This window comes from Bacillus luti, assembly GCF_009739945.1.
Classification (GTDB): domain Bacteria; phylum Bacillota; class Bacilli; order Bacillales; family Bacillaceae_G; genus Bacillus_A; species Bacillus_A luti.
Window position 1 is genome coordinate 2966453 of sequence record NZ_CP040336.1, and the last position, 461373, is coordinate 3427825.

At 34.7% G+C, this 461373-nt stretch carries 429 protein-coding genes, 16 pseudogenes, 2 riboswitches and 8 other annotated features (2 of these 455 only partly in view); of the genes and pseudogenes, 110 read left to right on the forward strand and 335 right to left on the reverse strand.

The window, feature by feature from the left end; genetic code table 11:
- From gntK to EUC40_RS15140, 6 genes are all read right to left on the reverse strand, one after another.
- On the reverse strand, positions 1 to 415 hold the beginning of the coding sequence (gene gntK, locus EUC40_RS15115; RefSeq protein WP_156575852.1) for a gluconokinase. The gene continues 1124 nt to the left of window position 1, outside the view; only the first 415 of its 1539 coding nucleotides appear in the window; the start codon lies at positions 413 to 415; its stop codon lies off the left edge, out of view.
- A gap of 341 nt (positions 416 to 756) precedes the next feature.
- Positions 757 to 1794 carry an alcohol dehydrogenase AdhP gene (adhP, locus tag EUC40_RS15120; RefSeq protein ID WP_000649108.1) on the reverse strand — a complete coding sequence of 346 codons (1038 nt, stop codon included), beginning with the start codon at positions 1792 to 1794 and terminating at the stop codon, positions 757 to 759.
- Between the two features lie 333 nt (positions 1795 to 2127).
- Positions 2128 to 2982, reverse strand: a complete 855-nt coding sequence (locus EUC40_RS15125; RefSeq protein ID WP_001141275.1) for a MurR/RpiR family transcriptional regulator — start codon at positions 2980 to 2982, stop codon at positions 2128 to 2130.
- A gap of 210 nt (positions 2983 to 3192) precedes the next feature.
- Positions 3193 to 3828 carry a response regulator gene (locus EUC40_RS15130; RefSeq protein ID WP_071709512.1) on the reverse strand — a complete coding sequence of 212 codons (636 nt, stop codon included), beginning with the start codon at positions 3826 to 3828 and terminating at the stop codon, positions 3193 to 3195.
- A 14-nt stretch (positions 3829 to 3842) separates the two neighbouring features.
- Complete coding sequence (locus tag EUC40_RS15135) at positions 3843 to 4961, reverse strand: GAF domain-containing sensor histidine kinase (protein ID WP_156575853.1); 1119 nt, start codon at positions 4959 to 4961, stop codon at positions 3843 to 3845.
- Positions 4962 to 5147: 186 nt separating this feature from the next.
- Positions 5148 to 6041 carry a mechanosensitive ion channel family protein gene (locus EUC40_RS15140; protein WP_156575854.1) on the reverse strand — a complete coding sequence of 298 codons (894 nt, stop codon included), beginning with the start codon at positions 6039 to 6041 and terminating at the stop codon, positions 5148 to 5150.
- 358 nt (positions 6042 to 6399) lie between these two features.
- On the opposite strand from EUC40_RS15140, the gene EUC40_RS15145 reads away from it, so the two are divergent.
- Positions 6400 to 6849 (forward strand): NUDIX hydrolase, encoded by a 450-nt coding sequence (locus EUC40_RS15145; protein WP_156575855.1) that lies wholly within the window; start codon positions 6400 to 6402, stop codon positions 6847 to 6849.
- A gap of 36 nt (positions 6850 to 6885) precedes the next feature.
- Here EUC40_RS15145 and EUC40_RS15150 read toward each other — a convergent pair whose 3' ends face one another.
- The 11 genes and pseudogenes from EUC40_RS15150 to asnB all read right to left on the reverse strand — a co-directional run bounded on the left by EUC40_RS15150 (position 6886) and on the right by asnB (position 15309).
- Positions 6886 to 7434 (reverse strand): cysteine hydrolase family protein, encoded by a 549-nt coding sequence (locus EUC40_RS15150; RefSeq protein WP_156575856.1) that lies wholly within the window; start codon positions 7432 to 7434, stop codon positions 6886 to 6888.
- A gap of 218 nt (positions 7435 to 7652) precedes the next feature.
- Positions 7653 to 7898, reverse strand: coding sequence for a hypothetical protein (locus tag EUC40_RS27295; RefSeq protein ID WP_167520166.1), 246 nt, complete (start codon positions 7896 to 7898; stop codon positions 7653 to 7655).
- A 124-nt stretch (positions 7899 to 8022) separates the two neighbouring features.
- A complete protein-coding gene (locus tag EUC40_RS15155) occupies positions 8023 to 8511 on the reverse strand; it encodes a putative periplasmic lipoprotein (RefSeq protein WP_000713452.1) in 489 nt (162 codons plus the stop codon).
- A gap of 260 nt (positions 8512 to 8771) precedes the next feature.
- Positions 8772 to 9419: a nitroreductase family protein gene (locus EUC40_RS15160; RefSeq protein WP_001105347.1), complete on the reverse strand. Its 648-nt coding sequence runs from the start codon at positions 9417 to 9419 to the stop codon at positions 8772 to 8774.
- Between the two features lie 98 nt (positions 9420 to 9517).
- Positions 9518 to 10393 carry a D-amino-acid transaminase gene (dat, locus tag EUC40_RS15165; RefSeq protein ID WP_151627909.1) on the reverse strand — a complete coding sequence of 292 codons (876 nt, stop codon included), beginning with the start codon at positions 10391 to 10393 and terminating at the stop codon, positions 9518 to 9520.
- A gap of 133 nt (positions 10394 to 10526) precedes the next feature.
- Positions 10527 to 11489 carry an ABC transporter substrate-binding protein gene (locus EUC40_RS15170; RefSeq protein WP_156575857.1) on the reverse strand — a complete coding sequence of 321 codons (963 nt, stop codon included), beginning with the start codon at positions 11487 to 11489 and terminating at the stop codon, positions 10527 to 10529.
- A 241-nt stretch (positions 11490 to 11730) separates the two neighbouring features.
- Positions 11731 to 12090 (reverse strand): phosphatase PAP2 family protein, encoded by a 360-nt coding sequence (locus EUC40_RS15175; RefSeq protein WP_425278193.1) that lies wholly within the window; start codon positions 12088 to 12090, stop codon positions 11731 to 11733.
- Positions 12091 to 12242: 152 nt separating this feature from the next.
- Positions 12243 to 12539: pseudogene (locus EUC40_RS15180) on the reverse strand (phosphatase PAP2 family protein); the annotation flags it as partial.
- A gap of 34 nt (positions 12540 to 12573) precedes the next feature.
- Positions 12574 to 12903: a hypothetical protein gene (locus EUC40_RS15185; RefSeq protein WP_156576950.1), complete on the reverse strand. Its 330-nt coding sequence runs from the start codon at positions 12901 to 12903 to the stop codon at positions 12574 to 12576.
- A 51-nt stretch (positions 12904 to 12954) separates the two neighbouring features.
- Positions 12955 to 13314 (reverse strand): GNAT family N-acetyltransferase, encoded by a 360-nt coding sequence (locus tag EUC40_RS15190; protein ID WP_156575858.1) that lies wholly within the window; start codon positions 13312 to 13314, stop codon positions 12955 to 12957.
- 93 nt (positions 13315 to 13407) lie between these two features.
- Positions 13408 to 15309 carry an asparagine synthase (glutamine-hydrolyzing) gene (asnB, locus tag EUC40_RS15195; protein WP_071709504.1) on the reverse strand — a complete coding sequence of 634 codons (1902 nt, stop codon included), beginning with the start codon at positions 15307 to 15309 and terminating at the stop codon, positions 13408 to 13410.
- A 217-nt stretch (positions 15310 to 15526) separates the two neighbouring features.
- Between asnB and EUC40_RS15200 the strand changes: the two genes are divergently transcribed.
- Positions 15527 to 15991 carry an Hsp20/alpha crystallin family protein gene (locus tag EUC40_RS15200; RefSeq protein ID WP_001288092.1) on the forward strand — a complete coding sequence of 155 codons (465 nt, stop codon included), beginning with the start codon at positions 15527 to 15529 and terminating at the stop codon, positions 15989 to 15991.
- Positions 15992 to 16025: 34 nt separating this feature from the next.
- Here the strand turns inward: EUC40_RS15200 and EUC40_RS15205 are convergent, their stop codons facing one another.
- Positions 16026 to 16613, reverse strand: a complete 588-nt coding sequence (locus EUC40_RS15205; protein ID WP_000833344.1) for an SCO family protein — start codon at positions 16611 to 16613, stop codon at positions 16026 to 16028.
- Between the two features lie 335 nt (positions 16614 to 16948).
- On the opposite strand from EUC40_RS15205, the gene EUC40_RS15210 reads away from it, so the two are divergent.
- The gene (locus tag EUC40_RS15210; protein ID WP_156575859.1) at positions 16949 to 17923 is read left to right on the forward strand and encodes an MBL fold metallo-hydrolase; all 975 of its coding nucleotides are present in this window, start codon (positions 16949 to 16951) and stop codon (positions 17921 to 17923) included.
- Positions 17924 to 18104: 181 nt separating this feature from the next.
- On the opposite strand, the gene EUC40_RS15215 is transcribed toward EUC40_RS15210, so the two are convergent.
- From EUC40_RS15215 to EUC40_RS15230, 4 genes are all read right to left on the reverse strand, one after another.
- Complete coding sequence (locus EUC40_RS15215) at positions 18105 to 18947, reverse strand: DegV family protein (protein WP_156575860.1); 843 nt, start codon at positions 18945 to 18947, stop codon at positions 18105 to 18107.
- A gap of 152 nt (positions 18948 to 19099) precedes the next feature.
- Positions 19100 to 19351 carry a DUF2535 family protein gene (locus tag EUC40_RS15220; protein ID WP_000629012.1) on the reverse strand — a complete coding sequence of 84 codons (252 nt, stop codon included), beginning with the start codon at positions 19349 to 19351 and terminating at the stop codon, positions 19100 to 19102.
- Between the two features lie 341 nt (positions 19352 to 19692).
- Positions 19693 to 20433, reverse strand: coding sequence for a twin-arginine translocase subunit TatC (gene tatC, locus EUC40_RS15225; protein WP_071709501.1), 741 nt, complete (start codon positions 20431 to 20433; stop codon positions 19693 to 19695).
- Positions 20434 to 20475: 42 nt separating this feature from the next.
- A complete protein-coding gene (locus EUC40_RS15230) occupies positions 20476 to 20661 on the reverse strand; it encodes a twin-arginine translocase TatA/TatE family subunit (protein ID WP_000492443.1) in 186 nt (61 codons plus the stop codon).
- A gap of 213 nt (positions 20662 to 20874) precedes the next feature.
- Between EUC40_RS15230 and trhA the strand changes: the two genes are divergently transcribed.
- Positions 20875 to 21531 (forward strand): PAQR family membrane homeostasis protein TrhA, encoded by a 657-nt coding sequence (gene trhA / locus EUC40_RS15235; RefSeq protein WP_071709500.1) that lies wholly within the window; start codon positions 20875 to 20877, stop codon positions 21529 to 21531.
- Between the two features lie 41 nt (positions 21532 to 21572).
- Here trhA and EUC40_RS15240 read toward each other — a convergent pair whose 3' ends face one another.
- From EUC40_RS15240 to EUC40_RS15260, 5 genes are all read right to left on the reverse strand, one after another.
- Positions 21573 to 22292, reverse strand: coding sequence for a lysophospholipid acyltransferase family protein (locus EUC40_RS15240; RefSeq protein WP_156575861.1), 720 nt, complete (start codon positions 22290 to 22292; stop codon positions 21573 to 21575).
- 112 nt (positions 22293 to 22404) lie between these two features.
- Positions 22405 to 23040: an FMN-dependent NADH-azoreductase gene (locus EUC40_RS15245; RefSeq protein ID WP_156575862.1), complete on the reverse strand. Its 636-nt coding sequence runs from the start codon at positions 23038 to 23040 to the stop codon at positions 22405 to 22407.
- 241 nt (positions 23041 to 23281) lie between these two features.
- A complete protein-coding gene (pbpC, locus tag EUC40_RS15250; protein WP_156575863.1) occupies positions 23282 to 25267 on the reverse strand; it encodes a penicillin-binding protein 3 in 1986 nt (661 codons plus the stop codon).
- A gap of 156 nt (positions 25268 to 25423) precedes the next feature.
- Complete coding sequence (locus EUC40_RS15255; protein WP_156575864.1) at positions 25424 to 25912, reverse strand: dihydrofolate reductase; 489 nt, start codon at positions 25910 to 25912, stop codon at positions 25424 to 25426.
- A gap of 19 nt (positions 25913 to 25931) precedes the next feature.
- Complete coding sequence (locus EUC40_RS15260; protein WP_071709496.1) at positions 25932 to 26888, reverse strand: thymidylate synthase; 957 nt, start codon at positions 26886 to 26888, stop codon at positions 25932 to 25934.
- 198 nt (positions 26889 to 27086) lie between these two features.
- Here EUC40_RS15260 and EUC40_RS15265 point away from each other — a divergent pair, with 198 nt between their 5' ends.
- Complete coding sequence (locus EUC40_RS15265; RefSeq protein ID WP_156575865.1) at positions 27087 to 28544, forward strand: serine hydrolase; 1458 nt, start codon at positions 27087 to 27089, stop codon at positions 28542 to 28544.
- A gap of 52 nt (positions 28545 to 28596) precedes the next feature.
- Here the strand turns inward: EUC40_RS15265 and EUC40_RS15270 are convergent, their stop codons facing one another.
- The 6 genes from EUC40_RS15270 to EUC40_RS15295 all read right to left on the reverse strand — a co-directional run bounded on the left by EUC40_RS15270 (position 28597) and on the right by EUC40_RS15295 (position 33415).
- On the reverse strand, positions 28597 to 29529 hold the full coding sequence (locus EUC40_RS15270; protein WP_156575866.1) for an aminoglycoside phosphotransferase family protein: 933 nt from the start codon (positions 29527 to 29529) through the stop codon (positions 28597 to 28599).
- Between the two features lie 11 nt (positions 29530 to 29540).
- Positions 29541 to 29906 carry a VOC family protein gene (locus tag EUC40_RS15275; protein ID WP_156575867.1) on the reverse strand — a complete coding sequence of 122 codons (366 nt, stop codon included), beginning with the start codon at positions 29904 to 29906 and terminating at the stop codon, positions 29541 to 29543.
- A complete protein-coding gene (locus tag EUC40_RS15280; RefSeq protein ID WP_208814610.1) occupies positions 29893 to 30534 on the reverse strand; it encodes an HAD family hydrolase in 642 nt (213 codons plus the stop codon). The genes EUC40_RS15275 and EUC40_RS15280 overlap by 14 nt, the downstream gene beginning before the upstream one ends.
- 109 nt (positions 30535 to 30643) lie before the next feature.
- Positions 30644 to 31231 carry a YpjP family protein gene (locus tag EUC40_RS15285; protein ID WP_071709491.1) on the reverse strand — a complete coding sequence of 196 codons (588 nt, stop codon included), beginning with the start codon at positions 31229 to 31231 and terminating at the stop codon, positions 30644 to 30646.
- 281 nt (positions 31232 to 31512) lie between these two features.
- The gene (locus tag EUC40_RS15290; protein WP_156575869.1) at positions 31513 to 32712 is read right to left on the reverse strand and encodes an ABC transporter permease; all 1200 of its coding nucleotides are present in this window, start codon (positions 32710 to 32712) and stop codon (positions 31513 to 31515) included.
- Complete coding sequence (locus EUC40_RS15295; RefSeq protein WP_156575870.1) at positions 32705 to 33415, reverse strand: ABC transporter ATP-binding protein; 711 nt, start codon at positions 33413 to 33415, stop codon at positions 32705 to 32707. The genes EUC40_RS15290 and EUC40_RS15295 overlap by 8 nt, the downstream gene beginning before the upstream one ends.
- A 153-nt stretch (positions 33416 to 33568) precedes the next feature.
- Between EUC40_RS15295 and EUC40_RS15300 the strand changes: the two are divergent.
- Both EUC40_RS15300 and EUC40_RS15305 read left to right on the forward strand, forming a co-directional pair.
- Positions 33569 to 33999, forward strand: a pseudogene (locus tag EUC40_RS15300) (GNAT family N-acetyltransferase).
- Positions 34000 to 34028: 29 nt separating this feature from the next.
- Positions 34029 to 34556: an HAD-IIIA family hydrolase gene (locus EUC40_RS15305; protein WP_156575871.1), complete on the forward strand. Its 528-nt coding sequence runs from the start codon at positions 34029 to 34031 to the stop codon at positions 34554 to 34556.
- Positions 34557 to 34799: 243 nt separating this feature from the next.
- Here EUC40_RS15305 and EUC40_RS15310 read toward each other — a convergent pair whose 3' ends face one another.
- The 7 genes from EUC40_RS15310 to EUC40_RS15340 form a co-directional block, all read right to left on the reverse strand.
- Positions 34800 to 35285, reverse strand: a complete 486-nt coding sequence (locus tag EUC40_RS15310; RefSeq protein ID WP_071709486.1) for a DUF2975 domain-containing protein — start codon at positions 35283 to 35285, stop codon at positions 34800 to 34802.
- 185 nt (positions 35286 to 35470) lie between these two features.
- Positions 35471 to 35911 (reverse strand): GNAT family N-acetyltransferase, encoded by a 441-nt coding sequence (locus EUC40_RS15315; RefSeq protein ID WP_156575872.1) that lies wholly within the window; start codon positions 35909 to 35911, stop codon positions 35471 to 35473.
- Positions 35908 to 36381, reverse strand: coding sequence for an SAM-dependent methyltransferase (locus tag EUC40_RS15320; protein ID WP_156575873.1), 474 nt, complete (start codon positions 36379 to 36381; stop codon positions 35908 to 35910). The genes EUC40_RS15315 and EUC40_RS15320 overlap by 4 nt, the downstream gene beginning before the upstream one ends.
- Before the next feature lie 95 nt (positions 36382 to 36476).
- Complete coding sequence (locus EUC40_RS15325) at positions 36477 to 37169, reverse strand: aspartate/glutamate racemase family protein (protein ID WP_156575874.1); 693 nt, start codon at positions 37167 to 37169, stop codon at positions 36477 to 36479.
- Positions 37170 to 37352: 183 nt separating this feature from the next.
- The gene (locus tag EUC40_RS15330) at positions 37353 to 38555 is read right to left on the reverse strand and encodes an iron-containing alcohol dehydrogenase (RefSeq protein WP_071709482.1); all 1203 of its coding nucleotides are present in this window, start codon (positions 38553 to 38555) and stop codon (positions 37353 to 37355) included.
- Between the two features lie 87 nt (positions 38556 to 38642).
- Positions 38643 to 40082: a GntP family permease gene (locus EUC40_RS15335; RefSeq protein WP_156575875.1), complete on the reverse strand. Its 1440-nt coding sequence runs from the start codon at positions 40080 to 40082 to the stop codon at positions 38643 to 38645.
- Positions 40083 to 40298: 216 nt separating this feature from the next.
- Complete coding sequence (locus EUC40_RS15340) at positions 40299 to 40964, reverse strand: HAD family hydrolase (RefSeq protein ID WP_156575876.1); 666 nt, start codon at positions 40962 to 40964, stop codon at positions 40299 to 40301.
- A gap of 194 nt (positions 40965 to 41158) precedes the next feature.
- Here EUC40_RS15340 and EUC40_RS15345 point away from each other — a divergent pair, with 194 nt between their 5' ends.
- Together EUC40_RS15345 and EUC40_RS15350 are read left to right on the forward strand one after the other, a co-directional pair.
- Positions 41159 to 41956, forward strand: a complete 798-nt coding sequence (locus EUC40_RS15345) for a lipid II flippase Amj family protein (RefSeq protein ID WP_151627934.1) — start codon at positions 41159 to 41161, stop codon at positions 41954 to 41956.
- Positions 41957 to 41980: 24 nt separating this feature from the next.
- Entirely contained in the window at positions 41981 to 42556 is a 576-nt protein-coding gene (locus tag EUC40_RS15350) for a nucleotidyltransferase family protein (RefSeq protein ID WP_156575877.1), read from the forward strand.
- 36 nt (positions 42557 to 42592) lie between these two features.
- Here the strand turns inward: EUC40_RS15350 and EUC40_RS15355 are convergent, their stop codons facing one another.
- Both EUC40_RS15355 and EUC40_RS15360 read right to left on the reverse strand, forming a co-directional pair.
- Positions 42593 to 43513: an alpha/beta fold hydrolase gene (locus EUC40_RS15355; RefSeq protein ID WP_156575878.1), complete on the reverse strand. Its 921-nt coding sequence runs from the start codon at positions 43511 to 43513 to the stop codon at positions 42593 to 42595.
- A 35-nt stretch (positions 43514 to 43548) separates the two neighbouring features.
- On the reverse strand, positions 43549 to 44889 hold the full coding sequence (locus EUC40_RS15360) for a sodium-dependent transporter (RefSeq protein ID WP_071709476.1): 1341 nt from the start codon (positions 44887 to 44889) through the stop codon (positions 43549 to 43551).
- 115 nt (positions 44890 to 45004) lie between these two features.
- Positions 45005 to 45253 (reverse strand) — a binding site (T-box leader).
- Positions 45254 to 45474: 221 nt separating this feature from the next.
- Between EUC40_RS15360 and EUC40_RS15365 the strand changes: the two genes are divergently transcribed.
- A complete protein-coding gene (locus EUC40_RS15365; protein ID WP_071712898.1) occupies positions 45475 to 46401 on the forward strand; it encodes an ABC transporter permease subunit in 927 nt (308 codons plus the stop codon).
- Complete coding sequence (locus EUC40_RS15370) at positions 46394 to 47359, forward strand: peptide ABC transporter permease (RefSeq protein ID WP_156575879.1); 966 nt, start codon at positions 46394 to 46396, stop codon at positions 47357 to 47359. Before EUC40_RS15365 ends, EUC40_RS15370 begins: the two co-directional genes overlap by 8 nt.
- Before the next feature lie 44 nt (positions 47360 to 47403).
- Here the strand turns inward: EUC40_RS15370 and EUC40_RS15375 are convergent, their stop codons facing one another.
- The 6 genes from EUC40_RS15375 to aspS all read right to left on the reverse strand — a co-directional run bounded on the left by EUC40_RS15375 (position 47404) and on the right by aspS (position 54663).
- Complete coding sequence (locus EUC40_RS15375; RefSeq protein ID WP_156575880.1) at positions 47404 to 48366, reverse strand: PepSY domain-containing protein; 963 nt, start codon at positions 48364 to 48366, stop codon at positions 47404 to 47406.
- An 18-nt stretch (positions 48367 to 48384) separates the two neighbouring features.
- Complete coding sequence (locus EUC40_RS15380) at positions 48385 to 49743, reverse strand: sensor histidine kinase (protein ID WP_156575881.1); 1359 nt, start codon at positions 49741 to 49743, stop codon at positions 48385 to 48387.
- 3 nt (positions 49744 to 49746) lie between these two features.
- Complete coding sequence (locus EUC40_RS15385) at positions 49747 to 50430, reverse strand: response regulator transcription factor (RefSeq protein WP_156575882.1); 684 nt, start codon at positions 50428 to 50430, stop codon at positions 49747 to 49749.
- A 129-nt stretch (positions 50431 to 50559) separates the two neighbouring features.
- Entirely contained in the window at positions 50560 to 51990 is a 1431-nt protein-coding gene (locus EUC40_RS15390) for an SLC13 family permease (protein ID WP_156575883.1), read from the reverse strand.
- The gene (locus tag EUC40_RS15395; protein WP_156575884.1) at positions 51987 to 53171 is read right to left on the reverse strand and encodes a glycerate kinase family protein; all 1185 of its coding nucleotides are present in this window, start codon (positions 53169 to 53171) and stop codon (positions 51987 to 51989) included. The genes EUC40_RS15390 and EUC40_RS15395 overlap by 4 nt, the downstream gene beginning before the upstream one ends.
- A 193-nt stretch (positions 53172 to 53364) precedes the next feature.
- Positions 53365 to 54663 carry an aspartate--tRNA(Asn) ligase gene (aspS, locus tag EUC40_RS15400; RefSeq protein ID WP_156575885.1) on the reverse strand — a complete coding sequence of 433 codons (1299 nt, stop codon included), beginning with the start codon at positions 54661 to 54663 and terminating at the stop codon, positions 53365 to 53367.
- Between the two features lie 105 nt (positions 54664 to 54768).
- Positions 54769 to 54980 (reverse strand) — a binding site (T-box leader).
- A gap of 215 nt (positions 54981 to 55195) precedes the next feature.
- Between aspS and EUC40_RS15405 the strand changes: the two genes are divergently transcribed.
- Complete coding sequence (locus EUC40_RS15405) at positions 55196 to 55675, forward strand: cupin domain-containing protein (protein ID WP_000709328.1); 480 nt, start codon at positions 55196 to 55198, stop codon at positions 55673 to 55675.
- Positions 55676 to 55782: 107 nt separating this feature from the next.
- Here the strand turns inward: EUC40_RS15405 and EUC40_RS15410 are convergent, their stop codons facing one another.
- Positions 55783 to 57294 carry a M36 family metallopeptidase gene (locus EUC40_RS15410; RefSeq protein ID WP_156575886.1) on the reverse strand — a complete coding sequence of 504 codons (1512 nt, stop codon included), beginning with the start codon at positions 57292 to 57294 and terminating at the stop codon, positions 55783 to 55785.
- A 329-nt stretch (positions 57295 to 57623) separates the two neighbouring features.
- Here EUC40_RS15410 and EUC40_RS15415 point away from each other — a divergent pair, with 329 nt between their 5' ends.
- Both EUC40_RS15415 and EUC40_RS15420 read left to right on the forward strand, forming a co-directional pair.
- Complete coding sequence (locus tag EUC40_RS15415; protein ID WP_156575887.1) at positions 57624 to 58208, forward strand: TetR/AcrR family transcriptional regulator; 585 nt, start codon at positions 57624 to 57626, stop codon at positions 58206 to 58208.
- Between the two features lies 1 nt (position 58209).
- A complete protein-coding gene (locus EUC40_RS15420) occupies positions 58210 to 59295 on the forward strand; it encodes a DUF418 domain-containing protein (protein ID WP_156575888.1) in 1086 nt (361 codons plus the stop codon).
- A 49-nt stretch (positions 59296 to 59344) separates the two neighbouring features.
- On the opposite strand, the gene ileS is transcribed toward EUC40_RS15420, so the two are convergent.
- The 8 genes from ileS to EUC40_RS15460 form a co-directional block, all read right to left on the reverse strand.
- The gene (gene ileS / locus EUC40_RS15425) at positions 59345 to 62446 is read right to left on the reverse strand and encodes an isoleucine--tRNA ligase (protein WP_156575889.1); all 3102 of its coding nucleotides are present in this window, start codon (positions 62444 to 62446) and stop codon (positions 59345 to 59347) included.
- 54 nt (positions 62447 to 62500) lie between these two features.
- Positions 62501 to 62740, reverse strand: a binding site (T-box leader).
- A gap of 99 nt (positions 62741 to 62839) precedes the next feature.
- On the reverse strand, positions 62840 to 67042 hold the full coding sequence (locus tag EUC40_RS15430; RefSeq protein WP_156575890.1) for a bacteriocin-processing peptidase family protein: 4203 nt from the start codon (positions 67040 to 67042) through the stop codon (positions 62840 to 62842).
- Between the two features lie 337 nt (positions 67043 to 67379).
- Positions 67380 to 68258: a class I SAM-dependent methyltransferase gene (locus tag EUC40_RS15435; protein WP_156575891.1), complete on the reverse strand. Its 879-nt coding sequence runs from the start codon at positions 68256 to 68258 to the stop codon at positions 67380 to 67382.
- A 175-nt stretch (positions 68259 to 68433) separates the two neighbouring features.
- Positions 68434 to 70122: an arginine--tRNA ligase gene (gene argS / locus EUC40_RS15440; RefSeq protein WP_156575892.1), complete on the reverse strand. Its 1689-nt coding sequence runs from the start codon at positions 70120 to 70122 to the stop codon at positions 68434 to 68436.
- Between the two features lie 44 nt (positions 70123 to 70166).
- Positions 70167 to 70381: a binding site (T-box leader), on the reverse strand.
- Positions 70382 to 70421: 40 nt separating this feature from the next.
- Entirely contained in the window at positions 70422 to 71198 is a 777-nt protein-coding gene (locus EUC40_RS15445; protein ID WP_156575893.1) for a class I SAM-dependent methyltransferase, read from the reverse strand.
- A gap of 49 nt (positions 71199 to 71247) precedes the next feature.
- On the reverse strand, positions 71248 to 71682 hold the full coding sequence (locus EUC40_RS15450; RefSeq protein ID WP_000063706.1) for a BrxA/BrxB family bacilliredoxin: 435 nt from the start codon (positions 71680 to 71682) through the stop codon (positions 71248 to 71250).
- Between the two features lie 83 nt (positions 71683 to 71765).
- Positions 71766 to 72149 carry a thiol-disulfide oxidoreductase DCC family protein gene (locus EUC40_RS15455; protein ID WP_071712889.1) on the reverse strand — a complete coding sequence of 128 codons (384 nt, stop codon included), beginning with the start codon at positions 72147 to 72149 and terminating at the stop codon, positions 71766 to 71768.
- A gap of 3 nt (positions 72150 to 72152) precedes the next feature.
- A complete protein-coding gene (locus tag EUC40_RS15460) occupies positions 72153 to 73280 on the reverse strand; it encodes a conserved virulence factor C family protein (RefSeq protein ID WP_156575894.1) in 1128 nt (375 codons plus the stop codon).
- A 258-nt stretch (positions 73281 to 73538) separates the two neighbouring features.
- Here EUC40_RS15460 and EUC40_RS15465 point away from each other — a divergent pair, with 258 nt between their 5' ends.
- On the forward strand, positions 73539 to 74672 hold the full coding sequence (locus EUC40_RS15465) for an FAD-dependent oxidoreductase (RefSeq protein WP_156575895.1): 1134 nt from the start codon (positions 73539 to 73541) through the stop codon (positions 74670 to 74672).
- 156 nt (positions 74673 to 74828) lie between these two features.
- Entirely contained in the window at positions 74829 to 75419 is a 591-nt protein-coding gene (locus tag EUC40_RS15470) for a TetR/AcrR family transcriptional regulator (protein ID WP_156575896.1), read from the forward strand.
- 53 nt (positions 75420 to 75472) lie between these two features.
- Here EUC40_RS15470 and EUC40_RS15475 read toward each other — a convergent pair whose 3' ends face one another.
- The 5 genes from EUC40_RS15475 to EUC40_RS15495 form a co-directional block, all read right to left on the reverse strand.
- Positions 75473 to 75808, reverse strand: coding sequence for a single-stranded DNA-binding protein (locus EUC40_RS15475; RefSeq protein ID WP_071712886.1), 336 nt, complete (start codon positions 75806 to 75808; stop codon positions 75473 to 75475).
- A 368-nt stretch (positions 75809 to 76176) separates the two neighbouring features.
- A complete protein-coding gene (locus tag EUC40_RS15480) occupies positions 76177 to 77061 on the reverse strand; it encodes a S1 family peptidase (protein WP_167520156.1) in 885 nt (294 codons plus the stop codon).
- 318 nt (positions 77062 to 77379) lie between these two features.
- A complete protein-coding gene (locus tag EUC40_RS15485) occupies positions 77380 to 78111 on the reverse strand; it encodes a Bax inhibitor-1/YccA family protein (RefSeq protein WP_156575898.1) in 732 nt (243 codons plus the stop codon).
- A gap of 75 nt (positions 78112 to 78186) precedes the next feature.
- Entirely contained in the window at positions 78187 to 80082 is a 1896-nt protein-coding gene (locus EUC40_RS15490) for an ABC-F family ATP-binding cassette domain-containing protein (RefSeq protein ID WP_071712884.1), read from the reverse strand.
- Positions 80079 to 80726 (reverse strand): HD domain-containing protein, encoded by a 648-nt coding sequence (locus EUC40_RS15495; protein WP_156575899.1) that lies wholly within the window; start codon positions 80724 to 80726, stop codon positions 80079 to 80081. The genes EUC40_RS15490 and EUC40_RS15495 overlap by 4 nt, the downstream gene beginning before the upstream one ends.
- A 109-nt stretch (positions 80727 to 80835) precedes the next feature.
- On the opposite strand from EUC40_RS15495, the gene EUC40_RS15500 reads away from it, so the two are divergent.
- From EUC40_RS15500 to EUC40_RS15510, 3 genes and pseudogenes are all read left to right on the forward strand, one after another.
- Positions 80836 to 81648 carry a hypothetical protein gene (locus EUC40_RS15500; protein WP_156575900.1) on the forward strand — a complete coding sequence of 271 codons (813 nt, stop codon included), beginning with the start codon at positions 80836 to 80838 and terminating at the stop codon, positions 81646 to 81648.
- Positions 81649 to 82286: 638 nt separating this feature from the next.
- Positions 82287 to 82628: pseudogene (locus tag EUC40_RS15505) on the forward strand (T7SS effector LXG polymorphic toxin); the annotation flags it as partial.
- Between the two features lie 20 nt (positions 82629 to 82648).
- On the forward strand, positions 82649 to 82867 hold the full coding sequence (locus EUC40_RS15510; RefSeq protein WP_003193833.1) for a bacteriocin immunity protein: 219 nt from the start codon (positions 82649 to 82651) through the stop codon (positions 82865 to 82867).
- A 47-nt stretch (positions 82868 to 82914) separates the two neighbouring features.
- Here the strand turns inward: EUC40_RS15510 and EUC40_RS15515 are convergent.
- Positions 82915 to 83253: pseudogene (locus EUC40_RS15515) on the reverse strand (thioredoxin domain-containing protein); the annotation flags it as partial.
- Positions 83254 to 83497: 244 nt separating this feature from the next.
- Here EUC40_RS15515 and EUC40_RS15520 point away from each other — a divergent pair.
- From EUC40_RS15520 to EUC40_RS15530, 3 genes are all read left to right on the forward strand, one after another.
- Positions 83498 to 83950: an SMI1/KNR4 family protein gene (locus tag EUC40_RS15520; protein ID WP_156575901.1), complete on the forward strand. Its 453-nt coding sequence runs from the start codon at positions 83498 to 83500 to the stop codon at positions 83948 to 83950.
- A gap of 857 nt (positions 83951 to 84807) precedes the next feature.
- On the forward strand, positions 84808 to 85149 hold the full coding sequence (locus EUC40_RS15525) for a YolD-like family protein (protein WP_156575902.1): 342 nt from the start codon (positions 84808 to 84810) through the stop codon (positions 85147 to 85149).
- A 594-nt stretch (positions 85150 to 85743) separates the two neighbouring features.
- Positions 85744 to 87678, forward strand: coding sequence for a YVTN family beta-propeller repeat protein (locus tag EUC40_RS15530; protein WP_156575903.1), 1935 nt, complete (start codon positions 85744 to 85746; stop codon positions 87676 to 87678).
- Positions 87679 to 88142: 464 nt separating this feature from the next.
- Here EUC40_RS15530 and EUC40_RS15535 read toward each other — a convergent pair whose 3' ends face one another.
- Positions 88143 to 88418, reverse strand: a complete 276-nt coding sequence (locus EUC40_RS15535; protein ID WP_000427793.1) for a stage V sporulation protein S — start codon at positions 88416 to 88418, stop codon at positions 88143 to 88145.
- Between the two features lie 434 nt (positions 88419 to 88852).
- Between EUC40_RS15535 and EUC40_RS15540 the strand changes: the two genes are divergently transcribed.
- Positions 88853 to 89473, forward strand: coding sequence for a preprotein translocase (locus tag EUC40_RS15540; protein WP_156576951.1), 621 nt, complete (start codon positions 88853 to 88855; stop codon positions 89471 to 89473).
- Positions 89474 to 89664: 191 nt separating this feature from the next.
- On the opposite strand, the gene EUC40_RS15545 is transcribed toward EUC40_RS15540, so the two are convergent.
- From EUC40_RS15545 to exsG, 3 genes are all read right to left on the reverse strand, one after another.
- The gene (locus tag EUC40_RS15545; protein ID WP_395592174.1) at positions 89665 to 91221 is read right to left on the reverse strand and encodes an esterase/lipase family protein; all 1557 of its coding nucleotides are present in this window, start codon (positions 91219 to 91221) and stop codon (positions 89665 to 89667) included.
- Between the two features lie 280 nt (positions 91222 to 91501).
- Positions 91502 to 91711 (reverse strand): hypothetical protein, encoded by a 210-nt coding sequence (locus EUC40_RS15550; RefSeq protein WP_156575905.1) that lies wholly within the window; start codon positions 91709 to 91711, stop codon positions 91502 to 91504.
- A 215-nt stretch (positions 91712 to 91926) separates the two neighbouring features.
- Complete coding sequence (gene exsG / locus EUC40_RS15555; protein ID WP_000395675.1) at positions 91927 to 92079, reverse strand: exosporium protein ExsG; 153 nt, start codon at positions 92077 to 92079, stop codon at positions 91927 to 91929.
- Between the two features lie 208 nt (positions 92080 to 92287).
- Here exsG and EUC40_RS15560 point away from each other — a divergent pair, with 208 nt between their 5' ends.
- The 7 genes from EUC40_RS15560 (at position 92288) to EUC40_RS15590 (ending at position 99736) form a co-directional block, all read left to right on the forward strand.
- Positions 92288 to 93241, forward strand: coding sequence for an excalibur calcium-binding domain-containing protein (locus EUC40_RS15560; protein ID WP_156575906.1), 954 nt, complete (start codon positions 92288 to 92290; stop codon positions 93239 to 93241).
- A gap of 182 nt (positions 93242 to 93423) precedes the next feature.
- Positions 93424 to 94131 (forward strand): iron-sulfur cluster repair di-iron protein, encoded by a 708-nt coding sequence (ric, locus tag EUC40_RS15565; protein WP_156575907.1) that lies wholly within the window; start codon positions 93424 to 93426, stop codon positions 94129 to 94131.
- Between the two features lie 209 nt (positions 94132 to 94340).
- Complete coding sequence (nirB, locus tag EUC40_RS15570; protein ID WP_156575908.1) at positions 94341 to 96746, forward strand: NADPH-nitrite reductase large subunit; 2406 nt, start codon at positions 94341 to 94343, stop codon at positions 96744 to 96746.
- A gap of 15 nt (positions 96747 to 96761) precedes the next feature.
- Complete coding sequence (nirD, locus tag EUC40_RS15575) at positions 96762 to 97079, forward strand: nitrite reductase small subunit NirD (protein WP_156575909.1); 318 nt, start codon at positions 96762 to 96764, stop codon at positions 97077 to 97079.
- 59 nt (positions 97080 to 97138) lie between these two features.
- Positions 97139 to 98563 carry a uroporphyrin-III C-methyltransferase gene (locus EUC40_RS15580; protein WP_156575910.1) on the forward strand — a complete coding sequence of 475 codons (1425 nt, stop codon included), beginning with the start codon at positions 97139 to 97141 and terminating at the stop codon, positions 98561 to 98563.
- Positions 98560 to 99270: a sirohydrochlorin chelatase gene (locus EUC40_RS15585; protein ID WP_156575911.1), complete on the forward strand. Its 711-nt coding sequence runs from the start codon at positions 98560 to 98562 to the stop codon at positions 99268 to 99270. The genes EUC40_RS15580 and EUC40_RS15585 overlap by 4 nt, the downstream gene beginning before the upstream one ends.
- A complete protein-coding gene (locus EUC40_RS15590; protein ID WP_156575912.1) occupies positions 99263 to 99736 on the forward strand; it encodes a precorrin-2 dehydrogenase in 474 nt (157 codons plus the stop codon). The genes EUC40_RS15585 and EUC40_RS15590 overlap by 8 nt, the downstream gene beginning before the upstream one ends.
- A 191-nt stretch (positions 99737 to 99927) precedes the next feature.
- Here the strand turns inward: EUC40_RS15590 and EUC40_RS15595 are convergent, their stop codons facing one another.
- From EUC40_RS15595 to moaA, 8 genes are all read right to left on the reverse strand, one after another.
- Complete coding sequence (locus EUC40_RS15595; protein ID WP_242660489.1) at positions 99928 to 100350, reverse strand: STAS/SEC14 domain-containing protein; 423 nt, start codon at positions 100348 to 100350, stop codon at positions 99928 to 99930.
- A gap of 304 nt (positions 100351 to 100654) precedes the next feature.
- Positions 100655 to 101572 carry an AEC family transporter gene (locus EUC40_RS15605; RefSeq protein WP_156576952.1) on the reverse strand — a complete coding sequence of 306 codons (918 nt, stop codon included), beginning with the start codon at positions 101570 to 101572 and terminating at the stop codon, positions 100655 to 100657.
- A 416-nt stretch (positions 101573 to 101988) separates the two neighbouring features.
- Positions 101989 to 103158, reverse strand: a complete 1170-nt coding sequence (narK, locus tag EUC40_RS15610; protein WP_156575913.1) for a nitrate transporter NarK — start codon at positions 103156 to 103158, stop codon at positions 101989 to 101991.
- Between the two features lie 80 nt (positions 103159 to 103238).
- Complete coding sequence (moaD, locus tag EUC40_RS15615; protein ID WP_156575914.1) at positions 103239 to 103472, reverse strand: molybdopterin converting factor subunit 1; 234 nt, start codon at positions 103470 to 103472, stop codon at positions 103239 to 103241.
- A complete protein-coding gene (locus tag EUC40_RS15620) occupies positions 103469 to 103939 on the reverse strand; it encodes a molybdenum cofactor biosynthesis protein MoaE (RefSeq protein WP_156575915.1) in 471 nt (156 codons plus the stop codon). The genes moaD and EUC40_RS15620 overlap by 4 nt, the downstream gene beginning before the upstream one ends.
- Before the next feature lie 43 nt (positions 103940 to 103982).
- Positions 103983 to 105272, reverse strand: a complete 1290-nt coding sequence (locus tag EUC40_RS15625) for a molybdopterin molybdotransferase MoeA (protein WP_156576953.1) — start codon at positions 105270 to 105272, stop codon at positions 103983 to 103985.
- 41 nt (positions 105273 to 105313) lie between these two features.
- Positions 105314 to 106327: a molybdopterin-synthase adenylyltransferase MoeB gene (locus EUC40_RS15630; protein WP_156575916.1), complete on the reverse strand. Its 1014-nt coding sequence runs from the start codon at positions 106325 to 106327 to the stop codon at positions 105314 to 105316.
- A 17-nt stretch (positions 106328 to 106344) separates the two neighbouring features.
- A complete protein-coding gene (gene moaA, locus EUC40_RS15635) occupies positions 106345 to 107358 on the reverse strand; it encodes a GTP 3',8-cyclase MoaA (RefSeq protein WP_156575917.1) in 1014 nt (337 codons plus the stop codon).
- Between the two features lie 276 nt (positions 107359 to 107634).
- Between moaA and EUC40_RS15640 the strand changes: the two genes are divergently transcribed.
- Positions 107635 to 108327 (forward strand): Crp/Fnr family transcriptional regulator, encoded by a 693-nt coding sequence (locus EUC40_RS15640; RefSeq protein ID WP_000013863.1) that lies wholly within the window; start codon positions 107635 to 107637, stop codon positions 108325 to 108327.
- 93 nt (positions 108328 to 108420) lie between these two features.
- Here the strand turns inward: EUC40_RS15640 and narI are convergent, their stop codons facing one another.
- Genes narI through EUC40_RS15660 form a run of 4 tightly spaced genes read right to left on the reverse strand, consistent with a single transcriptional unit; the run spans position 108421 to position 114826 of the window.
- Positions 108421 to 109110 (reverse strand): respiratory nitrate reductase subunit gamma, encoded by a 690-nt coding sequence (gene narI, locus EUC40_RS15645; RefSeq protein ID WP_071712862.1) that lies wholly within the window; start codon positions 109108 to 109110, stop codon positions 108421 to 108423.
- A 17-nt stretch (positions 109111 to 109127) separates the two neighbouring features.
- Positions 109128 to 109658 carry a nitrate reductase molybdenum cofactor assembly chaperone gene (gene narJ / locus EUC40_RS15650; protein ID WP_071712861.1) on the reverse strand — a complete coding sequence of 177 codons (531 nt, stop codon included), beginning with the start codon at positions 109656 to 109658 and terminating at the stop codon, positions 109128 to 109130.
- A gap of 19 nt (positions 109659 to 109677) precedes the next feature.
- The gene (gene narH / locus EUC40_RS15655) at positions 109678 to 111153 is read right to left on the reverse strand and encodes a nitrate reductase subunit beta (RefSeq protein WP_156575918.1); all 1476 of its coding nucleotides are present in this window, start codon (positions 111151 to 111153) and stop codon (positions 109678 to 109680) included.
- Positions 111143 to 114826, reverse strand: coding sequence for a nitrate reductase subunit alpha (locus tag EUC40_RS15660; protein ID WP_156575919.1), 3684 nt, complete (start codon positions 114824 to 114826; stop codon positions 111143 to 111145). Before EUC40_RS15660 ends, narH begins: the two co-directional genes overlap by 11 nt.
- Before the next feature lie 479 nt (positions 114827 to 115305).
- Between EUC40_RS15660 and EUC40_RS15665 the strand changes: the two genes are divergently transcribed.
- The 5 genes from EUC40_RS15665 to EUC40_RS15685 all read left to right on the forward strand — a co-directional run bounded on the left by EUC40_RS15665 (position 115306) and on the right by EUC40_RS15685 (position 121064).
- Positions 115306 to 115806, forward strand: coding sequence for a hypothetical protein (locus tag EUC40_RS15665; protein ID WP_156575920.1), 501 nt, complete (start codon positions 115306 to 115308; stop codon positions 115804 to 115806).
- A 116-nt stretch (positions 115807 to 115922) separates the two neighbouring features.
- Positions 115923 to 116273: a hypothetical protein gene (locus EUC40_RS15670; RefSeq protein WP_098991983.1), complete on the forward strand. Its 351-nt coding sequence runs from the start codon at positions 115923 to 115925 to the stop codon at positions 116271 to 116273.
- Positions 116274 to 116662: 389 nt separating this feature from the next.
- Positions 116663 to 117625, forward strand: a complete 963-nt coding sequence (locus tag EUC40_RS15675; RefSeq protein ID WP_071712858.1) for an AAA family ATPase — start codon at positions 116663 to 116665, stop codon at positions 117623 to 117625.
- Complete coding sequence (locus tag EUC40_RS15680; RefSeq protein ID WP_156575921.1) at positions 117625 to 118839, forward strand: DUF58 domain-containing protein; 1215 nt, start codon at positions 117625 to 117627, stop codon at positions 118837 to 118839. The genes EUC40_RS15675 and EUC40_RS15680 overlap by 1 nt, the downstream gene beginning before the upstream one ends.
- Positions 118836 to 121064 carry a transglutaminase TgpA family protein gene (locus EUC40_RS15685; protein WP_156575922.1) on the forward strand — a complete coding sequence of 743 codons (2229 nt, stop codon included), beginning with the start codon at positions 118836 to 118838 and terminating at the stop codon, positions 121062 to 121064. Before EUC40_RS15680 ends, EUC40_RS15685 begins: the two co-directional genes overlap by 4 nt.
- 63 nt (positions 121065 to 121127) lie before the next feature.
- Here EUC40_RS15685 and bsaA read toward each other — a convergent pair whose 3' ends face one another.
- Positions 121128 to 121610 carry a glutathione peroxidase gene (gene bsaA / locus EUC40_RS15690; protein WP_156575923.1) on the reverse strand — a complete coding sequence of 161 codons (483 nt, stop codon included), beginning with the start codon at positions 121608 to 121610 and terminating at the stop codon, positions 121128 to 121130.
- 223 nt (positions 121611 to 121833) lie between these two features.
- Between bsaA and EUC40_RS15695 the strand changes: the two genes are divergently transcribed.
- The 4 genes from EUC40_RS15695 to EUC40_RS15710 all read left to right on the forward strand — a co-directional run bounded on the left by EUC40_RS15695 (position 121834) and on the right by EUC40_RS15710 (position 124116).
- The gene (locus EUC40_RS15695) at positions 121834 to 122043 is read left to right on the forward strand and encodes a DUF3925 domain-containing protein (RefSeq protein ID WP_000844994.1); all 210 of its coding nucleotides are present in this window, start codon (positions 121834 to 121836) and stop codon (positions 122041 to 122043) included.
- Positions 122044 to 122139: 96 nt separating this feature from the next.
- Positions 122140 to 123111 (forward strand): MBL fold metallo-hydrolase, encoded by a 972-nt coding sequence (locus EUC40_RS15700; protein ID WP_156575924.1) that lies wholly within the window; start codon positions 122140 to 122142, stop codon positions 123109 to 123111.
- A gap of 85 nt (positions 123112 to 123196) precedes the next feature.
- Complete coding sequence (locus tag EUC40_RS15705) at positions 123197 to 123631, forward strand: hypothetical protein (RefSeq protein WP_141552084.1); 435 nt, start codon at positions 123197 to 123199, stop codon at positions 123629 to 123631.
- A 239-nt stretch (positions 123632 to 123870) separates the two neighbouring features.
- Entirely contained in the window at positions 123871 to 124116 is a 246-nt protein-coding gene (locus EUC40_RS15710; RefSeq protein ID WP_156575925.1) for a hypothetical protein, read from the forward strand.
- Positions 124117 to 124170: 54 nt separating this feature from the next.
- Here the strand turns inward: EUC40_RS15710 and EUC40_RS15715 are convergent, their stop codons facing one another.
- Together EUC40_RS15715 and EUC40_RS15720 are read right to left on the reverse strand one after the other, a co-directional pair.
- Entirely contained in the window at positions 124171 to 124851 is a 681-nt protein-coding gene (locus tag EUC40_RS15715; RefSeq protein ID WP_156575926.1) for a DUF3600 domain-containing protein, read from the reverse strand.
- Complete coding sequence (locus EUC40_RS15720) at positions 124848 to 125426, reverse strand: sigma-70 family RNA polymerase sigma factor (RefSeq protein WP_156575927.1); 579 nt, start codon at positions 125424 to 125426, stop codon at positions 124848 to 124850. Before EUC40_RS15720 ends, EUC40_RS15715 begins: the two co-directional genes overlap by 4 nt.
- A gap of 207 nt (positions 125427 to 125633) precedes the next feature.
- Here EUC40_RS15720 and EUC40_RS15725 point away from each other — a divergent pair, with 207 nt between their 5' ends.
- Both EUC40_RS15725 and EUC40_RS15730 read left to right on the forward strand, forming a co-directional pair.
- Positions 125634 to 126620 carry a quinone oxidoreductase family protein gene (locus tag EUC40_RS15725; protein ID WP_156575928.1) on the forward strand — a complete coding sequence of 329 codons (987 nt, stop codon included), beginning with the start codon at positions 125634 to 125636 and terminating at the stop codon, positions 126618 to 126620.
- A 28-nt stretch (positions 126621 to 126648) separates the two neighbouring features.
- Entirely contained in the window at positions 126649 to 127287 is a 639-nt protein-coding gene (locus EUC40_RS15730; RefSeq protein WP_156575929.1) for a zinc dependent phospholipase C family protein, read from the forward strand.
- Positions 127288 to 127331: 44 nt separating this feature from the next.
- On the opposite strand, the gene EUC40_RS15735 is transcribed toward EUC40_RS15730, so the two are convergent.
- The 6 genes from EUC40_RS15735 to EUC40_RS15760 form a co-directional block, all read right to left on the reverse strand.
- Positions 127332 to 127715, reverse strand: a complete 384-nt coding sequence (locus EUC40_RS15735) for a VOC family protein (RefSeq protein WP_097903239.1) — start codon at positions 127713 to 127715, stop codon at positions 127332 to 127334.
- A 70-nt stretch (positions 127716 to 127785) separates the two neighbouring features.
- A complete protein-coding gene (locus tag EUC40_RS15740; protein ID WP_156575930.1) occupies positions 127786 to 128580 on the reverse strand; it encodes a sugar phosphate isomerase/epimerase family protein in 795 nt (264 codons plus the stop codon).
- Positions 128581 to 128805: 225 nt separating this feature from the next.
- Positions 128806 to 129975 (reverse strand): DEAD/DEAH box helicase, encoded by a 1170-nt coding sequence (locus EUC40_RS15745; protein ID WP_156575931.1) that lies wholly within the window; start codon positions 129973 to 129975, stop codon positions 128806 to 128808.
- 19 nt (positions 129976 to 129994) lie between these two features.
- The gene (locus EUC40_RS15750; RefSeq protein WP_156575932.1) at positions 129995 to 130522 is read right to left on the reverse strand and encodes a hypothetical protein; all 528 of its coding nucleotides are present in this window, start codon (positions 130520 to 130522) and stop codon (positions 129995 to 129997) included.
- 90 nt (positions 130523 to 130612) lie between these two features.
- Positions 130613 to 132301 carry a formate--tetrahydrofolate ligase gene (locus tag EUC40_RS15755; RefSeq protein WP_149176107.1) on the reverse strand — a complete coding sequence of 563 codons (1689 nt, stop codon included), beginning with the start codon at positions 132299 to 132301 and terminating at the stop codon, positions 130613 to 130615.
- Positions 132302 to 132394: 93 nt separating this feature from the next.
- Positions 132395 to 133075, reverse strand: coding sequence for a class I SAM-dependent methyltransferase (locus EUC40_RS15760; protein ID WP_156575933.1), 681 nt, complete (start codon positions 133073 to 133075; stop codon positions 132395 to 132397).
- Between the two features lie 204 nt (positions 133076 to 133279).
- Between EUC40_RS15760 and EUC40_RS15765 the strand changes: the two genes are divergently transcribed.
- Positions 133280 to 133618 carry a hypothetical protein gene (locus EUC40_RS15765; protein WP_001253194.1) on the forward strand — a complete coding sequence of 113 codons (339 nt, stop codon included), beginning with the start codon at positions 133280 to 133282 and terminating at the stop codon, positions 133616 to 133618.
- Between the two features lie 29 nt (positions 133619 to 133647).
- Here EUC40_RS15765 and EUC40_RS15770 read toward each other — a convergent pair whose 3' ends face one another.
- The 4 genes from EUC40_RS15770 to ytfJ form a co-directional block, all read right to left on the reverse strand.
- A complete protein-coding gene (locus EUC40_RS15770) occupies positions 133648 to 133860 on the reverse strand; it encodes a hypothetical protein (RefSeq protein WP_000711204.1) in 213 nt (70 codons plus the stop codon).
- Positions 133861 to 133929: 69 nt separating this feature from the next.
- Entirely contained in the window at positions 133930 to 134250 is a 321-nt protein-coding gene (locus tag EUC40_RS15775) for a hypothetical protein (RefSeq protein WP_156575934.1), read from the reverse strand.
- A gap of 51 nt (positions 134251 to 134301) precedes the next feature.
- Complete coding sequence (locus EUC40_RS15780) at positions 134302 to 135078, reverse strand: oxalate:formate antiporter (RefSeq protein ID WP_000014091.1); 777 nt, start codon at positions 135076 to 135078, stop codon at positions 134302 to 134304.
- A gap of 160 nt (positions 135079 to 135238) precedes the next feature.
- Positions 135239 to 135664, reverse strand: a complete 426-nt coding sequence (ytfJ, locus tag EUC40_RS15785; RefSeq protein ID WP_149176038.1) for a GerW family sporulation protein — start codon at positions 135662 to 135664, stop codon at positions 135239 to 135241.
- A 133-nt stretch (positions 135665 to 135797) separates the two neighbouring features.
- Between ytfJ and EUC40_RS15790 the strand changes: the two genes are divergently transcribed.
- Entirely contained in the window at positions 135798 to 136583 is a 786-nt protein-coding gene (locus EUC40_RS15790) for a GNAT family N-acetyltransferase (RefSeq protein WP_156575935.1), read from the forward strand.
- A gap of 295 nt (positions 136584 to 136878) precedes the next feature.
- Here the strand turns inward: EUC40_RS15790 and EUC40_RS15795 are convergent, their stop codons facing one another.
- The 27 genes and pseudogenes from EUC40_RS15795 to EUC40_RS15920 all read right to left on the reverse strand — a co-directional run bounded on the left by EUC40_RS15795 (position 136879) and on the right by EUC40_RS15920 (position 160132).
- Positions 136879 to 137673: a DUF3952 domain-containing protein gene (locus EUC40_RS15795; RefSeq protein WP_156576954.1), complete on the reverse strand. Its 795-nt coding sequence runs from the start codon at positions 137671 to 137673 to the stop codon at positions 136879 to 136881.
- Between the two features lie 176 nt (positions 137674 to 137849).
- Positions 137850 to 138626, reverse strand: a complete 777-nt coding sequence (locus EUC40_RS15800) for a hypothetical protein (RefSeq protein WP_156575936.1) — start codon at positions 138624 to 138626, stop codon at positions 137850 to 137852.
- 62 nt (positions 138627 to 138688) lie between these two features.
- Positions 138689 to 139450, reverse strand: a complete 762-nt coding sequence (locus tag EUC40_RS15805; RefSeq protein ID WP_156575937.1) for a hypothetical protein — start codon at positions 139448 to 139450, stop codon at positions 138689 to 138691.
- A 62-nt stretch (positions 139451 to 139512) separates the two neighbouring features.
- The gene (locus EUC40_RS15810; RefSeq protein ID WP_156575938.1) at positions 139513 to 140295 is read right to left on the reverse strand and encodes a hypothetical protein; all 783 of its coding nucleotides are present in this window, start codon (positions 140293 to 140295) and stop codon (positions 139513 to 139515) included.
- Between the two features lie 221 nt (positions 140296 to 140516).
- Positions 140517 to 140711, reverse strand: coding sequence for a DUF3952 domain-containing protein (locus EUC40_RS15815; RefSeq protein ID WP_000509662.1), 195 nt, complete (start codon positions 140709 to 140711; stop codon positions 140517 to 140519).
- A 119-nt stretch (positions 140712 to 140830) separates the two neighbouring features.
- On the reverse strand, positions 140831 to 141469 hold the full coding sequence (locus EUC40_RS15820; RefSeq protein ID WP_156575939.1) for a hypothetical protein: 639 nt from the start codon (positions 141467 to 141469) through the stop codon (positions 140831 to 140833).
- A 12-nt stretch (positions 141470 to 141481) separates the two neighbouring features.
- Positions 141482 to 141742, reverse strand: a complete 261-nt coding sequence (locus tag EUC40_RS15825; RefSeq protein ID WP_156575940.1) for a hypothetical protein — start codon at positions 141740 to 141742, stop codon at positions 141482 to 141484.
- A gap of 37 nt (positions 141743 to 141779) precedes the next feature.
- Positions 141780 to 141932: pseudogene (locus tag EUC40_RS15830) on the reverse strand (lipase); the annotation flags it as partial.
- Positions 141925 to 141996 (reverse strand): annotated as a pseudogene (locus tag EUC40_RS27620) (DUF3952 domain-containing protein); the annotation flags it as partial. The pseudogenes EUC40_RS15830 and EUC40_RS27620, both read right to left, overlap by 8 nt.
- A gap of 21 nt (positions 141997 to 142017) precedes the next feature.
- A complete protein-coding gene (locus EUC40_RS27300; protein ID WP_156575941.1) occupies positions 142018 to 142263 on the reverse strand; it encodes a hypothetical protein in 246 nt (81 codons plus the stop codon).
- 279 nt (positions 142264 to 142542) lie between these two features.
- A complete protein-coding gene (locus tag EUC40_RS15840; RefSeq protein ID WP_000582716.1) occupies positions 142543 to 142989 on the reverse strand; it encodes a DUF5085 family protein in 447 nt (148 codons plus the stop codon).
- The gene (locus EUC40_RS15845) at positions 142986 to 143447 is read right to left on the reverse strand and encodes a DUF5085 family protein (protein WP_000701784.1); all 462 of its coding nucleotides are present in this window, start codon (positions 143445 to 143447) and stop codon (positions 142986 to 142988) included. The genes EUC40_RS15840 and EUC40_RS15845 overlap by 4 nt, the downstream gene beginning before the upstream one ends.
- A gap of 135 nt (positions 143448 to 143582) precedes the next feature.
- Positions 143583 to 144359: a hypothetical protein gene (locus EUC40_RS15850; protein ID WP_017763066.1), complete on the reverse strand. Its 777-nt coding sequence runs from the start codon at positions 144357 to 144359 to the stop codon at positions 143583 to 143585.
- Positions 144360 to 144388: 29 nt separating this feature from the next.
- Positions 144389 to 145909, reverse strand: coding sequence for a T7SS effector LXG polymorphic toxin (locus EUC40_RS15855; protein ID WP_156575942.1), 1521 nt, complete (start codon positions 145907 to 145909; stop codon positions 144389 to 144391).
- 20 nt (positions 145910 to 145929) lie between these two features.
- On the reverse strand, positions 145930 to 146226 hold the full coding sequence (locus tag EUC40_RS15860; protein ID WP_098226391.1) for a TIGR04197 family type VII secretion effector: 297 nt from the start codon (positions 146224 to 146226) through the stop codon (positions 145930 to 145932).
- A 3-nt stretch (positions 146227 to 146229) separates the two neighbouring features.
- Complete coding sequence (locus EUC40_RS15865) at positions 146230 to 146652, reverse strand: YwqH-like family protein (protein ID WP_156575943.1); 423 nt, start codon at positions 146650 to 146652, stop codon at positions 146230 to 146232.
- A gap of 12 nt (positions 146653 to 146664) precedes the next feature.
- Complete coding sequence (gene essC / locus EUC40_RS15870; protein WP_156575944.1) at positions 146665 to 151176, reverse strand: type VII secretion protein EssC; 4512 nt, start codon at positions 151174 to 151176, stop codon at positions 146665 to 146667.
- A gap of 43 nt (positions 151177 to 151219) precedes the next feature.
- On the reverse strand, positions 151220 to 152419 hold the full coding sequence (essB, locus tag EUC40_RS15875) for a type VII secretion protein EssB (RefSeq protein ID WP_156575945.1): 1200 nt from the start codon (positions 152417 to 152419) through the stop codon (positions 151220 to 151222).
- A gap of 73 nt (positions 152420 to 152492) precedes the next feature.
- On the reverse strand, positions 152493 to 152744 hold the full coding sequence (locus tag EUC40_RS15880; protein WP_071712829.1) for an EsaB/YukD family protein: 252 nt from the start codon (positions 152742 to 152744) through the stop codon (positions 152493 to 152495).
- Positions 152745 to 152748: 4 nt separating this feature from the next.
- Positions 152749 to 153252, reverse strand: coding sequence for a type VII secretion protein EssA (gene essA, locus EUC40_RS15885; protein ID WP_156575946.1), 504 nt, complete (start codon positions 153250 to 153252; stop codon positions 152749 to 152751).
- On the reverse strand, positions 153224 to 157000 hold the full coding sequence (gene esaA, locus EUC40_RS15890; RefSeq protein ID WP_156575947.1) for a type VII secretion protein EsaA: 3777 nt from the start codon (positions 156998 to 157000) through the stop codon (positions 153224 to 153226). Before esaA ends, essA begins: the two co-directional genes overlap by 29 nt.
- A 125-nt stretch (positions 157001 to 157125) precedes the next feature.
- The gene (locus tag EUC40_RS15895) at positions 157126 to 157422 is read right to left on the reverse strand and encodes a WXG100 family type VII secretion target (protein ID WP_000918601.1); all 297 of its coding nucleotides are present in this window, start codon (positions 157420 to 157422) and stop codon (positions 157126 to 157128) included.
- A 284-nt stretch (positions 157423 to 157706) separates the two neighbouring features.
- Entirely contained in the window at positions 157707 to 158135 is a 429-nt protein-coding gene (locus tag EUC40_RS15900; RefSeq protein ID WP_156575948.1) for a GNAT family N-acetyltransferase, read from the reverse strand.
- Positions 158136 to 158138: 3 nt separating this feature from the next.
- The gene (locus EUC40_RS15905) at positions 158139 to 158504 is read right to left on the reverse strand and encodes a cupin (RefSeq protein ID WP_156575949.1); all 366 of its coding nucleotides are present in this window, start codon (positions 158502 to 158504) and stop codon (positions 158139 to 158141) included.
- Positions 158505 to 158516: 12 nt separating this feature from the next.
- Positions 158517 to 159002, reverse strand: coding sequence for a GNAT family N-acetyltransferase (locus EUC40_RS15910; protein WP_156575950.1), 486 nt, complete (start codon positions 159000 to 159002; stop codon positions 158517 to 158519).
- Complete coding sequence (locus EUC40_RS15915; RefSeq protein ID WP_071712606.1) at positions 158999 to 159559, reverse strand: 2'-5' RNA ligase family protein; 561 nt, start codon at positions 159557 to 159559, stop codon at positions 158999 to 159001. Before EUC40_RS15915 ends, EUC40_RS15910 begins: the two co-directional genes overlap by 4 nt.
- 6 nt (positions 159560 to 159565) lie before the next feature.
- Complete coding sequence (locus EUC40_RS15920) at positions 159566 to 160132, reverse strand: GNAT family N-acetyltransferase (RefSeq protein ID WP_156575951.1); 567 nt, start codon at positions 160130 to 160132, stop codon at positions 159566 to 159568.
- 136 nt (positions 160133 to 160268) lie between these two features.
- Between EUC40_RS15920 and EUC40_RS15925 the strand changes: the two genes are divergently transcribed.
- Entirely contained in the window at positions 160269 to 160895 is a 627-nt protein-coding gene (locus EUC40_RS15925; RefSeq protein WP_156575952.1) for a DUF1648 domain-containing protein, read from the forward strand.
- Between the two features lie 32 nt (positions 160896 to 160927).
- Here the strand turns inward: EUC40_RS15925 and EUC40_RS15930 are convergent, their stop codons facing one another.
- Both EUC40_RS15930 and EUC40_RS15935 read right to left on the reverse strand, forming a co-directional pair.
- Positions 160928 to 162055: a metallophosphoesterase gene (locus EUC40_RS15930; RefSeq protein WP_156575953.1), complete on the reverse strand. Its 1128-nt coding sequence runs from the start codon at positions 162053 to 162055 to the stop codon at positions 160928 to 160930.
- 253 nt (positions 162056 to 162308) lie between these two features.
- Positions 162309 to 162749, reverse strand: coding sequence for a GNAT family N-acetyltransferase (locus EUC40_RS15935; protein ID WP_156575954.1), 441 nt, complete (start codon positions 162747 to 162749; stop codon positions 162309 to 162311).
- 131 nt (positions 162750 to 162880) lie between these two features.
- On the opposite strand from EUC40_RS15935, the gene pdxR reads away from it, so the two are divergent.
- Positions 162881 to 164296 carry a MocR-like pyridoxine biosynthesis transcription factor PdxR gene (gene pdxR, locus EUC40_RS15940; protein ID WP_156575955.1) on the forward strand — a complete coding sequence of 472 codons (1416 nt, stop codon included), beginning with the start codon at positions 162881 to 162883 and terminating at the stop codon, positions 164294 to 164296.
- A gap of 241 nt (positions 164297 to 164537) precedes the next feature.
- On the opposite strand, the gene EUC40_RS15945 is transcribed toward pdxR, so the two are convergent.
- The gene (locus tag EUC40_RS15945) at positions 164538 to 165383 is read right to left on the reverse strand and encodes a YitT family protein (protein ID WP_000755136.1); all 846 of its coding nucleotides are present in this window, start codon (positions 165381 to 165383) and stop codon (positions 164538 to 164540) included.
- A gap of 233 nt (positions 165384 to 165616) precedes the next feature.
- Between EUC40_RS15945 and EUC40_RS15950 the strand changes: the two genes are divergently transcribed.
- Both EUC40_RS15950 and EUC40_RS15955 read left to right on the forward strand, forming a co-directional pair.
- The gene (locus EUC40_RS15950) at positions 165617 to 166495 is read left to right on the forward strand and encodes an aminoglycoside phosphotransferase family protein (protein WP_156575956.1); all 879 of its coding nucleotides are present in this window, start codon (positions 165617 to 165619) and stop codon (positions 166493 to 166495) included.
- A 23-nt stretch (positions 166496 to 166518) separates the two neighbouring features.
- A complete protein-coding gene (locus tag EUC40_RS15955; protein WP_156575957.1) occupies positions 166519 to 167409 on the forward strand; it encodes a GNAT family N-acetyltransferase in 891 nt (296 codons plus the stop codon).
- Between the two features lie 20 nt (positions 167410 to 167429).
- Here EUC40_RS15955 and alr read toward each other — a convergent pair whose 3' ends face one another.
- The gene (alr, locus tag EUC40_RS15960) at positions 167430 to 168605 is read right to left on the reverse strand and encodes an alanine racemase (protein ID WP_151628026.1); all 1176 of its coding nucleotides are present in this window, start codon (positions 168603 to 168605) and stop codon (positions 167430 to 167432) included.
- Positions 168606 to 168776: 171 nt separating this feature from the next.
- Here alr and EUC40_RS15965 point away from each other — a divergent pair, with 171 nt between their 5' ends.
- A complete protein-coding gene (locus tag EUC40_RS15965) occupies positions 168777 to 169238 on the forward strand; it encodes a DinB family protein (RefSeq protein WP_071712597.1) in 462 nt (153 codons plus the stop codon).
- Here EUC40_RS15965 and EUC40_RS15970 read toward each other — a convergent pair.
- The 8 genes from EUC40_RS15970 to EUC40_RS16005 all read right to left on the reverse strand — a co-directional run bounded on the left by EUC40_RS15970 (position 169207) and on the right by EUC40_RS16005 (position 176835).
- A complete protein-coding gene (locus EUC40_RS15970) occupies positions 169207 to 170403 on the reverse strand; it encodes an MFS transporter (protein ID WP_156576955.1) in 1197 nt (398 codons plus the stop codon). The genes EUC40_RS15965 and EUC40_RS15970 overlap by 32 nt on opposite strands.
- Positions 170404 to 170758: 355 nt before the next feature.
- Positions 170759 to 171304, reverse strand: a complete 546-nt coding sequence (locus EUC40_RS15975; protein WP_156575958.1) for a MarR family winged helix-turn-helix transcriptional regulator — start codon at positions 171302 to 171304, stop codon at positions 170759 to 170761.
- A gap of 148 nt (positions 171305 to 171452) precedes the next feature.
- Complete coding sequence (locus EUC40_RS15980; protein WP_156575959.1) at positions 171453 to 172229, reverse strand: Cof-type HAD-IIB family hydrolase; 777 nt, start codon at positions 172227 to 172229, stop codon at positions 171453 to 171455.
- A gap of 6 nt (positions 172230 to 172235) precedes the next feature.
- A complete protein-coding gene (locus EUC40_RS15985) occupies positions 172236 to 172826 on the reverse strand; it encodes a histidine phosphatase family protein (RefSeq protein WP_156575960.1) in 591 nt (196 codons plus the stop codon).
- 92 nt (positions 172827 to 172918) lie between these two features.
- The gene (spoIIP, locus tag EUC40_RS15990) at positions 172919 to 174163 is read right to left on the reverse strand and encodes a stage II sporulation protein P (RefSeq protein ID WP_306462719.1); all 1245 of its coding nucleotides are present in this window, start codon (positions 174161 to 174163) and stop codon (positions 172919 to 172921) included.
- Positions 174164 to 174197: 34 nt separating this feature from the next.
- Positions 174198 to 174623 carry a hypothetical protein gene (locus tag EUC40_RS15995; protein ID WP_156575962.1) on the reverse strand — a complete coding sequence of 142 codons (426 nt, stop codon included), beginning with the start codon at positions 174621 to 174623 and terminating at the stop codon, positions 174198 to 174200.
- An 812-nt stretch (positions 174624 to 175435) separates the two neighbouring features.
- Positions 175436 to 176404 carry an SPFH domain-containing protein gene (locus tag EUC40_RS16000; RefSeq protein WP_000226247.1) on the reverse strand — a complete coding sequence of 323 codons (969 nt, stop codon included), beginning with the start codon at positions 176402 to 176404 and terminating at the stop codon, positions 175436 to 175438.
- Positions 176405 to 176406: 2 nt separating this feature from the next.
- On the reverse strand, positions 176407 to 176835 hold the full coding sequence (locus EUC40_RS16005) for an NfeD family protein (protein ID WP_000929498.1): 429 nt from the start codon (positions 176833 to 176835) through the stop codon (positions 176407 to 176409).
- A gap of 269 nt (positions 176836 to 177104) precedes the next feature.
- Here EUC40_RS16005 and EUC40_RS16010 point away from each other — a divergent pair.
- Positions 177105 to 178320, forward strand: a pseudogene (locus EUC40_RS16010) (MFS transporter).
- Positions 178321 to 178369: 49 nt separating this feature from the next.
- On the opposite strand, the gene EUC40_RS16015 reads toward EUC40_RS16010, so the two are convergent.
- The 5 genes and pseudogenes from EUC40_RS16015 to spoIIP (EUC40_RS16035) all read right to left on the reverse strand — a co-directional run bounded on the left by EUC40_RS16015 (position 178370) and on the right by spoIIP (EUC40_RS16035) (position 183127).
- Positions 178370 to 179845 (reverse strand): amidase family protein, encoded by a 1476-nt coding sequence (locus EUC40_RS16015; RefSeq protein ID WP_156575963.1) that lies wholly within the window; start codon positions 179843 to 179845, stop codon positions 178370 to 178372.
- Between the two features lie 186 nt (positions 179846 to 180031).
- Entirely contained in the window at positions 180032 to 180478 is a 447-nt protein-coding gene (locus EUC40_RS16020) for an NUDIX hydrolase (protein WP_156575964.1), read from the reverse strand.
- 23 nt (positions 180479 to 180501) lie between these two features.
- A pseudogene (locus EUC40_RS16025) lies at positions 180502 to 181241 on the reverse strand (M15 family metallopeptidase).
- A gap of 11 nt (positions 181242 to 181252) precedes the next feature.
- Complete coding sequence (locus EUC40_RS16030) at positions 181253 to 181750, reverse strand: GNAT family N-acetyltransferase (protein WP_000617592.1); 498 nt, start codon at positions 181748 to 181750, stop codon at positions 181253 to 181255.
- A 222-nt stretch (positions 181751 to 181972) separates the two neighbouring features.
- Positions 181973 to 183127, reverse strand: a complete 1155-nt coding sequence (gene spoIIP, locus EUC40_RS16035; protein ID WP_156575965.1) for a stage II sporulation protein SpoIIP — start codon at positions 183125 to 183127, stop codon at positions 181973 to 181975.
- An 89-nt stretch (positions 183128 to 183216) separates the two neighbouring features.
- Here spoIIP (EUC40_RS16035) and EUC40_RS16040 point away from each other — a divergent pair, with 89 nt between their 5' ends.
- Complete coding sequence (locus EUC40_RS16040) at positions 183217 to 183513, forward strand: hypothetical protein (RefSeq protein WP_156575966.1); 297 nt, start codon at positions 183217 to 183219, stop codon at positions 183511 to 183513.
- Positions 183514 to 183517: 4 nt separating this feature from the next.
- Positions 183518 to 183823, forward strand: coding sequence for a permease (locus EUC40_RS16045; RefSeq protein WP_156575967.1), 306 nt, complete (start codon positions 183518 to 183520; stop codon positions 183821 to 183823).
- Here the strand turns inward: EUC40_RS16045 and EUC40_RS16050 are convergent.
- The 4 genes from EUC40_RS16050 to cbpA form a co-directional block, all read right to left on the reverse strand.
- A complete protein-coding gene (locus EUC40_RS16050) occupies positions 183796 to 184323 on the reverse strand; it encodes a DUF1572 domain-containing protein (RefSeq protein WP_156575968.1) in 528 nt (175 codons plus the stop codon). The genes EUC40_RS16045 and EUC40_RS16050 overlap by 28 nt on opposite strands.
- Before the next feature lie 17 nt (positions 184324 to 184340).
- Entirely contained in the window at positions 184341 to 184670 is a 330-nt protein-coding gene (csaA, locus tag EUC40_RS16055) for a chaperone CsaA (RefSeq protein WP_156575969.1), read from the reverse strand.
- Between the two features lie 66 nt (positions 184671 to 184736).
- A complete protein-coding gene (gene brnQ4, locus EUC40_RS16060) occupies positions 184737 to 186074 on the reverse strand; it encodes a branched-chain amino acid transport system II carrier protein BrnQ4 (RefSeq protein ID WP_395592176.1) in 1338 nt (445 codons plus the stop codon).
- Positions 186075 to 186522: 448 nt separating this feature from the next.
- A complete protein-coding gene (cbpA, locus tag EUC40_RS16065; RefSeq protein ID WP_156575971.1) occupies positions 186523 to 187170 on the reverse strand; it encodes a cyclic di-AMP binding protein CbpA in 648 nt (215 codons plus the stop codon).
- Positions 187171 to 187426: 256 nt separating this feature from the next.
- Here cbpA and EUC40_RS16070 point away from each other — a divergent pair, with 256 nt between their 5' ends.
- The 3 genes from EUC40_RS16070 (at position 187427) to EUC40_RS16080 (ending at position 190296) form a co-directional block, all read left to right on the forward strand.
- Positions 187427 to 188296, forward strand: a complete 870-nt coding sequence (locus EUC40_RS16070) for a hypothetical protein (protein WP_156575972.1) — start codon at positions 187427 to 187429, stop codon at positions 188294 to 188296.
- A 208-nt stretch (positions 188297 to 188504) separates the two neighbouring features.
- A complete protein-coding gene (locus EUC40_RS16075; protein ID WP_156575973.1) occupies positions 188505 to 189812 on the forward strand; it encodes a hemolysin family protein in 1308 nt (435 codons plus the stop codon).
- Between the two features lies 1 nt (position 189813).
- Positions 189814 to 190296 carry a DUF456 domain-containing protein gene (locus tag EUC40_RS16080; RefSeq protein ID WP_071712572.1) on the forward strand — a complete coding sequence of 161 codons (483 nt, stop codon included), beginning with the start codon at positions 189814 to 189816 and terminating at the stop codon, positions 190294 to 190296.
- Positions 190297 to 190320: 24 nt separating this feature from the next.
- On the opposite strand, the gene EUC40_RS16085 is transcribed toward EUC40_RS16080, so the two are convergent.
- From EUC40_RS16085 to cls (EUC40_RS16100), 4 genes are all read right to left on the reverse strand, one after another.
- Positions 190321 to 190941, reverse strand: coding sequence for an NAD(P)-dependent oxidoreductase (locus EUC40_RS16085; RefSeq protein WP_156575974.1), 621 nt, complete (start codon positions 190939 to 190941; stop codon positions 190321 to 190323).
- A 102-nt stretch (positions 190942 to 191043) separates the two neighbouring features.
- Complete coding sequence (locus EUC40_RS16090; RefSeq protein ID WP_001045957.1) at positions 191044 to 191223, reverse strand: hypothetical protein; 180 nt, start codon at positions 191221 to 191223, stop codon at positions 191044 to 191046.
- 145 nt (positions 191224 to 191368) lie between these two features.
- On the reverse strand, positions 191369 to 191827 hold the full coding sequence (locus EUC40_RS16095; protein ID WP_156575975.1) for a spore coat protein: 459 nt from the start codon (positions 191825 to 191827) through the stop codon (positions 191369 to 191371).
- 31 nt (positions 191828 to 191858) lie between these two features.
- Positions 191859 to 193043, reverse strand: a complete 1185-nt coding sequence (gene cls, locus EUC40_RS16100) for a cardiolipin synthase (RefSeq protein ID WP_071712569.1) — start codon at positions 193041 to 193043, stop codon at positions 191859 to 191861.
- 160 nt (positions 193044 to 193203) lie between these two features.
- On the opposite strand from cls (EUC40_RS16100), the gene EUC40_RS16105 reads away from it, so the two are divergent.
- Positions 193204 to 193290: a YjcZ family sporulation protein gene (locus EUC40_RS16105; RefSeq protein ID WP_000505094.1), complete on the forward strand. Its 87-nt coding sequence runs from the start codon at positions 193204 to 193206 to the stop codon at positions 193288 to 193290.
- Positions 193291 to 193415: 125 nt separating this feature from the next.
- Here EUC40_RS16105 and EUC40_RS16110 read toward each other — a convergent pair whose 3' ends face one another.
- From EUC40_RS16110 to cotH, 8 genes are all read right to left on the reverse strand, one after another.
- A complete protein-coding gene (locus EUC40_RS16110) occupies positions 193416 to 193922 on the reverse strand; it encodes an acyl-CoA thioesterase (RefSeq protein ID WP_000148200.1) in 507 nt (168 codons plus the stop codon).
- A gap of 108 nt (positions 193923 to 194030) precedes the next feature.
- Positions 194031 to 194900: a TIGR03943 family putative permease subunit gene (locus EUC40_RS16115; protein WP_071712568.1), complete on the reverse strand. Its 870-nt coding sequence runs from the start codon at positions 194898 to 194900 to the stop codon at positions 194031 to 194033.
- 3 nt (positions 194901 to 194903) lie between these two features.
- The gene (locus EUC40_RS16120) at positions 194904 to 195800 is read right to left on the reverse strand and encodes a permease (protein WP_000418729.1); all 897 of its coding nucleotides are present in this window, start codon (positions 195798 to 195800) and stop codon (positions 194904 to 194906) included.
- 198 nt (positions 195801 to 195998) lie between these two features.
- On the reverse strand, positions 195999 to 196940 hold the full coding sequence (locus EUC40_RS16125) for a magnesium transporter CorA family protein (RefSeq protein ID WP_000933701.1): 942 nt from the start codon (positions 196938 to 196940) through the stop codon (positions 195999 to 196001).
- A gap of 184 nt (positions 196941 to 197124) precedes the next feature.
- Positions 197125 to 198504, reverse strand: coding sequence for a putative polysaccharide biosynthesis protein (locus tag EUC40_RS16130; protein ID WP_156575976.1), 1380 nt, complete (start codon positions 198502 to 198504; stop codon positions 197125 to 197127).
- Positions 198505 to 198606: 102 nt separating this feature from the next.
- Positions 198607 to 199209, reverse strand: a complete 603-nt coding sequence (gene uptA / locus EUC40_RS16135) for an undecaprenyl phosphate transporter UptA (RefSeq protein ID WP_000881208.1) — start codon at positions 199207 to 199209, stop codon at positions 198607 to 198609.
- 105 nt (positions 199210 to 199314) lie between these two features.
- A complete protein-coding gene (locus EUC40_RS16140) occupies positions 199315 to 199932 on the reverse strand; it encodes an NUDIX hydrolase N-terminal domain-containing protein (RefSeq protein ID WP_000153593.1) in 618 nt (205 codons plus the stop codon).
- A 104-nt stretch (positions 199933 to 200036) separates the two neighbouring features.
- Positions 200037 to 201113, reverse strand: coding sequence for a spore coat protein CotH (gene cotH / locus EUC40_RS16145; RefSeq protein WP_156575977.1), 1077 nt, complete (start codon positions 201111 to 201113; stop codon positions 200037 to 200039).
- 181 nt (positions 201114 to 201294) lie between these two features.
- Between cotH and exsB the strand changes: the two genes are divergently transcribed.
- Complete coding sequence (gene exsB, locus EUC40_RS16150) at positions 201295 to 201873, forward strand: exosporium protein ExsB (protein ID WP_156575978.1); 579 nt, start codon at positions 201295 to 201297, stop codon at positions 201871 to 201873.
- Positions 201874 to 201917: 44 nt separating this feature from the next.
- Here exsB and EUC40_RS16155 read toward each other — a convergent pair whose 3' ends face one another.
- The 6 genes from EUC40_RS16155 to EUC40_RS16180 all read right to left on the reverse strand — a co-directional run bounded on the left by EUC40_RS16155 (position 201918) and on the right by EUC40_RS16180 (position 206788).
- The gene (locus EUC40_RS16155; protein WP_156575979.1) at positions 201918 to 202529 is read right to left on the reverse strand and encodes a phosphoserine phosphatase 1; all 612 of its coding nucleotides are present in this window, start codon (positions 202527 to 202529) and stop codon (positions 201918 to 201920) included.
- A 13-nt stretch (positions 202530 to 202542) separates the two neighbouring features.
- The gene (locus EUC40_RS16160) at positions 202543 to 203088 is read right to left on the reverse strand and encodes a short-chain dehydrogenase (protein WP_156575980.1); all 546 of its coding nucleotides are present in this window, start codon (positions 203086 to 203088) and stop codon (positions 202543 to 202545) included.
- A gap of 15 nt (positions 203089 to 203103) precedes the next feature.
- Complete coding sequence (gene fosB / locus EUC40_RS16165) at positions 203104 to 203520, reverse strand: FosBx1 family fosfomycin resistance bacillithiol transferase (protein ID WP_156575981.1); 417 nt, start codon at positions 203518 to 203520, stop codon at positions 203104 to 203106.
- A 58-nt stretch (positions 203521 to 203578) separates the two neighbouring features.
- Positions 203579 to 205240: a peptide ABC transporter substrate-binding protein gene (locus EUC40_RS16170; protein WP_156575982.1), complete on the reverse strand. Its 1662-nt coding sequence runs from the start codon at positions 205238 to 205240 to the stop codon at positions 203579 to 203581.
- 89 nt (positions 205241 to 205329) lie between these two features.
- On the reverse strand, positions 205330 to 206310 hold the full coding sequence (locus EUC40_RS16175; RefSeq protein WP_156575983.1) for a DUF2628 domain-containing protein: 981 nt from the start codon (positions 206308 to 206310) through the stop codon (positions 205330 to 205332).
- Between the two features lie 25 nt (positions 206311 to 206335).
- Positions 206336 to 206788, reverse strand: coding sequence for a methylated-DNA--[protein]-cysteine S-methyltransferase (locus EUC40_RS16180; RefSeq protein WP_071712558.1), 453 nt, complete (start codon positions 206786 to 206788; stop codon positions 206336 to 206338).
- 133 nt (positions 206789 to 206921) lie between these two features.
- Between EUC40_RS16180 and namA the strand changes: the two genes are divergently transcribed.
- The gene (gene namA / locus EUC40_RS16185) at positions 206922 to 207959 is read left to right on the forward strand and encodes an NADPH dehydrogenase NamA (protein WP_156575984.1); all 1038 of its coding nucleotides are present in this window, start codon (positions 206922 to 206924) and stop codon (positions 207957 to 207959) included.
- Positions 207960 to 207988: 29 nt separating this feature from the next.
- Here the strand turns inward: namA and EUC40_RS16190 are convergent, their stop codons facing one another.
- Entirely contained in the window at positions 207989 to 208648 is a 660-nt protein-coding gene (locus tag EUC40_RS16190) for an oxidoreductase (protein WP_001042755.1), read from the reverse strand.
- A gap of 116 nt (positions 208649 to 208764) precedes the next feature.
- Complete coding sequence (locus EUC40_RS27010; RefSeq protein WP_000540562.1) at positions 208765 to 208914, reverse strand: hypothetical protein; 150 nt, start codon at positions 208912 to 208914, stop codon at positions 208765 to 208767.
- Between the two features lie 267 nt (positions 208915 to 209181).
- On the opposite strand from EUC40_RS27010, the gene EUC40_RS16195 reads away from it, so the two are divergent.
- Together EUC40_RS16195 and EUC40_RS16200 are read left to right on the forward strand one after the other, a co-directional pair.
- A complete protein-coding gene (locus EUC40_RS16195; protein ID WP_156575985.1) occupies positions 209182 to 210132 on the forward strand; it encodes a metal ABC transporter substrate-binding protein in 951 nt (316 codons plus the stop codon).
- Positions 210133 to 210267: 135 nt separating this feature from the next.
- Positions 210268 to 210738, forward strand: a complete 471-nt coding sequence (locus EUC40_RS16200) for a GNAT family N-acetyltransferase (RefSeq protein ID WP_071712555.1) — start codon at positions 210268 to 210270, stop codon at positions 210736 to 210738.
- A gap of 14 nt (positions 210739 to 210752) precedes the next feature.
- Here EUC40_RS16200 and EUC40_RS16205 read toward each other — a convergent pair whose 3' ends face one another.
- The 3 genes from EUC40_RS16205 to EUC40_RS16215 all read right to left on the reverse strand — a co-directional run bounded on the left by EUC40_RS16205 (position 210753) and on the right by EUC40_RS16215 (position 213097).
- Positions 210753 to 211499, reverse strand: a complete 747-nt coding sequence (locus EUC40_RS16205) for a VOC family protein (RefSeq protein ID WP_156575986.1) — start codon at positions 211497 to 211499, stop codon at positions 210753 to 210755.
- Positions 211500 to 211517: 18 nt separating this feature from the next.
- On the reverse strand, positions 211518 to 212042 hold the full coding sequence (locus EUC40_RS16210; protein WP_151628074.1) for a PadR family transcriptional regulator: 525 nt from the start codon (positions 212040 to 212042) through the stop codon (positions 211518 to 211520).
- Between the two features lie 104 nt (positions 212043 to 212146).
- Positions 212147 to 213097: a CobW family GTP-binding protein gene (locus EUC40_RS16215; protein ID WP_063222785.1), complete on the reverse strand. Its 951-nt coding sequence runs from the start codon at positions 213095 to 213097 to the stop codon at positions 212147 to 212149.
- A 164-nt stretch (positions 213098 to 213261) separates the two neighbouring features.
- Here EUC40_RS16215 and EUC40_RS16220 point away from each other — a divergent pair, with 164 nt between their 5' ends.
- Positions 213262 to 214164: an aldo/keto reductase gene (locus tag EUC40_RS16220; protein WP_149175515.1), complete on the forward strand. Its 903-nt coding sequence runs from the start codon at positions 213262 to 213264 to the stop codon at positions 214162 to 214164.
- Between the two features lie 23 nt (positions 214165 to 214187).
- Here EUC40_RS16220 and EUC40_RS16225 read toward each other — a convergent pair whose 3' ends face one another.
- On the reverse strand, positions 214188 to 214772 hold the full coding sequence (locus EUC40_RS16225; protein ID WP_071712553.1) for a GNAT family N-acetyltransferase: 585 nt from the start codon (positions 214770 to 214772) through the stop codon (positions 214188 to 214190).
- 75 nt (positions 214773 to 214847) lie between these two features.
- Positions 214848 to 216320, reverse strand: a complete 1473-nt coding sequence (locus tag EUC40_RS16230) for a flavin monoamine oxidase family protein (RefSeq protein ID WP_156575987.1) — start codon at positions 216318 to 216320, stop codon at positions 214848 to 214850.
- A 177-nt stretch (positions 216321 to 216497) separates the two neighbouring features.
- Between EUC40_RS16230 and EUC40_RS16235 the strand changes: the two genes are divergently transcribed.
- A complete protein-coding gene (locus tag EUC40_RS16235; RefSeq protein ID WP_156575988.1) occupies positions 216498 to 216689 on the forward strand; it encodes a DUF3896 family protein in 192 nt (63 codons plus the stop codon).
- A gap of 104 nt (positions 216690 to 216793) precedes the next feature.
- Positions 216794 to 217795, forward strand: a complete 1002-nt coding sequence (locus EUC40_RS16240; RefSeq protein WP_156575989.1) for an LLM class flavin-dependent oxidoreductase — start codon at positions 216794 to 216796, stop codon at positions 217793 to 217795.
- 45 nt (positions 217796 to 217840) lie between these two features.
- Here EUC40_RS16240 and EUC40_RS16245 read toward each other — a convergent pair whose 3' ends face one another.
- The 3 genes from EUC40_RS16245 to EUC40_RS16255 all read right to left on the reverse strand — a co-directional run bounded on the left by EUC40_RS16245 (position 217841) and on the right by EUC40_RS16255 (position 220052).
- Positions 217841 to 218785 (reverse strand): alpha/beta hydrolase, encoded by a 945-nt coding sequence (locus EUC40_RS16245; RefSeq protein ID WP_156575990.1) that lies wholly within the window; start codon positions 218783 to 218785, stop codon positions 217841 to 217843.
- Between the two features lie 257 nt (positions 218786 to 219042).
- Positions 219043 to 219498, reverse strand: a complete 456-nt coding sequence (locus EUC40_RS16250) for a DUF3939 domain-containing protein (protein ID WP_071712548.1) — start codon at positions 219496 to 219498, stop codon at positions 219043 to 219045.
- Between the two features lie 110 nt (positions 219499 to 219608).
- Positions 219609 to 220052: a Dps family protein gene (locus tag EUC40_RS16255; protein ID WP_000105199.1), complete on the reverse strand. Its 444-nt coding sequence runs from the start codon at positions 220050 to 220052 to the stop codon at positions 219609 to 219611.
- 241 nt (positions 220053 to 220293) lie between these two features.
- Here EUC40_RS16255 and EUC40_RS16260 point away from each other — a divergent pair, with 241 nt between their 5' ends.
- Complete coding sequence (locus EUC40_RS16260; RefSeq protein ID WP_071712547.1) at positions 220294 to 221334, forward strand: YkvI family membrane protein; 1041 nt, start codon at positions 220294 to 220296, stop codon at positions 221332 to 221334.
- Positions 221335 to 221368: 34 nt separating this feature from the next.
- On the opposite strand, the gene EUC40_RS16265 is transcribed toward EUC40_RS16260, so the two are convergent.
- From EUC40_RS16265 to rsgA, 5 genes and pseudogenes are all read right to left on the reverse strand, one after another.
- Positions 221369 to 221737 (reverse strand): DUF3979 family protein, encoded by a 369-nt coding sequence (locus EUC40_RS16265; protein ID WP_156575991.1) that lies wholly within the window; start codon positions 221735 to 221737, stop codon positions 221369 to 221371.
- A gap of 318 nt (positions 221738 to 222055) precedes the next feature.
- Positions 222056 to 222361, reverse strand: coding sequence for a hypothetical protein (locus tag EUC40_RS16270; RefSeq protein WP_060630531.1), 306 nt, complete (start codon positions 222359 to 222361; stop codon positions 222056 to 222058).
- Between the two features lie 199 nt (positions 222362 to 222560).
- Positions 222561 to 223508, reverse strand: coding sequence for a methyl-accepting chemotaxis protein (locus EUC40_RS27625; protein ID WP_419466067.1), 948 nt, complete (start codon positions 223506 to 223508; stop codon positions 222561 to 222563).
- A gap of 42 nt (positions 223509 to 223550) precedes the next feature.
- A pseudogene (locus tag EUC40_RS27630) lies at positions 223551 to 224615 on the reverse strand (cache domain-containing protein); the annotation flags it as partial.
- 123 nt (positions 224616 to 224738) lie between these two features.
- A complete protein-coding gene (gene rsgA / locus EUC40_RS16280) occupies positions 224739 to 225788 on the reverse strand; it encodes a ribosome small subunit-dependent GTPase A (RefSeq protein ID WP_156575993.1) in 1050 nt (349 codons plus the stop codon).
- Between the two features lie 452 nt (positions 225789 to 226240).
- Between rsgA and EUC40_RS16290 the strand changes: the two genes are divergently transcribed.
- Together EUC40_RS16290 and EUC40_RS16295 are read left to right on the forward strand one after the other, a co-directional pair.
- On the forward strand, positions 226241 to 226588 hold the full coding sequence (locus EUC40_RS16290; RefSeq protein ID WP_002118502.1) for a DUF4257 domain-containing protein: 348 nt from the start codon (positions 226241 to 226243) through the stop codon (positions 226586 to 226588).
- A gap of 84 nt (positions 226589 to 226672) precedes the next feature.
- The gene (locus EUC40_RS16295; RefSeq protein ID WP_156575994.1) at positions 226673 to 226897 is read left to right on the forward strand and encodes a hypothetical protein; all 225 of its coding nucleotides are present in this window, start codon (positions 226673 to 226675) and stop codon (positions 226895 to 226897) included.
- Between the two features lie 329 nt (positions 226898 to 227226).
- Here the strand turns inward: EUC40_RS16295 and EUC40_RS16300 are convergent, their stop codons facing one another.
- A complete protein-coding gene (locus EUC40_RS16300; RefSeq protein WP_156575995.1) occupies positions 227227 to 228162 on the reverse strand; it encodes an aldo/keto reductase in 936 nt (311 codons plus the stop codon).
- A 108-nt stretch (positions 228163 to 228270) separates the two neighbouring features.
- Here EUC40_RS16300 and EUC40_RS16305 point away from each other — a divergent pair, with 108 nt between their 5' ends.
- Complete coding sequence (locus tag EUC40_RS16305) at positions 228271 to 228579, forward strand: ArsR/SmtB family transcription factor (protein WP_156575996.1); 309 nt, start codon at positions 228271 to 228273, stop codon at positions 228577 to 228579.
- A 39-nt stretch (positions 228580 to 228618) separates the two neighbouring features.
- Here EUC40_RS16305 and EUC40_RS16310 read toward each other — a convergent pair whose 3' ends face one another.
- The 3 genes from EUC40_RS16310 to EUC40_RS16320 all read right to left on the reverse strand — a co-directional run bounded on the left by EUC40_RS16310 (position 228619) and on the right by EUC40_RS16320 (position 232092).
- Positions 228619 to 229569, reverse strand: a complete 951-nt coding sequence (locus tag EUC40_RS16310; protein ID WP_156575997.1) for a serine protease — start codon at positions 229567 to 229569, stop codon at positions 228619 to 228621.
- A gap of 239 nt (positions 229570 to 229808) precedes the next feature.
- Positions 229809 to 230096, reverse strand: a complete 288-nt coding sequence (locus EUC40_RS16315; protein ID WP_064474212.1) for an AbrB/MazE/SpoVT family DNA-binding domain-containing protein — start codon at positions 230094 to 230096, stop codon at positions 229809 to 229811.
- 115 nt (positions 230097 to 230211) lie between these two features.
- A complete protein-coding gene (locus tag EUC40_RS16320) occupies positions 230212 to 232092 on the reverse strand; it encodes an FtsX-like permease family protein (RefSeq protein ID WP_156575998.1) in 1881 nt (626 codons plus the stop codon).
- A gap of 269 nt (positions 232093 to 232361) precedes the next feature.
- On the opposite strand from EUC40_RS16320, the gene nadE reads away from it, so the two are divergent.
- Complete coding sequence (nadE, locus tag EUC40_RS16325; protein WP_156575999.1) at positions 232362 to 233180, forward strand: NAD(+) synthase; 819 nt, start codon at positions 232362 to 232364, stop codon at positions 233178 to 233180.
- A gap of 44 nt (positions 233181 to 233224) precedes the next feature.
- Here the strand turns inward: nadE and EUC40_RS16330 are convergent, their stop codons facing one another.
- The 4 genes from EUC40_RS16330 to EUC40_RS16345 form a co-directional block, all read right to left on the reverse strand.
- Positions 233225 to 233686 carry an NUDIX hydrolase gene (locus EUC40_RS16330; RefSeq protein ID WP_156576000.1) on the reverse strand — a complete coding sequence of 154 codons (462 nt, stop codon included), beginning with the start codon at positions 233684 to 233686 and terminating at the stop codon, positions 233225 to 233227.
- A 30-nt stretch (positions 233687 to 233716) separates the two neighbouring features.
- Complete coding sequence (locus tag EUC40_RS16335) at positions 233717 to 233914, reverse strand: DUF4083 domain-containing protein (protein ID WP_071712537.1); 198 nt, start codon at positions 233912 to 233914, stop codon at positions 233717 to 233719.
- Between the two features lie 101 nt (positions 233915 to 234015).
- Complete coding sequence (locus EUC40_RS16340; protein ID WP_071712536.1) at positions 234016 to 235176, reverse strand: transglutaminase domain-containing protein; 1161 nt, start codon at positions 235174 to 235176, stop codon at positions 234016 to 234018.
- A gap of 145 nt (positions 235177 to 235321) precedes the next feature.
- Positions 235322 to 236074: a YwqG family protein gene (locus EUC40_RS16345; RefSeq protein WP_156576001.1), complete on the reverse strand. Its 753-nt coding sequence runs from the start codon at positions 236072 to 236074 to the stop codon at positions 235322 to 235324.
- 224 nt (positions 236075 to 236298) lie between these two features.
- Between EUC40_RS16345 and EUC40_RS16350 the strand changes: the two genes are divergently transcribed.
- Both EUC40_RS16350 and EUC40_RS16355 read left to right on the forward strand, forming a co-directional pair.
- Positions 236299 to 236442, forward strand: coding sequence for a YjcZ family sporulation protein (locus EUC40_RS16350; RefSeq protein WP_000540420.1), 144 nt, complete (start codon positions 236299 to 236301; stop codon positions 236440 to 236442).
- A gap of 87 nt (positions 236443 to 236529) precedes the next feature.
- Positions 236530 to 237495, forward strand: a complete 966-nt coding sequence (locus EUC40_RS16355; RefSeq protein ID WP_156576002.1) for a patatin-like phospholipase family protein — start codon at positions 236530 to 236532, stop codon at positions 237493 to 237495.
- Positions 237496 to 237603: 108 nt separating this feature from the next.
- On the opposite strand, the gene EUC40_RS16360 is transcribed toward EUC40_RS16355, so the two are convergent.
- Both EUC40_RS16360 and EUC40_RS16365 read right to left on the reverse strand, forming a co-directional pair.
- Positions 237604 to 237771, reverse strand: coding sequence for a DUF3933 family protein (locus tag EUC40_RS16360; protein ID WP_000816374.1), 168 nt, complete (start codon positions 237769 to 237771; stop codon positions 237604 to 237606).
- Between the two features lie 12 nt (positions 237772 to 237783).
- The gene (locus EUC40_RS16365) at positions 237784 to 239226 is read right to left on the reverse strand and encodes an aminotransferase-like domain-containing protein (RefSeq protein WP_156576003.1); all 1443 of its coding nucleotides are present in this window, start codon (positions 239224 to 239226) and stop codon (positions 237784 to 237786) included.
- 118 nt (positions 239227 to 239344) lie between these two features.
- Between EUC40_RS16365 and EUC40_RS16370 the strand changes: the two genes are divergently transcribed.
- Positions 239345 to 239959, forward strand: a complete 615-nt coding sequence (locus EUC40_RS16370) for a LysE/ArgO family amino acid transporter (RefSeq protein ID WP_156576004.1) — start codon at positions 239345 to 239347, stop codon at positions 239957 to 239959.
- Positions 239960 to 240012: 53 nt separating this feature from the next.
- On the opposite strand, the gene bcbE is transcribed toward EUC40_RS16370, so the two are convergent.
- The 20 genes and pseudogenes from bcbE to EUC40_RS16465 form a co-directional block, all read right to left on the reverse strand.
- Positions 240013 to 241242, reverse strand: a complete 1230-nt coding sequence (gene bcbE / locus EUC40_RS16375; protein WP_156576956.1) for a bacillibactin exporter BcbE — start codon at positions 241240 to 241242, stop codon at positions 240013 to 240015.
- 236 nt (positions 241243 to 241478) lie between these two features.
- Positions 241479 to 241685 (reverse strand): alpha/beta-type small acid-soluble spore protein, encoded by a 207-nt coding sequence (locus tag EUC40_RS16380; RefSeq protein ID WP_000113539.1) that lies wholly within the window; start codon positions 241683 to 241685, stop codon positions 241479 to 241481.
- A 126-nt stretch (positions 241686 to 241811) separates the two neighbouring features.
- Positions 241812 to 242652, reverse strand: a pseudogene (locus EUC40_RS16385) (sugar phosphate isomerase/epimerase family protein).
- Positions 242653 to 242689: 37 nt separating this feature from the next.
- Positions 242690 to 243673, reverse strand: coding sequence for a DUF6005 family protein (locus EUC40_RS16390; RefSeq protein ID WP_156576005.1), 984 nt, complete (start codon positions 243671 to 243673; stop codon positions 242690 to 242692).
- Between the two features lie 24 nt (positions 243674 to 243697).
- Entirely contained in the window at positions 243698 to 243973 is a 276-nt protein-coding gene (gene asbD / locus EUC40_RS16395; protein WP_156576006.1) for a petrobactin biosynthesis protein AsbD, read from the reverse strand.
- Entirely contained in the window at positions 243970 to 245208 is a 1239-nt protein-coding gene (locus EUC40_RS16400) for an AMP-binding protein (protein ID WP_156576007.1), read from the reverse strand. The genes asbD and EUC40_RS16400 overlap by 4 nt, the downstream gene beginning before the upstream one ends.
- A complete protein-coding gene (locus EUC40_RS16405; RefSeq protein WP_156576008.1) occupies positions 245195 to 247033 on the reverse strand; it encodes an IucA/IucC family protein in 1839 nt (612 codons plus the stop codon). The genes EUC40_RS16400 and EUC40_RS16405 overlap by 14 nt, the downstream gene beginning before the upstream one ends.
- A gap of 59 nt (positions 247034 to 247092) precedes the next feature.
- Positions 247093 to 248901, reverse strand: a complete 1809-nt coding sequence (locus EUC40_RS16410) for an IucA/IucC family protein (protein WP_156576009.1) — start codon at positions 248899 to 248901, stop codon at positions 247093 to 247095.
- 304 nt (positions 248902 to 249205) lie between these two features.
- Positions 249206 to 249745 carry a GNAT family N-acetyltransferase gene (locus EUC40_RS16415; RefSeq protein ID WP_156576010.1) on the reverse strand — a complete coding sequence of 180 codons (540 nt, stop codon included), beginning with the start codon at positions 249743 to 249745 and terminating at the stop codon, positions 249206 to 249208.
- 97 nt (positions 249746 to 249842) lie between these two features.
- Positions 249843 to 250523: an MgtC/SapB family protein gene (locus EUC40_RS16420; RefSeq protein ID WP_071712524.1), complete on the reverse strand. Its 681-nt coding sequence runs from the start codon at positions 250521 to 250523 to the stop codon at positions 249843 to 249845.
- Between the two features lie 157 nt (positions 250524 to 250680).
- Entirely contained in the window at positions 250681 to 251337 is a 657-nt protein-coding gene (locus EUC40_RS16425; RefSeq protein WP_156576011.1) for a YkyA family protein, read from the reverse strand.
- Between the two features lie 14 nt (positions 251338 to 251351).
- Positions 251352 to 252173, reverse strand: a complete 822-nt coding sequence (locus EUC40_RS16430; protein WP_071712522.1) for a peptidoglycan-N-acetylglucosamine deacetylase — start codon at positions 252171 to 252173, stop codon at positions 251352 to 251354.
- 155 nt (positions 252174 to 252328) lie between these two features.
- Positions 252329 to 252433: pseudogene (locus EUC40_RS27525) on the reverse strand (sensor histidine kinase); the annotation flags it as partial.
- Positions 252434 to 252527: 94 nt separating this feature from the next.
- Positions 252528 to 253529 carry an LCP family protein gene (locus EUC40_RS16435; RefSeq protein ID WP_156576012.1) on the reverse strand — a complete coding sequence of 334 codons (1002 nt, stop codon included), beginning with the start codon at positions 253527 to 253529 and terminating at the stop codon, positions 252528 to 252530.
- A 204-nt stretch (positions 253530 to 253733) separates the two neighbouring features.
- Positions 253734 to 256031, reverse strand: coding sequence for a glycoside hydrolase (locus EUC40_RS16440; protein WP_156576013.1), 2298 nt, complete (start codon positions 256029 to 256031; stop codon positions 253734 to 253736).
- Between the two features lie 375 nt (positions 256032 to 256406).
- A complete protein-coding gene (locus EUC40_RS16445; protein WP_156576014.1) occupies positions 256407 to 256616 on the reverse strand; it encodes a DUF6366 family protein in 210 nt (69 codons plus the stop codon).
- A 116-nt stretch (positions 256617 to 256732) separates the two neighbouring features.
- The gene (thrB, locus tag EUC40_RS16450) at positions 256733 to 257626 is read right to left on the reverse strand and encodes a homoserine kinase (protein WP_071712519.1); all 894 of its coding nucleotides are present in this window, start codon (positions 257624 to 257626) and stop codon (positions 256733 to 256735) included.
- Positions 257623 to 258681 carry a threonine synthase gene (gene thrC, locus EUC40_RS16455; protein WP_156576015.1) on the reverse strand — a complete coding sequence of 353 codons (1059 nt, stop codon included), beginning with the start codon at positions 258679 to 258681 and terminating at the stop codon, positions 257623 to 257625. Before thrC ends, thrB begins: the two co-directional genes overlap by 4 nt.
- Entirely contained in the window at positions 258674 to 259969 is a 1296-nt protein-coding gene (locus EUC40_RS16460) for a homoserine dehydrogenase (RefSeq protein ID WP_071712517.1), read from the reverse strand. Before EUC40_RS16460 ends, thrC begins: the two co-directional genes overlap by 8 nt.
- A gap of 154 nt (positions 259970 to 260123) precedes the next feature.
- Positions 260124 to 260357, reverse strand: a binding site (T-box leader).
- A gap of 116 nt (positions 260358 to 260473) precedes the next feature.
- Positions 260474 to 260705: a binding site (T-box leader), on the reverse strand.
- 235 nt (positions 260706 to 260940) lie between these two features.
- A pseudogene (locus tag EUC40_RS16465) lies at positions 260941 to 261578 on the reverse strand (pyridoxamine 5'-phosphate oxidase family protein).
- An 81-nt stretch (positions 261579 to 261659) separates the two neighbouring features.
- Here EUC40_RS16465 and EUC40_RS16470 point away from each other — a divergent pair.
- A complete protein-coding gene (locus EUC40_RS16470; RefSeq protein ID WP_156576016.1) occupies positions 261660 to 262268 on the forward strand; it encodes an NUDIX hydrolase in 609 nt (202 codons plus the stop codon).
- A 52-nt stretch (positions 262269 to 262320) separates the two neighbouring features.
- Here the strand turns inward: EUC40_RS16470 and EUC40_RS16475 are convergent, their stop codons facing one another.
- From EUC40_RS16475 to EUC40_RS16495, 5 genes are all read right to left on the reverse strand, one after another.
- Positions 262321 to 262659, reverse strand: a complete 339-nt coding sequence (locus EUC40_RS16475; protein WP_071712619.1) for an SdpI family protein — start codon at positions 262657 to 262659, stop codon at positions 262321 to 262323.
- A 70-nt stretch (positions 262660 to 262729) separates the two neighbouring features.
- Positions 262730 to 263557 carry a peptidoglycan-N-acetylglucosamine deacetylase gene (locus tag EUC40_RS16480; protein ID WP_156576017.1) on the reverse strand — a complete coding sequence of 276 codons (828 nt, stop codon included), beginning with the start codon at positions 263555 to 263557 and terminating at the stop codon, positions 262730 to 262732.
- A gap of 117 nt (positions 263558 to 263674) precedes the next feature.
- Positions 263675 to 264547: an aminoglycoside 6-adenylyltransferase gene (locus EUC40_RS16485; protein ID WP_156576018.1), complete on the reverse strand. Its 873-nt coding sequence runs from the start codon at positions 264545 to 264547 to the stop codon at positions 263675 to 263677.
- 132 nt (positions 264548 to 264679) lie between these two features.
- Positions 264680 to 265351, reverse strand: a complete 672-nt coding sequence (locus EUC40_RS16490; RefSeq protein ID WP_156576019.1) for an O-methyltransferase — start codon at positions 265349 to 265351, stop codon at positions 264680 to 264682.
- A gap of 147 nt (positions 265352 to 265498) precedes the next feature.
- Complete coding sequence (locus EUC40_RS16495) at positions 265499 to 266218, reverse strand: 3-ketoacyl-ACP reductase (RefSeq protein ID WP_156576020.1); 720 nt, start codon at positions 266216 to 266218, stop codon at positions 265499 to 265501.
- A 199-nt stretch (positions 266219 to 266417) separates the two neighbouring features.
- On the opposite strand from EUC40_RS16495, the gene EUC40_RS16500 reads away from it, so the two are divergent.
- Positions 266418 to 267002, forward strand: a complete 585-nt coding sequence (locus tag EUC40_RS16500) for a DUF3139 domain-containing protein (protein WP_156576021.1) — start codon at positions 266418 to 266420, stop codon at positions 267000 to 267002.
- A gap of 24 nt (positions 267003 to 267026) precedes the next feature.
- On the opposite strand, the gene hitS is transcribed toward EUC40_RS16500, so the two are convergent.
- The 3 genes from hitS to EUC40_RS16515 form a co-directional block, all read right to left on the reverse strand.
- Positions 267027 to 268100 (reverse strand): envelope stress sensor histidine kinase HitS, encoded by a 1074-nt coding sequence (hitS, locus tag EUC40_RS16505; RefSeq protein WP_156576022.1) that lies wholly within the window; start codon positions 268098 to 268100, stop codon positions 267027 to 267029.
- Positions 268097 to 268774, reverse strand: a complete 678-nt coding sequence (hitR, locus tag EUC40_RS16510) for an envelope stress response regulator transcription factor HitR (protein ID WP_217284141.1) — start codon at positions 268772 to 268774, stop codon at positions 268097 to 268099. Before hitR ends, hitS begins: the two co-directional genes overlap by 4 nt.
- Before the next feature lie 88 nt (positions 268775 to 268862).
- Positions 268863 to 270623 (reverse strand): ABC transporter ATP-binding protein, encoded by a 1761-nt coding sequence (locus EUC40_RS16515; protein WP_156576024.1) that lies wholly within the window; start codon positions 270621 to 270623, stop codon positions 268863 to 268865.
- Between the two features lie 239 nt (positions 270624 to 270862).
- Here EUC40_RS16515 and EUC40_RS16520 point away from each other — a divergent pair, with 239 nt between their 5' ends.
- Positions 270863 to 271627, forward strand: coding sequence for an alpha/beta fold hydrolase (locus tag EUC40_RS16520; protein WP_001194288.1), 765 nt, complete (start codon positions 270863 to 270865; stop codon positions 271625 to 271627).
- Between the two features lie 98 nt (positions 271628 to 271725).
- Here EUC40_RS16520 and entFM read toward each other — a convergent pair whose 3' ends face one another.
- Positions 271726 to 273024: an enterotoxin EntFM gene (gene entFM, locus EUC40_RS16525; RefSeq protein ID WP_156576025.1), complete on the reverse strand. Its 1299-nt coding sequence runs from the start codon at positions 273022 to 273024 to the stop codon at positions 271726 to 271728.
- A 626-nt stretch (positions 273025 to 273650) separates the two neighbouring features.
- Here entFM and EUC40_RS16530 point away from each other — a divergent pair.
- A complete protein-coding gene (locus EUC40_RS16530) occupies positions 273651 to 273842 on the forward strand; it encodes a DNA mismatch repair protein MutT (protein WP_079999558.1) in 192 nt (63 codons plus the stop codon).
- Between the two features lie 46 nt (positions 273843 to 273888).
- On the opposite strand, the gene EUC40_RS16535 is transcribed toward EUC40_RS16530, so the two are convergent.
- Both EUC40_RS16535 and EUC40_RS16540 read right to left on the reverse strand, forming a co-directional pair.
- The gene (locus EUC40_RS16535) at positions 273889 to 274491 is read right to left on the reverse strand and encodes a nitroreductase family protein (protein ID WP_098662520.1); all 603 of its coding nucleotides are present in this window, start codon (positions 274489 to 274491) and stop codon (positions 273889 to 273891) included.
- A 243-nt stretch (positions 274492 to 274734) separates the two neighbouring features.
- Positions 274735 to 275688 carry a D-alanyl-D-alanine carboxypeptidase family protein gene (locus tag EUC40_RS16540; RefSeq protein WP_156576026.1) on the reverse strand — a complete coding sequence of 318 codons (954 nt, stop codon included), beginning with the start codon at positions 275686 to 275688 and terminating at the stop codon, positions 274735 to 274737.
- Between the two features lie 221 nt (positions 275689 to 275909).
- Here EUC40_RS16540 and EUC40_RS16545 point away from each other — a divergent pair, with 221 nt between their 5' ends.
- Positions 275910 to 276911 carry a S66 family peptidase gene (locus tag EUC40_RS16545; RefSeq protein WP_156576027.1) on the forward strand — a complete coding sequence of 334 codons (1002 nt, stop codon included), beginning with the start codon at positions 275910 to 275912 and terminating at the stop codon, positions 276909 to 276911.
- A gap of 88 nt (positions 276912 to 276999) precedes the next feature.
- Here the strand turns inward: EUC40_RS16545 and EUC40_RS16550 are convergent, their stop codons facing one another.
- The 16 genes from EUC40_RS16550 to iolG form a co-directional block, all read right to left on the reverse strand.
- Positions 277000 to 277446: a DUF6376 family protein gene (locus EUC40_RS16550; RefSeq protein WP_000695188.1), complete on the reverse strand. Its 447-nt coding sequence runs from the start codon at positions 277444 to 277446 to the stop codon at positions 277000 to 277002.
- Between the two features lie 92 nt (positions 277447 to 277538).
- The gene (locus EUC40_RS16555) at positions 277539 to 277760 is read right to left on the reverse strand and encodes a hypothetical protein (RefSeq protein WP_000461290.1); all 222 of its coding nucleotides are present in this window, start codon (positions 277758 to 277760) and stop codon (positions 277539 to 277541) included.
- Positions 277761 to 277909: 149 nt separating this feature from the next.
- Positions 277910 to 279634, reverse strand: a complete 1725-nt coding sequence (gene cydC / locus EUC40_RS16560; protein WP_156576028.1) for a thiol reductant ABC exporter subunit CydC — start codon at positions 279632 to 279634, stop codon at positions 277910 to 277912.
- Positions 279627 to 281351, reverse strand: a complete 1725-nt coding sequence (gene cydD, locus EUC40_RS16565) for a thiol reductant ABC exporter subunit CydD (RefSeq protein WP_156576029.1) — start codon at positions 281349 to 281351, stop codon at positions 279627 to 279629. Before cydD ends, cydC begins: the two co-directional genes overlap by 8 nt.
- A complete protein-coding gene (gene cydB, locus EUC40_RS16570; RefSeq protein WP_000950081.1) occupies positions 281351 to 282367 on the reverse strand; it encodes a cytochrome d ubiquinol oxidase subunit II in 1017 nt (338 codons plus the stop codon). The genes cydD and cydB overlap by 1 nt, the downstream gene beginning before the upstream one ends.
- Positions 282354 to 283757 carry a cytochrome ubiquinol oxidase subunit I gene (gene cydA, locus EUC40_RS16575; RefSeq protein WP_000448865.1) on the reverse strand — a complete coding sequence of 468 codons (1404 nt, stop codon included), beginning with the start codon at positions 283755 to 283757 and terminating at the stop codon, positions 282354 to 282356. The genes cydB and cydA overlap by 14 nt, the downstream gene beginning before the upstream one ends.
- 605 nt (positions 283758 to 284362) lie before the next feature.
- Complete coding sequence (locus tag EUC40_RS16580) at positions 284363 to 285418, reverse strand: LLM class flavin-dependent oxidoreductase (protein WP_000417566.1); 1056 nt, start codon at positions 285416 to 285418, stop codon at positions 284363 to 284365.
- Positions 285419 to 285494: 76 nt separating this feature from the next.
- Positions 285495 to 285938 (reverse strand): MarR family winged helix-turn-helix transcriptional regulator, encoded by a 444-nt coding sequence (locus tag EUC40_RS16585; protein WP_001205512.1) that lies wholly within the window; start codon positions 285936 to 285938, stop codon positions 285495 to 285497.
- A gap of 205 nt (positions 285939 to 286143) precedes the next feature.
- Positions 286144 to 286935 (reverse strand): 5-deoxy-glucuronate isomerase, encoded by a 792-nt coding sequence (locus tag EUC40_RS16590; RefSeq protein ID WP_156576030.1) that lies wholly within the window; start codon positions 286933 to 286935, stop codon positions 286144 to 286146.
- Between the two features lie 105 nt (positions 286936 to 287040).
- Entirely contained in the window at positions 287041 to 287886 is an 846-nt protein-coding gene (locus tag EUC40_RS16595) for a class II fructose-bisphosphate aldolase (RefSeq protein WP_156576031.1), read from the reverse strand.
- Positions 287887 to 287951: 65 nt separating this feature from the next.
- The gene (locus tag EUC40_RS16600; RefSeq protein ID WP_071712497.1) at positions 287952 to 288950 is read right to left on the reverse strand and encodes a LacI family DNA-binding transcriptional regulator; all 999 of its coding nucleotides are present in this window, start codon (positions 288948 to 288950) and stop codon (positions 287952 to 287954) included.
- A 72-nt stretch (positions 288951 to 289022) separates the two neighbouring features.
- On the reverse strand, positions 289023 to 289919 hold the full coding sequence (gene iolE, locus EUC40_RS16605) for a myo-inosose-2 dehydratase (RefSeq protein WP_071712618.1): 897 nt from the start codon (positions 289917 to 289919) through the stop codon (positions 289023 to 289025).
- A 122-nt stretch (positions 289920 to 290041) separates the two neighbouring features.
- Positions 290042 to 291976 carry a 3D-(3,5/4)-trihydroxycyclohexane-1,2-dione acylhydrolase (decyclizing) gene (iolD, locus tag EUC40_RS16610; RefSeq protein ID WP_156576032.1) on the reverse strand — a complete coding sequence of 645 codons (1935 nt, stop codon included), beginning with the start codon at positions 291974 to 291976 and terminating at the stop codon, positions 290042 to 290044.
- Positions 291977 to 292130: 154 nt separating this feature from the next.
- A complete protein-coding gene (locus EUC40_RS16615) occupies positions 292131 to 293594 on the reverse strand; it encodes a CoA-acylating methylmalonate-semialdehyde dehydrogenase (protein WP_071712495.1) in 1464 nt (487 codons plus the stop codon).
- A 77-nt stretch (positions 293595 to 293671) separates the two neighbouring features.
- Positions 293672 to 294670 (reverse strand): 5-dehydro-2-deoxygluconokinase, encoded by a 999-nt coding sequence (gene iolC, locus EUC40_RS16620; RefSeq protein ID WP_156576033.1) that lies wholly within the window; start codon positions 294668 to 294670, stop codon positions 293672 to 293674.
- Positions 294671 to 294768: 98 nt separating this feature from the next.
- Entirely contained in the window at positions 294769 to 295794 is a 1026-nt protein-coding gene (gene iolG / locus EUC40_RS16625; protein ID WP_071712493.1) for an inositol 2-dehydrogenase, read from the reverse strand.
- A gap of 489 nt (positions 295795 to 296283) precedes the next feature.
- Here iolG and EUC40_RS16630 point away from each other — a divergent pair, with 489 nt between their 5' ends.
- A complete protein-coding gene (locus tag EUC40_RS16630) occupies positions 296284 to 297564 on the forward strand; it encodes an MFS transporter (RefSeq protein ID WP_071712492.1) in 1281 nt (426 codons plus the stop codon).
- Positions 297565 to 297650: 86 nt separating this feature from the next.
- Here EUC40_RS16630 and EUC40_RS16635 read toward each other — a convergent pair whose 3' ends face one another.
- Together EUC40_RS16635 and EUC40_RS16640 are read right to left on the reverse strand one after the other, a co-directional pair.
- A complete protein-coding gene (locus tag EUC40_RS16635; protein WP_071712491.1) occupies positions 297651 to 298652 on the reverse strand; it encodes a LacI family DNA-binding transcriptional regulator in 1002 nt (333 codons plus the stop codon).
- A gap of 526 nt (positions 298653 to 299178) precedes the next feature.
- Positions 299179 to 299727 (reverse strand): DUF4865 family protein, encoded by a 549-nt coding sequence (locus EUC40_RS16640; protein ID WP_156576034.1) that lies wholly within the window; start codon positions 299725 to 299727, stop codon positions 299179 to 299181.
- Positions 299728 to 299847: 120 nt separating this feature from the next.
- Here EUC40_RS16640 and EUC40_RS16645 point away from each other — a divergent pair, with 120 nt between their 5' ends.
- Positions 299848 to 300636, forward strand: coding sequence for a LysR family transcriptional regulator (locus EUC40_RS16645; protein WP_156576035.1), 789 nt, complete (start codon positions 299848 to 299850; stop codon positions 300634 to 300636).
- A gap of 102 nt (positions 300637 to 300738) precedes the next feature.
- Here the strand turns inward: EUC40_RS16645 and EUC40_RS16650 are convergent, their stop codons facing one another.
- From EUC40_RS16650 to EUC40_RS16680, 7 genes are all read right to left on the reverse strand, one after another.
- Entirely contained in the window at positions 300739 to 301740 is a 1002-nt protein-coding gene (locus EUC40_RS16650) for a branched-chain amino acid ABC transporter permease (protein ID WP_156576036.1), read from the reverse strand.
- A gap of 1 nt (position 301741) precedes the next feature.
- A complete protein-coding gene (locus EUC40_RS16655; RefSeq protein ID WP_000382808.1) occupies positions 301742 to 302602 on the reverse strand; it encodes a branched-chain amino acid ABC transporter permease in 861 nt (286 codons plus the stop codon).
- A 22-nt stretch (positions 302603 to 302624) separates the two neighbouring features.
- A complete protein-coding gene (locus EUC40_RS16660) occupies positions 302625 to 303326 on the reverse strand; it encodes a branched-chain amino acid ABC transporter ATP-binding protein (protein ID WP_151628137.1) in 702 nt (233 codons plus the stop codon).
- Entirely contained in the window at positions 303304 to 304077 is a 774-nt protein-coding gene (locus EUC40_RS16665; protein WP_071712487.1) for an ABC transporter ATP-binding protein, read from the reverse strand. Before EUC40_RS16665 ends, EUC40_RS16660 begins: the two co-directional genes overlap by 23 nt.
- Before the next feature lie 89 nt (positions 304078 to 304166).
- A complete protein-coding gene (locus tag EUC40_RS16670; protein ID WP_071712486.1) occupies positions 304167 to 305384 on the reverse strand; it encodes a substrate-binding domain-containing protein in 1218 nt (405 codons plus the stop codon).
- Positions 305385 to 305676: 292 nt separating this feature from the next.
- A complete protein-coding gene (locus tag EUC40_RS16675) occupies positions 305677 to 306594 on the reverse strand; it encodes a CobW family GTP-binding protein (protein ID WP_187130318.1) in 918 nt (305 codons plus the stop codon).
- Between the two features lie 110 nt (positions 306595 to 306704).
- Entirely contained in the window at positions 306705 to 308141 is a 1437-nt protein-coding gene (locus EUC40_RS16680; RefSeq protein ID WP_156576037.1) for a flavin monoamine oxidase family protein, read from the reverse strand.
- A 201-nt stretch (positions 308142 to 308342) separates the two neighbouring features.
- Between EUC40_RS16680 and EUC40_RS16685 the strand changes: the two genes are divergently transcribed.
- Positions 308343 to 309287, forward strand: coding sequence for an L-lactate dehydrogenase (locus EUC40_RS16685; RefSeq protein ID WP_000715324.1), 945 nt, complete (start codon positions 308343 to 308345; stop codon positions 309285 to 309287).
- Between the two features lie 102 nt (positions 309288 to 309389).
- Complete coding sequence (locus EUC40_RS16690) at positions 309390 to 309674, forward strand: YesK family protein (protein ID WP_071712483.1); 285 nt, start codon at positions 309390 to 309392, stop codon at positions 309672 to 309674.
- Between the two features lie 121 nt (positions 309675 to 309795).
- Here the strand turns inward: EUC40_RS16690 and EUC40_RS16695 are convergent, their stop codons facing one another.
- From EUC40_RS16695 to EUC40_RS16770, 18 genes are all read right to left on the reverse strand, one after another.
- On the reverse strand, positions 309796 to 310809 hold the full coding sequence (locus EUC40_RS16695) for an AI-2E family transporter (RefSeq protein WP_156576038.1): 1014 nt from the start codon (positions 310807 to 310809) through the stop codon (positions 309796 to 309798).
- A gap of 210 nt (positions 310810 to 311019) precedes the next feature.
- The gene (locus EUC40_RS16700) at positions 311020 to 312630 is read right to left on the reverse strand and encodes an amidase family protein (protein ID WP_156576039.1); all 1611 of its coding nucleotides are present in this window, start codon (positions 312628 to 312630) and stop codon (positions 311020 to 311022) included.
- A 105-nt stretch (positions 312631 to 312735) separates the two neighbouring features.
- Positions 312736 to 312870: a hypothetical protein gene (locus EUC40_RS27440; RefSeq protein WP_280115230.1), complete on the reverse strand. Its 135-nt coding sequence runs from the start codon at positions 312868 to 312870 to the stop codon at positions 312736 to 312738.
- 126 nt (positions 312871 to 312996) lie between these two features.
- Complete coding sequence (locus EUC40_RS16705; protein ID WP_156576040.1) at positions 312997 to 313599, reverse strand: nitroreductase family protein; 603 nt, start codon at positions 313597 to 313599, stop codon at positions 312997 to 312999.
- Between the two features lie 57 nt (positions 313600 to 313656).
- Complete coding sequence (locus tag EUC40_RS16710; protein WP_151628142.1) at positions 313657 to 314307, reverse strand: DsbA family oxidoreductase; 651 nt, start codon at positions 314305 to 314307, stop codon at positions 313657 to 313659.
- Between the two features lie 71 nt (positions 314308 to 314378).
- Complete coding sequence (locus EUC40_RS16715) at positions 314379 to 314810, reverse strand: Rrf2 family transcriptional regulator (RefSeq protein ID WP_156576041.1); 432 nt, start codon at positions 314808 to 314810, stop codon at positions 314379 to 314381.
- A 576-nt stretch (positions 314811 to 315386) separates the two neighbouring features.
- The gene (galT, locus tag EUC40_RS16720) at positions 315387 to 316871 is read right to left on the reverse strand and encodes a UDP-glucose--hexose-1-phosphate uridylyltransferase (RefSeq protein WP_156576042.1); all 1485 of its coding nucleotides are present in this window, start codon (positions 316869 to 316871) and stop codon (positions 315387 to 315389) included.
- A gap of 421 nt (positions 316872 to 317292) precedes the next feature.
- A complete protein-coding gene (locus tag EUC40_RS16725; RefSeq protein WP_156576043.1) occupies positions 317293 to 321666 on the reverse strand; it encodes an endo-alpha-N-acetylgalactosaminidase family protein in 4374 nt (1457 codons plus the stop codon).
- A 497-nt stretch (positions 321667 to 322163) separates the two neighbouring features.
- Complete coding sequence (gene lacD, locus EUC40_RS16730; protein WP_098224467.1) at positions 322164 to 323171, reverse strand: tagatose-bisphosphate aldolase; 1008 nt, start codon at positions 323169 to 323171, stop codon at positions 322164 to 322166.
- Positions 323172 to 323186: 15 nt separating this feature from the next.
- Positions 323187 to 324122: a tagatose-6-phosphate kinase gene (lacC, locus tag EUC40_RS16735; RefSeq protein ID WP_156576044.1), complete on the reverse strand. Its 936-nt coding sequence runs from the start codon at positions 324120 to 324122 to the stop codon at positions 323187 to 323189.
- 26 nt (positions 324123 to 324148) lie between these two features.
- Complete coding sequence (gene nagA / locus EUC40_RS16740; RefSeq protein ID WP_156576045.1) at positions 324149 to 325297, reverse strand: N-acetylglucosamine-6-phosphate deacetylase; 1149 nt, start codon at positions 325295 to 325297, stop codon at positions 324149 to 324151.
- A 20-nt stretch (positions 325298 to 325317) separates the two neighbouring features.
- Positions 325318 to 326484 (reverse strand): SIS domain-containing protein, encoded by a 1167-nt coding sequence (locus EUC40_RS16745; protein WP_156576046.1) that lies wholly within the window; start codon positions 326482 to 326484, stop codon positions 325318 to 325320.
- A 61-nt stretch (positions 326485 to 326545) separates the two neighbouring features.
- Positions 326546 to 327445: an ROK family protein gene (locus EUC40_RS16750; RefSeq protein WP_156576047.1), complete on the reverse strand. Its 900-nt coding sequence runs from the start codon at positions 327443 to 327445 to the stop codon at positions 326546 to 326548.
- A gap of 107 nt (positions 327446 to 327552) precedes the next feature.
- Positions 327553 to 327720 carry a DUF6903 family protein gene (locus EUC40_RS27015; protein ID WP_167520157.1) on the reverse strand — a complete coding sequence of 56 codons (168 nt, stop codon included), beginning with the start codon at positions 327718 to 327720 and terminating at the stop codon, positions 327553 to 327555.
- Entirely contained in the window at positions 327710 to 329881 is a 2172-nt protein-coding gene (gene gnpA / locus EUC40_RS16755) for a 1,3-beta-galactosyl-N-acetylhexosamine phosphorylase (protein ID WP_156576048.1), read from the reverse strand. The genes EUC40_RS27015 and gnpA overlap by 11 nt, the downstream gene beginning before the upstream one ends.
- A gap of 12 nt (positions 329882 to 329893) precedes the next feature.
- On the reverse strand, positions 329894 to 330883 hold the full coding sequence (locus EUC40_RS16760) for a carbohydrate ABC transporter permease (RefSeq protein WP_187130317.1): 990 nt from the start codon (positions 330881 to 330883) through the stop codon (positions 329894 to 329896).
- Between the two features lie 15 nt (positions 330884 to 330898).
- Positions 330899 to 331789 (reverse strand): carbohydrate ABC transporter permease, encoded by an 891-nt coding sequence (locus EUC40_RS16765; protein WP_001044590.1) that lies wholly within the window; start codon positions 331787 to 331789, stop codon positions 330899 to 330901.
- 77 nt (positions 331790 to 331866) lie between these two features.
- Positions 331867 to 333210: a carbohydrate ABC transporter substrate-binding protein gene (locus EUC40_RS16770; protein ID WP_156576049.1), complete on the reverse strand. Its 1344-nt coding sequence runs from the start codon at positions 333208 to 333210 to the stop codon at positions 331867 to 331869.
- Positions 333211 to 333381: 171 nt separating this feature from the next.
- On the opposite strand from EUC40_RS16770, the gene EUC40_RS16775 reads away from it, so the two are divergent.
- The 3 genes from EUC40_RS16775 to EUC40_RS16785 all read left to right on the forward strand — a co-directional run bounded on the left by EUC40_RS16775 (position 333382) and on the right by EUC40_RS16785 (position 336379).
- A complete protein-coding gene (locus EUC40_RS16775; RefSeq protein WP_128854967.1) occupies positions 333382 to 334242 on the forward strand; it encodes an AraC family transcriptional regulator in 861 nt (286 codons plus the stop codon).
- Between the two features lie 68 nt (positions 334243 to 334310).
- Complete coding sequence (locus EUC40_RS16780; protein WP_156576050.1) at positions 334311 to 335174, forward strand: PucR family transcriptional regulator; 864 nt, start codon at positions 334311 to 334313, stop codon at positions 335172 to 335174.
- A 101-nt stretch (positions 335175 to 335275) separates the two neighbouring features.
- Positions 335276 to 336379: an ABC transporter ATP-binding protein gene (locus EUC40_RS16785; protein WP_156576051.1), complete on the forward strand. Its 1104-nt coding sequence runs from the start codon at positions 335276 to 335278 to the stop codon at positions 336377 to 336379.
- A gap of 111 nt (positions 336380 to 336490) precedes the next feature.
- Here EUC40_RS16785 and EUC40_RS16790 read toward each other — a convergent pair whose 3' ends face one another.
- The 6 genes from EUC40_RS16790 to EUC40_RS16815 form a co-directional block, all read right to left on the reverse strand.
- A complete protein-coding gene (locus EUC40_RS16790) occupies positions 336491 to 337111 on the reverse strand; it encodes a YcnI family copper-binding membrane protein (RefSeq protein WP_156576052.1) in 621 nt (206 codons plus the stop codon).
- 35 nt (positions 337112 to 337146) lie between these two features.
- On the reverse strand, positions 337147 to 338796 hold the full coding sequence (locus EUC40_RS16795; RefSeq protein ID WP_156576053.1) for a copper resistance CopC/CopD family protein: 1650 nt from the start codon (positions 338794 to 338796) through the stop codon (positions 337147 to 337149).
- A gap of 418 nt (positions 338797 to 339214) precedes the next feature.
- Positions 339215 to 340216 (reverse strand): CgeB family protein, encoded by a 1002-nt coding sequence (locus tag EUC40_RS16800; protein WP_156576054.1) that lies wholly within the window; start codon positions 340214 to 340216, stop codon positions 339215 to 339217.
- Positions 340217 to 340587: 371 nt separating this feature from the next.
- Entirely contained in the window at positions 340588 to 341007 is a 420-nt protein-coding gene (locus EUC40_RS16805; protein ID WP_071712472.1) for a VOC family protein, read from the reverse strand.
- A gap of 86 nt (positions 341008 to 341093) precedes the next feature.
- A complete protein-coding gene (gene brnQ / locus EUC40_RS16810) occupies positions 341094 to 342452 on the reverse strand; it encodes a branched-chain amino acid transport system II carrier protein (RefSeq protein WP_156576055.1) in 1359 nt (452 codons plus the stop codon).
- A gap of 234 nt (positions 342453 to 342686) precedes the next feature.
- The gene (locus tag EUC40_RS16815; protein WP_156576056.1) at positions 342687 to 343379 is read right to left on the reverse strand and encodes an FMN-dependent NADH-azoreductase; all 693 of its coding nucleotides are present in this window, start codon (positions 343377 to 343379) and stop codon (positions 342687 to 342689) included.
- A 293-nt stretch (positions 343380 to 343672) separates the two neighbouring features.
- On the opposite strand from EUC40_RS16815, the gene EUC40_RS16820 reads away from it, so the two are divergent.
- Positions 343673 to 344638: an arsenic resistance protein gene (locus tag EUC40_RS16820; protein ID WP_156576057.1), complete on the forward strand. Its 966-nt coding sequence runs from the start codon at positions 343673 to 343675 to the stop codon at positions 344636 to 344638.
- 184 nt (positions 344639 to 344822) lie between these two features.
- Here EUC40_RS16820 and EUC40_RS16825 read toward each other — a convergent pair whose 3' ends face one another.
- Complete coding sequence (locus EUC40_RS16825) at positions 344823 to 346070, reverse strand: DUF4153 domain-containing protein (protein ID WP_156576058.1); 1248 nt, start codon at positions 346068 to 346070, stop codon at positions 344823 to 344825.
- 262 nt (positions 346071 to 346332) lie between these two features.
- Entirely contained in the window at positions 346333 to 348477 is a 2145-nt protein-coding gene (topB, locus tag EUC40_RS16830; RefSeq protein WP_156576059.1) for a DNA topoisomerase III, read from the reverse strand.
- Positions 348478 to 348769: 292 nt separating this feature from the next.
- On the opposite strand from topB, the gene EUC40_RS16835 reads away from it, so the two are divergent.
- The 3 genes from EUC40_RS16835 (at position 348770) to EUC40_RS16845 (ending at position 351032) form a co-directional block, all read left to right on the forward strand.
- Positions 348770 to 349339 carry a class I SAM-dependent methyltransferase gene (locus EUC40_RS16835; RefSeq protein ID WP_156576060.1) on the forward strand — a complete coding sequence of 190 codons (570 nt, stop codon included), beginning with the start codon at positions 348770 to 348772 and terminating at the stop codon, positions 349337 to 349339.
- Positions 349340 to 349671: 332 nt separating this feature from the next.
- Positions 349672 to 350217: a hypothetical protein gene (locus EUC40_RS16840; protein ID WP_156576061.1), complete on the forward strand. Its 546-nt coding sequence runs from the start codon at positions 349672 to 349674 to the stop codon at positions 350215 to 350217.
- Positions 350218 to 350396: 179 nt separating this feature from the next.
- Entirely contained in the window at positions 350397 to 351032 is a 636-nt protein-coding gene (locus EUC40_RS16845) for a pentapeptide repeat-containing protein (RefSeq protein WP_071712451.1), read from the forward strand.
- Between the two features lie 98 nt (positions 351033 to 351130).
- On the opposite strand, the gene EUC40_RS16850 is transcribed toward EUC40_RS16845, so the two are convergent.
- A complete protein-coding gene (locus EUC40_RS16850; RefSeq protein WP_156576062.1) occupies positions 351131 to 352414 on the reverse strand; it encodes an aminopeptidase P family protein in 1284 nt (427 codons plus the stop codon).
- A 189-nt stretch (positions 352415 to 352603) separates the two neighbouring features.
- Between EUC40_RS16850 and EUC40_RS16855 the strand changes: the two genes are divergently transcribed.
- Positions 352604 to 352834 carry a DUF896 domain-containing protein gene (locus tag EUC40_RS16855; protein ID WP_071712446.1) on the forward strand — a complete coding sequence of 77 codons (231 nt, stop codon included), beginning with the start codon at positions 352604 to 352606 and terminating at the stop codon, positions 352832 to 352834.
- A gap of 47 nt (positions 352835 to 352881) precedes the next feature.
- Here the strand turns inward: EUC40_RS16855 and EUC40_RS16860 are convergent, their stop codons facing one another.
- From EUC40_RS16860 to deoC, 6 genes and pseudogenes are all read right to left on the reverse strand, one after another.
- On the reverse strand, positions 352882 to 353364 hold the full coding sequence (locus tag EUC40_RS16860) for a CcdC family protein (protein ID WP_071712445.1): 483 nt from the start codon (positions 353362 to 353364) through the stop codon (positions 352882 to 352884).
- A gap of 15 nt (positions 353365 to 353379) precedes the next feature.
- On the reverse strand, positions 353380 to 353775 hold the full coding sequence (locus tag EUC40_RS16865; RefSeq protein WP_071712444.1) for a DUF2871 domain-containing protein: 396 nt from the start codon (positions 353773 to 353775) through the stop codon (positions 353380 to 353382).
- Between the two features lie 146 nt (positions 353776 to 353921).
- Positions 353922 to 354317 (reverse strand): cytidine deaminase, encoded by a 396-nt coding sequence (locus EUC40_RS16870; RefSeq protein WP_156576063.1) that lies wholly within the window; start codon positions 354315 to 354317, stop codon positions 353922 to 353924.
- Positions 354318 to 354350: 33 nt separating this feature from the next.
- Entirely contained in the window at positions 354351 to 355652 is a 1302-nt protein-coding gene (locus tag EUC40_RS16875) for a pyrimidine-nucleoside phosphorylase (protein ID WP_001983022.1), read from the reverse strand.
- Between the two features lie 36 nt (positions 355653 to 355688).
- A pseudogene (locus tag EUC40_RS16880) lies at positions 355689 to 356868 on the reverse strand (NupC/NupG family nucleoside CNT transporter).
- A gap of 102 nt (positions 356869 to 356970) precedes the next feature.
- A complete protein-coding gene (deoC, locus tag EUC40_RS16885; RefSeq protein WP_001017444.1) occupies positions 356971 to 357642 on the reverse strand; it encodes a deoxyribose-phosphate aldolase in 672 nt (223 codons plus the stop codon).
- Positions 357643 to 357799: 157 nt separating this feature from the next.
- On the opposite strand from deoC, the gene EUC40_RS16890 reads away from it, so the two are divergent.
- A complete protein-coding gene (locus tag EUC40_RS16890) occupies positions 357800 to 358162 on the forward strand; it encodes a hypothetical protein (protein ID WP_071712443.1) in 363 nt (120 codons plus the stop codon).
- Positions 358163 to 358210: 48 nt separating this feature from the next.
- Here EUC40_RS16890 and EUC40_RS16895 read toward each other — a convergent pair whose 3' ends face one another.
- Positions 358211 to 359158: a DNA-binding transcriptional repressor DeoR gene (locus tag EUC40_RS16895; protein ID WP_156576064.1), complete on the reverse strand. Its 948-nt coding sequence runs from the start codon at positions 359156 to 359158 to the stop codon at positions 358211 to 358213.
- 368 nt (positions 359159 to 359526) lie between these two features.
- Positions 359527 to 360117, reverse strand: coding sequence for a TetR/AcrR family transcriptional regulator (locus tag EUC40_RS16900; RefSeq protein ID WP_071712441.1), 591 nt, complete (start codon positions 360115 to 360117; stop codon positions 359527 to 359529).
- Between the two features lie 661 nt (positions 360118 to 360778).
- Here EUC40_RS16900 and EUC40_RS16905 point away from each other — a divergent pair.
- Complete coding sequence (locus tag EUC40_RS16905; RefSeq protein WP_156576065.1) at positions 360779 to 361435, forward strand: CPBP family intramembrane glutamic endopeptidase; 657 nt, start codon at positions 360779 to 360781, stop codon at positions 361433 to 361435.
- A 292-nt stretch (positions 361436 to 361727) separates the two neighbouring features.
- Here the strand turns inward: EUC40_RS16905 and EUC40_RS16910 are convergent, their stop codons facing one another.
- From EUC40_RS16910 to EUC40_RS16930, 5 genes are all read right to left on the reverse strand, one after another.
- Positions 361728 to 362354, reverse strand: coding sequence for a LysE family translocator (locus EUC40_RS16910; RefSeq protein ID WP_156576066.1), 627 nt, complete (start codon positions 362352 to 362354; stop codon positions 361728 to 361730).
- A gap of 386 nt (positions 362355 to 362740) precedes the next feature.
- Entirely contained in the window at positions 362741 to 363820 is a 1080-nt protein-coding gene (gene nheC / locus EUC40_RS16915) for a non-hemolytic enterotoxin NHE subunit C (protein ID WP_156576067.1), read from the reverse strand.
- Between the two features lie 134 nt (positions 363821 to 363954).
- A complete protein-coding gene (nheB, locus tag EUC40_RS16920; protein WP_156576068.1) occupies positions 363955 to 365163 on the reverse strand; it encodes a non-hemolytic enterotoxin NHE subunit B in 1209 nt (402 codons plus the stop codon).
- Positions 365164 to 365200: 37 nt separating this feature from the next.
- Complete coding sequence (gene nheA, locus EUC40_RS16925) at positions 365201 to 366361, reverse strand: non-hemolytic enterotoxin NHE subunit A (protein WP_156576069.1); 1161 nt, start codon at positions 366359 to 366361, stop codon at positions 365201 to 365203.
- Between the two features lie 592 nt (positions 366362 to 366953).
- A complete protein-coding gene (locus EUC40_RS16930) occupies positions 366954 to 368780 on the reverse strand; it encodes an APC family permease (protein WP_156576958.1) in 1827 nt (608 codons plus the stop codon).
- A gap of 144 nt (positions 368781 to 368924) precedes the next feature.
- A riboswitch (cyclic di-AMP (ydaO/yuaA leader) is annotated at positions 368925 to 369071 on the reverse strand.
- Positions 369072 to 369210: 139 nt separating this feature from the next.
- On the opposite strand from EUC40_RS16930, the gene EUC40_RS27445 reads away from it, so the two are divergent.
- Complete coding sequence (locus EUC40_RS27445) at positions 369211 to 369339, forward strand: hypothetical protein (RefSeq protein WP_000031869.1); 129 nt, start codon at positions 369211 to 369213, stop codon at positions 369337 to 369339.
- 55 nt (positions 369340 to 369394) lie between these two features.
- On the opposite strand, the gene panE is transcribed toward EUC40_RS27445, so the two are convergent.
- Entirely contained in the window at positions 369395 to 370339 is a 945-nt protein-coding gene (gene panE, locus EUC40_RS16935) for a 2-dehydropantoate 2-reductase (protein ID WP_156576070.1), read from the reverse strand.
- A 174-nt stretch (positions 370340 to 370513) separates the two neighbouring features.
- Here panE and EUC40_RS16940 point away from each other — a divergent pair, with 174 nt between their 5' ends.
- A complete protein-coding gene (locus EUC40_RS16940; RefSeq protein WP_156576071.1) occupies positions 370514 to 371989 on the forward strand; it encodes a hypothetical protein in 1476 nt (491 codons plus the stop codon).
- A 208-nt stretch (positions 371990 to 372197) separates the two neighbouring features.
- Here EUC40_RS16940 and trhO read toward each other — a convergent pair whose 3' ends face one another.
- A complete protein-coding gene (trhO, locus tag EUC40_RS16945) occupies positions 372198 to 373157 on the reverse strand; it encodes an oxygen-dependent tRNA uridine(34) hydroxylase TrhO (protein ID WP_016082065.1) in 960 nt (319 codons plus the stop codon).
- Positions 373158 to 373651: 494 nt separating this feature from the next.
- Between trhO and EUC40_RS16950 the strand changes: the two genes are divergently transcribed.
- Both EUC40_RS16950 and EUC40_RS16955 read left to right on the forward strand, forming a co-directional pair.
- Positions 373652 to 374947, forward strand: coding sequence for an Nramp family divalent metal transporter (locus tag EUC40_RS16950; RefSeq protein WP_071712432.1), 1296 nt, complete (start codon positions 373652 to 373654; stop codon positions 374945 to 374947).
- 228 nt (positions 374948 to 375175) lie between these two features.
- Complete coding sequence (locus EUC40_RS16955) at positions 375176 to 375706, forward strand: GNAT family N-acetyltransferase (protein ID WP_156576072.1); 531 nt, start codon at positions 375176 to 375178, stop codon at positions 375704 to 375706.
- A 54-nt stretch (positions 375707 to 375760) separates the two neighbouring features.
- On the opposite strand, the gene EUC40_RS16960 is transcribed toward EUC40_RS16955, so the two are convergent.
- Positions 375761 to 377386, reverse strand: a complete 1626-nt coding sequence (locus EUC40_RS16960; protein WP_156576073.1) for a peptide ABC transporter substrate-binding protein — start codon at positions 377384 to 377386, stop codon at positions 375761 to 375763.
- A gap of 592 nt (positions 377387 to 377978) precedes the next feature.
- Between EUC40_RS16960 and EUC40_RS16965 the strand changes: the two genes are divergently transcribed.
- Complete coding sequence (locus EUC40_RS16965) at positions 377979 to 379361, forward strand: alpha/beta hydrolase family protein (RefSeq protein WP_156576074.1); 1383 nt, start codon at positions 377979 to 377981, stop codon at positions 379359 to 379361.
- A gap of 153 nt (positions 379362 to 379514) precedes the next feature.
- Here the strand turns inward: EUC40_RS16965 and EUC40_RS16970 are convergent.
- The 7 genes and pseudogenes from EUC40_RS16970 to EUC40_RS17000 form a co-directional block, all read right to left on the reverse strand.
- Positions 379515 to 380838 (reverse strand): annotated as a pseudogene (locus EUC40_RS16970) (bifunctional S-methyl-5'-thioadenosine deaminase/S-adenosylhomocysteine deaminase).
- A gap of 53 nt (positions 380839 to 380891) precedes the next feature.
- The gene (locus EUC40_RS16975) at positions 380892 to 381251 is read right to left on the reverse strand and encodes a YunG family protein (protein ID WP_156576075.1); all 360 of its coding nucleotides are present in this window, start codon (positions 381249 to 381251) and stop codon (positions 380892 to 380894) included.
- A 27-nt stretch (positions 381252 to 381278) separates the two neighbouring features.
- Positions 381279 to 381722: a GNAT family N-acetyltransferase gene (locus EUC40_RS16980; RefSeq protein ID WP_156576076.1), complete on the reverse strand. Its 444-nt coding sequence runs from the start codon at positions 381720 to 381722 to the stop codon at positions 381279 to 381281.
- 170 nt (positions 381723 to 381892) lie between these two features.
- Entirely contained in the window at positions 381893 to 383407 is a 1515-nt protein-coding gene (locus EUC40_RS16985; RefSeq protein ID WP_156576077.1) for a succinyl-CoA:acetate CoA-transferase ScpC, read from the reverse strand.
- Positions 383408 to 383534: 127 nt separating this feature from the next.
- Positions 383535 to 384179: a LytTR family DNA-binding domain-containing protein gene (locus tag EUC40_RS16990; RefSeq protein ID WP_156576078.1), complete on the reverse strand. Its 645-nt coding sequence runs from the start codon at positions 384177 to 384179 to the stop codon at positions 383535 to 383537.
- Between the two features lie 93 nt (positions 384180 to 384272).
- A complete protein-coding gene (locus EUC40_RS16995; RefSeq protein ID WP_156576079.1) occupies positions 384273 to 384962 on the reverse strand; it encodes a 5'-methylthioadenosine/adenosylhomocysteine nucleosidase in 690 nt (229 codons plus the stop codon).
- 121 nt (positions 384963 to 385083) lie between these two features.
- Positions 385084 to 386007 carry an alpha/beta fold hydrolase gene (locus EUC40_RS17000; RefSeq protein WP_156576080.1) on the reverse strand — a complete coding sequence of 308 codons (924 nt, stop codon included), beginning with the start codon at positions 386005 to 386007 and terminating at the stop codon, positions 385084 to 385086.
- 205 nt (positions 386008 to 386212) lie between these two features.
- Between EUC40_RS17000 and EUC40_RS17005 the strand changes: the two genes are divergently transcribed.
- A complete protein-coding gene (locus EUC40_RS17005; protein WP_071712420.1) occupies positions 386213 to 386974 on the forward strand; it encodes a DODA-type extradiol aromatic ring-opening family dioxygenase in 762 nt (253 codons plus the stop codon).
- A 47-nt stretch (positions 386975 to 387021) separates the two neighbouring features.
- Here the strand turns inward: EUC40_RS17005 and EUC40_RS17010 are convergent, their stop codons facing one another.
- The 3 genes and pseudogenes from EUC40_RS17010 to EUC40_RS17020 all read right to left on the reverse strand — a co-directional run bounded on the left by EUC40_RS17010 (position 387022) and on the right by EUC40_RS17020 (position 389222).
- Positions 387022 to 388236, reverse strand: coding sequence for a multidrug efflux MFS transporter (locus EUC40_RS17010; protein WP_156576081.1), 1215 nt, complete (start codon positions 388234 to 388236; stop codon positions 387022 to 387024).
- Between the two features lie 168 nt (positions 388237 to 388404).
- Positions 388405 to 388497 (reverse strand): annotated as a pseudogene (locus tag EUC40_RS17015) (GNAT family N-acetyltransferase); the annotation flags it as partial.
- Between the two features lie 8 nt (positions 388498 to 388505).
- Entirely contained in the window at positions 388506 to 389222 is a 717-nt protein-coding gene (locus EUC40_RS17020) for a DUF554 domain-containing protein (protein ID WP_156576082.1), read from the reverse strand.
- Between the two features lie 215 nt (positions 389223 to 389437).
- Between EUC40_RS17020 and EUC40_RS17025 the strand changes: the two genes are divergently transcribed.
- Positions 389438 to 390541 (forward strand): CapA family protein, encoded by a 1104-nt coding sequence (locus tag EUC40_RS17025; RefSeq protein WP_156576083.1) that lies wholly within the window; start codon positions 389438 to 389440, stop codon positions 390539 to 390541.
- Positions 390542 to 390593: 52 nt separating this feature from the next.
- Positions 390594 to 390821: a hypothetical protein gene (locus tag EUC40_RS17030; RefSeq protein WP_156576084.1), complete on the forward strand. Its 228-nt coding sequence runs from the start codon at positions 390594 to 390596 to the stop codon at positions 390819 to 390821.
- Positions 390822 to 390912: 91 nt separating this feature from the next.
- Here the strand turns inward: EUC40_RS17030 and ilvA are convergent, their stop codons facing one another.
- Together ilvA and ilvD are read right to left on the reverse strand one after the other, a co-directional pair.
- A complete protein-coding gene (gene ilvA / locus EUC40_RS17035; RefSeq protein ID WP_071712414.1) occupies positions 390913 to 392175 on the reverse strand; it encodes a threonine ammonia-lyase IlvA in 1263 nt (420 codons plus the stop codon).
- Between the two features lie 31 nt (positions 392176 to 392206).
- The gene (ilvD, locus tag EUC40_RS17040) at positions 392207 to 393880 is read right to left on the reverse strand and encodes a dihydroxy-acid dehydratase (RefSeq protein WP_151626067.1); all 1674 of its coding nucleotides are present in this window, start codon (positions 393878 to 393880) and stop codon (positions 392207 to 392209) included.
- 597 nt (positions 393881 to 394477) lie between these two features.
- Between ilvD and EUC40_RS17045 the strand changes: the two genes are divergently transcribed.
- The gene (locus tag EUC40_RS17045; RefSeq protein ID WP_156576085.1) at positions 394478 to 395236 is read left to right on the forward strand and encodes an SDR family oxidoreductase; all 759 of its coding nucleotides are present in this window, start codon (positions 394478 to 394480) and stop codon (positions 395234 to 395236) included.
- Between the two features lie 48 nt (positions 395237 to 395284).
- On the opposite strand, the gene EUC40_RS17050 is transcribed toward EUC40_RS17045, so the two are convergent.
- Genes EUC40_RS17050 through EUC40_RS17065 form a run of 4 tightly spaced genes read right to left on the reverse strand, consistent with a single transcriptional unit; the run spans position 395285 to position 400391 of the window.
- Positions 395285 to 395974 carry a response regulator transcription factor gene (locus EUC40_RS17050; protein ID WP_156576086.1) on the reverse strand — a complete coding sequence of 230 codons (690 nt, stop codon included), beginning with the start codon at positions 395972 to 395974 and terminating at the stop codon, positions 395285 to 395287.
- 15 nt (positions 395975 to 395989) lie between these two features.
- Positions 395990 to 397480 (reverse strand): sensor histidine kinase, encoded by a 1491-nt coding sequence (locus EUC40_RS17055; RefSeq protein WP_156576087.1) that lies wholly within the window; start codon positions 397478 to 397480, stop codon positions 395990 to 395992.
- Between the two features lie 27 nt (positions 397481 to 397507).
- Positions 397508 to 398746 (reverse strand): copper resistance CopC/CopD family protein, encoded by a 1239-nt coding sequence (locus EUC40_RS17060; protein WP_156576088.1) that lies wholly within the window; start codon positions 398744 to 398746, stop codon positions 397508 to 397510.
- A gap of 16 nt (positions 398747 to 398762) precedes the next feature.
- Complete coding sequence (locus EUC40_RS17065; RefSeq protein WP_156576089.1) at positions 398763 to 400391, reverse strand: multicopper oxidase family protein; 1629 nt, start codon at positions 400389 to 400391, stop codon at positions 398763 to 398765.
- A 247-nt stretch (positions 400392 to 400638) separates the two neighbouring features.
- Here EUC40_RS17065 and msrA point away from each other — a divergent pair, with 247 nt between their 5' ends.
- Entirely contained in the window at positions 400639 to 401175 is a 537-nt protein-coding gene (gene msrA, locus EUC40_RS17070) for a peptide-methionine (S)-S-oxide reductase MsrA (protein WP_156576090.1), read from the forward strand.
- 167 nt (positions 401176 to 401342) lie between these two features.
- On the opposite strand, the gene EUC40_RS17075 is transcribed toward msrA, so the two are convergent.
- The 5 genes from EUC40_RS17075 to EUC40_RS17095 all read right to left on the reverse strand — a co-directional run bounded on the left by EUC40_RS17075 (position 401343) and on the right by EUC40_RS17095 (position 404691).
- Positions 401343 to 401543 carry a hypothetical protein gene (locus EUC40_RS17075; protein ID WP_156576091.1) on the reverse strand — a complete coding sequence of 67 codons (201 nt, stop codon included), beginning with the start codon at positions 401541 to 401543 and terminating at the stop codon, positions 401343 to 401345.
- A 229-nt stretch (positions 401544 to 401772) separates the two neighbouring features.
- Positions 401773 to 402669: an RCC1 domain-containing protein gene (locus tag EUC40_RS17080; protein WP_156576092.1), complete on the reverse strand. Its 897-nt coding sequence runs from the start codon at positions 402667 to 402669 to the stop codon at positions 401773 to 401775.
- A 163-nt stretch (positions 402670 to 402832) separates the two neighbouring features.
- Positions 402833 to 403474 (reverse strand): FusB/FusC family EF-G-binding protein, encoded by a 642-nt coding sequence (locus EUC40_RS17085; protein WP_151626052.1) that lies wholly within the window; start codon positions 403472 to 403474, stop codon positions 402833 to 402835.
- Positions 403475 to 403584: 110 nt separating this feature from the next.
- The gene (locus tag EUC40_RS17090) at positions 403585 to 404271 is read right to left on the reverse strand and encodes a DUF421 domain-containing protein (protein WP_071712403.1); all 687 of its coding nucleotides are present in this window, start codon (positions 404269 to 404271) and stop codon (positions 403585 to 403587) included.
- 156 nt (positions 404272 to 404427) lie between these two features.
- Positions 404428 to 404691 carry a CD3324 family protein gene (locus tag EUC40_RS17095; protein WP_000878308.1) on the reverse strand — a complete coding sequence of 88 codons (264 nt, stop codon included), beginning with the start codon at positions 404689 to 404691 and terminating at the stop codon, positions 404428 to 404430.
- Positions 404692 to 405016: 325 nt separating this feature from the next.
- On the opposite strand from EUC40_RS17095, the gene EUC40_RS17100 reads away from it, so the two are divergent.
- On the forward strand, positions 405017 to 405721 hold the full coding sequence (locus tag EUC40_RS17100; protein WP_156576093.1) for a polysaccharide deacetylase family protein: 705 nt from the start codon (positions 405017 to 405019) through the stop codon (positions 405719 to 405721).
- 39 nt (positions 405722 to 405760) lie between these two features.
- Here EUC40_RS17100 and EUC40_RS17105 read toward each other — a convergent pair whose 3' ends face one another.
- Entirely contained in the window at positions 405761 to 407098 is a 1338-nt protein-coding gene (locus tag EUC40_RS17105) for a sodium-dependent transporter (protein ID WP_156576094.1), read from the reverse strand.
- Between the two features lie 303 nt (positions 407099 to 407401).
- Positions 407402 to 407624 (reverse strand) — a binding site (T-box leader).
- Positions 407625 to 407844: 220 nt separating this feature from the next.
- On the opposite strand from EUC40_RS17105, the gene EUC40_RS17110 reads away from it, so the two are divergent.
- On the forward strand, positions 407845 to 409479 hold the full coding sequence (locus EUC40_RS17110; RefSeq protein ID WP_156576095.1) for a putative polysaccharide biosynthesis protein: 1635 nt from the start codon (positions 407845 to 407847) through the stop codon (positions 409477 to 409479).
- 37 nt (positions 409480 to 409516) lie between these two features.
- Here EUC40_RS17110 and EUC40_RS17115 read toward each other — a convergent pair whose 3' ends face one another.
- The 6 genes from EUC40_RS17115 to EUC40_RS17140 all read right to left on the reverse strand — a co-directional run bounded on the left by EUC40_RS17115 (position 409517) and on the right by EUC40_RS17140 (position 415717).
- Positions 409517 to 410341 (reverse strand): DUF4037 domain-containing protein, encoded by an 825-nt coding sequence (locus EUC40_RS17115; protein ID WP_156576096.1) that lies wholly within the window; start codon positions 410339 to 410341, stop codon positions 409517 to 409519.
- A gap of 81 nt (positions 410342 to 410422) precedes the next feature.
- On the reverse strand, positions 410423 to 410935 hold the full coding sequence (locus EUC40_RS17120; protein WP_156576097.1) for a GNAT family N-acetyltransferase: 513 nt from the start codon (positions 410933 to 410935) through the stop codon (positions 410423 to 410425).
- A 79-nt stretch (positions 410936 to 411014) separates the two neighbouring features.
- Positions 411015 to 411932, reverse strand: a complete 918-nt coding sequence (gene cysK / locus EUC40_RS17125; RefSeq protein ID WP_156576098.1) for a cysteine synthase A — start codon at positions 411930 to 411932, stop codon at positions 411015 to 411017.
- 10 nt (positions 411933 to 411942) lie between these two features.
- Positions 411943 to 413154: an MFS transporter gene (locus EUC40_RS17130; RefSeq protein ID WP_156576099.1), complete on the reverse strand. Its 1212-nt coding sequence runs from the start codon at positions 413152 to 413154 to the stop codon at positions 411943 to 411945.
- Between the two features lie 274 nt (positions 413155 to 413428).
- Complete coding sequence (gene hflX / locus EUC40_RS17135; RefSeq protein ID WP_071712395.1) at positions 413429 to 414688, reverse strand: GTPase HflX; 1260 nt, start codon at positions 414686 to 414688, stop codon at positions 413429 to 413431.
- Positions 414689 to 415171: 483 nt separating this feature from the next.
- A complete protein-coding gene (locus EUC40_RS17140) occupies positions 415172 to 415717 on the reverse strand; it encodes a cobalamin biosynthesis protein CbiN (RefSeq protein ID WP_156576100.1) in 546 nt (181 codons plus the stop codon).
- A 181-nt stretch (positions 415718 to 415898) separates the two neighbouring features.
- Here EUC40_RS17140 and EUC40_RS17145 point away from each other — a divergent pair, with 181 nt between their 5' ends.
- Complete coding sequence (locus tag EUC40_RS17145; protein WP_156576101.1) at positions 415899 to 416882, forward strand: ketoacyl-ACP synthase III; 984 nt, start codon at positions 415899 to 415901, stop codon at positions 416880 to 416882.
- A gap of 82 nt (positions 416883 to 416964) precedes the next feature.
- Here the strand turns inward: EUC40_RS17145 and EUC40_RS17150 are convergent, their stop codons facing one another.
- Complete coding sequence (locus EUC40_RS17150) at positions 416965 to 418701, reverse strand: DUF262 domain-containing protein (protein ID WP_156576102.1); 1737 nt, start codon at positions 418699 to 418701, stop codon at positions 416965 to 416967.
- A 215-nt stretch (positions 418702 to 418916) separates the two neighbouring features.
- On the reverse strand, positions 418917 to 420182 hold the full coding sequence (locus tag EUC40_RS17155; protein WP_156576103.1) for an MFS transporter: 1266 nt from the start codon (positions 420180 to 420182) through the stop codon (positions 418917 to 418919).
- Positions 420183 to 420356: 174 nt separating this feature from the next.
- Here EUC40_RS17155 and EUC40_RS17160 point away from each other — a divergent pair, with 174 nt between their 5' ends.
- Positions 420357 to 422222, forward strand: coding sequence for a leucine-rich repeat domain-containing protein (locus EUC40_RS17160; protein ID WP_156576104.1), 1866 nt, complete (start codon positions 420357 to 420359; stop codon positions 422220 to 422222).
- 34 nt (positions 422223 to 422256) lie between these two features.
- Here the strand turns inward: EUC40_RS17160 and EUC40_RS17165 are convergent, their stop codons facing one another.
- From EUC40_RS17165 to EUC40_RS17180, 4 genes and pseudogenes are all read right to left on the reverse strand, one after another.
- Positions 422257 to 424005 (reverse strand): MFS transporter, encoded by a 1749-nt coding sequence (locus EUC40_RS17165; RefSeq protein WP_156576105.1) that lies wholly within the window; start codon positions 424003 to 424005, stop codon positions 422257 to 422259.
- A gap of 32 nt (positions 424006 to 424037) precedes the next feature.
- Positions 424038 to 424577: a PadR family transcriptional regulator gene (locus tag EUC40_RS17170; protein WP_156576106.1), complete on the reverse strand. Its 540-nt coding sequence runs from the start codon at positions 424575 to 424577 to the stop codon at positions 424038 to 424040.
- Between the two features lie 176 nt (positions 424578 to 424753).
- Positions 424754 to 425566, reverse strand: coding sequence for a polyphosphate kinase 2 family protein (locus EUC40_RS17175; protein ID WP_156576107.1), 813 nt, complete (start codon positions 425564 to 425566; stop codon positions 424754 to 424756).
- Positions 425567 to 425655: 89 nt separating this feature from the next.
- Positions 425656 to 425904 (reverse strand): annotated as a pseudogene (locus EUC40_RS17180) (carbon starvation CstA family protein); the annotation flags it as partial.
- Positions 425905 to 426014: 110 nt separating this feature from the next.
- Between EUC40_RS17180 and EUC40_RS17185 the strand changes: the two are divergent.
- Entirely contained in the window at positions 426015 to 426467 is a 453-nt protein-coding gene (locus EUC40_RS17185; protein ID WP_156576108.1) for a hypothetical protein, read from the forward strand.
- Between the two features lie 9 nt (positions 426468 to 426476).
- On the opposite strand, the gene EUC40_RS17190 is transcribed toward EUC40_RS17185, so the two are convergent.
- Positions 426477 to 426755, reverse strand: a complete 279-nt coding sequence (locus EUC40_RS17190; RefSeq protein ID WP_156576109.1) for a hypothetical protein — start codon at positions 426753 to 426755, stop codon at positions 426477 to 426479.
- 27 nt (positions 426756 to 426782) lie between these two features.
- On the reverse strand, positions 426783 to 428045 hold the full coding sequence (locus EUC40_RS17195) for an MFS transporter (protein WP_156576110.1): 1263 nt from the start codon (positions 428043 to 428045) through the stop codon (positions 426783 to 426785).
- A 138-nt stretch (positions 428046 to 428183) separates the two neighbouring features.
- Here EUC40_RS17195 and EUC40_RS17200 point away from each other — a divergent pair, with 138 nt between their 5' ends.
- Positions 428184 to 428669, forward strand: coding sequence for an 8-oxo-dGTP diphosphatase (locus EUC40_RS17200; RefSeq protein ID WP_156576111.1), 486 nt, complete (start codon positions 428184 to 428186; stop codon positions 428667 to 428669).
- Between the two features lie 29 nt (positions 428670 to 428698).
- Here the strand turns inward: EUC40_RS17200 and EUC40_RS17205 are convergent, their stop codons facing one another.
- The 3 genes from EUC40_RS17205 to EUC40_RS17215 are packed head-to-tail and all read right to left on the reverse strand — an operon-like array spanning position 428699 to position 431853.
- Positions 428699 to 430324: a YndJ family protein gene (locus EUC40_RS17205; RefSeq protein ID WP_156576112.1), complete on the reverse strand. Its 1626-nt coding sequence runs from the start codon at positions 430322 to 430324 to the stop codon at positions 428699 to 428701.
- 5 nt (positions 430325 to 430329) lie between these two features.
- Positions 430330 to 430941, reverse strand: a complete 612-nt coding sequence (locus tag EUC40_RS17210; protein ID WP_156576113.1) for a DUF4166 domain-containing protein — start codon at positions 430939 to 430941, stop codon at positions 430330 to 430332.
- Positions 430942 to 430944: 3 nt separating this feature from the next.
- Entirely contained in the window at positions 430945 to 431853 is a 909-nt protein-coding gene (locus tag EUC40_RS17215; RefSeq protein WP_156576114.1) for a DoxX-like family protein, read from the reverse strand.
- Positions 431854 to 432045: 192 nt separating this feature from the next.
- A riboswitch (Lysine riboswitch) is annotated at positions 432046 to 432232 on the forward strand.
- A gap of 202 nt (positions 432233 to 432434) precedes the next feature.
- On the opposite strand from EUC40_RS17215, the gene EUC40_RS17220 reads away from it, so the two are divergent.
- Together EUC40_RS17220 and EUC40_RS17225 are read left to right on the forward strand one after the other, a co-directional pair.
- Positions 432435 to 433664 carry an aspartate kinase gene (locus EUC40_RS17220; protein ID WP_156576115.1) on the forward strand — a complete coding sequence of 410 codons (1230 nt, stop codon included), beginning with the start codon at positions 432435 to 432437 and terminating at the stop codon, positions 433662 to 433664.
- 367 nt (positions 433665 to 434031) lie between these two features.
- Positions 434032 to 434487, forward strand: a complete 456-nt coding sequence (locus EUC40_RS17225; RefSeq protein ID WP_071712380.1) for a VOC family protein — start codon at positions 434032 to 434034, stop codon at positions 434485 to 434487.
- Between the two features lie 409 nt (positions 434488 to 434896).
- On the opposite strand, the gene asnA is transcribed toward EUC40_RS17225, so the two are convergent.
- The gene (gene asnA, locus EUC40_RS17230) at positions 434897 to 435880 is read right to left on the reverse strand and encodes an aspartate--ammonia ligase (RefSeq protein WP_000284913.1); all 984 of its coding nucleotides are present in this window, start codon (positions 435878 to 435880) and stop codon (positions 434897 to 434899) included.
- Between the two features lie 70 nt (positions 435881 to 435950).
- Positions 435951 to 436209, reverse strand: a binding site (T-box leader).
- A gap of 405 nt (positions 436210 to 436614) precedes the next feature.
- Between asnA and EUC40_RS17235 the strand changes: the two genes are divergently transcribed.
- Positions 436615 to 436749 (forward strand): DUF3934 family protein, encoded by a 135-nt coding sequence (locus EUC40_RS17235; protein ID WP_000047587.1) that lies wholly within the window; start codon positions 436615 to 436617, stop codon positions 436747 to 436749.
- A gap of 95 nt (positions 436750 to 436844) precedes the next feature.
- On the opposite strand, the gene EUC40_RS17240 is transcribed toward EUC40_RS17235, so the two are convergent.
- The 8 genes from EUC40_RS17240 to EUC40_RS17275 form a co-directional block, all read right to left on the reverse strand.
- Positions 436845 to 440051 carry a DEAD/DEAH box helicase gene (locus tag EUC40_RS17240; protein WP_156576116.1) on the reverse strand — a complete coding sequence of 1069 codons (3207 nt, stop codon included), beginning with the start codon at positions 440049 to 440051 and terminating at the stop codon, positions 436845 to 436847.
- Positions 440052 to 440183: 132 nt separating this feature from the next.
- A complete protein-coding gene (locus tag EUC40_RS17245) occupies positions 440184 to 443810 on the reverse strand; it encodes an S-layer homology domain-containing protein (RefSeq protein WP_156576117.1) in 3627 nt (1208 codons plus the stop codon).
- 50 nt (positions 443811 to 443860) lie between these two features.
- Entirely contained in the window at positions 443861 to 447772 is a 3912-nt protein-coding gene (locus EUC40_RS17250; RefSeq protein ID WP_156576118.1) for a choice-of-anchor L domain-containing protein, read from the reverse strand.
- 223 nt (positions 447773 to 447995) lie between these two features.
- Complete coding sequence (locus EUC40_RS17255) at positions 447996 to 448928, reverse strand: response regulator (RefSeq protein ID WP_156576119.1); 933 nt, start codon at positions 448926 to 448928, stop codon at positions 447996 to 447998.
- A 2-nt stretch (positions 448929 to 448930) separates the two neighbouring features.
- The gene (locus tag EUC40_RS17260; RefSeq protein WP_208814612.1) at positions 448931 to 450229 is read right to left on the reverse strand and encodes a sensor histidine kinase; all 1299 of its coding nucleotides are present in this window, start codon (positions 450227 to 450229) and stop codon (positions 448931 to 448933) included.
- A 63-nt stretch (positions 450230 to 450292) separates the two neighbouring features.
- Entirely contained in the window at positions 450293 to 452005 is a 1713-nt protein-coding gene (gene malS / locus EUC40_RS17265; RefSeq protein WP_156576121.1) for an oxaloacetate-decarboxylating malate dehydrogenase, read from the reverse strand.
- A gap of 75 nt (positions 452006 to 452080) precedes the next feature.
- Complete coding sequence (gene aspA, locus EUC40_RS17270) at positions 452081 to 453520, reverse strand: aspartate ammonia-lyase (RefSeq protein ID WP_000224176.1); 1440 nt, start codon at positions 453518 to 453520, stop codon at positions 452081 to 452083.
- Between the two features lie 24 nt (positions 453521 to 453544).
- Positions 453545 to 454816 carry a cation:dicarboxylate symporter family transporter gene (locus tag EUC40_RS17275; RefSeq protein ID WP_000713280.1) on the reverse strand — a complete coding sequence of 424 codons (1272 nt, stop codon included), beginning with the start codon at positions 454814 to 454816 and terminating at the stop codon, positions 453545 to 453547.
- A gap of 377 nt (positions 454817 to 455193) precedes the next feature.
- Here EUC40_RS17275 and pyrH point away from each other — a divergent pair, with 377 nt between their 5' ends.
- On the forward strand, positions 455194 to 455937 hold the full coding sequence (pyrH, locus tag EUC40_RS17280) for a UMP kinase (protein ID WP_156576122.1): 744 nt from the start codon (positions 455194 to 455196) through the stop codon (positions 455935 to 455937).
- A 220-nt stretch (positions 455938 to 456157) separates the two neighbouring features.
- On the opposite strand, the gene EUC40_RS17285 is transcribed toward pyrH, so the two are convergent.
- The 5 genes from EUC40_RS17285 to EUC40_RS17305 form a co-directional block, all read right to left on the reverse strand.
- A complete protein-coding gene (locus tag EUC40_RS17285; protein WP_156576123.1) occupies positions 456158 to 456727 on the reverse strand; it encodes an imm11 family protein in 570 nt (189 codons plus the stop codon).
- 109 nt (positions 456728 to 456836) lie between these two features.
- A complete protein-coding gene (gene cls, locus EUC40_RS17290) occupies positions 456837 to 458048 on the reverse strand; it encodes a cardiolipin synthase (RefSeq protein ID WP_156576124.1) in 1212 nt (403 codons plus the stop codon).
- 110 nt (positions 458049 to 458158) lie between these two features.
- Positions 458159 to 459304, reverse strand: coding sequence for an ABC transporter permease (locus EUC40_RS17295; protein ID WP_156576125.1), 1146 nt, complete (start codon positions 459302 to 459304; stop codon positions 458159 to 458161).
- Between the two features lies 1 nt (position 459305).
- On the reverse strand, positions 459306 to 460415 hold the full coding sequence (locus tag EUC40_RS17300; RefSeq protein WP_156576126.1) for an ABC transporter permease: 1110 nt from the start codon (positions 460413 to 460415) through the stop codon (positions 459306 to 459308).
- A gap of 37 nt (positions 460416 to 460452) precedes the next feature.
- A protein-coding gene (locus EUC40_RS17305; protein ID WP_156576127.1) for an ABC transporter ATP-binding protein crosses the window boundary here: on the reverse strand, positions 460453 to 461373 show its 3' portion. Its footprint extends 18 nt past the window's final position; 921 of the gene's 939 nt are visible here — the last part of the coding sequence; its start codon lies off the right edge, out of view — the gene reads right to left on this strand; the stop codon is at positions 460453 to 460455.

Below are 461373 nucleotides of genomic sequence, written 5' to 3' on the forward strand. Positions count from 1 at the left end.
AAAGTGGTGACATAGGATGAATCGGTGTACCAGTTCTTCTATAAATGTCATGACCATTCATTTGTTGTAATAATTTTTCTGATTGCTTTGTGCTTCGATTATCTGCCCATATGATAGAGCGCGTTAACGGCGCACCGTTTTTATCTACTGCAATTAATGCATGCATTGCTGTACTAATACCAATTGAAGAAATATCCTCTGGTAACACATTACCCTTTTCGATGGCAACGCTTACAGTTTTATATACAGCGGCACATATTACATCAGGATCTTGCTCCGCCCATCCGACGTTCGGCTGAATAATAGGATAATCAATTGCATGTGATGCAACGACTTTTCCTTTTTCTGTGAATACAACCGTTTTCGTACTTGTGGTACCGATATCAATCCCGATTACTCTCCCCCTTGTTTCCATACGAATCTTCCCTTCGTTTCTAGCAAAATATAATCTAGTAAACCGTTTACATGAATTAGTATATAAAATATTTTTTCTTAAATCAAGTTTTAAAAAGAAAATTTTTTTCATAAATAAATATAAGTCCTTTCTTTCCACTTGCATACAATCATAATTTCTCTCATTAACATGAAAGGTTATATGGGATATGAAACGAAAATTGAAGAACTATATTCACTACTACAAACGAATTAAGGAAACATGAAAAGGCATGAATCCAGTTCAATACCGGACTCATGCCTCAAAACTATCGTTCTATTATTTAAAGAGATTCGCACTAACGATGATTTAAACAAAATGAATTATTTACAATTACAATCATGTTGTTTAAAATCGATGACCATACGTCCCTGAATTCTACCTTCTTCCATTTCTTTGAATACGTCTTGTACTTCATCTAGTGGACAAGTTTGGACAACCGGCACTACTTTTTCTTCTGCACCAAACATAAATGCTTCTTCTAGATCCTTACGAGTACCGACTAGAGAACCAACTACTTCAATCCCGTCTAGTACAAGTCGTGGAATATTTAAGTCCATCGTTTCTACTGGTAAACCTACCGCAACTACTTTACCACAAGCACGTACCGCATCAACTGCTGAGTTGAAGGCTACTTTAGAAACTGCTGTTACTACAGCAGCATAAGCGCCACCGAGTTCCTCTTGTACAATCTTATCAGCAGGCCCTTGCGTAATTGGATTGATAGTCATATCGGCACCAACTTCTTTTGCTAAGGCTAGTTTGTCATCATTAATATCTACTGCAATTACCTTTGCACCAAATACATGTTTAGCATATTGGATAGCTAGGTTACCTAATCCACCACAACCATAGATTACGATAGGTTGACCTGGTTTAATATCTGATACTTTAATAGCTTTATATGTAGTTACACCTGCACATGTAATTGATGATGCTTGAGCAGGATCTAATCCTTCTGGTACTTTAACCGCGTAATCAGCTGTTACGATACACTGTTCAGCCATACCGCCATCTACTGTATAACCAGCATTTTTAACTTCACGACAGAATGTTTCTCTACCAGTTACACAATATTCACAACGTCCACAAGATTGGAACATCCATGCAATACTTACACGATCACCAATCTTAAGTGAAGTTACATCATCAGCAAGTTTTGTAACAATACCTACACCTTCATGACCAAGGATACGGCCATCCGTGTTACCAAAATCATGATTCGCAACGTGTAAGTCAGTGTGGCAAACGCCACAATATTCTACATCTACTAACGCTTCGCCTGAACGTAACGGACGTAATTCTTTTTCAACAATTTCAATGTTTGCTTTACTATTTTTATTTACAACTACTGCTTTCATATGTGATCTCCCCTTTAGTGTTTTAGAATTTCAATGAGTTTACCTCACAACTTCTGTCTTCACTGTTTTGGTCAATTATTGCACCAAATTTAAGTGTTCAATCATCATTACATGTTCATCATAACATGTAATTTTGTAAGCATATTGTAAAATATTGAACAATATTTGAATTTTTAGCCAAATAGTTTTTTAAAGTATTTGAAAGGAAACCTGAAATTTTATTATATGTATATCGGTGTTTATTGGGGGAAATTGTGCACATAGAGTAGATTTAGTGACTATATCAACAAACTATTAACGAATATAAAAAAGCTCCTCATTTGAAGAGCTTTTTTATATTCGCTTCATCGAAATCGTTTCACGAATGCTTTGTAAATTTTGTAGTGTTACCTCTTGACGCTGTAACGATAATCCCACATACAAAGTATCCAACAAACTTAGCTGTGCTAATCGTGATGAACTTGCTTCCGTACGAAATTCTGTCTCACGAGTCGAAGTATATAGTGTTATGTCAGCAAGTTGACTAAGTGCTGATTTCTGATAGCTCGTAATCGCAATAATACGAGCTCCTCTCTTCTTTGCTACTTCTAATGCTTCAAGTAATCCTTTATTGCTACCAGAATGAGAAATTGCAATTACGACCGCTTCTTTTGTAAGTAAACCTGCACCCATAATTTGAAAATGAGAATCTGTATGAGCGATACAAGAAATACCCGTTCTCATAAATTTATGATATGCATCCATCGCAATAATACCAGAACCACCATTCCCATAAAACTCGATTCGGCTTGCTTCTTGCAAGGCCCGTATAGCCTGCTCGAGTGCCGTTTCATTTAATAAATGTAATGTATCTTGCAGTCCTGTAATATGCGAATGAAAAACTTTTTTAGCGACAGTTACCATACTATCTTCTGCTGATACTTCTTCATGAATATTTTGCATCGGTGTATGCACAATTTCACGAGCTAACGTAATCTTTAAATCTTGAAACCCTTGAAAACCAAGGTGTTTGCATAAACGGAATATCGTAGCTTCGGAACTATTCGTAACTTCAGCTAATTCCGTAATTGATTTATGTACAACATCTTGTGGATGTTTCAAAATATGTTCAGCAATACTTCGCAATTTCGGTGATAAACCATTTAACGAAGCCTGAATCTTTCCAATCCCACTTCTTGTACTAGGCATACCTATCTTCCCCTTCCATCGTAGCTGTATCCCGTAAAAACCCGATTGGTGCGGGCTAATAATCAGTGGGAATAGCCCCCATTGATTAAAGTTTCACTTTATTGTACCTAATTATTGAAAGAAGAAAAACCTTTATTCGGAATCACTATACATTTTAATGGTTCCTATGTATTCTGTCATAACATATAACACAATTATTCATACTTATTATTAGCTTCCCCTATGTTTCACTGCGTATAATGCAGCCTGTGTACGATCATCTACTTCCAATTTAGCTAAAACATTTGATACATGCGTTTTCACAGTTTGCTCTGTAATATGAAGTGCTGCTGCAATTTCCTTATTACTTCTTCCTTTCGCAATTTCACGAAGTACCTCTTGCTCCCTTTTCGTTAACATAGCAAAAGGATTCTCTTTTTCTTTTTTAACTGCTGGGCGCCCTAATAATGCAGGTGTTACTTTCGGATGGAAATTCGCATTTCCTTCATGTACTGCAATGATAGAAGCGACAAGTTGCTCAGGTTGTACTTCTTTTAATTGATAACCATCTGCTCCAGCTTCGAGTGCAGGCAAAACATAATCTTGCTCTGAAAAACTACTTAGCATAAGTACCTTTATCGTCTCATCGTATTCTTTAATGCGTTTTGTCGCCTCAATTCCATCCATCTTCGGCATAGATACATCCATTAATACGACATCCGGTTTTTCTTTTTTTACAAAACATAACGCCTCTTCACCATTTTCTGCTTCCCCGATAATTTCAAATTCATCTCTTGTTTTCAAAAAGAATACAAGTCCTCTTCGAACGATATGATGATCTTCTGCTAATAGCAATTTAATCTTCACCTAGCTTCTCCCCTTCAAACCGGTAATTGAATTTCTATTTTTGTACCTTTTTTCGGCTCTGTTGTTATTTGAAACGATCCCCTCATTAATTCAATTCGTTCCTTCATACTTTTCAAACCAAGTGCGGACTCTCTTACTTGCTCTTGTATAAATCCTATTCCGTCATCTTCTATGTAAAAATGCAACTGGTTATTTTCTATCTTTAAATGAACATACACCTTTTCACACGAAGCATGTTTTTTACAATTATGTATTGCTTCTTGACTAATACGCCATAATACTTCTTCTATTTCATCTCCAATTGAGACCATTCCATCAATTCGAACTTCCACATGAATCCCTAACAACTTTCCGTAATTTTGAACTGCTTCTGCTAATCCTTTTTCTAACCCTTCCGGCCTTAATTGCCAAATTAAAAGCGTCATCTCTTGCAAGGCTTCTTGCGATAAATCTCCAATATAACTTAACATCTCTTGCAAGGCTTTATCTTTCGTCATATTTAGAGTGCCTTTAGCTGTTAGCATAATAGAAAATAACAATTGTTTAACGGAATCGTGTAAATCACGTGCAAGTCGATTTCTTTCAGCTACCACTACGTATTTACGTTCTTTCTCAACTAACTGAATACGTTGTATTGTCGTTCCAATTTGAAACGCAATCGATTCTAATAACGCTAACTCTTCCTCTGCAAAATGTGATTTATGAGGCGCAGCCACATTTAATAGACCAAATTTATCCGATCCAGATCTTAACGGGATTGTTGCATGATGTGTAATATCTTCTGTTTCACCCCAATTACATTCAATCGCATCCTCTATTCGTTTACATTCAATAATATTTGTCGCTTTTTCCAATCTCCCGTTCACAAAACGCTCCACACACCAACAATCCCCCTCACACATTGGCTTCTTTTCTTGCCATGTAAGCGCTGGTGGTAAGTTTTGATCTACAAGCATTCGATGTTCTCCACCTTCATCAATAAAGAATATCCATCCTGTTTGTAAATTCATAACTTGTAATAATGTGTGTAATACTTTTTCTAACATATCCTGTAAATTTGTTGCTTCATTCAATAATTCAGCAATTTCTTTTAATGCTTCTAAACGATATATCTCTTGTTCATCAAAGTTCATTCTCATCACCAATTACCATTATAACATTAAGAAATTTCTAAATTCTACAAACAAAAAAGAACTGAATTCCTTCAGCTCTTTCTTCATATGAATGTTTCCTCTTCCAAACTTGGTAGTGTAATTCTTGTTACTATATACGCCAAGTATTAAAATCATTTTCTAGCAAAAGAAACTCCAGCTTATTTTTTAACTATCCGATGAAGTTTGTCCTCTATGAATAGGCTGTAAACTTTCAGTAGTAACGAACATATTTGCTGCTGGCATTTGCACTTGATTCTTATGAAACATAGACATTAATTCAAACCTTACTTGTCTAGAAGTTTCAAAATAATCTTCTGGCTTTATCAAACCTATAATACAAAATTCGTACCCAACATATTTAAGGTTAGGATTTAAGTCTGTAACACCAACATATTTAAATGGTTCAACAGCCTCGTCCTCTACTCTATAAAGACTTTGATCTAATTTTTCATTGCAATTCACACATACTTCTTCTAATAATTCCTTAATTCTTGTAGGATCTTCCTGATAACTTACCGTGATCCGCTCAATAACTCGCATCCATCCTTTATTAAAGTTTTGAATCGTTCTGATTTCTCCATGTGGTATAGTAAGAAGTTTTCCTGACCATTCACGAATTTGCATAAAACGAATACTAATTTCTTCAATCGTTCCTGAATTTGTTCCATTAAAAGTAACAAAATCACCAACACGAAACTCTTTGTCCGCTAATCTTGCGAATCCTAAAATAACATCTTTTAGCATCTGTTGTGCAGCAAAACCGATGACAACTCCAGCTATCCCTGCACCTGCAATAATACTTTTTATATCTACAAATTGGCTAATTAAATATATGATAAGACTGATGATAATGATATACCTAAAAATAGATCGAATTACACTTTGTATCGTCTGCTCTACCTCTTCATCAAAAAAGCTTGATTTTCTAAAAAACCAATCAATAATACGGTTTATGACAAAAGAAATAATTAGAAGAACTAAAGCAAATAGTAGAAACCTTAAAAGTAAAAACTCCCTTACAAAATTAAAAAATTCCTCCGTATACGTCAATACACCCATTCATCCACTTCCTTAACTAATGAAAATTTCATACAGAGCTGATTTATTATAAATACATATTTATCATCTCGACACTTGTTATCGGAACACCCTGTATCCTGATCTTAAATCGCACTTTCTTACTTATGTATTTGTATTCATTGTTCCTCTTCAACAATATAACCCTTCCGTCAATCTTTGCATTTTAGATGCCCTTTTCTATTTATTATAAATATACCCTTTTTAATAGTCTAAAGGGAGATTACAATAGAAATTTTTATAAACAAGTTTGCTGCAATACTTAACTCATTCAAAGGAATATTTTTACACAATACCGAATAGTTCATTTGATACTTTTTTCTCACGGAGGTTACAAACAATGGGATATATCGAAGAGCTAAGAGAAGTTGTTGGATCAAGGTCACTCAATTTAGCAGGTGTTGCTGTAGCTGTTTTCAATGAACAAGGACAAATACTATTGCAACAAAGACGAAATGGTATTTGGGGCGTTCCTGGAGGTTTTGTGGAGCTTGCTGAATCAACAGAAGAAGCCGGAAGACGAGAAGTACTTGAAGAAACAGGTATTGAAATAGGAACTTTACAGTTAATAAACGTATTTTCTGGAAAAGAATTTTTTGTAAAATTACCGAACGGCGATGAATTTTACCCCATAACGATCGCATATCTTTGCAAAGACATTACAGGTGGTACGTTAAAAGCCGATGGGTTTGAATCATTACATGTACAATTTTTTGATTTAAATGGTTTACCAGAAAAAATTAGTCCGTTCCTAAAAAAACTAATCGAGCAAAACGTCGTCTCAATTTAAAAGTAAAAAAGAGACCTTTTTTAAAGGCCTCTTTTTTCACTTCACTTCTGCGTCTAAACAAGATTTAAAATGTCCAAGTGCATATTCATGACCTTGTGCATTAAAAGATGCAACTGCCTTTTCAAAAACAACAATTTTAAATCCTTTATTATAAGCGTCTACTGCTGTGTGAAGAACACAAATATCAGTACATACCCCTACAAGGTGGACTTCTTCTATTCCTCTTTCTCTCAGCTTCATCTCTAAATCTGTTCCAGCAAATGCGCTGTATCTCGTTTTGTCCATATAATATACATTCTCTGCATTTTTATATGTTTCGTATACACCTTGTAATTCACCGTATAAGTCTCTACCATTTGTCCCTGCTATATTATGTGGCGGGAATAACTTCGCTTCTGGATGGTGTACATCATTTTCTTCATGTTTATCAATTGCAAATACAACATAATCTCCATTTTCTATGAATTGCTTCGTTATATGTATAAGTTCTTTCTCGATTTCTTGACCTGGTTTTCCACAAGTTAAGGCACCTTTTTCTGCTACAAAATCGTATGTATAATCAATATTTATTAGAGCTCTCTTCATTACTTCTATCTCTCCTTCTCCTGTTTCACAGTAAACAATAGAAAATTTGTTATTACGACATCGTATGTACTATTCGACATTTCGAATGAAATACCTACATTTTTCTTGCAAAACTTACCTTAGTCTGAGTTTATCATAAAACAAATAAAGTGAAACTTTAATCAGTGGGGGGTTTCTTCATCCCCCACTGATTATTAGTTGAACCAATCGGACTTTTATTATGGGTAGCCCGACCCCCACCTAACTTCTTTGCTTTCGCTGAATTTTGAGGTGGGGGTCTTACTGCCCATTAAAGCGGGATAAGCAAAGACAAAACATACTATTCCCATTATCATGTCATGGATTTGATAATTGAGCGTCACGTGAATAATCTCTTGTATAGTAAACCAAATTACTAACATCATCATACTAATCAAGACGATACGAGCAAACCGATTCACATCTTCAACCTCTTTCTCTGTCATAGTAGTAATAAGCGATTTCTTATTACCCATTACTACTAGAACGCAAAACAAATTATTCACTGTTAGATCATTCAATACAAACAAAAAAGCACACTACTTTTTAAGTAATGTACTTTTATTCATATTAAGACGCGGGCTTCGTTTCAAACGTCGCTTGATTAAAACTAATGACCTTTCCTTTCGGATCATTGTTTTCATACTGAACTGCAGTTATCGTATGACTACCTGTCTCAAGAGTCTTTTCTTTTAATTGTACTGTTGTCTGTGTTGTACTAGTTACTTGATGTTTATCTGCATACACTTTGTCTACAAAAACGAATGTTTCTATATCGTTTTGAAAATTAGACAGTTCTAATTCAACTTGCTGAATTAAAGTATCCTTTTTGATGAATACAGTCGGTATATTACCATTTTCAGAAGTACCATTTGGTGTAATAACTTTTACTTTTCCTTCTCCAACTGGCATTACTCCTTCAGGAAATACGACCATATTCTCATCACTTGCATTTACAACTTGTTCTTCCTGATTTGACTGTGCGTCCTCTTTTTCCTTTGGAGTACCACAGCCTACTAATAACAATACAGACAATCCAGCGATTATGAATTTCTTCAAAATTCATCCCCCCGGTAATTTCATTATAATTTATTATACAAAAATAATTTATAGGTCTTAAAACTAGTTTTCAACACTTTCATGAACAAACTTAAGCTTACTCACGATTACTGTATCATACTTTCCTTAATAGAACATTAATTTTTTGTATGCAATAAATAGAAATTCTTTCTTATTCATCATTTTAGCCCAAATTCGCAACAAAATATCCACAAAAATTAAAAAGACATTGTTATTTCCAATGTCTTTTAATCAAGTATTTAATAAACAAATGTCGTAATCTCATCTACTTCTTTTCTTGGAAGTTTCTTCGGCTTATCTTTTGGAAAACCAAGAGAAATAACCATATTTATTTGTTTTTCAGATTCAATCTGTAAATATTTTCGCAGTTCATCTTGCGCTAACAATACCGGTCCTGTCATTGGACAAGTGCCAAGCCCCTTCGCATGTGCCGCTAACATTAAGTTTTGTGCCGCTAAACAGCTACTCTTAATCCCTTCTTCTTCCCAAACTGAATCAGGAACGAAAGCAATTGGATCAAATATCTTTTCACGAAACTTTGATTCATATGGTGTTGCCAAACATACGATTAATACTGGCGCTTCAGAGAAAGCTGTCGCATACGGTCCGAAAGAACGTGTAAGTAATTTCCCCGCTTTTTCTTCTCCGTTTTCTGCCGCTTTTGCCGCAAGTTTATGTAATGCATCCCACGTCATTTGTTCAATTTCTTTAATTTTCTCTCGATTCATAATGACCACGAATTCCCACGTTTGTGAATTCGTATCGCTCGGTGCGTAACGAGCACAATCAATAATTTCTTTTATATCACTAGTGGATACTTCTTGTTCCGTGAATTTTCTAACACTTCGTCTACCGTGAATTATTTCTTTAAAACCTTCATAATTCATACATTAAATCCCCTTTTTACAGCGTTTTCAAAACTTGTCCTACGGTTGAATTATATCATGAAAAAAAGCTGGGGGAATACCAGCTTTTTTCTTCATCATTAATTTGTCACTTTAAACAAACTAATACTTTCCTCATATGCAGCTTGTAGTTTTTTCGTAATTGGCCCTCTTTCGCCGCTTCCAAACTGTTCATCACCAATTTGAACGACTGGGAATATTTCAAGTGGTGTCGCTGTGAAGAAGCACTCATCTGCCTCATATACTTCTTGTAGTGAAAATTCTCGTTCTTCTACTTCAATATGTAACTCTTTCGCTAATGTAATAACGTAGTGACGTGTAATGCCGTGTAGAATGAAATGATCAGCTGGATGTGTAATCAATTTATTATTTTTCACGATAAAGAAATTTGAATGACAGCCTTCAGTAACAATGCCATCTCGTACTAATATCGCTTCTTGGTATCCTTGTTCATTTATTTTATTTTTAATCATAATGTTAGGTAACAAGTTTAAAGATTTTATATGACAGAATTTCCATCTTATATCCTCTTCTACCGTTACTTTGATTCCTGATTCCATTGAAGAAATCGGCCTTGGGAACGAAACAATATTTGCAAAATATGTCGGTTGTAAATCTTTTTCATATACATGATTGCGTGGTTGTGCTCCTCTTGATATTTGCAAATACACATTCCCATCTTCTTGAAATTGATTTTTTCCAATCATTTGAAGCAACTCTTCCACTAACTCTTCCTTCGTAAACGGTGGAATTAGTTTTATTTCTTCCATTGAATTAAAGAAACGCTCCAAATGTAAATCTAATAAATGAGGCTTCCCATCGTATAGTCTAAATACTTCATAAATACCATCACCAAATTGGAAGCCTCGCTCTTCTAGCGCGACCATCGGCTGTTCTTCCTTCGTATTTATAATTCTTCCATTGAACAAGATCCAATCTTTATGAGTAGCCTTCATTCTTTCCACTCCTTTTATTTATACTTGATTTAATTGTACAACTTATAACAACTCAATTAAAGGAATTTTCTGTATTTTAAAGCGATAAAAAAGTACATCACTTCGTAAGCGATGTACTTCATCATTCATCTATTTAATTAAGAAAATATTTTTCAATATCATCTAACATAAGGTTTGCAGCTACAATACCGCCTGCTGTATTCCAAATCACTTCATCTACTTGGAATACTTTATTATTTTTAGAAGCTTGCAGTTGCTTGAAGAGTGGATCCTCTGTCCATTCTTTTGCTAATGTATTTCCCTCATTATTCTTATCTGCATCTTTATCAGATGTGAAGTAGAATATGTAGTCCCCGTCCATATTAGGAATTTGCTCTTTTGTAATTCCTTTAATTGCAAATTCATCTTTATCTTGTAACGGCGGTCGTTTAAATCCGATATCATTTAATACAGCGCCTGAGAATGAATTTTTTTGATAAATACGAACATCACCTGGAACGAAGCGAATAATGGAAACTTTAGAGTTAACTTTATCACCTAATTTTTCTTTTATTCCCGCAATACGCTTTTTATAATCATTAAGAGCATTTTGCCCTTCTTTTTCTTTATTTACAGCTTTTGTATAAAGCGTAAAGTTTTCTTTCCAATCCCCGCGTAATGTTTCAGCATAAACAGTTGGTGCAATTTCTTTTAACTGATCGTATATTTTTTCATGACGCATTTTGTTTCCGATAATTAAATCCGGTTTAAGCTTCATTACTGCCTCTAAATTAATATCACGCTCAGTTCCTACAACTTTCGTATCTTTTAACTCTTTCGCTAAATGAGGATACCATTCATCACCAGCACGTGGTTTTGTAGTTCCAACCGGTATTACTCCAACAGATAACAGTGCCTCAGCACCTTCATTTGTTAAAACAACAACTCTTTTTGGCGTGCCATTTACTGTCGTTTCACCCATAGCATGTTTTATCGTATATGAATCTTTTGCTTTCGCTGACGTATCATTTTCTTTTTTCTCTTCTTTACCACACCCTGCAATTATGATCATTAGTAACATAATGCAAAGTATTAACATATTTTTAGTGCGTGTCATAAGTCCTCCTAGATGAAATTGATTATCATTTACATTTTAAAGACTAATGTATATCTCATACATTGTCAATAGATATATCAGAAAACTTTTTCAATATATATAATTTGGGCCTCATTTTTATTCAAAATATTTTTTATTTGCTACTCACATTTTTTAAACTGTAACATGTGAAAAATACATGGACATAAGAACGTTATTGTAATTCCCGTGAATGTATAGCGTAAGTAATACATATCCGGCATTACTTTTTTAGTATGAGCTGAATCAGTAGCATAAAGCTGAGACCTAAAACTATTATTACGACTTGTATTTTAAAATTGTTAGTTTCATTCATTTTAATAAAATGATTTTCTAGCATTGTACCAATCGTAGAACCTGTTAAAACTCCCAATAGTTTAAAATGATCTATTTGCTCTGTCATAAAATATGTAATGATTGAAACTACCAATACAATTCGCTGTAACAAAATGAATTTCTTATCACTTAATTCCACTGTAACTTTCGTGTATAAATAAACAACTATAGCACTAAATAAAACGGCACCTAGTATATCACTGAGCCAATGTACACGCAAATATAGACGAGAAATAGTAACCAACATAATAAAGTGAAACTTTAATCAGTGGGGGTTTTCTTCATCCCCCACTGATTATTAGTTGAACCAATCGGACTTTTATGGGCAGCCCGACCCCCACCTAACTTCTTTGCTTCCGCTGAATTTTGAGGTGAGGGTCTTACTGCCCATTAAAGCGGGATAAAAATAATTCCCATAATCCAAATGATTCTCTTTTGGCATAAAGTCATAAATGCGCCCCAAAATGTTGTCGCTAGCTGTACGTGTGTACTTGGAAAAGAATAACCTGAAGCTGATTTTTCATATAAAGCCGAAATTCCATCATATGTATACGGACGCGGGATTTTCATGAAGTCTTTTACCGCTATCCCTATATATCCAGAGAGGCAAAGCATAACAATCATATGAAATGCTTTTCTCTTAGAAACAGACCAATATATAATCGAAATAATAACTAAATACAACGTTTCATTTTTATAATCATTAGTAATACACAAATAAAAAACCACCTTATGTAAGGCGGTTTCTATCATTTTGCTTTAACCAATTTAAAATAAATATATATGATTGATAGTGAATATAACGTATGCAAAATAACATAAATAAAAGAGCTATTCCAGCACCACTATACAGCAAACCAAACTTTAAAAAAATATTCAAAAGTGGTGGGAAGTTAGTTATATTTTGTAATGTAACAAGCATACAAAACAAAAATAAAAATACAGGGACGTATTGTATTTCATATGGCTTTCTTTTCTTATTCATTTTATTCCGAATGTATATATGGCTTAGTTCTGCTACTATAAAACATCCTCCAATTAATACAAGACCAGAAGTCATCGTCATACATCCACCTGCCTTATATTTATTTTACTGCATAACTAATCATCGTTATATTTTCTTCACATACATTTCATCTACCTCAATAAAGCCAAAGCTCTCTATGAACGATTTAGCTTGTTCTGTCAATTGCTCTTGTAATACTTGTATCTCTTTTACGCCCCTTTGTTTCATCATTTCTTCAAATGTGAAATACGTATTTGTACCATAACCGTAACCTTGATAATCAAAATGAATAATGAGCTGAGATAAGATAGCACTTTCCTCTTGAACACTATAATCTATTACACCAATATATGTATCATCAACTTTCACACAATACTGTACCTTTTTCTCACCTAAACTATGTGAGCTGAACATTTCTGTAACAACGCTTTTATTTTCTATAGTTACTTTCTCAAACGTAATCATATGTTGTCCATCCTTTTACTATTATTGTATCAATAACACGTTCTATTTATGAAAAAAACCTTAAGACCATTTGTGATCTTAAGGTTTTTCTTATTAAACTAAGCTATACGCACGTTTTGTTTCTTCGTGGAACTTATTCGTATCGTATTTATGCTCAACATAAATTTGGTGCCATACCATAAATGCAAGTACAGTCCAAATTTTACGGCTATAATCGCCTTTATCTGCACAATGTGCTTCCAGTAAGTTTAATACATACTGTTTGTCGATTAAATGATCTGTTTTACTTTCGTTAATAATATTTATAGCCCAATCATGCATTTCGTCTTTTAACCAGTGACGAATTGGTACTGGGAATCCAAGTTTTTTACGGTCTAACACGTGATCTGGAACGATTCCGCGTGCTGCTTCACGTAAAATAGCTTTCGTAGTTCCGTTAGCAATCTTAAATTCAGTTGGAATTTTAGATGCAACATCGAATACTTCTTTATCTAAGAACGGTACACGAAGTTCTAATGAGTTTGCCATTGTCATTTTATCAGCTTTTAATAAAATGTCACCGCGTAACCATGTGAACATGTCAATGTACTGCATTTTGCTTACATCATCATAATCTTTAATCTCGTTATACAATGGTTTCGTGATATCCATATAGTTAACACTTTCATCGTAATACTTCATTAATTCAGCTTTCTCTTCTTCACGGAAGATTTTCGCGTTTCCATAGTAACGCTCTTCAATTGGCGTACATCCACGCTCTAGGAAGCTCTTTCCTTTAAATCCTTCTTTAAGCGCTCCACTTAATGCTTTTAGAACGCTCTTACCTGGGCTAGGAATGTAAGAGAACATTTTTAGTGAGTTTGGCTCACGGTAAATGTTATAACCACCAAATAGCTCGTCTGCCCCTTCACCTGAAAGAACAACTGTTACATGCTTACGCGCTTCTTTTGCAACGAAGTATAATGGTACAGCTGCTGGATCTGCTAAAGGATCATCCATATGCCAAATGATTTTTGGGAACTCATCCATAAATTCTTTCGCTGAAATGAATACGTTATGGTTTTTAACGCCTAGTTTCTCAGCAGTTTCTTTGGCAACATCAACTTCACTGAAACCACGTTGTTCAAAACCAACAGAGAATGTTAATAGGTTCGGATTCATTTCTCTTGCAATAGAAGCGATGATAGATGAATCGATACCACCAGAAAGGAATGAACCTACTGGTACATCACTGCGCATATGCACTTTTACTGAATCATATAACACATCACGAATTGCTTGGATATGCTCCTCTTTCGTTGCGCTTGAAGCGTTGAAATAAGGTTTCCAGTAACGATGGATTTCCATCTCTTTTCCAATTTCTTTCACGAAGTAATGGCCAGGCTCGATTTTATTAACATCAACTGTTAATGTTTCTGGTTCTGGACCATATTGGTACGTAAAGTAATGTTGTAGTGACTTTGGATTAACTCCTTTGTCTTCCATTACATGCATAATACTTTTCTTCTCAGATGCGAAGAATGTAGTATCACCTTGTTGTGCGATATATAATGGTTTAATACCGAAGTGATCACGTGCACCGAATAGTTTCTTTTCTTCACGATCCCAAATCATAAATGCAAACATACCACGAAGGTAATCTACACATTTTTCTTTCATATGTGCATACAATGCAATGATAACTTCTGTATCAGATTGCGTTGCAAACGTTGCACCTTTTTCAAGTAACATTTCACGTAATTCTACATAGTTGTAAATTTCACCATTAAAAATAATTACATATCGATCATTTTCATAAGTTAGTGGCTGATGTCCTGCCTCTAAGTCAATGATACTTAAACGGCGGAAGCCAAATTGTACATGTTCATCACGAAAATATCCTTCGTCATCTGGACCGCGGTGGAAAATCATCGTGTTCATATTTTCAAATTGATGTTTTTCTGTTTCTGAAAACTCTCTAGGGTTTTCACATAAACATCCTACAAAACCACACATACTTCTTACCCTCTTTCAGTTTTCATTCTGTCTCTATACTACTATATCAACCCTATTTATACTAGCATAATCAACTGAATATGGCGACCAAAAACTATAAAAAAATCACTCCATTTCACATTTTTAACAATTTTTTATGAAAACATGAAAACTAGGCAATCACCTTTCTCCGCTTTTGTCATATGATATTGCAAATTGATTTCTAGGAGGGAATACCATGAGTGAAGAAAAAAAAGATTCTTCTCGCCCACCGGTTCGCAATTATTTAAAGCAAATTGATGATTTCTTCGAGCAAACACCACTTCGCAGCGTAATCGCTGATTTAAATCATTTTTTCCAAAAAGGAAACCGTTTATTAACATTCCCTGTAGATTTATATGAAGTTGGTGAGGAACTCGTTGTTACTGCTGAACTACCAGGTATACAAAAAGAACAAATTCAAATTGAAATACAAAGTGAATACTTAAAAGTCTCTGTGAAAGAAGAGATACTTGAAGAGACAGAAGAGCAAACATCTCATAACTATTATCGCCGAGAACGGTCCATTTCAGAAGCATCGAGAATGATTAAGTTACCTTATTTAATTAATAAAAAAGCAGCGAAAGCTTCTTATCAAAACGGTGTGTTAGAAATTCGTGCACCAAAACTTCCACAGCAACATGACATTTTATCCATAGACTAATGTAAAAAAAGAAGGGTGCTATGCACCCTTCTTTTTAATCCACTAATCGCTTCATATCACGTATAATGTCTTCGTATGGCGTATTGCTTATGCCACTATATTTTTTCATTACTTTTCCGTTTTGATCAATTAAATAAAATGATGTTCCATGTATAACTTGACCATTCTCAGGTTTATCTACAAGTGATTGGAAATTATCTTTTGAAAACTTTGTAATATCTTCTAACGAATAACCTGTTAACAAGTTCCAGTTACTTGTATCTTCTGTAAACTTTTGAATGAAAGCTTTCAAGTTTTCTGGCTTATCAAGGTCAGGATCTACGCTAAATGATACAAACTGAACGTCTAATTTCTCTTCCTTCGCCATTTTCTGTAATTTTGCCATATTAGCAGTCATTGGCGGACAAACTGTTTGACAGTTTGTGAACATGAAATCTGCAACCCAAACTTTCCCTTTTAAATCCTTTGTTCCAAATTGTTTTCCATCTTGATTTGTGAATTGGAAAGTTTCTAAATCCCAATTTAATGGTTTACGAAGCTTTGAACCCGATCCACTACATCCAGCAAGTACAAAGAGACAAAATACAACCATAAGACCAATTATTTTTTGATAACGCTTCATTTATAAACCTCTTTTCTCTATCCTAAATTTAAATAGGTTATGTTCATAATAACAAAAGTTAACACTACGAGAAAATTGTTTACTACATTTGTTCACGAAATCGTACGAATTTACGTATGTTACTTCTTTATTTCAAGCTAATTACTAGACAAAATATCTTTTTTCACTATTATTTCTCTAAATAGTATTTGCAAAACTAATTTTATTGTTAATTTTGTAAATACCTCCCCCTATTTTTTAACAATTCCTTTAACATTAATCCATGTTTTTCACTGTATTCCTTAACAACATTTCGGTACAATACAAATACAACGATTTTAAATGAGGTGATGTTCATGGCAAAGCGCTATGAAAATATGGATAATGTTAGCACAAAAAAATCAATTCGCTCTTTTTTACGCTGGCGTAAAGAACGAAAGCAAAACAAAAAAGATTTTTCTTTCTTAGTAGAACAATCACCCGTTAAACAAAGTCCATTTTTGCAAAGCAATATTGAAAAAACGACTGTCACATGGATTGGGCATTCCACTTTTCTTATCCAAACGAATGGACTTAATATATTAACAGACCCCGTGTGGGCCAATAAATTAAAGCTAGTTCCAAGACTTACAGAACCTGGACTTTCTATAGAAGAATTACCTAAAATTGATATTGTCCTTATTTCGCACGGTCATTATGATCATTTAGATTTTTCAACACTTCGCCAACTAAATGATGATGTTCTATACCTTGTACCTATCGGGCTAAAAAAATTATTTACTCGTAAAAAATTCACAAAGGTTAAAGAATACAACTGGTGGGAAAGCATAACCCTTAATGAAGTAGCTTTCCACTTTGTACCTGCACAACACTGGACGAGAAGATCATTATTTGATATAAACACTTCCCACTGGGGTGGATGGGTTATTGATAATACGAATACGACAGAAACCATTTATTATTGCGGTGACAGTGGTTATTTCCAAGGCTTTAAAGAAATTGGCAAGCGCTTTTCAATTGATGTTGCTCTTATGCCAATTGGCGCTTATGAACCAGAATGGTTTATGAAAGTATCTCACGTTTCACCTGAAGAGGCAGTGCAAGCTTATTTAGATTTAAACGCTACACATTTTATTCCCATGCACTACGGGGCTTTTGCACTCGCAGATGAAACACCTCGTGAGGCAATAACTAGACTTCGAAACAACTGGAATTTACGTATGTTACCATGGGAACAACTGCATGTTCTCTTTTTAGGCCAAACTTTCACTTACAATAATGTAACAAATGATAAACACGTAAATAAAAAAATTGAAACGTTACACGTATAACGTAACTACTTATTTCTTGCACCCATCATATACTATAGAAAATCATAAAGGGTGTTTTCTATGAATGAATATTTGCAAATTCGCTATATCATTAGCGGTAGCGCCTGTATAACTCTTCTGATTTCTTACTTGCTCTTCACATAAAAAAGCTACTTGAAATATATTTCAAGTAGCTTTTTTATTACTCTGCTAAATACATAAATCCAATTGCGCCTGGACCTGTATGAGTACTAATAATTGGAGTTGTATAGAATATTTCGGATTGTGCAAATCCACTCGCTTTTTCAATCGCTGCTTTCACACTTTCAGCTAAAGGAATTGCTTTTGCATGAGGAATCCCAACCGCTTTCACAACTTTTCCAGCTGTGTCTTGCTCAAATATTTTTGTTAACGTCTTTACAATCTGCCCTTGACTACGAACTTTTGTCACTGGATTGTATGCTCCACCTTCGAGGTTTGCAATTGGTTTGATATTCAGTAAAGAACCAATAAATGCTTTTCCTTTACCAATACGTCCACCCTTTACTAAGTTCTCCAACGTATCTACGACTACATATAAGCGAGTATTTTTTCTCACTTCATCAATTCGATTTAAAATATCTTCTAGTGAGCGCTCTTCTTTTGCCATTTTTGCTGCTTCAATCACTTGATATGCTAATGCATGGCTAATGAACTGAGAATCAACAACTGTTACTTTTGTATCGGTCATTGATGCAGCACTATTTGCTGTTGCAACAGTACCACTCATTCCACCTGTCATATGGATGGATAATACTTCGCTCCCATCTTCTCCAAGCTTTTCGTACATTTCTACAAATGTACCCATAGCTGGTTGTGATGTTTTTGGTAATTCTTCTGATTTTGCCATCTCTTCAATAAATTCATCTGGTTGTAGATCAACGCGATCTAAATATGTTTGTCCATTTACAGAGATTGATAACGGTAGAACATGAATGTCATACTTCTCAATTATCTCTTGTGATAAATCTGCTGTTGAATCTGTTACAATTTTAATTTTTTGCATATTATATTCTTCCCTTTCCAATACGCTCTCCTTGTTATTATACTAGTATTCCCATTGCTTTCAACAATTTGGAACGAAATTTCATCAAATTAATTATATTTTTATACCTAAAATGAAAAAGACAGAGTTTTTAACCCTGTCCCTACTCTGTATCATGCATTTTTTTCAAGCGTATTTGTTTTATATACATTTAAATAATCATTCCACTTCAAACAATTTTGTAAATATTCACGGAAAGAATATGAAAATCTTGGGTGCTTTTGTTTTTGAATTTTTGCGATAAATAATTGAAGACGGGACTGAATTAGAAACGATAATGGATGCTGCGCCTGTAGGACGGGGATTTCGAATATTTTAATACAATCCCCTGTTGAATGAGTGAAATAAAAACTTTTCGTAATCACAATATCAATCCTCTTTTTCACTGGATTTTTGAACTTCCTCTACTTTACGCTGTAACACGTTGTTTAAAGTGGAGACTCTCATGAATACAACAGTATCCTTAGACAATCCCTATAGTCCTTATGGTTAGAAGATTTATACACTACCCATCTCCACCTAATCCATCCCCTATCTAAATACACTTTGAGACGGGAATCTCATTATCCGTAAATTACTTAATAAATTCAGTATAAACGTATAAAAGCGCAAAGTTTGTCTAAATTTTGGAGATTCTATAATTTTTTTCTTCTTTATATTGTATACGTTTATAGCTATAGTATAACAACTAAATAAAAAAGTGCCTTTATAACGAGGCACTTTTCGAATGTATTTCTTCTCTTTTTTGTTTTCGTTTACTAACAATCTTTGATAAAGCGATACTAATTTCATAAATACAAATAAGCGGTACCGCTACTAAACTATGTGATAAAAAATCTGGTGGCGATATACACGATGCGATTATTATCAAGGCTACGTAAGCATATCTTCTTATTTTCACAAGAAATTCTGCTGTTAAAAGTCCAATACTCGTTAAAAACATCACCACTACAGGTAATTCAAAAATCACAGCGAATGGCACTGTTAAATTAAGTACAAAATGAAAATATTTTTCTGTAGTAAACATCGTATTAAACATTTCATTACCTATCGTAGTTAAAAAATGAAATAAAAACGGCATTACAACGAAATATCCAAAACATAAACCTAAAATAAATAATATAGACAATACCGGTATATACATCACTGTCATCTTTTGTTCATTTGGATGTAACCCCGGTTTTACAAATAACCAAATTTGTATAGCAGCAAAAGGAATTGTACAAACGATAGCAAATACTGTAGCAATCGAGAAAAAAATCCACAATACATCACTCGGTCCCAGAACTGTTAACTTCATCGGCAAATCTTTTACGAGCCAAAAATATATATCCTTCGTAAAAGTAAATCCAATAATTAAAAATAATACAAATGATAAGACTGTATATATTACTCGTTTACGAAGCTCAACAATATGTTCTACTACGCTCATTTCTTGATCTTCCATCTCGTTCACCACACTTTATTTATCCATTACAAGGAAAATTCATTACATTTTTTCTTTCTTTTCCTTCTCTTGAAATGCATCATCTGTCAATTCTTTCGTTGACTTTTTAAACTCTTTTAACGTTTCCCCTAAAGCCTTCCCGATTTCCGGCAATTTTTTAGGTCCAAATAAAATGAGTACAGCTACTAAAATTAAAATTAACCCTGGAAAGCCAATATTTGAAAACATTTCCCCATCCCCTTTATTAGTAGATTCCTTGTCCTACTATTACATAATTTTATTTTGTCAAAAAAGTTTGAAAACGTCAACAAATCCATTGGCTTTTGTCAAAAAAATTCAAAAATATAATCAATTATACAAATTTCATTTTCTATTGCCCTTGTGTATGATATGGTAAGGGAAACGACATATTATTTTATGATAGTAGAAAGGATTTTCATTATGACTGAAAAAATGACACGAATGACCCAATTTGTGAAAGAAGAAATTGCAAATGCAATTACACATGGTATCGGTGCCATTTTAAGCATCCCTGCCTTAATCATATTGATTATTCATGCCTCTAAGCATGGTACCGCATCTGCAGTAGTTGCATTTACGGTTTATGGTGTAAGCATGTTCTTACTGTACTTGTTTTCGACATTGTTACATAGCATTCACCATCCAAAGGTAGAAAAATTGTTCACTATTTTAGATCACTCAGCCATTTATTTATTAATCGCTGGCACGTATACTCCCTTTTTACTTATTACGCTTCGTGGACCATTAGGCTGGACGTTACTCGCTATTATATGGACACTAGCAATCGGAGGTATCATCTTCAAAATTTTCTTTGTACGTCGCTTTATTAAGGCATCAACGCTATGTTATATCATAATGGGCTGGCTCATAATCGTTGCTATTAAACCACTTTATGAAAATTTAACTGGCCATGGTTTTTCACTACTGTTAGCGGGCGGAATTTTATATTCTGTAGGAGCTATATTCTTCCTTTGGGAAAGGTTACCTTTCAATCATGCCATTTGGCATCTTTTCGTTTTAGGTGGTAGTGCGATGATGTTCTTCTGCGTACTCTTTTATGTCTTACCTACAGCGTAATAAAAAAGGTTTCAGCTTGATATAAGCTGAAACCTTTTTTACTACTTATGTAATTGAAATGCGATGACATCTTGAGTATGCTTCGTTAATTCTTTAATATCCATATCCGCATATTCTTCAGGTGTAATTGGCTTAGAAATCGTTACTGTTGCATGCGCTCGTTTCATGCGATTTCCATTCGCTTCAAACATTTTATATGTCCCATCTAATGTTACAGGTAAGATTGCTACACCAGATTTTACAGCAAGGTGAAAACTTCCAGCCTTAAACTCTCCAATTTCGCCACCTTTACTTCTCGTTCCTTCAGGGAAAATTACGATAGAATGTCCATTCTTTAACAGCTCAATTCCATCTTTAATCGCTTGAAGAGATTGACGACGATCATTACGATCCATAAATACACAATTCATAAGTTCCATCCAAGTTGGTACAACTGGGAACTTTTTAATCTCTGCCTTTGAAACGAAGCCAATTGGTTTATTTAAATAACCTAGTAAAACAGGGATATCCATATTACTTTGGTGATTACTTACAACTAGTACCGGCTTGTCTTTCGGAACATTTTCAAGTCCTTTAACTTCTACTGTTCCCCCAGCTACACGTACCATTTTCTTACCAAACCAATTTGTCGTTTTGTACACAGCATTATCTTTTTCTTGTGGCGACATCGTATTTACTTGTCTTTTAAGACGCCACATTCTCGGTGTAATCGTAATTACGATTAAAATTAAATAAAAGATTTTAAAAAACGTTTGAATCATACAGAACCCCCACCTATTATCATTCCGACCTTCATTATACTAGACAAACGAAGGAAAAAGAAGAAAAAATGTCCAAACAGCAAGTGTTTGGACATTTTTTAAGCATTCTATATTAGAAACGTTTTGCTAATTCACGAGCATTAGCAATTGCTGCTTCTTTAATTTCTTGTGCTTTTTCAGGGTTTGCATTCATACCTTCAACTGCAATATATTCAGTATCATTTACACCGACAAATCCTAATACAGTTTTTAAATGATTGCGTCCGAAGTCTACAGCTGCGTATGCTCCTTCAGAATATACGCCACCTGTTGCTTGAATGTGAAGTGCTTTTTTACCTTCTAATAAGCCAACTGGACCATTTTCAGTATATTTGAATGTTTTACCTGCGATTGCTACGTTATCTAAGTATGCTTTTACTACTGGTGGGTAGCTAAAGTTCCACATTGGAGTTACGAATACATAACGATCTGCATGCATAAATGTTTCTAAGTTTGTGTTCATTGCTGCAACTTTTTGTTGTTGAGCTTCAGTTAAAGTTTCAAAGCCTTCACCTGCTGCAAATTTACCCCAAGCAGCAAATACATCTGCATCGATTGCTGGTACTGTAGTGTTGAATAAATCAATTGTTACAACTTCGTGTTGTGGATGTTCGTTTTTATAAGCTTCGATGAAAGCTTCCCCTACTGCCATTCCGAAAGAACCTTCTGCTGAATTTGGATTTGCTGTAATAAATAGTACTTTTGTCATTGTATTCTCTCCCTTTTCACACTTTATCTTTAATTTGAGATTTATAATTTGAAAGTAAATAACTTACCTTATGTAAGTATAATACAAAAAGTTATGTTCGATGTCAATAAAAAATAGCTACTTTTTTTTCGTAAGTTAATGATTTATTTTATTTCCTTAAAATTTAGTATACAAATATTAAGAATTTTTTCATATAAAAAGGCTAGCTCTACAAATTATAGAGCTAGCCTTTTATTACATATTATTTTTGAAATACATGTTTTACTTTTTCAGCTGGAATATTACTTCCGCCTCTACCTTTTACATCTTCAATCATCATTGTAATGACCATATCTGGCGCATTTAAATCAAATGCAGCGAACCAACCTAGTTCTTTTCCTTCTGCCTCTTTTGATACTTTTAATTCTGCTGTGCCTGTTTTTCCAGCAAGAGTCATGCCATCAATTTTAGCAATTTTCCCTGTACCATCTGGATCATTAATTACTTTCGTCATAGCAGTTTTTAATATATCTTGATTTCCTTTTGAAATTACATTCTCTTTCCAAACTTTTGGTTGCTTATCTGTTTTAATAATATATGGAGAAGGTATGTTTCCGTCATTAACAATTGGTGCGTACGTTAATGCTAGATGAAGCGGCGTCATTAACACTTGCCCTTGTCCATAACCTGTGTCTGCCATTTGAATATCATTTTTAATACCATCATTTGCGATTTTCGAAGCTGGGAATCCATATTCAATTGGTAACTTCTCATCGAATCCGAATTTTTTCGCTTCACTCATAAATTTGTCTTTTCCGATTTTCAAAGCTTCTTGTGCGAAATAAATATTATCAGAATATTTCATCGCCTTATCAAAATCAATCGGATTTGCATCTTTTACACGCGTTACATAATAATTACCCCAAGAAGAATCTTTTGTCCATTTCAATCCTTCAATTTTCAACTCTTCTTTTGGATCAATCGTTTTCGTTTCAAGACCAATTGCAGCTGTAATTGGTTTAAATACAGAACCTGGTACTGATAATTGTGTAAAGCGATTTGTCATCGGTTTTTTCGGATCATTATTTACTGCATCGCGTTGTGCCTTTGACGCCCCTCTTGTAAGAGTATTTGGATTATAAGCTGGCGTGCTCACAAGTGCAAGTGTTTCTCCAGTCTTTGGATTAATTGCTGCACTTGATCCTACCTCATTTTTCATTTCAATATAAATTTCTTCTTGAACAGCACTATCAATCGTTAAAGTTACATTTTCTCCATCAACAGCTTCTGTTTTTGCTAAATTCTTTATTTCTTTTCCTTGTGCATCCTCTACAAAGACACGGCCACCTTTTTTACCGCGGAGCTTTTCTTCAAATACTTGCTCTAATCCAGCCTTACCAACTGGATCATCGGCTTGATAGCCTTTCTTTTGTAGCGTTTTTAAATCTTCAGCATTCACTTTTCCAATATAGCCCGTAAGATGTGCTGCCGCTTCTCCTAACGGATATGTACGAACATTTACAGGCTTTGTTGAAACACCAGGTAAATCAATATATGAATTTTGCGTTGCCCCTTCAGGTAATATTCCAATTGGTACGAGATAATTTGGTTTTACCCATTTAGCAGCTAGCTTTTGATCGATCTCTTCTACAGACATGTTTAACAACTTCGCTACAGTCTCTTTCGTTTGCGGAGCAGTATCGTCTAATTTTTCTGGAACTATTCCAATTTCAGAAGCTTTACCATTTACCGCAAGATATTTACCGTTACGGTCATATATTTCTCCACGTTTTGGCTCTGTCGTTTGCATACGAACTTTACTATCTTTCGTCATGCCTGGGAATATAAAATCAGGAGTCCAATCTATTTTCCAAGATTCTTTATCTCCATCTTTTTCTTTCACCATTTTCGCTTCATGCCCAAAAGTAATTTTGCCACCAACTGTATCCATACTTACTTTAAAAGGAACAGGACCTTCATCTTTTTTATCTTCTTTTATTTCTCCTGTTTCAACTTTTAAGTTCTTCACTTCAATGCCAGAATAAATTTTTTCATATTTCTCAGTGAACTCTTTCTTTGAAATATCTTTTCTTGCATTTTCTGATAATTGCTCATACATATCTGCAAATTTTTGTTTATTCCATGCTTTTGCATATGTATCAAACGCTTCTTGTGGTTTTTCTTCTTTACCGCATCCGACTAACATGAATGTTAAGCAAAGAAAAAGAATCCCCCATATCTTTTTCAATCGATTCTCCTCCTCTTTCTATACTAGTACTTTGAAAATTTTAGCATTTTTTTACATGCTATCTTTTATTATAGCACTATCGAATCTCATCTATAAACTTATATTGATGAATACAAATAAAAAGATTGATGTGAATTTTCACATCAATCTTTTTGATTATTGTTTCTTCTCATATACATGGTAGTAATACGTATACGGATTTTTTTCATCTGTTAAACCTTTTTCAACAAAAACTTCTTCCCAATTTGTCATATCCATTTCTGGGAAGAATGTATCTCCTTCAAATGCATAGTGGATTTTTGTTATATATAACTTGTCTACATAAGGTAAAAAGAGATCATAAATTTGTGCTCCGCCAAAAATAAAAATCTCTTCTTCATTTTTGCATAGTTCGAATACTTCTTCTACAGAATGAGCAACTTCACAACCTTCAACATGATACCCTTCATTACGAGTTACAATAATATTACGTCTTCCAGGCAGCGGTCTACCAATCGCTTCATAGTTCTTTCTTCCCATAATAAGTGGATGACCCATCGTTGTTTTCTTTACATACTGTAATTCACTTGGTAAACGCCAAGGTAAATTATTATCTTTACCAATTACTCTATTCTCGTCCATTGCGACCATAAATGAAACTATCATCTTTTCATCTCCTCTACAATTACACTGCAACTGGTGCTTTAATTGCTGGGTGTGGATCATATCCTTCAATTGTTAAATCTTCCATTTCAAAATCAAACACAGATTTCACATCTGGATTTAATGTAAGTTTCGGGAATGGACGTGGTTCACGTGCCAATTGCTTTTCTACTTGCTCAAAATGATTCGTATAAATGTGTGCATCTCCAATTGTATGAACAAATTCTCCCACTTCAAGTCCGCATTCATGTGCAATTAAATGTGTTAGTAGTGAGTAGCTTGCAATGTTAAAGGGAATTCCAAGGAATATATCTCCACTTCTTTGATATAACTGACAAGAAAGCTTTCCATCTGCTACATAAAACTGGAATAGCGTATGACAAGGCGGTAAGGCCATACTTGGTACATCTTCTGGATTCCAAGCAGAAACAATTAAGCGACGTGAATCAGGCGTTTTCTTAATCATATCAATTACATCTTTTAGCTGATCAAGTGTTTCACCAGCTGTCGTTTTCCAAGCACGCCATTGTTTTCCGTATACGTCTCCTAAATATCCAAACTTCTTGGAGAATGCATCGTCTTCTAAAACGTTCTTTTTAAACAATTCCATTTGCTCATCGTATTGCACTTTAAACTCTTCATCTTGTTGTGAACGAAGACCGAAATCTGTCATATCAGGACCAGTATACTCGTCACTTTCTACCCAGCTCTTAAACGCCCATTCATTCCAAATATTATTATTATGTTGCAATAAATAACGAATATTTGTATCACCTTTCATAAACCAAAGCAGTTCACTTGCTACAAGGCGAAATGGTACTCTCTTTGTCGTTAATAAAGGAAACCCTTTACTAAGATCAAAGCGCATTTGATATCCAAATACAGATACAGTTCCTGTCCCTGTACGATCTTCTTTTTTCGTACCGTTCTCCATTACGTGACGGCATAAATTTAAGTATTCATATTCAGCATGTTTCATATGTAGAAAAACCTTCTTTCAATCTTATATGCAATTTATCATAACATGAAAAACCATAAATTTAATAATCCTAATTAATAAAATTTCTTTCAGTAATTCTTACAAAATTATTAACTTTCCATATTTAAAAAGGTTTTCATTTTCTATTACCGAAAGTATAGTGCGGTAGGGAAAAATTTATATTTGGAGGTTAGAAATATGTCTAAAATTGAAACGCCTATTATGACTTCTTTACAAACAACGGTTGAAAAAATGATGAAGGATTTAAAAGTTCCTGGCGCTGCTATAGCTATTATAAAAGACGGCGAAGTTATTATTTCAGAAGGTTTTGGCTATCGAAATATAGAGACAAAAGAGCCCGTTACACCAAATACTTTATTCGCAATCGGTTCCTCAACGAAAGCTTTTGGTACACTCTCACTAAGCTTATTATCACAACAAAAAAAGTTTAATTGGGATACCCCTGTCCAGTCTTATATACCTAACTTCTCTTTATCTGACATATTAGCTAGTTCACAAGTTACAGGGCGTGATTTAGCTTCCCACCGCACTGGAGTAAGTCGTCACGATGCCCTCTGGTACAGTTCTTCTTTAACTCGTAAAGATTTAGTAGAAAAAATAAAACATTTATCACTTGATGCTCCGTTCCGCACAGCATTTCTTTATAACAACTTAATGTATGCGACAATTAGCTATATTGTGGAAAACATTACGAATCAAACGTGGGAACAATACGCTACAGAACATATTTTAGAGCCGTTACATATGAGGCATACAAACTTCTCTATTACAGATTCACAACATACAGATGATTACGCATTACCTTACGCTGAAGAAAATGGTGAAATAAAAGAAATACCATTCCGAAATATTGATACAGTTGGAGCTGCTGGATGTATTAACTCTACCATTGAAGATATGGCAAAATGGGTCCAGCTCCATTTAAACGAAGGGAAAATAGAAAATCATGATTTGATTTCTACTGAACTACTCCAAGAAATGTATACACCACATACACCAATCCCGGATCAGCCAATACTAGCAACAAGTGAATCACCATTAAACAGCTACGGATTAGGTTGGTTTATTAGCGCTTACCGCGGTTATAAACTTATTCATCATGGTGGTAATATTGATGGATTTTCTGCTCTTGCGTCATTTATGCCAAACGAAAAGATCGGTATTATTGTACTAACAAATTCCGGGCAAACTTTACTTCCTACTTACATTACAAAACATATATATGACGAACTTCTCGGACTAGAATTTATCGACTGGCATGAACGTGCTGTAGAAGATAGTGAAAAAATGAGAGAAATGATGAAGGAGACATTGGAATCCCTTCCTGAAGCAATAAACGGGACTACACCTTCTCACAAATTAGAGGACTACACCGGTACTTTTGAACATCCTGCTTATGGAACATTACAAGTATACAAACGAGATGAATCCCTATATGTACAATTTATGGAGATGGAGATTCCATTGCAGCATCATCACTACGACATTTTCTCGGCACCAATCGACTTATTCCAAATGAAAATGAGCCTATTATTTGCTTATGAAATGAATGTAAGTGGTGAATTCCCATCCCTTCAGTTACATGTACCTGCTATGTTAAGTACACAGCCGCTTGCATTTACGAAAGCTAAATAGTTCATTTAATAGTAATCAAAAAAGTAGGTGTGGAATTACACACCTACTTTTCCTATTTTTCATTTATTATTTCACTCTCAAACCAAATTGGCTTCGATAGTTCAAAGTTTTTATGATCTTCTAACACAATAGTAAGACGCTCTAACGTATCATCTAACATATGCGGTGCTGCTCGTAAAGACCAAACAACTGAAGAGAAAACCGTCATTCCAACGTATACTGCATATAACCTCCAAAACTCTTCTGGTATTTCTCCATTATAATAGCCTACTATTTGCCCGATGGAATACGGAATACTAATATCTCTTGCAAATAGTGCAATTTTTACGAAATCATGAAGCGGGTCGCCCCAATCGTAGCCATTAAAATCAACAATACCTACATATTTCCCGTCCCGTAAGATTATATTCTCTAAATGAAAATCATCGTGTTGAAATCGATTTGGGCGGTTCTTTAAATATTTTTCATTTTCATCTATAAACTTTATGATTTTATCATCATTTTTTATTTGTATGCCACATGTTTTATATGCATCTAAATATTTTCGATGTTTTTTCATTGCTCTTTCATACCATGGAAGTATATCATTAGGAGCTTCATATGTATGCATTTTTGCTAAATCTTTCCCTGCCTCTATACCGATCTCATATTGTTCTTTTGGTGAGTACGTAGGCAATAGCTTCTTCGCATCTTCCCCTTCTAAATATGAAAAAATGCCATAGCATAAACCTTCTTCTGCCAACAAACCCATTTCAATTGGTTTTTGTGCTTGCACTCTACGGTTTTGCATTTCATTTAAAATTTGAAACTCTATTTTCTTTCTTTCATACTCTTTTATATCGCCTGTCCGCAATAAATATTTTTCATTATTCGTATTCGTAATTATATATTTCTTATCAGGTGAGAAACCTTTAGAAATTTCTTTAATATCCACTGCATCTTTTACTATTTGTATATTGTTTTGCCCTACTGTAATTGTCTTCATGTATATTCCCCTTACATTTCTACATTTGGTGTATACGCTACTTCTATAATAAACCCATTCGGATCATAAAAATCAATCGTATAGTACCCTTCCGAATAATGATTCATTTCAATCGGACCCCGTATTACTTTCACTTTTGTGCTAAAAATAAACTCTGCTACTTCATCAACTACTCCTCTATGAATAGCTTGATAACAAATATGTCTTGGCCCTAAAGTCCTTACTATTTCCTCATCTACTTCTTTAAAATATATCTCACTTTCTCCTGTGCTATATGCTACTTCGTTTAACTTTCTCCATCCAATTATGAAAAACAACTTATCATAAAAAGAAATGGACTCCTCTAAATCCTTTACCCAAAATTCAATATGATGAATACGCTCCTTGTACTACTTGCACAATTTCCATCGGTGTATGAACCATATAATCCGGTGCATCTTTTTTTACTGTTTCAATGACATCATACCCCCAAGATACCCAAATTACATTCACACCAGCCTTTTTACACGCTGCTACATCTCTCTGCTCATCACCAACGTATAACATATCTTGCTCTGTTAGCTTTTTCGATTTTAAAAATCTTTTTATCATTTTATCTTTACCGAATAAATTTTTAGAACAGTACACTTCCTGAATGTTTTCTATTCCATTGTTGTGTAAAAATGCCCGAATATGTTCTTCTGAGTTCGATGATATGACTGCAATTCCGTATCCTTTTTTATGTAATTCATCTAATACATCCTTCATTCCATGAAATAAAATGAGATCTTTTATAGCGGGTTGATATAATTTGTAAAACTCTAACGCTAAAATAGGAAGCTTATACAGTGGTACATCAAGCTTTTTACATCTCTCAGACATAGTCAATTTTCGTAAAGGCTCAATTTCTTCTTCACTAACGGTCTTATAGCCATGCTTCTCAGCAAGTTGATTATAAATCGGTACAAATATATTTTGTGAATCTACTAATGTGCCATCAAAGTCAAAAACAATATATTTTTGCATCCCCATACTCCCTTTATTTCTTTTTTTTCCTAAACCTCTGTTATTCAACAACATTGTTTCCTTACCCTTCTATAAGCATAAAAAAGAACAAGATTTTCTCTTGTTCTTTTTAAGACAGCCATTTTGGCGGTACATTCGTATTCCAATAAATATTTCCTAACTCATGATGTCCTGAGTATCCATCATCAAAACGGTGATAGTGGAAGTTAAAATAATAACCATCTTGCGGTGGATGATCTCTTCTTACATGAAATCGCAGTAAGTCATTTCCTGATTTTGTATCATAAACGTGAAAAATTTTCTCATTATTTCCACCAGCTGGTCTTTGAGAAATCGCTAACGATTGTAACGATTCTTCTGGTACATCATTTGCCAGTTCAGCAATTGCTTCTTCAATTTTCGGTAAAACTACATCTTTAAACTCATCTTCAATTACTGGACCAATTTTAGTACCAAACTTTTGCATCGACTGTTTCTCTGCTTCTTGCATTGCATAAGTAATAAAAGTATCGGTGGTTAACCTATCATTCGTTTCTTCATATGTATAGGACGTACTCTCCAAATTTTGTTGCCTAGCTGTGCTCGTAGGCTTGTCCGCAGCTTTGGCATTATCAAGCAATATGGAAGGAGGCGTCACTAAACCAAATGTAAATACGGTAATTAATGCGACTAAGGTTTTTCTAAACCAATTTGGCATTTATGTTCCCTCCCCTTTCACTCATTATATTTTATATAACGGTTGTTTCTTCTATTATACAAAATGATTGTAATTTTTGCACTTTACAAATTTGTTAACGTTCACATATTTTTCACTTGAATATGAAATTGTAAGATTTCATACACTATAAATAACAACAATGAGGAGGCGACCAGATGACTTTAGATGTCATGTATTCTGCCGCAAGCATACTCGTTCTAGTATATTTTATTTATCAATGTGTTACAGACTAGAAAAAGAGCCATTTTCAGGCTCTTTTTCTATGGTAAAAATACAATCCAACCCATCAATAATATAAAAACAATCCCGGCGATTACAGCTGGAAATAAATAAAAATGAGAAAGTATAATGATTCCATACAAAAGTATTACTGGAAGTAGTAAATAACGATCCGCCTTCCACCTTAACAAAAGTAATTTCCCTTCTTCACAATATAAATGAAGAAACATTTTTTGCGTAAACGCATTCCAATAATCACGTGCATAACGTGAAATTGCAAATAAAGCAAATACGAGAATAATAGCTGCAATCCACCTTGGAGTCATAATTATACTTGCAGTGCTTATACATACAATTTGAATATAAAATATTCGCACAGTACTTGTACGGAAAAATTCTTTCAAAAAAGATTCAACAATACGAGAATCAGCTTTCTTCCCTAAAAACCTTTTAGAACGTGGAAACATCCATGGTTTTTTGTTCGAACTACTCGGCTTAACAGTATGGCCACCAACTTGCATAATCCCGCTCGTCCAGCGCATACTTTCTTCTTTTTCCTTTTCGACTTCTTTATAAAAGTAATTTTTATAATTCATCTTCTCTTTTACTAATACAATAATTAAAGAAATTGCTAGACTGATACATGGAATTGAATAAAATGGATTTTTATAAATAAAAAATAAACTAATTCCCGTAAAGGATACGCTCATAGAAAATATTACATTTTTTACAATCCATAAAACCCATCGTTTCCCAACACGTACATGAATAAATCTCGTCAACAACGACAGTAAAAATCGAAATACAGTAAAGAATGCCCAAAATAATACGATTTGTATCTCTGTTACTTTGATGCCTTTCATCAACACTGGTAACATAATAACGACTACTATTCCATTCGTTATCGCTATTCGAACAAATGTGTAAATCATGCCATACTGAACTAATTTTTGCATATGAGCTGGATACGAAATTAAAAACAAACTATCTGCTTGTTCAAAAAATGAGCGAACTCCTCTCGAATATGTTACAAGATAAAATACGAGTAACCCTAATCCGAAGTAAATCGTCTCTTCCATTGATAATTCATTTACCCATAGTGACCGGTAATAGATTCCCATAAATATAAAAGCTGGAATAATAATATATAACGCAACTGTCCAATCTGTTACCGAACGTATAGACTTCCATTTCCGCTCAAGTTCATGACGCAATCTTTTATAAAACTGTTGTTTAATCATGTTGTTCACGCCTTACAATTACATCAAAACAGTCTAATAATGAACTCCCTGGCATTTCCGCTAACGTTTGAATCGTGTTTAGGTTTCCATCCGCTACTAATGTTCCTTGTGAAATGAGCAAAAATCTTTCACAAATTCTTTCAGCGGTATCTAATACGTGCGTACAAAGTAAAATTCCTGCCCCGCGTTCTTTCTCTTTATATAGATAACTTAAAAATTCTTTTGTAGCTACTGGATCTAAACCGATAAAAGGTTCGTCAATTATATAAAAATCTGGTTCAGTTAAAAACGCCAATATGAGCATCGATTTTTGTTTCATACCTTTTGAAAACTTTGATAAATACTCATGCTTATGCTTATCCATTCGAAATGTATGTAATAATTGTTCCGCCCGTTCTTCCCAGCTTCCAATTTCACTTCCACGAGCTGCCATTAATAATTCAATATGTTCCCAAAGCGTCAAATAATCATAATAAGTTGGATGTTCTGGCACGTATGCATACGGATTTTTCTTTTCGCCAAATGAGATTTCACCATTCATATTTACAAGTAAACCGAGCATCGTTTTAATCGTCGTACTTTTCCCGGCACCATTCGCACCAATAAGAGCAACTAGTTCACCTTTTTCGATGGAAAAAGCAATATCATGAATTGTTTTTTCACCTATTTCATATCCAGCAGAGCGGATATTTACTTTTAACATACATTCCCCTTATTTCCATTTTCAATACAATCAAGGAAAAGAATAACATACAACTATCTATATATCACTATAAAATATTTATTTTCCTAGCAGGAAAAAACGCTTTTTAACAGAATATTAAATGTTTGATTACATTTTATTGGAGTGGATAGTATGTCTTTTCAAATTCGTGAAGCGACGATAGGCGATCTTGATGCACTTTGCTCTTTAACGAAAGAATTAAAAGGTTCCTCTATTTCCTATGAAGATATGAATAACCGATTGCAATTCGTACAAATGAGTCCTCTTGATTTTTATATGTTTACGAGGAAGAAGAAACTATATTTGGATTACTTGGGTTTCGTATACGTGAAAATTTAGAAGATGTAACTCGGTATGGAGAAATTTCAATTATTAGCGTTGATTCAACAATAAGGCGTAAAGGCATTGGACAAGTGTTAATGGATTATGCAGAGCAATTAGCAAAGAAGCATAATTGCATTGGCACATGGCTAGTTAGTGGAACAAAAAGGGTAGAAGCTCATCCTTTTTACAAAAAATTAGGATATGAAGTAAATGGATATCGATTTGTAAAACATTTTTAAACTACTTATAAATTGAAAGGACTATAACTATGACAAACATTAAAGCAATTTTCATTGATCGTGACGGTACAATTGGCGGCGACACTACAATACATTACCCAGGCTCTTTTACATTATTTCCTTTTACAAAAGCAGCCTTAAAAAAACTAAAAGCTCAAAATATAAAGCTTTTCTCTTTCACAAATCAACCGGGTATCGCAGATGGAATAGCGACTGTAACTGACTTTGTACAAGAATTAGAAAGTTTCGGTTTTGATGATATTTACCTATGTCCCCACAAACACAGTGATGATTGTGAGTGCCGTAAACCAAGTACAGGTATGCTTCTTAAAGCAGCGGAAAAACATGGACTAGATTTAACGCAATGCGCTGTAGTTGGTGATCGATGGACTGATATTGTTGCAGGAGCAGAAGTAAACGCGACAACGATTTTAGTACGAACGGGCGCTGGATATGATGCTTTACATACGTACCGAGACAAGTGGGCACATATTGAGCCGAACTACATTGCAGAAAACTTTGAAGATGCAACAAACTGGATATTAAATCAACTGTAAAACAATTTAAAAGAGACGTTTCACTCTGTAAAATAAAAAAATAGCAATATAAATCCTCTCTTGTTTTTGTAAGAGAGGATTTATATTGCAGGTTTTGATTCACACGCCACAATGTAAAACATTGTTTACGTTGCCTTTTGAGAAACAAACATTACAAATCACATCATATTTTTATCACTACTATCAATACAATTCTCTGAACAAATAACATCGATATTAACAATACTTGTCATACCCTCCATCTCAGACTGTCAAATCATTTTCTGATTTTATATTAATCGCTTCTTGTAGAAGGCGTTGGAGGATGGCAGCAAAAACAGCAATAACGAGCGAAGCAAAAATGATGATGAATCCCATTAATCCAATTGGAGGATCAACTTTCTTCGCTATAAAACGAAAGAGTGGCATAGCTACTATATACAAACCGCTGATTGTAATTGCACAACATTTTATGTTCTTTAACGCCTTTACAGATAATTCCGAGAAAGCTCTGTTCCTGTCAATATATTGCAAAAGATTAAAAGCCTGATGGAGAGCAATGTAAAAAGGTAAAGCGGCTCCATACATGACAATAAAAACAAAATATTTCATCAGGATAATATTTGGATACAACTCTGCCGCGAAATTCGCCATTTTGGGCACTAAAAATATACATAAAGCAAGCACTGCAATTCCAGCCAGAAAAATAATTACTTTTAAGAAAGTAGTTGAACCTCGTTTAACATTCATTTACAATACCTCACTTATTTAATGACAATATGATTTTATCACACGTTTTATCGTTTAACAATAAATTATTGTTGTTTTTTATCATAACATTATTGTTTTCACCATGTTTTTTGACAAAAATAAAAAGAATTTCTCATTACAAAGAAATTCTTTTACTTTAAAATGTCTCTTTAATTTTATATATTTTAAAACGTTAATTCATAATGGAAATAACGATTATCTCTTAAATAACCATTTTCAGCGTATAATCGCTGCGCTGATAAATTATCAATCTCTGTTTGTAATTTTACACCTTTTGCGCCATTTTCTAATGCGAATGTTTTAGCAGCCTCTAATAATTTTTTACCTGTTCCGGCTCCGCGCTTCGCCTTTTGTACAAACAGATCATTTAAAATCCATAACTCTTTCATCGAAATTGAAGAAAATGATGGATATAATTGTGTGAACCCAATATATTCACCCTCTTCAACTGCCACGAAAATAACGGACTCTTTTCTCTCAATGCGATTCCGTAAAAATACTTTTGCGCCTTCTATATCTGAATCTTGTTTATAAAACATACGATAGTTATTAAAAACTGATGCTAGTCCATCTAAATCTGCAATTGTTGCCTCATATATTCTCATTTTACTCCATTCCCCTTCCAATACTGTCTCATTATATCTGTTGCCCATTTAGGCTGTTGTATGTCCTCTTTCGGCATAAACTCTTTCATTATTGGCTTTATATCCAATATAGGAGTTCCATCAATAGCATCTAATCCCTCAACAATAATTGATTTACCTTCTCTTTTTATTACTTTTACAATTGTCACACCTATGCGATTCGGACGATTTTTTCCACGCTGTGCAAAAATACCTACTTTAGGATAATCATTATTATTTCTAGGATGTCTTGCTACATATTGAATTTGTTCAGCAGTTACTTTATGAAAATAAAAAACAATTTCAATATGAGAAAAGTCTTCAATTCCTTGCATACTTTCTTCTGTAAACATATCAGTTAAAGTAATGCAGGATCTAACTTCCCCCCACTCATCATCTTTTATTTCCTTTCTTTCATTATGTACAAATGCGATTGGTTGAAATGAAAACATACGCATTCCCCCTTAAATGTAACCACTTACATTATAAAATATTTTCTGAATGTTTTCCAGATAGACGCACTAAGTTTACATAATATAATTATAATCTATTTTTCTAAGGAGACATTTACAGCTTCAATTGCATGTATATGAGTAGTATCAAATACTGGGACTGGTACGTCTTCTTGCTTTATTAATAACCCTATTTCTGTACAACCTAATATGATTCCCTGTGCTCCTTTTTCCACTAACTCTTCTATGACTTTTTTATAACATTCTCTAGATTGAGATATTATTTTTCCTAAACATAATTCTGTATATATTACTTCGCTTACTTTTTCTCTATTTTTTTTTGATGGAACTATTACTTTTATATCATTCTCTTCTATTCGTGACTTATAGAAATCTTGCTCCATTGTATATCTCGTTCCAAGTAGCCCAACCGTTTGAATACCTTTTCTTTTAATTTCTTTTGCAGTTGCATCAGCAATATGCAAGACTGGAATGTTAATATTCCCCTTTATTTTGTCAACTACCTTGTGCATTGTATTTGTGCAAATGATTATAAAGTCTGCTCCTCCTATTTGCAGTGAATATGCCGCATTCCCTAATACTTCTCCTGCGCCATTCCAATCTCCGTTAGACTGGAATCGTTCAATCTCTTCAAAGTCAACGCTATTAATCATACACTTTGCTGAATGTAATCCTCCTAATCTCTCTTTTATTTCTTCATTAATAATTCGATAATATTCAGAAGTTGATTCCCAACTCATACCACCTATAAGACCTATCGTTTTCATATAAAAACCTACCTAAACTGTTTTTATAAAACTAATAACAACATTTTATTATGTATATTATACATAATAAAACAAGACTTTAAGTTTATAATATAAAGTCTTGTTTTAACTAATTTAAGATGTCAATACTGAAAATTAATTTTATATTCATTTCCAAGGAAATATTTATAGAATATTCAGAAATCAATATTCCGATGTTTTTATAGAATCTGCATATTTGTAATTAAAACATTCTCGATATAACTGTTTGATTTCATCATAAGAAGGTACTCGTGGATTATTTCCTGGGCTACCACTTTCAATTGCATCTGACGCCATTTTAGAAATAGCATTTTCAAATTCAATTTCATCGATTCCGTATTCTTTTAAATTTGGAATACGAAGATTAAAACAAAGTTTCTTTATTTCAGCAAGCGTGTAATTTGCTACTTCTTCATCAGAATATGAGTAAAAATCGTTGTTTAAACTACGTCCAATTTCTGCTAACCTTTTCACTGCACTTGTTTTTGTAAACTCTAAAACTGTAGGTAATAGTATGGCATTCGATATACCATGTGGTACATGAAATAATGCTCCCACTGGCCGAGACATTCCATGAACTAATGTAACGGATGCATTGGAAAATGCGATTCCAGCTTGTAATGAAGCAATCATCATCGCTTCTCTTGCTTCCATATTATCTCCATCTTCATATGCAATACGTAAATATTTCATAATACTTTCAATAGCTGAAAGAGCAAGTACATCTGTAAGTGGCTGTGAAACTTTAGAAATATATGCTTCTATTGCATGGCACAATGCATCTATCCCTGTTGCTGCTGTAATCTGGGGTGGTACCGAACATGTTAAAATAGGGTCTATAATTGCTACTTGTGGTATAAAACTCGGATGCTTCATCATCATTTTTACATCTGTTTTTTTATTCGTAATTACTGCTACACTTGTTACTTCTGATCCAGTACCAGAAGTTGTTGGAATTGCAATAAGTGGTAGTGGATCATTTTCTATTTCAATATCCTTTTGAACGTAATATTCAATTTCTCCACCATTAGTATATAACACTGCTACCGCCTTCGCAGCATCAATACAACTCCCACCACCAATACCGATAATAAAATCACACTTTCCTTCTTTACAAATAGTTAACGCTTCTAATACGTGTATGTTTGTAGGCTCAGCATTCACTTTATTATATGTAATAACAGTAATGCCTTTCTTGTTTAGTTGTTTTATACACCTTTCTATATAACCTAATTTCTCCATAATCGTATCAGTAACTATAAAAGCTCTTTTCCCTAACTTTTTTGATTGTTCTCCCAGTTTTTCAAGCGAATTTCTTCCATATAATACAGACTTCGGCATACGAAACTCAGCAACTTCTTGCAAGTACTCCACCCCTTCTTACCCTAATTAATATTTTATGAAATAAACTATCGATTTGATGAATCCTTACTATTCGAATTTCAAAAATTATTAATAGATTCCTGTTAAAGTATAGAACGCGATGACTGCAAATACAGCAACCGTTTTCAAAATTGTAATAGCAAATATATCTTTATATGACTGTTTATGTGTTAATCCTGTTACTGTCAGAATAGTAATAATTGCACCGTTATGCGGTAATGTATCCATACCTCCTGATGCCATTGATACAATACGATGCATAACTTCTAATGGAATATCAAATTGATTGGCTGCTGCAATAAATTTATCTCCCATAGCACTTAAAACAATTCCCATTCCTCCTGATGCAGAGCCTGTAATACCCGCTAATATATTCGTCGTTACCGCTCCATTCACTAAAGGATTCGTGAACGTTGCAGAAATACTGTCTCTCATTATCGCAAAACCAGGAAGCGCTGCAATCACACCACCAAAGCCAAACTCTGCTCCTGTATTCATTGTTGCAAGTAGTGCTCCCCCTATACTTGTATTTAATCCAGCCTGAAAACCTGTTACTACTCGTTTCCAATATAATAAAAGTGTTGAAACAATCCCAATAATAAGCGCTAATTCTACTGACCAAATCCCTACTACTGCACTTAATTCTACCTTTCCAAATGCTTTCATACCAATTGCAGAAAAATCAAAACCGTTCGGATACCACTTCGGTATCATGATTGTGAAAACTTTATTCATTACACCTACTAAAATAAGTGGTACAAACGCAATTACTTGCTGTACTTTCGTAATCTCAATACCGCGCATTACTGGCATAGCTTTTTGTTCTACTTGTAAAGTTGCAGCCATTTCGTTATTCCCATCATTAAATCCGAAATACCCTTCCCCTGCTGCCTTAGCCTTTTTACGTCTACTCTCTAAATATAATAAACCTAACGTTAAAACAAAGATTGCTCCTAAAATGCCTAATATCGGTGCTGCGTAAATGTCAGTTTTAAAAAAAGTTGTAGGTATTACATTTTGAATTTGTGGTGATCCAGGAAGTGCATCCATTGTAAACGTCGCTGCTCCGAGAACAATCGTTCCAGGGATCAAACGCTTTGGAATATCCGCTTGTCGAAACAACTTAGCCGCAAACGGGAATATAGCGAATACCACTACATACACACTAACACCGCTATATGTTAAAATAGCTCCCATTAAAACAATCGCTAAAATTGTACGTTTTTCCCCAACTAACTCTACAATTGTCTTTGCGATTGAATCAGCAATTCCTGACATTTCTACTACTTTCCCAAATATTGCTCCTAGTAAAAACACTGGAAAATATAATTTAATAAATCCTACCATTTTCTCCATAAAAATATTAGAAAAGAAAGGTAATACAAAACTAGGTTCTGTCAAAAATACCGCAAATAATGCGAAAATCGGTGCAAATAAAATAACAGAGAACCCTCTATATGCTACAAACATAAGTAAGCTAAGTGCTAATAAAATAATAACTAGCTCCAATTATACCCCTCCTTTAAACTGAAAATTCAATCTTCTTTTGACAAACTTCTGTAATTTTGTCACACTCTATTCTTTCATGACAAACCTCCTCTATTTGTTACAAATTTTTCATGCTAAAAATGTCTAATTATACATATTCGATTACATATGAAAAATCCCTTTAAACAATAACGATTTCATCGTCATACGTTATAAAGGGACTGTTAATGTCTATATTCACTGCTTTATCAAGTTATTTTCTATACAAAAATGATATAACCCTTCTACATCATTCGCGATATGGGTCACACCAACTTCTTTCAACTCTTTTTCACTTCCATAACCATACAAAACTCCAATTGAAGCAATTCTATTATGATTCGCACCAATTATATCGTGCTTCCTATCTCCAATCATAACAATTTCTTCTTTATTAAGTTCATCATTTGTCTGTAGAATATGAGAAATGATTTCTTCTTTTTTTATTCTCGTACCATCTAAATTACTCCCGACGATATCTTCAAAATAATTCGTTAATTGAAAATGATCTAGTACTTGTTTCGCAAATACCGTAGGCTTTGATGTTGCTACAAATAAATGATTACCCGATTTTTTTAATTGTTGCAATATATCTGGAATACCTTCGTATACACTATTTTCAAACAATCCACTTTGCTTTAAATACTCCCGAAAATAAAAAACAGCTCGTTCAACTTCTCCCTCACTCATATTATATCTCTCTATGAATGATTGTTGAATAGGAGGACCAATAAATGAATCTAACTCGTTTGCATGTAATTCTTCAATCCCTACTTTTTTTAACGCGTATAAAACTGAATTTACAATCCCTTCCTTCGGATCCGTTAATGTTCCATCTAAATCAAATAAAAATGTTTTATACATGTTTCCTTCCTCCACTCACCTCATTGTATATGTAAACGAAAAATACCTTTTACCTACCTCTCCCCTATTATACTATTATTATCCATTTTTCTGACAAGTTACTTTTCCTATATCACGTACTTTCAGTTACAAAATACGATATATATGATAAAGTGAAACAGTTACAATTAATTTAATAGAAATTGGTGAAACAAATGTCAATTACGTTACTTTTTATAATGGCTTTCACAATTGTCATCCACGCAGTCGAAACAAGTTCTTATAGTATTCGATTAGCGGGGGTTCGTTTAAAAAAGATTGCAGTTGCTTTATCTGTCGTAGGAATGGTACTGCTTATTTCTAGAACATCTAACTTACTACAAGCTTTTTTAATCGGTGGTATTGTCGATGAAGCAAAGCTAGATTCTTCTATTGATTTAGAGCATATTATACGACTCGTACTATTATCTGCTTCTATCGGTACATTACTTGCAATTATACTTTATCCGACTTTGACAAAGCTATTTGGGTATGTCATTCAAAACTTTGAAACAGATGGTTCATTCATTCGAATGATGAAAACAAATAACATTCAAAAATTAAAGTACACAAAAAAATATGTACGCTTTCCAAAGCTAGAAATGATTCATCGAATGAGGATCGGTGGTATCCCAAAGCGTATTATGCTTATTAACATGTTTGCTACTGCAATTTATACAGCGGGGGTTCTGTCAGCCCTTTATGCTTCTTTTCTAAATCCAGATTATGCTACGAACGCAAGTACAGCTTCCGGTCTTGTGAATGGTTTTGCTACCATTTTATTAACGGTGCTACTCGATCCACGCATTGCTCTTTTAACAGAGCGTGCTTTACAATCAGAAAATGGTGCTGAATCTATGGGTAAAATGTATGGTTGGCTAATGATATCTAGACTTTTCGGTACATTATTAGCACAGCTCCTATTTGTACCAGGTGCTTACTGGATTTTATGGATTATTGAACTCATGCATTAATTTACTAGAAAGGTGAATATATCAATGAAGATACAAACAGAGCAAGATATAATTCGTTCAATAGAAAACGATGAATGGATGATGAATGTATTACAAATAGCAAAATCACTAGAGCTACCTGATTGGTGGATTTGCGCCGGGTTTGTCCGTTCTAAAATTTGGGATACTTTACATAACTACGAAGTAAGAACAACTACACCAGACGTGGATGTCATTTATTTTGATTCTTTTCATAAGGATGAGGCATACGAACAATTACTAGAAAAGAAGCTGATAAATTTGGATGCTTCTATACCTTGGTCAGTAAAAAATCAAGCTCGCATGCATGTAGTGAATAACATGCCGCCATATTCTTCTTCTATTGATGCTATTTCTAAATTTCCTGAAACAGCAACTGCTTTAGGCGTGACACTTGATGAACAAAACAATGTCATATTAACGTCTCCATGTGGAATAGAAGATGTACTTTCATTACAAGTGAAGCCGACAGCTCACTTTCTTAAAACGAAAGAACTGATACATGTGTACAATAAAAGAGTTACTAAAAAGAATTGGCAAAACAAGTGGCCTAACATAACCATCACTTATCCAAAAATTTAGAAAGGTTGCTTCTCATTTATAGAAGCAACCTTTTCTTCACTTCAAAAAATGAATGACTGTTTCAGCAAATCGATCCGCTTCCTCATAATGAGGTGTATGCCCACTCTCTTCAAACATAATATACGTACCATTTCGAGCATCTTTATTAAATATGTCAATTTGTTTTTCACACGTTACTACATCATGTTTTCCTACTATTAATAACATCGGAATCTGTACATCTTTTATTTTAGTTAATAATGACGTATAACATGCCCCTTCTGACTTTAATCTATCGAAATGGATGTTGGAACGCTTTGAAAATACATCCCACTCTGCGTCACTATATAAACTATCATCAGTTTCATCTTCTTTATAATTGTAAATCTCCATTCTTTTTTCTTCTAATTCAGCGCTTAAACTTATATAAGCTTCGAGCAACTCTTTTGAACTAGCATTTGCATTACTAGATGAATAAGTAAAACAGTCTTCTGCTACTAATTCTTTTCCATATTTCTTTAATAAAGTTCCTGTCTTTTGTAGTAAAGATCTACTTGTTAATGCAAAATCGAAAGTTGGCCCTTCAAATATGATTTTCTCTATTGAATTTGGATATGTCGCTGCATATAACAATGCTAAATATCCACCGAAAGAGTGTCCAACTATAGACCACTTCTCAATTTGTAATGCTTTTTTTAATTCCTCACAGTCTTCAATCAAATCTTTTAATCCAAAAGTTTCGTCTTCAGTGATTTCTTCTGAGCGACAAACACCTCTTTGATCTATCATAATTACATATAAATAATCTTTTAAACGTTCCGCTTGATGAAATGAAAAATCATAACAACTTTCTCCCGGTCCACCATGTAAGTATAGGACTGGTTTATTTTTAGGATTTCCATGCGTTTCAACATATAGCTTTTTCCCTCTAATATTCATGTATTCCCCTGATTCTATCAAATTCGTCTTTATAATCATCACCTTCTTTTTACTGAATATTATAACATTTGTTATTAAATAATCCCTATTACATTTAAAAAGACGATGATGATTGCAAGTGGTGCTACAAATCGAAGTAAAAATGCCCAACAAGTGAATACTTTCTTTCCGTAATTTCCACCTACAAAAAACTCTGCTGCTTGCACCTTCTTTTCCATTTTGAATGAAACAAAAATACTAATAAATAGTGCTCCAAGTGGCATTAATATATTACTAGATAAAAAGTCTACAGCATCAAAAATATTCTTTCCGAAAATCGTAATATCACTCCATACTCCAAATGAAAGTGCTGATGGTATACCTACTAGAAAAATGCAGAAACCAATGATCCATGATAATTTATTTCTTTTTTCTGGCTTCCCATTCGCCATTGCTGAAACAACTGTTTCAAGTAAAGAGAACGCTGATGTTAGTGTAGCAAATGTAAATAGTGCAAGGAATACCGTTAAGAACAATCCGCCGAATGGAATTTGACTAAATACAGATGGTAGTACGATAAATAGTAGTCCAGGCCCTTCTGTCGGCTCCATGCCTAATGAAAATACGGCCGGAAAAATAGCAAGACCCGCAAATAAAGAAACAAATAAATTCAATCCAACAATTGTTATTGCTGATTTTGGTAAACTTTCTTTTTTGTTTAAATACGAGCTATACGTAACCATAATCGAAATCCCGATACTAATCGCAAAGAATGATTGTCCCATTGCGAACAAAATACTTTCTGAAGTAATCTTTGAAAAATCTGGTTGTAAGAAAAACTTCACACCTTCCATTGCATTGTCAAGTGTTAGTGAGCGAACAATAAGAGCGACAAATAAAACAAACAATGCTGGCAACATATATTTACTCGCTTTTTCAATTCCATTTTGTACACCTTTTGATACAACCCAAATTGTAATGAACATAAAAGCGAAATGACCGATAATGGCCCAAGCGGGATCTCCAATTGTTTCAGTAAATAATGCACTATAGTTTTGTCCTGGAGTAATAAGCTGTCCAGTTATTCCTCTGAATAAATAAATTAATACCCATCCACCTACAACACTATAAAACGAAAGTAATATAAAACATGTTCCAACCCCAAGACGTCCAATCCAATGCCATCCTGTATTTGGCGCGATACTTTTAAATGCTCCAACTGCTTGTTTCTGTGTACTACGTCCAATCATAAATTCAGCTATTAGTAGTGGTAGTCCAATTAATACAGTAAATAATATAAAGATTAAAAAGAATGCTCCTCCCCCGCTCTTCCCAGCGATATAAGGAAACTTCCATATTGCACCTAGTCCAATTGCTGATCCTGCCGCCGCCATTATAAATCCTAATTTCGAAGTCCATTGCTCCGTCTGTTTCATCTTATTTTCCTCCTAATAAATCTTTTTATATAAATAATTAAATTTTATGAACTTATCCAAATAAACCCTCCATTTCTATTTCTATAAAATAAAAAAATGGCCCAACGTCTCTATATAAAGAGACGCTAAGCCATTTACTTAACGCGGTACCACCCTTATTGATTCCATTATGAATCCACCTTAGTAGTAATCGTTTGATTACAAACCTAATATCGAAGGTTAACCGTTAAGATTTACTAAGAATGTAACTCCGTTCCACCTTACTGCTCCTAGGCGAGTTCAGGCTGTCATTTGACTATGTCACACCAACCCATAGCTCTCTGTACAAATACATGACCTTACTACTCCTATTCAACACATTTTAATATTTAGAATATATTTTCTTTTGAAATTAATATGAAGTATATCGGTTATATGTATAACTGTCAAGGTATATATTAATTTTTTTGTCGAAAAGGAGTTTTCTATAAATTCATAGAAAATATTTACATAAAAGTAAAACTTTATTCCAGTGGGTGTTTTGTCCATCCCCTACTGTTTATTAGCCTTCCAAATCAGACATTTACAAAAGGAGATTAAAATGTTATGTCACTATTAAAGAATGGTTGTTTTTTTGTTATCCGCTCATTTTTCATCATTCTTGGTATTATTGCGATTTGTTCCTTACCACAATTGTTTTTCGGTACACCTCCAAACTCAGCAAAATCGCTAGCAATTCCGCCTACACCAACTTTACAATTTAATTTTAGTAACTATTTAGACTCGATATCAAATGTTATTTCTTCTTTGTTTCACCCTACAAGTATTACTTATAGAATTAACAATGCTGGCACTCTATCGCCCGACCGCGACTTGTTTCCATACTTACTAGAATCATATACGCATACATTAACGATTATGATTTGTGCCTTCCTTATCGCCGTGCTTCTTTCTACTACTTTTACTATACTTACATTTTACTTCCCTAGACGCATTCAATCTCTTATTCTTAAAACTTTACACGTACTAGAATCATTGCCTGACTTATTTTTTGTCGTCAGCGTACAGTTATTTGTCATTTGGATTTATAAAAATACAAATTTACTCGTTACCGTTCCCTTTTCTACTATGCAAGAAAAAACATATTTGTTACCGATAGTAACGTTAAGTATATTACCAATTATTTTCTTATACAAAATCAGCCTACTAAACTATAAAGATGAACTACAAAAGGATTACGTAAACGTTGCGGTCGCAAAAGGATTAAAGCCATTTTACATTTTATATAAACACGTACTCATTAACGCCTTACTCTCCATCTTTTATAATGCAAAATCTATTTTTTTATTTATGATTTCCAATATGATCGTACTCGAGTATTTATTTAATTCATACGGCTTATTTAAATTTTTAATTACGCACCAAACACCGGAAATTATTACTGTAAGCATATTAATTTTAACAATTCCATTCTATCTCTCCTTTGAACTATTAAAACGCATTTTACCAGGAAGAAGGGATTTACATGCTTAAAAAGATAGTTTTTAACATACGATTTTTAATCGGACTCTTGATTTTAGTATCCATTATTATTTCAAGTTATATTACAAAAGAGAAAGTAGACACAGGAAAAATCAAACCTATCCCTGAATATCAATATATCGAAGGTAAAATAACTCGTACAGCCCCAGCACCGCCATCTTTTTCTCATCCTTTCGGGGTAGATATGCACGGGAATGATGTGTTAATTCGGACTCTCTACAATGCAAAAACACCCATTTTTTATGCAATAATTATTAGCTTTTTCCGTATAACCTTTTCACTTATATTTGGTGTTCTTCATGCATATTTTTATCGATACGTACGCTTTTTAGATGTTCTATTTGAAACATTCCAATACGTCCCTAGCACCTTATTAGCGATATTTTTACTATCACCTATCATGTTCGTACGTCCAGAAGATGAACACCTTTGGCTTACTTATACGATTTCGGTTTTAACTTTTATAAGTGTACCTAATTTAGTACAACTTTTCAGCAATGAAATTCGTTTATTACTACAAAATGAATTTGTGACAAGTTCCAAAACATTAGGTGGTGGTTTTTTTCACATTTGTAAATTACATCTTAAACCCTTTCTTATACCCAAAATTTTCATTTGGATAAATCAACAAATGCTGCAAACTTTAGTATTATTATTGCATTTAGCACTGTTTCAATCCATTTCATTTAACATTGCGGGTACACTTGTTTTACTTGGTCATAATCACCAGTTTTTAAATGTTTTACCTTGGGTAGCGTTCGGCCCCGTTTTATTTTTCACTATTGTTATTTTAGCTGTATACATGATGTTATCTGGATTGCAACATGCATTAAAAGATGAAATGGTTCATATCGATAATTCACTTTTAATAAGTGTATTATCAAAAGAAAAAAACGAAAAAAGAAATCTTCTTTTTTCGTTCAAACAGAGATTTATGGAAAAAAATTAAAAACAATGTCTCATTGTCGCTAGTGTACAATGAGGCATTGTTTTTTAATCATCATCGTTTTCTTGGTCATCATTACCTTCTTCTTGATCATCATCTTGTTGTTTCGATGTATTAGATGATTCCTTTTGCTGAATAGCGTTATTTATCGTTGTAGTAGACACGACTTCTCCTGTGATTGTATGTACCCTTATATCGAGAGTTTCTGCTTGTTTTTTTATAATAATTTGATAGACAGATGCGCCATTAAATTGGGCTAAACTTACTTTTTCAATTGATCCGTCTGGCACCTTTTGTAACGCAACTCCTTTTGCCTGCTCTTCTGTAATGACTTTTTGTATTTGAGAAGTGCCAACAAAAGCACCTGTCGTTTCTTCAATTTCTACAATTACATTCTCACTTGCATTCTTCTCTATCTCAATTTCATATACTTTTTTTTCGTTTTTTTGCTTGAGTTTTATCCCTTTCACGTTTCCTGGTACTTGCTGAACCGCGAGTTCTTTTGCCTGCTGCTCTGTAACTTTTATGTCTTGTTTCTCTAACAAGTGAACTTTACCAGTTTTTATTTCCACTTCAATAATCGTACGTTGTGTCATATCTGTTTCTACCGTTATAACAAACACTTCTATTCCATTTCGTTTTTCCAATATAGTTTCCTTAATTACTCCATTTACTTTCTGAAGTGCTAAATCTTCCGCTTTCTCTTTCGTTATTGCATTATTATTTATCGAGAGTTCTTTTGCATGTTTTATATCCCCATTTTCGGCATCTACTATTATTTCATAAGCCCCTTGTTTATTTGAGATGTTTACTTTATAAACATCTCGTTCCCCTTTATTTATTAACTTCAGACTTTTTATTTTTCCAGGATACTGATCAGAAACAATATTCTGAATTTCTTTCTCTGATAATATTCTTTCTCCTTGCTTAGAAACGATGCGTTGCGATACAAAAGCTACACTTACAACCGCAAAGCAAATTAACAATACGATCTTCCATTTCCTTTTCATTTTCAAACTCCTATCTCCCTATAAAAAACGAGGCAAATATACTGTAACTTTCATCCATTTTCCCTCTTCACTTTCAAGTTGTATACTCCCTTCATGAGCATCAATGATTTGTTTAGCGATCGATAAACCTAGACCAGTTCCTCCTGTTTCCCTACTTCTCGCTTTATCCACTCGAAAGAAACGATCAAATACTTTCTGTATATCTTCTCTAGGAATTCCCATACCGTAGTCTTGAATAGAAAAGAAAACCTTTTCTTTTTGTATTCCTACTATAATATCAATTGAATCTTTACTGTATTTCATCGCATTATCTAACAATACAACTAATACTTGTTTAATTTTTTGTTCATCAATCTTAACGATTATTTTTTCCTCTTCTGTTATTACTTGAAAATTTCTATTATATGCTTTTTCTAGTTGTTCGGCAGTCACTTTACATATTCGAATTATATCTGATTCTTTAGTCTCTATACTCCACTCTGCGCTATTATTAGCAAGGAGTAACATTTGATTGGTCATGCCTTTCATTCTTACTGCTTCGGAGTATATCGCTTCTACAGATTCTTCTAAAACATCTTGTTTTTTCATTCCCCATCTTTTTAATAACTTTGCATAACTTTCAATAACAGTTAATGGGGTTCTCAACTCATGTGAAGCATCTGAAACGAATTGCTGCTGTTTTTCAAAGTTTTGCTGTAATAAATCTATCATTTTATTAAACGTCGTACCCATTTTGTACAATTCATCTTTTGACTTTTTCTCGAGAGGTATTTTTTTAAATATCCCTCTATCCTGTATGTGCTCCATTGTTTGTATTAAAGAGTTTACTGGTTTTAAAATGAGTTTACTTAACATTCTTCCTGCAAAAAATGACGGAATTAAAACGAAAAGAGATGCTATAATTAATACATTTTGCAACATTTTCAAATTCTCTTGCAAACTATCTAAACGTTCTGTCATTTCTAACAATACTATTTTCCCATCATTCCAAATGATTGGCATTTTTATATAAGCAAACTTTTCTCCATTCTTCTCATAAACTCCATCTGATTCTTTTCTTTCAAATTTCGTATTCAATGCTGGAATTGGTTTTGTACTGTCCACTTCTTGCCTGATCATTACCTTGGAGTTTACATTAATAACTCTAATCATACCGTTTGAAGGTAAATATGGTTGTAATAAATTTACTGCATCTATTTCTTTTGCTGCATCCGTATTCATTCCTTCTATAATATGCAATGCCTCACGTTTTAAACGATCTAACTCTCCGTTCGTTGTAACTTTATAAAACAAAAAGTATATAGAACTATTAATAAGTAACAAAATAAGTAGTAACCATACTGTAGAAAATAAATATATCTTGTTTTTTATTTTCATATATTACACCTTTAAAACATACCCCACACCTCTAACAGTGTGGATGAGTGGTACGTCCACATTACAATCTATTTTCTTACGCAAATATCGAATATACACATCGACAACATTCGTATCACCATAATAATCGAATCCCCAAACATTCGTTACAATCTGCTCCCGATTTAACACTTGATTTTCATGCTTCATTAAAAAGTGGAGCAAATCGAATTCACGTGGAGTTAATTCCACTACATTATTTCCCCTTTTTACTTCCCTCGTTTTTTCATCTAGAAATAAATCAGCAATGTGAAAACTACTATACTCTTCTTCTTTTATTGCATGTGAAATTCTTAAACAAGCGCGAATTCTCGCTAATAGCTCTTCTATTTGAAATGGCTTTGTAATATAATCACTTGCTCCTTGATCTAAGCCACTAACTTTATCAACCACTGAATCACGAGCAGTTAATAGAATAATAGGTATTACAGCATTTTTCAAACGTACTCTTCTAAGAACTTCTAATCCACTTATATTTGGAAGCATTACATCCAGTAATATTAAATCCCAGTTACTATTAAGAAATTTTTCCATTGCCTCTGTTCCTGTTTTTGCAATTTCAATTTCATATCCTTCAAATTCTAATTCTAGCTGCACGACACGAGCAATTTTTTCTTCATCCTCAACGATTAAAATCCTTTCTCCCATAAAAACCTCCCGCAATATATATTTATACCATCTCAGTATAACAAGTAATACTTTCCTCCAAAAGGAATAATAACCAATATTCTGTTCGACTTAATGAAAAAAATCAGGAACAAAATATATTCCTGATTTTTAGAGAGACAATCCAACCCATTGCCAATATGCATAATAAAACAAAACCATTACCACTATATAAATGACACTTAAATAACTACTTAATTTTAATAAATCTTGCGGTTGAAAGGTTTCTCTATCACTTTCTTGAAATAAAAGTAATGCTTTAGAACTGACTGGAAAAGTTAAACAATAATTCATACCAACTACCCCTATGAATAGTACAGCTACTTCATTTAGTTGTAGACTACTTGCAAAGTATAATAATGGAGGGATAAAAATTACCGCTCTCGTTGTGTGTGATGTTATATATAAATGTGATGTTACTGAGAGAATAACAATGACTACTAGCACGATAAAGATCGATTGCTTATCAATTAACTCTGTTACAGAAAATAGCTTCTGCATAATCCATTTCGCTGCACCACTTTCCATTAATGATTTGCCTAATGCGATAGCGGCACCAACAAATACAATTAAATTCCATGAGACACCTTTTAAACTTTCTTTCCAATGCATCACCCCGCTTTTTGGTAAAGTTAATAAAAACACTCCTATTATAGTTACAGTTGCAATTTCCAAACCGTGCAACCACTCTGTTAACCAAAACATGACCATTGCTAGTAAAATACTTATTGTATATTTTTCGTTTCGTGATAAATTAAACTTTACTTCTTTCTGTTGTAATGTCATTTTTACTTCTTCTTTATCTAAAAATAAGATTAATATTACGCGACAACATATAAAGCTCATTGTGATTCCAAATGGTAATCCCCATATTAGCCACTCTACAAATGTAATATCCTTATTATTAAATTCCTTTAACATATCTAGGGCAATTAAATGGGAACCTGCGCCAATAATTGTAGAACTTGTTGAAACTAAAATAACTGTAGGCATTAAAATTGCTAACGCTTTCGTAATTCTTCTACTCCCAATTTCTTTTGATATAGCTTGAAAAACAGGTAATACAACCGCTGCCCGTCCAGATGTTGATGGAATAAAAAAGGCGAGCATTTGAATAATCATTGTCAAAATCCCGCACAAACCCGATATATTCCGCGCACGACTTACAACAAAGTACGTCATTTTCTCAGCTAAACCAGTAACTTGAAGTGCCCTTCCTAAAATAAAGGAACCAATCATAAGCCAAATGACATCTGAAGCTAATGAATCGAATAAAAGATCTTGCTTTGCCGTTCCTGAAATGATTAAAAATAAGACAGACCCTAGTGCAATATATGCTGCATTTATCGTTGTTGTTGTCCATAAGATAATCGCACAGCAAAATCCAAACAAACTCCATTCCGCTTCCATCGTTAATGATGATGGAAGCAAAAGAACTATTTCTACTATTAATATAAGTACTACGGGCAGAACCCAGGATGACTTAGTTTTCGGATTATCAGTACTGCTTACATGTAACTCCACTACATTTTTTTCAATCATGATACGTACCCACTTTTATTCAACCGAGAAGCAATTTGATAACCGACCAAAACTGTACGCATCGTACTCTCTGTACAATCCCGAAGCCATTTCTCCGCATTAGAAAATGCGTTTTCTAATGAAGATGGCATTGGTAATATACTTGTATATGCATCAATTCCATAATCGTAATTAATGCGAGCGCCTTTACCAACAGTCCCCACTAATGCAATGACAGGTAATCCATATTTTTTTGCACATTTAGCCACCTCAGCCGGAATTTTTCCGCGTGGTGTTTGAAAATCTATACTTCCTTCTGCAGTAAATACAAGATCACATTCTAGCAATAGTTTATTTAAATCCATATACTTCATAATAATATCGTATCTCGGATGAAGAGTTGCACCAATTAAAGCTTGGAGTCCGGCACCAAGCCCACCAGATGCACCACTTCCTGGTGTATAGTGTACATCTATGCCTATATCCTGTTTTATAATGGATGCATATTGCTCCAGCGCTTTTTCTAATTCTATTACTTGCTCTTCGTTAGCACCTTTTTGCGGACCGAACACTCGTGCGACTCCTTGTTCACCGCATAATTGATTAAACCAATTACAAGCAACATCGATTTGAACGTGTCTTAATCTAGGATCTACTTGTGATGTATCTATTTTCGAAACTTGTAATAAAGAGGTTCCACCTTGAATTTGTACCTCCTTTCCATCTTCATTTAAAAACTTTACACCTAAAGCTTCAGCCATACCTGCTCCTCCATCAGACGTGCCTGAATCACCACATCCTATTAATATACGATCTACCCCTTTATTTAAAGCTAGTTCTATTAACTGTCCAACACCATGAGTAGTCGTTTTTCTAGGATCACGTAAATCTCTTGGTACAAGGCGTAACCCCGCTGCAGCAGCCATTTCAATGACAGCAGTTCGCTCCTTATTTTTCGTTTCAAAAATACCGAAATGAGATTGTATTTCTTCTCCAACAGGTCCAGTTACGTGTACTTTATACATTTTTCCACCTGTAATAGTAATGATCGCCTCTGTAAAACCTTCCCCGCCATCAACCATAGGTAAAGTTTCTACAGTAGCTAGTGGCATTACTTTTAAAATCCCCTCTTTCATTACATCAGCAGCTTCTTTTGCCCCTAAACTTTCTTTAAATCCTGATGGTACAACTAAAATACGCATAAATTATTTCTCCCTTCACCTTGTATATCTCTTTACTTTCTATGGCTCATACTAAAGGTGAAAAAAGAGAGCTCAATTAAGCTTAAATTAAAATTTGATGAGAAAGTGCTAAATTCTATTCAGAAAACAATAAAAAATCCGTTGTACTATTTAATAGCACAACGGATTTTTTCACTTTATACTCTTTTCATTATTACGGGATAAGTCGTGAACAATCTCTCGGAAAAGCACTCGCTTCTCTCACATTCGATAATTGTAAAAGCTTATAAACAACTCGTTCTAGTCCAATTGCAAAGCCACCATGCGGCGGACATCCGTAGCGGAATGTATCTACATACGATTGGAATTTCTCTGAATGTAATCCTTTTTCTTTAAAAGAAGTGAGTAACATATTATAATCATGAATTCTCTGTGCGCCTGACGTTATTTCTAATCCTTTATATAATAAGTCAAAAGAATCCGTTACAGCTGCATTCTCCTTATTTGGCATCGTATACATCGGTCTGGCTTCTTTCGGGTAATGTGTAATGAAAACAAATTCACTATTATATGTTTCTTTTACATATTTCCCTAATAATTTTTCACCTTCTGTATCTAAATCCCCTACAGGAGATTCTTTATGATACTTATCTTTCAAGATTTCTTGCGCTTCTAACAATGGGATTTTCGGTATTTCTGTAATGACAGGTACTTCTATTTGTAATAGTTGTAGTTCTTTTTCACAGTTTTTTACTACTTGTTGAAACATATGTCGTAAAACATCCGTTTCCAATTGCATCACTTCATGAAAATCATTTATAAAGCCAATCTCTACGTCTAACGATATATATTCATTTAAATGCCGTGAAGAGTTATGCTGTTCAGCTCGGTATACTGGGGCAATTTCAAAAACACATTCGAGTCCACCAGCTACCATCATTTGTTTATAAAACTGTGGTGATTGAGCTAAATACGCTTCTTTTTGGAAATATGGAACCTTAAAAACATTCGCTCCTCCTTCTGCTCCTTGCGAGACAATTTTCGGCGTAAATATACGTGTGAAATCGTTCTCTGTTAAATATTCACTAAAGCTTTGAGCGAGTGTAGCTTTCACTTTAAAAATCGCCGCGGTTCGCTCATGTCTTAAAGATAATACTCGCTCATTCAACAGTTGATCTAAGCCAACTTGCAACTTCTTTTTATTTATTTCAAATGGAAGTGGTTCTGCACCATTTAATACTTTCACTTCATGAGCAAGTACTTCAACACCTACTTCTGTTTTCGATGTCTCAACTATTTCACCTGTTACTTGGACAACACTTTCCATCTCAAGTTTGTATCCTGCTAACTCGTTTTCTAATACACATTGGATAACTCCCGTTCGGTCCCTTAATAATAAAAAACTAACATTTCCTAAATGACGAATCTTTTTTACCCATCCTTGTAGTAATACAACCTTCCCGCTATGCTCCGTGCATTCTCGTGTGAGTGAACGCTTCATTATTTGACCCATTACATTTCCCTCCAGTATTTTTATTTACGTTATTGTTGTCGTTGTCGTCATCATCATCCACGGTCACTCACCTCCTTTCAAAGAATACAAAAATCCGCCCCTATAAATAGGGACGGATTTTTCCGCGGTACCACCCAAATTGTCTTACTGACCATCTTAGTCCTGATAACGGTAGGTACCGTTTGCTTTTACTAATTATCACGTTCAAAGCAACACTCACAGGTGTCTTTCCATCATGTGGTATCGCAACCTTTCCAGCAATCGGCTGCTCTCTGTAGACCCTTACATCATGTACTTTTCCTGATCATCACTTTTTGTATTTACAGAGTATTCTAACTCTTATATTTATAAAATGCAAGCCCTTTTTATTAAGTTCGCTTCCTCTCCAGTTATTTAGTAAGTATTTTTTCGTTTTATTATTATTTACCCATTTAAATTTGTATTAGTCTTTTCAATAACGATTTCCATTTTATTACATAAATTAAACATTTCCCACACATATTAATATCAAAATTGTAACGGAGGTATACATATGAAAAAAGCAATTAGTTTCTTTCTCCTGTTGTTATGCTTAATTGTAGTGAATGAAACGTACGCCTATTCACCAAAATCTTTACCAATCTCCCAAAATTCTGATCAATGGCAAGTGAATATTGATCAATCGAAAAAAACAAGCACAAATATGCTTCAAGCTAAAAAAGATGAATTTCAAACATATCAATTTTCAGTAAAAAATGTTGGAAGCAGTGAAGTATATAACGTACAAGTCGAAGTATTCCGCAATGAGCCAAAAACAAAAACGAAATATGAACTCTTCTCCCTAAAGGAAAGTCGTTTAGCAAGTGGAAAAACTGGATTTGAACATGCTAATTTTCCACTTGCTACAAAAGCAGATGAAGTTGATGTAATTATTACATGGCAAGAACACCCTTTCCGTTCGATAAGAAACGGTCAAAAAGTTGCGTCTCAAAAATTTAAAGAGCATTTTGTTTTTAAAGACACAAAAAAATAAATGAAATGTAGATCTATTCACACTATCATTGATATAGCTTAATTTACTAATACGAGTTCTTGAAAAAACAAAAAAATCGTGGCTTATTACTGCCACGATTTTTTATATTAGTTCGTACTAATTCCTCTCGCTGCCCAAATACGATCGATATCAGCGGCATGTTGTCCGCCGTATAAAAGAGCATCTGCTTGCTTAATTGCTTTCGCACCATCACGGAATTTCGCATTTGGTGTTAATGACCAATGTGATTGTAAAATAATTTTTGTTGCTACATCACGGCCAAAAGCTTGTGCCATTTCGTATTGGCCTTGTGCCCAAATTTCCCCATCATCATGTACCTCATTTGTAATATCTTTCGGATACACTTTATTCGTATCTAATCGGCGTAAGCACGTTGGATCTGAACTAGAATAAGCAGTCGCATCCCATTCTCCAACACATGCTTTTCCGTACCCTGTTGTCGATACTGCATCTTCATACGTAGCACCTAAGAAATCGCCAAACCCTTCTCCCATCGCTCCACCTTCTGCTGAACTACCGAAGCCAGGAACTTGGTTATCTTGAATCGAATGCCCATATTCATGTGCGATAATACCAGCATCTTCTGCATCATCTACTCCACCAGTACCAAATGTCAATGCTTTCGTTGATGGTGAATAAAATGAATTATCATCTGTTGTACCATTTACGTTCACTTTAATTGAACGATTGTTAATATTTTTAAAACCTAGCCCTTGAATGTAACGCTGTAGTGTATCAATATGATAATACGACATAACATCTTCAAAGCTATCATTTGCGCGTGTATAGTTAAATTGTAAGTTTGTAGATTTCGTTTTTGCTTTTGAAGAAATCGTTACATATTCTCCAATTAAAAATCCTGTTCCATCTAAACCTTTTAACGTAACAGTCTTTAATTGGTTCGTTAACGCTGTTGAATCGGCATCATTACTATCTTTTAAACCTACTTTACTACCGCTAGATACAACTGGATTAGGTAAAAATACTTTTCCTGACCCTTCAGCTTTTCGGTTTATATCAATCTTTTTAATTAACTTTCCATTTTCTGCATCAATAAATGTTTCCCATGCACCAAATGGATTATTAGAATGGACTACAACTTTGTATACTGGACGAGCAATTCCCTCTTCAACAATATATCCGAATTCTTTCTCTGTAGGAGCCCATAAGTTTTGTTCACTTGCTTCTCCAACATACGCCATTGATTTTTGTATTGCATCTTTTTCACTAATTTTTGTCGTTACTTCCTTCACACCTTTAACGGATTGATAATCAGAAACAGCAAGTACCCCCTTTCCCTCTCCGTTAAGAGTAACTGTAATTTGTTTTGAAAATACAGGTGCACCATTCACAACTTGTTGGAATCTAACATATGAAGCTACTGACGTTTCTGTTGTAGAAATATATTGCAAGTCTGAAAGGTCTGTTTTTAATCCATACTGTGCAGCATTTTCTTTTAAATATTCAGTTGCTTTCTTCTGTGGTGAATAAGCTTCTAGCTTTACCTGCTGTTGTTTTTCCAATGCCGAAACCGTAGAAATCGTCCCCATTACTAATGGCACAGTCATTGCCATTGCCACCATTTTTTTATTAAACATAGAACCACTCCCCCTAATAAAGTAGCTCAACCTTATCCCATTACCACTAGGCAATCATTCCCCACAAAATGGGGGGATAAAAATTGAATCTACGAGTAATTCTCTAAGAACAATTCTATTACCTTTCCATTTAGGGTGAGTGAAATTTTCTCAATATTTATGTGTAAAGTGAAAACAATATTTTAGAAATAAATTTCTAAATCCATTCCTTAGCCCTGAAACTTTTCATATTATTGTGCAAAAAACAGGTTAGTTTTTACCTAACGGTAGGTTGAAAAAATCACTTATGAATGATACGATTTAAATAATCTTTTTTAGGAGGATTGATTATGAGTAAAAGTGAAGAAACACTCTCTTCAATAATGGAAGCAAGTTATCGCCTTTTTGCTAAGTATGGTATCGCTAAAACAACTTATACGATGATTGCTGAGGAAGTTGGTATCGCAAAACCATCTATATATTACTACTTTAAGTCTAAAGATGCCTTAATTGAATGTATGTTTACTGAATTATGTAAAGCTATGCAGTTCTCTTTATATTTTCATACAGAAGAGTTTACGAAAACAAATTTTATTAAAAAATGTATTGCAACTGGCTTTAAAATAATTGATGAACAGCGAAACGATCCTTATTTTAATCGTGTGTTGCAAGAGTATGTATTACTATCTTCAAGAAACAATATGTACAAAGATCGATTATTAACTGTGCAAACAGAATATTTACACGGCTTTGAAGTACTCCTTACAAAAGCAAATGAACTTCAATTAATTGAAAATGAAAATTTAGTTTCAAAAGCTCATATGTTAGCATTAGTGATTGATAATATCGGAAATTTTATGATGATTGATGTAAATATAGATTATAAACAAATTTGGATTGAAGCTGTAAATAGCATTTTTGAAAGAAGGGATTGAAGTGAATACAAACAAGCGCATTATCGGCTTAGATTTTGCTAGAGCTTGGGCGATGTTCGGGATGTTACTTGTTAATTTCATGGTAATAACAAGTGCAGAAGAAAATGGTCCTCCATTTTTAATAACCTTCATGTCACTTTTTGAAGGTAGAGCTTCTGCCTTGTTTGTCATACTTGCTGGCATTGGTATAACTTTAATGACTAGGTCAGCTGTTGCTAGCAATGAAAACATAAAAATTTCTAATAGCCGAAAGATTATTTGGAAACGGTCACTATTCTTATTTATTTTAGGATTACTACTATATGTAATGGAGTGGACTGGGGATATATTACACTACTACGGTGTTTATCTTTTCATGGCTGCATTCCTCATTACTGTACGCAAAAAACTATTACTTTTACTTTCTATCATTTTGTTGTTCACCGCACAATATCTTCAGCTTACTTTCAATACCTTTGAAGGTTGGGGAGGTCCTATTCCCTTCATAAACTATGTAGATTTCTGGACAATAAAAGGATTTCTTCGCAATTTATTCTTTAATGGCTATCACCCTATTTTCCCTTGGTTCTCGTTCTTTTTAATCGGTATGATAATTGGCAGGTTAGATCTTCATAATAAGAAAATTAAAGAAAGATTACTCTTATTCAGTGTTACAATTACAATACTAACAGAACTTTTATCAAAAGGACTTACACACTTCTTTATTCCATACATCGGCAAAGAAGCAGCTACATTTTTGTTTAATACAGGACCTATATTACCAAATGTATTGTACATTTTATCTGCTACAGGATCCGCTATTACTACATTAATATTTTGCCTCTATATCGCTGAAAAACATGAAAATAATTGGTTTGTTACTTCCATTGTACAAACAGGACAATTAACATTAACTCATTACGTAAGTCATGTATTTATCGGCATTGGAACATTAAGTCTATTAAATAGAATGGAACATCAATCACTACCTTTCGTTTTATTATTTGCTACTGCATTTTTCATTTTCAGCATTTTAATTAGCGTGTTATGGAGAAAGAATTTTTCTAGAGGTCCTATCGAATGGATTATGCGAAAAATAGCCGGATAAATTCCCATCATACAAAAAGGAAGTTGGAATGATTCCAACTTCCTTTTCTTTACTTAGCCGCGCTTAATTTAATACGAACTTTCATCTCACCTAAAGAAAGTTCATCGTCTTCATTCGTTAAGTGACCAAATGTAAATTGTTTAACGAGTAAGTTTTCTTCCAACAACTCTTTATGATTCGTTAACATTTGCTGTAGTTCTTCCTCTGTATCAAGAATAACATCTACTCGTAAATTAACTGGTAAATTCAACTGCTTACGATATTCTTGAACGGCGCGAATAAATTCACGTGCTACTCCTTCTTGTAGCAATTCTTCCGTTACATTCGTATCTAACATAACCGTATATTGTCCGTTAGTCGTATTGGAGAAGCCTGATTTTGCAACTTTCTCAACCAATACATCTTCAGCTGTTACAACTACTTCTTCTCCTGGCATGGCTTGATATACCGCTTTTTCAGTTGAAACAAAATTCTGTACTTCTTCTTGTGACAATTGTTTTAACCAGCCATTTACTGCATTCACATTTTTACCGAACTTCGGCCCAGCCGTTTTAAAATTCAACTTTAATTGATAGGACGTGTATTTCGTTTCATCGAGTTCAACATGGAATGCCTTCACATTTAACTCATCCATGACGATATCACGATAAGATTCCCAATCCATATCATTCTCTCTATGCTCAAGTAATACAAGTTCCGCTAACGGCTGTTTTACTTTTAAAGAATGCTGATTACGATTACTTCTTCCAAGTTCAACAACTTGTAAAACAGCATCCATTTCCGCTTCTAATTTCGGCTGAAGTAATGATTCATTTACAACTGGATAATCTTCTAAATGAACGCTACTTCCAGTTAAATTCAAATGAACATCTTCAGCGACAAACGGTGTAAATGGTGCAATTAATTTACTAATTGTCACAAGCACTTCATGAAGTGTGTCATACGCAGCTGCTTTCTCAGCATTCATACCAGATTCCCAGAATCGATTGCGTGAACGTCTTACGTACCAGTTACTTACTTCATCTACAAGCGCCGCAATTTCACGAGCTGTATTCGTAAATTGATAATCATCAAGTGCTGTTCTCACCTTTTTCGTTGTACTATGCAATCTTGATAATACCCACTCATCTAATTTCGTCCGCTTTACATCATACGTTTCGTTCGGATTATATTCATCTAAATTTGCATATAAAACGTAGAAACTATACACATTGACTAGTGTATCTACAAATTTAGATTTGGCTTCTAGTACTGTTCTTTCAGAAAAACGCTTCGCATTCCACGGAGCACTGTCAACGAGTAAAGCCCATCTTAAAGCATCTGCACCAAACTTATTTACTAAATCAACTGGATCTAGTGCATTCCCTTTACTTTTAGACATCTTTTGTCCTTCTTCATCTAGAACATGCCCTAATGATAACACTCGTTTATACGGTACTTTTCCTGTATATAGCGCTGATACCGCTAATAAACTATAAAACCAGCCGCGTGTTTGATCAATACCTTCTGCAATAACATCTGCCGGAAACTGTTCTTCAAATAACTCTTTATTTTCAAATGGATAATGATATTGTGCAAATGGCATGGAACCACTATCGAACCAAACATCAATTACTTCAGGTGTACGATTCATTGTTCCTCCGCATTTTTCGCAGCAAACTTGCACTTCATCTACATATGGCTTATGCAATTCTAAATCTTCAGGTGTCTTTTTCGTACTATGCTCTCTTAAATCAGCAATGCTTTTCGGTGCGAATTGATGATCGCAACTTTCACATTCCCATACGTTTAATGGTGTTCCCCAATATCTATTTCGGCTAATATTCCAGTCCACCATGTTTTCTAAAAACTTACCGAATCGTCCATGTTTCATATGGTCTGGATACCAAGTAACAGAATCGTTATTTTGTAAAAATGTATCTTTAATTGCAGTCGTTCGGATTAACCAACTTTCTCCTGCATAATAAAGAAGTGGTGAATCACAGCGCCAACAATGTGGGTAACTATGTTCATACTTTTCTTTATGATAAAGTAAACCTTCCTTCGCTAAATAGCGAACGATATCTACGTCACATTCTTTTACAAATTTACCTTTCAAAAATGGTACTGCTTCCGTATACTCACCTTTTTCATCTACAACATGTAAGAATGACAGTCCTTCACTTTGAACGACTCTATAATCGTCCTCTCCGTATGCTGGAGCGATATGAACGAGCCCTGTACCACTATCTGCCGTTACAAAATCCGCTGCAATGACGCGGTAACCATTCGTAACTTCTTTCATCGGAAACGGTGCTGTGTAAGATGTATTTACTAATTCTTCACCTTTATGAACTGATAGTACTTCATAGTCTTCTTTTAATACATTTTGTACACGTTCTTTCGCAACAATGTATACATGACCTTCTTGTTTCGCTTTAACGTATTCCATATTTGGATGTACAGCGAGCGCAACATTTGCTGGAAGTGTCCAAGGTGTTGTCGTCCAACCTAGGAAATACTCATTTTCACTATCTTTCACTTTAAACTTAACTGTTGCACTTAAATCTTTTACTGTTTTATACCCTTGTGCAACCTCATGTGAACTTAACGAAGTTTGACAGCTTGGGCAGTATGGTGAAACTCTATGCCCTTTATACAATAATCCTTTTTCATGAATCGTCCCTAAAATATGCCATACGCTTTCGATATATGGGTTTTCTAACGTAACGTATGGGTCATCCATATCTACCCAGTAACCGATACTTTCAGTGAATTCACGCCACTGCTTCTCATATGTGAATACACTCTCTTTACACTTCTTAATAAATGGCTCAATGCCATATTCTTCGATTTCATGTTTACCAGAAATACCGAGTTGTTTTTCAACACCTAATTCTACAGGTAAACCATGTGTATCCCAGCCCGCTTTTCTTAATACTTTATAGCCTGCCATCGTTTTATATCTTGCTACTACATCTTTAATTGTTCGTCCAAGTGCATGACCTACATGCGGTAATCCGTTCGCCGTTGGTGGTCCTTCATAAAACACAAAAGATTGTGCGCCTTCTCGATTCTGAATTGATTGCTCGAAAATGCTTTGCTCGTTCCACTGTTTACGAATACGTGTTTCTCTCCCTACAGCTGACTCTTTTACATCTACTTTCTTCATCTACAATCACTCCTTTTGAATGTTTTAAAGCACACAAAAAACCCGTCCCTATAAAGTAGGGACGGGTTTACCCGCGATACCACCCTAATTCTATTAGCTATTCACTAATAGCACTTAGCAACGTACTATCATACGTGTTCTTTGTAACGGTAGACATCCGTCCGAGCTTACTTATGTTCAGCCTCGGCTCCTCGGAGATGATTTTCAAATAACGTCTGAACACCGGCTTTCAGCTATACACCGGTTCTCTGGGGAACAGTCCATTATTTTACTCGTTCTCGTCTTCAGATTTGTATACTTTGTTAAAAGCTATTCTATGCCATCGGGCAACTAATTGTCAACTAATTCGAAATATATATTTAATTATACCCTTTTTTCACTATTCCTATACAGTTACTTCTCAAATTCTCGTATTCCCGCTAAATCTTCATCTTCCTCTATAAGCTCAGCAAAGAATCCCGAGTCATCTTCACGAAGTACAATTTCGAGTTCTTTTTTAGCCTCATCATTTCTGTTTAAAAGCGCTAAGTAACAAGCGTGATCATATCTTGCTAATAAATCACTTGCATCTATTGTTAATACTTCGCTAGTTATTTTTTCTGCCTTTATCGTTTGTCCATCCTCATGATATGAAGATGCTAATGAAAGAAGAATTGCGGTATCATTTGGATGATGTATAGAAGCGCCTTCTAGTAGGTGAATTGCCTCTTCAAATCTCTCTTGACTTTCATACATTTCTCCTAAAGCCAGGAATCCTCTATTTACAAACGGTGTTTTCTCCGTTAATTGTAAGTAAAGCTTTTCTGCTTTTCTTTCTTCTCCGGCTTTAAATAAAACTTGTGCTTGTAAAAAAAGAGTATCATAGTCATCTGGTAACTCTCGAACCATTTGCTTCGTTAGTTCCAAAGCATCTTGTAATCTATCTTGTTCCTCACACTCGATGAAAAGATTTACTAGTTGCTTCGCTACATCATAATCCCATTTATTTTCTAACGACGTTTCCAAAACTTCTATCGCTTCTTTATTCATCGCTGCATTCTCGTAAAATTGTGCAAATCGCTGCGCTGCCATACTATTTTTCGGATTTAACTTTAACGAAATTTCATATAAATCAATGATTGTCGTTATCATCGAAATTTCTTTCGCACGATTTTTCATACGATAAAACGCTCTCGTAAATATAGACTTTTTCGGTTGTTCATTTTGCTGGCGTTCAATCCACATTTCAGTAACCGCAGCTGCTGCATACATAAATGCTGTACTTTTTTCTGCTTTTTTCACTTTCAATATATGCAAGAAATCACGTATGTTAGACAATTTCTTCTGTTGTTCTACTGCTCTTACATAAACATCAAAAATACGTTCATTACCTATATCTTGTTGCATGACTTTCATCGCAACTTCCATTGCTTTTACATCTCTTTTTTTCACCAATACATTCGCATAATGATATAGAACTTCCGTATGTTCGCCATCTAATTGTATCGCTTGCTCAATTTGTTCTTTTTCTTTATCGATTTCATTCATTGCTCCATACACATATGCAATCGCATCTAATCGCCATATTTCAGGTACTTCTCCAGCTAACCGTTCTAATTCCGCTAACAACTCTTCCTGTAATTCTACTTTTACTGAAAGCTGTGCCAAGTATTCCATATTTATATGCAATGGTTCCTCTTTCATCGCCTGAACCATATGACTTTGTTCCTTTGAATGGTTTTCTTCTTTTTCATATATCTCTGCAAGTTGCAAATGTACACCTACGAAATTCCCATCAAGTTCTAAACATGTTTCATACGCTTGTTTTGCTTCTGCCAATTGCCCTAATGCCATAAGTGTTTCGCCAATTCGATAATAAGGTAATGCCGTTTTCTTTTGTTCTATCGCCTTATTATATCTTTTCATTGCTTGGCCGTACTGCCCGATAGATTCATATAAAATACCTATATAACAACCGTATTCACTTACTTCATTTCTCTCTTTTTGTAACGTTCTTAAAAACGCTATACCTCGTTGTACAAACACAGTTCCTTTAATTCGATTTACATATTCATCTAATGCACTTGCTACACTATAATCTCCCTGCTTTATACCACTCTCTAATTTAGCCAATGCTAATTTTAGTTCTTCCTCATTCCCGCCCAGTTCAATCTCCGCATCCCATAAAACCATCCCAGCATTCATAAGGAAATCTTGACTCTTTTCAATCTGTTTTTCGATACCGAGAATATATTGTTTCGCTTCTTTATATTGCTCTTTTGCCATATACACTTGAGTAAGTCCGAAATGAGAATAAACATCTTCATCATTTTCTTCTAAAGCACGCTTATACAATACTTCTGCTTCTTCCAAACTATCATTCTGAAAGTGATAGTCACCTAACCTTACGTAAAGAGGTGCTTTATCATCACAATTCTCAATGCCTTCTAATAATATTTCTTTCGTACTTTCTTCATCCTTCAAATCTGATTCGTATATTTCCGAAAGTTTCGTATAAATGTAAGGTGCATTACTATCCAAATGAATCGCTACTTTAAGCCCTTTTATTGCTAAATGTAATTTTCCTAATTGATGCGCACATCTCGCTCGCTCATACCATACATGCGCCTCATTTTTATACTCTTTTAACAAATCATTAAAGATTTCATACGCTTCTTCATATCTTTCTAAATCGATTAATATTAAACCGTGATTCGTTAACGTGAATCTTTCAGGACTGCGCTCTAAAGCAACTTGAGAAAACTGCAACGCATTTTCACATTGATCGATATACATATAAGATAAAGCAAGAAAACTCCATGCAATCGGCTGATCTGCATCCAACTGCAATGATGAACGAAAACTTGAAATCGCTTCTATATAATTTTCCTGTTCAAATGCATACCTTCCATTTATCAAATGATATAAAGCACGATTATTTTTCCTCTCAACACTTACCAGCATTTGCCCAGCTTTCTCCATTTCTTGAAGACGAATAAAGCACTGTGCACCATGTAATTTAACAAAATCCGAATCTGGAAACTTTTCCGTTAACTTTTCTATACAATTAAGAATAAATTCTTTATCTATTTCCACATCTAAGTGTTTAATCGTATATAACCACGTATTCGGATTATCACTCGTCTCTTTCAAAAACTGTACTAAATGACTAATTCCCTCTTTATCGTGTTCATCTAAATGATCCGTAAGAGAAAAAATGGATTTAAAATACTGATTTTCTTCTTCACTTAAAAACACCAATTGTTCCTTCTTTTTTTTCGGAACAAACGTGATTGCCAAACAACCTGTATAGCGATATTTTTCTTGCAATTTACTATATTCCACAAGAACTGGTTCTATAAAGTTTGGATCTTGAACATAAAAAGCTTGTAACGTATCATCATATCCAGATAGTACTTGCACATGCGAAGCATGCTCAATATCTATACTTAATAAAACGGGAATTCCTCGGTCAAGCAATCTCTTATAATTTTCCTCATTCCCTTTAAAATAACGATATTCATAACCTAATTCTTCTATATACGAAACAGTATCCGAAAACTTCGAACCTGTCATATCAAAAATAAACTCTGCAATTTCGTCTTGTGTACGTTTTTCTCCCCAAATTTGCAACATCATTTCTAAACTTGTCGGCACACAATAATTATCCTTTTGTACAATAGGTACTATAGGCAGGTGAACCTTTTTTCCATCTGGATTTTTTTCTAAATTATGATATAAAGAGCCTTTTAAACTTTTTTCTTCTTTTAATAACTGTTGTAAGTTTACAAGTTTATTCATTTTGTACAGCGCTTCTGCACGTAAATATATAAAGTAAGATTCATAAGCATGATAAGGAAGCTGATGATTAATATTATCTATTACCGCTAACATCTCTTCATATTTCCCAACATCTAATAAATACTTTACCTTTTCAAAATGAAAATATGGTACTTGTGGAAACTTTACAATTGCATCATCAATTAGCTGTAATGCACGTTTTTGTTCCCCTTTATTCGCATATAACTGTGATAATAAATATGTGGATAGTTCTTCACAATCTTTATGCTGCATGCCGGCTATAAATTGTTCTTCCGCTTTCTCCCATTCACCTGTATGCATATAGACGTAGCCCCATTTATCAAATACAGCACGTGTACTGTACTCCTCTGCTTTTTGCATATAGATTAGCGCTTCTTCATTTCGTTTCATTTCTAAAAGACATCTTACTAAAGTAAAATATGTTTTCGCTAAAAAATCGGCATCTATTTCTTCTTTATTACTCTCTTCTAAAGAGTCTTTTAACAACTGTTCTGCTTCAAGAATTTTCCGCTCATCAATTAACTCATCACAATATAAAGAGAGCGTTCTCATATTTGGGAATTTTTTATAAGCGTAGCGAATGAGGAATGAACTGTATTGGTGCATAAGCCCTTCATCAGTAAGGCGAATTAATATATCAAACTCCTCATGTGAAGAAATATTAGCAAGCCATTTTTTCACATAAGATAAAGTATTCGTTTCTTTTATATATGAAATTTCTTTATTTATTTCCTGTAATCCATCTACAAATCTCTTGTCTTTTAAACAAGTTTCTAACTGCTTAAAATCTAGCATGCATTCACCTCGAATTTATATTTATACTGCTACTTGCTTAGATTTTACACATCATATTGTCGGTATTCAACTATAATCTCTTATAATGAATGGTATTATTTAATATTATTCTAATTCATAACAGAATATAGTAAAAATGTTTGTTTTTCTCTGTATTTTGTTTGATTTTATGAAATAACGTAACATGAGGTTCCTATCTTTCAAAAGGTGAACTCTGTATATAAAATTATATCGGCGATTTTCAAAATCTCCTCATAAATAACTTCTAATCTCTCAAACCAAAGACTCTCATGGTCCCATATATTAAAGGTAGCAATCCTAAATAAGGCGCCACCTTTTAACATACTATTTCACCATATGTAATTTTCATATTCGGAGCATATACTAAAGAAGAATGTATATGAAATGCTTTAAAAAATCGTAGTTCAGCTTCATATTGAGCTAGCGCATCATCATATGTTAATTCCCTGGCCATTAGACGTTCTATAAATTGCTGTTTATCTCCCGGATTGCCCGCTATTCCCTCCTCTTTTAATGAATGATACAAATCATTTTTATCTTTGTGATGTATATTAGAGTCTAAAAAATTCACTTTATCGCTCACTCGACACTCAATATTTTTCACACCTAATTCACTTAAATACATCGGTATTTTCATGCCGATATTGCCATCTTTACCGTTTCTCTTCGTATCACTTTCAAATAATTTTTGTAAAATACCTAGCTGAATAATTTTCGATTGCTCCTCCCCACCTAACACGTATGAAGACATATTTGAAATCCAATGTGGTTCGAAACAGATTATTTTACCACCATCCTTAATTGACTGTATCATTTTTTCTAGCATCGTTTTTGGTGAACTCATATGTAACAAGAAGGCATGACAGATTGCTATATCATATTTATCGTTCAATTTAATTTCTGTAGCATCTCCTTCAAGAAATTCTGAATCATACGGAAGTAAACGAAACAACTCTCTCGCTTCAGTTAGTAATGTTTCTCCACTATCAATGCCTGTATACTTTGACCCTTCTGGAAGTAAAGGCATTAATATTAAGCCTAAATAACCATATCCACAACCGTAATCAACGATATGTACTGGCTTAGTAATCTTCCAAACTGTATTTACTAAAAAGCTTACATAATCGTCATTATAATATAAATCTCTCGTGTTTTTTAAATATGTTAGTTTACTGTTCCAATCGTATGTTGCCAATTGTAATGCCCCCTTTTTATATATGACATTACAATTCTCCATTTAATAAAGACATTCCTACAATTGAAACACTTCCAAAAAAATTTAGATTTAATAAAACATAACTGCTACTTACATATTTTCTATAAAAATAAATAGGCATACATATCTAATATGATACGTATACCTATTTATTTTACATCTCCTCAGGTGCTTCCACCCCAAGTAAACGTAACCCCTCTTTTAATACCACCGTCACAGCATACACTAATGCAAGTCTGCTATCTTTTTCTTCACTCTCTTCCAATATACGCACATTTCCATAATATTTATTGAACGATTGTGCCACATCTAATACATATTTCGAAATGATTGATGGCTCATTTTTGTTACATGCTGCTTCAATTACTTGCGGGAATTTGTTTAATAATTTTACGACATTCCAGCTATGATCATCTTTTAAGGTAAACGTACACGTTTCAAATTCTACACTTTCTTTTCTTAAAATAGAGCAAGCACGTGCATGTGTGTACTGTACGTACGGTCCTGTTTCCCCTTCAAATTTCAGCATGTTTTCTAATGAAAATTCAATATTATGCATACGCTCATTTTTTAAATCGTGGAAGATGACTGCTCTAACACCGACTTGCTTTGCTACTTCTTCTTTTTGTTTTAAGTTTGGATTTTTCTCTTCAATATTTTGTTTTGCAAGTTCGATTGCTTCCTCAAGTACTTCTTCGAGTAAAATAACTCTTCCTTTACGTGTCGACATTTTCTTACCATCTTTTAAAATGAATCCAAACGGTACATGTTCCATGCCGTCAACCCAAGTGTAGCCCAGCTTTTTTAATACAGTGAAAAATTGATTGAAGTGTAAACTTTGTTCCGGGCCAACTACATATAACGCTTTATCAAATGCATATGTGTTTTGACGATATAAAGCTGCCGTTAAGTCACGCGTTGCGTAAATCGTCGCACCATCGGATTTTCTAATTAAGCAAGGCGGCATTCCTTCTTCTTCTAAATTAACGACTAATGCGCCTTCTGACTCTTCAAGCAAATCATGGTTCTCTAAAATCCCAATAAAGTCTTCCATTAAATTATTATAAAAAGCTTCTCCTTGAAAATTAGTAAATTCTACACCGAGTAGTTCATAAATACGAGAAAATTCTTTTAAGGATTCGTGACGGAACCAATTCCAAAGCTCAACTGCTTCTTCATCACCTTCTTCTAGCTTTTTAAACCATGCACGACCTTCTTCTTCTAGTTCTTCGTCTTCTTTGACCTCTTCATGAAATTGCACATATAACTTAAATAGTTCACGTATTGGATCCTCTTTAACTACTGCTTCATTCCCCCATTTTTTATAAGCAGTAATTAACTTTCCAAACTGTGTTCCCCAATCTCCAATATAATTGATTCCGACAACTTCATAGCCACATTTTTCGGCGATATGCTTCAATGAATTTCCAATCATTGTAGAACGTAAATGCCCCATTGAAAAAGGTTTCGCGATATTAGGAGAGGAATAATCGATAACTACCGTTTTTTCACATCCAAAGCTATTATGACCGTACTCTTCTTTCTCTGCTAAAATCGTTTTTAATACATCATCACTTACAGTTTCACGATTAAAAAATACATTTACATAAGGACCAACGGCTTCTACTTTCGTAAAGAACGGATCATTTAATTTCTCTGCAATTTCCTTCGCGATAAGAGCTGGTGCTTTTTTATATTGCTTCGCTAATGAAAAGCATGGGAACGCTACATCCCCGAAGTCATCTTGTTTCGGTGTTTCAATTAAATCTAAAATTTGATTTTGCGTTAATTCATTCGTAAAAATATCGGATAAACTTTCCGCAAACTGCGTTTTATAATCCATACTACAACCTCCTTATTTTTTAAAACACAAAAAACTCGTCTCTAAAAAGAGACGAGTTTTAACCCGTGGTACCACCCTTGTTGTTCATTACGAACCACTTTCCCGTTTATAACGAGGACAGGGGGCCTCGGCTTACTCTACTATTCGTTCAAGAAGCGTCTCCGAAGTGCGCTTCATCTTTTTCTTCCGCACTAGGCTCACACCATCCCTAGCTCGCTTTCCTTCTAAAAAAGACTACTCTCTTCATCACAGACAGTATATTTAATTAATTATTGCTTATTATACATCTTTTCAAACAATTAGCAAGGGTCAATTACACCAAAGTGAAACTTCGCACTTTTTCTTTTGTATACATGAAAATTATGTTTTTCAAATCTAGAACTACGGAAATGATCTTTCAGAACAACACGCTTTCTCGCCACTCGCTTCGCTTCCGCAATTGTTTCGTCAGTAATATCATGATACAAAGCGAAGTGTTTTAATCCTTTTATTCCGTCTGATTCTATGACAGTTTCTTCAAACATTGGATCAAGGTAAACGACATCATAACTAGCATCTTCACATTGTTTTAAAAATGCGAAATGCTCCGTTTGCTTTACATCAATTCGTTGCATTGCTTTATCAATTTCAGAAACGGATGAAGACCATGTTTTTAAACCATTTTCCATGATGTAAGCCATATATTCATTACCTTCAAGTCCGGTTACTCTTCCACTTTCACCAACAATATAACTAGCTACTATACTATCTGATGCCATACCGAGCGTACAATCTAATACTGTCATTCCACTCTCTAATTTAGCAGCTTGTACAAACGGATCGTGTTCTCCGCGCATTAATCTTTTCACACGAAACATCGCTGAGTTTGGATGAAAGAAAAAAGATTCTTCCGTTCCTTTTGGATAAATAGCTAATCGGTTTTTGCCTACAACAAGCACATCTTGTTCGTACTGCTCATGCAATTTATGTACCGGTATGTCATTACGTCTAACGAACGCACTATTTAATTCGGCTGCAACCTGGTTTGCATAATCTGTCATTTCTTTGTTCGTTCTTCCTGCTGTTGTTACGATCATTTTTTCACCTCTATATAAAGAAAAGAGGGAGATTTACTCTCCCCCTTCTTTAGCAATTCTTTTCGAAAGCTTGTTCTAAGTTCGTAATAATTTCGTCCATAGTTGCACCTTCAATTTCATGACGGTGAATGAAGTGAACAACTTCTTTTCCTTTTAACAATGCCATAGATGGTGAAGATGGAGGAATTTCTCCGAAGTATTCACGCATTTTTGCAGTAGCATCTTTATCTTGACCTGCGAATACAGTTACAAGATGATCAGGTTGTTTTTCAGCACGAACAACTGCTTGACCTGCTGATGGACGTGCTAAACCAGCTGCACAACCACAAACAGAGTTTACAACTACTAAAGTTGTACCTGATGTATTTTCCATAAATTCTGTTACAGCTTCTTCTGTAGTTAACTCTTCAAACCCAGAACGCACTAACTCTTGGCGCATTGGGATTACCATTTGGCGCATGTATTCTTCATAAGCATTTGACATCTTGTAATCTCTCCTTCAACTTTCATTCCAAATTCATCATATCACGCTCTATTAATAGGTGCAAAAGAAAGATAACGATGATTTCATTTTTTTGTAGGGATTTCACAAACCCCACCGCGGCAATGTCCCACTGGAACAAGTTTTCTATTGTTAGCGATATAATCGTATACTTTACTTCCAAATCCAAGTACGATAGATAGCTTTATAAAAGGCACGGCAAACCAATAAGATGGAACGGCCTTTGCTAATACATATATGCTATGAATGCCGTCATACCACTTATTATTTTTTAAAATATACAATCTTTGTTCCATCTTACTTTGTAGTTCTTGAGAAAGCTCATACTTCTCAACTACATCTTCATCTCGAAATGAAACAAATTTCATCTTACCCTTTTTATCTAATTTTTTCGTACGTTCTGCAACTGCCGTACACATCGGACACCAACTATCATAGAAAACAATCATACATTATTCCCCTTTACGAGACTCCGTCATTTGTTTCCATACAGAACCTTTTGCTTCTTCTCCGCCTTCAATACGCTCTAACGCTAGACGCGCTTGCATCGCTACTTCAAACTCTGGATCATCTTGCGCTGCTTTTAATGCTGGAATCGCACTTTCATCACCAAGTTCAAATAAGAACATAGCTGCACGCCATCGTACTAATTTACTTGAATCTTTCAGAGATTTAATCATAACGAACATTGCTGCTGGATCACCTACATCTGATAAGCAATCGCCCGCTGTACGGCGAACACTTACTGAACGGTCTAATAGTGCTTTATATAATAACGGTAATACTTCTTCACCTTTTACCATACCTAAGTATGCTGTTGCTAAACGACGGATTGAAACTTTTTCATCATCTAACGCCATCTTCAACACTGGAATATCGTCTTCTGTAGGATCCATTTGTTCTAATGCTGCAAAACGGTTTTTCCAGTCAGCATCTTTCATCATCTCTTCTGTTACTTTATATGGCTCACGCTTTTGAATCGTTACTTCAACAGCACCTGCCTGATTTAATAATTCTTTAACCGTTTCATTTACACGTTCTTCTGAATAAGCAGCAACAATCTCATCTACTACTTCTTTCCCGATTTCTTCAAAATTACCGTAACGTGTACTTTGTTCCACCCATTTACGTTCTTTCACAACGTTTGGTGCAGACATTTGAACTTTCATAATTGATTCTTTAAAACGGTCAGGTAAACCAACACGTTCTTCCGTCGTTCCATCTGTTAACTTTACTTGCATTGGAATTGTAAAGAACATTTGAACAAACACTTTCACTTCTCCAAAATGAGCAAGTTGTTGTTCTTCACTTTCTCCCACTACTTCTTCACCGAAAACAGCACGAACTTGTTGTAATAAAACTTTCCAGTCATACTTTGCATTTCGCTCCACTGCTAAAAAGTCAGCTACATGATATACACCTTTAATGCCTTCAATTTTTAAAATTTCTTGCACTTGCATTGGTGCTTGTTCTTTATTTTCATTTGTATAATTATTACGCGCTCCTGATGGTAATACTTCATTCAAAATAACCTTCATTGTATTTGGACTTGGCGTCGGTTCAATTGCTTTAATCTTCACGTAAAAAACTCTCCTTTATTGCGTGTTCTTAGGTGTATTGTAACATGTTATCACTCTATACTCCTACTCGGATGCTTAATTTTGCTAATTCCTTTTCTACATTTCTTAGAAGTTTACTTTATTCTATTTTTACCTTATCGTTCCATAACTATAGTTAAACGTATAATTGACAATAATATAAAAAGGGATTAACCTTAACTAACAAAATGACCATGGTCATTTTATGAACAAAGTCATTTATAGGTGGAGGGATAACGAATGAATAATGTCATAATTATTGGTGGCGGTATCGCTGGACTTTGCGCAGCAATTTCCTTACAAAAAATAGGATTAGATGTAAAAGTATATGACAAAAACATGGAATCTACTGTTGCTGGTGCAGGTATAATCATTGCCCCAAATGCAATACAAGCACTGGAACTATTCGGTATTTCAGAGAAAATCAAAAAATTCGGCAACGAAAGTGATGGTTTTAACCTTGTATCTGAAAAAGGAACTATTTTCAATACATTAATTATTCCAACTTGCTATCCAAAAATGTACTCCATTCATAGAAAAGATTTACATCAATTACTACTTTCTGAACTAAAAGAAGATACTGTCGAATGGGGAAAAGAATGCGTAAAAACAGAACAAAATGAAGAAAAAGCCTTAAAAATAGTATTTCAAGATGGTAGTGAAGCACTCGGCAATATACTCATTGCTGCTGATGGTATTCATTCTGTCGTTCGAAAACAAGTAACACAAGGCGATAATTATCGTTATGCAGGATATACATGTTGGCGCGGCGTAACTCCTACTAATAATCTTTCTTTAACAAACGATTTCATTGAAACTTGGGGAACAAACGGTAGATTTGGTATCGTCCCCCTGCCCAACAACGAAGTATACTGGTATGCGCTCATAAACGCTAAAGCCAGAGATCCAAAATACAAAGCTTACACAACAACAGATTTATATAATCATTTCAAAACTTACCATAATCCAATCCCATCTATTTTAAAGAATGCATCGGACGTTGAGATGATTCATCGTGATATTGTAGACATTACTCCAATGAAACAGTTTTTTGACAAACGCATCGTATTTATTGGGGATGCTGCCCATGCACTTACTCCGAATTTAGGTCAAGGTGCTTGTCAAGCAATTGAAGATGCCATCATCTTAGCTGAATGTATCAAAAATAATGCTCACTATCGTCAAGCATTTATAGAATACGAACAAAAAAGACGAGCTAGAATTGAAAAAATCTCAAACACTGCATGGAAAGTTGGAAAAATGGCGCAAATAGAAAGTAAACCTTTAACTATAGTAAGAAATGAAGTAATGAAACGTATTCCAAAATGGATTTCTGAAAGGCAAGCACACGAACTATATAGTTTTCATTTATAACAAGAAACTATAATGATAAGTATAAATAGAGTTCTCTCTATCCTGCTTTCGATTATATAAAGCTTTATAAAACAATAAACTTAATCGTGACGTAAGATTCTATTTGAGTTTATCTATTAAACAGATATAATTGTTTGTGTTAGGAGTAGATTATATATGCTTAGAGAAACGAGAAAAAAAGAATTAAAAGAACTTATCTTCCTAAAAGCAGTACAGCTCTTCCAAGAACGTGGGTACGAAAACGTAACGGTTCAAGATATTACTACTGCATGCGGGATTGCAAAGGGAACTTTCTTCAACTACTTTCCGAAAAAAGAAAACATATTATTATTTTTAGGTGATTCTCAAATTGATTTATGGAATAAAAGTTTAAAAACATATGCAAATGTGGAACATCCGAAAGAGCGAATCCAACTTGTTTTAGGAGATTTACTGGATCGATTTACTGGACATGGTGATTTAATGAAGCATGCCGTCTTTGAGATTATAAAGTCAAACTACTTAGTAGAAAATGAATTAAAAAGTATACAACAGCTACAAGAAGGTTTGTCTTCAATTATTACAGAAGCGAAAGAGGCTGGAAAATTAAACAGTCAGTGGGATATAAACATTATCACTTCTACTATTATGAGCACTTATTTTTACACCTTAATGTCCCATTCACTTTTACATGCAAATGAAGTAAATGTGAAAAATATACTCAATCAACAATTAGATGTTATTTGGGAAGGTATTAATCAAAAGTGATAGAGGGCTATGCTACTAAGCCCTCTAAATTTTTAATACTCATTCTCCTCTTGTTACGATGCCCCCTCCCGCCTTCTCTCCAAAAATGTAATACTCTCAATCACAACTTCCGTTCTATATATTCTCTTTCCTTGTTCATCATCGTAATTACTCGTTTGAATACGCCCGGTAATCCCAACAAGTGACCCCTTTGTACAATATTCAGTTACATTCTCAGCCGATCTTCGCCAAACGACACAATTAATAAAATCGACTTGTTGTTCACCTAAACTATTTCGAAATCCTCTATTCACCGCAACACATATTCGTGCATAAGCGACGCCTTGTTTTGTGTAGTATAATTCTGGCTCCTTTGTCAATCTACCGATTAATACAACTCGATTCATCATAAGTTATACCACCTCACATATTTTTCTTCATTATAGAGATAATGTATCGATAGGTAAAAACTGAGAAACTGTATATTTTCAAACAGAAATAATAACTTTATATATAATAAAAGAAAAAAAGAAACACTACATAATTCAATTATGTAGTGTTTCTAAAAATACATTACGTAAATTTCACTGCAAAATATATATTCTCTCCTGCAATCCATCCTTATTTCCACCCGATATAATACATTTTTCTAAATAGAAAATAATCGGTTTTGCTTTAAATTTTAGTTATTCATTAGATTTGGCTCCATATATCTCGGTAGCTGAACAAGTTACTTCATCCTCTACTACATACTATGAATTATTTCAATTTAACGTTACTAATCTTGTAAATAACCAGCCCTTGTATTGTAATACCATTCATAGATGTATTCTTGTCCCTCGAAAAGTTGTTTTGCATGAATGGCAACTCCTAGATGTTTGGAAATCTCAAATGTTGACTGGTTTACTTCATTTTCTTCATCCGCTTGTGATTCAATAGATATTTTATCAAAATACCCGCTATATATCACGCCAAGTAATTGGTATCGTTCTTCACACGTTACGCTCTTCTCGTCATCATCCCATTTATACACTTTACGTATACCAAGTACGGGACTTCCGCTACTACCTTTTACTGTAGGCACATCAATCAAAAATTCTTCTTTGCCATCGTAAGGAAAATATGGATGTGTTGCTGTATATCCTCTACGGAATATAGGGAAATTATTTTCTTCATCTATCAGTCCGGCTGGGTATCCGATCATCGCAACTTCTTCCATAGGGCCCATGGTCAATAGTTCTTCATCAGTTGGGATATATTCAAAATAAAGAACATGTATGCAAGGGATTGCTTCAGTTTGTTTTATCTCCCTTAACAGTTCCATAACAGGAATAAATGCCAAGTCTATCTTTTCATTCGGATGGAAAATAGCTGTTAAATATTCTCCCCATGATTCTTCCAGAAATGGGCGATCAACTTCATAGATATTATCTTCTAATTCATCATACTCCCCTTCATGAACACATTCTTTCGTATGTATTGTAAATGAAATACGATCCGATCCTGCAATCACATGTTTATTCGTAACAAGGAAAATCAAGCTCCCATCTTGTTTTTTTGAGAAATCAAAGAAAAATCCAGTTCCTACTCTTCCACCACTTTGAATTCTAACAGTGAAATACATTAAAGCCACATTTGAGATTTCTATCTTTTGTTTCAGCATCGTCATAGCCCCTATTCCTTATGTTTCAACTATTTATCGATACTAACCTTAGCACAAGATTATCTTTCAGAAAAGTAAAAAAATAACGTCCACCACTTTCTCTGGTATGCCGCAAGTGAAAAAACTTTTAGAAAATAGTTTTTTCATAATTCCTTTGTTCTCTTTCATCATATTCCATCCTCTTCAATTCAAGTTAATAACATTCAAATTATACCGTTTTTTCAACTTATTCAACATTAACGGAAAGCTGACTAATCAAAGCTTCAATTTATCTTTGAAAATAAAAAAATCCTGCATATTTCATGCAGGATTTTTTTATTAGTCATTTTTCGTAAAGTAAGAAACGAAACGAAGAATTTCTAAGTATAACCATACTAATGTAAGCATTAGTCCCATTGCAGTGTACCACTCCATATATTTTGGAGCTTGACTACGTGCACCATTTTCGATTAAATCGAAATCTAGTAATAAGTTTAATGAAGCAACTACGATAACAACCGCACTAATAATAATACCGATTGTACCACCTTGATGAATATATGGAACAGTAACACCAAACATGTTTAATAGGAACACGATTAAATACATAACCATAATTCCAAATGTTGCTGCCATAACGCCTGTACGGAATTTATCCGTTACTTTTACTACGCGTGTTGCATATAAAACTAACATTGCAAATAAAATTGAGATTGTTAGTAATACAGCATTTAAAACGATAGAATCTTGGAATTTCATCGCATAAACTGCTGAAATACTACCTAACACAATCCCTTCTACTGCTGCATAGATTGGCGCACCAAAAGGTGAAATACGCGGGAAGAACATAGACGCAAATGCGATGATTGCCGCAACGATTAAAGCACCAATTAATACTGGCATCTTCATCGTCCCCTGCATCATCTGTATGTATGAATAGACAGACGTTGCAAGTAGCAAGATAAGCATAATGAACGTTTTGCCTACTGTTCCGCCAATAGTCATCGCAGAAGCACTTGCTCCCTCTTTACGGAATGCCTCTTTTTTCAACATTGGATTAGATGTTCTCATTTTTTCCCTCCTAAAATAGGTTCTACCAATAGTGTAAAGTTTTTCTCTTTACTTTTCAATATATGCAGCTTGTTTTTATTTTAAACCTTCAACGATGTCTGATAGTTCACTCCATCTTTCCATCTTTTTTTCTAGCTCTTCTTCTGTTTTCTGCTGTGCTTCAGATAATTCTTGTGCCTTTGTGAAGTCAGATCCAACTTTCGCAAGTTCTTCTCCAATTGACTCAATTTTCTCTTCAAGTTCGGCAATTGTATCTTCAATCGTTTCCCATTCACGCTGCTCATTGTATGAAAGTTTACGTTTACGTTGTTGTTTTGGAGCTTCTTCTACTACTTTTTTCTCTTTTTGAACTTCCGCTTTCTCTATAAGTTCTCTCGTTTTTTCCATTTCTAAATAATCTGTATAACTACCTAGGAACTCACGCACTTCGCCTCCGCCAGTAAAGATGAACAGTTCATCTACTACTTTATCTAAGAAGTAACGGTCATGCGATACAGTTAAAACGACACCTGGGAAATCTTCTAAATAATCTTCTAGTACTGTTAATGTTTGTGTATCTAGATCGTTCGTAGGTTCATCAAGTAAAAGTACGTTCGGTTCCCCCATTAATATACGTAATAAGTATAAACGTCTTCTTTCACCACCAGATAGTTTACCAAGCGGTGTACCATGTGAATGAGTCGGGAATAAGAAACGTTCTAACATTTGAGATGCACCAATTACTTTTCCATCTGTCGTATGAATAACTTCTGCAATCTCTTTAATATATTCAATCATACGCTGATTTAAATTCATCTCTTCATTTTCTTGCGTATAATAAGCAACTTTTACAGTTTGTCCTACCTCAACTTCACCACTATCAGGAGATAACTTACCTGCAAGCATATTTAATAGGGAAGATTTCCCGCTTCCATTCGCCCCAATAATTCCAATACGATCACCCGGTTTCACAATATGATTAAAATTATGTAATACCGTCTTATCGCCAAATTTTTTCGTTACATCTTTTAACTCAAGTACTTTCTTTCCTAGGCGACTTCCACTTAGTGCAATATCAACTGACTGTTTTGCAGCTGGTCCTTCTTGCCCTTTTAATTCGTCAAAACGCTGAATACGTGCTTTTTGTTTTGTTGAACGAGCTTTTGCCCCACGGCGAATCCATGCTAGTTCACGACGATATAAGTTTTGACGTTTTGATTCTTGCGCAATTTCTTGTTCTTCACGAAGTGCTTTCGCCTCTAGAAACGTACTATAGTTACCTTCATAACTATATAGCTTTCCGTTGTCTAATTCGAAAATACGATTCGTCACACGATCTAAGAAATAACGATCATGGGTAACAAGTAATACCGCACCTGTATATCTTGCTAAATATTCTTCTAACCATTCAACTGTCTCATGGTCAAGATGGTTCGTAGGCTCGTCTAAAATTAATAAATCAGGTGTTTCAATAAAACATTGTGCCATTGCGATACGTTTTTTCTGTCCACCAGATAAATTCCCAACAATTGCAGTGAAATCTGTAATTCCTAATTTCGTTAAAAGAGATTTCGCATTTGCATTTGCTTCCCATGCACTCATTGCATCCATACGTTGCTGCACTGCAAATAATTGTTCCTGTACTTTTTCATTACTTGGATCTTTTTCAATATTTAACAGTGCTTTTTCATAATCACGAAGAAGACGAATTAAAGGTGTATCACCATGAAACACTTGCTCTAATACTGTTAGTTTTTCATCAAACTCTGGTTGCTGTGATAAATAACTTATTGTATACCCACGTGAATGCGTCATATCACCTGTATCAGGAGTTTCTAATCCTGCAATAATTTTTAATAATGTCGATTTACCAGTACCGTTTACACCAATAATTCCGACACGTTGTCCTTCTGTAATACTACATGATAATCCATCAAATAACGGCTTTTCTCCATATGATTTTGATAAGTTCTCCACAGTTAACATTTTCATATTTGTGCATTCCACTCTTTCATAAATTGTTCAATAAACTGTTCCATATAACAATGACGAACTTCAGCCTCTTGTTTTGCTGCGTTCGTATTCATTAAGTCTTTTAATTTCAATAATTTTTCATAAAAATGATTTAAAGATGGATCATTATTTTTTCTATATTCTTCTTTCGTCATTACTTCACGCGGCGGAATAGTTGGATTATACATTAATCTCCCTTTCGCTCCGCCATATGCAAATGTACGTGCAATTCCAATTGCTCCAAGGGCATCTAAACGGTCCGCATCTTGAACAATTTTACCTTCAAGTGACTCAACTGCCCCGCCGTGTCCACCCTTATAAGACATGTTAGCAATAATATGAAGAATATGTTTCCCTTCTTCCCCATCTACATGTAATTCTTCTAACCAATCAGAAACTTTTTTCATTCCTGCTTCTTCACTTTCATTTAACTTTTCATCTGCTACATCGTGAAGTAATGCTGCCATTTCAATTATAAAACGATTTCCCCCTTCTTGCTCAGATAAAGAAATCGCCAGTTTATGTACGCGCTCAATATGATACCAATCATGCCCACTCGCATCTTTTTCTAAAATATGTTTTACAAAAGTAATTGTTTTTTGAATTTTTTCTTGTTTTGTCATTTTATCTTCACCCAGTTACTTATTGTAACACGCCCGCATTTTTTCATCACATATTTTCTTGTCCGCCCATACACTAGGTGGTAGGCATCATCATGAAGGAGGAATAAATATGTTCTATAATAATCAACCGCCTTACCCAAGGCAACCATTTTACCCTCAGCAACAGGAGCAAGAACAAAGATATACAGAACAATATGAAGAACAAGAGTTACAACAGCAAGAGCAACAATATGAACAAAATCCATATGCAACACCACAGAACCAAGGACCTGGATACCCTCAAAACCCTTATGACACACGTCCAAATTTTGAATATCCTCAAAATCCATATGCAGAATCGCAAACTCAAGAACAACAATTTCAACAAAATCCATATGCAATACCGCAAACTCAAGAACAACAATTTCAACAAAATCCATACGTAGCACCACAAACTCAAGAACAACAATTTCAACAAAATCCATACGTAGCACCACAAACTCAAGAACAACAATTTCAACAAAATCCATACCCAACTCAGCCACAACAACCGCAATACCAACAACAAATCTATCAACCAAACTACGACGCACGTGTTTCACCACCTAAACCACCAACAATTGATCCAACGCAACCACAAATTTTACCACCAGGACCAACATTAGATATTACACAGCCACAAATTTTACCACCTGGCCCTATAACAGAACCTACGCAACAACAAATCCAGCAAGTTGTCGGTACACAGTTCTTACCTTTTAAAAAGCCTGTGCTAGATTTCGTAAAACCTTGGGTAGATTACGGTTTAAATGAAGCAAAACATACATCACATAAACACGCTTTAACTGAAGTTGCTGCGATTATGTTTTTAGTTGGGAAAGGATTCAATCCTACGATTGCACATTATATCGTTGAATCTTGGGAGAAGAATGAGCAGTTTTAGGGTTGTTTATTTTATGTTATTTAAAACTATAAAAGTGTCACAAATGCCTGTTATACAAGCATTTGCGACACTTTTTACTTGTTATATTATATTTATTCTATTCCAAAAGGAATTTTCATCTTAATTCACGTGTTTTCATATTATTTGTGAGCAAAATGTGAGCAAATAATAGCCTTTTAATTAAACTGTACTAGGGCGATTTTCATTTTAAAAACCATTCATTCAACATAAATTCCCACAATAAAGTGAAACTTTAATCAGTGGGGGTTTTGTTCATCCCCCACTGATTATTAGTTGAACCAATCGGACTTTTACGGACAGTTGATCCCCCACCTAACTTCTTTGCTTCCGCTGAATTTTGAGGTGGGGGTCTTACTGCCCGTTAAAGCGGGATAAATTTTGTATTACAATCACCTTGATAAATAGGTATTATCGGGATTACCTATTGAGAACTCTAACAAACACATATGTTGTAAAATACATTTTTTCGAGGAAACTTTAACCATTTATTGTTATAATTATATCCGCAATATTTTCCCAGGAGAGTTCCTATAAATAACAATAGGATAATGGACATACATATTAGGCACTCCCCTTCTTTAATACGTTCATAGAAATATAGAAAGGGTTTATACGATGGGACAATTGGTGTTATTCCGCAAGAAATTCGAAATAAGTTGGTTGGAAAGGAATTCAAATCATTCGATGAATTTAGAGCTGAGTTTTGGAAAACAGTTGCTGATTCGAGCTACGCAAACGAATTTAATCGCATGAACAGGATGAGGATGCTGGAAGGTAAAGCACCTTATACTCCCGGATCAGAGCAGTATGGAGCACATAAAGTGTATGTCTTACACCACAAGCAACCTATTCATCAAGGGGGCGATGTCTATAACCTTGATAACTTAATTATTGTATCTCCTAAGACTCACCAAACCATTTTAGACCCTGCTTATCATTTTGGAAAAAAAGGGTTATAAATTTATAAGGGGTAGATAACATGAACAGTAAAATGACTAAAGATGAGCTTATTAAACTTGTAGAACAAATATGTGATCCTAAATTACCAGATGAGTTGGGTAGTAAGTATATTGATATCTTAAAGGCGAATGTGCCTCACCCAGCTCCGAGTGACTTGATTTTTTGGGATTTTAGAGACTTAACTCCAGAAGAAATAGTAGAGATTGCTTTGAACTACAAAGAAAAAGAAGAGAAATAAAATATTAACGGACAAGCTGCCCACCTAAAAATGGGCGGCTTTCTTCATTATCTAAATCTAAGCCAACTTACATAAAAATCACTAGCCGTAATATAGTACTTATGCCCCTTCGAATTATAAACACGATACTGTGGATACCCATTGACATTTACCTTTGCGTCGATTGTAAATCCAAATCCTACGTCAACTGTACCAGCAACATCTTTATCCTGCCAAGAAGGAGCATCATAAAAACGTAGATTGTTAACTTTCGAAACAACTCGCTTCCCTACAATAGAGGAATCTACTGTACTTTTCTTGTTAAACTTCACATAAGATGGATCGTTTTTAATCCATTGTTCTCCACTAAGATTTAACCAACCATCCTTTTCAGCCAATACAGCATAATATAAATCATTAGCATCAATTTATTACTTTCCCATTTGTATTTCACCTCTACGTTATACTACATTACCGATTTAGAACTATAACAAACACATATGTTGTAAAATACATTTTTTCCAAGGAAACTTTAACTATTTATTGTTATAATTATATCTGCAATATTTTCTCAGGAGAGTTCCTATAAAGAACAATAGAATAATGGACATACATACTAGGCACTCCCCTTCTTTAATAGGGGGTATTAAAATGAATAATGTTACTTGGATTGGGGTAAATAAAAAAGAAATTACAGATGAACATATTCAACAAGTAGAACAATATTTGGGTGTTAAATTTCCTAATGATTTTATTGAATGTGTAAAGAAATATGATGGTGGCTATCCACGGCCGAAAGTGTTCGATATACAAGGACTAGACGAAAGTACATTTAATGATCTATTAACTCTACATATTGATGATAAATATTCGATAGTTCAAAAATATGAGAATATAAAAGATAGATTAATGGATGGGGTTTATCCTTTCGCAAGTGATTCTTTTGGCAATTTCATATGTTTTGATTATCGAAGCAACCCTGAATCACCAACAATCATATTTTGGGATCATGAGGAGGAAGAGATAGAAGATTCACTCTACCCTGTTTGCTCAACATTCACAGAATTACTTAATAGTCTACATGCTTTCGAAGATGAAGAATAAAAGAAGAGCACCTTGAAGTGAGGGTAAACATTACATAAAGTTGGTATGATTCACTTAATTTAAGGGGAAAGATTATATGAAGGTTATTCAATCTATATTTAAAGGATTTCGTTTAATAGGTTTAATCGTAAGGCCAATACTTAAAGCATTATCTAAAAGTAAATTCTAATTATATAGAAATAAAAAACTGTCATTTAAATAGGCGATTTTTCTATTTCCCTCTTCCTTTTCTCCTATCTAAAAGTGTCACAAGTGCCTGTTATTCAAGCATTTGTGACACTTTTTATTTGTTATATTATGTTCTATTTTAAAAAGAATTTCATATTTTTTCATGTGTTTTTATATTATTTGTGAGTAAATAATGGCCTTTTAATTAAACCGTATTAGATCGAATTTCATCTTAAAAACAATTCATTTAACATAAATCTCTATGATAAATCTTGAATTACAATCATCTTGATAAATAGGTATTACCGTTCTCATTGTTGAACTTGTATGCGGAAGATATATTTTTGTTTTAATACCGTTTCATCTTATTTCATACCGTGCATTAAATCTAAGTTTGTTTAATAACGTTTTTCTGTGATATCACTACTTATTATTAATTCGTGGTTGTTTTTATTGAAGCAAAAATTCGAGTAAAACGTGTGGTTTTGTCTATCCATATTTTAGACAAAATGGTAATGACAAAAGAGTGATTTTTTAATTTACAATTTAGTTGGATTAAACAAAGAGTGGGGTTCTACATTTAATAAGAACCCTATTAGAGATACACTATATTTTTATAAACAATACCAACATCTCAAAAGTTTGATATAATCATACAGTTATTAATAGCAACTAGGGAGATAGACAGTATGAACGATACAAATATGCCAAAAGAAATAGGAACGGCTAAGCGGACGCCATTCGCTTCGATACCGAAGAAGTTCATCGGTATTGGTAAGATTATAAAAAAACAAACAAAAGTGGAGCGTCCTACATTAACCCAAGACGAACAAGAAATGATTGAAAACAAGTTATTATGTGCATACCTTTCTGAAGAGAAGATATCGATTACTTATTATAGAGATGGTCATTTGCTAACTAGATATATGACTGTAACTGACATAAATCCGATAAAGAATTTAATAACTTGCACTGATGCATCCTATAACAGAATTTTTCTTAATTTTATAGATATAATTGATTTAAGATAAAAACATACAAATTCCTAAATATATCCAAAAATATCAGACTTTGAAATAGGAAATCTGATATTAAGAGACAATACTATGAAGGTTATAAGGTCTCTTTTCAGAGCATTTCGTTTGTTGAGTAAAATCATAAACCCTATATTAAAAGCATTATCTAAAAGTAGATTCTAATTACATAGAAATAAAAAACCGTCATTTAAATAGGCGGTTTTTCTATTTCCATCTCTCTTCCCCCTATCCTTCACATAACATGTACTAAAATGGAATAGTTATTGTATATTGGCAGTAAGAGAAGAGCCTGAGAACCATATCAGGCTCTTCTTTGTTTGTATAAAATGTAATAAAATAACTATTTTGTTAAATTTTTAAAATGAACTCCCTCGTCTATTCACTTTATAACTTTTATTTCCTTTCCTGCAATATCCTACTAGTAACTAATTATTGCTTATATGTCCCATATGAACGCCTCAATTTTATTGGCATATACTTTGAAGGAAAAAACATTTCATATTAAACATATTCCCACAAATACTTTAAACTTAGTTGCTAATATAATTTATCAAAACATACCTGAAAATTTTTTAGAAGGAGGTATTTATGAAATATAATCGAAAATCAAACTCACCAAATTCGTGTGATAAATTTCAGCAATCCTGCTTTATTTCTATATCCCCTTGTGATCAAAGTAATTGCTGTACACCTGTTTTTTTCTCAAATTCTCAACAACAAGAATTATTAATCTTACTTAACCAATTAAACCAAGCTATCCTTTCTTTCTTCACTACACCAAATCCGACAAACACACAAATACTTCAATCTGCATTACAAGCATTACATGATTTATTAATTGCAGTACAACCAAATACTCCAAATAGAAATTTAGTTATACGAACTATAAATCAATTAATCATTTCCTTACCTACTGCATCTCTCACTCAAATCTCAGCATTATTCCAGTTTCTATTCCAAAACTTGTCTTCACTTATTAGTTGTTCAAATATACTGGACCCCTTGTTACAGCAGACATTTAACTTAATTTTGCAAGGAATCTTGAATAGCTCACTATTAAACATTACTGGAACAACGGGGCCGACGGGGCCTGAAGGACCTACTGGATCTCAAGGTGCGCAAGGCATTCAAGGACCTGAAGGGCCTGAAGGGCCACCGGGACCTACTGGACCTCAAGGCGTGCAAGGTATTCAAGGACCTGAAGGGCCTGAAGGACCTACTGGACCTCAAGGTGTGCAAGGTATTCAAGGCATTCAAGGACCACCAGGGCCTACTGGTTCAGGGACAGGAACGGGAGTTCCAGGTCCACCAGGACCTACTGGACCTCAAGGCGTGCAAGGCATTCAAGGGCCTGAAGGGCCTGAAGGACCTACTGGGCCCCAAGGCGTGCAGGGCATTCAAGGAACTGAAGGGCCTGAAGGACCTGAAGGACCTACTGGACCTCAAGGTGTGCAAGGTATTCAAGGCATCCAAGGACCACCGGGACCTACTGGGCCATCGGGAGATTGTGATTGCCCACCGGGGCCTACTGGACCGACGGGACCTACTGGACCGACCGGGCCGACGGGACCTACTGGGTCGACGGGACCTACTGGGTCGACGGGACCTAGTTGTAATTTCCTTGTTTATGCTACAAACGCAGGAGTCATAGATGACCCTACAGATGATACAGTATCTGTGATCAACACTGGAACAAATACTGTAGTCGATACAATTACGGTAGGTAATGCACCTCTTGAAGTAACTGTTTCACCAAATGGTGCTCGTGCTTATGTTACTAATATTTTTTCTGATACTGTTTCCGTTATTGATACTGCTACCAATACAGTTAGCGCTACCATTCCTGTTGGAACTGATCCGATCGGCGTAGCTGTTTCTCCAAATAACACAACTGTTTATGTTGGAAATCATGGGAATAATACAGTTTCTGTTATTAATGCAGCTACTAACTCCGTTAGCGCTACCATTCCTGTTGGCACTGCTCCGCAAGGAATCACTGTTTCTCCAAATGGAGCCCTTGCATATGTTGCAAATGAATTAAGCAACACAATTTCTGTTATTAATACTGCTACCAACACAGTTGGTGCTACCATTCCTGTTGGCATTCGCCCTAGGATAATCGTCTTTACACTAGATGGGACTCGTGCTTATGTCACAAATCAAAACAGCAATACTGTTTCTGTTATTAACACCGCTACCAATTCCGTTATTAATACAATTAACGTAGGAACTGAACCTGTTGGTATAGCTATTACACCAAATGGCACTCATATTTACGTAGTAAATAAAGTTAGCAATAATGTATCGGTAATAAACGTAGCGACAAATACTGTAATCGATACGATTCCTGTTGCTCTATCCCCTGATCAAGTGACTATCATACCAGATGGCACTCTCGCCTATGTTACAAACCAATCTAGTAATACTGTTTCTGTCATCAATACTGCTACAAATACGGTTATTGATACGGTCCCAGTAGGTGTTGCTCCAACTGGGATAGCAACCGGATTTATTTGTGAATAATATAAAAGTGACAGAGAGACACTAATCACGTTTCTCTGTTCTTTCATTATTTTCATAAAACAAACAAATGTTTACATAGACAAAACATAGATTTTATATAGACATGTACAATTTTTGTTCATGTTTTTTAATTGAAACATACAAATAAAATGGTGGTAAGTAATTATCTTTATCATTAAATAATTTTTATTTCGGCATCTATACTGGGTGCTCTTTTTTGATACTGACAAAATAACGATTTGGTTGAAAAATAAAATTAAAATAACGAATATTTTATATTATATAAAACTAAAAAAGTGTCACAGATGCCTGTTATATAAGCATTTATGACACTTTTCATTTGTAATATCTATGTTTGTTACTAAGAATGCGGCTTTACGACATTATGCATAGACTTATTAATAAAAAAGGAAAAGGCCGATTTCTATCGTCCCTTTCAAACTACATCTTATTAACACTCTTTACTAAGACCTTTTCTTTCTAGGACCTACAATTAATTTGATTGCTGTTCTTTCTTGATCATTGATAGAAATCTCTTGAAATGCTGGAACAAAAGTCAAATCAATACCACTTGGAGCGACAAATCCTCTTGCAATCGCAATTGCTTTGATTGCTTGATTTAAAGAACCAGCCCCAATCACTTGAATTTCCACATTGCCATTTGCTCTTAGTACACCTGCTATTGCGCCTGCAACTGAATTGGGACTTGATTTTGAAGATACTTTTAATATATTTTCCATATAAGTTGCTCCCTCTACTATTTAATCACTCTTTCGTTACGAATTAAAATATTTCAACGTATCTTTAACTACTATTCACACCAAAAGCAAACAATGCTATATAACTACATTCATTCGATACTTTTCGTCTTCTTCCTGCCCAGCTGCACAAATAAAAAAGCAATGACTAAGAGCTCTAATATACAAACATTAAAATGTTAGAAGTTCACTTTACGATAACATGCGTGCAATTAAGATTAGTAAATGTTTCTTTTTCAGGTGGAATTAATATACAAAGCGTTTCTTCTATACGTAAATCTATGAAAAACTTCATCCCTGGAGCACTTTATACTCCAAATCTATTTCCTTTTATAGTACAAGCATACACGCCAATTATGGTTCATTTGCATAAACTACTATGCGTCTTAAATTTATTAATAATAGGAGGTCATATATTGGGTTCATACTATCATTCTTCAAACTCGTATAATAAATGTTCATGCAAATCTTCTTCTAGTTCATATAAAAAATGTTCATGCAAATCTTCTTCTAGTTCATATAAAAAATGTCCATGCTCCTCTTCTTCTAGTTCATACAAAAAATGTTCATGCCACGATTCACATAAACCAGCTAAGCCAGCTTACGGAACTTTTTGGCAAACTGAATTTATAACTGTCCCTTTCGGCAGTTCTTTTCCATTTAATCACGTTGGGCCAAAGGCAGGAGGAGTTTCTTTACTAAATCCAACTACTCTACAAATTAGTCAAGCTGGTGATTATAGAGTTTCTTTCATTTCCAGTATTAATACTACTTTAAATCCTGTATTTCCACATATTCCAGTTATAACTATATTTTTAAACAACAATCCACTTGCTAATAGCCAAGGTGATTTCGCTTTTCAAATGAATACCTCAGCAAATAATGAATGTCTTCAACTAGTTGGTGAAACTATCGTTACAGTACCAGCTAATGCCACTCTGCAACTTAGAAATAATAGCGGCTTTAATCATCAAAGTATCGTAACTTGTGATAATGGTATAAATTCACTTGAACTAACAGTTACAAAACTAGGTTAATAGTATTCCTTCACATTCAGATGCTACTTCAGTATCTTTTATTATTGAATGACGATTTTCTTCAATTTCTACCATCTCTCTTATAGAACGTAAACTCACTTTTCTATTCATATAATACACACGAAAAAAGTGCAGAAACCTTTTTAACACAAGATTTCTGCATTTTTATATTAATACATTTTTATTCTATCTTACTTCTCCACATAAACCGACTTAACTAGCGTACGACTATATGGTTGTCCTTCTTTATTCATCCCTTTTATATCCATCGTTACGTTATATACCCCTGGTTCCTTTATGTCTTTCAAAGCACCTGTAAATGTATTGTTATTAACATTTTGTAATTCATTACTTTCAGATACTAGCTTCCCTTCTTTATTCACGACTCTTACGGTTATGGAAAGGTCCCCTTTCATTTCAGGTGCCACAGGTGATTTTTTTAATTTATACTCAGATTTATTCGCTTTAACTTTTGTAGGCATTTGAAGCACAAATGGCGCGTCACTTTTGTAATCGCTTACAACTAAATAAGCATCTTTTGACTGCTTCGCCATCATTTTAACTTTCCATTCTCCTACATCCATTTTATCAAATTTAAATGTTCTAATTGTCGCCCCACCAAAGAAAGATTCACCTTCTCCAGTAGTTATAACGCTATCCTTATTTGTATACATCTTTCCTTTTGGAGATATCATTTGCACGTCTACATCAGAAGAAGCTGTTAATATAGAAACTATCCCTTCCGCCTTTTTATCAACCGTAACAGTTTGTTCGATCCACTGATTTTCTGGCAATTCTCCCCCTAAAATATTTTGATTTGAAGTTGTATTTAATTGTTCTATATTTTCATTTGAACTAGCGCTAGATGTCACTAATGTTGGCATAGTTACACTTGCTGTACGTAAATATGGTTCAATTCGTGAGAAAACGGCTGACCCTTTTCGTATATTGTCATGATCAAACTTTGAATCTGTAAATAAATGTGTTCCATATGGTAACTTAGCACTCCACTCATTTACTAATCCATCATTCGAACCGTACGATGACAAATACAAACCGCCCATAGATAACGCAGAAAATACTGGCCCCCAGCTTGTACCAGTAGCTGTATAATAACGGTTTAATTTAACTGCAGGATTATTATCTATTGTAGAACGAAATTTTGCCATTTCTCCCATTTGTAATGAGTACGTACCATCATCTTTTTGACCTAATATAGAAGCAAGCCAACCTGCCCACCAGCTATATGATAAATCTGCTAAATTTGATCCGTGATGCGGTGTAGCGAGTGTAATAACATTTCCAACAAATCGATTCGCTCCATATCCAACTAGTGCAGCTTGTGTATCGATACCACCTTTACTATGCGCTACAATATTAACTCTTTTACCGAAATGATTATATATTTCTTCAAGTTTTTGTGCTAACAATTTTCCGTTGTCCCACTGACTAGCCGATCCTTTCCCCGCAGCATCATATAATTGTATAAATACGGTTTGATATCCCGCTTTCAAAGCGTAGTCATACATATCATTTATATCGTGATATACTGTCTGTCCATACCAACTATCCGCATTACCATTCCTTCCTTGGACAAACAGGATTGGAGGCTTACTCTCATCATAATTAGTTGGCTTTTGACCTAAAAACCAATCCCCAGGTGCAAATACTTCTTGATCAGGAAATCCTGTTTTAAGCTCTTTTACTCCCTCTGCCTCTACTTTCGTACTAACAGCCATTGGAATCATAATAAAAAATGCGAGAATTAGTATTGTACATCTTTGCAAAATCCTCATTAACATTCCCCCTTTTTTGAAAGGAAGCACTATTTTTATTTTAGTTATTTATTTCTAACTTTCTTTTGCATATACAATAAATAGTAACTGTCCTTCCTTATAAATCGTTATTCTCGCAACATTTACTCATTCCTTTTCTTAATGAGCGCATTAAAAATTTCTCAATACAGTTCTCACAAAAAAGCTGCGTATAAAAGGTCTTGTTCATAACCGTTTATACGCAGCTTCTTTATTATAAATCAATGACATACTCATCATCATATTTATCGTATTGGAGCCCTGATCCTATTTTTAATTCCGTAACTTGATCCCTTAAGAACGGTGTAGCTTCCGTTTGACAAGTTGCAATTTCAATTCCATATTTTTTCGTTAAATGAGCTAATTCTATTAAAAACCACTCGCTTCGCAATACAACTGGAATATCAAATGTTCGTCTTTTCATATATAATAGCACCTCTTTTATTTTCATAACTTTAAAAAATTCACTCCATACATTTCTTAAGACTAGTGTTCATCAATAACAGCAAATGAAACATTATAGTATATGCATGTCCCTTTTAAACGTGCTATTACAAAAATAACATTTAAGTTAACATAATATAATTATGTATAAGTAGAAAGAGGCTTGTCCTCCCCTTTCTACTATAGGGATTTAAATTAAGAACATCTTGGTACACCAAAAGCTAAAAACAATCCTGCAACTCCCGCTGTAATCGGTACTTTTAACGTAATCACATCGTCCACCTTCGTTACTAAAAAGTACGCATTACCTTCTTGTAGTACACAATTTACTAACAATTGAAATTCCATTCAGCTCCCCTCCTTTCAATCGATATACTATAATCTATGAATTTTATTTCAAAAAGTAATAGGATTTATATCTATTTTTCTTTATATACAGAATAAATGTTTATAAGTCTATTAAAAACATCAATTTTCTAAATTTATATAAAACGTGTAATATCCAATAAGTTCCTATATAATCAATAGTGAAAATCTTACAAATGGAGGTATGAAAATGGCTATTTTGAGTAATATTGGTGTAGCTTTATTTTTAATTGCTATCATTCTTTTAATCTTATGCATCGTTTCATTCTTTAAGAAAACTGGAAAAGCAAAACAATATGGGCGTCCTACCGTTATTCTATTTATGATTTCTATCATGTTAATAACGACTGGCACAACAAAATCGGAACACCCAGTCGCCGAGTTTTTTTCTACTTTAAGTTTCATTCTATTTATCTTCTTCCTTATTCTTGCAATATTATCTGTTATTAAGAAAACAGGTGTAGCAAAAAAACAATTTATTATTACAGCTGTTTTATTTGTCCTATTTGTTACATTCTCAAGTATTTCAGCTCCCTCTTCTGAAAAAACAACAGCAACTAACCAAAAAGTTGCCTCAAACAATGAAGAACAAAAAGATAGCGAACAGAAAAAAGAACTAGAAAAGAAAGAAGCGGACGAAAAAGTTCGTAAACAAGAAGATGAAAAACGTAAAGCCGATGAACTAGCTCGTAAGCAAGAAGATGAGAAACGCCAGGCTGATGAACTAGCTCGTAAGCAAGAAGATGAAAAACGCCAGGCTGATGAACAGGCTCGTAAACAACAAGAAGAACAAAAGCGTCTGGCTGATGAACAGGCTCGTAAACAGCAAGAAGAACAAAAGCGCCTGGCTGATGAACAGGCTCGTAAACAGCAAGAAGAACAAAAGCGCCAAGCTGATGAACAGGCTCGTAAACAACAAGAGGAACAAAAACGCCAAGCTGATGAACTAGCTCGTAAACAACAAGAAGAACAGCAAAAAGCTCAGCAGGCCCAAGCACAACCAGCTGCGGGAAATGCTAGTAATACATACTACAAAAATTGTGCTGCAGTAAGAACTGCTGGGAAAGCCCCTCTATATAAAGGGCAACCAGGATATAGCTCTCATCTTGATCGTGATGGCGATGGAGTTGCATGCGAAAAATAGTAAAAAAGAAGCTTAATAGAAGCTTCTTTTTTTATTGTAACGTCTTACATTTACTACCTCTTTCTCTTTTTAGACGAGTTCTCAAAAATGACACATATTAAGTGATTTATATCACCACACTCATTTTAATTTATTGCTATTCTTGGTTTAGTTATCACAATAAACTTTATGGAGGCATTCATATGGAACATACATTTACTGAAACTTCTATCGTCGGTGAGATTGTTACACAATTTCCAAAAGCTAGTGATCTTTTTAAATCATATAGAATAGACTTTTGTTGTGGCGGTAATAAGCCACTGATTGATGCAATTCATGAAAGAAATTTATCAGCAACAGAAGTACTGACAGAGTTAAATACGCTTTATCATAATACGAAACTCTTAAATGAATCTGAAATAGATTGGAAAAACGCTTCTTATCGCGAATTGATTGATTATGTAATTAATAAGCATCATGGCTATTTAAATGAAGAATTACCACAGTTAAGCCCTTATGTAACGAAAGTATTACGCGTTCATGGGGCAAGTCAGCCTCATTTAGCTCAAATTCATAAGCTATTTCATGAACTTAAAATGGAATTAGAGCAGCATTTAATTAAGGAAGAAACGGAAGATTTCCCATTAATTTTAGAATTCGAACGAAATCCAACTGATGAAAACTATGCAAAGTTACGTAAAGTAGTAGATGAACTAGAAAGTGAGCACAATCATGCCGGAAATATTATAAAAGAACTTCGTAAAGTGACTAATGACTTTACTCCTCCAGAAGGAGCTTGCGGCACTTATCGACTTGTTTATCAACGCCTTGAAGCGCTCGAGTCTGATTTATTTGAGCATATTCATTTAGAGAATAATATTTTATTTCCTCGTGCAATTACACGAGCATAAATATAGCGCAGGACATGAGTAAAAATACTCATGTCCTGCTTTTTCATTTTGCGAAAAATATCCACCTCCCCCTCACACAAATCCGAATTTTAACAATTTGTGAATTATTATAAAGATGTGATAAATATCACATCTCCCCCTTTTTTGATTTTCTATAATAAAAATATAATCCTTTGTTCAATATTTCACATAAAAAAGGGGAAACGAAAATGAAAAAACGTTTAGTTATGATCGGAAATGGTATGGCTGGCATACGTTGTATAGAAGAAATACTAAAACATGATAGTGATTTATATGAGGTTACTATTTTTGGAGATGAACCGCACCCAAACTACAATCGCATTATGCTCTCTCATGTTTTACAAGGCAAAACAAATATGCAAGATATCATTATGAATGAATACAGTTGGTATGAGGAAAACGAAATAACCTTGCATGCAGATGAAAGAGTTCAGAGTATTAACCGAGAAGAAAAAATCATTATCACAGAAAAGAATCGTACTCTTACATATGACAAACTCATTGTCGCAACAGGTTCTAGCGCTTTTATTTTACCTGTTGAAGGTTCCACCCTTCCTGGTGTAACGGGATTTCGAACTATTGAAGATACACAATTTATGATTGATATCGCTAAAGAAAAGAAAAAGGCCGTTGTCATTGGTGGTGGATTACTTGGTTTAGAAGCAGCAAGAGGTCTTATTGACTTAGGAATGGACGTACATGTTGTTCATTTAATGCCTAGCTTAATGGAGCAGCAACTAGATACGAAGGCCGCTTCTCTTCTGCGCGAAGATTTAGAAGCACAAGGCATGAAGTTTCTAATGGAAAAGAAAACTGTAAAAATTCTTGGGACAGACCATGTTGAGGGCATTCAATTTGAAAATGGTGAAGTTGTAGATTGTGATTTAATCGTAATGGCTGTCGGAATACGCCCAAATACGCAAATAGCAAGAGATGCTGGTTTACTTGTCAATCGCGGCATTGTAGTCAATGACTGTATGCTAACAAATGATGAATCCATTTATGCAGTTGGTGAATGTGCAGAACATGATGGTATCGCATATGGACTTGTTGCCCCTCTCTATGAACAAGGCACAATATTAGCGAAACATATAACGAATTTACAAACGAATGGATACACGGGCAGTATCGTTGGTACGCAATTAAAAGTTGCTGGTTGTGATTTATTCTCTGCTGGCCAAATTTATGAAGATGATCAAACGAAAGCAATATCAATCTTTGATGAATGTAAACGTTCCTATAAAAAAGTATTAATTCGTGACAATAAAGTCGTTGGTATCGTTTTATACGGGGATACTGCTGATGGTACACGACTCTTTAGTATGTTAAAGAAAGAAGAAGATGTACAAGAATATACAACCGCTTCCCTTCTTCACAAAGCTGGTGAAGAAAGTGAACTTGACGTTGCTACAATGAGTGCGGATGACACAATTTGTGGATGTAATGGTGTTACGAAAGGTACAATCGTTCATGCCATTTTAGAGCAAGAGTTAACTACTTTTGAAGAAGTTAAAGGATGTACGAAAGCCGCGGGATCTTGTGGTAAATGCCGTCCGCTTGTGGAACAAGTTTTATCTCATACACTCGGAGATGCCTTTGATGCTTCTGCGCAGTCTGCTGGTATGTGCGGATGTACAAGTTTATCACGAGATGAAGTCGTAGCGGCCATTCACGAGAAAGGTTTAAGATCTCCAAAAGAAGTACGGAATGTTCTTGGTTTTGTACATGAAGATGGCTGTTCGAAATGTCGTCCTGCTTTAAATTACTATTTACGTATGGCGATTCCAGAAGAATATGAAGATGATAAAGCCTCCCGTTTCGTTAATGAAAGAATGAATGGTAACATCCAGCACGATGGGACATTCTCTGTTATTCCACGTATGTACGGAGGCGTTACAACAGCTGATGATTTAATGAAAATTGCTGAAGTTGCAAAAAAATATGACGTCCCTCTTGTGAAAATTACAGGTGCGAGCCGAATCGGCTTATATGGTGTAAAAAAACAAGATTTACCTAACGTATGGGCTGACTTAAATATGACTTCGGGATATGCGTATTCAAAATCGCTTCGTAATGTAAAATCATGTGTTGGTTCTCGTTTTTGCCGTTTCGGTACGAAAGATTCATTAGGACTTGGTATGCTCCTTGAACAATCATTAGAAATAGTAGATACACCTCATAAAATGAAGATGGGTGTAACTGGCTGTCCGCGTAACTGTGCGGAAGTATTGACGAAAGATTTTGGCGTTGTTTGTGTCGAAAATGGATACCAACTTTATATTGGCGGAAATGGTGGTACAGAAGTACGTGAAGCTGATTTTGTAATGATTGTCCCTACTGAAGATGATGTCCTGCGCATCGCTACAGCTTACATGCAATATTATCGTGAAACTGGTATTTACGGAGAGCGTACTGCCTACTGGACAGAACGTTTAGGCTTCGATCACATAAAAGAAATACTACAAGATGCGAGTATGGTTACTACGCTAAATGCACGCTTCCAAACAGCTCGTAGCACATATACGGAAGCATGGGGACAAGCATTAGAAACGAAATCATTAAAAGCGATGTATGAAGTAGAAACTGTGAAATAAGGAGCCGTGATCTAAATGATACAAACGAAAGAAAAAATAAAAGTTATGCGTGCAGAAGACCTTCCTATACAAATCGGTAAAGAGGTGCAAATGAAAGGTATGTCTATCGCTCTATTCCGTCTTTCAAATGACGATATTCGGGCTGTAGAAAATCGTTGTCCTCATAAAAACGGACCGTTAGCAGAAGGAATTGTATCTGGTGAATTCGTCTTTTGTCCACTACATGATTGGAAAATTTCATTAATAACAGGTGAAGTTCAAAAACCTGATGACGGCTGTATTCAAACGTACGAGGTAGAAATTATTGATGGTGATATTTATATATACATGTAATTTACAAAAGGAAGCCTCCCCCTGGCTTCCTTTTAAATAAAAATAGATGAGGTGCGATTATGAACGGATATGTATATTTAGTTGGTGCAGGACCAGGTGATGAAGGGCTTATTACAAAGAAAGCGATAGATTGTTTAAAACGTGCAGATATCGTTTTATATGACCGTTTATTAAACCCTTTCTTTCTTAGTTATACAAAAGAAACATGTGAACTTATTTATTGCGGAAAAATGCCAAAGAATCATATTATGCGACAAGAAATAATTAACGCCCACCTTCTTCAATTTGCGAAAGAAGGAAAAATCGTTGTTCGATTAAAGGGCGGAGATCCATCTATTTTTGGCCGTGTTGGTGAAGAAGCAGAAACTTTAGCAACAGCGAACATTCCGTATGAAATTGTACCAGGTATTACATCTAGCATCGCCGCTAGTAGCTATGCAGGTATCCCCCTCACCCACCGTAACTACAGTAATAGTGTAACTTTACTAACTGGGCATGCAAAAGGTCCTTTAGCCAATCATGGAAAATATAATTCATCCCACAATAGTGACACAATCGCTTACTACATGGGTATAAAAAACTTACCTACAATTTGTGAAAACTTACTACAAGCAGGAAAAAAAGACGATACGCCAGTAGCAGTCATTGAATGGGGTACAACTGGTAAACAGCGCGTTGTCACAGGAACACTTTCAACCATTGTGCCTATCGTCAAAAACGAAAATATTTCTAATCCATCAATGACAGTTGTTGGTGATGTCGTTTCCTTACGTAATCAAATCGCTTGGAAAGAACGTACACCATTACATGGTAAAAAAGTTTTATTTGCATCCGCAACAAATAAAACAAGTTTAATGAAGCAAAAATTACAAGAATCCGGTGCAGAAATATATCAAATTCCAACTTTCAAAAAGAAAGAATACACATTAACCTCTGAACAAATCAATGAAATTTTTAACGTTGATCGCCTTGTATTTTGTTCAGCTGAAAGTGTAGAAACCTTAATGCGATCATGCAGTAAATATCATAAAGATATTCGTTCCTTACACGTGGAATTTCAATTTATGAACCTTTCTGTTCAAGAAAAGCTTATGCAGTATGGATTGTTAAGTAAACCAGCACAATTTTCTTCTCAGTCTACTATTTATTTAGGTCGAAACATTAACCGAATTGCTTTTATTCAAGAAAAAATTGGTGCAGGATTCTACATGATGACTCATGAGTATACAATTGATCATCGCTTCGATGAAATTCATTCTCGTATGCTTTCTGAATTTTCATGGGATAGCATTGTATTTGAAGGACGTGCTTCCATTGATACATTTTTAGCAGAAATAAAACGCCTTGGCTTTATCGATATTCTTACTCTCCCATTCTCGTATACCGACATTCCAACTTTACACTATGCGAATAAAGTCGGGTTTCATAATGTAGATAAGCAATTACAAGACATTATTATGAAGAAAGACATGGTGAGACAATGAAAGGAATTGTATATGTTGGACACGGGAGCCGACTCCAAGAAGGTAACAATCAATTCATTCACTTTATTCAATCTGTTATGAAAGAACGTAACGAAAGAATTCAAAAAATAGCTTTTTTGGAACTAACAACACCTACTATTTCAGATGCAGTTACAGAAACAATACTAGAGGGCGCAACCGAAATAATGATTGTACCTGTTTTATTATTTGCAGCAGCTCACTATAAACGTGATATACCTTTTGAGATAGAGAAAATGCAAAAGAAATATCCATATATCACATTTTCAGTTGTACCACCTTTTAGTACACATTCACATATGGTGGAACTTGTAGTGAAAAGAATACGTGAAGCTATGCCAATGCAAGAGAGTAGTATTTTACTCGTAGGGCGAGGCAGTAGTGATCCACAGCCGATACATGAATTACAACAAATCGGAGCAGCTGTCGAACGAAAACTCGGTATGCCAGTATGTTGCTCCTTTTTAACGAAAGGAACGCCCTCTTTTACTGCTGAACTCAAGGCTATAACATCGACTGCGTCCCATGTATATGTCATGCCGTACCTTCTCTTTACCGGATTGTTGCTTCAGAAAATTAAGTTGCATACAAAAAAATATGATCACGTTACGACTTGTAACTGCCTTCAATTTGATACATACATGAAATTAACATTGTTAGAACGAATGGAGGAATGTGTGTATGTATAACATGTACCCTCTTATGCTTAATCTAAATAAAAAGGTGGTTGTTATCATTGGTGGAGGTAAAATCGCATATCGAAAAGCGTCTGGATTAAAAGATACAGGCGCTTTTGTCACCGTTGTCAGCCCAAAAATTTGCGAGGAAATGAAGGAGCTTCCTTATATTACCTGGAAGCAAAAAACTTTTTCTAATGATGATATTAAAGATGCCCACCTTATTTATGCAGCTACAAATCAACATGCTGTAAATATGATGGTCAAACAGGCCGCCCATGATTTTCAATGGGTTAACGTTGTAAGTGATGGTACAGAATCATCATTTCACACGCCTGGTGTCATCCGAAATGGTGAATATGTTGTAACGATTTCAACTTCAGGTAGGGATCCATCGTTTACGAAGCGTATGAAAAAGGAATTAACATCTATACTTCCTAAACTTATAAAAAAGCTTTCTCGTACTCACAAATTGTAATCTATCACTTAGCTAAAATAGTAATTACCTTTGGACAAACGTTTTTTAGAAACGTTTGTCCTTTTTGTTTTGATATTGTTTTTTAAAGTTTCACAAGCAAATTACGAAGAAAATGAATGGTGCTGGCAACTTGTAAACTAATGAATTGTATGACAAATACAATATTACGAGCAACTGGTTCAATTCAGTTTTTACATTTGATATTCATCCAACCAAATTAACGCTTGTTCATAATCATCAAAAAATTTTACAGATTCTTTCGTATTAGATTGCTGTAAATAATTCAGTATCTCTCCTTCTTCAAGAAGAAATGCAATTGCCTTACTATGATTCAAAATAGTTTCATTGAAGAACTTCTCTTTCCATACTTTTTGAACAGAAAAATGATTTGGCGTGTATCCTTTTCTATCCACCAACAATTTGTATTTCCGCCCTTCGGAAATGAATTGCTGACAAACCTGCTCGAAACCATTAAACCATTCATACACATCCTCTGTTTTAATCTGGCCAATTAGATGTGTAACAATCAAATCTCCCGAAACTGTTGTGCTAATATTCTGTTCACTCAAATTAGAATCATCTCCCTTAATTACAATTATGAGGAAAAACCGCATAAAATCAATAAAGATAAAATTCTTACTTGACACTTTCACCCATTGCTATCATCCTAAGCTCATGTAACTTTACATGATTAGCGAGATTGTTTCTTTTTTCGCAAGTATATATGTAAATGCTTTAAAGATTTGCATACGAAATAACCCCTAATGAGTTTCCTTTTTTTGAATTAAGCCGCTTGATTATCAGACATTGTACAATTGTAAACGACACCCAATATATCAAAAACCGTTTTCTTCTCATATCGATGGGATTTTCGTCCATCATTTACCGCCTCAAATCTATTCGTTTTTGCACGTATATTCAAAACAAAATATATGAAAAATAAATAACGACAGTTACTGTAATAATGCTGAAAAGTGTTGAAAATAAAACGATTTGTGCATGTAATTCAGGCTCTATTTGATATTCCATAGCAATGGTCGATGTATTTCTTGAAGTAGGAAAAGAACTTGCAATAAATAATGATTGTGCAACAATACCATCGATGTTTAGTAGGTAGATCATGGCAAGTGCTAATAATGGTCCCATCAGTAACCTTCCAATTAAAGCCCATGTTATGACTCGATGGAAAAAATTAAGCTTAATGTTGGATAATTGTGCCCCTAACAATATGAGTGCTATTGCAACAAAACCATTCGCAAGCTGATTAAGAGGTAGCAAGATAGAATTAGGTAATTGAATTGTAAAAGATTGAAAGAGAACCCCTAATACGAGCGCATGGAATACAGGCAGTCTTAGAAATGATTGAATAATACTTCCGATTGTTTTTGTTGCTGATAGTAAGTTATATATCCCATATGAATAAGTTAAAAGATTCTGAAAAATAACAATAAAAATCTGAATGGAAACCCCCACTGGATTATGACTGAAAATCAATTGACTTACTGGTAACCCATAATTACCGGAATTCATTAACGAAATGCTATTTTTTAGGGCTGCACTTTCTCCTTTTTCTAACTTTAATATTTTTGAAATGAAATGACTTACTATGATCAGACTCAGACTATAAAGCATTAAATAGTACATTATCTGGAGCAACAAACCTGTTTCTATACGAATATCATATATATTCACAAATACAGCCGCTGGCATCAAGCAATAATTAATAAGTGTAGATAGCTGCTTTAAGTTAAATTGGAACTTTCTTTGTAAGATCGCACCAATTAGCATCAATATTAATATTGGTAATATTACGTCTAATATAATAAAAACAAACATGTAAAACCTCATTCCAAATATATTATAGTTTCATTAAACCCTTTACTAAAATGGATGCAACTTTGGACAATTCTATTGCACCAATCTAATAATCTTCTACAACAAAGTTAGGCGGAAACACTCCTTAGTTATCAATAATTAGAAAATTAAAATCGATAATACGAAAATGTGCATCTAATATTCTCATATCCCTCCCTTTTCTTTAACATAGCAAATATGACTCTTAAAGAAAATTATAGATTATTTATACAAATTCATAATTTTATCTTATCGACCTAAACTGTATTCTTTCGTTTAAGTGTACTATTTCACAATATCCATTAGCCTTACTAAAGAATTTGGTCATAAAAGAATGTGTTGAAGCCTATTACTAAAAGAACCATCCCAAAATACTTTGGGATGGTTCTTTTTCTTTATTAATGATTCTTTAACAGCACTAACAGCTTTTCTTGACTATACATCCACACAGTAATGATTAAACAAGCAAGTGCGACTTCTGATAATGCCATAAACCCAATTGCATAATGACCTGTTAGTTGGAATAGTAATGTTAAAATTAGCGGCGGGAAGAATCCTCCTAGTCCGCCTAAAGCTGAAACGAGTCCATTTACAATACCAGCTTGTTCTGAGAAATACATTGGAACGAGTTTGAAGATTGTACCATTTCCAATCCCTGCACAAAATGCGACTAGTAGGCAACCAAATGTGTACACATTCATGCTAGGCATAAATGATAAAATAATACCTGAAAGTGTTAATCCGATAAATACGAAGATTAATATTTTAAATGGATTAAACTTATCACCTAGCCAACCACCAATCGGACGCATTATTGTTGCGAGTATGATGAATCCGGCTGTCCGCATACCTGCATCTACTTTCTCTAATCCGAAGTGAGATACTAAAAAGTTTGGTAAGTATACTGTAAATGCGACAAATGATCCGAATGTTAAAAAGTAAAAGATACATAGAAACCAAAGTTTTTCATTTTTATATACACCTTTTATTTGTTCCATTAATGGTGTATTCACCTTTTTCTCCTTACGATCGCCTAATAAAAAGTTTATAAGTGCAAACGCTGCAAGTAAAACTAAATAACACTGTACTGTCGTTCTCCAACCAACTGATGTCGCAATTACAGGAGCTAAAAATGAAGTAATTGCTGTCCCCGCGTTACCGACACCGTAAATACCATTTACAAAACCATGACTCTCTTTCGGAAAGTATTTCGGTAAAGAAGTTACCCCTACTGAGAATACCGCCCCACCGATTCCGACGAATAAACCACCAATAATTAAATCCATCATTGAATCGGCAACACTAATATAAAAGACAGGAAATAATAATAGAATAAAACTAATAAAGAATAATTTTCTTGCTCCGAAACGATTTGTCCAATAACCAATCGGAATGCGAAGAACAGAACCTAATATAACCGGTACTGCTGTTACCATAGAAATTTGTCCTGCAGTTAATGGGATATCTACTTTAATATAGGGCATTAATGATGATAAAATAACCCACACCATAAAACCGATAACTAGATTGGAAGTTTGTAAACTTAATTGAAAATTAGGACTTTTCATCCTGTTCCCTCCTATGTATGCATAGTTATATTCATTCCCTCCAGCCTAATCACGCCCTTACATGATCAGGCTGAAAAGAATCAACCACCACTTACTGGCGGAATCATTGCTACGACATCGCCAGTTTGAATGATGTCATCCTCATTTGCATATTCTTCATTTATCGCAACCATAATCTCATTTGAAATTGCTACATTATATTCCTTAACCAGAACTTCCTTTAGCTTCGCAACCGTAATATTTTCGCAATCTATGTGTAATGCTGGCTTACTGACCTCTTCTTGTAAATGTGCAAATAATAGTACTTCAATCATATTCTCATCTCCTTTCCAGGCTCACCATTTGCATATGCTATTTTCTCTAACTGATCACCTATCCAAGACTCACCATCTTCCCAAAACTCTTTCTTCCAAATCGGAACAATTTGTTTTATACGCTCCATAATATATTCGTTCACCTCATATGCTGCTTTCCGGTGTGGTGTAGAAACGGCGACAACAACAGCAAGATCAGAAATTTGTAATGTACCAATGCGATGTGTAATGGCGACATATGTCCCAGACCACTTCGCTTCTACTTCAGTGCCAATTTTCTCAAGTTGTTTTTCTGCCATTGTTTTATATGCTACATACTCTAAATATAGTGTACGACGTCCTTTCGTAAATTCTCTTACAGTGCCAATGAAAGTAGTAACAGCACCACACTCACGACGAATTACTTTGTTTATAACTTCTTCAATTGAAATAGGTGTATCAATTACTTCATAATACGTTTGTGTCATTTTGCACCTCTTATCTTTGTATAAGTTAGCAATCTATTTTCTATTATTTATATGATCGAAGCGGTTCATCCCACGGCCACTCACTTCCGGCGTTTGATTCTAATAACAGTACCGAAACAGTTATTCCTGCTTCAAACCCTCTCGTTCCTCCTGGCAGGACGATACATGCATTTGCCTCTGCAAGTGAAGAAATTGCGCTAGATTTATCTAGACCAACTGGTATAACTTGTAATTGTCCATCTACAATTTCTACTCTCCCTCTTACAAAACGAGTAAATGGATTTTCTTTCGGAAAGTCTTTCTGTAAAATTGCTTCTGCACGAAATACGTGCGGATCTTTTCTATGCAAATATGTTCCAATGACTGGTCGAACATATAATTCACATCCGACATAACAAGCAGAAGGATTACCAGATAAACCAAATAGTAGTTTTCCTTCTACCTCAGCTACAGTTGTCACACTTCCTGGCCGCATCGCTATTTTGTTGAAAAGTACATTAGCTTGCAATCTCTCATAAATAGCAGGTAAATAGTCATAGTCTCCTACCGAAACGCCACCAGTCGTAATTAAAATATCAACTTCTTTTATCGCTTTTTTTACAGTGTTATAACACGTCTCTAAATCGTCAGCGATTTGTCCATAATACTGTACAACTCCGCCCGATCGTTGAACTTGAGCAGCAATCATATAGGAGTTACTATTTCGAATTTTCCCTGGCTTTAAGTGTTCATGTACCTCGAGCAGTTCACTTCCTGTCGTCACAATTCCAATAATCGGCTGTTTTACAACATGTAGGGAACTATAACCAAACGTAGCAAGAAGTGCTACAACTCCAGGATTAATAACAGTCCCTTTTTTCACAAGGATGGTATTTCGTTTTACATCTTCTCCTTTAAAAGAAATGTTATCCCCGGAAGCAAAAGAGCGTTTTAATTTCATAAAAGTCTTTTCGTTTTCTTCAAATCCTTCCGTTAGTTCTAACATAACAACTGCATTACACCCTGCTGGAATTGCCGCACCTGTCATAATACGGATAGCCTGAAATGGTTTCACTTCTTCTGTAAAAACAAAACCTGCTCCGATTTCACCAATCACTTCAAACCGAATTGGGTTACTGCTACTCGCTTCTTTTGTATCTTCTGCTCGAATCGCAAATCCATCGTACGGAGAGCGATCAAAATGCGGGACATCATGATCTGCAACAACATCTTCTCCAAGGATTCTTCCGTAACTGTCTATAAGAGAAACTTTTTCCGTTTCACCCTCATGAGCATATTCCATTACACGTGCAACTGCTTCTGCCACTGGAATTGGATTACGTTTTAATAACATTTTTTTCACCTCGTTTTGAAAAATAGAAGCTCTCATTCTATTTACCCTACATATTTTGCATATAATCGTTTTGCTATTTTCATATCATTTGTCCCATGAATAAACGCCCTACCGTCTGTAAATAAAACGAAACGATATTCATCAACAAGAAACGATAATAAATATGGTGTTTTTTTGACATCCAAACTTTTTTGTAAGCGTTTTTGTATTTCTTCTAAATTAAGAGTCCCCTCTATTCCTGGACGGATTTGAACGGTATTCCGCCCGCATAACAATTCAGTTTTCATCTGCGCTTCAAATGTTAAACTTGGATATGTTCGTGATTTTCCACAAGATGGACATGTACTTTTTTTCTGTCTATTTACTTTTAATGAGAGATATTGATTGTTCCAAATATCAAATGATAACATGGTCCCTCTTAGCGACTGGTAATCATCCACCAATATTTTCATCGCCTCTGTTACTTGATGAGCAACAACCATCTGTACAGCTGGCTGAATAATTCCTGCTGTATCACATGTTGCACCACCCATAGGATGATCCATTAAGCAGCGAAAACACGGTGTTTTTCCCGGAAGAATTGTATACGTTACACCGTAACTTCCAATGCAACCACCGTATATCCAAGGTATATTTTCTTTTTGTGAAATGTCATTTATAAGTAGACGCGTATCAAAGTTATCAGTCGCATCTAATATGAGATCCACTTCTTTTGTTAACTCTTCCATTTCTTGCATTGTGACATCTGTTACAACTGGCTCAATCTCCACTTCAGAATTAATCGTTCTTAAATGTTCTGCTGCTGCAATTGCTTTTGGCTTGCACTGCTTCGCATCTTCTTCTGTATATAACTGTTGCCGTTGTAAATTACTCCATTCGACGTAGTCACGGTCAGCAATTGTCAATTTCCCAATTCCCATCCTAACGAGAGCTTCCGCATTTGCAGCCCCTAGTGCACCCGCACCGATTAAGAGCACATGCTTTTCTCTTATTTTTCTTTGTCCTATTTCACCAATTTCAGAAAATAGTACCTGTCTTGAATATCGCTCTTGCATAGGGAATCCTCCTTTCTCTATCCTCCAATGTATGACATTTCAACTTTTGGACGTTTATTTGTACTTTCCGCCGTTCTTTCATCTGAATATCGATCTGTTCTAAACTCCCATGTATGGTGGAGAATTTTTAGTAGTGAAGTATCCGAAATATCTTCTCTAAGAAGCGTTCGTAAGTCCGTTCCTTTCGTTCCAAATAAGCACGTGAAAAACTTGCCGTCTGCCGAAATACGAGCTCTCGTACAAGAAGAACAAAATGACTCAGATACTGAAGTAATAAATCCAACTTCTGCATCACTCCCTACATATCGATACAATTTTGCAACTTCTCCAAAGTAACGAGGTTTAACAGGCTCAATCGGATATACACGATTAATCTTCTCTATTAATTGTTCCTTCGTAATAACTTGTTCGAAGTTCCAGCCGTTCGTACTTCCTACATCCATAAACTCAATGAAACGGAGCTGAATTTCTTGTTCTTTAAAATAACGAGCCATATGTAGAATTTGACTATCATTCATTCCTTTTTTTACGACCATATTTACTTTTACTTCTAATCCAGCAGCCTTTGCTGCTTCAATTCCTTTCAATACAGGTTTTGTACTTACATTTCGTCCATTAATTTTTCGGAAGATATGATCCTCTATCGCATCTAAACTAATATTTACACGTTTGAGTCCCGCTTCTTTTAACGCCTTTGCTTGCTTTGCTAAATGAATACCGTTTGTTGTGAGTCCAATATCCGTTAAACCGTCTAGCTTTGCAAGCATTGCAATTAACTTCGGTAAATCTTTACGCAATAAAGGTTCGCCGCCAGTAAGTCTAATTTTATTGACTCCCATACTTATAAATAATCTTGCTAATCTTACTATTTCATCGAACGTTAATAAAAACTCTTCCTGTAAAAAAGTGTAATCAGGTCCGAACACTTCAGCAGGCATACAGTATGTGCACCTAAAATTACAACGATCAATAACTGAAATACGTAAATCTTGAAGTGGCCGCTCTAACGAATCTCTCATCTTCTCGTGCATCTATATCCCTTCTTTTCTACTCAAATCCTTAGTAAGTTTCATATTTTCATTTGCCTTTATTATAAAAAAGAAGCTACATATTCAATGTGACTTTTCTCACATTACTTTCCCCATTCCAAAATTTTTCACAAATCCGTTCGAATTTTGTTCACATCTCAAGCCCTACTCCATCCAGTCATTGAAATTTCACTTCTTTCCAAAAATATCTCTTGCATTTTCATCATACTTACATTCAAAATAGGAGATGTATTGCTTATAAGAAGAAAGGTGATCGCTGTGGCAAACAGTATGACATTATCTCAAGACTTAAAGGAATTACTTGCATCTGTTGAATATAAAATGCAGATTAAAAAAGGAAGTTTTATTTTTCAAGAAGGTATGGAAGCAACAGAACTCTATATCATCCACTCAGGGAAAGTACAAATTAGTAAACTAAGTGCTGATGGGCAGGAATTAACACTCCGTATTTGTTCGGCATACGACATTATTGGTGAACTAACATTGTTCACGGACAATGCGAAGTATTTATTAAACTCAAAATGCCTTGAAGATGTTGAAGTAGGGGTAATAAAGCGTGAAACCTTAGAAAAAGCATTACTCCAAAAGCCCGCGCTCGTATTTGAATTTATGAAATGGATTAGTGAACATTTAAGAAGAATGCAAACGAAGTTCCGAGATTTAGTATTACACGGCAAAAAAGGTGCCCTGTATTCTACTCTCATTCGAATGACAAATAGTTATGGTGTACTAAAGGAAAATGGGATTCTCATCGATTTACCGTTAACGAATCAAGAACTTGCTAATTTCTGTGCAACTTCACGCGAAAGTGTAAATCGAATGTTAAATGAATTAAAAAAGCAAGGTACAATTTCTATTCATAAAGGAAAGATTACAATTCACGATTTACAATTTTTAAAATGTGAAATTGCTTGTGAAGATTGCTCTGCCTCTGTTTGTAGTATTGATTAGCATCTTATTTAGATACTTATACCTATAAGGAAAGCCGAGATGTCCAATTAGATCTCGGCTTTTCTTATAAAGTACTAAACATGTATAACAAAACTATTTTTTCAATTCATTTGGAATACGTCTTCTGTAAATTACATAACTACGACTTAAGTATTTAATTGGGGCACTAAATACATGTACCAGTCTTGTAAATGGCCATACTGCGAAAAGCCCCAACCCTGCGAGAATATGAATTTTAAACCAAACTGGTACTTCTGTCATGTATTCAACTTTTGGTTGGAAAATAAAGAGACTTCGGAACCAAGGACCAATCGTTGTACGATAATCAAATCCTTTTGAGTCAATGTTTAAAAATGTTGAGGAAAGTCCTGCCAGCATAACGATAAGTAATAAAATAAGCGCAATATAATCTCCCTTTGTACTCGTTGCAATAATACGTTTTACTGTTACGCGGCGGTACGTTAATATAATTAAACCGATGATAGAAGCAACCCCTGCTGGAAGCCCGAAACTAATTGCTACTACATGATACATATGCTCAGAAATACCTATTGAACGGTATACAGCTTCTGGAATTAAAATCCCCATAACATGACCGCCAATTACGAATATAATCCCAAAGTGGAATAATAGACTTCCGATTCGGAGCATTTTTTTCTCTAATAGTTCACTAGATTTTGATGTCCATCCAAATTGATCATAGTTGTATCTGAAAATATGTCCACCGATAAAGATTGCAAAAATGATATAGGGAAACAACACCCATAGAAATTGATCCATCATTTTGACAACTCTCCTTTCTAATTTGTCTGTACACCCCATGTATCGATAGCGAGGAGAACAGCTCCAAGAATTGGTTCATACATACTGTCTGCTTCTTTTAACTGAACATGCAATGCTTGTATATTCTCCTTATATTTACCCATAATCGGCTCACTATCTTGTTCATCTGCATTTGCAAAAAACTCAAGTAATAATGGTAAATAATCTGGTAGTTCTTTATCCGTTACTTCAAAACCAGATTTTTTATAATGCTGTTTTAACTCTAGTAATTCAATGCCTCTTTCTCTTTGTTCACCGGTGTTCATATACGTTAAATACATATTAGTCTTTTTACCAAAATCAAATGTATATACGTAACTATCAATAAGTTGATCGTTCGTTTTATCTAGCGCTTGTTTTATAAATGCTGTAAGTGAAGTTTTAACTTCTTCCTGTTCAATCGCTTCAATCTCTTCTTTTAATTCTGTTACAGCTTCTCTCCACCCTAGTTCAGGGTAGGAGAGAAGAAAAGAAGAACAAGAAAAAGCAGTTTGTAAACTTTCTTTCATAATTTTCTGCCCCCTTTATTTAAGAAATTGTCATACAAGAGCCTGGACCACCTGTGAAGGAAAGGCCACAGCTTCCTTGTTCGCTATATAAATCTGCAACTTGTTCGCGGTGAGACGTCGGGATGACAAAACGATCTTTATATTTCGCGATAGCAAGAAGACGATACATCTCTTCTACATCCTGTTTCGTTAAGCCAAGTTCTTTTAATACAGCTTCATTTGGTTCTTTATTAATCTGCAATGCTCTCATATGCGTTCGCATAACGGCCATTTTCTTCAATGTAAGACGAATATGTGATTCATCCCCTGCAGTGAGTAAATTCGCTAAATATTGAATTGGAATACGCATATTATCAATAGCAGGGAAAATCTCTTCTGCTTGCCAGTTACTACCTTTTCCTTCCACCATGTTCATAATTGGGCTAAGCGGCGGGATATACCAAACCATCGGCATTGTACGATACTCTGGATGAAGAGGCAGAGCAATTTTCCAATCGATAATCATTTTATAGATTGGCGACTGTTGTGCCGCTTTAATCCATTCTTCAGGAATGCCTTGTTTTTTCGCTTCAGCCGCTACTTCTGGATCATTTGGATCTAGGAAAACAGTAAGCTGAGATTCATATAAATCTTTTTCATCTTCAACAGAAGCCGCTTCTTTTACTTTGTCAGCGTCATATAGCATTACCCCAATATACCTGATACGTCCTACACATGTTTCTGAACAAATTGTTGGCATACCAGCTTCAATACGCGGGAAGCACATTGTACATTTTTCAGCTTTATTCGTTTGCCAGTTAAAATACACTTTTTTATATGGACAAGAAGATACGCAGAATCTCCATGCGCGACATGCATTTTGATCTACAAGAACAATCCCATCTTCTTCACGTTTATACATCGCACCAGATGGACAAGAAGATACACAAGATGGATTCATACAATGTTCGCATATACGTGGTAAATACATCATAAAGACATTTTCAAAATCCGTTTTAATTTCTTCTTCCATTTTCTTTACGTTCGGATCTTGTAATCCTGTTATATGTCCACCAGCTAAATCATCTTCCCAGTTTGGACCCCATTCAATTTTGTCGATAAATTCGCCTGTAATTGCTGATTTCGGACGAGCAACTGGCTGATGCTTACGCTGCGGGCTATTCGTTAACGTTTCATAATCATAGTTCCAAGGTTCAAAGTAATCATCAATTGTTGGTTGATCTGGATTGTGGAAAATATTCATAAGACGCTTCATTTTCGAACCGGATTTCAGTTGAAGGTCACCATTTTTCAATTCCCAGCCGCCTTTGTATTTCTCTTGGTCTTCCCATTGCTTCGGATAACCAATTCCGGGTTTCGTTTCTACGTTATTGAAGTACATATATTCAGCACCTGGACGATTTGTCCAGGTGTTTTTGCATGTTACGCTACAAGTGTGGCAGCCGATGCATTTATCTAGGTTCATTACCATTCCGACTTGCGCTTTAATCTTCAAGCCAATCTACCTCCTTCAGTTTGCGAATTACAACGTTTAAGTCGCGCTGGTTTCCAGTTGGACCATAATAGTTAAATCCATAACTTAATTGACCATACCCACCAATCATATGTGTCGGTTTCACGTGAATTCGAGTCGGACTATTATGCGTTCCTCCGCGATTACTTGTTAATTTCGTACCAGGTACGTTAATGTGACGATCTTGCGCATGGTGCATAAATGCCATTCCTCTCGGTATACGGTGCGTTACAACAGCACGTGCTACAACAACACCGTTACGGTTAAAGCATTCAATCCAATCATTATCTGCAACGCCAGCTTCTGCAGCGTCATCTTTATTCATCCAAACAGTTGGACCACCTCTAAACAGCGTTAACATCGGTAATGAATCAAAGTACATACTATGAATCGACCACTTATTATGCGGTGTTAAATAGTTTAATGTAATCTCTTTTCCCTCTACTTCAGGCCGTGATTTACGGAACGGTTTATGTTGCAGAATTGGTTTGAATGTTGCCATCGTTTCACCAAATTCTTTCATCATGTCATGGTCTAAGTAGAAAGATTGTCGACCAGTTATCGTTCTCCAAGGAATAAGACGTTCCACATTTGTTGTAAATGGTGAGTAACGGCGTCCACCTTTTTCAGAACCTGTGAAGGCTGGAGAGGTAATTACTGTTTTTGGCTGTGCAGTAATTTGTTCAAATGTGAAGCATTCTTCTTCACGTTCTTCTGCTAAATCACGCAATTTTAAATCTGTTTGTTTTTCAAGTGCTTCCCATGCTTTTACAGCCATATGACCGTTTGTTGTAGAAGAAAGTGTTAATACCGCCTCAGCAGCATTAATTGCTTCTTTTATGTCTGGGCAACCTTTCGCAATAGAATCCGTTCGAACGACTCCTAATCGACTCTTTAATTGCTCATATTCTTTTTCCGCAGACCAAGAAATCCCTTTCGTACCAATCGGTTGTTTTCCGGCATTTGGTCCTAGTGCAGTCATTTTGTCATAAATCGTTTTATAATCCCTTTCGACAACATGAATTTGCGGCATCGTTTTACCTGGGATTGGTTCACACTCGCCTTTGCTCCAATCTTTAATCTTGCCAAGTGGTTGCGCTAATTCTTGCGGTGTATCGTGAAGAAGTGGTGTTGCAACGACTTCTTTCATTGGCTCAAGATCGATTTTCTTCGCTAAATCTGACACAGCTTTAGAAAGAGCCGTGAAAATATCCCAGTCAGAGCGTGCTTCCCACGGTGAACCGATTGCTGGGTTAAACGGATGCACAAATGGATGCATATCTGTACTACTCAAATCGTGCTTCTCATACCAAGTTGAAGCAGGTAAGACGATATCAGAATAAAGCGCTGTTCCAGCCATACGGAAATCTAAATTAATGAGTAAATCTAATTTCCCTTCTGGTGCTTCTTCATGCCACTTAATTTCTTCCGGTCGTATTGAATCACTATCATCATTCATTAATCCGTTTGTTGTACCTAATAAATGTTTTAAGAAATATTCGTGTCCTTTACCAGAACTTGAAATTAAGTTCGCACGCCAAACGAATAAGTTGCGCGGGAAGTTGTTTTTATTATCAGGATCTTCAATCGCAAATTTCAATTCTTTTTCTTTTAGTTTTTGCGCAACGTATTTTCCGATTTCTTCTTGCGTCGTTGCACCAGCAGCAACAGCTTCTTTATATAATTCAATTCCGTTTTTCTCGAATGTCGGATAAGAAGGTAACCAGCCAAGTCGTGCCGCTAATACGTTGTAATCACCGTGATGTTGATAACGAGAGTTACCTTCAATTGGTGATGCTAAATGTCCAACTGGTGTATCTTCATAACGCCATTGATCTGTTACGAAATAGAAGAATGAAGTACCATTTTGTAATTTCGGTGGCCCTTGCCAATCTTTTGCCATCGCGATTGTTTGCCACCCTTCTGCTGGTCGTAATTTTTCTTGACCAACATAATGCGCCCAACCGCCGCCATTTACACCTTGTGCCCCAACAAGAAGAACAAGATTTAAAACAGCGCGATAAATCGTATCAGAGTTAAACCAATGGTTAATACCAGCTCCAACAATAATCATGGAACGACCATTTGTATCAACAGCATTTTGTGCGAACTCACGAGCAATTTGAACAATAAGCTCTCGCTTCACTCCCGTCATTTTCTCTTGCCATGCAGGTGTAAACGGCATATCATCATTGAAGTCTTTCGGTTCTTGTCCACCAAGTCCTCGGTTCACTCCGTAATTTGCTAACGTTAAGTCGTATACAGTTGTAACGAACACTTCGCCTTCTTCTGTCATAACCTTTTTCACTGGAATTGTACGTTCTAATACTTTATTTCCATCATCAGAGAAGTACGGAATTTGTACCGTTCCAACCGCATCTTCCATTCCAAGTAAAGAAAGACGTGGATCAATCTTTTCACCTGTTTGTTCATCTTCTAAGCGTAAGTTCCATTTCTTTTCGTTATCCCAACGTGATCCCATTGTGCCTTGAGGTGTTGCAAAATCATTCGTGTTCTCGTTCCAAAGTACAGGCTTCCATTCCCCTAACTTCGTTTCACGTCCGATATCAGAAGCATTTAAGAATCGATCCGCAACGAATTGATCTCCTTTTTGTTTCAATGTGACAAAGAAAGGAAAATCAGTATATTGCTTCGCATACTTTGTGAAATATTCCACTTGATTATCTACGTAAAATTCTTGTAAGATTACGTGCCCCATTGCCATCGCAAGTGCACCATCTGTACCTTGTTTCACACTAATCCATTCATCCGCAAACTTTGTAGATTCAGCGAAGTCAGGACTGACAGAAACGACTTTCGTTCCTTTATATCGAACCTCTGCTAAAAAGTGAGCATCTGGCGTTCTTGTCATCGGTACATTTGAACCCCATGTCATAATATAACCAGAGTTATACCAATCACTACTCTCTGGTACATCTGTTTGATCACCCCAAATTTGCGGAGAAGCTGGCGGTAAATCTGCGTACCAATCATAGAAGCTAAGCATCGGTCCACCCATAAGTTGCATAAAACGGCTACCTGCTGCATGACTTAACATCGACATAGCTGGAATTGGTGAAAAACCAACATTTCGGTCTGGACCGTATTTCATTACTGTGTAAAGTAATGAAGCAGAAACGAGTTGTAACACTTCATCCCAATTCGCACGAATGAATCCCCCTTTACCACGCGCCTGCTTATACGTACGTGCCTTTTCAGGGTTTTCCACAATGCTTTTCCAAGCATCTAGTGGTGACTTGTGATTTTGCAGTTCTTCTTGCCACATATTCCAAAGAACACCACGTACATACGGATATTTCACACGAAGCGGGCTATAAATGTACCATGAAAAACTCGCTCCACGTGGACATCCTCGTGGTTCAAAATCAGGCATATCAGGACCTGTAGTCGGATAGTTAAGCTCCTGCCCTTCCCAAGTTACAATTCCATCTTTCACATATATATTCCAGCTACATGAACCAGTACAGTTCACACCATGTGTAGAACGAATTACTTTATCATGCTGCCAACGCTTTCTGTACACATTCTCCCATTCACGATCTTCATACGTTTCTTGTGTATGGTTATCGTTATAACGATCTATTGGTGAAAAATATTTTAAACGTCTCAATAGTGCTGAAGGTTTCTTCTTCATACTGTTCACTCCTTTAATACGTCTCTCTTACATACCCTTACTATAAGAGAGGTTGTAAAATACAGATGTGACATTTCGCACAGTTCAAGAGATTGTCAAAAATTCTTGAGAAAACATGAAAATGTGAAAATCTAATCATTGTGGGGCACATCCTCCACTGACTGTTAAATTCCTTCTTCTCTTCTACCAAAGTTTAAGATGAAATACAGATAACGATGAGCACGCAAAATATTTCTTATATAATAGAGGTATTAATTTAGAATTAGTTGTATTTGATATACCTAAATCGTTAAATGTATTTAAAAATGAAAATGCAATACTTTAAATCAAACTCACTAAACCAAGGGGAACTGTCCTGAGTATAGTTGAACCAAAAAACGCCAGTAAATTCTTATGAGTTGCCAGCACCTTGGATCGAATGAAGAGAAGCATACGCCATGAATGGCAAGATTATAAGATAATATTAAAAGGAGGCTATTATGATATTAGAACCGCTTTATGCAGAAAACATTATAGTAGGTGTCATATATACAAATGAGTTTAGATGGTATGTAACAGATAAAGAACTATGGTTTTTAGATTATGATAAATTAGATCATGCATATAAAAATTTAGGTGTAAGCATTGAAGATAATGAGGAAACGGAAGAAAGAAATGGAATACAAGTATTAAATAATGAAAATGTAGAAGTATTTTTACTAAGGATTAATCAATATAAAACAACTAAAGAGGAATTAAATTATTTACTACTTGAAAATATTAAAAGGAAAAATGCAGGAGAAGATCTATTAGATTTTAGTCCAGTCTTATTAATTAACTTTGATAATAAAATACTATATTCAATGTTTCCAGAACCGGCATCATACGAAAACTATGTACCAAAAGATTGGATTGGTACATATGAAGATTTCACTGAATTCATACCTACACCAGCGAAATATTGGATAGATAAGTTTAATAATAATCTACTTTTACTATAATTCAAGTAGGACAAGAGTGATGATAGTATAAGAACTTCTTACCTTAATAGAGCTTATGAGATTAATGGCGAAGTAAATAGAGTCCCTAAAGCCGGAAATAAAGGAGTAAAATAGTTATGAAATATCCATATAGTTTTGAAGTACTTAACAGTAGAGATTTAGTTATGAGACTTCCTCAAGAAATTAAACTTGTTGAAACTTTTTTAGGAATTGAAGTTTCAGCTTTTGGAGATTGGATTTTAGAAGAAATACATAGTGTTTTAAACGGAGAAAAAAATTATGTAGTAGTAAATGGCAACATTTGCGGTTTAGAAATTCGGAACGATACAACTACTGTGTTAGACAATTTAGCCGAAGATGGTAAAGGAGAATATTGTGAGATTGAAACAATGGAATTGGTAGAATTAATTCATATTTGGTTAGATAAACGAAAAGAATATAAGAAAGATAAAAATAAAGGATTGTAATAATTTAAATAGCTGGCCTCTTAATGAAGTCGGCTTTATTTATTACTCATATAAATTTTAATCACAAGGCGTATGATATATGTTTCCAACTTTACGCGTAGGGTTCCCTACGCTATTTATTTTGCTCATCGAAGTCACTCCTTCCTTCCCCTCCTCTACGTTTTACCGACAATACTAGTTTATATCAAGACATATTTCATATAAAACTACAAATCATTATTTACTGTATTGCCCTTAGTTACGGAAACAATTATACTAGATGTAATCGGAATAAATAATCTGAATATTCTTAGAATTAAAGATAGAATCTTTCCTGCCCGCAAGTAGGGTGATACATTCTATTTCCACTAAATAGATTAGAAATTGATAATAAAATTAGGAGGATTACGATGCCCCAGTTTGATTCATTACATCCCACTGTAGAGAAAATAATCAACAATATTGAAAAATTAATGGTCGGAAAAAGAAAAGAAACGATTTTAGCTTTGACTGCGCTCTTAGCTGAAGGTCATGTACTATTAGAAGATGTTCCTGGTGTCGGGAAAACGATGCTAGTACGTGCTCTTTCGAAATCAATTGATGCTGATTACAAGCGAATTCAATTCACACCTGATTTACTACCGTCAGATGTAACAGGTGTTTCTATTTATAATCCGAAAGAGCTCCAATTTGAGTTCAAGCCTGGACCAATCATGGGGAATTTTATACTTGCTGATGAAATTAATCGTACATCTCCAAAGACACAATCTGCCTTACTTGAAAGTATGGAAGAAGGCAATATCACAATAGATGGGATTACAAGACCACTACCAAAGCCATTTTTTGTAATGGCTACACAAAATCCGGTCGAATATGAGGGAACATATCCTTTACCAGAAGCTCAGCTTGATCGTTTCTTGTTGAAGCTAAAAATGGGATATCCTACACCAGAAGAAGAATTTGAAATTTTAAACCGGATGGAAAAAACAAGTCCACTCTCCCATTTAAAAGCTATTACTACAATTGAAGAATTACTTTATTTACAACAAAGTGTACGGGAAATAAGCATGGACAAAGGGATTAAGCATTACATTGTAAAGCTTGTTAATCAGACCCGTTCTTATAGTTCTATACAGCTAGGTGCAAGTCCACGCGGCTCAATTGCTTTAATGAAAGCTTCACAGGCTTATGCATTCATCCATGGCAGAAATTATGTTATTCCAGACGATGTTAAATTTTTAGCTCCTTACGTTTTAGCTCACAGACTCATTCTAAAAATGGAAGCAAAATTTGAAGGAATAACAGGAGAACAAGTTATTGCAAAAATCGTTGCACGAACTGCCGTGCCGAATCAAAGGACGCTGAACCCCTGATGAAAAGGCTACTACGAGTACTCTATCACGTTACCAAGTTATTACTAATCCCTTTATTCCTAGTCTTAACATTTGTGTACGCCATGCTTCAAGGAGGGTTTGTAAGTTGGTTTTTGTTTTACAGTACGATTCCTATTGGTCTTTACTCACTGCTACTCCCCTTCTACGCTTTACGGGACGCTGAAGTAAAACGAATAACAAACCAAAACGATTATGTAGCAGGAGAATCATTTTTAAGCACGATTACAATAAGAAGAAAAATTCCTTTTCCCTTACTTTATTTAGTTATAGAAGATGAACTACCACCACAATTCACAAGTTGTAGACAAACAAAAAGGAATAAAGTAATACTCTTTCCAGGAGTAAAACGAAATATTTCGTTTCAATATGTTATTGATACAATCCCTAGAGGAGAGCACACTTTTTCAAGCGTACGTATCAAAACTGGTGATCTATTCGGCATAGTGGAGAAAGAAGTAACTTTTTCAGCTCCAGATACATTTTTAGTCTATCCCCAGTATGTAGATATAACGTATCGGCAATTGGAAAATCATTTCGAACAAGGAGCGCTTTCAGCAAATATAAATTTAGCAAGAAACTCTACAGTCTCTGTCGGTGTTAGAGACTATAAGCCTGGTGATCGCTTTTCGTGGATTGATTGGAAAGCAACTGCACGAACAAACAATATTATGACGAAAGAATTTGAACAACAGCGCAGCCATAATATCATGATATTCATGGACAGAACTGAGTCTCCTCTATTCGAATCAGTCGTAACGTTTACTGCCTCTATTGTGAGGTCTGTCTTGAAGCAAAATTCAACAGCGGCATTCGTGTCTGTTGGAAAAGAACGGACTATTTTCCCTTTAGACAATGGAGATACACAGTTGCAACAAATCTTTTTTCATTTAGCGAAAGTACAAGCAGACAGTGTATTCCCGCTCTCCCAGAGTGTAGAAATGGAATTAAGAAAAATGTATCAGCCCGTAACGATTATACTCGTGACAAGCGATCTTTCACCCGATATTCAAAAAGCGGCTGAATGTGCCGCTACAAAAAATAGAAAATTAATGGTGTTTGTCGTGAAAGAAAAAGTAAACCAACTCTCTTATCGAGAAATAAGTATACTAGAAACTCTACAAAAACGAAAAATATTTGTAAACGTGGTTTATGAAAACCAGTATACAAACGTGTTTTTTGAGGTGAGCAAATGATAACATTACAAACAAAATACAAACGGGATATGAACAGATCTTTCATGCATGTATGTGTATTTCTTCTTTTACTAGAATGGTTAAGACCCCTTGTAGGTATTACAAACGTAGGTAGATTAGATATTTTTATACTATTTATTGGACTTTGCTCCACTCTCTCTTTTTTTCAAACAAGGTGGCAGATTCCAATAAAGATCGTCACAATATTATTCATCATTCATTCCTTATATTATAAAAAATCTTTTATAAATCCATCTTGGCTAACGACATTTTTTTCTGATATGTCTCGCAATTCCTTCCTGTTTTTTCAGGGGAATTTATTAGATATTTCGCCAGTTTTTCCAACAGTTTTATTTTTTCTATCATTTTGGTTTTTGAGTTCTTTCACCTCCTTTTGGACGATTCATAAAAAACGTGGGTTGTTATTTCTTGTATTAACTATTATTTATATCGTAACTTTCCATAACTTACATTTATACAATGCAAACTACGCTATTATTCGTACTGTTGTCATCGGCTTTTTTATGCTTAGTCTTCTTCAAATAGACCGAATAAAAGAGATGGAACACTTACAAAATTATGCTAGAGAAATCTCAAAATTACTTAAACCTCTTACACTATTTATTGTATTGTCAGTAACCATCGCATACTTTGCTCCAAAATTTGGTCCTCAATGGCCAAACCCAATGGATTTTTTTAAATTCAACACATCCGAAACAAGTAAAGAAAAAGAAGTTTCTACAGTTGGGTATGGTTTAGATGACTCGCAATTAGGCGGTCCCTTTAAAGCAGATAATACAATTGTTTTTACAGCACAAACACAAAACAAACAATATTGGAGAGTAGAAACGAAAGATTTTTATACAGGAAAAGGCTGGGAGGTTTCTGAAAATCCGAAGAAGGTTTCTTTTAAAAATAAAAACGATGTCGTGAGCTGGTACGAACAAAATACAAAAACAGAGACAACCGAAGCAACAATCACTATGCAAAAAAGTACTCCTCACCTTACCTATCCGGCGGGATTGATATCAGTTGAGGCTTCTTCTGATGTATCATACAGCGTTGACCCATTTTCAGAAAAAATCTATACGATGCACGGAGACTCTTCTACTACTTTAAATTCGTATAAGGTAACATATGAGATCCCAGAGTTTCCCATAGAAAGCTTGAAAGCTGTAAATACGAATGAAGGGCATGAAACAAGTTCTTATTTCATGGCAAAGTACACACAACTTCCTGAATCGTTACCACAGCGAATAAAAGACTTGGCTGCCAATCTTACAAATGATAAAGACAACCGGTATGATAAAGTATTAGCTATTGAAAAGTACTTCACAGACAACTCTTTTGTATATGAAACAACGAATGTCTTATTCCCTGCCAAAAACCAAGATTATGTAGATCAATTCCTTTTCGATACGAAAAGCGGCTACTGTAATAATTTTTCGACGTCTATGATTGTGCTACTTCGTTCTGCTGGGATTCCTGCCCGTTGGGTAAAAGGATTTACAGAAGGAACTCCCGAAAATACAATTGCTAGTGCTGAAGGTGAAAATGTTTATAAAATCGCGAACAATAACGCACACTCTTGGGTCGAAGTTTATTTCCCAGGATACGGATGGATTCCATTCGAACCAACAAAAGGATTTACAAATCCCTATAATTTTACAAATAATACTCCTGCTCCTGCTTCACAAAATAGCGAAGAAACTAATTCTCAAAATGTGCAAATGCACGAGCGGAATAATGAAGCAAAACTCAAAAGTTTAATAGAAAATACAGGGGAATCCTCTACTAAAAAGATTACAAATTCTAAAACTAGTTTTTCTTGGTGGTACGTATTCCTCTCTATGGTACCGGTTAGTATAATGGGATACATTCTCTTCATTACTAGAATGAAATGGATTACTTTTTTTATTATTCATTTCTATAAATACCGAAAAGATGATGCTGTTTACCCAAAAGCTTACGGTGCACTTTTAAAACAATTTGCGAGAATTGGCATACCACGGGGTGAAAGTCAAACATTCCGAGAATACGCTCTCCACATCGATACACTTTACAACTCGGCCGATATGCAACAACTTACTTTCAGTTATGAGAACGCTATGTACCAAAAGGGCCAGACCGCAGCCGAATGGAAGAAATCCGTACACTTATGGGAAGTGCTTATGAAAAAAGCAGCTTCTCCGCCTAAATCAAATGACTTCAATACAGTGATTTAATGTTAAACGCCTCAAAGAACAATATAGTTCTTTGAGGCGTTTTTAATAAAGTGAAACTCCTAGTTATTCCCCAAGTACCTTTTCAATCTCAACCTCTAAATCCACCGGCTTCGTCTGCGGCGCAAAACGCCCTACTACTTTCCCGTCTTTTCCAATTAAAAACTTCGTAAAGTTCCATTTCACTGCTTTCATGCCGAGTAAGCCTGGTGCTTGTTCTGTCATGTATGTATACAGAGGATGAGCCTTATCACCTTTCACATCAATCTTTGCAAACATCGGGAAGTTTACACCATAGTTTAACTCACAAAAACTAGTAATATCTGCTTCTGTTCCTGGTTCTTGCCCTCCGAATTGGTTACAAGGGAAACCGAGTATTTCTAGTCCTTGGTCTTTATATTTATCATATACTTCTTGTAATTCTTTATATTGCGGTGTAAACCCGCATTTACTAGCTACATTTACAATAAGAATTGCTTTTCCTTCGTAATCTTTTAACGATTTTTCTTCACCTGTAATTGTTTTAGCTGAAAAATCATAAATTGTCATTGTTCCTGCCCCTCTCTACACTATCATTCTATGTTTATACTATACTACATTCGTGAATATACAGCTCTTATTACGTATTTACACGCTGAAATGATAGCGCTTTATTTATGTTTAAAATTCGACACAATCTACTAGACTTTTATGATGGAAAGTTTTACAATTAAATTGTGAACAAAATGTGACAGTTTATATTCCATTATAAAAGAAAAGGATGGTGTTCATTATGAAAACTGCACAACGTGAAACGATTTCAAATCGCGAGTTTTATTTCGTACTATATATGATGTTATTGTATGTTACTGGTTGGGTAATCGATGTGAATGGTTTGTTTTTAAGCTCCTACTTTAATTTAGCAGGAGAGATTATGCTTCCAATCGTTGGTGGTATTGTCGGATTGTTCGTTATGTCTATCAATAAAGAACAAACAAAATAACAACATTACAAAAAGGCAGAAGACGAGCTTTCGTTTTCTGCCTTTTTTCTTTTTTAGCGTATAATAGAAACATGCAGTATATAAGGAGTGGTAAATATGAAAAAAGTAGAGCAATTATCTTCTCACCTATATCTAATTGATGATTTCGATTTACAGCATAATGAACGAACAGGTACGTATGTTTTATTAGGTGATGATATTACTTTAATTGAAACTTGTGCAGCCCCTTCTCTTCCGTATATTTTAGACGGCTTACAACAATTACATATTGACTTAAACGATGTAAAAAACATTATCGTTACACATGTTCATTTAGATCATGCTGGGGCAGCTGGTTTAATGATGGCAAAGTGCCCAAATGCTACTTTATATGTGCATTCTCGTGGTGCTCGTCATATGATCGATCCAACAAAACTCATTGTAGGCGCAAAAGCTGTGTACAAAGAAGATTTCGATAAACTTTTTGATCCAATTCTTCCTATAGAAGAAGAACGTGTTCATATTGTCCAAAACGGTGATACGTTAAAAATTGCAGAAGACCGCACCCTTACATTTTATGATACACCGGGGCATGCGAAGCACCATATTAGCATTCACGATTCATTAACAAACGGCATTTTTACTGGCGATACAATTGGAATTTATTATAGAGAACTTGCAGATCTTGGTGTAGAGTTGTATCTACCGTCAACGTCCCCTTCACAATTTCAGCCAGATGCAATGATTGCTTCTAAAAATCACATTCAAAGTATGAATGTAGACACTATTTATTTCGGCCATTACGGCGCTTCATCCAATGTTACAGAAGTATATAACCAGCTGGAACATTGGTTACCTATTTTCGTTCATACTGGTAAAGAGGTCTTTGAACAGTATAATGACTTCGATGAAGCGACTAAGGCTTTACAAACTGTATTAATGGATAACATCTCTTCTCACCTTACAAAATTAAACGTCCCATCCGATCATTCCGTTTATAACATTTTACACCTAGATATAGAAATTAGCGCAATGGGCATTATTGATTATTTCACGAAGCAAGAGAAATCCAAATCCACTATTAAATAACAGTAAAAGAAGAGATATACAACAGTAGTAATTGTATATCTCTTCTTTTTTTGAATATATTTTGAGTAAAGGATGGTGGAATGCAATGCAAAAAGTGATGCTATACCTCTGCTTTACATTATTTATCGTCTTATTATTATTTGTAGGAGTGAAAATTCAATTTTATTTAGATACAGACGCGCAAGTAAACTTTAACATTTATCCAAGGCTTTTCTACTATACACTCTTTCCTCTTGTAGTCGGCATTTTATTACGTTTCCTTCAATCTATTAATCGCGAAACGAGTAAACAAAACTGGAGCTTTCAACCGGATAAATTTATTGCGATTACAGTTCCTACAATATTAATTTCCTTTTCCCCAGCACTACTCTTTTCACCAGTTGGTAAATACCTACCTTATTTAACTAATATTATTCTTGTGAATACAACTTTTGTTACGATAATTAGTTTAATAGCTGGTTATTCCCTTTTAGATTGTTTTATACAAAAAGATTCTGCAACTATGAAAAAATATGATTGATGATTAATTTTTAAATGTCATTGGTTACTGCGCTTTATTTATAAGTGTGATATTACTTGTAAGATTCGTTATACATGCGGTAAGAAAATTTAATGAATAGCAAAAATGAGTATGAAATCACTTAGATTTTTTACTCGTTTTTTATTATTCATATATTTAATATACAATAGGAAATTTATGTTAAACTAAAGGAAATCGTACATTAAATCAAAATGTATTTTAACCAAGGGAGACTTACTATGTATAAATTAGGGGCTTTCTCATTTCTAACGTTTATCGTAAGTGTATGTTCTTTCTTTATTTTAAGAGGACCTAATGCCAACTTGACGTTAATTATTGCGATACTAAGTATACTTTCATTACTCGGAATTATTTTTGCGATAGCATCAAAAAATTGGTTATTCGGAATAGTTGGTACTGCATTAAATGGCGTAATACTAGTAGTTGTATATTTCTTATTGCTAGCAAAAGGAATAGGTGGTTAATATATTTACCTTTCAATAAGAAAAGCTCACAGCGTAAGCTATGAGCTTTTTTACTTATCTCACCTTTTCATCTACATACTCCATAAACTGTTCTGCTTTAATAAATCTTTCTTTATACGCTTCAGGTACTTCTTCTACTGTTATCCCACCACTCGATTTCGCTTTTACTAATACAGTTTGATATGACATTAATGCTTCCATATATTGTTCATACTCTTCAGGAGTTAATACTTCTTTACTAGATTTCTGGCCATTTAATTTATCAAAATACGGCTGAAGCTCCATCTCTACCTTTTTCATTTCCTCTTTTTTAGCTGGTGATAATTGATCGTAATCAATATTACCGTTCGAATCTCCGTACTCAAGCTTAGCATTTGTTAATTTTTTTAGTTCTTTTGTAAACTCTTCATATTCCTTTGCACCCATTTCATCTTTCGCTTGTGATAACTTTGCATTAAAACGCATATACGCTTCTAATGTCACCGCGCCGGCATGTTTTTTTAAATTCTCAAAAGATCCGTATATACCATCTGCCATGATAGATTGATAAGCAAAACCAGTCGTAGGGATTAAAAATGCTGCTGCAAGCACTCCTGCGATAAGGCGTTTCTTCACCTTACTTCCCCCGCGCTTCATTTTTATTTGAACGATTACTTTTTCTTTTAACTCCGGCGGGACTACAACCCCCTTCGCTTCTTCTTGTATAGATTCTCTAACTCTACAATCTAAACTCATTTCACATTCCCTACCTCTCCTAAAAAGATTTCTTCTACTTGCTCTTTTTGACGTAGTTTCTTTAAGGCCGCATGAATTCTAGATTTCACAGTACCAAGTGGAATATGTAATATTTGTGCTACTTCTTCTTGTGAGTAGTCGTGTAAGTATCTTAAAATAATTACTTGTTTCAATTTATACGGTAATTTATGAATGAGTTCGACTAGTTTTTGGTTTGATATTTTACTTACAACATCGTTTGAAAAATCAATTTGCACTGGTTTTCTTTGCTCTTCTGCTTTTTTTATAATTCGTAGTCGCATCCACCTCTTTCTTCTATAAGAATGAATTTGTTTAATCGTAAGTCCAATTAACCAAGGGCGAAATGGCTTCTCGCTATCGTACTTACGAAGCGATTCATATAGCTGTATGTATATTTCTTGAACGACATCATCTACATCCGTTTTATCATCTATTAAGAAATGCGCCGTTTTATATACTTCTTGAATCGTTTTATCATACAATTCGCTATACGCTTCTTTATTGCCCAATAAAGTTAATTGGATTAAATCCATATACACTGTTTCATCCTTCATATACCACCCCTCCTTTGTCTTACACTATATATTGGCAAGTAATTGATATTTCGTTCGATTTTTTCAAAAAGTTTTTTATATTAATTAATATAATAATTCAATGAGTTCATAAGCTTCACTTATAACCATGCATAACAATTATATAATTTTCCAATTCCTAATGAAGATTTAAAATGATTTATATAGTCAAATTTAGGAGGATATATGATGAAAGCTATCGTTATAACGTCTTTCGGTGGTCCTGAAGTGATGAAATATACAGATGTAGATATGCCGGCTATTTCAGACAATCAAGTTTTAATTCGTGTTGTTGCTACTAGTGTAAATTTCGCTGATATTAAATCTCGGTATGGTAAAAAAGGAAATAAAGCATTTCCCTTTATTCCAGGGATAGATGCTGCTGGTATTGTAGAACGTGTAGGTTCTCAAGTTTCGAATATTCATCCGGGACAGCGTGTCATCGCTTTTCCTCAAAATGGATCTTACGCTGAATATGTTGTTGCAAATGAAAATCTTACTTTCGTATTACCTGATGAAGTTGACTTTCAAACTGCAGCTGCTTGTCCTATCGTATCTTTTACAAGCTATAATTTACTCGCAAATGTTGCAAGGCTTCAACGAGGTGAATCTGTACTCATTCATGCGGCTGCTGGCGGAATTGGCACTACAGCTATTCAACTTGCAAAACTATTAGGGGCTGGAAAAGTTATCGGTACTGTCGGAAGTGCTGAAAAAAGAAAAATCGCTTTAGATGCTGGAGCTGATTATGTAATTTGTCATCAAGATGAAGATTTTGTAGCGAAAGTCAATGAGCTGACAAACGGCGGAGGAGTGAATATCATTTTGGACTCTATTTCTGGAACTATCTCTGAAAGCAGTTTAAAATGTCTTGCTTATTATGGCCGCCTCGTTCATTTCGGTAATGCAAGCGGTGAAATTGGTAATTTTCAAACGAAAGATTTACACGCAAGTTGCCGATTTATACTCGGCTTTAGCTTTGGTACTACACGAAAAAAACGACCTGAACTACTCCAAGAAACTGCATATGAAGTTTTCCGTTATTTGCGTGACGAACGTTTGCAAATCAAGGCTACGAAATCTTTTCCACTCCAAGATGCAGGGAAAGCACATGAATGGGTCGAAAGTAGACAAAGTACAGGGAAAGTCATACTAAACGTTCAGTCAGCTCCCTAAAATGAATACTAAAAAAAGGGGGCTATATATGGGATCACGAATTATGCATGTTATTATTGCTAACGGGATTGCTGAGAATTTATCTATTCAAGATAAAACTTCTTTCTTACTTGGAGGTGTAGCTCCTGATGCTGTTCATTCAAAGGCAGAAAAAGGAACTTCACATTTTTACGCCGGTACAACGAAGAACTATACGAGAAGAATAGATTATGATTCATTTATTCATAAATACGAAGATTATATAGATTCTCCTTATATTTTAGGTTATTATACCCACCTCATTGCCGATGATAATTGGCTAAGTGGCTTTTTTCTACCTTGGCTAAAAAATAGAATAGAAAATGACGAAACCATCGCACCTATGTACTATAACGATTTTAAATTGTTAAATGCAAAGTTGCTTCATCATTACGATCAAGAACAACAACTCTTCTCTCTTCTCAATCAAGAGGCTCACATTATGGATATTGAAGAGGTTTCTAAAGAAAACGTTTTAGCTTTTCGAAAGTATCTTTTTGAAGATATGTTGTATCCAAAGCAACACTTGCATGAAGACTTACAGGTGTTTACGTTTAATCAAATTGTCGGTTACATTGAAACTGCTATTGAAAAAGGCGCATTTTTTATTAAACAGCTCTCTCATGAAAAATCCACTTCAAACATGTAATCCCCCTCAATATATTTGAGGGGGATTTTGACATAGCAATATTATTATTGGTTCTTTTCCATAACCGCAAAATAGTTCCCTTCACTATCAGCAAAGTTAAACACTTTACCAGAAGGCATAGTTACCATTTCTCCAACAGTAACATTTTTATTTTTTAAATCTGTATATAATTGATCAAGATTTTCTGAGAAGAACATTAAAGATGGTGTACCAAGATTTAATTCTGGACTCATTTTGGCAATAACTTCTTTATTATGTAGTATAATGCTCGTTTCCGCACCCTTAGTCGGAGCGATTTCAATCCATCTCATTCCTTGTTTATTATCTTCCTCTGCAACTACATGAAACCCTACCTTTTCCGTCCAAAAATTTACTGCCTCATCTTGATTATTTACATACAACATAATTTGTCCGACTCTATGGATCATTTGTTTTCCTCCTAATGGTTTTTACATTCTATGTAGCTTTCTACAATTTCTATTATTATTCCTTTCGTATTTATATGTACTTCTTTACAAAATTTATCGACTGGCTCATCCCGTCAATTTCGTTAAAGTAATCATTTCTTTCAATCATGTTATATCCGCCAAATCCAATTTCGTCTAACACCTTGAAGAATATATCGAAATCTACTTCACCATTCCCTGCTGCAACTTCAATATACTTACTTGAACTATCGTTTTTCACTTCTGTACAATCTTTAATATGAGTTTGTACTATATAATCTTTTAATAGTAATAAACTTTCTATCGGGTTTTCATTTATATCGCTAATTAAATTTGCTGGATCAAAGTTAACCGCTAATCCTTTTGAATTTATATTTTCTAAAAACCGCTTTAACACTATCGCTTTTTCAGATCCCGTCTCAATGGCGAAGAGTCCCCCAAATCTGAACGCTAAGTCCCCTATTTCATTACAAACACGTATCATTTTATCATAGTACTCACTATTTTCATCATCTGGGATTTTCCCAATATGGGCTGTTACTATGTTAGCTCCTAACCTTAACCCCATATCAGTAATATATTTAAAACTCTCTATTGCACATTCAGCTTCAGTTCCTATAATTCCATTTTCTCCAAAGTTAATTGCTAATGATGGGACTTGAATCTCATTAAAGGATAAATTTTCTTTTAATGTGGTCCATTGTCCCTTTGAAATGTTAGCTAAGTTGAAAGTCGGATTCATAGCATATAGTTGAATATAATCTAAATCCCATTCTCTCGCCTTTTTTATTCCTTCGTTTACTTCAATATGTTTCGTATTTAAAAACATTCCTAATTTCCTATCCATACATGTACCTTCTTTTTATTATTTCGCATCATGTTAATATTCGACTCTTTTTATGTTATTTCCTCGTATAAACTAAATGAATAAAGCTAACCTTTTATCGATATTTCTGGTAGAAGCATTGATATATATGATAGGTACATTAAAAAAACACTAATACAATTCCCTTTATCACTCGATTGCAAATAAAAAAGACGTAACTACAAATAGTTACGCCTTCCCCATTATTTATCTAGGCTTTTTCTTCCCAGTAAATGCTGGTTTCTTTTTCTTAGGTGCTGGTGGCTTCGATTCTACAAATGTTCCTTTGAACATTTCTTGCTTCGTAAATACGATGCCTAGTTTTTTCGCAAATTGTAGTAATTTGCGCTCTTCTTGTGGAGTTACAAGAGATACGACAGTTCCTTCTTTACCCATACGTCCAGTACGTCCTGAGCGGTGAATGTATTGGTCTACTGTGTCTGGTAATTCTAAGTGAATTACATGTGTTAAATCGTCAATATCGATTCCACGTGCTGCAATATCAGTAGCAAGTAGGATTTCTAATTTCCCTCCGCGGAATGCACGCATCGTTGCTTCACGCTCTTGTTTACTTGCTTCTGCATGAAGAGCTGCTGCTTTCATTTTGCGGAATTTCAGTTTCTGAGTAATTTCATCTAAACGGAATGGGTCGTTTAAGAAAGCAACTGCTTTTACATCACCCATATGCACAATTCTTCTTACGTAATCATTTTTTTCGCGTCGCTCACAAATGATATATGTGTGCTCAACTAAGCTTTTTGACTCTTCACGTGTTACACGTGTTAATTGTGGTTCCACTGCTAAATCACGTGCTGCGTCTTCTGCTGCTTTTGTCATTGTCGCTGAGAAGAATACTAATTGACGATCGCGCATCGTTGATTTAATTACATCCTGTACAGCGCCCATCATTTTTTGTTTCACAATTTGATCGAACTCATCAAATACAATTGTTTTCACTTCATGCATTTTTAGCTTTTTCATACGAATTAATTCTAAAATACGTCCTGGTGAACCGACAATTACTCTCGGGTGTTTCTTTAATTTTTCAACTTGGCGCTTAATATCTGCACCACCAATTAAAGATGCCCCTGAAATTTCAGTTCCTGCTGTAAACTTTTGAACCTCTTCATGAATTTGCATTACAAGTTCACGTGTTGGCGCTAAAACAACAACTTGTGGCTGTTTTACTTCAGGATTAATTTTATGTAAAAGGGGTAATAAGTACGCTAATGTTTTTCCTGTTCCAGTTGGAGATTCAGCTATAACGTCTTGTCCTTCTAAAATAGTTGGAATCGCTTGTTTTTGAATTTCAGTTAATTCTTTAAAACCAGCCTTCTCCCAAGCTTGTTGTAAAAATGGTTGCATATCTTTTATCATTTGTTTTTCTCCTTTATCTCTATTTTTGAAGAAAATGTTGTATTGTTCGCACCGTTTCTATCATGTGTGAAATAACAGCTATTAAATCATCAACATGGTCTTCTGTAATCGCTTTTTGAAATAGAACCTCTACCTTATTATGATATGAAATCGCTTGCTTATTATATTCGTATGAAAGTTTTTGCGTAATCATTCTTTCTTTTCCCCATATAGAATGCATGAAAGTTTCAATTTCTTCGCACACTACTTCTGGTTTTTTTATCGGGAATGAAAATGCTAACTTCATTTCACAACCTGGTGTAAACTGTGGTACTTCTAATATTTCACCAGACAAGTTCTTTGCATCCACAGATAGTGAAAATGTTGCTTCTACTAACGGTTCGAATGGTTCTGTTAATTGAAATGAAATATGATATATACGACTTAATGAAGCAAGGTCCATCATATCCTTTCGATCTGTTACAAGAATGTCTCCGTGTAAATCAAAATCATAAACAGCACCTTCTACGATTACTTTTAAATTATCAAAAGCAGTTGGATCAAACATAATTTCCTCCAAAAAACAGGCGCCTTTCGATGGAAAGGCGCCACTTGATGTATATATAGTTTACAGATAAACGAGATGAATTACAACCTTTTAGAATAAACCTACTGCTTTTCCATCTTCATTTACATCCATTTGTAGTGCTGCTGGTTGTTTTGGAAGACCTGGCATTGTTAACATTGTTCCTGTTAACGCAACGATAAACCCTGCACCGATAGATGGTTTTAGTTCACGAATTGTAACGATAAAGTCAGATGGGCGACCTAATTTCGTTGCATCATCAGAAAGAGAGTATTGTGTTTTCGCCATACAAACTGGTAGGTTACTCCAGCCTTCCCCTTCATATTGAGCCAATTGCTTACGTGCTTTCGGAGCAAATTCAATATCTTTTGCGCCGTATACTTTTTGAGCAATTGTACGAATTTTTTCTTCTAATGGTAATTCTAACTCATAAAGTGGTGCGTAGTTATTCTCACCTTTTTCGATTTCTTTTAATACTTTCTCAGCAAGGTCAACTCCGCCTTGGCCACCTTTCTCCCAAACTTCTGTTAAGGATACTGCATAGCCACGCTCATTACACCACTCTTGTAAGTAAGCAACTTCTGCATCTGTATCTGTAATGAATTTATTAATGGCAATTACGAAAGGCACACCGAAGCTTTGGATTGTTTCAACATGCTTCTGTAAGTTTTCCATACCTTTTGCTAATGCATCTACATTTTCTTCTTTTAATTGATCTTTTGCTACGCCACCATGCATTTTAAGCGCACGAATAGTCGCAACAATAACAACTGCTTCTGGCTTAATTCCAGCTGCACGAGCTTTAATATCTAAAAACTTCTCTGCACCTAAATCTGCGCCGAATCCAGCTTCTGTAATAACATAATCACCTAATTTTGCTGCCATTGTAGTAGCGATAACACTGTTACAACCGTGAGCGATATTCGCAAATGGTCCGCCATGAATGATAGCTGGTGTATTTTCTAACGTTTGTACTAAGTTCGGTTTTAATGCGTCTTTTAATAATAATGTTAACGCACCTTCTACACCTAAATCTTTAACCGTTACAGGTTGATTTGCAAAGTTATAAGCAACTACGATGCGAGATAGACGTGCTTTTAAATCTTGAATATCTGTTGCAAGGCAGAATACGGCCATAATTTCAGATGCTACTGTAATATCAAAACCGTCTTCACGTGGTACACCTTGAACTGGTCCACCAAGACCAATTACTACGTTACGAAGGGCACGATCATTTAAGTCAACACAGCGTTTCCAAACGATTTTACGCGTATCAATTCCAAGTGTATTTCCTTGTTGGATATGATTATCAATGAACGCTGCTAACGCGTTATTGGCAGTTGTAATCGCATGAATATCTCCAGTAAAGTGAAGGTTAATGTCTTCCATTGGTACGACTTGTGAAAAACCACCACCTGCTGCTCCACCTTTTAGTCCCATCGTCGGTCCAAGAGATGGTTCGCGAAGTGCAATTACTGTTTTCTTACCAATTTTATTAAAAGCTTGGCCTAAACCAACTGTTACTGTTGATTTACCTTCTCCAGCTGGAGTTGGGTTAATTGCTGTTACTAAAACAACTTTACCGTCTTTCTCATCTTGTAAACGCTTAAAAATATCAAGAGATAACTTACCTTTATAATGCCCGTATGGCTCTAATTCATCTTCTAAAATATTTAAATCAGCTGCAATTTCTTGAATTTTTTTCATACTTGCTTCTTGTGCGATTTCAATATCAGATTTAACTGTTGTAGTAGTTGTCATATACCCTAGTCCCCCTTTAATTGGTTCTGATGATATTGTATCAGTTTTTTGTATTTTCTGCACTTATTTACCTCCTAAAAATTCTTCTTTTCTTTATACGTTTTTTAACATAAATACCCATAAGAATGTTAATGATTGTTGTAACTCTGTAGGTAGTTGACCTAACATCTTCTCATTTACTCCGCGCTTATACACACCGATGCCATCTACAACTTCAAAACCTTGTTCTTTCGCTAACTGTTCAAATTCCCAAGGCATCATCGTATTACAAACAACGTCTTTGCCGTATAAACGAGGATAACTGTTCTCTCGAGGCTTTGCTGTCGGTCCTAAAATCGCAATACATGCATAGCCCTCTGTCTTTAAAACACGCTTTATTTCATTTAATGCTAATAATGGATTCTCGGTCCATTCCAATGAATTAATCGCCATAATCGCTTCAAATTGTTCATTTTCAAAAGGTAAGGAAGAAAGATCCCCTTTCACAAAAGATAAATTGGGGCCTTCTCCGCGCTCTTTACCTTTTTGAATCATTACTTCCGATAAATCTACTCCAACTGCTTTATAACCCGATCCACTTAATTTATATGTACCGTATCCATCACCACAACCAACATCGAGCACTTGAGCTTCTTTTTCCACGTACTGCTCAAAAAATGGAATAATTGTACTTCTGCTACCACTGTCCCACATCTCTTGACTATTTTGATTCCAAAACTCTGCACTACTATCCCATTTCTTCTCTGCTGATTCGTGCCAATTAAATTTCGTCATACATTCCCCTACCTTCACGTATTATCATTCATTTCATTCTACATCATTTTCCAAAATTCCTGTTTATCTTCATAAGGAGATGTACAAGCTAAAGTTAGAATCTCTATTCTCCAATTTTTGCTTTACTTGGGTTTAACTCATACTCATGTTCTTCTCCTGATGACAGATACTATAGGTACACCCAATTGAAAGAGAGGGATGTACATGCGAAGAAAGAGAAATCATCATTTTAAAAGTGGTGAAAAACACGAAGAGTATGCAGCTGAAATATCACCAGCAGGCATTCCAATTAGACATAAACGGAAAGAAATTGCAAATGAAATAGAAGGTACCAATACCGGTGCAATGGTTGGCTATGTCGCTTTATTTCTTTCGTTATTCTCCATCGCTTTTTATCCTGTTACACTCGGCTCTCTTGCGATTTTAATTGGCTTATTAGCTGTCAATTTCGGAGCGAGAACACTCGGGTATACAGCAATTGGTTTTGGTAGTTTTTCTGTTTTATTTACTTTACTTTATCCGCTTGCTTTGTCAGCGTTTTAAAAAAACACACCAAGTTATACTTGGTGTGTTCATTCATGATACAACATAATATGGCCGCATCCACAACAATGCTTCGCTGTAATTTCTTGAAAGACCGGATAATTTTCTTCATCCCGATGCTCAATAAACACTTTTTCAAATCGATACATGTTAGGTGCATATGCCCAATCTTGTTTCGTACGTGCATATAACGTTGAAGTGAAAAACTCTTCTCCACCACAAACAATACATTCTTTTTTCATCGATATCCCTCCTATGCTTGTCTTACTCCATCTATATGAACATACGCATAAAAAAAAGACCTTCTATTACTAGAAAGTCTTCTCTGAAACAAAAAGAAATGTACCAAACATCCCTACTCCGCTGTATTCTTTCGTAACCCCAGCTTGAGTTTTATATGTTTGCTTTACAGTCATAAAGAAAACACCATTTCGTGTATCAATACCTTCAAACTGCAATTTCTCTTTTTTTTCATCTACATTTTGCGTGCATTCAAAGCTATCCTCATTACATTTCAATGCATACTTATCTTCTAGATACAATTTGAAATCTGATTCTTTCGGACAAGTTATAAGTAATGTCGCTACGAGAATAATACTTACAATACCCACAATTGTATAATATTTGTTCATTTGTTCTCCTTTCAAAAGACAAGAAAACTTGACTTCATGCGCCAAGTTTTCTTAGTCCACAACCCATTGCCACTCTTGTTCTTTCTTATCAAAAATGAGCCAACCTGTCTCTGTTGCTTCTTCTTTCAATTCATCAATATTATCTAGCACCTCATCCGTACTCTCATACGAACCAACTACATATACCGGAATTTCAAGACCTCTTCTTGACTCAATCTTCCCTGCCAGATCAATATAAAGACCATCTTCCATTAATGGAAGAAGCCCCATGATCACTTCTTTCGAAATTGCTGGGAAAATTTTTGATTTTTGGAAGAAAGAAAAACGTTTCTTACCGAAAGCACCGAGTTTATAAGGAATGACTTTACTTAACATTCCTACAAAATCAGCAATTCTACGATAGTACACTTTGTTGTACCACCCGTCATCATGTGAAAAATAAACAAATCTATTTTTCAATAGCGGAAAGAATGTTCTAGCAAGTGGTTCTTTTTTGTGAGCCAAATATAAAAGCTCTGCAATTTCTTTTGGCTCTAATTCATCTAAATCGCTTGCATCATCAAAATCTACCCAACAAAATTCATCAAATTCATCAATCTCTGCTTGAATTAACTTATGTATATTTTCTTCCTCAACATATTCAAATAAAGTATGATAATGAAAATCTGTCCATTCAAAGTTATGCTTCAAAAGCAACACTTGATGAAGCGGTGAAGGGATGTTACTTGCAAACTCTTTAAACGTAATTCCTGATGTAATAAAACAATGACCCCGACGATTACCATTAATATATATCATATTCTTTACTTGGTCAGATCCTCCAGACAAAGCACCTAGCCACCTTCGTTTTGTATGTTTCAATTCTATAGCATATTTTAACATGAAAAATTTTAGAAACATAGAAAAAACTTCAAAAACTATTTACAATTTCATGTGTTTTATTACATAGTGATTACAAGAAAAAACACCTGCTCATAAGCAGGTGTTTTTAAAGGATATCATCTGGGTTTTGAGGATGATGATTTCCCTCTTTCTTATCATCTTTTTGGAACATCGATTGAATTTTATCAATTGTTTGTGGAGCTAATTCAATCATTTTTTCCGCTAAATGTGTCGCATTTTGTAAATGAAGAATATTTACTCCATCTTTATTCACCACAAGAAATGCTACTGGTGTAATAGAAACACCACCCGCGCTCCCTCCGCCAAATGCAGGGGTACCATTCGCTCTTTGACCATCATTCGTCTGGAAATCAGAACCTCCTGCTCCAAAACCGAACGCGACTTTAGAAACCGTTAACACCACACCACCGTCAGCCGTTTGAACAGGCTCTCCAACAATCGTATTCACATCGACCATTTCTTTTAAATTTTCCATTGCCGCTTTCATTAACCCTTGAATTGGATGATCCACCGTTCATAACCTCCTTTGTCATATCTTTCCTAGTTTTTCCGAAAGTTGGTGAACTAAACATAAAATTTTATATTGATTTCAAAAAACTTAAGTTGTAATATTTAGAAAAAACAAAAAAAAGGTCCAATTCGTTATGATGCGAAAATTAACAAAGAAAGATCATGAACAAGTATTCGCTTACTTAAAAGAAGAAGCCGCCCTTAACTTGTTTATTATTGGAGATATTGAAGCTTTCGGTTATGAATCAGACTTTCAAGAATTATGGGGTGTATTTAAAGAGAATGGAACATTAAAATCGATTTTACTCCGCTTTCATGATGCATTTATACCATATAGTAAAGAAGAGTTTGTAGTAACTGACTATGAGCCATTTCTTTCCGCATATAAGCCGCTGAAACTCTCTGGTAAGTCAACTATTGTTGAACGATTTGAAACCGTTTCAAGTATACATTTAGGTACGAAAAATGAAATGTATTTTTGCGAATGTCTAAATGCCGACAACTTACCTAGTACGCCTGCCCAAGAAACAATTAAACTTGCCACACTAGATGATGTAGAGCGAATTATGCAATTAAGAAGTAAAATCGCTGAATTCCCGACTGCTAATGAATCAGAAAAAATTTTAAGGCAAGCTATTGAAACAAATACAGGACGTACATATTATATTGAAAAAGACGGTGCAATCATCGCATCCGCCTCTACTTCCGCTGAAAATTCATTATCCGCTATGGTTGTGGGCGTATGTACACAACCGAATTACCGCGGAAATGGATATGCTTCACTCCTATTACAAAAAATGATTCAAGACTTTACGAAAGAAGGCCGAACACTTTGTTTATTTTATAACAATCCAGCTGCTGGACGAATTTATAAACGTCTAGGGTTTAAAGACATCGGGATGTGGACGATGCATCGATAATAAGCAATACTTTATAAGAGGAAATAGTTGTAACTTAGTAATACAAGCAAATTACAAAATAACCCACACCGTTATTATGAAGATGGAGAAACTACTTGTAAAGCCATGCCCCTAACTAAAATATGTCATGTATTCAAGCTAAATTTAGACAGATAAACGCCCCAGTTGCATCTACTCCAGCAACTGGGGCTACCTGTTTATTCTCAAATTCTTTCCACTACAAATAGAAATATTTATGAACCATTTTTCACACTTATGTCGCTATTATCTTTACGTGCAAATGCCCTTCTTAATATTACTGCTTCTTATTGTACTGTGCTTTAAAATCAATATATTCCTGTCTCGCATCTTGGTTATTATCCTGTTTCCTATTAAAATAAGTTATAATTTGGAACATATTCTCTACTAATTTTCCATCCTCATTCTTTTTCTTATAATCTATATCAATACTTAATTGTAATATCTGTTTTGGATTTTTTGCAGAGTCAAAAGTAAATGAAATTGTTGATCCATCATATTCATCATAGTTAATTTTTAACTTATCATTAATAATACTTTGGAATTCGGATTCAGTTAGTCGATATCCCACTGAATTAGGCTGATCAAACTTTTTTATATCATCCCCGGGCTTCATCTTTAGTTTCCCTATACCTTTTAAACGATCTACAATTAAGTTCACGTATGAAACATCTAGATTTGAATCCGGACTTTTCACCTGTCCATTTTCATACTTAACATGAGTACTATAAATAGTCTCTTTTTTATAATTTTCATTTGTCCTTTTCTCCTTTTCTTTTTCTATATCAGTCGCAACTGTTTGTATAGTCTCTCCATATAAACTTTTATCTTTTGTATTATATGCACCTTCCGTAGTTTGACGAATTGTTTTACTGTGTTCTCCATCTTCCTTTTGTTCAAATGTACTATATATACCTCTTTGTTCCACAAAAGCATACCCATCATCACTCGAAGACATAACCTTTTTCATGTCACCTTCATCCAATGCCTTAATAAATGGCTCATACTCTACCTTTTCTTCAAAAAAACTACATGCTTGTAGTAGACTGATTGTTATTATGATAGTAATCATTTTAGAAATCTTTTTTGTGTTCATTTCATCATCACACTACACTCTCTACATTTTCGATCAGATAATCTTCTAATCACTTTAATCACCTTACATAAGTGAATTTTCTTTTAGTAATTCAAATACTCTCCTATAAATTATTACTTTTTCACCACCAAAACTTACAATATGCACTTTCTTTATGCCTTACGTTTCGATTTACCTTTTTTATTTTTCTTTCGATATCTTGGAGTCTCCATTTTATGTTGCTCCCACGCTTTATTAAATGACGGAAATTTAAACCTGCAATATGCTAATAGCTGAAATTCAGCTGCACCGATTGCTATCGTATACATTAAAAAGGTCCCTACTACATACATAAATAAATCATCAAACCCATAATCATTATGAAAATATATTAAAATAAGAATAGTTACTGCGTATAGTGTAGCCCACTTCATCATCTTTCCTTTTGTATTACTAAAGAAAGAAGCATACCTTTCATCCATACTAAACGCACCTTCACTCGCTTGTTTAAACGTATCAATTGTTGTCAGAATATGAAAAATTACTGCTCCTAAAAGTAATAAACCCACATACAGTATTGTAATCCAGTCAATTGAATTATTAGCCATTTTAGTAACAGTCAACGCAGTAGGAGCTATTGTTGCCATTTGGAATGCATATAATAATACGACAAGGGTTTGTAGTTTTTGAAATTTAAATTGAGCTATCGGAAATGAATAAATAGCGAAAAAAATTATTTGTAGGATATATAAGAACACTTCTAACTTAACAATTCCTATATTAAAGAGAAGCATACAGTAATCCCACCCAGCTGATAAAACAATAGAAAAAATGGTTATTGAACTAAATAGTATTCCTCCAAACATAAACCCTGTAGCACCTTGAGGGTCTAAACGATTTCTACATGTCATCCGAAATGCTTCTAAATCTTCCTCTTTTATATTCCACATCCTGGCTCTTCACCTTCTATATGTTTCAATTATTTTTCGAGCACTAAAATTCTATTAATATATTATTTATTTTTCGTTTTGGATTTCTTATTTTGTTTTCGAAATCTCCCACGCATTCTCTCATTCTCTTCCCACGTCATATTAAATGACTTAAATTTGAATCTACAGTACGCCAATAGTTGGAATTCTGCTGCTCCAATTGCAACCGCATACATTAAAACAGTTCCTACTCCATACATAACTAAAAAATCAATCGAATAATCATTTTGAAAATACATTAATATAAGAATTATTAGTGTATATATTGTAGCACCCTTTATCATAGTTCTTTTTGTTTTACTAAAAAACGAAGTGGATCTTTCATCACTACTAAACGCACCTTCACTTGCTTGTTTAAATGTATCTAGCGTTGCTACAATATGGATAATAACTGCTCCTACAAATAATAGCCCGGTATACATCCTACCAGTTGAATTATCAGCCATTTCAGAAACAATCGAAACTACAAATAATATCGTTCCAAGTTGAAACGCATATAGTAATACGATTAGCGTTTGTAACCTTTGAAATTTAAAACATGCTTTCGGAAATAGATATATAATTAAAAATATAATTTGAATACTAAATAACACAATTTCAGTTTTAACAATAGTTCTATCAAAAAAATTGTTGTAGTAATTCAAATCCCCTACAAAAATAATAAACATAAATATTGAAATATAAAATATTGTTCCAAGCATAAAACCCGTCGCACCTTCAGGACTTAAACGGCCTTGACATGTCATCCTAAACTTATCTAAATCTTCTTCTTTTATATTCCACATCCTGACTCTTCACCCTCAATAAAGTTTAAATAATTCTCATACACTTACATTCTATTTCACTCTTATTTATTTTTCGTTTTGGATTTTGTATTTCGCTTTCGAAATCTCCCACGCATTCTCTCATTCTCTTCCCACGTCATATTAAATGACTTGAATTTTAATCTACAGTACACTAAAAGTTGGAATTCAGCTGCACCTATGGCCACTGCATACATTAAAATTGTCCCTACTATATATAAAATTAATGTATTAAAGTTATAATCATTATGAAAATAAATGATTATAAGAAGAACTGATATATATATCATGCTACCTTTTATCATTCTTCCTTTTGTTTCACTAAAAAATGAACGAGACCTCTCATCCATGCTAAACGCACCTTCACTTGCTTGTTTAAACGTATCAATTGTTGTCACAATATGAAATATCACTGCTCCTATAAATAATAACCCTACACAAATTAAAGTCATTCGATCAATTGAATAGTCAGTCATTCCAGGAAGAACTAACATTGTAAATGTAATTGTTCCTAATTGAAATGCATATAATAATACAACGAGCGTTTGTAACTTTTGAAATTTATAACGTGCTTTTGGAAAGGAATATAGTATTAGAAAAATTATCTGCAAGCCATACAACACAAGTTCAATACTAACCAGTGTTTTTTCAAACATAGTAGTATAAAAACCCCAACCAAACTTCACCAATGCTCCTATAATAAATAGCATCATTAATGAATCGATAATTATTGTTCCTAGCATAAATCCCGTCACACCTTCAGGACTTAAACGCCTTCTGCATGTCATCCGAAATGCTTCTAAATCTTCCTCTTTTATGTTCCACATTCAGTTTTTCACCTTCTATACAGTTTAAATAATTTTCATTCACTAAAATCCCATTACATTCGTAACTTTTTTAAGTATCTTCATCTTTTGTATAACTAAATTTAGATAATCTTTTATGTATATCATCACTACATTAATTGCCGTACATAATCAGAATGCTTTTGATAGTTCAAATAGCCTTCTTCCTCCTCAAAAGCTCTAAATATTCTTCTCTCTTTCACTTAAGCATATCCCTCATCACTTGCAGGCATAATCGTATTCATCTCCCCTTCATACAATACCTTTTCTAATTCCTCATACTCTATTTTCATTTCCCCGAAACTGCACTCACTTAGTAAAAACGTTACTGTCATCACAATTGTATCGAGATAATAAAGCTCTTTAATTTTATCTTCAGAAAGGTGATAACCTCCCATCAATAATATGTTAGGAGGTTATTAAAGTTATTTAAAATTTGTTTTTTATTTTAATGGATTCGATTTTTGCAAATAATAATGTTGTTTAATTCGAGAAGCGAATATTAAAAACATACTGCTTAATAACTCGTGATTAAGTCTTCACCCTCATATCTAGGGTCCTTCTCAACTTTACCATCTTTTGTTTTGATGACTTTTAGTCTACCTAACCACTCTGCTCCGTTATATGTCTCTTCACTTACCCATACATTATGCTTTTTACCGTCTACCTCAACTACTAATGTGGGATGTGTAAACATGAATTCCTTCTCTACATGCCTACCTACAATTTCTGCATGTAATGATGTACCTTCTTCAACTAGTTTACTATTTTGATACCCTTCGATAATAGGTAATCCAATAAATACAAAGAATATGAGTCCAAATACGATTACTTTCTTCTTTGTACTCCATTTATTCTTTTCTTTCAATTCCTTCTGTCTCGCTTCTCTTTCTTCGCGTTCATCCAAACTCTCATTTAAAGCGTCTTCCCATGCCTTAATTTCAGCTTCAATTTCCGCTTCAGTACTTGCTAGTTTTTCTAGTTGTTCATCGGTTGCTACCATCTCATATGAGTTATCTCCAACCAAACGAATTTCAGCACCATTTTCTTTTACTTTTCGCAAGTCTTTTTCTGTACAATTAAACTCTCGAATGATTTCCCCTTGTGTGTTTACCAGTCTAACGTAAATGCTTTTTTTCTCCTTCTTCTTAAACATCTGAACTCCCCCTTATTTGTTTCCTATCATAGATAACCCTATTGCAATTAAGATAAAGAAAACGATAATAAGGAAAGTCTTCCCTTTGCTTACTTGTGTTGTAGAACCTTCCAAGACAGCCCATATAAAAATTGGGAAAAGGAGAATACCTAGGAGAATGTCAACTAACTTGTTACTACTCTCCTTTAGTGGTTTTTCTTCTACTATCGGTTTTTTCTTAACAGATTCTTTTCTTATTTGTTTCGGTTTCTTTTTCTTACGTCTATGATTCACCCAACATACTCCTTTTAGAATAACTTTTTCCTAACTATAAAAATACCGAAATATCCCCATTTTCCATTTTATAAACCTGTCCAGGTATTACAAAATCTGCGGCTTTAATGGCGCCATACAAAGGATCATATTCATTTATAAGACTGCAGCAATTTTTCATATTGGTCCCGTATCCGTACTTAACCACATCCACTTAATAAACTTGATACTATTGACAGAACTATCATCATCTTAGCTTTTTTCTTTAACTTCATACTGACACCTCGTTGGTTCCTCTAGGCATTTTTACTTTTCTTAAAAAACACCAAATATGCAAATAATGACGAGATTAAGAGAAATATACCCGCTCCTATACCCTCATATATTTTAAAGTAAATAGCAGCAATTATCACAAATATTGACATTATTATGATTAGAATCATTGTATATTTCATTATAAATTCTAACGCTTTATAGATAGATACTATTGTCTTTTCAAAAAAACTTTTCTCTGTTTCCAAAACATTTCGATCCTTATTCAAATTAACAACCTCCTCTTTTTACAAATTAACTTTTGAATAAATTTACCCCTTCAAAATAGCAACAAAGTGAACTATAGAACGTAACTACTACCAATACAGAATGATTCAACTGAAAATCACATGTCGAAATATTAAGTTAATTATATGTAGATTTGAGAACGAAAAACCTCCTCATTCTAACGAGAAGAGAAGGTTTTATTTATGTTATTTCCCCAAATACTATTGAAAACTATTTCTTTTATGATATTTCCATATTTTAAAAATCACAAACTTAAAATATTATTCTTCATTAAATACAGCAATCTTCACTTCAACATACTGTAAAGACTCATCACCGCTAAACACATGATAAATTGGCGAGGCTAAATTCAGATTATTATCCTCCATATACAGAAGCATTTCACCATATACCTGCTCTGTTAATTTTTCATAATCTCCCGTATATCGTTTCATGAGCATCTCATCAACATAATAATAGCTCCTAAATTGAAGTGTTTCTGATGCTGGAATTTTATCCTCATTTACTGGCATGAATAATTCAACGTACATATTTTCATCAGATGGTATATTTTTCAAAGCATAAAACATCGGACCTTTTACTGTTAAATTCGCTGTTGCAATTTCTGACATAAAATGTTCAATTGCTTCTTCCATATCTTCGTAATGAAAATAGTACTCTTTCGAAACAACATTTGTATATGCAATACTTTGTCCTTCAATTATCATTTTATTGTTTCACCTACTTCTATAATAGGAGCGTAAATATCTAGCCACATGTCACCGTATACGTCTAAACATACATGATAAAAACCGTTATCTAATTTAATATGATGCTGTTCTGCAAACTCATGTATTAAATTATAAGCCTCTTCAATATCACCATCTTCATCAGTAAATCGAACACTTAATGCCTCTTCAATAATTAATCCATCAACATACTCATATGCAGAATTCTCTCCTAATTTAACACGTTCATTTACTGGAACAGAATATGTATATTCGCCATACTCTGGTTCATTTTCCAATGGCTGATATTTAAAAAGAACGGGACCTACAGCATATATTCCATTATGAACAACTTGATTTCTCAGTGCGATAGCAGGTAATAACCAATCTTCTTTTTTTACAATTTGGGTAATGCTAATTAAATTTAAGAGTGATAATGCTTTATATTGAATTTTCATAATACCTACTCCTTTTACTATACTTTCTCTTAGCTATATTTTTTATGTTTCTTCAAATGTCACTTACGCTCTCCTTCATATTCCTTCCACATTATAGTAAATGTCGAACATTTAAACCTACTATACTCATTTCCTTTACGCCTTACGTTTTGATTTACCTTTTTTATTTTTCTTTTGATATCTTGGAGACTCTCTTTTATGTTGCTCCCATGATATGTTAAATGAAGGGAATTTAAACCTACAATACGCTAATAGTTGAAATTCAGCTGCACCTATGGCTATCGTATACATTAAAAAGGTCCCTACTACATACATACCTAAAGTATCAAACCCGTAATCATTATGAAAGTATATCAAAATAAAAATAGTTGCTGCGTAAAGTGTAGCCCCCTTCATCATATTCCCTTTTGTTTTACTAAAGAAAGAAGTAGACCTCTCATCCATACTAAACGCACCTTCACTCGCTTGCTTAAGTGTATCAAGCGTTGTAACAATATGAACAACAACTGCTCCTAAAAATAACAATCCTGCATACAGTAATGTAATCTGATCAATTGAATTATTAGCCATTTTAGTACCAATCAAAACTACGAGTAATATTATTGCCATTTGAAATGCATTTAATAATACGACAAGTGTTTGTAGCTTTTGAAATTTAAATTGAGCTTTTGGAAATAAATATAGAATGAAAAAAATTACTTGCAGAGCATATAACAACACTTCCAGCTTAACAATTCCTATATTAAGGAGAACCATACAGTAATCCCAATCACCTGATACAATAATAGAAAAAACAGCTATTGAACTATAAAGGATTCCTCCAAACATAAATCCTGTAGCACCCTCAGGGCTTAAACGATCTTTACATGTCATTCTAAATTTTTCTAAATCTTCTTCTTTTATATTCCACATCAACTATATGCACCTCTCGTGTAGTCTAATTACCAAAATACCGATTTAAGTTTCTCTCCTATTTTAAATTTCTCTTCTATCTTTTTAGTTACATTTTTAACTCCTTTTTTAGCATAATCAATGGCATTGTCTTTCCCATTCAATTTGTAATTCAGTAGCATTGTAGCACCAACTGCAACACCAGCTCCAACCACAGTACCAAGCGGCGGAAGGAAAAACGATCCTGCTACAGCACCAGCTGCCATCGCTCCAGCATTCGCTCCAATATCTACAGCTGAATCTGTTGCTATATCCACTACATCTTTTAACTGCCAACCACCTTTTCTATCATCTACACCTTGCTTAGCGTCTACAATATTACCTCCAACTGACACAACCGCTCCAAAAATACCTGCTCCTTTCAATATTCCTCCCGCTTTACCTAGGCCTTTAAAAGCTTCTTTCCATTTCATAGGATTAATATCCTTTACGCCGTCTGCCCAAGCAGCTTTAAATGAACTCAGTCCTTTTTTCCCAATCGCGGTAGGCCATCCTTTGTTCTCCCGATCCATCCGAAAATCTGCGTAATTTTGAAACTCTGGTAATTTATAAATATTTCTGCGTGCCTTTTTTATTTGTTCCTTTGTTGTTTTCAAACCCTCGAATTTAAATTCTAATTTATCCTGTAAATATTTGAATAAAACGTCATCTTTATTATCCATTTTAAGTATTCTTTCTGCTAAAACCATATCTTCTTTCTTAGAAGTCGATAATGTATATGCCCCTTTACCTTTTCGGCCTTTAGGATCAAAAAGAACTTCCAAACCCAATTTCTTTGTAACATAATGCATGCGTATGTAGGCATTTAAAGTAGCCTTAGCTCCCTTATTCCCAATATCAAACTTAGTCATGGCATCTGCCAATCCCTTAATGATATTTCCAATTGATGTGTCAGCTAATAGCTTCCCTATTGAAGCGCTAGACAAATTCCCATTATTCACTTTTATTTGTTTCATTCCCTCATCTATTTTACGCATTAATTCATCAAACTCTTGCAGATCACTTTGCTTACTATTATAAGTCTCTAATTTTTCTAATGTATCACTAATTTCTTTTTGGCTTTTTACAGCGCCTTCAGTGATGCTTGATGATGATGGATATTGAATTGCGACGATGTCACTAATCTTACCTACTGTTTTTTTCGCCTCTTCATTAGAGTGGCTAAATCCCTCACTATATCCATTAACTTTTTTCTTTACACCATCCAAATAACTTTCATGAATTTTTGCATCTGCATCGCTGTCAACCTCACTGTTAAACTCCTCTACTGCTTTTTGAAATTGACTTTTTAATACTTCGGCTGTAGCTGTAAATCCGGTGATAATAGTTCCATGAACTGTCGATAAATATTCCTTAATATCAGCAGCAGCTTTCCCTTGGAAAGAGTTAATTTGTGTAAAGTCCTCTATTTTTTGCTGCAATGTTTCCAAATGTTGATTTAACTCTTCAGCATTTGAATTAAAGCGATCTTGAAGTTCTTTTACTTCTTGTAACTCTATGATTTTGCTCATATTTTCTCCCCCCTCTCCCTTTACATAGCACGGTGCGCTGAACTGTCTTTCAAATCTTTTCCAAGCTTTTCATCTTGCTGAACTATTTCTTGTCCTGTTTGCTGAATTCTACTAATATCTTTTTGTAGTATTTGTTCATATTGCTGCACTTTTTTCGATAACTTTTCAATCGCTTCACAATATTTTTTCAGTTTACTTAAATTCGTACGATGTAACTGCATACCATTAAATTTAGTCTTACCTAAATCACTAGCACCACTTTTCAATTCACTTACTTTCGCATCAAATACCCCTTTATTTAATTTAATTTCCCCCATTTATCATTTCCCCACCTTCTGTACTTCTACTTGAATACTAGCGTCAACCATTGAAACACTTCTACTTAAAGAAAGAATACTAGACTCACATGTAGCGATTTCTCTTTCAAGCCGCCGTATGGCTTGATCGATGTCTTCTTGAACTCTCCCTAGTTCTCCAATAAACTTCCCTAAATTCGAAACGACTTGTTGTTCATATGTTTCTTTAAAAGTAGTTGCTCTTTGCCCTTTCCAACTACTCTCGTTTATTTCTAAAGACTTAAACTGCTCTTGATTTTGTTTAATTGCTTCAAGATTATTTACAAATTTCCCCTTAGCAGTTATTAGCCTTCTTAGTTTCATTTGTAATTCAGCCAATTGCCCTTGTTGATGACCTATACTACTTAACAAACCAGATTTTTGACTATTTAATTCCTCTATCCCCATGCAAATCACCCCTTAAATAGTTGGCACTTTAATTCTAGTAGCAAAACGATTTTCAACAAAATACCCTTCAAATGGGTTTAACTTTGTACTACTTAAATCTTTATTAGATACATCAAAGACCATTTGGCCTGATGATTTTCTAAGTAAAATAACATGAGATTGCGTTTTTATTGTTTTTGAAACTAAATCGTATCGACTGTCAATTGAATCAACATCACAGCCAATTACGAAGTGGATACCCATAAATGCACCATTTGTTATTAATTCCGCTAAACTATATATATCGCTATCTTCTAAATTACTTAAAATATCATTTACATCTGCAATTACGATTACAATCGGCTTAAATTTCTTAATAAATTCGGCTGGGTTCACTGTTTCACTTGATGCTTCCTGCTCCTCTTTAAACGCCGCTTCTCTTGATTTATAAGCATTTGTAACTTGTTTGATCGTTTTCTCAATCCCTGTTTTTTCAGCTACATATAAAGCAGCGCTCTCTCTATAGTTCGAGAAATTACGTGTTCTTGTATCGATTAAGCCTAAGTCAAAGTGTCCACTTTCAGCTAACTGTTGAAGGAATTGATGAACTACATTTTCAACTTCATCTTTCTTGATTCCCCCTACAACAATATTAGACGCTTCCGTTAAATCTAATTCAAGAGGTGTAACGCTTTCTGTTTCTACACCAAATGTTAGTTTGCCTGCTTCAATAATTTTTCTTGTTTCTGGCCATGCAATAAATTCTTTGTATTCCAGAACTTCAGGCACCATAGGAATTGCTTTCGGTCTTTCTCCATCCCAGAAGGAATCCATCTCTTTTCCTTCAGCTTGTATATTTTCAATTCGAGTAAGTACGTCTTCTCCACTGGTCGGTAAAGCTGTTTGGAAAATTGTTGGTTCGTCAATTTTAACTAAACCACGTCCTGCTAATTCTTCAATTTTCAAGTCCGTTCTTCCTACAATAGCTCTAGATTCTGCCTCATCTATCATATATAGAGCAATTTGTAGTTTAATATTTGTATTTACTTGTACTCTCAACGCATTTTGACGTGTAGCCGTAAGCATTAAATGAATTCCTACCGCTGCCCCTTCACGTACGATTTGTGCAACAATGCGTTCAAAGTCTTCGACAAATCCAGCTTCTCTAACAGAATCATAGTTATCTAACGTAATTAATACTGTTGGTAATACTTCTTTACTAGCTCTCTCATACATTTCAAGACTCGCAACGCCATATTTACTTAGCAATTGCTTTCTATCTTTTAATAGATCTTCTATGCGGCGAAGAAATTTCTCGCATTTTTCAACTTGGTCTAGTGTAATGATGTCTGCCACATGCGGTAAAGATTTTAATGGCATTAAACCGTTTGTTCCGAAGTCTAATAAATACACATGTAAATGCTCCGGACTATGCTGACGAGCTACATCCATAATGACTGATTGTAAGAATGTTGATTTTCCGTAACCTGGACTTGAGAATACTGCTACGTGTCCGTCTTTACTAATATCTAATGTTAATGGTGTTTGTGATTGTAATTCAGGCTGATCTAGTAGACCAACTGTTGCTTGTAATGGTTTCTTTTCTTTCGTCCATGCTTCTTTGAACTGAATAGCGTGTAAGTCTTGTAAATATACGCTTTCTGGAAGTGGTGGTAACCACGGTCTTGCTAACGGCTCAATTTCATTTACTTCTGCGTAATCGTGAATGTAATCAATAACAGCATCTAGCTCAGATGGTACGCTTATTACTTCTTTACTACTACCAAGTCCACTTAAGTCTTCACTTAATATTTCATATTGTCCCAGATCATTTATTGCATATATCGTTGCGTCTAAATGTTCTTTATCCTCTTTATTTTCTACATAGTCCGCCCCGCTCCAAGCTGATTGGAATAGTTCATAAATTTCATTATTCCCAACTTGTAAGTAAGCACGTCCTGGTAATGTAATTTCAGCCGCATCTGGTGTTTTTAAAATTTCATTACTATCTGACGTATTTTGAACTTTCAATGCTAGTTTAAATTTCGAGTTACTCCAAATTTGATCATCTACAACACCGCTCGGTTTTTGTGTAGCTAAAATCAAATGAATTCCGAGCGAACGACCGATACGCGCTGTTGAAACTAGCTCTTTCATAAATTCTGGTTGTTCTGACTTCAGTTCCGCGAATTCATCACTAATTAAAAATAAATGTGGCATCGGTTCACTCACTAAGCCTTCTTTATACAGTTTTTGATACTGATTAATATGGTTTACATCATTTTCACCAAATAATCGTTGTCTTTTTTGTAATTCAGCTTTAATTGATGCGAGCGCTCTCATACTTTGTGCTCCATCTAAGTTCGTAATTGTTCCTAATAAATGCGGTAAGTTTTTGAATAAATTCGCCATACCGCCGCCTTTATAGTCAATTAGTAGAAAGGCTACTTCGTAAGGATGGAAATTGACCGCTAGAGATAAAATATACGATTGTATAATTTCCGATTTACCTGAACCTGTTGTACCTGCTATTAATCCGTGTGGTCCGTGAGCTTTTTCATGTAAATTTAAGTTTACGATATCTTCTTTCCCACGTAGTCCAAGTGGTACAGCTAAAGATTTATGCGCCGCATTTTTCTGCCAGCGACTTGTGATATTCAGTTCTTTTACTTTTTCAACACCGTACATTTCTAAAAATGTTACGCTTTCTGGAATACTATTTTTTAAGTTTTGCAAATGATTTAACGGCGCTAATGCTCGTGAAACATCTTCTAAATTGAAATCTTTCGGTACGCGATTTAGTTTAAATTGACGGTTAACAAGCTCGCCTTGTTCCAAGATGATGTTCCCGTGTTTTGCATCTCTTATATCTATTACCGTTTTCACGTGTTCCGGTAAACTTTGCATAACATCTTGTACAAATACAAGTGATACACCTAATTGACTCGGATCATCATTAAAGAATTCCATCACAACATGGTCTAGTATTAGTTTTTCATCTGTAATGAGAACGACATAGTGCGGTGCAAAGTACATTTTTTCATTAGTTGAACTTTTTTCATCTAGTTTTAGTTTTCGTTCTTTCAATATTTGATACAAACTATTTAACACTTGATCACGGCTACGATCATGGTATACAAATCCACGTACATTTATATCGCGAACACTTCCATGAGGTAACCAGCGCATCCAGTCCCACTTTTCCTTTTCTTCTTCCGGAAAAATAGTAATAAACTGCAAGTCATAATAACTATGGAATAACGCGGTTTGTACAACTAATAATTGTAATTGTTCTAACACTAAAGAGCGTTGTCCAATATAGCCAACCGGCCCATTTATCAAATCGGTTACAACAGGTACTTCTTCCAAAGTAAGATAGCGCTGTCTTACTTCACGTGCTATATCAATTAACTCATCTTTCGTTTGACTAAATTCTTCTTCATTAAATTGGATTTCAAAACTCGTATTAGCTTGTCCTGTCCCAACGCTAAATGTTAAGAAATCATGATGCAGCATTGTTTTTTCATATATACGTGGATTTACTTGCACAGCCATATTACGTATTACTTCAACATTCGGATTATGATATTGCAATGCATGACGCTGCTTTTCACTTTCTGCATGTAAATCTTTCGTTTTTTGTTTTATATACTCTCTATAGCTTTTATCACGTTCCACAATGTCGATTTTATATTGCTTTAAATTTTTTATATATGATGTGACAGAAACAATGATCGTTACTAATGTCATCGCAATCGAAGCAATAATAAACATTCCGTATTTCATAAAAATAGCAAGTAATACGGTTACGACAATCATGACAAGAGAAGGTGCAATGATTCTCGCCAAATGCTCAGTCGGTTTTGACGGCATACTTGAAGGTTTTGCAATTGTCATTTTCTCTTCTGGTTCACGGTAAATAATACGTGGTGAACGATGATAATCTGGATAACCACTTTGATAATTCGTTGCTGATTCTACTAAAATAGGTAACGCTGATTTCACATTATCTTCTGAAGAGAGTACTTGAATATCTTCACTGCCTATCTCCACTAAAACACCATCAAAATATAATATGTCTCCTGTTTCTAACAGCACGCTATCTTTTAGCTTCGTATAATTATGAAATACCTCCCCGTCATATACGTTCACTTTAAAAGAATCGTATAATGTTTCACGAGATAGCATTAAATCTACACTACTCCCGTTAATGGAAATATCATCATAGCTGTTTTGACTCATTGTAAGAGAATGTTTCGTTCCGATATCAAACACTTTCGTTGTGCCAATAATAGATATAAAGATTTTCAAGCTCACATCTTTAGTTTTTCCAATCTCAAATTCCTTATTGAATTCGATCAATTGATTTTGTACCATCCAAGCGTTTACTTCATTATTCCACTTTAATTCTATTTCTTGTTCTAAACTAGGATTCGTAATATCATTTGTCCATTCTTTTCCAATCGACACTATTGATTGCTCATTTGGATGTAATGTGCACTTATATATTTTGTCTCCATAAGTCAATACTAATAGTTGCTCCATGCGTGTTCACTGCTCCTTTTCAACTGTCTCATCAAGTGCTTGCTTACTCTTTTTTCTCTGTGCTTGACGAGTCTTTATCGTTTGATGATTTTCCATATTTCTTATCATACTCATCTAGTTGTTGCTCATATGTTTTTAACTTTTGATCACGCTCTTCTCCTGATAAATCCGGATTATTTTTCAGCGATTCAATTTGTTTAACAAGGCCGTACATAATAAGCTGCGGATCATCAAGTGTCTTAGCTAAATCTAATGATTTATCAAAATTACCTTTTCCGTTATACATCCAATACAGCAAATACTTTTCATCACTTTTCAAACTAATATTTTTCATAATTGTTTTCTTTTGATCTTCACCTAGTTTTTCAGCTGTAATGTATGCAAATGCTAACTCATATTTAGAGGCAATCGGTAATGATTCAAATTCTTCTTCATTTAATTGTGTAATTACTTTGTCATAATCAGTTGCTATGAAACTCGCATTTGCTTCTAATAATTTATTTTGATAAGGAAATTTTATAAAAGTGAAATATATTAAAGGAGCAGCTAAAATAACTGTCGCCGCTATGAAGGAAAAAGCTAAGTATTTAAACGATTTATAGCTTTTTTTAGGTACTAACTGCATATTTTTTTCTGTTTTTGTTTGTTCCTTCTCAAAGCTGTCATCAAGAAACTGCAGTAATGCATCTAAGTTTTCCATTTGAGCAACTGTTTGTTCAAATGTTGTTTCTTTTGCATCTTTTAGTAACCCAGCATATAAATCATCAAAATTGTGCTTTTCGGAGAATAAAGCAATAATTAGACACTTATATTGCGTTAAAAATTGCTCTTCTAACAACGGGGTTGGTGGAACAATATCTCGAATTCCTCTATGTATAATACTTGGCATTAAATTCGCATTAAAAACTATATTGTCTGGATGTAAAAAGAATGTGATTCGCTTATTTAAATATTTATGAAACTGCGCAACATTGCGAAGCAGTCTTAATTTCTCATTTCTTCCAAAACGTCCAAGATTGTCCCACTTATGTAATTTTTTATCTACTTGAAATAGAAACGTAAACATGTCATCCGTTTCTTCTATCGTTAATGGTACAAACTCAGATGACGCGCCCGTAATTATATCGAATTGACGGAAATCTTTTATACGTGTTTGAGATTTTGTCATCTCCAATTTCCAAATTTCTTTTTCTATTTGAAATTGATAGTTCATTGCATCAATTTGAATTGTTTTTTCCGTCATGTTTATCCTCTTCTCCTTTTCTTTATAACCCGTAATAACTTATTTTCAAATAACTAAAGGTAAGAAATATTTTTTATAGAACTTGTAATATATCCCCATCTGTTATTTGGTGATCGATTAAACGATCATTATCTGTTAAAACAATTGATTTATTTTTTATTTTCATTACAAAATGTGAACCGTTATGATTATCAATCTTTAACGTATCTATTAAATTTTTCAATAAATATTTAATAGATTGATGATTCGGAATACGCAAATCATATGTATTTCCATTCCACTTACTAAAATCTACTGTTACGTTAATATGCGTTTGTATCGCCATTACTTTACCTCCAACTTTTTCGAAGAACCGTATAGATACCGATGCAAATAAGTAAAACGCTGCCGCCTAACAATATTATTATTGTTGTACTGATTGGCTTTTCATTCATTGTTTGATTACTTGCTACTTCATCAGCGCTTTTTCTGACAACATATTCACTGCTAAACAAACTATTTTTCGTATTCTTCATACTATTTGTTTCTTTTTGCTTTATAAAAAGAGAATCTCGTAAAGATTCCATCTCTTTTTGTTCTTTCTTTTTCTTTTTCTGAATTTCTTCTTCTACTTCTTCGTTAAACAACTCAATCGATGCTTTATCTAATTCTGTTTCCTTATGTTCCTTTTTATTTTTTTCTTGGTCTTTATCTTCAAAACGGTCTACTTTAAACTGAATCTTTCCATCATCACCAAGATAACTGTCAGCCGCGCTCCTTATCGGTAGCGCGACAAACAGTAAAAGGAAACAAATAAATGATAACTTAACCACTATGCTCCATTGTTTGATCATTTACTTCTTTTTCCTCCCATTTCTTATGCCATACAAATAGATTACTAACTAACCCTATAATGGCAATTACAAACAATACGATAAAAATAACCTTTCCAGTATCTTTACCGCTAATAAAATCATTTAGAAAACTTTCGATATACTGAAGCGGTGAAAATTGACGTATCTTTCCAACAGTAGAAAGCTGATCTACTTTACTTCCAACTGCTTCAGTTAAAAATAGATACATGCTTAAAAATACTAATAAGATAAACATCCCTACCATTTTTATTTGTCGTAGTAAGTATGTTGAAACTAATACAAACGCCATCATAATAATTGTGATAAAAGCAATCCACAGTAAACTTTGATCCTGACCGAACTTTAAAAGGCGCCCCGAAATGATCCCTATACTGATCCCTTCCACAATCGATATTCCGAATGCTACTACTGTAGTTGGTACATTCATATCAATTAAAGAGAATTTCTCTTCAAAATGATCTGATTGCGTTCGTTTCTTTTCTTGATTCGCAATTGCGTATGCTGTAAATAACGCAACAATGAAACAAGTTAATACGATTAAGTATGGTGTAAAGGCATTACCAGCTACAATTACCCCATCATTTTGTTTCTGAACTGGACTAGATAAAAACTCATATAGCATCTCATTTTGACGATCTCCAATACGACTATTCGCCAAAATCTTTGTAAAGTTTTTCGAGAATGCTTTATCATCTTCCATTTTCTTCGTAAAATCATTTAATAAAGAATCTGCTTTCGAAACAATTGTCGTTCCGCTTTCTTGAATTTCTTTTGCTTGTCCGTTAATTTGGTCAAATGTTTTATACACATCATCTGATGTCGCTAAACTATGCTTCGAACTCTCTACTAATGACTGAGTTTGCATCGTTAAAGATTTAATACCAGAGTCTAACGATAGTACAGCTGTTTGTTCACCAGCATTATTAGTCGTTAATACTTGTTGCTCTTCAACTAACTTTAAGCTACTCTCACGCCATTTCGCTAAACCTTTTAAATACTCTCCTAAATTTTGATTCATACTAGTTGCTTGCTGCATCGTTTCATTTAGTTTCTCTGCTAGCAACATCGAATTTTGATCTGCACTAGTAATGATCTGTTGGTAAGAGTCTATTTTTTGTTTTAAACCTGTCATATCTTGCTTTACTTCACTAGTAATACTAGCTGAAACAAGATTTGAAATTAAATCAATTACACTTTGTTTATTTAACATATAGTACAATGAATGATCAGTCGCAATCGCATCTAAACTTCCCTCTTCAAGCTTAGGCCCCACGTCATTCGTTCTTAAATCAATCCCATAATACATTTGGTAAAGACTCATTAAACCTTGATAACTTTGAACGGTCTCCACTGCTTCTTTAATTAATACATTAGATGTATTATCTGTTAGCGTCTCAGTTTTTTGGTGTACAATATGATTATTTGTACGTTCAATTACTTTTGAGCCTCCACCTTGATTTTGGTTTCCACCGTTTCCGTTATCTGTTCCCGTTCCGCCTCCTGGGTTTCCACCGTTTCCGTTGTCTGTTCCCGTTCCGCCTCCTGGGTTTCCACCGTTTCCGTTGTCTGTTCCCGTTCCGCCTCCTGGGTTTCCACCGTTTCCGTTGTCTGTTCCCGTTCCGCCTCCTGGGTTTCCTCCGTTTCCGTTGTCTGTTCCCGTTCCGCCTCCTGGGTTTCCTCCGTTTCCGTTATCTGTCCCTGTTCCGCCTCCTGGGTTTCCTCCGTTTCCGTTGTCTGTTCCCGTTCCGCCTCCTGGGTTTCCTCCGTTTCCGTTATCTGTCCCTGTTCCGCCTCCTGGGTTTCCTCCGTTTCCGTTATCTGTCCCTGTTCCGCCTCCTGGGTTTCCTCCGTTTCCGTTATCTGTCCCCGTTCCGCCTCCTGGGTTTCCTCCGTTTCCGTTATCTGTCCCTGTTCCGCCTCCTGGGTTTCCTTCGGTATTATTGTTATTCTGTTCTGTCTTTTGAATGATAGGCTTTTTAACAGTGTTTACTAGCGGCATTATTCCATACTGCGTTTTATTAACTACATTTTCTACCTTGCCGTTTTCTGTTTTTGTTCCTTCATTCTCTTTATTTGGTTCTTCTTTTTTAGGTTCTTCTTTTTCAGAACTAGTTTCCTTTTCATTTTTCCCATCCAGTTTCCATTCCCACGTTACCGGAGAGAAAACATCTATATTGCTGTTTGGATCTATCAGTTTCACACGAAGGCTAATTCTTAAGTCTCCATCATTACGTGCAGATATTGCAACTGCTCCGTTTTGCAAGAATTCACTTGTACGGTCCACACCATCAATTAACAGTGAATCAGTACTTCCATATAGCTCAAAGCCACTCGGAATACTTACATTCAAAGTTTGCGAAGATTCCATTCCGATTACTCGCGCTGTATCATTGAATATAATTCCATACCTATGAAGGCTTGCCTTTACTTCTTTAATTGAATTTCCTAAAGATATGTTATTTGCAGGATCATAATAAAAATTATTTTCTTTACTATATTTATTTGTAAATTGGATTACGTTTTTCAATTGTAATTTCGTTACATCAGGCAAATCACTTTGAACGATTTCTTCCATATTTAAACTAGGCAACTTCGTAATTAAATTTTCAATTTGTTGCTTAATTCGAATATCCGGTTGTTTCATCAACGAATTTATAACTACTTCCTGTTGTCCATCATTTGAAATAGACTTTTGTAATCGTTTCAGGATTGTCGCTTGAATGTCACTCTCTAACTTCCCTGCAAGTTCTGTATCATATTCTGACACTTGTTTTTTTACATCAGTTAAATATTTTTGAATTGCTGAAGCATCAGCTAAAATATTAGGATCTTTCTCTGAAAGCGTAAATTGATTTGCGATAATTTTATTTGCAGATTCTAGTGCACTTAATTGTGTTAAAACATCGCCTGTATTCATATTGCTCATATACTGATTAAATTGATTTGTAAAATTATTCGCTAACAGATTATTATCAGTTTGCATTTTTTGAAAGTTATTAAATCCTTCTACATACGTATTATTAGATTTATTCCCTTCATCTAAAGCTTGACCAAACCCTTTTAAAACATCCTGGAATCCTTTAAAACTATTAACAGAAATACCAGTGTAATCTTGTACCGTTTTAAATTGGTTTGTGTAATTTGCCAACGGGCTATGTACATCTTTTTTATACATAGTCGTTTGAGTGGTCCCTTTTTCAATTATTTTACCTATATTATCTTGCGCACCTTGCAACTTACCGATAATACTTGCAAAATAAACATCGATAATTTGCTTATTAAAATCTTCTAAAATAGCAGAAGCTGTATTTTCCGCCTCAGCTTTCAAATCTTTATTTCCAGTTGCATTTACTTTGTAATTTAACGTTAATTTCTCTGGAAGTTCTGAATCAATCGCAACGGCCTTTCTAGAAAAATCGTTAGGTATTACAATCATCATATTGTAATTATTATTTTTTAAACCACTTTCTGCTACCCCACGACTAACTACGTACCATTCTTGTTTCGTATTTTTATTTACATTTTTAACAAATTGATCTCCAAACGCTATTTTATTACCTTCAAATACAGTACCTTGATCTTCATTCACCAATGCAACTGTCATTTTTTGTGTGGTATTCTCATTTACTTTCTTAACATTTTGATTTAACGCTAAATAGGAGACTCCTGTTGATAGCACAAGAGCTAAAATAATAAACAACAAGATGCTCCACTTGAACTTTTTCACTACCTATCACTCCTGCGACTGTGAGTCTATTAAGTTAAAGACTTCGTATCTTACTCTAGTTTTAAAGTAATTTAGCCATACAACGTATGGTTGCATGGCTAAATTATATAATTCTTTTATCTGTCTTATTGTAGACCGAAATTACGAGAAAGATCTTCGTCATGTCTAGCAACAGCTTCAGCAGTTTTATTAAGCTGCATATTAATTTCTTGTAATAGCTGAGCAAAGTTTTGTACTTTTGGCTTTAATTGATTGAACTGTTGATCAAATCCTTCAAAAGCACGCCCTTCCCATTCCCCTCTTAATTCATTTTGTAAATTTTGTAACTGACGTAAAATGTCCTCAATTTGATTTGCCCCTTGTCCATATCGAGTCGCTTTCGATTTAAGCTCCTCTGGTGACATACGAATTTGTCCTGCCATTATTAAATCCCCCTTAAAATTTAAGAATAGTAAAATTAATCCAACATCAATTCTACAAATTGATTATATCAATAATTTAAAAATTTCTAAACAAAAAAATGGTATTTTTCCAAAATTTCTCTTTTACTATAATAACAATATATTATATAATATTAATTTATATATTTTCCAATCATACTCTATACATTTACTATAAAGTTCTTTACACTTTTTTCTGAAAGGCAATAACCTCCCATCAAATAGTATGATAGAAGGTTATTACAGTGATTTATTGTTTATTTTTCTCACTTCAAACTCATTATCACTTGCCTTTCAACAAACCCAAAACCTTCATATATCTCTTTCGCAAAATTTCCAGCATATACATTCAAACGAATTTCTAAATACTTCTCCTTCAATTCCTTAATACCAGCTTCCATCAATTCTCGTGATAATCCTCTACCGCGATATTCTGGAAAAACGTACAGCTCATATATAAATCCAAGTTTTTCACGAGAAAAATAGTCTACACTTTCCCCTATTAATATCCATCCTAGTACTTTATTTTCTTCTTTAACGACTAAATAATATGCTCCTTTTTCTAAAATCGGCTTTGTAATTTCAAAGGCTTTCTCTATACTTAGCTGACAATTCCCTCTCGTCCCTTCAAAAAGTGACTGAGCTGCATATTTTAATATTTCATTGGTATCTTCTTGATTTGCCTTAATTATCATTTTTCACAACTCCCCTTGAATAATAGGCATTACTATCGCTTGTTCCAGATTCTCCGCTTCCATAACAATTGCCGTTAATCCATGTTCTGTACTTGTCTCATGAAACTCTCCCTTCTCCCAAAACACAGCTTGTCCAGCTTTTATTTTTACTTTTTCTTTATTTGTCCCACATATATACCCTTCTCCGCCCACAATAAGAAGCAGTTGTGATACAACTGCTTCATGATATCCAATAATTCCATTCGCTTGTAAATGCATAGCACCGATATGTATATTCCCTTGATAGTTTACTATTTTCGACATTATGAAATTAGACTGAAATACCGATAAGTGTTTTCCTACTTTTTCACTAAAATTAAATATCTTCATTTCAAGTCCTCCTTATATGTATAAAACCATCCTTACCGTCTGCATTAAATGTCCCTCGAAGTCTTCTTCAAATTGCTCCAATTCAGCAAAACCTTTCGCTTCATAAAAACGCTTTCCTTTTTCATTTGCCGCTTCTACATGTATGTATAGTTTCCGAATCCCTTTTAATACCGTCAGCCCTTTTTGTAATAAACCACTACCTATTCCTTTTCCTTGCTGATCTGGCAATAAATAAATCGCACCTAATTCCGCTTCATTTTGCAGTCTAACAGGTGAAAAATTTGCAAAGCCAATCACTTCCCCCTCTTCTTCTGCAACAAATAAATGTGTATTTTTAAGACGGTATTTCATTTTTTCATCAGAATATGCCTCGTCTAAAAAACGATCTTGAATCTCTCTCGGAATAATACCTTCATACGTATCATGCCAAGCTATTTTCGCCACTGATTGTACAGCATGAATATCTTCTTGCTTCATTTCTCTAATTATATATGTCATCTCGATGTCTCCATTCTCTTTAAATTATATTCTGCTAATATACTAGAAGAAATGGCAGAACCATTTTCATAATTTACCTTAATTAATTTTAATTTCTCAATTGAAGCTGTTGCGAAATCAAATTTTTCATATACATATTCCATTACATTTAAAAACTGATTTATATTTACCCTATTAGCAATCGTGCAATGCGGAATCCATTTTCCTGGTACGTAATACGAATTTAGATTATCGTGAAACGTCTTGAAATAATCATGATAAGAATGATGAAACCTTAACATTTCATCGGTAGTAGTCGGCGCTAGAAAAATTGTTCCATTAGTAGGAAAAGTTCCAATAGAAGGAAAGTCTACTGTAGCCAAATTTTCTTGAGTAGCTACAAACTTCTTTAATTTTTCAATATATACAGTAACATCTAACTCATTATAATCGGCAAGTGTAATATGTGGTTCTACTCCAGCTAGTTGATTTGTTCCAATTATATTTGTTAATTCATTTTGCAATGCTCTAATTTTATTAGTAAATACATCATCAAATGTAGCAATCGTAGCGTACATACTTCCTCACCCCTTCTTTACACACAGCGCTTCCCATTCTTCACGAATCATTCCCATTCGAATAGAATCATAGTACGTTCCATTATAATATCGGCAGTTTCGCATTCTACCTTCTAATCTCATTCCTATTTTCTCTGCTACTTTCATCATTCGTTCATTACCAGACCAAGTCGTGAGCCCTACTCTACCAATCTCCATCTTTTCAAATAGTAAATCTCGATATAATGTTAATGCTTCTGTACCGTAACCACCATTCCAGTATGCTGGATCATAAATAACAATTCCCATCTCTAACCAACGCGTCGGTTTATGCTCCCAATAAAAAACAACTTTCCCAATCATTCGGCCGTTATGTTCTATAATTAAATTTGAAAGTGGTTCTTCTTGTAAACGAACCTGCATCTTCTCTTTATAAGACGGATATTCTTGCATTGAAAACGGAAAATACGGCGCATCCCATTTTTTCCATTCTGGATTTTCTTCTTTAAATACTAAATTCCATAATGTTTTTATATCTGATTCTTCTATTGTACGAATAGTAACTTTCTTTCCTTTTAATATAACGTTTTGCATAATTACCTCCTACATCCCTCTTCATTTCATATATAATTATAATATTTTTTCAGAAAAATCAAAACAAATATCGTTTATTATATTGTATAATTTTGTTATAAGATACCAATTATTCATTTAGAAAGCTGGTGATTTAATGAATAATCGATTTAGTATTGCTTTATTTCTCACTATTATTACGACAAATATTATTCTCTATTTCTTCTTGCCATCAAGTATTGTTACAAAATGGGACTTCAATGGAACGCCTACATCAACAATGGATAAAAGCACTTTTGTGATCGTAAATATAATTATATGTTCCTTCTTATTCTTTCTATTTTTAGCTTTATCTAAAGCTGCAGGTAACCAAAAATTTCTCATTTGGACTGGTAATACAATGTTACTATTCTTATTTTTTGTTGATATTGTCATTGCACTCATTGCTCTTGGTTTCTCACTTCCTCTTGATCATTTAATATTTTTAGCATTAGGGCTTTTATTTATATTAATAGGCTATTTCAGTTCCAAAATTGATACGACTAAATCAACAGTTTCATTGGAATGGAATGATAAGCATCTTGAAAAAAGTGCTTCAAACATTTGCGGTAGTTCAATGATGATAGCAGGTGTTTTTTTAGCGATACTTCCGTTTATCGTTTCTGCTCCGTATAGAGGTTATGGCATACTAGCGATTATTTTAGGAATGACGATTATCATTTTACCGAGTACGATTTATTTACTTATTAAAGACAGCAAGCAATCTACTCCTTTAAAAAAGTAATTAAAAAAATAGGAGGTTACATCCCTCCTATTTCAGCTTAATGTTTTCTTTTTCACTTTTTCTATCTCAACTAAAATCCCTTTCTCTATCCAGCCTTCTACTCCATCTCTTTTAACTAAATCATATCCTGAACAGCTTCCATCAATGAGAGAAACAATCTCACCTTTTCTTACGCTTATTTGCGCACATGAAATATCCGTTTTCACTGTGTATTCACCTGAATCTAGTTGCTTTATGTATTCATCTTTCACAGAAAGTAATTTATTCGTTTCCTTTTGCCTGCATATTGTGTAATCTTGCTTATTCTCAATAGGCTCAATGTAATAATATGGATAGGTAACCCCGCCCTGCATTGTTACATCGGCATGAAAATCTGCTATTACTTCATACTCTGGAAAACAGTCTACATATGTATAAGAAAACGTATCACCAGCATCTGTCCTCTGAATGATAAATGCGTTTAATTGCCCTGCCTCTTTAATCGCATTTCCCCCATCAATTGCAATAATCTTTTTCTCTTTATCAATTACTGGATTGTTAGAGGGTGCCTTATTTGAATAGTTCACAACCGGCCAATGTCCAACCACTACATACTTATTTACACTATGTGATTTATTGAAAAACTCCGGCATTGCTATCGCATTTTTCCTCTCTGTTTCTTTCCAATCTTCTCTATCTTCTAACCCTGCATGTACAAAAATATAATCTTCTGTTTCAATTGTTGTTGGCAACTCTGTTAGCCAATGTATTTCCTTTGAAAACTGACTTATTAATAATTCCCTTACTTCTCGAATAGAAGTATCTTCATGAATAGAGAAATGCAATCGCTCTAACCATTCATTAAAAATCGAATACTTTCTCGAGCATAAATAATTAATGAGCCCAGGATTTTCATTTAGAAGAGCATCCACTAAAACCTCACAATTCCCTTCAACAACGTGAACATTTGAACTGTTCTTCACAAGATTCATAACATAGTTTATTACACCAATGCTATCTCTTCCTTTTTCACAAAGATCTCCATTAATAATTAAATAATCTTCATCTTTCAAGTTAACTTTATGCAGTAATTCTTTTAAAAGTGATAATTCGCCATGAATATCAGATATTACGATTACTCTTACATCATTAGGGATTGATAATTTCTTTATTTTCTTCAAGTATAAGCGCTCCAATCATTCTCTTTCTTACTTTATACAAACAATTCAACAAAATAAATTATAAACCTTTCTAATTGAAAGAGGTTCTATATATTATGTCATATAGAACCTCTCCTCCTTTATAAAGTGAAACTTTAATCAGTGGGGGTTTTCTTCATCCCCCACTGATTATTAGTTGAACCAATCGGACTTTTATGGGCAGTTGATCCCCCACCTAACTTCTTTGCTTTCGCTGAATTTTGAGGTGGGGGTCTTACTGCCCATTAAAGCGGGATAAATTTTTATGAAAAGAATAACTCACTTTATCATATCCTTCCCTTTCATAAAAACGGTGGGCATCTAGTCTAGGAAACGCTGATGTAAGAGCGATAGACTCACATCCGTATTCCTTTCCCCAGTTCTCTATATACGAAAGCAATACATTCCCATATCCTTTTGAACGATGTGCTTCTGCTGTTACTAAATCATATACAAATACATGTTTTTTGTTATAAAAATTCGTGCAAATCGTTACACCCGCAAGGCTAACAACTTCTCCAATTTCATCGTATAAAGAGAATAATTTATAATTCTCTTCCTTCATTTTTCGAAATAAAAAGCTTGCTTCCTCTTTTGAAAGTTTCGTTCGTAATTGCTGCAAAACAGGTAATACTTCATCTAATTGTTCTTCTGTTACTACTTCTTTAACGTTCATTATAACTCTCCCCTAACTATTTATATAATTTTCTAAATGTTATATCATTATTATAGAAAGTAACTGCCTTCATCTTAAGTGACAGATTAATTCTTTTTTATAAGGCCAGTTTGTAAAGGAGGGGGCCAATAATGGATCTTACTATCCCATTACAATTAAAAAGCAAAATACCAATTTACTTACAAATTTACGAATATATGAAACGAGAAATCTCTCAAGGATCACTATCTGCCGGTACACGTCTTCCTTCTCACAGAAATTTAGCAGCACAACTTAACGTGAGTCGTATTACTGTTGAATCCGCTTATCAACAATTACTAGCTGAAGGTTATGTAGAAAGCAAACCGAAACGTGGTATTTTTGTAGCGAACGTCGATATTGACGTGATTCCAAATAAAAGATTAGACGTAACAAAGGAAACGAGCAATTCTATAGATGAACAATTTGAATATGACTGTAGCCAAGGGCTTATTGATCAAACCGCTTTTCCAATTACACACTGGAAAAGAGCATTACAAGAAGCAATACTAAAGTACGAAAATACTTTGTTTGCTAAAGAAGACCCCCAAGGCGAGTTCGTTATTCGAGATCATATTTCAACATATTTATATCATGCGCGCGGCGTACATGCCTCACCTGATCAAATTGTGATTGGCGCTGGGACACAGCCACTTCTTTGGCTACTACTCCAACTACTTGGTCCCACAAAAGAATACGGGATTGAAAACCCCGGATTTCACCGTGTACATGCAATTGTTAAAAGTTGCAATCGTAAAATTCATCCTATTCCATTAGATGAAAAAGGAATTCATATTTCTAGCTTATACAATACAAAATCTAATGTCGCATATGTTACACCATCACACCAATTTCCACTCGGAATGATTATGCCTTTGTCTAGAAGATTGGCATTGTTAAAGTGGGCCAATGATTGTAACGGATACATATTGGAAGATGACTATGATGGGGAATTTCGCTACACCGGCAAACCAATTCCGTCTCTACAAAGTCTCGACTCAAATGAACGTGTTATTTATATGGGGACATTTTCAAAGTCTTTTCTCCCTTCTTTACGAATGGGATATGCGGTTTTACCACCGCACCTTTTAAAAACATATAAAGATTTGCACGGTATTTTTAAACAAACAGTCTCTACTATACAACAACTTGCATTTGCTCACTTTATACAAAGTGGGAATTGGGAACGTCACATTAATCGGAGTCGTACATTATACAAAAGAAAACATCATACATTAGTAAAATCCATAACGAAAGAAATGGGTACTAACGTTCAAATTCTTGGCGAACAATCCGGACTTCATATCGTTCTACGCGTCCATAACAGTATGAATGAAGAAGAACTTATTGAATCTGCTAAGAAACAAAGTGTTAAATTATATCCACTTTCTCCATATGATTTTGTAACTGACTTACGTAAGGAACCCTACATATTACTCGGTTTTGGTAGTATTCCCGAAAACAAAATTGAAACGGTAGTTAAATTATTAAAGAACGCTTGGTTTCCTAGTTTAAAGGGCATTTGCTAACAGTTCGTTTAACTTGTAATACATTAACAATTCAATAAAGTGAAACTTTAATCAGTGGGGGTTTTCTTCATCCCCCACTGATTATTAGTTGAACCAATCGGACTTTTATGGGCAGTTGATCCCCCACCTAACTTCTTTGCTTTCGCTGAATTTTGAGGTGGGGGTCTTACTGCCCATTAAAGTGGGATAAAACAAAAAGAAGGCTGTTCCAAAATAAATTTTTGAAACAGCCTTCTTCTAGTTATTCACCTGATCGTGAAGCCCTTCCCGGACGCTTAACACCCGTTGTTTCTGTTGAATAAGAAGCTTCAATTATTGCAGTTGGATCTACAGAGAGAACGAGATCTTTCATTTTCGGATAAATGAAACGGTTTGTAATACAATAAATGATTCTCTTATGCTCTCCTAAAAAACCACCTTCTCCATGTAGATACGTAACGGATAATTGTAATTCTTTCATTAATAGATCGCCGATTTCTTTATTCTTACCAGAAATAATCATGACGCTCTTACCTTGATTAATACCATCTAATATGAAATCAATCATCTTCGTAACAATATAGAAAATTGCTAATGAGAACATCGCTTGTTCGATTGAAAATAAAATCGCTACAAATATGAAAATAACCGCATTTACAGCAAGTAAAAATGTACTAATCGGTACTTTAAAATGTTTGTTCATCCAAACTGCTAACATTTCTGATCCGTCAATTGCACCGCCCATTTTCACTACAATCCCTACACCAATTCCAAACAGTACTCCACCATAAAGTACGATTAATAGTTCAGAAGTTGTAATTGCCGGGAATGGTTTTAAATAAATCAATCCGAGTGTTGTAACAACATTTGCATAAGATGTACGGATAAAGAACTTCTTTCCCATTACTTTTGCAGTAAATAATAAAATTGGGATATTAAGTCCTAAAAACACACCATAAAGCGGTAATCCTGCAACTTTATTTGCCATAATTGCAATAGCCGTTACCCCGCCATCTACTAATCCATTAGGTGCTAAAATAAGCTCTAATGAACCTGCTACAATAATGGAGCCAATTGTTAATAATACGTATTCAAATACTTTTTTCATTCATTACCCCCAAAACTTATATATTTTCTTAGTATTATCATAACTAATTTTTTTCGCAAATACAAAGAAATTGCCTTATATACACACATTTTTCACCTTTTTGGTAATTCTTATGTAGAATCTCAAACTCTAATACAATATATACAGAAATGTTAACCATCCTAATTTTCACTTTTTAATTACATTGTGTTATATAATCAATTTATAGAATTTACAGAATAAGGAGTCCTTTCATGTTACAACAACTATTCACTTCACCTATTTTATCCGTTCACCCCTTACATCCAGGTTATGAAGACCATGCAAGTGACGTGTTTCTTGTTAAAACAGAAGCTGAAGAAGTTATTGTTCGTTCTTCAAAAATGACTGAAGAACCAAACAATGATTTTTGGTGGGGATGCAAAAACCTTTTTGGAATTGATCCACGGAACGTACATCATCTAGAAAAACTACACGCATTATTAAAAAAGCATACGACATTACCTATCCCGACGATTTTCCAAAAACATGTTTTAAATGGACGAGAGTATGTTATCGCCGAAAAACTAACAGGAAGTACGCTACAATCCTTTCTAGGACAACCTGATTCTATTTTATTTAGCCTTGGAAAGGGTCTAGCAGAAATTCATTCGTTTCAGGCAGATTTTATAGGAAGCCCATTAAGTACTTTCCAAATTCCACTAGAAGAATTTAACTCTCACATTTTAAAAGTAAGTAAAGACCTTATACATATGTTTTATTCCGATAATACAAGCATACATAACGCATTTCACACTTTTGAATCCCAGCTCTCTTCCCTATCGATACCAAAGGAATCTACACTCGTATTAATCGATATGGATCCCACTCAGTTTTTATCGGATGGTACAACTATTACGGGCTTAGTAGATACTGAAGCTTACGCAGTTGCTCCACGAGAGTTTGATTTTATTGGATTAGAATATGTACTTACAGAAAAAGAAGCTCATGCTTTTAAACAAGGCTATGAGACTATTATGCCTATTCCTCATCTTGAAGAATGTAGACAACCTTATCGATATTTGTATCGGTTATTATCTGTTCAAGGTAATGTAGAATTAGAAAAGTGGTTATGTCATCCATCCTATTTTTAATAACGATTGCGAGGGATTATGAAATGAGTATTAAAAAAAAGAAATCTGTAACAGCAAACGAAATGCAGCAAATGAAAGATTTAGCTTATATTTGTGGCCAACACGACCAAATTGATTACTCGTCAGATTTACATGAAAACTTTTTAACTACTCGTAATAAAGAAGAAATAAATGATTTTTTATTTTATGATGATACTCAATTAATCGGTGCACTAAGCATGTATGACTTTGAAAGACCAACAAAACTAGAGTTAATAGGATTCGTTCATCCGAACTATAGAAAACAACAAATAGGCACTACTCTTTTACAAACCGCAATGAAAGAAATACAGAACAGAGAGGTAGATGAAGCCCTTCTTATTATTAATGGCGACTCCACCTCAGGAAAATCATTTGCAGATTACTTGAAATTACCTTATCTATATAGCGAGTATAGTATGGAGTTCAAATCAAAAAAAACACAAAAAAAACTGGAGAATACTATACAACTTACACTTGCACCTACAGAATCACTTCCTGATCTTATCGATGTCTCTAGTAAAGCTTTCGGCGACTCTGTAGAAAATACAGCTATATGGTTACAAAAAATGTTGCATTCATCTTCTCACCAAGTATACAGCGCTCTTATCAATGACAACGTGATAGGAACAATTACAGTTGCTCACCAAGAGCATTTTACTACATTATCAGGATTCGCTGTGCACCCTTTTCATCAAGGACAAGGATATGGGAAAGATATCCTCACTACTATAGTTCATCGCCTCATTTCTGAAGATGTTGCAACGATTATACTAGATGTTGAAACAAAAAATAATAATGCTTTAAAGCTTTATACACATTGCGGCTTTGAAATTATAATGAAGCATAATTACTATAACTTGTTACATAGCCCTCTTTTCATTTATAACAAATAAAAAAACTGAATCGATATGATTCAGTTTTTTCTTAATATATTTACAACCGCAGTCGTTTCTTCATTTTCTTTATAAACACGTGGAATTCTTCTATCTAACATACATGTAACTTCATAGTTAATTGTACCTAACATATCTGCTATTTCTTCTACCGCAATTTCTTCTTCACCTTGTTTGCCGTAGAATACAACTTCGTCTCCTACTTGTACTGGCATTGCTTTCGTAACATCAAGCATAAGCTGATCCATACAAACGCGGCCAATAACAGGTACTCTGACCCCATTAATTAAAGCATGCCCTTTATTAGATAACTGACGATTATATCCATCCGCATACCCAATCGGTACAGTCGCAATCCATTCTTCACCAGTTGTTACATACGTATTTCCATAACTTACACCGCGATTTTTCTTCGCATGTTTAACATGTGCCACTTTTGATTTTAATGACAACGCAGGCTGTAAGGATACAACAGCATGATCCACTTCTTTTGAAGGATACATTCCATAGATTCCAATGCCGACACGAACCATATTTTGAAATGTGTTGCTAAGTTCCATTGATCCTGCACTATTTGAACTATGAATATATGGGATGTGAATTCCTAATTCTTTCGCTGTATTGACAGCTTTTTCAAATAAACTTGTTTGCATATTCGTATATGATTTATCAATTTCATCTGCCGTAGAGTAATGTGTAAATATGCCCACTACCTCTACATACTCCATACGGTTTAATTCTTCTAAAAATGGTTTAACCTCTTCTTCTTGTAAACCGATACGACTCATTCCTGTATCAATTTTAATTTGAATATGTGCTTTCTTTTGAAGGTGTTGCGCAATTTCATTTATGCCTTGTAAATCTTCTATTCTATAGACAGTCATCATAACATCATATTGAATTGCATATTCAGCAGCTGCAACTGATGTATAACCCAATATTAAAATTGGTACAGTAATTCCAGCTTCTCTTAATTCGATTGCTTCATCTACAAATGCAACAGCGAGTTGGTTTACCCCAGCCTCAATAGCCGATTTCGCAACTTCCACTGCCCCGTGGCCATACCCATTTGCTTTTACAGCAGCCATCATTGCAATCTGTTCATTATTCACATGTTTTTTAAATTCTTTTACATTATGTTTTACAGCATTTACGTCGATTTCAACAATTGTATCTCTTCCATATTTCAAACTCATTGGTCTAACTCCTAACTCAATAATTGCATTCCATTCTATTTCACGTTTCATATGACCTTTTACAATATAATACTTTTCACTATGCTAGTCAAACTACTAGAATTTTCGGAATTTTGAGTATGATATAATACCCTCAAGAAACTATTATATATGGAGACGAGGAGAATTACAATGTTTGTACAATCTGCATTACATCAACTTAAAGTTGCTATTGATACATCTATTCAGATGCTGAATCAATATACTGAAAATGATTTAAAGATAAAGCCGATTGAATCAAAGCGGTCATTATTTGAAATGTGCACACATCTCGCACTTATTTGCCATGCAGATTTACTCATTTTAAATGGCATTACGGAAAAAGAGTTACATACCTTTTATATAGAATATACCCCTGAAACAATTGCTCATATGCAAGAAACGATGCTCCAAGGATACGATTTACTTTCTAAAACTTTTTCATCCTATTCCAATGAAGAATTAGCGGAAATTAAGACTGCTTATTGGGGTATTTCTTATTCTAGATTCGAATGGTTACTTGAAGTGGTTGCACACTTTTATCATCATCGCGGACAAATTCAAATTTTATTATGTGAGCATGTTAAAGATTCTTGCATTCCTTTATTTGAATAAAAAGAGTGGAAACAAAACCAATAAAGAGTATTACTCCTAATAACATAAACGTCTGAGCATAGTCCCCTATTTTCATAAGATAAATAGAAATAATTGGTCCTATACTAGTTCCTAAAAATAAAATGAAAGTATAAATAGAAACTGCTATTCCTCTTGCTCTCCCTCCTAATTGGCCGACAAGAGAAACTAAAGATGGAACCGATATAGCAATACCTATTACGAAACAGACGCTCATCATTACAAGTAACGGCAGCGTCGAAATAAATCCCATTGAGCTTAGACTAAAAATAGCAACCAACAATCCTCCTTGAAGAACTTTCTTTACTTCGAACCTCTTTGTTAAACGACCTGCAAGTGGTGATAGTAACATACCAAATAACCCCGCTAAGCGAAAATAAAGAATTTGTTCTGCTGTTAAATTGTAGATAGGCGAACTCAAATAATTGCCTAAAACAGTATACATATTAACAAAAGCCATTAATAAAACAAACGCAATCATATAGCTCCATACTAAGCTTTTATGTGTAAAAACTTTCCCCATCTGTTTAATTGGCGCCAAAATATCCGTATAAGCTTGAGATATTTCCCCTTTCGGAAGAGAATAATGAACCCATACAGCAGTGATGATATAGACAATGCTAAGAAGAAAGAAAACCATATGCCAGCCAAAATACTGACTAACAGCAGTACTTATTACTTGCCCTGCAATTCCAGCTACTAAAAAACCGGTACTAACAAATCCTATTGTTGTAACCTTTTTCTCTACTGGAAACATTTCTACAACGTAAGCTAACGCTACTGGAGAAAATGTAGCTGCTGCTATCCCCTGTAATCCCCGAAGAATAACAAGCCAAAATAAGCTATCCACAAACCCCAATAAAAAAGAAATAATCGCCAGTGCAAGCAATCCAATAAAGATCACTTTTTTTCGTCCATACTTATCAGAGATTGCCCCAAATAACAAACAACCTATAGCAAACCCTACAGAAAATATACTACCTGTAGCCGCAGATTGCGCTAATGTAACCTGAAAAAGGTCTGAAAATAGAGCAATTAAAGGAATCGTCACATATAGGCTGGACATAACCACCATACCTGCCCAACATAATACAGCTGTTATTACTGTATAATTCCTTTCACTACTTACTTCTTTTGATATTTCCATCATAAAATCTCCCCCTTACAATGATTTTCCTCATCGATTTAAAACTTCTAAAGTAAATGACTCAACATGAAATTCCATCAACACTCCCTTAATTCATTTACGTTAAAAGATACATCATCGTCCCTTTTAATTAGCTAAACATATAATAAGATAACCTAATTATATGTTTAAATAAAGTGAAACTTTAATCAGTGGGGGTTTTCTTCATCCCCCACTGATTATTAGCCTTCACCAATCGGACTTTTATGGGCAGCCCGACCCCCACCTAACTTCTTTGCTTTCGCTGAATTTTGAGGTGGGGGTCTTACTGCCCATTAAAGCGGGATAAAAAAGTTGACTCTCACAATCAACTTAATTACCTACCTTCTCCTAATTTCACCTGCATATTTACTTGCATTTTATTTAATAACTTCTCTAAAACTTGACGCTCTTCCTGATTAAAGTCGTCAACTAATGAAGCGCAAGATAACCAAAAAGTTGGTAAAGATTGCGTAACTAGTTCTTTTCCTTTCGGAGTAATTTTTACCTTTAACCTTCTTCGATCTTCAGAATGATGAAATCTTACAATTAACTCTCGTTTCTCCATCCAATCTAATAAGCCAGTGACAGAAGCACGTGTTATCCCTAATCGACTCGCAATATCCGAAGGACTCATGTTCACTTCTTCTCCATTTGATTCCATTTCACGCAAAATAAACAATAGTAAAAAATCTAATTTACTTTCCGAAATACCAAGCGGAGCTAAATCTACGTCAACAGCATCAAGAACATTATCAGACGTCCATAACATTAACAAACCAAGTTTTGCTGCGATTGGATCCGTATCCGCTGATGCTGTCTTTTTTATTAGCTCTGCATACGGCCCAATCCCTAAAGGAAGAGAAGCATTTTTTGAATTCATTCATCTTCACTCTCCTTTCCTTTTAATTAATTAGCTTACCTAACTACTTTTCATTATACTCACATTTTTCCTTTTATTGCAAGAATATTGTTAAACAAAAAAATCCTGCAATTCAAACAGGATTTTTTAAACTGATTAGCTATTATTTTTAAATCATACTAAACTTCTTTAAGGCAAAAGAAATACCGCCTTCACTTGATTTCTTTGTAACGAAATCAGCTTTTGTTTTTAACTCTTCTCCGCCATTTCCCATTGCAATCCCTAATCCTACATACTGCAACATCTCAATATCATTTCTGCCATCTCCAAAAGCAACAGCTTCTGATTTACAAATGTTTAAGTGATCCAATACTTTTTGAATTGCAGTTAGCTTCGATACTTTATTATCTTCCAATACATTTATAACGTAACTATGAAAACGCTCAAACGTAAGCATTGGATATCTTTCAAGAAATTTTTGAGCTTCAATTTCATCCCCATACAGACATAAACAATAGACCTCTTCTGACAAATCCCTGCTTTTTTCAGGATACTTTGCTAAATTTAACGTCTCGTTAAGCGCTTGAATTACACGTTCATTATCCGAGGCTATTCCGTTCATTGCAAATTCTTCTGTAAAGTAAGAAACACTATGACCATGTAATTCAGCAAAGTTTGAAATATCATGAACAATTTCACTTGAAAGTACCGATTTATGTATTACTTCATCCTCACACTTTATATGTGCACCATTTGCAGAAATAAACGTATTTATGCCCAGCTCTTTAAATTGTGAGCATAAGCTATATGGTCTCCCTGTTGTAACAACTACATGAATCCCTTTATCTATTAACCTTCTTACTGCTTCTTTTGTACTTTCGTGCATACTTCTATCAATCTCACTTAAAAGCGTACCGTCAACATCGAAAAATACAACTTTATACATAAGTCACTACATCCCGTCTAAATGATTCGTATCATTAATGAAATGTACCGTTTTTTGTTCACCATCAATTTCAATTAAACTTATTCCCGTATCTCCCATTTTAAAGTAATAATCCATTGAAATTGGCATTTGGAAAAATGCTCGTAATAAACTATTTATTACACCACCGTGTGCAACGATTGCTATCCGATCATATGTATTCTCTGTAACGATTTTAGAAAAGATTCCTTCTATCCTCATTCGAAACTCAATAAATGATTCTCCATTTTCAAAACGGTCATGAAGAAACTTTGGCTCAGGATACTTCTTCGCTTCTTCAAATGATAGACCTGCTTGTACCCCATTATTAAACTCCATTAATTCCTCTTCTAATTGAATTGGACAACCAATTGCTTCCGCTAACGTTTCAGCAGTTTCGCGCGCACGTTTTAATGTACTTGCCCAAATGAAATCTGGTACAAAATCCTTTTTCACTTTCTGCACAAGTCTTTGCACTTGCTGTCTTCCGTTTTCTGTTAATTCAAAATCAGCTCGTCCTTCATGTACATTCAGAATGTCCGCTTCGGATTCTCCGTGTCGTATTAGTAGTATTTGCATTCGTTCCCCCACTCCCCGATTCAATATTCACAAAATTACATTATATCATATTTTTTTACTTTCCATAACAAAAAGGAACGGTCTCCCGTTCCTCACCCATTTACCTTCTCCGCATCATTCCAATAATACTTACTAAGTGCTTCCGTTAATACATCAATTGTGTTATATAATTCATCTAACGTATTATCCACACCACCAACTTCAATTAACATCGCATTTTTAGATAAATCTTGGTTATAAACGCCATTTCCATCTTTTTTATATTTCGGAAAAATCCCTCTACTTAATCCGTAATAGTTTTCATCTAAATAACTATTGATTGCTCTTGCAATTTTTTCATTTTCTGCACGCCCTTCATTTTCCATCCCAATTATAAAATATAACCTTGCATATGATTTCCCGTTAATTACTTTTGTAGTTACTTTCTTGCGCTGGTCATCACGGTGTATATCTATCGGAAACGCAATTTTATTATTTTGCGCTAATGCTTCTTTTACATATTCATGAGATGCTTTATACGATTGCGGCCATTTCCATTTTTTACTCGCTAATAAATCCCCCATATTCGTTTTATCATGAACAACTGGAATTCCTTGTCCTTCCAGTTGTTCCTTCATCCGTTTCCCTAGTAAGGACACGTTTACATCTGGACTCGATGGATCGGTAGCCCCTGGTAATAACGGATAAAAGGATTCCCAGCTATGTGTATGGTAAATATACACTGCACTTTCCCCTTTTTTCGCTCCGTTCTTTTTCTGCACTGGATTATTCTTTTCCGCTTCTGTAACTTTATCTTTTGCAACTTCTCTCTCTTTCGTTACTTCTTCAATCGGTACACTAGATTCATTTGGGATATTTGTAAAGTTTGTCCCTTCTCCAGCTACAATAATGTTAGAGTAATACTTTGACATACCTGGCACTTCTTTACCGACAAATGTCCTTAAATCTTTAATTTTCAAATCTGTCGCAATAGAAAACATTACATTCCCAACTGACTCCCGTTTATTCTGCTTAAAATAATCAAATCCATAATAGCGATTCTCACTTTCTATCATTTGAACAAAACCTTGCATAGATACTTTTCCAAACCATTGATTCGCATAATTTGATTTCATTGTATGTAAAAGAGACGTCAAAATCGACGCTATAATAATTACTACTAGTGCATATAAAAAAAATAACGAAATTAGTTTTTTTCCATGTATACGAGTTGCATACTTTTTCACTATATCACCTTCTTTATACATGGATATGTACAAGCCTTTCGTAATATACGCACTAAAAGAGAAATGACAAGTTTTTATAGTACTTTCGTCCGCATCGTCACTGACATACATAACGCATTACAAAACTAAGAAATTTATTGCTAAATTATGTACAACTATATAAATAAAACACCATCACAAGATGGTGTTTCCCCTTATCTATCGCATCTACAATATCGTTCCGGTTGACCGCAGCTATTACAACATTCACATGGATATGAATCACACCTTCGACAACAGCGGCAATTTGCCTCTCCACATTCATTACAGCATTCGCATGGATAACTGTCACATCGACGGCAACAGCGACAATTCGCCTCCCCACATTCATTACAGCATTCACACGGATAACTGTCACATCGACGGCAACAGCGACAATTCGCCTCCCCACATTCATTACAGCATTCACACGGATAACTATCACATCGACGACAGCAACGACATGGATACTGGTCACAAGTTCCGCAGCATTTACAATGGCTTTCAGGCTCATTACAACCGTTACAGCGAACTTCATATTTATCATCTTCATAGTCTCTGTCTCGTTGACTACGTCCTAAAATATCATCTGCTTCATCCACCTTATGTCTATAACCGCTATGTCTTCTATAAAAGTATGCATCATCCTCTGCTTGTTTCTTTCGATATTCCTCGTCTGACATCCCACTCTGTTTTTTTGCACTTGTATGAGAAAATCTAGAATTATTTCGGTCGTATTGCACTTCATCATCATGTCCATAAAAGCCCTCATAGCTTGCATCAGCAACTCTTTTTTTAGTTTCTCTAACTCGGCCACTGCTAAAACCTCTAGCATTATTTCTTTCGTCATCTAATTCTTCAGAACTCGATGAATCAAACAATATTCCTGCTGCAAATAATACAACAAAGAAAGCAAAGGCGGCATAAAGAATCGAATTAGATAGAGCAACAAAGAATAAGACAACAGTACCTAAAAAGAACAACACACTTTTTACATTTCTTTTTGCAATTGTAGAAAGCACAATAATTAAACCACAAACCAATACTACGGTTGTAGCACTTGGCAGGTCAAAAAAATACCAAATACACGCTACAATTGTTGCTAATATTACTAACATAAAATCCCCCCTGTTTTCCCCTCTTAAAAATCATATGAAATACATTACAAAAAATAAATATATAATTTTGTTTTTTATTAAAATCATGAAACTTAATGAAAATGCGATAGAAACAATTCGCTCCTAATTGCATCTCTATTCATTAAGAAATACCTGAAACAAGAATCTGTTATCTTAAAGGGACTACTATTTGTTATCCTGCTCAAAAATAAAAAGAGAAATGGCATCCCATTTCTCTTCCTCAATCTTATTGTTCTTTGTCTGTATCATTCGAAGGTAATTTCTTCGCTTGTTTTTCTTTAAAGATTTCTCCAATCGCCCCAAGAGTACCAAGTGTTTCAATTGCATTAGACGGAATAAATACTTTATTAGCTGGCCCTTTTGCAACTTCCACTAAAGATTCAAATGATTTGTAAGCAAGTACACGCTCATCTAAATTCGCTTCACGAAGTAATTCAATGCGGTTCTGTTCTGCTTTTGCAATTTCCTCAATCGCTCTTGCTTCCCCTTGCGCTTCTAATTCTTTCGCCTCTTTAACACCTTCAGCTTCTCGAATACGTGCTTCTTTATCCCCTTCAGCCATTAAAATTTTACTTTGCTTTTCCCCTTCAGCTCGAAGGACTTTATCTTGTTTCGCTGCTTCCGCTTCTAAAATAATCGCACGTTTATTACGTTCTGCTTTCATTTGTTTTTCCATTGATGCTTGCACATCTTTTGGCGGATTAATATCGACAACTTCAACACGTTCAATACGTACGCCCCATTTTTCTGTTGCTTCATCAAGCGCTAAGCGGATTTCTGTTGAAATTTTTTCACGACCAGATAATGTTTCATCCAGTTCCATTTTACCAATAATTTGACGCATCGTTGCAGAAGTAATGTTACGTACACCATATTCATAGTTTGAAATACCATATGTCGCAAGTTCTGGTTCAACAATTTGATAGAAAATAATTGTATCAATTTCTACTTGAACGTTATCTTTCGTAATTACCTTTTGCGGTGGTACATTTGTTTGTTGAATACGTAAATCATGATATACACGAACACGATCGACAATCGGGATTAAAATATTTAACCCTGGATGCATTATACGTTGAAACTTACCAAATCTTTCAATAACCCCAACTTTTTGCTGAGGAATAATTTTAATTGTTAATGCAATAAATGTAACTACAATTAGCGCGAATATAATCGTTAACGTTAATGCTACCATATTTATTCACTCTCCTTTTTCACTTGTAATATAGTACTATGCCTCTTTATAACAACAACCTTTTCTCCAACATCAATTGGATCATCTGCAATAGCTGTCCAAGTATCTCCATCTACTTTCACAATACCATTCTCTTCACTTGTAATCGCTTGCATAACAATTGCCCTTTTACCGACAAGCATATCTACTGTATCAGTAAAACCTTTTGCTTCTCGAAAGTTTTTTGAAATTCTTTTCGTAAAAAACGTCAATGTTAAACTTACAATCCCACCAACAACAACTTGTAAAAATAGCGCATCAGGAGCGAACAAAGCAATAAGACCTCCGACAACAGCTCCAATTCCAAGCCACAGCATATAAAACGTAATCGACAACATTTCTGCTATAAATAAAATACCAGCTATTATAAACCAAATTACCCAACCAGCCATATGCAACCCTCACTTTCTTGCTATTTTTTATATGTATATGAAGAAAAGAATGGTTTATCCGCCCTTTCTCATACATGGGCGTTTGCTACAAGCTATTGTATATATTCGCTGTTACAATGAGTATTATTAAAATACTATATTAATATATTCTTCATTATACATGAAAATTCCTTTCAAAAAATGACAAAAAATTAAATTCTTTCAAAAATTAAATCCCTAAATTATAATATTTCTAACTATTGTATTTTTTTAAGAAGGGATGATTCTGATTGCAATATCGTTCACTAGCTTACTATCTAGGGTCGAAAATATGCATTACTCTCGCTGACATCGTATACGTAATGATTATTACAACTCATATCTATATCAACGAAATCAGCTACTATTACTGCTCTTTTTCCATTATTGCAAGTTATCACTAACCTAATTGCTAACATATCTGCACCACTTATCATGAATCGTTTTCCGTCTTTTTCGTTGCTATTTACTTTGCAATGGATGAAAACAACTCTTTTACTGTTATTAACGGTTTTATTTCCAGTCATTTCCACAAGTATTTTAGCCCTATTAACTTTCATTTTTTTCATTTCATTATGTAGTGGTTGGAGTGCTCCATTATTATACGGCATCCTTCCACGTCTGGCGCCGCAAGGAAAATTGGTAAAAGTAAATAGTATCTTTTCCTTTTCAACACAAATTACACAAGCGGCTGCTTATTCATTTACAAGTATTGTAGTACTTCTCATTGGCGTTACTTCTACACTCATGATTAATAATATTTTGATGATTTTCGGATGTATTGCATTGTATTTTTCATTACGTCCCATACATACTGAAAAAGTAACAGATCCTTCCTCTTCAAATAGTACTGCTTTATTAGAAGGCTGGAAACTACTATTTCAACACCCCTCTTTGCGCACAGTTACACTAATGGACTTAATTGAAACTTTCGCAGGAACAATATGGATTGGTGCTATTACGATGGCTTATGTAACGACTGTTCTTCATAAAGGAGAAGAATGGTGGGGATATATTAATACAAGTTATTACGTTGGCACGTTAATTGGCGGTCTATTAGCGTGGAAAATGAGTACATACATTCAAAATAATTTAATACGCTCTATGGCGATAGGCTCTCTTATGTTTAGTATTCTTACATTTTTATACGGTATGACAAGCAGCGGATTTATCGCGCTATTCCTATGTGTTCTAATGGGACCATGTTACCAAATTAGGGATATTTCTCAAACGACTGTTTTGCAATCCAGCGTCGCTCCATCTTTATTATCGAAGATGTATACAGCTCACGGTGCTCTTCTCTCAACAGCTTCTGGCCTTTCTATGCTTAGCGTTGGAATTATTACTGATATATTCGGTGTTCGTACTATTTATATCATCGCTTCTTTTCTTATTTTATGTTCTGCTTGTTTATCTTTTAACTTATTAAAATATCATAAGACAGAATCGAAAGATATTTCACGGTAATTAATAAAGTAAAAAGGACAGGAATTCCTGTCCTTTTTATATATTCTATTTATGACAAACCCGGAATTTTTCTATGTTTTGTCGCTTGTTCAAAAGCATATGCTAGTTTAATCAAAGTTTCTTCACGAAAAGCAGTACTTGCAAGCGTAATCCCAAACGGTCTCCTGCTCTCCATATATCCCGCAGGTATTGCTATAGACGGATAACCTGCTTTCGCACATATAGTAGAACCTATATAAGAAGGGAATAGAATCGCATCAAGATTATATTTTTCCAGTGCAAAATCAATACCTTGTTCTTGTGAAAAATATATATCTTCTAATCTTGCGTTGATATATTCAGGATTTCTTAACGTATTTGGAAAATCTTTTCTTCCTTCTAACTTAGTTTGCCCATATTTCAAAGCTCTTTCTGCTATGTTCTCGTTAAACTCCATTAACTCCGAAATAGAGTGCACTGGAATAGTAGAAGGTAATTTAGAAAGATAGTTATCTAGACTATGCTTTAGTTCATAAAGCGGTACTCCCCAGCTCCATTTTCTATGGAAAGACGGAATATCAATATTTTCTACTACTGTCGCTCCCTCACTACGCAATACTTCAATTGTTTCCTTAAACAATTTTTCATCATACTCACCAGATTCATAATACTCTTTTGGTGCGTTGTTATATACACCAATCTTTGCTCCATTTAAACCGTTAACATCAAGATACTTTGTATAATCATGTTCTATTATTCCCTCGCTTTTATGAGTAGCTACATCTTTCTCATCTACCCCAGTTAAACCCCCTAGTAAAATAGCAGCATCTGTTACTGTTCTCGCAAATGGACCCGCTGTATCTTGCGAATATGTGAACGGAATAATACCTCTACGACTAATTAAACCGACAGTCGGTTTAATACCGACTACTGAGTTTTGAACAGCTGGACTTAAAATAGAAGCATCCGTTTCCGTTCCAACAGATACTACTGTAAAGTTAGCAGCAACTGCTATCGCAGATCCTGTACTAGAGCCGCCAACAAACATATCATCCTCACCTGTACCGTAAGGGTTTATTGTTTGTCCACCTCTTGCACTATATCCAGCCCACATTTCAAATGACATTGCATTCGCTAATTCTGTCATATTTGTTTTCCCTATTATCACTGCTCCTGCTTCTCGCAGTTTCGTAACGAGAAATGCATCTTCACTACTTATATTTTGTTCTAGAGCAATCGTACCTGCACTTGTATGCATAGAGTCATTCGTTTCAATATTGTCCTTAAGTAAAACCGGTATACCGTGTAATGGACCTCTTATACCTTTTATCTTCCTTTCATAATCTAACGCTTCTGCAATAAAGATAGCATCTGGATTGATTTCTAAAATAGAATTGATTTTTGGTCCATCTTGATCATACTTTGCGATTCTATGGAGGTAATACATAACTAACTCTTTTGAAGTTAATTGTCCAGCTTCCATCGCTGCCTGTATATCATGAATTGTTAATTCTTTTTGCAACCGTGTATTGAACTGAATCTCCATCGTCATTCTCCTTCTATACAGCCTTTTATTGATAACATGTATCTATTACTTTTTCATTTTCTCCGCTCCTCGCATATACAACTACAAGCCCTTTAAAAGAATTCAACTTCCCAATATAAAAACCTTTTATTTCCTGAAAAATAAAAAGAGTCTGAAACGAATAAACTTCCGCTTCAGACTCTTTTATTACTGTGCGTATACTTCATCTAACAAATATAAAAACTCACCTTGTTTCCCGGCTAATTCCGGGCATTTGGCAATATCAATCCATTCGTAGCAATATACTAAACCTTCATCTTCCTCACCAGCACTTACAATATGTTCCCAAGTATCTTTTACATCTGTAAGTAACGTTATATGGAAAAAGTGGCGCTTTTGATATTCCTGTTTTTCCTTCACATGAATAATATAATCTGCTAGAAAACGCTCTATACATAAATGACGTAATCCAGTTTCTTCTTGTACTTCACGAAAAATCGCTGCTTCTAACGTTTCTCCTTCATCAACGGTTCCACCTGGTACTTGGACACCAGCTTTAGGTATATCACGATGCTTAAAAACAAGTAGTTGCATACTCCCCTCTTTTTCTCTTGTCACATATGCATGTACCTTTTTCTTATATAACATCGTCATTATATTTCTCTCCCCTCAATTATTCACTCTGTTACTTCTTCAAGTGTCAATTGATTTTCATATAAATATGTAGCTTGTGGGTTCCCCACATACCTTACATGCCATGGTTCATACCGATAGCCAGTCATTGATTCTTTTTCTTTTGTATATCGAATGACAAAACCAAATTTATGAGCATTTTCAGAAAGCCACTGACCTTCTTTCGTTTCTCCAAAAATGGTTTCTAACTGAAACTTAGCAGATTGTGATGTGATATCCATAGCTAGTCCTGTTTGATGTTCACTCGTTCCAGGAACTGCACTCGACATTGCTGTTTTGGCTTCTCCATCTTGTTTTTATACATTGTATTTAACGCTTTTTGTCGATCAAAAGATCTAAATCCAGAGACTGCAAATAAGAAAACACGCTCCTTATCTGCTTGCTGAAACATTTCCTCAAGCGCACTGGCTGCCTCTTTCCTCATTTTTTTCTTTTCTTGATCACCTTCACTTGAGTAGCGCACTTTCGGAATAACTAAATCTGGCGGTCTATACCCATCTGGTAAACGCCTACTTTTATTCACAAGCACAAGCATTGAATTCGGATTACTAATTACCGCAATATCCCCATCCATATTCGCAATCGTTTCTTTCGCTTTCGGAAATATATTATTTACATTTACCTCGCGCGCCTGCTTATCCTTATACATTTTATAATTGATTCCCGCTACTCCAACAATGAGTATCGCCGCTACGATACCAAGTAGTATCCATCTTTTTTTCATATAACGACCTCTTATTTTAATAATTTGGCCATTTCATACTCATCGATGTTCTCTCCATCGATAATAAGAGCAGCTCTTTTGACACCTTCTTTCTTAAATCCAACTTTTTTATATAGTGCCTGAGCTCTTGTATTGTGGGCCATTACCGTTAATTCTAAACGCCATACATCATGTAATCTTGCCCACTTCTCGACCTCTTTAAACAATCTAGTCCCAATACCTCGCCCGCTATACTCTTGCAATATACCAATTACAATGGCTGCAACATGTCTCTTTCTTTGAATATTATTTCCATTCACTAAAACAAACCCTACTATTCTCTCGTCTTCAATGGCTACAAATATTGTTGCATATTCATTTTCTACAAATCGATGTATCATTTGTTCTTGTTGCTCAGCTGTAGCTGTTCTTTCTCCTGGTTCATATAGCATAAATTTCGTTTCTTCATCTAATTGCTTACTCAATTGCAAAAATGATGCTGCATCTTCTACCTTGATTTCCCTAATCACTTCAATCACCCTACCCATTTCATAATAAAAAGTTTTCCTTGTAAAAAGATTTTCTCTACTTTCCCGAAAATCCCTTTGCAAATCTCCCAGTATAATTTGACAAATTTCGATATTACTATAACAACGACAAATTATGTCTATTCTGTGACGTCTCATCAATGCAAAAAAACGCAAGTATTACACTCACGTTTTTCAGACTTTCCCACTAATTTATGTTTCACTTTATCCATTCACTTTTTCAGCTTGCCAAAAGTATTCACCAAACGCTTTAGCAAGTGCATCAATTGATCTATTTAATTCTTCCTCTGTATTATCTACTCCTCCAACTTCTATTAAGATCGCTTGTCCTGATAAATCTTGATTATAGACTCCATTTCCTGTTTGAAAGCCTTTTTGAATGACTCCTCGGCTCACCCCTGGGTATTTTTTATTAATCGCCTCATGTAAAGCCGTTGCTAATTGCAAGTTCTTTTCATAATTTTTATTACCTTTTCCAATCACAAATGCGAGTTTAGCGTATGATTTATCTCCAATTGTTTTTGTTGTAACATTTTTCCGTGCACTATCACGATGTAAGTCAAAAAAGTATTGTAGTTCTTTATTACCAGCCATCGCTTCTTGTACAATTTCTCGTGACAATTTATAAGAACTATTACTATTTAATCCTTTACTTATTAACCTTTGACCGACATCAGTTTTATCATTTGTAGCCCCGATTCCTTCGCCTTCTAACTGTTCACGAAATCGATCACCGACTATTGAAATGTTCGTTGCAGAACTTGTCGCTTTATTCGGATTTGGATCATTTGTTAAATTAAGTAATGGTAAGTATGATTCCCAGCTATGCGAATGATATATAAATGCAACTTGTCTTTTCCCTGTTGTTTGGGCTGGTTGTTTCTTCTCTGTATTCGAATCAGACTTAGGAACTTGTCCGGTTTCTCCAGTCCGTTCTTTTACTACTTCTTCAAGAGGAACGCTCGACTCTATCGGTAAGTTAGAATAATTTGTTCCTTCACCAGCGATAACAATTTCCGTATCATACTTGCCAAACCCCGGAAGTTCTTTCCCTACAAAACTACGAACATCATCAAAACGAATATTCGTAGCCATAGAAAAGAGGAATGAAGAAATAGAAAAATCTTGATTTAAATTCCGGTATTCTTGTGTAAAATAATGATTCTCTTTCCCAAGAACGTACATGTATCCATTCATTGATAACTCATTTAACCAGTTATATAAATACGTTGACTTCGTCTCTTTCAACGAAGTTACCATCATACTAATAAGAAAAAAAGTCACTAATACCGTTGTAATGACAAATAAAATTAACTTGCGCACGCTTGTTAATTTCACATAAAAAAAGCCTCGATTCATACTATCACCCTCTCTATTCCAAGTTATGTACAAGCTGTAGAGAATAGACCGTCTAAATTCCGGCTATATTGTTAATGAGGTGAAATGAATTGAAGCTACTAATAGGAACATTACCCATTGTATTATCATTTATTTTTTATTGGCTTGCTAAGCATCCTACAATCCGTATTGCATTACATATTTCAGCGTACTTAGCGCTATATGTACTCGGTACAATTATTTCTATTAATATATACGATGTTTTAATACAAGATTTAGTTTTCATGACAAGCATTCATGGTATTTTACTAAATCCATTTTTTCTTATAGCAGGAGCATATATAGGGATATACACCTTATACCTACTTTTGACTTACATTATTACAAATATAAAAAATGGAGCGTAATGAAATGCAACCACCGTTCATCTGTCATATATGCCAAAAAAAAATTACGCGAAAGAAAGATCTTATTACTGCCACATGGTACTTCCACTTGTATTTATTTCACATTGATTGCTTTAAACGACAGCAAGTGTTCATCTCAAGGTTCATCCCTGTAAATACACTTTTTAATTTCTTTCTTATTATATTTGGACTTATTTTTGGCAGTATTCTTATGATTACAGAACCATCTATTATTTGGCTTATTTTCTTATTTCCAATTTCATATCGATTTCTTTCCTATTATTATATTGAACGTTTTTTCTCTACATAACATGCAGACTGTCCTCTAGGAATACTTAAACATTCCCACTCATTTTCTTTTAACATTTTACCGATGTAAATCATTTGTCCAATATGTAAAGCATAATGTGAAATTTGTCTTTCAATTGCTTGTATGACAGTATGTGCTTCACCGCGAATATATACGGTTTGCAATAAATGTTCCGGCGTTAGCACATTCATGGTATTAAAGACATATTCCCAGCCTTCATTCCATATCGCGAGAATCTCTTCCTTAGAATGATAACCGCCTTCAAATTCAGCATCTCGATTACGACCTGTTTTTTCACCATCAGACGTTAAAAAATCCGTCCATCTCGAACTCATATTACCATGCAGATGCTTTATAATAACTGCTATGCTATTTGTTTCTTCATGAGAAGACCATTCAATCTGTTCATATGATAATTGAGAAAGCACCCGTTCTCCTTGCTTCTTTGTTGCTTTAAAATTCGAAATGGCACATTGTAAATATTCTCGTCCAATATCCATATTCCCCCGCCTTTACACTAACTAATTTTTGTACCATTTGGCAGTTCCATATTAGGCTGAAGTAATACAACATCACCCGCTCCAGGTACGCCTCCTAAAACAAGCACTTCTGATTTAAATCCAGCTACCCGTTTTGGTGGAAAATTTACAACGGCAACGATTTGCTGACCGATTAAATCGTCCGGACTGTATCTCTTCGTAATTTGAGCGCTTGATTGCTTTATCCCAATTTCCCCAAAATCAATTTTTAGTTTGAGCGCTGGAACTCTCGCTTCTTTGAATTCCTCTGCATGTATTACCGTTCCAATTCTTACATCCAAAGTTAAAAAATCTTCAAAATTAGCCATCGTATCATTCCTCCCAATTATTACTTAGACAAAATCTATAAATCCCCTTTAAAAAAAGAAAGGCGCCTAAGCACCTTTCTTTTGTAATTCACTTGATTCATTTGATTTATAGAAGAAGAAACCGATAATCCCCCCAATACACGCTGGGACTAACCACCCTATTCCTTCTTTATATAAAGGTAACATTTGGAGTACATTTGAAATTGCGTCAATTTTGATATTCGCACTTTCTAAACCATTAAATAAGCTAATGGACAAGGCACCAAGTATTGCTCCAATATAAATTGTATTACGCTTTCCTATCCACTTATGGAAATACGAAAGAACGATTAATACAATTGCAACTGGATAAATGATCATTAACACTGGTAAAGTGACTGTAATTAATTGTGTTAATCCTAAATTCGATACAATTAAACTAAATCCACATACTAACGTTACAATCATTTTATGCGAAAATCTCGGGAATAAATTTGAAAAGAACCCCGCACAAGCAGATGTTAATCCAACAGAAGTTGTTAAACAAGCGAGTATGATAACAAGTCCTAATAAAATTTTACCACTTGTTCCATATAACTCATTTACAACATTCGTTAAAATAAGTCCACCATTCTCTGATACCCCAAGTGATGTACTTGTTGAACCAAGATAAGCAAGTGATAAATAGATTAACGTTAAACCAAGTACTGCAATAATACCTGATACTACTGTTATTTTTGCAACTTGACTACTCTCTTTTATCCCTTTAGAGCGGATAACTTGTACAACGACAATTCCAAATACAAGCGCACTAATTGCATCCATCGTTAAATATCCTTGAATAAACCCACCAAAGAAAGCATTTTCTTTGTAAGCAGCTAACGGCGCAGCTGGTTCTCCAATCGGATCAATAATTGCCTTTCCGACAATAACAGCAACAATTAATACTAATAATGGTGTAAGGAACTTTCCAAACCAATCCACTAATTTAGATGGATTTAATGATAAATACCACGTTATTCCGAAGAAAATTATAGTGAAAAGAAATAGCATGTACCATTCTGAAACCATTGCATCTGATAGAAATGGCTTCATACCCATTTCAAACGAAACAGCTCCAGTACGCGGAATCGCGAAAAATGGTCCAATTGCTAAATAACTAACCAATGGGAAAATAAACGCAAATATAGGGTGAACTCTAGAAGATAGCGCTTTCAAGTCCCCCTCTACAAACGCGACAGCTGTAACAGCTAATAGGGGTAATCCGACTCCCGTTACAAGGAATCCAATTGTAGCAATCCAAACATTCTCTCCAGCTTGTTGCCCTAAAACTGGCGGGAAAATCAAGTTCCCTGCTCCTAAAAATAATGCAAATAGCATTAAACCAATTGCTACCGTATCACCTGGCCTTAAACGTCCCTTCATACTTTTCATTTGCATAGCACTTTTCCATTGTTTATCTCTATCTTTACAATATGCTATGCATCCTCCTCTCTGCTCAAGATGATAAAAATGCCCCTTACAAAGCAGTGTCTTTCTCCATAATTTCTCCATTCCCCTTATTTATTACTCTAATTATTAATACAATTATTGATTTTTGATTTTTTTGAATATTCAAGTCATTAGAGTGGTATTACGTGGAGTTTAGTTGTCAGACCTCTTTGTTTTTATCACACATATAGTAACATATTTAGTTGAAAAATAAAAACATATTTTCAAATTGATTTTTTTGAAAATCACAATTATCTACTTTTTCATTCTTCTACACAAACTTTATTCGGTCATTACACCATTTACATAAAGTTATTTTAAAATACTTTTTTTGCAAATGAAATAACAAAAGCCATCCAACATATGAGATGGCTTTTGCGAATTACTCTATCGTTTCAACTTCACGTGGATTATTCATCTCTTCTACATACACAACTCTAAATCCGTGGTCTTCTAAATCTTTCAATAACAGTTCTAGTTCACCATCGTTAAACTCTTCTCCTAATGTAAACATAATTCTACGAACTAATAACGCATCATTATCAAAAGTCATTAAACTTTGGATGCCAGTATATTTTTTTAACACTGTCGATAACTTTTGGATCGCTCCATTATAATCTTGCGTTCCAATCATAACAGAGTATTTACTAGAATGAACGCCCCATGCATCCTCTAGTAACTCAAAAACTTTCTTATGGGTTAAAATTCCTAGGAACACCCCTTTTTCGTCAATTACTGATAAATAAGGTAGTTTTTTAATTGTAAAAAAGACTTTAAAGAAAGAAGAATCTTCTCTCACATATCCATCTTTATCGTTCAATAATTGTAATACACTTTCTTCTAGTGATCCTTTATATTCTAAAATATCTACTTTATATATGTTCCCTAAATATTTTTCTTTTTTTCCATCTAAAACTGGTACACAACGATAGCCAGTTTTGTTCAAATGCTCCAGTGCTTCCCCTATCGTAATTGAACTTGAGCAAAATAAAACTTCCCTTTTCGGCACATAATTCCCTTTAATCCTCATAAATAGCCTCCTTATGTTAAAATACTTTCTGTGCCATAACTATATTATATTTTCAGAAAAAAATAAATAATTTATTTTATTTTTCTGAAAATTATTCTTTTTCTTGTCATAATTTATTCATGAATCCTTCACTTGCATATTTTTCACTATCAATCTTCTCTCTCAATAACTCAATGAAAAATATATTGTAACTTCATTCAAAAAACGCTAAAATAAGAATAAGAATTTTCTGAATATTCTAAGAGTAGGTGGTTATATGTCATTGTTACGCTCACATATATGCAAATTTTTATTTGGTGTTATTGTTATTTTTGTCATAAGTCCTATTCCAGCTCTTTTTATTACACACAATTACTCTTATCAAAATGGCTTTATTAGCATTTTTCAAAACTTCGCTCATCTTTCTTCTATATCAATTCCAAAAATTGATTGGATGCATGAATCTATCTTTGTCTCAGCAAATCAAATGATACATACTTCGAATCATCCAACACCGTTATTCCCTTACATATGGGAAATATATTTTTTATCAATTGTTCGTTTTACCTTTACTCTTGCGATCGGATTCTTCATAAGTTTAGGTATCGGCCATTTATTTTTTAAAGCACCTAACTCGTTTAAAAAATTTACTACCCTATTAAAATGGATTCCTTACTCTTTTTGTACTGTAATATTACAATGCTCAGTCTTATTACTGCTTCTATACGTCGCACAATTTATAAACCTTCCTTACTACTCATCTTTTATCATCGTATGTAGTACTTCCATGATTATCGTTATGCAAGCAATAAAAAAATGGATTCCTTTCTTAAATAACACAAATGAATATGAAATAAAACACTCTTCTTTTCTTGTAGATACATTATTTTTAGCTCTTACTTCAAATCATAAATCTATTTTAAGTTCCATTATTATTTCATTCGTTTTTATGGAATGCGTTTTCCATGCAAACGGATTATTACAATTTATCGTCCAATTTGGCGGAAATGTACCCATCATTGTTACAATCGGTCTATTACTACTCTATATCCCATATAGCATACTTTCTTTCCTTCAAACACTTTGGACAACAAACTACTTCAAACAACAATCATACGCCTTAACGAGAAGTATTTCAAAACCGTAATTTGGAATGACCCTCTATAATCTCCAAGTAGAGGGTTATTCCTTCTGTATAGCGGACAAAATAACAACAAATTCAAAAACTATTACAGAAACATACCAATATTTGCCCTTTTTCTTTGACTATTCTTTTCATTTAGATTTATTATAAAAGTATAACATAATTGCAGGAGGTGACATCTTTATTCCACACTTTGGAATGGAGAACACACTTGGACATATTAAATATCTTTCTCATCTTTGTACTTATTCTTATTTCTGGCTTTTTCGTTGCATCAGAATTTGCTGTTGTAAAAGTACGAAAAAGTCGAATTGATCAGCTTGCAAATGAAGGAAATAAGCAGGCATTGGCTGCAAGGAGCGTTGTATCTAATTTAGACGTCTATTTATCTGCTTGTCAGCTCGGTATTACAATTACATCTTTAGGTCTTGGTTGGCTTGGTGAACCGACTGTGGAGCACATACTGCGACCACTATTCGAAAAAATTAATATTACTGGAACAATGGCGAATACTTTATCCTTTATTATCGCTTTTAGTGTAATTACATTTTTCCATGTTGTATTAGGAGAATTAGTTCCAAAATCTTTTGCTATTCAAAAAGCAGAAACCATTGCTTTAAAATTTGCTAAACCACTCATTTGGTTTGATAAAATTATGTATCCTTTCATATGGTTATTAAATAGTACTGCTATATTTTTCACAAAGCTATTTGGTTTAGAACCTGCTAAAGAAAATGAACTTGCCCATTCTGAAGAAGAGTTACGACTTATTTTAGGTGAAAGTTTTAAAAGCGGCGAAATAAACCAAACCGAGTATAAATATGTAAATAATATTTTTGAATTTGATGACCGCGTTGCAAAAGAAATCATGGTCCCTCGTACTGAAATGATTTGCTTATCTACTGAAAATACGTTAGAAGAAAACATGGATATCGTCGCAACCGAAAAATACACACGTTATCCTATCATTGAAAAAGATAAAGATGATATTATCGGGATGATTAATACGAAAGAAGTATTCCATGATCAAACGAAAGGGATTTATAAACCACTTGAGTCGTATATACATCCCGTACTCACTGTATTTGAAACTGTTCCAATTCGTAAAACGTTAGTCCATCTTCAAAAGAATCGTGTTCAGATGGCAATCGTTATGGATGAATATGGTGGTACTGCTGGACTTTTAACAATGGAAGATATTCTTGAAGAAATCATTGGGGAAATTCAAGATGAATTTGATGCGGATGAATCGCCTATGATTGAAAAGCGTACCCCTAAGCTTACTGTTTTAGATGGAAAAGTACTTATTTCTGAAGTAAATGATATATTCGGTCTACATATTGATGATAGCGACTTGGATACAATCGGAGGCTGGCTCCTCTCTCAAGCAGTTGATGTAAATATTGAATCTGGATATTCCATTGAGTATGATGGGTTTCAATTTAAAGCATTAGAACTTGATGGACATCAAATTAAAAAAATAGCTGTACATAAATTGGATATTAAAAAGGAGTTATAAAGTGACTGCATTATTAACAATCTGTATCATTGCCTGTTTCATTGTTTCATTTCTCGCCTTTATTTATCCCATTATTCCAGGTATTCTAGCTGTATGGGCTGGATATTTGATTTACCATTTTGGTATAAATGGCGGAGAACTAACGATTTCTTTTTGGATTGTTCAAGCGATTTTCACACTATTTATTTTCGTTGCTGATTTTATTGCAAATGGATATTTCCTAAAAAAATACGGCAGTTCAAAATGGGGCGAACGTGTTGGTATGGTTTCGATCATTGTCGGATCATTCTTCTTCCCGCCATTCGGTTTAATTATAATACCATTTTTATCGGTTTTTATAACTGAGCTAATGCATAAAAAGGCGCCAAAAGACGCCTTTCTAGTAGGAGTTGCTACTGTCGTTGGATTTTTAAGCAGTACTGTAGCCAAAGCCATTCTACAAATCATTATGATTATCATCTTCGTATGTTATATCATTTTCTAACCATCCCACTTTTGGGATGGTTTTTTAATAGGAAATACCTACTCGACTATTTTCGTATATGTTTTTATGGCACAAATCCCATGTGAAATGTGCTGTATCACCAACTGTAATTTTCGAGCCGCCTTCTGGTAAGATATCTTTTTCAGTTCGATATACGCCTGTCACCTCACCATCTATTAAATGTGTCGGACAAACGACAGTCCAGCATACATTACTATTACTAAGTTCTTTATACGCAGCTAAGTGATCTTCTGCTGCCGTTGTCGTTTTCCTTTTTGATTCCGCTGATTGAAAACGATATATACTTGGATTTATTCTTGCCTGTAAAATACCAGCTGTTCCTATAGTAATGATTTTCTTTACACCTTCTTCTTCCATTTGCTTTATAATTTGCGGCATACTCTTCGCTAACGTCCCATTTTGATCCGTACCAAGTGCGCTAATTACTATATCGCTTCCTTTTATCACTTTCTTTATATCCTGTTCGTTCCATACATTACCTTCTATAACTCGTAACCTTTCATGCTGTATTTCTATTCTATTTAAATTACGCGCTAATGCAGTCACTTCAGCTGAGTCCTTTAATGCTAATTTTATTACGTTTGAACCTACTCGCCCTGTTGCTCCCAATATACATACTTTCATTTGTTTTCCCCCTCTTTCCATTCTTTCTCTATTTTTCAATAATCTCAATCAATTTACAACAAAAAAGCTTCCTCATTTATAAGAGGAAGCTCTATTATTACTTTATTTCTTTTCTTTAGAATCCGTAGACTTCTCAGTGCCACTTGTTTCTTTATCCTTTTTATCCTCTTGTTGTGTTGTTGTATCGTCTTCTTTCTTCTTGTCCTCATCTTTACTACAACCTACCATTAATAAAGAACTTGCAAGTGCCATAGCAGTTAATGATTTAACCCATTTGTTCATTTGCGTTTCCTCCTTTTGATAGAATATGTACAATCCCATATTACTCTCTATTTTTAAAGGAGAGATTGACAAATAGTAAATATACGGTAAATATTTGTAAATTTTCTAATAACAAAAAAACTAAGGCCCCTGTCACCTTAGTTTTTTATGCAAATTTCTCATTTTCATATGCATGGTTAATTTTATATTCCTTCTTCATAACATATTGCCACACACTATAAGCATAGCGATTCATTTTCAAGAAACAATTTTCCAAAAACGAGCGAAATTCTGGATTTGCAACTTCAACTGCTACTTGAGCCAACTTTAATGCTAATCGTTTTAAATGCGAGATATAACAAATTGCAATACGAATATCCCCGGTATATTTATCGTCTATTCCCTTTTCTATTTCGGGTAAATGAAACGACATTGGTTCACAAGTTATTCGCTGTACATTTTCTCCTTCTTGAAAGTTCACTTGTTCATTATATGCTTGTAACATATACGGTAAATGGTGTTGTAATAAATCCTTTAACTCTTCATCACGAACCCTTCCAGTATACTCTCCTACCTTGTAGATTAGCATATAACTATATCTCATTAATTCTTTCATACAGTCCATTTAAACTCCTCCCTTACCTTTTATTCATATGCTATAAATATGATGCGATTACATTCGCTATTCTTGCTAGAAACCAATCCCAGCTACTTATTTTTTCAAAATCTTCTTCAGAAAATCGTTTTGATTTATGAAAGTCTTCTTTTAATCGACTCCATACGTCATCAACAACTGTTTTGTCATATATGATACAGTTAGATTCATAATTTAAATAAAAACTTCTATTATCAAAATTCGCTGTCCCAATATCCACAATTTCTCCATCAATGATTGTTACTTTCCCGTGAAAAAAGCCATTCCGATATTGATAAATCTCCGCTCCAGCATGTAACATATCTTTCAAATACGGATAGGCAGCTTGTTTTAACAATACGGCATCACTTTTAAATGGGACGAGAATTTTCACGTTGACACCGCGGTTTAATGCATCTTTTAACTCTTTCATCATTTCTTTACTTGGTACAAAGTATGGCGTAGCAATAATTAAAGACTTTTTAGCTTGCTTTAAAAGCGCTCCATATTCTTCCCATAATCCTTTTCCATCTGAAAATAAATATTGATATTTTACATTCCCTATCACAGGTAAACTTTCATGTAGAGGCATTTTTTCTCCCGTATCTTCTTTCCAGTCAACAGCAAATTTTCTTTCCATATCCGTGGCACCATTCCCTTTGACTCGTACATGATAATCACGCCACGGACCAAATTTCGGATCTTGTCCAAGGTACTCCTTTCCAATGTTAAAGCCGCCGACATATGATACTTTTCCATCTATCGTAACAATGCGTCTATGGTTCCGTTGATGCAATGAATAGAAAATATTTTTCAGTTTAGGCTTTTTACTAAACGTAAACTGGACACCATTTCTTTTTAGTTGACGGAGTATCTTTTTCTTCAGCTTATATCCACCTATTCGATCAACTGACAATTTTACTTCTACTCCACTCGATGCCTTTTTTTCAAGCAACCGCAAAAACTCTTGGCTTATTTCATCTTTACCTACAATATAAAAATGGATATATATGTACTTTTCTGCATTACGTATATCCTCAAATAATTTCGTATATAACTCTTCACCGTTCGTATATAGTTGAAATTCCCCTAATCGAACTTGTCCTAATTCATATTCACTAGCCATTTTTTTCCCCATTTCCACATCGATGTTCATCCAAATGAATACACCTATTAAACAAAGGAGTATAGCGAAAAAGTGTTTCATGGATATTTTCCTTTCTCCACTTACTGTTATTTCTATATCTTCCCTTTTTTAATACATTATCATGCAAGAAAATATGCCATTACATGATATATGTCCATATCAAACGATAGCTCATTTGCATATTGTATGTTGTATCTTAAAATAAAAGGAGGAAATAACAATGGGCTTCGCACATGGTAATGGATTCGCGCTATTAGTCGTATTATTTATCCTCTTAATCATCGTCGGTGCTGCTTGCTTCTGCTAAGTAGTTACTGTCATATGATATGTGGATGAAAAAACTATAAAAGAGGACACCTATTTAAGGTGTCCTCTTTTCCATATTAAAACTATTTCAGTCTTGATGGTTATTTTGATGACTACATATTCAACTCAAAAAGTTAGTAATGTAGCTACTTTCTTACTTTCTGCCTTACGTATATGACGTTGTTCTGCACGTAACACAGCGATGCGATGTAGTTCTTTCTCTTCTTCTGTTTCAGGAATGACACGCGGAACTGGAACTGGATTATTTTCCTTGCTAAGAGCAACAAAAGTAACGAATGAAGTTGCTGCTATACGTTTCTCACCTGAAATTAAGTCTTCAGCTACTACCTTCACAAATACTTCCATTGAAGTTCTTCCCGTCCAAATTACAAAGGATTCATAACTTACACAATCTGAAGAACGAACCGGATGTAAGAAATCTACCCAATCCATAGAAGCTGTGACACATTCTTTTCTTGCATGCCTCGTTGCTGAAATGGAAGCAACCATATCCATCTCCGCTAATATCTTTCCACCAAATAGCGTATTATGATCATTTAAATCTGTTGGAAATACTCGGCTCGTTTTAAACACTCTAGATTCATTTGCTGTTTTCCCCTTAACTCCTGTCACTGTTTTCACCCCTTTAATTATTTATCCATACATACTGCATCATGTGAACTACATGTTTAATATTAGCAATCTTTAGAACATTTAGTCCATAAAAAAGAACCGATGTTATCAATCGGCTCCTCTAAATACATATTGTTCTTTCGGCTGTTCAACTTTATTCCATTTCGTTACTTCTAAAACAGGAATGTTCGCATGGAATGGTTGATAAAATTCAGTTGATATTTCTCCTTCAACTTGAATCCAATCATCATTGTTCCATTCTACCCCTTCTGGTTTTTTCACTAACATACCATATACACCAGAATCCGCTACACAATGTATGATACCGAAACGGAATAAGAAGTATTGTTCTTTTTTAGATGAATCATCTCTGAAAACAAATCCTTTATAGGATAGTTTTTTCCCAGTAAACTCGCCAGGATAATTATAAATCGTCTCCATACCTTTTAAGAAATCTTCATCTTTTAAAGCAATATTATCTTTCGTAACAAACTCTTTCTTCCCTTTCTCCATTACACCACGATAGCCTTCTTTTCCGTAATAAATACTCGTATCAGGTCTTAAAAATTGCCTTGTCATAAATGGATCTTTACTTTCTGCCTGTGCTACTGGAAAATGAAAGCCCTTCGCTTTAACAATATCCGAATCTAATGTCGCAATCGGGAAAAATAATCCTGAAACAATTGGGAAACAGAACAAAGTGTAAGAAAATGTTCGTTTCCACCAAGTATTTTCATCTTTTGAATGATCATGCCCACAATGGCTATGATCACATCCACAATTGTGCTGTTCTTTCTCCTTTTGATGCTCTTTCTGGAAAACGATAATAATTTGTATAATCGTTAAAAATCCTAAAATAATAGCCGCTGTTTTTGATAAATAAGCATATTTCATATTGATATACTTCGTAATATTACCTGAAATATGAAGTTGCGCAATTAAAATTGTAAAACCTAATAATATATATGCTCGAAACATAATCTACCACCCCATCGCATATATGAGTAGTGAGCTCGCATAAACCACAAGTGTAACTGTAACCGTAACGACAATTACAAATTTCGTTTTAAATGTCGCAAGCATCATAAACATATTTTTAATATCCACCATCGGTCCATATACGAGGAACGCGACAAGTGATGCTGTTGAAAATGTACTTTGGAATGACGATGCAATAAATGCATCCGCTTCTGAACAAAGTGATAAAATAAAAGCAAGTCCCATCATAACAGCTGATGAAGAAAACGGCCCTTGTCCAATAGCAAGAAGTGTTGAGGTTTGTACGAACGTTTGAACTGCAGCAGCAATTAACGCTCCTAACACTAAATATTTTCCCATTGAGAAAAATTCCTCAACAGCGTGTGTACATACGTCCCACATTTTTTTACGTAATGGACGCTTATGATTCACTTCTGGGAAGTGATCATCTCTTAATTGATGCTCCTTAAACATAAATGATAATATAATTCCAACGATAATTGCTACGATAATCGCTACAATAGAACGATACCATACCATGTGCATACTACTTCCAAAGGCAACATATGTTGCAAATAATACAACTGGATTAATAATTGGTCCAGTTAACATAAATGCAATCCCCGCGTATGGTGGAACGCCTTTTCCAATTAATCGTCTTACAATCGGAACAATTCCACATTCACAGCCTGGGAACATCATGCCTAAAAAAGTAGCTAACAAAACAGACAGAAATCGGTTCTTCGGCATCCATCTTGCTACCATATCTTCTGTCACAAACATTTGAATGAATCCTGAAATAAATACACCAATTAGCACAAACGGAAGTGCTTCGATCAATATTGAGATAAAGATTGTATTCATTTGCAGGAATGCTTTCGGTAATTGAAACAATTCCATGATGTATTTCCTCCAACTTTTCATTAACAATATGTAATTTTAACCCCATTTTATTATTTGAACAAGACTTATAAGGAATTCATACCCTTTCTAGACATTACATTTTACACCTTATATCCTTTGTCAAAATTGGGATTTTATAATAAAAAAGCTGCTCTAACGTAGTTTTATAACTATGCTAGAGCAGCTTTCTTATCGTTAAAAGTAACGTTTCTTCCAAAACACAAATGCTAATGTGAAAGATAGTGTTACACATATGATGAGTACAATTACAAAGCCATGCGCTTCCCCTTCAAACGGAACCTTTACGTTCATTCCAAAGAAACTAGAAACCATCGTTGGTAAAGATAAAATGATTGTAATAGACGTTAACAGTTTCATAACACTATTTAAATTATTTGATATGACGGAGCTAAAAGTGTTCATCATTCCACTTAAAATGTGACTATATATTTCCGCCATTTCAATAGCCTGCTTATTTTCAATCAATACATCTTCTAATAAATCTTGATCGTCTTCGTACATTTTTAAAAATGTACTATTACGCATTAATTTTTGAATTACAATTTTATTAGCCTTTAATGACGTTGTAAAGTATACTAAACTTTTTTCAAGGCCTAACAATGTGAAAATCTCTTTATTTTTCATCGATTTATTTAATTGATGCTCTAAATCGATTGTTTTTCGATTAATTTGCTTTAAGTATCTTAAATAATAAGTAGAAATTGTATATAAGAGCTGAAGTGCAAAGCGTGTCTTTTTAAACGTATAAAATTCTTTAATACGTTGGTTAATAAAACGTTCAAAAATTGGGTTTTCTTCTAAGCAAATTGTAACAAAACAATCTGGCATGACAATCATACCTATTGGAATCGTGTCATAAATCGAATTTCCTTCTTCATCATGTCTAACTGTCGGAATATCCACGATAATTAAAGTATTACTGTCTTCCTTTTCAATACGAGAGCGTTCTTCATCATCTAAAGGGTCTTTAATGAAATCTAAGTCTACATTTAAAGTTTGTACTAGATATTGAATTTCTTCTTCCGTTGGATGAAGTACATTAATCCAGCAACCCTTTTGCATTTCCTCAATCTCTTGTAGTTTTCCGTTTCGGTCTGTTAAATACATATTTAACATACTATCACCCCGATTCTTTTTACATGTGGGAATCTACCTCACTTAAACAACAGTTTTTGAACCGCCATGTTCAGCATATGAAACATACGTTTAAATTTCAATAGAAAAATTATTTTGAAAACGTTTTTATTAGAAAAAATTTATAAACATAGAAAAAGACAGAGTGTTCTCTGCCTTAAAAAGCTTATGTTGCCTTTATAACATATTTAGAAAGCATCCACAAGTTACAGCCAACTGAAATCGTATAGCCAGCGTATGTTGAAATGATAAAACTTACATAATCAAAATGTGGCAGCAGCACAATATTTAAAACTATTTTTACAATAAGTCCAATACCTAATCCTAGCACTGTTTTCTGTTGTTGATTGATTCCTTGTAACATAGCAGCCGTTACGGTGAAGAGAGAAAATAGTATACAAGCAGGAGCATAGTACTGTAGGATAATCCTTCCCATCTCCGGATCATTTCCTGCACCAAATAAAAGAGTATATACCGGCTTTGCTAACACCATCATCCCAATCGCCGCCGGTACCGTAATCCCTACTACTAATACATTCGTCCGCGTGAAATGTTTGTACAACAACTTCGTATTTCCCGCTGTATAAGCTTTCGTCATCTCTGGTACGAGAGACATACTAAAAGCTGTCGCAACAGAAACTGGAATGAGCACAACCATTTGAACTAAGCCGATGATCGCATTAATCTTTTCTGCTTCTCCTTGCATATATCCGATTTGTATGAGTAGTTTATTAATTGTAAATGTATCAATCGTCTGATACAACGGAATCGCTAAACCAACTACAACAAACGGTATTGAATATGTAAAGAGCTCCTTATATAACGAGAAAAAAGATTTCGTTGTTTGCGGTATACTTGCCATCTCTTTTTTCTTTAAATGCCTTCTTCTTTTCATATAATACGCACTTAATACACTTAATCCACCTATAGCCCCCATAAATGCACCAAACGTAGAAATACCAACTGCTAATGAAACAGAGGCTTTTAACACATATAAAACAACAAAGCTTCCTATCAAAATGGTTAAGACTCGAAAAAATTGCTCTACAACTACACTGAGCGCAGAAGGTCCCATCGATTGAAACCCTTGAAAGAATCCCCTTAATAAGCTCATTACTGGTACAAGTATTAATGCAAAACTTACAATTTGAATGTTATGAGTTACAGCCGTTACACTATTCCCTGTTTGATCATTTCCATCAATCACCAGTTCAGCTAAATGTGGTGCTAACAAATACAGTGTAAAACATGAGAGAACTCCCATTAAAAGCATAAATACGATACCACTTTTCAGCACTCTTTTAACCGTATGATAGTCATTCAGTTGATCGTATTTTGATACCATCTTTGAAACAGCGAGTGGTAATCCCATCGTTGCAATACTGAGCATAAGCGTATATGGACGGTATGCATATGTGTATAAAACGTACCCACTCGTACCGACCATAGCTGTAAATGGTATTACATATATAAATCCTAACATTTTAGATATCATCGTTGCCATCGTTAAAAATATCGTTCCACGTATAAACGGTGACCCTTTCATCACATTCCTCCGCTACGCTTTATTATTACACATTATGGACAACTCCCTTTCTTTAGAACCGAACCGAAACAAATAAAAAAAGCCAATGAAAAATCATTGACTTTAACGCGCTGCTTTTTTCTTTTTGAAATACTTTAAACCGAAGTATAGAGCAACAAAGAGAACCGCTCCTATAATTATGTAATGTGTGTAATCAGATGCATACTCTTTAATGTGTCGCCAATTTCCACCTAGCTTTTCACCTAAGTATATAAATAGTATTGACCATGGAATAATCGCAACTACTGTATACAGTGTAAATAGTTTTAATGGCATCTTAGCTAATCCTGCTGGAATAGAGATGGCATGACGTACGACTGGGATAAAGCGTGCAGAAAAGATTACTCCTGCTCCGTAACGCTTAAACCAATTTTCTGCTATGTCTAAATGATGTTTATTAATAAGTAGATATTTTCCATATTTCTCTACAACTGGACGTCCGCCATAGTATCCAAGCCAATATAAAAAGATTTGAGCTAAAGTACCACCGATTGTTCCAGCAATAACTGCACCGACAAAGCTAATTTTACCATCCGCGACTAAAAAGCCAGCATACGAAAGTACAATTTCACTCGGGATAATTTCAATCATTAAAGCTAGCGCTACTCCAAAGTAACCTAAGCTTGCAAAAAATTGCAATAACTGATCTATTATGCTTGCTAACATTTTATTTTCTATCTCCTTTTTTCTTCACATACCATCCCATTATTACATAAAGGTTGCATTCTGCCAATATCTTCATTCCAACAATATTATCGGGAATAAGCATTATTAATCTATTAATGTTTCTTTCCGAGGCTCTTTCATGTAGGCAAACATTTCTTTAATTTGCTCTTCTGTATTTCTAGCAATCGATAAATTAGGCAATTCATTCTCACCAAAAAACTCCACAGCTTCTGTTTCAATACTAGTTTTCTTTTCGCCACCAATAATCTTACAGCCAATAAAAATTTTATATACATGTGTTGCTGAAGGCGATGGTAGATGTTTTTCTTTATCAAATATAGCAAATAGCTTAAAATCATCTACTTCATAACCTGTTTCCTCTAGAACTTCTTTCGCAGCTACTTCTGTCGGCGTATAACCGACATCAGCCCATCCACCTGGCAATGCCCATTTTCCATCACTTTTTTCTTTCACAAATAATAGTTTTTCATTTTGAAAAATAACCGCTCTTATATCAACTTTAGGTGTTTGATAGCCTGTCTCACTTGCAAATAATTTCTCAACAACTTCCCAATCTGTTTTTGTGTAATGTGACATCATAGAAGTTGAAATATCTCTTAATTGTTGGAAACGCTCTATATCATACACATCCTTAGAATACGTTAACCCAGCCTGTGCTATAGATTGTATTTGCTTTACCCAATCAATCCATTTAATCGTCATCTCTACACAACCCCATTCTTTATCAAATAAATACTATTTCCCTTTTATTGATACCTCTTTATTATACAAAAAAAGAGATTGATAATGTTTCAATCTCTTCAAAATTAATCCAATTCATGTAGATGTTCTTGTATATACTTTCTTCTTTTGGTTATATATTGAAAAATCATTTCAGCTTCTTGATCAAATGTTTCTATTTTTTCTTTCATATATGGATCTTGTAGTAAATACGGACGAATCAATTCACACAATCCTTCTACTTTCGGCCTCATAAAAGAAATTGTAAATTGCTCTTCTAATATTTCTTCTAAAATACTGCGGTACTGCTTTCTAAATACAGGTATGTCTAACAACCTTGCACTTAACGTATTATACCCTTGAATGCGAATATACTCATGATTAAGTGGTCTTCCTTGTACATCGCGTCCCCAAGTCGCATCATAATCCCACGGTATAACTTCAAATAAATTTGTTTCATCGTTATGATATAATGCATAGTTATGAACAAAGCCATCAAAGTTTTGCGTAAAAATGACTCCAGCTAACCACCGTAAATATTTATCTACATGTAGAAACTTCCCTATTTCTTTTTCATAAGCTTCCCTCGTCAATGTATTCGCTTGAAATACAAATTCACTCAGTTGTTCCTCACTGTTTTTATTTGAATATTTAAATTCATAACCCGCAAAAAGCTCTGTCTTAACATCTTTATCTCTCTCACTCATTAAAGAAAAATTCGCATCATCATCTATCGCATAATAAATAGAACCACTCGGTAACCCTCTATTTTTCAAAAAGTTTTCATCAACTGATTCTAGCTGCAAATATACGCCTTGAATTTGACCATTAATTTTTACAAATACATGTTGTGACTTTGGTGAAAGTACACCAATATCACGAAAAAAATCTAGAGATAATTTATTTCGTATGAGAGACGGATCCATAAACTCAGAATTCAAATGAAACTCTTTCGCCCCTTGAAATTTTTTCGGCTTATAAAACATAACATGATAAGACTTTTTCTCAAATTCACGAATATGAGCACCCCGATATACGATATCAATATCATACTTCTTTTTTCCATAAGTTAATTTTGCTGGCACTGGACTGTCTGACCAAATGTCTTTTTTCAATTCCACTAAGTACATTGGATGAATAAAAAAATCATATGAAGGTAGCATGTTTTCTCATCCCTTCTCAGTTCTCTTCATTCAATGTATGCGCCTTGTCTTGTCCATACATCCGCTATCATCTATTTATATAAAATTACACTCTTGTCCTGTTCAGAAAGATACCCACGTACATATCCTGTTAAGGAAAAAGAATACCTTTTCAATTTAATACATGATAAGGAGGATTTCTATGAAACGTGATATTAGAAAAGCGGTTGAAGAAATCAAAAGTGCTGGGATGGAGGATTTTTTACATCAAGATCCAAGTGCTTTTGAGTGCGATGATGATAAATTCTCTCATCACCGATGTACAACTGGATGTAAATGTACAACTGGGGGTAAATGCCCAAGAACAAGATGTACTCGCGTGAAACATTGTACGTTCGTTACAAAATGTACGCATGTAAAAAAATGGACATTTGTTACAAAATGTACTCGTGTACGCGTTCAAAAATGGACGTTTGTTACGAAAGTAACGCGTAGAAAAGAATGCGTTTTAGTTACGAAAGTGACACGTAGGAAACATTGTACGTTCGTTACAAAATGCATACGCTTTGAAAAGAAATTTTTCTGGACAAAACGAAGTTTCTGTAAAAAGTGCGAATTCTTCCCGCATAGAAACGGTCACTCTTGCGATGATTCATGCGATCATGGTAGAGACTGTCACGATGACGGGCATAAGTGGAATGATTGCAAAGGCGGACATAAATTCCCATCTTGCAAAAACAAGAAATTCGATCACTTCTGGTACAAAAAACGTAATTGCTAGTTTTTATGCCTACAAAAAAGGCCGTTTTGCGGCCTTTTTTACGTTTATTGAAAATGACTTATATCTGCAAATTGCTTCACTTCACCTTTTCCTTCTTCAAATTCTATTATACTTAGACTAGCACTATGCATAAATGGATCATCCCATACACTTTCTATTTCAATACCCGCAAAATGTCCTACAAGTAGTTTTGCCGCTGCCGCATGGGAGACAATTAATATACTTTCTCCTTTATGCTTTTCTAATAGAAGCTGAATCCCCTCAATTACCCTTTTATGAACAGCCTCAAAATTTTCTCCTGATGTTGACTGAAAAAGATGTGGCTCATACCAAAATAACTGTATGTCGTCTGGGTATTGTCTTTCTATATCATCAATTGTCTGTCCCTCCCAAATACCCATGTTAATTTCATAGAAATGCTCATCCGCGATTATCGGTATTTCACGTTCACCCTTTATTAACTCTGCAGTATGTAGGGTTCTTTCACTCGGACTACTATAGATCGCATGAATCGATAAATCTTTCATTCGATCCCCTAATTGTTTCGCCTGTAACATACCCTTTTCGGTTAATGCTGAATTTTGCCTTCCTTGCATGCGCTTCGCTACATTCCATTCCGTTTCACCATGCCTTGTTACATATACCGTTGTTTTCATTTCTTATTCCCCCTCACCATTTTGGTCGTAATTCCCACGGTTCTACTCTCCCTACAATCCATTCCGCTCGTTTACTTTCAATCCCTTTTATAACCCCATCCGCTATCTCTTCATTGGTAAGCCATCTTCCATATGTATCTTCTAAAATAAAACCTAATATAATTCTGTGATAACTACATTGTGTACCACCTATTTGTGATGCGGCCATACGCGATGCTTTACTGCCTAAAATATGAAATAAACTATATGTTTCAGACGACAAATCTAGTTCTTTACAGATGTTTGATAGAGCATGCTTTGCACTCGAGTGTACCCATGCGACAACTACTGTTATTGGACCATTTTTCTCAATTGTATCTTTAATAGCTACCTTCACATCGTCATCATCATGATAATCTAGCGAAAGGCATGTAATACTTTTAGGTGCCGAACTCGCTCGCTTAACATTTTCTAACTTCACTTCATCTCGTCCAATAATAGAAACATGGAACCCTTGATCACAAAGCCACATAGATACTTTCTTTAACATCCCTGTTCCACCAATTACAAGCGCATGCAAATGCTCTCTCCTCCCTTAATAAAACGTCATATGAGATTTCTCATCCTTATAATAATTTAGACGTTCTTGTAACGTCCCTGAATGAAACTCAAACTTATGACCATCAGGATCAACAAAATATATAGACTCACAATCTCTTACAGCTCGTTCTCTTCCTTGTAAAATATGAACATTATTTTCTTCTAGCCGCTGCAATAGGCTTTCTAAGTTTTCTTTTTCAACAGAGAATGCAATGTGTGTATAAGATTGGCGAATCTCATCTCTCGGAATATGCGCCTCTTCATTAAGCGCTATCCATACTCCACATATGTTGAAATACGCTAGTTTTCTCCCTTTAACTAATAATTCTCCTTCTAGTACTTTTTCGTAAAACATAATAGATTTTTCTAAATTAGATACTGAAAAACATAGATGATTGATTCCCTTTAACAACTGGACTTCCTCCTATACAAATAAAAGATGAGCGAAAATTCACTCACCTTTTATTATACTATTTTTTTGTAATATATGCCCATTTATAACTGAAGTCCCCACCAAACGTATGATTCGCAATACCTTTTACGTAAGGTTTCTCTAAATACGCTGTACTTTGTTGGTACGCAGGAGAAATAGCAGCATCTTGACCAATTAAGATTTTTTCAGCTTCCGCAAGTGCTTTCCAGCGTGCTGCGTCATCTTTTAATAGTTCTCCTTTAGATTTCGCTACTAAATCATCATACTTCGGATTTGAATAATCCATTTCATTAAATGAGCTTCCAGTCACGAACATATCAATATAAGTCATTGGATCTGGATAATCTGGACTCCATGCAGATAATGAGAATTCATATTCAAATTTCTTTTCTAAATCTAATTTCTGCTTATACGGTTGTTGTTTCAAATTCACTTTAATACCAGGTAAGTTTTTCTCAAGTTCTGCTTTAATAAAGTCGCCCACTTTTTTACGACTACCGTTATCATCATTTAGTAACTCTACTGTAATTGTATCTTGACCAAGTTCTTTCTTCGCTTCTTCCCATATTTTTTTTGCCTTCGCTGCATTATCTTTACTATCACGGAAGTTTTTATTTACAGTGCGGAAGTCTTTTCCATCCGGTCCTGTCGTAAATTTCTCAGGTACTAGGAAATATGCTGGTAATGAACCGTCATTTAAAATAACATCAGCAATCCCTTTTTTATCGTATGCTAAATCAATTGCTTCACGAACTTTTTGGTTTTTAAATGTTGCATTTTTTTGATTAAAGCGTAAGAAATACATACGCGGGTCTAATTTCGTTTTAAATTCATCTGGCTTATTCTTTTTATATTTATCAACAAACTCAGAACTTAAAATAACACGGTCTGCTTGATCACTGTCATATAAATTCACTCCAGTGCTCGTTTCCTTCACGATACTAACATTAATTTCTTGTAACTTTACAGCCTCTTTATCCCAATAATTTGGGTTTTTCTTTAACTGGTAACTTTGTTCATGTTTCCATTCACTCATTGTAAATGGACCATTGTATAATAATTTATCTGCTTCTAATCCGTATTTATCCCCTTGTTCTTTTACATACTTTTCATTTAATGGGAAAAATGTAGGGAAGGACGTAAGTTCAAGGAAATAAGGTGCCGGTTGCTCTAATTCTACTACCAACGTTTTATCATCCTTCGCTTTAACACCTAATTGATCTGACGGTAATTCCCCTTTGTTTACTTTCTGTGCATTTTTCACATCAAATAAAATGAATGCATATTCTGCAGCTGTCGCTTTATCTAATGTACGTTGCCAAGCATATACGAAATCTTGCGCTCGGACTGGATCACCATTTGACCACTTTGCATCACGTAATTCAAATGTATATGTCTTTTTATCTTCACTAATCTTCACATCTTTTGCCATACCTGGCGTTGGTTTATTATCTTTATCTAAACGATATAAACCTTCCATTGCATTTACAAATACACGGAAGGATACAGAATCTGTCGATTTAGATGTATCCATTGAAGGAATTTCAGCTGATTCTAGCAGATTTAATACTTGCTTATCTGCCACTCCCTTATTTGGTTCTTTCTTCGTTGTCGAAGCCTTCTCCCCAGTCCCACATCCTGCAACCAAAACACTAGTCGATAACGCAAGTGCAGCAATTGTTGTTGTCTTTTTCTTCATTCTTCCTTCCCCCAATCTATATGTATAAGTTAAAGCCCGTATAATATATATCATTATACAAAAGATTCTGATTATTTTAAATATTTATTTTAATGAAAAATAAAAAAGCGGTCAGAAATCAATTTCCGCCCGCTTTTTTGTATAACATGTACTTGTAATCCATCCTCAATGTCAAATGGGTTTTGAACCTTAAATATATCGTCCATCATCTTCAAAAACTCTTCTTCATTTTTAGATTCGCCATTAATCGAAAGTGAGTATGGCTCAACTTCACCTAATTTATAATCAACAACAAATTGAATTATCACCTGCTGTTTTGGCATCCCAGGGCTATACCCTTGGAATTCTACTAATTCTAGCCCTTCCGTCCCGCGGTAATATATCCACTCTGGTTTTTGAAAATAATTTTCAAATGATTCACCAATTGAAAAGAACGGATATTCATAAAGCGAGTTTGTACGAACCTTTTGAATAATATCTCGATCAGTTGGAAAAAAGAAATGGCTAAAGAAAATAGTAGCAACTGCTAACATAGTAACGATTGTCGCTCCCATTTTACTTGTGCCGCCACTATCACGAATAAGATATTTTTCAACCGATTCATCTTTAATTCCCCGTGCTTTTATTCTATATATACGCCTTTCTGCAAATTGATAATAGAATCCATTCGCAAAAATCCCCATCCCAAATAGAATAAATATGAGTAATAAAAATGTAAGAGGTACCATATTAACGATTGGCAATGCTACATTAAACCCCATATAATATGAAAATGCATCACATGCTACTAATAACAGTAAAAACAAAGCAGCAGGTACATAATGCTTACGATACCCAAGCCAACCTACACTGAAAATAGCAGCCCAACCATTCCAGCTCCACCTAGCAATCCGCTTATTTTCAAGCTCCCATTTTCTTTTATAATACGGGTACTGTCCCCCTACATATACTTCTAATTCTTTATCTATTAGCAAGTTTCCCTCATCTTGTTCATTATGCAAGTTACGCTGACAACTTGCACAATTTAACTGATCATCCGCGCAAGGTTGCCCACAATTTATACATTCCAAAACAATCCCTCTTCCCATCCATACGTCATTTCAAAATACCTTCGTGTTTTAATAACCACTCTTTCCTCCATAAACCACCCGCATACCCAACAAGTTTCCCGCTCTTCCCTATTACACGATGACACGGAACGATTATTGATATCGGATTACGACTATTTGCTCCTCCTATCGCTCGTACAGCTTTCGTATTTCCAACTTTCTCTGCAATATCTAAATATGAAGCGCTTACGCCATAAGGAATAGTATAGAGCGCATCCCATACATTTTTTTGAAATGGTGTTCCCTTAGCAGACAGTGGGACCGTAAACTCTTTTCTTTTCCCTTTAAAATACTCATCCAACTCATTTATACATTGAACTATCATTTCATTTTTATTTTCTTCTTGTCGTTCATCAACAAATATAACAGACATAATTCCTTCTTCATTTGCTGTAACTTCCAACAAACCTAATTCACTATCATAATAAGCCTGATACATATGTCATCCTCCCATTCATTTCATATTAGTCATTGTAACACGAATAGACAAAATTTTTCGTATAGGCGTTTTATTAGAGAAACGAAAAAGGGAATGGTAAAATATAAGAAAATTCAATCAAGGAGGCTATTTGATGCATTCCAAACTTTTTTCACCCTATACAATTAAAGATGTTACAGTAAAAAATCGTATCGTCATGTCACCTATGTGCATGTATTCTTCAGAAAATGAGAATGGCCAAGTAACTAATTTTCATCTCGTTCATTATGGAACCAGGGCTGCCGGTCAAGTCGGTTTAGTGATGATTGAAGCAACAGCTGTATTACCAGAAGGACGAATTTCTAACAAAGACTTAGGCATATGGGATGATAGCCTAATTGAAGGCTTACATAAAACGACAACATTTATACATGATAATGGTGCAAAAGCAGCCATCCAACTCGCTCACGCCGGAAGAAAAGCTGAATTAGAGACGGATGCTTTCGCTCCATCAGCAATTCCGTTTAATGACGCAATGAAAATACCAGTAGAAATGAGTATACAGCAAATTAAAGACACCGTATTAGCTTTTCGAAAGGCTGCACTGCGTTCAAAACAAGCAGGTTTTGATGTTATTGAACTACACGGCGCTCACGGTTATCTTATTAATGAATTTCTTTCTCCACTTTCCAATAAGCGGACTGATGAATATGGAGGTTCATCTGAAAATCGCTATCGTTTCTTGCGTGAAATCATTGACTCAATAAATGAAGTATGGAGTGGCCCGTTATTTGTACGTATTTCAGCAAATGATTATCATCCTGAAGGGTTAACGGTTCAAGATTACATTCAGTATACACAGTGGATGAAAGAACAAGGGGTAGATTTAATCGATTGTAGTTCTGGCGCTGTTGTACCAGCACGCATTGATGTGTATCCGGGATATCAAGTACAATATGCTAAACATATTAAGGAGCATGCTAACATTGCAACAGGTGCAGTTGGATTGATTACGACCGGGGCACAGGCGGAGCAAATTTTAAATAATAGCGAGGCAGATTTAATTTTTATCGGACGTGAGTTACTTCGCAATCCATACTTCCCAAGAATAGCAGCAAATGAACTTGGTTTTGAATTACAAGAACCGTATCAATACGAGCGAGCTCCAGGGAAAATCAGTACGAATAAATAAAACCGAGAAGTCATTCTTCTCGGTTTCATTTATTTTATCGATGTAATTTCATTTGAGTTATACGTATGAATACCCGATTCTTCTCGCAGTGCGGTTATATACATCCCTTTCGCCACATCTTTAGCTGAAATTGGTTTATACTTTTTGAAAGCCCCTTTAAAGATAAAAGGAATAATACGAGATAACTTTTCAGCCATTCGTTCACCAAAACGAAATTCTTGTCGATTCCCTACTAATAATGATGGCCTAAAAATGTGAATACCACCGATCACTAATTTTTGCAGTTCCTCTTCCATTTTGCCTTTCACTTGTGAATAAAAGAAAAACGATTTAGGATTTGCTCCCATAGAAGACACAACAAGGAAATTTTGAACCCCTTGTTTTTCAGCTAGACAAGCTGCTCGTAACGTATATTCATAATCTACTTTTTTGAAATTCGCCTTTGTTTTTGCTTTTTTTATTGTCGTTCCTAGGCAACTAAAAACATCATCTACAGCAAAAAACTCTTTATATTCCTCTAATACAGAAAAATCTACTTGCTTTTGCTGTAACTTTTCATGCTGCCATTGCATTGTTTCTCTTACAAAAATAGTAACCGAATCGTAGTAATCTGATTCAAGTAATAGACGCGTTATCTCTTGTCCAACTAAGCCACTTGCACCAAGTACTAACGCTGTTCGTTTATTCATATATGTGTATACCTCTTTATTTACTATTCTCTCCTATAGCTAATCGCCACTAACAGGAGTTTCCGTTCTTCCATTTTACCATAAGTAAAGCACTATGCGTACGCATAGTGCTTTACTTACTCATTTTTCTCATCTTTCTCTGGCAATTTCGTTATTGTTGATGCATTCCCTAAATTACTTATTAATCTTCTTAAAAAAATTAAAACTAAAGCTAATGGAAATACTACTGCTAATATTAATAATATAGCTTCCATTATATATCCCAAACACTCATCCCCCCTCCACGCCCTCCTTTCAAATATATGAACGCAGCGTTGTCACATATGCATGCATTAGCAAAAATAATACATATATATTTGACAACTTTATAACAAAATCAAATCGGAATGATTATTATTTATTGCAACTTTATTAAAGATGTATTATACTAAGTTCGCAAACTAAAACGTAATTATTCCGTTTTGTATTAAAATGATATTTTTCTTCTATAATTGGGGAAAATATATCCGTATAAAAGAAAAGAGGAGAACTTCATGCCTAAGAGATTGACTATATTTTCATTCTTACTTATTTTCACTTTAATGTTTACTGGTTGCTCAAATAAAAAAGAAAGTACTGCCAAGAAAGATGGAAAGCTAACTGTTTATACAACCATCTTCCCTCTTGCTGATTTCGCAAAAAAAATTGGTGGCGACTATGTAAATGTTGAAGCAATTTATCCACCTGGTGCAGATTCTCATACATTTGAGCCAAGTCAAAAACAAACAGTACAAGTTGCAAAATCCGATTTATTCGTTTATAACGGCGCTGAATTAGAGCCATTTGCTGAAAAAATGGAAAAAGCATTACAAAAAGAAAATGTTAAAATTGTAAATGCATCAAAAGGTATTGAACTGCGTACTTCTACTGAAGAAGAGCATCATGATCATGGAGATGGCCACAAAGAGGATGAACATCATCACGATAAAGACCCACACATTTGGTTAGACCCTACTCTAGCAATGAAACAGGCAGAAAAAATTAAAAATGCACTTGTAGAATTACAACCTGACCATAAACAAGAGTTCGAAAAAAACTTCGCAGCACTTCAAACAAAATTTACTGATTTAGACGATCAATTTAAAGCTGCTGTAGCAAATGCAAAAACGAAAGAAATTTTAGTTTCTCATGCTGCATATGGGTACTGGGAACAACGTTATGGCCTGAAGCAAATTCCTATCGCTGGAATCTCAGCTTCTGATGAACCATCTCAAAAGCAACTTGCTGATATTACAAAAACAGCAAAAGAACATAACTTAAAATATATTTTATTTGAAACATTCTCTACTCCAAAAGTAGCATCCGTTATTCAAAAAGAAACAGGTACAAAGATTTTACGCTTAAATCACTTAGCTACTATTTCTGAAGACGATGCGAAAAATAATAAAGATTACTTCACTTTAATGGAAGAAAACGTAAATACATTGAAAGAAGCTACTAACTAATCAACTTTTGATAAGAAGCTGAATATGACATTCAGCTTCTTTTTTATGCGCTTCTGCTTGACTTGACCAAAATAACAAGTAAAATTATCCATATTAGCTTTTGAGCTATATTAATTTAGAAGGTGAGTTGGAATTATGACTCTTCACATTTGTGAAGTAACAGCAAAAAATTGGCGTTCAGTAGCTGCTTTAAACGTCGCAAAAGACCAGCAGCAATTTATTGAAAGTAATGCGTTTTCTTTAGCAGAATCATTATATGAAGGAAACGGAACGTCAATAGGTTTATATGATGGAGAAACACTTGTAGGATATGCAATGTACGGATGGTATTGGGAAAAGCGTAAAAGTGTGTGGTTAGACCGCTTTATGATTGACCAACAATATCAAGGAAAAAGATACGCAAAACGTTTCCTTCGCATACTCCTTCAATTCTTACAAGATAAATTTGAATGTAATATAATTTATTTAAGTTTACATCCAGACAACAAACTCGCAATGGGACTATACGAATCATTTGGTTTCCGTTTAAACGGGGATATTGATGATGAAGGCCCAGTTGTAGGTGTTGTAATGGAGTTACTTTTAGATGAACATACAAGCCTGTGAAAACAGGCTTGTTATTATTTATTTATCAATGTCACATTTTCTATATTTAATTTCTTCTCCCTATTTACTTCGCTTTTACAATCTAGTATTACCTCCGTAAAATGCTCATTCGATTGAATTAAATGAATTACTTGATTGTTTAAATGGATTATTATTTCATCTCCCTCATTTGTAACATCTGAAAATAGACAACTAATTATTTCTCTATCTTCTTTTGTTATTTCTCCATATAGCTTTACCGCAATTATTCCTGAAATGCCCTGTTCCACACTATTGGGATACATATATTTCTCCATATATTCTCTGCTCTTTTGATCATCCATTTGTTGTAGAAAGAATTGAAACGGCATCCCCTTCATAGGCTGTATGTATGCATTTTTCCACGGCATAGTTTTCTTAAACAAATTAAAAAACCACTTATATTGTAATGGTTCTGGTTTTGTAATTTCAATTCCACCTTCTATCATTTTTTCATACACTTTATCTATATTTTCAACATCAATCGCTAGTCCGATTAACCCTCGATGACCGGCATAATATTTCTGAACCCACTCTTGTACCCAGCCACCACCATCTTTTGTTTTTACTCTTACTAATTCTAAATATTCCTTTCCAATCCATACGTTAGATACTTTGAAGCCTTTCGTTCCCTTTCCCCATTTCGGAACATATGGAAGTCCGATAGAATGTACGTTTTTAATCATTTCCTTGTTTTCTTGTATCTCTTTATTTACATTTACAACAAGATGATCAATTTTCATATTCTTCCCACCATATTTTTATTTTTGTAATAGCTTTTCTAATTTATGAATAAATCGAAGTTGCATCTCACATTGTTCATACATATTTTCGAAAATAAGTTTCACATACTCTGGTGCATGATCTTTCAGTCTTTCTCCTTCCCTCATTTCTTCATAAGTAGCTAATATTTCTCTTTTCTGTTCATCTAAAGCTTCTAAAATCTCTTCTCTCATACCCTCTTCTTCTGAAAGGAAAGTTAATGCTGTATATAAATGTTTCGGAAACACAACTGATGACTTTTGAAACGACTCCTTTAATAGTCTTTTAAATTCTTGACTTCCCTTTTCTGTAATACAATATATCGTTTTTGAACGTCTACCAGTCATTTCAATTGCTTTTACTTGAATTAATTCCTCATTTGTCATTTTTTTTAACGCGTGATAAATAGAAGCCGGGAACACCTCTGCCCATTTACTACTTTGCACCATATATAGCGCCTGCTGTATTTCATAACCAGATAGCGACTCCTTTTTAGTAAGCAATCCAAGAATCATTAAACGCACTTTTTCTCCCCCTACTCCAAAAATACTAAACGTTTAGTATTTTCAGAATATCTTAATATAAATTCCAATTTTAGTAAACAAAAAAGCCTGCAATATACGCAGGCTTATTTCACACACTCCTCAAAATGTTCTTGGAACCATTCTTTATTAATATCTTTTCCGATAAACACGACTTCACTTACTCGTTCTTCGCCCTCTTGCCACTCTCTATCGTATGATGCAGCAAACAATGTATGCACACCTTGGAAAACGATACGTTTATCTACTCCATCGATAGATAAAATTCCTTTATAACGATATAAATACTCCCCTAGCTCTTGAACGACAGCTGACATCCACTCATTTAATTTTTGTAAATCTAACGGGCGCTCTTCACGTAATACAAACGATTTTACACCTTCTAGATGGTTATGTTCTGTATGAGGATAAATTTGTAACGTATCTTTCGTTTTAAACGTTTGAATTTGTAGTAACGATGGAATATCTACATCACAGTTAGTGGCCTCGATTAACTTTGCAGTTGGGTTAATACCTTGCAGTTCCTGCAATAGATTTTCCTTTTCACTTTCATTCACTAAATCTAATTTATTTACTAAAACGACATCAGCAAATGCAATTTGTTCCTTTGCTTCTAGCCCTTTTTCAAAATGTTTATGTATATGATAACTATCTACTACTGTTACAACACCGTTAATTTGATATGCAGATTGAATGACTGGATCTAAAAAGAATGTTTGTATAATCGGCCCTGGATTTGCAAGGCCAGTCGTTTCAATTACTAAACCATCAAAATCCATTTTACCTTCTGCTTTTACGTCCAGTAATTGTTTTAAAGCAACGAGTAAATCCTCACGTACAGTACAGCACAAACAGCCGTTTGTCATTTCCATAATTTCTTCTTCAACATTCATAATCAACTGATTATCAATACCAATTTGTCCGATTTCATTTACGATCACTGCTAATTTTTGGCCGTGATTCTCTGATAAAATACGATTTAATAATGTCGTTTTCCCTGATCCAAGAAAACCAGTTAATATTGTTACTGGAATCATTTCCTACATCTCCTTATAGCTATATGTTTCTACATTATAGCATATAGAGAAAATCGTTTTTGTAGCAAAACATATTTATTGTTTGTACGCCCCTCTAACTATATAATAATATGTAGTAAGAAAGCCTTTTCAAAAAATAACCATTCATCAAGGGGGTACTTATAATGGAACGAGTTCAAATGGCCGAAACGCTAGAATTTTCTCGTATTATTCAAGGATTTTGGCGCTTAGCAGAATGGAATATGACGAAACAAGAATTACTTTCTTTCATTGAAGAATGTATGGATATGGGGATTACCACTTTCGATCATGCTGATATTTACGGCGGATATACGTGTGAAGGATTGTTTGGAGAAGCGCTACAATTAAAGCCTTCCTTACGTGAAAACATGCAAATTATCACAAAGTGTGGAATCGCTCCCCCATCACCAAAATTTCCGGAGCGATATGTTGCTCACTACAACACTAGTGCAGAACATATTATTCAAAGTGCAGAAGCATCACTTAAAAATTTACATACGGATTATATTGATGTACTGCTCATTCATCGTCCTGATCCATTTATGGATCCAAATGAAGTGGCGGAAGCATTCTCACGCTTAAAGCAAGAAGGAAAAGTTCGTCATTTTGGTGTATCTAACTTCTTACCTTCTCAATTTAATATGCTAAGTTCGTACTTAGATTTCCCGCTTATTACGAATCAAATTGAAGTATCTGCACTGCAGCTTGAGCATTTTGAAAAAGGGACAATTGATTTATGTCAGGAGAAACGAATCAACCCAATGATTTGGTCACCACTTGCAGGTGGTGAAATTTTTACTGGTCAATCAGAACGCGCTGTACGTGTACGTGAAACTGTTCAAAAAGTTGCTACTGAGCTAGGTGTTAATAGCATCGATACTGTTATGTACGCATGGTTACTCGCTCATCCAGCTAATATGATGCCAATCGTTGGCTCTGGTAAATTAGATCGTGTAAAAACAGCCGCTCTTGCTACAAAAGTTAACTTAGATCGTCAACAATGGTTTACAATTTTCGAAAGCTCTAACGGGCATCCTGTACCATAATATAAAAAAGAAGAGCTGCTTTCTTACAGCTCTTCTTTTTCATATGTATTTCTCGTCATTGCAAATACACACATATCCCTTAATCCATTTCCATCGACCGCAACACTCGCACTTTCTAAAATACCTTCTAACTTAAATCCTAATTTCTCTGGTATGGCTCTACTCTTCTTATTTAGAGAATCACAACGAATTTCTACTCGGTTTGCTTTCAGTTCAGAGAACGCGTAATCCGTTATACCTTTCGCAGCCTCTACCATATAGCCCTTTCCACTAAACCTTGAATCAATCCAATACCCGATTTCAAATTGAGGTATATCCCAATTAATACGATGTAATCCGCTAGAAGCAATAAATTCACCTGTTTCTTTCGAAAATACTAGTAATCTCAAATCTTCACGCTGTAAAAATTGAATATGCGATTTTCTAATACTCTCTTCTATTTCTTCTTCTGTTTGCTCTTTTTGTGCAAACACCATCCAAGGTTTTAATTCTTTCATAGAAGCTTGAATTGCATCATATACAACTTTACCGTCACCTGGTTTCGGCATTCGAATGAATAGTCTTTCAGTATAAAATTCAGAAGAAAAATCGAATAATAACGGATTCACTGTAAACACTCCCTATAATTCTTTTATATATAATAATATCTATCTCAAGGTATACAGTAAAGAATTTTCCGAATTTTACACTTTTAATTCATTCACCTCCACCGCTACACGAACACCAGATTCGATTGCCCCTTGTATCCATCCATGATATAACGTTGTATGATCTCCGGCAAAGTATAATCTCCCCTCTGGTTTTATAATCGCTGGTTGTAACTCAGATTCTTGACCTGCCTGAAATAACGCAAAACCCCCAAGCGCATATGGATCCAACGTCCAACTTTTTGATATTCCAGATAAGAACTCATCATATACTTGACCGCCTAATATCGTAGCTAAGTTTTGTAATGCGTAATAAATACGATCCCCTTTTGATAACCCATCCCATAACAAAGCATCATAAGACCATGTATAGCTCCCTAACATCATAGCGGGTCCTTCATTTCCAATTCCATAACTTGGATAATAGGAGTAGCGAATTGGCAAATCTGTTATTATTCTGCCGCCTAATTGCCCTTGTTCTTCCCAAAATCGACTTTTAAATTGAATTCCTATTTTCGTCGCAGGCATATAGTGCAATTCACGAATTGCTTTCCATTTCTCATGAGATATAGAATCAAATGGATCTACTTCTACAAAACGCATTGTCGAAAACGGAATGGTAACGATTACTAAATCTCCTGTAATACTACTATATTCAAAAGTTTCCTCGTTCCGATAGAAAGCTGTCACACCATCATCATGTTGATGTAACTTCATTAATTTTTGATTATATATAAGATTTTCTTCTAATTGTGGTAAAAAAGACTTTGGTAATTTATCATTCCCGCCTACTATTTCACAAAATCCGCTCTCCTCTTGCATAATGTATAAAAAACGTAACGTCTCTACGAATGACCGTTCTAAAAATCCTTCCAAATCTAATAGAACACCAATCATCTCAATTGTTACTGGCGAAAAGTGAGTATTATATTGATAAGGATGATACTTTAAAAATTGTCCTGTAGAGTATCTCCCAAAATCCTTTACTACAACATCCCAATTTTTCTCTGGGTTCTTTTTTATAAAATTTATAATGGGCTGTACCGCTAACAATAATAGTTCCTCAGACGTTTTTCCGACTTCATTCATTTCCACAGGATACCTTAAAATACTTGGATCTTTTTCATATTGTTTTAATGTCGTTTTTCGACCATTTACGTAAATGATATCAGTCTCATTTCTATTAATAAAAGGGCTCACCTGTAGCCCAAACTTTTTTATATATGCCATCGTTAAAGTGTGCGAATACGGAATTCTCATCGCTCCAACATCTAAATATAATCCGGTATCTTCCATTCTAACGGTCTCTATACGGCCACCTACCCGGTTGTTTGCTTCAAAAATCTTCACTTCATGTCCTGCCGCTTTTAATAAAGATGCCGAAACTAATCCAGCCATACCGGCCCCTACTACAATAATACGTTTCGGAATTGTCGTCTTTTTCAAACCTTTATCTATAACTTGTAACGTTGCATCCATCTCAATGTTATACATTATATCTTTCTGCACAATTCCACCCCTTACTTCACAAAATGAACATTAGTGGTTTAGTGCATTTTATTCATAAATTTCCATAAACATAACACTGTAGCAATTGGAATATTCACGAAAGGTACATAAAGGATATATCTCACATTTCTTAACGCTTCGTATAATATAGCAACTGTAACGAAGGAGTGGTTGAAAATGAAACATACTTATGATTATCACGCTACAAAAAAATATTTAGAATTAAAGAAACAAAACCTAAATAAAAAACTTAGTGATAGGAAACTATGTGACAAAGAACATGAACATATCAAACGTGAAATTGACAACTATGAATATATTTTGGACCTAGTCGAAATGAATCATTATGAAAGGGGATTTTCTCATTAAAAGCATATATAGTATTATCCGCGTTTCATTTTGAGCATTTCATTACGCATTTTTCGTAAGTAAATATATAATAGGATGTACATTAAGATTGAGAGGTATATTCTATGATCAAATTAAGTGCGTTAGACCAATCACCTATTTCAGATGGTAGCACAGCAGCCCAAGCTTTTTCACATACTGTTACACTTGCACAAGAAGTTGAAAAACTCGGATATACACGATTTTGGGTATCTGAGCATCACAATTCTGTAAGCCTTGCTGGTTCAAGTCCTGAAATACTTATTTCTCATATTGCAGCGAAAACGAATGGTATGAGAGTTGGTTCGGGTGGTGTTATGTTGCCACACTATAGCCCATATAAAGTTGCTGAGAATTTCCGCGTTTTAGAAGCGCTTTATCCAAACCGTATCGACCTTGGTGTTGGTAGAGCACCTGGTGGTATGCCTATAGCAACTCGCGCACTTCAAGAAGGGAAAATGGTCTCACTTGATCAATATCCAGAGCAAATTGCAGATGTTGCAATGTACTTACATGATCAAGTACCAGAAAACCATCATTATGCAAATTTAAAGGCTACTCCAGTTATTCCAACATCTCCTGAAATGTGGATGCTCGGTTCTAGCGGAGAAAGTGCTAAAATTGCCGCAAATAATGGCGCTTCTTTTGCATTCGCGCAATTTATTAATGGATTCGGAGGTCCTGAAGTTATGAGGGCTTACCAAGAACAATTCCAACCTTCCTATTTAGGAGATAAACCAAAATCAATCGTCGCTATTTTTGTTATTTGCGGAGAAACAAATGAAGAAGCAGAAAGAATTGCTTCTAGTTTAGATTTATCCATCTTATTACTAGAGCAAGGAAAACGAACGACTGGTACACCTTCTATCGAGGCTGCTCAAAATTATTCATACAGTGCTTATGATTTATTCCGTATTAAAGAGAATCGCCAACGTATGATCGTGGGTGATCCATCTTCTGTGAAAGAACAAATAGTAAATTTAAGTAAAGCGTACAATACTGACGAATTTATGATTGTCACGATTACTCATCAATTTGAACATAAGTTACAATCTTATCGCTTACTAGCAAATGCTTTTAATTTATAATTTAAAAAAAGAGATGCATCACACATGATGCATCTCCTTCTCTTACTACTTATTGTTTTCACTTCCTAGATATTCAATAGCTTCTTTTAATAACTCATCAAAGTTAGTAGGATAATCATGATTTAATTTAGGTACAACCTTATACTTATGTTCTATATTTTTATCTCTTAATAACTGTACAAATCGCTCTGTTCCTTCCAAACAGTCTTCATCTTGATCGCCACATATTATATATCCTTTTGTGCCCTTATTATGTAATATTCCTAACAGTTCTTCCCATTCTTCAATTTCCGGGAGCCACGGTGCCATAAAAATAAAACCGTTTACTTCTATTTCGCCTTTTAACATGGAATGTAACGCTACTCTTGCCCCAGCAGAAAATCCACCAATAATACGATTTTTAAAAGTATTACTTACCATAACCTTATCATATAGTCCTTTTAACTCTTCTCTTCCTCTTTCTATATCATCCCAAACATATCCATCTGAAAACTGAATTTGCGAAGACTGTGGTAAAGCTAACGTATAATCTTGTGTCAAAACAGATTTCCAATATGGTTCTATTATTCCTATATTTTCTTGATCACCGTGCATTGCAACGAATAGACTTCCCTTTTTCTTGCTGTCTATATATTTCACGTCTGCTCGTTCCGTTCTCTTTGCTAATTCTTCTCTTTCTTTACATAATTGAACCATTGTATGAAATTCTTCAAATTTATGTAGTGGTTTTAAATCATCATCGGAAATTAAATACTCATTTTCATACCAAAACCCATTTTCTATAATGGCCTCTCTCATTAAATGTAATGCTTCTTTTTCTAATCCTGCTGCACTTGCGAGCGCATATTTAAAATTATATATTTGCGCTTCATTCCCTATTACTCCTGTAGCATGTTCCATTATATAATTGTACGCTTCAAAACTTCCTTCATTTGCATAGCAACGTAACGTTTCATTTAATAATTGAATATAAGTCATACTATTTTTCATTACAAATTCCCCCGTAACCTTTTATAATAATTGTTTCCTACTCTTCCTATCATTCTAGGATCACGGTATAAGTAATTAAATTCTATAATTCAACTTAATAATACCTGATTTTCAGAATGATATTTAATGTATGTATACGCATAATACACCACTCCTTCCTATCCACTAGTTATAGTATAAAGTTTAATAGACTGAAAAATCAATATTTTAACAAACAAAAAAAGACAACAATAATAGTATTGTTGTTCTCATCACGTCTACCCACTATTCTTTTTTTTCTTATCTGGCTTACTTGAAACTAAATAATGTTTTTCTGAAATATATAAGTCACTTTTTAATATACGATTTAAATAAGGTCCTAGTTTAACTCCGCATATGAGGCGATCTTCGCTATCTTCAACAATTGGGAACATTTCTTTTTCTGTTACGTATTGATCTACCGCCTTTTGCACGATATCAATTTCTTTAACTAGGTTTAAATTTTCTGCTGTATGTTCAAATACCTCAAGCGTTTCCTTCGTAATAAGAAAAACATTGGTTGGAAATACAGGTAAATACGGCTTTAACAAATCATAGTTTACTGTATAATCATCATTTACTAATACTGTATAAACGATATTAGCATTCGTTTCAAGAAATTTAGCCATCGCTTGTTCTAATTCATCTTTCGTAATTTCCCGCTCTTCTTTTCCAGTTCTAAAAAAACGAAACATTGCATCGCCTCCTTTTTACTATATTATAGCATAAAAGAAAACTGAAAAATCATAAAAGAAAAAACCATTAAAAGAATTTTCCAATGGTTTTTTTCTTTATATATTTATCTTTATTTTAAGAACGCACTTAGCATCCACACATGTTGTTCTAATGTCGTATGAATTGCTAATAGCATATCGGCTGATGTTTCATCACCTGCTTCACCAGCAACTTCCATACCTTCTTTTAATTCTTGAATAAGTGCAGAGTAATCATTCACTAATGTTTGCACCATTTCTTCTGCTGATTCTTTGCTTGTCCCTTCGCTGACACTAGATGTAGCAAGATATTCTTTCATTGTCGCTAACGGTTTACCTTCTAACGCTAAAATACGTTCTGCTAACTCATCAATATATGTTCCGGCTTCATTATAAAACTCTTCAAATTTTTCATGTAATGTAAAGAAGTGTGGTCCTGTCACATACCAGTGATAATTATGTAGTTTCACATATAACACATTCCAGTTTGCTACCTGCTTGTTTAATACTTCAACAACATTTGTTTTCGTACTCATACAATCCACTCCTCTTATCATTTCATAATGTTTATCTTTTAATAACTTAGTTACATTTTACCATACATTTCCTATCCTTTCGAACGATTGGCTCATATGTAACAAAGTTTTAACACCTTTAATACTTCCCTAATATCTTTTAATTCATGTATGTTTTCTAACAGTTCATACGTCTAATTGTCCAAGCTCATACATATGCATAATAGTAAATCAAGCTCATCGTAGTAGAAAGAGGGATAACATGGACAATCAACAATGGCAAGTAGCAAAGAAAGTCGCTGCTACTTATATTGGAACAGTCGTTGGAGCTGGATTTGCTACTGGACGAGAAATTGTTGAATTTTTTACAGTGAACGGATTATACGGAACAATTGGTATATGTATAAGTGGATTTTTTTTTATTTGGCTCGGTACGAAGATGATGTTACTCTCATCACAAATCGGTGCATTTTCAGCGCAAGAATTTAACAAATATTTATTTGGGGATGTATTCGGAAATGTTGTAAATACATTATTACTACTTGTATTATTTGGTGTAACGAGTGTCATGCTATCAGGAGCTGGAGCGGTATTTGAAGAGCAACTTCGGTTACCAAGACAACTCGGTATTTTCATTACAGTTATCGCCTGTCTCATCATAGGTAGCCGCGGATTACAAGGAGTTTTTGAAGTAAATACACTTGTCGTACCTATTATGATGATTTTCATTATCGGACTTGCTATTACAACGTTTTTTCACGGTACAACTCCTATTAGTAACACTATTCCTGCAGAAAGCTGGAATATGAAATGGATAACTAGTCCTATTACATATGTCGCCTTAAATCTTTCTCTCGCCCAAAGCGTTCTCGTCCCGTTAGCCAGTGAAGTAAAAGATCGAAAGGCCATTTTATGGGGCGGTATTTTAGGCGGGGCAGGACTTTCTTTAATATTATTATGTAGCCATTTAGCTATCTTATCAGTCGACCAATTTTATCAATATAACATTCCAATGGCTGAAGTCATAAGAAAATTCAATGCAACTTTTCACTTTTTCTTTGTTCTTATCATTTTCGGTGAAGTGTTCACAACTTTAGTTGGCAATGTGTTCGGAATGACAAAACAAATGCAATCCATCACCGGTTGGAAAAGTAACAATATTATTTTCTTCATTTTACTAATAAGTTATTGCTTTAGTTACGTTGGCTACAGTGAGTTACTCCATATTCTATATCCTATAATCGGATGGGTAAGCATCATCTTACTTCCGATCATTGCTTTTAAACAAATTCAAAAAACATAAAAAAGCAGCCAATAACTTGGCTGCTTTTTTATGTTCATTCACAATCGTCACATACTTCCCAATATGGCCCCATTTCCAATGCTAAATGTGGCTTTAATTGCAAGCGAATCATTCGACTAGGCATACGCTCTAAAACAAATTGAATGCCATCTTCCTCTTCGTCTAATTCAACTTTTGAAATCGCAATTCTTTGCATAGTAGCAATAGGAATTCCATCTTTATATAAAGTGATTTTCACCTCATCATATTCATTAAAATACAATTCAACACTCATTTCATTTTTCAACATTTCATCAGCAATTTCATATTTATCATTTTGTTCCTGGATTATATATTTCCAGCCGCCTCTAGCTTCTTCTTTTGGAGCTGCTTGAAATAATGTCATCAAATCCTCGTATAGCATAAGATAACCCCTCTCTTACTAAAAAACGATGAGTATTTTATATACCCTTTATCTCTATCACTATCCATATGTATTGTACCATATATCAACGTTCTTACCGTATTCATTTGCTTCATAAACCCACACAAAAGACCTAATTCTATCCTCATTATTATGTATATTACCCTATTACGTAATATTCTCCTAAAGGTTTCAAATATCATTAACCTTTAATGCGTGAAAATTCTGCTCTCCTACTTTTTATTAGCTCATAGATCATCATTCCCTTGGTAGCAAGACCGCCACAAATAAAAAGAAGAGTGATTTATATCACCCTTCTTAAAAGAATTTCCCTGTAGCAGCTAATGCTAATACTATTATTAAGATTGTAAATAATAACGATACAATGAAACTAAAAATAGGTAATGCTTTCTTTTCATTCTTCTTAAATAGTAACTTTAAACTAAGAAGAATGTTTACTGGTACAAGTATAAAATAAAAGTATTTAACAATTTGCACCGAGCTATTCGAAAGTGTTTTTAAAATAAACACTTCAATTAAAAAAACGATAAAAAATGAAATACTTAACCAAAATGAGACATAACTAAGCCAAGAATGTCTTTTTGTACCCCAATACACTCCCATAACAATCTCCTTTATTTGTATTCTATATGATTATAATTATACACAAAGTTAACAAATACCTCTATTTTTCGACAAATGTTATACAAAATATACCTTTAAATATCACAAAAACATTCTCCATCCCCATTTGATTTTACATAATAAAAACAGACTATCTTCAACATAGCATACTGCTATGTTGAAGATAGTCTGTCCTTTGTTAAACTTTAAATCTTTCAATTAATACTTGTAACTCTTCAGCCATTTGAGATAATGTGCCCGCCGCAGATCCAATTTCCTCCATTGAAGCTAGTTGCTCTTCTGCTGACGCTGCAACACTTTGTGTACTCGTTGCGTTATTCTGTGCTGTCATTGCAATTTGACCTACAGAAATAGATACTTCATTCGCACCTTTTGACATTCCATTTGCCGTTTCAACCATCGTCTTAATTTGATCTGCTATTTCATTTGTAGATTGTAGAATTTCTGCAAAGTTTTGCTTCGTTTCATTCGCGATAACTAGTCCGGATTGAACTTCTTCATTTACATGATTCATAGATTTTACTGTCTTACTCATATCATCTTGTATTTCACTTATTAATTTACTAATTTCACTGGAAGATACGCTAGATTGCTCTGCCAATTTACGTACTTCATCTGCAACAATCGCAAATCCTCTTCCGTGTTCACCAGCTCTCGCCGCTTCAATTGCAGCATTTAAAGCTAGCAGATTTGTTTGATCTGCAATATTTTGGATTACTTCTAATATATCACCAATTTGCTTTGATTTATTATTTAATAACTGTATAACTGCATCTGATTGCGAAACAGATTCCACAATAGACTGCATTTGATTTACTGTTTTCCCTACTAACTTTCCACCATCTTCTGCTTTTTCACGAGTATGAGCAGAAGCTGTATTAATAGATGATGAACTATTTGCTACATGCTGAATACCTTCTGTCACACTAAACAATAACATAGCGCCGTTCTCTACACTCGTTGTTTGCGTCGTTGCCCCACTTGAGATTTCATCCATTGCCATTGTAATTTGCTCAGTTGCTTCACTCGCTTGTCTTACACTTGCAGTTAGCTCTTCTGATGCCGCTGCAACATGTCCAGCTGAATCATTAATTCTTCCAATTAACGTTCGTAACGAGTTTGTCATCTCATTAAAGCCTTTTGCAAGTTGACCAATTTCATCATTAGAATGAATTTCAATTGTTTTTGTTAAATCTCCCTCACTTATTTCTTTAGAAGTGACAACCAATCTCTTTAAAGGTTTTGTAATAGAAAGTGTCACGAAATAAATAAGTGCTCCTCCTGCAACTAATGAAATAATCATAACAATTAACATATTATAAAATACTGGCTGAGCAGCTTCAATTACTTCATTAGAGTACATCGTTCCAACAATCTTCCAACCTGTTTTTACGTTTGTAGCAAATACCATTTTCTTTTCATTATTATCATACATGTATGAAAAAATACCATGATTATCTTCATAAATTTTCTTCGCCCAATAATCAGCTGCCTTGTCTCCTGATTTTTCTTGAGGATGTGCAATTATTTTTTGTTTCCCATCTAAAATAAACGCATATCCTTTTTTACCAATATTGATTAACTTTGTTGTTTTTAATAAATTATCTAAGCTTAAATCTACCGCAACAACACCACTTTTATCTTCTGTTTGTTTTGCAATCGTTACAACAATATGTCCATTTCCTTGCGCCTTATACGGTTCAGTAACAATAATTCCACCTTGCTTATTCATTGCATCTTTATACCAAGGACGCTCTGTTGGGTCATAATCTGCTGCCATTTGTATATTTGGTTCTTGTACAAACTTTTTATCATTCCCAGCAACATATACTTGTTCAACATCTTTATTTAAATTGATATATTGTGATAACGTTTTCCTTAATTCATCTTGATTATCCCCTTGATACATATTACCTTGAATTACCCGTGCAAAACTATTCACATCATTAAATTTCGCTTCAATCATTTGATTGATTAAATTATCTAATATCTTTATGTTATCGTGAGCACTGCTCATAATTTGTGTTTCAAAATTCTTTTTAGCCGTTTGATAAGACATGCCTCCAATAATAGAAACTGCCGCAATTAAAATAACAAAAAATGAAATTAATAGCTTTTTAGCCACTTTCATATTACGAAACCAATTTAATAGTTTACCCATTTCGTGCCTCCTACTTGTAAAAATCATTGATTTAATTAACAATTTATCCCAATCCCTAGTTACTATTTTCATATCCTATTACGATGAACACTTTGTAAAGTTTAAACAAATAACTTCCCTTTGTCCATATATATGAATAACATTATTATAAAATTTACAAATACAAAAAAACCAAAGGAACAGTCCTTTGGTTTTTCACATTTTTTTATACTGTTTAGAAAGTTTTTTCCACTTATCACGTTCTGCCCTTGCAAGAATCGCATCTTGTTTTCTCATAAAATACGCCAATTCTCTTTGCAACTTTTTATAGCTCTGCAAACGATTTATCGTAATAAGTCCGTTATTTATTGCATGATGTACTGCGCATCCTGGTTCATTCTCATGTTTACAATCTCGGAAACGGCATGTTTTTGCTAATTCTTCAATATCAGAAAATGTTGTTTGAATTGCATCGCTTCCTTCCCAAAGCTGCAACTCCCTCATGCCAGGAGTATCAATTACGAGAGCACCACTTGGCAATTGAAATAACTCTCTATGAGTTGTCGTATGCCTTCCTTTACTATCTTCTTCACGAATATCTCCTGTTTTCGCTACTTGAAGTCCTATAAGCGCATTTAGCAAAGTTGATTTTCCAACCCCCGATGATCCGACTAAAGCAATTGTTTTTCCTGAAGCAACAAATTGTTGCAACGATTCAATACCTGTATGTTCTAAACTATCAACAACGAAGATCGGAACACCAATTGCAACAGCTTCCGTTTCTACGATTTTCTGTTCCACATCATTACATAAACCACTCTTTGTTAACACAATAACAGGCATTGCACCACTTTCATACGCTAATAATAAATAACGTTCCATCCTTCTTACGTTAAAATCATGGTTAAGTGCATTCACTAAAAATAGATAATCTACATTTGCGGCTATAATCTGTTCTTCCGTTCGGTTACCAGCTTCTTGTCTTGAGAAGGAGCTTCTTCGCGGAAAAACACGATGAATAATCGCTTTCTTTTCATTCTCTATTTTTTTTATATATACCCAATCACCAACTGCTGGGTAATCTCCCTTCGTTAACGCTTCATGACGAAACTTTCCAGACAGTTCTGCCATATATTCACCATCGTTACAAATTATGCGATATATATGCTTGTGCTCAAGTAAAATACGACCTACTTCAAAGTTCTCTACAGCTTGTTCTTCAAAAAAAGAATCCCAGCCGAACGATTCTAAAATATTTTGATTCAAATTGATATCCTCCCTAGTTTAAGAAAAGTGGAAGGATAGTGCGCTCACTTATATAGTATCGCCCTTTCCATCCACCTTTGTATTTTGTTTATGATTCATATAAGTTAAATTCACCATAATACATCACCCCGATCTTATTTTAATTACTCTCATTATATGGAATATCTCGTTAAAAAGCCACTTTATTTAACGTAATTTTCAAATAACTTACTTTTTAGCATTTTAATTTGTCCACGATGACTAATCTCATCTTCTAGCACATGAAACCAAATATAGTGTTGGTTATAGCTAAAACGCCTCATATAATAGACTGAAATGTATCGTAATCTTCCGTCATAATTAAATTGAATGCGAAATATACCCAAACAAACTTTCTCAATATGGTTATATGAGATATGAAAAGGAATCAATATGTAAAAATCGAATCTTATTCACTAAAAGGAGTGGATTCGATGGAAATGTATCAATGGCTAACCGCTGTTCTCGTTGGTGGCATTACCGGCTTCGTTTCCCATCTAATCAATAACCAAGGCAAGTTATTGCTTCCACGCCGTTTGAAAACTTTTTTTCATTTTGGTTTTTTAACTGATATTTTTACCGGCTGCCTAGCAGCACTTCTCGGACTCGTTTTATTCGACGCCACCTTAATAAAAGAAATAATCAAGGTGTCCATTGTGACTGCTATTTCCGGTCAAACATTTTTACTTCATCAGGCTCTTGGTGGCGAACAGGCTAAAAATACGCAAATTGGGAAAGCTGATGAGAAGATTCAAGAAATTGACAAATTATTACGACGTTAGTATATACTTTCTTTTTAAATTATTGTTATAATGAACAATAAATATTTTCTATTGCGTCGTTTGTCAGAAGAAAGGGTGTTTCGTATGACAAAAAAGAAAGTAGAAGATTTCTTAACAAACACCGAAAAAGAGGAACTGCTAGAAAACTATAAATGTTTACGAGAAGCCCGCACAAAAAGCGAAGCTAACTATTTTGGTGAAGCAGTAAACCATCTGTTAAATAAAGCAAAACAACGAATTATTAAAGAAGCAGGCATACATGATGAAAATGCAGCAACTGTACAATCGAAGAGAAAAGCACTGTTTTAGTTACATTAGCTAAAACAGTGCTTTTTATTTACAAGAATTTTCACCATAAGCATTTTTCACATTAGTTTCACATCTATTTCACAAATACTTATATTTCAATATGGTAAACTAAGTACATCCTTTTCCAAGGAACGATATGCCGATATATAAATCCCTATCTCTATAGGGATTTTTTATTTGCTCGAAATTTCCGTTTTAACTCTCCTCCAAGTCAACGGACCATCTTTTCTGATCGCTACGCTCGTAAAATACGGCAATTAATATTTTTTATACTATATGCTATTTATAGGGTATAGAAAAGGGAGTTTAGCATCTCCCCCTCTTTCTGACTATACCTCTAATATCGATTCAATCTGTTTCATGTCCTGTTCATTCAATAAAGCATCCACCGCCCTTACACTTTCTCTTATTTGCTCTGCTCGCTTCCCTCCAGGAATAACAGTATCAATTCCTTGTTTGTTTAATAACCACGCTAAGGCTATATGCGATACTTCGATATTCTTTTCTTCAGCTAAACCTTTTAACTTTTCCACTTTCTTAAAATTATTCTTATATGTATTTTCTTCAAATAGATTTACACTTTTGCGCCAATCACCTTCATTTAATTTAAAATATTCTGTATATTTACCACCTAGTATTCCAAAAGCAAGAGGTCCATACGGAATAAATGAAATACCAGCTTCTATACAATACGGCAATAGTTCTTCCTCAGCAGTACGATCTAACATGTTGTAAGGCGATTGTACTACATCTATATAACCATGTTGATTCGCTTTTTTTAATTGCTCTACATTTACGTTGGATATTCCAATTGAACGAATTTTCCCTTCTTCTTTTAGGCGAGTAAGCTCTCCGATTGAATCTATGTAACTTGTTTCAGAATTTGTAAAGTGTAAATAATATAAATCAATATAGTCAGTCTGTAATCTTCTTAAACTATTTTCCACAGCATTTCTTAAATAGCTTGGTTCATTATTAATATACGTTTCTCCATTTAATAACGGCTGAATTCCACCTTTTGTAGCAAGTACAAACTCATGGCGATTTCTTTTCAATACCTGTCCTACTAATTCTTCTGATCTACCAAAACCGTATGAATCCGCTGTATCAAAAAATGTCACTCCTTGCTGAATAGCTTCTTCTATTAATCGTTTCCCTTCTTCCTCATTCACATCATTATATAAATTATGTCCCCCTACAGCATTTGTTCCTAACCCCAACTTAGAAATAGTTAATCCTGCCTTTTGCAATTTTGTATACTTCATTTTTTCTCCCCCCTATATTTCTATTGTTCGAATATATTCGAACAATAGAAATATAGCACTTTATATGTTATAGTGCAAATAACTTAACTTATACGAGCAGGTGAAACAATGCGTACTCTCTATCATCCAAATCGAGAAGAAATTCAATTCTCTTCTGTCTTATATGCACTTAGCGATCAAATCCGTTTACAAATTGTAAATATATTACTAGAGAAAAATGAACAATCTTGTGGCTCCTTAAACATCCCTATCGCCAAATCAACTTTATCTCACCATTTTAAAGTTTTACGTGAGTCAGGTGTTATGTATACGCGTCTTGAAGGAACACAACGTTTCATTTCAATTCGCGAGGAAGATTTAAACGCTAGATTCCCTGGTTTATTACAAGTTGTATTACATGCGACAGAGCCATACTAAAAAACTTCTCATATGAATATGAGAAGTTTTTTAGTATGGCTATTCTTTTAATAAATCTATTAATCCGTTCCCTTCAGATGTACGCTCATACCCTAAAGGTACGGTTCTTTTTATTAGTTGCGCATATATTTCTGGCTCTGATAATTTTCTACCATACTCTCTCTCGCACTGCTTAATGAGAAGTGCTAATGCTCCAGCAACATGCGGTGTCGCCATTGAAGTTCCACTTAATACAGCATACTTCCCATCTGGATACGCAGATAATATTTCATCACCTGGCGCTACTAAATCAATTTCTTGATTGGAATTACTAAAACAAGCAATTTTCCGCTCTAAATTAACTGCACCAACTTCAATTACCTCAGAATAAGCACCTGGGAAGTCTAGTTCCTCTGTGTCATCATCGCAATCCCCATTATTTCCAGCAGCACACACAACGAGTACATCTTGTCTTACCGCATTTTGAATTGCTTCATGTAATTCCGGGACGTCTTGCGGACCACCAAGTGACATTGAAATGATTCTCACTTTCTCTTGATTCGGCCCTCTCCAATTTACAGCATAATGAATGGCCTCAATAATTTGCTCATAACTTCCAGAACCATCTCCTGCTAAAACTTTTAATACTAACATTTTAGCAAGTGGTGCCACTCCTAATACACCGACACCATTTTCAGTCGCTGCAATCGTCCCCGCTACATGTGTTCCATGTCCATTATTATCGAGATAAATATTCGGATCACCTTCATAATCTTTCGTGAAATTTCTCCCATCAATAATGCGGTCTTTTAAATCTATATGATTGCTATCACACCCTGTATCTAAAACGGCAACGACAATATCTTTTCCTTTCTCACTCTTCTCCCATACTTGTGGAGCATGAATCAATTGTACACCTGGTGGAATTTCATTTACTTGTTCAACCACCTTGTTTACTGTAAAAGGAATCAACTGTATACCTTTTTGTTTATTCGCTGTACTACTGTTCATCGTAATCCCTCCTGAAAATGTATTATTTTCATTTCAGACCACTGTTGAATAGCTTTAAATTTAACATTCGTTTTATCTGTTCTATTCTCCTTCATTTCAAATATTTCTCAATATAACTTACTACTTTTTTATTTTTCTTGTGATTCAACCAATAACAAAAATAAAAGGACCAATTTATGGTCCTTTTATAGTCTTTTAAAAGAATTAAATTTACTCTTCAAAAATAATATAAATGAAGATTAAACCTCACTCTTGTTTAAAAATTTCTCTATCTCTTTTATTAAATGTTTCGCTCCATCTATACTAACAGTAATGTTTCCATTTGCTAATGATATGTTCTGATTTGAAACATCACCTGTTATTTGACAAGCATTGTAAGGTTGATATTTTTGTAAAATTACTTTGTCTTCTTCTACGAAAATTTCAAGTGGTGATTTGATTTGTATCCCTAATACATCTCGTAATTCTTTAGGAATAACAATTCGTCCTAGTTCGTCTACTTTTCGAATAACTCCTGTTGCTTTCATATTACTCCCCCCTTACTCTCTATTAATTTTTCCACCTCGCTATTTCCATTTTATCATTATTTGGTAATGCTTGCCTCTTTTTAGAAATTTTTGTACTCAAGTCAAAAAAACACAGTTAACGAATACGTAATCTCTCTTTCAATTGTTTTAAGTAACGAGATCGTATCATTAGGAAGTATACAACTTGGATTCCTATGAAAATACTTATTACAATCGCATTTTCCTTAAACAGTGAGTACTCAAACATCTGCCCTAGCGCAGTTAACGCTACTGCTCCATGTAATGTTGCAACACCTATTGGAACGAAGAATAAAAGTGCCAATCGAATTGTAACTACTTTCGATAATTCCCTACTCGTTAAGCCTACTTTTCGAATCATTTCAAATAAACGAGCATCATCCTCCAAATCAGAAAACAAACGGAAGTAAAGGAAGCTTCCTGCACAAACGAAAAATACAATTCCAATAAAGAAACCTACAAATAGAATTGGTCCTGCGATTTGTAAACTTTGATTTTGTTCGTATTCTTCTGCACTAAACGTTGTATGTTCTTCATAAGGCTTCATCTGTTGCGTAAGTTCTTTACCAACCTCAATTTCATCTTTCGTTCCTTCTGTTTTGTACACATAATCTTTTTCTTCTTTAAATCCATTTTGTAATGCATCATATTGATTGTTAGAGATTACATAAACATTACCTCTTAATATTTTACTTAATGACGAGGTATTAACTTTTTTCACTTGTAAAGGTTCATCCACATTTGGTAATGTAATTTCATTTCTTTCTTTCATCGGAGGTCCTGGTATATCGACTAACAAAAATAAAACTTCTTTATTTGATACCGTATTAAAGGGTTCTCCTGTTAGCTTTGCATATTCCTTATAGTCTGATTCTTTTATAAAGGTGGCGCTTCTTAACGACTGCTCCTCCGTTTTTTTTGTGGAAATATTCGTTTTTGAAGCTGCTATACTATGTTTCTTTAATCCTTCGTCAATCATCTTCAAATGCTGTGATTCATTACTATTTCCTTGCTTAGAATGATAGTGAAACGCAATTGGTCTCTCCATAATCGCCTTTGTCATTGATGTAAAGCCAACTAATGTACCTATTGCTGAAAATGCTACAGTTGAAATTATGGTTACAATAAAGAACATTCTTGCGTTATCTCTCATACGGTAAGCTAAATCTGACAACGTAATAATATTTGTCTGTGTCCAATAGAAACGTTTACTTTTTTTACATAGTCTAATAATAAAGACACTCAACTGCTTGTATAGCAAATACGTACCAATAATGACTACCGTTGTAACAGGAATCATCATGACAAAAACCATTGCACCGTGTGACATAAGCGCTCCTGCATATCCCATACTAAGCAAAATGACTGCTAATATAGAAGAAATAATGGATGCTTTCGGTTCCGGCTTCGCTTCTGCTGATCCTCTAAACAATTTCATAATTTTATTCTTCTGAATCATTCCTGCACTAAACAATGAAATGATCATAAATAATACGAAAAACATAATACTCGTTACAACAATGGCTTTCATTGGAATGTAATAGGGTAAGGAAATATCTAACTTTAATATCATTGGAGCTACAAATATTAATATTCCAGAAAATAACATTCCTGCTAGAATTCCAAAGATAATTGCCCCTATACCAATCATAATATTTTCAAAAAAGATAAGACGCTTTAATTGATATTTCGTCATACCTAACATCATTAAAATTCCTAATTCACGCTTTCTCGTTTTTAAAAACATTCCCATCGAATATAAAATAAAGAAAAATGTAAATAAGTAAATAATGGACTGTGCAAAAGACATACTTACGAACACGTACTGGCCCAATTCTCCAGCACTTAATGCCGGATGAAACGCAAAAAATGAATAAACAAAAAAGGCCATAATAGCAAATGCACTACTTAAAAAATATGCTGAATATGTTCGTCTATTTCGCGTCACATTCCGATATGCGAGTTCTCTAATATTCATATTACTTCTCCGCCCTTCTACTAACTATGTTCTTATATTAGTAAAGTACGGAAATACATTCCATCGATTCAAATGACAAAAACCTTACAGTTTTGAAAGGTTTAAAAAATTGATTATACGTTGCACTTTCATTATAATGACTACATTCATATTCATACACGCATCCTATTGTATATTCGTTAGTTTTGCGAAATAATAAAGGATAGGAGTATGTACCAATATATACATAAAAATTTTTACAGCTTTAATATGAAAAGGAGGAAAACATAATGACATTACAAGAACAGATTATGAAAGCATTGCATGTTCAACCTGTAATTGATCCAAAAGTAGAAATTCGTAAACGTGTTGATTTCTTAAAAGATTATGTAAAAAAAACAGGTGCGAAAGGATTTGTACTTGGAATTAGTGGCGGACAAGACTCTACATTAGCGGGACGTTTAGCCCAGCTTGCAGTTGAAGAAATTCGTAACGAAGGTGGTAACGCAACGTTTATCGCTGTTCGTCTTCCTTACAAAGTACAAAAAGATGAAGATGACGCACAATTAGCATTACAATTTATTCAAGCTGATCAATCAACTGCCTTTGATATCGCTTCAACTGTTGATGCTTTTTCAAGTCAATACGAAAACTTATTAGGTGAATCACTAACAGATTTCAATAAAGGTAATGTGAAAGCACGTATCCGCATGGTTACACAATATGCAATTGGTGGACAAAACGGCCTTCTTGTTATCGGAACAGATCACGCTGCAGAAGCTGTAACAGGATTCTTTACAAAATTTGGAGATGGTGGTGCAGATCTATTACCATTAACAGGATTAACGAAGCGCCAAGGACGTGCTTTACTACAAGAATTAGGTGCAGACGAGCGACTTTATTTAAAAATGCCAACAGCTGATTTATTAGATGAAAAGCCAGGTCAAGCTGATGAAACAGAATTAGGCATTACTTACGATCAATTAGATGATTATTTAGAAGGCAAATCAGTTCCAGCTGACGTTGCTGAAAAAATCGAAAAGCGTTACACAGTAAGTGAACATAAAAGACAAGTACCAGCGTCAATGTTTGATGATTGGTGGAAATAGAGCATAAAAAAGAAGCTAATCTCTTTTAGCTTCTTTTTTATGCTTTAACGATATACCCCTACTCTTTTCTCCAATAAATCTTGCAAGCAATCTTCATGTTGTTTACAAAATAACGGCGGCATTTTGTCTAACGGGAAAAACTTCAAATCCAACGTTTCATCACCGTCTATTTTTTTCTCTCCTCCGGCAATTGAGCATGTAAAAACTATCACAATTGACTGGGCTTTGTCTCCATTTGGATATGTTTGAAAATATTTTGTATATACTCCAACAAGCTCATTTATTTCTACATCATAACCTGTTTCTTCTTTTATTTCTCTAATCGCAGTTTCTGCGGCAGATTCTCCGATTTCCATTGCACCACCAGGAAACCCCCAAGCATTAAAGTCTCCTCTTTTTTGCAGTAATACTTCTCCCTCTTTATTAAATACACAACCACCCGCAAAGTTTAAAAAAACATAATCATGCCCTACTTTTTTACGTAATTCTTTTATATAATTAGCCATCTTCTTCCCCTTTTCATACACCTTTTATCGTTATTTCTTATCTTTTTCAAGCAATTCAATAATTCGATCTAGCTTCTGGTTCATATTCATCACATGCTGTTTCTTTGCAGCACTGCTTTGCAACACTCTTCTAATAAACAAAGTAAATGATAGAAAAAATAAAACGATAAGTCCGATTACTAAACAAGTATATATCAATGTGAAAATATTACTTTCGAACAAATTCATTCACATTCCACATCCTTCCACTTTAATTTTATCACATAATTCTGATTTTTAAAGTGGTACATAATAAAAGAGCACCTTTTACAGATGCTCTTTTTCATTCCTTAATAGGTAAATGTAATTGTCGCTAATGAATAACCTGCCATTGCACTATAAGGCGCTACTTGATAAGATACACGCTTTGCACCTTTTGGCCAATTTATCTCATTTAACACTTTCTTTATATCTTGCATTGTCCCATCCATAGACTGCTTATATCGTACTTCTACTTTTTCTGGTTTAGCTGCAAATTGTTGCTGTAATTTTTGCTTAAACTCATTATAATTTTCTGCTCCATATTGTGCAGACGAGTATTTTAAATTTGTTTCTTTTAACATTTGTTCATATGCAACAGTTTTTGAACTACCCGCTTTTATTTTGTTTGTTAATTCACCAAAGTAACTTGTAGTTGCTGCCGGATATTTACTACGATCCCAGTCGTGATCTTTACTTAATTGCTCGTCAGACATATTAAAATATGAATATGTTACGCGCCCAGCTTTATCTGGTACTGGATCATCGAATGTCGTATCAAGATGGTACCATTTGTTTTCAATGTTTACTAAATTCCATGCGTGAGCTTGTCCATTTCCCGTACCTGTTACAATATGATTTTGAATACCCGCTTCTTTTAGTAACTCATATGTTAATAATGTATACCCTTGGCAAACGGCAGAACGATTCGCTAACGCTTCATATGCTGTATACGCTTGATACGACGTATCATAAGATACATGTTTTACAACGTAATCATGAATAGCTTTTACTTTTTCATGTGCATCCATCCCCGGTTTTACAATTGAGCCTATAATCGATTTCACCTGGGATTTTACATATTGTGTTTGTTCTTTTGATTCACGGTATTTCACTTGCAGAGTAAATGTATAGTTCCCGGGCAGTCCTTTAATAGAATACTTAGTAGACGCTACATTATATTTTACATACTCATCAGCATCTACAATTTTATTAAACTCGCCATACAATTGATCCATAATATTTCTAGCATTTCTATCTTTTGTTTTATATGTGATTGTAATATTTTCTTCTCGATTATCAATCTGTTTTTTTAATTCTTTTCTGAAATCATTTAACAACTTTGCATCTGATTGTGCTGTCGCTACAGTTGAATTCGTAGCTGCATATGATACAGATGACGCTTGTAAGCCCCCCACTACTATAGTAGAACAAAGCAGCGCAGCTGTCATATACTTACTTGTCTTTCCCATTTCGTCACTCCTTACATTCTATAACTATACGAAAAAGTATCGTATAGTTTCAGAGTATACAATACTTTTTCGTATAGGTCATATGAGATTATGCATATTTAACATTGTAAAAAGGTTGTTCTTTTTACAAGAACAACCTTTTTCATTAACAAGTTTGTAATACGCAGCATGCATTTTCAAAACGTCGATTTTTTAAGTCTTCATTTCCAATACAGAAATAAAGCATTCCTAAATCTCCCCACATCATATTACAATTTTTAGTATCTGAATCAATTTGGAATAAAAGCGTCATTTGCTGCGGATCTATGTTCATATATTGTCCAGTCTCGTACAATACCTCATCTTGTACAGAGAATGGATCACCAAACATTTGATGGTTATCGTAGTTATCTGGAATTAGCTCTTCAAGTAATTGCAAGAAACGATCTGAATCAGCCTCATCTTCAATGAAAAGCTCTGGCAATTTATACGTTAGTTCAAAAGTAGTTGCACACTGGTTATAATTCGGTTGCAATTCATCTGCTCTTCGTAATTGCTCTACAGGAACATCATAATAAAGTACACGCCCCGCTTCAGTTGGATTCACGTCTTCTTCAAAGTAATTTTCAATACTAAAGAAATATAGCATCCCTGTCTTAGGAAGATTGTGATCCATACCAACATTTTGTAAATCCTTTAAATTAAATTGTGCAATAAACTGTAACGGATTTCCTTTGTGCGTTGGATATTCAAACGTAGCCGGAAAATCAGGAATTCCTCCCATTTTCGAACTACCTATCGTAACGCTTTCCTCCATCTTTGGCACAACTTTTACACAAGGAAATACAGTATTAATAAGTTCCTCTTTTAAATGTGTCAGCCCATATTTATCAATTAATACTTCAATTTGTTTATTCATAAATTCTCCTTATATTTACATACTTATTTGTATCATCGCACAAAAATTATACTCCATTCTTTGTAAAAACAACAAGCCTTCAAAAAAACGGGCTCTTCCTCCATACGCGAACAAGTTTAAAAAAGCATAGTATACATTGTTCCTACAAACACGATAGTTCATTATTTCTTCCAGTACATTTTCCCCTCGTTCATTTTTATTTTTAATTTAAGGAGGAATTCCACATGGGTTACGGATATAGTTGCTGTGGTTACGGATACGGTGGTGGCGGCGGTTGTGGTTATGGAGGTTTCGCTTTATTAATCGTTTTATTTATCCTTCTAATCATCATCGGAGCTAGCTGTTGGGGCGGCTTTGTAGGCTGCTAGTAAATTTAAAAACTATTGTAAAAAAGCACGTACAATACGTGCTTTTTTGCCATTTTCAAACCTTTTATTTGAAAGGAAGTATGATTAATGAAGATTGATGGTGTTTTTGAAGGAGGCGGTGTACGCGGAATTGCGCATGTAGGAGCAATTTGCGCGTTAGCTGAAAAAGGATATGAATGGGAGCGTGTAGCTGGAACATCAGCTGGTTCCATTATTGCTGCGCTCCTAGCAGCAGGATATTCTTGTTCAGAGTTAAAAACGATTATAACTGATATTGATTATAATAAATTTACGAAGAGAACCTTTATTGACAGGATCCCGTTTATCGGAAAAGGATTAAGCGCATGGACTACTCTTGGTATTTACTCTAATATTTTCATAGAAGAATGGATTGAAGAATTACTTCGAAAAAAAGGAGTTCACTTATTTACAGATTTACCTGATTTAAATAAGCTTAAAATTATCGCTTCTGATATAAGTAATGGTAAAATGGTTGTCTTTCCTGATGACTTACCAAACTACGGATTTTTAAATTATCGCTTCTCTATTGCTAAGGCTGTAAGAATGAGTAGTACAATCCCCTTCTTCTTTGAACCGGTAAAATGGAGAACTCCAAAATGGAAGCAACCTTGTTATATGGTAGATGGAGGAATTTTAAGCAATTACCCAATTTGGATTTTCGACTCACCCACCTCTCCTCGCTGGCCAACTTTTGGGTTTCATTTCGTAAAGGATGAAATTCAAGCTGATCCTGCCCACTATAACGAGCCTATCTCCATGTTCAAAGGACTATTTAAAACAATGATGCAAGCCCATGATTTACGTCATTTAGACAAGGAATCAAAAGCAAGAACAATTACAATTCCAACAGGGTCCATTACAAGTACAAACTTTGAGTTAACAAAGGAAGAAAAAGAGTGGCTTTACAATTCTGGTTATAACGCCGCAAATAAGTTTTTACAATCTTGGAACTTCAGACAATATATTGATGAATATAGAGACGGAAACCAAGACCGAAAAACAAATCGGTATTTCCGTCAACTTGACTCATAATACTATTATTTTTCATACGAGAACACGTAGCGCTTTCAAAAAAAATAAGCCTAGTAATATGATATATTACTAGGCTTATTTACTTCCTATATAATTATTATACTTTGCTTAAGGATACGTTAACCCTTCAGCTTCCTCCGCAGTAATAACGGTGTATCGATTTCCCGTTCGTAATCCTAACAATTCTGCTTTTTCAATTGCTTCCTGCTTCGTATCCGCATAAGCAGCTAAATACTTATCTCCATTGATAATTTGGCAAATTACATATTGTTTCATTATTTTCTCCTCTTACTTTTTCATTAGTTGTGCAAGCTTTTTTATACCTATTTCAATTTCTTCTAACGTTGCGTATGAATATGATAGCCGCAAAAATTGGTTTGCACTTCTATCATACAAAGTACCTGGATTTAATAACATCTTTTCTTTCAATGCTTTGTCAAATAAACTACGATTTGAAATCGGAACACTCATATGTAACCAAATATAAAAACCACCTGCCGGTTCATACCATGTCGCTATTTCACTACAATACTTCTTTAACATACTCACCATAAAGTCCCTACGTTTTTTAAGCTCACCTCTTACAAACTGTAAATGTTCTTCATACAATCCATCTTTAAACCACTCTGTGGCAATTTGCTGAGATATAGAACTCGATCCATAATCTGTTTGCATTTTTATGTCTGCCAATCTTTGAATGACTGGCTCTGGTCCAACAATCCATCCAATTCTTAATCCTGGACTAATTACTTTAGACATGCTTCCAATATGCAGTACGATTCCATTTTTATCATATGCTTTTAAAGGTTTCGAAATAGGGGCATCAAACCATAAGTCTTGATATACTGCGTCCTCTATAATAGGCAATCCAATTTCATTGCATATCTCCATCACTTCTGTCCGCTTCTTCGTATCCATGCTAAAATTCGTTGGATTATGAAAAGACGGGATTGTATATAAAATAGAAGCATTAAATTGCTTCTTATATTTCGCAATATATGACACATCTAGCCCGCTCTCATCCAATGGCATTCCAATTAAACGTATTCCTGCTGATTGAAAAACATTGAGAGAGTATAAATATGATGGTTTTTCTAATAAAATTGACGCTCCTTTCGGAAGAAGCCCAATAGAAATAAGTTGAAGCGCTTGAATTGCTCCTGAAACAATCAATATAGAGTCAGGAGATACATATATCCCATGTCCTTTTAAATAGTCCGCAATTTGCTTCCTTAAATTAAGATTACCTTTTGGCTGTTCATACCCAAGTATCACGTTTGACTTTAAAAGCTTATTCATTACTACTTTCATCTTTTTTTCAGGTAAAAGACTTGGCGCGAGCTCACCTGTTCCTAAACGAATTACATGCGGATAAAACTCAGCTTGATTAATCTCTTGAATAGCAGGCAGATTCGGATAATGAATTCCTGTTTCTACATAAGACTGCCAATTAGGCGGGGGTGCGTATGTTGAAGCATTCTCATTATTATTTACAACAATTGTTCCTTTCCTGCCATTCCCTTCAAGGTATCCCTTTGCTACCAGTTCATCAAAGGCCATTACAATTGTACTTCGATTCACACCAAATGTATGTGCCAAATCTCTTTGTGAAGGTAATTTCGTTCCAACAGTCCATTCTCCATTAACGATTTTTTCTTTTATATACGTTTCTATTTGTTTATACAAAGGAGTCGCTAGAGACGTATTCGGTTTCCAAACGAATCTTTCCATCATATCACCTTACATTCTTTTTGGTTGGCAACCTCCCCAACCATATGGATGGATACAAATTTTCATTTCTTCTATACAATATACACTATCATAATGAATTTAAGTAGGAGGTAATATGATGGGTGAAGCAATTATTCATGGTATCATTCTTGCATTTGGACTTATTATTCCATTAGGCGTCCAAAATGTTTTCGTCTTTAACCAAGGTGCGAGCCAACCAAACATTTGGAGAGCAGCTCCTGTAGTATTAACTGCCTCTATATGCGATACGTTACTAATATTAATCGCAGTGCAAGGTGTCTCCCTTGTACTACTTACTTTTTCTTGGCTAACTAACGCGTTATATATGATTGGCTTTTTCTTTCTCCTATATATGGGTTTGGTTATTTGGAGAAGTACCCCTTCCAATGATGTAAAACAAGAAATAAGCATGCCATTAAAAAAGCAAATCCTTTTCGCTGCATCGGTTTCGTTATTAAATCCACATGCAATTTTAGATACGATCGGTGTAATTGGAACAAATTCGATTCAATACATAGGAAGTGAAAAATGGGCTTTTACAGTTTCCACTATTATTGTTTCTTGGATTTGGTTTATTTGCTTAGCTTTAGCGGGGAAATTTTTAAAAAGGCTAGACTCAACCGGAAAGACAATTGTATTATTAAATAAGTTTTCGGGTCTCATCATATGGGGTGTCGCGCTTTATATGTTAAAACAAGTTATTTACTCCTAATGAACGAAAGAGAATTGCATGTTACTGAAAACATCATGCAATTCTCTTTCAAATTATGAAGTAGGTTCCGGTTCCGGTTTTACGTTCTTTGCATCTTTTGCTGGTTTAATCCAAATGATTGCTATAACAGCACCAATACCCGCGAATATACTTGTTAAATAAAACACTTCATGGTCAGCACCTTTCATGAAAAAAGAGTATAGAGGTGGTCCAGCTGCTACACCGATAAATCGCATGGAACTATAAAATGACGTAACTGTCCCCCTTTGCTCCTTTTCAATCCCTTGTGTAATTAAAGCATCTAAACATGGGAGTGCCATACCAATTCCGATTCCCATAATAACGAGACAAAGAAGTAGTAAATAAATCCCTTTTATAAATAAAGGAATAATGACTGAAGCAGAAGCCATTAAAAAACCAATATAAATACACTTCTTCATCACATTTTGATTATCTCCAATTTTTTTACCGGCCATATATGAACTAAGTGAGAGTACAAGTAACGGGATAGCAAGCACACACCCTTTCCATATACCATGAATGTCATACTTTGATTCCAGTATAGTCGACAAATAAAAGAGAATTCCGAATAAAATAAGCATAATAATTGCACCGAGTATAAAAATGGCAATTAACCATCTTCCCTTTTCCCTAAACGTAGAGACAATAGATTGAATAAACTCTTTGAGTGGCGGTACTTCCCCTTCTTGTTTTTTTGCCTTTACTAGTACGAGTAATAAAACAATCGATACTACACATAAAACGGGAATCGCCCAAAACGGTAAGAACCATACAATGGCAGCTAGAGCTGATCCTAAAATAGGGCTGAGTACTTTTCCAAATGTATTGGATGTTTCAATGATTCCTAAACCTATGCTAACTTGTTTTTCATCTTTGTATAAATCACCAACACATGGTATGACAACTGGCATAGCACCGGCAGCTCCAATACCTTGGATTGCTCTGCCAATCAATATCCAAGTGTAGGGATTATCAACTTTCCATGCTACCCAGCCAGTTACTGCACCGCCGATAGCTGCAATCAATAAACTCGGAACCATTACCATCTTTCGTCCCCACCTGTCTGATAAATAACCAGCAATCGGTATAAGTAGAATGGCTACGATAGAGTAAATTGTAATAATCATGGATACTTGAAACGATGAAATATGTAATTTCTTTTCAATAGTCGGCAGGATTGGAATGAGCATTGAATTCCCTAATGTCATAACAAGTGGAACTGATGCAAGCGCAATTAAACAACAGTTTTCTTTTTTTAACATGTTGACTTCGGAACCTTTCATCATATATTTCTTACCATATAATAGCCCTGCTGGAACGTAATGTTCATTCCACCAGGGCTATTACATCGTTACTACCTTCCCATTCACAACAAAAGAAATTGGGGAAAATATAGTATTATTCCTATTCTTTGAATCAAGTTCACAATATATCCATACCAATTAATTGAAAAAAAAAGAAAGGAAGAATCCTTCCTTTCTCCTATAACCTTCTACAATTAGCGAGTATATCCGCCACCAAGCTGTTGTTCTGCCATCGCTACAAGGCGTTTTGTAATTTCACCGCCTACAGAACCGTTTGCACGTGAAGAAGTATCAGCTCCAAGTTGTACACCGAACTCTTGTGCAATTTCATATTTCATTTGATCTAGAGCTGCTTGTGCTCCATGTGATGCCAATTGATTAGCGTTACGATTTCTAGCCATTACCGATCACCTCCTTATTTATATATAAATTGTGTTAAATTCGATTTTAAATACATGGTAATTTTTGGTTATTTTTTCATACAAGAAAAAAGAGTCTCCTAAACGAGACTCTTACATCATTTCACTTTATGAAGTTACTACTTCTAATTTTCTATTTGTTAATATCTTCATTTCTTCTTTCAGAATATCTTTCGCATTATGCCCAAACCATTCCAGTGAAGCAAAATAGTTAGTACCTCTCACTTCCTGTATGATCTCATCATAATTTACGATACCTTCAAATAATGGGACCATACCAACTCGGCTTCCTGCTGCTGCATATACATTATTAGGTTCAAACACATGTAAATAATCCGCTGAGGATATATTCTTAAAGTGATAATGTTGTATCCACGGTCTTAATCGATGGAAACTGTCTATTGGATCTGCACCAGACTCCCATATATGAAGAAAATCAAGGTTTATTTTCAAATTCGGATGATTTACTTCTTCTAATAATTCCAAAGTAGAGGGCAACGTGTCCGTTAACGTATTCGGATGTGTTTCTAACAGTACATACATATTATGCTCAGCAAATAAATCACTAATTTTTCGAATTCGCTTCACATACTCTTTCCTCTCTTGAACCGAAAAGTCTTTGCTCCCTTTTTGACCAGCAAACGTACGAATCTTGTTTGTATGAAACCAATTCGCTAACGTTATGAGCTGTTTACACTTCTCTATCGTCTTTTCAAAATTTGCTGATAAGGATATCTAAATAATCACTAATCATCGTAACTTCTAAATTTTTATCCTTTAAAAAAGCCAATTCTCGTTCTGTCGTTTCACGCTCTTGCATATACAAATTTTGTGCATGAGTCCCCCACAATTCAATTCCTTCAAAACCGTTTTCGTATGCAAATTGAACAATATCAGTAAATGAAATTAATTGATGGCGAAATGAAATGGTACATAGTGAATATTTCATAGCTTTAAACTCCCTTATCTTAAATTCAGTAAATTTTTTAAAGAGTTACGATAGACTGATTTATTTTGATAGCTTTCCACGATAGAAATTGTTTCTCTAATTCTTCCTTAATTTGCAGTTCAATTGCATTCATTTCATCCAGTTTTTCAACAATCGATACTAGCATACCTTTATTATTCGTCATTGCCATTTTAATTGCACGATACTGTACATTTGTAAATCCTTGTACAATATCTTCTACTCGATCACACCAATAATCAAATTCTTTCTCTGAATATTGTAACGTTTCACGGAAGTATGCAAAGGCATGCTCATAACTATATTTACGAATCGCAAGTACTGGAATTTGTTTTACTGCTGCTACAAGCCTAGAAAGCTCATACCCCTCTTCCTCATTTACCATTTTTATAATTAAGTTTTTCAGCTCCATAGTCAGTTCATTGTCCTTCTTTTTGAATGTTTCCGTGAAATAACTAGCTACCATTTCTTGTGTTGGTTCTTGAATTCCTTCTACATCAATGAAATATCCTCCGCCAAAAGGGTTATCTTGAACAGAGTGAAGCACTTTTTCTCTTTCCATATTCCCTTCCCAGCGAAAATCAGGATCTAGCATGAACCATTCTTCTTCTTTCTCTGTCTTCGATATCATTAAATAATGCGGAAACGGTTTTTGATGGAATTTATTTTCCCTCTCAGGTAATAGGGACATATCAACCATTACAATTACATAGCGATTCTCTGGTTTGTTTTCTACTAATTCTAAAAATGTTTCTACATTACTACTTTTATCTCTTCCATGATCATACCATTCGTTCACTTTAATACCGTACAATTTTTCATACCAAAGTAAGTAATTATCATGGTTAATATTTTCAGAGTGATATGAAATAATTCCGCCTTCTGTTATATCAAAATCTCCATCCCATAATCCAAAATAAAATGGACGAAAATCTATATCACTACGCCTTTTTATAATTTCACAAAAACAACTCACTAAGCAGTGCACTTTAATTGAAGTCATATTCTCATCCACTTTCCTAAAATGTTAGTTATTCATATTTAGTTCTTGTAACGGCTGTAACTCCTCCATAAAATCAAGTAAAGATCCTACAGTAAGAAACGCCTTTGGATCTACCTCATCCTCTGGGACACATAACTTCAAATCCATTTCTATGTATACGATGAGCTGTAGCATCATGACCGAATCTATATATAAATCTTGATTTAATCGCATCGTTTCTTCTAAATTCGTTACATTTTTCAATTCCATTTTTTCTTCCATAATTTTCAACACTGCATTCTTTAACTCTTCTCGTCTCATGCTGTAACCTCTCCCATCTCTAGTAACTTTCTACTTACTTTTCCAGTTTTATTTTTCGGAATTTCAGTTACACTTTCAATGTCATGCGGAACTTTATAAGACGGTAAGTGCTCCATACACCATTCTCTTATTTGCACGGGATCTACTTGAGAGATCACTTTCGCTTTAACAATTTCGCCCATCACAGGATGTTTTCCTCGATATACTATTGCCTCTTGGACACCTTCTAATCGAAGCATCGTTTCTTCTACCTCTATAGGAAAGACTTTTAATCCTGAAACGTTAATTACATCATCCATGCGCCCCATAAAATGAAGGCCACGCTCAGATTTATATCCTAAATCTTTCGTGAAAATTTCCTTCTCGTTCATTTTCACTACGATTTCTTCAGGCATATTTTCATCTGAACCTATGCTTATACTCGCATGAGCTAATGGATTTCCTATATCTAAATGGCTTTTCATATCATGACATATACTAATGCAACCTGCTTCAGAACAACCGTATTGCTGCATCATATACGTTGTCATTTCTTTTAATTTATAAAATAATGCTTCTGGCAAAGGTGATCCAGATGTCATAATTTTATGAAACTGGAATGTTCCTAGTGGAAAACTTCCCATAATATGTAGCATAAGTGGTACTGCATATATGATATGTTTTTCTGTATTGCGAACTATATTTAATGCGAATTTAGGGTTTTTATTCGTAATGATAATCGGTTTGCTCCCCCGCGTAATCGCAGATAACGTACCACATATTAATCCATATGAATGTGAAACAGGAGCCATAACGATTGGCACTTCATCTATTTCGCAATTTAAAGCTTCATTATAAGCAGTAATTTCTGTATCAACTTCCGTCCATGCTCTACGAATCAGTTTCGGTTCTCCCGTGGTTCCTGAGCTATATTGTAATAAAGAAGGCTCTTCTAATAATGTTTTCACTACTTCTAATTTTGTGAAGTCTCTATATTCTCCATATAAAAGCCCCGCACAATTTGCACGTCTTGCCATTTCAATAGCCGTATCTTTTGGCGTATCTTCATGTATAAGCAGTACAGACGATTGCTTTTCTCTTAAGAAAAGTACAAGTGTAATAATATCAAATGGATCTTTCAAACAAAGTGCCAATCTATGCCCCATCGCTTCTTGGATTTGTTCCATTTCCTCGTAAACTCGTACTCTCGATTCAAAATCACTTTTGTTATACTCTTGTTTATTAACGATTAGCATAATTTCCCCCTGTAACAACTGATTTTTGTATGATAAGTTGCCTTGCTTTATACAATGGATTTGGGACTTCATGAACAAGTGATTCCACGTCCAAATATAAACGACGCTTCGTTAATTGCTCGGCATAGAATGTAGGAGTGTATAATTGAATGTTTTCAAATCTATCTTTCAAATGTGGATATGTTCTTAAATGATTTTCAATTTCTTCAACAACCATCATCCAAAAACTTTCTTCTTTCCATCCATATTCATCCGCAAGTACGAAAGCTAATTCTCCTAAGTTAAATAAGAAAAGTGCATCTAATACCATCTCTTGCAAACATTCGATACGATCCATTTCAAAGAAATCATTCATTTTCCCATTCGCATATGTTTTATGCATTTTAGTAAAGTCCGGACATTTGTCAATTTCTTTCAAGAATGGACGATAAAACTCAATTCCTTCATGAAAGTCCTTTAATGCAATACGGACAGGGACCCCTTCTCTATGAACAAAAATCATATTTTGGCCGTGTGATTCTAATACAATTCCGTGCTCTACAACAAGATGTATAACCGGTATTATCGCTTTTTGAATAAGTAATTGCAGCCAATTTTCTATCCCATATTTGTTTAACCACGCATCAATAATTGGTGTACCGTCTTTCTCTTTTGCATATAAGCCGTTAAAGGGAACTGCATCCTCTTGTGCATCCAAATACTTATGAACGCTTTCACGCCAAATACATCCTAATGAACCATATACTGATTTCTTATTCGTATCATACGTGACACTCGAAAACTCATTTAGCAAAATTATGCGTGATTCATCTCGCAAATACGAATCCTGACTTACAACATCATGTAACCAATTCGATATAGCTGGTGCACTCACAACAGAATATGGTTTCAACGTACGAAGTGTAGAAGTGTTGAGTATATTCAGTGATAACTTTACATACGGTTTCTTTGGATTCGTAACATTTCTTAACGTCCTCATAGATTGTTGTGCACAGTAATCATCCTCTGATTTCCCTAAATAAATAATACATTTATCCTGTATATGACTAGCATAATTCGGAATGATGAAATTCTCCCACTGCCAAGGATGAACAGGTATAAACACGTACTGTTTTGGATTACATCCCGCACTGTGAATCCGTTCCATAAACTCTTCTAATTTCCGCTCACCAACCTCTTCTATTAAAATTTTGTCATAAATTACTTCATTCTCATAACCTACACTGGAGTGTTTTTTATGCGTTGCAATCCATATGAGTTTTATTGGCTGCATAAACTCATATCCATATTGAAAATTGTCACGATATTGAAATCCAATGCGCGCTTTATAACTAGGATGATATGGATGACCGTCTATTAAATGACTTTCAAACTCATCGTAAGATTTTTGAATGTATTCTTCCTTATTATTTCTTTCATATTGTGCAATCGTGTCTTTAAATATCGTTTGTTCTAATTCTTGAATAAAAGAATCTAATTTCGTTTGTTCTACGTTAACAACCCGAAAAACTTCTTCCAAAAATTGCGAAACTGATTGTATTTCTTGTTTTTCCTCTTGAACTCTTACTATTAATGATTCTATCGAGATACGTCCAAATGTCATTCGTTCTCTTCCGTAACATTCGTACGTGACACTTTTGTTGTCCTCATCAAGTCCTTGTATAAGAAAAAGAATTTGTTCTTCCTTTTCTATACGAACTGGCGTAATGACCCCCTCATAAATTAACGATTCTACTAACTGACGTAACACTCTTCTTCGTACTGAAATGTAATCGTCTGACTCAAGCGCTTTCAATATTTTCGAATGATACATGTCCATTCTTATAACCCCCTCTACCTTACGAAAAATACCATTATTTGTATTACGTGAAATTTTAACGCTATTTATGAGCGAACAGCCACTTCTCTCACGAGCGGATTCTGTACCTGTACGTAAATTGCTTGCTCTAAAGGGTTACTTAACTCGTCGACATCGAAAAACCTCGTTAATAAATTTGCTTTACATGCCAACTTATCCTCTTCCAACAATTCTCTTAAAAAGGTAGAAGGTTCACGATTATAAGGAAGGAACGATTCAAGTACAGATCTTAATTCCGTGAGAAGAATTTCCTCCTTAATTAATCCAGCTGTACCAAATCCATTAATGAGTCCAAACATATGATTAAAAATTAAGTAGTAACGAAATCTTTCATCTACAATATAGTCGTCATATAAATTTCCAGTACGTTCTCCAATACCAGCTAACTCATTATTAAGCATCTCTTTCATTGAATTACAGAAATAAAAACCTTGATTATCACGGAAATAATATTTGACCGGATAACCATCCTTTAGCTGAACAACGCTATTTTGCTGATGAGCTTCTAATGCAATACCATACTGTAAATACATCCATACCATCGGCTTTAAAGAAATATTCATATATCGTCTAAACCACTCTAAACTTACTTCTTCACAGCTTCTACTTTCTAAATCTGCTAGGCGGTGAATAATATTCGATAAGCGAGTACGTTCTCCAGGTATAGCATCTTGAACTAGTCCAGCAATTAACGTAGCGTCATTTGCATGTTCGCTATAAAAAGGATTCTCTCGTATAATCACTTCAAAACCAGATTCTTCTGCTCCGTAATTTAATGTAATAAATGCTGGATCACAAATAAAATCAAAGCCTGGAAACTTTTCTAAAACTTCACCAATTGCTGTATTTAGCATTTCCTTTCCTTCAAGACCACTCTCAAGTTCTTTCAGTTTATTAATACGCATTGAATTCGTTACTTTCACCGGAAATGAAAACTTAAGCATATACCTTGAATCGGGATGATATAACGTCCTAAGTGATGATGTTGCCATATAATACTTTCCGGCAGGTCCAATATATTCAAGTACTCCTTGTTCTATCCAATCCTGTACGTAAGCTTGATATAATAGCCATTCTGCCTGAAGCGGATGAATTGGAATTAATGAATATTCATCTTCCTTACAGTACTTCGCTATAAATTCCTTACTAACCATCTCATCATTACTTAATTCTTCTTTTATAATCGTTGTCGTAGAATCTGATAATAATGATTTTTCATTTACTATACTTTTATGTGCCCGAAAATAATGAAGCTGACATTCCCCTTTTAATTCTGGAGAATACATTGCACTTTTCCAATCCAATATACCTTGTCTACTTTTTGGTGTAGGATGAGTTAAATGCCCAAATAATAATGACTGCTCCGCTTCTATAAAAGTTGTATGAAAACCATATAATACAGATGTATCTTCTATTCTCTCTTTTGTAAATTCCTCAATATTTTGACAACTACGAATAACTCGAAGCATAAGTTCAGCCGGATTCGTCCCTTCTCCGTAGTTGATAGACATCTCTTTTATTAAGAATGTAATAACTGTAACGTAATCTGCTTTAATAACAGAATTACTATCTCCAATTTGATAATAGAATTGGTCTCCAAACAAATGGCGATCTGTTGATGATTTATATTTAACTTCTCCATACAAAGTAACGTTCTGTGCCGATAGCCGACAACATAAATATGTGGGGACTGTATCTCTATTCAATGTATTACTGAACATACTTTCCATTCTTTCATCCTCTGTAATCCATTCTCCACTCCCTGTTTCTCTTAAATAACAGTTTAAAAAGCTTTGTAATGTTGCATGTTCTGCGATTTGTTTCGCATGCTGCATACTGGTCCTCCTCTTTATATTAAAGCTATCGAAATTTTATATAATAAACAATAATTGAATATCGTTATCAATTATGATTCTAATTGATAATGATATTCAATTCAATAGTATATTTCAGAATTTTTTTATCTAATTTAATTTTTATTGTTTTCTCTCTTTTTTTAATCTAGTTAAAAATACACTAAAAAAATTCTTGTTTTCAAACTAATTACCTACTATTTTTTATAAATCCATCAAAAAGTGAAGAAAGGTATACCTTATTTGGTATACCTTTCTCCACTTTTTATTTACATAATATTATTATTTACACTAAGCTATATAACTGTTTGTATAACAAATTCAAATCCCTCCAACAATACGCTGTCTCTTCTACCTGTACTCTCTCTAAAAATTTCGTATCCATTTTTTCAGGATTAAATTTTTCATAAAACTTTTTAGAAGGATTATTCGTAACGACCCAAACTAAAAGTGATTTTATATCATTTTTTATTAATTCCGATAATAAAGCTTGAAATAACTTTTGTCCTATTTGCATTCCTTGATACGTTTGTAAAAGGTAGATCGCATATAATTCCCCATCACAATTATATGCACCGCTTCTTTCCACTCCCCCGTCAATGAATCCAATTATTGCCCCATCTAACGTCTCTGCTACAAATCTATATTGGTATTTATCTTCTTGTTGAAAAATATTTTTCCATTGTTTTTCTCTTTGCTCATATGTTACATTTTCTAAAATTCCATCAGCAAATATCCCTTTATACGTTGTTTTCCAGCTGTCAACATGTACCTTTGCTATACCTGATATATCCTCTTTCATCGCTCTTCTAATATGTACTTCCATCATTTCTCCCCCTTGTTTATTCATCATTATATCAAGTTATTCCCTTAAAAATCCAAATAAAAAAGAGTGAATTTTCTTCACTCTTTTCCTCTTACAATTATCTACTTTCCACTTCAACTGAAACAACACGATCAATCTCTTTTAGTGAACTATATAACTCAGTTGTATATAAGTCTTCTGGAGCTAAAATAACCATCTCCAGTTGCTGATATGCTCCACTATCTATATCTTTAATCTTTACGCGTTTCACATGCATACCTAAATTTTTAATTTGCTTAAATATACCATCCAATTCTTGATGCTCTTTTACAGTAATTTTGATAGATAAGTCCTTTTGTCTCAATGAATATGGACCTGCAATCTTCACAAGATGTGGAAGTACGTTAATCGCTAAAATAATTAAAATCATAGCAACCGTCGCTTGTATATAAAATCCCGCTCCAATTGCAATACCTAAAGCTGAAGCAGCCCAAACCATAGAAGCTGTCGTTAATCCAGAAATAACGTCATTACTTCTTCGTAAAATGACACCTGCACCAAGAAAACCAATCCCACTAACAATTTGAGCAGCTAGACGCATTGGATCCATATTTGTATGTCCTGGAACAGAATATACATGCACGGATTCAATTGAAACCATCGTAATTAAACAACTTGCGACAGAAATAACCATACTTGTTTTCACACCAAGTGGTTTATTCTTTAGCTGCCTATCTATCCCGATGAATAATCCTAAAAAGAGTGCTAAACCTAATTTGAGTAAAAATTCATATGACATATTTCATTCTCCTTACTTTCCAATGATTCCCTTCGAATAATTCACTATAACTCTTTTATGATATCAATTCCAGCCTTTTCTATTCATTTAACACAAAAAACCGAAAAAACATTTTTAACGATGTTTTTCCGGCTTTTATTCCTATTAAGATGTTTCTTTATTTTTGCTCTTTAATCTTAATCTCTGCATCTTTGTAGAATGCTAATTTACTGTCATTATACTCTTTTGTATACTTGTTAAATTGCTCTTTCGACTTTTGTGCTTCCACATTTAACTCATTGACAGTTTTAACGTTTTCACCAATCTCTTTTAACTTCGTTTCTTTTACTTTTAATTTTTCATACAGTTCTTTTTCGGTCGCTAATGCTTTTGTATAATTTTCATTCATCTTTTGGAATGCATCATAACGGTTCTTATAAGACTCTTCTACCGCTTTCGCTTGTTTTTGCACCTTCTTATCTTCAAGCTTCTCTATATTACTTTGAACGGATTTCGTTTCCTTCTGTGCTTTTTCTAGCATTTCTTTCTCGTTTTTCAATACTTTTTCGCGATCATTTACATTTGCAGTAGCTTGCTCTATTTTTTTCGTAACCGCTTCATTATGGTCTTTACCTTCTTGTAAAATTTGAGAATATAATTCTTGGCCTTGCTTCTCTAGCTTTTCTAATTTTTTCGCTTCATCAACTAAAGATTTTTCTTGTGTTGCTGCTGTTTCAAAAGCCGTATATAGATTTTCTTCAGGTTTTTCACCGAAACAACCTGATAATAACCCTACTGATAACGCTCCAACTACTGCTACTTTTCCATACTTCAACGTTCATTCCTCCATTACATACGGTTATCATGCCAGAAGTTCACTGGGAAGTGACTCTCTTCATGATAAGCTTCAAACTCATAACCCTTTTCTTTTAAGCCCTTTAAAATTGCTGGTACTGCAGCTACTGATTGCGGATGAATGTCATGCATTAAAATGACTTCTTGTGGTTTTGTTGCATTTGTTAATACATTTTGAGCAATTTGTGCAGCCGCTGCATCAACTTGCATTTTATTATATTTCCAATCTAATGAATCAATTGTCCAATCCCATACTTTAAATCCGCCTTCTACGACTTTATTTCGAAGACCTTCATTTAATCCAGGCATCGAACCATACGGCGGACGCGTTAATTTAGGTGATTTTCCAATAATATTTGCGATTAGGCTTTGATCTTCTTTCATTTCATTTACATACTCGCCATTTTTATATAATTTAGCAAAATTATGTGTCATACTATGCATCCCTACATAATGACCTTCTGCATTTTCACGTTTTACTAAATCCGGAAACTCTTTTACATTCGCTCCAATTAAAAAGAATGTCGCCTTCGCATCATGTTGTTTTAACGTATTTAATAATTCAGCCGTATATTTCCCAGGGCCATCATCAAATGTCAAGTAAGCAACTTTTCTTTCCTTTCCATTAAAACGACTCGGTGCCGTTTTATTCATTTCGACTTTCGGTTGTTCACTTGCAAGCTGAACTACATTTTCCTGTTTCGCAACAGCTTTTGCTGGTGAAGTAATAGATTGAAACATGAAATACCCAATTGCTACTGCTGCAATCGCTATTAAAACGACTACTACTCGTTTCATATTAAAAGCTTTTTCCATTCTATCGAATTCCTCTCCCTATTAATCTTATATATAAATCGCCCAATATAATTATACATCTATTTACTTTATTTTCACTATATAAATAGACTACATATGTATTATAATGGGAGTTTTATCAAAATTATTGTCCCTATTTCTTCTTTATTTACAATGATGAAATAGATTTTCCTTTTTCCCTCTTTAGGAGTCAATTTCCAAATCGTCTTCTCTAGTATATCGTATAATTGCACCTTTTGTTTATATAAATTAAAATGATTTAACTATTATTTTTCTAAAATAAAAAAACGTTATAGAAAAGTTACAAATACATTCCCATAAAAAAAGATTGGCGGAGCCAATCTTTTTTTTATACTATTCATTTCGAACTGGTTTTGGCGTTACACCTAAATGCTGATTCAACTTATTTGAAATGTCTTTCACATTTTTTTCATTTGGAATGTAATAATAAATACCGCCGATACGCTTATCTGTACCTTCGATTTGCATTTTTTCCATTTCCAAGTTAGATCCTGCCATATTTTTCGTAATAGCAAGCATATCATCGAATGTTAAATTCGTTTTCATATTTTTATCAACCGCATCAAGTAAAGATCCCATTTTGCTAATTGATTGGACAGACATCGCTTTTTTGGCAATTGCTTCTATTACAAGTTGTTGTCTTTGTCCACGCATTGCATCACTATCAATTTTACGTGTTCTTGCAAGTGCAAGTGCTTGTTCTCCATCTAAGTGCTGGAAGCCTTTTTCTAAATGGATCATACCTGCCTGGTCTTTACTATCTTGCTCTGTGAAAGTAACCGGTACATCAATATCAATGCCACCAAGTGAATCTACAATTTGAACAAATGACTCAAAGTTAAACTTCACATAATAATCAACTGGCACATTTAAAAATCTTTCCACAGTATCTCGTGTACTTTCCACACCACCAAATACATGTGCATGAGTAATTTTATCTAATTTTTTTCTAGACGGAATATACACACGTGAATCACGCGGAATACTAACTAATTTAACAGATTTATCATCTTTATTAATTGTCGCTAATAAAAGTGCATCTGTTCGAACAGCTTCACCGTATTGACTTTTTCGCATTTCACTACCATCAACACCCATGATTAAAATTGAAATGTTATCCTTTAAAGGTTCAACTTCTTTATCACGCTTCGATGACTTATCAATTTGTGCATACGCATCACTTACAACTGCTTTTGCTTTGTTATATATTAACGATCCATATCCTACTCCTCCAAAAATAAGTAAGAAAAATGGAATTATAATGAACCATTTTATTGACTTTCTTTTAGAACGTTTTTTATTACTTCTCGTATTTTGTTCTAATTCAGAGCTCATACCCATTCGCCTCTCTTTCTCTTTCCCTAGTATAATGTAAGTCTATTAATCTTCATATTGAATTTCCTTTCAATTACCTTACAATTTTGTAAGGTTACTTCATGAATCCAAAATGTATTCCATTTCACATTATACTCTTGTGCTTATTTTTGGCAAGAGAGTATTTATATAAAATAAACATTAAATTTATATATATTAATTTTATTAATTTGGTTTATACAAGATTTTCTCCCCATGATTAATAATTAACGCTGATTTTGCTTTAACTTTCGTTTTTTCTATTTCCACATCATCGTTAGAGAAATTCACAATGATTTTAATATCTTTTCCATATGAAGCGGATTGTACTAATTTATCCTCTGACAAATATGCAAAATTCGTCATTTCTTCTTTCACTGCCTTTTTATGAACCTCACTCCAAACTTTCAAATGCTGTTTAATTTCTTTTTTATGCTTATTCCATTCTACTTCATCCACATGATACAACGGAGGAACATTATACAATAATTCATATAGCATACGATTTTCTACTTCATCTTTTACTTTCAAACTCCCCCATTCCCAGTGATGCGTTGTAATTACCGAATCGTTGTATACTAATTTATATAGGGGTACTGAATAAACTGGATTTAAATACACTTGTTTATACTCATCTTTTAACGGCACTTGCTTCGCATATTTTTCTGGAACATTTTGATTTGGCGACCAATATCCTCCGACATAATACGGACTCGTTTTATTTTTTCTCATATCTTCATCGTCCCATTTAATTACAGGCGTTTCAATTCCATGAGCAAATGCAATCGTACTACTTGCAAAATCATTTCCACCCTCTGATCCAACTACCATCCCTTTTTCATGCGCAATATAATCCATTCGTTGTAACCTTGCTTTTAAATCTTGTTGTTGTGTCGTTATATGTTTTGCCGAATAGTCATCGTAAATTTCGCCCGTCGCATCACAATCTATAAACCACGAATTATATTTAGGACCATTTTGCAATATATCGTTCATTCGTTCTTTTACACTAGGTAGCGATAAAGTCGGATTTAATTTTCGACCTCTTCCTAGAAACCCTTGTACTTTTTCTCCATTTTTCTTCGTGACAGTACCCTCTTCATATAACGACGGATCAGTAAAGGAAGCTGTATTCCAATTTTTATCACCTTTTTCGTGAATAGAATGATAAGAATCATACGGACCCACTAAATATCCTGCTTCCTTCGCTTCTGTAACAAAATCGGGCTGCATATACCCTTGCTCCCAGTTCGGTAAGCCAATCCACGCTTTGTCTATTCCTGCTTCTTTCATTTCATTTATTATACCCGTTCCATCTGAGGTTCCCCATTTACTTACATCTTCAACTGAATCACCGAGTACTGACTTTAATAAATGCTTATTTAAGTTATACAGTTCCGCCTTCGATAAGTGATCTACACCTTTTTTTAATAACTCACTAGCCTTTTGGTCAACCTTCGGAAAAACATCCTCTTTATACAATTCCTTCATTGATAATACTTCGTTTACATAACGCAAAATAACATTTTTTTGATACTTATCAATGAAATCTTGTTTACTTACTTGCTCAAATACATTTAGTTCTCCAGGCTCCGAACTATTCTTTTGAATGAGCTCTTTTATATGACTAAACAGAGGACTATTTATTTGCTCTCTTATCTTCGGCCAATTTACATTACTGTCAGACAAACCATTTTGATTCCAAAAATAAAAATGAGCTGCACCATAAAGTTTTTCAATCTCTTTATTTTTTCTAGCCTTTTCTTGTAATGTTTTAAATTCACCTTTTTGAGCAATATTATCCTTATACAGTTTAGCAATACTTACCGCATCATTGTTTGTCATATATAATTGAAAACCATATGTTTTATTTTTATTTATACTCGGGAATTCATGTGTAAAATCAAACCCGATTTTCGGATCCGAATGAAATTTCACCTCATTATTAAACATATTGTTCGCAATATATACAATTGAATATTTCAAACCATTTAATGCGAAAAACTTCATAGAAAATGATTCAGCAAATGAATATGCATCATCCTTTAAAAACTTCTTCCAATTCTCATCATTACTCGGAATTTGCTTACCTTCCCATAACGGGAGTGTATAATTTTCAGCTTGTATTTTTGGCCATGTAAAACTTTCTGCACCAGTCGATTCCACTTCAATATTTAAGTGGTCTTTTTTCTTTTCTAAGTTTACTTTTACTTTTTCATCTGGATATTCCCAAGATGTGCGATTCTTTTCTTTTTTCACATTCGATACTTTCATTTTCGGCAGGGGTTGTGACGCCTGTTCTTTTACACCATCATGTTCTACAGTTAACGTGAACGTCTCTGGATTTACATCGTACGTAAAATCTTTATACGTCGCTTTCTTTATTTTAGACTCTTGTACAGCATTACTACCTTTTATATCACACCCAACTAAAGTCGAAAATGACATCGTTGTAAGAAGACATATTGCTATCATTTTTTTCATCTTCTGCACCTCCACCACTGAATATACAGAAGCTTTGTTACAGGAATGTGGCAAAAAAATAATAGAGCTAACATATCGCTAGCTCTATTGCGTGTATTAAAAATAAAGTGAAACTTTAATCAGTGGGGGTTTTCTTCATCCCCCACTGATTATTAGCCTTCACCAATCGGACTTTAATGGGCAGCCCGCCCCCCACCTAACTTCTTTGCTTTCGCTGAATTTTGAGGTAGGGGTCTTACTGCCCATTAAAGCGGGATAAATGTATATGAACAACTATAACCTGCTTCCGCTTAAAGTATATGTAATACAATAACCGCGTTTTTCCATTCTCACAAATTATGAAACGAAATAAATCAAATTTTTAACAAGCATTCCTTAGCCGAAGAAATAAGTGTATATAATGTAGCCTAAAATTAGCACTAAAATGATTACCCCTGTACTTCTCCAATTCATACCCCCTGTCATATCGACAGGGCTACCTGATTCCGCTCTATTGAGCCCATCATGTAAAGAACCAGTAGGGTTATTGTTCAATTCACTTTGCCTTATGCGTTCTCTTTTTTCTTCTGGTGACTCTTTACTCATATAATCACCTCCAAAATAATGCACTATTTACTAAATTATACAATATGATTTTTCATTTTATATGCCTATTTAAAAAATATTTACAACATAAAGAGAGCTAGCGATGCTAGCTCTCTTTATAATTCAATATGTTCTTCCTTATTTACAGTAATCCCTGTATGATCGATTTCAAGCTCACATACTTTCATAGCTGAAAATACTCTTGCTAATTGCTCAGCAATTTCTTGACGTTTCTCATACGGCGTTAGTATAAAAATAGATGGCCCTGCCCCGCTAAGCGCTGTGCCGTATGCTCCGAATTCTTTCGCACATTTACGTATAGATGGTAATAACGGTACGAGTTCTAAACGATAGGGCTCGTGAAAATGATCTCTTTCCATCATTTCACCTACAACTTCCCACTTCTTTTGACATAATGCAGCTACTAATACGTTACTTATCGCACTAGCCTTAACGGCTTCATGAAACGGAAACATATCTGGTAATACAGATCGACTTTCATCCGTATTTAGCTCTTCATTTGGAATAAGAGAGATTACGCCTAATTCCTTACTCTCAATTCTTACAAGCGAAACATTCTTTCCATCTAAGGCACCGATTACTGTTCCGCCTAAAATAGAAGCCGCAACATTATCTGGATGTCCTTCAAAATTTGTAGCAATTTGAACTTTTTGATCAGTTGTTAAGTTCAAATTCCCTAGTTGATTCGCAAGCTCTATTCCTGCTACAATTGCTGATGCACTACTTCCTAAACCTCTTGTTAGCGGAATATTGCTAGTAACTTCTATTATATATGGTGACAAAGAGGGGCACACTTTACATGCCGTACTAACAATTAAATTTTTGTCGTCTGTCGGAATTGAATCTTCAAATGAGTGGATGACTTGCCATTTATCAGCTGCCCCCTTTACAATGACCTCTAAATATAATGATAATGCTATTCCTACTGAATCAAATCCAGGTCCAACATTCGCTGTACTAGCAGGAACACGAACGCTTAATGGTATCACGACATAATCACCCCTTTTATATGCTCTTTAATTTGTTCTATATTATTTGAAACACTTGCAATGTCTAATGTATTAGAAGAAATAGCGATATCAGGATCTTTCAAACCATTTCCAGTTAAAACTGCAACAACCGTTTCTCCCTTTTTGATTTTTCCAGATTGAACATGTTTAATTACACCCGCTAATGAAGCATTGGACCCTGGCTCAGCGAAAACTCCTTCTGATCTTGCTAATAATCTATATGCATGTAATATTTCCTCATCCGATACCATATCTATTTCACCGCGAGATTGCTCAGCAGCCTCTACTGCATATGACCAACTTGCTGGATTACCGATGCGAATCGCTGTTGCAATTGTTTCTGGTTCTTCAATTACATGTCCTTTTACAATAGCAGCTGCTCCTTCCGCTTCAAATCCGTGAATTCTTGGCTTCTTATAGCCTTTTTCTTTCTCATATTCACAGAAGCCTTTCCAGTACGCTGTAATATTTCCTGCATTCCCAACAGGGATCGCTAAAACATCTGGTGCGCTTTGCAGTTGGTCACAAATTTCAAAAGCTGCTGTTTTTTGTCCTTCAATACGATAAGGATTTACCGAGTTAACTAATGTAATCGGCTCTTCCGCAGCAATATTTCTTACAGCCTTAAGTGCATCATCAAAATTTCCTGCTATTGAAATGATTTCAGCTCCATAGGCAACTGCTTGCGCTAATTTTCCATGTGCAATCTTTCCTTCTGGGATTACGATAATACATTTCATTCCAAGGCGTGCCGCGTATGCTGCGGCCGATGCTGATGTATTACCTGTTGATGCACAAATAATTGCCTCGGAACCTTCTTCTTTTGCCTTTGCGACTGCCATTACCATACCACGATCTTTAAAAGAGCCTGTCGGATTCGCGCCCTCATATTTACCGTATAATTGAATCCCTAATTGTTTTGATATATTTAATAACGGAATAAGGGGTGTATTTCCTTCCATTAAGCTAACATCAGGTGTATTTTCATTCACCGGTAAATAAGAAGCATATTGTTTTAATAATCCTTTATACATATTGTTTTTCCTCCTCAATAATGTAGTAACTGTTTATTTCACTTGCGACATCTTCTATCGCTCCTAACACTCGTTCGAATTGATACTTTGAAGTTTGATGTGTCACAACAACAACTTCTGCAAGTTCGCGATTTAAAGGTAATTGTATAACTTCTTTTAAACTTACAGAGTAATTAACGAAACATTCTGTTATTTTTTGTAACATCCCAGGTTCATCTCGTAATGAAATACGTAAGAAATATTTCGAAACGACTTCTTCATCTCCTTGTAATTCATACGGCACTGGTTCTTTTAATGCACTTTTATTTTTCGGAACTTGATTCATATTTTTAACGATTGAAATAATATCACTTACTACAGCAGAACCAGTTGGCAACTTTCCAGCTCCAGGTCCGTAAAACATTACTTCTCCTACCGCTTGACCGTGAACATATACTGCATTAAATTCATTATTTACATTCGATAATGGATGACGACTTGGTAAAAGCGTCGGTTCTACACTTAAATGAATGGCTGATCCTTGTTTCTCTGCTTTCCCAATTAATTTCATAGTAAATCCTAACTTTTCAGCCATTTGTAAATCTTCTTTTTCTACCCTTCGAATCCCTCTCACTTGGACATCATCTAATGAAACATTCATCGAAAATCCTAAGTTTGCAAGAATTGCTACTTTTCTCGCCGCATCTAGTCCATCTACATCAGCTGTCGGGTCTGATTCTGCAAATCCTAATTTTTGCGCCTCTTGTAACGCCTCCTCATATGACCATCCATTTTGACTCATCTTTGTTAACATGTAATTTGTTGTTCCATTTACAATTCCCATGATTTTTTCAATTTGATCTGAAGCTAATCCGTCTGTTAATCCTCTTAACACTGGAATGCCACCCGCTACACTTGCTTCATAACATAGATCACAATCATTTTCATTCGCTAATCGGAGAAGCTCTGCACCGTATACAGCCATTAAATCTTTATTTGCTGTTACAACATGCTTCTTATTTCGTAAAGCCTTAATGATATGCTGTTTTGCTTCTTCAATTCCGCCCATTACCTCTACTACAATATCAATATTTGAATCATTTAGAACTTCATCGACATCACTTGTTACTACGATTCCATCAATACAAACATCACGTTCTTTTTCTAAGTCACGTACAACGACTGCCTTTACCATTACTTCATATCCTGTATCAAGAGCAATTTTTTTATAATGTTCTTTCAAAATATGGACAACACCACTTCCGACCGTACCTAATCCGATTACCCCAACATTAATAACATTATTCATCTTCTAATCTCCTCCTACAATTTTATTATTTATCCCTATCAATCACCTTGCTCTGCTTTTTAATCATGCAGGTGGTGGTTATTTCCGTACGTACAAATCGTTTCATGTTACAGCACCTCCTTTCAAAGTAATAAAAAAACACACTCATCCCTAGGAAAGGGACGAATGTGTCTTCGTGGTTCCACCCTTGTTCCAACCTAGAGACATATTTCCTCCTAGATTGCTCAAGTTCAGATAACGGCTGATTCCGTCAATAATTACTAGATTGCTCGTTCACTATTGAAGTTCAAAGGTGGTAAAATCATTTCTCGTGTTAGGAAGCTCACACCCTTGACTTCCCTCTCTGTAAACCGTAAAAATGATTTCGTGTCCTTATCGTTACTTTTTTCGTTCATGTTTATTTGTTAACTCATTATACTCGCATAAAAAACAAAATCAATACCATTTTTTAATTATTTTAAATTTTCAATCTGATAATTCATAAAAAAACACACTCATCCCTAGGAAAGGGACGAATGTGTTTTCGTGGTTCCACCCTTGTTCCAATCCAGACGCATTTCCTCCTAGATTGCTCAAGTTCAGATAACGGCTGATTCCGTCAATAATTACTAGATTGCTCGTTCACTATTGAAGTTCAAAGGTGGTAAAACCATTTCTCGTGTTAGGAAGCTCACACCCTTGACTTCCCTCTCTGTAAACCGTAAAAATGATTTCATGTCCTTATCGTTACTTTTTCGTTCATGTCTATTTGTTAACTTATTATAGTTATCAACTTTTTAAAAAGCAAGCCTATTTTTCTTCACTATTTTTAAAAGTATGAATTATTATATTTTAAAATAACAAATCATCTCATACAGATTTCTACTCTTACATATCTATTCATTACATACAAACTAACAATATTCATATTACAGTCTCACTCTAAAACGTTTAAAATTTCATACTCCAACACTATATTTAAAAAGTAATTTTTAATACAATCTTTCCCTATAACTTTCTTCTAAAGAACGTGCAACATCTTCTTCTGAAGCATTCACCTTCGCATGCTCCAATAACATTTTTGCTGCTGAAGGTAACTCTTTTTTATTTAACCAAGATTCTGGATCCCACATCTTAGAACGAATAAAAGCTTTTGCGCAATGAATATAGCATTCTTCTATTTCAACAACAATTCCAAGTGATGGATTGCGTCCATTCGCCTGCATTTCTGTTAAGATTTCTTCATCGCTTGTAATATATGCTCGGCCGTTTATTCGGAGTGTCTCCCCAAGACCAGGGATAAAAAGATTAACCCGACGTGTGGATTTGAAATAATATTTAAAATAGAGTCTATGCGTCGATTACCCGGTCTTTCAGGAATGACAATTTTATTTTTATTGAATACATATACAAATCCAGGTGCATCTCCTCTCGGCGAAGCATCACACTCTCCTAATTTATTTGCAGTAGATAATACTAGAAAAGGCGATTTAGACAAGAAATCTACGCAATGATGGTCTAGTGATGAAATAACTTTTTTCAAAGCACGCTCACTTGGTTGTCCTAATATTTCTCGTAATTCTTCCTCTGTTGAAATAATCGATTTTATTTCTTTACTCTCTATCCCCACTTACACCTCTCCTTTTTTCTTTATTTTCCCAAAATTCAATACAAATATTGTATAATAAAATTTGCAGAAAGGGGAATTAAAATGACAGAATGGTTAACGATATTTGATTCTGAAAGAAATACACTTGGGAAGAAATTACGTGATGAAGTGCACCGTGACGGTGATTGGCACGAAACATTTCATTGCTGGTTTGTAGAAAAAGATAATGAAGATATGTTTTTATATTTCCAATTACGCTCTAAAAATAAAAAAGAAGCTCCATGTATATGGGATATTACTTCAGCTGGACATATTATGCATGATGAAGATGTACAAATTGGTGGTCTTCGTGAAATTGAGGAAGAATTAGGGCTTTCCTTTCAAACTACTGATTTAACATACAAGGGAATCTTTAAAATAGATTATGAAATTTCAAATCTTACTGATCGCGAGTTTTGTCATATGTATTTTCACAACGTCATCAATACACTTCCATTCGCACCAGGTGAAGAAGTAGACGATGTGATGAAAATACATGCAACTTCTTTTCTACAACTATTAAAAAGAGAGATTTCATCTTTTACAGCTATTTCTGTTTTAAACAATAATCCGATAACAATAACGTTTGAAGATATTTATCCATATGATCTTGCATACTATAAGTTTGTTATAGAACAAGGAAAAGAATTGCTAAAAAATAATAGTTTGTAAATCAAATAGGACTCCTAGCTTATAATATCCGGGAGTCCTATTTGATTTATCATCATTGTTCAAGGAGCTTCAATCTTTTTTCTACTTGTATAAATAGGCGAATAATTAACAACAGCATAACGATCATAATCGCTATCATTGTATGTGGATATCTAAACAGTATGCTAATAACACTTCCAATCAACATCATGAGGAAACCATTTTGTTTCATCATTTCTGCACTATACCTATTACCCGCATCCCATAGTTCCTTATTTTTCATAGATCGTTTCGTACGATAACCATATGCCGCGTTAATATCTGTCGGTGGATTTTTTTGAAGTATAAGAGCAGCAAGTATAAATATAACCCCAATCAATATGCTCATTCCTATGTTTATTAGTGCATCAATCAATAATATCCCCCCTAACTTACACTCTCATTATACGACACCACCCTATTTTTTCCAATTTATAACACATTCAGTTTCTTTCTTTCGATGTCTGAAACATGCTTGGAAGTGTTACAAAACGGGCCCCTTTCGTTTTTAACTGCGGAATGATTTTGTCTAACGCATCAACAGATCCTTGTAAATGCCCACCTGGAGTTGAATGTTGCAGTATGACACTACCAGGAAATGAATTCCCTAACACATTATTTGTAATCGTATCAGCACTTACTCCTTTCCAATCAACCGTATCAACACTCCACTGTACAATCATAAAATTTTGCTCAGTTGCCCAATTCAATTGATTTTCAAGTATTTCACCATACGGTGGACGTATAAATTTAGGAGCATAGCCGGCTAAACGTTTTAATATTTCTTCCGTTTTTATAATTTGATTACGGTACTCAGCGTCATTTACTTTCGCTAAATTCGGATGACTGTACGTATGATTACCAATTACATGCCCTTCATTTGCAATACGCTTTACTACATTCGGAAACTTTTCTGCATTTTCACCAAGCAAGAAAAAAGTCGCTTTCACATTATGGTGTTTTAACTTATCTAAAATTTTTGGCGTAAATACTAAATCTGGTCCATCATCAAATGTAAGAGCGACTTCCGCTTTATTGTACGGTCCTGAAAATGCATACGCATATTTTTCGACCCATGAAAATGGTGTCCACGACCCACGCTCATCTGCTTCCATTTGTACTTTATAATTTTGAGGAATATATGCGTATGGCAATGAGCTTATATAGTCTCCATAATAAAATGAGTTATATGGCACGTAGGCATACGAAACATTTCGCTCTAACCCCCATTGAAATGGAACGAACATTTCTGGTAAATAAAAATAATACATGATAAAAACCTCCCTAAAATTTCATATGTGATTCATCAGCACTTTGTTAGAGAAATCGTTATTCATGTACAAAAATAAGACTGTCCATAATTAGGACAGTCTTACCACTATGCAATATTAATAAATCGATGTACTATCTTTCGGCAAAGCTTTCACATGCTTTAAATAGCTCGTCACTTTTTCATCATCATCTTGCGGATATTGATATCCATATGTTTTAGCAATTTCATTCGCCACTGCCCTAAATAAATCACCCATGACAAAAAATGACTCCCAAATATTTTCATAGTCAGCATTTGAAAATATTTGTTTAAAATGCTCCCACATATCTTTTTCAAAATACTGTTCGAAATGCTTCCCAAACTTCCCTGTATTAACTGTAAAGTCTGTTTTCATACCAATATGCCATTCTAGCATTACGATTAACATATCTCGCACTGGGCCATCAAGCATCCCTTTCACATAAGAAAGTTCCTCTCTCCATAATCCTTTTGCCACATTTGTACTACACCACCAAAACTCATTACAGCAATCTAAAAACTCTTTTTCTATAGGCTTTTTTATTAAGTAATCTTTATCGCTTGCTGGTGGGAATTCCTCCATACAATTATCTTTATCGAGAAGCAATTTACTTAAACTATCTTGTCCAACGAAATTATTTATTAATTCAACTGGAACTAGTGTTAAATCAATCCGATTCCCATCCATAAACTGCATTAAATACGGAAACTTCCCGTCTCCATCTGGTGGAACTAATGACATTTCTTCTGGCATTTGTACAATCATTATTGCTCCAAATCTATGAATCCAATTATGATTAGACGTAAAAGATTGTATATCATTTACAACATACATAATATCATAGTCTTGAAAACAATCTCTTTTCACATTTGGATTTACACGTGATCCATTCATGATGACAGCTCGAATTCTTTCATCCTCTTTCGCTGTATTTATAATTAAGTCTAACATTTCTTTTTCAGTTCTCATCTACTCACAACCTCCAATTTTTTTATATAAAATATAGTGCTATTATATAGGAGGTCCACGAGCTAACTGCGTTGTATACGATACATGTTATAATTTTTCAAATATCTTTTTCATTCTATTCATCTCCTTTCGTTATTCATTTACGACTGCTATTACAAATCCATCGTACCCTTTACTTCCGACTGTTTGAAGCGCTGTAGCACTTACACGTGGCTCAGCAGCTATTAGCTCATAGAAACGACGTATCCCTTGTACGCGAGGATCGCTGCTAGTACTGTCAATAACTTCTCCTTCACGTACTACGTTATCTCCAATAATTACGGTGCCAGGGCGTGATAGTTCCAGTGCCCATTCAAAATAAGCAGGATTATTTTGTTTATCAGCATCTATGAAAATAAAATCAAATGGTTCATAATTCTCATTTCCGATTTGCTGTAAAGAATCTAAAGCTAATCCTACTCGTATTTCAATTTTATCAGTCAAATTAGCACGTTCAATATTGCTACGTGCAATTTCAGCATGTTTTTCACTTGCTTCCAATGTTACAATCTGGCCTCCAGATGGCAATGCCCTTGCGAGCCATATCGTACTATATCCACCTAGAGTACCAATCTCTAAAATATTTCGAGCTCCTTGAATTTGTACTAATAATTGTAAAAACTTCCCCTGCATTGGTGATACATCATGCGCTGGTAAATTAGCTGTAGCATTTTCTTGAAGAACTTCTTCTAATGTAGAATCTCTCGGTATTAATACATCACTCATATATTGATCAACAGCCGTCCATTTCTCGATCATACTCATGGAAATACCATCCCCTTCAATTTCTCAATGCTTTTCTACCATTCACTTTTGATTATACCGAAAATTCTGTTTCATACACAAAAATAAAGAAGGGATATCTATCCCTTACAGAATAGATATCCCTTCTTTTAAATATAAATTTAATTCCTATGGATTAGTAGACCAAAGTCCAGCCGATTTAATAAATGTACGTTTATTTAATTTCAGCTGCGCTACGATAAACTCTGCAATATCTTCTGCTTGCATTACTTTATCTGGTTTTCCATCAGTTAACCCTAAATCTACAGCCATATCAGTTGCTACTGTACTTGGAGTTAAAGCTGTTACACGAATGTTATGTTTACGAACTTCCATCGCTAACGATTCTGTTAAACCAAGAACACCAAATTTAGAAGCACTATATGCACTTGTTACAGGTGCACCTTTTTGTCCTGCTGTAGATGAAATATTAATGATATCACCTGATTGTTGTTCAATCATACTTGGTAAAGCTGCACGAGTTGCATAATATACACCCATTAAGTTTACTTGAATAATTTTTTCCCAATCAGCTACGTCTAATTCTAAAAACTTACCAAATTTAGAAATACCGGCGTTATTAATTAAAATATCGATAGATCCTAAACCGTTTTTTAACGTCTCAATTGCAGTAGTCACTTCTTCAAATGAAGATACATCAGCAGTCGCAATAACAGCTTTTACGCCTTCTGCTTCTACTTCTTTCGCTACAGCTTTTAAATTTTCTTCTGAACGAGCTAATAGACCTACATTTACGCCTTCTTTCGCTAATGCGATCGCTACAGCACGACCAATCCCTCTACCTGCTCCTGTAATTAAAGCATTTTTGCCTTGTAATAATTCTGCCAAATATAACACTCCTTAATCGTCTCAGTTGTTTATTATTATATTAAAAGTGTAACTATATTTATGTAAAAAGGCAATGATGCACTTTCATGTGCGTAGGTTACTTATAGGTAACTATGGAAAGTTTTTATTTATAAATCTCATGTTTTTTCCATTATTCATGTAAAATAAAAATAAATCCAGCATAGGAGAGTGTATGTGTATGAAAAGAAAAAAATGGTTCTTATCACTAACTGCAGTCGGACTATGTATCATATTTTTGGCTATGTATTTTATATTTGGTAATCCACTACATTATAAAGTAATAGAAAAAGATACTAGCGACTATCTCCATACTATAAAAGGATATAAGCAAAAAGAAATACAAAGCATAACCGGAAAATATACTCCCCTTTATAATATCGGCTATTATGCAACAGTAGTATATAAAGACGAACCCTATTTTACATACTCTTATACATACGATAATAATAAAATAATACAAGACGAAGGCATTTTAGGAAGACATACTGAGTCATTTGAAAATCTTAATTTAAACTGGTCATTGTTTGACGAGTTAGTAGACGGTATACATAAAAATTTGCAAGAAAAGGGATTAAGTGAAAAGGAAGATTATTCTATACGATCCGTTCAATTCATTGATATAGATGATGATAAAAACGGTGCAGAAGCGTACGTTGACTTTAAGAATGATAAAGAATCTGATTACTCATACCGTATGAATAGCGAAGGAAGAGCTTATCAATATAGTTGCAGTAATGGGGAATGTATTTTTAAAGAAAAATAGTGTTAGAAGATTTTCCTTCTAACACTATTGCTCTTCATATTTAGGAATACACACAATAAATTCCGTACCACTGCCTTCCTCACTCTCGACTTTTATTTCTCCTTGATGAAGGTCGAGTACTTTTTTTACGATGGCTAAACCTAAGCCACTTCCTCCATAAGCACGATTTCGTGAAGAATCCGCTTTATAAAAACGTTCAAAAATATGTTGTTTCTGTTCTTCTGATATACCAATTCCCGAATCACGAATACGAACTTCCACTACTTTCTCATTTTCTTTTAACTGAATTGTAATTGTGCCGCCACTTGGCGTAAATTTAATACTATTATGAATTAAATTAATCCAAACTTGACTCAAACTTTCTTGGTCAGCAATAACACATACTTTTTCTAATTCCAGTTCTAATTCAATTTCTTTATCAGCCCATAGCGGTTCACTATTTAATACAATTTGCTTTAACTGTTGATCTAATCGATAGGTCACTTTTTCTGGTGTATACTCTTCTGATTCTAAAAGAGTTAGCTTCAGTAAATTTTGACTTAGTTTAGATAATCTCGTCGTTTCCGTTTCAATAATGGTAAGATAATGCTTTCTTTTTTCCTCGGAAAGATTATCGTCTTGTAGTGCTCTAGCAAACCCTTTTATAGAAGTTAATGGTGACTGTATTTCATGAGAAACATTCGATACAAATTCTTGTCTCATTTTCTCCATCGCATTCAATTCATCTGTCATATCATTTATACTTTTTACGAGTACACCAATTTCTCCATCATACTTTTCTTCATTTCGTATTTTTACGGAGAAGTCTCCTTTTGCAATTTTTTGTATCGGTTCAATAATAGCCCAAATCATTGCCTCTCGCTTCGGTCTCATTAATACTCCGATCACTATCCAAATAAGGACAATAAATATAAAGCCGACCATATCACTAATTAAAAAAGTAACAAACGGCGATACGTTTATTTCAAGGGCATCTAATATACTAGACGCTACATAAAATGCGATAGACCAAATGATAGTAAGAAAGGAAAAGAGCGCTATTACCGCTCCCGTTACTTTCAACATCTTGAATTTACTCATTCGTTCTCTTTTTCTCATTTACTTACCTCTAAACGATAACCTAGTCCTCTTATCGTTTTAATACTAAACTTTGACTTCTCTTCTTGAAACTTCTCACGTAACCGATTAATATGAACGTCTAATGTGCGTTCATTCCCTTCAAAGTCATATCCCCATACGTCTTCTATTAATTGCTCTCTCGAACAAGTTCTTCCTGCTTTAGATCCTAATGTAAAGAGCAATTCAAATTCTTTTAGCGGTAACGTAACCGTTTGTTTTCCGGTTGTAACTTCGAATGTTTTACGATTTAATAATACATTTCCAACTTGAATCGATTGCGATACTGTAATTTGATAACGTTTCAGTAACGCCTTTACTCTCACTACTAATTCTATCGGGTCAAATGGTTTTACGAGATAATCATCCGTTCCAAGGTGAAAGCCTTTTACTTTTTGAGATGTTTCCCCTTTGGCAGTTAGCATCAAAATTGGGATATCATAGTATTTTCTTAATTCAAAACATACATCAAACCCATCCATATTCGGCATCATAATATCAAGAATAACCATATCAACTTTCACTTCGTCTATTTTCCGAAGAGCATCTAATCCATCAATTGCCTCATATGTTTGAAAACCTTCTCGCTCTAAAAATACAGAAACGAGTTCTCTAATATGCGGATCATCGTCTACTATTAAAATTTTAGGTATCAAAGGAACCATCTCTTTTCTACTTAGCATCTATTATATAATTTTTAAAAATGAATAATCAGTGGCGTACAATCCCCACTGATTATTCATTTTATAATGCGCCCTCTTTAATTTTCAATTGTTGCGTTGCAAACTCACGATACATGTCATGTGTACGTAACAATTCATCGTGCGTACCACTTCCTGTAAGGTTCCCTTTTTCAATAAAGATAATATTATCTGCATCTACAACTGTAGAAAGCCTATGTGCAATAACTAACGTTGTTCTGCCTTTCATTAAGTTATTTAATGCCTTTTGAACGACAGACTCTGATTTACTATCTAAACTTGAAGTTGCCTCATCTAACATAAGAATTTGTGGATTTCGAAGTAATGCTCGGGCAATGGCAATTCGCTGTCTTTGTCCCCCGGAAAGCTTCACACCACGTTCTCCAACTTCTGTTGCATATCCGTTTGGTAAATCATGAATAAATGCATCAACATATGCCATCGCTGCTACTTTTTCAATTTCTTCATCCGTCACTTCACCTTCAACACCGTAACAAATATTATCACGAATCGTTCCATCAATTAACGGACTATCTTGTGAAACATAACCGATTTGACGTCGCCATGATTGCAATGAATAGTTCGTAATCGAATCTTTTCCTAATTTAATGGCACCGCTAGTTGGCTCATAAAAGCGTTCTAATAGTGAGAATAACGTTGTTTTCCCGCTACCACTTGGACCTACAATCGCTGTTACTTTTCCTGATTCAATTGTGAAATCAATATTTTTTAAGACTTGCTCTTCTTCGTTATACTCGAAATGTACATTTTCAAGAATAATTGGTTGTTTAGCATTTGTAACTTTCACACCAGTTTCATGGTCTTCTACTTCATATTCTAAAATCGTATTAATTCTTTCTGTTGCACCAATTGCCTTTTGGAATTGTGTAAAGAACATAGATAATTGACTCATCGGCATTATAATTTGAACTAAATATAAAATAAACGCTACAAGTTCACCTGTTGTTAATGCACCACTAGAAACTCGCATTCCACCATAGCCTACGATGATAACAAGTAATGCCATTAAAACAAACGACATAACTGGTGAAATTAACGCTTGCACTTTTCCTTCTTTTAAACCAAATTGCAATAACTTTTGGATACCTGCATTACCTGTTTCATATTCTCTTTTTTCCGTGTTCGAAGATTTCACTAAACGGATTTCTGATAATACTTGCGTTAACACACTCGTAAAAGAAGCTGTTTCATCTTGAAGTGCTTTTGAAATTTTATACATTTTTCGTCCAAGTGGTACTAAAATTAGTACAGACAACGGAATAACCGTTAAAAGTAAAGCTGTCATTTTCCAATCTAAAACAAATAATACAATTAACGATCCAATTATTGAAATACCGCCAGTTAATAAGTTTGATAAGTGCTCAGAAATTAACGTTTTCACAACACCTGTATCATTTGTCATACGACTAATTGTATCACCTGTTCTATTTTTGTCGTAATAAGATACCGGCAAAATAAGCACCTTTTTCCATAAACGTTCCCTTAACCCCGCAACAATCTTCTGTCCAATATAATTTAATAAATATATAGACAATCCTGCAGCAATGGTTTGCATAATAAAGAATGCGACTAACCCAACAATTTGTCCTGCACTAATTGAAGAAAGCGAAAAATTATCTACTAATCCTTTTGTTAACATCGGAATAAATAAACTCGCTCCTGTAGAAAGTAAACTCATTAATAATGCAAAAATAAGAATCCCTTTCGGAGGATTTGTATCTTGAATAAGGCGTAAAAACTGCCTCCAATTCCCTTTTTTCTGTACTTCATTTCTAACTTCCATTCCTTTTCATCTCCTCGCGCTATACCAAACTGTTCTTTCTAAAATTAGAATACAATACAAATGTAAACTGAATGTAAACACACATTTTCTATTTTTACAAAATATACATGCAAACGCATCTTTACAACAGATATAAATATCTGATATTATTACCTGGTACTTAATATTATTCTATGTGAATTATAGATAACTAGTTAAAATACTATATAAATCTCCAGCTATTGAAAGGAGTATCCTTTTTGCAAACAAATATACATCCCGAAAAGGAAACAATTATTTTTATTCATGGTTTAGTCGGCAATCGTCGTGCTTTCAAAAAAGAGCATAAACGATTTTCCGCCTCTTACAACATTATTACTTATGACTTATTAGGTCACGGCGATGATAAAGGAGAAGCTATCGAATTTTCATTACAGCGTCTCGTTAATCAATTATTGAATTTATACGAAAAAGAAGGCATTCAAAAAGCTCATATTTGTGCTTTAAGCTACGGCTGTTATATCTCTACAATTTTTGCACAAATGCATCCAGAAAAAGTATTAAGCATTTGTCATATTGGTGGACACTATAATAATCCTTCCCTTTTATATAACGTATTTCAAAAATTTTGGGAGAAGCGAGGAGATGAATACTCTAAATGGCTCTCTCAATACGCAAATACTATTTTTCCGAGCGGCATACTAAAAGCGAATCCGTTCGCAGTCATTTCTAGAAATATTTACTACCGTTTCGGATTACAATTACATTCATCAATTATTGCTCAATCATTACGACATCGGTTAGAATTCGATTTAAAGTCTAAATTAAAATCACTTCCCCACCCTATCCTATGGGTAATGGGCGAACATGATCATCTCTATAAATCTTGTCTATTCGATTTAAAATCTATTCTGCCAAACGTTCTATATAAAGAAATACCTTTAGCAGGACATGCAGCAAACTTATTTCGCCCCAACTATTTCCATGACCTATACGATCGATTTTTAAATGGGAAGTTACAGTAAAAACTACTACACTCCCAATGTATTTAACTATAAAAAGGCTTCCCAAGTTTCCCTGGAAAGCCTTTTCTCTATACGAAAAGTATATAAACTACTTTTTCTTAGTATGCTTTTGTGTAACCTAATAGGTGCTTGCTCCAGTAAGAGTTGCTTACTGAACTAATACGTACACCAGTTGCATCAGTTTCTGCACTAATGAACTGACCGTTTCCTAAGTAAACACCCATGTGAGAAGGACCTGATTTATAAGTATTTTGGAAGTATACTAAATCACCTGGTTGTGGATTGCTAGTTTTTGTTTTAGAGCTCCAGTATCCAGCAACTGTTTGACGAGCGCCTTTATGACCAGTTTGATTTAATACGTAGTGAATGAATCCACTGCAGTCAAAACCAGCAGGTGTTGTACCAGCAGTTCTGTATGGTGAACCATTTAAAGATCTAGCGAATCCAGCGATTGAAGATGTATTTCCACCTGTTGTTGGTTTTTGTACGTCTTTACCTGGTTGTTGAACGTTATTTGTAACGTTATTGTTATTGTTATTGTTATTGTTATTTGTAACGTTGTTTACTCCGCCTTTTACAAACTTAACGAAGTCTGCACTTACGTAACCTGTGCGGCCGTTATGGTTAATTTTGTACCAACCATTTTCAGCGCCAGTAACGTTTAATACTGTACCGTTTGTTACGCCACCGATTACAGCGTTGTATGTAGCTGGGCCTGTACGTACTTTTAAAGCACCAGTGTTAACAACATAAGAACCACCAGTTTGAACTGTAGTAGTATTGTTGTTTGTAGTTGGTTGTTGTGTTTGGTTAGATACAGCAGATCCGCCTTTTGTTACGAAGTCTTTGCTTACGTATCCAGTTCCACCATTGAAGTTGATTTTAAACCAATCTTGTACTTCACCTACAACTTGTACTGTTTTACCTTTATTTACAGAACCTAATACTGTATGAGATGTACTTGGGCCTGTACGTACGTTAAGTGAAGAAACGTTTACTGTGTAAGTACCTGTTCCTTGTTGAACAGTAGTTCCTGTTTTGCCACCAGTCGTTACGAAGTCACCACTTACATAACCAGTTTGACCGTTTACATTAACTTTGAACCAACCATTTTCTTGTCCAATTACTTGTAGTACTTGACCTGATTTCACTTTAGAAATAACGTTATGTCCTGTACCAGCACCTGAACGAACATTTAATACATCAGCAGTTACTGTGTATTTTAAATCCGTTTTTGTTTCTACCGTTTTTGTTTCAGTTACAGTCGTTTGAGTTTGTGTTTGTCCATTAATTTCTTTTAGCGCCTCGTTTGAAACTTGTGCATGAGCAGAATCCATACCTGGAACTGCAACACCTGCTACTGAAGCTGCTGCTAAACCTGCAATTACTTTTTTCATAAGTTGTCTTTACTTCCTTTCCCTACTATCCTCTTAAAAAAACTTATAAACTTAATACTTTACAATATTATCAAAGTAAAATATTCATCAAGTTCCATTTTTTAACAAGAGTTTTATTTTTCACACGTAGTTCATTTTAAACGAATGAAGTGAATTCCGTGTGAACTTCATGTGAACTTTACCATTAAACATACTGTTTTTGCAACGTTTTTTTCAAATTTCTTATGTATCTCATTAAAATTCGACATTTCATTTAATATCTTAATATAGAATTTCTATTTTCTATCCACTACAAAAAATTCTAGTAATCTAATACAAAACAAAGTATGTGTTTCCTTATAAAGTTGTTTACATGAAGTGTACTCTTATCATGACAAAAAAGACTTTATTTATCAATAGTATAATATTTTTAGAAAACTAATTCCCTATACTATCTAAAATTTTGAAATAATTTGGCGAATTGTAAGATTTAGTTCACAAAATCCCATTTCTACTTTAACGAAAACACATACCCACCAACTGTTCTCTTTTTCTAACTATGGAATTTTCAGGATAATTCTAGTATTGTATATCTATATAAAATGAAATTTTAGCAGATTGATTTTTTTAATGAGATTCTCATTTGAATACAAAGGGGAGGTGCATTTGTGAAAAACATAATAGATAACCCTATAAATAAAAATATAGAACTGTACTATGCTGTTATTCAATTCGCTTCATTTATAACATTACAAAAATTATCAACTATTGAAACGCTTAAAAACGAATTAAAAAATCAGATGAAAAATGCAGAACAAAAAAATCCTTATTACGTATAAAAAGGTGAACAGGTTATATTCCTGTTCACCTTTTATAATTTCTACATTATTTATAAATTTTCACACGAGTTTCTAATGGTTGGAATTCTTTTTGACCAGCAAGTGCTACTGGTTTACCAAATGGCATTTGTGCAGTTAACTTCCAGTTTTCTGGAATATCCCATTCTTTTCTCACTTCTTCATCAATTAACGGATTATAATGTTGCAATGTAGCACCAAATCCTTCAATTTCTAAAGTTGTCCAAATCGCAAACTGTAACATACCTGAAGATTGCTGAGACCAAATCGGGAAATTTTCTTTATATAATGCAAAGTTTTGTTGAAGTTCTTCCACTACTTGACTATCTTCAAAGAATAAAACCGTTCCATAACCACTTTTAAATGCATTCATTTTTTCTTCAGTAGCTGCAAAGTTATTTTCAGGTACAATTTTTCGTAACGTTTCTTTCGTAATATCCCATAATTTATCATGTTGTTCTCCTAACAAAACAACAACACGAGCACTTTGAGAGTTAAAAGCTGAAGGTGTATGTTTTACAGCATGATAAATCACTTCTTGAATTTTTTCATCAGAAACTACTTGCTCTTTGCTTATTGCGTAAATAGATCTTCTGTCTTCAATTGCTGAGTAAAAATCTTTTGCCATCATAATTCCCTCCAATTTTCATTTGAGGCCATTTCATATGTATACATCATATTACGCCCCTTGAACTTATTATTAATAAGTTCATAACTTTATAATATCAATACTAAGACACAAACTCAAACGATAACACTTACATTTAGCACATTTCCCCTTTTTGCAATTACAATAAAAAGACTGCTTGTTGTTATCTAAAACAGGTAACAACAAGCAGTCTTGCTTATGTAGCGATCTACAACGATATTTTACTTAATTAACTAATCCAAATGCATACGTCATTAACTTATTCGTCTCTGTAAAACGTTTTGTTTTACCTGATGTCCCCATCACGACTGTAATAATTCGAGTATCACCTTGTTTTGCAGTCCCTGTAAAACAATACCCTGCACTATCTGTAAATCCTGTTTTTAGCCCGTCCATTCCTTCTATATGTAAACTTTTATTATTTTCATTTAACATTTCATTTGTATTTGTAACTGTAGTATTATTAAATGCTAGTTGACTTTGTCTTAAATGCGTTACTTCTAATATTTCAGGATAATCTTTTATAAGATTATACGCTAATTTTGCTACATCAGCAGCCGTCATCTTCGTTTCACTTCCATCAGGCTCTTGTAACCCTGAAGCATTTGCAAATTTAGCATATTCCGACATTTCCAACTGTTTCGCTTTCGCATTCATCAGCTGAACAAAATCTTTCTCCGTCTTTGCCATATGCTCCGCTAAAGCCACTGCCGAATTGTTGGCTGACTCAATCATTAGCGCATGATACAAGTCTTTTACAGTTAACGTGTCATTAACTTGTACTGGAATTCTTGCACCCTCTGTTTGTGCCGCTTTCGCACTCATTTTCACAGGATCTTCCCAGCGAACTTTTCCATTATGTACACTCTCTAATAGAAGATATACTGTCATCATCTTAGACATACTAGCTGGCGCAAAAGCCTCATTCTCGTTATTTTGATAAATAACATCTCCATCACTCGCATCAATAACGATAGCTGCTTTCGCATTAATTTCCGGTGGGATATATTTTGGTGGAACTTCCTTATCAGATAGTCCTGTTTTAGGTAATTCAGCTACCTGTAAAGGTTTAGCATCTGCGCTGATCCCACTCTTTTGAGCCCCTTGGAAAAAGAACCAACATATACCCAAAATTACTACTAATAGGATTGCTATTCTTCCCCATTTTAACTGCTTCATTTGAAAACTCCTTTTGTAAACCTTTTATACACTCAAATTTAACCTTAACAACAATTACTTTATATCGTCAAGATAAAAAGTATATTTATTCAGCTGTAGCAATTATTATTTCAATGTATTTTACTTTTCTAACTATGCTACAATTAAAATAACGAAATATAAGAAAATTCAATTATATAAAGAGCCCAAAAAACACTATATAATAGAAAGGATTCAAACAAATGATACTTCCAAAATCATTGAAATACGGAGACACCATTGGTATATACTCGCCCTCTTCACCTATTACCTATACTTCTCCCAAAAGATTTGAACGAGCAAAATCTTACTTACAGCAGAAAGGATTTCGTATATTAGAGGGTTCCCTAACAGGCCGACATGATTACTATCGTTCTGGCAGTATACAGAAGCGTGCTGAGGAACTAAATGACTTGATAAGAAATCCTAACGTCTCTTGCATTATGTCAACAATTGGTGGCATGAATTCTAATTCATTATTACCTTATATTGATTATGACGCTTTTCAAAATAGCCCTAAAATAATGATTGGTTATTCAGACGCAACCGCCTTATTACTAGGCATCTATGCAAAAACCGGAATTCCTACATTTTATGGTCCCGCACTTGTTCCTTCCTTTGGAGAATTTGAACCTTTTGTAGATTATACATATAAATATTTTGCAGAAACGTTACTACACAATCAAACTCTCCCTTATCATATAAAACAACCTTTATTTTGGTCAGATGAATATATAAATTGGGAAGAGAAAACGGCAGAAAAAGAACTGAGACCAAATGATTGGATTTCTGCAACAGATGGATGTGCTACTGGGCGCATTATTGGCGGTAACTTAAATACAATACAAGGAATTTTGGGTAGCCCCTATATGCCTCATATTAAGGAAGGAGATATTCTATTTATTGAAGATAGCTCAAAAGATGCAGCTACTATTGAAAGAAGCTTTTCCTTACTTAAGATTAACGGTGTATTTGATAAAGTTTCAGGTATTATTCTTGGAAAACATGAGCAGTTTGATGATTGCGGTACAAATCGAAAACCTTACGAAATACTATTAGAAGTACTACAAAATCAAAGAATTCCTTTGTTAGCTGACTTTGATTGTTGTCATACCCATCCAATGATCACCATGCCTATCGGTATTAAAATAGAAATGGATGCAACCAATAAGACAATACATATTTTAGAAAAATGGAACGTCTAACAACACTTATATTATAGGAAGAAAATATAATGAGCTTTCCCTTTAGAAAACATTAAAAAGCTCTGTTTATTAAAAACAGAGCTTTTTATTATTGTCCTAAATTTTGTATCTTATCTTTCAAATCCCGCACTTGATCTACCGTCTGCATAAGTTCAGAGTTTTTAAATTGCTCTACATCCATTTTTCCTTCCTCTATCTTTTTCATAGATGTATCAATCAATGCACTTAATTTCTCATTATAGCCCACAATTTGCTCATGAAGATCCTTCGCTACATCTGGTGGTGTTAATTCATTAAAAGCAGGTATATCTTGCTTAATTTCATTCAGCTTCGCTTCCAATTCTTTTCGAGCTTCACCATCATTAATAGCCTTTTCAGCTAAAGCTGGTGCTTCATTTGCAAAAGCACTTACTTCATTGACATAATCTGTTGCTTTTTGAGCATAATCTAATGAACTCTTGCCTTCCTCTACTATCGAACATCCCATTAAACCAATCAAAACTATACATACGAATAAAATAGATTTTATTTTCATTTCAGACTCCTACCTCCTTATAATTCACTGTTCTTTTCGCTTCCCTTCTAAACTTCTAGCTAAATTGCTTATAACCTTTTTCAAATAACTATCTACCCTCTCACATGCCCTATTATCGTTACAACATCTATTTCTATATGTACGCTAATAATATCTTCAATTATGTCCATATACCCTTGTCCTATAGCTGTTCCATAGTGTAATGAAAGTCCCTTCTGTTCGTACACTGACTTTGGCACCGTAAAAATAAATCTCCTCAGATTCCGTTCATCAGCTGGTTCCATAATTAAAACAATTCCATCCTCTTCAAACATATAATCACGCCTTCCAACTATGCTTTCACTATGGCTCAGTATTGCCTTAAACAGATAGGTTTTAAACACTATCTTTAGTGGAACGATTTGGATCTTACAAAAAAACACAAACCTCGAGCTATCAAGAATTTGTGCTTTTCATTCCATGTTTAAATGCCTTTATCAAGTTCATAAAGCTTACGATACTTTTCGTTTTCTTTAAGAAGTTGTTCATGACTGCCTTGCATTACAATTTGACCACGATCAAGGAATATAACTTCGTCTACATGTTCTATTCCTACAAGATGATGGGTAATCCAAATAACCGTCTTTTCTTCCGTTGCAGAAAACATTGTTTCGATTAAAGATAATTCTGTTTTGGGATCTAAACCGATAGTCGGTTCATCAAGTACAATGATTGGTGCTTCCTGCATAAGCGTTCTAGCAAAAGCAACCCTTTGTCTTTCCCCACCAGAAAACCTCTTTCCCATCTCATGCATTTTTGTTTGTAATCCATCTGGAAGAGTAGTAATATGCGCAGCTAATTGTGCTTTCTCTAAAGCTTTCCATATCTCTTCATCAGCCGCATCTGGTTTACCGATTCGTACATTATTTCCAATCGTCGTATCGAACAAATGAGGCTTTTGATTTAATACAGAAATATATTTGGATAAAAGATTTGTATGAGCTTGTTCACCATTCAATAAAACTTGGCCATTCACTGGACTTAACGCCCCTGTTAACAATTTTAATAAAGTAGATTTCCCTGTGCCACTTCTTCCTAAAATAGCAATTTTCTTTCCAGGTTTTATTTGCAATGATACATCTTTTAATACAATCTCACTACTATCTGGATAACTATACGATACGTGATTCAGTTCAATATCTACATGTTTTGGCGGAGTGTAATCTTTATCTCCACGTAAATCCATTTCATCATGTACAACACTATCACTTTCTACGCGATTTAGACGGTGGGTAGATTCTATATACGACGGGATTCGATCAATGGCATCTGCAATAGGAATCAGCGCGTTTGTTACAGATAAAGTCATTAATACAAAAGCCGCAATAACTGTAGGAGCAATCTGTTCACTTGCTGCTTCATTCCCAGTCCATATAATCATTGAAATCACTACAATCCCTACTACTAACTGAATGAGACTGTCTCGAATATGATACCAACGTTTCACTCTCTTTTCCGTTTTTAACAACTGAGCATTTTGCTCTACATACTCATTAATAAATTCATCTTTTCTACCACTTGCCTGCCAATCTGATAATCCAAAAACAGCATCTGTTAATTGTTGATACAAGCGGTTTCTTCCTTGCTTCAAAGTAACATGATGTCGCTTCATTAATAGTAATGATACAAATGGTAGCAGAAAAACGATAATAGCCAACATACACCCTGCAATTAATGCAAACACGACGTCAAACGCTCCGATAACAAGTACGAAGATACTATAAACAACTAGCGCTAATATGCTAGGGAATATTGTACGTAAATACAGGTTTTGCAAATGCTCTATATCTTCGGAGAGCACCCCTAACATATCACCCGTTTGAAATCGCGAACGGAAAAATAACGCCTGTGGTTCAACTATTCTATATAGTTTCGTTCTCATTTTTTCTAATATACGTAGTACGACATCATGTCCGACTAAACGCTCTATATAATGAAACACAGCTTGCCCTATACTAAACGCACGTGTTGCAACAATAGGAACATATACAGCCATTACATTTTCTGGTCTGAGAGCAGATTTAGAGATTAAATAACCTGAAATAAAAAGTAACATCGCACCTGAACTAACTCCCAGAAGCCCAAGGAATATAGTTAAAGTCATTCTACCTTTATTTTGCTTTATATAAGGTTTAACCCAGTTACTCATTTCTCTCCCTCTCTTCCTTATGAAAATGTAATGTCTCATTCTCTAAAAGTTCTTCATACGTCCCACTTTCTTTAATTTCCCCTTTATTTAAAATAAGAATATGATCCATTTGTTTCATCCAATGTAGACGATGGGTTGCTAGAAATACTAATTTTCCATTAAATAGACGTAACATCGCTTGCTTTATTTCAAATTCAGTTTCAATATCAAGATGCGCTGTAGGCTCATCTAATAAAATAATTGGCTTTTTACTTAAAAGTGCACGTGCCATAGCAACACGCTGTTCTTGCCCGCCGCTCAGCATACGTCCACCTTCTCCAATTCTTTCATGCATCCCATTTGGAAGTGATGTAACGAGTGAACGGAGACCGACTTCGTTAATAACTCTTCCCACTTCTTCATCAGTTGTATTTGTTTCATAGAAACAAATGTTATCTTTTAATGAAAGCGGAAAAATATAAGGTTGCTGTGGAATATAAGCAATGTTTTTTTGCCACTCTTCTCGAATGGATCCACTAACTTCCACACCATTAACTAACATCTGTCCACTAGAAGGTGCTAAAAACCCTGCTAGTATGTCGATTAACGTTGATTTCCCTGCCCCACTTTCACCAATAACACCAATAGCCCCGTTACCTTCCCAAGTAAAATCGATTCCTTCTAATATAGCCTTATCAGATTCATCGTTATTTACTTTTATAGCTTGTAACTTTAAGCTACTCGAAGAATCCCATGTAACCTCTACATTTGAATCCTTTATTTCCATTACCTTTTGTTGCTGTAAAATCCCTTCAATTTGCTCCATAGCAAGTTGCCCATCTAAAGTAGCATGATAATTCGCTCCAACTTGCTTAATGGGCAGAAAATATTCCGGAGCTAAAATTAATATGGTAAGAGCAGGCAATAAAAGAATCGTTCCATCTATTAAACGAATCCCTAATCCTACTGCTACAAATGCGATTGATAAACTTGTAAAGAAATCTAATGCAAAAGAAGAAAGAAAAGCAACTCGCAAAGTTCGCATCGTTGCTTTTCTATATCTTTTACTTACTTTTTCAATCTTTCCTTCGTGCTGTTTACTCTTCCCTAAATACTTCAATGTTTCTAATCCTTTTAACGTATCTACAAAGTGATTAGAAAGTACACGATATGTCTCATATTGACTATCCGCCATTTTCTGAGCTGCTAGCCCTAGAAGAATCATAAATATAATCACGATAGGAATCGTTACAACTAAAATGATCCCAGACTCAATATCTAGCGTAAAAACATATAAAACAATTAGGGCTGGAACGATACTACTTCTAATCATTTTAGGAATTGTTAATTCAATATATGTTTTAAATTTCTCAATCCCTTCAATCGATAAGGTAACCAGATGACCTGTTCCGACAGTTTGAACATACCTTGGACCCAATGTGAAATATGCCTCTATTAACTGTTTTCTTAGTAACGCCCCTGTTTTTTCAGCGAAACGTTCCACTAATATTTGTGATGTTCGAACTAATATTTGACGCGCTGCAAACGAGATACCAAAATAAACAATTTCACTTAACACTGTTTGTACTGTCTCTCCATGAAATAAAAACGTAATAGCGCGCGCTAAAAAGATTGTTTGTGCAATAATGCTAAAAGCTTCTAAAATACTAATAATCGTTAACGATACGTATAAAATACGGCTACCGGGATAAGACGGAAGTCCTCTTTTTCTTTTCATTAGTACTCCAAATCGTTGTCTGACTTAACAGGTTGTCTAAATACATAATAACTCCATATTTGACTTCCGATAACGAAAGGTAAAATAGCAATCGCAAAGTAAGTCATAAGTTTTAATGCATAAGCCCCTGATGCTGCATTATAAATCGTCAAATCATTCATCGCTCCTAAAGAGCTAATCATAACACGTGGGAACATACCGATAAATACACTCGCACTTAGTAAAATGATTGTTAAACTTGTCATAAAGAAAGCCCAACCATCTCTTCTTCTTTTATTTAATAAGGTGGATACTAATAGTGCTACAAAAGCTCCGATCGGCACCATAATCCATTCTGTTCCATGGGCAGTAAAAATATCGGTTTTCCATAACCCTATACCAGCAAAAATAAGAAGCGTAATTAATGAAAATGGTGCAATTTTTATTGCAGCAATTCGTGCACGTTCTCTCAATTTACCAGTTGTACGTATTGTAAGGAATTGTAATCCGTGAACAATACATAGTAGAAGGAACATTACTCCTCCAAGTAACGCAAATGGATGAAGTAATTGTAGGAATCCACCTACCATATTTTTACTCTCATCAATAGGTACACCTACCATAAAGTTTGCAATTGCGACTCCCCAAAGGATAGGAGGTAACATACTTCCAATAAACATTCCCCAATCCCATGCATTCTTCCATTTATGATTATCTATTTTCGCACGGAATTTAAAGGAAACACCTCTTAAAATTAAGGCGAGAAGCATAAATACAAACGGAATATAAAAACCACTAAATAAAGTTGCATACCAGTGTGGAAATGCCGCAAACATAGCTCCACCAGCACAAACAAGCCATACTTCATTCGCGTGCCAGAACGGTCCAATTGTATTTAAATACACTCGTTTTTCAAAATCATTTTCCCCTAAAAACCTCGAAACGATTCCTACTCCAAAATCAAAACCTTCCAGTACGAAGAATCCTACAAATAAGATTGCAATAACTAAAAACCATAACTCATTAAGAGATAACATACTCTTCCTCCTTATCAAATGGATCATGGCTTTGATAATCCTTTTTCGTTTTCTTATTCGTATGTCCCTTAATAGTACGGACGAATAAGTACACACAAATTCCACCCATAATTAAATACATTGATGTGAATGAAATAAGTGAGAATAATACTTCACCGAATGTTACATTTGGTGATACAGCATCTTCTGTTTTCATTACACCAAATACTACCCAAGGCTGACGACCCATTTCAGTCATAATCCATCCTACTGTATTACCGATGAACGGAAGAGAAATTGCATACACCATTAATTTTAAATACCATGTTTTTTCAGCTAAACGATCTTTTCTTGATAAGAACCATCCGTAAGCTCCTAGAAGAAGCATAAATGTTCCACTCATAACCATCGCTCTAAAACTCCAAAACATTGTATGAACCGGCGGAATATAATCTCCAGGCCCATATTTTTCTTCATATTGTTTTTGAATTTGATTCATCCCTTCAACTTGACCGCTAAACTTATCGTACGACAATAGACTTAGCATATAAGGGATTTGAATTTCAAACGAATTTTCTTTCTTCTCTGTATCAATTTTCGCAAATACTGTAAATGGTGCTGGATCCTCACTCGTGTTCCATAGTGCTTCAGCTGCTGCCATTTTCATTGGATGTGTCTTAATTAATTGTTGTGCTTGTGCATGACCGAAGAATAATACAAGCGCCGTTGTAATCGTTCCAACAATGATAGAAATGCGGAAAGATTTTTTAAATACTACAGTTTCTTGTCCTTTTGTAATTTTCCATGCACTTACACCTGCAATAAAGAATGCCCCTGTTGCAATTGCCGCTGTAATTGTATGTGGGAATTGTACCCATAGTTGCGGATTTTGAATAATCGCTAAGAAATCATTCATTTGCGCACGCCCATCAGCTGCCATTTCATACCCTGCAGGTGACTGCATAAATGCACTTGCAGTTAAAATCCAAAATGCTGATAACATTGTTCCAATTGAAAGGAGCCAAATACATAATAAGTGAATTCGCTTCGGTAATTTATCCTCACCGAATACCCATAAACCTAGAAATGTAGACTCAATGAAAAATGCCAGCAATCCTTCAATTGCAAGTGATGGACCAAATACATCACCTACGAAACGTGAATATGTTGACCAGTTCATACCAAACTGAAACTCTTGTAAAATACCTGTTACTACCCCTACTGCAAAGTTAATAAGGAATAATTGCGTCCAAAACTTCGCCATCTTCTTATATATTTCTTGCCCTTTTACCACATACAACGTTTGCATTATCGCAATAATAAAAGCTAAACCAATTGACAGTGGAACAAAAAAGTAATGGAAAATCGTTGTTGATGCGAACTGTATTCGTGCCAATTCGAGCGTTTCCATACTAAAATCACTTCCTTCATAGTTTTTATAATAAAAATTAATTGAGCAATCTTAAAAAACTCAATTATTAAGAAATACGAAAAGACAAAAACATCTTGTATGTATTGTCGAAAAATGCGAAATTTCAGTTTTTCAAACTATTGCAATGCTATTTTTTACCTTTTCACTATTTCTGTAGTGTTTTGATTCGTTAATCGAATTGTATAATATACTTACATAATAAATTCAGATGATTTTTGACGTATTATTGACATCATTTTGTCTGAAATATGTCTTTTGGTATTTTTTTGAATAAATTTTTTCGTATTATTAAAATGCATTTTTTGAATGTGATACTTACTTTTACATCAATACAAACATCGTTTTTCTCTTTACACACTTGACTTTCATTCAAAAAAATGTCCTTGAAAACAACAGAGAAAAATACAAGATTTTTGTCAAGAGAAAAATGTATTTTCAAAATTCATTCCTAGCATTTTGTTATTCAAAAATAGAAACCAACTCCCTTCTCCCTAAACTAAAAATTCATTTTTTTGTCATTTTTTCAACCTAAACAATTACATAAAAAAATACCGAGAATCAGTTAGATTCTCGGTATTTTCAAATTATTTCGCTGTATGTTTTCTAACAGCCGGTAAAATTTCAGTAGCAATTAATTCGATATTTTTCTCAATTTTGTCAAATGGTACACCACCGAAATCAATTTGTGCCATAAAACGTTGTTGTCCAAATAATTCATATTGATAAAGCATTTTTTCAATGATTTGCTGCGGGCTACCAATCATTAACGCGTCACGGTAATCTAACGCATTTGTAAATTGTTGCTTTGGATATCCCGCGCCACGTAACGCAATCATTCCAGCATTAATGTGAGGATAATATTCACTTAACGCATCTTGTGAATTTTCTGCTGTATAGAATAAACTCGTTGTTGCAATCGGTAAACTAGCTGGATCAAATCCACTTTGCGCAGCCGCCTCACGATAAGCATCTACTGACACTTTAAAATTAATAGCTGGTCCGCCAAGCGTTGTTATCATCATCGGAACACCTGCGCTCCCTGCTTTAATGGCACTAGCTGGTGGACCACCAACCGCGCGCCAAATTGGTAAGTTATTATTTTTAGCTCTTGGAATAATACCCGCATGTTCAAGTGGTGCTCTGAACTGCCCTTTCCATGTTACATTTTCTTCTTTATTAATTTTCAGTAAAAGATCCATCTTTTCTTCAAATAACTCTTCATAATCATTTACATCGTAACCAAGTAAACTATAACCCCCAATACGAGAACCACGACCAGCTACAATTTCAGCACGTCCATTAGAAATTAAATCAATTGTAGCAAAATCTTCATATACTCGAACTGGATCTGATGTACTTAATATTGTTGCAGAACTCGCTATTTTAATATTTTTCGTTGCTTGTGCAACAGCCCCTAAAATTACTGTGTGGGCTTGCGTTGTAAAATGCGTTTGATGACTTTCACCAACTGCAAATACATCAAGTCCAGCCTCATCTGCTAACTTAGCTGTTTCAATAAGCTCACGAATTCGCTCCCCTGCACTTAATTTTTTTCCATTATGCGGATTTAAAATATGATCCCCAATTGAATATAATCCAAACTCAATTCCTTTACTTGTATCCATACGGTATTTTTCCATAATTGCTCTCTCCTTTATTAATCGGTATTAATTTCCCCTTAATCACTTGATTAGTCAATTGATTCTGTAAAAAAAATTACTCATTCGGTAATTCTTTTTTTTCACTATGCTTATGAACTTTTGTCATCAACTCATAAAGTATTTTCTGCTCTTCTTCATTTAATACATCATCAAAAAATGATGATTGAAATGCAAGTTGCTCTGGCAATGCTCTTTCTAAAGCCGCTTCCCCTTGCTCTGTAAGACTAATGGTTTTCGTCTTCCAATCTTGTTTCCGTATAATATAGCCTTCTTTTTCAAGGCGAGTTAACATTCGAGAAATACCACCTTGTGTAACAGTAACCTTCTCAGCTAATTCCATTTGCGTTAACGGCTGGTAAGTCCGTATTTGTAAAAGTACATCAAATTGAGCTGTCGTTAAATCAAAACGTTTTAAAAACTCATTTGACATCTGATTACTTTGGTTCGTAAATCGTATTAAACGTAACCATATTAACGATCCTATCGTATTATCACGCATGTTTCATCACTTCCTAGCGTTCATCTTATTATCACTTTACTACGCAAGTGATAATAAAGCAAGTTAAAATTATTTATACTTTCTTTTCTCTTATATTTAGCTGTTTTTTGAATAAGTCTCAAAATTCGTCTTACATTTTGATAAAACCAACTAAAAATCAGTGGGAGATAACACCCCACTGATTAAAGTTTCATTTTATTTTTGTCTATTCCTTTTCTGGCCAAATTTTCGCGTTTGGTTCTAATAACCACTTGTGGTCTTCCTCCATGATACGATCATTCCATGGATTATTCTCAAGATGTCGAATCATCCAACAAAAATACATCGCATATCCAGGCGCCGTTGCTTGTGGGTGGTCCAGCTCACCCGGAATTGTAATAAAACTATTATGTACAACGCGATAAGCATCCTCACCAACCATTGCACATCCGAATCCCTGCGGCTTGTTAAAGCGATAATAATATACCTCTGGCTGATCATGATGATGAGGTGGATAACTGGACCATCGTCCTGGATAAGAAATAACTTCTCCTACCACCATATTAGAATATGCTGCGTTATTATAGTCAAAAATTGTCCGAATAACACGCTGTGCCGTTCCATTCCATACGCCTTCTCCAGCTACAACACTTTGACACTCATTTGGAGTATACAACTTGGACGCAAATTCTTGGTCATTATTTGTTTTTTGAACAAGCACTTCACTATCTGAAAGAGCAGTAATTGTAACCTTCACATTTTTAGCAACGTGTAAACACCATGGGTTCTCTTCAAAAACAGACTTTCTTTGAATAACTTGTTCCTTTCCTTCCCACTCTAAACGTATTACCCCTTCTAGTAAAAGAACTGCCGTTTCATTCTTATTATCAAATAGCAACTCTTCCTTTCCATTAGACATCTTATATATACCTATATCCATTAACATATCACTACATTGACCGTTCATTTCTGTTAATACATTATACCCTTCTTTTAATTCGCCTAATTTTCCTAACATGACGTTCTCCCCCTTGTTAATTGGATATTTTCTATCATTCTCTACCTTTTTCAGCTAACTACATTTCGAGTTTCTTCTAACTATTAATGAAGAAATCTTTTCTCGTTATACTCTGTTTTCACTTCCGAATATTCGCATATGATTTTTAACGTTTTCGTATGCGGCCTCAATAACATCCTGATGGTACGTAAAATAATCTGAATAAGGAGTATTCCGAACTGCGGTGTTAACCACAGTGATTACATTCTGAAATGTTGCGGTTGCTACATTAATTTTACGAACGCCATGCTGAATGCATTGCTTGAAATTCTCTGGACTAATGCCAGAACCGCCATGTAATACTAGTGGAATACGAACTACCTCATTAATTTCCTGTAAGCGGTCTAATCGTAAATCAGGATTTCCATTGTACATACCGTGCGCATTTCCAATCGCAACAGCTAGCGCATCTACGTCTGTTTCTTCCGCAAATCGTTTTGCTTCTTTAGTGCTTGTAAGCAACATTTCAATATCTTCTGATCCATCCTCGCTACCACCTACTATGCCAATCTCAGCCTCTACTGTCGCTCCGTACTGTTTCGCAAGTTCTACAATTTCTTTTGTCTTTTGAATATTCTCTTCTAACGGATAGTGAGAGCCATCAAACATAACTGAACTAAAACCAATTTCTAACGTCTCTTTGATCTTCTCAAACGTCATACCGTGATCAAAGTGAACTGCTACTGGAACAGCCGCTTTTTTCGCCGCAGCAACCATCAAAGGACCAATCAGATGAATTGGCGAATGATTCAAACGAACTTCCGCAATTTGTAGAATAAGCGGAGCACGCAATTCTTCTGCTGCTTTAATAGCTCCCATTACCATTTCCATATTAGCGACACTGAAAGCCCCTACCCCATAATTCTCTTGATTTGCCTTGATTAAAATATCTTCCATTTGAACTAATGGCATTACACATTCACCTTTTTCAATATTATTTATTAAATGGAAACACAAATGTCTCGTCTTTTTACTCCTTATGTAAGAGGACAAGTTGATTGCCGAATAATTAACTCCGGGGTAAGAAGCAAACGTTCCTTACAAAGTTTCGGGTGTTTCATCTCTTCAACGAGCATCTCTACTACCCTTGTACCCATTTGCTTCATCGGTTGTGCAATGGTCGTTAACATAGGGGTTGTCGTAGTAGAAAGTACAGTATTATCAAAACCAATAATTGATAAATCTTCAGGGATATTCAGCCCTTCTTCTTTGGCAACCTTCATGACCCCAATGGCCAACAAATCATTACAGGCAAAAATCGCAGTCGGCCTTTCTTGTAGTCTCAAGAGTTGCTTAGCACTCTCATATCCACTTTGAATTGTCGCTTCGGTTTTTACTACATAATTTCGGGGTACAATGATTCCCTCTTCTTGCATAACATCTTTAAAAGCACGTAAGCGAAGCTGATTACTTTTCGCATCCTCTGTAATAATTGCAACCTTCCTATGCTGTAAGGATAGTAAATAGGAAGTAGCTAAATAAGCGCCTTTATAATCATCTACAGTTACAGTGTTGACGGATAGATTGTAGATTTCTGAAGCGATTAAACTAACCGGTACATCCTGCTTTACCATATTCTCTAGTAAACTAGCATTTCTAAAAGCTGAAGCGACAATAAGACCATCAATCCTTTGACGAGTTAACAAGGATAAATACTTCTTTTCTTTCTGTGCATCATTATCCGTATTACATATCATCACATGAAACCCTAGTTCATAGCTTCGGTCCTCAATACTTCTTGCTACTTCAGCAAAAAATGGATTGGAGATGTCAGGGATGAGAAGACCAATCATTTTTGTTTGTTTTCCTGTTAAAGCAGATGCCACGACACTTGGGTGATAATTTAGTTGATCCATAACCTGAAATACTTTTCTCCTCGTACTCTCACTAATATTTCCAGTCCGATTGATTACCTTTGAAACAGTTGATATAGATACACCTGCTTCCTCTGCAACACTATAAATTGTTGGTTTCATATGACACCTCCTTTACCTACTACTACATATTCTTTATACGACATTGAAACTTGCAATCTCACAATACGGAAACTAAAGACCTGCTTTTTCTTGTATAAATTTCCGGGCTTTTAATGCGTATTCAAAAGGATTTGCTAAAGCCGGGTCTTGCTCTGCTTCTACTACAAACCACCCTTTATAATGAGAATTTGCAAGGATAGTAAACACTTCATCAAATACAATTACACCATCCCCAGGAACTGTAAATGCACCATTCTTCACAGCCTGTAAGAAGCTTAATTCGTTTTTCTTTACAGCATCTACTACTTCTTGGCGAATATCTTTTAAATGTACGTGTTTAATACGGGGTAAATATTTTTTCAAAATATAAAGCGGTTCTTCTCCTGAAAAAACAAGATGACCTGTATCAAAAAGCAAGGATACAAGCTCTGGATCCGTCATATCCATTAACTTTTCAATTTCTGCCGTTGTTTGAACACCCGTACCCATATGATGGTGGTATACAATATGTAGCCCCTTTTCCTGAGCCAATTTACCGAGATGATGTAACCCCTCCGCAAGCTTATCCCACTCTTCTTCTGTAAAAACAGGCTTATTTTTAAATAGCGGTACATCCATTAAGCCTTGAATACTATGTCCTTGCTCTGAAACAACGATGACTTTTGCACCCATATCATGCAAGAAATCTCTATGCTTAATAAATGCTTGTATAGTCTCTTCAAGCGGCTTCGTTGTCAAAAACATACTAAACCATGCGCTAGCAATCTCCAGGTTTCTTAATCCCAAAGATTTTTTCAATACAATTGTATTTCTCGGATATTTATTACCTACTTCACTTCCATTAAATCCAGCTAGTGCCATCTCACTAATACATTGTTCAAACGTATTTTCTGCCCCTAGTTCTGGCATATCATCATTTGTCCAAGCAATTGGTGCAATTCCAAGCTTAATCGTGTTTTCTTTGAACATCCCCATATCTCTCCTCTTTGTAAAAGATAATAAAATTCTGCTAAATCCTCTTATCTGTTCGTTAAAAAGAGAGCTTCCTAAACAATATACATGTGGATAAAAAGCTCTCTTTGTGCTCTACTCTAATAAGATCTTGCCTTTCGCAAGTTACTTACTTTACTCTCGTACGCAGCTTGTACACTTTGACTATTAGATATTTCTGCAACACCTACATGCCACCATGACTCATATCCATCTGTCATTGTTTTTGGTAATACTTTAATATCAATCAATGTAGAAACCGTTTGTTTTTTCGCATCTTCAAGCACTTCCTGTAATTGTTCTATCGATGTAACACGATATGTTTTCACACCATATCCCGCCGCACTAGCTGCAAAATCAATTTTCATAATAGCTCCGTTTAATTCACGAGTTTCCTGGTCTCGGTAGCGAAACTCTGTTCCAAAGCTCCCCATTCCATTGCCCATTTGTAAGTTATTAATACAGCCAAATCCGGAGTTATCAAACAATAAAATATTAATTTTTTTATTTTCTTGAAGGCTTGTGACGAGCTCAGAATGAAGCATTTGGTAACTACCATCCCCTACCATTGCATATACTTCCTTCGATGGTTCAGCTAGCTTTGCACCAAGTGCGCCCGCAACCTCATAGCCCATGCAAGAGTATCCATACTCCATATGATACGTATTTGGTTGTCTCGATGCCCACATTCTTTGTAAATCACCCGGAAGACTTCCGGCCGCCCCTACGATAATTGCATCTTCAGGAAGTAATGTATTAATTTGTCCAATGACTGCAGTCTGTGTTAATTGTGTACCAAGTGCGTCTACATACTCATTTATATTCTCATCGAAATGTCCTTCAACTTCTGGTGTGAACTCTTGGTCTGTAAAGCGAATATTATGTAGGCGTACTAATTCTGTTTCCCAAGCCTCTTTTGCATCAGCGATTTCTGCTGTATAGCTAGATCGATAATCAATTGCTTGCAGTTCCTCTATTAGAGCAAGAAGCGCTTCTTTCGCATCCGCTATAACCTTCAATGCATCAAGCTTATTCGCATGAAATTCTGAAATGTTAATGTTTAAAAACTCAACTTCCTCATTTTGAAATAATTGTTTAGATGCCGTTGTAAAATCAGTAAATCTCGTCCCGATCCCAATAACAAGATCCGCTTCCTTTGCAATTGTATTAGCTGCTAAATTTCCAGTTACCCCAACGCCGCCAAGATTATACGGATGACTGCTTTCAATCGCACTTTTTCCAGCTTGTGTTTCTCCAAATGGAATGTGGAATGTTTCGGCAAACTGTTTTAGTTCTTCTGCCGCTTCTGCGTACCTTACACCACCACCGCAAATCATAACTGGCTTTTTCTTTCTCTTAATCATTTCAACCGCATCAGCTAGGCTGGCTTTTGTAGGTAGGCGTCGTTCAATACGGTGAACACGTTTTTGGAAGAAATAACTTGGAAAATCCCAAGCTTCTCCTTGGACATCTTGTGGTAAACAAATTGTTACAGCTCCTGTATCTGCCGGATTCGTTAAAACACGCATGGCATGAATCATGGCTGTCATCAATTGTTCAGGACGATTTACCCGGTCCCAGTACTTACTTACTGCACGAAAAGCATCATTCGTAGAAATAGATAAGTCATGCGTTTGTTCAATTTGTTGAAGAACAGGGTCAGGTTGTCTCGTTGCAAATACATCACCTGGAAGTAGTAAAACGGGAATATTGTTTGCAGAAGCCGTTGCAGCAGAGGTAATCATATTTGCTGATCCAGGACCAACAGAAGAAGTACATGCCATAATTTGTTTTCTATGTTTTTGTTTTGCAAAAGCAACCGCAGCATTTGCCATTCCTTGCTCGTTTCTCCCTTGATATACTTCTAATTCGCCTGCGTCTTCTTCTAAAGCTTGACCTAGGCCTACTACATTTCCATGACCAAAAATTGTAAAGATCCCCTTAATAAACTTTTGTTGCTCTCCATCAAACTCTACATACTGCTCGTTCAAAAATCTCACTAAGGCTTGCGCCGTGGTCATTCTAACAGTTTGCATATCATTTGCTCCTTTCCATCTCTATCAGTCATTTTGCATATGAAAAAGGAGTATTAGGAATTTGCTAGACTCCTAATACTTCCTTCTTATGTTTTAATACTTCCGTTACTTTCGCTTACAAACAACTAGAGCAATTTTACTTCTCTCTTAATCATTATTTTTCCCAACGAGATGTAAGCATTTTCTTCCTTGTATAAAACTCAACGCCGTCAGTACCATTCGCATGAAGGTCACCATAAAAAGAATCTTTCCAGCCAGAGAACGGGAAGAATGCCATTGGCGCTGGAACCCCAACATTAACACCTAACATACCTGATTCAATTGTTTCACGGAATTGACGTACACTTGCCCCGCTATCTGTATAAATGCAAGCCCCATTCGCAAAGCGAGACTCATTCGCAATTTCAATCGCTTCATCCAATGATTTCACACGAACAATTGATAAAACAGGAGCAAAAATCTCATCTTGCCAGATTTTCATTTCTTTTGTAACATGGTCAAAAATTGTTGGCCCTACGAAGTAACCAGCCCCTTTTACAGCTGCATCCTCGCGTCCATCACGAACTAACGTAGCGCCCTGTTTCACACCTGAATCGATGTAACCAATTGTGCGCTCTTTATGGTTATCACGAATCACTGGTCCTAAAAACACATCTTCATCCAGTCCATTTCCAATTACAATTTTATTTGCTTCTTCTACTAGCCTTTCAACTAATTGATCTGCAATTTCTTCTTGTACTGTTACAACAGAAGCAGCCATACAACGCTCACCAGCTGAACCGAATGCAGCGCTAATAATTTGCTTTGTTGCTAGTTCAAGGTTCGCATCATTTAATACAATAGAATGGTTTTTCGCACCAGCTAGTGCTTGAACACGTTTTAAGTTTTCTGTTCCTTTTTTATATACATATTCTGCGACTGGCTGAGAACCTACAAATGAAATTGCCTTCACTAATTTATGTTCAAGAAGACCGTTTACTACATCATGTGCACCATTTACAATATTTAATACGCCTTTTGGTAAGCCTGCTTCTTCAGCTAATTCAGCTAATTTCGCCGCTAGAATTGGTGTACGCTCTGAAGGTTTTAATACAAATGTATTACCACAAGCAATTGCAAGTGGGAACATCCAGCATGGAACCATCATCGGGAAGTTAAAAGGTGTAATACCGCCTATAACACCAATTGGATAACGATACATACCAGACTCAATACCTGTCGCAATATCAGGAAGCTGTTTTCCCATCATTAATGTAGGAGCACCCGCTGCAAATTCCACACACTCAATACCACGAAGAACTTCACCGTAAGCTTCGTTATAGCTTTTCCCATTTTCAATCGTAATAAGTTTCGCTAACTCTTCCCAGTTATCTACTAGTAATTGTTGATATTTAAATAGAATACGAGCACGTTTTGGCACAGCTGTTTTAGACCAAAGTTGGAACGCTTTATTTGCTGCTAGTACAGCTTGTTCAACATCTTCTTTCGTTGAAAGTGGTACTTGAGCGATCACTTCTCCTGTTGCAGGATTATATACAGCTTCCATCTTAGTTGAAGAAGATTCTACCCATTCGCCACCAATGTAGTTTTTTACAATTTGTGCTGTTTGTACTGTCATATTAATTCTCTCCCTTTTATTTAATGTAGAAGCGTCCTTAGGATACGCCCTTACTAGATTATTGTTTTATGAAGTTTCTATACAATTTCCTCAGCCGTTTCCATGAATGTAGAAATCTCTGCCCTTGTTGGCATTGCATCAGAACAGCTATGTTTTGAAATAACAATTGAAGCCGAAGCCCCTCCTAATCGCATCGCTTGAGGAATCTCAAGCCCTTGCATTAAACCGTAAATAAATGCAGAAGCGTATGAATCACCAGCTCCGAACGTCTTTAATACCTTTGTTTTAAAGATACCGCCTCGGTGAGATTGACCGTCTCTCGTATAAGCGATTGAACCATCCCCGCCGTGTTTAATTACAACAATTTTCGCATGATGAGAAAACCATCTTTCAGCTGTAACTTGATCATTAGATTGTTCGTAGTTTAATAGTTTTTCCATCATATTGAATTCTTCACGCGTTCCAATAATGACATCAGACTTTTCAGCCGCAAGATTGTAATACACAGCCGTTTCAGCTTCGGACTGCCATGTATAAGGGCGGTAATCAACATCAAAAAATACGACTACATCATGCTTACGCGCATATTCTAGTGCTAAAAATACCGCCTCGCGAGAAGGGCTTTTTGCTAAAGCTGTCCCTGAAATTAAGAGTACTTTTGATTGCTTAATATAGTCCTCAGATACTTCTGTTGGATCAAGATTTAAATCTGCAACATTGTCACGATACATTAAAATACTGCAATCTTCAGGACTTTTAATTTCTGTAAACGCTAGACCAGTCACTGCCCCAGTACGATCAATACAGATCTGATCTGTATTAATATTATTGTCCTTAAGGTACCCTGTAATAAAGCGGCCCATTTGGTCATCGGACACTTTACCGATAAATCCCGTTTGTAAGCCAAGACGTGCCGTACCTATCGCAATATTGGCAGGAGATCCCCCCACATACTTAGTAAACGTTCTTGTTTCTTCCATAGGACGTTGTGTTTCATTGGCATTTAAATCAACGCATAAACGTCCAACTGCGATAAGATCTAATGGACAATCTTCTTTAAATATAAGTGGATTCATTATTACTACCTCCCGTTCTTTATGTAAAGGAATGGTTAAGAGTTTTTGATGACCATACTATGTACAACTCTTTAACCACCCCTAATTAAGCGCTTTCTTTACTGGTTTAATGCGGGCTGTTTATGTTCAATTTGAACAGGTTTTCCTGTTAATAAAGATTCCTTCGCAGCTTTCGCAATTCGTTCTGCCTGTAACCCATCATTACCACTGCAAATAACAGCTTGTCCTTCTATAATTGACTTTGTAAATTGTGTTACTTCTTCAATGTAAGCCTGCGTATAACGCTCTAAGAAGAAATAAAGCGGCTTATCTTTTACAACACCTTCTGTTTTTGACACTTGGACTGTTGTTGGGCAGCAATTATCCGCAGCGACTGCTCCTTTTTCACCAAACACTTCAAGACGCTGGTCATATCCATAAACAGCTTGGCGACTATTATCAATTACCCCTAAAGCTCCATTCGCAAATTTCAATGTGACAATTGCCGTATCAACATCGTTTACTTCTTGAATGGACGGATCAATTAATGTTGTTCCATATGCAAATACTTCAACAACTTCACTATTCATTACGTATCTGGCCATATCAAAATCATGAATCATCATATCCATAAACAATCCACCTGAAGAACGAACATATTCTATACTTGGCGGTTGTGGATCTCTAGACGTAATTTTTAAAATATGTGGGTGTCCCACTTCTCCTTGTTGAATAAGATCATACACTTTTCTGAAGTTAGGATCGAAACGGCGATTAAAACCTACTTGAAGAGATACTCCTTGTTCTTTTACCACTTCTAATGCTTCTAATGTTTCTTCTACCGAAAAACTAACAGGCTTTTCGCAAAAAATATGTTTTTTTGCAAGAGCCGCTTCTTTAATAATTTGCGCATGTGTATTTGTTGGTGAACAAATAAATACAGCATCAATTTCTGGATCTGCTAATAAATCCTGATAGCTAGTTGTCAAAGTGGAAATCCCTTTGTCTTGAGCCCATTTTTCTAAATGATTAATTATCACATCTGAAACCGCTTTAATTTTCACTTGTGGCATAAGCTGTAAATTATCAACGTGTAATTTTCCAATTCGTCCAGCACCAATAATCCCAATCGTTAAAACATTCATATGATTTCTCCCTCTTCATTTAAATTTAAGAAACGAAATGAAAGTCTATAAGGTTTAGCGCATCATTTTAGTTAAGCGCTTTCCCTACTTTTCTTCATTATACATACTAAATCCTAAAATTCAAACAATTTTATTTTTTATAATTATTTTTATCCAAATTACAAATTTCCTGTACAACACTACTACAATTCGCTTGAAAATTTATAATAAGAAAAGGAGAATCTAAATAATTACAAGTAATCCATTAAAAAACACCGATATAACAAAGAGAATTAAACCCTTTATATAGTAAACTCCCATCTTGAAGTTATTAATTTCTGTTCATACTTACGATTATTTTAGTACCTAATAAGCCTATAGGTTGCACCTTTATGAAAGAAAGTTGTAAATTGTCAAAAAATTTTATTGACGCTCCCTTTATGTAAGCGTATACTTTTTTTATCAAAAAGAATTAAGCGCTTAACCAAAAAAATAATCGGTGGTGGGAGAATGAACGCAATTAGTTCAAACAGAACATTTATGGACAAGATTGGTATCCCTTCTAATTTAACTTGGGGATACATAGGAATTATTGTTTTTATGATCGGGGACGGTTTAGAGCAGGGATGGTTATCCCCTTATCTCGTTGAAAATGGTTTAACGTTAGAGCACACTGCTTTTTTATTTACCATTTATGGAATTACTGTATCTGCTTCTTCTTGGTTTTCAGGGGTATTTGTACAAATGTGGGGACCAAGAAAAGTAATGACATTTGGATTAGTATCATTCATTTTAGGTTCAATTGGTTTCATAGGTATAGGCATTGAAAGTATGAATTATCCCGTTATATTACTTTGCTACGCTCTCAGAGGATTTGGTTATCCGCTATTTGCTTATTCTTTCTTAGTTTGGGTATCTTACAGCACTCCTCAACAAATGCTTTCAAGGGCAGTCGGATGGTTCTGGTTCGTATTCCAGCTTGGTTTAAGTGTTATAGGAGCCTTTTATTCTAGTTATATGGTTCCTAAAATCGGGGAAGTTGCTACTTTATGGAGCGCCTTAATTTTTGTTGTTGTCGGGGGACTATTCTCAATTGTTGTAAATAAAGACAAATTTAAAAAACAACCCGTAAGCGCTAACAAGTCAAGCGAATTACTAAAAGGCATTACCATCGCATTTGAAAATCCTAAAGTTGGTATAGGTGGTATTGTTAAAATTATAAACTCAGCCGCTCAATTTGGATTTGTCGTTTTCCTACCTACTTATATGATGAAATTTAATTTTACAATGACTGAATGGCTTCAAATTTGGGGTACTCTATTCTTTGTAAATATGGTGTTTAATATAATTTTTGGTATTGTTGGAGACAAGTTCGGTTGGGTCAATACGATTAAATGGTTCGGGGGAGTAGGATGCGGAATTGTAACACTCGCACTTTATTATGTACCACAACTCGTAGGACATAACTATTGGGTAATATTATTTGTTGCATGTTGCTATGGAGCAACGCTTGCTGGCTATGTACCTCTTACAGCTTTAGTACCATCTTTAGCTCCTGAAAATAAAGGGGCCGCAATGTCTGTTTTAAATTTAGGTTCAGGATTATCTGCCTTTGTTGGTCCATTAGTTGTAACTGCATTCATCGGCCCATTAGGTGTAGGCGGCGTTATGTGGATCTTTGCTGGTTTATACTTCTTTGGTGCATTTTTAACTCATTTCCTTACTATTCCGAAAGAAAATAAAATTAGACAAGATTTAAATACTGAAGGTGGAGAGCAATACTCCGTATAAGTTCTTACTAGAAAGAAGGGCATCATAACTGCACATAGTTACGATGCCCTTTTTGTTACTTTCAAATAGGATACTAAAAACAGCTATCATGTAATATCCTTTACCGAGGAGCGCTCTACTAATTGTGGGATAATTGTGATTTTTTGCTTAGCATGGGCTGTCACTTCCATCGTTTTTAGCAGTTGTTCAAACGTACAAGATGCCATTTGTTTAATCGGCTGTTCAATCGTTGTTAACCCAGGATCTGCAATCTCAGCATAAATAGTATTATCAAAGCCGATAATTGATAAATCTTCTGGAATAGAAAGCCCTTGTTTTCTTGCTTCATTCATTAGGCATATAGCAATTAGATCTGTACAAGCAAATACTGCTGTAGGTCTATTAGGTAACTTAAGTAATTCTTTACTCGCACGTTTGCTATCTTCAACTGTAGAATAACAGCTAATTATAGCATCATCATTTAAGGAAACCCCAGAATCCATAAGAGCCTGTTTAAAACCACTTAGTCTCCCTATGCTACTCTTTCTATCTTTCTCCATCATAATCGTTAAAGATTTATGACCTTTCTGTGTTAAATAATGTCCAGCTAGATAGCCTCCCCTCATATCATCAGTTGTCACTACATGAGTTGTGATGGAAGGATGATCTACAGTAAATAAAACAAGTGGCAAATCTCGATTTACTATTTTTTTAACTAGTTTATAATCATTGAGTTCCGTTGCAATAATAATACCATCTACTTGCTTTTTAAATAGTAAATCAATATATTCATGCTCACGTGTTGTTTGATGGTCTGTACTGCATAAAATGAGTGTATACCCTGATTCTCGCGCACTATTTTCAAAAGCTCTTGCTACTTCTGCAAAAAAGGAGTTTGAGATATCTGGAACAAGTACCCCAATCGTATATGTTTTTTTACCTGTTAACGCTGCTGCTACACTACTTGGCTGATAATCTAATTCATCCATTACCTTATTTACTTTGTTTATTGTTTTTTCACTAATACGCCCTGTTTGATTAATTACCTTGGATACAGTCGCAATTGATACACCTGCTTTTTCAGCAACATCATAAATTGTTGGTTTCACTTTGATTGTCCCTTCTTAATCATCTTTGTATTAATATTATTATAAATAAATTTCGCTTTTTGGTACACACATGAAGTTTAATTTAAATCTACAAATACCTCTACTTCTAAGCTCGCTCCCACATACTTACATAAGATAAGGCCCTATTCTAAGTCGCTATTTGAACTGATAAAGTGAAACTTTAATCAGTGGGGGTTTTCTTCATCCCCCACTGATTATTAGCCTTCACCAATCGGACTTTTATGGGCAGTTGATCCCCCACCTAACTTCTTTGCTTTCGCTGAATTTTGAGGTGGGGGTCTTACTGCCCATTAAAGCGGGATAAATTTGGTTTTATTAAAATGTTGACTTAAAAATAAATTTTGTTTAAAAAGTTACTGCGTAGATTCATTTCATCATAAAAAAATCCCTTGAATTTCGAAAAAAGATTGATCAAAATTCAAGAGATTTATAATTTATCTTTCAATATTTTATAAAACAGAACAATCATATTTCAGGGGCATTAACCTTCACTTCAAATCCATAATTACTGCGATATATATACTATCTCATATATTGTAATACCCTTCATTTCTTCAATTTCAGGCTTCTCTTCATAAAAATGAAACTGACTATATCCCCATTTATCCGGATTATATACTATCACATTTCCCAAGCAATTTTCTGTATTTTGGACATTCTGATTCGAACTGTTAAATTGAGTCCCAATCAATGATTCCTTTTGAGAAATACTCCCTACATATTCAACAGCATACCTACTTTTTTTAAACTCATTACTTAAATTAATCACTAAAGGGACACCTATATTTATTTGTTGCCACCCAAACGATTGTAAAATATTATCGTAATACCCTTCAAATATAAATTTGTTCATCCCTTCATGACCATTCCAAATATATAAAGGGGCATAACAGTTATAGAAATTCCCATCTTTACCTGCCTCAGTAATTAAATACGCCTTGAAATTCAATTCTTGAAAACCATCTGTTTTATACCCATTATCCTTTACCCTTTTCTTAATAATCCCCATGTCATAATCCTTTGGTAAAATGATCTTATATTGCATTCCAATCATGATTATCACTCTCTTTCGATCTTATATATATAATGATAAATCGACGACCGGCTAACGTAAAATAGGTATAAATTATGTTTGATATCATTTATAATGATACCAAACAAGGGGCTGAGATAAATGGAAATTAATGATCTTATCATATTCAAAACTGTAGCCAGTGAAGGTTCTATTAGTAAAGCTGCTAAAGAATTAGGGTATGTTCAACCGAACGTAACGGAGCGTATTAAAAAATTAGAACAAGAGTTAGAAACCCCTTTACTACATAGAGATAACAAAGGTGTTTCTCTGTTACCTTCTGGTGACATTTTATTAGACTACACAAATAAAATATTAACTCTATTAGAAGAAGCAAAAAATGAAATTAAAGCGAGCGGTACTGCTTTTGTAATAGCGACATCACAATCTATTTTGACAAGTTATTTAAGTAAGCGTATTAAAGAAAATTTCAGGAATTATCAAATATACATAGAAAGTAGTAGCCATTTAAAAAAACTACTACAGCAACAAAAAGTTGATATGGTCATAACGTATGAGGATTATTCCGACGTAGCGTTTAAAAAAGTGTTTACTACACCAATTTCAGTAGGCTTATTAAAAACGAAAGAAAAGTATACCATTGACTATTCAAAGGAACTTTTTTTCGTAAGTAACGATAAGAAGTGTCCTTTTCGAAATAAGACAATACAATTTCTTAAAGAAAACGGTCTATCCCAGCATCAACTTCAACAATTGGATTCTTATCCGCTTATTGAAGAATTCATTAATGATGGAAAAGGAATAGCCTTTTTACCAGTTAAAAATGATATATTAGTAACCATTGAAGATGCTCCCATAGAGAAATTAGCTGTTCATTTTTTTACGAATGGAAACTTTATAAAACATATCCCTGATGAACTATTTGATTAATATAATGACTTTGTTTACAAACTAATAAATTACTTACACCAATAAAAATCCCTCCTTCACTAATCGAAAAGAGGGATTTTCATATTATATACAATTGATTTTTCACACGTTTTGCTCCACTCCTGCGCTTTTCTCCTTCTTACTCCTTTTAAAGCCATTCAACTTCTTAACCGTTCCAACTAACCCTTTCGGAAAAACTAGCAACACGATAATATACAATAAACCTAACATAATCGTCCATCTTTCAAAAATTGGATACTCTGTCGCTAGTTCTGATAAATAATATTTCAGCGATTCAATTATGCCAGCTCCAGCAATGGCCCCTATTAATGTTCCAACTCCTCCAATCATTGTCATCAACAATGCATTTAATGTCATTTCAATTGAAAATACCGTCGTATTTACAAAACGCAATGTGATAACAAATAACCCACCGCTAATTGTAGCTACTACTCCCGCCACTACACTCGCGATTATTTTATAATGAAGAACTTTATACCCAAGCGCTTCAACACGTTGTTCATTTTGTGAGATCGCCTTCAATACTTTTCCAATAGATGATTTTGTGAAAAGACGCAACACAATGAAAATAGTAATTAGACATATGAATGTTACATAATAAAATGTAAAACGATCACGGAATACATCTGGTACACCAAATGTAAAACCATCTCCTCCGTGGGTAAGCCCACGCCATTTTTCAGCAAGTACGAAAAATAACTGTGAAATAGCAAGTGTTAACATTGCATAAAAATGACTTTTCAATCGTAAAGAAAGTAAACCAATTATATAGCTAACAATTGCCGAAACGATAATTGCAGCTACAATTCCTATTAAAAAGTTCGTTATCGATACTCCTTGCCGATCAAATAAAAGTGCTACCCCATATGCTCCTATTCCAAAGAACATACAATGACCGAACGATACAATTCCTGTATACCCAAGCAATACATCGAAACTCATTGCAAAAATAGCAAAGATGAAGATTTGAGTGAATAAAATTAACAGGCTCCGTGAATCATTTACGAACGGAAATACACTTAAACAAATGAGCGTAAATACTCCAAAGTATACTTTAATTCGGTTCGATGTGCCGTTCACCATTTCACCCCTTTTCACCAACAAGTCCAGTTGGCTTCACTATTAAGAAAAATAGTAACATTAACATATTAATTGCAAGTGATAGATCTGGCATGAAATAGGCTGTAAACGCACCAGCTAATCCGACAATTAAAGAAGCGATGGCTGAACCTTGTACGCTTCCTAATCCCCCAATTATTACTACAATAAAAGCTAAAATTGCATATTGCATACCCATTTCTGCGAAAATCACGCCTGAATATGGTGCAAGTAGGAATCCACCTAACGCCGCCATTCCCGCTCCTAGTAAAAAAACGAAAGAAAATATCGCTTTTACATTAATGCCGAGCGCTTGCACCATCTCTTTATCCATTACACCAGCGCGGATCATAAGACCTATCTTTGTTTTTTTGAGTAATAATAGTAATGCAATGTAAATGAGTATCCCGATTACAATAACGAACAGACGATATTTAATTAATATAACGCCTCCGAATGTAAAACTTCCTTGTAGCCATAAAGGTAATTTTGCACTAATTGGATTGGGTCCCCAAAATATTTTGATACATTCACTTAGAACGAGCATTCCTCCGAGCGTAACGAGTAGTTGCCGAACATGATTTCCATACACAGGCCTAATAAGAAATCTTTCTAAAATAAAACCAAGTAACATTCCCATAGCTACCGCTCCAACTAATGCTAAAAAATAACTACCTGTCATATTAAATAGCCAAACGCCTGTAAAAGCTCCCCATGCAAATAAACCACCATGTGCAAAGTTCAATACACTCATTAATCCGAAAATAAGTGATAGACCAGATGCCAATAAAAATATAAGCATCCCTGTCGAAACGCCATTTACAAATAAGTTAATTAACACATCCACGTTCTATCCCCCCGTATCAATGTTAAGAAATTCCTAAATATTTTTGACATGTTTCCTTATCCTCGCGTAATTCATTCATGAAACCGTTATGCACAATTTTCCCATTATCCATAATGTAAAAATAATCCCCAATTTGACTAGCCATCATAAAGTTTTGTTCGACAAGTAAAACTGTGGTTTTCTCTTTCATCTTCAAAATAGCTACCATTAATTTCTCTACCATAATTGGGGCCAGCCCTTTGCTCGGTTCATCAATTAATAATAATCCATCACTATTAATAAACGCTCTTGAAATGGCCAACATTTGCTTTTGTCCTCCGCTCAAAAGCCCACTTTTTTTATTCCAAAACTCCTTTAAATCCGGAAATAGTTTGAGCATCCAATCTATTTTCTCTTCCGCTTCTTCTCCCTTTCCCCTAGCAAGAGCAAATGTTTCTTCTACTGTTAAATCATGAAAAATACCTTGATTTTCTGGTACATAACCTATACCTTTTCTTGAAATTAAATGGGTAGATAATCCATTTACTTGTGCACTATCATAATAAATTTCACCACCTGCAATCCGGTGAAATCCCATAACCGAGCGTAATGTCGTAGTCTTCCCTGCCCCGTTTCTTCCAAACAGTACAGTAATCGTCCCTTTCTCAACAGTGAGATTTACCCCTTGTAAAATATGAAACTGATCTAAATACGTCTCTATGTTATTCACTTGTAATAGTGCCACTATATAATCCCCCTAAATAAGCACTTTGTACGCGCTCATCTTGCATAATTTCTTCCGGCAAACCTTCCGCCAATAACTCTCCATGAAATAAAACAATAAGATGATCTGATAAATCGATTACCATATCCATTTTGTGTTCGATAAGTACAATTGTGCTCTCTGGATGTTTCTTAATATTTTCAATTACTTGTAAAATAGCAGGTACCTCCTCAACTGATATACCTGCTGTCGGTTCATCAAGTAGTAACACATCCGTTTTTAAAGCTAATAACATCGCAAGCTCAAGTTTTCTTTTTTCCCCATGTGCTAAATCTTTCGCTAATATATTCTCTTTCTCATGAAGTAGTACTGTCTTTATATACCGTCGAGCCTCTCCGATTTGCTGTTTCAAACGTGAGGAATTAGGAAAGAAACTATAGTAATCTTGAACAAATGATTGAACGCTTAAACGAACATTTTCAAGTACCGTTAACTCTGGGAATATGTTTGTAAGCTGAAAAGAACGACCGATTCCTAAGCGCGTTCGATCTGAAATCGATAAGTTTGTAATATCTTGGCCCTTAAAATACACTGCACCTTTTGATGGAGAAATCTGGCCACTTAGTAAATTAAATAATGTTGTCTTTCCCGCACCATTCGGTCCAATAATAGAAATGAGCTTTCCCTTTTGTACTTTTAAATTTACATCTTTAATAACATGATGTTCACCGAAAGATACGCTAAGATTTTTCGTTTCTAGCAAATGCGTCACAAAATCCCTCCCTTTAAAGATTTGAGTATGAAAGAAATACGTATAAAGAGAGTATCCCCTCTTTATACAAAAACAACAGAAAATTCAGTCTATTTATTCTGAACTGGTGGTTCTGTCTCTTTCATTGTCAATTCTCTCTCTAAAACAGGTACTGGATACTCCACACCATCCTGCTTTTTCAATGTGATAGAATAAAGTGTCTGCATCGCTTGATGGTCCTTCTCTCTAAATTTCATCTTTCCTTTCGGTGTATCAAATTCCATTCCTTCCATTTTCTTAATCAATGTATCTACATCTGTATCACCTTTTGTTTTCTTTAAAGCTTCCACAATAGAAATTGCCGCTGACATTCCTCCTGCTGTAAACAAATCGGGCACTGCTCCATTAAAACGTTTTTTATGTTCTTCAACTAACCAATCGTTCACTTTATTTTTAGGAAGTTTGTGATAATATACAGAAAAACCTTGCATTCCTACTAATGCATCCATCGTTTTTAACGCCGCTATATCTGGCGCGCCAGTAGAGATTTTAATACCTTGTGCTTCCACATTCATATCTTTCAGCTGTTTCCACGGCGAATTTGCACCTGCCCAAACGATAAATAAATAATCTGGTTTTGAGCTAATGATATTTTGAATATTAGCTGTGAAATCCGTTGAGTTCGTATCTGCGTATTGCTCATTTACAATATTCGCACCTAGTTTCTTCGCTCCCGCTTTAAATGCTGCAATTCCTTCGCGACCGAAAGCATTATCTGGTGCGAACGTCGCAATCTTTACATCTTTTTTAGCAATTGAAGCAGCTCCAGCAATCGCATCTTGCGAAGAGCTTCTTCCTGTTCTAAAAACATATTTATTCCAGTTCTTCCCGGTAATACTATCTGCAACTGCCGGTTCAACAACCATAATTTTTTCATATTCTTCAGCTAGTGGTAATACTGCTAATGTATCACTTGAACTGGACGATCCGACTAAGAAATCAACTTTCTCTTCTTCTAATAACTTCGTAGCTTTTTTTACTGCTACATCTGCTTTCGTTTCCGTATCCTCTACAACAAACTTAATCTTTTTCCCTTCCACTTTTCCCGTCCCACCAGTTGCATAATCTAACCCTAATTCAAACCCGTTCACTGTTTGTTTTCCATACGATTCTAGTGGACCTGTTAATGAAGCAAGAACCCCTACCTTAATCGTTTTTTCATCCTCAGTACTTGTCTTCTTACCTGAACAAGCTGCTGTTACCAATAGCGATCCTAAAACACAACCAGTAACCACCGTTTTTAGCCATTTACGTTTTTTTGTCGACATTGTGATCCTCCCCATACTTTACTTTCTGATAGAATCAAACACGCCAAATTCCCCTGTCCGTAATCATGACTTTTCAACTTCAAAATTTGTATTGGAAAACTCTTGTAGTAACCTCTACATTCGGCATAAATCTATAATCACCTTCCTATTAAATGGAAACGGACATACAATCAATATATATTCTGCTTTTCAAATGAAATTACTGTTTCATTACAGTATTCATCACGAAAAAAACTGCAAATAATTGACTTAAGTTATGAAGTCAATTATTTGCAGCCTACCTAAAAAGTACTTAATTATTTTCTACCTTCGCTAATCCTTCAACCAATTGCTTCTTATCTATCCCTTCCCCTATAACTACCAAGTTAGTCGGGAAACCGAAATCTTGTTCCAGTAAAGTTGGTACCCCGAATGAATATTGGAATAGGTGTGGGTATTTATCTCCATGGAATTTCACAAAACCTTTCACACGATAAATACTATCTGGTAAATTCGAAAGCCATTCATATAATTTGTCTTGATCAATTGATTTCGTAAATTGATACGTCATCGTTTGTATATGTAGATGCTGTTTTACATGCAAGGTCTCGTGTTCCCCATCATTTATAAATTCAGCTTCTTCTATATCTTTTAAAGATATATTACAATACTTTGTTTCAAACAATTTCGCATGATTATTTATTGCTTTCACATCTTCAAGTACTTTGTTTTTATCTGCTTCTGTTAGTAAATCTGATTTATTAATTAAAATGTGGCTACCAAACTTCATTTGTTCATGCAACAATTGCTGAACGTTTGCACTTAATATACTTCGATTTAACCATCTTACTGCATCTAAAACGACTACAATTGATTTCACTTCTAGGAAAGGTGCTAATATTGGTGATACACATGCATCTAACACTTCAATTGGATGCGCTACACCTGTTGTTTCTATATAAATTACATCTGGTCTTTCTTGCTGATATAACGAATGCAACTGTATTTCAAGCTCTTCTTTTAATGTACAACAAATACATCCTTTAAGTAGCTCTCTTAAAACATTCTCTTTTCCAATAATATCTGTATCTACTGAGTACTCACCAATCTCATTCATTAACACTGCAACTTTTCTATTCTTCTTTTTCTCCGCTAACAATAGATTTTGTAATAATGTTGATTTTCCACTACCTAAAAAACCACCTAATATATGAATTTCTACTTTATTCATTCGACCGACCATCCATTTCTTTATTTCAAACGTATTCAAAGCGTAATAATTACGATTTATATTTATCATTTTATTAAAAGAACAATCATTTGTAAATACAACTACTAGATTCACTGTTCATTTACTTCATACGCAACTCTAATTCCAGATTCAATTGCTCCTTGCATCCATCCGTGTGTTAATGTCGTATGCTCACCTGCAAAATGCACTTTTCCAGCTGGCGGCGCAATATACGGAAATAACTCTAGCTCTTGACCCGGCTCAAAAGCTGTAAATGCTCCGCAAGAATACGGATTTTGACTCCAGCTAAATGATGTACCTGTAACAAACTCACTATAGACGATGTCACCATATATTTCTGCTAAATTTTTTAATGCGTAACGAATACGCTCTCTTTGCGGAAGACTATCCCATGTTAACGCCTCATCCGCCCACGTATAACTAGCCAAAATTACAGCTGGGCCTGGCGTATGAAGCCCATAACTTGGATAGTATGTAAATCGAATCGGCAAATCTGTAATAGATTTCCCACCACACTGGCCCGCTCTTTCCCAAAATCTACTTTTAAACTCTATCGCAATTTTAGTCGCAGCTATATAGTTTAATTCACGAATTGCCCGCCTTTTAAAATAAGAAAATAAATCATAAGGCTGAATCTCAACAAAACGTAACGCCGAAAATGGGATGGTAACAATTGCAATATCACCTGTGACTGTATATTGCTCTAACGTTTGTTCATGGTTTACTTGCATCGTCACTTTGTTATCTTCTTGTATAATTTCCCCAACCTTATACTGCATAAATATATTTTCATTTAGCTGCGGTAAAAAGGCTTTTGGTAATGCATCCATCCCGCCAGTAATCTCATAATATTTCGTCGTTGAAGTAAAGAAGATCATTTCACGTAATACTTCAATTAAAGACATTCCCATATACGCTTCCATATCAAGAAGTACCCCAATCATATCTATTGCTCCATCTGAGTAATACTCTGTTAAAAATGATCCAAGTGAATATGTTTTATACTTTGTTTCAACGATAATCCAGTTTTTATTAGGATCTTTTTTAATAAAATTAAGTATTGGTTCTAAAACTTCTAACATTAACTCTTCTGCTGTTTTTTCTTTTTCGTTTTCTAAAACGGGATATTTAAGTATACTTGGATTTTTTTCAAACGTACTCAATCTCGTTCTAATATGATTTGCATAAATGATATCTGAAGGAGTTTTATTAATAAAAAGATTTAACGGCAGCTTAAATTTACGGATGTACGCTAAAGTTAACTCGTGAGTTTCAGGAATTCTCATCGGTCCTGCATTAAAATATAAACCCGCACTAAACGGTTCACGAATCGTATATATTCTGCCACCTATCCGGTTATTTGCTTCTACAATCGTTATTGTATGGCCCGCTTCTTTTAATAAAGATGCTGCGACTAAACCAGAAATCCCTGCACCAGCAATTATAATGCGTTTGGGCATTTTCGTTTTTACAAGTCCTACATTGATGATATGAAGCATTTTTTCTATCGTTAATGGCTTCAGCATACCCTTTTCCCCTTTTATAAAGGATTTTACTGAATTATATTCGGTTAATTTGATTCCTATGTTTTGTGCAAGGAATTGCACGGATACATTTTCAAATACTTGAATATCTTTTATAAAATGTAATAAACTAGATATGACTCTATAGAAGTAAGACGTATTATCTTACATAATAAAATTAATGAAATTGCGAGGAATTTTGAAATGAAAAAAGGTATTAACCGTGTTGTATTAGTAGGAACAGGAGCAGTTGGATGTAGTTATGCGTACTGCATGATTAACCAAGCCGTAGCTGAAGAATTTGTTTTAGTCGATGTAAATGAGGCAAAAGCTGAAGGGGAAGCAATGGACTTAAGTCATGCTGTTCCATTCGCGCCAGCTCCAACTAGAGTATGGAAAGGCAGCTATGAAGATTGTAAAGATGCTGATCTTGTAGTCATTACGGCTGGATTACCACAAAAGCCAGGTGAAACACGTTTAGATTTAGTTGAAAAAAACGCTAAAATCTTTAAACAAATCGTTCGCAGCATTATGGATAGCGGATTTGATGGTATTTTCTTAATCGCAACAAACCCTGTCGACATTTTAACTTACGTAACTTGGAAAGAATCTGGCTTACCGAAAGAACGCGTAATCGGTTCTGGTACAACACTTGATTCTGCTCGTTTCCGTTACATGTTAGGTGAGTACTTCAATATTGGTCCACACAACATTCATGCTTATATTATTGGAGAACACGGCGATACTGAACTCCCAGTTTGGAGTCATGTATCAGTTGGTATCCAAAAACTACAAACGCTTCTTGATAGAGACAACACATATACGCAAGAAGATTTAGACAAAATTTTCATAAACGTTCGTGACGCAGCTTACCATATTATTGAGCGAAAAGGTGCAACTTATTATGGTATTGGTATGTCACTCCTACGTGTTACGAAAGCAATTTTAAACGATGAAAATAGTGTGTTAACGGTCTCAGCATACTTAGAAGGTCAATACGGCCAAAAAGACGTTTATATTGGCGTACCTGCTGTTTTAAATCGCGGTGGTGTTCGTGAAATTTTAGAAGTAGAATTAAGTGAAGACGAAGAATTAAAATTCGATCACTCTGTCCAAGTATTAAAAGAAACAATGGCTCCGGTTCTTTAATCTTATATTCAAAAAAGCAATCCAATTTACTTTGGATTGCTTTTTTATTGTTCATCCTCACTCTAAACCATAATATTATCCATAATAGAAGGGAGTGATTTTATGAATGATTCTTGGACAATTGTAATCCTTTTATTAGCTATTTCATCCTTAATACTTTTCCTCTTTTTAATCATCAGAACCCTATTTCCAACTAAAAAATATGACAAAAATCTCGGATTCATTCTACTTATTATTTGCTTATTAACAATACCGATAAGTATCTTCCTTATTGGTGGGTGGGCAGGTATGGGAATTAGCATAATCGCATTATTTCTTTTTACTGCTGTTATTATAGCCTTAATAGCCAATACATTCATTAAACTTCCACCGGCTAAGAAAGAATAAAGTGAAGCTTAAATCAGTAGCATTCTGTCCGTTTTTACTGTATTACCTTCTATCAATTAACATGTTTCCAGATAAAAAATAACCGATGTTTTCGTTCCTTGTAAACATCGGTTATTTTCTATTACTTTTTAATCGCTTCTTCATTATTTACATCAAGTACATCTAAGAAAAAGATAAAGATTGGTATCCCGATAATAAGTCCCCATATTCCGAGGAAATGCTCTGAAAAGATGAGAATCATAAATGTATAAAAGATCGGTAAATTTGTTTTCGCAGACATAAACTTCGGATTTAAAAAATAACTTTCAAGAGCATGGATGACTGTAATGAACACAAGTATGTATAATACGTATATAACTCCACCTACATTATAAGCAATAATACAAAGTGGAAACAAAGAAATGATTACACCTGCAACCGGAATCAATCCTAGTAGGAAAATCATAACAGCTAATACGAGTAGCTGTGGAAATCCTAAAACGATTAATGCAATCACAGTAAGAATACAGTTTACAACCGCAATTAAAAACTGCGCTTCAATTACTTTACCGAACGATCTTGCAAACCTTTCACCAAAATATGCAATCTCCTCATAAAAAATCTTTAGCCTACTATCTTTAAACTTAGAAGTAAATGTAATAATACGCTCTTTTTCTAATAAGAAAAATAAGCTTAAAATTAGAGACAATAATATTTGTAAACTTACCTTGCCTATGTTTGCTATCGATTGATATATAACATCTACACCTTGTTCTATATATTTTGATACTTCCATTCCATTGATTGTTGAAAGTGCATATTTAATGATTTCATTATCAGGTGGATTTTGAAAAAAGAGCTTAAATTGATAAATCAATTGTGAAATTTGTATCGTTAATACTGGTAAATATTTATACAATGTTGTGCCGATAAAGGACACTAATATTATATACAAACATGCGATAACAATTTTTCGATTCACATTCAATTTTTTTGATATAAAACGTTGGAACCGATCCATTAAAAATGTCAGTATAAACGTAATTAATATTAAATTAATCATACTTTTTAACCCATATAATACAAGCGCTACTATTATTAAAACGAGAAACCGTTGAAACCCTCTACTTCGAAAAAAATTTTTCACTTCATTCATTAAGAATTAACCTCCCCCTTCAGTGGATGGAAATTGAATATATGACAAAACGTACGTATTCATTGTAATACTATTACATTTTATGAACTTCTATAGACAATCTTTCTTACTAATTGGGAAGAATCCTTTTTTTCTTTTCATATTGTTAGATTCTTTTGAAATCAGCCTACTAATATATTTCTGTGAAGTCCATTTTTTTCGCATATTCTATTACAACTTAGGTGATTTTCTATTTTTAGACTGCTGTTCATACGCATATCCAATATTGAAAAGTTCTCTTTCACCAAACTGCTTCCCGACAAATACTACACCTACTGGTTCTCCATTTGTATCATATCCAGCAGGAATCGCTAATTCCGGATAACCAGCTACAGCTGATAGAAGTACTTCATCGTTGTTAATCATGACTAGAGCATCTAAGCCTTTTTTTACTAAATACATATCTAGCTCTTTTCTTGCATTTTCTTGACTCGTTTGTACTACTTTTTCAATCTCCTCTTTCGTTATAGCAGATTTTTCAGACCCCTCAATTAATGTTTGTCCGTATTTTATTCGTCTTTTACTATCCTTACTGTTAAACGCAATAATCTCTTCTAACGATTTTACTGGCACATTTTTTTGCTGTGAAAGATAATCGTTAACATTATGTTTGAACTCATATTCTAATGTTTGCAGATTATCTACCCCCTCAGCGTTTAACTGAATATCATCAGTCAATATTGCACCTGCATCTTGAAGGTCCTTTCTAATCTTTTCTGCTACCGCTTTTCTATTTTCATCTTGTTGATCTACAGAAAAAAGAATCCCTATCTTTTTCCCTTTCAATCCATCTATTGACAAATTATTTATATAATCGATACCCTCTTTGTCTTTCATTTTCTCCGTCATAGCATCTCTTTCGTCATAACCTACCATTGAATTAAATAACATTGCCGCTTCTTTTACCGTTCTTGCCATGGGGCCTGCTGTATCAAGTGATTCAGCTAAAGGGATGATTCCCGTTCTGCTCACCATACCTAAAGATGGACGTAATCCAACTACTGATTGCTGCGTTGCTGGAGCGACAATAGACCCTGTCGTTTCTGTCCCAATTGCAAGTGGTGCAAAATCTGCCGCAACTACTGTAGCAGACCCTGAACTTGATCCCGATGTATCAAATGTAATCGGACCGTAAGGATTTAAATTTTGACCCTTTTTCCCGCTATATCCGCTTGGCATTGTAAAGGATAAATAGTTCGCCCATTCCGACATATTTGCTTTTCCTAAAATAAAAGCGCCTTCGCCTTTCAATTTCTTCACTATAGTGGCATCTTCATCTGCAATCCAATTTTTTAATACATAAGTTCCTGCACTTGTCGGCATAACTTTTGCGGTTTGCACATTATCTTTTACGATAACAGGCATGCCGTATAAGTTCGACTTTTTGTTTCTTCCCCGCTCTTGATCCAACTTTCTTGCTTCTTCTATCGCGTCAGGATTGATCTCTGTAATAGAATTTAATGATATTCCGTTTTGATCATGTTCTTGTATTCTAAAAAGATAAATTCCCGTTAATTCTTCGTACGATAACTTTCCATCATCAATCATTTTTTGTAGCTCATCTACAGTTGCATTTACAACTTCTTTTTCTTTTATCTTTATATTTTCTATATTGATCTCTTTAAGCTGATTATGTATCGGTTTTAACACTCTTTCTTTATCATATACAATACGCTCAGGTTCCTTTGGAAAATAATTTTTATACACGTAATATCCACCCGTACATGCTAATAAGACAATACCTCCAGCGATAGACAACATTATCTTTACCCATTTCTTCATGCTGTTTCCTCCACTCTAAAAGTTGCTCAATTATATTAGAAAAGAGAGTTATCCTTATAACCCTCTCTAATTAAAATGCTAAATGAAAAAATGAAGGAATTCAATTTACTTATTTCTTTTTTGCATTCGCTTTGCTAATAATTCCTTTACTTGATTATAAGTTAACCCTGAATTTTTATTTAAACGCTTTACTTCCTCCACATCAGTACCTACCACTGTATACTGTTTCTCATCATTCATTTTTCCGCTTCCCTTCTCACAGGATTATTTCTTATATTTCTTCCCTAAATGCACATAAATTAACACCCATACAAAAAAGGAAGCTGTTTCTAAGCACAGCTCCCTTCTCGTTTTATATTCTATTTCTTAATAAAATTTCACTACATCTTCAGTAGGTAAGAATGTTCTTTCTCCCGGTTGTTCATTTGCTTCACCAAATGGCATTTGTCCTACTAAACTCCACTCTGCTGGAATGTTCCAAGTTTCTTTTACTTCCGCATCTACGATTGGGTTATAGTGTTGTAATGACGCTCCAATTCCTTCAGCAGCTAATAACATCCACACAGTATGTTGTAACATTGCATTTCCTTGATGAGACCAGAATGGGAACTGATCTTTATATAATGGTGCATTTTCTTGCATTTTTTCTACAGTTGCTTGATCTTCAAAGAATAGAACTGTTCCTACACCTGCATGAAAACCTTTTAGTCTTTCTACAGTCGCTTCAAAGTTTTCTGCTGGTACGCGGGCTCTTAGTGTTTCTTTAACGATATCCCAAAACTTTTCATGTTCTCCGTCCATTAATACGACCATACGGCCACTTTGCATATTGAAAGATGTTGGTGCGTGTAAAGCTGTTTTTAAAACCTCTTCAATTCTTTCTTTCGTAATTGCGTCGTTTTTTGTTACTTTACGAATTGAACGGCGGTTCACGATTGCTTCTTTTAAGTTTGTTGTAGTTGCTGACATTTTAATTCCTCCAAATATTTATTTTATAATTTATTTTGTTATTTCATAACAACTGAATTAGCAATATCCATCTGTATTACACTGCATACCTTCAAATGAATTTGTTTTTTCCTTTTCAATTTCTTTATCAATGACTCTTTGTAGCGTTTCTTTACTAGCAAGCCCTTGAATGACTTCATCTCCAATCATGACCGTTGGAACAGCCATAATATTTGCTTCATCATAGGCGTGCTGAATTGCTTCTTGATGTTTCTCTTTATATTTACGAGTTACTAAAGCATCTTTAAATTCCGCTTCAGAAAGTCCTACTTCTACAGCTAATTTTGTTAAAACATCAATATCTTCAATATTTTGTTCCTCTTGGAAAAACGCTGTGAATACACGGTGATGATATTCATTTCCAAGTCCATGCTCTTTCGCAAATTGGCATCCTTCAAAAGCTAAATGTGTATATGGATGCGGTGAAATACGTGGTAATCGCATTTCAATTCCTAACTTCTTCGCTGTAGGAAGAATGAATGCATCCCATGAACCTATTTTATCTGGTTCATTCCAAGGGTCTATTTTTGAATATGGACTTGGACGTAATTCAAATGGCATCCATTCGATTTCTACATCTTTCTCTTTCGCTACTTCATCTAATGGACCTTTTGCTAAAAAACAAAATGGACATATAAAATCTGAGTATACTTTCATTTTTACAGTCATAAATTTTACACCTTACCTTTATAGTTGTAACCGAAACAGTTACATTTATATCAAAAAAATATAAACATGATTTAAGCATTCATTTTCTCTTGCAACGATTCAAACAACTGCGCCATCGTAATATTTCTCAAAACTTCTTCCATCGCGGCTTGTGCTTGAATCAAAATAACTTCTAATACAACTTGAATATTCGCACCAATTGGACAATCTGGATTTGGTTGCTCATGAATATGAAATAGTTTGTCTTCTTCTACCACATTCACTGCATGATACACATCTAACAATGTAATTTCATGTAAATCCTTTAATAAACCTGCACCACCTGGACCTCGATTTACGTAAACAAAGCCAGCTTGTTTTAAGTACGACATAATTTTACGAATGACTACTGGATTTGTATTGACACTTTCAGCCATATAGTCTGAAGTGCAAAGTGAAGATGGATTATTTTTTAAGATAGATAAAATATGAACTGCTATAGAAAAGCGGCTACTAATTTTCATCGTAATCACCACCTCGACGTAATCATTATAGTTACAACAAGAAGATAAGTCAATCCTTTTCATAAATTTTTTAAAGTACACTAAAAAAGTGCCTCATTACGATATATGAGACACTCTTCTTATTCTGCAAACAACTATTGAAATTCTTCAACAAATAACTAATGAGGCTTCATTTAATAAAGGCACAGCTAAAGTAATTTCTCGCCACACTTGCGGCTCCAATTCCTACATTCACACGTTCTTTCGTACATTCGTTAAAGATAATTCTGCGAAATTTGCAATACTTCTCCCTCTTGAACCCTATTAAAAAGTATCGTTATAGACTGGCACTATCATTTTGCTACAAAACCATTTACACAAAATATTCATACCCCTCTAATTGTTTTTTCACTTTATTTTTGCATATGGTACTTTAAGAATTTGATTACATTTTATACACACCATTAATATAGGACCACCCATTTGTTTCAATTCTCGTAGTTCCTTATGCTCACACTTCTCCATATTATTTCCTCCCTCATCAAATAAATGGACACTTTCAAATGTATCGTTAGGACCATGCACCTCTGTCCATACCTACTTTAAAGTCTGAATGAAACGTTTAAACGCCGATATCCCTTCTTCGTCTCGTTTAAAAACACCAGCATCTTCAAGCACCTGTACAAATTTCTGTCCAACTGCTTCTCTTACAATTTCCTGTACATTTTGTTCATTTATCCTATTGCCATATTGAAGTTTTAATTGTTCCGCCCACAGTATATGATACGCTGGAATATCACATGGAATATCAAGCAAGAACTTTTTCACTTCCTGAAGCTCTGTTTTTAAACGAGCAGGAAGTACAGCTAATCCCATTACCTCAATTAGGCCAATATTTTCTTTCTTAATATGCTGTACGTCCTCATGAGGATGGAAAATGCCGAGCGGATGCTCTTCACTTATACGATTGTTTCGCAAAACTAGATCCAATTCGTACATACCATTCCGGTAGCGTGCGATCGGTGTAATCGTATTATGTGAAACTCCATTTGTAAAAGCATATATATTAACAGAAGAATCACTGTACCCCTTCCATCTACCTAGTATGTACTCACCCGTATTTACTAATTGTTCTAAGTCTTCACTCCTTAAACGAATAACTGACATAGGCCATTTGACAATAGAACATTGAATTCCTGAAAAGTCAGCTAGTTCAAAGTCGAAGTCGTTCAGTGCTTTTTCCATAGCAAATTCATATTTCCCACCTTGATAGTGATCATGGGTTAGAATAGATCCTCCTACAATGGGCAAATCTGCATTGGATCCAAGAAAATAATGGGGAAATCTTTCTACAAATTTTAATAAACGCATAAACGTTTGACGATCAATTTTCATATTTCGGTGTTCTGCGGACAATACAATACAGTGTTCATTGTAATATATATACGGAGAATACTGCAGAAACCACCTTTCGTTTGCAAGATTCATATGAACCATACGGTGGTTCGAACGTGCAGGATGTCCAATTCTGCCCATATATCCTTCATTCTCAATACAGAGTAAACATTTTGGGTAGTTCTTACTTTCCAATGCTTTTTCTCTCATAATTTGTTCCGGATTTTTTTCCGGCTTCGATAAGTTAATCGTTATGTCAATGGCACCATATTCCGTTTTTACTTTGTAATTTATATTTTGAGCAATTTGCTTCATTTGGATATAGTTGCTATTTTTACTTAATTCATAGAAGTAATCTGTCGCAGTCATCGGATCTTGTTCGTATTTCTCATAAAATAATGCATTAATAGCGGATGGTTTGGACATAAAGACATCCATAATTACGCTTGCTAAAATCTCTTTCTCATCAAATACTTTCTTAATAATTTCATGCGTACAAGCATATTCAATTAATTCTTCTAATAATTCCGGAATTTCTTTCTTTACAGACGCTGACACTTCCACTACAAAATCATCTAAGCGAAGCAGGGAAAGAATTTTATTCCTTACATATATTTCATCTTCTCGTTCAATCAATTTAGCTTCAATAGCACGATCAATTAACTGCTGGATTGTTTGATATATCATCAACGTTTTCCTCCTCGATCCTCATAGCCCTTTGGATTGTTAAGATGCCAGTTCCATGCATCTTTTATAATTTTATGGACAACCGTACGAGTTGCCCTCCACCCTCATGTAAGAATCTCTTTCTCCCAATAAACTAGTAACATACCTCGGTCGCCCGCTCATTTTGTAAGCTATTTTATTAAAGTATACGTATGTAAAAACACTTCCACAATAAACATCTTGTCGTGTTTTTTAGACATCTTGCTTTTCATTTGTAAAAATCCACTAAAAAACATACGAAAGGAAAAGATTTTCAAGAGAAGTTTCCGGTGGTTCAATGAACACAATAAGGCCTATCTCCTTAGAGATAGGCCTTTATTTTATGATGTTACTCTATCTATGAAACAACCTTCAACTTGAATCAGGCTCTTTACCTCAAAACTTAATGAGCCTCTGCTCCTGAAGCCAGCTTTTCAATACGTAGATTATCTAAAATAAATGTACCTGCTCCAGTATCTCCGTTTAAACTAGTTCCATCACTAAAGATTCCTACATAAGTTTGGCCGTTCTCAGAACCTGTCACCGTAAACTCTACTGTTTTTGTGTCGGTCGATGCATTAAGAGTGTTATTCACACTTAGTCCCTTTGCACTTGCGATGTCTCGAACATCAATTTCTTGATCCCCTGAAATAAAGCGATATGCGTTTGCTGTTGTTTGATAATCAAATGATACTTTATATGTTACTCCTGATTCGAAACGATAATTTTGAGGAATGGTACGATACAGCAAACCTTTGTTTCCAGTGTTCACTTTAACGGACCAATTTCCACCTAATACATCATCGACTAATTTTTTGCCTGCCCATCCTTTTTGCGTATATGGAGCATGCAATTCAGACAAATGAATTCTGTTGTCTTCTACACCTTCTGTATTACCAATAACAAATGGGTAAATGCCTTGTACCACCGTTTCAAAATCTTGTTTAAATTCCGTCGGTGAGACATTATTTTTTAATGACTTTTGAACGATCCGAACATCATCAAATTTTGTGTTTCCTTTTCCAGAATCACGGCTGAGAGTTAATTTAGCTTTATTAGTTACAGCTGTAAAGCTCACTTGCATGATTTGCATTTTGCTATTGTATCCATCATTTGTGGCATGTGAATCTGCCTTAACATAGTTCTTTTGCAGGCTGCGAAGTGTGTAATTACTAGCATCTTCTTTCCCACCTGTTACTGTAATTCCAGCCTTTACGTCACTATTGTTTTCAACATATACCTCTGCTACATAATCTTTACCAGGTTCCAAACCAGTAAGGACACGGGAAACAGTTGTATCTTTTGATGGACTATCAATATTCAAGTAGTAATCTCCACTACTTAAATTACGGTTGCTGCCAGTTTGATTCGTTCTGACGACGCTTACAGCTTTGTTATCACCCTCAATAGTTGTATATGCACTTACTTTTCCTGTATTGAATCCCGCGTCATATATATGAGCACCCTTGCTCCAATCATAGTCAAGAATTTCCAAGCCCTTATCTTTTTTTGGTACAACAACATAAGGCGTTGCCGCACTAGCTGTCAAAGTTACCTTATTATTTACGACTTTGACTTCTTTCACATCTGTTCTACCGCGATCTGTCAATTTGTATACATAAACAGTAGAGGCACCTTTATATTCATCTGGAAGTGTCCAAGTAGTTGTACCACCTTCCAAATTCCAGTGATACAGCTTTTCAGAATCAGAAGTTGGATTTTTAAAGTCTTGTTTCACCCAAGGAATTAAATAAGCCTTTCCATCAAGTATTACATTTCCATTCAGTTTAATAACACGTTCCCTAGCATTGTCTTTTCTAGTTACATCGACAACATCCCCATTACTTGGGTCCTTCAATTTTATTTCCTTTTCTAAGTTTGTCTTGCTTTTATCACCTTCTACATCTGTCCAGTTCGTTACATAGTATTTTTGTAGGAATTTAGTAGGTAAATTAGTATCAAATGTCATGCGAATAAAGTTATCGAAATTCTTATCAGATTGCCACCCTTCAAAACCAGCTAATTCAAATCCACCAAGTAATGGATGGTCAGCAGTTCCGCCTACTTCAGGCCAATTCAACACCCAAGAATCTCTTTGGTGATTACTAATAAAGCGCAGTACTTCTGAGTTGATACCTTTACTTTCCGGTCCACCGTAGTTTTTATCAGTAGCCCAATGTTGCCACGTTGAATAATTGGCCATAGAACCACCAAATTCCGTTGTTAATCTCCAACCTCTATCTTTAAATTGATCTGCTATTCTATTTGATTCCCACTGATTTTGATACCATACATCCAAATAAATAAAGTCAAGATCAGGAGCAGCAGTTTTCAATTCATCTAGTCTTTTCGCACGCGATCCAGAATACAAATCTTTTAATTTATTAATTGTATAAGATTGATCTAACCATCCCCATCCTAAAGAACTTGGACGATCAATAAAATCATTATTGAAAGCTTTCGCTTCAGGATAAGTTTCTTGAGCATTTATATGGACACCAAATTGGGTATTATACTTACGCCCCTCTTTAATAAGCGTATTTAAATCTTTAACGCCACCCATACGTTCACCCACATCACCATAATCTGGATGACCACTATCATGCCCTTCGTTTGCATATCCTTTTAATATTACAGCTTGCCCCAATTCATCTGTAGCAAGAGCAACCTTTTTCACATTATCTGATGTTTTTAAGAATGGTTGTTGTGCTTGTGATCCGAAATTCATTGCAATACGCATGCCAACATTATTGTTTACATCTTGGTATCCTTTAATGTCTTGCATAATATCACGGTATGCAATCGCCGCATCCTGCCAATCTGCCTTATTATCATTATTCAAATCTTTAGCAATAGCTATTTTAATAGTTGGTTTATTCTTTTGTGGTTCTGGCATAAAATCTCTTTGGTAATAAAGTGCACTAGAACCTATTCCCATTACTTTGGCACCATTTTTATTTACATATCGATTAGCAACTAAGTTTTTATAGCCGTCCACTTCTGAACTAGACCATACACCTGCACTCAATTCGTCAGTTGACAAGAATGCTGTATAATTTTTAGTAGATGTACCTATTTCCTCCATAGAAGAATCTACCTTTACATCTACATCACCTGTTTTCCTAACATCTGTACTAATATTCGTTAATTTAGCTTTTGCACCTTTTTGCTCCGAATTTACCGAAATAAAGTTCATATCAGCAAACTCAACTGTCTCGATTTTGGCACTACCATTATTCTTAATTTCATCGAAACTATAAACAACCTTATTATCATTCACCTTCAAAGATACTTTAAATACAGCATCAAGGTTTTTCATTTCATCCACAACTTTTAATGTATATAGCGCTTCACTATCGTTTAACTTTTCAAAGTTTACTTTAGGATAGTATAGTCCGCCATTTACTTTCAATCCGTAAACAGGAGCTTCCTGTCCACTCATTACTTTATCGCCAACTTTGTATTTCACAATCCGTGGGAATACTTGGTCAATTGTGACGTCCATATACTTTGACTTTAATGTATCTTCTACTGGTGGAGTATCTGGAGGTTTTGGTGCACTATATTCCTTTATTTTGACATTTGAAATCGTAATATCGGCAGCACCTCGGCTTTTTTCAAACCCTAGTAAGCCCGCTTGATCTACACCACCTGTTAAAGTCCAAGAATCTACCTTTTTACCATCAATGTATAACGTCGCAACATCGTCCATGAATACTAAACGTAAATTATACGTTTGTTTTGCTTTTAACGGCACATTTGAAGTCATCGCCGTCCAATTGTTTATAGGACCAAAAGTTTCTCCAAAATACTGATCGTTCGTATCCCCTGTTCCCACATATGTGTATGTAGATGGATTTTGAACACGATAGATTAATCCAAAACGATTCATCTTGTCGGTATTAGTAGTAACGTCCGCTTCAAAAACACCATTTTTAATCGCTTTCATTTGGTTGTAGACAATTCGATTTTTTTGGGTAGATGTAACACGGAAAGTTGCTGAACCATCTTCATTATATGTTACATTTCCGTCACCTGAGATAATTTTCAAGTCGCCTTCTTCCAATTTATTATCCGTAATGTCGACAAGCTTTTCATTTCCCGGATCTGTGCCTCCATCCCCAGGCGTATTTCCTAATTCAATGAGTACTTGACTATTTTTATCTCCATAAGCACCAAGTTTAATCGCTTCCTTACCTGTAAGAAGGTTATTTACATCATTAGATAAAGTAACCGGTCCAAATAAATCTTTTCCATCTAATGTAATATTCAAAGTCGTTTTATTATAATTAATTTTAATAGAATGTGAAGTCCCAGCCTCTGGAAGTGGAACATTAGGTCTAGTTTTTAACCAGTCACCTTTCCCTTGATATTTGTATTCATAGAACCATCCAAGTGAGTCGTAGCCTACAAAAACGAAATTATTATTGTCAATATAATGAGGATAGAAACCAAATCTAGTATCTTCTCCCTTGGTTTCTGGAATAAAGCTATATTCCATCGTTCCTGATTCTTTAGCGACTTTATTCTGCTCTTGAAAAATTGCAGCTTTAGCCCCATTATCGTTTCCAGCACCTGCTCCTAGCCTTGCGTATGACTTCCCATTTTGTTCTACTAGTGCATTGATTTCGTTTCCTCCAGATGAAATTGTAACCCATGGATTAGACGTATTTGCCCCTACATGTAATGGCACAATCATACTCACTAAAAATGTTGGCACAATTAGCATAAGTGCAAGAAGGGTATTAAAAGCTCTCTTGAAATGCTTATTTTCCAATTCTTCTCCTCCTTTGAATTTTAAATTTTAGTTAAAGACGATACCTGCACATTAATTTTTAAATATACCAAAACCTGAAAGGTATCGTTTTCACTTATGTTTAGGATAGTTTTTTTAAAGTACCTACACAATAAAGATATTGTTTCTTTTTTTAGGTATATTGTCTTTTTAAAAGCGCTTACAAAATAAGGTCATTGTTACCTTTTTTAGGTACACTTCCTTTTTGGTTACATCTCACAAAAATTCAATCGATTTGATTGTACACGGCAATTAGTACTTATCATTTCTTTAGAAATAAAATGTCACCCCACACATCTTGAGCTATGGTTGCTATCGCCTTGACTGCTCTAGACTTGCATCCTAGAGTTTAAGACCATGCTGGACACACTAAAAAATGAGCAGGCGAATGTCTGCTCATTTTTCTTCATTCCGTTTAGATGTAAATATTTCTTCAAGATATAAAGCAATGAAGGACATATAGAAGAAAAGATATTGTACTAACTTTGAAGCTCCGCTGTTTGTTTTACTTTAGCGAACCATGAGTTGGCTGTCTCTTTCAACACGAGATTCAGTTCTTCAGCATTCCTTTTACCAGTATCTTTTAACCAATCACGACCTGCTTGTTCGCCGCTTATAGCAAAAGGTGCCACACCATCTTTCCAGGTTGCCCGACCACATAACACTCCGTTAAAGGTAGAACCGGATTCTTTAGCAAATTTTAATGTTTCTTGGAATAATTTAGCACTTACACCTGCACTTAGGAAGATAAACGGCAGTTCAGTTACTTCACTTTGTTCTTTGAAAAAAGAAGCAGCTTCTTCTTTTCTGTATACGAATTCGCCTGCCGTATACCCTTCCACAAAGTTCATATCCACCGGAACTTCTACTTTTAAAACATCTACTTGATATTGAGGTTTCGAGAACTCCTTCATGGCCTCAATCACTTTGTGTGGTTTTATTTTTGCGTACGCTTTACTTTTTGCATCATCATTTTCAGCATCATAAGTAACAATCTCCAAGAAAAATGGAATGTCTTCAGCAGCACACTCTGATCCGATACGTTCCATATAGACATGCTTATAGTTATTAATTTTTTCATCTTCATCGAAATCATAGTAGAGTAAGAATTTAATAGCATCGGCACCTGCTGCCTTTAATCGTTTCACTGACCATTCCGATAATAAATCCGGTAACCGTCCTACTTCTGACGCATCGTATCCAGTTTTTTCATACGCTACTATTAAGCCGGATTCTTTATCTCGGACCTTTGCCGCTGGCAGTCCGTATTCCGGATCCAAAAGAATCGCTGTTGCAAATGGTGTTAATTCCTCAGAAACCAATTCTTTGAAACGGATAATGCCCTCATCTCCAACATGACTTGCACCGCCAGACGCAATCATTTTTTTCAATGAACCACGTTGATCAATAGCCAATGCTCCAATTATGCCATTTTCAGCAGATAAACGTTTTAGAGCTTCCAATTTATTCTTGGTTAGTTCTAACATCAACATTCTCCTCTATCAATCTATTTTTTCAACATTAACGAGATCAAAATATTGTTTAAACTTATTCACATTAATATAACCAGTTTCAGCTTCCATGGTATTTAACATTCCTGTAGTCATCGCCGTTTTAAGTACAGTCTCGACCGTTTGATTTTGATGTAGTGCCACAGCTAACCCTGCAACTGTCGCATCACCAGACCCAACAGGATTGACTACTTCTATTTTTGGAATCGTAACTCTGTAATAGTCCTCGCCATGCTTGACAAAAGCACCTTCACCACCCATGGACACGATAATCCACTCAATTCCAGTAAATAGTTCATGGTGTAATGCTTGCTTCAGATCAACGATTCCTACTCCCATGTTAATGCCAAGCAGCTGAGATAATTCCGCTGCATTTGGTTTGATGGCAAATGGTTTTTCTTTATGCACCAAGGCGTTTTCCAAAGATTCCCCTGACGAATCCATAATCACTGGAATTCCATTGATATTGCACAATTCTAACATTTGATAATAAAAGTTATTCGGTAACCCTTTCGGCAAACTGCCCGAAATTGTCACAAGTGAAGCTGTTGTTAGCAGACATTCAAATTTTTCTAAAAAAGTTGCCCCTTCTTCTTTGGATAATGTCGGCCCCGATTCTAAAATCTCTGTTTGCATCCCTTCATGAAGAATGGCAATACAATTTCTTGATTCTTTTTTAATTTTTAAAAAGTCATTTGGAATATCGCCTCTATTTAACTCTTGAATAATGTATTCGCCAATCGTACCACCAAGCACACCTGTCGCTAGGACAACTTCTTCCATTTGAGCGATCACTCGCGCCACATTCAAGCCCTTTCCACCAGCAGTTTTATGAACTGTTTCCACACGGTTCACAACATCTAACTTTAGTTCATGAATCGAATAGGAAATATCGACGGATGGATTCATGGTGACAGATAAAATCATTTGAAATCCCTCTTTCAGAAAAATATTTAAGCTTGAAAACGGCACACACCATCAAGATAGGTAGCTGCTAAATCCATCGCTGGCGTCAGTACAATAAAGTCAGCAGCATATCCCTCAGCGATCTTCCCACATTCGCTATCAAGCTGAATACTTTTAGCTGGTGCAGTACTCGCCATGTAAATCGCTTCCTCAGGCGCGGCAATTCCCCAAACGACGACATTTTTGACAGCATCTTTTAATTGCAAAATGCTACCTGCTAAACTTCCATTTTCCAAACGAGCCATCCCATCTTTTACTTTCACAGGAAATTCTCCCAGTTGATAAGTCCCTTCAGACATACCTCCGGCCATCATACAATCGGACACCATAACGACATTCTCTCTGCCGCGGACATTCATTAAAATATTTGAGGCGACAGGATGAACATGATGTCCATCACATATGATTTCGACAAAAACATCTTTTAGATTCATGGCTGCTCCGACCATCCCTGGCTCACGATGGTGCAGCGGACTCATTCCATTGAAAGTATGAACAAAAATGGATGCACCTTTTTCAACGGCTTGCTTTGCTTCTTCATAAGTTGCATCACCGTGGGCCAATGCCACTACAATATCTTCTCGCGCAGCGTATTCAATAAATTCCACTGCACCTTTTCTTTCAGGTGCAATCGCAATTTTTTTAATAGAATCATTTGATAATTCCTGCCAATCTTTCAACATATCAACTGATGGATCACAAAAATATTTTGTGTTTTGTGCCCCTTTATGCTTTTCAGTAAAAAACGGTCCTTCTAAAAAAATCCCTTTAATTTTTGCGCCTTGCACCTTCGTGTAATTGGCACCAATCATTTCAACGACATGATTCAACAATTCTACCGAAGAAGTTAAGGTTGTCGGTAAAAAGGATGTAACTCCGCAAGAAAGGAGCCCTACCGAAATTTGGTTCAGTCCTTCAAAATTATTGTCCATAACGTCATGATTTCTAAATCCATGAATATGTGTGTCCACTAGACCAGGAGCAATCCAACATCCTGCATAATCGATGATTTCTGCCGCTTCTTCTGGCCTGTTTTCTGAAAAAACACCGAATTTTCCATCTTTTATTTCCAAAAAGCCAGGACCTACGACCTTTCCCTCAAGAAAAAACTTATCTGCAAAGATAAAAATAGACATGTATTTTTCCCCTACCCTAGTTACTCATATTCGTAGATAGTAACACCTTTAACGACACGGTTCACCGTTCCTGTCGGTGAAGGTGTATCTGGTGTATTACCTACTTTCACGGAGGCTAACAGTGATACTGTTTGCCCAATCATGACAAAAGGTAATGCTAAGTAAGCATCTGGTACAGACTGGGCCTCTTTGCCGAATGCAAACCTGTTCCCAGCATAATTGGTTTCTCCATCAACCTCGATGGCACATATATAGCTGGCAATGTTGTCCTGCTGCATTTCTTTTAACATATCTAAATCATACTGACGTGTATAAGGATGGTTGGAAACAAACACAAAAACTAATGATTTTTCGTTTACAAATGATTTTGGACCGTGCCTGAATCCTAACGGTGAATCAAACGCGGTGACGATTTTCCCAGCTGTCAGCTCTAATATTTTTAATTGCGCTTCTCTTGCTAAGCCTTCTAAACTACCAGATCCTAAGTAAATAATTCGTTGAAAATCAAAATCAATCATCTCTTGGATGACGTCTTCCCTTTGAATGACACTTTCACCCATTTGATGAATCATTTTCACTATCTTTGATTTTTCTTCATTCGATAGAGAATCAAAAACGAGTAATGCCGTTAACGCCATGCAAGTATAACTTCCTGTCATCGCAAACCCTTGATCATTCGATTTTTCAGGCATCAATAGCAATAAATTCTTTTCATTCCCCACTGCCTGTTTGGCTAATTTACCATCTTTAGCACAAGTAATCGTTACCTGATACAAATCAGTTACTATTTGCTCAGCTAATTGTACAGCAGCAATACTTTCGGGACTGTTCCCACTTCTAGCAAATGAAACGAGTACAGTTGGAAAATCTTTTTTGAAAAATTGGTAAGGATTTGAAACCAAAGTGGTTGTCGGAATACTTAGCATTTCCCACTGCTGCTCATCAACCTTTTCTTTTAAATAAGGGGTGACTGTATCACCGACATAGGCAGACGTTCCAGCGCCTGTAAAAATAACTCGAATCCGGCTGTGTTTCGTTAATAATTTTTGAAAAAAACCTTCAATTTCCCCGCTTTTCTCCATATATAAAGCAAAGGTTTCGGCCCATAAATCTGGCTGCCGTTTTATTTCCGCCGTTGTTATCGATGCACCTAACGAAACTAAATTTTCTTGACTTAATGTAAACATATCCGTTCACTCCTCTACCTATTTGTCATCATTTTCTCCATAAATGAAGACCAGTGGTGCCTCAATACATATCTTCAAATACTCGTAATCCTGCACCAATAACTCCATTATTCTGCGCCAATGTACTGATGCCCATCTGGTCTAAAAGATGTTGTTGTTCAGGAAGTTGATAGATTTTTAGCTTTTCTTTAATCAACTCCAACAGAAAAGGATTTTTCACAATGACACTGCCACCAAAAATCATTTTGTGCGGATCCAATAAACAGGAAATCGTATAGAGCCCTTGAGCTAAATAATCCGTTACCTCGTTAATGATGGACTGATATTCCTGTACCCCATTTATATAACCAGCAAAAACATCCTTGGTTGAAATAATATCTACCTGTAAGTCCCTTTCGGCTATTCTCTGGATCCCCGGCCCGGCAGCGACTTTTTCCAATCGATTATTGGTCCCCTTCGAAAGGGCTGGAATCAGACCCAATTCCCCAGCAAACCCTGCTCCCCTGAAAAACGAACCTTTATGGATGATAGAACAAGAGATTCCCGTACTTATAGTCACGTAGACAAAGGTCTCATCCTTTTTTCCCTGTGCTGCTTTCCATTCGGCAAAAGCCGCCATATAGACGTCATTGTCAATCGTAATCCGCTCGATGCCAAATTGCTCCTGTAAACGGAACGTAATGGGAAATTGTCTCCAAGGTAAATTGTTTTGAAAAATAGCGATCCCCTTCGCACGATCCACTTTTCCTGGCACACCAACACCGATGCCCTCGATGTTAGCGATTGAAATCGATGATTTTCTGAGAACTTGTTCCACAGCTTCTACGACTCTACTAAACATTTTTTCCCGATCTGAAGGATCACTTTTTACTTCCGCACGTTCAAGGAGTACGCCCGTATCCGAAATGACTCCCGCTGCAATCTTCGTTCCTCCAATATCAATGCCGACTGCCTTTTTCATTTGTCCGCACCCCTAAGTTTGTATTTGAAGAACTGCGTAATTTTCTATGATTGCTATCGTTGACATATATATGCGTTTCCTTGATCCATCCACTTCCTCTGGTCGATTTATACGTATTTCCGATTGTAATCATAAAGCAGCCCTAAGAGACCAGCTAATCCAATTAACATCATACCCAGTTCGAATTTACCAGCTGTCTTTTGGTAGATGATAATCAAAGATAGGCATACGATAAACACAACAATTTTAATAATGAATAAAGCATTAGCTTTCATTTGAAAAAACCTCCCACCTGATTTCACTAGGTGCTAGCGTAACTTCTTTCCTGTTTCCTTGTCCGTCGTAAACAGCCGTCGTTTGTTCGCTCATTGAATTGTTGACAATCGCCATTTTTTGAATCGATGGATATGCATGGACTTCACAATAAATGTTGCTAGCATGAAATGTTTGGAATTCCCCTTCTTTATGAGCAGCATAGTATAACGCGCGCATCAGTAAACGTGTATTTTCTTCGCTGTATGGTAGCCCTGCTATATAGACAGATCTGCCTTCTCCAAACGAATGACTAGAAAGATGCACTTCACCATCTGAATATTCTATTATTTCGGTTTTATCTGACAACGCATAAATGTTTTTCATCCCTTCACCAAAATCGAATTGAGTACTATCCGCAGAAATAAAATGATTTTCGACAGGAGTGATAAAATATTTATCTGTTGATAAGCTGAATCCTAGTTCCTTATCAACACCTAAGACGTTCGCCAATTGAAAATAATGCCCTTCATGCTGATGGGCTGTAGGTTCGCCAATGCCTATGAAACCTCCGCCGTTATAAACCCAGGCCCTGATTGTAGTGACTAACTTTTCATTAATCCAATGAGCCCCGCCTGAAAAAGCTGTACCCACATCGCCAGCATTAATGATTACATCAACACCCTCAGGTATCCCATCATTAATGACATCATCAAAACTAATGAACGAAACCTCTACGGCAGCCCCGCTCAAGGATTCCAAAACACCTAAATAAGAATAAATTTGTTTATACCATAGTGCATGAGCGACCATATGTGTCTGCCAAGTTCTCAACTTACCCCAAGAGTTCAAAATTGCGACTTTAAGACCGCTGTATGGTTGAACGCCTTTAATTGTGTCATAAATCCCACGAAATTCCTCGGTGACTTCTTCAATGTATGATACGAATTCTGGAAACTGATAAGCCAAACTTAAATAACCACCATAACCGATGCGGTCAACAGGATTTCGCAGTAACGCTCTCCGCGCTGTTAACCAGTTTTCATTGGCTTCAATCACTGGATTGTTACCTTCATAAAATGTATCTGGGAAGAAATAAGGTAAGAATCGGCCTTCTGTGTAACGAACATGTGGTATATCGGCAATCATACGTAATGTGGCTCCGCCGCCCACACTACCTACAACTGCGTCCATTCCGATATTTTCAAAGTATTTTCCATACGGTTCCGTACCAATCCAGTTATCACCAAGGAACATCATCGCTTCCTTGCCACTGTCATGGACAATGTCCACAAGTTTCTTTGCTTCTTCAGCAACAAACTTATGTACGAAATCCATATAATCTAAAAAGGCTGGAGTTGGAATTCGAAACGAAGTATTGTAATAGCCTTGATCAACGATGTCTTCCGGTCTTAAACGATAGCCTTTTTCTTGTTCAAAAGCCTCCAAAGCAGCGACTGAAACACTAGCACCATAACCGAACCAATCGACAAATTTTTCTTTTCCAAGATTATTGAATACAAGGGTAAAATGATAGAAAAATGTTGTGAACCTGACCACATCCGTATCCGGATTTTCTGCCAGCCATTGTTTTAAGTATGTTTTCATAAATTCATTAGAGTGTGGCTGCCTAACATCAAAAGGAATGTCATGTGGCTTATCGCCCCAATCATTTGTAATATGATTGTACATTTGTGTTGGATCCCAAATCGCATACACTAGGAATGACACCGTGTATTCATGCCAAGGAATCGCCTTCGTAATCAACACACTATTTTTCTCTTCGTTTACTTCCCAATCATTAACATCAACAACTTCTCCGGTCGTCCGGTCGATGATCTCCCAGTATTTCTTAGGACTGTTAAGGTAATCCGGCTTTAATTGTTCCTCAAAGTAACCTTTCATAAAATCAATTTCAAGTGTGTCAGTAATTGCCGTATTGAATAAGCTCATTAAATAGAGTTGCTGACATTCATCCATATGTTTCTCTGCAAACTCATTGTGAGCTCTAGCAACAAAATAGGTCGTATAAATTTTCGCATCCAATTGTTTAATATCATCATCCAGTTTTGTCCCATCACTATCGCGAATCGCATCTGCACCCCAGCGCTGCATCAATTCTTTTGTTTCCTTAAGAAAATTTTCTTCACTCGGTAAGGTAACACGACCTGTTTTCTTTTTCATATAAATCCTCCTTTAATCCTTTAAACCACCAAGGGTCATCCCTTGTGTTAATCTTTTTTGAACAATGATATATAAAATCAACGTTGGCAACATGACGAGAACCATTCCTGCATACATTTGACCATAGTTAGCAGCAGATTTTTGGGCTGCCATCAAGTTCATTAGTCCAACAGGTAACGTTTTATTCGGTCCTGGGATTAATGTTAAGGCAATAATGTATTCGTTCCAAAAGGCAAGAAAATTAAATAAAATGACGGCAATAATACTTGGACGAGCTATCGGAATCATGACTGAAATCATTGTTTTAAAATATCCGGCACCATCAACCAACGCCGCTTCCTCATACGTGGATGGAAGGGATTGAAAAAAACTAGACAACAAGTAAATGGTAAATGGCAACGCCGTCGCCGCATACACCACAGCTAAAACAAATAAATTGTCTAATAGAAATCCATCCCCAAGTTCTCCCCGTAAAAAGGTATCTCCGCCCAATAACATTAAGAAAATTGGAACAACAATATAGTTCACATTAATGAATAATCCAGCTTTAAAAAAACCATTTATTAATCGACTTCCTCTAAAAGTATATCTTGCCAAAACATAGGCTGCCGGCAAAGCTACAATCAATAAAATAAGCAGAGCCAATGCTGTTACCATAACTGAATTCAACATATAGGTACCCATATTTGCCTTTTGGAAAGCATCAATGAAGTTTTGAAAATAGAAGCTTTTTGGCATGGACCACGGGCTTCCATAAAATTCCGAGTTTTGCTTCACTGAGGCTAAGAAAACCCATGCAACAGGAATAATAATAGAGATTGCTAATGTAATCAGTGCTACGTAGATAAAACAACGATACACTGTTTCTGTCGTCATTCTTTTTTTGCTTTTTATTATTTTTGGCCCTTGATACGCTTTTTCTGCAGTCATTCCTTTTTGTGTTTCCATCGTTTTTCGATCTGGATATACTGTTTCTGTCTCCATTCTTTTTTGTGTTTCCATCGTTTTTGGACCTCCTTAATACTCCAACACTTCCCTTTTAGTAACACGGCTGATAATCGCAGATAATGCAAATGAGAATAGGAAAATGACCACTCCAATAGCCATACCGTAACCGTAAGAAGAATTGGTGTAAGCCTGCTTATACATGTAACTTAAAAACACTTCCGTCGATCCGTCGGGTCCGCCGCCGGTCATCGCTTGGACAAGAAGAAAACTTAAGTTAATCGTACTAATAACGAAGAAAGTTAACGTCGTCCGCATGTTATTCCAAATTAACGGTAAGGTAATACTGAAAAATTGTCTGATTCGTCCAGCGCCTTCCAAAGAAGATGCTTCATAAAAACTTTCCGGGATACTCGCCATCGCCGCCATATACATGACCATATAGTAACCAACGGCTTGCCAAATGAGTGCTCCGCCGATGCTGTATATGGCAATTTTTTGATTACCGAGCCACATTTTTTGAAGGTTCTCAAGGTTAAACAAAGCAAGCAAATTATTCAACAAACCTGTGGTTGGATCATAAACTGCCGAAAATATCCCCGAGATGACCACAACAGATAAGATATTAGGGATGTAGAAAATAATTCGGAATAAACTCTTACCTTTTATCTTTTCTCTCGTTAACAAAGTGGCAAACAAGATCGCCAGCACCATGGTGATAAGTGTAACGATAACAATCAATACAATACTGTTTTGGAGAGATCGAAAGAAGTTCATATCATTCCATAAAATTTTGAAGTTATCGAGCCCAACAAATACCTTATTATTAGAAAATCCTCCCCACTTATATAAGGACATTCTGAATACCTCAATTGTAGGAACAATCATAAAAATAGCTAACAGGATTAGTGCGGGTGCAGTGCTCACAAAAATAAAAATTCTTTTTTCTGTTGTCTTATTCATGCCATCACCTCAATTAATAAATATAATGGTGAAACTAGCCGTTCACCATTATATGTAGTGAAAACTAATAAACTAATTTATTTTAATGCAGACCGTAACTGGTCACTCACTTTTTCAACAGAGCTTTGCCAATCTTTCACCTTTTTATCACCAGAAATAACGCTGTCAATCGATCTAAATAATGTATCTGGCATACTTACACCTTCAACGGCTTTCGTTGCAGCAAATCCACCTACCCCGACTTTCACTCCATTATCATAAATACTATAGAATGATTTATTTTCGCCTGTTAGCTTATTAGAAAGGCCTTTGATAGGCTGAATCGCACTAGATTCCGCAAAAATTTCAACTGCTTTATCCGAATACACAAACGTCATGAAATCTTTAGCAGCTTGTTTATTTTTAGCTGCCGAAGGAATCCACATTTGTTCAAAGAAAGTAAATGCATAACGGTCGCTATTAGCATCAATTGTCGGTAAAGCCATCATGCCCCATTCAAAACCTTTAGATCGAGGCGCTTCTTTCATTTCACCAACAACCCACGTACCATTTGGCATAAACAATGCTTTGTTATCAAGAATCAATTGTTGATTCTTCTTGTAATCTTTATCATTTGCATTAGCAACAGTTGTTGGTTCTGTATATTTTCCTAATTTTCCGATAATTTCAAAGGCTTTTGTTGCTTCAGAAGTTTCCCAGACGCCATCTCCATATTTCATAGCTTTATTGTATAATTCAGGTCCACCCACCCCTAATAGTAAAGAGTAGAAGAATGTATCAAAGTAGCCAGTGGTCGGATAAGTAAATAAAGAAATCCCTTCTGCTTTCGCTTTATCGCCCAAAGCCCACATTTCGTCCCAAGTTTTCGGTACTTCCCAACCTTTTTCCTTGAATAAGCTGGCATTATAGAATAATCCGGTTGGACTATAGAACATCGGTGCCATATAAGTTTTGCCATCGTTATAAGGATTAGTTGCAGGTGTACCAGTAAGTCCTGGTACCAACTTATCTTTGACTTTGACATCTTCACCATAAACGTTCTTATCAAAAACATCGGTAATGTCTTCTAATGCTTTATCTTTAATCAATGTTTCTGTCAGTGCTTGTTTTCTTCCGGTTGCCAATAACACTACATCCGGATAGTTTCCTGCTTTCATATTCGAACCGATGACATCCTCAAGATTTTTATCCACCGTCAATTCAACATCGACTTTTGGATTAGCAGCTTCATATGCTTCAATTACTTTGGTCCACATCTCTTTACCATAAGCCGATTCAAGTGTTGCCACATGAAGGGTTTGTTTTTTACTGGATCCTTTACCGCCCGTAGAGTTATCAACTTTTGTAGTATTACCCTGGCAGGCTATTAAACTAAGAGATAACAAAGCTGTCATTCCAGATAACAAAAACTTTTTTTTCATCTTTATCTTACCCCCATCTCCTAATCTTCCTTTCATAACTCAAGAATACAGAATAGATAACGCTTTCACAACACACATCTTGTTCTGTTTTTTAGATATCTTGCTTTTTGTTTAATATTTCCCTAAAATCATTATAATAATAGATAAAAAGACTATGAAGGAGGGAGTCATTTGTCCAATGAGGTGTATGAGATTCCGCAATCTCAAAGAGGTCATCTTCCAGTAAAACTGCTTTATGTAACAAAATCAAAATACGATAAAGATTGGCATAGTACCAACCATGCGCATCACTTTACAGAGCTATTGTATATTACCAAAGGCAAAGGAACTTTTATCTTTTACAAAGAAGAAGTCCCCGTGAAAGAGCATGATTTGATTATCATCAACCCGAATGTCGAGCACACGGAAAAGTCTGATACCGATCACCCACTCGAATATATTGCACTTGGTATTCAAGGTCTCTCCTTTTCATCTACAGAAAATCCGGGTCAAATCACTATTTACAATTATAAACAGGAGAAAAATACCTTTCTCTTTTACCTTGAGCAATTGCTTGAAGAAGCGGAAAATCATCAGGAAGATTATGAGTTGATTATGCAAGACATTTTAGAAATTTTGTTGCTTAAAATGATGAGAAAAAAAGCTTTTAACGTGGAGAAAACCTCTACTCAAAAAATCAATAAAGATATTGAATTCATAAAAAATTATATTAAGCAGCATTTCCGCGAAAATATCAGCCTGGATACATTAGCAAAAGTCAGTCATATCAATAAATATTATCTCGCGCATTCCTTTAGGAAATTTGCCGGGGTTTCACCTATTGAATACTTAATTCAAATTCGGATTAGAGAAAGCAAACTATTGTTGGAAACTACCAACTATCCAATTTCCAATATTTCAACAATTACAGGATTTTCTTCCCAATCATTCTTTTCTCAATCTTTTAAACGAGAAACGAAGCTATCTCCTTCACAATATAGAAATACTATAAACTCTAACAAAAATAAAACGGATTTCAATGCAAAAAATTAAATACACCTGCGATAAATCTATAAATCTCGGACGTATTGTTACTATTATTTTAGAAATGTGGTGTTCCTATGATTCAAAAATTAAAAGCATATTATGGTGAAGATATAAAGATTAATGAAGCCGTGTTGTCTGAGGATTATAGCTGGTTTTTGGTTGAAGAGCATAAGATAGGGATTCGAAAAACTCGATTACATAAAAAGGAACATTTATTGCTTTCATCCATCTTAACACCTATTCATACTGATACATTTTATGAAACTGAAAAAGAAAAATCATGGTATGCAGTATTATATAAAAATAAATACACCCCTATAGTATCGGTTCGTTTTTTACACTTCTTCACAACGCGACCTATAGTAGAAAGAGAAGAATTTCAATACGCTTTACAGTCTATGTTTCCTTTCACCACTACAACAATATGGGAAACCTCTCAAACTGGCGCCCTCATCTTAGAAGAAAATATACCTGAATCTGTATTGCAGGCAGCCCTTGATACACTAGAAACAGATTTTTTTATATCTCTATCCTTTTTTATGGGCAGACACTATACACAAACAAATGAAATTGCTCGACTATATCAATGGGAGCGAAATTTATTTTATGTTCTTTCTCCCTATTTATCGCAAAAAATTATACACATTGAACAACTACTTCCTTATCAATTAATGATTTCATTACCAAAAGAAGAAAGAGCAAAATACACGAATCAATTATTAGCACCTATTTCTAATAACAAGGAGCTAATAGATAGTGTTAAAGTATTCTTCCAATGTAATTTAAATGTATCACTTGCAGCGAAACAATTATATTTACATCGTAATACTTTACAATATCGAATTGATAAATTCATTGAAAAGACAGGAATTAATATAAAAACTTTTGAAGGTGCAGTAACAGTTTATATGGCTTTTCTTTCATTGGATATTTCGTAAACTTGTATAAAAAAACTCTCATTCTTTTGTGCACCATGCCAATTTACCTGCGCTTATAATAATCTTATAATTCAATTAATTATAAGGAGGAGTGAGTAATCATGACAGAACTTGTATTAGATCATATTTTTAAAGTTTATGATAATAAAACGACTGCTGTTTCTGATTTTAATTTACATATTGAAGATAAAGAGTTTATCGTATTTGTTGGACCTTCTGGATGTGGAAAATCAACAACTCTACGTATGATTGCTGGGCTTGAAGACATTTCTGATGGTTCATTTTATATTGATGGAGTGCGCATGAATGATGTTGCTCCAAAAGATCGCAACATTGCAATGGTATTTCAGAATTACGCATTATATCCACATATGTCTGTTTATGAGAATATGGCTTTTGGCTTGAAACTACGAAAACTCCCAAAAGCTGAAATTGATCACCGTGTAAATGAGGCAGCGAAAATATTAGGGCTTGAAGATTACTTAAAACGAAAACCAAAAGCATTATCAGGTGGACAACGACAACGTGTTGCGCTAGGAAGAGCTATCGTTCGTGACGCAAAAATATTTTTAATGGACGAGCCTCTATCCAATTTAGACGCAAAATTACGCGTAAGTATGCGCTCCGAAATCTCTAAACTTCATCGTCGTTTAAACACGACCACTATATATGTGACACATGATCAAACAGAAGCAATGACAATGGCATCGCGACTAGTCGTTATGAAAGATGGACTCATTCAGCAAATTGGTACCCCAAAAGAAGTATATGATAATCCTGAAAACATTTTTGTTGGCGGATTCATTGGTTCTCCAGCTATGAATTTCTTTACTGGAACATTACAAGATAAATATTTTAATATAGAAAATATTCGCTTCAAAGTACCCGATGGTCTACTAAAAACATTAAACAAACAGGGGTATAATGGAAAATCAATCATACTCGGTATTCGTCCTGAAGACATTCATGATGAACCAATTGTTCTTCAAGCTTCTCCTGAATCCACAGTCGAAATTACAGTAGAAGTTGCTGAATTATTAGGTGCTGAAACGATGATTCATGGTAAACTTGCGAACCAAAACTTTATTGCACGAATCAATGCCCGTTCCGAAATTAAAGCGACTGATAAAATTCCGTTAGCTTTTAGTTTAACTAAAGCTCATTTTTTCGATATTGATACAGAACAACGTATACGTAATAATTAGACATACTTGATTACCAGTTCCATGTTTTACGTAACACCTTTTCTGGCTGCTGAAAAGTCTTCTCCACAATCTAGAAAAAGAGCCTACTGCTTGTAGGCTCTTTTTCTTACCTTATTTTTTACGACGTCCGACAAACACACACATTCCCACCGACGATACAATCGCTAAAATAGATAAGACAATTGCTATCGTTGTCATATTACTTGTACTCTCATTTTTTTCAATACTAGACACTTCTCCATGTTCTCCTGTTAATGATGTACCTTTTGTAATTGCAGTAAGTGAATGTGGTTTCTCCGCTTTCTCATCGCCTGTCCATTCAACAATTTCTCCATCTGTATATTGTTGATATGCATCCCAAGCTATTTTTTGTTCCTTATTTGGATTTTTAGCGACGAAAGTAAATCGTTGAAACTGACCAGGCAAAATCCCTTCTCCTGTTGCTTCCCATACTACAGTTTTAACTTTTCCATCTGTATCTTTTTTCTCTTCCACTTTCCATCCTGGCACCGGTTCATACTGTTGAAACTCGACGCCAGCTGGTATTTTCAGCGTGACTTTTGTCGTTGCCACATTCTTTTCAACTGGTACTTTTATCGTATAAGTCTCCCAAGAGTTAACATCTGAAGTTGCTGGTTTCACAGTTACGTGAGCACTAACAGGTAACGAAAAAATCCCCATTGCAATGATTGTTGCTATCATTGTTGTTCCTAATTTTTTAATACGTTTCATTTTCTATTAACTCCTTTTCATCTATAAACATCTCTTTATCTGCCACCTACAATAAATTTATAATCTGTATCGAAGCTATCAAGAGATTTTGTTAATCCATGTACATGTATATTCCAGTTTCCTGTCATGTTAATATACATACCTTCCGCTTCATATTCTCCTGGTGAAACAGCTGAAGCTTTAAATGAACCTTTGCCCATGTTCATATCTAACGATTGAGTCGTCAATACAATTTGTTCCATATCAGTAATAGGCTGTCCATTCTCATCCTTTAAAGTAATATGAAATATATTTTGTCCTACCTTATTAGGACTTACCTGTAGAGTAAGTTCATATCCATTATTTAATTGCTTGCTCTCTGTAAAAGGTCCAGTAGGAGGCATCGGCGGTGTTTGTACGTTTGTCATAAAAGCTACGATTATGAAAACGATAATTCCTATGATAAATTCTACTTTCACCGTAGCTCCTAACCTTTGCTGCGCCCGCATTCTTCCCTTCACATAATGCACGATCCCCAATATTCCCATGCAAACGAATAAAAGTATCTTTGCTAATAAGGCTAATCCATACTTCGTATCAAATAGTGAATGGATCGTAGGAATAAAAAATGTACTATTAAAAAGACCTGTTATTACAATTACTATGACAGCACCTGTTGCCCACGGTGAAAAACGCTTAATTGCATCCCAATACTTAGTCCACTTATCATCCTCTTTACGTAAAAGAAGAATAATTGATGATAGACCGCCAATCCATAATGACGCTGCAAATAAATGCAGAAAATCCATAACAACAGCAATGCCTTTAAACTTCAAACCATACGCATGACTATTTAAAGCTTTCATAACAAGCAGCCCCGTAAACAATAGTATTGGAATGCTCCATACTTTAAATGACGATAACTTCTCACGCTTCACCGCAAAGTATGTAACTAGTATAAGCGTACTAATAAGAGCCATTTGAGTAATCCATACATAACCAAAAACAGAAAGCTGTAATGTTTCTTTTAATAAGAAAGGATCAAATGCCTCTAGCCACGAAACATCCGCATTCATTTTTGCTTGCAACGGTAGGTTGAATAGTAAACTAATGAATATCCCCAATAATGAAATCCATATTATTTTCTTACTCTTTAATCGAACTAAGGCTGCACTCCCTTTATACATAACAAGATTAAAGAATAGCACGCCTAAAAATAACGAGAAACTTGTATATAGAATCCCGCGTTCCATAATCATATCAATTTGCGGGACATAGCCCATCTCTTCTACTTGTACATCGTCTGCTCCCGCTTCCGCTAATCCAACACGAAACGGGATAACTCCTTGAATTGGATGGCCATCAGCTGAAATAGCCTTCCACTGAATTGAGTAAAGACCATTTTTGAGATTCTCTTTTAACCCAGCTTCTAATATTTTTTTATTACGTTTATCAATATGAGCATCTTTCAAATCCACTCTTTTACCTGAGGAATCTCTTACAAATAATGTATTAAAACGTGAAACTTGTATATCCTCATCGAATTCAATTTTCACAACAGATGGCGCTTTCTTCAACGTTTCATTTTCAGTAGGATTGGATTTCACCACATATGCATGAGCAGATACGCTTTTTGGTATCAATATGATACACACGCACGCAATTAATAGCCATGCTCCTAACCTTTTCATTACTTTCACGCTTATTTCACTTCTTTCCTCTTCGTTACTACACTCCCAATACTTTTACTGCTGATTTCGATTTCTCATCAAAATATTAATATGGTTAAGTATAACTTTCTATATAGTGCAATACTCTATTTCCCCTTCACCTCTATACTTTTAATTTAATAGTTACTACTCACATTAATACAACTTACATTTTTAAAGTCGATTGTTATTATATCATAAAATATATTTATGTAAGTTCCCAAAGGAGAAAAGTTCTCGTGAATCATTTGTGAAGAAAATGTGAAATACATAAATAAAAAGGTGTTACGTTATTACGTAACACCTTTTCCAAAAACACCCTTATTATATTTCTCTTCTGTATCTGCTAGGTTAAGATAATAAATCATCTATCATGCTTTTTCATTCTAAGTGTATGCTCAAACGTTCGAGTACTTTAATTTTTATGGTTCATTTCAATTATTTCTAACAACTGTTTTACCCTTTTATCATAAGTATGTTCGGTTAGCGTTCTCTTAAATCCTGCCATCGCAATTTTATTTCGCTGCGCTGGATTCGTTAAATATTTTTCTGCTTTCTCTATAAAATCAATCGATGAGGTAAACGTCTCAATTTGCACCCCAGGAATATAACACTTTTCCAAATCAGCACGAATATCCGTTATTTGAAAAGAACCTGTACTAGCTATTTCGAATGTACGATTATTAACGGAACAAGCATTTATTTTCACTCTATTTCTATTAAATGTTACATCCTCTATCGAGCGATGTATATTTATGTTAATTTTACTTTTTTTATAATATTCCACATTATTCTCATACATTAAAAATGGTAAAAGGACAATCTTATCTTTCAACAACTCATAACTCTTTAGTTTATCCCAATTACACCCTATAATTAAAGTGTTTTTCGTCACTAAATACTCTGAAATGGAATCAATAAAAGCAAGCCGATTTTCAAAAGCGGTCCCTATGAAACTAATATCAAATAGATATTCCTCTTCCCTCAGTAACGGCGTATATATAGGGGGGTCTGCCGCTAGAGGCAAATAAAATACATTCTCACAGCCTAAATTTTTATAAAAATCAATACATCCTGTATCTTGCGTAAAAATATAATCATAATCAAGAACTAAGTATTTCGTTACATCTGTAAAGTAAGGATCATCTGTAAGCCAAAGCGCAGTCTTAAAGTTATATTGTTTTAATTGTTGAATCCCTTTACTTATCCCTTTTTCAAAACCGTGGAAGACAATAATGAGAGATGGTTTTATCTTTAAAGCTGTTTTCACCAAGTTTTCGTATGTTACCATCGTTACAGTTCCAACTGCCTTTTTCAAACTATTATATATAGCTTCCTCTAATACCGGGAAATATACAGGAACGCTAGATGTAACAAATAATACGTTGAAATCTTCAGCACCATGTGAACTCCCCACAGATAACCACTCTCCAATACATCAAATTCACTTTTTATATTATGTATTGCACAAAAATAAATAGTTGGTTACAGGCTGCCCTTTTGCTTATACCCACTTCTATAAGATAGCGGATAGCCTCTCACAATATATATTCAAATTCCCCAAATACTTTCATTGAAAAATACATAAAGTGAAACTTTAATCAGCAGAGAGGGCATCCCCACTGATTATTAGCCTTCACCAATCGGACTTTTATGGGCAGTTGATCCCCCACCTCACTTCTTTGCTTTCGCTGAATTTTGAGGTGGGGGTCTTACTGCCCATTAAAGCGGGATAAATAAAAAGGTGTTACATTCGTACGTAACACCTTCCATAAAAATACGCTTCTTTTATTTTTCTTCCGGATAATCACAATACTCAATAATTGTCCCTTCCGTATCCGCCGGGTTAAGATAAATTAATCGTCTACCATGTTTATTTATTCGAAGTGTATGTTCTAACGTTCGAATACCTTGTTCTTTCAATTCCTCTAAAGCTACATCTAAATCATCTACTCGGTATGCAACGTGATGTACACCTTTACCCTTTTGTTTAATAAATCGTGCGATTGGAGATGTCGTATTATTTGTAGGTGCAAGTAATTCCACTCTATCACCATCTACTTCAAGAATGGCTACCTCACTTTCAACACCTGGCGCTTCACTTATGTAACGGTCTATTAAAGTTCCTGCCAAAACCGTTTCATAAAAACGTATCGTACTATCTATATCACGAACTGCGATTCCGATATGATCAATTGTTTTTTTCATGTACTTTTCCCCTACTACTTTATTTTTCTTTCCTTATTAATAGTAACAAAAAAAGTTATAGAAACAAATTCTATAACTTTTTTCATTTAACTTATTTTCTTATTCGCATTTGCTGCTGGTTGAACTTGATTTTTTGCTTTTAAAACGCTAATACCGTATCCGATAAATCCACCAATAATCGCTGGGAAGATCCAGCCTAATCCTACTTCCTGCATCGGAAGGAGTTTAGTAAACACTTGATTTACTACTTCAATGTTAACTCCAGCTGTACTTAATCCATCGAATAAACTGATAATAAATGTTACGATTAAGCTCACTTGATAAACTTCAGCTCTTCCTTTGAATAATGAATGGAAGAATGTTAAGAAAATCAGTACGATTGCTAGTGGATAAATTGCTGTTAATACTGGAACAGAAACTGCGATTAATTGTGTTAATCCTACGTTTGCAACAATCGCACTAAATACACATAGCATGATTGCAATTGCTTTGTAAGGAACATTTGGGAATAACTTATGGAAGAATGAAGAACATGCTGATACAAGTCCCACACTAGTTGTTAAACACGCTACTGTAATCATTAATCCTAATAATACTCCGCCATATGATCCAAAATAGTAGTTAGAAACTTTCGCTAATACTTCTCCGCCGTTCTCTAAATGTCCAAGCTTTGCAACACTTGAAGCACCCATATAAGAAAGAGCTGTATAGATAATTGCTAAAATAGATGCTGCAATGATTGTCGCTTTTGCACAAACGACCATAATTTGCGTTTTCGTTTTCGCACCTTTTTCTTTAATTGCATTAATGATGATGATTCCGAATACGAATGATGCAAGCGTGTCCATTGTTAAGTATCCTTCTTGGAACCCTTTAAAGAATGCATGTGATGTATAAGCTTCCACTGGTGCTTGCATATCTCCAATCGGATGTATAAATGCAACGATTACTAAAATACCGATGAAAGTTAACTTAATTGGCGTTAAGATTTTTCCAACAATATCGACAATTTTCGCAGGATTTAGCGAAAAAAAACAAGTGATGCTAAAGAATACAATTGTGAAAAGAATTAAAGATGTAGAACCTAATCCCTCTGGAATAAACGGTTTAAGACCAATTTCATAAGAAACATTTCCTGTTCTTGGTATTGCAAATAACGGGCCAATCGCCAAGTATAAAACTGTTGTAAACACAATCCCGAACACTGGATGAGCACGACTTGCTAATGACTGTAAATCATCTTTACCCGAAAAACCAAATGCTAGTACACCTAGTAATGGTAATCCAACACCAGTTACTAAAAATCCAGCGTTAGCAATCCATACATTTTCTCCTGCCGATTGACCGAGCATAGCTGGGAAAATTAAATTTCCTGCCCCAAAAAATAGTGCGAATAACATTAACCCAATAACTACTATGAACGAAAACGGTACTTTGTTCGTCATAATATAACCTCCATTTCGATCCTTTTATCTCATTTCCATTTTTAACTAATTGAATTTTCTGAATTTTCAACTTAAGTATCAACTATTCTTGAACTCATTATAGTTTGAAATATAATATTTTGCAATACTATTTTCAAACTTTTCTTTTATTTTATAAATATACATTTTTTGACACAGAAATAGACTAAAAAACCAACATAGTCATCCATGTTGGTTTTTTACATTTACTATCAATTAAAATTTCGCTGCTACTTTCTTAACGTTCTCTAAACCTTCTTCAACAATTTGTTGTGAACGATCTGGATATTGATTGTGTCCTTCAATTACAACTGTTTCTGGATTTGTAATTCCCCAGAACCCAAGCACAGTTGTTACATAATTAACTGCCATTTCCATAGGAGCCATTTGCTCTGAAGAGTAATCTGAACCACGAGCACCTAATACAACGACTTTCTTATCACCAGCTAAACCTTCTGGACCATTTGCTGTATATCTAAACGTTTTTCCCGCTTGAGAAAGGTATGAAATATACGTAATTAATGGTGCTGGCACTGTAAAGTTCCATAATGGGAATGCAAATACAACTTTATCAGCTTCTAAAAACTGATTTAAGTATTGATCTACTGTCGCTACAGCCTTCTCTTCTTCTGCTGTTAACTCCATTCCTTGACTACGTTTATATCCACCTGAAATAGCGACATTTCCGTAATAAGGAAGATCTAGTGCGAATAAATCTAACTCTGTCACTTCTGTATTTGGATTTGCTTCTTTATAAGCACTTACAAATGTTTCATACATTCTTGAACTAACTGCTTGCTCCGCTGGACGATCGTTTGCTTTTACAAATAATACTTTTGACATTGTTTTATTCCCCTCTACTTTTGTATTTTCTTCTTTTTTACCAAATAACGAGCTAAATAATCCCATTTTCTTCACCTAAACTTTCTTATCATATTCATTATTCATCATCATAAAAATTCTTATTCTACTAAAAAGTTCCAATAGATACCTTAAGTACAAACACAAAAAACTTTTTGTTATTTAATTACCTTATGTAAGTGATTGTAATACAGTTACTTACTTTAGTCAAGTAACTTTAAATAAAAATAATATCTCGAATTAAAAATAAAAACTACAATACAATTAAAAGACCCATTGTAACTTTATTGTTTGTATAATGGATGTAGAGAGGGCAATTCATATTTAGAAAGGATTTACTCATGAGCACTATAGAAAAAATTCAAACTTTTATTATTCTTTTTGCTGTTACATGCGGCATCGTACTCGGACAATTTAATTTGATACATATGTATTCAGAGCACTTTATTGTCCCCTTCTTATTTTTCATGCTGTATGGATTATTCCTCAGCATTCCATTGAAAGAAATAAAAAATGGATTCCGTAATTTAAAATTCGCTGGAACGAGCCTTACCATTAACTTTTTATGGACACCTTTACTCGCTTGGGGGTTAGGAGCACTATTTCTTTCAGATCACCCAGCACTTTGGGTTGGATTTATTATGTTAATGGTTACTCCATGTACAGATTGGTACTTAATCTTTACTGAAATAGCGAAAGGAAATGTAGCACTTTCCACTGCGATTTTGCCTGTAAATTTAATTTTACAAGTATTACTGTTACCCGTTTATTTATTTTTATTTGCAGGTGTAATGAAGACAGTAGCAGTTTCTGTTTTAATAGAAAGTATTGTTATCGTAATCGTCTTACCATTTTTACTTGCGCACGCTACAAAATTCATAATGTATAAAATGAAAAAAGCTGAAACACTTGAGAATAAACTCATTCCATTTTTCAGCTCTGCTCAAATTGTATTTTTAAGTTTAGCCATAGTAGCGATGTTTGCATCACAAGGTAAATATTTACTACAAAACATGAATGTTGTTTTATTATTACTGATTCCTGTTCTATTGTTCTTCATCATTAATTTTGTACTAGGGCAATTTATAGGACGCATTATGAGTTTATCTTATAAAGATACAGTAAGCCTAAACTTAACAACGTTAGCAAGAAACTCACCTGTCGCACTTGCTATAGCTGTAACAGCTTTTCCAGACGAGCCTCTTATTGCACTTGCACTCGTTATTGGACCATTAATTGAGTTGCCAGTACTTGCTTGTGTTTCACAATTTTTATTGCTTATTAAGAAAAAAAAGCAATACGCATAATAAAAAACGTCCCAAAAATGGGACGTTTTTTATTATGGAGAGATCAAATACAATACTTATTTATCAATACAAGTAAAATAACCGAAACTACAAACATAATAACACCAATTATAATAAATAGATCGACTCTAAAAGTTTTATACGATATAGAAGATTGACCTTTCGTTACATTAACAAACCCTTTCTAATTAAACATTATAGGAAAAGTAAATATAACGACAGCTGCCCAAATTCCGTAGATTGGCAAATACTTCGTAACGGCATCTTGGATAGCTGTCGTTCCTGATTTGTTTTGTAGAAAACGCATATAGGAGAACATAATCCAAATGAGATTTGCCCAGATTAGTATGTTTACGCCTAAAACAGCAAGTCTATTAGGTGTAATCCCGTAAGAAGAAAGTCTGAATACGATGGCTGACAATGCAACAGTGTCAATAATAAGCGCCAGAACAATTAAGGCAAAGTTTATATAATCTGAAATACTCTTTTTCTCGTCCGAGTCACTCTCAACGATAGAAAATATGGTAACGGCCAATACACCAAGGAGTATTCCGTTGAAAGCCATTAGGAAATTGCGGTCCAAGAATGGATTTTTCCCGACCGATATAACCGTTATAAGATAGATCAACAATGTAATCAGCACGAGCGGACTAAAAATTTTAGCTATGTATGGTGTAATATTTTTAGCAAACTTAAGATTCATTAATACTAAGTATGCAGCCACAATAGCGAGAGCGGCAGCTCCAAATAAAACAACATTACTAAAATAGAATTCTCCTATATCCAAGTCAACAAAGCTAAATAAACGCATCGTCAATACTGCTAGTATCATTCCGCTCACTGCCATGCTGGCATAGAGAAGACAATATTCTAAATTAAATTTAATATAAGCTAATCTTGTACTACCTTTTGAATACTCATTCCCTGTAAACGCAAGCCCTAACATGACCCATAACAATATAGGTAGATGCAAATAAACAAGGATAATGCTGTCTTTATAATTTAATGGCAACATATTAAGATACACCCCAGAAATCAGGAAGAACGCTGCAAGGAAATAAATAATACCTTTTTTCGGAGTATTATTGTAAATAAAATAAGCAGCAATAAAGGGAATTACACCAAAAGCCAAGTTAATTGGAGCAATTGCTTCCTGTTCGACAAAGTGAAAAATCACTCTAGTGCTTATACCGGCTAGAATAGCCAAAAGGCCCATAAATAAGAAACCTTTTTGAAACAAAGTTGTTTTTTCTGTATTCCCCTTCTCCTTGAAATGCAATCTTTCATACCAAATACCTAGAACCTGAGAATTAGAATTTTGTTCCCATGCTTGTGAGAATGACTTTTTAAAAGCTTTCGGGTCTTTTCTATACATTCTCTCCAACTCATGAGGGTTATCCATATTTTCAATAATCAAATTGTTACTGTCCATAGTTATACCTCCTCTAATTTAAAAACAAAGTTGCTACCTTTTCCATAAAAGTACCTCACTCATTCATTATGATTTTAATACATTATTTATTGTTTTACAATAAATAATTATCAAATAAGAAGAAATTTTTATTGTATTTTTATTCATACCCAAAATAAAAATCATTCCTTATTCAAAGAAATACCCTATAGAATAGACTTTTTTAAGTATCTATTCTATAGGGTACAATTTAATTATCATATTTTTTATTTGTTGAAACTACTTAATTCTCAAACACAAAATTAATCTTATTATCTTTCCACTCTAATTTTGCATCAAACGTTTTCTCGCCTTTTTTAAAGCCTTTAATCAAATCAGTCTTCTCACCTTTTAAGAGCTTCGTCATATTCTTTTGCGAGATTGTTTTACTTAATATCTTCTTTGAGATGGTAAAGTCACATTGTGTCGTGTTGTAATTAGAACAGCCATAAAACGTAGATTTATCAATTACATCGCCATCACATTTTTTACAGCTACCAACCTTTTTACCTGTTGTAAATTTCGAGCCTTTTCGTTCAATCGATTCAACATGTAATCCAGTGAAATCCCACTTCTCAGACATTTCAACCGCATCTTCTATAATTTTAGCTGATAACTTTTTCGTCTGTTCCATAAATGTAGCTGGTGATGCTGTACCTTCCCCAATTTCTGCAAGACGTTGTTCCCATTTTGCAGTCATTTCCGGTGAAGCTAGTATTTTATCACCGATTGCGGTAATTAATACTTTGCCTTTATCAGTCGCATACACTTGGTTTTTCTGCACATCTATATATTTACGGTCTTTCAGCATTGTAATAATACCCGCACGAGTCGCTTCCGTACCTAAACCTTCTGTTTTCTTTAATACTTTCTCCAGCTCTTCATTCTCTAAATACTTACCTGCCGTTTTCATTAACGTAATAAGCTGTCCTTCTGTATAACGCTTCGGTGGCTGTGTTTTTCCTTCTTTCACTTTTACCTTTACAACTTTTCCTTCTTCACCTTCAGCTACAATTGGAAGAATTGTTTCGTCATCTTTATCGTCTTGGAAAATAACTTTACGCCAACCTTCTTGAATTTGCTGTTTTCCTTTTGAAATGAATTCAGCACGCTCATCTACAAGAGTTACAATCGTTGTATAGTCAAAGATTGCAACTTCATAATGTGCTGCAATGAGTCTTCTTACGATCATATCGTAAATTTTCTTCTCATCACCTGATAATCTGCTTGGGTTTGTAACTTGCTCTGTCGGAATAATTGCGTAGTGATCTGTCACTTTCTTTTCATTCACATAACGCTTGTTATTCATAATCGATTCAACTGGAGCTGGTAATAACCCTTTATACTCATCAAACTGACTTAACTTCTGTAAAATATCCGGGAACGTTGCCGCTTCCCCTTGCGTAACATAGTTGGAATCTGAACGAGGATAAGAGACAATCCCTTTTTGATATAAAGCTTGCGTTATATCGAGCGTCTTTTTCGGTGAAAATTTAAATGCTTTATTTGCCGTTGCTTGTAGTGATGATAAATTAAATAAAAGCGGTGGTTGAAACTCTTTACGCTCCGTTTTCATTTCCTTTACTACCGCCGGTTTATTTTGACAAAATGCGGCAATTTTATTTGCCATATCAGGGTCTTTTAAGCGAGATTCATTATCCTTTTCCCATTTCCCCTCATACTTCTTTCCTTCTATATTAAAGGTTGCGAACACTTCCCAAAACGGCTCTGATTTAAAGTTTTCAATTTCTTTCTCACGCTTTACAATCAATGCGAGTGTCGGTGTTTGTACACGACCAGCTGAAAATACATCGTTCATTCCTTTTTTCTTTAGCAAAATACTAAAGACGCGTGATGCATTCATACCAACTACCCAGTCAGCGCAAGATCTTGTATATGCCTCATAGTACGTATTAATTGTATCCGATTCATCGAGTAAGTTTTTAAAACCTTGATAAATAGCTTGCTTCGTTAAAGAGGAAATCCAAAGTCGTTTCATCGGCTTTTGCACGTTACAAAGATTAATAATGTTTCGTACAATCAATTCCCCTTCGCGCCCAGCATCGCCCGCGTGAATAATTTCTGTTACCTGAGGATTATGTAACAGCTGTTTCACTACGTTAAATTGTTTATACTTCGACTTTGTTACTTCAAATTGAAAACGTTCTGGAATCATAGGTAACGTATTAAGTGACCATTTTTTCCATTCAGCGTGATAATGTTCTGGATTACATAACTGCGTCAAATGACCAATTGCCCATGTACAGTACGCTCCATTTGGAAATAACTCATTCGCTTCTACTTCTAAATACCCATCTTTCCGGCGATATTTGAACTGTGAAACAAGAGCCAAACCTTGATCTGGTTTCTCGGCAATAATTAATTTCATTTTATAACTCCCTATCTGTATTCCAGTGTTACTTTCATTGTATATATGTTTAGAAGCGATGATAAAACAGCAATCTTATTTATCATTCGCGGGTTACCCCGGGTAACGGGATAACTATAATATTATACGCTTATTCTTTATATGTTCACAATAGAGATACTCACATATTATTTCTCCTATAATTAAAACAATATAAATGTAAATTCAATTGTACAAAAGTTAAACTCTACAACCATATCACTTTTTTTCTACTAACATAAGCTATTATAAACTTGAAAAGGATGATGATATGATGAAAAATTTTGTAAGTATACACGACTTATTAGCAATTATAGAGCATACCGAAGGCTGGTTATCGCCGCATGAGCAATTTGCTCTATTACACTTACCTTCAGCGCTAGATCACTTAGACGGAGAGATAGTTGAAATCGGTTCCTATAAAGGAAAAAGTACAATTGCCTTAGCTCTGGGAAGTTCTCTATTGAGTAATAGAAAACGTCCAATCTACGCTATTGATCCATTCCTTGATTGTTATTATCCTTCATTTCAGTTCAACATAAATTACCACGGACTACAAGATTTTGTTATTCCAATAAAAAAGTTTAGTACACAGGCTTACGATGATTGTCCTAAATCTATTGCTGCTTTATTTATTGATGGTGATCATGAATATTCTAGTGTGAAACACGACATCACTCATTATGTATCACGTGTTGTAAATGGTGGATTCATTCTCTTTCACGATTATACTGAGCAGTTTCCAGGAGTTATCAAAGCTGTAAATGAACTTTGCAATAACTCTGAATACAACATTGTTTTAACTTACGACCACCTTATTATCGTTCGAAAAACAAATCATTAAGCTCTGTTTCATTATCTTGCTTGCTATCCTAACTCCTTTTATTCACAAATAAGATGTTCAAAAGTGGAATATCCTTTCCATTCATTTTTACTATATATTTCTCTCAAAGTAATAATACTTTTTCTCTCTGTAACTAATATGATCTATGATTATTGAGATGTAATGCTTTTTTATAGATCCTCATCACCTACTAAAAGAACAAATTACTATTTGAACATTATATCGAACTCACCTCTAATAAAATGTGCAGATAATATGCAGATATAAATAAGCATAAGTACTCTCCAGATGAACATATGATGAAATGAACGCTAGGACAGGGAGGTATCATAATGTTCGCTTACACATTAACCGCCTTAACTCTTTGCTCTATCTCAATTCTTATTACATCATATATTTCTAAACGCAAGGGTACCCTAATGGAGTATATGGTATTTATTATGTCTTTTAGTATGAGTCTCGGCTTAAGTATAGGTTTTTATTTAGGTATTCTCTTTAAAGGCGAATTACTATATTCTACTTTGCTTGCTATTTCAATTAGTGGTTGTATCGGTTTTTTAGTTGGTCTACGTTTTCACCTATATACTGCCTTAGAAGGAATGTTCTCTGGATTAATGGCGAGTATGATGGGAGCAATGATTACAGAAATGCTAAATGCGCAACAAGCCCATAGTATATTGTTCATTAGCCTTTTGCTTACTATAACGATAACTATGTCATGTATGATTCAGCTTTTATCTGAAACCTTTTCTACCTTTATCCACCGGCGTTTTTTATTATTGCTTTCAATTAGTGTTGTAATCATTGTTTCGGTATTCATAACATTCCCCGATTATAATCCTTCAACTTCGCTCGAGCATGAGCAACATATACATTAACACTAACCACTGCAATTCATAAAGCTGTTCTAACACATGGCTGCTTTTAAATAAAAAGTAAGTAAAATGCTCTTCACAAAAAAACATAGGATTGTGTATAATGAGAACTAATGTTCCTTCCAGAAATTCACTAAACCTGAATTACACTTATATATCAAAAAGAAGAGGATTGATATACTATGAAAATTGATAGACCAAAAATTTCACCAGAGTTATCTTCAAAGAATTTTCAAGATATTTTTTATGAAGAAGATCCAACGTTAGAAATGTGTGAAATTATCGATTCCACTTTCGAAAATGAATCGGTGGATAGAGTGCGACTATATGATGCAGTGATAAAAAACTGTAAGTTCACTAATACAGACTTTAGCAATATTGATATTACAGATGTTTGTTTTGAAAACTGCGATTTATCAAATGTTAATTTAAGCAATTCTTCTGTTCACAGAGTCGAATTTAAAAACAGTAAATTAACCGGGGTTAATTTTACAGAATCTAGCTTAGGAAATGTTAAATTTGAGAATTCCATTTTGAACTTAGCTGCATTTGGAAATTCTAAACTAGAAAAAATCATCTTCAATGAAACTTCATTAAATAATGCAGATTTTTTTGACTGTAAACTAAAAAAAGTTGAATTCCAATTTTGTAGCCTTGACGAAGCTAATTTTGATCAGACATCACTGAAGGGAATAGATATTAGTTCTTCTAATTTTGATACACTGACAGTTTCAGTGAACGATTTAAGAGGATGTAAAGTATCTACATATCAAGCTGTTCAGTTTGCAACCTTATTGGGGTTAATAATTAAAGATTAGTATTTCGAAGGTAAACAGAACCCTATCCCGAATCATGGATTTTAATCGTCCACGATTCGAGGTAGAGTTCAAATCAATTAGTGGTGACTTTTTTCTTATTATTTAACTACAGCTTGATTTCCTTTTACATTTTCATTATTTTCACTCATAAACTCTTCAATCTCTTCAACTTCTCTAATGATATCTTTTGACAAGTTTTCGTGTCCGTCTTTCGTTACAAGAATATCATCTTCAATACGAATGCCGATCGATTCTTCTTCAATATAAAGACCAGGTTCAATTGTTATAACCATACCTTCTTCTAACACTCTATCTTTATATGTTCCTACATCATGCGTATCTAAACCAAGGAAATGACTTACTCCATGATAATAGTATTTTGATAACTCTTCGTCTTCTTGAATTAAACCAATTGCTTTACACTCTTCTGCTAGCACCTTTTTTGTATGTTCATTTAATGCAGCAAACTTTACTCCTGGCTTAATAAGTTCAGTTGTTTCTTTCAATGCTTTTAACACGATATTATATATTTGCTTTTGGCGACTAGAGAATGTTCCACTTACTGGGAATGTATAACTAATATCAGCGTTGTAATAGTCTTTTTGAGCACCTAAATCCAGCAGTACTAAATCACCATTTTGAATTTGTGCATCATTGTCTTCATAATGCAGGACTGTGGCATTTTTACCACTCGCCAAAATTGTATGAAACGCATGGTGTTTAATACCTGATGATTTCAGTGTAAAATCAAAATGAGCTTCTAATTCATATTCCATCATGTCTGCTTTTGCATTTTTTAACACATTGTAAATACCATCTTTCGTTACAGCAATCGCTTCTTTAATAATTTCAACTTCTTCTTCAGTTTTAAACACTCGTAATTCACAAATATTCGGATATACATTACCAATTGTTACGTGCGGGTATTGTTCTCTTATATGTTTAGCAAACGTTAAAACTTTTGTCTCCGTACCATTCCACTCTCGGCGCTCTAAATCTAAATATATGTGCTTCGCATTTTCTGTAAAAAGTATATTTGACATTGTCTTTTCAAAGCTATCTAAATATACAACTTTCTTTACACCTGAAATTTTCTCTGCTTCTTCACTAGAAACTGTTTTACCAACCCATTTTTCCATTACTGGATCTGATTTTTCAATGAAAAGTATTTCTTCTACACTATTTCCAAACTTCTTCAACATGAAAATAACATTCGGCTCATCGATTCCTGTTACATAGTAAAAATTTCGATTCGGCACAAACTTATAATGTCCATCAGCTGACATTTGAGGTGCTTGTCCAGCAAATAAAATAGTAATAGACTCGTCTGGTAATGTTTTCGTTAGTCGTTCTCTATTTTGAGCAAAAAATGTTGATTTCATAATAATCCCCCTAGCGTTTTATGTATGATTGTGAAACTAATTATTCAATACACTTCATTCTATTATTGTTATAATTTTTCGTCAATTTTTAGCTTAATTTTAGATAGTATTGACACAAACAACTAAACAAGTTACAATAGCTATAAATTAGTAAGTTACTAATTTAATTTAAAATAAGAGGTGAACAAAATGCAAAACATTTTATTCCGTATTAACGAATTAGCAAAAAAAGAAAGAACATCTGGATTAACAGTTGATGAAAAACAAGAACAACAAATGTTGCGTCAAAATTATACAAAAACATTTCGTGGAAGCTTAGATTCCATTTTATTAAACACAAAAATTGTTGATCCAAATGGTATTAATGTTACGCCATTTGCATTACAAGATGCTCAAGATCGTTTGAAATTTAGTAAATGAGTTCCGGGCTAAAAAATTTCAATAAAACATAAAAAGAGCTGGATTTCCTATATAGAAATTCCAGCTCTTTTTAATGTTTTTTCTAATTTAGCAAACGAGCGATACATCGCAATTCTCCACGATACAATCATCGCAAATGCGAGTAAGAAAAACATCCCGCTTAACTCTGTTAAATCAATTGATTGACTTAAATACGATTTCATTGCTACTCGTACTGCTAATAACCCAACTAAAATAAATATAAATGCTTTAGACGGTTTCATATATATTTGTTCATTTCTTATTTCAAACTTCGTTGTTTTAATAAGAAATATAGAGAAAATAAGCCCTACAGTAATTGCTTCTACTATTTCTAATGACGTTAACCGAAACTCTGGTAAGAAGTACATCATAGCACCAGTACTCATAAAAAATGGTGGTAATATAATCTTCTTTTTCGTTACCGGTTTTTTCGCTGCTTTAAAACGTAGAAACATTACTCCAACAGCCATACAAACTGCTACGATACTTGATAAAAGTGCTATATTCATATCCTCCACTCCTACCTATTTAAAAGACTTTTTAAGCAAAATCATAAACCAAACGAGCCCGACACTTATAATAACATGAGCCAATCCAGCCATATGGCTTAAACCATTAAAGTCTGTTCCATTCACTTGTAAAATCCCTCTAAATACCATTGTAACGACAGTAAAAATTAATCCTACATTGTATACAATAAACCATGCATAAAAGCTTTTTGTTTCTTGTATTTGAAGCACCTTAAATAAAGCGAAAGCAATCAAAAAGAATATGAATCCTAATACTAACACGTGCGTATGCACTAATTGCAACATAGTAGATCCTTTAATTCCTTGTGCCTTCGTATACTCTCTTGCAAATACACCTGATAATAATCCAATTATTAAGTAAATGAATGCTGCATTATATAATTTCTTCATTGTATTCCTCCTGCTGTAAACTTTCCATATTCGCTGCAATCATTTTATGCAAAGTTTATGAACGGAATATGAACAAAATATTACATTCTATTTTTGAAAATAAAAAATCCGTTCCACAACTATTAATTGTGGAACGGATTCTTCACTTATTTTAAATCTTCAATTGAGAAAGCGCCTGGTAGTAACTGTTCAACAGTCACTTCTTTTTCATCACCATTTACATTCGTTAGTAATACTGGCATTTTCGGATCACAGAACTCAGCAATTACTTGTCTACAAGCACCACATGGTGAAATCGGTCCATCCGTTTCTCCTGTAATGACTAAGTAACTAAAATCGCGCTCACCTTCTGATACCGCTTTAAAGATTGCTGTTCTTTCTGCACAGTTACATAAACCATAAGAAGCATTTTCTATATTACAACCAGTATAGATTTTACCTTCTTTCGTAACTAATGCTGCACCAACAGGAAATTTAGAATACGGAATATACGCTTTTGATAACATCTTATTTGCTTCTTCAATATATTTTTTCTTATCCATATTATTTCCTCCTCAAAATAAATATAGTTATGTTTAGTCAGTAATAACTGTATGAACTAATTTAGGAGCAACTGCTGTTTCAGCGATAGAAATGTTCTCATAAATTTTAGCTTTTACATCTTCTACATTTTCTCGATTTGCATAAATCGTTACGAATGGCTCGCCTTCTTTTACTGCATCGCCAACTTTTTTACGTAACATTAATCCTACTGCTAAATCGATTTCATCTTCTTTCGTCGCACGGCCAGCACCTAATAACATAGCTGCGATACCGATTTCATCTGCAACAATGTTTGAAATAACACCTGAAGTTTTAGCAGGTACATCAATGACATACTTCGCTTGTGGCATTTTTTCTGGATTGTCTACAATTGAGCTGTCTCCGCCTTGATTGCTTAAGAACTCTTTAAACTTCTCAGTTGCTTTTCCGTTTTTCATAACTTCAATTAACATTTCACGCGCTTCTTCTAACGTATTTGCTTTTTTCGCAAGTACGACCATTTGACTTCCTAATACAAGTACTAATTCTGTTAAATCTTCTGGACCTTCACCTTTTAACGTATCAATTGCTTCTTTCACTTCTAGAGCATTACCAATCGCAAAACCAAGGGGCTGTGACATATCTGAAATAACAGCCATCGTTTGACGTCCAACATTATTTCCGATACGTACCATTGCATGTGCTAATTCTTTCGCATCTTCTTCGGTCTTCATAAATGCACCAGCACCTGTTTTTACATCAAGTACGATTGCGTCAGCACCAGCTGCAATTTTTTTACTCATAATTGAACTTGCGATTAAAGGAATTGAGTTTACTGTTCCTGTTACATCTCGCAATGCATAGATTTTTTTATCTGCAGGTGTTAAGTTTCCTGTTTGTCCGATAACAGCTACTTTGTCACGGTTTACAATATCAATGAATTGCTCTTTCGTAATTTCAACGTGGAACCCTTCTACTGCTTCTAATTTATCAATTGTTCCGCCTGTATGTCCTAAGCCACGACCAGACATTTTTGCTACTGGAACATCTAAAGCTGCAACTAATGGTCCTAACACTAATGTTGTTGTGTCACCAACACCACCAGTTGAATGTTTGTCTACTTTAATTCCTTCAATTGCTGATAAGTCAATTGTTTCTCCAGACTCCACCATTGCCATCGTTAAATCTGCACGTTCACGATCTGTCATATCTTTAAAGAAGATTGCCATTGCAAGTGCACTCACTTGATAATCAGGAATACTTCCGTCTGTATATCCATTAATAAAGAATTTGATTTCTTCAGTCGTTAATTCTTTGCCATCACGTTTTTTCGCAATAATATCTACCATTCTCATTACAATCACCATTCCTTTTTATATGATATGAATCTATTAAAATAATAAGCCAACGATTGTTGCTGATAAGAAGCTTACTAATGTTGCACCGAAAAGTAATTTCAAACCAAATCTTGCGACTACATTCCCCTGCTTTTCATTTAAGCTCTTAACTGCCCCTGCAATAATTCCAATTGAAGAGAAGTTTGCAAATGAAACTAAGAATACAGATATAATCGCTGTCGTTCTGTCTGAGAAATTAAAGTTTCCTTGTGCTAAATCTGTCATAGCGACAAATTCATTTGATACTAATTTTGTTGCCATAACATTTCCGGCATTAACTGCTTCATGCCAAGGCACACCCATAATAAATGCAAATGGTGCAAATACATAACCAAGGATTTCTTGGAATGAGATACCAATTACACCTTTAAATACTGCATTGATGAATGCGATAAGAGCAACGAAACCAATTAGCATAGCTGCTACTGTAATCGCAACTTTAAATCCGTCTATAATGTATTCACCTAATACTTCAAAGAAAGTCTTTTTCTCTTCTTCTTGCACTTCTAACATATCTTCTTCTTCAGTAACTTCATACGGGTTAATGATAGAAGCGATAATAAAACCACCGAATAAGTTAAGCACTAAAGCGGTTACAACATATTGCGGTTTTAATAACACCATATGATCCGACGATAGACATTGAAACGGTAGACATTGCAGATGCACATAATGTATACATTCTTTTTTCTGGCAATAATCCTAATTGTTTCTTAACTGAAATAAACACTTCAGATTGTCCTAAAATCGCAGAAGCAACTGCATTATATGATTCTAGTTTCCCCATTCCATTTACTTTACTTAATGCTAGACCGATAGATTTCACAATAATAGGTAATACTTTAATGTGTTGCAAAATACCTATTAAAGCTGAAATAAATACGATTGGCATTAATACACTTAAAAAGAACGAAAACTCTTTTTGATTTACTAATCCACCAAATACGAAATTCACACCATCAGCGGCATATTTTAATAACTCTCCAAAACCATCTGCTATTCCGCTAATTAATATATTCCCTACGCTTGTATTTAATAATAAAAACCCCAAAATGAATTGTAATATAACCATCGTTATGATTGGGCGATATTTGACTTTTTTTCTATCATTACTAGCAAGCCAAGCGATACCTAAAATCAATACGAGGCCAAAAATACCAATTAAGTATTTCATAAGCCGTCTCCTCCCATTCGTATCCGCTTACATTTTTTAAAGTTGTTAAAGCAATAGATACACTTTACTTTGTGTATCTATTGCTTTTGACATCATTAATGATTAGTAGTTATCTGTAGCACCTTTTGCATCATTTAATACGATTGCAACACTAGCACTTGCTCCAACGCGAGAAGCTCCAGCAGCTACCATTTTATCTGCATCTTCACGTGTACGTACTCCACCAGATGCTTTTACACCAACGTTTGGTCCTACTGTTTTACGCATTAATGCGATATCTTCAGCAGTTGCTCCGCCAGTTGAGAATCCAGTTGAAGTTTTTACGAAATCAGCGCCAGCTTTTACTGATAATTCACAAGCACGAACTTTTTCTTCGTCTGTTAGAAGGCAAGTTTCAATGATTACTTTTACAAGAGCTTTTCCTTTTGCTGCTTGTACTACTTCATAAATATCTTTTTCAACGAACTCATTGTCGCCATCTTTTAAAGCACCTACGTTGATTACCATATCAACTTCAGTTGCACCTTTTGCGATAGCATCTTTTGTTTCGAATGCTTTTGTTTCAGTAGTGCTTGCTCCTAATGGGAAACCGATTACAGTACAAACGTCTACATCATGTCCAGCTAACTCTTCCGCCGCTAATTTTACCCAAGTTGGGTTAATACAAACAGAAGCGAATTTATATTCCTTTGCTTCCTCGATTACTTTCATAACATCTTCTTTTGTAGTATTAGCTTTTAAAATTGTATGGTCAATTAATTTTGCAATATTCATTGTCTTCACTCCTCATATCTTTTAACAACTTCATTCTAACTCTTAGTTGAACAAATGTAAATACACTTTTGAAATTTTGTTCATCATTTTACAAAAAGGAATTTATTGAGAAAAATTGAAAATGGTGTAAACTTGTAAATGAAAGGATGTGAACCACTTGTTTAAGTCGAAATTCTTTATATTCACATTGCTAGTATGCACCTCACTATCCATATTTATTTTCCAAAAACGGGATGTTATTTTCCAAGAAGGTAACCCTATTCCATTTGCTTTAGCTATGGCTAAAATCGTTATTCAAAATAAAGAGATGGTAGAAGTAAGTTCAGTAGATGCTGAATCGCCATACTTAGTAAAACGCGGAAAAATGGAACCTTTTATCAATATGATGGAAGAGGATGGGTGGATTTTTGTAAATAGAGATATTATGGCTAACTCCCTAACCTTTGAAAAGGGAGATCAATCAAAGAGCGTTCCTTACAAATACTTTACAAGGTACTACACATTGATTTATTCATACTAAAAATAAAAGGCTTTCTCAAAATTAACATCTTGAGAAAGCCTTTTATTTCTAACCTTTTTGATAATGCAACAATTCTTTTGCTGTATGCTGATCGATAATTAATACATTTGCATACCCGCCACGTAACGCACCATCAATTGCTTTTATTTTTCTATTACCACCAGCAACTAAAATAGAGCGTTTCTTTAATTTCAGCTCCTCTAACTCAATTCCAATGGTCCGCTTATTAATTTCTTCGCTACTAATATTTCCGTCCCCATCAAAGAATCGTGAACAAATGTCACCGACCGATTGTTTTTTGAGTAAACTCGTTTCATCCTTATCGAAATAACCTAATCGGAATAATAGCGCTTCGTCTCGCACTGTTCCTACAGTGAAAATTGCAATATTCGCTTGTTTCCCCATTTCGATAATGTGATGAATATGTCGATCCTGCTCTACTAATTCTTTTGTCACTGCATTATCAAATATAACTGGAAGAGGCAGATTTCTTGGCGTCGTTTGAAAAGCATCTGCAAATAAAGCTATCGTCTCATTCGCATATGTATTTACACTCGAATGACTAATACCACCTTTTAGCTGGACAACTTCTACACCTTTTACATGTTGCGGTACAATTTTTCTAGCGATTTCATACATCGTCATTCCCCAGCTTACACCAACGATATCACCGTTTTTAACCGTCTTTTCCATATACTCAGCTGCATATTTACTTATATACTCTGTAATCGTTGCATATTCTGGCACTGGAGAAAATACGACATGTGCCTCTAACAAGTTGTACTTTTCTCTCAGTAAATTCCCAACGTTATCTAAATCCGCAAATGGATCGGCTATACTAATTTGAACAAATCCTTTTTCTTTCGCGTACTTTAATAATCTAGAAATCGTCGGTCTTGAAATATTTAATTTGTTAGCAATTTCTTGCTGACTATAATCTGATTGATAATATAACCTTGCAACTTCAACGCTTAATTGTTGTTTATCTTTATCCATAGTAACTCATTACATATCCTTTCCTGTATTTCCTTTTCGTTACAAGCATTATACAGCTTTATGTAAGAAATTTCGACTACCGAATTTTATCTACCCATACTTCTACTACACTTAGTATTTACAATGAAACCTTATTATGTAGATTTACAAACTCAATATAGATACGCTTGAAACATATAAATCGATTTATATGTAATTCATTCTTTATTACTTTTTACAGTAACGATAACAAAGCCGTCCAATAAGAAACATTAAACATCGTCTAAAAAGCTATTTAAATACCTCTCATAAACAGTAAATACATTTTATGAGGGGTGTTTATTCAATTTAAGTCTATAAAATTGGATGAAAGCAATGTAAGTTCTCACTTATTTAGAATAAGAGAAAAGATGATGTTTTATTTGTTCAATAAAATAATGATGGTGTATATTATCGTTAGATACTCGACTTGCCATAATAGCCCCCTCCATTGAAGATGCAAGAAAAGAAGCGAGCGATATAATCTCTATATCTTCCTTAAGTTCTTGTTTCTCTATTCCTTCTTTTATGAGAGAAGCCATTAACATTACCGTATTATCATAACCTTTTGCTGCAGCTTTTTGTAATTCTGGAAATACTCCTGTACTTTCAATTGCGCTATTAAGCAACGGACAGCCGCCAGCAATAGGTGGATTATTAGCTGCATCTTGATATACAAGGAAAATTGCAAGGATTTTATCGATTGCTGTCTTTTTATTTTCCATTGCTTTATGAAAATGACTCCACATAATCTCACCACTTTTGTCGTAGGCAGCAAGAACAATTTCTTCTTTATTTTTGAATCTACGATAAATAGATCCTTTAGGTAGTTCAGTAGCTGTCATTATATCCTGGATGGATGTGCGAGTTATCCCATTAGTATTAAATAAATATAAAGATGTTTCAATAATTTTTTCTTTTACCTTATCAACTTTAGTCATGCTTTGTAATCCTCCTAATAAAAACGAGCTTAATATCCTAGATAATTTTTTTGTAAGTATAAATAAGTTTGGTACAGAAATATATTATCAATCCCTACCTTATGGAAACCTCAAACAATACAGTTTGAAAAGAGATTAGTCAAATTTTATTATCTATATTATTCAAATGAATTTTCTGTCAAAAAAACAACATGACCAATTGTTTAATTCAGTCATGTTATACAACTAATTTTACCTAAAATCTTAGAAGATGTAAAAATTATACACTTAACTTTAGTGTATAGACATATGACTATTATATATAGTTTTTATTAATATGTTTAGCTAAAGGGTTTGAATTACTCCCCCTTTCACTTCGTATATTTAGATAGCTTCCGTAGTCTTGCAGTCAAAAACCTTAGCACTTCATTCTATAATAGAGGAACCGTTATTAATTAATGAATACTGAAATTTGATTGTTAATAAGAAACGGAGATATAAATATTTTAATTTTTTGCCATTTTGATTTTGTTAATACTTTGTAAAAAGGGTTTAAAAGACTAGAAACTTATAGTATCATTAGATTCCGGACCGAACCGTCCGGTTTATAATCTAATAAGGAGAACGTTATGCAGAAAGAAATTATAAAAATTCTAGGTAATTTAATTATGGGGGCAATAAAGTGAACTTTATAAAAATGAATAAAAAAGAAATTATTATGCTAATAGTTTATACAATGTTTGCACTACTTCAAATTGGCTTGTTCATATTATTTGGCCTATCCCTTTTAACTAACAGCAATTTAGTTGAATCAGAATTTGCTCTTAGTGCAATCGGTTTGACTGTACCTGCTTTTGTAGGAATAATTTTCTTTAGAAAAGAAATTATTGAAAGTTTTATTTATTTTAAAGAGAAGACAATTTTAAAAATAGTAAGCATTCCTATGGTGGTTTTATTTACAGTAATTGTAGAACAAGCTGTCATGCGTTTTCTCGCAACTGGTCAACCAGAGAACCAAGAACAGCTCCTTGAAACAGGTGCGGAGATACCTCTTATATTTACATTGCTTGTATTTGGTATTCTAGGTCCAATACTTGAAGAAATTGTGTTTCGTCATATATTATTAAATCGATTTTCGCATTATATTGGTACTGCAATTGCATCTATCATTTCGATTATAATTTTTACAGTTCTTCATACGAACCAGCTTTCGGATTTTGCTCTTTATTTACCTGGCGCAGTGATACTTACTGCGGCTTATCTTATTTCTAACAGATCCCTTGCATATGTTATGGCGATACATATGTTAAACAATTGCATTACTTTCATTCTAAACTAGACTTGTTTCTGTTGTAGAGTTAAAAAAATAGATATTAATAAATCGGGATTACAATTTAGATAGTGACTAATGATTTATGTAATTCCTTGCACTTCAAAAAACCACAGTTTTGATGTAAACTGTGGTTTCTTTTATATAGAGGCACACCATATCACAAGCAAGCTAAGAAAAGTAAATACCCTGAGATAAGAAAATTGGTATGAAAATGTAAAATCAATTATAAAATTGTAGCTTTATAATAAATGAAACGAGAAATAACCACCACTATTTATCTCTCATTACATTTACATATTTATTTTTGGAAAAACAACCTAACTCCAAATACTAATAATACTGCGCCCGTAATACCCTCAATTGTACGGTTCACTCGTTCTTTTCTTAAAAAAGTTCTTAATTGACGTATGAGTGAGATATAAAGTAAATACCATATTGCTGTCAAAGTCGTAAATGTGACTCCTAATAAAAGAAATTGGAGGAAATGATTTTGATTACTCACAATAAATTGGGGTAAAAAACTAAGAAAAAACACAGCAGTTTTTGGGTTTAAAATTGCCGTAGTAAACCCTTGTCTAAAGCTTTTAACCGTTCCAATATCCTTAGAATTCATTTCCACTGAACATGACATATCTTCTTTTTTAGAAACGGCACTTTTAATTGACTTTACAGCTAAGTAAATTAAATAAAAAGCCCCAGCGTATTTTATAAATGTAAATAACATTGCAAATTTCATTAGGATAGCAGAGAGTCCTAACGTAGCCATTATTGTATGAATCATCATTCCAGATACCGTTCCTAAGACGGTCTTTATCCCACCGTTTTTACCATGTGCGATAGTATTTTTTGTAACTAGTGCAAAACCAGGACCAGGCATCATTATGATTAGCATTGCTGTAAGGATAAATAACAAATAATTTTCCATGTTCTGGTGTTTCCTTTCCAATTTTTAGTTTTGATTATAGTATAGCTTTTTTCATTAAAACATTAAATATTAAAAGCTTGATCAGAAGTTTATCCCGCTTTAATGGGCAGTAAGACCCCCACCTCAAAATGCAGCGAAAGCAAAGAAGTTAGGTGGGGGATCAACTGCCCATAAAAGTCCGATTGGTGAAGGCTAATAATCAGTGGGGGATGAAGAAAACCCCCACTGATTAAAGTTTCACTTTATCTAGGTTATTAGTATCAATTTGACTAAACATTATCCAAAAGCTACATTGATAAAACACATGGAAAATTTATTTATCAAATTACAAGTCCAACTCTCACTAAGAACGAGATAAAAAATAAACAGCAGAACTAGTCCACTGTTTATTTCACCACGCCTTCATGTAATTTTTCTGCATAATCTTTTACATCTTTCCAGCTATCTTTCGCTGTATGTAAATCTTCTTTTATGAATGTAAATTCTTCCGGACTGATTCCTTTTACGTTTTGTAGTAAATTATTATATTTTGCCCCTACTGTATACCATTGATTTGATATATTTTGCAATGCTGTAATTGCCGCATCAATCGTTTCAGTCATGTTTGTTGTTTTATTTTTTACATCTGTCAAAATTGCGACCTCTGCTTGTGCGCCAGAAATTCTATCTTTTAAATTGGCGATTTCTCGTTCTGCATTTGCGATATCTTTTTTCGCAACGGCAATCATCGGTCCGCCAGCAAGACATGTTATTAACGCTACGCAAAGTACGCCACCAGCAATGACCATATCATTACTCTTTTTGATTGAATCGTTATATGTATTGATTTGTTGTTCTAGAGCCGGAATGCCCGCATTCGTACTTGCTAAAATCGCTGTTAATTGATTTGTATCCTCTTTAAAGCTATTAGTGTCTTTCGCCATTCTATCGCGAAAAGCTTTCAAATTACTTAGTAATACATCTACCTCATTTTGATTCTTTACAATTTCGGCATACAATTTTTCTAAATCCGCTTTTAACTTTACGTTATCCTTTTGGTCAATCGCTATTAACATGTCATTATAATACGCTTGAAAAGTATTATTGTAATCAATAATATTTTGATCCGTTTTCATAATTTGAGGCTTCATACTATTTAACCAATACGCTGCGTTAATCTTTGCATCTCTTTGGTGCTGAATCATATTTCCTTTAAACTCACTGTTAATAGAACTTATTTTACTTAAATCAGTTTCTTGCTGATTTTGAATTAATTTTGCATATGAATCCATTGCGAATATGCTCGATGTCGTTTGCGCCATTACATCTTGGAATCCTGCTGGTCCGAGAGAATAATTTTTAGCATTTTCTTGTAACACCTTTACATTTTGTTCTGCTGCAAAAGGATGTAACGGAAACGCATTACTCGTTGCCACCCCAGCAATCATTAGCGTTAAAAGACATTTTTTATAGAAATTATTGCGCATACTTATCACCTATTCTTTTTATGAGGATATGAAACATTAGAGGTAAAAAAAGCTCCTGCTCACTACTGACCAGGAGCTCTCTATTATTTAAAGACCTTTTATCTATACATAATGCTATAGCAGTTTAATTATTATTATGCTTTTTTCGTATCTACTACTTTAATATCTTCAGCATAAATCTTTTCTGCATAGTCTTTAATGTTTTTCCAGCTATCTTTTGCAATGTTTAAATCTTCTTTAATGAAAACAAGATCGTTTGGACTAATTGCATCTACATTTTGAAGTAAAGAATTGTATTTTGATCCCATTGTATACCATTGGTTTGAAATGTTTTGCAACGCTGTAATTGCAGTATCAATTGTATTTGTTAAATACTCAGTTTGCGTTTTAATGTTCGTTAATCCCGCTACTTCTAATTGAGCAGTTGTAACTTGCCCTGTTATTTTTTGAATTTCAGCTTGTGCATTATCAAGCTCTTTCTTCGCTAATACGATACCAGCTGTACCACCGCCTACAGCTGCTGCACCGCCTGCAATTAACGCGACTCCTAACGGCGTTCCTGCACCTGTAGCAATAACTACTGCACCACCAATAATTGCAATTGGCCCTAAAGCTGTCGCAACAGATGAGCCGATAATAATTGCATTATATTTACTAATCGCTTCATTGTACGTTGTAATTTGATTTTGCAGAAGCGGGATTCCTGCATCTTGACTAGCTAATATAGATGTAATTTGATTTGCATCACCTTTGAAGTTTTGCGTATCCGACGTCATTTTGTTTCTGAATTTCTTCAAGTCATCTACTAACTGATCTACTTGCGCTTTATTTTCATTAATACTACTTGATAATCTAGTTAAACCTTTCGTAAGAGTCGCTTTATCTTTTGCATCTACCGCAGTAACTAACGTATCATAATAGTTTTGGAACTTCGTATTGTAGTTAATAATATTTTGATTTGTTGAAATAAGCTGTGGTTTTAATACATCTAACCATTGCTTCGCATTTCCTCTCGCTGTATCTTGGTGCTGAATCACTTTTCCTTTTAAAGCCGCATCAACAGACGATATATTACCAAAGTTAACATTACCTTGTTTAATAATTGTTAAAGCGTACAGATCCATTACTAAAGCGTTTGAACCTGTTCTTTCCATTGCATCTTTTAGGCCTTCTGGTCCTAATGAGTATTCTTCATAGTCATTATAAGCTTTTGCTACCGCATGAACTGGAGCTTGTTTCACTGTACTTTCAGCTGCATACGTATGGGCTGGCATAATGTTTCCTGCTGCAAATACTGCCATAAGTGCTGATAGAGCCATTACTTTATAAGGTTTTTTTGTCATTTTTCTTCTCTCCCTATATCGCTAATTATTTTTCTGTTTAATGTACTTCAACGTTTGTAACATAATCTTCAAATTGATTTGTTTGTTTATTCATTTCATCAGTTACTTTTTTGATTTGATTGAAATGTTTTTGAAGTAAACTACTGTCTGTATATGTGCCTTCTTCAACATTCTTTTGAATTTGGATCATATTATTGTTTAAAACTTTCCAATCCATTAATAACGTTTCTAATGTTGCAATTTGACGATCGATTAGTTCTGTAAAGCTATTCACTTGATCTTCAACGAATGTAATTTGTGTCGCCTCTGCTTCAGTTTGTGATAACTTTTGAATAAGTGGTAGTAGCTCTTTTTGCTTTTGCTGAATGCGAAGAGCTGCTTCTCTCGTTTGGCTATCTGCAGCATTTACAATTTCATTACTTAAAGTACCGATAGAAACAAAATCAATTGTTTTCGTCTGCGCAGTTTGATTTGTGATTGTAAATACTTGTTTACCGATATTAATAGAACCTTTTATAATTTCTTGAGGTCTATTCAAAATAGTCGTTAATTCAGCTTGAATTTCCCCTTGAATTCTTTTAATATCTTCTCTTAATTTCACAATATCTCCACTTGATCCTTGTAGTGTTTTTATTGCTTCATCAGCTTTAATTGATAAGTTGCTACTATCTTTGTCTAATACCGTTTTAAATCGATTTAACTCTAATAAATCTTGCTCCATACTCTCTTGGATACTTTGTACTTGCAATTGTAATTTTCCATATGCATTTGTAAAATCTGCTTTTGCTTGTTCATCTTCATTTACGTTTCCTGCTAGTTCATAAAGCTTACTATAATAGCTATTAAATCTAGTGCTATATCTCATCATCTCTTGATTTAAGTCGATTAACTTCGGATTATATTCATCAATCCACTCTCTTACATTTGCCTTTGCAAACTTTTGATGATTCGTCAAACTACTCATCGCGTTTACCTTAATGTCTGGCTGTTGTAAAATGACTAATCCATATGCTTGTATAAGCGGTGACTGTGATCCTAACATTCTAATTGAGTTGGATAATGTATTTGGAGCAATTACATTTTGCGCATATACTGTTTTCACTTCTGTTTGCCCCTCCTTAGCGTAAGCGCTTACAGGAATGAAGCAACTCGTAGATACTGCTGTAACCAATAACCCTGTAATTAAAGTCTTTTTCACCTTAACTCCTCCTATGTATTAGCAACTATTACTATCGCATTTTATTATTCTATTTTCTTGCACAAAGTTTGAGATAGTTAAAATAGAGAACGTTCTCCCCGTGATTCACGTACGAACCATCTCTCCCAACTTTTATTGCTACAGTACTTACTTATCGTTATAAAACATTTCATATGTGATTAGTATGAATAACATTGTATAAAATTTCTATTTTATAGCAATTTCCACATTCACACAGTGAATATATTACATAAAAATATTATTCATTTTAAACTAAATAACGTGCGTAAATATGAAATTTCGGTTTGCTTTCATGTAAGTTTTGTACTGTAAGGTCATTTAAACACAGCTATTTATATAACGTAAAGAAGTATTTTCATTCCCTTTATTTTCAAGCTTCCATGTCTTTATTTCAAAATATAATCCGCTTCACTTTTTCAATTGAAATATCCATATATCACAAGAAAAACCTCTACTTACTCATAGACACAAAAATTATATCAATATATCTTTTTAACTCATATGCAATTATGCATAGCATATACATAAAAGGGATAGCTTCAATTTCTTGAAGCTATCCCTAAAAATCTTCTTACTTTTTCAAATGATATGGAACTGTCGTAATAACAACATTTCGCTTATAGAGTAAATACGCACGAATGAGTAAACTAGATTGATTATGAAGAATGTTATGCCAACCTTTTTTCGGAATGAACTGTGGTATAACTACAGTAACTCGGTAATTTGATTCACTCGCTTTATATTGTACTGTATCAATAAATTTAGTTAACGGCTGAATAATACTTCTATAATGAGAATGTAATGTAACAAGCCTTACTTCAGGTTGCCACTTCTTCCATTTCTCTTCAAATTTCTTTTCCTCTTCTCTATCAAAAGCAACATATACAGCGATAACTTGATCTGCTGAAAGAGATTTCGCATAGTTTAATGAATTTTCTACTACATGTGTCATACCAGCTACAGGAACGACAATTACATTTCCTTCAATCGGAACAATTCGCTCACAAGTTTTTAAACTTAGTTGGTCTCCTACTGCATCATAATGCTTCTTAATTCGGTGGAACAAGAAGATGATAGCAGGTAAGAAAATAAGAATTGACCAAACTTGTGCAAATTTAGTTAAAAAGAACATGCTCATTACGATAAAACTAATGACTGCACCAATTAAATTGACCGTTAATCTTAAAGCCCATCCTTCTGGTTTTTCACGAAGCCATTTTAATACCATACCACTTTGAGAAAGTGTAAATGGAATAAATACACCTACTGCATATAACGGAATTAAATGTTCTGTTTGCCCTTGGAAAGCTACAATTAAAATAATTGAAGCGATTCCAAGTATAATAATACCGTTTGAGTAACCTAAGCGGTCTCCTCTAATCGTAAACATTCTCGGTATGAACTTATCTTTTGCAAGGTTAACTGCTAATAACGGAAATGCAGAATATCCTGTGTTTGCAGCAAGAATTAATATTAAAGCAGTTGTACCTTGTATAAAATAGTACATGAAATTACGTCCAAATGTTTGTTCAGCAATTTGTGAAACAACTGTTACTTCCTTACTTGGAGTAATTCCGTAATAATAAGCTAAGAAAACAATTCCTGAAAATAAAACTGCAAGTAATGCACCCATTGCAAGCAATGTTTTTGCTGCATTGTTTGGTGCAGGATCTTTAAAGTTTGGAATTGCGTTTGAGATCGCCTCAACCCCTGTTAAAGCAGAACTACCTGATGCAAATGCTCGTAACAGTAAGAACAAACTAATTCCTGCAACTGGTGTTCCAATCGGCGTGTGTAAAGTTGGTGAAACGTGACCCGTTAAAATATTGTATATCCCTACACCAATTAATATAAATAGTGCTAAAACGAATAAATAAACCGGATATGCTAAAACAGAAGCTGATTCCGTTACGCCTCTTAAATTTAAGATGGTAATAAATATAACAAATATAATCGCAATGATTACATTATGTGCATGTAAACTAGGAAAAGCAGATGTTAGCGCATCTGTACCTGCAGACACACTTACCGCAACCGTTAAAATATAATCGACTAATAAAGATCCTCCAGCAATTAAGCCTGGATTCATCCCTAAATTTTCTTTTGATACAACATATGCGCCCCCGCCATGCGGATAAGCAAAAATAATTTGGCGATAAGATAAAATAAGGGCTGTCAATAATACTAATACCCCAACAGCTATCGGAATAGAATACCAATAAGCGATTGCTCCAAGACCTGCTAGTGCAATTAATATTTGCTCTGGACCATATGCAACTGATGACAATGCGTCAGAAGATAGAATGGCTAGTGCCTTCGTTTTATTAAGCTTTTGCTCTCCTAACTCAGTTGATTTTAACGGCCTTCCAATTAAAAATCTTTTAATAGATGAAACCACAGCTGTCCACTCTCCAATAATTTTGTACGAACGATTCTGCTTGTTACAGCCAGTAAACCATTTCTTCGGAAAACAAAAAATGTCTACAAGCCATAGCGAAATAGACTTGTAGACATTATTTTTTTTGTCGCACAAGCTCCACCTTCCTTCTCAATATAACGCTTACGAGGTTAGCTGTCGGATTCGGGCCTATGAGTAGCCCTACCTTTTTCAAGGATTCACCCCATTGGATTAAGAATTAATCCGTAAGAACGGGTCCCCCGTACCATGCGGTTTCAGCGATTTAGAAAATTGAAACTGTGGATTATAATACTCCTTTATTTTCAAAATGTAAACAAAAATTTTGAAAAAGAAAAAATTAAAATGATTGCGCATAATCCGCCGGTAAATATACATAATGAATACTAAAAAATCGATAAAGGAGACTCATATGTCTAAAGAAAAGAAGCCTATTTTTTCCGATTCCTATTTAGATGCGTTAGCAAATGAAATTAATCAATTATACGGTAAACGTGAACAGGAAATAAATTTGACAGATAGAACGAAAAGAAATAAATAATTTGTCATAAAAAAAGAAAGCAATACACTTATATATTGCTTTCTTTTTTATTTTTTCATACATCCAATTGTATCGCTGATCTGTTAAAGGTCATTTCTTCATACACTTTCAAATTTTGATATACTGCTCCTAATAATGGTGCTTCTGTAGAAAATTGTTCTGCTACATCTAGTAAGTACCCTTGTAAGTGGTTCCCTTCAATAGGCGAACCTTTTTCCATATCACGCTGCATCGATGACTTCATATCATATGAAATTTTATCAATTGTTTTCATATGTTCCTTTGTAATATCATCCTTAAGTGGTGCCCCAATATATCTCATAATTTGCACACATTCTTTAAATAAGTTTCGGATAAAATCGTGTCCACCTTCGCTTTCACGGATCGGTCCTATTGGTGCACGCATTAATGTTGTCACACCTGACATTACAGTAATAAATAAATATTTATGCCACATATCTTGCATAATATTTTCACTTAAAACAAAACTAGATTTCGTACCTGCAAATGCTCTAGCGATATGCTGTATTCTCTCTGAATCTTGAGACTTCATTTCTCCAAACACAAGTCTATTGGCAGCGCTAGTTTGTACAATTTCTCCTTGATCGTTTAGCGTCGTCTCGATAAAGCATAAACCGCCAATCACTTTTTCCACGCCAAATTCTTTTTGTAATAGTGATACATGAGCAATGCCATTTAACAATGGAATAATCATAGTATTTTCACCTACAAACGGCTTCAAATCTTGAATTGCCTCGTTTAAGTGATACGCTTTTGTTGAGAATAAAATAACATCAAACGGAAAAGTTCGATCTTCTTTCGTTATTAATTTCGGTTGAAAGGAAAAATCCCCGTTCACACTACGAATAACAAGTCCCGTTCCCTCTAATTGCTGTTTTCTTTTACTGCGAACAAGAAACGTAACATCTTCCCCTTTTTCGACTAATCGGCCACCAAAAAATCCTCCGACGCCACCCGCTCCTAATACTAAAATACGCATACAACATCCCCCTTTTCAAAATACAATTTTATAACATTTCGTATACATAACATTATACATGTCCCTCACTAAATAAGCAGAATTTTCATTCTTAATCAAGTATAAAACAGTGGTTATTTTCAAATGAATTTGGGCATGTTGTTTTTATAGCATATATGAAAGGAAACAAAGTAAATGGAGGCAATACAAACAATCGAGGAAAAAGATGTAACAACAGCTATATTTCAATTTATATTCCCGTTTTCTTTTAAAACTGGATATGAACAAAATATGTTCCCTTTCTTACAGAAAAATGATTTTCACCCTTTTCGACTCGATCATCTTGAAAATGAAAATACATACTACGGAAAGTTTCAAGTTTCACATCAAAATATGGAAGCATATTATCTTTCATTTACAAATAAAATACTCTTTCCTCACTCAGAGCATCAAAAAGGATTGCAGCGCTATTCTAAAGATCTTAACTTAACTGGACATTTAACAACAAATCTTATTTCCGTTCCATTCAACATTCATTCTATTGACGTAACACTTTGTCCTTATGAGCTTGGCTTCTTAACAATTCGGACAGAAGTAGAAACCGCTCCAAACATGACATTATCAGAAGCAATTGAATTTGCGGCCCGTTTCCGTGTACTTGAAACTAAAAATGATACAAACGAGACTATTTGTATTGAATGCAATGGAAAAAAGTATTCCCAAGTGGAAAGATTCATTTTTGGTTATTTATTTCATGGCATAACAGATTTCTTTGAGAAGAAGAGATTAAGAAGTTCTTACTTTCAAACCTTTCCTTTCTTTGAAGATCAGCGAATGTACGTACAAACTTTATTATCTATAAAAGAAGATATGGAACTGAATGAAGTGGATGTTTATCGTACTTCTAGTCTTTCCGGGTTAACAAGTGATGGCAAGGCATATGTGAGTGCAAATAATCTGCCTTATATTCATGATTATTTAAAACAACACGCTTACCAAAGATGGGCTCCGAATCGCTATTTCATAATGGAAGAACATATATTCACATGTGTAACAAATGAAGGAGAACGCGAATTTACTAAACTTGCGAGTCAAATGTATGGGGAGTTTTATTACGCTTTATTATTAAATCTATTTCATAAAATTGTTTTATTGAAAATGGCAAACGCTTATGCTGAATTAAATATTGAACAAGATACAAATGAAATAGAAAAATTAATTTATTCAATCAATTCATTCACAGCGAATTACTTTTCTTTAGAGCTAGTATCCCAATCACAGAGTGAAGATATTTTCTTCCGCTTAAGAAACCTATTTAACATTGAAGTACTATACTCAAATGCAAAACAAAATCTTGATAGTTTGTTTAAATATCAAGAAAACGTCGCCTCTAAAAAAGATAGCCTTTTACTATTAATTTTAACGCTCTACTCTGTAGTAGGCCAAATGTTAGGATTTACTATGATCGACCTTTTAAGAAACACCGACTCAAACAAAATATCGTCGCCACTGGAATTCTTCGCACTTTTAATAGCAATTAGCGGCATCGTCATTTCACTTATTTTAGGTGCGCAAAGTTTATACCAATGGAGTCAACAACATAAACGAAGAAAAGCATGGGTAAAACAAACTGTACTTTCTGCTGTGAAAGAGAAAAATGATAAGAAGTAAAGAAGGTTATTTTCAAATTACAAATACGTGGCTGGATTCAGTAAATGAAATTATTATCAGCGATTTTTAAGATATATCAGCGCAACTCGAAATATATCAGCGATTTTTATAATATATCGACTTACCGACAAAAAGCAGAACCGAACAATATAAAAAGGGTACTCCAACACGAAGTTTGGAGTACCCTTTTTTATTACACGAATTCCACTTACTTCCCTGCTTCAATCTTCTCTAATGCAGTTGCTACTTGCTCTTCAGTTAATTCATGTTGTATTACGTAGCGGTTACGTGGGCTTACACGACACTCATGAGAACATGCACGTAAATATTTCGCTTCGTTTTCTTCAGAACATAAAATCTTCTTATTACATTCTGGATTTGAACAGTTTACATAGCGCTCACAAGGTTCACCTGTAAAGTGGTCTTTACCAACAATAACATGTTCTTTTTGGTTTACTGGTACAGCGATACGCTCATCGAACACGTAACATTGTCCATCCCAAAGCTCACCTTGTACTTCTGGATCTTTTCCGTACGTTACAATTCCGCCGTGAAGCTGACTTACATCTTCGTAACCTTCACGAACTAACCAACCAGAGAATTTCTCACAACGAATTCCGCCTGTACAGTAAGTTAAAATCTTTTTACCTTCAAGTGTTTCTTTATTTTCTCTAATCCAGTCTGGTAATTCACGGAATGATTCGATATCAGGTTTAATCGCCCCTTTAAAGTGACCTAAATCAAACTCATAATCATTTCGTGCATCAATGATAACTGTATCTTCTTGTTTCATTGCTTCATAAAAATCTTTTGGCTCTAAATACTTCCCAGTTATTTCGTGTGGGTTAATGTCATCTTCTAGACGAAGTGTAACTAATTCTGGACGAGGACGTACGTGCATTTTCTTGAATGCGTGTCCTTCTTCTTCATCTATTTTAAATACGATACCGTCAAAGCGTGGATCGTTGTTCATTGCTTCCATGTATTTCTCTGTTTGTTCTACAGTACCAGAACAAGTTCCGTTAATACCTTCTTTAGCTACAAGGATTCTTCCTTTTAACTCAAGTGAATTACAAAATTCTAAATGCTCTGCAGCGAATTCTTCTGGGTTTTCAATTGTTGTGTACATGTAATATAGTAATACTCTATATGGTTTTGTAGTTGCCAATGTATTTCTACCACCTATCTAAATTTTAAAATCATGTATAAGTTAACGTTCATATCAAAACATATATAATAAGAAAATATATACAAAATTGTACGTAGCCTATTTTCTTCTATTTACAATTTTTTCTATAAGTTAACAAAAATAAAAACAAGATCACAGAACAAAACACTACGGTTATGTTGCAATCCCAATATATTATATATCATACAATTTCATTTCCATCAATTAATATGCTGTAATATAGGCTGTATGTTCACATAAATTTCAAAAACAACCCTCTAATTTATTATCTTCTCCTTTATTCAGCGACCATAAACTCCCAAAATATTTTTGCATTATTACACCATTCTTTGCGCACAGTCATATAATTTGCATTAAGGAAACTTTCATGTTCAAATGAAAATGACACATAATATATTTAAATGTATTGAAATAATACATGAGAATAAATACAATAATTTCATCAAGTTAACATTTCAAAGGGGAACACTACTATGAATAAAGATATATCAAAAGACGAACAAGTCCCTTCTCAAAGTACAACCGTTCAATCCGCCCATTTAGCGTTAAGCGGACAAACGAAAGGCTTAAAAAGACTGTTACCATTCTTAGGACCTGCTTTTATCGCATCAGTTGCTTATATTGATCCCGGGAACTTTGCTACAAATATCGCGGCTGGATCACAGTATGGTTATTTATTACTTTGGGTAATACTCGCATCTAATTTAATGGCTGTATTAATTCAAACTCTATCCGCTAAATTAGGAATTGCTACTGGACGCAACCTTCCTGAAATTGCTCGAGAAAACTTCCCAAAACCTGTATCCATCGGTTTATGGATACAAGGCGAACTCGTTATTATGGCTACTGATTTAGCTGAATTTATTGGCGCAGCGCTCGGATTGTACTTATTATTCGGCATTCCAATGTTACCTGCCGCCTTAATTACAGCAGTTGGATCATTTATTATTCTTGAATTTCAGCGCAGAGGCTTCCGTCCATTAGAGGCTATCATAACAGGAATGATTTTTATCGTTGTTATCGCTTTTGGTGTACAAGTCTTTTACGCAAAACCCGAATTAAGTCCTCTTCTTTCAGGACTTTTCATTCCAAAATTCCAAGGTGTAGATAGTATTCTTCTGGCAGCTGGTATTTTAGGTGCGACAGTAATGCCGCACGCAATTTATTTACATTCCGCCTTAACGCAGCGCCGCGTAGTCGGAACAAATGATGAACAAAAGAAAAAGATTTTCCGCTTCGAGTTTATTGATATTATTATCGCAATGGTTATCGCTGGAGCAATTAATGCAAGTATGTTAATAGTAGCAGCTGCACTATTCTTTAAAAACGGCTTACACGTCGAAGACCTTGATGTTGCTTTCAACCAATTTAGTAACTTAGTTGGGCCAGTATCAGCTGCTTTATTTGGAGTTGGACTTTTAACAGCCGGATTATCTAGCTCTTCTGTCGGTACGATGTCAGGTGATATTATTATGCAAGGATTTATTCGCATGCATATTCCGTTATATTTACGCCGATTTATAACAATGATTCCACCTCTCGTTATTATTGCTTTAGGCGTGAATCCAACTTACGCTCTCGTAATGAGCCAAGTTGTCTTATCATTCGGTATTGCTTTTGCATTAGTACCACTTATTATGTTTACAAGTAATAAAAAAATAATGGGTGCACTCGTCAACCATCGTATTACAACACTCATCGCGTGGATCATTGCTGCACTTGTTATCGTTTTAAATATTTTCTTGTTGTATCAAACATTTGTAGGGTAATGAAAAAGGGTATTCCAAATTCAATTTGGAATACCCTTTTTCAATTCATTATTTGTATACACTCTTTTAAAAAACTTTCGACACCCTTCACATCCCAACACCTTTTCAAAATATATTCTATGGTCTATTTTAAGACAATAACTTCATTACACCTTGAATAATCTTTATTTTCAGATTAAATTATATAATAACAATACATTCTAGTTTCAGAAGAAATGGAGTGAAAGCATGTTTCCTATATTGAAAACCGATCGACTCATTCTACGAGAACTTACCGAAGAAGATGCACCAGGTATACTAAAATGCTTTTCTAATACTGATGTACTGCGCTATTATGGCCAAAAACCATTACAGGATATTGATCAAGTAAAACAAATCCTTAATAATTTTAAATTAAGTTACAATGCAAGACACGGTATAAAATGGGGCATCGAATTAAAAGATACGAAAGAGCTTATTGGAACAATCGGTTTTCACGATTGGTCTTCTGAGCATAAACGAGCCAATATAAGTTATGCCTTTTTTCCTGAACACTGGGGAAATGGATATGCTACTGAGGCGGTTTCTGAAGTTATATCATATGGTTTTCACACCCTTCATTTAAAACGTATTGGGGCAATTGTCTTTCTTGAAAATGAAGCATCAAATAAAGTGCTATTAAAACTAGGCTTTGAAAAAGAAGGCGTTCTAAAAAATTATATGTATCAAGATGATATTCCCTATGACACAAATTTTTATGCTTTATTAAAATCAGTTTAATAAAATTTATGCGTAAAAAACCTTACTTTTAAAAAGTAAGGTTTTTTGAATTTATTAATTAGTGATATAAGCATTCTTATAAGTATAAACACCACCAAATTGATGCTTTTCAATTCCTTTTACGTAATCCTTTTGTACATAAGCTGAACCAATATGATAAAGCGGTGCAACAGCTGCATCTTCTAATAAGACCTGCTCAGCTTCTCGCAACACTTCCCAGCGTTTTTCCGAATCTAGTACTAGCTCATTTTTCGCTTTCTTTATTAATTCATCGTAACGAGGATTAGAGTAACTCATTTTATTATTCGGATTACCCGTCGTAAATAGTTCTAAATAACTAATTGGGTCTTTATAGTCAGGTCCCCAATTTGCCATAGTTATATCGTAATCACCTGTTTGTTCTAACTGTAACTTTTGTTTAAATGGCTGTTGTTTAATTTGTAGCGTGAGTCCTTGCAAATTCTTTTCTAAGTCACCTTTTATATATTCTGCCATACGTTTTGCGTTATCTTGTTCAAACGTTAAAAACTCAAGGTTTACTTGCTCTACTCCAAGTTCTTTTTTCGCTTCTTCCCAAACTTTTTTCGCAGTTTGTAAATCATATGAAGAAAGATCTCCGTTTTCTTTTCTAAAATCTTTGCCAGTCTTTTCATTTATATGACCGACTGGTACAAGTCCACTTGCAGGTTTTGCTCCGTTATTAATAAAGTGAGCAACGAAATCCTCTTTATTTAAAGCGAGTGAAATTGATTGACGCACTTTCTTATTTGCTAGCACTTTATTTGTTTCATTAAAACGTAGCATAGCAATTCCAGGATCACTTGACATATGTAATTCCTTATTCCCTTTATACTTGTCTACAACTTGTGAATTAATAGGTACTCGGTCCAAATCACCAGCTTCATATAAATTTACAGCCGTCATTGTATCTTTTACAATATGAAAGTTTATTTCGTCTAACTTCACTTTCTTTTCATCCCAATATGTATCATTTTTCTTCAATTGAAATTCTTGTTCATGCTTCCATTTCTCTAACACAAATGGGCCATTATATATGAGATTATTAGGTTCAAGCCCATAATTGCTCCCTTGTTCTTTCAAAAATGATTCATGCTGTGGTAAATATATAGGTAATGCTAGCAGCTGTAAAAAGTAAGGAATTGGCTGCTCTAGTTCCACTTCTAACTTATAATCATTTATAACTTTAACCCCAAGTGCATCAAGAGGCATTGTTCCCTTATTGATCTCTTTCGCGTTTTTCACGTAAAAGAGCATGGACGCATATTGAGACGCTGTTTCATGGCTAATTGCACGTTTCCATGCAAACATAAAATCATTTGCTGTCACACTGTCTCCATTTGACCATTTTGCATCTTTACGCAAATCAAATGTATATTTTTTACCATCTTCACTTCTTTTAAACGATTTTGCTACTGCTGGAATAGGCTGATCTTGATCATCTAATACATACAACCCTTCAAATATGTTTTGCATAATGTGTGCTGATGTACCATCCATCGTTTTCGCAGTATCAAGAGAAGGAATTTCTTCTGATACTGTTACATTTAACACTTGTTTTTTTACCTCTGTTTCACTTTTATCTGCTTTATTATTACAAGCTGTTAATAATAAAGTTGTAACAAGTGCCATTACCATTAAATGGCTCTTTTTTAACTTCATGAATTGTTCTCCTTACATATGAAATATTATAAAGCGTTATATATTATAGCAGAAATATGAACAGAAAGATGCGACATTCTTTTGAATATTTATTCGTTCAAGAAAAAAAGCTATCCTTTTAAAAAGGATAGCTAAAGATTGAATATATAATCTGCACTGTTCGCTCAAGTGTTTATAAAAAATCTCTTATTGCATACCTCCCTTTCTGTTTTAACTTTTCTTCTGTTTCATGTAAATTTCCCCATAACTAACTTAATAGATGTATAGGGTACAGTTAGGTTGGGATATCTTCGTATCTCCATTCAGCAATGCCACTTTGTTTTTTGGAGTCCAGGTCAAGTAGAAAGTGATATTTTACAAATCTTATACACTTAAGGATTTTGTAAGGATCAAGTAAGAAAAACGAGAACTTTGTTTCGTATAGTCAAAATATCAAGTGAAGGAAGAAAGAGAGGTTAGGAGTTACCAGAGCGATTACGCCAAAACCAGAACTGGTGGTTTTAGATGAACATATCAATGATTTAGACGTTGTTACAACAGAACCTTAATTTATCATACCTGTTTTTTACCATCACATATTGGAGGTTAAAATATGAATAAAAAAAAGAAAATACAAAAATCAGTACTTTCCTTTACCCTGCTCTTTTCTTTAGGCATTTCATCTTTTCCACTTACAACAGCTATTCACGCGGATACACGTGAGGAACCATCTGTAGAAAAAAAACGATTCTCTTTAACGGAGCGTACATCATTATTTTTTGAATATCTCCAGCAAGATAAGTATGCAGAGGCACTTCAGTTGACGTCTGCTGCTTTTCAATCCAAGTTTACAGCAAACACATTACAAAACTGGTGGACACAAAGTGGCTGGAGCGGGATAAAAAGCATGGGAACCCCCGTGATAAAAGAACGAAACTTAGTCCATCAGACGGTGGAAATTTCAGGAACTACCCAAGGAACTACCATACCGTTACTCCTTAAATTCACACCTGGCGGGAAAGTAGATGAGGTTGGGGTAAGGACGCCTCCAGAATCTTATATTATCCCGCATCCTAGATATGACCAACCTGCTTCCTATCAAGAACGTGAAATCGTCATTGGAAATTCTACTTATCCATTACCAGCCACATTAACAGTTCCGAAACATAAGCCTGGTGAAAAGGTACCCGTAGTTGTTCTTGTTCATGGTGCTGGCATCCATGATCGCGATGCTACCTATTTGGGAACAAAAATCTTACGAGACCTTGCGGTAGGCCTTTCATCCAACGGAATTGCAGTGTTACGCTATGAAAAACGTACCTTAGAACACGCATTAAAGATGAGTGCAGAACCTGTTACGTTGGACCGTGATACTACAGATGATGCCATATATGCAGCAAAGTCAACAGCGCAGCAGGAAGGCATTGATCCAAATAATATTTTCATTCTCGGACATAGTCTAGGAGCTGGCACAATGCCGCGTATACTAAGCAAATCACCTTCCTCACTTGTTAGAGGAAGTATCTTACTCGCACCACCTGCACGCCCATTGACTGACATTTCCATTGATCAGAATCAATACCTAGGGGCGTCACAAGAAGTAATCGATGAACTAAAAAGACAATTCGCTTTTATCCAAGATCCTACTTTCAATCCTGATCATCCTCCAGCTGGCTACAATTTGGGGGCGCCTCATTTTATGTATGATGTTTCTAGGTGGCGTCCAGTTGAAGAGGCAAGATTACGAAAAGAGCCTTTACTGATTCTGCAAGGAGCACGCGATTATCAAGTAACAGTAAAAAATGAATATACAAAATGGCAGGAAGGGCTTTCAAACCGCGGGAATGTTCAGTTCAAAGAATATCCGAAATTGAATCATTTCTTCACGGAGGGTAATGGGGAATTAAGTCTTCCTAGTGAATATGAAATCCCCGCTAATGTTCCTGAATACGTCATCCAGGACATTATTAAATGGGTCAACGCGACAAAAAAATAAGAAACATCAAAATCCTTCATATAATCATTATTACGTGAAGGATTTTTGAAACTAGTGATTTTTTCTAAATTATTCTCTTCTGTTTTATTAATAAAACAGGTTTCGACACAAAAACAGGATGTGGAGAAGAATTTCTCCACATCCTGAAAATACCTATCTTTGTAAACCTCGTTTATAACGACTTGCTTCAAATATAATACGCTCTTCATCTAACGTTTTACATTCGCCATTCCAAACGACACGTTTTCCGTTAATGATTACATCGCTTATATCTTTACCACTCGCAGCATACACAAGATGTGATAACACTTCATCTGCTGGTTGTAAGTGTGGTTTATTAGACGGATCAATTGTAATAAAATCAGCACACTTTCCAACTTCAAGCGATCCCGTTTGTTTCATGCCGATTACTTCAGCAGCTCCTTTAGTCGCAAGTGTAAGTGCTGTTTCAACTGGTAATGCTGTTGCATCTTGATGAATACCTTTTTGTAATAATGTTGCAATGCGCATTTCTTCAAACATGTCTAAATTATTGTTAGACGCCACACTATCTGTTGCAATTCCTACTTTCATTCCTGCTTCTAGCATCGCTTTTACATTCGCTATACCAGAACCTAGTTTTAAATTACTATTCGGGTTATGAGCTACTCGAACATCATGTTCTGCTAAAAATGCACGCTCATATTCATTTAATACTACACCGTGTGCAATAACTGTTGGTCGTTTAAACAATCCACAACTTGCTGCATACTCTACTGGACGTTTTCCGTACTGTGCTTCAATATCACGTACTTCACGCTCTGTTTCAGAAAGATGAATATGAACCATCGTTTGATTTTCTACTGCAATACGTGCACACTCTTCTAACAGCTCTGAGGAACATGTATATGGACTATGCGGTGCAACCATCGTAGTTAACATACCACTTTCGTTATAATAACGCTTCACATATTTCTCAGCTTCTTCAATTGCTTTCTTTTCATCTTCTTTCGTTCCAAAGCTAAATAACGTTCTTGAAACAGCAGCTCGCATCCCGCTCCTTGATACCGTTTCCATAATGGCATCTTGATCTACTCCAATTGGATTAAACATATCAGAGAATGATGTTGTACCACTTTTCACCATTTCAAGTAATCCTAATTCCGTACTAGCGACCGCAAGCTCTGGAGTAAACTGACTTTCAAGTGGCCAAATCCTCGTCTCAAGCCACGGCTGTAATAACATGTCATCGCCAATACCTCTTAAGAGACTCATTACAACGTGTGTATGTGTATTAACAAGCCCTGGTAAAACCCACTTTCCTTTCATGTCAACTACTTCATCTACTTCAAAATCATTAGCGAATTCTCCGCTATTCACATCTATAATTTGATCATTTTCTACAATGATATCCATTTTCTATCACTTCGTTTTGTTCATTCATCGTTACAATAGTAGCGCTTACATAAGCTGTTTTCAAAAGTATTTCCCCTTTCAACTCTATGAAGTTCCCTTTAATAAGTTACCACCATTATAGTAACTTATTAAAGATTAAGAGTCAAAAGATAATTTGAATTCTTTCATTATCTTTTCCTTTAAAATGTCATATTGCTTTTCATTTGTATCTGCAAATGCTTCTTTCCGATTTGATTCCACATCCATATAATTCAATTTTTTATTAAATTGTGTCTCTGTAAAATCAAACCTCTTCCCACCTATAGAGTTATAAAAATGCCACACCTCCCCTATTTTTGTCTTTTTAATTTTCCCTCCGTATATATCTTGAACGACTAGAGCCGTTACACCACATTGTCCCTTTGCTGGATTTTCAAGAGTCCACTTTGAACTTGTTTCAATCGACCACGATTTTATTAGTGCTTCATATATTCTTTTTCTCTTTATATGATCCATTTTCAGCTTCTCCTACTATTAATAGTTTTACACATCATATTTCAAAAGAGGCAGTAAACGATCCTTAAAAACAGTTGATGGTGTCTCTCCGATTAACTTTGCTCCCATTTTCAAGTAATATCCTTTTGCATTCGGATCACTATCAATCGTAAAACTTTTTAAACCTAGTTCATTTGCTTTTTCTATTACATACTCCCAAAGTATTTTCCCGTAGCCTTTCCCTTTGTAACGAGGATGAATGTACAGGAAATCGAGAGCTTTATCATTACGTAAAAATGAGAAAAATCCAATCTTCGTATTATCGTTTTCTAAAACATATACAAAGTTATTTTTTATGTAATCTTCTGTAATTGTTAAATCTTTCTTACAAGCAAGTATGAATTCTTCACTATAATCCCACGTTGCTTTTGATTGTAGTGCGAGTTCACTTAATTCATTTGCCTCACTTAATAACGCTTCTCTTATCTTCATGATTCTTTCTCCTCACCTTTCATATGTAAACTATTAAAATGATTCGAAAAGTAATTTAAAAAACCTCTTATTTTCGTAAATAAGAGGTTTCTTTTATACATTTTTATTATAGGTAACAATTTTTCTTTCAATCTTTATAACATACTATATTGAGAATCATTTTTACACTTCTATACAGTTTCCACTACCGCTTCAAGCATTGTTCCATTTTTAGCATAATTCTTATGCCAAGAAAAAGCTTTTTCTAAAACATGAGGGGTTTGTCCACCTCTTGTTTGTGCTTCTTCAAAATAAGCTCGTAGCTGGGCACGATACATTGGATGTACGCAATTCTCAATAATGAGTTCCACTCTTTCTCTTGGCGCAAGTCCTCTTAAGTCCGCATACCCTTGTTCAGTAACGATAACATCTACATCGTGTTCCGTATGGTCTACATGAGAAACGAAAGGAACGATACTTGATATGTTACCACCTTTCGCAATCGATTTAGTAACGAAGATGGCTAGGCGGGCATTTCTTGCAAAATCACCAGAACCACCAATACCATTCATCATTTTTGTACCTAAAACGTGAGTAGAATTGACGTTTCCGTATATATCTAATTCTAAAGCAGTATTAATCGAGATTAATCCAAGGCGACGAATGATTTCAGGATGATTAGAAATCTCTTGCGGACGCATCATTAATTTGTCACGATATTTTTCAAAGTTAGAAAATACTTGTTGCATTTTCTCTTCTGAGAGCGTGATCGAGCAGCAGGAAGCAAAATTGACTTTCCCAGCATCCATAAGATCAAAGACCGCATCCTGTAAAACCTCAGAATACACTTCTAAATCTTCAAACTCCGAATCTAACATTCCATGAAGAACTGCATTGGCCACTGAACCAATTCCCGATTGTAACGGCGCTAAACGATTTGTTAATCGGCCTACTTCGACTTCTTTTCGAAGGAACTCTATTAAATGTTGTGCCATAATAACAGTTTCCTCATCTGGAGGAACAATTGTCGATGGCGAATCCAGTTGATTCGTAAATACAATCCCCTTCACCTTTTCAACATCAATTGGAATGCCGATCGTTCCAATTCGATCATCCGTTTTCACAAGAGGAATCGGAAGCCTTTCTCCTTGTTTACCTGGTTCATATAAATCATGTAGCCCCTCTAGTTGCGCGGATTGAGCCATATTCATTTCAATAATAATGGACTTAGCATTTAAGGAAAATGCTAAAGAATTTCCGATTGAAGTCGTTGGAATAATCATTCCATCCTCAGTAATCGCAACCGCTTCCAGAATAGCGAAATCTATATCCATAACGTCAGCACGGAGTAACTCTGCTGTATGAGATAAGTGCTGATCTACAAATAAAAAGTCTCCGTTATTAATTCCTTTTCGCATTGTCGCATCAGCTTGGAAAGGCAATCGTTTCCCTAAAATCCCTGCCTCAGCAAATAATTTATCTACATCAGAACCTAAAGAGGCGCCGGTATAAACATTTACTTTAAAAGATGTATCATTCTTAACTCGGTTTACAAGCGCAAACGGAACTGCTTTTACATCCCCAGCACGTGTAAATCCACTTAATCCTAAAGTCATTCCACTTTGAATCCATGAAGCTGCTTCTTCAGGTGTAACTACTCGATCTTTCAGACGTTGATCCCTAATTCTATCCAAATTATTCTCCATATGTAATCCCTCTCCCAATGAATATTCACAATTATTTTACACTTTAACAGTATCCAAATAGGGATTTTAGTATACAATACAAAAAATTCAGATAAAACAGCGAATCTAGGTTCCAAAGCAGAATAATCTAGAACCCTAGAAGTTTGCGAAAATAACTAGCGTATGATTGACTAACCGGTACCCTCTCACCATTATCCATAGAAAGTAAAAAAGTAGAATGCGTATCAGGATAAATAGCTTTAATATGATTAACATTCACAATAAACGAACGGTGGCATCTAATAAATGAATCCTTTGGAAGCAAGTATTCGAATTCTTGCAGAGAGTATTTATGTGTTCCTGTTAACTCTTCTGCATTCACATACGTTTTTTTATCTTTCGCCTCTAAATACATGACATTTGAGAAAGGAATCGGAATCCAGCCGTCCGTTGTTTTTAAAGTAACGACTGACTTTCCATCCGTTAAAGCTGGATAAATAGCTGTCACGCAACCTTCAAGCTTTCCATTGTTTGAAAATGGTACCGCCATACCATGATAAGGAATACCAAAAACATCCCGATTAATAAACTCAGAGGTTTTTTGATTCGTCACCATTGCTTTATGAGCAATCGTTCCTTCCTTGATAGGATCACCGGCGCTAATCTTTAAATCAATTCGTTTACTTGGCCGATAGTATATATATTCTTTCGTATTCGATATAGCAATTGAAATTTCATCTGAAAATAATTCCCCAATAACATCTAATAGTAAACCTATTGTTTTATCTTCCATTCTATTAACACCTCATTCACTATTATACTACCATTACTCCATTACCTTAAAAGACCTCACTTCAAAAAAAGTGAGGTTTCTTCCGATATTTCTTTACTTTTTCACTAATTCTAATAACTTCTTAACAAAATGAATGGAATGATGTGAAGCAGATGCACAATTATCTTCGAACACTTCTATACCAGATGCTTCTTCTGTATCCGTTATTGATCTCACTGCTAAAAACGGAATCGTATTTGCATAACAAACGTGAGCTATACTTGCGGATTCCATATCTACACAAAGTGGGTTGTATTTAGAGATTATGTCTGTACGACCGCTCTCACTAATAAACGCTTCTCCAGTAACAATTTTTCCAAAATAAATATTTTGAGTAAATTGATTCTTCTCTATTACTTCACGGCTCAATTCAAGTAGTGTACTATCTGTTTTAAAATATACACTTTCCATCCACGGATGATATTCAGTCAATATCCCTTCATCAACATCGTGATATGCTATTTCTGTTGAAATTACTGTATCTCCAATTTTCAATGCGTTGTCGATTGCTCCTGCAACACCTGTTACAATAATATGCGTTACATGAAACTTATCAATTAATATTTGAGCTGCAATAGCTGCATTAACTTTACACACACCACAATACAATGCAACAACTTCCACATTTTCATATTCTCCACTGTGAAACGTTAACATCGCAAGGTTCGTTATTTTCTTATTAGTCATCTCTTCAATAAATGGCATAATTTCATCTTCCGATGGGCCAATAATTCCAAATTTCATATATTCATCTCCTTGAAACAGTTTCTATATTTTTGAAGCAAATTTTAAAAATTCTTTGTCCTTATCTCTAACAAATATATAAATACAAGCCCAAACTACAAACGGTTTGGGCCTAGTTTTCTCATCTATTATGCGCATCTAACCACGAAATCAAATCTTTAAATACTTCTTCTCTATTTACTTCATGGAACATTTCATGTCTTCCATTTACATATAGACGCAGTGTTACATCTTTCACGCCACATTTTCTATAATTTTCATACACTTCTTTTACACCTTTCCCCATATCCCCAACCGGATCACGATCTCCTGAAAAAATATGTATTGGAAGGTTTTTCGGTGTTTTCTTGAACTCTTCTAGTTTATTTACTTCTAATACACCGGAAAACAATTCGCGATAAAAACTTGTTGTACAAATGAATCCACATAACGGATCCGCAATATATTTATCAACTTGATTATTATCTGAAGATAACCAATCAAATTTCGTACGATTTGGCTTAAAGTGTGAGTTAAAGTTTCCGAAAGATAAGAAATTCAGCATCGGACTTTTCGTTTTCACTCCGCGCAGTTTCATTTCAATTGTTGCTACTTTATGACCGATGACACCTAAAAACCCTGGGTTTCCACCAGTTCCTGAAATGAGGAATCCATCATATAATTCGCCTCGAAGTTGCACAGCTCGTCTTGATAAGAAAGAACCCATACTATGTCCGAGTAAAAACAATGGACATGAATGCTCTTCTTTTATCATTTCCGAAACAAAGATAACATCAGATACAACCTGATTCCATCCTACATTTGGTTCAAAATGACCATAGTCTTCTTCTCTTTTCACTGTTTTTCCATGCCCTTTATGATCATGAGCATAAACACCATATCCTGCGCCTAATAAAGCATCAATAAATTCTGTATAAACACCCGCATGTTCTGTCATACCGTGTGCAATTTGAATAATCCCTCGCGGATTTTCTTCTGGTACCCACTTACGCAAATAAATTTCCGATCCATCCATTGCCGTAACGAAACTTTCCTGTACGTTCATTTCGTCAGCCCCCAAATCTATTATGTATCTCTTAAAAAATGAATAGCTATTCATTTTTCTTACTATATATTATATGCAATTGCTTTCATTATGACAAATGCCTTCCTTTTCCGATTAGCTGTCAAACTATTATGTTGACGAATTATAAATAAAATTATATAGTTACTTACATAAAGTAACTATATAATTTCAGGAGGTTTCTACTATGATGCCATCATTATTTTTAGCACACGGATCACCGATGCTCGCTATTCAAGATACAGATTATACAAGTTTTTTAAAAACACTTGGTGAAACATACAAGCCGAAAGCAATTGTTATTTTCACTGCTCATTGGGAAAGTGAAATATTAACAATTTCCTCATCAGATAACGAATATGAAACAATTTATGATTTTGGAGGCTTCCCTCCTGAGTTATACGAAATCAAGTATCGTGCGAAAGGCTCTTCTAGCATTGCGTCTATGTTAGAAACAAAATTAAAAAATAAAGGTATTCCAGTCCATCATAATATGACGAGAGGTTTAGATCATGGTTCATGGACACTGTTGCATCGCATGTACCCAGAAGCAAATATTCCTGTCGTACAAATATCAGTCAATCCATTCCTTCCCGCAAAAGAACAATTTAAAATTGGAGAAGCATTAAAAGGACTTGGGCAAGAAGATATTTTAGTAATCGGTAGCGGTGTTACCGTTCATAACTTACGAGCTTTGAAATGGAATCAAACTACACCCGAACAATGGGCAATTGAATTTGATGATTGGATTATAAAACATATGCATACTAACGATAAAGATGCATTGTTTAATTGGGAAAACAATGCGCCTCATGCACAATTAGCAGTACCAAGAGCGGAGCATTTTGTTCCTTTATTTATCGCTATGGGCAGTGGTGAAAATAGCGGTGAAGTCATTCACCGTAGTTACGAACTTGGTACATTAAGTTATCTTTGTCTCAAATTTTAAAGAAAAAGATGAAGCAATCGTTGCTTCATCTTTTTTCTTTCACTTAGTTAACTAACTTCCAAATGTCGTTTCTCTGATACCTCTTCGTTCTTATTATGAAAATAAACCCAAATGCACGCGATAAATAATAGTGATGATGTAGAGAAGAAAACATATTGGAAGCCTGCATGCGCCGCAATTTGTCCACCAAGTATTGGTCCAATCATATTTCCTAAAAACTGAAACGATTGATTATACCCAAATATTCGTCCCGTTACATGGGTTGGCGTATGTTGTTTTAGTAGAGTTTGTACGGAAGGTAATAATCCTGCTTGTGCGATACCTAATAAAAATCGAAGAATTAATAGTTGCCAAGCTGAGGTTACAAATGCTTGCGGGATAAAAATAATTCCTGCAGCAAACAACGCTACCACTAACGTTTTTTGAGGACCAATCTGATCTGATAATCGTCCTAGTCTTGGTGCTGCCAAAATAACTGCTAACCCTGTCGCTGACATAACTGCACCCGCAATTGTTTCAATATGTGAAGTTTGAGGACCTACTAAATTTTTCACGTACAATGTAACAATTGGTTGAACAGACATATTAGCAAGTTGAATAATAAATGTTGTTACAAATAAACTAATAATTAAATGCTTTGCTGGAACCATCGTCCATACTTTTTTCGGCTGTGCTTTTTTTGCCTTGGCAGAGTGATTTTCTTCATGTAAGAAGAAAAAGACGATTAGAAAAGAAAGGAATAAAAAAGCTCCTGTAACAAGAAAGACATGGCGCATTCCAATCAATTCAGATAAATAGCCTCCAAGTAATGGTCCAAGTAATGAACCGCTCACGCCACCAGTTGAAATTGTAGAAATCGCCCAACCTGAATGCTCTGTCGGAGTTTCTGCCGCAATAAATGTCATCGCCGTTGAAAGGAAACCAGATACTGCTCCCATCAAAAATCTTAGTGCGACTAATTGATACACATCCGTTACAAACCCCATAAGCGTCATAATAATCGCCATACCAAGGCTCGCACGAATAAGCATCAATTTCCGTCCATGTATATCACCAAGCTTTCCCCATATCGGTGATACGATCGCACCCATTAAAAACGTTACACCAAATGCAAGTCCCGACCACTGTGCAATACTAGAAGTGCCAGTCACCCCTAATTCCTCAATATAAAAAGATAAGAAAGGAATTACTAAGCTCATACCGGCCGCAGTGGTAAAACAACCTAGCCAACAAATCATTAAATTTCGTTTCCAGCTGGCCATTTTCACACCTTCTTTCATTCGATACCCATTCTACACCCTTTCTTATAAAAAGTTTAGTAATTTGCTTTATTTGTAAGATTTACTACAAAATCCGCTATTTTCTAGTGAAAATCACTACATTCCCACATTTTTTTCATAATAAAACCAACTCCACTTAAATGAAGTTGGTTAGTTGTCCATTATTGGTATTAAACACGCATTACAACATCGCTCATAAAACTCAACCGGACCTGCTTGTCCAGTAATTGCGTATTCATATCCATCCCCTACTACTTTACTATTAAACCGTAACCGTAAATAAGTGAAACAATTATTCCAACTACCAATATACCTGGAAGTAAATTTGCCACTTTAATTTTAATAAATCCAAGTAAGTTCAATCCAATAGCGGCTATCATAATACCGCCCGTAGCTGTCATTTCCACTATAAATTGATTCATTAATTCTTTCGGGACAACACTATTAATTTGTGTTGCAAAAACTGCAATACCACCCTCATATAAAATCACCGGTATTGCTGAAAACACTACGCCAATTCCTAAAGTTGTCGTTAAAATAATAGAAATGAATCCATCGATAATCGCCTTTGTAAATAAAATATCATGATTTCCGCGAATCCCGCTGTCGAGTGCACCAAGTATCCCCATCGCACCAATTGCAAAAATTAAAGTAGCTGTTACAAAACCTTCTGATATGCTTCCTTTCCCTTTCGATCCAACTTTATTTTCTAACCAATCCCCTAACAGTTTTAACTTCCCCTCTAGTTGGAGCCATTCCCCGATTACCGTACCAATGACTAAACTTAGTATGACAACAAGAAAATTTTCACTTTTCAATGCCATTTGAAGTCCAAGCACAGTAACCGCTAAACCGATTGCGTGCATTATGGTTCCCTTCATACTTTCTGGAATTCTACTAAATAATTTACCAAGTAAAGTACCAAATATAATACAAATCCCATTTACAACTGCTCCTAATATAACCATTTCTTATTCTTCACCCTTCGAATTCTTTATTTCTATATTTTGGTTTATTCATTGATTTACAGGTTATCTATATGTTAACTTAATATTGAGAATATTAACAAATGTTTTCCGCTACATAAACCACAATTTTTTGTAGCAATACATAAAGTGAAGCTTTAATCAGCGGAAATTTTGCTGCCCACAAATAGCGGGATAAACTCAAAAGGAAGGTATTTATGAAAACTTTACTAAAACGATTTTTGTTAATAGCCTTTTGCATTACACCAATTGTTGTATTAATTAACCACTCTTTTACTTCAAAAGCGAAAGACAAATCCGATTTCCAAAACAAATCTAGCAAAACCGCTTCAACAAGCGACAAGGAAATAGAAGACCCGGAAATTACACTCACCTTTTCTGGTGATACAATGTTCGATTGGCAATTACGTCCGGTAATCGAAAAAAACGGGGCTGACTACCCATTCCAACATGTAAAAGAAGAAATAAAAAAAGCTGATATTTCTTTCGTTAATTTAGAGTCAGCATTTACAACGAAAGAAAAGAAAGCACCTGGACAACTGTTCTGGATTAAAAGTGACCCATCTACACTACAAGCTATTAAAAATACTGGATATGACATCGTAAATATTGGAAATAACCATACACTTGATTATGGGCAAGAGGGATTATTAGATACTATCTCTCACGTAGAAAAATTAAAGTTCCCTTACATCGGAGCCGGAAAGAATGCAAAAGATGCATATACTGCACGAGAAATGACTGTAAAAGGGAAAAAATTTAAATTTCTTTCCTTCGTTCGCTTTATGCCTGACTTTACTTGGGTAGCTGATGACAATAAACCTGGCGTTGCGAATGGATATGATTTAAATCTTGTAACAAAAACAATTAAAGAGCAAAAGAAAGATGCAGACTATTTAATTGTCTATATGCATTGGGGTGTTGAAAAATCAAATCGTCCAGTAGATTATCAAAAACAATATGTAAATAAAATGGTTACAGCAGGAGCCGACGCGATCGTCGGAAGTCATCCACATTGGTTACAAGGGTTTGAATATTATAATAATGTTCCTGTCGCTTACTCATTAGGAAACTTTTTATTCCCAAGTTATGTGAACGGAAAAAGCGCCGAAACTGGCGTATTAACTTTAACTTTTAAAGGAAAGGATGTCCAAATGTCATTCAATCCTTATATCATCCGTAACAACCAAGTTTCCCCTGTAAATGAGGAAGAAAAGAGAAAAGCTCTACAATATTTACAAACAATTTCAACTGATGTAGAAATTGATAGTACGGGGAAAATAATAAACAAACGCAACTAGACAATGCTAGATTTATTTCTCTGTAACATACATTAGAGAATAGGTGGTGAATATGCTGAAAGACTTATTAGAAAATGTAAGTTTGTTAGAGAATATTTATAAAATATCTATAGCGATTCTACTTTTATGTTCATTTTTTTCTGTTAGACTTCTAAAAAAAATGAAACGAGAACGAAAACTTACTACTTTTGAATTCACTATGTATGTAATCATTCGTATTGCGATACTCTTTTGGTTAACTAGCTTTATCCTTCTTGAATATGGAAATTATTTCGTTTAATTGTAAAAAAGATAGAACAAGCAGCGTTTCTCTTGCTTGTATCTATCTTTTTTTGTTTCAATTACAACTGTATGTTAACCCTTTCCTTCTATTAAATAAGTAAATCAAATAAAACAGGGTTTTTATTAAGCTCCATAAATTGAATGTTATTTTCTTTAAAACGAGTAATTAATTGCTCATAATCTTCTTTATGTTTTAACTCTACTCCGACTAGTGCTGGGCCATTTTCTTTATTATGTTTCTTAATATACTCAAAGCGAGTAATGTCATCTTCTGGCCCTAATCCTTTATCAAGAAACTCTCTTAACGCTCCCGACCTCTGCGGGAATTCAATAATGAAGTAATGTTTTAGTCCTTCATAAATAAGCGAACGTTCTTTCATTTCTTGCATTCTATCAATGTCATTATTCCCACCACTTAATGTGCATACAACTGTTTTACCTTTAATTTCATTCTTGTATAGATCAAGTGCTGCAATAGAAAGTGCACCAGCAGGCTCTGCTACAATTGCATTTTTCTTATATAGTTCTAAAATCGTCGTACAAACCTTTCCCTCTGGTACTAAAACAATGTCATCAATTACATCTTTACAAGTTTCAAATGTTAACTTTCCTACCTTTTTAACAGCTGCACCATCAACAAAACTATCAATTTTTTCTAAGGCAACATTTTCATTTTGAAGAAAAGCCTCTTTCATAGATGCAGCTCCCATTGGCTCTACGCCAATGACCTTTGTAGCAGGGCTAACACCTTTCACATATGTGCCAACACCTGATGCTAATCCACCACCGCCGATTGCTGTAAAGATATAATCAACCGATTTCTCCATATCATGCATAATTTCAACTGCCACTGTTCCTTGGCCAGCAACGACATACGGGTCATCAAATGGATGAACAAACGTCTTCCTATTTTCTTCACAATAGCGCTGTGCTTCTTGGAAAGAACTATCAAATGTATCACCAACTAATACAATTTCCGCAAAATCACCACCGAAAAATTGTACTTGTGATACTTTTTGTTTAGGTGTCGTCGTCGGCATGAAAATTTTTGACGGAATCTTCAATAAATTACACGTATAGGCAACTCCTTGCGCATGATTACCGGCACTTGCGCACACAACACCATTTTGTAGTTGTTCTTTCGGTAAACTTTGGATTAAATTGTACGCACCACGAATTTTGAAAGAGCGAATCAATTGTAAGTCTTCTCGTTTTACATAAACGTCACAATCATATTTCTCTGATAGAACTGTATCACGTTGTAACGGTGTTTTAATAACGATATCTTTCATGCAATTATGAGCCATTAAGATATCTTCAATTTTCACTCTCTCCTTTACCTTTTGCACCATTTCATATCATCCTTATCTCTTTTAAATTGGCTCAATCAAAATTCGGGATTTTTAGGACTGCCCCTGTATTCGCCGATGTTACCATCTGTGCATAACGTCCAAGCCAGCCAGTTTTCACTTTCGGTTCTGGTCGTTTCCATTCTTTTTTACGCTTATCTAATTCTTCATCACTCACTCTTACTTCTAGCAAGCGTTCCTCAACATCGATACAAACGATATCCCCTTGTTCAAGAAGTGCAATCGTTCCGCCCGCAGCTGCTTCTGGCGAAATATGCCCTACTGAAATACCACGTGAAGCACCAGAGAAACGACCATCCGTTAATAGCGCAACATCTGCACCTAATCCCATGCCAGCAATTGCTGATGTTGGTGCTAACATTTCTGGCATACCAGGGCCACCTCTCGGTCCTTCATAACGAATAACAACTACATCCCCTTTCTTAACCTTCCCAAGCATAATGCCCGCAAGCGCCTCATCTTGTGAATTAAATATAACGCAAGGTCCTTCAAATCGTTTTACTTCGGTTGCTCCGCTTTTAATAACTGCCCCATCTTTCGCAAGGTTTCCTTTTAATATACGTAGCCCACCTTCTTCACTATGAGGATTTTCGAGAGAATGAATAACTTCTTTATCTTTAATCTCTGCCTCAGCAATATTTTCTCTTAACGTTTGCCCAGTAGCAGTAATACGATCTAAATGAAGTACCCCTTCTTTTCGACTCATCTCTTTCAAAATTGCACTAATTCCGCCCGCTCGATCAATATCTTCCATATGCCAATTAGAAGCTGGACTTACTTTACATAAATGCGGTACACGTCTTGAAACAGCATCAATACGGTTCATATCATAATCTAGCCCTGCCTCTTGTGCGAGCGCTAGCGTGTGTAATACTGTATTCGTTGAGCCACCCATCGCCATATCAAGTGCAAAAGCATCATCAATTGCTTCTTCTGTTACAATATCGCGCGGCTTAATATCTCTCTCAATTAAAATTTTCAATTTCTCTGCTGCTTGTTTAATTAACTCTTCACGTCTTGGATCAATTGCTAAAATACTCCCGTTACCAGGAAGTGCTAAACCTAACACTTCACATAAACAGTTCATAGAGTTCGCGGTAAACATACCGGAACAAGAACCACAAGATGGACAGCCATGATCTTCAATATCCTTTAATTCTTCTTCTGAAATTTTACCAGATTGATAAGCTCCTACTCCTTCGAAAACAGAACTTAAATCGACAACTTCTCCTTTAGATGTTTTTCCAGCCGCCATCGGACCACCTGAAACAAACACAGTTGGAATGTTAATACGAAGTGCAGCCATCATCATACCGGGTGTAATTTTGTCACAGTTTGGAATACAAATCATGCCATCAAACCAATGTGCATTTACAACCGTTTCCACTGAATCAGCAATGATTTCACGACTCGGAAGGGAATAACGCATACCGATATGTCCCATCGCAATACCATCATCTACTCCAATTGTATTGAATTCGAATGGTACCATACCTGCCGCACGAACTGCTTCTTTTACAAGTTTCCCAAACTCATTCAAATGCTTATGTCCTGGAATAATTTCAATAAAAGAGTTACAAATCGCTATGAACGGTTTATCAAAATCTTCATCTTTTAAACCTGTTGCTTTTAATAAACTACGGTGCGGAGCTTTATCAAAACCTTTTTTAATCATGTCACTTCTCATCTTGTCAAATCCCTTCTTACACATTTTTTCTCTTACTTACTCTATTTTTTAAAATAAAAACTCTCACCTCAGCAATCAACTACTACTTAATAGTAGCTTTGATTGCTGAGGCGAGAGTTCCGCGTTACCACTCAGCTTCCTTACACTTCTCACGAAATATAAGCTCTGTAGGTCCAATCAGACCTCCGTCCTTTTACCGGAGACGATGCCGCCGCCCTCTACTCAGTTTCCCTTTCGCAAGCGATGCTCCGAGGTGATCTTCAATGATTCGATTGTTACCACTCTCACAGCCTTGGAGTAGCTCTCTTAAACAATCATAATCATATACTTTCCTCTTCTTTGCATATACAAACTATAAAGTCAGAAAATTCTTAATTGACTTTTATTTATTAAACGTATTATAGGACGTTGTACTTTTCATTGTCAACATGTTTTCTAAAAAAAATTAAAATTCAATTCATTTCACTAGAAAGCTATTTATTTTTTCTCAAAACAAAATCGGAATGAAACACTTACATACACTCATATATTGCTTAAGTATGCTTGCATTACTACATAAAGAAAAACTTATAAAATTTATGAGGAGATGAGAAAACTATGTTAAAAGGGAAAGTAGCATTAGTTACAGGAGCAAGCCGAGGAATTGGACGTGCTATTGCAATTCGTTTAGCAAACGACGGTGCATTAGTCGCTGTTCATTATGGTAATCGAAAAGAAGACGCTGAAGAAACTGTTCATGAAATTCAATCAAATGGCGGTTTAGCTTTTTCTATCGGTTCAGATCTTGAATCTTTACACGGTGTAGAAAACCTTTATAGCGCTTTAGATACTGAATTGCAAAAAAGAACTGGTGGAACACAATTTGATATTTTAATAAACAACGCTGGAATTGGTCCTGGTGCTTTTATTGAAGAAACGACCGAACAATTTTTTGATAGAATCTTTTCAGTAAATACAAAAGCACCATTCTTTATCATTCAACAAGCTCTATCACGTTTACGTGACAATAGCCGAATTATTAATATTTCATCAGCTGCCACCCGCATTTCTTTACCTGATTTTGTTGCATACAGTATGACGAAAGGCGCTATTAATACAATGACTTTCACGCTTGCAAAACAACTTGGAGCACGAGGAATAACTGTGAATGCAATACTCCCGGGATTTATTAAAACAGATATGAATGCAGAACTCTTGAGCGATCCAATGATGAAACAGTATGCTACTACTATTTCCGCTTTCAATCGCTTAGGTGAAGTAGAAGACATTGCCGATACTGTTGCATTTCTTGCTTCTCCAGACAGCCGCTGGGTTACTGGACAATTAATTGATGTTAGCGGAGGATCTTGTTTGTAATTTCTTAATCTATTTACGCAAAAAAGCCAGCATTTTTGCTGGCCTTTTTCACTGTGTAAAACGATATCCTACTCCCCAAATTGTCTCGATATACGATTTATCAAATGGATCGAGTTCAATTTTGTGACGAATATTTTTCACATGGACAGCAACTGTTGCTGCATCACCAATTACATCCATCCCCCATACAGTTTCAAAGAGACGATCTTTACTAAACACTTGATTCGGATGTTCTGCCATACAAGTTAATAAATCAAATTCTTTTCCTGTTAGCATGATCTCAGTTCCATTTACAAATACACGGCGGGCCGATTTATCAATAAGTAATCCTCGAATACGAATTTCATCTTTTATTTGCTCTCGCTTTCCTGTTAAACGATCATAACGAGCTAAATGAGCGTTTACACGTGCCACCATTTCACTTGGACTAAATGGTTTTATAATATAATCATCTGCTCCAAAACCTAACCCTTTAATTTTATCGATTTCCTCTTGTTTTGCGGACACCATAAGTATTGGGATGTCCTTTTTCACTCGAACTTGTTTACAAATTTCATATCCATCTATTCCCGGTAACATTATGTCTAAAATTAATAAGTCGTAATCCTCCAAAAGAACTCTTTGTAAACCCGTTTCGCCAGAGTAATCAATGTCTACTGTATACCCGGCAACCTCTAAATAATCCTTTTCTAACTCTGCTATAATAGCTTCATCTTCAATAATTAAAATTCTTTTCAAGATGCTCTCCTTTTTCTAATTGATTTTTTGTAATGTAAATGCAAGTGTCGTTCCCTTACCTTTCTTGCTTTCTACCCAAATATCACCACCATGTTGTGTGATAATCTGATGTGCAATTGATAAACCAAGTCCGCTTCCACCCGTATTAGAATTTCGAGAATGATCTGCACGGTAAAACCTTTTAAATATATGAGGTAATGCCTTCTCTTCTATTCCTATCCCATTATCTTTTATGTAAATTGTTACATAATCACTAGATTCAGTCATACGAATTCCAATATATCCTTCTTCTTTATCCATATACTTAACACTGTTCCAAATAATATTTGTAATAACTCGTCGTAATTTTTCACGATCACCTTTTACCAAAATAGAAGTATCCTTTTGAGCATCACATCTCACTGTAATTCCCTTATCTTGCAATTCAAGCTGTAGTTCTTCTATACAATCAGATAAGTATTGGTTAATTTCAACCTCTTCAAATTGAAACGGTTCCTCTTTCAAATCAAGTTTTGAAAAGAGAAAAAGCTCGTCAATTAATTGATCCATATCAAACACTTTATTGTAAATAATTGTTAAATATTTATCTAATTGTTCCGGAGTTCGAGCGATACCTTCTTTAATTCCTTGTACATAACCTTTAATAGCCGTAATTGGCGTCCGTAAATCATGAGAAATATTTGAAAGCAACTCTTTACGATTTTTTTCATATTGCATTTGCAACTCGACCGATTCCTTCAACCTGCCGCGCATCTCTTCAAACGATAAACTTAATTCTCCTATTTCATCTTTCGCAAGTCGCTTTACTTGAAAATCTAAATCACCTTTTTGAATTCTTTCCGTTGCCTGCTTTAATGAATGCAATGGTTTAATAATACTCCGTGATATAAAATATGTTAATATTCCATTTGTAATAATTAATCCAAGTATTAACATGAATACGAAATACGGGGAAAATTCTCTAATTATTTCTTCTAAAGGATTTACATGCTCAAATACAAAAATACTAACCTTATCCCTCTCTTCATCGTAGTAATCAAATTGCTTATAGTAAAAAGAATTACCCTCTATTTTCACATCCATTCCTTTTCTTTGTCCTTCCGTTTCAAACGCGGGTAGGTACTTATCAAACGAAGAAATTTTAAAGTATGGAGATGAATATGTAAGCTCATCATTTTTTCGAATTAGTAACCCTGCTTGATTATCGTTTAATTCTTTATCAGTTTCCTTTAAAAAGTTTAGATCCTCCAATTTATCTGGAGCATACGATGAAAGAATTTTCAACCTACTAAAAATATCATCTTCATCTTCTTTTGTACGAATAGCTCCCTCCTGCTCTTTATCAATGAGAGAATGACTATTTTGATTAAGACCAATGATTGCTTTTGCAATACGAATATCACCAAATAACGTAACACTAATTAACATAATTGCTATGCCACAAAAAACGATTGGAATAATTACCATCGCAATATACGACAACAGCAATCTAATACGGATTGACATTACAGAACTCCTATAAACATAATAATTTTAGCTCGTTACAGAACTCACAGGAAATGAAACTTGACTCATCCAAATACCAGCTAATAATACGAGTATAGCTAGAACAATTTCTAAGAGCAATAAACGGCGATTAACTGTTCCGATATCGTTACCCCATGTTTTCGTTTGTCTCCATGCTACAATTGTAATTATTAATACAGTAACCGCCTTTATATTTAAGAGGTTTGTCCATTCGGAGTCCACATTAAACAGCATCCATTTTCTTGTCTGTAAAAACACAATTAATTCACCAGAAAGAAATGCTAGAATAAATGAAATACCAGCAATAATACTAAAATGCTTACGGAAACTCTTTTGATCAAATGTAATTTTGTATAATGTTGTCCACACTATAACAAGAGCTAAATAAATAAGTGCTCCTAGCCACACTGCAATACTCATAACGTGGACCATTCTAATTATAACTGCTGCCCAATTTGGATTAGTAATCCATACATGACCTGTGAAAGAAAAACTCGCAACAAGAAATCCCCAAATTAGCGCATACCATTCGTTCCCCATATGCTGCAAAGACATAAGAATCAATAATAACAATTGAATCATAATAATAACTGAAAATGGCGAATGAATAAGTAAACTCCCCTTCGGAATAATTGACTTATACACTATTAATTCGGCTATCAATCCTACTACAAGTATAGAGAAGAAAATCATTTTCATATTCTTCATTCTTTGCAATACAGGAGGTAAATTATAATGTTTCACAAACATATCGAGCCACTTTACTCCTGCTCCAATTAAAATCATTCCCTCTACAATATAGCGTAGGATTACAATCATAACCTCTGAAAATACTGAGGTACTCGCATTCCCCTCTACTACGGCATTAGTTGGTACTTCTTCTCCAATTGAAAAGGTATAGCTTCCTTCACTCGGATGTCCGTCTGCAGATATCATAGACCACCTTACTGTGTAAGTACCATTATTTAAATTTGGTATCTTCACTTTTATTTTTGTTGGATCATCTAACATTTCAACCTTTGATACTTGCACTCTCTTTGCACTTGGATCTAGCAATTCAATATTAACTACTTTTCCTGTAACTAGTTCACTAAATTCAAGAATAATCTGTTCTGGTTGTACTGTCAGAACTTCCCCCTCTTTAGGACTGGTTCCTACAACACTTGTATGAGCAAATACACTACTATGAGAAAACAAAAATACACTTACACTTGTTACAATAAATACTATCATTCTATAAAGCATGAAAACCTCCGTATTATTATTCTGGATGATTACCCGAATGATCTCCGGTAGAAAATGGCGTAGTTACTCCCTCATAATTCATCATTGTATGCATTCCTTTTTCCGCATGAACAAGATGATGACAATGAACCATCCATAGTCCACTATTATTTGCCTCTAATGCAATTTCATATTCTTCTCCTGGAAAAATATTAACTGTATCTAAGTAAATCGGACTTCCCTCCATCGGGTTACCATTTTTAGAAATAACCTGGAATGTATGTCCATGCAAATGCATCGGATGAATTTCTTCCCCCTTATTTTTAAAGCGAATCTTAACTTTATCTCCTTTCTCTACTTTAATGGGCGGAATATCAGGTGATGTCTTTCCATTAATCGTATAGACCCATTTTTCTTGTCCATTTACATCTTTCACACCTTCTGCCAAATCCATATCATAGACCTTTGTAAACTTTGAATCTATCGTAAACTTGCCAACTCCTTTTTCTCCATATTTCGTAAAGTCAAACCATGGATAACTCTTTATATCAATAGGTTCTTTCGGCAAAGAACCGCTCCCAATAGTTGCTGTTAACATTCGATTCATTTTCTTAGATGGATCAACGTTAATAAGTTTTACACTCGTTGTTTCCGGCATTTTAAAAACAAGGTCATAACGTTGTGCAGCTCCCATCGGAAGAATTGCTTTATCTAGCTCGTCCCCACCTTTTATATCACGACCATCTAATGCGATAATTTGAAATGGTACCCCAACTAATGTCATTAAATGCGTATTATTCCCGGCGTTAATTAAGCGAAGGCGTACTATTTCACCTGGTTTTGCATCTAATTGTAGCCCTTCACTTGTATCATTTAATGTAAATACATCGTAATCATCTCCATCAGATAAATCTTTGAGTTGATCATTACTTGGCATCATTAACGGTCCTTCTAAAGTTTGCGCCTTTTCATTTCGAATATGATTGCTAGGATAGCTATCCCAATCTTTATCTTGTTCGCCATTATGCTTACGGGTTTTTATGTCTCCTGCTTTCCATTCATGGATTGCCACTGTATAATCCTTTTCATATTTTACAGCTGCTTTATTCGGTTCAATAACAATGGTTCCAAATAGTCCACGCTCCGTTTGTTTTGCACTTTTTTGATGTGAATGATACCAATATGTCCCCACCTGATCAGCATTAAATGCGTATGTATATGTTTCACCTGGTTTTATAGCATTTTGCGTAACACCTGGAACACCGTCTACCGCCGCAGGAACATCTAATCCGTGCCAATGGATTGTAACTGGTTCTGGCAATTCATTTTTCAAATTTACAACAACACGTTCACCTTGTTTAACTCGAATTTGAGTGCCCGGTGATGTTCCATCAAATGTCCACGCATCTACCTTTTTCCCATTTCCTAAATCTACGCTTGCTACTTTCGCCGTAATATTAAAAGTTTTTGTAACCTTTTTTTTGGCATCTGAATTAGCAAGAGATGTAATTGATTCTGAAGTAGATGTTGCATCTGTTAACTTCTTTTTTTCATTTGTACCTGGGTAATTATTTATTAAAAAATATCCGAAAATAACTAACCCTAATAGTAAGCATGCCGCAATCAATATATTTCTTAAATCGCTTTGTATAAATTCCTTTTTCATATTAGTCTCTCTTTCATTTTTTGTTGTAAACTATTAATTTTCATACGTAGATTCATTGCCTATCACCTCACATATTCACTTCGATTTACATAATAACACTAAGAAAAAAAGAAACTTTGAAGGAATTTTAAAGACTTTATAAAGAAATATATTTCAATTTTTCTTTACTTCTAAATCTTTTTTATTGCGCAATAAAAAAGATTGTATAATACTATATAAAACATATATATTTAGGAGGATTATAGTAATGTCTGAAAAAACATACGAACTCGCAACCTTCGCAGGTGGTTGCTTTTGGTGCATGGTAAAACCATTTGATGAACTTCCTGGTATTCATAAAGTACTTTCCGGCTATGCAGGTGGTCATATCGAAAATCCAACATACGAACAAGTAAAGGCCGGAACATCTGGACATTTAGAAGTCGTTCAAATTACATTCGATCCTTCTATTTTCCCATATGAAAAATTACTAAATTTATATTGGCCTCAAATCGATCCGACTGATGATGGTGGACAATTCTTTGACCGTGGTCCATCTTATCGCACTGCTATTTTTTATCATAATGAAACACAAAAAGAGCTTGCTGAAAAATCAAAACAAGCTCTTGCAAAAAGCGGTATGTTTAAAGATCCAATCGTAACTGAAATCCGCACAGCTGCACCTTTTTATGAGGCTGAAGAATACCATCAACATTTTTATAAAAAAAATCCAGAGAAATATGCTACTGAGCAAAAGGAATCTGGTCGTGAAGATTTTATTAAAGAAAATTGGCAAAAAAAATAATAAAAATGCATCGTGCTTTCATTTCAAAGTGCGATGCGTTTTTATTTTTGAAAAAAGTACCATACAATTATGAGAACAACCGCTGTTAATGTCCAAAGTATTATCTCGTTTTTAACTCTATTCTTTTTATTAGTCATTTTATCTCTCCTTATCACAATTAAACATATTCAAGATTTCTTTTGTTTAATTGTCCACCAGATGAAAGTAAATAAATCCTTACATATTCTTGTAATAAGAGCACCTATTATTCCGATTGCAATTGAAATTACTAACATCTGTCCAAAACTAAAAGAATTGGTATATGTTATGTAGAGAACGATACACACAAGTAAAACATCCGGTAAAGAAAGCAAAAACTTTTTAAGCATTTCTTCAGCTCTCCTATGCTTTATTTGTAATTTATACTTTCTACTGTAGCTTTGAAATAAAGTTTGTTCAAAAATTCCATTTAGACCCTCTTTTTACGAAAAATAATAAGAATCCCTTTTCAAAAGGGATTCTTATTCAGCAGATTTAAGTTTAATTATTTTCTACATATCCTATTCCATAATTACTCCTAAAATAGAATAATATTACTAATGATTTATTGTAAATTGACTATTTGCCAGGCAATCGAATGTTGTGCCAGCTACCTACATCACATTGACCAAATTCATTATTGCCCAACGCGGCCACCGTGCCGTCTGATTTAAGGCCGACCGTATGCGCACAACCAGCCGCTATCGCTACAACGTCGCGCCAATCGCTTACATTACATTGACCATACTCATTCCAACCCACTGCCACCACTGTACCGTCTGATTTAAGGCCGATTGTATGATTCGTACCAGCTGCTATCGCTACAATACCTCGCCAATCACTTACGTCGCATTGGTTATGTTTATTATTACCCACTGCCATTACCGTACCATCTCGTTTAAGGCCAACTGTATGAAGATAACCTGCTGCCAACGCCACAATACTTCGCCATCCACTTACATTACATTGGCCATATCGATTATTCCCCACAGTCGCCACTGTGCCGTCCAATTTAAGACCGACTGTGTGCCAGTCACCCGCCGCAGCCGCCACAATCTCTCGCCAGCTACTTACATCACATTCCCCTTCTTTATTTCGCCCCACAGCTATTACCGTGCCATCTGGTTTAAGCCCAATGGTACGACGCCATCCCGCCGCAACGGCTACAACATTGCGCCAGTCATTTACATCACATTGTTCATGCTTATTCCACCCCACAGCTATCGTAGTACTGTCACATGTAAGACCAATTGTATGAGCATTACCTGTGTTCGTTGCCATATGAACATTGCCCACTGCGACTGCTACAATATCTCGCCAGCCGCTTACATTGCATTCTCCTTCTTTATTTCGCCCCACTGCCACAACTGTTCCATCCGATTTAAGAGCAACTGTATGACCACGACCCGCTGCTATCGTATCTTTCGGCCACCGTTTCACTTGTAACACTTCTTCTTTCGGTGAAATATAATTCATGTTTACCTCCTTGCATATAAGCAACTGTATCCAAATAGATGTTTTTATCCAATCACATTATAAATGACCGGACTTTTTTTATAAATCTACAACTACAAAAGAAGCCTATTATTACTTCTTCCAAAATAAAAACCTCCAGTTTAAGTACTAGAGGTTTTCCATTTTATTTCTTTAATCTCTCAATAAAATCGTTTAATTTATCAAGCGACTTCATATTCTGATTACAAGCTACACCATCTTTACAAATATAGTTTCCCTTTTTAACGAAAGTTCCTGGTACATCACCTTTAATTTCAACTAAAAACATTCCTACTTCTTCATGCCCATGACATAATGAGCAAATGCTCTTTTTATTTAAACTTTGGAACGTTCCTTGCAGACCAACAAACTTATTTTTATCATTTTTCGCTATAATAAATTTCCTACTTGATCCCTTGTCAATCCAGCTTAAATAAGATAATTCTTTCATATCCAATTCTTCCATATCAGGTAGTTTTAACTTTTTCGCCTTAGGAAATAATTTTTTTAATGTTTGCGCTGTAACTTCCTGAAACGGAATGACATACGGATTTATTTTCATTAAGAACGATTCTGCATCTTCTCTATTTTGAACTGTTAATACCGTATCAATTAACTCTGTCTGTTCATCCGTTAAATTCTCAAATACATGTATTATCTTTTCAATCGCAAGTGATTTTAACGCTTGAATTACACCTCTATCATTTGCCGTTGCATGCCCGTTTGCTAAAATATACGCTTGTGATTTTATAAAATTATATTGATCACTTCTAATAAAAGCTTCCATCTTTATCACTCCATACAAATTGTTAATCTAGTTCTATTGTATACAATGATTACGTTCTTTGATATGTAAAAGATAACTTAGAAATGAAAATTACATACTCTGATTATGTTCTAACGATTCATTTCCTGACAAAAGAAACCATCATCTGTTTTCCATTCCGCATATAATACGTCTTCAAATTTAGTAATCCCTTTTTGCTTTATTTGTTTATATAGCCATCCTTCATCAAAACCTGCTTCCCTCAAATTATCCTTAACTACTATCCCATCACTAATTAATGAAATTGGTAAGTATACAGGCTTATGTTTTAAACTTAAATCATTTATAGTGGGAGATTCGTATTTACTTTTTTTCAGAACACTTATGTTTCCGTTAGGTTCCAATATCATATACTCAACTTCTCGGATTGAAAATATGTCTTTTTGTTGCCTAAGCATTTGTTGTAATTGGTTAATGTCCAAATGATTTACACTTAATTGGTCACGATCAATCTTTCCGTTACGAATAATAATTGAAGGATACCCTTCAAAAAACCTTCTTGTTCCTCTTATTTTTTGCGTTATCACTTCTATTGTATAAATTAAAATTACCCATACAAATACTGAATATAAAATAGACCACACTTTAATTTTAGGGTCATATATTGAATTTCCAACGAGCTCACCAAGGACGATAGCAGAAATAAAATCAAAGGGTGTTAGCTGAGATATTTGTGTTTTCCCTAATATTTTCGTAGCAATTAACAGCACAAAAAAGCCAACTAAAAGCTCTATCGTTATTTGTCCAATATGATTCATAGCTGCTCACCTTTCTGCTTTTCACTCAAATATTCTATTTAGTAAAAAAACGGCACATTTTTCTATTATCTTTCCCATTCATACGCAATATATCCAATATATAAAAAGCAAAAAGAGTCTAGTTCAAAATAACATTTGAACTAGACTCTTTTATTTTCATTTGGAATACACAATTTTTTTAATCGTTTCTCCAGAAAGAAAATACTCTTCTGCCAGTTGATGAATAGCAATTCCACTTTTAAACGCTTCTTTAATTGCTTTATTTCTTTCATCAAGTTGTTTTCTTCCGCCTGATCGTGTACCCCATTTATAATGTTTCGTTTCTTGTTTTGGAATGTAAATTGTTTCACCTTGTATATACTTTTGAATTTCAGTAATTAAACTTTCTGGTAAAACTGTCGCAGCTTTTACGTATTTCATTTCTGCTCGCCCCTTATTTTTTATGGTTCATTTCAATAAGGTGCAAAGCCAAATATAAAAATGATACGAGCTCATTTAGGCGATTGTATATTACTTGTCTACCTCACGCAAAGTATCGCCATTTCCATACTTGGCTTTGCATGAGACGTTGCAGTGTCCGGCAATTGAATTATAATCGCCATGTAAACACCTCCTAATATACCTTTTACATTTTATTATATGATAAATTCCTTCCACTTGCATCCACATCCTTTTTAACGCACGAAACTACTAAGTTTGATATAATACTTTTTAGTCCAATACAAAAGTATAGTGAGGTTGCTTTATGAAAAAGAAAATAATCATTACAATCGCTACATTATTCATTATTACTGTAGCATTATTCGGAACATACAAATTGATGAATGCCAGGACCTTTCAATTATTTGGAGATTTAACAAATCGCGTAGAAACAAATGAAAAAGTGATTGCTTTAACTTTTGATGATGGTCCTACTAACAATGTAAAACAAATATTACCGCTACTAGATAAATACAATGCAAAAGCTACTTTCTTTTTAATCGGAAATGAATTAGAGAAAAATTTATCGTTAGGAAAAGCTATCGTACAATCTGGGCACCAAGTTGGAAACCATACATACTCTCATAACAGAATGGTTTTTAAAACACCATCTTTTATTAAAGAAGAAATAGAAAAAACGAATTCATTAATCCGCCAAACAGGATTTACAGGCGCAATTGATTTTAGACCACCTAACGGAAAAAAGCTAATTGGTCTGCCCTATTATTTAAATAAAAACAATATCGAAACGATTACATGGGATCTTGAGCCTGATACGTTTTATAAATCTGCGGCCGATAAGATTGCATACGTTAATAAAAATGTAAAACCAGGTTCTATCATTTTATTACACTCTATGTATGATGAATCTAATGAAAATTTACAGACCATTGAAGGTATTTTAGACTCTTTATCTAAGAAGGGATATCATTTCGTAACAGTAAATGAATTGCAAAAAAGAGCAAAATAAAAAGGTAGCGTATCATACCACGATACGCTACCTTTCTTATTAAATAATTCCAAGTACATTTAGGAATACGATAATAATTGCAATTGGTGCAATATAGCGAAGTAAGAATAACCATAATACGAATAATTTATAGCCTTTATTTTTACTTACACCAAGCTCTTTCATTAATACATCTTTCTTCATTTTTAAAGGAACGAAGATGGAAACCAGCAATACGCCAAGTGGCATTAGTATGTTACTAACCGTATAATCTGCTAAATCAAAAATTGTTTTTCCAAATGGTTTCACATCGCTTAACAAACCGAATGATAATGCTGATGGTACCCCAACAACGAAGATTAATAATCCAACGATTAAAGCCATTTTTTCACGTTTCCCTTTACCTTTTGCAGTTAAAGATGCAACGCTAATTTCTAACATCGAAATTGCTGATGTAATAGTAGCAAAGAAGAATAGTAATAAGAAAACGATGAAGAATAATTTTCCGAACGCCATTTTACTGAAAATAGCTGGCAATACGATAAATAATAGCCCCGGTCCTTGAGATGGTTCCATTCCAAATGCGAATACAACTGGGAAGATCGCAAGTCCTGCAAGTAATGTAATAACAAGCGTTAAAGCTACGATAGAAAATGCTGAACGCGGTAAACTTTCCTCTTTCGGTAAGTATGAGCTATATGTTACCATAACGGCTACACCGACAGATAGCGAGAAGAACGATTGTCCCATTGCATATAAAATAATTTCTGACGTTACATTTGAGAAATCAGGTTGTAAGAAGAAGCGAACTCCTTCTCCAGCACCGTCTAATGTAAGTGCACGAACAATTAATACAAAGAATAAAACGAATAATGCTGGCATGAAATATTTATTTACTTTTTCAACACCATTTTGTACACCTTTACTTACGATAAAAATAGTAATAAGGATGAATAATAGCTGTGATCCAACTGCTAAATACGGTTTGGAAATGATTTCACCAAACGTAGCTTCGTATGCCCCATTTCCTTCCCATAGTCTACCTGTAATTGCATTCCATAAATATAATAAAATCCAACCTCCTACAACGCTGTAGAAAGAAAGTAATATGAAACAAGTTACAATCCCCAATTTACCTAACCACGGCCATAACGTTTTAGGAGCAATCTCTCTGTACGCATCAACGGCCTCTTTTTGTGTGCTTCTTCCAATAACGAATTCAGCTAATAATAGCGGTAATCCAATTAATAATGTGAAACCGATGAAAATAAGGAAGAACGCGCCGCCCCCTCCAATGCCGGCCATATATGGGAATTTCCAAATCGCTCCAAGACCAATTGCTGAACCTGCTGCAGCTAATACGAAACCTAATTTTGATGTCCATTGCTGTGAATTCATTTGTTAATCTCCTCTCTGTCTCTTTTTCTTTGTTTCAGTTCAGTATTTATATTGTTCTATCAATACTCTTTTCTAATACGTTCACTTCCTCCCTAATAATAAAAAAACGCCCCTACGTAAATACGTAGGGACGACAAAAATATCGCGGTACCACCCTAGTTATGAAGCCACAACAAAGTTAGGACCTAAATAAAAAACGCCCCTACGCAAATACGTAGGGACGATAAAAATATCGCGGTACCACCCTAGTTATGAAGCCACAACAAAGTTAGGACCTAAATAAAAAACGTCCCTACGTAAATACGTAGGGACGATAAATATCGCGGTACCACCCTAGTTGTGAAACAATCTTCACCACTTTATTTGATAACGGTATAAACTACCGTCTTTCATTTCCTCACAATGTGAGATTTATGAAAGATGCTCCAGGACGAACTTCATGAATAATCTATATACTGATTCACACCAACCATCAGCTCTCTGAAATAGGGAGATATTCACTACTATACCCTTTCATTGCCCAAATATTATTTTCCGAATTGATTACTATCATTTTTATCATACATTAAAAATAGTGTCAACTTATATTTTGAATTTTTATGTATTACAATCTATTTAAACATTCAAAATATGACTTTTAAATGAATAGTATTAGAACATTTATGGTTTGTACTGTATTAACTTCTCTAGCAGGTTTATAGTAGTATACGATGAATGTAAGATAGCGTGAGTAGGAGGAAAGAGTTTTGTCTACGTCAAAAGTTTTAAAAGGAACTGCTTTATTAAGCGGTGCCACAATGATTTCACGTATTTTAGGATTTATATACTTCTTCCCTTTTCAATTATTAGTTGGAACGCAAGGGGTTGCTTTATATGGATATGCATACTCTTGGTACGGTATTTTATTAAGCTTTTCAACAGCTGGTATTCCTATTGCCGTCTCCAAATTTGTTGCAAAACATAATGCGCTTGGTGATTATAGTACAAGTAAAAAATTGTATAACTCGAGCGTAAAATTGATGTTGTTTATGGGCTTTTTAGGATTTTTAATTTTATTTATTGGAGCACCGTATATATCACAATTTATTATTCGCTCGAAAACACCAGATCCACAATTTATTGCCGATGTAACACTTACGATGCGAGCATTAAGTTTCGCACTTATTATTGTACCAGCTATGAGTGTTACCCGTGGTTATTTCCAAGGTTTCCAACATATGAAACCTAGTGCTGTTTCTCAAGTGGTAGAACAAATTGCGCGTGTTGTTTTCATTTTAGTCGGCAGTTTTATCGTCTCAAAACTATTAGGGGGTTCAGTAGCTTCTTCTGTTGCAGTTGCTACGTTTGGTGCTGTTATCGGGGCGCTTGCCAGCGTTTCTATTCTAATGATGTACTGGAAAAAATATAACCGATTAAAACCTCCCGAAGGCGAATTAAAATCAAGAGCATCCAATATTCCGTTAAAAAATATTTATATAGAATTACTTCGATATGCAATCCCAATTGTCTTTGTCGGTATTGCAATTCCGCTCTATACATTAGTAGATCAATATACTGTAGCTGATGTCCTTAGAGCAATGGGAGAGCCGTTAGAAACAGCGAATGCAGTGTTCGCTTATATAACGAACTATGCACAAAAGTTAATTATGATTCCAGCTTCACTTGCAACTGGATTCTCATTAACGATTATTCCGGCAATAACGAAATCTTATACAAGCGGGAAACTAGAAGAATTACAAGAACAAATTGCAAAGATATTTCAAGTCTTGTTATTCTTCACTATCCCAGCTGCATTCGGTCTTGCTAGCATCGCTTACGATGCATTCCGTATGGTTTATGTAAATCCTGAAATTGCACATGGTGGATCACAATATTTAATTTCATTTGCACCTTCTGCTATATTAAGTGCGATTTTCACAGTTTCAGCAGCTATTTTACAAGGAATCGATTATCAAAGAAAAACGATGATTGCTTTCTCAGTCGGTATTCTCGTTAAAGTTTTAGTAAATACACCGCTCTTACATTTATTTGGTGGACACGGTGCTGTAATTGGAACAATTCTTGGATACCTCGTTTCCAATGTTATTATGTTGTACTGCATCATTAAGTTTGCGAAATTTAAAATTGGCGAAACAGCAAAAACAGTACTCCTTATTACGATTTACTCCGCAGCAATGTCTGCTGTTGTAATTGCTTTAAAAGCTATTTTAAAATGGATTATCCCTGGACAATCTTATATCGAATCACTGCTTATTGTATTTATATGTGGCGCTGTAGGAGGGGTTGTTTACCTTTTATTCGTATTAACAAGTGGACTTGCTTCACATATTCTTGGTGATCGTATTCAACGTTTACCTGTATTGGGGAAATTAGTAAAATAAAAAGAAGAGATGTAACTCATTGTTACATCTCTTCTTTTTATTTTGCATATTGAATATATTTTTGTTGCTCAGCAATATTTAATTCAGGAGCATGGTGTTCTACTAAATATAATACCTCTTTTATTAACATTTCTAACTCCTGCACACTATACTCCGGTTTCTCCATCAACGTATTCGCCATACGCTCATATAAGTTTTCAGGCTTAATACTCATTCGTTCCACATTATACTGCATCCATTTAAATGCAGGATGATGCACATACATTTTATTCAAACCAAATAAGGTCCCAAATATATTTCTTTGCACTTCACAAATAACATCATATAGCATAAGCCAATCTTTTCGTTTTAAAAGAGCCTCTCGATTATACCAACGATTGCTTAACCAAAGATTTTCTGAAATCATCCGTTTCGCTAGATCTTCTGGATATGTTACAACTCTCTCTTTTAATTCATTCACTTTCTCTTCTCCATACAAACTAACACCATCATGAACCGATGATACAATACATTGTTTCTCATAATTTATATCATAACGTTCTACAACTTCTGAAATAATCTTTTCTACAGTCACTGTTAAAAAATTACTAATCTCTAATTTAATTCCTTCTGTCGTCAAATACGTTTCCGACCACTCTTCTTCCTCATAAGGATGATAGGACAAAACTGTCCCTTCAATACTATTAATAGGAGCCCTACGATCTTCATCCTCTGGTGGTTCTGACCATAAAACATGTAATTCAATATCTGAATGTTCATCTTCTAATTTTCTTGCTACTGAACCCGCTAAAATAATAGCCTCCACTTTCGGATTGCCCCTATAAATCTCCGACATTTCTATTGCTTTCTCTTTTAATCCCACTTCATTTCCCCCTAAAATTGCAGTACATCATTACTTTTTCATTTATCTATTTCAATATTACCTTTTCAAGTTCCTACTAAATCATATTTCTATCCAATAACGCTGAACAATTTCGCCTGAATGAGAAGAAAATACTTCATCTTCTAACACACCGCCAACCTTTTGAATCGTTTTAGCCGATGCGATATTAACTTTATCACAAGTTATTAACACTCTCTGCAACCCTAACTTTTGCGCTTCACCTAATGCGAGTTTTAATTGTTTTGTCGCATAACCTTGGCGACGTTTATTCGGATGGACACTATATCCAATATGACCACTTTCCCGCAATAATTCTTCGTTTAATCGATGTCTAATATTCACAAAACCTATAAGTTCCCCTTTTTCAAAACTTAAAAATTGACTAGATGGTACTCGATTAGCTTGTAAATTTTCTCCTACTTCTTGTATACTCACTTTTTCAAACCATCCACCAAGTACATCAAAATTTTGTAAAGAACTACTGCCATGTGGTTGTTCATCAGCATGTAAAAACGCCTCTCGATACTCCATAATTTGTTCACTATATTCATGCATTGGTTTTAATAGTTTCATTGTCATTCTCCCCCTCTTTACACCCTAAAACAAACAGCTTAATCGTGACAATTTCACGATTAAGCTGTTTCTATCATTTTCATTCAAATAATCCCATACTCAAATAACGTTCACCTGTATCAGGTGCAATACATAAAACTTTTTTACCAGCGCCTAATCGTTTTGCAATCATAATTGCTGCGTAAACAGACGCCCCTGAAGATGGCCCAACTAATAACCCCTCTTGTCTAGCTAAGTTTCTCATTGTCGTTAAAGCCTCTTCGTCTGCAATTTGAATAATTTCGTTATACACTTCCGTATTTAAGTTTTTTGGGATAAACCCTGGACTTGTTCCTACTAGTTTATGAGGACCCGGAACACCGCCTGATAAAACAGGTGATCCTTTCGGTTCTACTACTGCAATATATAAGTTTGGTAGTTTCTCTTTTAACGTTTCCCCAGTCCCTGTAATCGTTCCACCAGTTCCTGCCGTTGCAACAAAAGCATCAAGCTCTCCATCCATTTGTTCATAAATTTCAAGTGCAGTCGTATAACGGTGAATATTCGGGTTTGCTGGATTTTCAAATTGTTGCGGAATAAAACTATTTGGAATTTGCTTTTGCAGTTCTAACGCCTTCGCAATTGCCCCTGGCATTCTTTGTTCTGCTGGTGTTAAAACTACTTCTGCTCCGTATGCTTTCAATAAGTTAATTCTTTCTTTGGACATATTATCCGGCATAATTAAAATCGCTTTATACCCTTTAGCGGCTGCATTCATCGCTAAGCCTATTCCTGTATTTCCACTTGTTGGCTCAATAATTGTATTTCCTGGTTTAATAAGACCATTCTCTTCTGCAACGTGCAGTAAATTATAGGCAGCACGGTCTTTTACACTGCGCGATGGATTAAACATTTCTAGTTTTACATACACATCTGCTGCGTCTTCTGGAACAAATTTAGATAATCGGACAACAGGTGTATCTCCTATTAATTCTGTTACGTTTTCACATAATTTCATAGTGCATCCCCTATTCTGTCGTTTTCTTATCATTTGGTAATAGCCATGAAGTAAGTCCAATTAATGGTAGACAACTACATAGTAACATAATGAATTGTAGACTATATATGTCCGCCAATTTCCCAAGAACTACAGATCCTAAAGCTCCGAGTCCAAACGCAAGCCCTACAATTAATCCAGATACCATCCCTACTTTTCCAGGTACAAGCTCTTGCGCGTATACAACAATTACACTAAAACTACTTGAACTAATAAACCCGATACATAAAAATAACGGTACGACCCACACGAGAGAAACATGAGGTAGTAAAAGTGCAAGCGGCGCTGAACCAAGCATTGAAAATACAATAATTGTTTTCTTTCCAAATCGATCTGCTAGTGGACCACCAAAGAAAGTTCCTAACACACCGGCAATCATAAATGCAAATACGAAATACTGGGCATTTTTTATAGATAGACCGTAATGCTCAATTAAATAAAATTGATAGAAATTCCCAATACCAGCACCGTACCAAGAACGTACAAAAGTAAGAAAAACAAGAAGTAAAATAACAAATTTAATATGTGTACTTACAATCGCATTTTCTGCCTCAAGTGCAGCTCTCTTTTTTCTTCTCACAGCGCCAGTTGCTAATTCATTCCTATACCAATTTGATACGAAAATTAATAATACAATTCCTACCGCTGCAAATGCAGTAAAACCTAAAGATCCAATTTGACCGAGCGGAACGAAAATTAATGCTGTAAAAATAGGAGCCAGAGAATTCCCTGTATTTCCTCCCACTTGATAAATCGCTTGTGCTAACCCTCGTTTTGCACCTGCTGCCATATAGGCAACTCGAGCACCTTCTGGATGAAAGACTGCGGAACCTAATCCAATAAATAAAACAGAAATAATAACAATAATAAAATTCGGTGCAAACGCGAGTCCAATCATTCCAAGCATACTCGAAAACATACCGAGCGGTAATAAAAATGGTGATGGCTTCTTATCCGAATACATACCAAAAACCGGCTGCATAATGGATGACGTCATATTTAACGCAAATGCAATCCATCCCACTTGCATATAGGATAAATTCATTGTTTTTTCCAAAATAGGAAACAGCGCCGGTACAACTGCTTGCATCGAATCATTTAGAAAGTGTCCGAAACTAATCGCAAATAATATTCGGTATATTGTCGGTGTTTCTACTGTGTTTTTTTGTGAAGCTGCCTGCATATATGAATCGCTCCTTCCTGTACAAAATATATTTATTACATTAAGTGTAATAAAATAAAACTTTAACCATAATAAATTCTGACTTTTGAAACATTTCTATTCTATACTGGTTTCGTTTCTTTTTCCAGAAATATCACTTCTGAAATAACATATTTTTCACATCTGTTTCATCAGATTTTTTTCATATAAACTCTTTTATACTAAGTTAGGACAATAGGTAAGCTTGCATCTACGCAAAAAAGGCGATCCTAAAACATATCAGGATCGCCTTTTTTTATATCGCAAAACGCTTATACTTTTCGTAATCACTCGTCTTACATTCTACTTCTAGTTTCGTACCTTCGTTTTCATAACTCGTAGATAGAACGTGCGCATGATTATTGAAATAAGAAACCACCTGTCCTTGATCATATGGAATTAACATTTCACACTTCGTATACTCTTTATAAATGTGTGAACGAATCATTTCAACAAGCTCTTCCATTCCAACATGTTTCTTAGCTGATAAATAAACACGATCTTCTTGTACTTTCGGAATTTCAACATCTACCATATCTGATTTGTTATAAGCATAAATGGTTGGGATATTTTCTACTCCAATTTTCTTTAACGTTTCATTTGTAATCTCAATTAATTGTTCATAATTTGGATTTGCGTAATCTACAACGTGAATAAGTAAGTCTGCTTCCGCTACTTCTTCTAATGTTGAACGGAATGCTTTCACAAGATGATGCGGTAATTTACTTACAAATCCAACTGTATCTGTTAATAAGAATGATTTGTTATCTGGCAAATCAATATTTCGTACAGATGTTTCTAACGTTGCGAATAACATATCTTTTTCAAATACTTGTTTTTCTTCTGTACCATTATAAATTTCAAGCATGGCATTCATCGTCGTTGACTTTCCTGCGTTCGTATAACCTACTAATGCTACAACAGGAATTTCATTTTTCTTACGTTGCTTTCGCTGCGTCTGACGCTGTGCAACAAGTGCTTCTAAATCTTTATTTAAAACTGAAATTTGTTCTTCAATTTTACGACGGTCTAACTCTAATTTCTTCTCACCGACACCTTTATTTTTCGTACCAACGCCGCCGCTCTGTCTTCCTAACGACTCACGAAGACCGATTAAACGAGGCATCATATATTGAAGATGTGCTACTTCTACTTGTAGCTGCGCTTCTTTCGTTTTCGCACGTTGCGCAAAAATATCTAAAATTAATATGGTACGGTCAATTACTTTACAATCTAAATCCGCCTCTAAATTTCGAATTTGTGAAGGCGATAATTCGTCATTAAATATTACCATATTCGCATCTACTTCATTAACATAGGCTGCTACTTCTTCAATCTTTCCTTTTCCAATATAATGTGACGGATTTACTCGTTGTAAATTTTGCGTTACTTGCCCAATTACCTCTACATCACAAGCTTCTGCAAGATTTGTTAACTCTTCCATCGAATAAGCAAAATCATCTTCATTACCTAAATTTACTCCAACTAAAACTGCTCTTTGTAATAATTCTTCCATATATTAATTCCTCCATTTCGATTACGTAAAATAAAAAACACAGGTCACTGCCTGTGTTTTCGTAAACGGATAAGGGTTCACCAAACAAACAGGAGAAAGCTTTACTTTCATCCTATCTCGTAGTCAATAAGCCTCAAAATCATATACGTATCCACAATAAGTGTTCACCTATACGATCCCATTCTATTTATAAAGGCAAAACAAAAAGAGGGCGTATTCGTCCCTCCCTCTTTTTCACATATAAGCTTAATAAAGGGTTCCTTTAAAATAGGCAGACCAATCCCGTTCACTCTGCACACAGACAGAGCCTTTGAGCGCTATTCAATTATTGGCACAAAGTATTGAGACGTAATCTGATTAAGATCAAAGGAAGCCCCTCCGTTCATTTTAAGTTACATAAAGTGTAGCATAAGTAATTCGCTTTCACAAGGATTAACAACCTATATCACGCGAAAGAAAATCTTTATATTTTTACTTTAATCGTCATTTTTTGCGAGTTCTTCTCACAACAAAAATAACAAAAGCAATGCTTAATAGACCAACAAAAATGATAGCAATTTGCCACCAACTTAAACTGCTCACCATCTCATCTTTTAAATCCACTTTCTTCGTTGGAACAGACTCTTTTGCAATTTGACTTAAAGCAACTTTTTCCGCCCCTGCCTCATCTAATCTCTTCGTTCCACTACACATAGATGTCTCTAACTTTTCCTCTCCTCTATAAGAAGAAAAGACTAAGTACTCTCCCCCCTCTGAAAAAGGAAATGTACAACTACTAAAACTTGTATATACAATCACTTGCGAAGAGCTTGTCCCTTTCCAAATTCTCTTCACTTCAAATAATGTTTTCATTTTTCCGTCCTTCTCTTGAACCTCTAATACCTTACCTTCAAACACTACATCATTGTTTTGTAACTTCTCTTCTGGTGATGCTTTCACACACTCACAAGCGTAAGACTTCTCTGGTAAAATAAAATAAGTAAGGCTGCAAATTAAAACTAGAGACAATACATATACGATTCTTTTCAAGAATCTCAAACCCCTTCATGATCAATTTTAGAAGCTTTCCGTATATTATTTGGACATCACTCCTCAAATCCATTTTCTTTTTATTAAAATATAATGATTTTCACAAACAAAAAATCTTTATTGACATTTTTATAACCTGATATTAGTATCAGGTTATAAAAATAAGTTAGGAGATGTTCCTATGCATTCTAAATCTCGTATTACTGCAATTGGCACTTATGTTCCAGATCAAATATTATCTAATAATGATTTAGAGAAAATGATCGATACGAATGATGAATGGATTGTACAAAGAACAGGAATGAAGGAAAGAAGGATTACTAGCGAAGATGAATACTCCTCACACTTAGCCATTAAAGCAATTGAAAATTTATGTACAACATTTAAAAAGAACTTAGAAGATATAGACTGTATCATCGTCGCTACAACAACTGCTGACTATGTTTTTCCTAGTCTTGCGTGCCAAATACAACAACACTTCAACATCCCCCATACACTAGCTTTTGATTTAAATGCAACTTGCGCTGGTTTCACATATGGGCTACACGTTGGTAATAGCTTGATTACTTCTGGATTGCATGAAAAAGTACTTGTCGTAGCGACAGAAACATTATCAAAAGTTACTGATTACACCGATAGAACAACATGTATTTTATTCGGTGATGGTGCTGGAGCCATTTTATTAGAAAAAGATGAAAACAAACCAAGCTTTATCGCGTATCACATGGGCACAAATGGTGACGGCGGCATTCATCTATATAGAACAAATTTATCTACTACTATGAATGGCACGCCACTACAAACAAATGAAAAAATCGTTCAAAATGGAAGAGAAGTATATAAATGGGCAACACGCACGGTGCCAGCGGGGATAAAAGAACTATTACATACCGCAAATATGCAAATAGATGATATAGACTGGTTCATTCCTCATAGCGCTAACTTACGAATGATCGAATCTATTTGTGAGAAATCTCAAATTCCAATGCAAAAAACATTAACGAGTGTGGAATTTATGGGGAATACATCTTCCGTCTCTATTCCACTTTCACTAGATTTGGCTAGTAAAGAAGGAAGATTAAATAATGGAGACACACTTTTACTATATGGATTCGGTGGTGGACTTACGCATTTAGGGCTTATTGTAGAGTGGAATTTGAGTTAAACATAAAAAAGGTTCTAGGGAATAACTAGAGCCTTTTTTATTACATTTAAAGTTTTATTTACTAGATACTCATAAAAATAAGCTAAACAAGTAATTTGAATTTTTCATGTAGTAATTCTCTTCTCTTTGCAATAAATTCTTCAAAATTTGCAAATTCAAAACTAACCATCGGTATGTAGTTTTCTTCCATATATTTTTCTTGTTTAGTAGACTCTTTATACGTTTCATTCAACCACTTTTCAAATTCCATATCAGATTTTTCTATATTAGGAATTCCTTCTAGCAACTGAAGATTCACGATAGAGTTTACATTTTCTAAGTACACATCTATTTTCTCATGTGGAATTCCCCGCTTAGCTAGATTCCTTTTTGTGAATAAACTTTTAGCAAAGATGTGATCTAGATGGAACCTATTCCTAAAATCTAAATGTGGATAAAGCACTGCTAAAATAGAAAATGTATGCTTTTGACCATATTGGTAAGATAGTAGATTATCAATTTCATCATCAGAAAATGTGAATGATTTCGCTTCTCCTTTAAATTCATCAATAATCAGTTGCAAAGGGAAGTCATTATTATTAGCAGCTATAACTTTTCTTAATTTTCGTAGTATATTATCAGGCTGTCCACTGAAAACCCTTTTTAACAACCCTAAAATCAACCATTTCTTCACAAGATTTCTATCTTGCTTATATTTTTTTGATTCCACATAATTATGTGGAATATCCCGTTTTAATAAATAATACGCTATCGGAACAATTGCATTATTAGATGTTAAAGTATCTTGATTGTATCCAAAACTTGCAACTAAATTAATAGCCAATCTAATTGCTTCTTTTGCGTGATCCCAATTGTCTTCTATTTTCTCCATAGTTTCGGTATTAAAGTTATCAACTTTAAAAGCAATATCTTTGAAATCACACAGGACTAAACACGCCTTCAAAACAAAGTCCTTATCAAACCTAAATCCATCACCAATTTGATTAATTTCATCTACGAACTTAATGATTTCTTGTCGAGCATCTTTATTTTTCCATTGGGCTGTTGCAATTGACAATAATAGATCTGAGTAACTTAATTTCGTTCCACCACTATTCACTCGTATAAAGATATTTAGTACTTTATCTAGGTTTTGTTCTTCCTCTAAAAAATAATTGATATTCGGTATTTCATTTATAACTTGATATAACTTATGTAGAGTTTCACTTGCAAATAAAGCCTCATCTTCTTCAATTGAATTTAATCCCTTTTGTATTAAATATCGACTTATTTCAAACGGACTATTTATATTTAGAATATCCGCCACTTTAAACCAATAAACGCCTTCAATTTTTTCATTTGCCTCCTCAACAGTCAAAAATCTAAAATCATAAACCGTATCAAACTCATCTGATGGTCCTAATAAATCCACATATAGCTGTTGTTCAGGATAAGCTAACGGATTTTCTCTCCTCATTCTCGGCAAACGATAAGCATAAGTTCCTTTTAATGCAATATACATTGAAGTTAGACGTTGTTGACCATCTAATATCGCAATAATCCCCTCTTCACCACTCGTGCTCGCCAACGGATTATGCCTATTATTCTTTTCATGATAGTTTCTAATAAACTCATAAAATTGAAAATCTTTACTTTTTTCTTTCTTAACATCCCAAAACAAAAATGAACCTACTGGATAACCTTGCATTAACGAATCAAATAACCTTTCAATCTGATCTGTTCCCCAAACAAACTCACGTTGAATAGCTGGTAGTAAATACTTCTTATTATGAACGTTTTCAATAACTTTCTTAATTGTTAATGGTGTTTGAAAAGCCATATTATCTCCCGCCCTTATATCTAATAAATTCCAATTCAAATAAGATTATATCATAATGATATTCTTTTAAAGGCGTATCTCCTCAAAAATGCATTAATGGCTATTGACCAATAAATGTTTCTATTTACTTCGAAAATCTGTTGTTATAATACTTAAACTCAAACAAAAAAGAAAGGGCGACATGCATGCCCTTTCTTTCTCATATCTTTATATAGTTAAGCTTTCCGAGACCATATCACAACAGGAATAAGCATGAAAGCTAAAACACCTCCAGCTAATGACAATGCTGCATAACTTGAATTCGCTACTACCATTCCTGACATCGCTCCGCCTGAAGCTCCCGCTAACGCAATAAACACATCTATCTTCCCTTGTGTTTTTGCACGTGTAGAAGGGATAGTTGCATCAACAATTTGAGCCGTACCACTTATTAAACCGAGGTTCCATCCTAATCCAAGTAAAGACAAGGCAACAATTAATAGTATTAAAGAATCACTCGGTGCTATCGCAGCTATGACACCTGCTGCTAGTAAAATTACTCCACCAGCTATACTCATCGTAGTTCTTCCAATTTTATCAATTAACATTCCCGTAACGAGAGATGGAAGATACATTGCACCTACATGAAAACCAATTACAAGACCTACTGCACTTAAACCGTGGCCATGGTGTCCCATATGAACTGGCGTCATCGTCATAATGGCAACCATCACAATTTGAGTAAGTATCATTACGATTGCTCCAACGGTAATGCCTCGTTTATTTTCTTTCACTTCTTCTGTTACCGGTTTCCCTTTATATGTATGTTCTTGTTTATATGCTTCTATCATATTAGCAATAAGTAACGGATCTGGACGAAGCATAACAAAAAGGACAAGACCCGCAAGTATAAATGCTGTTGCTGATAATATGAATGGACCAGCAAGTTCAGGAATTCCAATTGAATGAGCAAACCTTCCCATTACACCTACTAAATTTGGACCTGCGACTGCACCAAAAGTCGTCATGACCATCGTAATACTAACAGCAGTTGCTCGTTGCTTCTTATTCGCTAAATCTGTACCAGCATAACGAGCTTGTAGATTTGTAGCTGTACCTGCACCGTATATGAGTAAAGAGACTAATAAAAGCATAATACTATTTGTTATAGCTGCCAATACAACTCCAATAGCACCTAATCCACCTACTATAAATCCTGCTGCAAGCCCTATGCGGCGACCATGTTTTTGTGATAACTTTCCTACAATAAAAGCTGCTACTGCAGATCCCAACGTAAACATAGCTGCCGGTAATCCTGCATATGCATCTGTGCCGAGCATTTGCTGCGCAAGAAGTGCACCTACTGTAATTCCAGCAGCTAACCCTGCCCCGCCGAACATTTGCGAAATACTTACGATTATTAATGTTCGTTTATATAGTTTTTGTTGCTCTTCTTCTGTATACATACGATTACTTTTTAAAGCCCCCGCCTTCTCCAACAATTCCTCATCCTCCCTTTAAAATTAAACCCTCTTGTTAATGTACTATGTTTAACGTTACATATTCAATGGCATTTGCCATTCTTCTCTTTCATTCTAAAAAACTCTCTAACCAAATTCGTCTTCTCCCATGCTATATTAAAAATATTACTATTCACAATATGCAAGGAGAACACAATGAAAAAACACCTAAAACTATGCGAAGCTTGCAAACATAATCCTATTCATAAAATAGAAGAATCCGATGAAATAAAGCAACCTTATAAATTATGCAATCAATGCCATGAACATCTTATCTCATTATCTTTACATCCTAATGAATGGTACAACCTTGCAGTCGTTCATTCACCTTATAAATATTATTTGCACGACGATTTTTATGAAGAAGATGGTGTAGCAGTGCAGCCAGAATTAGAGATGGATGAGCACACTCTTACATCCGCTCCTACTTTAGAAGAAGTTAGCTCAAACTTAAAAAACTTACTTGATTACACAATGACTCGATGGTTTCTTCAAGAAGAAGAAATCGAAGCTCTTAATAGGTATGGTAAAAATGAAATATTAAATGCTGTTATGAATCGCTTTTCTAACACGATAAATGGTGTAATTAAAACTAGATTACTCGAAATTGTTATAAGTGTTTTAGGAGAAAACGCCTCAGATTGGATAAGAAAACTGTGGAAGGACTTTGATGAAGATTTAATTGCACCTCTTTCACATGCTGCCGCTTACTGTTTACCATTTGAAGAAGCATTTCCTTTAGTAATAGAAAAGCTAAAATCAGTATTAGAGAGGGAGCTTCCGACCACATCCTTCACTTGTTTACATTCTTTTCAATCCTCAGCAACATTAGATTGGATAGAGAAACATGCAGTATCATTTCATAACGATTGGGCGCGATTAGCCGCGGTATCACAACTAACTTGGACACGAATTAAAGCTTGGCTAACTAAAGGACACCCTTTAAGTCTAATAGCACTAGATGCAATGGTTAGCTGTATACCTTCAAATGAAGATATACTGCATGAAATGAATCCAAAAATTTTATTAACAGATTCGTCAGAAATAAAGCCAATTTTATTAGCTTACAAAGAAAGAGACAATGTTCCTACTGTAAAAACAAGTGTTGAAACTATTTTAGAAAATAAAACAGAAATATTTCAATACATGAATCCTTTACAAATATCTATCAAAAAGAAACCTCAAAACTTTTTAGTTATGGATGGCACCGTACAAATTCATGAAAATAGCCTGGATGAATATGTACATTTCATTAATACAAACAACTTTACCGACGTTTACATTAATGATCTTAGGTATAGTTTGAACCATATTAATTTTCTAGAACACTGCCCACAAATTGAAAGCTTACACATTGGTAGTACATATATTACTGATTATTCAGCTTTATATAAATTAAAAAACTTAAAATCTTTAGCACTAGACGAACCTCAAGTCCCACTAAACTTCACGGAACTAGAAAGCTTTACAAATTTAGAGGAACTTTACATACAGTGGAATAAAAACATTACAGGGTTCGAATCTTGTCCTAACTTAAAAGAACTATACATTTGGAAATACAAGCCGAAACAAAAAAATCTTGAAGAATTAATACCTTTACGAAAACTTGAAAAACTAAGAATTACACAAGGAAACATTAACTCCTTAAAAGGATGTAGAGCATTCCCTGAATTAAAGCATTTAGAACTCAATTATTTAAGAAATTTAGAACATATTGATGAGATTGAAAACAACGCTTCAACATTAAAATACGTCGAATTCGATCATTGCAGTAAAATGAAAAATCACGACTATTTATGTTATTTAACAGATTTAGAAATACTCATTCTATCAGGTTGTGGTAACATACAAAATCTACAATTCATTAAAGAGCTACCTAAATTAAAGCATTTTAGCTTCGTGGATTCTACGATTGTAGACGGCAATTTAGAGCCTTGTTTCGGAATTGATTTTGTTGGCTTTAATAATAAGAGGCATTATAGCCATAAGTTTAACGAATTAAACCCAGATTTTCCATACTAGCGTAAAGAAAAACAGGCTGCTATTAGCCTGTTTTTTACGCTTCCTCTACCACTCTTCCCCTTCTCTTTTTACTCAAAGTCTTTCCTTCCCAAAATAACAAACTTACTAAAGCACAAACTAAAATAATTGGTACACTCGCTTTATATAAATCTGTAAAACTCATCGCCATCTGATTCTTAGCATAATGCTTCACGTCATCTGAAAATGCGAGTGCCTCTTTCTTTACAATCTCCTCTTGCTTTTCAACTTCCTTTATCACTTGATTCATAACTTCTTCTCTTTTTATGTCTCTATATTCTACTGGAACAGCATTTAATACTTCATCTACTTTTTGGTGAATTAGTTCGTCTTTTTTCTCTTTATTTAACCCTACAAATGTTTTATTTTGATGCTTTTCTACATTCGTTTCTATACTTTGATTCTCTATTTTTTCTTTTGTCATTTGTAATATCTCAGTTTGCTGAGTACGATCCACATGAATATTTCCTACTTTTTCTTCTGCATAACGATATACATTCTCTTTATTTACAGTTAAGTTGTGAGTTAAGTTAGATACAAATATTGCGACCGCTAATACAATTCCTACTTGCCGCAACATTGATACGACACTTTGAGAAGCAGTTAACAATTCCCCTTCAAACGAAGATGCGCTTAAAACAGTAATTGGTCCCACTACTAAACCATATCCAACGCCTAATATCATACATGGAATAATAATTTCTATATTTGTTGAATTGACGTCAATCATTTGGAACCAATAGTAGGAAAGACCCATAACAAGAAATCCTGACAAAATAATAGTTACTTTGCCAAGCTTTCTAATTAATGTTGCTGCAACTGGTGAGACGAAAAATATCATTGCTGAAATAGGTGTCACTAAAAAAGCTGCTTCAATTTCCGTTCGACCTTGTATTTTCGTCAAGAACGTTGGAAGTAATACAGTTACTCCAATTAAAAATAAATTACTTAATATTACAACGATAGATGCTCCAACAAACATTCGATCTTGAAATAACTTTAAATTCACCATTGGATTATGAATCTTTCGTTCTACTAAAACAAATAGAATAAGAGAAATAGTGCTAATTACATAACAAGACAAAGCTATATTACTTTGCCATCCCCATGTATTGCCTTTTACTAATATGAGAGTAAAAGAAAAAATTGCTGTGCTACTTAATAGTAGTCCTATCCAGTCTATTTTTGAGATGATACGTTCTTCATTTTTTATTTGTAACATAATGCAGCATAAAATGATTCCAAGAATACAAATTGGAACATTAACGAAGAACACCCATCTCCAACCGAAATTTTGTGTAATAATTCCGCCTATTACCGGTCCCATCGCAGCTGATAGTCCTTGCGTTACCCCTAAAATCGCAAGTGCAACATGCCTCTTAGCTAATGGCATAGCTGATACACCAATTACCATACTAGTTGGAAATAAAATCGCTGCACCTACACTTTGTATAAAGCGAGAAAAGATAAGAAAATCACCCGTATTAGCAAAAGCACAAAGTACTGATCCGCCACCAAAAATTATCAAACCAAGAATATACATCTTTGCTTTCCCAAAAATATCAGCTATCCGTCCTAACGGAATAGCAAGTACTGCAATCGTCATTGTATATACATTTAATACCCAAGACATCTTTTCTAATGAAGTATTTACACTCGATTGTATTGCCGGTAAAGCTATATTCATAATTGTCGTATCAATCATACAAAGAAAGATACCCAGACACATTAAAAAGACAATCTTAATACCCTTTGATTGTTCCATCTTTATTTACCCCTTTATTTCGAACGTGTTTTTCATTCTTCCTTTTTATTGTGTTCTTTTGCTTCTAATTTCTCTAGTTTTCTTTTCAATGTCTCCACTTGTGCACTATACGATGCAATACCTACATCGAGAGAAATTTCCTCGACAAAAGTAATACCTACTCTCCACTTTTCATATTTCAATCGAAGATCCGCAATATATGCTTCTTTCCTTTTAATTTCCTCTTCAATCCATTTTTTTATCGCCTTATCATCGCTATAATTACCGAAATACATCCTCATTAAAAAATCTGAACGTAAAACGTCTTTCTCTACATCTGTTTGCATGTATTGATAAAACTCTTCACGACCTTCATCTGTAATAAAGTACATTTTCTTATTCGGTTTCCCTTCTTGCATAACAACTTCTTTTTTTATTTTCCCCTCTTTTTCCAACTGACGTAACGTTGGATAGATCATTCCAAAACTTCCATCAAAGAAATGAGTAAATACGTCCTCAAACACAATTTTAATATCATAACCAGACAATTCTTTTTCCATTAATAAACCTAAAACAACATCTCTTCCCTTCAAAATAAGACCCCCACACAGTATATAATCAATAATTATATTAACAATGTTAATATAATTATTGATTATATACCTTATTCTGTTAATTGTAAAATGTTTCTAAATAAAAAACATCCTGTAATTTGGTTTCTCAAATTTCCAGGATGGTTCTTCGTTATATTTCATATTCAAATTTCGTACTATTTTACAATTACATCTTGATTCGTTTCAAAGTCCTCTTGCTTACCTTCTTTCATCTCATAATAATAAGAAGGCAATTCTATACCATGCTCTACAAAATAATCCTCAATCAATGAAATAATCACTTTCAACGTTTTCACACGAGCATATAATTTATCGTTACTTTCGATAATATGCCAATTCGCATTTGGCTTATTTGTTCTTTCAAACATGTCTTCCGTTGCTTCAACATACTCGTCCCATTTGTCGCGATTACGCCAATCTTCGTCTGTAATTTTCCACCTTTTTAATGGGTTTTTCTCTCTATCTTTAAACCTCTTTAATTGTTCATCTTTACTAATATGATAGAAGAATTTTCCTATTATGTAATGATCATCGGTTAATAATTTTTCAAAATCATTAATCTCATCATATGCTCTCATCCATTCTTCCTGTGTAGCAAAACCTTCCACACGCTCAACTAACACACGGCCGTACCACGAGCGATCAAAAATAGTAATTTGCCCGTACTGAGGAAGTTTCCGCCAGAAACGTTGCAAGTAATGGTACCGTTTTTCATGAGGTGCAGGTGCTCCAATTGGAGTTACTTGAAAACCACGTGGATCAAGATGCTCAGTCACTCGTTTAATCGCTCCACCTTTTCCAGCTGCATCCCAGCCTTCCATAACGAGCATAACTGCAATTTTTTCCTCTTTTACAATTTGCTGAAGCGCTAATAAACGTCTCTGGTATTTTTCAAGTTTCTTATTATACTTAGATTTTGATTCGATTCTTTTCGTTAAATCTATTTTAGCAAGATGTCCATTTTCCATAAAACAAATCCCCCTTGTTGTATGACAATACTATTTTAACATACATTTGGTAATTTTTTCATATTACAAAAAGCTGTTTAGAAAAATCTCTACACAGCTTTCATGAAACATATAGCAGTTAAAATAACTGTAATAACCGCACCTACAACATAAGACGTATTTAGTGAAATATTAAAACCTATTTTCGCATTTAAAATATAAATGGCTGTCATGAGCGTCATAAAGATTGCTGGAATTAAGGACACAACATATGGTTTTCTTTTTATGAATAAATACATCGTTCCAATCCATAGTGCAATTGCTGCAGTCGATTGGTTAGCTCAAGAGAAATAGCTCCATCTTATTCACGAAGAGAGACTATACTTTTCACAATTGAATTATGGTATATCCTCTTACAAAGAGAAGATAATAACAAATAAATCCGTTAAAGAATGGGAGCTCTCTAACAATGAAACGAAAAATATTTTCTCTCTTTGCACTAACCTGTTTAGCACTACCAATACAAGCTAGTGCATACACATTTCAATCACTACCAATTGCGTCAAAGTCTAAACAGTGGTATATCGAAATTGATAAATCTCATAACATAAAGAAGCAAACAGTACAGCCAAAACAGGATGTATACGATACGTATAGTTTACTTGTAAAAAACATCGGTAATGATGTATCAAACGTAGCTGTGGAAATACTTAATAACACTCCTACCTTAAAACCTACTACATCCAATATCAATATTTCTAAAAGTCATACAAATTTTGACTACATAGTATTCCCTTTAGACTTTAACAGCCATAATTTCAAAGTCGTCATTACTTGGGAAGAAAAGAATTTCTCTTACAATGGCCATCCGGTAAATGAGGGTAAAAGGATGAAACAAACATTTGTATTTAATGAAGACTAAGTTCTGAACTTAGTCTTCATTTATGAAACCTGATTGGATTGCCTCTGTCACTTCTTTTGTGATTTCCATTTCGGTTGCTTCCGTACTAATTTGCTTGTGCCAAATATGTACAGAAGGCTTTTTATTATAAAAATGCTTTAATAATAATAATCGATTATATACTATATTATTTTCTATATGAGTAGCGATATAGACCGTGAAATTTTTTGCTTCAAAAACCTTTTCTTGCAAAGTGTATTTGCTTTCCAATTGTCTTACTACTATATCTTGCAAGTTTTCTATCGTCATATACGTCGTCCCCTTTCCACCCTATCATCAATCAAATCGACGAATACTCCGCACGGATAATGCCATACCTATTGTAATAATCACTAATATTGCTAGCAATACAATCGTTATCTCGCCACCTATTACATTCGCTAACCAACCAACAACTACGTATCCTAATGGCAATAAAGCGAAAGAACCTAACATATCAAGGCTTGCTACTCTTCCGAATGCTTCTTCCGGTACGAGTTCTTGTAAACTCGTTTCCCAAATAAGTCCAAATATCATCATACCGAATCCTTCGATTGCCATTAAGAAGATTAAAGCAGGTGCCCAAGAAATGAAAGGCATAATTAGTAGAGCGATGCCACTAATTAAAACACCTCCATAGGCAAGTAATCCTCTTTTATGCCATCGTTCCCTCCCGCCAAATATTAGTGCGGCGATTACAGCACCACCACCAGAAGCTGCCATGCCTAGTCCATATACGTAAGCTTCAAAATGATGGTGAACATTAAACAACCATGGAATTAATACGACGATAATGCCCGCATAACAAATGTTTATGAAAGAAAAAACTAAAATTGTAATCCATAGCCACGGATGACTTTTTAAAACTAGAACCCCTTCCATAAACTCTTTTTTATAATCGATCTTACTCCTTTCAATCGAGTTTACTTTCTTACACTTAATTTCTTTTAAAAATAATAAACAGAAAAATGATAATAAATACGTTGCTGCATCCAGTCCAAACCCTATCCCAGCAGATGCAACTGATACAATTAACCCGCCAAGTGCTGGTCCGATTAATCGTATGCCTTGATTACTCATTTGCGTGAGTGCATTAGCTGCATTACGAATTTCAGGTACGAATACTTTTGCTCTTACAGCAGAATATGCTGGCTGAAAGATCCCTTCCATAAGTCCGTATAATGCAACGAGGACATATAAAAGTGTAATTGTTAATACATCCATCAGTATAAGCGATCCAAGTAATAGCATTAATATACAGCGAATTATATCTGTAAATAACATTAATTTTACTCGGTCAATTCTATCTACAACTAACCCCGCAAACGGTAAAGCTAGAATATTAGGTAGCATGTACATTGCCATCGTCATCCCCATTACAACTGTTGAACCAGTTAATGAATAAACAACGACTGGCAAAATAACCATCGTTATAGAACTCCCTAAAGTTGAAAGCAATTGTCCAATCCACAAAAATTTAAAATGCCGTGACACTTTAACTGGCAACAGTAATTTTCCAACATATCCTAAACCTTTTTCTCTTTGTATTTCTCCTTGCATTTCCCTCTCCTCTTTTCAAATAATTATAGAATTCATAAGAATAACTAAAAATTCCCAATATTATATTTTTAATTATATAAGATACCATTATGTTATGGTAAATTTATCAAATAAATATATAAAGGAGAATACATCATTATGCCTCCAAATTCACATAACATCGAGCACCAACTCTTTACAATGTGTATGATCCAGCGTAACAATGAAGTTTTACTTATAAAACGCCCCGATCATCGAGGTTTCCCTGGCTACATAGCTCCTGGCGGAAAAGTAGAATTCCCAGAAAGCATCCTACAAGCTGCTATACGAGAAGTGAAAGAAGAAACCGGATTACACGTTTCTCATTTAACTTTTAAGGGATTAGACGAATACGTAAACCCTAAGGAAAATGTTCGATATATGGTATTTAACTATTGGACAGATTCATTTGAAGGTGAGCTCCTTATGAATCCTCCTGAGGGTGAATTATTATGGGTACCAATCGATACAGCATTAAATCTCCCTATGCAAGATTGGTTTAAAGAAAGATTCCCATTATTTTTTGAAAAGGGTACGTTTGAAATTCAACGTGTTTGGGACAAAGATTTAGATAAACAAGTCGCTATGACAATTGCCCACACGTAAAAAAAGCTTGGAATCTCTCCAAGCTTTTCTTATTTCTCTTCTATTCTCTTTATTTCATAATCAATTTCTAAAAACTTAACTCCGAATATCCACATTTTATGGTGAGCTGTTAGCATTTGATCATTTCCCTCTTTAATAATAAACGTCTCTGCTAACGGTAAACGTACTGTAAAGAAACGAGTATGTAAATAAATCCCTTCATCGCCCTTACCATTTGCTCTTAGCTTACTAGTAATGATTAACTCATTATTATCATTGCGTAATTTTAAAATCCCCGTCATATTCGAATATGGTAAAGGTAATGCGATATTCATATATGTATCGTTCTTATATGTATGCATTGCATACAAGGCTAAAAAAATAGACTTCCCTGCTTCATTTTTTCTTAGCCAAGCTCTTACGTTTTCTCTTCCGTCTTTCTCATCGATTACACCAATGATAGAGCCATGCATTGTTTCCCATTTGCCACCCATTCCTAAATGTACTTGTTCGACACGTTCACTCATTTTCTCATAACAAAATGCAAACTGGCGGAACCAACGAGCCCATTTAATATGCGATTGTAACTTATACGCTGTTGTATTTTCATAAAAACGAATAATACTTAAAGGAATCTTCGCCGTGTCAAATGCCTCACTATGAAAATCATTCATTTTATCAACTAAACCGTTGTATTCCTTACTATCTACTAAATTTCTACTATGTAAAAACGCCTCACCAATTGTTACACTTCCTCTTAACCGACTCATTGGTTTTCCATAGTACTTATAATTAGGAGCACTCTTTTCCATCATCCAACCAACAAATGCCGGTAGCGCTACTCCAACCCCATTTACGACACCGTGAATCCAAACCATTTGTGCAATTGTAATTGTCATTACTTGTTTCAAATTCCCATATGAATAAATGAGTGAAAACATAATTGTGACCATGAGCGTACTAGACGAAATGATTAAAAGAATCTTTGCGCTGATAGCATTAAATTTTGTGCGCCAAACATAAATCCCATAACCATAAATAGCGCATAAATATAGGAACACTGCAAAAAATTCAAATATCCTTGAGTATGTAATACCAATCGCAACTGTCATCGGTGAAATGACTATAATAAACATAATTGCATCATATACTTTACTTCTCTTTTCTCTCTTCCTCCCAATTAAACCCGCTGATAACGGCAATAGAAATGCCGAATAATGAAAGTGTGCAGCTGTAAGTAAAACAATGTCAGAACTAAATTGCATAATCGAAATCTTTGCTACTGAAGCAAAAAACCAGAAACCACCTAAAAACAAATAAATAAACGCACTATCGATAGCCGTTTCTTCTAATGGCTTCCGTCCTCTTTCTAGTAATCTATTTATACCAAATAACGCAACGATCCCCGTATATACAAACCAAATTATCGCAAAGAAAAATTGATTTGTTACGAAAGCTAGCATTGCACAAATCGCTGCTACTGGATATAAAAACGATACGGCTTTATAAAATAATAAATACGATCCATTTCGTGCTCTTTTATCAATAATACAAAAAGACATCGGTATAAATAACAAAATAGATAATAATATAATTGCTTCAACAGGTTTTACATACGGCCACTCACATATTAGAAAAACAATATAACAAGCAAAACCAAATATTATATTTCTCATATCATTTATTTCCTTTCCACAAACGTTCCCTTATAGGAAAATAGCGAACCAATTAACGGATTTCGTACTTGAACATGAATTCGAAAACATTGTAGTTCTTCATCATAACTTTCAACAATTTTTGCCTCTCCGTATAAAAGCTTTGGTAAAGGGATTTTTCTTCCAAACATATAGAACCATTGTTTCTTTGAAGAAATATGCATTGCCCCTAACTCATCAATATGAAAATTCAATGTAGAGACGAGTAAATGTGGTTCACCAAAATAATCTACAATTTCATTATTCTCTTCATCCAGTTGCATAACCGCATTAAAATATCTTTCCTTATCATGAAAATAAAACGTGCGATTCCACCTTACCATTTCTTTTCCAGCTTTATCTCGTCCAGCAGTATTATGTATTACAAAAGGCACCTTTTTTCCCCGTTCTGAGAAAAACATACGAAACATCGATGCAATCTTTAAAATCAATTTAACGAAAAAAGAACCACCATAAATTTCATCCATCTTTCCTTCCCCAATAAAACTATTCTCTTCTGTAATTTCATAGCGTTTCTGTAATTTTGGATGAAGTTTTTTATAAGAATCCCCTAATAGTCTTTCATAAATATTAGCCATACACTATCCCTTTCTCGTCCTCTTGCAATTTTTTGCACTTGGCAAATCGAAGCTATTCATATAACCGACAATCGATAATCCAATTAGAAGCAGGTTTAACGTAATTGGATTAAACGGCTCTGTAAAGCTTGCGATATTCGTAAATCCTGCTGCTATCGTTAAGGCTATTAACACGAAAATATGTAGTATAAATACATTTCGTTTTGGAAATGGAAGTAACCATATGACACCAAAAATAACTTCTAACAGCCCAATTATTTTAAGAATAAAAATACTATTTTCAGTTGAACCAATTATGACCGAAAGCATTTTCACTTCTTCTGAATGAGTAAAGATTATTTTCGGTACAATCCCTTGATATAGCCATACAAAAGCGAATAAAAAACAGACGAGCCAATATGTCATTGTTCTTCTAATTAGCAACTTAGGATGAAGTCCCTTTTCTAACCATAATTTTAAAGCATCAAAACTCCAAGCAGTCGCAGAGCCTAATAACGGGCGAAAAACATATGAATCTATTACATTCCCTATACGGCCAAATCTTGTATCATAATCATATTGTGTTTCAAAATGAATGTATTCATCATTCGGTGTATACTTCCAATACCCACGTCCCATTTGTATAAGCGATAATTGATTGTCTGTCCAAAATTTCAAAGACGAAATCCGTTCTCCAGTTTCTTTTCTAATCTCACCTATCGATTCCCCTTCCCCAGCTATTTCAAGTCCAAATCCGATCTTTGTTTTATACAAAAATTGCTGCGGTTCTCCCTCTTTTTTCTCTAAATATGAAATTTCAGTAAAGCGAGCATCCCACTCTGTATGTATGTCTGGTTCTTGCGTATATTCCCATAATTTCTCCATCGTTGTTTCCATTTCTATCGAAACATAAATAGGGTTTTTCCTTTGCATTCTTCCACCTCCAATGCACTATATTTTTAATGTACATGCAATGAATTTATTTTGCTACATTTTTCACAAACTTTTTCTACAAATAGAAAGAATTTTTAAAATATATATAAAACACTTGATTCCCCGAAAAATTTAAATTATTATAAAACAAATGTTACCAACAACTTCATAAATCAAACACTCTCGCCTAAAACGTGAGATAGAGGTTGCAATACTTATAAGTATTCTAATGGAGACACAGAGATGTCTATGAAATTAGAGGAAAGGAAGTGTTGCCGAAATTGATAAACTTCTCTGCATTTATCAATTGGGGCTGTTTTCGAATAGAAACAGAACTGTCATATGTACAGACATGTACGTATGAAGAGCTATCTACAAAAAAGAGATATCATTTTCATGGTATTCCTTTTTTGGCGGTTTTTTTTATTAGCTCCGTTTTCTGTTTCCCTTTTCCTGTAACAGCACCATCCTCACTTATTTGAGATGGTGTTTTTTGTTTTTCTCTCTGGTAACTACAGGAATATTGGGATTTATATATGTCCTAACCTATTCTTAAAAATGGACGAAAGAAGGAATTCATAATGGAAACGATTGTACAAAAATTTGGCGGCACTTCTGTCGGAAGCATCGAACGCATTCAACATGTAGCAAATTTAATTATTGAAGAATATGAACGAGGACATAGTATTGTCTCTGTCGTTTCAGCAATGGGAAAAAATACAGATGAACTTGTAGCTCTTGCTAACGCTATTACAGAAAATCCAAGTAAACGTGAAATGGATATGCTTCTATCTACAGGAGAGCAAGTGACTATTTCATTATTAACAATGGCACTACAAACAAAAGGCTATAACGCCATTTCATTAACAGGATGGCAAGCTGGTATTACGACAGAATCTGTGCATAGTAGTGCACGGATTACTGAAATTAACACTGATAGAATTCAGTCATATCTTGCTGAAGGCACAATTGTTATCGTAGCTGGCTTCCAAGGAGTCAGTGAAGATTATGAAATTACAACGCTTGGACGCGGTGGTTCTGATACGACTGCTGTCGCATTAGCAGCGGCATTAAAAGCGAAAAAATGTGATATTTATACGGATGTGACAGGCGTTTTCACGACTGATCCACGAGTTGTAAAAACTGCTTACAAATTAGATGAAATTTCTTATGACGAAATGTTAGAGCTTGCAAACCTCGGCGCTGGCGTATTACATCCACGTGCTGTTGAATTTGCTAAAAATCATAATGTCGTTTTAGAAGTTCGCTCAAGTATGGAACAAGAAAATGGAACAATTGTAAAAGGAGAATGTAACATGGAACAACAATCAATCGTTAAAGGTATTGCATTTGAAGATAATATTACACGTATCACCATTAAAGGATTAGAACAAGGTTCACTTTCAACCGTTTTCTCTACATTAGCAGCGGCACACATTAATGTAGATATCATCATTCAAAGTATTACAAATGAAGGAACTGTTCACCTCTCCTTCTCAATCCATTCTAATGATTTAAGAGAAACATTAGAAGTATTGGAACAAAACCAAGAGGCGCTTCACTATGAATCTGTAGAATATGAAAATCATTTAGCAAAAGTATCCATTGTAGGGTCTGGTATGGTATCTAACCCAGGAGTTGCTGCTAATATGTTCACTACTTTAAAAGAAGAAGGTATTCATATTAAAATGGTCAGTACATCTGAAATTAAAGTGTCTGTCGTTATTGACCGTCTTCATTTAGTTACAGGTGTTGAAGCACTTCATCAATCATTTATGGCGAAAATTGAGCCTTTAGTGCAGATGAGTTAATTTCCACTCGTAAAACTTAAAACAAATTATATGAATCTATTTCCTTCCTATATAAATAAAAATAGGGTAGAAATGTTTTGCGAGAAAGTCAAAATTGTTCTATCGAATAACAACTCCAGTATCAAATTCTTGAAACTACTTGAACATGATAACATTCACAAAATAAAGTTCATGCGTATCTCAATAGTAGAAGATTTTCGAAGTGTTGTTCGTTAACAAGATGTTGTATACTATACCTGAAAAAACCTTGTCACATTTTCCCACACTGTGACAAGGTCTTTTATTTAAAAGGAATTTTCAACTTTTTAATAGTATAATTAAGAAGATGATCAGATAATATATTTTTACATATAAGGAGATAAAGACAATGACGAAAAACAAATTACTCAGAATGGACAATGTCAGCATCGTTGTAGAATCCCTCGATAACGCAATCTCTTTCTTCGAGGAGATTGGTTTGAAACTCGAAGGGCGGGCCACTGTCGAAGGTGAATGGGCTGGTCGCGTAACTGGACTCGGTTCTCAGTGCGTAGAGATTGCTATGATGGTTACACCAGATGGACATAGCCGAATTGAACTTTCGCGATTTCTTACTCCGCCCGCTATAGCAGATCATCGAACAGCTCCTGTAAACGCCCTCGGATATTTGCGCGTCATGTTCACCGTTGAAGACATTGACGAAATGGTATCTAGGCTTACTACTAAGCATGGTGCTCAGCTCGTTGGCGAAGTAGTTCAATACGAGAACTCATACCGTCTCTGCTACATTCGCGGAACTGAAGGAATTTTAATCGGTTTAGCGGAAGAACTTGGTAACAAGTAAGTGATATTTTTTAAAAAATTGTTGGCTATGCCAAACAGAAATTCATTATAAATGAAACCACTATATTTTTAACCACGTCCTAACTTTAGAACGTGGTTATGCTTGTTTGAGCTTTTAAAAATGTATTTTCATTTTACATATAGATTTCAATACTCTATCCAAACATTTTTTTAACATATCACTAACATCAAAAAATCATTATAAAGCAATTTTATTATTCACTTTACCCTTTCCTAGGAAATATAACGGACTCTTCTCACTTCTTATCACATATATCCTTGCAATCTTTTCCCTCTAATCCTCCCTTGAATTCCCTCATAATAATGAATTCAGTTATTAGTAAAACTCACTTTTACAAAGTAAAAAAGAGAGTAACTCTATTCCTGAGCCACTCTCCTTCATAATTCTATTAAAATAGATGAATGTTTTCTTTCTTGCAAGCTTCACGTAAATCATCAGGCCATACAGAAGATTGAACTTCACCAATATGTGCTTTTCGTAAGAAGTACATGCACATTCTTGATTGTCCGATACCACCACCAATTGTTAATGGTAGTACGTCTTCTAAAATACCTTTATGGAAATCATATTCACGTTTGAAGTCATCACCTGTTTTCGTTAACTGCTCATCAAGTGATTTACTATCAACACGAATTCCCATTGATGATAATTCGAATGAAGCTTGTAGCACTGGGTGCCAGAATAAAATGTCACCGTTTAATTTCCAATCATCATAATCAGCTGCACGTCCGTCATGTTTTTCTCCTGAACGAAGTGCATCACCAATTCCGATAATAAAGACTGCACCGTGTTCTTTCGCAATCGCATGTTCACGATCTTTCGGTGTTAATTCTGGATATTTATCTTCCAGCTCCTGAGAAGTAACGAAAACGATTTCTTCTGGTAAATACTTTCCTAGGAACGGATACTTTTCAAACAAGTGATCTTCTAAATCTTTGAATATTCCATAAATTGTTTGTACTGTTTTTTGTAAGTAATCGACAGTACGCCATTCTTTTTGAACAATTTTTTCCCAATCCCATTGGTCAACGTAAATGGAATGTGTTGCATCAAGTTCTTCATCACGACGAATCGCGTTCATGTTCGTATATAAACCTTCACCAGCTTCATATCCGTATTCATGTAATGCAAATCTTTTCCACTTCGCTAGTGAATGAACAATTTCTAATTCTTCTCCTGAATGTAGCATATCAAATTCAATCGGACGTTCTACACCGTTTAAGTGATCGTTTAATCCTGATTTTTTCGTTACAAATAATGGTGCAGATACGCGGAATAATTCAAGGCGTTTTGCTAATTGATCCTCGAAAAATGTTTTAACTTCCTTAATTGCAATTTGAGTCTCTCTTACTGTCATTAATGATTGATACATGGTGGTTTCCTCCTAAAATGTTTGGATGTTGTGAAAAGAAGCCAACAAAAAAAGCCCTTCTTCCCCAAAAAACTGGGACGAAAGGCTTTGGTTCCGCGGTACCACCCAAATTAGCAACAGAGGTTGCTCACTTATACAGTACGGAGATGGAATATCTCGATACTGTTCTTCTTGTAACGGCGAAGTTCCCGGCTAAGTCTACTTTCCTAGAAAGGATTTCGGTTAGCAACTCCAGGAGGTTCTTCATAATAGGCTTCGTATCAGGCTCACACCACCCCTGACTCGCTTAGACTACGTCCTACTACTACTCGTCCTTTCATAGTCGTTTTGTTGTCACATCTCTGAAACATTTTATTAATGATTATTCTATACAAAAAATAAAGAAAGTCAACAAAAATTTAAAAATATTTTTCAATTCTTTATTTTACGGCTTTATTGATTGTTTTCAATATAACATCTTCACTTCTTTTGTCTTGTCAATCCAAAAAACGTTTCACTAACCGAAACTAACATATACACAACAAGTAATGTAATCGTTCGAAATATAGAATCCGCAGTATTTCGTATTATTTTCATTTTCTTTGTAATTCCTTTCAGTTTACTTGCAAATTCATGATATACTATAGCATTCAAGCAGTTTATTTTTACTTAAAGTAAATATAGTCATTTATAAAGAGTATTTTCTAAATCATTGACTATTATCAAATAAGATTTTTATATAACGGAGTGATCATATGAGTAAAACGAAAGCAAAACCGAAAAAAGGTGTAGGACAAGGTACAGGAAGTAAAGGATGGAATCGTTGGCAATCAAGTGCAAAGAAAAAGGCAGCTGCCAAGCCATATAAAAGTAAAGGCGCTAAAAAATAAATTCTGTATTATCTCTTTACTTTGTTCAAAACAAATTATAATTATTACACTAAAAAAGCTATGCTCTCATACATGTGAAAGCATAGCTTTTTATATTAAATCATTAAAATATCTCGTATTTCTTCCTCCGTAATTGATGATAATTTCTCTTCACCCGGCTCAATCACTTCGGCTATTAAATTTTTCTTACTCTCTTGCAATTCATGCATCTTTTCTTCGATTGTTCCGTGAGCGACTAACTTAATCACTTGCACTGTATTTTTTTGTCCCATCCGATATGCTCTATCAGCTGCTTGTTGCTCAACTGCTGGATTCCACCATAAATCGTATAATATGACCGTATCTGCCCCTGTTAAATTGAGACCAGTACCACCAGCTTTTAATGAAATGAGAAATAAATCACCTTCTCCTTCGTTAAAACGATCACATAGCTCTACACGCTCCTGCGCAGGTGTACTCCCGTCTAAATAAAAGTAAGGAATTGCTTGACGATTCAACTCACGACCAATAATGGAGAGCATTTTTGTAAATTGAGAAAAGATTAAAATTCTCTTCCCTGTGCTTCTACATTCCTCTAATATTTCTAATAGCTGTTCAAATTTAGCTGAACTACCTTTATAATCATCAACAAATAAAGCAGGATGACAACAAATTTGCCTTAATCTCGTTAAGCCAGCTAAAATTCTAATTTTATTCTTACGTAACGTATCCTTGTCTAAATGTTTTAACGTTTCTTCTCTTAACTTCGCTAAATAAGCAGCATAGAGACTTTTTTGATCGGGTAATAACTCCGATGACTGTATATGCTCTATTTTATCAGGAAGCTCCTGTAGTACGTCCCCTTTAAGTCGCCTTAATACGAATGGTTTCACTCGCTTCGCTATATCTTCACGCCTTAAATCACCAAACTCTTTTCTTCCTGGCAATAATTCCGGGAATACGACATGAAAGATAGACCATAGCTCTTCTAATGAATTTTCTACAGGTGTCCCCGTTAATCCGAAACGATATTCAGCTTGAATCGTTTTCACTGCTCTTGCAGTTTGCGTTGTAGGGTTTTTAAACGCTTGTGCTTCATCAAGAAATAGCGTGTGAAACGGCCTTGCATACAATCTTATGTCCCTTCTCAGCAATGGATATGACGTAATTACGACATCAAATCCCACTATATCTTTCAATATTTTTCGGCGCTCTTCTTGACTTCCATCAGCAATAACCGCTCGAATATGCGGAGCGAATTTTTTCAATTCACTAAGCCAGTTATAAACAAGTGATGACGGTGAAACGACTAAGATGGGCAGCTTCTTCTCTCGAATTTCAGGCAAGACGGAATCTATAAAAGCGATACTTTGCAGCGTTTTCCCAAGCCCCATATCATCTGCTAAAACACCTCCAAAACGGTAATGAGCGAGTGTTTTCATCCACTCGAATCCATACACTTGATACTCTCTCAGAACAGCGTGTAAAGTATTTGGCACAGCAAACTTTAATTTTTTCGGATTTTGAATGTTTTCCACTAACTCTTGAACAGACTCATCTAAACTTAAAACGTTTCCTTCATGAAGTCCGTTCATCCATTTTACACTCCGGATAAGTGGAACATTTACTTCTTCACCATGTAAAAACTCTTTCCGAATACCCGATTCTTTTACAAATTGATTAATTTCATTAAACTCTTTACTCTCCAGTGATAATAACGAACCATTCGCTAATCGATAATATTTACGTTTCTCTTCAAGAGCCGCTAATACACCTTTAATTTCAGCTTCCGGTATTCCTTTTATATCAAAACGAAATGACAACCAATCAATTCTTTCTTTTCTTCTTACTCTAATAAGAGGAGCTGTATCTCCTTTATGAATTCGTAATTTGATTGCTGTCGTCGCATAAATATCTACTAAACCTTTTAATGTTGGAACGACGTGATATAAAAAGTTATATTCAGCTTCTTCATTATGCATAAAGTAACCGCCTTCTGTTTTCGCAAAGGCGCTTTCACTCATCATGTCTATAATCTCTTTTTCCTTCTTCTCATCACGATTAAAAACAGACGGCTGTCCGTCCTCTTCTAGCGGATTAATCACAACGTTTCCATAGTGGAATTCGAGACCGGCTAACAAACGATTTTTCACTCGATCTAAATACAACTTCGCTTTTAGTGACGGTGTTTCAACACGATCTGATATTACTTCATCAATTCGAACTGTTCCGAGTTTCATTAACCCTGGCACAACTTTCGCTACGAAATGTTCCATCTTATTTTCAGGAATGTAAAACTGATTGCTATTTGAACGATTCATCATCTTTTGTAATTCAATAAGCCGCATACACTCTTCTATATGTAAATGATATAGTTTCCCGTCATAAAGTGCATTGTTATACATATCCATAACTTGTACACGGTTTAATCCATCTATATGAAGTGTAAATCCGCCATTATTCCCTTTCGCAAACTCGAAATGTAACGGCAATAACCCTTTAGAAACTTGTAAACCGTGAAACAGTTGTTCATGTTGTTTCAACTGTACAGACTCGATTTTAGAAAGTAAAGAAAGCATGTCCTTCCACGAAGCTGGCGGTATGAATATCATACTTTCATCTTGTTTTGTATGTACTTCTAGCGCATCTTCATACATTTTTTCATTATGATAAATTTTAATAAGCTGCTGAATAATTGAATCCGTCTCTTGTTTAAAACTATGTACATCTGGTGTGTATATAAATTCATTGGAACAATGAAAAGCCTCTCTTTTTTCCACTTTAGAAAGAAAGTCTCTAATATGATTTATAAAATATGTTTTCGCAAGTTTTAACTGAATTCCAAGAAGAGCCCCACCGCTTTTCGTCGCTACTGGTGAACATATAAACGTAACATCTAATATTTCACGTGTATCAAAACGATGTTGTTTACTTTTTGGCTTCAGTGGTTTGTCTGCAAACAATTGAAACATCCCGCTCGTTAATTGATCATTCTCGCTCATGTTTTCACTACTAGTAAGGGACCTTCCACCCATTTGTTGCTGTTCATTTATTTGTAGCAGTACTGCTGCAACATGTTGACAGTACGTTTGAAAAGAAGCTAATGAAGGACAACTACATCTTGCAACAACATCACCTTTTTTAGCTTTTTTTACTGTAACATGAAAATCTTCGCTCCCTTTTACCGTCGCCTCGCAAATTTCTTTATTTACATCATAATGATTCAAGATTACTTTATTTGCTTTATAATAAGCTTCGCCTCTTTTATATGAAGTCTCGCCACATACTTCTTTAATAATCGATTTATTTATATGAAAACTCAATGGTTCAACTCCTTACGTCACTCATTTCATTCTATAAATATTGTACATGTATACTCCATTAAGTAAAGTCGTACATACGAAAAACAAAAACAAGCGCCTTTCGCTACATAACGAAAGGCGCTAATCTTTTAATTAATTGATGTCATCTAAATACCAAGATCCATCTTTTTTCACTAAATCATACGTATACGTAAATGATTCACCTTGCTCACCTTGAACTGGTACACTTACTTTCACACTTAATGTTGAAGGTGTTTCACTTACACTTGTGAATGTTTTCATTGCCTCTGTATTATAAACATTCGTTACAGGGTATAAATAATACGGATTTAATATCCACTGTCTATTATACTTATAAGCTTTTTCAAATTGCTTCCCTGTAAATTTTGGCTCATAAAACTTTTTCATCTGTTTTTGTAAGTCTTCAAACTTTTCTTCTTCCGGCGATTTTACTGCCGCTTGTAAAATGTTATTTGCGTGCTGCTCTGCATCTAATATTAATTGCTGAGCACTTTGTAAAGATAAACCTGATAGTGCTCGCTTATCTTCCTCACTTCCCGAAACTTGAGCACTAACCTTACCTGTCAATCCTTTATAAGCGACATTAATTTCAGTCGTATCTCCGATTTTCGCATCGTCTTTTACTGTCACTTCTCCGAGTTCATTCACGATAACGAAATCTTTTGAACTTTTGAAAGTAAGTAGATTCGGTTGTGTTACTTTTTTATAGCGATACGGTTCAATCGGTAATCCTAATGTTTCGTATTGTTTCATTACTTCTACCGGCACAGGTATCGCTAAACGTACTTGCAATTGTTCTTTTTGCTTTTTCATTACAAATGTTTTTTCAGGATCTACTTGTAGCTTTGTTGGCTTCACAATATAAACTGGAACTTCTATTTCAGATAGTACCTTGCCATCTTCTACTAACTCAAATAATAAATTAACTTTCTGGTCCTCTTTTGCATTTGATTTTACGTGAACTACAAAATTATCTGCATCTTTTCGTTTTGCTTCTACTATACCAGTATTTTTACTTGATACTCGTATTTCCTGATCCTTCGATAACTTATCTACTTTCATTGTTAATTGATCTTCATCAAAGATTCTTTTTACTACTTTTAAATTTGTGTCTTCTCCCTCTTCAAGTAATAAATAATCTTGCGCTGATTGTAAATCTATTTTCTCACAATTGCTTATTTTTACGAAATCACCGTCTATATTTAATAACGATTTCTTAATAGAAATAAAATCAGCGTCAATTAAACTCGCTTCTAGACCAGCTTGTGCATAATATCCCAATGATCCGTTTGCACAAATATTTTCATAGCCTTTCAAAATATTAGAATCAACTTCTTTTATTCCCCACGACGCTCTCATCATAGCTTCTAATTTGAATCCTGCTTCAAAATTAGCCCCAATTAAAATTAAATTGGCAAGTGTTAATCCACCCTTTACTTCCACACCTGCTTTTCCATCAATTTTTGCTTCGCCGGTGAAATTAGCGTCGGGACCACGCTGGGTATGTTCTCTTATAATCTCACCGTTTTCAATTCCAGATCGATATGAATCTACTTGGGTCACATCTACTTCTACACCTAACGATAAATCTGCTTTAGCAACTAACGAGCCTTCAACCATTAAACCTAGAGCTGGATTAGTTGGGTTTTGCACACGAAAAATGAATAAAGATTTTTTAAAGCTCTTAAGCGAAACAACGTTTTTATTTATAATTTTTGTCCATTCTTCAAATGATTTATCATCTAACTTTTCTCTATCACAAGATACTTTCGTTCCAACACATTTAGAGTAATCAATAGAGAATTTTAAATTTCTTTCAACATCACTTTTAATAATAAATTTTAGATCATCTAAATTAGTTGCATTTTTATATGCCACATCAAAATTTATATTTTTAACTTTCATTTGACCTTTTAGGGCAAATGCCACATCCTCACTGAGTTCTAGCTCATTACCCTTCACTTTAACATCGACGTTCATGCTAAATTCATTTTTATCAATGTCATATTCAACAAGCGCACGTTGTAATAATTGCTCTGGTCCCGTTAAAGCATATCGATTATTCTTATTCTCCCCATTAATTTGCTGTTGAAAAGAATTCAATAGTCCTGGCTGATTATTTTCCAGCGTCACACCTTCTGCTAAATAAACAGGCTTCGCATTATCCCTCGTAACCGGTACTTTTCCCTTCATATCTACTTTTTCAATTACTTCTTTAGCCTCTGGTTTTACTGCTTTTACAACCTTCTCCCCATCACTTCCTTCAGTTATAGAGATAATTTTAATAACAACCCCAAGCGGATTATTTGGGATTGGGGGCAAAATTAAAATGTTATCATTTTTCAACTCTTTTAATTTTGCTGCTTCTTTTTTGAATGTAAAAGTATCTGTTTGCGTTTGTTCTATGTCGTTTTTATATTGCTCTTTCACTTCATATACGTTCTTTTTGTATACGATACTTTCTTTTTCACCGTCTCCTCCATTACCCGTACCACCACCGGTATCACCATCCCCAGTAGTTGGCTCATCTTTCTTGTAATCAATCACTTTACTAACGACTGCTGTCGATTCGGCTCTCGTTAACGTTTGTTTCGGTTTAAACGTCCCATCTGGATACCCTGAAATAATTTTTGCATGAATTAATGCAGCTATTAATTTAGGATTTTTCGTAAATTCACTTTTATCTTCAAATTTTATTTCCTCATCTACTTCTTTTAACTTCAACACTTTCGTAATAATGATCGCCATTTCTTCCCTCGGGATTTCTTGCTCTGGTTTGAAGCTATCCCCATATTCTTTCTTTTCAATAATTCCTTCTTTTATCGCTGTTTCGACGTACTGATTTGACCACTTACTTTTCGGTACATCTTTAAACGTCTCTTGGTCTTTTACAACCTTATATCCTTGTTGTAGCACAATCATCGACAAAAACTGTTCTCGCGTTAGGCGATCTTCTGGACCAAAAATTCCGTTTCCTTTACCAGATACAATCTTCATCTCTTTTAATCTCTTTATATCTTTATACGCCCAGTAGGAAGGTGGTACATCATCAAATACGTATCCATAATCGAGTAATTTAACGATGACTGCTGCCGACTCGGCTCTCGTTAATGTTTGTTTCGGTTTGAACGTTCCGTCCGGATATCCTGAAATGATTTTTGCATTTACTAATGCAGCTATCAATTTAGGATTTTTCGTAAATTCACTTTTATCTCCAAATTTTATTTCTTCATCCACTTCTTTTAACTTTAAAACCTTTGCGATCACAATCGCCATTTCTTCCCTTGAAATTTCCTGTTCTGGCTTAAAGTTATCTCCGTATTCTTCCTTCTCAATAATCTTTTCTTTCATTGCAGTTTCAATGTATTGGTTTGACCACTTACTTTTCGGCACATCTTTAAATGTCTCTTGATCTGTTACAATTTTATATCCTTGCTGTAACACGACCATCGACAAAAATTGTTCTCGCGTTAAGCGATCTTCTGGACCAAATAACCCATCTCCCTTACCAGATACAATCTTCATCTCTTTTAATCTCTTTATATCTTTATACCCCCAGTAAGAAGGTGGTACATCTTTGAATACAAGCTCGTTTTTATTCTCAACTGCACTATGAAACTGATTTGTTTTTTTATTTACCTCGTTAGCAGCGTACGCTATTGCACCATCAAATATCAATGTTATAAATAGTACAAACAGTATACTCAATTGAGCTACTTTTTTAAGCCAATTTTTCATCCCGTATTCCCCTTTTGCATTCAAAATGAAATAAAGATAACCTCATCGAATTATTCATCAATTGTAGAAAGAACAGTCTCTATGTTTATACCGTCTCCAACCTTTTTAATGAATGATTTTCCAATATTTAAATCTCCTGAAATTTTAGGTAGCAATAAATAATCAAGCCATACCGTTTCCCCTGCTGGAATAGAATTAACAACTCGCTTCAACTCTGTTCCTGGTGTATAAACAAAGTTTTTCTTTTCTGCTTCATTTAACTCTACTTGTAAATCATAAATAACGTTTGGCGATTTATTTTCAATCCCTACCCTAACTACATACGGAAGACCTCTATATGCTTTTTTATCTACTTTAATATGCATCTTCACTCCGTCTTCCCCGTACACTTCAATTGGCTTAGCTGTTTTAAACCCGGCAGAAAGTGGCTCATCAAACGGATATAGTGTAGATGAGAAATTAGCATTCAAATGATATTCACCTTTTTTATCTCCACGAATATACCACTCAGCTTTCTTAACTTCATTTCCACCTATCGTTCCTAAATGGATTATTTCATTTTGTTTTTCGGAAATTGGAGCTAAGCTTAATCCTTCTGGTAAATTTAGTGATACATTTGTATTCGTTAATTCAAATGGTTCGTCTGCGAAACTTTGAATCATCACTTCCACTTTAAAGAACTCTTTCAGCCAACTTACTTTCCCTGGGACTACCATATATCCAACTGCAGGAGGCGCTTCTTTTTCTTGGAAACGTTCATTTTGAATAACAACTGGGTACACATTAACCTCACTTGCACCACTACCAATCGACACGTTTAAATCACCTTGTATAACTTTACCTACATTATTAATAATGTAATCAACTTTTTTATCCTCATTATCTATTTTCAAATGCAGTTCAAACTTATACACGTGGCGATTATCTGGATGATTGACATCAATACCAGCCTTCTCTATTTCTTCTTTCGACATTTGAGTTACGTTCATTTTTCCATCAAATAACTGCGAAGGTTCTAATGTGACTTTTTGCTTCGTCCGCTCATCATTCTTTACAACTACGTCTACAGCAACTGGTTTATAGCCTTTCTTATAAACGTATACTTTATAAGCACCGTCTTGTGGTTTTAACGACAAAGTACCATTGCTACCTGTTATTAACTTTTGTGTTTTCTTTTTTGAATCTTCTAAAACGACGCTAACATTATCTATTCCGCGTCCACTTCCATCTTGTACTTCTAGTAATAAGCCAGTCTCTTTCTCTGTTACTTCAACAGGAATATTCAAACTCTGTTTATCTTTCGTTATCGTAACAGTTGCATTTCCTTTTTTATCTTGAGCTACCAGCTTCCCAGAAGCATCTACTGCTACTACAGACGGATTAGAAGATTTAAAATTCGCACTTTTCGTAACGTCTTTCAGCGAACCATCTTCATATACTCCTGTAACTTTTAATTCGTATGCCTCTTTCGTTTTTAATGCAATTTTCTCCGTACCAACTTGTAGTGCCACAAGAGGATTCTCTACTTTTACTTTCACTTCCTTTTTTATATCTCTTACAGATACTGTAATAATAGATTCTCCTTCTTTTTGCGCTACAATATTTCCGAGCTTATCAACTTTCACGTTATCGTTATTACTAGAAAATGTTGCTTCATTATTAATTGATGAACGGTAATCCTCTTCATAAACTCCTGTTACTTGTAACTTTTTCGTACCTTTAATAGGTAGTGTTATATTTGATGTTTCAAATTCAATATCTTTCAGGCCGTTTTCAATATATACTGGAACACGTATCTCATGGTTCTTATAAAAAGCTACAAGTGTAGTCTGTCCTTGTCTAAGTCCTTTAATTTCTCTATTCCCTTTTAATTCAGCAAGATGCCCATCATTTATCCAAAAACTCACTTGGTTTGTAATATCTTCTTCTCTATTTTCATATTTGGCTTTTACAACCAGTTCTTCTTTCGCACCTTCTTTTATTATAAATTTATCCTTATTTAGTAGAATCTCTTTTTCTTTTTCTTTTACCTTAACCAACACTTCAGTAGTATAGTCTTTATAGGTAATTCTTAAAGTTGATTGACCTTCTTTTTTTGCTTTAAGGTATAAATTATTTTTATCAATCTCTAAAACTTCTTGATTACTCGAAGTTATCTGTATATTCTTCAGATTCAATGTTCTCCAAAGTCCATCATCATACTGTGCTTGAACTGAGTAACTAGTTACGTCGCCTACAAACAACTCATTATAGTAATAGAAATTTAGCCCTACAATTTTACTGTTCGATTCTTTAACATTAATCTCTATAGTCTTCTTAATCCCTGCATACTCAATAGTAATCGTTGCTACTCCAGTACCTGTCGCCTCTAATATTCTACCCTCTTTTACTTGAATTATATTTTCATCAGAACTGATGATTTTTACCCCATTATAAACTTCCTCTTTTTCATTTCCTTCATAAACACCTTTAACTTTGATCTTAGTAAACTCACCTTCAGTCATAGAAGTACTATCAGCTATTACTTCAATATCCTTTAGAGTCTTCTCAACTGAAATATACCCCCACCCAAGTGTATTACCGTAAGTAACTTTCATGTCCAGTGCCCCATATTGTTTTCCAATTATTTTATCGTTCGCATTCAACTGTACAATATCGGATTTATTTAATTCTAACTCTACCTTCCCAGTAACATCGATTTCCTTACCATCCCTATATTGTGCCATTACTTTAAATTGTTGTTCTTCTCCTATTGCTAATTTTATAGGTGTAGGCTGAATTGATAGACCCCTTAAAAACAAATTATAATTACCAGATCCCAAAATTCTTATTTTTTCAGATGATGAATATAACGAAACCTGTAAATCTCTCTCTGCTTTATTCACTTCAACTTCAATACTCTTTTCTGATTCGCCTTCCTCAAATATTAACTTCCCTTGCTGCTTTATTTGTTCTGTACTATTCTTAATTTTAGGTATAGCTAATTTCCAATCTACACTATCTTGTTTTGCTAAATTATTTGTTCTATGAAAAGTCGCTACTATTTTTACTTTCTCTGCATTTATATCTATTGACGAAAGACTTTTAATTCCGATTTCACTTTCTTTTTCCACAGCATCTTCAAATTTAATGGATTGAATAAGTAAATTTGAATCCACACCACTATCCCGTCCATCAGCAATTATTAACTTCACTTTATTCCATTCGTTCACTTTCAAATCAGATTTAGCTTCAAGTACTGTACTCATTCCATCCATTTCTGTATTTTTAGTACCCTTTGTATTTGAGATATAATAACTTCGCTTCCACTGATTTATAGACGCAGTTGTTACAGGTTCATCATAATTATTTGGTACAAATGCAATATTTTTATCATTAACAAACACTCCTATAGCATCCCTATACCAAGAAAACTCTTCATACTCATCTGAGGCAAGTACGTACTTCATATTCATTCTTTCTTTCGATGGCTTAACTTCAAATTCTAAAACACTCGCATCAATTGTTTTTGTCTCATTCCATAGTAATCGTTCTAAATCACTATCACCCGGTTGATTATTAATCTGTGTATAACTTCTATATTTATTAGGTCCTATAATACCTTTCGCATTACCTGTACTTAATATGACTCCATCTTCAATTCCAAAAATATTTTGCTTCGCTTGAAATGTGCCGGCTGCTTGATTTGCACCTTTATATTTCACATTTCGAATTTCCACTCCATCACCAACGAGTTTTTTCGCTAGCTGTTCCGCTTTCACATTATCATCTAATGTGGATACTGATATGTCTGGATTATTACTCTTACCAGCCTCTTGTATACTCTTGATTTCGAATTTTCTGTCTTCCTTAATGGTTTCTTCCCCATTTGCTTTTACATAAAATCCTGGTAACTGTAAACATAAAATAGCAATTATACAAATTGTTAATACGTTTTTAAAATGCTTATATTTTCCTCCCAACTACTTATCCCCTTTCTTTTTTCAAATACATCCGTTTCCGCTAGTAACTCCTTTCTTTTCATTTTTTTGGAAACTCATAACTATATTAATCTATTCCTATTATCAAATTCAATAGCGTTCAACACCATTTGTTCATTTATTCAGAAAATACTTTTCGACACAAAATAAACCAAATCAATGTAAGATTTGGTTTATCAATGTTTATACCCTATATCGTATTTTTTCAATCTATCTCCATCAACCGTTTTGCCTCAAAATACAACACTTGAATAAACTTTTTCGTGTTTATCCGCGTATGACCCGAAACTGCAAATTCTTCCTTTGTCATTTCTGTCATCCGTTTTCTAACTATCGTAAAATCAAAAAATTTCGGAGCATAGCTTTCAAATTTCGGATTTGAAAAATCTGTTAATCCTAAAGAAGCCAAATGATTTAACGACTGATAAATCGCTCTGCGCACTCTTTGTTCAGATGCTTTTTTCTCTTTATCGATATCCGTATGTAAAGCTCCGTCTCCTAATTTCTTTATCGTAATATAGTGGAAAATATCTTTTAACGCAGGAAATCCAAATTCAAATGTTTGCGCCTTTTCTTGCCCATATAAATATTCCAGCATACTAAGTAAATCCTTACTTCCATTTTCTCCTGCGATACCGAGTTCTGATAGTAAGAAACGTCCTGAATCTGCTATCTTTTTTGCTTCTTGCACCGGTTCATTGCGCATTTGCGGCTGCTCCCACTGGAACACGTTATTCAATGATTTTTGAATATCATGTATGGAACGCTCTAAGCGAATCCGTTCCATTACTTTTCGTACGACAGATTCAACTTCAATTTTGTTTAGTGGTTTCGTAATATAATACTCCACACCAAGTGTATACGCCTCACCAATGAGCTGTTTCGATTCAACTTGGGAAATCATAATAATTTTCCCATTGAATGAAGATGCTATATGGCGAACCGTTTCAATGCCGTCTCTCATCGGCATGAGTAAATCAATAAATAAAATATCCACTTTTTTATAATTTAACTGTTCCGCTTCAATAAACGCTCCATCTTCCGATTCTCCAATTACTTCCCCAAGATCGCCATCCTCAATAATTTGCGAAAGCATCGAACGGAAAACTTCATCATCATCTACAATATAATAAAACAACCCTATTCTCCTTCCCGCTTTAAACTATCCTCTGGTACACAAACGATGAACTTGCAGCCTCTTCCAGTTTCATTGTCTTCTAATCTTACTTCTCCACCAAGCTCTGTTACCATTTCGTGTATGTAAGAAAGTCCAATTCCTGTGGATGGTGTTCCCGTTTGATCATACTTTGAAGTAAACCCAGGCTTAAACACTAATTTTTTATACTTTTGTGCAATACCAGGCCCATCGTCAATTACCTCAAAGATTACATGTTGATCTCGTTTATATAAATTAATACTAATGAGACCTCTATCTTCAATTGCTTCAACTGCATTGGCAACTAAATTATTGAAAATTGATAACACTGTATACACGTGATATGCAGCGTGCTCACCTTCTATATGTTTAGAAAAATGTATATCTTTTTCTAACATTTCAGCATACTTCTCATTTATTCTCACAATCATTTCTGCAAGTTCATGTCCTTCTACATACTCTGCTACATTTTTATCTAATAATAGTTTAGACAATCCTGCAAAGATTCTTTGATTATCTTTTTTTATTTCATGTACTTCTCCCGCTATTTTCAATGCTGTTTTACCATTCGAATCATCAATTACTTGCAAGTTCCGATATAATTGATATGCTTCTTGTGTAATTAACTCCGCATTTTGTAACGTTTTCTTTAAATGAACAGATTCTACATATAAATTAGAAAGGTGCATTAGCATATTTTCATTTTCTTTTCGCACTTGTGATTCTTTTAATTTCGTTTCATATAAGTTCATCATATTTAAAAAACCGAGTGCAAAGAAACTACGAAAAATAGCAATAATAATTAACTTATTTACTTCAGAAACCGTTATTGTTGTACCGAGCACTACCATATGATAAATCGCAAGTTCTGACATACTCGCGATAATTTCAATTGTAATTCCAAGGCACCCAATAACGATTGGCTTCTGATGAAACTTATTCACTCTACAAAGCGAAAAAAGACTTCCATAAATAAAATAATAGAAGAACACAGGATAGCGCAAATAAAATGATTCTGTCATATGAAATGAACCTTGCAACACCCAATCAAGACATACACGGAAAAAGACTACACATATACCGACAAGAATACCTGCAGCAGCAGCTGGCACTCTTTTTAAAAATAGTAATAGAAAGAAGAATAGCGGTGTCCCAAAGCTAACACGAAACGTATCGTTAAAAGGATGAAAATTCAGCTCTCCAGCAATCGGAACTACGACCATTAATATAATTAAAAGAGACATATCATTCTTCCATAATTGATTCCAATTCAAAAGTGCCACTTCCTATGCATTTTTTCAATCGTACAAGTAAAGCCCGCTTATAATAATAAACGGGCTTTATTTCTATATTCTAACCTTTTCTACCGCTTTTATTTGGCGATACTCTGGCATCCACATTGCTTCTTTCACTGCAATCTTGATATCATTATCACTTAAATTCTCTCTAGCAACACCTTCTGCAACTGCAACTTTCGCTACTTCAACTGCAACCATTTCGGAGATATTACGTAACTCTTCAACTTCTGGCAAGATAGGTGCTCCTGGCTGACTTGTATCTACCATGCTTGCAACTGCTTCAGCTGCTGCTGCGAACATTCCATCCGTCATGACGCTTGCACGCACAACAATTGTTCCAAGACCAAGTCCTGGGAAAATAAGTGCGTTATTTGATTGCCCGATAACGTACGTTACACCGTTATACGTAACTGGTTCAAATGGACTTCCTGTTGCAACTAATGCTCTTCCTTCTGTCCATTCAATTAAATCTACTGGTTTTGCTTCAGCAAGTGGCGTCGGATTCGACATTGGTAAAATGATTGGTCTTTCTACGTGAGAAGCCATTTCTTTAATAATCTCTTCTTTAAATGCGCCCGCCACAGTAGATGTACCAATTAAAATTGTCGGTTGTACATGTTTTACAACTTCAGCAAGTCCGATTACATCATTTTCTTTCCACTCACTTACTTCTGCTTCTTTTCTTGCATATGGAATTTGGAAATCAAGAAGATCTTCCATGTTATCTGTAACTAATCCGTTTCGGTCAATACACCAGAAACGATTATGTGACTCTTCTTCTGATAAGCCAGCACGGACCATTGCATCTCTTACTTGATCTGCGATACCGATTCCAGCTGTACCAGCGCCAAACACAACAACGCGGTGTTCACTCAGTGGTACACCAGAAGCTTTCACCGCTGATAATACAGCAGCAAGTGAAACTGCACCTGTACCTTGAATATCATCATTAAACGTACATACGTCATGACGGTATTTATCTAAAATTTTTCGTGCATTGCGAGAACTGAAATCTTCCCAATGTAAAAGTGCTTTCGGGAATTGTTTATTTACCGCTTGTACAAACGTATCAATAAATTCATCGTAAGCTTCACCCGTTATACGTGGATGACGATTTCCAATATAAAATGGATTGTTTAATAGTTCCTCACGGTTTGTACCTACATCTAAAATTACTGGTAATACACGGCTAGGATCGATTCCAACTGCCGCCGTATAAACAGCTAATTTTCCGATTGCGATGTTAATCCCACCAACACCCCAGTCACCAATTCCTAATATGCCTTCTCCATCAGTTACAACGACTAAATCAATGTTTTCAGCTGTTGCACCGATATTATTGAATGCTTCTTCAATACCTGAAGGGTCGTTAACTGATAAATAAACGCCGCGTGGTTTACGGTATTCATGACTGTACCTTTGAATTGCTACACCAACAGTAGGTGTATATACGATCGGTAACATTTCACGTAAATGATCTGTTAATATACGATAAAATAATACTTCATTTCGATCATGTAACGCCGTTAAGTATACATTCTTTAATAAATCATCCGGCTGGGAACAAAATTGTTCGTATGCTCGGCGCGCTTGTTCTTCTAACGTTAAAACCGCTGGCGGTAATAACCCTTTTAAACCTAATCCTTCTCTCTCTTCTTGCGTGAAAGCTACCCCTTTATTTAAAAGTGGTGTTGATAATACTTCTACTCCTCTTAATGTCGTTTCTAATGAACCATTAGAAGCTACTGTAAACTTGCTCATAACATCCCTACCTCTATTCATATATAGCATTTCTATATTGTAAACAAAAAAGAGGGGCTTGTCCCCCCTCTTCTTTTAATTTTTCTTTAAAAGAGTTGCTCCAGCAATCCCTGGATGTGTCATTTCGAATGGATCTAGAATTAACTCTAAGTCTTCTTGTGATAACACACCATTTTTCACACAAAGTTCTCGAACGGATTGGCCTGTTGCAATTGCTTCTTTCGCAACACGAGCTGCTGCTTCATAACCGATATGAGGGTTCACGGCTGTGATAATTCCTACACTCTTCTCAACATACTCTTTTAAGCGATCTTCATTCGCTTCAATGCCTTTTAAGCAATTATCTGTAAAGGCACGGAAACCGTTATTCATAATGCTAATCGATTGCAGTAAGTTGAAAACAAGTACTGGTTCCATAACGTTTAATTCTAATTGGCCTGCTTCTGAAGCAAGACAAATCGTATGGTCGTTACCGATTACTTGGAACGCGATTTGGTTAATCACTTCCGGCATAACAGGGTTTACTTTCCCTGGCATAATAGATGAACCTGGTTGACGAGCTGGTAACATAATTTCCGCTAAACCAACACGTGGACCTGATGCCATTAGACGAAGGTCATTCGCAATTTTAGACATGTTCATCATACATACTTTAAGTGCTGCAGATACTTCAGTATAAGCATCCGTATTTTGCGTCGCATCTACTAAATCTTCTGCACCAACAAGTGGTAATTCACTGATTGTAGCTAAATGTTTTACAACTGCTTCAATATATTCTGGATCTGCATTTAATCCTGTACCAACTGCAGTCGCTCCCATATTTACTTCATATAAATGTTGACGTGATTGCTTAATACGTTTCATATCACGTTCAAGCACGCGAGAGTACGCTTTAAATTCTTGTCCAAGACGAATTGGCACAGCGTCTTGTAAATGTGTACGACCCATTTTAATAACATGGTCGAACTGCTCTGCTTTTAATTCAAATACATCATGCATATAGCCCATCGTTTGTAATAAGCCTTCTAATGCATTTAATGTTGCGATATGAATCGCTGTTGGGAATGCATCGTTTGTTGATTGCGCCATATTCACATGGCTATTTGGACTAATATAATGATAGTCTCCCTTTTCCATTCCTAATAATTCAAGAGCACGATTGGCAATGACTTCATTTGCGTTCATGTTCATTGAAGTACCTGCACCGCCTTGAATTGGATCGACGATGAAATGATCATGCCATTTTCCATCAAGAATTTCTTGAGCAGCTTCTGCGATCGCGCCGCCCTTATTTAGTTCCAATCTTCCTACATCTGTATTAGCAAGTGCTGCAGCTTTTTTTACAATTGCGAACGCTTTAATTAAGCCTTCATGAATTTTGTACCCTGTAATTGGGAAATTCTCCACTGCACGCATTGTTTGTACACCGTAGTATGCATAATTAGGCACTTCTTTTTCACCTAAAAAATCTTTTTCAATACGTACTCCATTTTTCACTTCAGTTAATGTTGCCATAATTTTTCACTCCTTAACGATTTCTTATGCTGCTTTTGTTTCTTTGACTGTTTCTACATATTGTTTTGCTTTCTCATTATCGAATTCGCCTTCCCACTTCGACATAACAATGGCAGCTAATGCATTTCCTAATACATTGACAGATGAGCGAATCATATCTAAAATACGGTCAATTCCCGCAATTAACGCGATACCTTCTAACGGTAAGCCCATTGAGCCTAACGTTGCTAATACAACAACGAATGATGCACCTGGAACTCCCGCCATACCTTTGGATGTTAACATGAGAACGAATAATAACGTTATTTGCTCCGTCAGTGACATGTGTATACCGTACATTTGCGCAACAAACAATGCCGCTAACGCTTGATAAATAGCCGATCCAGTCAAGTTAAATGTATAACCTGTCGGAATTACGAAAGAGGCAACTGCCTTTGGACAACCGAACTCTTCCATTTTTCTCATTATATTAGGTAAAACAGCTTCTGAACTTGCTGTCGTAAATGAAAGAATAAGTTCTTCTTTTAAAATTTTCATTAATGTAAAAATGTTTACTCCAACCATTCGTGCATTAATACCTAATACAATCACAACGAATAGTATAACAGTTACGTATACAGCTAGCACTAGTTTTCCTAACGGAAGTAGTGTTGCTACACCAAATTTTGCAACTGTAACGGCAATTAATGCGAATACACCAAATGGTGCGAATTTCATAACTTGATTTGTAACCCAAAACATTGCTTCGAGCACACCTTCAAAGAAGTTAAAGACAGGCTTTCCTTTGTCTCCAATTGCCGCAACACCTAAACCGAATAAAACTGAGAAGAATATAATCGGTAATAAGTCACCTTGTGCAATAGATTCAAATACGTTTTTTGGTACAATATGAACAATTGTGTCAGCAAAACCTTTCTTCTCTGTTGCATCTGCTGTTTGTTTATAAGAAGAAATATCACTTTGCTGTAAATTATTCATATCCACACCAGTACCTGGTTGGAATATATTCGCTGCAAGTAATCCCATTAAAATAGCAATCGTCGTAATAATTTCGAAATAAAGAATTGTTTTTCCGCCTAGTTTCCCAAGCTTCTTCATATCACCTACACCAGCTACCGCAACAATTAATGCTGAAATAACAATCGGTACTACAATCATTTTAATTAAGTGAATAAATATATCCCCAACTGGTGTGATATAAGAAATCGCCGTTTTATTTCCATAAAAGATTGCCCCTACCACAATCCCTAAAACAAGCGCGACAAAAATTTGTGTTGCCAATCCGAATTTTTTCATTTATGTTCATCCCCTTTATGCGAACGCTTTCATTTCGTATTTATAAAAGCTACTCACACATCATATAAGCGAACCTACAAAATCATACAAAAACCTACAAGTTCGTCACAAAAAATTCGAATTTTTTTCTTATAATATTCATTGACACATATTCCGTAAAAAGAAATAAAATATACTTGATAAAACATCAGATTATTTCGTATAATCTAAAAGATATACGTATTCAAACTAACAAGGATGAAAAGGAGTGGATATTATGAAAAATCATGCGAAGAAGTTCATTATATCTATTTCTTTTCTATTTCATTTTCATAAAAAGGAACAAGGGCATTCGCCTTTGTTCCTTTTTTATTGCGATCTATATAGGGGGAATTGTTATGAAGCCATATAAACGAGTCTTAATTAAATTAAGCGGCGGCGCACTTGCTGATCAATCTGGAAATAGCTTTAACTCGAAACGATTAGAACATATCGCAAACGAAATTTTATCCATCGTTGATTTAGGCATCGAAGTCTCCATCGTAATTGGTGGTGGTAACATATTCAGAGGTCATTTAGCTGAAGAATGGGGAATTGATCGCGTAGAAGCTGATAATATAGGCACGTTAGGAACGATAATTAACAGCTTAATGCTTCGCGGCGTTCTAACTAGCAAAACTGATAAAGAAGTACGCGTTATGACTTCCATCCCTTTTAATGCGGTAGCTGAGCCATATATTCGCTTACGTGCAGTCCACCATTTAGATAACGGTTATATCATCATTTTTGGAGGCGGTAACGGGCAACCGTTCGTTACGACAGATTATCCAAGTGTACAAAGAGCCATTGAAATGAATAGTGACGCCATATTAGTCGCAAAACAAGGAGTAGATGGTGTCTTTACAAGTGATCCAAAACATAACAAATCAGCGAAAATGTATAAAAAACTAAACTATAACGATATTGTTAGGCAAAATATACAAGTCATGGACCAAGCTGCTTTACTGCTTGCTCGGGACTACAATTTACCAGCACACGTCTTTAACTTTGATGAGCCTGGCGTGATGAAAAGAATTTGTTTAGGTGAACATGTGGGGACATTGATTAATGATGATGCTTCGATGTTGGTGCATGAAAAATAATATTTTTCATCGGAAGTTTTGTTCATCTCCACGAATTATTAGCCTTTTACAAGCAGCTGATCTCCCACCTCAAAATTTGCCTCTTTGCTTCAGCCGAATTTCGAGGTGGGAATCTTACTGCTCGTTAATCCAGAATAAATAGTACCCTACTTTGTATAACAAGGGGACTTAAGTTTTTATCTTAAATTTTTTCAGGACCATTTATAATTTTAGAATTTATTTATGAGAGCTCTTCTGAATCCCACACTTCAATAAATTCAAAACCTTTTAATTCACTCTCTAAAATTGCATTTTTGAATTGATCTGATACTAAAAGATAGTTAGGATGCACCTTACCATTTATATTCAATTTAAAAATTGGTTCATCCTGGACAACATAAGGAATAAATACAATTTTTTTACACCCTATTATTAAACCTGAACTTAACTTATCAAAGATTGTTTTATTAGTATCAAGTGCTTCCAACACTCTTAAAACATGCATAGCATAGTATTTTTTGTTTGTTTGTTTATGAATTAATGGTAAAAATTCAATAGTATCTCCTACTATAGGTTCTAAAACATTCTTGGCTTTTTCACTAATTATTTGTACACCAGACTTTCCCCAAAAAATAGGAGAATCGCTTAACTTCCCTTCATCTGCTACCTCAATAAACTTAGGCGTCCATGAATCTAACAAACTCACCATAGAATTAAAACTAATTTTAAAATATTTTTTATCCTCTTCATAGTTCAATAATTGAAAGGTTTCATAATCATCAGTCGAGCTTTTTAATTGCCAAATTTTCATATATATTCTCCTTTATTACCATAATAAAGTATAAAACAAGAAAGAACCTTCTATTTTTGAAGGTTCTTTCTTACTTCTTCTTTGCACTCACTTTATTCCCATTAAATTTTCACAAATAAAAATCCACCAACCCTGCCAACTTCTCCTTACAACGCTCCCAAAAAGATAACTTCTCAAAAAATTCTTTCGTCATTTCTTTCGAATCATGAATATCTTGAGCTAATGCCTCGTTCACTTCTGATACGATAGTTCCACCATGAATATATAAATTCATCTCATCATTAATATAAAAGCTACGTGCAGTTATATTTGTTGTACCGATAACAGTTAATTCATTATCAATCAACATTAACTTTCCATGAAACATCCCTTTTTTATAACCATATACCGTAATCCCGTTATTAACAGCTTGACGTATATAAGGATATGCCGCCTCTTTAATGAGAGGAATATCTGGTTTATATGACCAAAGTATTTTTACTGTAACGCCACGTTTTTGTGCGGCGATTAAAGCGTTCATTAACTCTTTATTTTTCGCTATAAAATACGGCGTCGTAACAACAACCGAATGCTTCGCTTGGTTTATTAACTCAACATATTTTTCAGCGACGTGATGCCCATTGTAACTAGCCATCGTATGTAACGTGTTCCCTTTACTAGCTTTATTCGTACTTCTCTTTATATGTTCTTTCGTATCTCGTTTCCAGTCTAGAGCAAACTGTTCTTCTAAATCTTTCGCTCCTTCTCCTTTAAGCCGCACATGATAATCACGCCAATATCCAAATCGCTTATCTTTCCCTAAGTACTCATCTCCTATATTAAAACCACCTGTATATCCAATCTCCCCATCAATCGTCGTAATACGGCGATGATTACGGTGATGTAGTGAATAAAATCCAAATGGCAATTCCGGTTTTCTACTATATGTAAAATGAACACCACTTTTCTGCAATTCATTTATCATCTTTCTTTCAAATGATAAATCATTAATGCGATCAACTGACAAATAGACGTTTACTCCTTCTTTTGCCTTCTCTTTTAATAAGTTTAAAAAAGTATGGCTACTTTTATCATCCGACAAAATAAAAAAATACGTGTAAATAGATTGCTTTGCTTCTCTTATGTCAGTAAACAACTGTTTATAAAATGACTTCCCTTCTACATATAATTGAAAGTCACTATAATGAGGAGCGTACTCTGTCGGCATATTTTTTCCAGCTTCCATTTTCCTTCCGAGTGTAACGTCAATTTGCATCCAAATTAATATAAAAATAAACATAGCAATAATAATAGAAGTAACTCGCAATATTTTTTTAATCATTTTAATTTCCTTCCGCTCGTTTTCTTTCCACCTTTCTATTTTGTCATTCAAATTTAGATTTCATGCTTCATACAAAAAAGGATGTGACTTAACGTCACACCCTTTTTATATTAAACAAAGTTCCTCGCATCATTATTTCTTCCAAACTTATAAATAGCAATTAAGAAGAACGCAATGGCAAAGGCAAATAAAATTAAAATGTTTAAATACAACTCCGAGAACGGGATTCCTTGTTGTAGTTTTGATACGGTGTCTAACAACCATCTCTGCGGAAGAAAATCAGCTACTTTTTGTACAGCTTTTGGCATAATGTCGTACGGGAAATAACATCCAGCAAGCAAACATGTTGGTACTATCACTAGATTTTGCATTGCATTTGAAGCAGCTGAACTTTTTGAAAAAGACACAATGACTAATGATAAACCAATTGCAACTAAAGCGAATATCATAAGCACACCAATCATTACTATGAAAGGCATATTAATATTTGTATGAAAAACATTCGTCATAAATAATACTGCAATGACAATTTGCAATGTTAATATCATCATATTTACTGCTACATTGGATAATATAAATTTCTTTCCGTCAATTGGTGTTGATAATAATCTAAAGTACGTTCTATTCTCTTTTTCTTTTAAAATAAATCCTGATAAGTTCACTGCTGAAAACAACATAAACATAATAAGATAACCCATCGTTTGGTTTGTCATATCTTTATTTTTCGAAGTATCTTCTAGCGTTTCAGTTTTCATTTTAAATGCACTTTTTTGATACCCTGCGTACATATTATCAAATGCACTTTGATCTGTTCCTGCCACTTTACTAATAGCTGCTACATTATCAATATAGTTGTATAAATATGATTTTATAAATCCTGTTACTTGATCACCTTTAATCGATGAAATTTCAATATGATCTGGTTTCCCTTCTCGAACACTTTTTGAAAAACCAGAATCTAATGTAATCACTCCATCAAGTTTTTTGGAAGTGAGTTTATCTTCTACTTCAGAGTCCTTAACCTTACTCACATTCACATGATTTAATCCTTCTAAAAACTTTATCGTGTCATTTGCTATCGGCTCATTTTCTTTATTTACAATCCCGATATTTAACGTTCCTTGCCCTGCATTTCCGTATATCGAAAAAGAGATGAGCGTTCCGATTATTGGCAAACTAATAATAATGAATAACCCTTTTTTATTTTTCAAAAGTACAGATAACGTTTTTTGTATGAGCCATAAAATATCTTTCATACTATAGCCCCTCCCGTCTGCGTAATGCAATAATTGCAATTAATAAAAAGAGTGCTGATATTCCAAGGTTTAAAGAAATGACTGGTAGTGCTGCTCCTATATCATTTGCATAAATAATTTTCATGACAGCCGTATTTGCCCACGTTAATGGTGATAAATTCGTAACGAAATTTTCTTCTACTACAAAGTATGCACCACCAAAAATAGAAGCTAACTGTATAACAACAAGAATAATTGCTCTCGATGATTCAGCTGTTTTCGTAATATATCCGATCCCTAAACCGAAGCTAATTGCTAGAAAGACTTGTGTTAATAAAATAATAAATATGATTCCAAGATGGTCGCCCCAATTCGCTTGAAATACAAATTTGCTAAATAACATGACAAGTAATACGCAAAGGGCATTTGCTACTAGGCTACCAAGTACTTTTCCAATGAATATTTCAGCCTTACTTATAGGCGCGGCAATGAGACGATCTCCTGTTTTACGTATTCGTTCTCCTCGAATTAAAGAACTCGCTCCCATCCCAGCATATAGTGCAATCATCGTTGTCATTACAACCGCATAGTAATCCATAGAACCTGGCTTTTTCGCAGCTTGTAAAGATGTTTCTTTTATATAATCATTATGATTTCCGTTTGAAATAACCGTGCTCACCTTACTAGGATCTACTTTTGCAACTTCGGTCACTACATTGTACTTATCAACAAATGTTGTTAGCATTCCTTCTACAATACTTCCCTCAATACTACTTTTGTCACTTCCGTACAATTTTGCGCCATCTTTTTTTAATTCTACATAAGCAGCATATTTATTTTGTTTTATTTCTTCTTTCCCATCTATGCCCTCAGAAACTTTTTTAAAATGAATACCTGATTTATCAACTTCTTTCGTAAATGCTTCAAATGATTGAGAAAATGTGCTACTCGCTTCATCTTTGTATAGCACTTGTATATCCTTAATCGATTGACTATCGCTATTAAATGCATTACTTAACGCTGTGCCTAAAACAAGCATAAGCACAATCGGAAATGCTAACATAAAAACTAAAGTTCTTACGTCCCTAAAATCTCTCTTAATATGCATAATTGCAATATTGAAGATGTTCAATTGATGAACCTCCCTTTACCTTTTCTTCATTTACCTTTTATTTATCTCGTAAGTTTCTTCCGGTCAATGTAAGGAATACTGTTTCTAAGTTCGGAGCCTGCTCCTCTAACGAACGAATTTCAATATCATGATTAATGAAATGCTGAATAATTTTATTCAAATTGTTTAATCCTGCATCAGAATTTACTTTAATTACATTCTCTTCGATTTGAACAGCTTTCACGCCGCTTATCTCTTTTAATGTTTCTACATCGAGATTTTCTACAGATTTCACTTCAATCCAAATGTCTTTCGTATCGGTAATGATCGCTTTTAACTGTTCTTTTGTACCTTCTGCAATCACTTTACCGTGATCTACGATCGCTATTTTCGTACAAATCTCTTCTACCTCTTCCATGTAGTGACTCGTATAAATAATCGTACTTCCCATTTCATTTAATTTTCGGACTGACTGAAGAATGTAGTTTCTTGACTGCGGATCAATTCCAACCGTCGGCTCATCCATAATAATCAATTTCGGTCTATGCGCGATTGCACAAGCGATATTCAATCTTCTTTTCATCCCGCCAGAAAAGTTTTTCGGATAACTTTTATGTTTATCACTAAGCCCTACAAATCGAAGTGCTTCTTCTACTCTCGCTTTCAGTTCTGCTCCTCGTAACCCGTACAACCCAGCAAAGAATTTCACATTTTCATAAGCAGTTAACTCTTCATAAATCGCAATATCTTGCGGAACAATGCCGATGTTCATTTTCGCAAATCGGTTATGTTTCTTTATATTTTTTCCTAGTATGCTAATTTCACCTTCATTACTTCTTAGCAAACCAGCAATCATATTAATCGTCGTACTCTTACCAGCACCATTTGATCCTAAAAAGCCAAATATTTCTCCTTCTTTAATAGATAAAGACATATTATCAACTGCGATGAAATCACCAAATTTTTTCGTTAAATTTTT

Excerpts from the sequence above, each read along its gene's own strand:
- adhP (WP_000649108.1), bottom strand. The coding sequence starts at position 1,794 with ATGAAAGCAGTAGTTGTAAATAAAAATAGTAAAGCAAACATTGAAATT.
- EUC40_RS15125 (WP_001141275.1), bottom strand. The coding sequence starts at position 2,982 with ATGCCTAGTACAAGAAGTGGGATTGGAAAGATTCAGGCTTCGTTAAAT.
- EUC40_RS15135 (WP_156575853.1), bottom strand. The coding sequence starts at position 4,961 with ATGAACTTTGATGAACAAGAGATATATCGTTTAGAAGCATTAAAAGAA.
- EUC40_RS15140 (WP_156575854.1), bottom strand. The coding sequence starts at position 6,041 with ATGGGTGTATTGACGTATACGGAGGAATTTTTTAATTTTGTAAGGGAG.
- EUC40_RS15145 (WP_156575855.1), top strand. The coding sequence starts at position 6,400 with ATGGGATATATCGAAGAGCTAAGAGAAGTTGTTGGATCAAGGTCACTC.
- EUC40_RS15150 (WP_156575856.1), bottom strand. The coding sequence starts at position 7,434 with ATGAAGAGAGCTCTAATAAATATTGATTATACATACGATTTTGTAGCA.
- EUC40_RS27295 (WP_167520166.1), bottom strand. The coding sequence starts at position 7,898 with ATGACAGAGAAAGAGGTTGAAGATGTGAATCGGTTTGCTCGTATCGTC.
- EUC40_RS15160 (WP_001105347.1), bottom strand. The coding sequence starts at position 9,419 with ATGAATTATGAAGGTTTTAAAGAAATAATTCACGGTAGACGAAGTGTT.
- dat (WP_151627909.1), bottom strand. The coding sequence starts at position 10,393 with ATGAAGGCTACTCATAAAGATTGGATCTTGTTCAATGGAAGAATTATA.
- EUC40_RS15170 (WP_156575857.1), bottom strand. The coding sequence starts at position 11,489 with ATGACACGCACTAAAAATATGTTAATACTTTGCATTATGTTACTAATG.
- EUC40_RS15175 (WP_425278193.1), bottom strand. The coding sequence starts at position 12,090 with ATGTTGGTTACTATTTCTCGTCTATATTTGCGTGTACATTGGCTCAGT.
- EUC40_RS15185 (WP_156576950.1), bottom strand. The coding sequence starts at position 12,903 with ATGACTTCTGGTCTTGTATTAATTGGAGGATGTTTTATAGTAGCAGAA.
- EUC40_RS15190 (WP_156575858.1), bottom strand. The coding sequence starts at position 13,314 with ATGATTACGTTTGAGAAAGTAACTATAGAAAATAAAAGCGTTGTTACA.
- asnB (WP_071709504.1), bottom strand. The coding sequence starts at position 15,309 with ATGTGTGGTTTTGTAGGATGTTTATGTGAAAACCCTAGAGAGTTTTCA.
- EUC40_RS15200 (WP_001288092.1), top strand. The coding sequence starts at position 15,527 with ATGAGTGAAGAAAAAAAAGATTCTTCTCGCCCACCGGTTCGCAATTAT.
- EUC40_RS15205 (WP_000833344.1), bottom strand. The coding sequence starts at position 16,613 with ATGAAGCGTTATCAAAAAATAATTGGTCTTATGGTTGTATTTTGTCTC.
- EUC40_RS15210 (WP_156575859.1), top strand. The coding sequence starts at position 16,949 with ATGGCAAAGCGCTATGAAAATATGGATAATGTTAGCACAAAAAAATCA.
- EUC40_RS15215 (WP_156575860.1), bottom strand. The coding sequence starts at position 18,947 with ATGCAAAAAATTAAAATTGTAACAGATTCAACAGCAGATTTATCACAA.
- tatC (WP_071709501.1), bottom strand. The coding sequence starts at position 20,433 with ATGGAAGATCAAGAAATGAGCGTAGTAGAACATATTGTTGAGCTTCGT.
- EUC40_RS15230 (WP_000492443.1), bottom strand. The coding sequence starts at position 20,661 with ATGTTTTCAAATATTGGCTTTCCAGGGTTAATTTTAATTTTAGTAGCT.
- trhA (WP_071709500.1), top strand. The coding sequence starts at position 20,875 with ATGACTGAAAAAATGACACGAATGACCCAATTTGTGAAAGAAGAAATT.
- EUC40_RS15240 (WP_156575861.1), bottom strand. The coding sequence starts at position 22,292 with ATGATTCAAACGTTTTTTAAAATCTTTTATTTAATTTTAATCGTAATT.
- EUC40_RS15245 (WP_156575862.1), bottom strand. The coding sequence starts at position 23,040 with ATGACAAAAGTACTATTTATTACAGCAAATCCAAATTCAGCAGAAGGT.
- EUC40_RS15255 (WP_156575864.1), bottom strand. The coding sequence starts at position 25,912 with ATGATAGTTTCATTTATGGTCGCAATGGACGAGAATAGAGTAATTGGT.
- EUC40_RS15260 (WP_071709496.1), bottom strand. The coding sequence starts at position 26,888 with ATGAAACATGCTGAATATGAATACTTAAATTTATGCCGTCACGTAATG.
- EUC40_RS15265 (WP_156575865.1), top strand. The coding sequence starts at position 27,087 with ATGTCTAAAATTGAAACGCCTATTATGACTTCTTTACAAACAACGGTT.
- EUC40_RS15270 (WP_156575866.1), bottom strand. The coding sequence starts at position 29,529 with ATGAAGACAATTACAGTAGGGCAAAACAATATACAAATAGTAAAAGAT.
- EUC40_RS15280 (WP_208814610.1), bottom strand. The coding sequence starts at position 30,534 with ATGCAAAAATATATTGTTTTTGACTTTGATGGCACATTAGTAGATTCA.
- EUC40_RS15285 (WP_071709491.1), bottom strand. The coding sequence starts at position 31,231 with ATGCCAAATTGGTTTAGAAAAACCTTAGTCGCATTAATTACCGTATTT.
- EUC40_RS15290 (WP_156575869.1), bottom strand. The coding sequence starts at position 32,712 with ATGATTAAACAACAGTTTTATAAAAGATTGCGTCATGAACTTGAGCGG.
- EUC40_RS15295 (WP_156575870.1), bottom strand. The coding sequence starts at position 33,415 with ATGTTAAAAGTAAATATCCGCTCTGCTGGATATGAAATAGGTGAAAAA.
- EUC40_RS15305 (WP_156575871.1), top strand. The coding sequence starts at position 34,029 with ATGACAAACATTAAAGCAATTTTCATTGATCGTGACGGTACAATTGGC.
- EUC40_RS15310 (WP_071709486.1), bottom strand. The coding sequence starts at position 35,285 with ATGAATGTTAAACGAGGTTCAACTACTTTCTTAAAAGTAATTATTTTT.
- EUC40_RS15315 (WP_156575872.1), bottom strand. The coding sequence starts at position 35,911 with ATGAGAATATATGAGGCAACAATTGCAGATTTAGATGGACTAGCATCA.
- EUC40_RS15320 (WP_156575873.1), bottom strand. The coding sequence starts at position 36,381 with ATGTTTTCATTTCAACCAATCGCATTTGTACATAATGAAAGAAAGGAA.
- EUC40_RS15325 (WP_156575874.1), bottom strand. The coding sequence starts at position 37,169 with ATGAAAACGATAGGTCTTATAGGTGGTATGAGTTGGGAATCAACTTCT.
- EUC40_RS15340 (WP_156575876.1), bottom strand. The coding sequence starts at position 40,964 with ATGTATAAAACATTTTTATTTGATTTAGATGGAACATTAACGGATCCG.
- EUC40_RS15345 (WP_151627934.1), top strand. The coding sequence starts at position 41,159 with ATGTCAATTACGTTACTTTTTATAATGGCTTTCACAATTGTCATCCAC.
- EUC40_RS15350 (WP_156575877.1), top strand. The coding sequence starts at position 41,981 with ATGAAGATACAAACAGAGCAAGATATAATTCGTTCAATAGAAAACGAT.
- EUC40_RS15355 (WP_156575878.1), bottom strand. The coding sequence starts at position 43,513 with ATGATTATAAAGACGAATTTGATAGAATCAGGGGAATACATGAATATT.
- EUC40_RS15360 (WP_071709476.1), bottom strand. The coding sequence starts at position 44,889 with ATGAAACAGACGGAGCAATGGACTTCGAAATTAGGATTTATAATGGCG.
- EUC40_RS15365 (WP_071712898.1), top strand. The coding sequence starts at position 45,475 with ATGTCACTATTAAAGAATGGTTGTTTTTTTGTTATCCGCTCATTTTTC.
- EUC40_RS15370 (WP_156575879.1), top strand. The coding sequence starts at position 46,394 with ATGCTTAAAAAGATAGTTTTTAACATACGATTTTTAATCGGACTCTTG.
- EUC40_RS15375 (WP_156575880.1), bottom strand. The coding sequence starts at position 48,366 with ATGAAAAGGAAATGGAAGATCGTATTGTTAATTTGCTTTGCGGTTGTA.
- EUC40_RS15380 (WP_156575881.1), bottom strand. The coding sequence starts at position 49,743 with ATGAAAATAAAAAACAAGATATATTTATTTTCTACAGTATGGTTACTA.
- EUC40_RS15385 (WP_156575882.1), bottom strand. The coding sequence starts at position 50,430 with ATGGGAGAAAGGATTTTAATCGTTGAGGATGAAGAAAAAATTGCTCGT.
- EUC40_RS15390 (WP_156575883.1), bottom strand. The coding sequence starts at position 51,990 with ATGATTGAAAAAAATGTAGTGGAGTTACATGTAAGCAGTACTGATAAT.
- EUC40_RS15395 (WP_156575884.1), bottom strand. The coding sequence starts at position 53,171 with ATGCGTATTTTAGTTGTACCATCAGGATTTAAAGAAAGTTTAGGGGCA.
- aspS (WP_156575885.1), bottom strand. The coding sequence starts at position 54,663 with ATGGGTCAAATAATGAAGCGTTCACTCACACGAGAATGCACGGAGCAT.
- EUC40_RS15405 (WP_000709328.1), top strand. The coding sequence starts at position 55,196 with ATGAAAAAAGCAATTAGTTTCTTTCTCCTGTTGTTATGCTTAATTGTA.
- EUC40_RS15410 (WP_156575886.1), bottom strand. The coding sequence starts at position 57,294 with ATGTTTAATAAAAAAATGGTGGCAATGGCAATGACTGTGCCATTAGTA.
- EUC40_RS15415 (WP_156575887.1), top strand. The coding sequence starts at position 57,624 with ATGAGTAAAAGTGAAGAAACACTCTCTTCAATAATGGAAGCAAGTTAT.
- ileS (WP_156575889.1), bottom strand. The coding sequence starts at position 62,446 with ATGAAGAAAGTAGATGTAAAAGAGTCAGCTGTAGGGAGAGAAACACGT.
- EUC40_RS15430 (WP_156575890.1), bottom strand. The coding sequence starts at position 67,042 with ATGCTAGATTTTAAGCAGTTAGAAACTTGTTTAAAAGACAAGAGATTT.
- argS (WP_156575892.1), bottom strand. The coding sequence starts at position 70,122 with ATGGATTATAAAACGCAGTTTGCGGAAAGTTTATCCGATATTTTTACG.
- EUC40_RS15445 (WP_156575893.1), bottom strand. The coding sequence starts at position 71,198 with ATGATCGTAACAACAGCAGGAAGAACGAACAAAGAAATGACAGATTAT.
- EUC40_RS15450 (WP_000063706.1), bottom strand. The coding sequence starts at position 71,682 with ATGTCAAATGCTTATGAAGAATACATGCGCCAAATGGTAATCCCAATG.
- EUC40_RS15455 (WP_071712889.1), bottom strand. The coding sequence starts at position 72,149 with ATGATTGTTTTCTATGATAGTTGGTGTCCGATGTGTACGGCAGTTGCA.
- EUC40_RS15465 (WP_156575895.1), top strand. The coding sequence starts at position 73,539 with ATGAATAATGTCATAATTATTGGTGGCGGTATCGCTGGACTTTGCGCA.
- EUC40_RS15470 (WP_156575896.1), top strand. The coding sequence starts at position 74,829 with ATGCTTAGAGAAACGAGAAAAAAAGAATTAAAAGAACTTATCTTCCTA.
- EUC40_RS15475 (WP_071712886.1), bottom strand. The coding sequence starts at position 75,808 with ATGATGAATCGAGTTGTATTAATCGGTAGATTGACAAAGGAGCCAGAA.
- EUC40_RS15480 (WP_167520156.1), bottom strand. The coding sequence starts at position 77,061 with ATGCTGAAACAAAAGATAGAAATCTCAAATGTGGCTTTAATGTATTTC.
- EUC40_RS15485 (WP_156575898.1), bottom strand. The coding sequence starts at position 78,111 with ATGAGAACATCTAATCCAATGTTGAAAAAAGAGGCATTCCGTAAAGAG.
- EUC40_RS15490 (WP_071712884.1), bottom strand. The coding sequence starts at position 80,082 with ATGAAAATGTTAACTGTGGAGAACTTATCAAAATCATATGGAGAAAAG.
- EUC40_RS15495 (WP_156575899.1), bottom strand. The coding sequence starts at position 80,726 with ATGACAAAACAAGAAAAAATTCAAAAAACAATTACTTTTGTAAAACAT.
- EUC40_RS15500 (WP_156575900.1), top strand. The coding sequence starts at position 80,836 with ATGTTCTATAATAATCAACCGCCTTACCCAAGGCAACCATTTTACCCT.
- EUC40_RS15510 (WP_003193833.1), top strand. The coding sequence starts at position 82,649 with ATGAACAGTAAAATGACTAAAGATGAGCTTATTAAACTTGTAGAACAA.
- EUC40_RS15520 (WP_156575901.1), top strand. The coding sequence starts at position 83,498 with ATGAATAATGTTACTTGGATTGGGGTAAATAAAAAAGAAATTACAGAT.
- EUC40_RS15525 (WP_156575902.1), top strand. The coding sequence starts at position 84,808 with ATGAACGATACAAATATGCCAAAAGAAATAGGAACGGCTAAGCGGACG.
- EUC40_RS15530 (WP_156575903.1), top strand. The coding sequence starts at position 85,744 with ATGAAATATAATCGAAAATCAAACTCACCAAATTCGTGTGATAAATTT.
- EUC40_RS15535 (WP_000427793.1), bottom strand. The coding sequence starts at position 88,418 with ATGGAAAATATATTAAAAGTATCTTCAAAATCAAGTCCCAATTCAGTT.
- EUC40_RS15545 (WP_395592174.1), bottom strand. The coding sequence starts at position 91,221 with ATGATTCCAATGGCTGTTAGTACGAAAGTAGAGGCAGAGGGAGTAAAA.
- EUC40_RS15550 (WP_156575905.1), bottom strand. The coding sequence starts at position 91,711 with ATGAAAAGACGAACATTTGATATTCCAGTTGTATTGCGAAGCGAGTGG.
- exsG (WP_000395675.1), bottom strand. The coding sequence starts at position 92,079 with ATGGAATTTCAATTGTTAGTAAATTGTGTACTACAAGAAGGTAATGCG.
- EUC40_RS15560 (WP_156575906.1), top strand. The coding sequence starts at position 92,288 with ATGGCTATTTTGAGTAATATTGGTGTAGCTTTATTTTTAATTGCTATC.
- ric (WP_156575907.1), top strand. The coding sequence starts at position 93,424 with ATGGAACATACATTTACTGAAACTTCTATCGTCGGTGAGATTGTTACA.
- nirB (WP_156575908.1), top strand. The coding sequence starts at position 94,341 with ATGAAAAAACGTTTAGTTATGATCGGAAATGGTATGGCTGGCATACGT.
- nirD (WP_156575909.1), top strand. The coding sequence starts at position 96,762 with ATGATACAAACGAAAGAAAAAATAAAAGTTATGCGTGCAGAAGACCTT.
- EUC40_RS15580 (WP_156575910.1), top strand. The coding sequence starts at position 97,139 with ATGAACGGATATGTATATTTAGTTGGTGCAGGACCAGGTGATGAAGGG.
- EUC40_RS15585 (WP_156575911.1), top strand. The coding sequence starts at position 98,560 with ATGAAAGGAATTGTATATGTTGGACACGGGAGCCGACTCCAAGAAGGT.
- EUC40_RS15590 (WP_156575912.1), top strand. The coding sequence starts at position 99,263 with ATGTATAACATGTACCCTCTTATGCTTAATCTAAATAAAAAGGTGGTT.
- EUC40_RS15595 (WP_242660489.1), bottom strand. The coding sequence starts at position 100,350 with ATGCGGTTTTTCCTCATAATTGTAATTAAGGGAGATGATTCTAATTTG.
- EUC40_RS15605 (WP_156576952.1), bottom strand. The coding sequence starts at position 101,572 with ATGTTTGTTTTTATTATATTAGACGTAATATTACCAATATTAATATTG.
- narK (WP_156575913.1), bottom strand. The coding sequence starts at position 103,158 with ATGAAAAGTCCTAATTTTCAATTAAGTTTACAAACTTCCAATCTAGTT.
- moaD (WP_156575914.1), bottom strand. The coding sequence starts at position 103,472 with ATGATTGAAGTACTATTATTTGCACATTTACAAGAAGAGGTCAGTAAG.
- EUC40_RS15620 (WP_156575915.1), bottom strand. The coding sequence starts at position 103,939 with ATGACACAAACGTATTATGAAGTAATTGATACACCTATTTCAATTGAA.
- EUC40_RS15625 (WP_156576953.1), bottom strand. The coding sequence starts at position 105,272 with ATGTTATTAAAACGTAATCCAATTCCAGTGGCAGAAGCAGTTGCACGT.
- EUC40_RS15630 (WP_156575916.1), bottom strand. The coding sequence starts at position 106,327 with ATGCAAGAGCGATATTCAAGACAGGTACTATTTTCTGAAATTGGTGAA.
- moaA (WP_156575917.1), bottom strand. The coding sequence starts at position 107,358 with ATGCACGAGAAGATGAGAGATTCGTTAGAGCGGCCACTTCAAGATTTA.
- narI (WP_071712862.1), bottom strand. The coding sequence starts at position 109,110 with ATGATGGATCAATTTCTATGGGTGTTGTTTCCCTATATCATTTTTGCA.
- narJ (WP_071712861.1), bottom strand. The coding sequence starts at position 109,658 with ATGAAAGAAAGTTTACAAACTGCTTTTTCTTGTTCTTCTTTTCTTCTC.
- EUC40_RS15660 (WP_156575919.1), bottom strand. The coding sequence starts at position 114,826 with ATGAAGAAGAAACCTTCAGCACTATTGAGACGTTTAAAATATTTTTCA.
- EUC40_RS15665 (WP_156575920.1), top strand. The coding sequence starts at position 115,306 with ATGATATTAGAACCGCTTTATGCAGAAAACATTATAGTAGGTGTCATA.
- EUC40_RS15670 (WP_098991983.1), top strand. The coding sequence starts at position 115,923 with ATGAAATATCCATATAGTTTTGAAGTACTTAACAGTAGAGATTTAGTT.
- EUC40_RS15675 (WP_071712858.1), top strand. The coding sequence starts at position 116,663 with ATGCCCCAGTTTGATTCATTACATCCCACTGTAGAGAAAATAATCAAC.
- EUC40_RS15680 (WP_156575921.1), top strand. The coding sequence starts at position 117,625 with ATGAAAAGGCTACTACGAGTACTCTATCACGTTACCAAGTTATTACTA.
- EUC40_RS15685 (WP_156575922.1), top strand. The coding sequence starts at position 118,836 with ATGATAACATTACAAACAAAATACAAACGGGATATGAACAGATCTTTC.
- bsaA (WP_156575923.1), bottom strand. The coding sequence starts at position 121,610 with ATGACAATTTATGATTTTTCAGCTAAAACAATTACAGGTGAAGAAAAA.
- EUC40_RS15695 (WP_000844994.1), top strand. The coding sequence starts at position 121,834 with ATGAAAACTGCACAACGTGAAACGATTTCAAATCGCGAGTTTTATTTC.
- EUC40_RS15700 (WP_156575924.1), top strand. The coding sequence starts at position 122,140 with ATGAAAAAAGTAGAGCAATTATCTTCTCACCTATATCTAATTGATGAT.
- EUC40_RS15705 (WP_141552084.1), top strand. The coding sequence starts at position 123,197 with ATGCAAAAAGTGATGCTATACCTCTGCTTTACATTATTTATCGTCTTA.
- EUC40_RS15710 (WP_156575925.1), top strand. The coding sequence starts at position 123,871 with ATGTATAAATTAGGGGCTTTCTCATTTCTAACGTTTATCGTAAGTGTA.
- EUC40_RS15715 (WP_156575926.1), bottom strand. The coding sequence starts at position 124,851 with ATGAGTTTAGATTGTAGAGTTAGAGAATCTATACAAGAAGAAGCGAAG.
- EUC40_RS15720 (WP_156575927.1), bottom strand. The coding sequence starts at position 125,426 with ATGAAGGATGAAACAGTGTATATGGATTTAATCCAATTAACTTTATTG.
- EUC40_RS15725 (WP_156575928.1), top strand. The coding sequence starts at position 125,634 with ATGAAAGCTATCGTTATAACGTCTTTCGGTGGTCCTGAAGTGATGAAA.
- EUC40_RS15730 (WP_156575929.1), top strand. The coding sequence starts at position 126,649 with ATGGGATCACGAATTATGCATGTTATTATTGCTAACGGGATTGCTGAG.
- EUC40_RS15735 (WP_097903239.1), bottom strand. The coding sequence starts at position 127,715 with ATGATCCATAGAGTCGGACAAATTATGTTGTATGTAAATAATCAAGAT.
- EUC40_RS15740 (WP_156575930.1), bottom strand. The coding sequence starts at position 128,580 with ATGGATAGGAAATTAGGAATGTTTTTAAATACGAAACATATTGAAGTA.
- EUC40_RS15745 (WP_156575931.1), bottom strand. The coding sequence starts at position 129,975 with ATGATAAAAGATATGCAACCATTTTTACAACAAGCTTGGGAGAAGGCT.
- EUC40_RS15750 (WP_156575932.1), bottom strand. The coding sequence starts at position 130,522 with ATGTTTGATCCAACTGCTTTTGATAATTTAAAAGTAATCGTAGAAGGT.
- EUC40_RS15755 (WP_149176107.1), bottom strand. The coding sequence starts at position 132,301 with ATGACAACTACTACAACAGTTAAATCTGATATTGAAATCGCACAAGAA.
- EUC40_RS15760 (WP_156575933.1), bottom strand. The coding sequence starts at position 133,075 with ATGACGAAATTTAATTGGCACGAATCAGCAGAGAAGAAATGGGATAGT.
- EUC40_RS15765 (WP_001253194.1), top strand. The coding sequence starts at position 133,280 with ATGCGAAGAAAGAGAAATCATCATTTTAAAAGTGGTGAAAAACACGAA.
- EUC40_RS15770 (WP_000711204.1), bottom strand. The coding sequence starts at position 133,860 with ATGAAAAAAGAATGTATTGTTTGTGGTGGAGAAGAGTTTTTCACTTCA.
- EUC40_RS15775 (WP_156575934.1), bottom strand. The coding sequence starts at position 134,250 with ATGAACAAATATTATACAATTGTGGGTATTGTAAGTATTATTCTCGTA.
- EUC40_RS15790 (WP_156575935.1), top strand. The coding sequence starts at position 135,798 with ATGATGCGAAAATTAACAAAGAAAGATCATGAACAAGTATTCGCTTAC.
- EUC40_RS15795 (WP_156576954.1), bottom strand. The coding sequence starts at position 137,673 with ATGATTACTATCATAATAACAATCAGTCTACTACAAGCATGTAGTTTT.
- EUC40_RS15800 (WP_156575936.1), bottom strand. The coding sequence starts at position 138,626 with ATGTGGAATATAAAAGAGGAAGATTTAGAAGCATTTCGGATGACATGT.
- EUC40_RS15805 (WP_156575937.1), bottom strand. The coding sequence starts at position 139,450 with ATGTGGAATATAAAAGAAGAAGATTTAGATAAGTTTAGGATGACATGT.
- EUC40_RS15810 (WP_156575938.1), bottom strand. The coding sequence starts at position 140,295 with ATGTGGAACATAAAAGAGGAAGATTTAGAAGCATTTCGGATGACATGC.
- EUC40_RS15815 (WP_000509662.1), bottom strand. The coding sequence starts at position 140,711 with ATGGGAGGTTATCACCTTTCTGAAGATAAAATTAAAGAGCTTTATTAT.
- EUC40_RS15820 (WP_156575939.1), bottom strand. The coding sequence starts at position 141,469 with ATGTTTAAGAAGAAGGAGAAAAAAAGCATTTACGTTAGACTGGTAAAC.
- EUC40_RS15840 (WP_000582716.1), bottom strand. The coding sequence starts at position 142,989 with ATGATAATTGAAGGACAAAGTATTGCATATACAAATGTTGTTTCGAAA.
- EUC40_RS15845 (WP_000701784.1), bottom strand. The coding sequence starts at position 143,447 with ATGAAAATTCAATATAAAGCATTATCACTCTTAAATTTAATTAGCATT.
- EUC40_RS15850 (WP_017763066.1), bottom strand. The coding sequence starts at position 144,359 with ATGTGGAATATAAAAGAAGAAGATTTAGAAAAATTTAGAATGACATGT.
- EUC40_RS15855 (WP_156575942.1), bottom strand. The coding sequence starts at position 145,909 with ATGAGCAAAATCATAGAGTTACAAGAAGTAAAAGAACTTCAAGATCGC.
- EUC40_RS15860 (WP_098226391.1), bottom strand. The coding sequence starts at position 146,226 with ATGGGGGAAATTAAATTAAATAAAGGGGTATTTGATGCGAAAGTAAGT.
- EUC40_RS15865 (WP_156575943.1), bottom strand. The coding sequence starts at position 146,652 with ATGGGGATAGAGGAATTAAATAGTCAAAAATCTGGTTTGTTAAGTAGT.
- essC (WP_156575944.1), bottom strand. The coding sequence starts at position 151,176 with ATGGAGCAACTATTAGTATTGACTTATGGAGACAAAATATATAAGTGC.
- essB (WP_156575945.1), bottom strand. The coding sequence starts at position 152,419 with ATGACGGAAAAAACAATTCAAATTGATGCAATGAACTATCAATTTCAA.
- EUC40_RS15880 (WP_071712829.1), bottom strand. The coding sequence starts at position 152,744 with ATGGCGATACAAACGCATATTAACGTAACAGTAGATTTTAGTAAGTGG.
- essA (WP_156575946.1), bottom strand. The coding sequence starts at position 153,252 with ATGATCAAACAATGGAGCATAGTGGTTAAGTTATCATTTATTTGTTTC.
- EUC40_RS15895 (WP_000918601.1), bottom strand. The coding sequence starts at position 157,422 with ATGGCAGGACAAATTCGTATGTCACCAGAGGAGCTTAAATCGAAAGCG.
- EUC40_RS15900 (WP_156575948.1), bottom strand. The coding sequence starts at position 158,135 with ATGATAATTAAGGCAAATCAAGAAGATACCAATGAAATATTAAAATAT.
- EUC40_RS15905 (WP_156575949.1), bottom strand. The coding sequence starts at position 158,504 with ATGAAGATATTTAATTTTAGTGAAAAAGTAGGAAAACACTTATCGGTA.
- EUC40_RS15910 (WP_156575950.1), bottom strand. The coding sequence starts at position 159,002 with ATGACATATATAATTAGAGAAATGAAGCAAGAAGATATTCATGCTGTA.
- EUC40_RS15915 (WP_071712606.1), bottom strand. The coding sequence starts at position 159,559 with ATGTACGCTACGATTGCTACATTTGATGATGTATTTACTAATAAAATT.
- EUC40_RS15920 (WP_156575951.1), bottom strand. The coding sequence starts at position 160,132 with ATGCAAAACGTTATATTAAAAGGAAAGAAAGTTACTATTCGTACAATA.
- EUC40_RS15925 (WP_156575952.1), top strand. The coding sequence starts at position 160,269 with ATGAATAATCGATTTAGTATTGCTTTATTTCTCACTATTATTACGACA.
- EUC40_RS15935 (WP_156575954.1), bottom strand. The coding sequence starts at position 162,749 with ATGAACGTTAAAGAAGTAGTAACAGAAGAACAATTAGATGAAGTATTA.
- pdxR (WP_156575955.1), top strand. The coding sequence starts at position 162,881 with ATGGATCTTACTATCCCATTACAATTAAAAAGCAAAATACCAATTTAC.
- EUC40_RS15945 (WP_000755136.1), bottom strand. The coding sequence starts at position 165,383 with ATGAAAAAAGTATTTGAATACGTATTATTAACAATTGGCTCCATTATT.
- EUC40_RS15950 (WP_156575956.1), top strand. The coding sequence starts at position 165,617 with ATGTTACAACAACTATTCACTTCACCTATTTTATCCGTTCACCCCTTA.
- EUC40_RS15955 (WP_156575957.1), top strand. The coding sequence starts at position 166,519 with ATGAGTATTAAAAAAAAGAAATCTGTAACAGCAAACGAAATGCAGCAA.
- alr (WP_151628026.1), bottom strand. The coding sequence starts at position 168,605 with ATGAGTTTGAAATATGGAAGAGATACAATTGTTGAAATCGACGTAAAT.
- EUC40_RS15965 (WP_071712597.1), top strand. The coding sequence starts at position 168,777 with ATGTTTGTACAATCTGCATTACATCAACTTAAAGTTGCTATTGATACA.
- EUC40_RS15970 (WP_156576955.1), bottom strand. The coding sequence starts at position 170,403 with ATGGAAATATCAAAAGAAGTAAGTAGTGAAAGGAATTATACAGTAATA.
- EUC40_RS15975 (WP_156575958.1), bottom strand. The coding sequence starts at position 171,304 with ATGAATTCAAAAAATGCTTCTCTTCCTTTAGGGATTGGGCCGTATGCA.
- EUC40_RS15980 (WP_156575959.1), bottom strand. The coding sequence starts at position 172,229 with ATGTATAAAGTTGTATTTTTCGATGTTGACGGTACGCTTTTAAGTGAG.
- EUC40_RS15985 (WP_156575960.1), bottom strand. The coding sequence starts at position 172,826 with ATGCAAATACTACTAATACGACACGGAGAATCCGAAGCGGACATTCTG.
- spoIIP (WP_306462719.1), bottom strand. The coding sequence starts at position 174,163 with ATGTATGTCAGTGACGATGCGGACGAAAGTACTATAAAAACTTGTCAT.
- EUC40_RS15995 (WP_156575962.1), bottom strand. The coding sequence starts at position 174,623 with ATGAAGATGATAAATATGAAGTTCGCTGTAACGGTTGTAATGAGCCTG.
- EUC40_RS16000 (WP_000226247.1), bottom strand. The coding sequence starts at position 176,404 with ATGGTAGCATTAACGTTAACGATTATATTCGCGCTAATTGTAGTTACA.
- EUC40_RS16005 (WP_000929498.1), bottom strand. The coding sequence starts at position 176,835 with ATGGCTGGTTGGGTAATTTGGTTTATAATAGCTGGTATTTTATTTATA.
- EUC40_RS16015 (WP_156575963.1), bottom strand. The coding sequence starts at position 179,845 with ATGGAGATTCAGTTCAATACACGGTTGCAAAAAGAATTAACAATTCAT.
- EUC40_RS16020 (WP_156575964.1), bottom strand. The coding sequence starts at position 180,478 with ATGACGATGTTATATAAGAAAAAGGTACATGCATATGTGACAAGAGAA.
- spoIIP (WP_156575965.1), bottom strand. The coding sequence starts at position 183,127 with ATGAATCGAGGCTTTTTTTATGTGAAATTAACAAGCGTGCGCAAGTTA.
- EUC40_RS16045 (WP_156575967.1), top strand. The coding sequence starts at position 183,518 with ATGCAACCACCGTTCATCTGTCATATATGCCAAAAAAAAATTACGCGA.
- EUC40_RS16050 (WP_156575968.1), bottom strand. The coding sequence starts at position 184,323 with ATGGATATTGGACGAGAATATTTACAATGTGCCATTTCGAATTTTAAA.
- csaA (WP_156575969.1), bottom strand. The coding sequence starts at position 184,670 with ATGGCTAATTTTGAAGATTTTTTAACTTTGGATGTAAGAATTGGAACG.
- brnQ4 (WP_395592176.1), bottom strand. The coding sequence starts at position 186,074 with ATGAAGGGACGTTTAAGGCCAGGTGATACGGTAGCAATTGGTTTAATG.
- cbpA (WP_156575971.1), bottom strand. The coding sequence starts at position 187,170 with ATGAGGATTAAAGGGAATTATGTGCCGAAAAGGGAAGTTTTATTTTGC.
- EUC40_RS16070 (WP_156575972.1), top strand. The coding sequence starts at position 187,427 with ATGTCATTGTTACGCTCACATATATGCAAATTTTTATTTGGTGTTATT.
- EUC40_RS16085 (WP_156575974.1), bottom strand. The coding sequence starts at position 190,941 with ATGAAAGTATGTATATTGGGAGCAACAGGGCGAGTAGGTTCAAACGTA.
- EUC40_RS16090 (WP_001045957.1), bottom strand. The coding sequence starts at position 191,223 with ATGAACAAATGGGTTAAATCATTAACTGCTATGGCACTTGCAAGTTCT.
- EUC40_RS16095 (WP_156575975.1), bottom strand. The coding sequence starts at position 191,827 with ATGGACTGTATGAAAGAATTAATGAGATATAGTTATATGCTAATCTAC.
- cls (WP_071712569.1), bottom strand. The coding sequence starts at position 193,043 with ATGAAACACTTTTTCGCTATACTCCTTTGTTTAATAGGTGTATTCATT.
- EUC40_RS16105 (WP_000505094.1), top strand. The coding sequence starts at position 193,204 with ATGGGCTTCGCACATGGTAATGGATTCGCGCTATTAGTCGTATTATTT.
- EUC40_RS16115 (WP_071712568.1), bottom strand. The coding sequence starts at position 194,900 with ATGTTTCGAGCATATATATTATTAGGTTTTACAATTTTAATTGCGCAA.
- EUC40_RS16120 (WP_000418729.1), bottom strand. The coding sequence starts at position 195,800 with ATGGAATTGTTTCAATTACCGAAAGCATTCCTGCAAATGAATACAATC.
- EUC40_RS16125 (WP_000933701.1), bottom strand. The coding sequence starts at position 196,940 with ATGTTAAATATGTATTTAACAGACCGAAACGGAAAACTACAAGAGATT.
- EUC40_RS16130 (WP_156575976.1), bottom strand. The coding sequence starts at position 198,504 with ATGAAAGGGTCACCGTTTATACGTGGAACGATATTTTTAACGATGGCA.
- uptA (WP_000881208.1), bottom strand. The coding sequence starts at position 199,209 with ATGTTAGCAAGCATAATAGATCAGTTATTGCAATTTTTTGCAAGCTTA.
- EUC40_RS16140 (WP_000153593.1), bottom strand. The coding sequence starts at position 199,932 with ATGACGATTAAATGGATTGATTGGGTAAAGCAAATACAATCTATAGCA.
- cotH (WP_156575977.1), bottom strand. The coding sequence starts at position 201,113 with ATGCTACCTTCATATGATTTTTTTATTCATCCAATGTACTTAGTGGAA.
- exsB (WP_156575978.1), top strand. The coding sequence starts at position 201,295 with ATGAAACGTGATATTAGAAAAGCGGTTGAAGAAATCAAAAGTGCTGGG.
- EUC40_RS16155 (WP_156575979.1), bottom strand. The coding sequence starts at position 202,529 with ATGAAAACAACGGTATATGTAACAAGGCATGGTGAAACGGAATGGAAT.
- EUC40_RS16170 (WP_156575982.1), bottom strand. The coding sequence starts at position 205,240 with ATGAAGAAAAAGACAACAACAATTGCTGCACTTGCGTTATCGACTAGT.
- EUC40_RS16180 (WP_071712558.1), bottom strand. The coding sequence starts at position 206,788 with ATGTATCAGGCTTATTATGATAGTGAATTAGGTTTGTTGGAAGTTACA.
- namA (WP_156575984.1), top strand. The coding sequence starts at position 206,922 with ATGCATTCCAAACTTTTTTCACCCTATACAATTAAAGATGTTACAGTA.
- EUC40_RS16190 (WP_001042755.1), bottom strand. The coding sequence starts at position 208,648 with ATGAATAAACGAACAGCGTTAGTACTTGGTGCAAGTGGCTTAGTTGGA.
- EUC40_RS16195 (WP_156575985.1), top strand. The coding sequence starts at position 209,182 with ATGCCTAAGAGATTGACTATATTTTCATTCTTACTTATTTTCACTTTA.
- EUC40_RS16200 (WP_071712555.1), top strand. The coding sequence starts at position 210,268 with ATGACTCTTCACATTTGTGAAGTAACAGCAAAAAATTGGCGTTCAGTA.
- EUC40_RS16205 (WP_156575986.1), bottom strand. The coding sequence starts at position 211,499 with ATGAAAATTGATCATCTTGTTGTAAATGTAAATAAAGAGATACAAGAA.
- EUC40_RS16215 (WP_063222785.1), bottom strand. The coding sequence starts at position 213,097 with ATGATTCCAGTAACAATATTAACTGGTTTTCTTGGATCAGGGAAAACG.
- EUC40_RS16220 (WP_149175515.1), top strand. The coding sequence starts at position 213,262 with ATGGAACGAGTTCAAATGGCCGAAACGCTAGAATTTTCTCGTATTATT.
- EUC40_RS16235 (WP_156575988.1), top strand. The coding sequence starts at position 216,498 with ATGAAACATACTTATGATTATCACGCTACAAAAAAATATTTAGAATTA.
- EUC40_RS16240 (WP_156575989.1), top strand. The coding sequence starts at position 216,794 with ATGATCAAATTAAGTGCGTTAGACCAATCACCTATTTCAGATGGTAGC.
- EUC40_RS16245 (WP_156575990.1), bottom strand. The coding sequence starts at position 218,785 with ATGAAAAATAGTATGACTTATATTCAATTATTAAATGAAACGTTACGT.
- EUC40_RS16250 (WP_071712548.1), bottom strand. The coding sequence starts at position 219,498 with ATGTTTCGTTTTTTTAGAACTGGAAAAGAAGAGCGGGAAATTACGAAA.
- EUC40_RS16255 (WP_000105199.1), bottom strand. The coding sequence starts at position 220,052 with ATGAGTACGAAAACAAATGTTGTTGAAGTATTAAACAAGCAGGTAGCA.
- EUC40_RS16260 (WP_071712547.1), top strand. The coding sequence starts at position 220,294 with ATGGACAATCAACAATGGCAAGTAGCAAAGAAAGTCGCTGCTACTTAT.
- EUC40_RS16265 (WP_156575991.1), bottom strand. The coding sequence starts at position 221,737 with ATGCTATACGAGGATTTGATGACATTATTTCAAGCAGCTCCAAAAGAA.
- EUC40_RS16270 (WP_060630531.1), bottom strand. The coding sequence starts at position 222,361 with ATGGGAGTGTATTGGGGTACAAAAAGACATTCTTGGCTTAGTTATGTC.
- EUC40_RS27625 (WP_419466067.1), bottom strand. The coding sequence starts at position 223,508 with ATGACAAACTCGTTACGAACGTTAATTGGAAGAATTAATGATTCAGCT.
- EUC40_RS16290 (WP_002118502.1), top strand. The coding sequence starts at position 226,241 with ATGGAAATGTATCAATGGCTAACCGCTGTTCTCGTTGGTGGCATTACC.
- EUC40_RS16295 (WP_156575994.1), top strand. The coding sequence starts at position 226,673 with ATGACAAAAAAGAAAGTAGAAGATTTCTTAACAAACACCGAAAAAGAG.
- EUC40_RS16300 (WP_156575995.1), bottom strand. The coding sequence starts at position 228,162 with ATGAAGTATACAAAATTGCAAAAGGCAGGATTAACTATTTCTAAGTTG.
- EUC40_RS16305 (WP_156575996.1), top strand. The coding sequence starts at position 228,271 with ATGCGTACTCTCTATCATCCAAATCGAGAAGAAATTCAATTCTCTTCT.
- EUC40_RS16310 (WP_156575997.1), bottom strand. The coding sequence starts at position 229,569 with ATGAACAGTAGTACAGCGAATAAACAAAAAGGTATACAGTTGATTCCT.
- EUC40_RS16315 (WP_064474212.1), bottom strand. The coding sequence starts at position 230,096 with ATGAAAGCAACAGGAGTTATTCGAAAAGTAGACGAACTAGGACGAATT.
- EUC40_RS16320 (WP_156575998.1), bottom strand. The coding sequence starts at position 232,092 with ATGAATATTAGAGAACTCGCATATCGGAATGTGACGCGAAATAGACGA.
- nadE (WP_156575999.1), top strand. The coding sequence starts at position 232,362 with ATGACATTACAAGAACAGATTATGAAAGCATTGCATGTTCAACCTGTA.
- EUC40_RS16330 (WP_156576000.1), bottom strand. The coding sequence starts at position 233,686 with ATGGCTAATTATATAAAAGAATTACGTAAAAAAGTAGGGCATGATTAT.
- EUC40_RS16335 (WP_071712537.1), bottom strand. The coding sequence starts at position 233,914 with ATGAATTTGTTCGAAAGTAATATTTTCACATTGATATATACTTGTTTA.
- EUC40_RS16340 (WP_071712536.1), bottom strand. The coding sequence starts at position 235,176 with ATGGGAAAGACAAGTAAGTATATGACAGCTGCGCTGCTTTGTTCTACT.
- EUC40_RS16345 (WP_156576001.1), bottom strand. The coding sequence starts at position 236,074 with ATGAATAAACAAATTGAAGTATTAATTGATAAATATGGGCTGACACAT.
- EUC40_RS16350 (WP_000540420.1), top strand. The coding sequence starts at position 236,299 with ATGGGTTACGGATATAGTTGCTGTGGTTACGGATACGGTGGTGGCGGC.
- EUC40_RS16355 (WP_156576002.1), top strand. The coding sequence starts at position 236,530 with ATGAAGATTGATGGTGTTTTTGAAGGAGGCGGTGTACGCGGAATTGCG.
- EUC40_RS16360 (WP_000816374.1), bottom strand. The coding sequence starts at position 237,771 with ATGAAACAATATGTAATTTGCCAAATTATCAATGGAGATAAGTATTTA.
- EUC40_RS16365 (WP_156576003.1), bottom strand. The coding sequence starts at position 239,226 with ATGGAAAGATTCGTTTGGAAACCGAATACGTCTCTAGCGACTCCTTTG.
- EUC40_RS16370 (WP_156576004.1), top strand. The coding sequence starts at position 239,345 with ATGGGTGAAGCAATTATTCATGGTATCATTCTTGCATTTGGACTTATT.
- bcbE (WP_156576956.1), bottom strand. The coding sequence starts at position 241,242 with ATGTTAAAAAAAGAAAACTGTTGTTTAATTGCGCTTGCATCAGTTCCA.
- EUC40_RS16380 (WP_000113539.1), bottom strand. The coding sequence starts at position 241,685 with ATGGCTAGAAATCGTAACGCTAATCAATTGGCATCACATGGAGCACAA.
- EUC40_RS16390 (WP_156576005.1), bottom strand. The coding sequence starts at position 243,673 with ATGACTTCAATTAAAGTGCACTGCTTAGTGAGTTGTTTTTGTGAAATT.
- asbD (WP_156576006.1), bottom strand. The coding sequence starts at position 243,973 with ATGAGACGAGAAGAGTTAAAGAATGCAGTGTTGAAAATTATGGAAGAA.
- EUC40_RS16400 (WP_156576007.1), bottom strand. The coding sequence starts at position 245,208 with ATGCTAATCGTTAATAAACAAGAGTATAACAAAAGTGATTTTGAATCG.
- EUC40_RS16410 (WP_156576009.1), bottom strand. The coding sequence starts at position 248,901 with ATGCAGCATGCGAAACAAATCGCAGAACATGCAACATTACAAAGCTTT.
- EUC40_RS16415 (WP_156576010.1), bottom strand. The coding sequence starts at position 249,745 with ATGGAAGTACATATTAGAAGAGCGATGAAAGAGGATATATCAGGTATA.
- EUC40_RS16420 (WP_071712524.1), bottom strand. The coding sequence starts at position 250,523 with ATGTCATATGAATTTTTACTCAAATTAGGTTTAGCACTCTTTTTAGGA.
- EUC40_RS16430 (WP_071712522.1), bottom strand. The coding sequence starts at position 252,173 with ATGGAAAAAGCTTTTAATATGAAACGAGTAGTAGTCGTTTTAATAGCG.
- EUC40_RS16435 (WP_156576012.1), bottom strand. The coding sequence starts at position 253,529 with ATGAGCTCTGAATTAGAACAAAATACGAGAAGTAATAAAAAACGTTCT.
- EUC40_RS16440 (WP_156576013.1), bottom strand. The coding sequence starts at position 256,031 with ATGAAAAAAATGATAGCAATATGTCTTCTTACAACGATGTCATTTTCG.
- EUC40_RS16445 (WP_156576014.1), bottom strand. The coding sequence starts at position 256,616 with ATGAGTAAAGAGTCACCAGAAGAAAAAAGAGAACGCATAAGGCAAAGT.
- thrC (WP_156576015.1), bottom strand. The coding sequence starts at position 258,681 with ATGTATAAAGGATTATTAAAACAATATGCTTCTTATTTACCGGTGAAT.
- EUC40_RS16460 (WP_071712517.1), bottom strand. The coding sequence starts at position 259,969 with ATGAATAATGTTATTAATGTTGGGGTAATCGGATTAGGTACGGTCGGA.
- EUC40_RS16470 (WP_156576016.1), top strand. The coding sequence starts at position 261,660 with ATGACAGAATGGTTAACGATATTTGATTCTGAAAGAAATACACTTGGG.
- EUC40_RS16480 (WP_156576017.1), bottom strand. The coding sequence starts at position 263,557 with ATGTATTATTTTTATTTACCAGAAATGTTCGTTCCATTTCAATGGGGG.
- EUC40_RS16485 (WP_156576018.1), bottom strand. The coding sequence starts at position 264,547 with ATGAGAACTGAAAAAGAAATGTTAGACTTAATTATAAATACAGCGAAA.
- EUC40_RS16490 (WP_156576019.1), bottom strand. The coding sequence starts at position 265,351 with ATGAGTATGATCGAGAAATGGACGGCTGTTGATCAATATATGAGTGAT.
- EUC40_RS16500 (WP_156576021.1), top strand. The coding sequence starts at position 266,418 with ATGAAAAGAAAAAAATGGTTCTTATCACTAACTGCAGTCGGACTATGT.
- hitS (WP_156576022.1), bottom strand. The coding sequence starts at position 268,100 with ATGAGAAAAAGAGAACGAATGAGTAAATTCAAGATGTTGAAAGTAACG.
- EUC40_RS16515 (WP_156576024.1), bottom strand. The coding sequence starts at position 270,623 with ATGGAAGTTAGAAATGAAGTACAGAAAAAAGGGAATTGGAGGCAGTTT.
- entFM (WP_156576025.1), bottom strand. The coding sequence starts at position 273,024 with ATGAAAAAAGTAATTGCAGGTTTAGCAGCAGCTTCAGTAGCAGGTGTT.
- EUC40_RS16535 (WP_098662520.1), bottom strand. The coding sequence starts at position 274,491 with ATGATGGCAAAAGATTTTTACTCAGCAATTGAAGACAGAAGATCTATT.
- EUC40_RS16540 (WP_156576026.1), bottom strand. The coding sequence starts at position 275,688 with ATGAAGCAGTTAAAATGGGGAAGAATAGCAATCCTATTAGTAGTAATT.
- EUC40_RS16545 (WP_156576027.1), top strand. The coding sequence starts at position 275,910 with ATGATACTTCCAAAATCATTGAAATACGGAGACACCATTGGTATATAC.
- EUC40_RS16550 (WP_000695188.1), bottom strand. The coding sequence starts at position 277,446 with ATGAAAATAAAATCTATTTTATTCGTATGTATAGTTTTGATTGGTTTA.
- EUC40_RS16555 (WP_000461290.1), bottom strand. The coding sequence starts at position 277,760 with ATGTTTGAAGAGGATGGAATTGTTTTAATTATGGAACCAGCTGATGAA.
- cydC (WP_156576028.1), bottom strand. The coding sequence starts at position 279,634 with ATGAGTAACTGGGTTAAACCTTATATAAAGCAAAATAAAGGTAGAATG.
- cydD (WP_156576029.1), bottom strand. The coding sequence starts at position 281,351 with ATGAAAAGAAAAAGAGGACTTCCGTCTTATCCCGGTAGCCGTATTTTA.
- cydB (WP_000950081.1), bottom strand. The coding sequence starts at position 282,367 with ATGTTATCTCTTAATGAGTTATGGTTTTTAGTTATTGCAATCTTATTT.
- cydA (WP_000448865.1), bottom strand. The coding sequence starts at position 283,757 with ATGGAAACGCTCGAATTGGCACGAATACAGTTCGCATCAACAACGATT.
- EUC40_RS16580 (WP_000417566.1), bottom strand. The coding sequence starts at position 285,418 with ATGGAAAAATACCGTATGGATACAAGTAAAGGAATTGAGTTTGGATTA.
- EUC40_RS16585 (WP_001205512.1), bottom strand. The coding sequence starts at position 285,938 with ATGCGTGATAATACGATAGGATCGTTAATATGGTTACGTTTAATACGA.
- EUC40_RS16590 (WP_156576030.1), bottom strand. The coding sequence starts at position 286,935 with ATGTTAGGAAAATTAGGCGAATTAAAAGAAGGGTATAATGTATTAACA.
- EUC40_RS16595 (WP_156576031.1), bottom strand. The coding sequence starts at position 287,886 with ATGCCATTAGTTCAAATGGAAGATATTTTAATCAAGGCAAATCAAGAG.
- EUC40_RS16600 (WP_071712497.1), bottom strand. The coding sequence starts at position 288,950 with ATGAAACCAACAATTTATAGTGTTGCAGAGGAAGCAGGTGTATCTATA.
- iolE (WP_071712618.1), bottom strand. The coding sequence starts at position 289,919 with ATGTTCAAAGAAAACACGATTAAGCTTGGAATTGCACCAATTGCTTGG.
- iolD (WP_156576032.1), bottom strand. The coding sequence starts at position 291,976 with ATGCAAACTGTTAGAATGACCACGGCGCAAGCCTTAGTGAGATTTTTG.
- EUC40_RS16615 (WP_071712495.1), bottom strand. The coding sequence starts at position 293,594 with ATGACAGTACAAACAGCACAAATTGTAAAAAACTACATTGGTGGCGAA.
- iolC (WP_156576033.1), bottom strand. The coding sequence starts at position 294,670 with ATGAATCCACTTATATTTAAAGAAGATTGTCCATTAGATCTTATCGCA.
- iolG (WP_071712493.1), bottom strand. The coding sequence starts at position 295,794 with ATGAATGTTTTAACGATTGGGATTATTGGTGCTGGACGAATTGGAAAA.
- EUC40_RS16630 (WP_071712492.1), top strand. The coding sequence starts at position 296,284 with ATGAACGCAATTAGTTCAAACAGAACATTTATGGACAAGATTGGTATC.
- EUC40_RS16640 (WP_156576034.1), bottom strand. The coding sequence starts at position 299,727 with ATGATTGGAATGCAATATAAGATCATTTTACCAAAGGATTATGACATG.
- EUC40_RS16645 (WP_156576035.1), top strand. The coding sequence starts at position 299,848 with ATGGAAATTAATGATCTTATCATATTCAAAACTGTAGCCAGTGAAGGT.
- EUC40_RS16650 (WP_156576036.1), bottom strand. The coding sequence starts at position 301,740 with ATGGTGAACGGCACATCGAACCGAATTAAAGTATACTTTGGAGTATTT.
- EUC40_RS16670 (WP_071712486.1), bottom strand. The coding sequence starts at position 305,384 with ATGTCGACAAAAAAACGTAAATGGCTAAAAACGGTGGTTACTGGTTGT.
- EUC40_RS16675 (WP_187130318.1), bottom strand. The coding sequence starts at position 306,594 with ATGAATAAAGTAGAAATTCATATATTAGGTGGTTTTTTAGGTAGTGGA.
- EUC40_RS16680 (WP_156576037.1), bottom strand. The coding sequence starts at position 308,141 with ATGCTGAAGCCATTAACGATAGAAAAAATGCTTCATATCATCAATGTA.
- EUC40_RS16685 (WP_000715324.1), top strand. The coding sequence starts at position 308,343 with ATGAAAAAAGGTATTAACCGTGTTGTATTAGTAGGAACAGGAGCAGTT.
- EUC40_RS16690 (WP_071712483.1), top strand. The coding sequence starts at position 309,390 with ATGAATGATTCTTGGACAATTGTAATCCTTTTATTAGCTATTTCATCC.
- EUC40_RS16695 (WP_156576038.1), bottom strand. The coding sequence starts at position 310,809 with ATGAATGAAGTGAAAAATTTTTTTCGAAGTAGAGGGTTTCAACGGTTT.
- EUC40_RS16700 (WP_156576039.1), bottom strand. The coding sequence starts at position 312,630 with ATGAAGAAATGGGTAAAGATAATGTTGTCTATCGCTGGAGGTATTGTC.
- EUC40_RS27440 (WP_280115230.1), bottom strand. The coding sequence starts at position 312,870 with ATGAATGATGAGAAACAGTATACAGTGGTAGGTACTGATGTGGAGGAA.
- EUC40_RS16705 (WP_156576040.1), bottom strand. The coding sequence starts at position 313,599 with ATGTCAGCAACTACAACAAACTTAAAAGAAGCAATCGTGAACCGCCGT.
- EUC40_RS16710 (WP_151628142.1), bottom strand. The coding sequence starts at position 314,307 with ATGACTGTAAAAATGAAAGTATACTCAGATTTTATATGTCCATTTTGT.
- EUC40_RS16715 (WP_156576041.1), bottom strand. The coding sequence starts at position 314,810 with ATGAAAATTAGTAGCCGCTTTTCTATAGCAGTTCATATTTTATCTATC.
- galT (WP_156576042.1), bottom strand. The coding sequence starts at position 316,871 with ATGATATATCAAACAATCCAGCAGTTAATTGATCGTGCTATTGAAGCT.
- lacD (WP_098224467.1), bottom strand. The coding sequence starts at position 323,171 with ATGTTAGAACTAACCAAGAATAAATTGGAAGCTCTAAAACGTTTATCT.
- lacC (WP_156576044.1), bottom strand. The coding sequence starts at position 324,122 with ATGATTTTATCTGTCACCATGAATCCATCCGTCGATATTTCCTATTCG.
- nagA (WP_156576045.1), bottom strand. The coding sequence starts at position 325,297 with ATGTCTATTTTTATCTTTGCAGATAAGTTTTTTCTTGAGGGAAAGGTC.
- EUC40_RS16745 (WP_156576046.1), bottom strand. The coding sequence starts at position 326,484 with ATGTTTACATTAAGTCAAGAAAATTTAGTTTCGTTAGGTGCATCGATA.
- EUC40_RS16750 (WP_156576047.1), bottom strand. The coding sequence starts at position 327,445 with ATGAAAAAGGCAGTCGGCATTGATATTGGAGGAACGAAGATTGCAGCG.
- EUC40_RS27015 (WP_167520157.1), bottom strand. The coding sequence starts at position 327,720 with ATGAAAGCTAATGCTTTATTCATTATTAAAATTGTTGTGTTTATCGTA.
- gnpA (WP_156576048.1), bottom strand. The coding sequence starts at position 329,881 with ATGAAAAAGAAAACAGGTCGTGTTACCTTACCGAGTGAAGAAAATTTT.
- EUC40_RS16760 (WP_187130317.1), bottom strand. The coding sequence starts at position 330,883 with ATGGAAACACAAAAAAGAATGGAGACAGAAACAGTATATCCAGATCGA.
- EUC40_RS16765 (WP_001044590.1), bottom strand. The coding sequence starts at position 331,789 with ATGAATAAGACAACAGAAAAAAGAATTTTTATTTTTGTGAGCACTGCA.
- EUC40_RS16770 (WP_156576049.1), bottom strand. The coding sequence starts at position 333,210 with ATGAAAAAAAAGTTTTTGTTATCTGGAATGACAGCTTTGTTATCTCTT.
- EUC40_RS16780 (WP_156576050.1), top strand. The coding sequence starts at position 334,311 with ATGATTCAAAAATTAAAAGCATATTATGGTGAAGATATAAAGATTAAT.
- EUC40_RS16785 (WP_156576051.1), top strand. The coding sequence starts at position 335,276 with ATGACAGAACTTGTATTAGATCATATTTTTAAAGTTTATGATAATAAA.
- EUC40_RS16790 (WP_156576052.1), bottom strand. The coding sequence starts at position 337,111 with ATGAAACGTATTAAAAAATTAGGAACAACAATGATAGCAACAATCATT.
- EUC40_RS16805 (WP_071712472.1), bottom strand. The coding sequence starts at position 341,007 with ATGAAAAAAACAATTGATCATATCGGAATCGCAGTTCGTGATATAGAT.
- brnQ (WP_156576055.1), bottom strand. The coding sequence starts at position 342,452 with ATGACGAACAAAGTACCGTTTTCGTTCATAGTAGTTATTGGGTTAATG.
- EUC40_RS16815 (WP_156576056.1), bottom strand. The coding sequence starts at position 343,379 with ATGGGATTATTTAGCTCGTTATTTGGTAAAAAAGAAGAAAATACAAAA.
- EUC40_RS16820 (WP_156576057.1), top strand. The coding sequence starts at position 343,673 with ATGAGCACTATAGAAAAAATTCAAACTTTTATTATTCTTTTTGCTGTT.
- EUC40_RS16825 (WP_156576058.1), bottom strand. The coding sequence starts at position 346,070 with ATGGACAGTAACAATTTGATTATTGAAAATATGGATAACCCTCATGAG.
- topB (WP_156576059.1), bottom strand. The coding sequence starts at position 348,477 with ATGAAATTAATTATTGCCGAGAAACCAGATCAAGGTTTGGCTCTTGTT.
- EUC40_RS16835 (WP_156576060.1), top strand. The coding sequence starts at position 348,770 with ATGAAAAATTTTGTAAGTATACACGACTTATTAGCAATTATAGAGCAT.
- EUC40_RS16840 (WP_156576061.1), top strand. The coding sequence starts at position 349,672 with ATGTTCGCTTACACATTAACCGCCTTAACTCTTTGCTCTATCTCAATT.
- EUC40_RS16845 (WP_071712451.1), top strand. The coding sequence starts at position 350,397 with ATGAAAATTGATAGACCAAAAATTTCACCAGAGTTATCTTCAAAGAAT.
- EUC40_RS16850 (WP_156576062.1), bottom strand. The coding sequence starts at position 352,414 with ATGAAATCAACATTTTTTGCTCAAAATAGAGAACGACTAACGAAAACA.
- EUC40_RS16855 (WP_071712446.1), top strand. The coding sequence starts at position 352,604 with ATGCAAAACATTTTATTCCGTATTAACGAATTAGCAAAAAAAGAAAGA.
- EUC40_RS16860 (WP_071712445.1), bottom strand. The coding sequence starts at position 353,364 with ATGAATATAGCACTTTTATCAAGTATCGTAGCAGTTTGTATGGCTGTT.
- EUC40_RS16865 (WP_071712444.1), bottom strand. The coding sequence starts at position 353,775 with ATGAAGAAATTATATAATGCAGCATTCATTTACTTAATAATTGGATTA.
- EUC40_RS16870 (WP_156576063.1), bottom strand. The coding sequence starts at position 354,317 with ATGGATAAGAAAAAATATATTGAAGAAGCAAATAAGATGTTATCAAAA.
- EUC40_RS16875 (WP_001983022.1), bottom strand. The coding sequence starts at position 355,652 with ATGAGAATGGTAGATATTATTGCGAAAAAACGTGATGGCAAAGAATTA.
- deoC (WP_001017444.1), bottom strand. The coding sequence starts at position 357,642 with ATGAATATTGCAAAATTAATTGACCATACAATTTTAAAAGCTAATACT.
- EUC40_RS16895 (WP_156576064.1), bottom strand. The coding sequence starts at position 359,158 with ATGGATAAAGATAAACAACAATTAAGCGTTGAAGTTGCAAGGTTATAT.
- EUC40_RS16900 (WP_071712441.1), bottom strand. The coding sequence starts at position 360,117 with ATGACTAAAGTTGATAAGGTAAAAGAAAAAATTATTGAAACATCTTTA.
- EUC40_RS16910 (WP_156576066.1), bottom strand. The coding sequence starts at position 362,354 with ATGGAAAATTATTTGTTATTTATCCTTACAGCAATGCTAATCATAATG.
- nheC (WP_156576067.1), bottom strand. The coding sequence starts at position 363,820 with ATGCGCAATAATTTCTATAAAAAATGTCTTTTAACGCTAATGATTGCT.
- nheB (WP_156576068.1), bottom strand. The coding sequence starts at position 365,163 with ATGACAAAAAAACCTTATAAAGTAATGGCTCTATCAGCACTTATGGCA.
- EUC40_RS27445 (WP_000031869.1), top strand. The coding sequence starts at position 369,211 with ATGTCTAAAGAAAAGAAGCCTATTTTTTCCGATTCCTATTTAGATGCG.
- panE (WP_156576070.1), bottom strand. The coding sequence starts at position 370,339 with ATGCGTATTTTAGTATTAGGAGCGGGTGGCGTCGGAGGATTTTTTGGT.
- EUC40_RS16940 (WP_156576071.1), top strand. The coding sequence starts at position 370,514 with ATGGAGGCAATACAAACAATCGAGGAAAAAGATGTAACAACAGCTATA.
- EUC40_RS16950 (WP_071712432.1), top strand. The coding sequence starts at position 373,652 with ATGAATAAAGATATATCAAAAGACGAACAAGTCCCTTCTCAAAGTACA.
- EUC40_RS16955 (WP_156576072.1), top strand. The coding sequence starts at position 375,176 with ATGTTTCCTATATTGAAAACCGATCGACTCATTCTACGAGAACTTACC.
- EUC40_RS16960 (WP_156576073.1), bottom strand. The coding sequence starts at position 377,386 with ATGAAGTTAAAAAAGAGCCATTTAATGGTAATGGCACTTGTTACAACT.
- EUC40_RS16965 (WP_156576074.1), top strand. The coding sequence starts at position 377,979 with ATGAATAAAAAAAAGAAAATACAAAAATCAGTACTTTCCTTTACCCTG.
- EUC40_RS16975 (WP_156576075.1), bottom strand. The coding sequence starts at position 381,251 with ATGGATCATATAAAGAGAAAAAGAATATATGAAGCACTAATAAAATCG.
- EUC40_RS16980 (WP_156576076.1), bottom strand. The coding sequence starts at position 381,722 with ATGAAGATAAGAGAAGCGTTATTAAGTGAGGCAAATGAATTAAGTGAA.
- EUC40_RS16985 (WP_156576077.1), bottom strand. The coding sequence starts at position 383,407 with ATGGAGAATAATTTGGATAGAATTAGGGATCAACGTCTGAAAGATCGA.
- EUC40_RS16990 (WP_156576078.1), bottom strand. The coding sequence starts at position 384,179 with ATGGAAGATAAAACAATAGGTTTACTATTAGATGTTATTGGGGAATTA.
- EUC40_RS16995 (WP_156576079.1), bottom strand. The coding sequence starts at position 384,962 with ATGAAATTTGGAATTATTGGCCCATCGGAAGATGAAATTATGCCATTT.
- EUC40_RS17000 (WP_156576080.1), bottom strand. The coding sequence starts at position 386,007 with ATGAACGTACAGGAAAGTTTCGTTACGGCAATGGATGGATCGGAAATT.
- EUC40_RS17005 (WP_071712420.1), top strand. The coding sequence starts at position 386,213 with ATGATGCCATCATTATTTTTAGCACACGGATCACCGATGCTCGCTATT.
- EUC40_RS17010 (WP_156576081.1), bottom strand. The coding sequence starts at position 388,236 with ATGGCCAGCTGGAAACGAAATTTAATGATTTGTTGGCTAGGTTGTTTT.
- EUC40_RS17020 (WP_156576082.1), bottom strand. The coding sequence starts at position 389,222 with ATGGTTATATTAGGAGCAGTTGTAAATGGGATTTGTATTATATTTGGT.
- EUC40_RS17025 (WP_156576083.1), top strand. The coding sequence starts at position 389,438 with ATGAAAACTTTACTAAAACGATTTTTGTTAATAGCCTTTTGCATTACA.
- EUC40_RS17030 (WP_156576084.1), top strand. The coding sequence starts at position 390,594 with ATGCTGAAAGACTTATTAGAAAATGTAAGTTTGTTAGAGAATATTTAT.
- ilvA (WP_071712414.1), bottom strand. The coding sequence starts at position 392,175 with ATGGTGCAAAAGGTAAAGGAGAGAGTGAAAATTGAAGATATCTTAATG.
- ilvD (WP_151626067.1), bottom strand. The coding sequence starts at position 393,880 with ATGAGAAGTGACATGATTAAAAAAGGTTTTGATAAAGCTCCGCACCGT.
- EUC40_RS17045 (WP_156576085.1), top strand. The coding sequence starts at position 394,478 with ATGTTAAAAGGGAAAGTAGCATTAGTTACAGGAGCAAGCCGAGGAATT.
- EUC40_RS17055 (WP_156576087.1), bottom strand. The coding sequence starts at position 397,480 with ATGTCAATCCGTATTAGATTGCTGTTGTCGTATATTGCGATGGTAATT.
- EUC40_RS17060 (WP_156576088.1), bottom strand. The coding sequence starts at position 398,746 with ATGCTTTATAGAATGATAGTATTTATTGTAACAAGTGTAAGTGTATTT.
- EUC40_RS17065 (WP_156576089.1), bottom strand. The coding sequence starts at position 400,391 with ATGAAAAAGGAATTTATACAAAGCGATTTAAGAAATATATTGATTGCG.
- msrA (WP_156576090.1), top strand. The coding sequence starts at position 400,639 with ATGTCTGAAAAAACATACGAACTCGCAACCTTCGCAGGTGGTTGCTTT.
- EUC40_RS17075 (WP_156576091.1), bottom strand. The coding sequence starts at position 401,543 with ATGCTTAAAAAGTTTTTGCTTTCTTTACCGGATGTTTTACTTGTGTGT.
- EUC40_RS17080 (WP_156576092.1), bottom strand. The coding sequence starts at position 402,669 with ATGAATTATATTTCACCGAAAGAAGAAGTGTTACAAGTGAAACGGTGG.
- EUC40_RS17085 (WP_151626052.1), bottom strand. The coding sequence starts at position 403,474 with ATGGAAGCTTTTATTAGAAGTGATCAATATAATTTTATAAAATCACAA.
- EUC40_RS17090 (WP_071712403.1), bottom strand. The coding sequence starts at position 404,271 with ATGAATCATATTGGACAAATAACGATAGAGCTTTTAGTTGGCTTTTTT.
- EUC40_RS17095 (WP_000878308.1), bottom strand. The coding sequence starts at position 404,691 with ATGAAATACGTAAAAGCTGCGACAGTTTTACCAGAAAGTTTAATTACT.
- EUC40_RS17100 (WP_156576093.1), top strand. The coding sequence starts at position 405,017 with ATGAAAAAGAAAATAATCATTACAATCGCTACATTATTCATTATTACT.
- EUC40_RS17105 (WP_156576094.1), bottom strand. The coding sequence starts at position 407,098 with ATGAATTCACAGCAATGGACATCAAAATTAGGTTTCGTATTAGCTGCA.
- EUC40_RS17120 (WP_156576097.1), bottom strand. The coding sequence starts at position 410,935 with ATGAAACTATTAAAACCAATGCATGAATATAGTGAACAAATTATGGAG.
- cysK (WP_156576098.1), bottom strand. The coding sequence starts at position 411,932 with ATGAAATTATGTGAAAACGTAACAGAATTAATAGGAGATACACCTGTT.
- EUC40_RS17130 (WP_156576099.1), bottom strand. The coding sequence starts at position 413,154 with ATGCAGGCAGCTTCACAAAAAAACACAGTAGAAACACCGACAATATAC.
- hflX (WP_071712395.1), bottom strand. The coding sequence starts at position 414,688 with ATGGAAGAATTATTACAAAGAGCAGTTTTAGTTGGAGTAAATTTAGGT.
- EUC40_RS17145 (WP_156576101.1), top strand. The coding sequence starts at position 415,899 with ATGCATTCTAAATCTCGTATTACTGCAATTGGCACTTATGTTCCAGAT.
- EUC40_RS17150 (WP_156576102.1), bottom strand. The coding sequence starts at position 418,701 with ATGGCTTTTCAAACACCATTAACAATTAAGAAAGTTATTGAAAACGTT.
- EUC40_RS17160 (WP_156576104.1), top strand. The coding sequence starts at position 420,357 with ATGAAAAAACACCTAAAACTATGCGAAGCTTGCAAACATAATCCTATT.
- EUC40_RS17165 (WP_156576105.1), bottom strand. The coding sequence starts at position 424,005 with ATGGAACAATCAAAGGGTATTAAGATTGTCTTTTTAATGTGTCTGGGT.
- EUC40_RS17175 (WP_156576107.1), bottom strand. The coding sequence starts at position 425,566 with ATGGAAAATGGACATCTTGCTAAAATAGATTTAACGAAAAGAATCGAA.
- EUC40_RS17185 (WP_156576108.1), top strand. The coding sequence starts at position 426,015 with ATGAAACGAAAAATATTTTCTCTCTTTGCACTAACCTGTTTAGCACTA.
- EUC40_RS17190 (WP_156576109.1), bottom strand. The coding sequence starts at position 426,755 with ATGACGATAGAAAACTTGCAAGATATAGTAGTAAGACAATTGGAAAGC.
- EUC40_RS17195 (WP_156576110.1), bottom strand. The coding sequence starts at position 428,045 with ATGCAAGGAGAAATACAAAGAGAAAAAGGTTTAGGATATGTTGGAAAA.
- EUC40_RS17200 (WP_156576111.1), top strand. The coding sequence starts at position 428,184 with ATGCCTCCAAATTCACATAACATCGAGCACCAACTCTTTACAATGTGT.
- EUC40_RS17205 (WP_156576112.1), bottom strand. The coding sequence starts at position 430,324 with ATGAGAAATATAATATTTGGTTTTGCTTGTTATATTGTTTTTCTAATA.
- EUC40_RS17210 (WP_156576113.1), bottom strand. The coding sequence starts at position 430,941 with ATGGCTAATATTTATGAAAGACTATTAGGGGATTCTTATAAAAAACTT.
- EUC40_RS17215 (WP_156576114.1), bottom strand. The coding sequence starts at position 431,853 with ATGCAAAGGAAAAACCCTATTTATGTTTCGATAGAAATGGAAACAACG.
- EUC40_RS17220 (WP_156576115.1), top strand. The coding sequence starts at position 432,435 with ATGGAAACGATTGTACAAAAATTTGGCGGCACTTCTGTCGGAAGCATC.
- EUC40_RS17225 (WP_071712380.1), top strand. The coding sequence starts at position 434,032 with ATGACGAAAAACAAATTACTCAGAATGGACAATGTCAGCATCGTTGTA.
- asnA (WP_000284913.1), bottom strand. The coding sequence starts at position 435,880 with ATGTATCAATCATTAATGACAGTAAGAGAGACTCAAATTGCAATTAAG.
- EUC40_RS17235 (WP_000047587.1), top strand. The coding sequence starts at position 436,615 with ATGAGTAAAACGAAAGCAAAACCGAAAAAAGGTGTAGGACAAGGTACA.
- EUC40_RS17245 (WP_156576117.1), bottom strand. The coding sequence starts at position 443,810 with ATGAAAAATTGGCTTAAAAAAGTAGCTCAATTGAGTATACTGTTTGTA.
- malS (WP_156576121.1), bottom strand. The coding sequence starts at position 452,005 with ATGAGCAAGTTTACAGTAGCTTCTAATGGTTCATTAGAAACGACATTA.
- aspA (WP_000224176.1), bottom strand. The coding sequence starts at position 453,520 with ATGGCAACATTAACTGAAGTGAAAAATGGAGTACGTATTGAAAAAGAT.
- EUC40_RS17275 (WP_000713280.1), bottom strand. The coding sequence starts at position 454,816 with ATGAAAAAATTCGGATTGGCAACACAAATTTTTGTCGCGCTTGTTTTA.
- pyrH (WP_156576122.1), top strand. The coding sequence starts at position 455,194 with ATGAAGCCATATAAACGAGTCTTAATTAAATTAAGCGGCGGCGCACTT.
- EUC40_RS17285 (WP_156576123.1), bottom strand. The coding sequence starts at position 456,727 with ATGAAAATTTGGCAATTAAAAAGCTCGACTGATGATTATGAAACCTTT.
- cls (WP_156576124.1), bottom strand. The coding sequence starts at position 458,048 with ATGATTAAAAAAATATTGCGAGTTACTTCTATTATTATTGCTATGTTT.
- EUC40_RS17295 (WP_156576125.1), bottom strand. The coding sequence starts at position 459,304 with ATGAAAGATATTTTATGGCTCATACAAAAAACGTTATCTGTACTTTTG.